336 protein-coding genes, 9 tRNA genes and 1 pseudogene (2 of these 346 only partly in view) are annotated in these 461,373 nt (G+C 62.3%); 205 read left to right on the plus strand and 141 right to left on the minus strand.

Features of this window, described 5'->3' with window-relative positions; translation table 11 throughout:
- The 4 genes in view from ABGT83_RS10665 to ABGT83_RS10680 are tightly spaced (at most 17 nt apart) and all read right to left on the minus strand, a layout consistent with a single transcriptional unit that may run on beyond the window.
- A protein-coding gene (locus tag ABGT83_RS10665; RefSeq protein WP_346687514.1) for an ABC transporter ATP-binding protein crosses the window boundary here: on the minus strand, nt 1-1,266 show its 5' portion. The gene continues 216 nt to the left of window position 1, outside the view; only the first 1,266 of its 1,482 coding nucleotides appear in the window; its start codon is at nt 1,264-1,266; its stop codon lies off the left edge, out of view.
- Nucleotides 1,263-2,078 (minus strand): ABC transporter permease, encoded by an 816-nt coding sequence (locus ABGT83_RS10670; RefSeq protein ID WP_009305517.1) that lies wholly within the window; start codon nt 2,076-2,078, stop codon nt 1,263-1,265. The genes ABGT83_RS10665 and ABGT83_RS10670 overlap by 4 nt, the downstream gene beginning before the upstream one ends.
- On the minus strand, nt 2,062-3,039 hold the full coding sequence (locus tag ABGT83_RS10675) for an ABC transporter permease (RefSeq protein WP_009305518.1): 978 nt from the start codon (nt 3,037-3,039) through the stop codon (nt 2,062-2,064). The genes ABGT83_RS10670 and ABGT83_RS10675 overlap by 17 nt, the downstream gene beginning before the upstream one ends.
- A 17-nt stretch (nt 3,040-3,056) precedes the next feature.
- Nucleotides 3,057-4,634, minus strand: coding sequence for an ABC transporter substrate-binding protein (locus ABGT83_RS10680; protein WP_009608954.1), 1,578 nt, complete (start codon nt 4,632-4,634; stop codon nt 3,057-3,059).
- Nucleotides 4,635-5,229: 595 nt separating this feature from the next.
- Between ABGT83_RS10680 and ABGT83_RS10685 the strand changes: the two genes are divergently transcribed.
- Nucleotides 5,230-5,724: a helix-turn-helix domain-containing protein gene (locus tag ABGT83_RS10685; protein WP_175282520.1), complete on the plus strand. Its 495-nt coding sequence runs from the start codon at nt 5,230-5,232 to the stop codon at nt 5,722-5,724.
- Here ABGT83_RS10685 and ABGT83_RS10690 read toward each other — a convergent pair.
- The 11 genes from ABGT83_RS10690 to ABGT83_RS10740 form a co-directional block, all read right to left on the minus strand.
- Nucleotides 5,721-7,298, minus strand: a complete 1,578-nt coding sequence (locus ABGT83_RS10690) for a CHAP domain-containing protein (RefSeq protein ID WP_346687518.1) — start codon at nt 7,296-7,298, stop codon at nt 5,721-5,723. The two genes, ABGT83_RS10685 and ABGT83_RS10690, sit on opposite strands and share 4 nt — an antisense overlap.
- Nucleotides 7,299-7,319: 21 nt before the next feature.
- Nucleotides 7,320-9,629: a VirB4-like conjugal transfer ATPase, CD1110 family gene (locus tag ABGT83_RS10695; RefSeq protein ID WP_009305522.1), complete on the minus strand. Its 2,310-nt coding sequence runs from the start codon at nt 9,627-9,629 to the stop codon at nt 7,320-7,322.
- Nucleotides 9,610-9,993, minus strand: coding sequence for a PrgI family protein (locus ABGT83_RS10700; RefSeq protein WP_009305523.1), 384 nt, complete (start codon nt 9,991-9,993; stop codon nt 9,610-9,612). Before ABGT83_RS10700 ends, ABGT83_RS10695 begins: the two co-directional genes overlap by 20 nt.
- Before the next feature lie 103 nt (nt 9,994-10,096).
- Nucleotides 10,097-10,936, minus strand: a complete 840-nt coding sequence (locus ABGT83_RS10705) for a hypothetical protein (protein WP_009305524.1) — start codon at nt 10,934-10,936, stop codon at nt 10,097-10,099.
- Nucleotides 10,937-10,970: 34 nt separating this feature from the next.
- Nucleotides 10,971-11,303, minus strand: a complete 333-nt coding sequence (locus ABGT83_RS10710; protein ID WP_009305525.1) for a hypothetical protein — start codon at nt 11,301-11,303, stop codon at nt 10,971-10,973.
- Nucleotides 11,287-13,107 carry a VirD4-like conjugal transfer protein, CD1115 family gene (locus ABGT83_RS10715; RefSeq protein ID WP_009608917.1) on the minus strand — a complete coding sequence of 607 codons (1,821 nt, stop codon included), beginning with the start codon at nt 13,105-13,107 and terminating at the stop codon, nt 11,287-11,289. Before ABGT83_RS10715 ends, ABGT83_RS10710 begins: the two co-directional genes overlap by 17 nt.
- Nucleotides 13,104-13,970, minus strand: a complete 867-nt coding sequence (locus ABGT83_RS10720) for an ArdC-like ssDNA-binding domain-containing protein (protein ID WP_009305526.1) — start codon at nt 13,968-13,970, stop codon at nt 13,104-13,106. The genes ABGT83_RS10715 and ABGT83_RS10720 overlap by 4 nt, the downstream gene beginning before the upstream one ends.
- Before the next feature lie 3 nt (nt 13,971-13,973).
- Nucleotides 13,974-14,699 carry a PcfB family protein gene (locus ABGT83_RS10725; protein WP_009305527.1) on the minus strand — a complete coding sequence of 242 codons (726 nt, stop codon included), beginning with the start codon at nt 14,697-14,699 and terminating at the stop codon, nt 13,974-13,976.
- Complete coding sequence (locus ABGT83_RS10730; RefSeq protein WP_009305528.1) at nt 14,674-16,020, minus strand: relaxase/mobilization nuclease domain-containing protein; 1,347 nt, start codon at nt 16,018-16,020, stop codon at nt 14,674-14,676. The genes ABGT83_RS10725 and ABGT83_RS10730 overlap by 26 nt, the downstream gene beginning before the upstream one ends.
- Nucleotide 16,021: 1 nt before the next feature.
- Nucleotides 16,022-16,351 (minus strand): MobC family plasmid mobilization relaxosome protein, encoded by a 330-nt coding sequence (locus ABGT83_RS10735; protein WP_009305529.1) that lies wholly within the window; start codon nt 16,349-16,351, stop codon nt 16,022-16,024.
- A 134-nt stretch (nt 16,352-16,485) separates the two neighbouring features.
- Nucleotides 16,486-17,454 (minus strand): toprim domain-containing protein, encoded by a 969-nt coding sequence (locus tag ABGT83_RS10740; RefSeq protein WP_009305530.1) that lies wholly within the window; start codon nt 17,452-17,454, stop codon nt 16,486-16,488.
- Nucleotides 17,455-17,592: 138 nt separating this feature from the next.
- Between ABGT83_RS10740 and ABGT83_RS10745 the strand changes: the two genes are divergently transcribed.
- From ABGT83_RS10745 to ABGT83_RS10755, 3 genes are all read left to right on the plus strand, one after another.
- Nucleotides 17,593-18,279, plus strand: a complete 687-nt coding sequence (locus tag ABGT83_RS10745) for an Abi family protein (RefSeq protein ID WP_346687523.1) — start codon at nt 17,593-17,595, stop codon at nt 18,277-18,279.
- A gap of 30 nt (nt 18,280-18,309) precedes the next feature.
- Nucleotides 18,310-18,615: a hypothetical protein gene (locus ABGT83_RS10750; protein WP_346687524.1), complete on the plus strand. Its 306-nt coding sequence runs from the start codon at nt 18,310-18,312 to the stop codon at nt 18,613-18,615.
- A gap of 181 nt (nt 18,616-18,796) precedes the next feature.
- Nucleotides 18,797-19,708, plus strand: coding sequence for a DUF4238 domain-containing protein (locus ABGT83_RS10755; protein ID WP_013981126.1), 912 nt, complete (start codon nt 18,797-18,799; stop codon nt 19,706-19,708).
- Here the strand turns inward: ABGT83_RS10755 and ABGT83_RS10760 are convergent.
- The 5 genes from ABGT83_RS10760 to ABGT83_RS13485 all read right to left on the minus strand — a co-directional run bounded on the left by ABGT83_RS10760 (nt 19,671) and on the right by ABGT83_RS13485 (nt 27,562).
- The gene (locus ABGT83_RS10760; protein WP_009305533.1) at nt 19,671-21,014 is read right to left on the minus strand and encodes a DNA cytosine methyltransferase; all 1,344 of its coding nucleotides are present in this window, start codon (nt 21,012-21,014) and stop codon (nt 19,671-19,673) included. The genes ABGT83_RS10755 and ABGT83_RS10760 overlap by 38 nt on opposite strands.
- Nucleotides 21,011-21,556, minus strand: coding sequence for a DNA N-6-adenine-methyltransferase (locus ABGT83_RS10765; protein ID WP_009305534.1), 546 nt, complete (start codon nt 21,554-21,556; stop codon nt 21,011-21,013). The genes ABGT83_RS10760 and ABGT83_RS10765 overlap by 4 nt, the downstream gene beginning before the upstream one ends.
- Complete coding sequence (locus ABGT83_RS10770) at nt 21,547-22,215, minus strand: DNA cytosine methyltransferase (protein ID WP_173011775.1); 669 nt, start codon at nt 22,213-22,215, stop codon at nt 21,547-21,549. The genes ABGT83_RS10765 and ABGT83_RS10770 overlap by 10 nt, the downstream gene beginning before the upstream one ends.
- Nucleotides 22,216-22,328: 113 nt before the next feature.
- On the minus strand, nt 22,329-27,269 hold the full coding sequence (locus ABGT83_RS10775; protein WP_224768026.1) for an N-6 DNA methylase: 4,941 nt from the start codon (nt 27,267-27,269) through the stop codon (nt 22,329-22,331).
- Complete coding sequence (locus ABGT83_RS13485; RefSeq protein ID WP_139912926.1) at nt 27,197-27,562, minus strand: TnpV protein; 366 nt, start codon at nt 27,560-27,562, stop codon at nt 27,197-27,199. The genes ABGT83_RS10775 and ABGT83_RS13485 overlap by 73 nt, the downstream gene beginning before the upstream one ends.
- A gap of 47 nt (nt 27,563-27,609) precedes the next feature.
- On the opposite strand from ABGT83_RS13485, the gene ABGT83_RS13490 reads away from it, so the two are divergent.
- Nucleotides 27,610-27,804, plus strand: a complete 195-nt coding sequence (locus ABGT83_RS13490; RefSeq protein WP_013981129.1) for a hypothetical protein — start codon at nt 27,610-27,612, stop codon at nt 27,802-27,804.
- Nucleotides 27,805-28,472: 668 nt separating this feature from the next.
- Nucleotides 28,473-28,610 carry a hypothetical protein gene (locus tag ABGT83_RS10780; protein WP_009608915.1) on the plus strand — a complete coding sequence of 46 codons (138 nt, stop codon included), beginning with the start codon at nt 28,473-28,475 and terminating at the stop codon, nt 28,608-28,610.
- 51 nt (nt 28,611-28,661) lie between these two features.
- Here ABGT83_RS10780 and ABGT83_RS10785 read toward each other — a convergent pair whose 3' ends face one another.
- The 6 genes from ABGT83_RS10785 to ABGT83_RS10810 all read right to left on the minus strand — a co-directional run bounded on the left by ABGT83_RS10785 (nt 28,662) and on the right by ABGT83_RS10810 (nt 45,975).
- A complete protein-coding gene (locus ABGT83_RS10785) occupies nt 28,662-30,953 on the minus strand; it encodes a SpaA isopeptide-forming pilin-related protein (protein WP_009305537.1) in 2,292 nt (763 codons plus the stop codon).
- 93 nt (nt 30,954-31,046) lie between these two features.
- Nucleotides 31,047-31,838, minus strand: a complete 792-nt coding sequence (locus ABGT83_RS10790) for a class B sortase (RefSeq protein WP_009305538.1) — start codon at nt 31,836-31,838, stop codon at nt 31,047-31,049.
- A 225-nt stretch (nt 31,839-32,063) separates the two neighbouring features.
- On the minus strand, nt 32,064-33,002 hold the full coding sequence (locus ABGT83_RS10795) for a ParB/RepB/Spo0J family partition protein (RefSeq protein ID WP_009305539.1): 939 nt from the start codon (nt 33,000-33,002) through the stop codon (nt 32,064-32,066).
- Nucleotides 32,956-33,783 (minus strand): ParA family protein, encoded by an 828-nt coding sequence (locus tag ABGT83_RS10800; RefSeq protein ID WP_009305540.1) that lies wholly within the window; start codon nt 33,781-33,783, stop codon nt 32,956-32,958. The genes ABGT83_RS10795 and ABGT83_RS10800 overlap by 47 nt, the downstream gene beginning before the upstream one ends.
- A 300-nt stretch (nt 33,784-34,083) precedes the next feature.
- Entirely contained in the window at nt 34,084-34,260 is a 177-nt protein-coding gene (locus ABGT83_RS10805) for a hypothetical protein (protein WP_157938959.1), read from the minus strand.
- A 288-nt stretch (nt 34,261-34,548) separates the two neighbouring features.
- The gene (locus ABGT83_RS10810) at nt 34,549-45,975 is read right to left on the minus strand and encodes a fibronectin type III domain-containing protein (protein ID WP_346687530.1); all 11,427 of its coding nucleotides are present in this window, start codon (nt 45,973-45,975) and stop codon (nt 34,549-34,551) included.
- 502 nt (nt 45,976-46,477) lie between these two features.
- Here ABGT83_RS10810 and ABGT83_RS10815 point away from each other — a divergent pair.
- The 4 genes from ABGT83_RS10815 to ABGT83_RS10830 all read left to right on the plus strand — a co-directional run bounded on the left by ABGT83_RS10815 (nt 46,478) and on the right by ABGT83_RS10830 (nt 54,511).
- The gene (locus ABGT83_RS10815; RefSeq protein WP_103265479.1) at nt 46,478-47,197 is read left to right on the plus strand and encodes a LytR/AlgR family response regulator transcription factor; all 720 of its coding nucleotides are present in this window, start codon (nt 46,478-46,480) and stop codon (nt 47,195-47,197) included.
- Nucleotides 47,198-47,203: 6 nt separating this feature from the next.
- Complete coding sequence (locus tag ABGT83_RS10820) at nt 47,204-48,634, plus strand: sensor histidine kinase (protein ID WP_346687532.1); 1,431 nt, start codon at nt 47,204-47,206, stop codon at nt 48,632-48,634.
- A 493-nt stretch (nt 48,635-49,127) separates the two neighbouring features.
- The gene (locus tag ABGT83_RS10825; protein WP_346687534.1) at nt 49,128-50,753 is read left to right on the plus strand and encodes a Hint domain-containing protein; all 1,626 of its coding nucleotides are present in this window, start codon (nt 49,128-49,130) and stop codon (nt 50,751-50,753) included.
- Nucleotides 50,750-54,511 carry a LamG domain-containing protein gene (locus tag ABGT83_RS10830; protein WP_346687536.1) on the plus strand — a complete coding sequence of 1,254 codons (3,762 nt, stop codon included), beginning with the start codon at nt 50,750-50,752 and terminating at the stop codon, nt 54,509-54,511. Before ABGT83_RS10825 ends, ABGT83_RS10830 begins: the two co-directional genes overlap by 4 nt.
- Here the strand turns inward: ABGT83_RS10830 and ABGT83_RS10835 are convergent.
- The 3 genes from ABGT83_RS10835 to ABGT83_RS10845 all read right to left on the minus strand — a co-directional run bounded on the left by ABGT83_RS10835 (nt 54,506) and on the right by ABGT83_RS10845 (nt 59,854).
- On the minus strand, nt 54,506-58,009 hold the full coding sequence (locus tag ABGT83_RS10835; RefSeq protein ID WP_346687538.1) for a 5'-nucleotidase C-terminal domain-containing protein: 3,504 nt from the start codon (nt 58,007-58,009) through the stop codon (nt 54,506-54,508). The genes ABGT83_RS10830 and ABGT83_RS10835 overlap by 6 nt on opposite strands.
- Before the next feature lie 255 nt (nt 58,010-58,264).
- Nucleotides 58,265-59,158, minus strand: coding sequence for a LytTR family transcriptional regulator DNA-binding domain-containing protein (locus tag ABGT83_RS10840; protein ID WP_346687539.1), 894 nt, complete (start codon nt 59,156-59,158; stop codon nt 58,265-58,267).
- 93 nt (nt 59,159-59,251) lie between these two features.
- Nucleotides 59,252-59,854, minus strand: a complete 603-nt coding sequence (locus ABGT83_RS10845) for a TetR/AcrR family transcriptional regulator (protein ID WP_346687541.1) — start codon at nt 59,852-59,854, stop codon at nt 59,252-59,254.
- Nucleotides 59,855-60,022: 168 nt separating this feature from the next.
- On the opposite strand from ABGT83_RS10845, the gene ABGT83_RS10850 reads away from it, so the two are divergent.
- Together ABGT83_RS10850 and ABGT83_RS10855 are read left to right on the plus strand one after the other, a co-directional pair.
- Nucleotides 60,023-60,670, plus strand: a complete 648-nt coding sequence (locus tag ABGT83_RS10850) for a hypothetical protein (RefSeq protein ID WP_346687542.1) — start codon at nt 60,023-60,025, stop codon at nt 60,668-60,670.
- A 57-nt stretch (nt 60,671-60,727) separates the two neighbouring features.
- Nucleotides 60,728-63,022 (plus strand): MFS transporter, encoded by a 2,295-nt coding sequence (locus ABGT83_RS10855; RefSeq protein WP_346687544.1) that lies wholly within the window; start codon nt 60,728-60,730, stop codon nt 63,020-63,022.
- Between the two features lie 390 nt (nt 63,023-63,412).
- Here the strand turns inward: ABGT83_RS10855 and ABGT83_RS10860 are convergent, their stop codons facing one another.
- From ABGT83_RS10860 to ABGT83_RS10875, 4 genes are all read right to left on the minus strand, one after another.
- A complete protein-coding gene (locus tag ABGT83_RS10860; protein ID WP_170042480.1) occupies nt 63,413-63,565 on the minus strand; it encodes a DUF5679 domain-containing protein in 153 nt (50 codons plus the stop codon).
- Nucleotides 63,566-63,705: 140 nt separating this feature from the next.
- A complete protein-coding gene (locus ABGT83_RS10865; protein ID WP_346687546.1) occupies nt 63,706-66,852 on the minus strand; it encodes an aminopeptidase in 3,147 nt (1,048 codons plus the stop codon).
- Between the two features lie 57 nt (nt 66,853-66,909).
- Nucleotides 66,910-68,259, minus strand: coding sequence for a hypothetical protein (locus ABGT83_RS10870; protein WP_103265450.1), 1,350 nt, complete (start codon nt 68,257-68,259; stop codon nt 66,910-66,912).
- Nucleotides 68,260-68,284: 25 nt separating this feature from the next.
- Nucleotides 68,285-71,551 (minus strand): helicase C-terminal domain-containing protein, encoded by a 3,267-nt coding sequence (locus tag ABGT83_RS10875; protein ID WP_346687548.1) that lies wholly within the window; start codon nt 71,549-71,551, stop codon nt 68,285-68,287.
- Nucleotides 71,552-71,666: 115 nt separating this feature from the next.
- On the opposite strand from ABGT83_RS10875, the gene ABGT83_RS10880 reads away from it, so the two are divergent.
- Complete coding sequence (locus tag ABGT83_RS10880) at nt 71,667-72,311, plus strand: hypothetical protein (protein WP_346687550.1); 645 nt, start codon at nt 71,667-71,669, stop codon at nt 72,309-72,311.
- A 133-nt stretch (nt 72,312-72,444) separates the two neighbouring features.
- Here ABGT83_RS10880 and ABGT83_RS10885 read toward each other — a convergent pair whose 3' ends face one another.
- Entirely contained in the window at nt 72,445-73,392 is a 948-nt protein-coding gene (locus tag ABGT83_RS10885; RefSeq protein WP_346687552.1) for a D-alanine--D-alanine ligase family protein, read from the minus strand.
- Nucleotides 73,393-73,509: 117 nt separating this feature from the next.
- Here ABGT83_RS10885 and rlmN point away from each other — a divergent pair, with 117 nt between their 5' ends.
- Nucleotides 73,510-74,547, plus strand: a complete 1,038-nt coding sequence (gene rlmN, locus ABGT83_RS10890) for a 23S rRNA (adenine(2503)-C(2))-methyltransferase RlmN (protein WP_346687554.1) — start codon at nt 73,510-73,512, stop codon at nt 74,545-74,547.
- 638 nt (nt 74,548-75,185) lie between these two features.
- On the opposite strand, the gene ABGT83_RS10895 is transcribed toward rlmN, so the two are convergent.
- Nucleotides 75,186-76,232, minus strand: coding sequence for a ParB/RepB/Spo0J family partition protein (locus tag ABGT83_RS10895; RefSeq protein WP_346687556.1), 1,047 nt, complete (start codon nt 76,230-76,232; stop codon nt 75,186-75,188).
- A complete protein-coding gene (locus tag ABGT83_RS10900; protein WP_418762865.1) occupies nt 76,225-77,214 on the minus strand; it encodes a ParA family protein in 990 nt (329 codons plus the stop codon). The genes ABGT83_RS10895 and ABGT83_RS10900 overlap by 8 nt, the downstream gene beginning before the upstream one ends.
- 261 nt (nt 77,215-77,475) lie before the next feature.
- On the opposite strand from ABGT83_RS10900, the gene ABGT83_RS10905 reads away from it, so the two are divergent.
- Entirely contained in the window at nt 77,476-77,880 is a 405-nt protein-coding gene (locus ABGT83_RS10905; RefSeq protein ID WP_346687558.1) for an endonuclease domain-containing protein, read from the plus strand.
- 171 nt (nt 77,881-78,051) lie between these two features.
- Here ABGT83_RS10905 and rsmG read toward each other — a convergent pair whose 3' ends face one another.
- The 8 genes from rsmG to ABGT83_RS10945 form a co-directional block, all read right to left on the minus strand.
- Nucleotides 78,052-78,693 (minus strand): 16S rRNA (guanine(527)-N(7))-methyltransferase RsmG, encoded by a 642-nt coding sequence (gene rsmG / locus ABGT83_RS10910; protein WP_346687560.1) that lies wholly within the window; start codon nt 78,691-78,693, stop codon nt 78,052-78,054.
- A gap of 588 nt (nt 78,694-79,281) precedes the next feature.
- Entirely contained in the window at nt 79,282-79,800 is a 519-nt protein-coding gene (locus tag ABGT83_RS10915) for a protein jag (protein WP_103265457.1), read from the minus strand.
- A gap of 63 nt (nt 79,801-79,863) precedes the next feature.
- Nucleotides 79,864-80,628 carry a YidC/Oxa1 family membrane protein insertase gene (locus tag ABGT83_RS10920; protein ID WP_346687563.1) on the minus strand — a complete coding sequence of 255 codons (765 nt, stop codon included), beginning with the start codon at nt 80,626-80,628 and terminating at the stop codon, nt 79,864-79,866.
- 92 nt (nt 80,629-80,720) lie between these two features.
- Nucleotides 80,721-80,954, minus strand: a complete 234-nt coding sequence (gene yidD / locus ABGT83_RS10925; RefSeq protein ID WP_103265459.1) for a membrane protein insertion efficiency factor YidD — start codon at nt 80,952-80,954, stop codon at nt 80,721-80,723.
- 12 nt (nt 80,955-80,966) lie between these two features.
- Nucleotides 80,967-81,293, minus strand: a complete 327-nt coding sequence (rnpA, locus tag ABGT83_RS10930; RefSeq protein ID WP_103265460.1) for a ribonuclease P protein component — start codon at nt 81,291-81,293, stop codon at nt 80,967-80,969.
- A gap of 20 nt (nt 81,294-81,313) precedes the next feature.
- Nucleotides 81,314-81,448 (minus strand): 50S ribosomal protein L34, encoded by a 135-nt coding sequence (gene rpmH, locus ABGT83_RS10935; RefSeq protein ID WP_013981168.1) that lies wholly within the window; start codon nt 81,446-81,448, stop codon nt 81,314-81,316.
- A gap of 443 nt (nt 81,449-81,891) precedes the next feature.
- Nucleotides 81,892-83,430: a chromosomal replication initiator protein DnaA gene (gene dnaA, locus ABGT83_RS10940; RefSeq protein ID WP_346687566.1), complete on the minus strand. Its 1,539-nt coding sequence runs from the start codon at nt 83,428-83,430 to the stop codon at nt 81,892-81,894.
- Nucleotides 83,431-83,539: 109 nt separating this feature from the next.
- Nucleotides 83,540-84,823 (minus strand): ATP-binding protein, encoded by a 1,284-nt coding sequence (locus tag ABGT83_RS10945; RefSeq protein ID WP_346687567.1) that lies wholly within the window; start codon nt 84,821-84,823, stop codon nt 83,540-83,542.
- 1,123 nt (nt 84,824-85,946) lie between these two features.
- On the opposite strand from ABGT83_RS10945, the gene dnaN reads away from it, so the two are divergent.
- The 5 genes from dnaN (at nt 85,947) to ABGT83_RS10970 (ending at nt 96,297) form a co-directional block, all read left to right on the plus strand.
- Complete coding sequence (gene dnaN, locus ABGT83_RS10950; protein ID WP_346687569.1) at nt 85,947-87,044, plus strand: DNA polymerase III subunit beta; 1,098 nt, start codon at nt 85,947-85,949, stop codon at nt 87,042-87,044.
- A 22-nt stretch (nt 87,045-87,066) separates the two neighbouring features.
- Nucleotides 87,067-88,182 carry a DNA replication/repair protein RecF gene (recF, locus tag ABGT83_RS10955; RefSeq protein ID WP_346687570.1) on the plus strand — a complete coding sequence of 372 codons (1,116 nt, stop codon included), beginning with the start codon at nt 87,067-87,069 and terminating at the stop codon, nt 88,180-88,182.
- A 340-nt stretch (nt 88,183-88,522) separates the two neighbouring features.
- Complete coding sequence (gyrB, locus tag ABGT83_RS10960; RefSeq protein ID WP_346687572.1) at nt 88,523-90,466, plus strand: DNA topoisomerase (ATP-hydrolyzing) subunit B; 1,944 nt, start codon at nt 88,523-88,525, stop codon at nt 90,464-90,466.
- Between the two features lie 198 nt (nt 90,467-90,664).
- Complete coding sequence (gene gyrA / locus ABGT83_RS10965; RefSeq protein WP_346687574.1) at nt 90,665-93,544, plus strand: DNA gyrase subunit A; 2,880 nt, start codon at nt 90,665-90,667, stop codon at nt 93,542-93,544.
- Nucleotides 93,545-94,383: 839 nt separating this feature from the next.
- A complete protein-coding gene (locus tag ABGT83_RS10970) occupies nt 94,384-96,297 on the plus strand; it encodes an MATE family efflux transporter (RefSeq protein WP_346687576.1) in 1,914 nt (637 codons plus the stop codon).
- A gap of 188 nt (nt 96,298-96,485) precedes the next feature.
- Here the strand turns inward: ABGT83_RS10970 and ABGT83_RS10975 are convergent, their stop codons facing one another.
- Nucleotides 96,486-97,052 (minus strand): bifunctional nuclease family protein, encoded by a 567-nt coding sequence (locus ABGT83_RS10975; protein WP_239926570.1) that lies wholly within the window; start codon nt 97,050-97,052, stop codon nt 96,486-96,488.
- A gap of 248 nt (nt 97,053-97,300) precedes the next feature.
- Here ABGT83_RS10975 and ABGT83_RS10980 point away from each other — a divergent pair.
- The 45 genes from ABGT83_RS10980 to ABGT83_RS11200 all read left to right on the plus strand — a co-directional run bounded on the left by ABGT83_RS10980 (nt 97,301) and on the right by ABGT83_RS11200 (nt 163,312).
- Nucleotides 97,301-97,377, plus strand: a tRNA-Ile gene (locus tag ABGT83_RS10980).
- A gap of 167 nt (nt 97,378-97,544) precedes the next feature.
- Nucleotides 97,545-97,620: transfer RNA gene (locus tag ABGT83_RS10985), tRNA-Ala, on the plus strand.
- A 186-nt stretch (nt 97,621-97,806) separates the two neighbouring features.
- Nucleotides 97,807-98,379 (plus strand): J domain-containing protein, encoded by a 573-nt coding sequence (locus ABGT83_RS10990; protein ID WP_103265469.1) that lies wholly within the window; start codon nt 97,807-97,809, stop codon nt 98,377-98,379.
- Nucleotides 98,380-98,477: 98 nt separating this feature from the next.
- Nucleotides 98,478-100,289 carry a translational GTPase TypA gene (typA, locus tag ABGT83_RS10995; RefSeq protein ID WP_346687578.1) on the plus strand — a complete coding sequence of 604 codons (1,812 nt, stop codon included), beginning with the start codon at nt 98,478-98,480 and terminating at the stop codon, nt 100,287-100,289.
- A gap of 520 nt (nt 100,290-100,809) precedes the next feature.
- Entirely contained in the window at nt 100,810-102,144 is a 1,335-nt protein-coding gene (locus ABGT83_RS11000; protein WP_346687580.1) for a peptidylprolyl isomerase, read from the plus strand.
- Between the two features lie 4 nt (nt 102,145-102,148).
- Complete coding sequence (locus ABGT83_RS11005) at nt 102,149-103,189, plus strand: ABC transporter ATP-binding protein (RefSeq protein ID WP_346687582.1); 1,041 nt, start codon at nt 102,149-102,151, stop codon at nt 103,187-103,189.
- Nucleotides 103,190-103,252: 63 nt separating this feature from the next.
- Nucleotides 103,253-103,344, plus strand: a tRNA-Ser gene (locus ABGT83_RS11010).
- A gap of 133 nt (nt 103,345-103,477) precedes the next feature.
- A tRNA-Ser gene (locus ABGT83_RS11015) sits at nt 103,478-103,570 on the plus strand.
- An 825-nt stretch (nt 103,571-104,395) separates the two neighbouring features.
- Nucleotides 104,396-104,617 carry a hypothetical protein gene (locus tag ABGT83_RS11020; RefSeq protein WP_346687583.1) on the plus strand — a complete coding sequence of 74 codons (222 nt, stop codon included), beginning with the start codon at nt 104,396-104,398 and terminating at the stop codon, nt 104,615-104,617.
- A 151-nt stretch (nt 104,618-104,768) separates the two neighbouring features.
- Nucleotides 104,769-110,303, plus strand: coding sequence for a hypothetical protein (locus ABGT83_RS11025; protein ID WP_346687585.1), 5,535 nt, complete (start codon nt 104,769-104,771; stop codon nt 110,301-110,303).
- Nucleotides 110,260-126,594, plus strand: a complete 16,335-nt coding sequence (locus ABGT83_RS11030) for a hypothetical protein (RefSeq protein ID WP_346687586.1) — start codon at nt 110,260-110,262, stop codon at nt 126,592-126,594. Before ABGT83_RS11025 ends, ABGT83_RS11030 begins: the two co-directional genes overlap by 44 nt.
- A 50-nt stretch (nt 126,595-126,644) precedes the next feature.
- Nucleotides 126,645-128,744, plus strand: coding sequence for a hypothetical protein (locus ABGT83_RS11035; RefSeq protein ID WP_346687155.1), 2,100 nt, complete (start codon nt 126,645-126,647; stop codon nt 128,742-128,744).
- A gap of 1 nt (nt 128,745) precedes the next feature.
- Nucleotides 128,746-129,360, plus strand: a complete 615-nt coding sequence (locus tag ABGT83_RS11040) for a hypothetical protein (RefSeq protein WP_346687153.1) — start codon at nt 128,746-128,748, stop codon at nt 129,358-129,360.
- 183 nt (nt 129,361-129,543) lie between these two features.
- Complete coding sequence (locus ABGT83_RS11045; RefSeq protein WP_346687151.1) at nt 129,544-130,299, plus strand: hypothetical protein; 756 nt, start codon at nt 129,544-129,546, stop codon at nt 130,297-130,299.
- A 153-nt stretch (nt 130,300-130,452) separates the two neighbouring features.
- Nucleotides 130,453-131,511 carry a carboxypeptidase regulatory-like domain-containing protein gene (locus ABGT83_RS11050; protein ID WP_346687149.1) on the plus strand — a complete coding sequence of 353 codons (1,059 nt, stop codon included), beginning with the start codon at nt 130,453-130,455 and terminating at the stop codon, nt 131,509-131,511.
- The gene (locus tag ABGT83_RS11055; RefSeq protein ID WP_103265818.1) at nt 131,511-132,035 is read left to right on the plus strand and encodes a hypothetical protein; all 525 of its coding nucleotides are present in this window, start codon (nt 131,511-131,513) and stop codon (nt 132,033-132,035) included. The genes ABGT83_RS11050 and ABGT83_RS11055 overlap by 1 nt, the downstream gene beginning before the upstream one ends.
- Before the next feature lies 1 nt (nt 132,036).
- Complete coding sequence (locus ABGT83_RS11060) at nt 132,037-132,576, plus strand: hypothetical protein (protein ID WP_103265817.1); 540 nt, start codon at nt 132,037-132,039, stop codon at nt 132,574-132,576.
- Nucleotides 132,577-132,602: 26 nt separating this feature from the next.
- A complete protein-coding gene (locus ABGT83_RS11065; RefSeq protein WP_103265816.1) occupies nt 132,603-133,010 on the plus strand; it encodes a hypothetical protein in 408 nt (135 codons plus the stop codon).
- Nucleotides 132,998-133,354: a hypothetical protein gene (locus ABGT83_RS11070; protein ID WP_346687147.1), complete on the plus strand. Its 357-nt coding sequence runs from the start codon at nt 132,998-133,000 to the stop codon at nt 133,352-133,354. The genes ABGT83_RS11065 and ABGT83_RS11070 overlap by 13 nt, the downstream gene beginning before the upstream one ends.
- Nucleotides 133,351-134,361: a peptidylprolyl isomerase gene (locus ABGT83_RS11075; protein WP_346687588.1), complete on the plus strand. Its 1,011-nt coding sequence runs from the start codon at nt 133,351-133,353 to the stop codon at nt 134,359-134,361. Before ABGT83_RS11070 ends, ABGT83_RS11075 begins: the two co-directional genes overlap by 4 nt.
- A 206-nt stretch (nt 134,362-134,567) precedes the next feature.
- Complete coding sequence (locus ABGT83_RS11080; protein WP_103265814.1) at nt 134,568-135,059, plus strand: MarR family winged helix-turn-helix transcriptional regulator; 492 nt, start codon at nt 134,568-134,570, stop codon at nt 135,057-135,059.
- Between the two features lie 690 nt (nt 135,060-135,749).
- Nucleotides 135,750-136,289: a hypothetical protein gene (locus ABGT83_RS11085; protein ID WP_103265813.1), complete on the plus strand. Its 540-nt coding sequence runs from the start codon at nt 135,750-135,752 to the stop codon at nt 136,287-136,289.
- An 898-nt stretch (nt 136,290-137,187) separates the two neighbouring features.
- Nucleotides 137,188-137,481, plus strand: coding sequence for a 30S ribosomal protein S6 (gene rpsF / locus ABGT83_RS11090; protein ID WP_103265812.1), 294 nt, complete (start codon nt 137,188-137,190; stop codon nt 137,479-137,481).
- A 58-nt stretch (nt 137,482-137,539) separates the two neighbouring features.
- Nucleotides 137,540-137,995: a single-stranded DNA-binding protein gene (locus tag ABGT83_RS11095; RefSeq protein ID WP_103265811.1), complete on the plus strand. Its 456-nt coding sequence runs from the start codon at nt 137,540-137,542 to the stop codon at nt 137,993-137,995.
- Between the two features lie 21 nt (nt 137,996-138,016).
- Nucleotides 138,017-138,277: a 30S ribosomal protein S18 gene (gene rpsR / locus ABGT83_RS11100; protein ID WP_103265810.1), complete on the plus strand. Its 261-nt coding sequence runs from the start codon at nt 138,017-138,019 to the stop codon at nt 138,275-138,277.
- A gap of 15 nt (nt 138,278-138,292) precedes the next feature.
- Nucleotides 138,293-138,850 carry a 50S ribosomal protein L9 gene (gene rplI, locus ABGT83_RS11105; protein ID WP_103265809.1) on the plus strand — a complete coding sequence of 186 codons (558 nt, stop codon included), beginning with the start codon at nt 138,293-138,295 and terminating at the stop codon, nt 138,848-138,850.
- Between the two features lie 211 nt (nt 138,851-139,061).
- Entirely contained in the window at nt 139,062-140,474 is a 1,413-nt protein-coding gene (dnaB, locus tag ABGT83_RS11110) for a replicative DNA helicase (RefSeq protein ID WP_103265808.1), read from the plus strand.
- 35 nt (nt 140,475-140,509) lie between these two features.
- Nucleotides 140,510-141,796, plus strand: coding sequence for a metallophosphoesterase family protein (locus ABGT83_RS11115; RefSeq protein ID WP_103265807.1), 1,287 nt, complete (start codon nt 140,510-140,512; stop codon nt 141,794-141,796).
- The gene (locus ABGT83_RS11120) at nt 141,793-144,183 is read left to right on the plus strand and encodes an AAA family ATPase (RefSeq protein WP_346687592.1); all 2,391 of its coding nucleotides are present in this window, start codon (nt 141,793-141,795) and stop codon (nt 144,181-144,183) included. The genes ABGT83_RS11115 and ABGT83_RS11120 overlap by 4 nt, the downstream gene beginning before the upstream one ends.
- A 354-nt stretch (nt 144,184-144,537) precedes the next feature.
- Nucleotides 144,538-145,854 (plus strand): adenylosuccinate synthase, encoded by a 1,317-nt coding sequence (locus ABGT83_RS11125; RefSeq protein ID WP_103265805.1) that lies wholly within the window; start codon nt 144,538-144,540, stop codon nt 145,852-145,854.
- Nucleotides 145,855-146,195: 341 nt separating this feature from the next.
- Nucleotides 146,196-147,488 (plus strand): phosphoribosylamine--glycine ligase, encoded by a 1,293-nt coding sequence (purD, locus tag ABGT83_RS11130; protein WP_103265804.1) that lies wholly within the window; start codon nt 146,196-146,198, stop codon nt 147,486-147,488.
- Nucleotides 147,489-147,553: 65 nt separating this feature from the next.
- Nucleotides 147,554-148,948, plus strand: a complete 1,395-nt coding sequence (locus ABGT83_RS11135; protein ID WP_346687594.1) for a radical SAM protein — start codon at nt 147,554-147,556, stop codon at nt 148,946-148,948.
- Nucleotides 148,949-149,103: 155 nt separating this feature from the next.
- The gene (locus ABGT83_RS11140; RefSeq protein ID WP_346687595.1) at nt 149,104-149,556 is read left to right on the plus strand and encodes an Hpt domain-containing protein; all 453 of its coding nucleotides are present in this window, start codon (nt 149,104-149,106) and stop codon (nt 149,554-149,556) included.
- Between the two features lie 345 nt (nt 149,557-149,901).
- Complete coding sequence (locus ABGT83_RS11145; RefSeq protein WP_346687597.1) at nt 149,902-153,816, plus strand: pilus assembly FimT family protein; 3,915 nt, start codon at nt 149,902-149,904, stop codon at nt 153,814-153,816.
- Between the two features lie 58 nt (nt 153,817-153,874).
- Nucleotides 153,875-154,468, plus strand: a complete 594-nt coding sequence (locus ABGT83_RS11150) for a hypothetical protein (protein ID WP_346687598.1) — start codon at nt 153,875-153,877, stop codon at nt 154,466-154,468.
- Nucleotides 154,468-154,830 (plus strand): hypothetical protein, encoded by a 363-nt coding sequence (locus tag ABGT83_RS11155; protein ID WP_103265800.1) that lies wholly within the window; start codon nt 154,468-154,470, stop codon nt 154,828-154,830. Before ABGT83_RS11150 ends, ABGT83_RS11155 begins: the two co-directional genes overlap by 1 nt.
- 4 nt (nt 154,831-154,834) lie before the next feature.
- Nucleotides 154,835-155,425, plus strand: a complete 591-nt coding sequence (locus ABGT83_RS11160) for a hypothetical protein (RefSeq protein ID WP_346687600.1) — start codon at nt 154,835-154,837, stop codon at nt 155,423-155,425.
- Between the two features lie 58 nt (nt 155,426-155,483).
- Nucleotides 155,484-157,184 (plus strand): GspE/PulE family protein, encoded by a 1,701-nt coding sequence (locus ABGT83_RS11165; protein WP_103265798.1) that lies wholly within the window; start codon nt 155,484-155,486, stop codon nt 157,182-157,184.
- 70 nt (nt 157,185-157,254) lie between these two features.
- On the plus strand, nt 157,255-158,307 hold the full coding sequence (locus tag ABGT83_RS11170; protein ID WP_346687602.1) for a type IV pilus twitching motility protein PilT: 1,053 nt from the start codon (nt 157,255-157,257) through the stop codon (nt 158,305-158,307).
- Nucleotides 158,307-159,515, plus strand: coding sequence for a type II secretion system F family protein (locus ABGT83_RS11175; RefSeq protein ID WP_103265796.1), 1,209 nt, complete (start codon nt 158,307-158,309; stop codon nt 159,513-159,515). Before ABGT83_RS11170 ends, ABGT83_RS11175 begins: the two co-directional genes overlap by 1 nt.
- A gap of 100 nt (nt 159,516-159,615) precedes the next feature.
- Nucleotides 159,616-160,005: a type II secretion system protein gene (locus ABGT83_RS11180; RefSeq protein ID WP_346687604.1), complete on the plus strand. Its 390-nt coding sequence runs from the start codon at nt 159,616-159,618 to the stop codon at nt 160,003-160,005.
- Between the two features lie 21 nt (nt 160,006-160,026).
- On the plus strand, nt 160,027-161,016 hold the full coding sequence (locus ABGT83_RS11185; RefSeq protein WP_346687606.1) for a prepilin peptidase: 990 nt from the start codon (nt 160,027-160,029) through the stop codon (nt 161,014-161,016).
- Nucleotides 161,017-161,048: 32 nt separating this feature from the next.
- Nucleotides 161,049-162,038: a pilus assembly protein PilM gene (gene pilM, locus ABGT83_RS11190; protein ID WP_103265793.1), complete on the plus strand. Its 990-nt coding sequence runs from the start codon at nt 161,049-161,051 to the stop codon at nt 162,036-162,038.
- 6 nt (nt 162,039-162,044) lie between these two features.
- On the plus strand, nt 162,045-162,710 hold the full coding sequence (locus ABGT83_RS11195; RefSeq protein ID WP_346687607.1) for a hypothetical protein: 666 nt from the start codon (nt 162,045-162,047) through the stop codon (nt 162,708-162,710).
- Nucleotides 162,710-163,312, plus strand: a complete 603-nt coding sequence (locus tag ABGT83_RS11200; RefSeq protein WP_103265792.1) for a type II secretion system protein GspM — start codon at nt 162,710-162,712, stop codon at nt 163,310-163,312. Before ABGT83_RS11195 ends, ABGT83_RS11200 begins: the two co-directional genes overlap by 1 nt.
- 176 nt (nt 163,313-163,488) lie before the next feature.
- Here ABGT83_RS11200 and ABGT83_RS11205 read toward each other — a convergent pair whose 3' ends face one another.
- From ABGT83_RS11205 to ABGT83_RS11215, 3 genes are all read right to left on the minus strand, one after another.
- Nucleotides 163,489-166,131, minus strand: coding sequence for a GGDEF domain-containing protein (locus ABGT83_RS11205; protein WP_346687609.1), 2,643 nt, complete (start codon nt 166,129-166,131; stop codon nt 163,489-163,491).
- A gap of 1,269 nt (nt 166,132-167,400) precedes the next feature.
- A complete protein-coding gene (locus ABGT83_RS11210) occupies nt 167,401-167,769 on the minus strand; it encodes a hypothetical protein (protein WP_346687610.1) in 369 nt (122 codons plus the stop codon).
- Nucleotides 167,769-168,032 (minus strand): hypothetical protein, encoded by a 264-nt coding sequence (locus tag ABGT83_RS11215; RefSeq protein WP_346687612.1) that lies wholly within the window; start codon nt 168,030-168,032, stop codon nt 167,769-167,771. Before ABGT83_RS11215 ends, ABGT83_RS11210 begins: the two co-directional genes overlap by 1 nt.
- A gap of 482 nt (nt 168,033-168,514) precedes the next feature.
- Between ABGT83_RS11215 and ABGT83_RS11220 the strand changes: the two genes are divergently transcribed.
- A complete protein-coding gene (locus ABGT83_RS11220) occupies nt 168,515-168,697 on the plus strand; it encodes a hypothetical protein (RefSeq protein ID WP_346687614.1) in 183 nt (60 codons plus the stop codon).
- The gene (locus ABGT83_RS11225; protein ID WP_346687616.1) at nt 168,694-168,951 is read left to right on the plus strand and encodes a hypothetical protein; all 258 of its coding nucleotides are present in this window, start codon (nt 168,694-168,696) and stop codon (nt 168,949-168,951) included. Before ABGT83_RS11220 ends, ABGT83_RS11225 begins: the two co-directional genes overlap by 4 nt.
- A 669-nt stretch (nt 168,952-169,620) precedes the next feature.
- On the opposite strand, the gene ABGT83_RS11230 is transcribed toward ABGT83_RS11225, so the two are convergent.
- The 5 genes from ABGT83_RS11230 to ABGT83_RS11250 all read right to left on the minus strand — a co-directional run bounded on the left by ABGT83_RS11230 (nt 169,621) and on the right by ABGT83_RS11250 (nt 171,888).
- A complete protein-coding gene (locus ABGT83_RS11230; RefSeq protein ID WP_346687618.1) occupies nt 169,621-169,785 on the minus strand; it encodes a hypothetical protein in 165 nt (54 codons plus the stop codon).
- Nucleotides 169,786-169,789: 4 nt separating this feature from the next.
- Nucleotides 169,790-170,479: a DUF4417 domain-containing protein gene (locus tag ABGT83_RS11235; RefSeq protein WP_346687619.1), complete on the minus strand. Its 690-nt coding sequence runs from the start codon at nt 170,477-170,479 to the stop codon at nt 169,790-169,792.
- Between the two features lie 97 nt (nt 170,480-170,576).
- The gene (locus ABGT83_RS11240; RefSeq protein ID WP_346687621.1) at nt 170,577-171,086 is read right to left on the minus strand and encodes a hypothetical protein; all 510 of its coding nucleotides are present in this window, start codon (nt 171,084-171,086) and stop codon (nt 170,577-170,579) included.
- A gap of 324 nt (nt 171,087-171,410) precedes the next feature.
- The gene (locus tag ABGT83_RS11245; protein WP_346687623.1) at nt 171,411-171,686 is read right to left on the minus strand and encodes a helix-turn-helix domain-containing protein; all 276 of its coding nucleotides are present in this window, start codon (nt 171,684-171,686) and stop codon (nt 171,411-171,413) included.
- Nucleotides 171,667-171,888 (minus strand): helix-turn-helix domain-containing protein, encoded by a 222-nt coding sequence (locus tag ABGT83_RS11250; RefSeq protein WP_129588479.1) that lies wholly within the window; start codon nt 171,886-171,888, stop codon nt 171,667-171,669. Before ABGT83_RS11250 ends, ABGT83_RS11245 begins: the two co-directional genes overlap by 20 nt.
- A gap of 116 nt (nt 171,889-172,004) precedes the next feature.
- Between ABGT83_RS11250 and ABGT83_RS11255 the strand changes: the two genes are divergently transcribed.
- Together ABGT83_RS11255 and ABGT83_RS11260 are read left to right on the plus strand one after the other, a co-directional pair.
- Entirely contained in the window at nt 172,005-173,021 is a 1,017-nt protein-coding gene (locus tag ABGT83_RS11255) for a hypothetical protein (RefSeq protein ID WP_346687626.1), read from the plus strand.
- A gap of 69 nt (nt 173,022-173,090) precedes the next feature.
- Nucleotides 173,091-174,368, plus strand: a complete 1,278-nt coding sequence (locus ABGT83_RS11260; protein WP_346687628.1) for a tyrosine-type recombinase/integrase — start codon at nt 173,091-173,093, stop codon at nt 174,366-174,368.
- A gap of 101 nt (nt 174,369-174,469) precedes the next feature.
- Here ABGT83_RS11260 and ABGT83_RS11265 read toward each other — a convergent pair.
- The 12 genes from ABGT83_RS11265 to ABGT83_RS11320 all read right to left on the minus strand — a co-directional run bounded on the left by ABGT83_RS11265 (nt 174,470) and on the right by ABGT83_RS11320 (nt 190,062).
- Nucleotides 174,470-174,545 (minus strand) — tRNA-Arg (locus ABGT83_RS11265).
- 68 nt (nt 174,546-174,613) lie between these two features.
- Nucleotides 174,614-176,563 (minus strand): Stk1 family PASTA domain-containing Ser/Thr kinase, encoded by a 1,950-nt coding sequence (pknB, locus tag ABGT83_RS11270; RefSeq protein ID WP_346688034.1) that lies wholly within the window; start codon nt 176,561-176,563, stop codon nt 174,614-174,616.
- A gap of 88 nt (nt 176,564-176,651) precedes the next feature.
- Entirely contained in the window at nt 176,652-179,402 is a 2,751-nt protein-coding gene (locus ABGT83_RS11275) for an FtsW/RodA/SpoVE family cell cycle protein (RefSeq protein WP_346687629.1), read from the minus strand.
- A gap of 4 nt (nt 179,403-179,406) precedes the next feature.
- Complete coding sequence (locus ABGT83_RS11280; RefSeq protein WP_346687631.1) at nt 179,407-180,615, minus strand: Stp1/IreP family PP2C-type Ser/Thr phosphatase; 1,209 nt, start codon at nt 180,613-180,615, stop codon at nt 179,407-179,409.
- A complete protein-coding gene (locus ABGT83_RS11285; protein ID WP_103264935.1) occupies nt 180,615-181,028 on the minus strand; it encodes an FHA domain-containing protein in 414 nt (137 codons plus the stop codon). The genes ABGT83_RS11280 and ABGT83_RS11285 overlap by 1 nt, the downstream gene beginning before the upstream one ends.
- 21 nt (nt 181,029-181,049) lie before the next feature.
- Nucleotides 181,050-182,333: a DUF3662 and FHA domain-containing protein gene (locus ABGT83_RS11290; RefSeq protein ID WP_346687633.1), complete on the minus strand. Its 1,284-nt coding sequence runs from the start codon at nt 182,331-182,333 to the stop codon at nt 181,050-181,052.
- A gap of 457 nt (nt 182,334-182,790) precedes the next feature.
- Nucleotides 182,791-183,399, minus strand: coding sequence for a TorD/DmsD family molecular chaperone (locus ABGT83_RS11295; protein ID WP_157938936.1), 609 nt, complete (start codon nt 183,397-183,399; stop codon nt 182,791-182,793).
- A 69-nt stretch (nt 183,400-183,468) separates the two neighbouring features.
- Nucleotides 183,469-184,581: an NrfD/PsrC family molybdoenzyme membrane anchor subunit gene (gene nrfD, locus ABGT83_RS11300; protein WP_346687636.1), complete on the minus strand. Its 1,113-nt coding sequence runs from the start codon at nt 184,579-184,581 to the stop codon at nt 183,469-183,471.
- A 12-nt stretch (nt 184,582-184,593) separates the two neighbouring features.
- Complete coding sequence (locus tag ABGT83_RS11305) at nt 184,594-185,214, minus strand: 4Fe-4S dicluster domain-containing protein (RefSeq protein WP_103264939.1); 621 nt, start codon at nt 185,212-185,214, stop codon at nt 184,594-184,596.
- 14 nt (nt 185,215-185,228) lie between these two features.
- A complete protein-coding gene (locus tag ABGT83_RS11310; protein WP_239926433.1) occupies nt 185,229-187,994 on the minus strand; it encodes a molybdopterin-dependent oxidoreductase in 2,766 nt (921 codons plus the stop codon).
- Between the two features lie 297 nt (nt 187,995-188,291).
- Nucleotides 188,292-188,948, minus strand: a complete 657-nt coding sequence (locus ABGT83_RS11315; RefSeq protein WP_346687638.1) for a TetR/AcrR family transcriptional regulator — start codon at nt 188,946-188,948, stop codon at nt 188,292-188,294.
- A gap of 112 nt (nt 188,949-189,060) precedes the next feature.
- Nucleotides 189,061-190,062 (minus strand): DMT family transporter, encoded by a 1,002-nt coding sequence (locus ABGT83_RS11320; RefSeq protein WP_346687640.1) that lies wholly within the window; start codon nt 190,060-190,062, stop codon nt 189,061-189,063.
- A gap of 297 nt (nt 190,063-190,359) precedes the next feature.
- Here ABGT83_RS11320 and ABGT83_RS11325 point away from each other — a divergent pair, with 297 nt between their 5' ends.
- Complete coding sequence (locus tag ABGT83_RS11325) at nt 190,360-192,084, plus strand: ABC1 kinase family protein (protein ID WP_346687642.1); 1,725 nt, start codon at nt 190,360-190,362, stop codon at nt 192,082-192,084.
- A 161-nt stretch (nt 192,085-192,245) separates the two neighbouring features.
- Here ABGT83_RS11325 and ABGT83_RS11330 read toward each other — a convergent pair whose 3' ends face one another.
- From ABGT83_RS11330 to ABGT83_RS11370, 9 genes and pseudogenes are all read right to left on the minus strand, one after another.
- Nucleotides 192,246-193,058, minus strand: coding sequence for a family 1 encapsulin nanocompartment shell protein (locus ABGT83_RS11330; protein WP_103264944.1), 813 nt, complete (start codon nt 193,056-193,058; stop codon nt 192,246-192,248).
- 91 nt (nt 193,059-193,149) lie between these two features.
- Entirely contained in the window at nt 193,150-193,521 is a 372-nt protein-coding gene (locus ABGT83_RS11335) for a demethoxyubiquinone hydroxylase family protein (RefSeq protein WP_103264945.1), read from the minus strand.
- A gap of 407 nt (nt 193,522-193,928) precedes the next feature.
- Nucleotides 193,929-194,402 carry a universal stress protein gene (locus ABGT83_RS11340; RefSeq protein ID WP_346687645.1) on the minus strand — a complete coding sequence of 158 codons (474 nt, stop codon included), beginning with the start codon at nt 194,400-194,402 and terminating at the stop codon, nt 193,929-193,931.
- A gap of 44 nt (nt 194,403-194,446) precedes the next feature.
- Nucleotides 194,447-195,307, minus strand: a complete 861-nt coding sequence (locus ABGT83_RS11345) for a stress response protein nst1 (RefSeq protein WP_346687647.1) — start codon at nt 195,305-195,307, stop codon at nt 194,447-194,449.
- Between the two features lie 145 nt (nt 195,308-195,452).
- Complete coding sequence (locus ABGT83_RS11350; protein WP_346687649.1) at nt 195,453-196,901, minus strand: N-6 DNA methylase; 1,449 nt, start codon at nt 196,899-196,901, stop codon at nt 195,453-195,455.
- 53 nt (nt 196,902-196,954) lie between these two features.
- A complete protein-coding gene (locus ABGT83_RS11355) occupies nt 196,955-198,568 on the minus strand; it encodes a helix-turn-helix transcriptional regulator (RefSeq protein WP_346687651.1) in 1,614 nt (537 codons plus the stop codon).
- A 170-nt stretch (nt 198,569-198,738) separates the two neighbouring features.
- Nucleotides 198,739-200,478, minus strand: a complete 1,740-nt coding sequence (locus ABGT83_RS11360) for an FAD-dependent oxidoreductase (RefSeq protein ID WP_346687653.1) — start codon at nt 200,476-200,478, stop codon at nt 198,739-198,741.
- 264 nt (nt 200,479-200,742) lie between these two features.
- Nucleotides 200,743-200,818, minus strand: a tRNA-Phe gene (locus tag ABGT83_RS11365).
- Between the two features lie 205 nt (nt 200,819-201,023).
- A pseudogene (locus ABGT83_RS11370) lies at nt 201,024-201,149 on the minus strand (twin-arginine translocase TatA/TatE family subunit); the annotation flags it as partial.
- A gap of 396 nt (nt 201,150-201,545) precedes the next feature.
- On the opposite strand from ABGT83_RS11370, the gene ABGT83_RS11375 reads away from it, so the two are divergent.
- Nucleotides 201,546-202,187, plus strand: coding sequence for a TetR/AcrR family transcriptional regulator (locus tag ABGT83_RS11375; protein WP_239926418.1), 642 nt, complete (start codon nt 201,546-201,548; stop codon nt 202,185-202,187).
- 208 nt (nt 202,188-202,395) lie between these two features.
- Nucleotides 202,396-202,866, plus strand: a complete 471-nt coding sequence (gene purE, locus ABGT83_RS11380; protein ID WP_103264964.1) for a 5-(carboxyamino)imidazole ribonucleotide mutase — start codon at nt 202,396-202,398, stop codon at nt 202,864-202,866.
- A 387-nt stretch (nt 202,867-203,253) separates the two neighbouring features.
- Here purE and ABGT83_RS11385 read toward each other — a convergent pair whose 3' ends face one another.
- Entirely contained in the window at nt 203,254-203,589 is a 336-nt protein-coding gene (locus tag ABGT83_RS11385; RefSeq protein ID WP_103264965.1) for a zf-TFIIB domain-containing protein, read from the minus strand.
- Between the two features lie 350 nt (nt 203,590-203,939).
- Here ABGT83_RS11385 and ABGT83_RS11390 point away from each other — a divergent pair, with 350 nt between their 5' ends.
- From ABGT83_RS11390 to ABGT83_RS11405, 4 genes are all read left to right on the plus strand, one after another.
- On the plus strand, nt 203,940-206,249 hold the full coding sequence (locus ABGT83_RS11390; RefSeq protein ID WP_346687655.1) for a thiamine pyrophosphate-dependent enzyme: 2,310 nt from the start codon (nt 203,940-203,942) through the stop codon (nt 206,247-206,249).
- Entirely contained in the window at nt 206,242-206,838 is a 597-nt protein-coding gene (locus tag ABGT83_RS11395; RefSeq protein ID WP_103264966.1) for an indolepyruvate oxidoreductase subunit beta, read from the plus strand. Before ABGT83_RS11390 ends, ABGT83_RS11395 begins: the two co-directional genes overlap by 8 nt.
- A 94-nt stretch (nt 206,839-206,932) precedes the next feature.
- Nucleotides 206,933-207,919 carry a GGDEF domain-containing protein gene (locus ABGT83_RS11400; RefSeq protein WP_346687658.1) on the plus strand — a complete coding sequence of 329 codons (987 nt, stop codon included), beginning with the start codon at nt 206,933-206,935 and terminating at the stop codon, nt 207,917-207,919.
- A gap of 207 nt (nt 207,920-208,126) precedes the next feature.
- Entirely contained in the window at nt 208,127-209,368 is a 1,242-nt protein-coding gene (locus tag ABGT83_RS11405) for a phenylacetate--CoA ligase family protein (RefSeq protein ID WP_103264968.1), read from the plus strand.
- Nucleotides 209,369-209,427: 59 nt separating this feature from the next.
- Here ABGT83_RS11405 and ABGT83_RS11410 read toward each other — a convergent pair whose 3' ends face one another.
- The 8 genes from ABGT83_RS11410 to ABGT83_RS11445 form a co-directional block, all read right to left on the minus strand.
- Nucleotides 209,428-209,703, minus strand: coding sequence for a Fic family protein (locus ABGT83_RS11410; RefSeq protein ID WP_346687660.1), 276 nt, complete (start codon nt 209,701-209,703; stop codon nt 209,428-209,430).
- A complete protein-coding gene (locus ABGT83_RS11415) occupies nt 209,684-210,790 on the minus strand; it encodes an RNA-binding domain-containing protein (RefSeq protein ID WP_346687662.1) in 1,107 nt (368 codons plus the stop codon). Before ABGT83_RS11415 ends, ABGT83_RS11410 begins: the two co-directional genes overlap by 20 nt.
- A 53-nt stretch (nt 210,791-210,843) precedes the next feature.
- A complete protein-coding gene (locus ABGT83_RS11420; RefSeq protein WP_346687664.1) occupies nt 210,844-212,085 on the minus strand; it encodes a Wadjet anti-phage system protein JetD domain-containing protein in 1,242 nt (413 codons plus the stop codon).
- Complete coding sequence (locus ABGT83_RS11425; RefSeq protein WP_346687666.1) at nt 212,075-215,485, minus strand: ATP-binding protein; 3,411 nt, start codon at nt 215,483-215,485, stop codon at nt 212,075-212,077. The genes ABGT83_RS11420 and ABGT83_RS11425 overlap by 11 nt, the downstream gene beginning before the upstream one ends.
- Nucleotides 215,469-216,152, minus strand: coding sequence for a DUF4194 domain-containing protein (locus ABGT83_RS11430; protein ID WP_346687667.1), 684 nt, complete (start codon nt 216,150-216,152; stop codon nt 215,469-215,471). The genes ABGT83_RS11425 and ABGT83_RS11430 overlap by 17 nt, the downstream gene beginning before the upstream one ends.
- The gene (locus tag ABGT83_RS11435) at nt 216,152-217,630 is read right to left on the minus strand and encodes a DUF3375 domain-containing protein (protein ID WP_346687668.1); all 1,479 of its coding nucleotides are present in this window, start codon (nt 217,628-217,630) and stop codon (nt 216,152-216,154) included. The genes ABGT83_RS11430 and ABGT83_RS11435 overlap by 1 nt, the downstream gene beginning before the upstream one ends.
- A 313-nt stretch (nt 217,631-217,943) precedes the next feature.
- A complete protein-coding gene (locus tag ABGT83_RS11440) occupies nt 217,944-218,894 on the minus strand; it encodes a hypothetical protein (RefSeq protein WP_346687669.1) in 951 nt (316 codons plus the stop codon).
- Nucleotides 218,894-220,513, minus strand: coding sequence for a hypothetical protein (locus ABGT83_RS11445; RefSeq protein WP_346687670.1), 1,620 nt, complete (start codon nt 220,511-220,513; stop codon nt 218,894-218,896). The genes ABGT83_RS11440 and ABGT83_RS11445 overlap by 1 nt, the downstream gene beginning before the upstream one ends.
- A gap of 1,203 nt (nt 220,514-221,716) precedes the next feature.
- Here ABGT83_RS11445 and ABGT83_RS11450 point away from each other — a divergent pair.
- Complete coding sequence (locus tag ABGT83_RS11450; protein WP_346687672.1) at nt 221,717-223,261, plus strand: sodium:solute symporter family protein; 1,545 nt, start codon at nt 221,717-221,719, stop codon at nt 223,259-223,261.
- 99 nt (nt 223,262-223,360) lie between these two features.
- On the opposite strand, the gene ABGT83_RS11455 is transcribed toward ABGT83_RS11450, so the two are convergent.
- The gene (locus tag ABGT83_RS11455) at nt 223,361-224,875 is read right to left on the minus strand and encodes a helix-turn-helix transcriptional regulator (RefSeq protein ID WP_346687674.1); all 1,515 of its coding nucleotides are present in this window, start codon (nt 224,873-224,875) and stop codon (nt 223,361-223,363) included.
- A gap of 175 nt (nt 224,876-225,050) precedes the next feature.
- A complete protein-coding gene (locus ABGT83_RS11460) occupies nt 225,051-226,646 on the minus strand; it encodes an FAD-dependent oxidoreductase (RefSeq protein WP_346687675.1) in 1,596 nt (531 codons plus the stop codon).
- A 246-nt stretch (nt 226,647-226,892) separates the two neighbouring features.
- Between ABGT83_RS11460 and ABGT83_RS11465 the strand changes: the two genes are divergently transcribed.
- The 3 genes from ABGT83_RS11465 (at nt 226,893) to ABGT83_RS11475 (ending at nt 230,867) form a co-directional block, all read left to right on the plus strand.
- The gene (locus tag ABGT83_RS11465; RefSeq protein WP_346687677.1) at nt 226,893-227,933 is read left to right on the plus strand and encodes a YdcF family protein; all 1,041 of its coding nucleotides are present in this window, start codon (nt 226,893-226,895) and stop codon (nt 227,931-227,933) included.
- A gap of 258 nt (nt 227,934-228,191) precedes the next feature.
- Entirely contained in the window at nt 228,192-229,850 is a 1,659-nt protein-coding gene (locus ABGT83_RS11470; protein WP_346687679.1) for a Na+/H+ antiporter NhaC family protein, read from the plus strand.
- A 543-nt stretch (nt 229,851-230,393) separates the two neighbouring features.
- Nucleotides 230,394-230,867 (plus strand): Rrf2 family transcriptional regulator, encoded by a 474-nt coding sequence (locus ABGT83_RS11475; RefSeq protein WP_103264974.1) that lies wholly within the window; start codon nt 230,394-230,396, stop codon nt 230,865-230,867.
- A gap of 7 nt (nt 230,868-230,874) precedes the next feature.
- Here ABGT83_RS11475 and ABGT83_RS11480 read toward each other — a convergent pair whose 3' ends face one another.
- The 3 genes from ABGT83_RS11480 to ABGT83_RS11490 all read right to left on the minus strand — a co-directional run bounded on the left by ABGT83_RS11480 (nt 230,875) and on the right by ABGT83_RS11490 (nt 234,002).
- Entirely contained in the window at nt 230,875-232,323 is a 1,449-nt protein-coding gene (locus tag ABGT83_RS11480; protein ID WP_346687681.1) for an Nramp family divalent metal transporter, read from the minus strand.
- A 4-nt stretch (nt 232,324-232,327) separates the two neighbouring features.
- On the minus strand, nt 232,328-233,677 hold the full coding sequence (locus ABGT83_RS11485; RefSeq protein WP_103264976.1) for a magnesium transporter: 1,350 nt from the start codon (nt 233,675-233,677) through the stop codon (nt 232,328-232,330).
- A gap of 241 nt (nt 233,678-233,918) precedes the next feature.
- Nucleotides 233,919-234,002, minus strand: a tRNA-Leu gene (locus tag ABGT83_RS11490).
- A gap of 214 nt (nt 234,003-234,216) precedes the next feature.
- On the opposite strand from ABGT83_RS11490, the gene ABGT83_RS11495 reads away from it, so the two are divergent.
- The 3 genes from ABGT83_RS11495 to ABGT83_RS11505 all read left to right on the plus strand — a co-directional run bounded on the left by ABGT83_RS11495 (nt 234,217) and on the right by ABGT83_RS11505 (nt 237,790).
- A complete protein-coding gene (locus tag ABGT83_RS11495; protein ID WP_103264977.1) occupies nt 234,217-235,644 on the plus strand; it encodes a Sapep family Mn(2+)-dependent dipeptidase in 1,428 nt (475 codons plus the stop codon).
- Nucleotides 235,645-235,871: 227 nt separating this feature from the next.
- Nucleotides 235,872-236,753, plus strand: a complete 882-nt coding sequence (locus ABGT83_RS11500; RefSeq protein WP_103264978.1) for a tyrosine-protein phosphatase — start codon at nt 235,872-235,874, stop codon at nt 236,751-236,753.
- Between the two features lie 323 nt (nt 236,754-237,076).
- Nucleotides 237,077-237,790, plus strand: a complete 714-nt coding sequence (locus ABGT83_RS11505; RefSeq protein WP_103265031.1) for a LytR/AlgR family response regulator transcription factor — start codon at nt 237,077-237,079, stop codon at nt 237,788-237,790.
- Between the two features lie 304 nt (nt 237,791-238,094).
- Here ABGT83_RS11505 and ABGT83_RS11510 read toward each other — a convergent pair whose 3' ends face one another.
- Together ABGT83_RS11510 and ABGT83_RS11515 are read right to left on the minus strand one after the other, a co-directional pair.
- Nucleotides 238,095-238,457: a rubrerythrin family protein gene (locus ABGT83_RS11510; RefSeq protein WP_346687683.1), complete on the minus strand. Its 363-nt coding sequence runs from the start codon at nt 238,455-238,457 to the stop codon at nt 238,095-238,097.
- Entirely contained in the window at nt 238,396-238,863 is a 468-nt protein-coding gene (locus tag ABGT83_RS11515; RefSeq protein WP_346687685.1) for a ferritin family protein, read from the minus strand. Before ABGT83_RS11515 ends, ABGT83_RS11510 begins: the two co-directional genes overlap by 62 nt.
- Nucleotides 238,864-239,154: 291 nt before the next feature.
- Here ABGT83_RS11515 and ABGT83_RS11520 point away from each other — a divergent pair, with 291 nt between their 5' ends.
- The 11 genes from ABGT83_RS11520 (at nt 239,155) to ABGT83_RS11570 (ending at nt 256,916) form a co-directional block, all read left to right on the plus strand.
- Nucleotides 239,155-240,879, plus strand: a complete 1,725-nt coding sequence (locus tag ABGT83_RS11520; protein WP_103264980.1) for a glucose-6-phosphate isomerase — start codon at nt 239,155-239,157, stop codon at nt 240,877-240,879.
- Between the two features lie 210 nt (nt 240,880-241,089).
- The gene (locus ABGT83_RS11525) at nt 241,090-244,020 is read left to right on the plus strand and encodes a carbamoyltransferase HypF (protein ID WP_346687687.1); all 2,931 of its coding nucleotides are present in this window, start codon (nt 241,090-241,092) and stop codon (nt 244,018-244,020) included.
- 35 nt (nt 244,021-244,055) lie between these two features.
- Nucleotides 244,056-244,313: a HypC/HybG/HupF family hydrogenase formation chaperone gene (locus ABGT83_RS11530; protein ID WP_103264981.1), complete on the plus strand. Its 258-nt coding sequence runs from the start codon at nt 244,056-244,058 to the stop codon at nt 244,311-244,313.
- A 107-nt stretch (nt 244,314-244,420) separates the two neighbouring features.
- Nucleotides 244,421-245,506 carry a hydrogenase formation protein HypD gene (hypD, locus tag ABGT83_RS11535; protein WP_346688035.1) on the plus strand — a complete coding sequence of 362 codons (1,086 nt, stop codon included), beginning with the start codon at nt 244,421-244,423 and terminating at the stop codon, nt 245,504-245,506.
- 530 nt (nt 245,507-246,036) lie between these two features.
- The gene (locus ABGT83_RS11540; RefSeq protein ID WP_103264983.1) at nt 246,037-247,185 is read left to right on the plus strand and encodes a serine/threonine protein kinase; all 1,149 of its coding nucleotides are present in this window, start codon (nt 246,037-246,039) and stop codon (nt 247,183-247,185) included.
- Between the two features lie 229 nt (nt 247,186-247,414).
- Entirely contained in the window at nt 247,415-249,160 is a 1,746-nt protein-coding gene (locus tag ABGT83_RS11545; RefSeq protein WP_239926426.1) for a DMT family transporter, read from the plus strand.
- 321 nt (nt 249,161-249,481) lie between these two features.
- On the plus strand, nt 249,482-250,831 hold the full coding sequence (locus tag ABGT83_RS11550; RefSeq protein WP_103264984.1) for an MFS transporter: 1,350 nt from the start codon (nt 249,482-249,484) through the stop codon (nt 250,829-250,831).
- Nucleotides 250,832-250,970: 139 nt separating this feature from the next.
- Nucleotides 250,971-251,570 (plus strand): TetR/AcrR family transcriptional regulator, encoded by a 600-nt coding sequence (locus ABGT83_RS11555; protein ID WP_103264985.1) that lies wholly within the window; start codon nt 250,971-250,973, stop codon nt 251,568-251,570.
- A 211-nt stretch (nt 251,571-251,781) separates the two neighbouring features.
- Complete coding sequence (locus ABGT83_RS11560; protein WP_346687689.1) at nt 251,782-254,013, plus strand: amino acid permease; 2,232 nt, start codon at nt 251,782-251,784, stop codon at nt 254,011-254,013.
- A gap of 64 nt (nt 254,014-254,077) precedes the next feature.
- The gene (locus ABGT83_RS11565) at nt 254,078-255,568 is read left to right on the plus strand and encodes a glutamate decarboxylase (protein ID WP_103264987.1); all 1,491 of its coding nucleotides are present in this window, start codon (nt 254,078-254,080) and stop codon (nt 255,566-255,568) included.
- 490 nt (nt 255,569-256,058) lie between these two features.
- Nucleotides 256,059-256,916 carry a hypothetical protein gene (locus ABGT83_RS11570; protein ID WP_346687691.1) on the plus strand — a complete coding sequence of 286 codons (858 nt, stop codon included), beginning with the start codon at nt 256,059-256,061 and terminating at the stop codon, nt 256,914-256,916.
- An 8-nt stretch (nt 256,917-256,924) separates the two neighbouring features.
- Here ABGT83_RS11570 and ABGT83_RS11575 read toward each other — a convergent pair whose 3' ends face one another.
- Complete coding sequence (locus tag ABGT83_RS11575) at nt 256,925-257,512, minus strand: helix-turn-helix domain-containing protein (RefSeq protein ID WP_346687693.1); 588 nt, start codon at nt 257,510-257,512, stop codon at nt 256,925-256,927.
- A 273-nt stretch (nt 257,513-257,785) separates the two neighbouring features.
- Between ABGT83_RS11575 and ABGT83_RS11580 the strand changes: the two genes are divergently transcribed.
- The 9 genes from ABGT83_RS11580 (at nt 257,786) to ABGT83_RS11620 (ending at nt 268,283) form a co-directional block, all read left to right on the plus strand.
- Nucleotides 257,786-258,721, plus strand: a complete 936-nt coding sequence (locus tag ABGT83_RS11580) for a LysR family transcriptional regulator (protein WP_346687694.1) — start codon at nt 257,786-257,788, stop codon at nt 258,719-258,721.
- A gap of 22 nt (nt 258,722-258,743) precedes the next feature.
- On the plus strand, nt 258,744-258,947 hold the full coding sequence (locus tag ABGT83_RS11585) for a 4Fe-4S binding protein (RefSeq protein ID WP_346687695.1): 204 nt from the start codon (nt 258,744-258,746) through the stop codon (nt 258,945-258,947).
- 510 nt (nt 258,948-259,457) lie between these two features.
- Nucleotides 259,458-261,794, plus strand: coding sequence for a molybdopterin-containing oxidoreductase family protein (locus ABGT83_RS11590; protein WP_346687697.1), 2,337 nt, complete (start codon nt 259,458-259,460; stop codon nt 261,792-261,794).
- Nucleotides 261,795-261,796: 2 nt separating this feature from the next.
- Nucleotides 261,797-262,402 (plus strand): 4Fe-4S dicluster domain-containing protein, encoded by a 606-nt coding sequence (locus tag ABGT83_RS11595; protein WP_103264992.1) that lies wholly within the window; start codon nt 261,797-261,799, stop codon nt 262,400-262,402.
- Nucleotides 262,381-263,223 carry a dimethyl sulfoxide reductase anchor subunit family protein gene (locus ABGT83_RS11600; RefSeq protein WP_346687699.1) on the plus strand — a complete coding sequence of 281 codons (843 nt, stop codon included), beginning with the start codon at nt 262,381-262,383 and terminating at the stop codon, nt 263,221-263,223. The genes ABGT83_RS11595 and ABGT83_RS11600 overlap by 22 nt, the downstream gene beginning before the upstream one ends.
- A gap of 127 nt (nt 263,224-263,350) precedes the next feature.
- Complete coding sequence (locus tag ABGT83_RS11605; protein ID WP_103264994.1) at nt 263,351-264,652, plus strand: MFS transporter; 1,302 nt, start codon at nt 263,351-263,353, stop codon at nt 264,650-264,652.
- Between the two features lie 283 nt (nt 264,653-264,935).
- Nucleotides 264,936-265,634 carry a type 1 glutamine amidotransferase domain-containing protein gene (locus tag ABGT83_RS11610; RefSeq protein WP_103264995.1) on the plus strand — a complete coding sequence of 233 codons (699 nt, stop codon included), beginning with the start codon at nt 264,936-264,938 and terminating at the stop codon, nt 265,632-265,634.
- 331 nt (nt 265,635-265,965) lie between these two features.
- Nucleotides 265,966-267,216, plus strand: a complete 1,251-nt coding sequence (locus tag ABGT83_RS11615; protein ID WP_103264996.1) for an Nramp family divalent metal transporter — start codon at nt 265,966-265,968, stop codon at nt 267,214-267,216.
- 236 nt (nt 267,217-267,452) lie between these two features.
- Nucleotides 267,453-268,283 carry a protein-ADP-ribose hydrolase gene (locus tag ABGT83_RS11620; protein WP_346687702.1) on the plus strand — a complete coding sequence of 277 codons (831 nt, stop codon included), beginning with the start codon at nt 267,453-267,455 and terminating at the stop codon, nt 268,281-268,283.
- An 87-nt stretch (nt 268,284-268,370) separates the two neighbouring features.
- On the opposite strand, the gene ABGT83_RS11625 is transcribed toward ABGT83_RS11620, so the two are convergent.
- Both ABGT83_RS11625 and ABGT83_RS11630 read right to left on the minus strand, forming a co-directional pair.
- Nucleotides 268,371-269,135, minus strand: a complete 765-nt coding sequence (locus tag ABGT83_RS11625) for a LamB/YcsF family protein (RefSeq protein ID WP_346687704.1) — start codon at nt 269,133-269,135, stop codon at nt 268,371-268,373.
- Between the two features lie 75 nt (nt 269,136-269,210).
- The gene (locus ABGT83_RS11630; protein ID WP_346687706.1) at nt 269,211-270,212 is read right to left on the minus strand and encodes a LysR family transcriptional regulator; all 1,002 of its coding nucleotides are present in this window, start codon (nt 270,210-270,212) and stop codon (nt 269,211-269,213) included.
- Nucleotides 270,213-270,443: 231 nt separating this feature from the next.
- On the opposite strand from ABGT83_RS11630, the gene ABGT83_RS11635 reads away from it, so the two are divergent.
- The 8 genes from ABGT83_RS11635 (at nt 270,444) to ABGT83_RS11670 (ending at nt 279,905) form a co-directional block, all read left to right on the plus strand.
- Nucleotides 270,444-271,616, plus strand: a complete 1,173-nt coding sequence (locus ABGT83_RS11635; RefSeq protein WP_346687708.1) for a CaiB/BaiF CoA transferase family protein — start codon at nt 270,444-270,446, stop codon at nt 271,614-271,616.
- A 123-nt stretch (nt 271,617-271,739) separates the two neighbouring features.
- The gene (locus tag ABGT83_RS11640) at nt 271,740-272,993 is read left to right on the plus strand and encodes a 2-hydroxyacyl-CoA dehydratase subunit D (protein WP_187143297.1); all 1,254 of its coding nucleotides are present in this window, start codon (nt 271,740-271,742) and stop codon (nt 272,991-272,993) included.
- A 3-nt stretch (nt 272,994-272,996) separates the two neighbouring features.
- Nucleotides 272,997-274,127 (plus strand): 2-hydroxyacyl-CoA dehydratase subunit D, encoded by a 1,131-nt coding sequence (locus ABGT83_RS11645; protein ID WP_103265000.1) that lies wholly within the window; start codon nt 272,997-272,999, stop codon nt 274,125-274,127.
- 142 nt (nt 274,128-274,269) lie between these two features.
- Nucleotides 274,270-275,058, plus strand: coding sequence for an acyl-CoA dehydratase activase (locus ABGT83_RS11650; protein ID WP_346687711.1), 789 nt, complete (start codon nt 274,270-274,272; stop codon nt 275,056-275,058).
- Nucleotides 275,059-275,207: 149 nt separating this feature from the next.
- On the plus strand, nt 275,208-275,813 hold the full coding sequence (locus ABGT83_RS11655; RefSeq protein WP_129588482.1) for a hypothetical protein: 606 nt from the start codon (nt 275,208-275,210) through the stop codon (nt 275,811-275,813).
- Nucleotides 275,814-276,043: 230 nt separating this feature from the next.
- A complete protein-coding gene (locus ABGT83_RS11660; RefSeq protein WP_103265003.1) occupies nt 276,044-277,192 on the plus strand; it encodes an acyl-CoA dehydrogenase family protein in 1,149 nt (382 codons plus the stop codon).
- Between the two features lie 146 nt (nt 277,193-277,338).
- Nucleotides 277,339-278,907 carry a class I adenylate-forming enzyme family protein gene (locus tag ABGT83_RS11665; RefSeq protein WP_170042450.1) on the plus strand — a complete coding sequence of 523 codons (1,569 nt, stop codon included), beginning with the start codon at nt 277,339-277,341 and terminating at the stop codon, nt 278,905-278,907.
- 26 nt (nt 278,908-278,933) lie between these two features.
- The gene (locus tag ABGT83_RS11670; RefSeq protein WP_103265005.1) at nt 278,934-279,905 is read left to right on the plus strand and encodes an alpha/beta hydrolase; all 972 of its coding nucleotides are present in this window, start codon (nt 278,934-278,936) and stop codon (nt 279,903-279,905) included.
- Between the two features lie 563 nt (nt 279,906-280,468).
- Here the strand turns inward: ABGT83_RS11670 and ABGT83_RS11675 are convergent.
- Genes ABGT83_RS11675 through pxpB form a run of 5 tightly spaced genes read right to left on the minus strand, consistent with a single transcriptional unit; the run spans nt 280,469 to nt 285,181 of the window.
- Nucleotides 280,469-281,308 (minus strand): putative hydro-lyase, encoded by an 840-nt coding sequence (locus ABGT83_RS11675; protein WP_346687714.1) that lies wholly within the window; start codon nt 281,306-281,308, stop codon nt 280,469-280,471.
- Between the two features lie 2 nt (nt 281,309-281,310).
- Nucleotides 281,311-282,660 (minus strand): acetyl-CoA carboxylase biotin carboxylase subunit, encoded by a 1,350-nt coding sequence (gene accC / locus ABGT83_RS11680; RefSeq protein ID WP_346687716.1) that lies wholly within the window; start codon nt 282,658-282,660, stop codon nt 281,311-281,313.
- Nucleotides 282,661-282,671: 11 nt separating this feature from the next.
- A complete protein-coding gene (accB, locus tag ABGT83_RS11685) occupies nt 282,672-283,139 on the minus strand; it encodes an acetyl-CoA carboxylase biotin carboxyl carrier protein (RefSeq protein ID WP_103265008.1) in 468 nt (155 codons plus the stop codon).
- Nucleotides 283,140-283,188: 49 nt separating this feature from the next.
- Nucleotides 283,189-284,451: a biotin-dependent carboxyltransferase family protein gene (locus ABGT83_RS11690; RefSeq protein ID WP_346687717.1), complete on the minus strand. Its 1,263-nt coding sequence runs from the start codon at nt 284,449-284,451 to the stop codon at nt 283,189-283,191.
- Nucleotide 284,452: 1 nt separating this feature from the next.
- Nucleotides 284,453-285,181, minus strand: coding sequence for a 5-oxoprolinase subunit PxpB (gene pxpB / locus ABGT83_RS11695; RefSeq protein WP_103265010.1), 729 nt, complete (start codon nt 285,179-285,181; stop codon nt 284,453-284,455).
- A 177-nt stretch (nt 285,182-285,358) separates the two neighbouring features.
- On the opposite strand from pxpB, the gene ABGT83_RS11700 reads away from it, so the two are divergent.
- On the plus strand, nt 285,359-286,072 hold the full coding sequence (locus tag ABGT83_RS11700; protein WP_346687720.1) for a sulfite exporter TauE/SafE family protein: 714 nt from the start codon (nt 285,359-285,361) through the stop codon (nt 286,070-286,072).
- Nucleotides 286,073-286,179: 107 nt separating this feature from the next.
- On the opposite strand, the gene ABGT83_RS11705 is transcribed toward ABGT83_RS11700, so the two are convergent.
- Nucleotides 286,180-287,625 carry a helix-turn-helix transcriptional regulator gene (locus tag ABGT83_RS11705; RefSeq protein ID WP_346687722.1) on the minus strand — a complete coding sequence of 482 codons (1,446 nt, stop codon included), beginning with the start codon at nt 287,623-287,625 and terminating at the stop codon, nt 286,180-286,182.
- Nucleotides 287,626-287,846: 221 nt separating this feature from the next.
- Here ABGT83_RS11705 and ABGT83_RS11710 point away from each other — a divergent pair, with 221 nt between their 5' ends.
- The 5 genes from ABGT83_RS11710 to ABGT83_RS11730 all read left to right on the plus strand — a co-directional run bounded on the left by ABGT83_RS11710 (nt 287,847) and on the right by ABGT83_RS11730 (nt 294,055).
- Entirely contained in the window at nt 287,847-289,589 is a 1,743-nt protein-coding gene (locus tag ABGT83_RS11710; RefSeq protein ID WP_346687723.1) for an FAD-dependent oxidoreductase, read from the plus strand.
- A 20-nt stretch (nt 289,590-289,609) separates the two neighbouring features.
- On the plus strand, nt 289,610-290,095 hold the full coding sequence (locus ABGT83_RS11715; protein ID WP_346687725.1) for a cytochrome c3 family protein: 486 nt from the start codon (nt 289,610-289,612) through the stop codon (nt 290,093-290,095).
- 227 nt (nt 290,096-290,322) lie between these two features.
- A complete protein-coding gene (locus ABGT83_RS11720; RefSeq protein WP_103265015.1) occupies nt 290,323-290,766 on the plus strand; it encodes a universal stress protein in 444 nt (147 codons plus the stop codon).
- A gap of 232 nt (nt 290,767-290,998) precedes the next feature.
- Nucleotides 290,999-292,744, plus strand: coding sequence for a sensor domain-containing protein (locus ABGT83_RS11725; RefSeq protein WP_346687727.1), 1,746 nt, complete (start codon nt 290,999-291,001; stop codon nt 292,742-292,744).
- Between the two features lie 123 nt (nt 292,745-292,867).
- A complete protein-coding gene (locus ABGT83_RS11730; RefSeq protein ID WP_103265036.1) occupies nt 292,868-294,055 on the plus strand; it encodes a pyridoxal phosphate-dependent aminotransferase in 1,188 nt (395 codons plus the stop codon).
- A gap of 156 nt (nt 294,056-294,211) precedes the next feature.
- Here ABGT83_RS11730 and ABGT83_RS11735 read toward each other — a convergent pair whose 3' ends face one another.
- The 3 genes from ABGT83_RS11735 to ABGT83_RS11745 all read right to left on the minus strand — a co-directional run bounded on the left by ABGT83_RS11735 (nt 294,212) and on the right by ABGT83_RS11745 (nt 297,361).
- A complete protein-coding gene (locus ABGT83_RS11735; protein WP_346687729.1) occupies nt 294,212-295,450 on the minus strand; it encodes a 4Fe-4S binding protein in 1,239 nt (412 codons plus the stop codon).
- Nucleotides 295,451-295,739: 289 nt separating this feature from the next.
- A complete protein-coding gene (locus ABGT83_RS11740) occupies nt 295,740-296,990 on the minus strand; it encodes a hypothetical protein (protein WP_346687731.1) in 1,251 nt (416 codons plus the stop codon).
- A complete protein-coding gene (locus tag ABGT83_RS11745; protein WP_346687733.1) occupies nt 296,987-297,361 on the minus strand; it encodes a hypothetical protein in 375 nt (124 codons plus the stop codon). The genes ABGT83_RS11740 and ABGT83_RS11745 overlap by 4 nt, the downstream gene beginning before the upstream one ends.
- 144 nt (nt 297,362-297,505) lie before the next feature.
- Here ABGT83_RS11745 and ABGT83_RS11750 point away from each other — a divergent pair, with 144 nt between their 5' ends.
- Nucleotides 297,506-300,145, plus strand: coding sequence for a LuxR C-terminal-related transcriptional regulator (locus ABGT83_RS11750; protein ID WP_346687735.1), 2,640 nt, complete (start codon nt 297,506-297,508; stop codon nt 300,143-300,145).
- 327 nt (nt 300,146-300,472) lie between these two features.
- Here ABGT83_RS11750 and ABGT83_RS11755 read toward each other — a convergent pair whose 3' ends face one another.
- A complete protein-coding gene (locus ABGT83_RS11755; protein WP_346687737.1) occupies nt 300,473-305,305 on the minus strand; it encodes an InlB B-repeat-containing protein in 4,833 nt (1,610 codons plus the stop codon).
- Between the two features lie 155 nt (nt 305,306-305,460).
- On the opposite strand from ABGT83_RS11755, the gene ABGT83_RS11760 reads away from it, so the two are divergent.
- The 3 genes from ABGT83_RS11760 (at nt 305,461) to ABGT83_RS11770 (ending at nt 311,745) form a co-directional block, all read left to right on the plus strand.
- The gene (locus ABGT83_RS11760; protein WP_346687738.1) at nt 305,461-308,016 is read left to right on the plus strand and encodes a LuxR C-terminal-related transcriptional regulator; all 2,556 of its coding nucleotides are present in this window, start codon (nt 305,461-305,463) and stop codon (nt 308,014-308,016) included.
- 361 nt (nt 308,017-308,377) lie between these two features.
- Nucleotides 308,378-309,823 carry a helix-turn-helix transcriptional regulator gene (locus tag ABGT83_RS11765; protein ID WP_157938902.1) on the plus strand — a complete coding sequence of 482 codons (1,446 nt, stop codon included), beginning with the start codon at nt 308,378-308,380 and terminating at the stop codon, nt 309,821-309,823.
- Nucleotides 309,824-310,044: 221 nt separating this feature from the next.
- The gene (locus ABGT83_RS11770; protein WP_346687740.1) at nt 310,045-311,745 is read left to right on the plus strand and encodes an FAD-binding protein; all 1,701 of its coding nucleotides are present in this window, start codon (nt 310,045-310,047) and stop codon (nt 311,743-311,745) included.
- Nucleotides 311,746-311,826: 81 nt separating this feature from the next.
- On the opposite strand, the gene ABGT83_RS11775 is transcribed toward ABGT83_RS11770, so the two are convergent.
- From ABGT83_RS11775 to pdxS, 3 genes are all read right to left on the minus strand, one after another.
- Nucleotides 311,827-314,619, minus strand: a complete 2,793-nt coding sequence (locus ABGT83_RS11775) for an ATP-binding protein (RefSeq protein ID WP_346687742.1) — start codon at nt 314,617-314,619, stop codon at nt 311,827-311,829.
- 208 nt (nt 314,620-314,827) lie between these two features.
- Nucleotides 314,828-315,607: a pyridoxal 5'-phosphate synthase glutaminase subunit PdxT gene (locus ABGT83_RS11780; protein ID WP_346687744.1), complete on the minus strand. Its 780-nt coding sequence runs from the start codon at nt 315,605-315,607 to the stop codon at nt 314,828-314,830.
- Nucleotides 315,608-315,612: 5 nt separating this feature from the next.
- Nucleotides 315,613-316,536 (minus strand): pyridoxal 5'-phosphate synthase lyase subunit PdxS, encoded by a 924-nt coding sequence (gene pdxS, locus ABGT83_RS11785; protein ID WP_346687746.1) that lies wholly within the window; start codon nt 316,534-316,536, stop codon nt 315,613-315,615.
- 140 nt (nt 316,537-316,676) lie between these two features.
- On the opposite strand from pdxS, the gene ABGT83_RS11790 reads away from it, so the two are divergent.
- The 3 genes from ABGT83_RS11790 (at nt 316,677) to ABGT83_RS11800 (ending at nt 320,222) form a co-directional block, all read left to right on the plus strand.
- Nucleotides 316,677-318,236: a PLP-dependent aminotransferase family protein gene (locus ABGT83_RS11790; RefSeq protein ID WP_346687748.1), complete on the plus strand. Its 1,560-nt coding sequence runs from the start codon at nt 316,677-316,679 to the stop codon at nt 318,234-318,236.
- A gap of 117 nt (nt 318,237-318,353) precedes the next feature.
- Nucleotides 318,354-318,872: a ferritin gene (locus ABGT83_RS11795; protein WP_103263756.1), complete on the plus strand. Its 519-nt coding sequence runs from the start codon at nt 318,354-318,356 to the stop codon at nt 318,870-318,872.
- A 555-nt stretch (nt 318,873-319,427) separates the two neighbouring features.
- A complete protein-coding gene (locus tag ABGT83_RS11800) occupies nt 319,428-320,222 on the plus strand; it encodes a ZIP family metal transporter (protein WP_346687749.1) in 795 nt (264 codons plus the stop codon).
- A gap of 240 nt (nt 320,223-320,462) precedes the next feature.
- On the opposite strand, the gene ABGT83_RS11805 is transcribed toward ABGT83_RS11800, so the two are convergent.
- Nucleotides 320,463-321,095 carry a hypothetical protein gene (locus ABGT83_RS11805; RefSeq protein WP_346687750.1) on the minus strand — a complete coding sequence of 211 codons (633 nt, stop codon included), beginning with the start codon at nt 321,093-321,095 and terminating at the stop codon, nt 320,463-320,465.
- A gap of 119 nt (nt 321,096-321,214) precedes the next feature.
- Between ABGT83_RS11805 and ABGT83_RS11810 the strand changes: the two genes are divergently transcribed.
- Nucleotides 321,215-322,387: an iron-containing alcohol dehydrogenase gene (locus ABGT83_RS11810; RefSeq protein WP_346687752.1), complete on the plus strand. Its 1,173-nt coding sequence runs from the start codon at nt 321,215-321,217 to the stop codon at nt 322,385-322,387.
- A gap of 64 nt (nt 322,388-322,451) precedes the next feature.
- Here ABGT83_RS11810 and ABGT83_RS11815 read toward each other — a convergent pair whose 3' ends face one another.
- A complete protein-coding gene (locus ABGT83_RS11815; RefSeq protein WP_346687753.1) occupies nt 322,452-322,820 on the minus strand; it encodes a phage holin family protein in 369 nt (122 codons plus the stop codon).
- 119 nt (nt 322,821-322,939) lie between these two features.
- A complete protein-coding gene (locus ABGT83_RS11820; protein WP_103263760.1) occupies nt 322,940-323,716 on the minus strand; it encodes a dimethylarginine dimethylaminohydrolase family protein in 777 nt (258 codons plus the stop codon).
- A 338-nt stretch (nt 323,717-324,054) separates the two neighbouring features.
- Between ABGT83_RS11820 and rlmD the strand changes: the two genes are divergently transcribed.
- The 11 genes from rlmD to ABGT83_RS11875 all read left to right on the plus strand — a co-directional run bounded on the left by rlmD (nt 324,055) and on the right by ABGT83_RS11875 (nt 338,942).
- Nucleotides 324,055-325,446 (plus strand): 23S rRNA (uracil(1939)-C(5))-methyltransferase RlmD, encoded by a 1,392-nt coding sequence (rlmD, locus tag ABGT83_RS11825; protein WP_346687755.1) that lies wholly within the window; start codon nt 324,055-324,057, stop codon nt 325,444-325,446.
- Complete coding sequence (locus ABGT83_RS11830) at nt 325,443-328,148, plus strand: EAL domain-containing protein (protein WP_346687757.1); 2,706 nt, start codon at nt 325,443-325,445, stop codon at nt 328,146-328,148. The genes rlmD and ABGT83_RS11830 overlap by 4 nt, the downstream gene beginning before the upstream one ends.
- Before the next feature lie 15 nt (nt 328,149-328,163).
- A complete protein-coding gene (cysK, locus tag ABGT83_RS11835; protein ID WP_346687759.1) occupies nt 328,164-329,105 on the plus strand; it encodes a cysteine synthase A in 942 nt (313 codons plus the stop codon).
- Nucleotides 329,106-329,241: 136 nt separating this feature from the next.
- Nucleotides 329,242-330,333, plus strand: a complete 1,092-nt coding sequence (tilS, locus tag ABGT83_RS11840) for a tRNA lysidine(34) synthetase TilS (protein ID WP_418762859.1) — start codon at nt 329,242-329,244, stop codon at nt 330,331-330,333.
- Nucleotides 330,334-330,417: 84 nt separating this feature from the next.
- Nucleotides 330,418-331,077 (plus strand): Maf family protein, encoded by a 660-nt coding sequence (locus ABGT83_RS11845; protein ID WP_103263764.1) that lies wholly within the window; start codon nt 330,418-330,420, stop codon nt 331,075-331,077.
- A 314-nt stretch (nt 331,078-331,391) separates the two neighbouring features.
- On the plus strand, nt 331,392-331,934 hold the full coding sequence (gene hpt / locus ABGT83_RS11850; RefSeq protein WP_346687761.1) for a hypoxanthine phosphoribosyltransferase: 543 nt from the start codon (nt 331,392-331,394) through the stop codon (nt 331,932-331,934).
- Nucleotides 331,935-332,071: 137 nt separating this feature from the next.
- Nucleotides 332,072-334,402: an ATP-dependent zinc metalloprotease FtsH gene (gene ftsH, locus ABGT83_RS11855; protein ID WP_346687763.1), complete on the plus strand. Its 2,331-nt coding sequence runs from the start codon at nt 332,072-332,074 to the stop codon at nt 334,400-334,402.
- Complete coding sequence (gene folP / locus ABGT83_RS11860; protein ID WP_346687765.1) at nt 334,399-335,706, plus strand: dihydropteroate synthase; 1,308 nt, start codon at nt 334,399-334,401, stop codon at nt 335,704-335,706. The genes ftsH and folP overlap by 4 nt, the downstream gene beginning before the upstream one ends.
- Nucleotides 335,703-336,500, plus strand: a complete 798-nt coding sequence (locus tag ABGT83_RS11865; protein ID WP_239926167.1) for a biotin--[acetyl-CoA-carboxylase] ligase — start codon at nt 335,703-335,705, stop codon at nt 336,498-336,500. Before folP ends, ABGT83_RS11865 begins: the two co-directional genes overlap by 4 nt.
- A gap of 152 nt (nt 336,501-336,652) precedes the next feature.
- Nucleotides 336,653-338,131 (plus strand): MATE family efflux transporter, encoded by a 1,479-nt coding sequence (locus tag ABGT83_RS11870; RefSeq protein WP_103263767.1) that lies wholly within the window; start codon nt 336,653-336,655, stop codon nt 338,129-338,131.
- A 226-nt stretch (nt 338,132-338,357) separates the two neighbouring features.
- On the plus strand, nt 338,358-338,942 hold the full coding sequence (locus ABGT83_RS11875; RefSeq protein ID WP_103263768.1) for a biotin transporter BioY: 585 nt from the start codon (nt 338,358-338,360) through the stop codon (nt 338,940-338,942).
- A 37-nt stretch (nt 338,943-338,979) separates the two neighbouring features.
- Here the strand turns inward: ABGT83_RS11875 and ABGT83_RS11880 are convergent, their stop codons facing one another.
- The 3 genes from ABGT83_RS11880 to ABGT83_RS11890 form a co-directional block, all read right to left on the minus strand.
- Nucleotides 338,980-340,092: a 3-oxoacyl-ACP synthase III family protein gene (locus tag ABGT83_RS11880; protein ID WP_346687767.1), complete on the minus strand. Its 1,113-nt coding sequence runs from the start codon at nt 340,090-340,092 to the stop codon at nt 338,980-338,982.
- A gap of 143 nt (nt 340,093-340,235) precedes the next feature.
- Nucleotides 340,236-341,015, minus strand: a complete 780-nt coding sequence (locus tag ABGT83_RS11885; protein ID WP_346687769.1) for a gamma-glutamyl-gamma-aminobutyrate hydrolase family protein — start codon at nt 341,013-341,015, stop codon at nt 340,236-340,238.
- A gap of 484 nt (nt 341,016-341,499) precedes the next feature.
- Nucleotides 341,500-343,467 carry an FAD-dependent oxidoreductase gene (locus ABGT83_RS11890; RefSeq protein ID WP_346687771.1) on the minus strand — a complete coding sequence of 656 codons (1,968 nt, stop codon included), beginning with the start codon at nt 343,465-343,467 and terminating at the stop codon, nt 341,500-341,502.
- Nucleotides 343,468-343,792: 325 nt separating this feature from the next.
- On the opposite strand from ABGT83_RS11890, the gene ABGT83_RS11895 reads away from it, so the two are divergent.
- A complete protein-coding gene (locus tag ABGT83_RS11895; protein ID WP_346687773.1) occupies nt 343,793-345,367 on the plus strand; it encodes a response regulator transcription factor in 1,575 nt (524 codons plus the stop codon).
- A gap of 196 nt (nt 345,368-345,563) precedes the next feature.
- Here the strand turns inward: ABGT83_RS11895 and ABGT83_RS11900 are convergent, their stop codons facing one another.
- Together ABGT83_RS11900 and ABGT83_RS11905 are read right to left on the minus strand one after the other, a co-directional pair.
- Entirely contained in the window at nt 345,564-346,364 is an 801-nt protein-coding gene (locus ABGT83_RS11900; protein ID WP_239926169.1) for a sensor histidine kinase, read from the minus strand.
- A 230-nt stretch (nt 346,365-346,594) separates the two neighbouring features.
- Nucleotides 346,595-347,290 carry a response regulator transcription factor gene (locus ABGT83_RS11905; RefSeq protein ID WP_103263772.1) on the minus strand — a complete coding sequence of 232 codons (696 nt, stop codon included), beginning with the start codon at nt 347,288-347,290 and terminating at the stop codon, nt 346,595-346,597.
- Nucleotides 347,291-347,415: 125 nt separating this feature from the next.
- Between ABGT83_RS11905 and ABGT83_RS11910 the strand changes: the two genes are divergently transcribed.
- The 11 genes from ABGT83_RS11910 to ABGT83_RS11960 all read left to right on the plus strand — a co-directional run bounded on the left by ABGT83_RS11910 (nt 347,416) and on the right by ABGT83_RS11960 (nt 363,477).
- Nucleotides 347,416-348,186, plus strand: a complete 771-nt coding sequence (locus ABGT83_RS11910) for a type III pantothenate kinase (protein ID WP_103263773.1) — start codon at nt 347,416-347,418, stop codon at nt 348,184-348,186.
- 161 nt (nt 348,187-348,347) lie between these two features.
- Nucleotides 348,348-350,036: a formate--tetrahydrofolate ligase gene (locus ABGT83_RS11915; RefSeq protein WP_346687775.1), complete on the plus strand. Its 1,689-nt coding sequence runs from the start codon at nt 348,348-348,350 to the stop codon at nt 350,034-350,036.
- Between the two features lie 37 nt (nt 350,037-350,073).
- Nucleotides 350,074-350,688 (plus strand): cyclodeaminase/cyclohydrolase family protein, encoded by a 615-nt coding sequence (locus ABGT83_RS11920; protein WP_346687776.1) that lies wholly within the window; start codon nt 350,074-350,076, stop codon nt 350,686-350,688.
- A 14-nt stretch (nt 350,689-350,702) separates the two neighbouring features.
- Nucleotides 350,703-351,566 (plus strand): bifunctional 5,10-methylenetetrahydrofolate dehydrogenase/5,10-methenyltetrahydrofolate cyclohydrolase, encoded by an 864-nt coding sequence (locus ABGT83_RS11925; protein WP_346687777.1) that lies wholly within the window; start codon nt 350,703-350,705, stop codon nt 351,564-351,566.
- Between the two features lie 141 nt (nt 351,567-351,707).
- Nucleotides 351,708-352,208 (plus strand): tRNA (adenosine(37)-N6)-threonylcarbamoyltransferase complex ATPase subunit type 1 TsaE, encoded by a 501-nt coding sequence (gene tsaE / locus ABGT83_RS11930; protein ID WP_346687779.1) that lies wholly within the window; start codon nt 351,708-351,710, stop codon nt 352,206-352,208.
- Nucleotides 352,209-352,227: 19 nt separating this feature from the next.
- Nucleotides 352,228-354,789, plus strand: a complete 2,562-nt coding sequence (tsaD, locus tag ABGT83_RS11935) for a tRNA (adenosine(37)-N6)-threonylcarbamoyltransferase complex transferase subunit TsaD (protein WP_346688036.1) — start codon at nt 352,228-352,230, stop codon at nt 354,787-354,789.
- A gap of 502 nt (nt 354,790-355,291) precedes the next feature.
- Nucleotides 355,292-357,070 (plus strand): potassium-transporting ATPase subunit KdpA, encoded by a 1,779-nt coding sequence (gene kdpA, locus ABGT83_RS11940; protein WP_346687781.1) that lies wholly within the window; start codon nt 355,292-355,294, stop codon nt 357,068-357,070.
- A 16-nt stretch (nt 357,071-357,086) separates the two neighbouring features.
- Entirely contained in the window at nt 357,087-359,195 is a 2,109-nt protein-coding gene (kdpB, locus tag ABGT83_RS11945; RefSeq protein WP_103263779.1) for a potassium-transporting ATPase subunit KdpB, read from the plus strand.
- Nucleotides 359,196-359,290: 95 nt separating this feature from the next.
- On the plus strand, nt 359,291-359,890 hold the full coding sequence (locus tag ABGT83_RS11950; RefSeq protein WP_103263780.1) for a potassium-transporting ATPase subunit C: 600 nt from the start codon (nt 359,291-359,293) through the stop codon (nt 359,888-359,890).
- Nucleotides 359,891-359,993: 103 nt separating this feature from the next.
- Complete coding sequence (locus ABGT83_RS11955; RefSeq protein WP_346687783.1) at nt 359,994-362,777, plus strand: sensor histidine kinase KdpD; 2,784 nt, start codon at nt 359,994-359,996, stop codon at nt 362,775-362,777.
- Nucleotides 362,770-363,477 (plus strand): response regulator, encoded by a 708-nt coding sequence (locus tag ABGT83_RS11960; protein WP_346687785.1) that lies wholly within the window; start codon nt 362,770-362,772, stop codon nt 363,475-363,477. Before ABGT83_RS11955 ends, ABGT83_RS11960 begins: the two co-directional genes overlap by 8 nt.
- 88 nt (nt 363,478-363,565) lie before the next feature.
- Here the strand turns inward: ABGT83_RS11960 and ABGT83_RS11965 are convergent, their stop codons facing one another.
- From ABGT83_RS11965 to ABGT83_RS11980, 4 genes are all read right to left on the minus strand, one after another.
- On the minus strand, nt 363,566-364,471 hold the full coding sequence (locus tag ABGT83_RS11965) for a LysR family transcriptional regulator (protein ID WP_170042398.1): 906 nt from the start codon (nt 364,469-364,471) through the stop codon (nt 363,566-363,568).
- Nucleotides 364,472-364,702: 231 nt separating this feature from the next.
- Nucleotides 364,703-365,746, minus strand: a complete 1,044-nt coding sequence (locus tag ABGT83_RS11970; protein WP_103263784.1) for a Gfo/Idh/MocA family protein — start codon at nt 365,744-365,746, stop codon at nt 364,703-364,705.
- Nucleotides 365,747-365,917: 171 nt separating this feature from the next.
- Entirely contained in the window at nt 365,918-366,790 is an 873-nt protein-coding gene (aroE, locus tag ABGT83_RS11975) for a shikimate dehydrogenase (protein ID WP_103263785.1), read from the minus strand.
- Nucleotides 366,791-366,949: 159 nt separating this feature from the next.
- Entirely contained in the window at nt 366,950-367,693 is a 744-nt protein-coding gene (locus ABGT83_RS11980) for a class I SAM-dependent methyltransferase (protein ID WP_346687788.1), read from the minus strand.
- A 305-nt stretch (nt 367,694-367,998) separates the two neighbouring features.
- On the opposite strand from ABGT83_RS11980, the gene ABGT83_RS11985 reads away from it, so the two are divergent.
- From ABGT83_RS11985 to ABGT83_RS12075, 19 genes are all read left to right on the plus strand, one after another.
- Complete coding sequence (locus tag ABGT83_RS11985) at nt 367,999-368,715, plus strand: LytR/AlgR family response regulator transcription factor (protein ID WP_346687790.1); 717 nt, start codon at nt 367,999-368,001, stop codon at nt 368,713-368,715.
- 15 nt (nt 368,716-368,730) lie between these two features.
- A complete protein-coding gene (locus ABGT83_RS11990; protein ID WP_103263788.1) occupies nt 368,731-369,642 on the plus strand; it encodes a hypothetical protein in 912 nt (303 codons plus the stop codon).
- Nucleotides 369,639-370,610 carry a GHKL domain-containing protein gene (locus ABGT83_RS11995; protein ID WP_346687791.1) on the plus strand — a complete coding sequence of 324 codons (972 nt, stop codon included), beginning with the start codon at nt 369,639-369,641 and terminating at the stop codon, nt 370,608-370,610. Before ABGT83_RS11990 ends, ABGT83_RS11995 begins: the two co-directional genes overlap by 4 nt.
- 182 nt (nt 370,611-370,792) lie before the next feature.
- The gene (locus ABGT83_RS12000) at nt 370,793-371,518 is read left to right on the plus strand and encodes a hypothetical protein (RefSeq protein WP_346687793.1); all 726 of its coding nucleotides are present in this window, start codon (nt 370,793-370,795) and stop codon (nt 371,516-371,518) included.
- Nucleotides 371,519-371,732: 214 nt separating this feature from the next.
- Nucleotides 371,733-373,088, plus strand: coding sequence for an amidohydrolase family protein (locus ABGT83_RS12005; protein WP_103263791.1), 1,356 nt, complete (start codon nt 371,733-371,735; stop codon nt 373,086-373,088).
- Nucleotides 373,089-373,092: 4 nt separating this feature from the next.
- Nucleotides 373,093-373,287, plus strand: coding sequence for a CASC3 protein CASC3 (locus ABGT83_RS12010; protein ID WP_103263792.1), 195 nt, complete (start codon nt 373,093-373,095; stop codon nt 373,285-373,287).
- A 242-nt stretch (nt 373,288-373,529) separates the two neighbouring features.
- Complete coding sequence (locus ABGT83_RS12015) at nt 373,530-374,303, plus strand: twin-arginine translocase TatA/TatE family subunit (protein ID WP_103263793.1); 774 nt, start codon at nt 373,530-373,532, stop codon at nt 374,301-374,303.
- Between the two features lie 3 nt (nt 374,304-374,306).
- Entirely contained in the window at nt 374,307-375,125 is an 819-nt protein-coding gene (tatC, locus tag ABGT83_RS12020) for a twin-arginine translocase subunit TatC (RefSeq protein ID WP_103263794.1), read from the plus strand.
- Between the two features lie 305 nt (nt 375,126-375,430).
- Complete coding sequence (locus ABGT83_RS12025) at nt 375,431-375,793, plus strand: hydrogenase maturation nickel metallochaperone HypA (protein ID WP_103263795.1); 363 nt, start codon at nt 375,431-375,433, stop codon at nt 375,791-375,793.
- A gap of 188 nt (nt 375,794-375,981) precedes the next feature.
- Complete coding sequence (hypB, locus tag ABGT83_RS12030) at nt 375,982-376,635, plus strand: hydrogenase nickel incorporation protein HypB (protein ID WP_346687796.1); 654 nt, start codon at nt 375,982-375,984, stop codon at nt 376,633-376,635.
- A gap of 222 nt (nt 376,636-376,857) precedes the next feature.
- Nucleotides 376,858-377,676, plus strand: coding sequence for an NAD(+) synthase (gene nadE / locus ABGT83_RS12035; protein WP_346687798.1), 819 nt, complete (start codon nt 376,858-376,860; stop codon nt 377,674-377,676).
- 699 nt (nt 377,677-378,375) lie between these two features.
- On the plus strand, nt 378,376-379,893 hold the full coding sequence (locus ABGT83_RS12040; RefSeq protein ID WP_103263798.1) for an FAD-dependent oxidoreductase: 1,518 nt from the start codon (nt 378,376-378,378) through the stop codon (nt 379,891-379,893).
- Between the two features lie 188 nt (nt 379,894-380,081).
- Nucleotides 380,082-381,767: an FAD-dependent oxidoreductase gene (locus ABGT83_RS12045; RefSeq protein WP_239926173.1), complete on the plus strand. Its 1,686-nt coding sequence runs from the start codon at nt 380,082-380,084 to the stop codon at nt 381,765-381,767.
- Between the two features lie 349 nt (nt 381,768-382,116).
- On the plus strand, nt 382,117-383,373 hold the full coding sequence (locus ABGT83_RS12050) for a sensor histidine kinase (RefSeq protein ID WP_346687800.1): 1,257 nt from the start codon (nt 382,117-382,119) through the stop codon (nt 383,371-383,373).
- Nucleotides 383,370-384,122 (plus strand): response regulator transcription factor, encoded by a 753-nt coding sequence (locus ABGT83_RS12055; protein WP_239926177.1) that lies wholly within the window; start codon nt 383,370-383,372, stop codon nt 384,120-384,122. The genes ABGT83_RS12050 and ABGT83_RS12055 overlap by 4 nt, the downstream gene beginning before the upstream one ends.
- Nucleotides 384,123-384,351: 229 nt before the next feature.
- Entirely contained in the window at nt 384,352-384,639 is a 288-nt protein-coding gene (gene groES, locus ABGT83_RS12060) for a co-chaperone GroES (RefSeq protein WP_103263799.1), read from the plus strand.
- A 53-nt stretch (nt 384,640-384,692) separates the two neighbouring features.
- Complete coding sequence (gene groL / locus ABGT83_RS12065) at nt 384,693-386,327, plus strand: chaperonin GroEL (RefSeq protein WP_103263800.1); 1,635 nt, start codon at nt 384,693-384,695, stop codon at nt 386,325-386,327.
- Nucleotides 386,328-386,601: 274 nt separating this feature from the next.
- Entirely contained in the window at nt 386,602-387,483 is an 882-nt protein-coding gene (locus tag ABGT83_RS12070; RefSeq protein WP_346687801.1) for a putative manganese transporter, read from the plus strand.
- Nucleotides 387,484-387,745: 262 nt separating this feature from the next.
- Nucleotides 387,746-388,351, plus strand: a complete 606-nt coding sequence (locus ABGT83_RS12075) for an HD domain-containing protein (RefSeq protein WP_103263802.1) — start codon at nt 387,746-387,748, stop codon at nt 388,349-388,351.
- Nucleotides 388,352-388,401: 50 nt separating this feature from the next.
- On the opposite strand, the gene ABGT83_RS12080 is transcribed toward ABGT83_RS12075, so the two are convergent.
- Nucleotides 388,402-389,691, minus strand: coding sequence for an MFS transporter (locus ABGT83_RS12080; protein WP_346687803.1), 1,290 nt, complete (start codon nt 389,689-389,691; stop codon nt 388,402-388,404).
- Between the two features lies 1 nt (nt 389,692).
- Nucleotides 389,693-390,163 (minus strand): universal stress protein, encoded by a 471-nt coding sequence (locus ABGT83_RS12085; protein WP_239926179.1) that lies wholly within the window; start codon nt 390,161-390,163, stop codon nt 389,693-389,695.
- A gap of 224 nt (nt 390,164-390,387) precedes the next feature.
- On the opposite strand from ABGT83_RS12085, the gene ABGT83_RS12090 reads away from it, so the two are divergent.
- The 9 genes from ABGT83_RS12090 (at nt 390,388) to rplQ (ending at nt 394,601) form a co-directional block, all read left to right on the plus strand.
- A tRNA-Lys gene (locus ABGT83_RS12090) sits at nt 390,388-390,463 on the plus strand.
- Nucleotides 390,464-390,500: 37 nt separating this feature from the next.
- A tRNA-Gln gene (locus ABGT83_RS12095) sits at nt 390,501-390,574 on the plus strand.
- Nucleotides 390,575-391,036: 462 nt separating this feature from the next.
- The gene (infA, locus tag ABGT83_RS12100; RefSeq protein WP_009306918.1) at nt 391,037-391,255 is read left to right on the plus strand and encodes a translation initiation factor IF-1; all 219 of its coding nucleotides are present in this window, start codon (nt 391,037-391,039) and stop codon (nt 391,253-391,255) included.
- 210 nt (nt 391,256-391,465) lie between these two features.
- Nucleotides 391,466-391,579 carry a 50S ribosomal protein L36 gene (rpmJ, locus tag ABGT83_RS12105; protein ID WP_006363204.1) on the plus strand — a complete coding sequence of 38 codons (114 nt, stop codon included), beginning with the start codon at nt 391,466-391,468 and terminating at the stop codon, nt 391,577-391,579.
- Between the two features lie 21 nt (nt 391,580-391,600).
- A complete protein-coding gene (rpsM, locus tag ABGT83_RS12110; protein WP_103263804.1) occupies nt 391,601-391,969 on the plus strand; it encodes a 30S ribosomal protein S13 in 369 nt (122 codons plus the stop codon).
- A gap of 11 nt (nt 391,970-391,980) precedes the next feature.
- On the plus strand, nt 391,981-392,379 hold the full coding sequence (gene rpsK / locus ABGT83_RS12115; protein ID WP_013980867.1) for a 30S ribosomal protein S11: 399 nt from the start codon (nt 391,981-391,983) through the stop codon (nt 392,377-392,379).
- A gap of 20 nt (nt 392,380-392,399) precedes the next feature.
- A complete protein-coding gene (gene rpsD / locus ABGT83_RS12120; protein WP_103263805.1) occupies nt 392,400-392,996 on the plus strand; it encodes a 30S ribosomal protein S4 in 597 nt (198 codons plus the stop codon).
- A gap of 29 nt (nt 392,997-393,025) precedes the next feature.
- Nucleotides 393,026-393,976, plus strand: a complete 951-nt coding sequence (locus ABGT83_RS12125) for a DNA-directed RNA polymerase subunit alpha (RefSeq protein ID WP_103263806.1) — start codon at nt 393,026-393,028, stop codon at nt 393,974-393,976.
- 13 nt (nt 393,977-393,989) lie between these two features.
- On the plus strand, nt 393,990-394,601 hold the full coding sequence (rplQ, locus tag ABGT83_RS12130) for a 50S ribosomal protein L17 (protein ID WP_346687806.1): 612 nt from the start codon (nt 393,990-393,992) through the stop codon (nt 394,599-394,601).
- 266 nt (nt 394,602-394,867) lie between these two features.
- Here the strand turns inward: rplQ and ABGT83_RS12135 are convergent, their stop codons facing one another.
- The 3 genes from ABGT83_RS12135 to ABGT83_RS12145 form a co-directional block, all read right to left on the minus strand.
- Nucleotides 394,868-395,212, minus strand: coding sequence for a cytochrome c3 family protein (locus ABGT83_RS12135; protein WP_346687808.1), 345 nt, complete (start codon nt 395,210-395,212; stop codon nt 394,868-394,870).
- A gap of 272 nt (nt 395,213-395,484) precedes the next feature.
- Nucleotides 395,485-396,384, minus strand: a complete 900-nt coding sequence (locus ABGT83_RS12140; RefSeq protein ID WP_346687809.1) for a slipin family protein — start codon at nt 396,382-396,384, stop codon at nt 395,485-395,487.
- 31 nt (nt 396,385-396,415) lie between these two features.
- Complete coding sequence (locus ABGT83_RS12145) at nt 396,416-396,859, minus strand: GntR family transcriptional regulator (RefSeq protein ID WP_103263810.1); 444 nt, start codon at nt 396,857-396,859, stop codon at nt 396,416-396,418.
- A gap of 302 nt (nt 396,860-397,161) precedes the next feature.
- Here ABGT83_RS12145 and ABGT83_RS12150 point away from each other — a divergent pair, with 302 nt between their 5' ends.
- The 6 genes from ABGT83_RS12150 to ABGT83_RS12175 all read left to right on the plus strand — a co-directional run bounded on the left by ABGT83_RS12150 (nt 397,162) and on the right by ABGT83_RS12175 (nt 402,906).
- Nucleotides 397,162-397,656, plus strand: a complete 495-nt coding sequence (locus ABGT83_RS12150; RefSeq protein WP_346688037.1) for a 4Fe-4S dicluster domain-containing protein — start codon at nt 397,162-397,164, stop codon at nt 397,654-397,656.
- A 45-nt stretch (nt 397,657-397,701) separates the two neighbouring features.
- Nucleotides 397,702-398,673, plus strand: a complete 972-nt coding sequence (nrfD, locus tag ABGT83_RS12155) for an NrfD/PsrC family molybdoenzyme membrane anchor subunit (protein ID WP_346687811.1) — start codon at nt 397,702-397,704, stop codon at nt 398,671-398,673.
- Nucleotides 398,674-398,800: 127 nt separating this feature from the next.
- A complete protein-coding gene (locus ABGT83_RS12160; RefSeq protein WP_103263813.1) occupies nt 398,801-400,705 on the plus strand; it encodes an FAD-binding protein in 1,905 nt (634 codons plus the stop codon).
- 293 nt (nt 400,706-400,998) lie between these two features.
- Nucleotides 400,999-401,265: a BAG1 BAG family molecular chaperone regulator 1 gene (locus ABGT83_RS12165; RefSeq protein ID WP_103263814.1), complete on the plus strand. Its 267-nt coding sequence runs from the start codon at nt 400,999-401,001 to the stop codon at nt 401,263-401,265.
- Between the two features lie 235 nt (nt 401,266-401,500).
- A complete protein-coding gene (locus ABGT83_RS12170; protein WP_103263815.1) occupies nt 401,501-401,866 on the plus strand; it encodes a hypothetical protein in 366 nt (121 codons plus the stop codon).
- Between the two features lie 182 nt (nt 401,867-402,048).
- On the plus strand, nt 402,049-402,906 hold the full coding sequence (locus ABGT83_RS12175; RefSeq protein ID WP_103263816.1) for an energy-coupling factor transporter transmembrane component T family protein: 858 nt from the start codon (nt 402,049-402,051) through the stop codon (nt 402,904-402,906).
- A 215-nt stretch (nt 402,907-403,121) separates the two neighbouring features.
- Here the strand turns inward: ABGT83_RS12175 and ABGT83_RS12180 are convergent, their stop codons facing one another.
- A complete protein-coding gene (locus ABGT83_RS12180; RefSeq protein ID WP_103263817.1) occupies nt 403,122-404,855 on the minus strand; it encodes an FAD-dependent oxidoreductase in 1,734 nt (577 codons plus the stop codon).
- Between the two features lie 213 nt (nt 404,856-405,068).
- Here ABGT83_RS12180 and ABGT83_RS12185 point away from each other — a divergent pair, with 213 nt between their 5' ends.
- Together ABGT83_RS12185 and eno are read left to right on the plus strand one after the other, a co-directional pair.
- The gene (locus ABGT83_RS12185) at nt 405,069-406,607 is read left to right on the plus strand and encodes a response regulator transcription factor (protein ID WP_346687814.1); all 1,539 of its coding nucleotides are present in this window, start codon (nt 405,069-405,071) and stop codon (nt 406,605-406,607) included.
- 239 nt (nt 406,608-406,846) lie between these two features.
- Nucleotides 406,847-408,139 carry a phosphopyruvate hydratase gene (gene eno, locus ABGT83_RS12190; RefSeq protein WP_103263819.1) on the plus strand — a complete coding sequence of 431 codons (1,293 nt, stop codon included), beginning with the start codon at nt 406,847-406,849 and terminating at the stop codon, nt 408,137-408,139.
- A gap of 206 nt (nt 408,140-408,345) precedes the next feature.
- Here eno and ABGT83_RS12195 read toward each other — a convergent pair whose 3' ends face one another.
- Nucleotides 408,346-409,914 (minus strand): FAD-dependent oxidoreductase, encoded by a 1,569-nt coding sequence (locus ABGT83_RS12195; protein ID WP_346687816.1) that lies wholly within the window; start codon nt 409,912-409,914, stop codon nt 408,346-408,348.
- 268 nt (nt 409,915-410,182) lie between these two features.
- Between ABGT83_RS12195 and ABGT83_RS12200 the strand changes: the two genes are divergently transcribed.
- Nucleotides 410,183-411,748 carry a helix-turn-helix transcriptional regulator gene (locus tag ABGT83_RS12200; protein ID WP_346687817.1) on the plus strand — a complete coding sequence of 522 codons (1,566 nt, stop codon included), beginning with the start codon at nt 410,183-410,185 and terminating at the stop codon, nt 411,746-411,748.
- Between the two features lie 18 nt (nt 411,749-411,766).
- Here ABGT83_RS12200 and ABGT83_RS12205 read toward each other — a convergent pair whose 3' ends face one another.
- The gene (locus tag ABGT83_RS12205) at nt 411,767-413,653 is read right to left on the minus strand and encodes an MFS transporter (protein ID WP_346687819.1); all 1,887 of its coding nucleotides are present in this window, start codon (nt 413,651-413,653) and stop codon (nt 411,767-411,769) included.
- 299 nt (nt 413,654-413,952) lie between these two features.
- Between ABGT83_RS12205 and ABGT83_RS12210 the strand changes: the two genes are divergently transcribed.
- Nucleotides 413,953-415,209 (plus strand): molybdopterin molybdotransferase MoeA, encoded by a 1,257-nt coding sequence (locus tag ABGT83_RS12210; RefSeq protein WP_103263821.1) that lies wholly within the window; start codon nt 413,953-413,955, stop codon nt 415,207-415,209.
- Nucleotides 415,210-415,222: 13 nt separating this feature from the next.
- Nucleotides 415,223-415,705: a MogA/MoaB family molybdenum cofactor biosynthesis protein gene (locus ABGT83_RS12215; protein ID WP_103263822.1), complete on the plus strand. Its 483-nt coding sequence runs from the start codon at nt 415,223-415,225 to the stop codon at nt 415,703-415,705.
- A gap of 229 nt (nt 415,706-415,934) precedes the next feature.
- On the opposite strand, the gene ABGT83_RS12220 is transcribed toward ABGT83_RS12215, so the two are convergent.
- The 4 genes from ABGT83_RS12220 to ABGT83_RS12235 all read right to left on the minus strand — a co-directional run bounded on the left by ABGT83_RS12220 (nt 415,935) and on the right by ABGT83_RS12235 (nt 420,706).
- Complete coding sequence (locus ABGT83_RS12220) at nt 415,935-416,789, minus strand: dimethyl sulfoxide reductase anchor subunit family protein (RefSeq protein ID WP_346687822.1); 855 nt, start codon at nt 416,787-416,789, stop codon at nt 415,935-415,937.
- Entirely contained in the window at nt 416,786-417,409 is a 624-nt protein-coding gene (locus ABGT83_RS12225; RefSeq protein WP_103263824.1) for a DMSO/selenate family reductase complex B subunit, read from the minus strand. The genes ABGT83_RS12220 and ABGT83_RS12225 overlap by 4 nt, the downstream gene beginning before the upstream one ends.
- A gap of 150 nt (nt 417,410-417,559) precedes the next feature.
- Nucleotides 417,560-418,204, minus strand: a complete 645-nt coding sequence (locus ABGT83_RS12230) for a 4Fe-4S dicluster domain-containing protein (protein WP_103263825.1) — start codon at nt 418,202-418,204, stop codon at nt 417,560-417,562.
- Between the two features lie 15 nt (nt 418,205-418,219).
- Nucleotides 418,220-420,706, minus strand: coding sequence for a molybdopterin-dependent oxidoreductase (locus ABGT83_RS12235; RefSeq protein WP_346687823.1), 2,487 nt, complete (start codon nt 420,704-420,706; stop codon nt 418,220-418,222).
- Between the two features lie 466 nt (nt 420,707-421,172).
- On the opposite strand from ABGT83_RS12235, the gene ABGT83_RS12240 reads away from it, so the two are divergent.
- The 3 genes from ABGT83_RS12240 (at nt 421,173) to ABGT83_RS12250 (ending at nt 425,916) form a co-directional block, all read left to right on the plus strand.
- Entirely contained in the window at nt 421,173-422,702 is a 1,530-nt protein-coding gene (locus ABGT83_RS12240) for a helix-turn-helix transcriptional regulator (protein ID WP_346687824.1), read from the plus strand.
- Between the two features lie 1,120 nt (nt 422,703-423,822).
- Entirely contained in the window at nt 423,823-425,220 is a 1,398-nt protein-coding gene (gene alr / locus ABGT83_RS12245; RefSeq protein WP_103263828.1) for an alanine racemase, read from the plus strand.
- Between the two features lie 12 nt (nt 425,221-425,232).
- Nucleotides 425,233-425,916 (plus strand): uracil-DNA glycosylase, encoded by a 684-nt coding sequence (locus tag ABGT83_RS12250; protein ID WP_346687826.1) that lies wholly within the window; start codon nt 425,233-425,235, stop codon nt 425,914-425,916.
- Nucleotides 425,917-426,052: 136 nt separating this feature from the next.
- On the opposite strand, the gene ABGT83_RS12255 is transcribed toward ABGT83_RS12250, so the two are convergent.
- Both ABGT83_RS12255 and ABGT83_RS12260 read right to left on the minus strand, forming a co-directional pair.
- Nucleotides 426,053-426,976 (minus strand): magnesium transporter CorA family protein, encoded by a 924-nt coding sequence (locus ABGT83_RS12255; protein ID WP_346687827.1) that lies wholly within the window; start codon nt 426,974-426,976, stop codon nt 426,053-426,055.
- A gap of 128 nt (nt 426,977-427,104) precedes the next feature.
- Nucleotides 427,105-428,028, minus strand: a complete 924-nt coding sequence (locus ABGT83_RS12260) for a LysR family transcriptional regulator (RefSeq protein ID WP_346687829.1) — start codon at nt 428,026-428,028, stop codon at nt 427,105-427,107.
- Between the two features lie 445 nt (nt 428,029-428,473).
- On the opposite strand from ABGT83_RS12260, the gene ABGT83_RS12265 reads away from it, so the two are divergent.
- The 3 genes from ABGT83_RS12265 to ABGT83_RS12275 are packed head-to-tail and all read left to right on the plus strand — an operon-like array spanning nt 428,474 to nt 432,290.
- Nucleotides 428,474-429,370 (plus strand): sulfide/dihydroorotate dehydrogenase-like FAD/NAD-binding protein, encoded by an 897-nt coding sequence (locus tag ABGT83_RS12265; RefSeq protein WP_346687830.1) that lies wholly within the window; start codon nt 428,474-428,476, stop codon nt 429,368-429,370.
- 1 nt (nt 429,371) lies between these two features.
- Nucleotides 429,372-430,904 (plus strand): NADPH-dependent glutamate synthase, encoded by a 1,533-nt coding sequence (gene gltA, locus ABGT83_RS12270; RefSeq protein ID WP_346687831.1) that lies wholly within the window; start codon nt 429,372-429,374, stop codon nt 430,902-430,904.
- Nucleotides 430,905-430,943: 39 nt separating this feature from the next.
- Entirely contained in the window at nt 430,944-432,290 is a 1,347-nt protein-coding gene (locus ABGT83_RS12275) for a bifunctional folylpolyglutamate synthase/dihydrofolate synthase (RefSeq protein ID WP_346687833.1), read from the plus strand.
- A gap of 23 nt (nt 432,291-432,313) precedes the next feature.
- On the opposite strand, the gene ABGT83_RS12280 is transcribed toward ABGT83_RS12275, so the two are convergent.
- The 3 genes from ABGT83_RS12280 to ABGT83_RS12290 form a co-directional block, all read right to left on the minus strand.
- The gene (locus ABGT83_RS12280) at nt 432,314-432,886 is read right to left on the minus strand and encodes a TetR/AcrR family transcriptional regulator (RefSeq protein WP_346687835.1); all 573 of its coding nucleotides are present in this window, start codon (nt 432,884-432,886) and stop codon (nt 432,314-432,316) included.
- Between the two features lie 172 nt (nt 432,887-433,058).
- Nucleotides 433,059-433,763 (minus strand): succinate dehydrogenase/fumarate reductase iron-sulfur subunit, encoded by a 705-nt coding sequence (locus tag ABGT83_RS12285; protein WP_346687836.1) that lies wholly within the window; start codon nt 433,761-433,763, stop codon nt 433,059-433,061.
- A gap of 29 nt (nt 433,764-433,792) precedes the next feature.
- On the minus strand, nt 433,793-435,667 hold the full coding sequence (locus ABGT83_RS12290) for an FAD-dependent oxidoreductase (RefSeq protein WP_346687837.1): 1,875 nt from the start codon (nt 435,665-435,667) through the stop codon (nt 433,793-433,795).
- 438 nt (nt 435,668-436,105) lie between these two features.
- On the opposite strand from ABGT83_RS12290, the gene ABGT83_RS12295 reads away from it, so the two are divergent.
- On the plus strand, nt 436,106-437,821 hold the full coding sequence (locus tag ABGT83_RS12295; protein ID WP_346687839.1) for a hypothetical protein: 1,716 nt from the start codon (nt 436,106-436,108) through the stop codon (nt 437,819-437,821).
- 23 nt (nt 437,822-437,844) lie between these two features.
- Nucleotides 437,845-438,978: a hypothetical protein gene (locus ABGT83_RS12300; protein WP_346687840.1), complete on the plus strand. Its 1,134-nt coding sequence runs from the start codon at nt 437,845-437,847 to the stop codon at nt 438,976-438,978.
- Nucleotides 438,979-439,109: 131 nt separating this feature from the next.
- Here ABGT83_RS12300 and ABGT83_RS12305 read toward each other — a convergent pair whose 3' ends face one another.
- Together ABGT83_RS12305 and hpf are read right to left on the minus strand one after the other, a co-directional pair.
- A complete protein-coding gene (locus ABGT83_RS12305; protein WP_103263839.1) occupies nt 439,110-439,328 on the minus strand; it encodes an acyl carrier protein in 219 nt (72 codons plus the stop codon).
- Nucleotides 439,329-439,332: 4 nt separating this feature from the next.
- Nucleotides 439,333-439,911, minus strand: a complete 579-nt coding sequence (gene hpf / locus ABGT83_RS12310; protein ID WP_103263840.1) for a ribosome hibernation-promoting factor, HPF/YfiA family — start codon at nt 439,909-439,911, stop codon at nt 439,333-439,335.
- A gap of 336 nt (nt 439,912-440,247) precedes the next feature.
- Between hpf and nhaA the strand changes: the two genes are divergently transcribed.
- The 5 genes from nhaA (at nt 440,248) to ABGT83_RS12335 (ending at nt 446,617) form a co-directional block, all read left to right on the plus strand.
- A complete protein-coding gene (gene nhaA, locus ABGT83_RS12315) occupies nt 440,248-442,053 on the plus strand; it encodes a Na+/H+ antiporter NhaA (RefSeq protein ID WP_103264231.1) in 1,806 nt (601 codons plus the stop codon).
- A gap of 104 nt (nt 442,054-442,157) precedes the next feature.
- Nucleotides 442,158-443,537, plus strand: a complete 1,380-nt coding sequence (glmU, locus tag ABGT83_RS12320; RefSeq protein ID WP_103263841.1) for a bifunctional UDP-N-acetylglucosamine diphosphorylase/glucosamine-1-phosphate N-acetyltransferase GlmU — start codon at nt 442,158-442,160, stop codon at nt 443,535-443,537.
- Between the two features lie 161 nt (nt 443,538-443,698).
- Nucleotides 443,699-444,664 carry a ribose-phosphate diphosphokinase gene (locus tag ABGT83_RS12325; RefSeq protein ID WP_103263842.1) on the plus strand — a complete coding sequence of 322 codons (966 nt, stop codon included), beginning with the start codon at nt 443,699-443,701 and terminating at the stop codon, nt 444,662-444,664.
- Between the two features lie 6 nt (nt 444,665-444,670).
- Nucleotides 444,671-445,228 carry an aminoacyl-tRNA hydrolase gene (gene pth / locus ABGT83_RS12330; protein WP_103263843.1) on the plus strand — a complete coding sequence of 186 codons (558 nt, stop codon included), beginning with the start codon at nt 444,671-444,673 and terminating at the stop codon, nt 445,226-445,228.
- Between the two features lie 9 nt (nt 445,229-445,237).
- Nucleotides 445,238-446,617: a DHA2 family efflux MFS transporter permease subunit gene (locus tag ABGT83_RS12335; RefSeq protein ID WP_103263844.1), complete on the plus strand. Its 1,380-nt coding sequence runs from the start codon at nt 445,238-445,240 to the stop codon at nt 446,615-446,617.
- Between the two features lie 126 nt (nt 446,618-446,743).
- On the opposite strand, the gene ABGT83_RS12340 is transcribed toward ABGT83_RS12335, so the two are convergent.
- Both ABGT83_RS12340 and ABGT83_RS12345 read right to left on the minus strand, forming a co-directional pair.
- Nucleotides 446,744-448,003, minus strand: a complete 1,260-nt coding sequence (locus ABGT83_RS12340; RefSeq protein ID WP_239926183.1) for a DEAD/DEAH box helicase — start codon at nt 448,001-448,003, stop codon at nt 446,744-446,746.
- 330 nt (nt 448,004-448,333) lie between these two features.
- The gene (locus ABGT83_RS12345; RefSeq protein WP_346687844.1) at nt 448,334-449,326 is read right to left on the minus strand and encodes a CPBP family intramembrane glutamic endopeptidase; all 993 of its coding nucleotides are present in this window, start codon (nt 449,324-449,326) and stop codon (nt 448,334-448,336) included.
- Between the two features lie 313 nt (nt 449,327-449,639).
- Between ABGT83_RS12345 and ABGT83_RS12350 the strand changes: the two genes are divergently transcribed.
- The 5 genes from ABGT83_RS12350 to ABGT83_RS12370 all read left to right on the plus strand — a co-directional run bounded on the left by ABGT83_RS12350 (nt 449,640) and on the right by ABGT83_RS12370 (nt 455,808).
- Nucleotides 449,640-450,494 (plus strand): ABC transporter ATP-binding protein, encoded by an 855-nt coding sequence (locus tag ABGT83_RS12350; RefSeq protein WP_428994609.1) that lies wholly within the window; start codon nt 449,640-449,642, stop codon nt 450,492-450,494.
- A 13-nt stretch (nt 450,495-450,507) separates the two neighbouring features.
- On the plus strand, nt 450,508-452,094 hold the full coding sequence (locus ABGT83_RS12355; protein WP_346687846.1) for a putative ABC transporter permease subunit: 1,587 nt from the start codon (nt 450,508-450,510) through the stop codon (nt 452,092-452,094).
- Between the two features lie 92 nt (nt 452,095-452,186).
- Nucleotides 452,187-452,684, plus strand: a complete 498-nt coding sequence (locus ABGT83_RS12360; protein WP_103263848.1) for a GntR family transcriptional regulator — start codon at nt 452,187-452,189, stop codon at nt 452,682-452,684.
- The gene (locus ABGT83_RS12365) at nt 452,684-453,799 is read left to right on the plus strand and encodes a DUF1648 domain-containing protein (RefSeq protein WP_346687848.1); all 1,116 of its coding nucleotides are present in this window, start codon (nt 452,684-452,686) and stop codon (nt 453,797-453,799) included. The genes ABGT83_RS12360 and ABGT83_RS12365 overlap by 1 nt, the downstream gene beginning before the upstream one ends.
- Before the next feature lie 122 nt (nt 453,800-453,921).
- Nucleotides 453,922-455,808 carry an ABC-F family ATP-binding cassette domain-containing protein gene (locus ABGT83_RS12370; protein ID WP_346687850.1) on the plus strand — a complete coding sequence of 629 codons (1,887 nt, stop codon included), beginning with the start codon at nt 453,922-453,924 and terminating at the stop codon, nt 455,806-455,808.
- A gap of 110 nt (nt 455,809-455,918) precedes the next feature.
- On the opposite strand, the gene ABGT83_RS12375 is transcribed toward ABGT83_RS12370, so the two are convergent.
- Nucleotides 455,919-457,073 carry a helix-turn-helix domain-containing protein gene (locus tag ABGT83_RS12375; RefSeq protein ID WP_346687852.1) on the minus strand — a complete coding sequence of 385 codons (1,155 nt, stop codon included), beginning with the start codon at nt 457,071-457,073 and terminating at the stop codon, nt 455,919-455,921.
- Between the two features lie 290 nt (nt 457,074-457,363).
- Nucleotides 457,364-461,373, minus strand: the 3' portion of a protein-coding gene (locus ABGT83_RS12380) for an isopeptide-forming domain-containing fimbrial protein (protein ID WP_346687855.1). Its footprint extends 688 nt past the window's final position; 4,010 of the gene's 4,698 nt are visible here — the last part of the coding sequence; the start codon falls outside the window, past its right edge; the stop codon is at nt 457,364-457,366.

Here is a 461,373-nt window from a genome sequence, read left to right on the forward strand (position 1 = left end):
CTGGGCCTGTCCACCCGAAAGCGAGCGGGGGTGCTGGCGTTTGATCTCGTCGGGCAAACGCACCAAGGCCAAAAGCTCCGAGACCCGCTCCCTCACCTCTTTCCTCGACCAGCGAGGATGCACCCGCCTGACGGCGCGAGAAAGCTGGGTGTCCACGCAAAGCGCGGGATTGAGGCTTGTCGCAGGATCCTGCGGCACCATCTGCACGGCGGCAAGCTCGGTTTGCGACCGATCCTTGAACGAGCGCGCGAGAACATGCATATCCCCATCGCCCAAATCGAGCGCCACAGAACCTCTTTCCGCAGGGCGCTCTCCCGTGATGGCCCTGACAATCGTACTCTTGCCCGACCCCGAAGGCCCGAAAAGGGAAAGCCCCCGGCCATGATTGATCGAAAACGCGGCATTCCTCGTTGCAACCTTGCCGTCGGGCGTCACGACATCGAAGCTTGATGCTGAAAACACAGGGGCACCGGCGGATGAATCCATTTCATCGCCGGGACGCCGTTCAAGCCGCTGGGCGTCAACGAGTTTGCGGGCGTAATCGGTTCCAGGGTTGTTCATCAGCTCGGAATGCGAAACCGTTTCGAGAACGCAGCCCTCTTTGAGGACGGTGACGGATTCGGCGAACTTGCCGGCCACATCAAGGTCGTGGGTGATGGCGACAACGCTCATTCCCGATTCGGCGCAGATTCCCTTGATGGTGGCCACGACCTCATCGGCGGTGGCTCCGTCGAGGCCGGCAGTGGGCTCGTCGAGTATAAGCACGCGAGGTTTCGACGCGATGGCCTTGGCGATGGCCACACGTCGACGCTGCCCTCCGGAAAGCGAGCGCGGCCTCCGGTCGAGCAGCCCTTTGACACCCGAGAGGCCCACCCTGCCAAGCAAGCCGAGCGCGTCCTCGTCGTCCATCGGGACGGATTCTGACAGCAGCGCGCGCACCGTCATGTGGGGCGTGAGCGAGAGAGCGGGATCCTGCGACAGCCACGATACCGTTTCCGCCCGGTAGCGCCTCAGCGATGAGCCTTTGAGAGAAAGCACGTTCGCCCCGTCGACGAAGATCGTTCCGGCCTCGTGGACGAGGCCGCTGCGGATGCGTCCCATGAGCGCGAGGGCGAGCGTGGTTTTGCCCGACCCCGATTCTCCGACGAGAGCGCGGTTTTCTCCGGCCAAAATCTCTATCGACAGATCGTCGATAACGCGTTTACCCCCGAGAGTTGCAATCGAAAGGCCCGCTATCTCGACAATCGCGTCCGATCCGTTCGTCACAGGTTGCTCCTTTTCCCTATTCGATCAAGCAGAAGATTGCCCGATATGGTGATGCAGGCAATCGCGATAGTGGGAGCAAGCGCGGCCCACGGGTTCAGGCTGATGCCCGTGACGCCCGTCTGTATCATGGTTCCCCAGTCGGAGCCCGTTCCGAGGGGGTCGAACCCGAGAAAAGCGGCCGTCGCAACAAGATAGACGGAGTTGATGAACCTCATGCCCACCGTGGTTGCCAAGGGAACCGCCAAGTTCGGAAGCACCTCGCGCACAGCCGTCTTCGCCGCCGAATCGCCGGAAAGGCGCGCCGCCGTCACATAAGGCGATGCGGCCACGGGACGGACGAGCGAGCGCGTGTACCGAGCTATGTAGGGTGCCGACACCGCCGTGGTCACCACGATCATCGTCCCCACTCCCGAACCAAGCCCGAACACAAGAACCATGACTACGAGTATCGAAGGAATGACCAGCAGCAGATCGAGCAGGTACGATAACACATCGGCGAACCTGCCCTTCGCACTCACGGCGAACCCGAGAGCCACGCCCACGGCAGCGGCGACGGCGGTGGAAACAGCGGCAACGGCGATAAGGTGCGCGCCGCCGTGCATGAGGCGCGCCAAAACATCGCGGCCAAGCCCGTCGGTGCCCAAAGGATGCTCGGCGCTCGGAGGCATGAACGCGGCCCCCACGGTGCTTGTCCCGTCTGCCGGGGAAAGCGATCCGGCGAGCGCAAGAGCGAGAAAAGCGATGAAGAAGACGAGAAGCACAAGATCGGGCCAAGAGAGCAGCTTCTCGCTAATGCTACGCTTCGATCTCACGGGACCGCCTCCTTCCCAACCCGTCGGCAATCCAGAAAGCCGCAAGCGACACCGCTATGACAACCGCCGAGCAAGCCATGAGCAAATCGGGCTCGCGGTTGAGCACGGCGTTGACAAGAAGCGTGCCCAAGCCGGGAAAGCTGAAAAGGGATTCAATGATGACCGTGCCGCCAATAAGATAAGGTACGACCGAAGCCGCCGACTGCGCAACGGGGGCGACGATTCCGGGCAAGAGGTTTTTGACGATCACCCTTCTTTCCGGCAGACCAGAAAGTCGGGCCGATTCGACATGAAGCGTTTGGTTCTCCCGCTCGACCACGGCGCGCACCGGGCGCACAAGGGTGCAAGCCCCGATGAGGGATATGGCGACGATGGGAAGCACCATGATGATGGGCTTGTCGAACATCGAGCCACTCCCAACGGGAAGAAGCGATACGGCGGGAAACCACCCGAGCTGCGTCGCGAACACCAAGATGAGAAAGAATCCGACAACGAACTCGGGTGTTCCCACAACAGCAAGCGCAAGCGTACTCACAATCTTGTCTGCCGCCTTGCCGCCATGAAGACCCGCGAAAATGCCACCAGCCGTGCCGACCACAATCACCAAAACAAGCGAGATCGCAAAAATCACTCCAGTTCGCGCAAGAGGGCCGACCATAGCGTCGGCTACGGGTAATCCCGACGCAAGAACGGTTCCGAAGTCGCCCTGCAGCGCATGAGCGCACCAGAGAACGAAACGATAGAGTACCGGCTTGTCGAGGCCGTATTGCTGCGTGAGCTCGGCCACACGCTCGGGAGTCGCCTGTAATCCGAGACGCTGCGTGGCGGCATCGCCGGGCAGAGCCTCAAGGGCGAGGAACACGAGCAGACACGTGAAGATCAGCGAGATCGCGAAGAGGAGAATACGGGAGAGTATCCGCAGTGCGCGGTGCCCTCCCGTACGGTCGGCGTTCGGTGACATGCCCTTCGTCCGATTCGCTAAGCGGAGAGGGTTGCCTTGGCGAACAGAGGCACCGAGAGCGTGATGTCTATGCCGTCGAGGCCATCTACCTGCCCGCTCAGATCGGCGCAGTATCCCCAAACGATATCGCCGCCCTCGGCCCAGAGACGCTCCTGTGCTTGGTTGAGGAGTTCCGCCCGGTCGGCCTCATCCACTGCCGAGGTTGCTTGGGCCAAGAGGGAATCGTACTCGTCATCCTTCCACTGGCTGAAGTTGTACGGCGAGCTGCCACCGGTGTACATGACGGCCGAAGCGATATACGGGCGATTGATGAGATAGGTTGCGAAAATCTGCGCTCCGTAGATGTTGTTCATGTCGGAGAACAGCGTCGTCGGATCGATCTCCTTCACCGACACCGTGATGCCCGCCTTCTCCAGCTGGGCTTTGAGCATCTCTGCAGAATCGTTGACGCCGGTGGTGGTTTCGGCGGTCGTGATCTCGAGCTCGGTCACGCCCTTTTCTTCGAGCACCTTCTTGGCGGTGTCGAAGTCGTAAGCACGCTGCTCGAGGGAATCATTGTAGCCCGGCATACCCTGGCCAAGCACATCATTGCCAACCACACCCGCAGAGCGGAAGATGGTGTCGTTCATGGTCTGGCGGTCGACGATAAGCTTGAGGGCCTCGCGTACCTCGGGATCATCGAAAGGCGCGGCGGACGCGTTGAGGCAGAAGCGGAAAGAACTCGAATTCTCGATGCCGCCGTTCAAAACGTTGAAGCCGGACTGGCCTTCGAGCGTGGCCGCGTTCGTCGTCGAGATTTGGTGGGCGAAGTCGACCTCGCCGCTCGTGAGCGCCGTGTACCTCGTCTCGGGATCGGTGATGGGGACGATCTCAACCGTGTCGATGGCCGGAGCGCCTCCCCAGTAATCGGCGTTCTTCTCAAGCACGGCTCCAGTGTCGGGAGAGAAGGAAACGAGCTTGAAGGGCCCGCTGCCGATGTCGCCAGAGAAATCGTCGCCGGCGCTGCCCGCCGGGAACACGAAGGTGACGGCGGAAACGACCTCGTCCCAGAAGGTGGCTTGCGGCGAGAGAAGCTGGAGCGTGAACGTGCGCTCGTCCACAACCGAGCTGCCCTCCCAATCGACGTTCGCGTAGAACGACGAGTACATGGGTGAGGTGCCGGCGTACTGGAGGCTGTAGAGCGCATCTTCAGCCGTGACGGTCTCGCCGTCATGATACTTCACACCGTCCTTAAGGGTGACGGTCCAAGCGCTCGCATCCTCGTTGGGTTCGATGCTTTCGGCAAGCGAGTTCTCCACCACGCCGTTGCGCAGGAGGATAAGCGAGTCGTACACGTTGAGCGCAATCGCCAACGGAAGAAGCGTGCTGAAGGTGGCTGGATCCAACGTGTCCGTCGAGCTGCCCATCATGGCAACCCGCAACGTCTTGGGCGTCTCATCCGACTGAGAAGCGCCCTCGCCGGAATCACTGGTGCCCGACGAGCAGCCAGCAAGCAGCGACCCCGTGCCCATGGCGATGGCGAAGCCTCCCATCAGCTTCACGCAGTCACGGCGAGAAAGAACCCCTTTCCCCAGCATTGTTTCATCTTGTGACATATCCGCTCCAATCATTTTTTCATATCATCCCGTACATCAGCATCTATTCCTTTATATTTAGATAGACACTGTCCAATTAGAACAAGGACATTATAAAGATAAAAGGTTTCTATGTCTAACTTTTTTGTTGGTGGCTTTCGATTGAAACCTGCACAACCGTTCTTTTAAAGCCGTGTTTTACAAATCAGTTTTAGTTTGATTAACAGAAAAACTGGTTTGATACCCGGCTCGGCAATATGTCGTAAGCGAGTAGTAGAGAAGTGTATTTGAAGCGACGAAGGGGGTCTCCTGATATCCTCAGAATCAAATCGGTCTCTCCAGCCCACTAGCTCCCTGCACGCGCTTTTTTGCTTGCAGGTGGCAAAGATTTTTTAGCCATGTGGTCAGAAAGGCACGCTTTGCAAATAGCTTGCGATTACGCCCTCTTCTTTTTCTGATGGAGACAGTGAAAAGCATGCATCCCGGGAGCAATTCGGTTTGAGAGCAAAACAACGCAGGCGCCAAAAGGAGGTTGGCTTGAGGGAGTTCGACCTTGAAGACTAAATCCCCCAGGGCTTATTGCGCTGGCAGCGCCAACCGAGGTAGGTGCCCAGCCGTGAAGGAGGATGCCATTACTCAAAAAGTAACGGAGTGTTGCTATCGACTAAGAGACCGCCTCTTCAAGAAGACGATGGGGAAAGCTTATGGCACTCCAGCGTCAATCGAACACGATAGCAGCGGGTCAGAAAGAGAGACAGCACCATTTTCTCTGCTTTCTGCGAAGTACGTCTTGAAGCTTGGCATTTCAAAAAGCGAGTTCTGCAGACGTACTTTGCTGTCGGAGAAAACTTACGAGCGAATCAAATATGGTCAACTTGCAGATCGTCCTAAACCAGAAACAGTGATGCAATTTTGCGTAGGCCTCGGACTCTCTTTGGAAGAATCCGAGAATCTTTTCAATGCGGCGGGTTATTACCTTGGAGGGTGTAAGCTTCATGAGGCATACAGAGAGTTGCTGTCCATGAACGACAGCCTAACCATCTACGAGTGCAACGATGTTTTGCGTCATTTGGAGCTGCCTTTATTGGCAAGATGGATAGAGATTTCTTAGAAAGAGCACGCCCCATACCCCATAATGAAAGGGCTTCCGACGCCGTAGGCGCTTCTCCTGCACGCATCGTCCGAATTGCCTTCGATGGTGCGCACGGTGGAGCCGTCGCACGACTCCACGATGCCCACGTGGTCGGAGACGCCGTCTCCGTCCCAGTCGAAGAACACGATGTCCCCAGGCGCCGGCGCGCTGCCTCCCGGCAGCCAGCGGCCTGCGGCCTTGAACCACTGCACGCCCGTGGGGCAGTAGGAGAACTTGGGCACCGCGCCCGAATCGATGTACCCGCACTCGTTCGCACACCAGCTCACGAAGCACGCGCACCATTCCACGCGGCTCTCGAACCCGTACCATGACCAGTACGGCCTGCCGCCCACGTTGCCCAGCTGGCTCGAGGCGATCTCCACGATGTCGGCGGCGCCGCCCGCGATCCCGTGGAGTACGGCCCGCCATGCGGCGTCGTGGCGCTCGTCCAGAAGCTCGCGCAGCGTTTCGAGTTGCCCCGCGTCGAACCCGTAGGCCGACGCCATCTGCTCCGCCGTCTTGGCCGAGAGCGTGACGCGCAGCACCTTGGCGGGCGGGGCGTCTTCGCCGTCGGAATCGCTCGGCTCGGCTTCCTCTATCTCGGTTTCTATGGAGTTCATGTCCCAGAACACGGCGCGCAGCGCGCCCTGCCGCGCGGCGTCGAGCGTCAGAACGTCGAGCGGGTTCTCGGCGTCTGCCGCCAGCTTGACCGCGAACACGGCGAGGGTTTCCTTCCACGGGCTCTTGCCGCCCGAAACCGAAACCTCGTCGCATTCCGCCGACGCCTTGGCCTCCTCCACCTTGGCGGCGTGCTCGGCGTCTATCTCCGCCACCACCTCGCGGAGCGGGGGGTTGCCGTCGCCTATGTCGCCGCCCATGAGGAAGATGCCGAACGCCGAGGTGGCGACGAACGCCGCGAGGCATGTCACCACGACCACTGCGGCAGCGGACGACCCAAGACCGGTGAGCGCCGCAGTTGCCGCCCGCGCCTGGAGCGCGGCCATGCGCGCGAACCGGCCCGCGCTGCTTGCCGCCCGCCGCGCGGCGGCGTTCGCGCCCTTCGCCGTAGCTTTGCGGGATGCCCGGGCCGCGCGTGCGCGCGACGCCGCCTGCGCCCTCGTGCGCATGGCTTCTCGGGCGCGCGCGTTCGCCGGCCGGGGCGCCCTCGGCGAAGGGCTCGATGCTTCGCGGCTTGACCCGCAGGATGCCGCGCAACCCCTCGGCGTGCGACGTTCGCCGCGCTCTGCGGACGGGAAGGTCGTGCGCGCGCGTTCCTTGGGGACATTGCGCCGCCGGATTGCGCGGGCGACCCGCGCACCGTTCGCTGTGGCCGCGAAGCCCTCGTGCGCCGTTCGCTCCGATTCGCCGCGCGCCGCCGCCCAGCCGCCTTCGGCTTCATCGCCCCTTCGTTCGCGTGTGTGTGCGGGGTTTGCCGCCTTCGCCGTTTCGCCGACGCGCAGCGCTGCGGGCCGCGCCGCCTTTTGGATAAGCGCCGCGCGGTCGAGGGTCTTCACGTTCCTGGCGACGACGCGCTCCTTGATGTCGCTCGGCAAGGCGGCCTCCTTTCTGCTTCGTCACTCCCCGGGCTTAGTGGTCATGAGGCGGTAGAGCTCGGTGTCCCTCGGGAAGCGGTTGGCGAACGGCACGATGGCGCCGCCGTAGCGCAGGAGGCCGCAGCCCGCCTCGGCGTTGGTGATGTAGCCCATCTGCTCTCGGCTGATGTTGAGGAGTTCGCCCAGTTTCCCGCGGTCGGCGGCCGCCTGGTTGAGCATGACGATGAGCTCGGAGTTGGAGAGCATCGTGGAGGCCAAGACCGAATCGAGCAGGTACTCCACGTTCTGCGTGATGGCCGTGGGGTAGGCGTTGCGCTTGCGGAAGCGGCGCCACGCGCTGTTGAAGAACGCGCCGGAGTACTCGTTCTCGAACACCACGTGGAACTCGTCTATGAAGATGTGCGTGCGCCTGCCCGCGCGCCAGTTGTCCGTCACGCGGTTGAGCATCGCGTCGGTGATGACGAGCAGCCCCATGGTCTTGAGCTGGCGGCCCAGGTCCATGATGTCGTAGACGAGGAGCCTGTTGCGGGTGTCCACGTTGGTTGGGTGCGCGAACGCGTCCAGCGTGCCCGAGGTGAACAGCTCCAGCGAAAGCGCCAGGTCACGCGCCTGCGGCTCGGGCTGGGCGAGCAGTTTGTCGCGCAGGTGGGCGAGCGTGGGCGCCTCGCCGCCGCGCAGGTAGTCGGCGTACACCGCCGAGGTGCAGCGGTCCACGACCGACTTGGCCTGCGGCCCCAGTCCCCGGCGGTCGAGCTGCTCGAACAGTGACAGCACGAACTCGCTCTTGTCGGCCACGGGGTTGCCTCCCTCGCCGTAGCCCTCCACCATGTCCATGGCGTTGATGTGGTGGGGGCTGCCCGCCGCGATGCGCACCACCTCGCCGCCCAGTGCCTCGGCGAGCGAGGCGTACTCGCGCTCGGGGTCGCATATCACTATGTCGTCGTCGGTCGAGAGCGCAAGCATAGCTATGAGCTCCTTGGTCGAGAAGCTCTTGCCCGAGCCCGGCACGCCCAGCACGAACGCGTTGGGGTTCAGGAGCCGCGACTTGTCGCACAGGATGAGGTTGCGCGATATGGCGTTCTCGCCGAAGTACATGCCGCCCTCCTCCATGATCTCCTGCACGCGGAACGGCATGAGCACGGCGAGGCTCTCGGTGGTGAGCGTGCGCATCGCCTCGATGCGACGCACGCCTATGGGCAGCGCGGTTGACAGCCCGTCGAGCTGCTGGAAGCGCAGGACCGAGAGGCGGCACAGGTGCTTGCGCGCGCACGAGAGCAGCGCCTCGGTGTCGGCGTCGAGCTCCTCGGGCGTGTCGGCAAAGTGGACGAGCGTCACCGTGGCGAACATCATGCGCTGGTCGCGCGACATGAGGTCGTCCAGGAACTCGCGGCTCTCCTTGCGCTGCTGCTCCATGTCGTAGGGCACGGCCACGTTATAGTTCATGTTGGCGTTCTGCCGGCGCGTCCAGTTGGTGATGTTCGTCTCCACACCGAGCAGTCGCCGCTCCACCTCGCGCACCGCCTCGTCAGTGGGCACGGGGACGACGTCTATGGAAAGCGCCATCGCGCGCCTCGCGTCGGTAAGCTCGGCCAGAAAGCCGTCCTTGATGTAGGACGCGTAGTCGGTCAGGTACAGGGCGCGCGCCCAGCGGCCGCCCACCCGCAGGCGGTCGGCCTCAATGCCCGCGCCCTCGGGCGCAACGGCGTCCTTGAACGAGTGCCCCCGGCGCATCGAGGCGCGCACGTCGATGGGCAGGTCGTCGGCGCCGCCCCGGTAGAAGCCCCTCAGAAGCCGCAGCTTGCCCTCTGCGTCGAGCTCCTCGCAGTGCGCCCCGAGGCGCGCGAGGTGCGCGGCCGTCTCCGCCGACGCGCGGTTGAAGTAGGAGCGGGCCTCCTGGATGCTTCTCCCTCCCACGGCGATGGTAAGGTATATCTCGCGCACCATGGAATTCGCCCCCGTGGCCTTCTCTATGAGCATGGCGTTGTACTCCTCGCGGTAGCGGTCGAGCCCGTCGCCCTTGGGCGGTATGAGGATGCGCCGCCCGAGGGCTTCGGCGTCGAGCCTGCGCACCGCCACGGTGACCTTGGCCCGCGCGTCGGAGTCGAAAGAGTTGAGCAGGTCCGAGTAGCCCAGGAACATGGCCTCCTTATCCTCCTTTGACGCCGCCGCGTAGTTCACGTCGCTCACGCGCCAGGTCTTCGCGTACTCGCCGTCGTCGGTGAGGCACACGCCGTCGGGCCAGATGCGGCGCACGGGCACGGCGTCCTCGGCGGTTTTCGGCGGGACGAACCGCGTGCCGCCTTTGCGCCGCCTAGCTGCGAGTGCGGCCATGATGCCCTCCTTTCTCGCGGCGGATGCCCTTCGCGCGATGCGGCGTGCAGACGGCCTCGTAGTACAGGTTCTGCGGGCGCGCGGGCAGTTCCTTGGGGGTCAAAAGCGCGTATTTGGCCCACGCCCACGCCGCGCGTTCGACCGCCATGCCGTGCCAGGTGACGAACCCCAGCGCGGCGAACGGGGCCGCTCCCGCGATGCACGCCCAGGAGAGCTCGTCCAGTCTCAGGAAGGGCGACAGCCCGAAGTAGAGCCCCACGGCGGCGACGCAGGCGAGCAGCGCGAAGACGCACTGCCGAAGCGACATGCCGAAGAACACCCCCTCGGTATACTCGCGTATCTCTCGGTTGACCTTCACTTCCACTTCTTGCTCCTCTCTGCCTGCGCGGCGAAGCGGGCGCGTAAAGCGCCCCGCGCGCGGCGCGGGCAATGTGTTCGTTCGGTTGTTTCGGGAAAGGGGAGGGGCGTCAAAGCCCCATCATCTCGCGCACCACGCGGTCGGCCATCTTGACCATGCCCGTGAGCACCAGCATGTTGAAGGCAAGCTCTCCCACGTACGACCACACCTGCGTGACCACGGGAGCCTCGGCATCCACCACCGGCGGCGCCGATGCGAACAGCGAGAATATGACGCATGCGAGCAGGATGACCGCACCCTCGAGGCACACGGCCCCGTAGCTTTTGAGGAACGCCTTGCCGACCGACTGACTCGGCTCGCCCGCGAAGGTGGACAGGGGTATGGGCGCGAGCGCGGTGTACATGTATATCTTGAAGAACCTGCCGTACACCGCCAGTATCATGATGAACGAGAGCACCGTGACGAGCAGCCCGCCGAGCAACGTCACCGCCCACAGGGGTATGGCGTCGAGGAAGCCCACGTCCTCGATGGCCTCCACCATCTCGCCAGGCAGCGCGGCGGGCGCGGCCGACGCAAAGCCCGCAGCATCCATCATGTCGCCGATGAGCCCCTGCACCACGTCGAGGAACGCCATCATGAGCTCAAGCCCGTAGACGACGGCGGCGTGCGCCAGCACGAACCGCACGAACAGCTTCAACACCACCTCCGGGCGCTTGGCCTCGGCGAACGAGCCGCAGGTCTTCACGAGGCCCGACAGGAAGAACAGCACGAGGAGCGCGAGCGCCACCGCCTGCACGGCGCCGTGGATGGAGAGCACCGCGTCCCATATCCCGCCGCCCCGGAAGTCGGCGGGCGACGCCGTGAGCAACCCCACGATCTCGCCCATCTTCTCGTTCCACGTGTCGAGCGCTCCCTGGAGGTTGCTGACCACCCAGTTGTCCGAATCCAACGGCCCGCCTCCTTTCGGGGCCCGCGCGACGGGCCTATCCGACGATGATATCCAAGATTTCCTTCGCGAACGTGATGACCACGCCGCCCGCCAGGGTCAGGAAGCCGTTGGCGCGCTGGGACGGGTCGTGGCTCTTGAGCGACATGCCCACCTGCACCACGCCGAAGCCGAGCAGGATGAGCCCGACGCTCCTGATGAGCCCGAAGATGAACGTGGAGAGGTTGTCCACCGCCGCTATCGGGTCGGTCGCCGCGAACGCGGCGGGCGGCTCCAGCGCCAAGGCCGAAGCGGCGCAGACGGCGATTGCCGCCATGAGCCGCGCGCGGGCTGCGGGGCGGGCCTTCTTCCCCTCAGTGGTCTTTCTCATGCGTTGGTTCTCCTTTCCCGCCCGCCGCCTCCGCCGCGAGCGCTGCCTCGGCCTCCTCCCCGTCGAGCACGACGCAGCCCGCAGGCGCGGCCTGCGCGCTCGCGGGGGCAACGCCTTCGTAGGGCGCCACGGCGGCGCTTGCCAGCGGGCAGGCGCCGTGCTCGTAGGGCGGCGCGCCGCCCTCGGGGGTGAGCCGCGCGGCGGGATGCCGCGCTATGTCGAGCTTTAAGTCGATGATGGGGCGCTCGCCGCGCACGAAGAGCAGCGCGCGGGAGTTGTCGAGCATGCGCACCTCGTCGGGCGTCATGAGCTCGCGCCCCGAGATCTGCTGGTTGGTGGACCAGCTGCCGCCCCTCCCGGTGGTCCTGCCGTGCGTGTCGAGGTCGATGGTCTCCTTGCCCAGAAGCTCGCTGACGTACTTGTGGGTGGATTGCTCGTTGCCGCCCAGGTACAGGAACTCGTCGCAGTTGCCGACGATGGACTCCCACTGCTTGTCGAACAGCGCCCGCAGCTGCGCCATGTTCTGGATGATGATCGACGCGGACACCCCGCGCCCGCGCATGGTGGAGAGTATCTTCTCAAAATCATTGGGTAAGCTCACGTTGGCGAACTCATCCATGAGGAAGTGCACGTGCACGGGCAGCTGCCCGCCGTGTTTTCCGTCCGCGAGCGCGAAAAGCTGCTGGAACAGCTGCGTGTAGAGGACGGACACCAGGAAGTTGAAACTGGTGTCGTTGTCGGGTATGACTGCGAACAGGGCCACCTTGCGCTCCCCGAGCGACGGCAGGTCGAGCTCGTCTGTGGCGGTGAGCGACGCCAGGGCGTCGAGGTTGAACTTCTCCAGCCTGGAGGCGAGCGTCACCTGGATGGATTTGAGCGTCTTGGCCGAGCCGGAGCGGTAGCTGCGGTAGTATTTGAGCGCGATGTGGCCAGGGTCCCTCATCTCCAGCCGGTCGAACAGCTCGTCGAGCACCGAGGCGTAATCGTCGTCGTCCTCGCGCACCTCGCCGGCGCGCAGCATCTCCATGAGGGTGGCGTAGTTGCGCTCCTCGGGCGGTGCCTCGTGCACGAGGTAAAGCAGAAGCGCCAGGTGCAGCATCCCGGCGGCCGTGTCCCAGAAAGGATCCTGGCTCTGCGCGCCCTTGGGAGTCGTCGCCTTGAACAGGTTGGTGTTGAGCCGCTGCGCGTCCGCGTCCGACTCGATGTAGGAAAGCGGGTTGTAGCAGTGGGACCTCTCCATGCGCACGAGGTCGAGCACGCGCACCTCGTAGCCCCTCGATTCGAGCAGCCCGCCCACGGCGCGCACGATCTCGCCCTTCGGGTCGAGCACCACCATCGATGTGTTGGCCTGGCAGGCGTTGGGCAGGCTGAACCCGCGCGTTTTGCCTGCGCCCGAGCCGCCCACCACGAGCGTGTTCATCGAGCGCCTGTGGGCGTGGGTGTCGTAGCTCATGCGAAAATTGCGCGTGAGCAGCTTGTCGCCTGCGGGGTCGCGCCCCCGGTAGCGGTGGCAGATGCGGCGGGCGTCACCCCACCGGGCGCTGCCGTGCTCCTCGCCGGGGCGCAGGTTGCGCCGGGTGAGCAGCCACGCCGCCGCGCAGGCGGCATACAGGACCAGGAACAGCAGCGCCCATCGCGCGCCGCCCGCCGTGGGCTTCGTCGAAAAGGGATCCGAGAACGCCGCGATGAGCGAGGCGAGCGACCCCCCGCCGTCCAAGGCGGGGGCGGCGACGAACCCCGCCCACGCCGCCAGCGGCGCGGCGAGCGCGGCGGCTGCCGCCTCGCCAGCCGTCGGGGGCCTCATCTGCCCTCCGACCTGTCGCGCCGCCTTTCGGGCGGGGCCATGCGCTCCGACACGTCGCGCGCGGCCTTGCCGATCTCGCCCAAGGCGTCCCTCACCTCGCGCGCGCTCGCTTCCGGTGGCGCGGGCGCGGCGACGGCTCCCGAACATTCGAGTCCCAGGCGGCGGGCGGCTATGCCCGCCGCGAGGTCGGCCTTCGCGGCGTGCGTCTCCCTGTCGTAGGCATCGAGGCCGAGCGCCATGCTGGCATGCGCCGCCTCGACTATCAGCGCCGAGAGCAGCTGCGGCTCATCGAGCCCTCGCTGCACCCGTATGGCCCCCGAGGCGTGATCGTACTCGGCGGGGACGCCGCCGAGGTCGTCAACCGGCTCTATTCTCGTCGGCGAGCGAGCGACCAGCGCCGCGAGCGCGGCGTGAGGGTCCACTCTGCGCGGCAGGCATGGCCGCGCGGTGGTCTGCGACACGTCGAACACCTTGCGCACGTCGTACAAGACGCCGATGCTGCCGTCGTCGCGCACGTACTCCTTGACGGGTTCGATGATGGGGATCGCCTTCTGCCCGCGCCTCACCGACGCTCCCTGCCTGCGCCAATGCTCAGCCGTGCCGACGCGCGTCGCGTTCGGTATGCGGTCGGCTATGAGCAGGATGTTCGTGGCGGAATGGTGGGGCAGCTGCGCCGCCACCCGCATGTACGTCTCCAGCGCCGCTGGATCCGAATTCGCGCGCAGCGCGGCGGCGTCGGCGCGGTCGAATGCCTCTTGGCGCTCGCTCTGCTTCCGCTCCGCCCACGCTTGCTTGTCGAACTCGCCTTCCGGCGCGAATTCCCGGCTACTGCGTTCTTCCATCATCCGGTAGATATCTTGCATGCTCTACCTTCCTTTCTCCAGGGCGCGCGCCATGGGCTTGCGAGTCGCATGCGCTTCGCCGCTCATTTCGCGTGCCGCCGATATGGCGCGCATCTCCGCGCGCACGGACAGCCTGCCGCAGCGCTTGCGCGCTGCCTCACCATCCTTTTCTGAGAGCCGTTTTCTCGCGGATGTAGGCCCTGACGGACGGCTTTCCGCCGGGGCTTGCGCTAAAGGGGAGGCGTCGCTGTCGCCCGGCGATGCCAGCAAATCATCGAGGAGCGCCGCAGCTTGTTCGGGTGCGCGCGGCGCCTGCGCGGCGTGCGCGCGCCCATCGTGCCGATTCCCCTCGCGCGGCTCGGGCGCTTCGCGGGCGTCGTCTCTCATGCGGCACAGGCCGAGCCTCTCCGCGATGCGGTTCACCTTGCTCGCGTCCTCGGTCCGCACCAGAAGATCGACGGATTCGCCGTCCTTCTGCTTCACGACGGCGTATGCGATGCCGTAGCGTCGGGCCTCCTTCGCGAACCCTTTCAGATCGTCAAAGCGGATGGGGAACACGCGCAGCTCACGGCCCGATTTGAGCATCGCCGAAAGCCGCGCCCTGCCCTTGGTTTTCTCGTTGCTCGCCGCGGCCGCCAGCAGCATGGCGGCCGCGTTCTTCGCGCCGGCGCCCGTGATGCGCAGCGCCACCTCGGTTCCCTCGAGCGTCATCCTCACGATCTGCTCAGCAGCCTCGCTCGATGCGTCCATGACCTTCCACCTGCCTTTCCTCTCTGTTCGCTTCGGCGCCCTCGATCTGCGCGATGCGGGCCGGCAGCTCGGCGCTTCTTGCCCGGATGCGCGCGCAGGCGCGCGCCTCGCGCCTTGCGCCCCGCAGCTCCGACGCTATCTCGGCGATGCGGGGGTTTGGGGGCGCGGGGGATCCCGCCGCCTTGGAGCGCCTCGCCTCGTTGCGCAGCGCGCGGCGTTCGGCCTGCAGCGCCTCGGACTTGTCGGCCAAGGCTCTTTCGTATGCCGCCAGCTGGGATCGCGTCTCTATCCCCTCGCGCGCGAGCAGCGCGAGCTCCCCCGATATGGCTTCGAGTTCGCGCAGATCCTCGCGCAGCAGGAAATGCGCCCGCCCGCCTGGCGCCCTCTGCCTCTTCGCGCCGTTGAGCAGCGCCATGTACCTGCGGTACAGGCTCACGAGCGTGCCCTTCGGCACGGGCGGGCGCTCCTTGGGAGCGGGCCTCGGCCTGCCGAGGGGCAGGCGCTGGCGGCTGTTGGCGAGGATGCGCGCGCCGATGCCCTCCTGCGAGTACGCGTCCCCGAAATTGCGGCGCAGGCGCACGAAACGCTCCTTGCCGGGCGGGCGCACCGATATGTCCTTGCCCACCTTCACGTCGTAGCCCATCGCGCGCAGGTTCGCGTGGAACTGGCGCATGCTCGCCGCACGCCCTACGGCCTCGTCCACGTCGGCCTTCACGAGCGAGCGCCACGTGGGGCGCCCCTCGCGCTCGGCGCGCCATTCGGCGTGGTGGCGCGCGCCGCCGCGCCCGGGGCTCTCCACCACCGAAAGACCATGCTCCCGGCACAGTTCGTCGGACGCTTCGCGCATCGCGCGGTAGCAGGCGGCGTCTCGGTGGAAGCGCCTGCCGTCGGCGAAGGACACAGAGTTGACCACGAAGTGGTTGTGGAGGTGGGCCTTGTCCAGATGGGTGGCCACCACAACCTCGAAGCGGCCGCCCCACAGCTCTTGGGCGAGGGCGACGCCCACCTCGTGGGCCGTGGCGGGGTCGGTCTCGCCGGGCGCGAACGCCTGGTATCCGTGGAAGGCCACGATGCCGCCCGTCTTGCCGTATTGGCGCTTGGTCGCGTTCATCTCTTCCAGCGCCGTGGCGGGCAGGCAGTTGACGCCGGTCACGTACAGCTGCCGCTCAGTCTTGCCGGGGTCGGCGGCGTAGAGGATGGCGGCGCCCACGCCCTGGAGCTCCCACTCGTCGGGCGAGCCTTCGGCCTTGTCCGGGTTCCCGGCGTACCCGAGCACGCGCGCCAGGCGCCCTTCGACCTTCCAAATCGACGTGACGGCCACCTCATCGCCTCCTTCCCGGCTCTTTGACCGCCGCCACGATCTCGCGGAGCGCGGCTTCGAGCCTTCGCGCCTCGGCGTCGTAGCGGGCGGCGTCCACGGTGCCGAGGGCGTGGGCCTTGCGCGCGATCTGGTTGAGGTTGTTCCCGATGGCGTGCAGCTCGCGGGTCATCGCCAGGTAGTCGGGCGGCGGCTTCGGCCTCGGGTCGATGCCCCCTATGAGCGCGCGCAGGTACGCCTCCTGCGACCAGCCCGCCCTGCGCGCCGCCTCTTTGAGCCGCGCCAGCTCTTCCTCCGTGAGCCTCACCGTGGCCTTGCGCGTGCGCCTTTCCATTCGCCGCCTCCCTTCGCGGGGTTGCAGGGGGTGCCCCCTGCGTCTGCCGAGCGCCAGCGCTCGGCGTTGCTTGCTGGTACGCGACGGTTTTCCGCCGCCTCGGCGGCGGACTTCGCAACCCGCCGAAAGAAAGATCACCTTCCCCTGTCGGGCGCTCGGCCTCTGGAGCGGCGGGCCAAGAGGAACTCATTCACGTCCTTACCCTCCGGGGGAGGCTCCATCGACGCCGCCACGCCGCGAGAAGCGGCTGCGCGCGCGATCTCGCGGGCGGCCCGCCTGCCCGCCTCGTCGTTGTCGAGATGCAAGGCCAACGAGGCGATGTATGGGCGGTCGTCAAGATGCTGCGCGAGGGCGAGCGGCAGCTTCGGGGCTCCGTTGCGCGCATGGGGGACCGACACCCCGCCGAGGGACAGCATCCCCAAGCTGGCCGTCTGCTTGCCCTCGTGCTCGAGGATGGTCGCGTAGGAAAGCGCGTCTATGGCGCTCTCGAAAACATGGAGCACGCCGTTGTTTCGGACGCTTTGCAGGGAGAACGCGAAGCGCTTGTCGGATCTGGGAGCCTCGCCCTTGAAGCCTCCCTCGCACGAGCGCAAGGCCGCGTACCTCGGAACGCCCGTGCGGTCCCTGCCGACGAACACCGCGCACGCGACCCCGCCGCGCATGGTGCCGTAGACGTCTCCGGCATCCACGAGGCCCTTCAGCAGGCTGCGCGAGATGCCGCGCGATTCGAGGTACCGCATCGCATCGTCGTCGGCGCACCGGCGTGGGAGGCGAAACGCCGGGCGCGGCGCGCTCGCCGGTGGGGCGGCATGCGCGGGCGGGGATGCTCTCGCAACGGCAGGGCGGTCGGCCCGCAGATGCTCCACGGCGTCGAGGAAGGCCATGTCGCGCACTTTGACGAGGAAGTCGAGCGCGCTCCTGCCGCCGAGATCCCGGCTCCACCAGAACCACTTGCCGTTGGAGATCTTAAGGCTGTCGTGTTCCTTCGTGCAGTAGACGCCGGGCGAAATGCGCACCAGCTCGTCGGGTTCGCGCTCTTGCAGGTAAGTAAGCAGGTCAACCCGCTTCACTTCAGCGATGATTTCAGGGTCGACGTATGGCATGTTTTCGTCCTTTTCTTGTCTTCGGATTTGCCTGTGGCCGCCGGAGCGGCGCGGCGTGCCCCCATTCGCCTTCGCTTCGCCATGCCGATTCGAGATGCGCGGAACGCGGCGTGCCCAAGAGACGCTGAAAGGGGTAGAATGGCGGGCATGGTGAATCCGAGTGAAACATACACTGCATGGAGCATCGGGGAGGGCGCGCACGAGGTGACGGGGCTCAAGCCGATGCTGAACCCGGAGGAGCAGGTTGCGCTTCTGAAGGCGAAAGGCGTCTCGTTCGAGCGATGCGGCGAGGAGCAAGCCGCGGACGCTTTGGCCCGCCGGGGAACCTTCGTGCACCTCGCGTCATGCCGCAGGCTGTTCCAGAAGCACGCGTCCGGCGACGACCGGGGGAAGTACGTGAGGCTTGACTTCGCCGACCTGCTGGCTCTCGATGCGCTCGACGACGAGCTCCGCAAGGCGTTCCTAGCTGTCTCGCAAGACGTGGAGCGGCTGGCCAAGACCTCCATGGTGACGCGCGCCTCCAGGCTCGACGACGAGGACGGCTACGGCATAGTCGCCGATTTCATGAGGGCGCAACAGAGGAGATACCGCAGCTACATCGAGCGGGATCTCTCCTCGCGCATGTCCGCCGGCATCGTCGGCGACGTTTACACCGGGCGCATCATCGGCCATTACCGAGACGCGATGCCCGTATGGGCGTTTTTGGAGGTGGTCACGTTCGGAACGGCGCTGGCCTTCTGCCTGTTCTGCTCCGAGCGATGGGACGACGCCGTCATGCGGGAGGAGCACTACATCCTCAAGGGCGTGAAGGCCGTGAGGAACTGATGTTCCCACGGCAGCTGCATAGTCAACGGGATGGACGGCTCCAACGAGTGCGATTACGCGCTTTCCAGCCTGGTCTACGATTGGCTCGCCGAGAAAGGCGTCGGCAACAGCAAGACGCGCCGCGCCAAGTTAAGGAACCGTCGTATGCAGCAGCTCCTCGAGACGCTCGTGATGTTCGACCGATTGGGAGGGCCGGCGCTCTGTCCCCGTTCGACGGCGCTGCTGGAAGGGCTGCGCGCGAGTCTTCTCGGCACGTGCGAGAGCTACGGCGTCCAGAACGGGTTCGTGTCGTACCTGAGGTTTCTGGCGAATCTCATTGACAAGGCGCTCGGCTGATGGCACCATAACCTCAGATTCAAAAACCTTCGGGTTTTGTATGGGCCAATCCCGCTGGGATTGGCTCTAGTTTTTTGGGCTTGGTTGGCTCTCACGTCGCTTCAACTGCGTCTTCCGAACCGACGTCCGGCAGATCGCCCTCGTTTGCCCGACGGCGGAGCTCGGTTTGGCGGTGACTTCCATGAACACAAAAGGGCCGAAAAAGAAGAAGCAGCATTACGTTCCGAAGTTCTACTTGCGTGGGTTTTGCGGGAGCGGCGACACGGTGTTCGCGCTAGATAAGGAGTCGGGGGGAATATTTACACCCTCGGTTGGCGATTTCTGTGCGGAGAGGTACCTGTACGAATCCCTATCGAACGACCCCAACTGGTACAAGGGGAAATTCGTCTATCCGAACTACACTGAGGACGGCCTCTGCGAACTGGAGAGCGCTTTTGCCCCCGTCCTGAAAAGGGTGGCGGCCCTGTGCGTGCCGAACGCCCCGTTCACGTGCGTCGGCGATGACGACGCGAGAATCATCGCGTCTTTTGTGGCGAATGCGATTGCTCGCCATCCCAGCGTGTTCAAGCCCCTCCGGAATGAGCTTATGTTGTCGGCTTCGGAAGAAGACCTCTCTCCGTATCGCGACCTTATGAGGGCTCTGGGGCACGAGGGCGCGTTCGAGGGGGTGGCGGCGGAAGGCGTCACGCGCCGCCTGCTGCTAGATACGGGCGACGGGTCCTACCAAGGGCTCATCGTAGGAGAGCTGCTCGAAATGGAGGGGATCGTCCTGCGCGCGCCCGGGTGCGCCTCGTTCGCCACCGCGTCTTTCCCCGTCCTCCCCGTTGTTCGGGAAACAGGGGGGCGGGATCGCCTCTCCTCTCTGTACTGCCCTATCAGCCCGAATGCGGCCGTCATCTACGGCCCCGGCCCCCGTCGGGGGATGGGAGGTTGCGAGCTGCTCGGCGCGCGCGATGTCGTCAGGCTCAACGCCGCCTACTTCGAGGCGGACTTCGTCCGCTTCGTCGTAGCGAAGGACAGGCGGACCCTGGAAGAGGCCCGCTCTTTCGCCGAGGCTAAACGGCCTTCTCCACCCTCTCGCCGATCCATTTGACGACCGGGACGGCCATGGCGTTTCCGAGGGCTTTGTAACGACGGCCGTCCGGAGCCGGCTTGCCGCGGAACTCCACGTTCGTCCAGTTGTCCGGGAAGCCTTGCAGCCTCTCGCACTCCAACGGCGTGAGCCGCCTGACCGCCGGACCCTGCAGGACGTGGCTCGCCTGCTTGACGCCGGGATGCGCGGCGAGCGCGCCCACGTGGCTGCCCGACCCGCCGACGAAGCGCACCTCGTCGCGCGTGTTCTGGGCGAACGCCGCGACGGGGCCCACGCACGACGGGGAGCCGCCCACCTTCAGCGTGCCCGCCAGGTCCACGTCGCACGCCGCGTTGGCCGCGTCCCCCGAAAGGCACGCCATGGGCGGCCCCTTGGCGGCGTTCGCCGTGAGGCACCCGCACAGGCCGTCGCCCACGTGCGCGTTCGCATGGGTGGACGCGAGGCACAGGGCCTCGCGCGGCGGCCCGCCCGCAGGCAGGGCCACGGCGTGGCGGTCGGCGGCGGTGAGGGTGTACATGCCTTTCTCGTCGGGGTCGCAGAAGCCCGCGCCATTGCCCCCGTTTTCAGGCTTTCGGCCTATGGAGTTGCCAACGATGCCGTAGACGGCGGGCGCGTGCCAGTCGGCCGTGAGGGTGGGCGATTGCTCGGCGGCGTGGCCTACCGACCCGCTGGCGGGGGCGGCGGAGTACTTGAAGCCTGCCGTTCGAGCGCCTCCTCCAGCTGCGGCGGCAAGGAGCGCCCTCTTCTCCTTGCCCGGCGGATGATCCCAGCGCATGCAGTGGGGCTCAAATAGTACCTCGCAGGCACGGGCGGCGCTTCCAAGCACTCCGACAAGAAAGACACGCTCGCGTCGCTGGGCCAAGCCGAAGAATTGCGCGTCCAGAATTCTCCATGCCAGACCGTACCCGACCTCATCCATCGCCCGGAGCAGGCATCGGAAAGCCTCCCCGTTCTCGCTCGAGAGCGCTCCCGGGACGTTCTCCCAGACAAAGCATCTCGGCATGACCTCACGTACAGCTCGAATAAATTCGAGCATGAGGCCCGACTCGCCTTTGAGCCCCGTTCTCTTTCCGGCGACGGAAAAGCTCTGGCACGGGCTTCCGCCGATGACAACGTCGATCTCGCCACGCATCTCCTTCCACTCGACCTTCGATATATCTCCCAGGTTGGGCACGCTCGGGAAGCGAGTAGCGAGAACCGCGTTGCAGAACGGGTCGATCTCGCTGAAGGCGACCGCCTCCCAGCCGAGCGGCCCCCACGCGCAGCTCGCCGCCTCTATGCCTGAGAAAAGGCTCACGTACCTCACGAAGCCCCCTTCCCGCCGCGCGCTGCGGCGTTGGCTATTGACGACACCTTGCCGGGGGCGGCGCCCTCCCCGAACACGGCGACCATGCTCGGAAAGGGCGCGGGGCCCTGAGCGACGCCGGCGAGCTCGAACCTGATGCGGCCGCGAACGAGCCTTATCTCTGCATGGCCGAGGATGTAACGGAGGAACCACTCGGTGTCCGTGCGCGCCGCCACCAGCAGCGCGACCGTCGTGCGCGGCTTGGCGCCCTCGATTGCCGCCTTGCGCGCCCATGCCCCGACGCCCCGGCCGTAGGGCGGATTCACCCACACTCTCTCGCCGCCCCAGTCAGCCGCGAGCCCGTCGTCTCGTTTGGTGAGGTGCCTTTCGCATTTGGCGTTGGCGTCCGAGCTCGCCGCGTCAAGGGTGAAGTGGAACTCGGAATCGAGCGCCGAGAACAGCCACGCGGGGGTCTCCCAGTCGTCGCGCGCCGACGAGAAGGCCGCCCCGCCGGCGCCGGTGAAGCCGCCTGGCGGCGCTGCTGCCGCGCTTTTCACCGGCATAGCCCCGCCGCCTTTCGGATGGGCACCTCGCGCTCGCACACGTCAACGATGTGCAGGCACAGCCTCTCGGGGATGCGCCCGCGCTCGCGCGCGTTCGCCAGGCCCTGCGTGCCGGACTTCGACCCGCGCGGCGCCGACTCGTGGCAGGGCGCCCCGTTGCGGCACGGCGGGCAGAATCGCGGGTCGGAGGCGTTCGTGAATATGTCGGTCGGCTTCATGGCCCTCGCGCCGTATTGGCAGTAGGTGACGGTGTGGCGGGGGATGACCGCCATCATGTCCTGCTTGCGCAGGCCCGCGCGCGGGTTCTCTATGAAGTAGAGCGCCGGCCTCAGATCGCGGATGAGGCGGAGCATCGCCAGATCCACCCGGTCGCATTTGAGCGCGTAGTCGCTCACGGGGTCCAGGTTGCCGGTGTTGGCGTTCTTGCGCCTGTGGCGCGATATGCCCGCCATGGAGAACGTGGCGCAGTCCGGCGACGCCCACACCACGTCGGGCCGGCCGAATGCGCGCAGGACGTCCGGCGCTTTCAGGAACTCGATGTCGGCGTGGAGGTCGGCGGGCAGCGATTCGTCCCACTCCACCGAGAACACCTCGTGGCCCCGCTTTTCGAACGCCTCGCCGATGGAGCGCGTTCCGCTGAACAGTTCGAGCACTTTCATAAACATTCCCCCTTCGCGAAAAGGAATGCCCCGGCGTTGCCGCCAAGGCGCTCCATCGACCGATTCCGGTTTGCCGGCGATGAGGCGCATCTCGCGCGGCGCGGTGTGCGCCCTCACCGTTCGAACTCCTTTTTCTTTTCGGCACGTTCCGGCTCATGACCGTCGTCGCACAGCTGCTCGGGGCCGCTTTTTCCCACGTCGAGCAGGGCGTCGAGCTCCGCGAGGCGGGCGGACTTCTCTTTCAGCTCGCCTTCGTGGGGAAAAGGTTTGGTGGCCTCGGTGCGCGCAGCCTCCATCTGCCTGCGGGCTTCTTCGAGGCGCGCGCGGCACTCGTCAGCCTCCGCGCCCATCTTGGCGATGGCGTTGTCCAGCCTCGTCACGGCGCCTGCCGCATCACCGCCCAGCTCGCATTTGTGCTCGGCTTCGCCGACGATGCGCATCTCGAACGCCGCGCTCATGCGGTCGAACGTCAACTCCAGGGAGAACCCCCGGTACGACCCGAGCGGCATGGCCCCCGTCTCGGTCATCTCGCCGCGCGCCGCGAGCACCGCCTCGCCTGCCGCCGCACGCTCCCGGAAGGCGGTGCCGCGCACTTCCATCGAAAATGCCTCCTTCGTCGGCGGCGGGTTCGCCCTTGCCTTCGCGACATCGGCCTCCAGCGATTCGAGGCGCGCCGACAGCGACGCCATGCGCTGCGGGTAGTCCTTGGCGGCCTTGTCCTCCAGCGCGTACTTCTGCGCTAGGTGGTCGGCCTTCAGCATCCGCAGGCGGGACACCTCGACATCGAGGCCCATGCGCTCCTTGACGAGCGGGTTTCCCGTGGCGAGCGCTTTGAGCTCGGCGTAGGAAAGCGCCGCCTCGTCAACGTCGGCGGCTGTGCGAACGGGCGACTTCGAGGTCATGACCTGCGCTATGAATCGCTGCTTTCCCTCTACGAGCTGGTAGAGGTACGCGTCGAAGGTGCCTTCGGTGACGTAGCGGTACGCCTCCACCTCGGCATTCATGTTGCCCTGGCGCTCGATGCGCCCGAGGCGCTGCTGGAGGTCGGCGGGGCGCCACGGGCAGTCGAGGTCGTGGATGGCGGCGAGCCTGCGCTGCACGTTGGTGCCCGCGCCCATCTTCTGCGTGGACCCCATGAGGATGCGCACGGCTCCGGCGTTCACCTTCCCGAAGAGGGCGAGCTTCTTCGCCTCGGTGTCGGTGTCGTGGATGAACGCCACCTCGCCCTCGGGCACGCCGCGCGCCACGAGCTTGCGGCGCAGATCGTCGTACACGTTGAAGGACCCGTCGCCCTTCGGGGTGGAGAGGTCGCAGAACACGAGCTGGGTGAGCCTTTCCTCGGCGCCGTCGCGCCATATGCGCAGCACGTTCTCGCAGCAAGCGTTCACCTTGCTGCCCTCGAAGTCGGGCAGCGCGGGGTCGGCGAGGCGTTGGTCGAGGGCTATCTTGCGGCCGTCGTTGGTGATGAGGAGCATGTTGTCCTTCTCGGCGGGCACACTGCCCGCCCTCACCGCCTCGGCGCGCTCGGCGAGCCCCGCCACCAGCTCGCGCTGGACGGGGGAGGGCTGCACCGCCACGTTGCGCAGATGCACCTTGGGCGTGGGAAGCGCCAGCGTGTCCGCCGTCTGCACGTCGGCGACCTGTTTGAACATGGACATGAGCTCGGGTAGGTTATAGAAGCGCGAGAAGCGCGTTTTCTGCCGATAGCCCGTGCCTTCGGGGGCCAGCTCCAATGCCGTCACTGTCTCGCCGAACGTGGACGCCCAGCAGTCGAAGTGGGAAAACCCCAAGCGCTCCAGCTCGCCGTATTGCAGGTAGCGCTGCATGGTGTAGAGCTCCGCCATCGAGTTGGACACCGGCGTGCCCGTGGCGAACACCGTGCCGCGTCCGCCGGTCTGCTCGTCGAGGATGCGGCACTTCATGAACAGGTCGGAAGACTTCATGGCCTCGCTCTGGGCGATGCCGCTGACGTTTCGCATCTTGGTGTGGAAGAACAGGTTCTTGTAGTAGTGGGCCTCGTCCACGAAGATCCGGTCGACGCCGAGCTCCTCGAACGTGAGCACGTCGTCCTTGTCGGTTTGGTCAGCGAACTTGGCGAGTCTCACGTTCAGGCGCTTCTTCGTGATCTCCATCTGCTTCACGCTGAACCGTTCGCCGTGCTGCGCCTTGATCTCGGCTATGCCGTCGGAGAGCTCGGCGATCTGGCTCTCTATGAACGCTCGCTGACGCTCCACCGATACGGGTATCTTCTCGAACTGGGTGTGCCCCATGATCACGCCGTCCCAGTCCCCCGAGGCGATGCGGGCGCAGAAGCGCCTGCGGTTGCGCCGCTCGAAGTCGCGCTTGGTGGCCACCAGCAAATTGGCGGCGGGGTAGAGCCTCAGCCATTCCGACGCCCACTGCCCCGTGAGGTGGTTCGGCACGACGAACAGGGGCTTGGAGCAAAGCCCTATGCGCCGCAATTCCATGGCGGCCGCCGCCATGGTGAATGTCTTGCCCGCTCCCACCTCGTGGGCGAGAAGCGCGTTTTTCCCGTAGAGGATGCGGGCGACGGCGTTTCTCTGGTGCGGCCTCAGCTCTATCTCGGGGTTCATGCCGGGAAACGCCAGGTGCGAGCCGTCGAACTCGCGCGGGCGGATGGCGTTGAACCGCTCGTTGTAGGCGGCGACCAGCCTCTCCCTGCGCGCCTGGTCTGAGAACACCCACTCCTTGAAGGCCGCCTTGATGGCCTCCTGCTTGGCGAGCGCCACCGCCGTCTCCTTCTTGTTGAGGACGGGTTTCTTCTTGCCGTTTTCGTCCTCGACGTAATCGACCACGCGCGCGTCCTTGAGGTTGAGCGTCTCCTCGATGATGTGGTAGGCGCTCATGCGGCGCGTGCCGTAGGTCGACAGCGCGCGCACGTTCGAGCCGTCGCGGCCCTTGCCCTCGATGCGCCACTGCGCCGTGGCGGCGGAATACCTCACGGCCACCTGTTCGCGGACCCAGTAGGGCGGGTCGAGCAGGTGGAGCACGAACTCACGCACGTCGTCGGCGGGGATCCACGTCGCTCCGAGGCGCACGCTTATCTCGGCCGCCCCCAAATCGGGCGGCTGGGCGCAGCGCAGCGCCTCGATATTGGGAATGTACGAGGGGTCGGACGCGGCCGTCAGCTCGGCGATGCGCAGCTTCGCCCGCACGTTGCCGGAGAGGTATTCGTCGGCGGGCTGCCAGACGGGCTGCTCTCCGGTCGCCGTGGGAACGCGGAATATGGCGCCTTTCAGCGCTTCGGCCAGTTCGTTTTCCCCCATTCCGGTCAACCTCGCCATGTAGGGCAGATCGACCCGTCCGCGTTCAGACAGCGAGGCAGCCAGCGCCGCCTGGGGGTCGTCGGCGTGCGTCACGGGCGCGTTGGGCCGTATCGTGCGCTTGGAGAACATGTCCGCCTTGCGCTCGAAGTTCCCCTCGCCGTCGAGGATCTCCAATGCGCACAGCAGCGGGTAGGAGGAATCCTGCTTGAGCGCGGCGGCGTTCGCGCGCGAGTTCAGGATGCCGTGCTTCGCCGCGTAGGCGTCGTAGAGCGCGTTGAGCCTTGCGCGCTCAGCCTCCACCTCCGCATCGGGCGCGCCGTCCTTTTCGAGCGTTATGAGCCGTCGGGCGCAATCCCGTAGGGGGATCATTCCCCCGATTCGCTCAGCGGCCGCCTTCGAGGGATTCTGCCGGTGCATGAGGGGACCCATGCGGAAGTAGAGGGCGCCGCCAGATTCGGCGTAGGACCAGTCGCGCACGTCCGGGTCTGCGGGGATGGCGTCGCCGGGCTCGCTTTCGGGCGCATCCCATTCGGGGATGCGGGCGGTCATCTTGCCGAGGGCTTCGCGCAGCGCTTCTTCCAAGTCGGTGCCGGGCTTCGGCCTGCATTCGGAGTCCGCCCGCCCGTAGGCGTTCGTCGTCGCGGCGAGCTCGCCGAGCACCATGTCGGGGTGGGATGCGAAGTAGGAGTTCACGTCGATGCCCGCCTCGACGCGCTCGGTGTGCGCCCATTCGGGCTCGCAGACCTCGGCGCGCTCGCGCTTCTGGAGGATGACCACGTCCGCCGTGACTTCGGCATGCGGCGAGAAGGCCGTGTTGGGCAGGCGGACCGCTCCCACGAGCTCGGCGCGCTCGGCGATCCTTCTGCGGGCGGCGGGATTCTTCTTGTCGAGCGTGCCTTTGGACGTGACGAAAGCCACGATGCCTCCCGGCCTCACCAAGTCGAGCGCCCTCGCGAAGAACCAATCGTGCACGAGCAGCCCCTCGTCCCGATGGCGGGGATCGTCGACCTGGTAGCTGCCGAAGGGCACGTTTCCCACCGCGACGTCGAACGATTCGTCGTCGAGGTCTGCGTGCTCGAAGCCGCCGTGGATGATCTCCGCGGACGGATGGAGGGCGCGGGCGATGCGCGCGGTCAGGCCGTCGAGCTCCACGCCGACGAGGCGGCAGCCCGCAAGCGCCTCCGGCATGGCGGCGAAGAACGCGCCCGTGCCGCATGACGGCTCCAGCACCCTGCCGCCCGAAAGCCCCATGCCCCGGATGGCCTCCCATATGGGGCGCGCGATCTCCTGCGGGGTGTAGAACGCCGTGAGCGTGGAGGCGCGCGCCGCCGCGTACTCCCCGTCGGAGAGCAGCTGGCGCAGCCGGGCCTTCTCGTGCGCCCATTTCCCCGATTCCTCGTCGAACGCGTCGGCGAGGCCGCCCCAGCCCACGTAGCGCGCGAGCGCTTCGCGCTCTGCGGCGTCGGGCGGGCGGCCTTCCCCCTCGACGGCGACGAGCGCTTCGATGGCCGCGATGTTGCCGCGCAGCCGCCCGAGCGGGGTGGCGAGCTGTTCGGGATACTCATTTGCCCCATCGTCGAACGAGAAAGCCAGCTGGCCCCGTTCGGGCGGCTTTGCCTCGGAACGGCGGGAGGCGGGCTTGTCGCCCGCCTCCCTTCGGCTTGTCTTGGTTTTCTCTTGGCCGCGCTGCTTTTCTAGGCGTACACGACCTTCATCGCCGCCGCTTCGCGGGCCGCTGCCGCCGCCTCGGCCATCTTCGCCGCCCACGCTGCCGGATCCGCCACCTTCGCCGCTTCGTCCAACCCCCTGCTCTTCGCCACGCGGGCCGCCAGGTCGTCCGCCATCGCCTCCGCGAGGGCTTCCGTCTCGGCCAGGTGCCTCGCCAGCGCCCCCTGCGCCAGCAGGTCCGCCCGCAGCTCGGGCTTGCTCGATCTCAGGTATTCGTCCCTCATCAGCGCGAACGGCCCCAGGTTCGCCGCCGCTTCCTCTTCCGTTGCCAGGGTCGGCAGCAGAAGACCACCGCCCTCCCTGTACGCCATCTCCATCGCCTCTCCTTTCATCGGGCTCTTTTGCCGGATTATGGACGGCGGCGGCCAAGGGCGCAAACGTGCGATGGGATGCTTCCGGGGCTCTTTCCCGCATCGCGGGGGCTATCGTGCGCAGGACGGCTGCGGCGGCGCTTGCCGTGCGGCAGCCGAGCGCGTTCATCGCCCGGACCGTGCCGAACATCGGCAGGGCGTCCGCCGCGCGCGGCGTGATGAGCGCGCCGCCTTCGATGCCGCAGCGCGACGCCGCCTCGTAGGCGGCAGATGCCGCCGCGAGCTCCAGAAGCAGATCCCCGGCCTCGGGGGCTTCGAGGCGTTCCAGGCCGCTTCCGCCGCGCGCTTCCCCGATGGCCGCGACGGCCGATTCCGCGTTTTCGCGTACGGCGGCGCTCGCCGCCTCGGCGATGGCCTCGATGGTGCCTTTCCTGGCATCAGCCCCGAAGGATTCATGGAGGGCGCCGACGATGGCCGCCTCCTGCTCCGGGCCGCCAGCCCAAAGCGGCAGCGGGCGGGCGGCGCGCCCGGGCGCCGTGTCCGACACGTCGAAGTAGTAGCGCAACCGCCCCGTTCCCGGGGCTCCGAACACGGCGATTCCGACTGATCCGCGCTTCACCCGCCGGCCGAACAGGGCATCCCAGCGCTCCAATTCCAACACCGCCTTGGCGTCCGGGCGCTGCGCGTGGACGAGCGCCTGCTCCGGGAAGGGCAGCTTGTAGTTGCGGCCCGCCGATTCGAGGAACGCCTTCCACGCCTCGGGGCTTTCGCTCAAAGCGACGAGGGTCGTTCGGTAGAGTTCTTCAATGGTCCGGTACGTGCTCGCCACGCGTCACCTCCTCGGAAGCTTCGTAGGTTCGCTCGCAGGCGTGATTTCCCGCGGGCCCCTTGGTTAGAATCGGCCAAATCCTCCAATAGACGGGAGTTTTTCATGAGGAAGCTGCTCGCCCTGCTCAGGCTGGTGGCCGCCGTTTTCGCTCTGGCGGCTGCCGCCTACGTTTGCCTCGTCGTTTTCGGCGTTTTCTCGGCTCTCGACAGCGCGACCTCCGGGTATTCCATCTACCGCTAGCCGGCAGGTGGCGAATGGCCCTCGCGGGCCGCCCGCCCGCCGCGCGCGTTCTCATCGGATCTCGGGGATTTCGCGCTCGCCGAGTTCTTCGGCGTCCTTCTCGCGGCACCGCTTCATAGCGACGGCAAGGCATCCGAAGCCGGCCGCCGCGATGGCGGCCGAGACGGCGGCCAAGGGCGCGAGGTTCACGCCGGTCTTGTCGAAGGGCTCGCCCCCTTCGACTGCGGGCGCAGGGGTCGCCTCGTCCTCCATGGTCACTGTCTGAACGTCGCCCGTGGCCTCGACCTCGAATTCAACGTCCTCCGCCAGCTCATAGCCCTCGGGCGCGCTTTCCTCGTGCAAGGTGTACGTTCCCGGCGCGAGCTTCTCTATGCGGTGGGGCTCTTCGGCGGAAACCCACTCCTCCACCACGGCGCCCTCGGCGTCGAGCACCTGCATGGCCGCCCCGGAAAGCGGCGCGCCCGTTTCCGCGTCCACCTTCTCGGCATCGACCTTGGTGAAGTCGTCCTCCATGGTCACCTTCTGGGAAACCTGGCCGGACACCACCTCGAAATCCACGCTGTTTGCGACCAGGTAGCCCTCGGGGGCGATCTCCTCGCGCAGGGTGTAGGAGCCCTCGTCGAGCACGATCTCGTGCGGCTCTTCCCCGGACACCCATTCGTCCACCACGTTGCCTTCGGCGTCGGTCACTTGGAGCGTGGCGCCCGGAAGCTCCTCGCCCGTCACGATGTCGGCTTTGGAGATGGAGACGTGCGGCTTGTCCGAGTTCACCAGCGTCCCGAGGTCGATGGTCGCGCCGTCTCGGTACACGCTCACCTCGAACGCGGGGATGAGTTCCCGGTCGGCGTTCGCCTCGCAGGGCTGCTCTTCCACGATGTAGGCGTCATACGGCAGCGCGCCCAAGGCGTCGTCGGGCTCCCCGCCGCCGAACCACACGCCGGACTCCGCCGTGCCGCCGTTGGTGTCGGCGGTGTGGGGGTTCCACGACGCGGCGGTGGATGCGCAGCCGTTGGCGTCGGTGACGATGGTGTGGCTTTCTCCAGTGGTGGCGCTGGTGACGAGGAACGGCACGCCGGCCATGCGGCCTTGGTCGCCCTCGCCGACCTTCACGAGTTTCAAGTCGCCTCGGATGACCTGCTCAGTGAGCTCGTCGGCCACCTCGTGTTCGAAAACGGGCGATTCGCTGCCCGCCATGTCCGCTGTGACGGTTATCTCGTGGGCCTCGGGGTCGGGCAGGTAGCCGGCGGGCGCTTTCGTCTCCTTGATGGTCACGGTGCCGAGGGGGATGCCCTCGAAAGCCAGCTTCGAGTTCTCCACGACGCCCTTCGCGGTCACGTATTCGCCGCCGTGAAGGTAGGTGGCCTCGTACTCCGCGCCGTCGAGAGATGCGGCTCCCTGTGGCTCGGGCAGCAAGGTTTCGGCGTCTTTCTTGATGAGCGTGAGATTCACCGTGACGGGGGCGTCTTGCGCGTTCACGTGAACGTTGCCGCCGGCGACCGTCACGTGGAACTCCTCCTGGGAAAGCGCGTAGCCCGCTGGCGCGCTGATCTCGCGCACGACGTAGTCGCCGTTGGGCAGCTTCTCGGAGGTCTGCCCGTGGCCGCTCTCGTCGGTGGTGAACTGCGCCACGAGGCTTCCGCCCTGGTAGACGCCGTAGACCGCGCCGGCGAGCGTGTACTCGCCGTTGCCGGCCGTCACCGACGCATCGGCGCTCGTCTTGTCGAGCGTGACGAAGCCGCCCTCGGACAGCCCCCTGTACACGGCGAAGCTGGCGTAGGTCTTGCCGTGCCCGCCGTCGATGCCCCACATGTAGTCGAATCGCACGTTGCAGGTGCCGAAGTGTTCGCTCCATGCGTGATAGACCGTTGCGCCTTCGCCCGCGATGGCGCAGTGCACGGTGGCACCCGACGCGTTGGAGAACACGATGACGTCGCCCGGCTTCACGGTTCCCGCCGCGAACGCGGCGTTGTAGTCATCCGCCGACGAGCCGCGGAACGTCTCGTGCGCGGCGCAGAACGCCGCGATGGCGTCCGTTCCGCAGTTGCCGGGGCTTCCGCCGGGCCAGCTCAGCCCGTAGACGTTGGCGATGACCCAGCCGACGAACCCCGAGCAATCCCAGCCCGAGGTGCCTTTGCCTCCCCAGACGTAGGGCGTGCCCATCAGGTCTTCTATGCCGCCTTTCACTTCCTCCCAAGTGGCGTCGCTGAGCGAGCCGTCTGCCGCGTATGCCGCTTGGCTGCGCGAAGGAAGCCCCGCGAACACCGCCGCCGCGACGAGGAGGGCCGCGAGCATGCAGCGGATTATCTTGCCCGCAGCGCGGCCGTTGGTTGCCTGTGCTTTCATGTTCTTCTCCTTGCGTTGTCGTTTTCTGCGTTTGCGTGCCGGACGTTCGGATCGCCCTTACATTCCGTGCTCCCTTCTCTCGCTTTGAGGCCGTCAGCTTTCCGCGGGCTGCGCGTACACGAGCGTCCTCTCGTTCGCGTAGGTCGTGTACGAGCAGGTCACGAACGTGAACAGCTGCGAAGCGTTTTCGTCGTTCGATATGCGCACGTCGCACTCCTCGAAGCGTTGCGCGTACCAGGCGCGCATCTCGTCGGCGGATGAGAAGTCCGTCCGCTTGGCGTTTTCGCTGCCGTCGATCACGTCCACCGCCGACACGGAAAGCTCCATGGCCCCGTTGGGAGTTTGCAGCTCGATGGTCGGATGCGAGCGCGCGAACGCCTCGTCCGAGTAGCGCGCGAAGTCAGCGAACATCGCCACGAATCCGCCGCCCATGTTGTGACCGAACACCACCGCGCTCATGCCGCCCACGCCGTCGCACGCCGCGTCCACGTAGGGGCATCCGTAGGGGTTCCACGAGCGGTAGATGTCGTGGCTCAGGTAGTAATCGGGGTCGCCGCCCGGCGCCTGCACGACGGCGTAGTCGATGGCGGTGCCATCGACGCTCACCCACGCGACGATCGCGGGGTTCACAACCCGCCAGTAATCCCAATCGACCCCTTCGGCATCTGCCGCGGTGGGCGATTCGTTCGAAGCCATTGCGGAAACCGCTGCCGCTGACAGGCTTCCGAACGGCTGCCCCCTGGGGTTGGGCACCACCGACGCGGCGCTTCCGGCGGTCGATGCCTGGAAGGCGGCCATCGCCCCGCAGAGGGCGAGCAGCAGGATCCCGGCGAGAAGCCAGCCCGCCGCCCTCCGCCTCGGTCGCTTGTGGTCGGCTTCGCTCATTGGCTGCCCCCTTCCAAAACCGAAGGCGGCCCCGCAGAGCCGCCTTCGGTTTTCGTTTCTCTCCGGTATGAGGTTTTATTTCCGGCAAGGTTGGTTGCCATCCCCTTCTTCGGCTGGTAATCCCCGGAAGGGGGTGGGGTGTGGGGAGGGGGAAACCCGGAAAACGCCCTGGTTGCAACATATGCTGGATCAGGGCGCACGTCCCCCTTGGCCTGTCGGTGGGCCTCAGCGCTCGCGGGCGCGCTTCCTCTCGTGGCGCTCTAAGAGCTCGAGCGCCTTGACTATGCGGGCCTCCACGGCCTCCCTGCTCGTGCCGGGCTTGAAGAAACGCTCTATCTTCTCGCGGGGGATGCGGAACTGTTCCACCTGGTTGGGTTTGCGCTCGCCCATGATGGACGCCATGGCTTCTCGCGACAGCGCGCCCTGCTCCGAGAGCCTGCGCATCCTGATCGCCTGGGCGTGGGACGGCGTGCACGCCTCCATCCCCATGGCGTCGAGCAGGTCGTCCTGCTCCCTTTCGGACAGATAGCTGATCTCCACGGCGGGGCGCATGGCCATCGACCCGCCGTCCACCATGTCGAGCAGATCGGGGTTGAGGTGCGTGAGGCGGACGTAGCGCTGTACTTGGCTTTTGCTCTCCCCCGATTGTTCCGCCACAATGTCGCGCGAGCGTGCGTTGGCCAACTTGTGCCCCACTGGGGCACAAGTCAAGTCGGAGCGGTACCCCTGCCGGCTCAGAGCGTCGATTTTCATCTTGTAGGCGAACGCTTTCTCGCTCGGCAACACGTTCTCGCGCTGGATGTTCGCGTCCACCATCGCGATGACCGCCTCGTCGTAGGTCATCTCCCGAACCACGGCGGGAAGGGCCTCCAGCCCCGCCATCTCGGCGGCGCGCTTGCGCCTGTGGCCGCTCACCATCTCGTAGCGCCCGTTCTCCTTCGGCCTCACGAGCGCGGGCACGAGCACGCCGAATCTGGAAACGCTCTCGGCCATGTCGCGCAAGGCGTCGTCATCGACGCGGAAGGGATGGTCCGGGAAGGGATCTATCATGTAGAGGGGGATGACCCCCACTTTCTCGCAGCCCACCTCGTCGCGCTCGGCCTGCGTGGTGAACAGGTCATCGAGCGACGGCAGGTCGATGGGTATCGCGCTTTCTCTGGGCATCTTCGAGCACCTCCTCCGCCAGCTTCGCGTAGGCCGCCGCGACGGGGCTTTTCGCGTCGTGTTGGAAGATGCTCTTTCCGTAGGCGCTCGTCTCCGCAGCCCTCACCGCCAAGGGCACGGTGGCGCCGAACACGCGCAGCGTCTTCCCGTAGCCTTCGCGCAGCGAGGCCTCGATCTGCTTGGCGAGGTTCGTCCTGCCGTCAACGAGCGTCAGCAGCACGCCCTCGATTTCCAAGTGTGGGTTGATCTGCCGCTTCACGCGCCCTATCGTCTTGACGAGCTGGGTCATGCCCTTCGCGGGAAGATACTGCGCCTGCACGGGCACGATGACGGAATCGGCGGCGGCCAACGCGTTGACGGCGAGCATGCCGAGGGACGGCATGCAGTCTATGAGGGCGTAGTCGTAGCCGCGCTTGGCCTCGTCGAGCCATGCTTTGAGCGTTCGCTCGCGGTTCATGGCGGTGACGAGCGCCACCTCTGTGCCCGACAGCTCGATGTTCGCGGGCATCAGGTCAACGCCCTCGGGGTGCTTCAATATCCCGGCATCGGGTTCCAGCGGCTCGTCGCGGGCGACCGCCTCCAAATGGGTCGCCAACGTGGTTTCCAGCTCGTCGGGATTGCGCCAGCCGAGCGATGCGGTGAGGTCGCCCTGCGGGTCGGCATCTATTAGCAGAACGCGCTTCCCGCTCATGGCGAGCGCCACGCCGAGGCTTGCGGCGGTGGTCGTCTTGCCCGTGCCGCCTTTCTGATTTGCTATCGCTACGACTTTGCACCTGCTCATAGGCGGTCTCCAATGGTTCGCAGGGCAGGTAGCGACGATGCGGCCACGAAACGAACACAAACGAAGCCCCTGTTGCATGGTCCGGCGGGGTCGAGAATGCGCACGTTCGTCAAAAGTTCGTCAAAAACGCGCGTTTCTCCTGTTTCCCGAACGGATGGAAAAACAAAGGCGTGTCGAAAAGTACGCCTTTGAACTGGTTTTTTGTGATTGTCTGTTTTGTGAGTTTCCTGAAAAATCGGGCGTGAAATTGATTGGGAAGCTTGGGCCTTACCACTTGGCGACACCCGCATTGTCGATGAATTATAACCTTACCTTGCCCTTTCTTGGAACAATTTCAGCGAATAATCCATCTATAACGAATCCGACAGCCAGCAACTCAGCCTCGTGGAGGAACCGTGCGGCATCGTCAGCCATAAGCAGGTCGATGAGCGGCTTGTTCTTCTTGAACACCCGCGTGAGGAACTTCGCCTTCGCCACGTTCTTCGCGATGTCGTCTTTTTCGAGGACGTAGTTTATGACCTCGCGCGGGAACTTGAAGATCCGTGCTCAACCTCGGCCAGAGGGGCTGCTTCACTTTTGATACAGCCCCTCTGGCCCTGCTTAGATTTTACTTTCGACCGTCCAACATTTTGGGATCTCGTTCAGTTCGAGACGAGCAGGGGCGCTCATTTTGTCCTAAAAGTGCCTGTTCCCTTTTAGAACAGGGTGGTACTGACGGGGAGGCCCGGCGCCGCGGGGGCGGCGCCGGGCCTTGGGCGGTACTGGTTAGCGACGGCGGCGCAGGCGGACCGCTGCAATCGCTGCAAACGCCGCGCAGACGGCTCCGAGGACACCTGCGGCGCCCACAGCGTTGCCCAGCGGGTCGCCGGTGGGAGCCAGCTGCTTGGCGCCGGCACCGCCGGCTCCGCTATCGTCGCCGTCCGTTCCGCTCGTGTTGTTGCCGTCACCTGGCGGGGGCGGCGTCGGCTTGTCGGCCTCGGCAACGGTGAACGTCGTTTCGGCCGTCCCGTCGGTGTACGTCGCGACCAGCGTATGCGTGCCCGCCGAAAGCGTGGCCAGGTAGTCGTTCGAGAGTGTGATGATCGTGCTGCCCGAAATCGCCGTGTAGTCCTTGTCGCGCTTAAGCTCCGCGCCATCGACCGCCAGCGACACGAACTTGTCGAGTTCGCCGTTGATGGTGAACGCCAGACCCGCCTGCCCCGGCTGCCACGTGCCGTTGGCACCGGCCGTCACCCGGTAGGTTTTCATCGTTTGCGTGGTGAAGGAATCGCCGTACGCCCACTCCGTCTTCAAAGCATCGTCGCCCTTGCCCACGACCGCTTGCACGCGCCACTCGTAGGAGGAACCCTGGGCGAGGCCGCCCAAGTCGTACTCGGGAGCGGTCAAACCCGGAACCTCCGTCCAATCCTGGCTACCGGCAACACGGTACGCCAGCGTGAACGTGACGCCGTCCACATCGGCGGGCGCCCACGAAAGCGCGGCGTTCGTGTAGCCGGCCGCCGCCGTGAGCCCGCTCGGAACGCTGGGCGTCACGCGCACGCGCGCCTGGTTGCTGATCGCGACCGGCGCCGACGCTGCGAAAGTCTCGACAACCTCGGATACCTCAGATGTCGCGGACGCCTCGCCTGCCTCGTTCGCCGCAGGCGTCTCGCCCGCCTCGTTCGTCTCGGAACCATCGTTCGCCCCAAGCGTTTCGTTCGACGCGCCAGCCTCGGCCGCGTCGGCCACATCGGCCACATCGGGCCCCTCGGGTGTCTCGGCCACGTCGGCCCCCTCAGGCGTCTCAGGCGTTTCAGCCGCCTCGGCAACCTCAGACACCTCGGCGCCCTCGGCCGCCCCGGCGCTTGGAGCCGTCTGCGTGGCCACGCAGCGTATGTAGCCGGTGGTGTTGGCGGCGAGCGTCAAGATCTTATCCGTCGCGTTCGGGATAGTCTCCCACGAATCGTCGGCATCCTCGGAATCGAGCGCGCGGCGCTGCCACTCGTACGAAACGTCTGCGGCATTCCCGCGGTTCGTGAATACCACAAACCTGGCTTGTTCGTCCTTCGCAAGCACCACGTCGGACGGCCATATGCGCGCAACCTTGAGCGGCCCGTCCGCCAGCGTGACGAACCCGCTGGCGACCCAGGCGCTCGTCTGACCACCTCGCACGGCTTGCACCTGCCACTCGTAGGACGTGCCGGACGCAAGAACCTTGATGATGCAGGTCATGCTTACAGGATCGACGCTGTCCGCGGGAGCGGTTGCCCAATCAGCATCCGAGGCGCCTTCCTCGCGGTACCGGACGTTGAACGAATCGACCGCACCCGGCCCCGCCCACGTCCACGCAAGCGTCGCCGCGTCCCTCGTCACCTCTCGCACGGCAAGGCCGCTCGGCGATGCCAGCGAAAGCGCCAGCGTCACCACGTTGCTCTCGACCGTCTTCGACTTGCCGCCCGGCGCCGTCGCCGTCACGACGCAGCGCAAGGAGTGCTCGCCCGCTTCCAGGTTGGCAACCGACAGATGGGTGCGCTCGCCCGTTTCGCCCGGCAGGTTCGTCCACGTGCCGGACAGCTGGACCTGCCACTGGTACGCCAGCGACTGGCCCTCGGCGGAGCCGGTTACCTTGGCGAAGAAGTCATCGACCAGCAAGCTATCGCCCGCCACCGCTTCCGCACGCTCAGGAGCCACGACCACGCTGTCAAGCACGGCATCTTGCGACGTCGTGGTGAACGCAGGGCCGTCAACCCATTCGGAGGTCACCCCGTCGGCCGACACTGAGCACATGCGCCACTCGTACTTCGTGCCGGGAGCAAGGCCCTCTGCGGCATAGGGCGATGCCGTGAGCTTCGGCACCGTGGCCCATCCGTCCTCGCCGGCCGTCCGGTACAGCAGCGTGAAGGAGCCGCCGGTTGGCAGCGTGCCGCCCCATGCGAGCGTCGCCGTCGTGTTGCCGATATCCTTCACGTTCAGGTCGGTCGGAACAGCATCAGGCTGCACGCGCACGGACACCTCGTTGCTGACTACCGGGTCGGAGCCGTCGACCGTGTACGTCACCTTGCAGCGCACGTAGCCGCTCGTCTTGACGGGAAGCGTCACGCTGCTGCCCGTTTGGCCCGCGATCTCCACCCACGCATTAGGATCGTTGGGTTTGGAATCGAGCGCGCGCTTCTCCCACGCGTACGTAAGCTCGCCCGCGCCTACCATGCCGTCCAGGTTCGTGGTCGCCTTCACCGTGGCCTGCGCCACCGGCTCCACCGTCTGATCGCGCGGATCCACCAGCACCGACTCCAGCTTCAAGGTAGGATGCTCCGACGCCGTGACGAACAGGTTCGCGAACGACGGCAGCGACTCCACGCCGTTCTGCACGGCCCGCGCGCGCCACTCGTAGATCGTTTCGGGCTTCAAGTCCTTAAGCACAAGCTGGCTGGCATCGCCTGTAGCCGTGGCGGTCTTCCACTCCTTCGCACCGCTTTCGCGATAAAGAATCTTGAACTCGTCGGCGTTCTGCAAGCCTCCCTTCTCCCACGCCCAGGAAAGCGTGGCTTCGTCGGACGTGATGTCCGATGCCGTCAAGTTGGTTGGAGCAGCGGGCGCAAGCGTGCAGGTGACCTCGTTGCTTGTCGTAACGATACGAGTGTAATCACCGCCCTCTAACGTCACCTTGCAGCGATACCTGCTCGCTCCAGCCGTGGCCGCCTTGTTCGCCTCGATGCTGAGCGTCTCGTTCGTTTCGCCCGGCACAGACACCCATTTCGTGCCCTCATAACGCTCCCACTGGTACTCCTTATTGCGCTCGTGGCTCATTATGGGGACATTGGGAATGGCGGTGAACGTCAAGGTGCGGCCGTTGCCTATGACCGCTGCCGCCCTCGTCGGGGTGACCTCGACCTTCGGCACGGTGAACACGGGGCCGTCCACCCACTCGGAATGCGGGCCGCCCTTATCCACCGTAGGATTATAACCTCCCTCCCCTTTCATATTATTGCTCAATATCGTACGCACGCGCCACTCGTACGTTGCGTCAAACTCCAAGGAAGTCAGCCGGCAGCTCTTTTCGTTGCAAATCTCTTCAGACCACTCGCTTTCACCGATCTTGCGGTAGTTCACTTCATAGCCTATGACTGTTTTCTGCGCATCATTTTGCGCACGCGGATCATCGCACTCCCAGCGCAGGCCGATGCACGAGGTAGAGTCGTAAGTGCCGACACGGGCCGCCTTCGCGGAAGTCTCCTTCGGTGCCATGGGCTCGGTACGCACGCGTGCCGGATTGCTGGACGCGGTCTTGGTCGTCCCGCCAACAGTCTGCTTCACCGTGCAGCGCACGTAGCGGTTCCTTTCATCCCCGGAAAGCGTTATCTCCTTCGATGTTTTGTCGTCCATTGATGTCCAAACGGTTTCGCTTTTGCGCGGATCCTCCGTTGTAAGCTTGCACCATTCCCACGCGTACGTGAGAGCGACGTCATCAATCACGTTCGTGGATGCCGTGAGGGTGACCGTGGCCACCTCATCGTTGCTCACCAAGCTGTCAGAGGGCGTTACCTGAACGGAGCTGAGCACCTCGGCCGGCTCGTCCTGCGCAGTGATGAACGTGTCGATCTCCGACCACGGCGATGTCACGCCGTTCTGCACGACCCGCACGCGCCACTGGTACGTGATATTCCTCGCTTCCAGCACAGCCTGGCACGTCCTGGCCGCGTCGTCTATCTCAAGACCTTCGGACAGCCACTCGTCATTGATGGCACCAGCTCCTGCGAGCTTTCGGTAGCTCACCTCGAACCGAGTGCCCTCCGGCAAAGCGCCGTTGCCCCACGTCCAGCTGAGCACGGCCCTCACCTGGCCACTTTGGTTATCAGGGTCAACATACGGAAAATCATCACCGACGGTAAGATCGGTCGGCGCAGCGGGCATCGCCGTCACGACGGACTCGTTGCTGTCGAACGTCTTTGTGCTGCTGCCGCGCGTGGCCGTGACCTCGCAGCGGTAGGGGTGCTCGCCGACCGACAGGTCCTTCGCGGAAACCTGCAGCGTGGCAGCCGTCTCACCATCCACGGACTTCCATGCGGTGCCGTCGAAGCGCTGCCACTGGTAGGTCAGGGTTTCGTTGGCGGTGTCGGCGTCGGTATTCGCCGTCAGCATGACGGAGCCCTCGGCGCCAGCCAGAACGCTCGTCGCGCTCGGCGTGACCCAGGCCCGCGAGAACACGATCTCTTCCGGCTGCGTGGTGAACAGAGGACCCGCCACCCAGTCGCTGTACAACGGATCGCCGCTTGCGTCGTAGGCAACGGAGCGCACGTTCCACTCGTACACCGTGCCCGGATTCAAGTCAGCCAAATTGGTGGAGGCCGAATTCAGTCTCGGTACGCTGGCCCACTCGCTCGAACCGACCGCGCGATACACGAGGTCGAACGTAGCCCCGCTCGCGTCGCCAGTCCAGCTGATATCAGCGGTCGTTTTGCCCACGGCGTTAACCGTCAAGCCGCTCGGCGCTCCAGGCATGACGCGCACGCGCGCTTCATTGGTGCTGGTAACCGAGGTATTGGTCAGCGACGGTACAAGCACGCTGGTGGGCGGCGTATACGTCACCGTGCAGCGCACGTAGCCGTCCGCGCCCGGATCGAGCTCTATCTTGCGCGTCGTCTTGTCCGCGAGCGTCTTCCATGCATCCGAATCCAGATCCCGCATCTCCCACTTGTAGGCCCTTGTCGCGTCCGGCATATCGTCCACGTTCGTGTACGCCGTGAATGTTGCCTGCTCGGTCGCGCTGGGCGTTTGATCCAGCGGGCCCACCACCACACGCGTGAGTTGGGGGATCGGCGACAACGATTGCGTCACGAACAGCCACGTGGCCGAGCGCGCCGACGGCTCGCCGTTGTCCATCACCTGCACGTACCACTCGTAGGTGGTGGCGGGCATAAGGCTGCTCAGCATGTACTTCGCTTCCGTCAGGTCGGACGTGCTGGTCCACGCATCGGCTTCCGATGCGCGCCAGAACACGCGGTAGGACAGCCCCTCAACGAGGGAACCCTTCCACGACAGATTCGCCGTGGCTGCCGTAATGCCCTCCGCCACCAAGTCGGTGGGAGGCGTCGCCGTAGTCCTAAAGTTGACCGACTCGCTTGTTATGGTTTTCAGCGGGGCGCCGTCCTTGCTGGCCGTCACGACGCAGCGGTACTGGCACGAGCGCGGTTTCGCATTCGCCGCATCCGCAACGTACGTTACCTCCGTTGCGCCTTGCACATCGCTCCACTCGACACCGGTCGCGCTTTCCTGCCACTGGTAGGACAGCGTTTCCCCGTTAAGGGCATTGTCAATATTCGTCACCGCCGTGTACGTGACGCCCTTGCTGCTGCCCGCCACGGCCGCTCCCCAGCGCGGCGTCACCGACACCGTAGCCAGCGCGCTGGGCTCTTCAAGCGTGATGAACGTATCGGCCTGAGCCCACTCGGACCACAGTTGATCGCGCACCACGGCCTGAACGCGCCACGAGTACACCGTGTTCGCCTTCAAGCCCTCCACGTCGCACGACGTGCTGGAGCCCACGTTGTCGACGGTTTGCCAAGCGTCATCATTCGGCGTGGGGCCCTCCGCGTACTGGACCTGGTAGGTGACATCGCGCGGGTCGCCGCTTGCCCACGTCAGATGCACCGAGGTAGTACCCGGCTCGGCCGCAAGCTGCACGGGCGGCGCCACGGGAACGCTCGTCAGCAGCAAGCCGACGGAGCTGGTCACGCTCTTCGTGTCGGTGCCCACGCCAGTCGTCGTCCTGGTGGACGTCACGATACAGCGATAACTCTCGACCGATCCGCCCTCGGGCGCCACGATGGAAAGCTCCTTCTTCGTACCGGCTTCGCCTTCGACGTCGAACCAAAACTCACCGGACGAATTGCGCTGCCAACGGTACTCCAACCGCTCCGGCAGCAGGCCGTCCACGTTCGTTTCAACCTTGAACGTCACCGTTTCGCCGGGCTTTACCAGCGTCTTGTCCGAGGACACCGTGGCCGAATCGAGCGCGCTTGCAGCCGGCGTATAGAGCGATGCGCTCACTTTCTCCGACCGGAAGCCGGCTTCCGGCGCGGCATACACAGCCACCTCGTAGCTCGCCTCGGGCAGCAGCCCCTCGAGTTGGCAGCTGCCTTGCGTTTCATCGTTGGGGATGGTGACGACCTTGGAGTATTCGGACCCCTTATAACCGTCCTCGTCGAACTGTCGCCACGTCACTGCGAAGCGATGGATTGCACCGCTCGCCTTCCAGGTAACCTCGCCCGTAGTCGCGCTGGTCGCCTGCGCCTGCACGTCCGTCGGCGCAACGGGAGCCACCGTCAGGTAGGCCGCCGCGCTGGCAGCGTTCGCCGTCTGATTGTCTTTGCTGTTCGTGGCCACGCAGCGGAACGCCGCAGCCACATCGTCCGCGCCCACCTTGTTCACCGTGAGCGTCGCCACGCCGGCATTCTCGCTCATGGCGTACTTGTCGCTCTGCGCAATCGGGGTGAAGTCCTGCTCGCCTGCGCCCTTGCGCTGCCAGGCGTACGCGATCGCGCCGCCGTCGCTCACGCTGGCCTGCGCCGTGAACGTTGCATCATCGCCAGCTTCCACCCATGCCGTCTTGGGCACCTGCTGGAATACGGGCGTCTCGATGGTGGGCTCCGCCAACGTCGTCGCGTCGAGCGCAGCCGAGAACTTGCCGGTCACGCCGCGCACGAACGCGGCAACGCTCACCTGATAGGTCGTGCTCGGCTGAAGGTTCAGCACCTCGTAGCACAGCTTGCCGCCGGCATCCGGCTTCAAGCCGTCCGCAGTCACCGAGTACGTGGTCGCGTTTTCCGGATTGCCGTCGGTATCCAGCTTCACGCACTTGATCTGGTACCCCTCCGCGTCCTCAACCGGCTTCCACGAAACCGGGAGGCTCGTGGGCGTCGGCGCGCCGCACGCGACGTTCGTCGGCGTGGGCGGCATGATGGCCACCGTCACGACGTTCGAGCTGCCCGTGACCGACGCGTCGGGCGAGGTCGCCTTCACGCCCAGCTTCCACTGCCGCCCGTAATCTTCGGAGGTCACCTCATGTATCAGGGTCGTCGTGTAATCCTTGCTAGCATCGTTAAGCGTAACCGCTTCGCCTTCGGGCTGCCAATCCGGGTCGCCCTCGCACCAGGAGTACCACTGCAACTCGGCAGCCGTCGGGAACTTCCCGCTGTTCGCTACATAGGAGGCCGAAAGCGTAACCTTGTCGCCCAGGTCGGCAGCAGTCTTGTCGGCCGTGACCGTCCAAGTGCCCACCTCGGGGCTGGGCAGCGTATGGACTTCGACCGTTTCCGGCGTTGTGGCGATCGTGCTGTTTCTCTTGCGGGAGTCGACCGTGCTCACGGACGCGCTGTAGTACGTAGAGGGGGACAGGTTTATCGTCGCCTCATAGCTCGTCTTGCCCGCTTCCACCGGGACGATTTGCTTGTAGCTCCCCGCCTTCACCTCGTATTCGCGCACCGTGCCCTCGGCAGGCGCGTCCCAGCAAACCGTTGCATGGTACGACCCCACATCCTTCACCTTCAGGTTCTGCGGCACGGTGGTGTTGTGGACAACGGGAAGGGGCGATGACGTCTTTGCGGTACCAGTGACGACGTGTCCCAGTTCTCCCTCGTCGGTAAGGGTCCACACCCGGGCCTCCACCTTCACCCACCACGCCTTCATCGGATCCCATTGCTTCTCGGTCACGAAGTCAACCGGGAAGTTCATCGAGTCGGATTCCGTGGTGGCGAAGTGCGAGTACCCCCCCTTGCCGTCCTTGTTATCATTGAGATACCACGAGTACTGGACGGCATGCTTGCCGTCGTTGTAGTTCGCCCAATCGTAATTCACGGAAATTTTGTCATTCCGCTTTTCGGAGGGGAGGTAGGCCGTGCAATAGGCATCGTCCCACGTAAGCCCTGTCGCGCCCGTCGTTTTGAAGGTACGGTAATTCGAGTAATCGCTCTTCAAACCCGCCGTTTCGGCACGCACGCACGCACGATACTCTACCTGAGGATCAAGGGTGGTTTCGTAAGAGTACTCGGTCGTCCAATCGGTTTTCTCCTCTACCCAGTCCCCTCCTCCCGGTTCTTTGCGCTCAATGCTCACGGCAAAGCCCCCGGATGTCATGGGCTTCCCGCCGCCGTCTTGCCACGTCCAGTCAAGTTTCACGTGCGTATCGCCTGTCACCGTCGGCTGTATCATCTCCGGCTCGGCAAGGTACACCGACAGTTCTTTCGAGTTATTGCCTATCACGCTGTCGGGTGACGGCGGCGAGGACAGCCTCACCCGGAAGAACGCTTCATCAAACGCTATATCGGCATTCAGCGTGGTATACAGGCGCGCGGTCTTGCGGTCATCGCTCCACGCAACACGGGTGTCCACGGGCAGGTCGGCCCAATTCACGCCGTCCCAGCTATCACTATACTGCCACCGGACCTGCATCGGACGGCTTTCGGGCTGCGGCTGCTCGTACTCCGCGTCCACGACCAGGTTGAACGGCTTGTTAAGGGGTATCTTGCTGAAGGTCTCAAAAGAGCACGGTTTATTGTCGAGCGTCACCACGTCATCGACCGTCATCTTCGGCACCGTGATGCTGACCGGCACGCTATCTGCGTAGGGAACTACGAACGGTATGCGGTACGGCTCGCTTTCCCCCTCGTAGGTGTCTTTCCCGTAGGAACGATAGAACGTGCGGGCCACGCACAGCTGGTAGGTTTGCCCCTCCTTCAAATGCTGGTCCGCCAAATTGAAGGAGCGCACGTCCGCAACGTACTCCTTCTTCGACACGGTATCGTCGCCCTCGATCCATACGTTATAGGCGTAGTCGTTCGGAATGAGATTGCTCTCGGGCGACGGGGCATCGCCTATGAGCAACGGGATGTCGCCCTGTATGATCCCGGATACGTCGTAGGTTCTCGTACCCAAGATCTCGTCTGTTTCACTGTTGTTGCTGGACTCGTCGTCTTTGACCAGCCCGACGACTGTCACGTTCGCTTCCGATTGCGGAATTTGCAGCACGATGTTCGCAGAACTGGTATAGAGGGTGCCCATAAGGTTGTCCAGCTCGTAGTAGTCTATCTTGAGACGGTAGTCGCCTATGGCCTGCTTTGGGGATTCGAGCAAGAAATAAACTCGGCTCCTGGAGTCAGAATGGAGGAGGTCGGTAACCTCTTTGTAGCTATCGTCCGAGTCCTCCCTGTACTGCAGCTGCACCGAATAGCGGTAGCAATTGTCGAACGGGTAGAGGGTGGCGAAGCCAAAGGAAATCCGCTGATTCACGTCCTTGGCAAGAGCGGAAGCCAAGAAATCTTCGGGCTGGATGGTAATATCGAACGGCAGGCTCGTATCGGCCCACTGCGCGTACAGCGTGACGGTCCCGCTCTTTACGAAGTCGTACAGGTTGTCGGAGCTTTCGCTGATCCACTCGGCCTTCGAGTCGCTCCCATCGGGCATGGTCGCCCAGCCCAAAAACGCGCGCGTGTCGTTTTTGTCCTCGCTGTTGACGCACGTAGCCGTGGGCAGCGCGCCTACCGGTTCGCCTTTCACGAAGGTCTTGGTCACGTCTTTCGGATCCATGGAGCAGGTATAACCGGCAGGTTCGTTCAGGTTGAACTTCACAGTAGCCGAGGAGGGCACGCAGTAGGCGTAGAAAATGGGGTCGCCGCCGTAGATGCGATCGTGTATATCGTCCGGGTTGGCCTTGTATTCCTTCGGCGGCTTGCTCCACATGCCGCTCGCGTCAGGCGCTTCGAGCGTCCAATAGGCCAGGCTGTAGCCCTTGGGCGCATCGGCATTCTTGCTGGAAAAAACCGTGTTCCAGTAGGCGTAGCCGTACGCGTCCCTCGCGCGCTCGCTGTTCATGGGGTTTATCAACGTAATCTTGATGTCCTTGCCGACGCCGACGCCCTCAAGTACCCTGCCGCCATCGCCTATGCACATTTCAGGATCGCTATTGGTATACCCGTGGGTAATGTCGAGAGTAATCATGCTGACGATTCTGCCGTTGCACGCGCTACCGCCGATGGCGTCCGCCGGCACGCTGCCCTCTAGAGTCTCGCAGCTGGTAATCTTAAATGACGAGGGCACCACGTACCCGAAAAGGCCGCCGGCATGCCCGGCTTCTGCGGCGTCGGTTTTGATAGCGCCTGAGTTGTAGCAGGACGAAACGGAACGCGCATAACCGTCGAGGGTGTCGGCGAATCCCACCAAACCGCCGGAGTATCCGATACTGCTCGAGCTATAGATTTCCCCTTGGTTGTAGTCGTGATGAATGCTAAAAGTGGTCACTATATACGACAGATACCCCACCAAGCCTCCGGCGCATCCCCCGATTGTTTCTGGCTTGCCTTGATTATTGTTGTCATAGACCGTGGGGAAGCTGCCGCCCATCGACTTGACCTCGCCGTTGTTCGAGCAGTACTCCAAACCACTTGCCTTAGGCTGGGCCGGGATCCTATCGCTGCACTTCACAAGGCTGCCCACCATGCCGCCAGCGTGCCCCTCCAAGGACAGGATTTCGCCGAAGTTCGAGCAGCGCTCGATGACGATACCGCCTTTGTCGTTGTTATTGTCGAAATACGAGCCTATGAAGCCGCCGGCACTCGGACCGCCCTGCACGTTCGCCTGGTTCGTGCAATCCCTTATCTCGATTCGGCGGTCATCGGAAGAGTCGCCCTTCGTGCCGATGCTCCCGAACAGCGTGCCTGCGTTGCCGCTGTAACTCACCGAGCCGATGACGTGGAGGTCCTTGATCGTTGTGACGCCCGTGTCGCCAGCCTTGCCGCCGGTCTGGAAGAGGGCGCTGTGGCTGGTAAGCTGGAGCTCGATCAAGTGCCCGTTGCCGTCGAGCTTGGCCACTTGCAAGTCGGGATGGTTCATTCTGTCGACGACGGCGTCGTCGACCACCCCGCCGTATTCCGCACCATCGGGGCCAGGGGCGGTGAGGTCATTCATGAGGCGCGCGTGCTGCTGGCGCTCTTGGTCTTTGCCCATGTTGTTCAGGCTGTTGCACCACGCAATGAGGTCATCGGTGCTGTAGATAAGCGTGGGCTCGTCGGCCGTGCCTTTTCCTTGCAGCTGGGCCGCGTAGGCGGGCGAGGGAGCCGCAAGCGCGGCGAACGCGAGCAGCGCCGCGATCATGCCCGTCGTGAGCAGCGCGGCGAACGCCAGCCGCTTGTCTTCATGTTCACGCCTCAGTACCCGGCCCATACCGTACCCCGTTCTCGCAGGAAAACACACTTCAAGCAAAGTCTACCGAGGCGCGAAGGCAAAAACTGTTTTCTGGCACGAAACGAACCTGCCTGGCACGAAACGCATCCACCGCCACCCCCGAGCGGCGGGAGAAGACAGGGACGCTGCCACCCTGAACGAACGCCACAGGCCGGGGCTGAAGGACCTGCAATAGGAAGCGCCGCGAGGTGCGCCGCCGTTCTCCCGCCCGCTCAAGATGGCGATGGCTGACCTGTTGAACATCGGCGGCGGTTTCGCGAAGAGGCGCGGTATACTGGGGGACGAGCGGCGCTTGGGGTCGCGCAGCACGCTCGGCTCGGCATTCGGGCTGGCACGAAACGCGCCGATCTGGCACGAAAACATCCGTCGCTTTTCGACGATACCGCCAAAATGGAAAGGAGGTTCCATGACGCGCCGCATAACCGATATGCGCCGTTCAGGCGAACCCCTCCCTGCTGGCATGTATCGAAGAAAGAGACCGATGAGAATCGCCATCGTTGACGACTGCGCACCCGATGCCAAAACCCTCGAAGACGCGATCCGCTCCCACCTGGACAAGCGAGGACGCACCTGCGAGATATGCCGCTTCCGCGGCGGCGACGACCTGTTCGAGACAGCCGACGCGCTCGCCTTCGACCTCGTGTTCCTGGATGTGTTCCTGGACGGCGCCAACGGCATCGACATCGCCGAACGGCTGCGGCGCGAGAACTACCCCGGCCTCATCATCTTCACCACCGTGTCCAGCGAACACGCCGTGGACGGGTTCCGTGTGCGCGCGTTCCACTACCTGACCAAGCCGTTCACGCCCGACGACATCGCCGCCGCCCTGGACGAGGCAATCGAGCGCCTCGCCGGAGACGAGACCATGCTGCGCATCCACGACGGATCGGCCGTGATCAACGTGCCCCTGTCGCAGGTGCGCTCCATCACCGCCGACGGGCACTACTTGAACCTCAACACCGCGAACGGGCCGCTGCGCTGGCGTCAGTCGTTCGGCCGGCTCGCGGACATGGTGGCACCGTATCCGCAACTGTTCGCCTGCAACCGCGGCATCATGGCGAACCTCGCCCACGTGGACGATCTCACCGACGACGGCTGCTTCCTCATGGACGACGGCTCGAAGCTACCCGTGCGCCGCTCGTCGCGCGCCGAGGCGCGCAGTCGCTATTTCGACTACCTGTTCACCCACGTGCGGAGGTAGGCTTCCATGGGAGAGGACGTTGCCGGAGGGGTTCTGTGGTACGTCGTGCGCAATGCACCTACGTTCCTGGCGATGTTCTTTCTCATGCTGCTGGCAGTGCGTGGGCGGCTGCGCTTTTCTCTCAAGGCAACCGTGGGCATGGCGCTGGGCATCGTCGTCGCCGTCAGCCTGGCCTGCGGCATCGGCGTGGCTGCCTTCGCCGGCGAGGAAGGGGTCTGGGCGACGGTTCCCGTGCTGGCCGTGTCGCTGCTGTCGCTGGCCGCGCTGACGAAGCTGCCGTGGGGCAAGCGCCTGTTCGTGTTCTTCAGCGCTGCGACCGCCGCCGCCATCGCCATCCTCACCTACGACGTGCTGCTGCGCACGGTGGCGCTGGAATGGAGCTTCGGGGTGCGGCGCGTGCTGGACGCCGTCGTGTGCTCCGCGGGCCCGCTCGTGCTGGCGCCGCTGTTCGCGCGAACCATCCGCTGGGGCGTCGAGCAGGTGGACGACCCCGCGCTCTGGCGGCGCTTGGCCGCCGTGCCCGCGGGGTTCTTTGTGGCGGCGAACGCGCTGTATATGTTCGCCTACGCGGTGGAGTTCCTCTCGAGCGGCGCCAACGCGTTGTACGCGCTGGCGGTGGGCGTGCTGGCGTTTCTGATGGTGGCGTCGTACCTCATGCTGTTCTCGGCTCTGCGCACCGTCATGGAGAACGCGCGCCTGCGCGAGGCGGCTCAGCTGGAAGAGCTGCAGCATGAGCGCTACGAGAACCTGCGGCGCACCCTGCGCGAAACCGCCAAGGCGCGCCATGACTTCCGCCATCAGCTGCTGGTCATTCGGTCGTTCGCCGAAAAGGACGACGTGCGAGGCCTGCGCGCATACCTCGACGAGGAAGGGGCTGGCCAGGCGCAACGCGAGTCGGGCGCCTACGCGCTCAACTTTGCTTTAGACTCCGTGGCCGCGCATTTCGCCGAGCGGGCTCGAGCCTGCGGTGCCGATGTCTCGCTCGCCTTCGCGCTGCCCGAACGCCTGCCGCTGCCCGAAGCCGATTTCTGCATGGCGATGGCGAACCTACTGGAGAACGCCGTGGAGGCCTGCGAGCGCGCGGCGACGGAGGGCGCGCAGGGTTCGGGGAGCGCGCGGGCGGGGACGGACGGCCGATCGGCGTTGCCGGACGGGGCGCGCACGCTCTTCATGGACGCCGAAGTGCGGGTCGAGGGCAGCGCCGTGCTGGTTTCCGTGCGCAACAACTGCTCGTCCACCGATGCCCGCGCGTTGGCCGCCGCGGCGCCAAACGGCGTGCTGTCGAGCGGCGCACGCTCGGCCAAGCGGGAGGGCGACGGCATCGGGCTGGCCTCGGTAGCCACGATGGCGAAGCGCTATCGGGGAGAAGTACGGGTTGAAACCGACGAGCACGCGGCGACGATCCGCGTGCTGCTGCGCGCAGGCGGGGCGCGCTAGCGTCTCAGGGCGTGTTTGAGCGTGTCAAATCGCTCGGTGTACCGCCGCCGGCCATGCGCACGGTCCAGCCGATGGGGTCGCACATGTCGATTTCCGCGCAGGTCACGCACGCCTCTGCGACGGAAGAGATCTCGACAATGATTCGCCACATGTTTCACGTGAAACATCGCGTTGCCCATCGCGCGGAGGCTTCCGGCTTCGATGCGCCAATAGCGCCCCGTTCGTTCGCATCCGGTTGCCGGTTGGGGCAGGCGCTTTCGATACTCGACGGAAAAGCCGCCTGGACGCGGCCGTCGGGCTCGTCCCTCTCATCCTCACAGAGCTCGGAGACGGCGTTCGTGACTTGAAAAGCCGCACTCGTTTCGTGCACACGATTGCGCGGGTTATGCGGGCGCGCCGGAGACTATGATGATGAACACGCATATCTATGCGCGTTCGCCAAGCGGTCGCAATGCGAGGCCCGCGTTCGCGGCCGAGAAAGGAGGCGGTACGCATGACCGCTCTCGACGCTTTCCGTTCCCGCAGAAACCTCGATGACAGCGTGATGCTCGATGCTTCGGACCTCGCGTTCTACCGTGAAGGCGTGCTCGCCCTGTACGGCGGAGAGGACGAAGCGCGCGAGCGCTTTCCCCAGCTGTACCGGGCTTTGCAGGAAGCCTGCGAGAACCTGCCTGCCCCCAACCGGCTCGGCGAGTCCACCGACTTCGTCGACGGCGCGCTCATCGATGCCGTGACGTGGAATCGCGAGGACAACAGGCTTACCGTGCGCGCCGTCACCTCGTTGGTGGAGCCAGCCTACTTCATCGACGAGCACATGGAGGTGCGCACGGGCGCCGGTGAAATCGTGGGCGGTTTCGCGCAGTCCACGACGGACACGTGCCACAGCGAGCTGGTGTTCGAGACGGATTTCGATCCGGCCGAGTTCTCATCCACCGTGCTGGAGATCGATTACGTCTCCAACTGGGTGACCGCCGGCGATCGCCGCCTGAACACCATGCTCACCAGCAAAGACGCGCATGAAGAAGCGTATCTTTCCACGCGGGTCAAAGCCGTGCACGTGCTGAGCCCTGTCAAGAGGGTGCAGGGCAAGGCCGCGCCGATCAACATCTGCTACAACCGTTTTCCGCTGGGCGAAGAGGACGTCGACTACCTGTACCAGGGCAAGGTGTTCGATCCCTACAACGGCCAGCAGCGCCTGTTCGCTCCCGTGTCCGCCTGGGTCGAGTTCGAGCTGGACGAGCAAGGGCGCCAGGATTCGTTCAAACGCATCGACATCACCACGTTCAAGTTGAAGATGGACTGCCAGAACGGCATCTCCCGCTACGAAATCAGAGGGCGCGAGACGAATGTGGAGCACCATTTCGTCGCGCAGCCTGACGCGGCCAAAACCTATGCCAGCGGCTTCAGCTTCGATCTCGATCCCGACTGGAAAGCGAACGTGCCCTCGCGGCGCTGGCCTGCACGCGACCGCGTGGACATGCTGATGGAAGTGAAGTTCGAGCACGAGAGCGGCGACCCTGGGACGATCGAGCTCACGACGATGGCCGATCGGTCGCAGGCGAACGTCGGCAAGGTGGACTGGATGAATCTGCTGTGGGGCTGCCTGCGCAAGGACACGCGTGTGCTCATGGCCGACGGCTCGCAGCGTCCGGTGGAAAGCGTGCGCGTAGGCGACCTCGTGCAACGCGACGCTCAGGGAGGCGTTGCCGCAGTGAGCGACGTGGTGAGGGGCTTCGAGGAGAACCTCGTGGCGTTCAGCACGGTGGACGGGCACCAGCTCGTGTGCTCGCGCAACCATCCCCTGGTCACAAGCGAGGGAACGCTGCCGGCCGAGCAGGTGCGCGGCAACTGCCGCCTGTACGGCCCGGGCGGCGAGGCGCTCGTGCTGAACGGCATTTGGGACGTGCCGGGCGACGAGGTGTACAACCTGTGCCTCGACGAGGCGGCGGACGGCTCCGGGCGCGAAGGCGGCACGTTCTTCGCCGAGAACATCCTCGTGGGCGACAACAACATGCAGGCGTTCCTCGCCTGGGGGCAGAGCAAGGAGGCGCTTGCCGACAACCCCTTCCTCGCGGAGTGCGAGGAGAAGAATCGCCGCTGGAACGGGGGGCGCTCATGAGCACGCAACGCCGGAGCTTCTTCGCCCTGAAGTGCGCCCCTCCCGACTTGGCTTTCTGCGCCGCAGTGCCCGATCGTTCGCTTTCGGGCGGCGACGCGTTCTCGCTCGGCGCCACGGTGTTCGTGCCGCACAACGGCAGCGACAAGACCGTCGTCGAGCAGCCGGGCTCGTTCCGGTTCGGCTACGACGGTGGCGCCGTGCTGTTCGAGTCGAAGAACCTGGGGCGGCATCGCAGCGATCCAGCCGGTTTGCATCTGCTCGAGAACGAGTGGAACCGCATCGATGCCGTGTACGATGGGGAGGTGTTGCGCCTGTACGTCCAGGGCATACCCGTCTACGAGGCTATTGCGACGGGCGAGCGCTTCGTGGATGGGGAGACGCGTTGGCAGATGGGAGACCTGGACGGTTACGTGCAGGAAGTCACGCTGGCGGCGCGCGCCTTCACCGACGACGAGGTGCGGTTCAACCAGATAGAGCACGTGGTGCCCGACGGCGAACTGGAGCTTTGCGCCGACTTCGACGCGTTCGACCCGCGAGACGCAGGGCGTCACGCGTTGCCGCTGCAGCTGGTGGGCCACTGCGACGTGGTCAACCTCGTGCCGGCGCTGCGAACGGGCACGGCCGGCTCGGTGCTGGCGCCGCGCACGACGGCGAATCCGGGCGCGTTTCCAACGGACGCTTTCACGGTTCTGGCGAAGGTGTTTCCCACCGTCTCGCCCGAGATGGGCGACGGCTACGTGTTCGCGAACGGCGCGCTTGGCGATGCGCAGGGGTTCGCATTGGGCGTGACGGAGCAGCAGACGAGGCCGTTTTGCCTCATCGGCGGCGAGCGGTTCGCGTTCGGTGCCACATTGCCCGTCAACGAGTGGAGCGACCTCGCCGTCAGCGTATCGGGCGCGCAGGCCGCGTTCTTCGTCGACGGCGCTCCGACGGGCACCGCGACGTTGGCGGCGCCGTTTGCGCGCACGGAGCCTGCCGACGTGATGATTGGCAACGCGCCCGACGCTGCCGGCGTCGCGGTCGTGGGTTTCCCCGGGTTCATCGATGCGGTGACGGTGTTCGATCGAGCGCTCGACGCTGATCGGCTGGCCGGCTATGCCGACGTGGCACCGTATCGCTTCGACGATGGCGTGGCGGCGTCGTGGCTGTTTTCCGACGAAGCGCCGCGCGAAGTCGTGTTCGATGGCCAGATGCTCTACGCGGGCGGCGCGGCCGTGGCGCTGCGCGAGAACACGGTGCTCGATCCGAATCCGCCCACGCTCGCATTCGCCCTGCCCGACGTAGCCACCGGCATGACCGACGTGGAGGAATGGGAGAGCCGTGCGGCCGCCACCGTGCTGCTGGAAACCGTGAAGGCGCTCACCGGCCAAGAGGCGGTGTCGGGGTTCAGCGGCGGCCAGGGCAAGCTGAACGGCTCGATGGCGAAGGCACTCTACGTGACGCTTGCCGCCGATGCGCGCATGAAATCCATCGAGGACGAGGGCTCCGTGACTCGCGACGTGCTGATAGGGATATTCGCCTCAGTGTCGGGCGTGACGGCCCTGTGGCCCGTTTTCGAGGCTTTCTACCTATCGGGCGCGCGCTGGCAGAACCCGTACCGGATCGCGCGTTTTCTCAGATACGTGCGCATATTGTCGCCCGTCGCAAAAAGCAAGGTATCGAAAGCGATCGCCGTGGCGGCCGCGGTCGCCACGGTCAGCCTTGCCGCACGGCCTTCTCCCGACCCCCAGGAGAGCAAGACGAAAGGGGCCACGATTGCGCTGAAGTCGCTCGCCTTCTACTCGGATGCCTCCAAGGATTGCGGCGCGGTGTGCATCCGCCCGGACTTCGACGCCTCGCCCGTGCTGCCCGAGTGGACGGAGGGCTGCACCGCATCGCAGTCGGCGTACTGGCGCGTCGGCGCGGATGCCCGACCGGTGCTGCGCCTGACGCTTGCCGTCTTGGCGCTCGATGCTCCGACGACGGTGCAGGTGAAGGCGACGGCCCAGGGCGACGGGCTGTTGGGGTCGCTCGATGCGCAGAACGTGACCCTTGCAGCCGTGGGCGACGTGACGGTTGATTTCCCCCTGGCGCACCATGCCCTGGGAGCCGCCGACCTCGGATCCCACAACGTCCTTTTCCAATGGCGCGCGGGCGACAAGCTGCTGGGCTCTACCAAGCACGAGGTGCACGTGCTGGCTGCCCGCCCGTTGTCACGGTGGTCGAACGAGCCGGGGAAAGGCGAATTGCCGGCGCTTCCCGCCATCCGGATGGCCGAGGCGGTGCAGGCGCAGGAAAGCGGCGAGGAGGAGGCAAACCGGCGGTTCTGCGGCCAGTTCGTCGCCTGGGCTCGCGCGGAAGCCGCTGCGGGCAAGCTGGTCGGGCGGCCTTGGGCCGATGGCCCGGCGTTCGTGCACTGGGACAAGCAGCATCGCAACTTGCTGTTCGACATCGTTTCCTTCTTCAGGGCGTATGCCGCGCCCCCGGTTGCCGTGGGCGCGCTCGATTTGGCGGGCCTGGAGCTGGCGCTCGCGCGCATGGAAGGGCTCGCCGAGGTGCGCCTGGCCGAGTTGAGCGGCTTGGCCGGCACGGGGGGCCTGATGGTTCGCGCGGCATACCGGCTTGGGGAGACGGCGGTCGAACGTTCGCTGACCGCAGCAACCTACCCGGTGGCCTGCGTGAAAGACGGCTCGCATGATCGCATCTACGACGCGTACCTCGAGCCGGTCGATGCTTCCGGAGCGCGGGTTTCCGCCACCGGCCTGCCGTTTTCCCTCGGATCGGAGAAGACCGACGCGGTGGCGGGAGTGGGCGCTTCCACGTACCGCACGCTGTTGTGCGCGCCGGGCACGACGGGTTGCGTGGCGCTGAGAACCGCCGTCCTCGGGTTCGGGACGCTGCCGCTCCAGGGCATCAGCCCGGGTGAGCCGGTGGTCGTGCAGACGAGGGGTGGGCGCCCGTCGTTCGACAGGTGCGTCATCGAAGCGCTCACGCTCCCGCCGACCGAAGCCCGTTGCCACTCTCTCAGTTTCGTCGATATCGAGCGTTTGGTGGTCAACGCGATAAACCTCTACGTGGGCGGAAGCCCCGACCCCGAGGTTCCAGCCGACCCTGCCCAGCTGAACAGCGTGATGTTCGACCTATGGCGCGCGGTCACGCACAACGAGGAGGAAGGCAGGAGCGGTCTGCCCGTTCCCCAGTCGGAGATGCAGATAGCTTCTCTCGCGCGTCTCACCAGAGTCTTCGAGGGGGAGTTTCCCGAGAAAAAGGAGGGCTGGTCGCAATTCGGAAACGACATGGTGAGCCTTTTGAACAGCGAGGTGGGGAACCTTCGCCGGGGCATGTCCGACTGGAACTCGTCGATAGGGAGCAGGTTCGATCCCCAGGACTGGTGCCATCTTGTCGAGAGCGACGAGTCGCTGTATTGCGACTGCTCGATGGGCGATCCTGAATTGTACGAGCCATGCGACACGATACTGGACTGCCCCTGCATGGGGCCGGGCTTCTACCTGGCCAATCCCGACGATTGCCAATGCCTCACGCGATTGAGGTGCGGCGAGCCCGCCGTGGACGTCTCGAGCATCGTGACGTGCGCGCAGGGCGTATTCGTTGATTTGGAGTACGGTCCGAACCTTGCTTCGGATACGCGCAGGCGGTTCCTCTATTCTTCGACCAACAGTTGGGGGCTCAACGACATCGCGCACGTGTACCCGGCGGTCAATGATCCCGTCTATTACTTGAACGTTCTTGCAGACAGCCCCGATTGGGTGGAGCTATAGGGTTTCGGCTGCTGTGCGACGCCGGCGCCGCACAGCACGTGTCGCGATGGCGGCGCACGTCAAGGCCGACAGCGCCAGGGCGCTTGTCGCCACCGCCGTCGGCGCTGCGGTGTCGCCCGTGCGTGCGAGGGGCTTCGGCGTGGCGCCCCCTTCTGTGGCGTTGGGCGTCGGTTGGGGTTGCGGGATGGGCTCGGGCTCGACTGCCGCCCCCGTTTTCACCAGAATGCGGCCGGTGCCGTTTTCGTCGGCGTAGATGGAATCGGCGCGTATCACGCGGCCCAGGTCGTCCTGCATGAAGGCGATGAGCGCCTCGTAATCCAAGCCCTGCTCGGAGACGAGGACCTTCGCGTTCTTGAACATGGAGAACCCGTCGCCGCCGTCTTGCAGCAGGTAGGTGATGGACGAGACGGTGTAGGTTTTGCCCAGGTCGATGGGCTCGCCGCCCACGCGCACGTTCTGCACGCGCCGCTCGCCCTCGATGCCCGCGAACACGTTCTTCTCGTCCAGCTTCACGGGTGAGGGGATGTCGGAGCGTATCTCGTAGGTAAGGCCCGAGGTTTGCAGGAACCCGCCGTTGGGCTCGGGGTAGAGGCGCGCGCCCATCTCCAGCGCGTCGACGATAGTCTGGCCGGTGGCTTCCACCTTGCAGAGCGTGTTGCCGAACGGCAGCACCGCGATGGCGTCGCCGTACGTGACGTCGCCCATGGCCACGTCGGAGCGAATGCCGCCTCCGTTCATGAAGCCGATGTCGGCGCCGAGCGACGCGCGGACGGCGTCGGCCGCAAGGTCGCCCAGGTTCGTCTCGCGCACGCGCACGGCCCAGTCCTGCCGGGCGTCGCTCTCCACAGCCACCAGCTTGACCTCGGTGCGGGCGACCACCTTGTCCAGCGTTTCGCTCAGCCTGTCCTCGATGTCCTTGATGAAGGCGGCGGTGCCAGGGTCCTGCGCCACGGGAGGTTCCACCAGCCGCGCTTCGATCTTTCCCGTCGTGGGATGGATGATCACCTCGCCGTAGGTTTGCAGCTGCGTGCCGGTTTGCGCAAGCAGCACGTCCCTGCCCGCCTTGTTGGCGACGCGCTGTTCGTACTGCTCGTGGGAGTGGCCGTCGATGAGCACGTCGATGCCCGTGGTGTTCGCGATAACGGTGTCCGAGCGCCAGCGCGTGGCAACGCCCGACTGGCCCAAATGTCCGATGGCCACCACGTAGTCGGCCCCGTTCGCGCGCGCCTCGTCGACGGTTTGCTGGACGCGATCGTAGAGCATCTGCCCCGTCTCGTCTTCGCAGAAGCCGTAGATGTCGGTCCCGCTTGCATCCTTGAAGTGCGCCGGGTTCGACTTGGTCAGCGACTCGGGCGTGGAGATGCCCACGTAGGCCACGCGCACGTTGCCGTACGTTTCGATCGTGTAAGGCGAGAACTCGGTTGCGGCCGTCCCCAGGTTGTCGAAGTTGCACGACAGGTAGGCGGCGTTCGAGCGGTCGACGAGCTCGTGCAGCTGATCCATCTGGTTGCCGGGTATGGCCAGGTCGTAGCCAACCTGGTTCATGATATCCACTAGGTCGGCACCCTGCGAGAGCGTTCCCAGGGGCTTGCCCTGCACGGCGTCGCCCGCGTCCACGAGGGTGACGTTGTCGGCGCCGTAGACCGCTTCCGCGTCCTTGAGCGCCTGGGAAACCCCGGCGTACCCGATGCTCGTGGCCGCGCCGTCCTCGTCGAAGGTTTGGCCGACGCCGCAGTGCACGTCGTTGGTGTGCAGGATGGCGATGGGCGTGTCGCGCCCGGCGGGCGTTTCAGTGGTGTACGCCTTCAGCAGGGCGTTTCCCGCCGCGTAGCCGGCTCCTTCTTCGAACAGGTTCTCGCGGGCCATGTCGTGCCAGTCGGACGTCCCCTCGGTGTAGTAGGTTTGGCCAGCCGCGCAGTCGATGGCGGCGTACTCTTGGCGCGCATCGTCGACTTCGGCGAGCATGAGGTAGTTCCCGTTGGGCTCCTGTGCGGAGGCGACCACCGAGAAGGTGTCGCCCGCGATGACGGGAAACGCGTCGCTGCCCAGGTCGATGGTGGTGTAGCCTGCGTTGGCCCCGGAAAGCGTCGTGCTCCACTTCAGCGTGCCGCTTTGCGGGTTCAGCGTCCCGTCGTCGGTCAGGCCGGTGGGATTGCGATAGACGGCGATGTCCACTTGGGAGCCGGCCGTAGCCAAAAATATGCTGACGGCCTGCACGGTCTCGCTGCCGCGCGCCTCGAACACGTTGGCGAACTGCACCCGCTCGGTGTTGGTGAACCCCGTTTCGCCGATGCCCACCCCGTCGTACTGGTAGATGCCGTCGTAGGCGTGGTCGGTGCCGTCGGCGTCGTAGGTTGCCTGTTCTGCTTGGTAAGACGTGGGATTCGAGAAGCTGGTGTCGTAGTAGGACAGGTAGAAGCAGCCGTCCTGGTGGCCGCTCGCCCCGGAGCCCCAGCTGTTCTTGACGATCCAGGCGCCGTCGCCTTCCGGTTGGGTGGAGAAGTTCGTCCTCGAGAAGCTGTCGTCCCATCCGATGATGCTCACCTCGTGATTCGCCAGCATCTCGGCGTTGTCGGTCGTCTTGCTGTAGAAGTAGGCGCTCGTTGCGGGGTTCCACGTGCCCCGCCCCGTCATATTATTCGTGATCGCGTTGTCGGCGTAGAACGACACGTCCACGACGCCGTTTTCCATGAGGCACGTCTTGATGGCGTCGACGGCGCTGGGATCGCGACGGTGCTCCAAGGTGGGCGACCCGCCTTCGTGCTCCTGCCAGGTGTACATGTTGGGCTCGGGAAGAAACATGACGTTCTGCACGTGCACGTCGGACTGGGTGCGCAGGGCGGCGTCCGGTGCGCCCATGCTGGCATCGTTGATGTACGGGGCCTTCTGCTCGTCCACGGCGCCATACCAGCGCATGAGCGTGGCGGCGGACAGGTTTCGAGCCCCGCCCGCGTCGTAGTCGGATCGGCCGGTGGTGTTGAGGAACGTGTCGCCGCCCGCCCACCGGCTGTCGTCGGCGCTGTCGTCCGCGCCGTTGTACGCGAACCATGCCAGATGGCGCTCGGCCAGGTCGGGGCTGCTGGGAGCGCCTGTGGCATGGTCCGTGACCAGCAGGTTCGACTCGAGCGACGACAGCGCGCCAAACGACCAGCAGTCGCCGAAGGGGTACTGGTCTTTGACGCTGGTCGAGAGGCTCGCCCCGCCCGCTCCCGCCGTGCGCAGGTCGTAGGAGTCGGGGAGGGCCGCAAGCGCGTTGGCTCCCGATGCGGGGTTCAGCAGGGAGGGATCGTACAAGCTGAACACGGGTCCGCGCTCGGTTTCCACCATGCGGCCGAGCGGCTGGAGCGTGCTGGCACTGGCGCTCGAGCCGGTGCCGGCGGGATCGGCGGCGCTGTCGGGGTCGGCGAAGGCGGGCACGGGGAGCAGCGCCGCCGCGAACGCGAGGGTGAGCGCGGCGCGTCCAAGAGCGCCGAACGGGTTGCAGGAGGGATTCTTCATGAGCGGTTCCTTCTTCGCGTGCTTGCTTCGCGTGCTTGCTTCGCCGCTTCGAGATGAGCGGCTCGACCATGCGGTCCAGTATAGAAAGGCGACGTGTTCGAGCGACCTTTGTCTTGACGCCGGCGACACGAACGCCCCGCCTTGCGAAACGAACGCGGTGCTCCCCGCATGAGACGCGCGGTGCTCGCATGCTCGACGCGGTCATTCGTTGCGCCTCGGCGGGTGTTCGTTCGCGCAAGCAGATCCGCTACGGCATCACGGCCGAGTGCCGCTGTCGACCGGAGACGACAGGCGGGGAGGGACCGTGCTTTCTAGCACTGAGCGCGGCGCGACGAGCGCTTGCTTGACGCTTCGATAGCGCCGCTCGGCGATGGGGTACTCCGAACCGTCGTCGAGCTTGGCCCGATAGCCCTCGATGCTGACGATGCGGCCCCGGTGCACGAGGCAGCTGCGGTGAAGCCGCAGGAAGTCTCGCGCAGGCAGCTCCTCTTCGATGTCCGCCAACGCCGCGCGCACGGTGAACTCGCCGTGGGCGTGCTTGACGACGCATCGAGGGCCTTCGGACTCGACGGCGTGCAGCTCGTTGGGGTGCAGGACATGGAGGTCTCCGCCGATGTCGCGAAAGCTGATTTTCCCCGTGCCCGATCCTTGGTCATCGAAATGCTCGTAGAGGAACTCGATGGCGTTTTTCCCCGTGTCGAGCGACGGCAGAAGCGTGTTCGCATCGGTGGTGTTCGAGACGTGCAGATGCACGATGCGCGGTCCGTCCGGCGTCGGGGCCCAAACGTAGGTCGCGCGTTGCTCGAACGGAATGCTCCGCTCTCCGTCGGCCGACACGACCAGCAGGGTGTAGCAGGCCGAAACGATCCACGTGCCCGCCCGCTTACGTGCACGCCATCGCTCGTCGGCCAAGGCCAGGCGGATGCCGTATTCGGGGCGGAGAATGTCCTGCATGGCCTTCTTGCTGGAGGCAGTCTGGCAAGCGAACGGTCCCAGCCATTCGACATCGTCGGTCATGTGCGCCAACGCGACGTCCATGTTTCGCGTCACGAAATGGTTGACGAGGGACTGCCTCGACAGCTTGATGATGGCGTGCTCCTTGGGAAGCTGCTCGGCGGCTTGTTCTTGATTGCCGTTCGTCTCAACCATAGGCCCGCTTCCTTCCAGGGTGCTGAAAAGAAGAGGATGGCACAAACGCCGCGGGCGAGCAAGGGCGCCGCTCGTGAGCGCGCCCTTCGACGCCTAAGATGATACTTCAGCGTCCCTCAATATGAGGCTCACGGCTTTCTGGATGGTTTCGCGGTCGTAGGGTACCCCCATGAAGCAGGAGTTGATGATGGCGCCTTCCATGAACGCACAGAGGATCTTCGCGCGCTGCTCGTCCATGAACGGCGCGCACCTGCGCAAAAACGACTCGAAGGCGCTCCTCGTGATGTCTTCGACGTCCGGATCCTCGATGGCCGCAGCATAGAGGGCGGCGTCGGCGTGCACCCGCTGCTGGTCCGAGAGATACTCGTTGATGAAATCGGCTAGCGCCGTCGCGTTCTGGATTCCCTGCTCGGTGACGCGGAACGCCTCGTCGTACTCGTGCTCGATCCTGCGGGCGACCTCGGCTAAGCCCTCGCGGCGCAACTCGTCGATGCTCTTGAAATACTGGGTGGTCGAGCCCAAGGGCACGCCGGCCTCTTCCGCCACCCGCCTGTTGGTGATTTTGCTGCTCCCCTCGCGTGCTATGAGGTTGGCAGCGGCGTCGATGATAGCCTGCCGTCGACCGGCAGGGTCTCGCGGCGCGCGCTTCTTCGGCTTCTTCCCGGACCTCTCTGTCTTCGTCGTGTCTTCTTCCACGGGCAACCTCCTGTGCCGTCCGCTGTCTTACTGCTGTCTCCGTGATCCTATTCTAATCGAAATTTTTCTTAATGTACACTTGAACATTAACCTTCCAGCTGCTATGCTTTGTAGTGTACATAAGTACATTAACTAAGTTCCAAGGGTTTTCGAAGGGAGAAGAGGTCGATGAACATGAAGAGGATAGGCACCCTGGCAGCCGCTTTCGCCTTGACCGCGTTTGCCGCCTGCGCGCTCGCCGGCTGCGGAGCGAGTCTGGACCGCGAAGTGACCGTGCAGGACATAACGTTCAAGGTCCCGAAAACGTGGCTGGAAAGCCCGGGCGGCAACGGCTCGAGCGGAGCGGTCGTGTTCACGGAGGACAACGAGGACTTGGATGAGGACGAGACGGGCAACAGCCTGACTATCAGCTACGAGAAGCTTGGCGCGCCGACGGCCGCCGTTGTCGAGGAACAGGTCGGGGCTGCGGAGCAAGAGGGCGAGGTCATCGAGGAAGAGGGTGCCAAGCCGGCTGAGAAGGCCGAGAGCGCCAAGCCCGTCGCCCGCACGGCAGCCGAGGCCATCGCGGCCAAGCAGGCCGATCTGGAGAAGAAGTATGGAATTACCGCGTGGAGCATCGACAAGGAGAAGTCCAAGGTGATCGACGGTGCCCAGGTTACGGTGTACGAGTACAGCTTCGTCAAGGACATTGAGGGTCAGAAGCGTAAGTACGAGAGCAAGGCAGCCTATGTCGTCACTACCGACACGCTCTACGAGATCGCGGTCGTGGGCGACAAGGCGGACATCAACGGCGTCGTGGACAGCATCGAGCTGTAAGCGTCAAGAAGGAGAGCAACGTATCTGAGAGAATACCGGTAGGAAGGTACACCCATTATGGATGATTCTATTGTTATCAAGCCGCAAACGCTCTCGAAGGGCCGTTTGTGGACAGCTCTCATCGCGATATTGTTGGGACAGTTTGTGGTCGCCATCGACCTCACCGTTCTCAACATCGCGCTGCCCGAGCTCACCCGGGACCTCAGTCCCTCGTCAGACCAGCTTCTCTGGGTGGTCGACGTCTACTCGCTCGTCTTGGCGGGCTTCCTCGTTGCCACCAGCTCGCTTTCGGATAGGTTCGGCAGGAAGAAGATGCTTCTCGCAGGCTTCCTGATCTTTGGCATCGGCTCGGTGCTGGTCGTGTTCATAAACGACGCAAGCCAGCTCATTGCCATCCGGGCCTTCTTGGGTATCGGCGGTGCGATGATCATGCCCATCACCATATCCATGATCCGAAGCATCTTCACGGATTCGAAGGAGCGTGCGATAGCCGTGGCCGCCTGGTCGGCCATCAGCGCCATCGGCATGGCGGCCGGCCCGCTCATCGGCGGCTTTCTGTTGGAGCACTTCAACTGGCACTCGGCGTTCCTCGTGAACGTGCCCATCGTGGGCGTCGCCTTCCTGCTCGGCATGTTCGCCATGCCGGAAGTGAAGCTCAAGAACCCCGGGCGCTTCGACGTTCTGGGATCGGTGCTTGCCCTCGCCGGCATGGTAGCGCTTCTGTGGGGCATCAAGCACCTTGCGGCCGAACTCGCGTTCGACGTTCCCGGCGCGGCGGCAACCCTCGGCGGCCTGGCGCTCATGGCCCTGTTCGTCTTCCGATGCCTGAAGTCGCCGCATCCCATCGTCGATCTTTCCCTGTTCCGCAGCCGGACGTTCTCGGCCGGCGTCATCGCCACCATGGCGTGCACGTTCGCCCTGGCCGTGCTCTTGTACATGCTGGCCCAGTGGCTGCAGCTGGTCAACGGCGACGGCACGCTCGAATCGGGCATCCACCTCATTCCCATGTCGGTGGCCACGCTGATCTCGAGCTTGGGCGCGGCCGCCCTTGCCATGCGCTATCAGGCGCGGCACGTGGTGGCGGCCGGCCTGGGACTCGCTTCGGTGGCCATGCTCATGATGTTCTTCTTCCAGGACGACCTCTCCCTCACCGTCGTCATCGTGTCCACCTGCCTGGTGGGCCTGGGAACCGGCGCCCTGGCAATCGGCGCATCGCTCATCATGGCCGAGACGCCCGTTGAGAAGGCGTCGAGCGCGGGCAGCCTCCAGGAGATATCCTACGACCTGGGCAACGTGCTGGGTGTGGCCATCCTGGGAAGCCTCGCCTCCATCATCTACCGCTCGGAGCTCGGCACCGGCGCCCTGCGCGCCATGGGCCTGGACGGGCAGCTGATCAACGCCGCGAAGCAGTCGTTCGCGGCGACCACCGAGATCGGCAACATGCTCGGAATGCCCGAGCTGATCCAACGAGGTGCGGACGCGTTCAACCAGTCCCTGGTCGTGACGTGCCTCGCGGGCGGCATCATCATCTTGGTGACGGCCATCGTCGTGTGGAAGCTCATCCCCAAAGGGCTGAAGATCACCGAGGAAAGCAATGCGGAAGTCCCGTCAGACGATCGCTCGCTGCCCGCATCAGGCGAAGGCCCGTCGGTTGACGGCGGCGATGCTGGCGCCGCTCAGCCTGAGCCTGCCGGGGGCGCGTCCTCTGCGAACCTGGACGACGCGAAGATGCTGCCCGGGGCCTTCCCCGTGCCTGCCGCGACCCTGTCCCGCGGGGGAGGCGCCCTGGCGCAGTCTGCGGCGATTGCCAAGATCATTGAGGATGCGGGTATCGGCGTGGTGAACGTGCCCCTCGACATCGCCACCTTGGATCGGATGGGGGAGATGTGCAACGACCTGGGGATCGACGTGACCACGGCGTTCATCGTGCTCGCCAAGAAGGCGGTGGAGGAAGGCCGGCTCCCGCTCGGCCTGCCCGCCGACGCGGGGTGCAGCGCCGAGGATCTGGCTCGCATCGAACGCAACGTGGAGGCCCTCGACGAGGGACGCGGGGTAATGCACGAGTCGGACGACCAGATGAGGACGTGGGCCCCCGAGGCATGGGCGGACTACCGCTCGTGGAAGAGCCAGGACGAGGATGTCCACCGCTTGGTCAAGACGCTCGTCGCGAGCATCGAGTCCGACGGAGCGGGTGCGGGGATCGGCGATCCTCGGCCGCTGAGGGCAGGCGAGACGTCGCTCTGGACACGCCGCATAGCCGACGACCACCTGCTGGTGTACCGCATGGACGGCGACGACCTGCAGATCATCGCCTGCAAGAGCCACAGCACCATGGCAGCGGGGCCGTTGTAAGAATCTTCCTTCCCTCTCAGCTTGCATGCAGCGGCCCTTTCCGAATGGAAGGGCCGCCTTGTTGGCGAACGCCCGAATGTTTCACGTGAAACATTCGGCATCCAGACGAAGTGCACGTCGCGCCGATCATACAGCGCCGATTCACACCCACGGGTTTCCTCGCGAGCGCAGGGGAACCGGGCACCGACCACAGCCGGATCATGTGGCAGTGGTCATACAACACCGATCATGTAGCACCCATCGAGGAGAAGAGGGTGATGCCGGAGCATGAAAATGCGATGCCGGAGCATTGGCGCGAGAGCCGAAGGCCGAACTGCGCCAAGCTCAGAGAATACAACGAGGCCCCGGACGACATGTCCGAGGCCTCGTTATTTCGCTGATGAGTGCAGCCTATTTCTTTGCGGCTCCGATGCGGCAGATCGTGGTTCCGCAATCGGGGCACTTGCCCTTGGTGATGGGCTTGCCATTCTTCGTCGTGCCCTCGACAGGATCCGTCATGATCTTTTTGGCCTTGCACTTCACGCAGTACGCTTCGATAGCCATGGCTGCAAAAACACCTCGCTGTTCTGTGGTTGAGCAGGATACCCTGTCCTGCATCTCTCGAATCCGTGCGTTAGATACGCGCACGTGCTGTTTAGTATACGGTAAAGCCCACGCTCGCTTCCTGGCCTCTTTCGGTACGGTTATATATTCTTCAACAACTCCATAACAAAGTCGGCGTTGCTGCGCAGCGTCTCTTCGTCGATGTTTTCCATCATATCGTTGGCCTGGGCGTACAACGCCGGCTTTCCGCCTTCCATGCCCACGAGATGCATAGCTTGATGACCGTGTCGCACGGCGAAGGAAGCCGCGCTGTCCTCCCAGAGCAACTGCGCCGATCCAACGCTCACCCCGCTCGCCTGCGACGCCTTCTTTACATAGCGCTTCATGCGTGACGACGTTTTCACTGCACGCAGCGTGCCCTCCTTTTCGATCATGCACAGATCACCCGCGCCAAGCGCGTCAAGATCAATGATGATCGCACCGCGCAGATCCTGCTGATGCTCATCCAAGAATGCCCGCATACCAGCATTTTTAGACAGCTCGGAACCGAGTGCGACGAACCATACCTCGGTGTTGATATCCGGGTTGCGGAACTGGTACACCTGCCTGAGCTCATCAGCGATTTCTGGATCTTCTTCATACCGACCATACGCGTCCGAACCGTCCAATCCGTCGAACTCGTCCGCTCCTGCGCCATGTTGCTCCACACGCGTTGACGAGAACGCGCCGCCGTTCCACGGCCGGCGATCATCCGAATCGTAGTAGTCGGCGTCGTTTGGATCAAAATCGTCTTCGAACTGTCCAGTCGCGCTATCGAATGCGTCTTCTTCGTACACATCCGCATCCTCGTCGCGGAAACTTTCCCAGCCGCCGCGTTCGGCACCTGCAGAGCGCGCATCGAACGTCTCATCGACGTCGAGCCATTCTTGCGGGCTCGGCTCGATCTCCTTTTCTTTCTTGCGGAAGCGCCCGAAAAGCCGTTGGACGCGCGACTTGGGCATCTCCACGTAACCGGGACCGGCGTACGCTCCCGTTTCGGTAATGTTATCGTCGTACGCAGAGTCATCGGCGTCATCCACGTAAATGTCGTCGGGATCAACGTTGTCCAGCAGCTCGTCACCGATCGGGGCGAAGGCACCAGTCGCCCCGGCGGGAGCAAACGAGCCGGCCGCACTCACGTTTTTGGGCGAAGCGTCGTCGTCCTTCACACGAATAGCACCGGAAAGCGAAGGCAGCATCGAACGCAAAGCGGGCTTCTTAGTGGGTTCGCCCGGGGCCGCTCCCCCTGCCTCCGGCACATCCCCATCCGGGGTGCCAGACCCGCCAAGGTTAATGGAAGGGAGCATGGTGAGCAAGCTCTTCGCTGCTGTTTTCGCAGAGCCTTCGACGTCGGCGAGCGGGGCACGTTGCTTGGGAAGCTCTGAAATAGGCGTGGGATTGGCAGCGGCCATGCCGATGTCCGGCAGCTCGATGGGGCGGCGACCGTGTTCGGCGGGCGTGCCCATGTTCTCGGCACCATCCGCACTCGGCACGTCGAGCGGGGTGATACGGCCGCTCGCATCGATCGGCACACCTGTCACATCCACGCGCTTGTCGGTACGCGGGCCGTCCATGAACTGCGCACGCGACTCCTCCTGCACCTTCTGCGGATCAAGGAACGAAGGCATGGGCACGGCGCCCGCATCGGGCATATCGTCGAGGCGCAAATCGTTAACATCAATGGGGGCCATGGCGGTGGTGGCCGCCGGATCGACTGGAGGCTGCGACGTGGAGGCATCGACCGAGTCCTGCGACACAGGCGCAGTCGTGGGCCGACCGCTCGGCTGGGAGGCGTCCTCGCGTGTAGGTTCCTGCGGCTCGGCCGTCGCGGCCCAGCGAGGTGCCTTCACTTCGCGAATAACGCCCGCATCGGATTCCAGTACCTGTTCGAGACGCTTCTCCACGACTTCGTTCGCTTCGGCGAAGTGCCCAGCGCTCTCGCTGACCGCGGCGTCGAGTGCGGAGGCGTAGCGGGAGCGCTGCACCGGCTTGTCCTCGTTGCGAGGCTTCTTGGCCTTCTCCTGAGCTTTCTTGAACCAGTCAGGCACACCGACGGAAGGTTCCTCGGCGCGCGATGACTGGATGACGGCGGACTGCGATATATCCGATGCGGAGGAGATGGCGTCTTCCGGAAGCGCGGCTTCAGCGTTTGCTAGCGCAGCCTGCATGGTATCGGGCGGAATCGAGGTAAGGGCCTCGCGCGTCTCGTCGCGCAACTCGCGAAAGTCGTCACCGGACGGCTTCGCGATGGGAGGCTCCTTCACCTGCACGAGGTTTTCTGCAAGATCGGAGGAGTAGACGTTGGGCATCGGCTTTCCGGACAAGGCGGCGACAGCGGCCTTTGCAGCCGCAAGACGCGCTTCGGGCGTCTGGGGCGCCGGCTCGGGCGGCACCATACTCGCGGCTTCGTACACAATTTGAGCGCCTTCAGGAACGAGGCCTTCCGCGCGCGCAGCCTCCTCTCCATGGATGAGAGCCGCCTCGCGTTCCGCAAGGTCGGCTTCGCTCACGCGTCCGCGACCGACCCGGCGAGCCGTCTCAAGAAGCACAGCCGTTCCAGCGGCGTTGCAGTTGGCAGCTTCGTTGTACGCGGCCAACTTATGGACGAGCGCGAAGATAAGCACGATAGCAAGCGGCACCAGCGCAATCACAACGAGTACGTTCATCACGGTGACCGCCATCCCCGTATCGTTCGCGAACACGATGTTGCGAACGACAAGCAGAACGGGGAGCAGCACCATGGCGACGAGCTCCGCCCATTGCAGGATAGGCAGAAGCTTCAGCAGTGGCCCGTTCAGCTCGGCGCGCACCTTCCCGCTGTCGTAATGCGCGACAAGGATCACCTTGCGGCGGCGCGAGCCGCCTGCTTCGGTCGAAAAGCCGGGCTCGTACTTGGCGACTACATTTTGGCTCACGCCGCGCGCGAACGCCTTTGAAAGCACCGGATGGTCGAACGCCTCAGCTGCGAACAGAAGCGCCGTGATAGCTGTGATCGCGATTGACGCGATACCCAACACGGGAAGGAACAGGGAAAGCGCCGCAACGACAAGGGCGAGGATGCAGCACAGCACGCGAGGGGCGTCGCTGTTCGGAGCGCCGCCGAAATCCTCGATTGCGGCCGAGAGGCCGGCTTCCTTTTGCATCTGCTCAGTGATATATAACGCCGCTTGCTGCTCCTCCTCAGTTCCCGCAGGGCGGGGACCGATTTCCTGGGAAAGATATGCGACGTGGTCGAGTAACTCCGGCATGCGATTTGCCTTTCGTTCCTTGGAGATTCTGCAAGGCACATATTATCCAAGTATACGCTATTTGATCTCTGCACCCAAATAATCATGAATAAAAGCATCCGCTGTTCCAGCTTGTGAACGTGCTGTTGAATATGCTTGTTGCAGGGCAGCGGATTCGCCGTCGTAGGCGGCGAGCACCAAGCTCGACGGGTCATCTGGAAGCTTCTCGGCCAAAGCGGCCGCTTCGGCGTCGGCTGCGTTGTACGCATCGTTTTGAGCAGCAGCTTCCTGCTTGTTCTTGGCGAGAAACGCATCGTCTGAAGCTATGGCGCTCGCAAGCGCTTCGGCACGCTTGTTTAAGTATGCTTCGATGGCGGCGGCATCGATCGAAGGGAAGGCGTCCGTCGCATTGGAAAGCGATGCGCGCGCAGCATCGAGAGCATCCAAAGCCTTGTTCGTCTGGTCCTTAGAAGCCTGCACGTTCTCGGCTGTCGTCTCGGTCACGAGCGCAGCAGCCTGACGAGCAAGATCATCGGCTGCAAGCAGATTCGACCACGCCTCGTTCACGGAGCCGAGAGCCTGCAATGCGCTGTTCGATAGCGCGGCAAGCTGCGACCCCGACTCAAGCAGGGCACGGCGGGCGGCTATAGCGGCCACCACTTGGTTGGCGGCCTCTTTGTCCCGAGGAGCCCGTAGGGCAACCGATGCAGCACGGGCCAGTTCGTCGGCTTCGTCCAGCGCAGCGGTCGCCTCATCGAGCTGATCGTCGAGATCGGCGCGCTTCTGCGCAGTATCAGATTCAAACGGCTTCTCCACTACCACATCAAGAACGTGGAGCGTCTCGTCGGTGCTGGCCATCAGATCCAGTGCATCGTCGAGCTGCGAGACGTTCGCCTGATGCGAGCGGTACTCGTTATACAGGTAGAAACCGCCCGCAACCACTAGAAGCACCGACACGATGCTCACGATCGCTATAGCGATCGTGCGGCTGAGGCGTCGGCGTGCTTTGCGGCGGGCTATCTCCTCTTCGGGAGACCGGCTGTTTCCGCGCGCCGGCTCGGATGCAAGAGCCATGGGAGCACGTCCGGGGGGCGTTGGCTGGTCCCCTGGTACGAGCGTGGCAGGTGCGTCGGCACCCAACACGCCAAACGAGGACGGGGCGTCCTCGTCGACAGAGACGAAGTCCCCCGTCGAAAGGTGGAGGCCACGCGCCTTCGTTGGGGTTGCGATGGGCTTCTTGCGCCGTCCCGGAAGCGTGAATAAGGTGATACGCCCAAATCGCGCAGGACGCTTCCCATCCTCATCCGCTTCGCCGTCGAGAGCTTGCTTCGCCGCGTCGAGAACGCTGAACGATATTTCGTTGGACGTCCCCGCCGTATGGCGCTTGATATGCGCCGCGCGCGTGATCTTCTCGTCGAGCCTACCCATGGTTCCCTACGCCCCCAACGAGACGCTACTCGCCTCCTCCGCGGGCGAGTTCCTCGGCAATCTCCGCAGAGGGCAGCACTTTGATGGTACGACTCGGCAGCGAGTTGAGGAAGGCTTTGCCGTAGCTTTTCGTGACCAACCTTCGATCGGCCAGTATGAGCACGCCGGAATCGTCGGCTTTCCTGATGAGGCGTCCCGCTGCCTGCTTCGTCTCGAGCACGGCGGCCGGCAGCACATAACGTCTCCAGGCTCGGTCATCGCGTGCAGCCCGCTCGCACGATAACGGATCGGTAGGCTTCGCAAACGGCAGCTTCGGGATGACCACCCCCTTCAGCGTCGCACCCGGTGCATCGAATCCCTCCCAGAAGCTCTTGAGCGCGAATAGCGACAAGTGTTCGTCAGACAGGAAATCGTCTCGAAGACCCTTGACCGACACGCCCCATTTCTGGCACACCACGCGCAGCTCGTCCGCTTTGAGCTGCGGCTGCACTTCATCGAAGCAGCGCTCCATCTCGCGACGATTCGTGAATAGCGTCAGCAACGACCCCTGCTGAGCGCGATGCACATCCACGAGCAGCCGCTGCAGTGCAGGCAGATAACCGGGATCGTTCGGCTCGGGCATATCGCTCGCCACGTAGACCGTCATCTGCGCATCAAAATCGTAGCTGGAATCCAGTTGGCATGTCCGGCACGTCGACGCCTCCGATGCATTGAGGCCGAGGGCGCTCTCAAACGCGTCGAAGCGGCCGTCCACCGCAAGCGTCGCAGACGCAAACACCACCGAGTGGGCGCGTGCGAACAGCGTTTCATTCATCGCCTCACCCACATTGAGGAGCAGTGCTTCAAACTTTTCCGAGGCGCGATCCTTCTTCCGGTTGAGCGTGGCTGCATAGGCGAAGGTCTCGGGCGCATCGAACAAGATGATCTGCGCAGCGTTTATCTGGTCTTTCAACTCCATGGCAATCGAGGCTATCTCGCGCTGCACCTCGGCGGCGCCTTCGAGGTCTTCCAGATAACCCACAAGCTCTTGGCAAGCCGTCACCAGCTTCTCGGCCGCATCGACCATGGCGCGCCCGAATGACACGACCTCTGCGAACGTCGCGCTGCCGCGGATATCGTCGTTGATCCAGAGATCCACAGTCTCGTAGCTTTTTCCGCGCTTGTTTCGATCGAAGAACAGAAGGTCTTTCATATGCGCGGCGAACTCGCGAGCGGTTGCAGCATAGGCTGAACCAGCCGCTCGCGCCTTGGCGGTGAGCGCATAGAACAGCGTAGCGCCTTCGTCCCCGATCGGAGCTGAAACCCGTCGCTCAGCACGCATAAATACGTTGCGCGATGGTTCGGCTGCGTCGACGCGATTCGCGATGCGCACGAGATCTTCCGCCGCGATGGAGCGCGAGAAAGCACGCCGGGCCTCGGCTTCGGCGCCGTGGGCCTCATCCACCGTCCAGTACCGGATGGGCGGCAACAGCCCACCGTCTGCAGCGAGATCACAGAAGAGTAGACTGTGATTCGTCACCACGATGTCGGCGTCCTCAGCTTGGCGGCGCGCACCGTGTACGAAGCATGTTGTACCGAAATAGGGGCACTTCCGTCGCAGACAATCATGGCTTGTCGTGGTGATCGCGCGTCTTGGCAACGCCCGATAGTCAATCTTGAGGCCGTCCATATCGTCGTACCCGGTCTGCTCAATATAGGAGAGCAGCGCGGCGAGCGCTGGTGCCTGGGACTGCTCCTTACCTGCAACAAGCCTCATGCCCGGACCGTCGGCCACGATGCGGCCGATGCGCCGCAGGCATGGGTAATGTGAGAATCCTTTCAGCGGGGCAAACGTCAGCCTCGGCCCTTCAGGGTTTTGCACCTCAAGGGCATCGGCGAGAGCGGGAAGCTCGTGATACACCAGCTGATCGAGCAGCGCGTTTGTTTTGGTCGCCACGCCCACGGCTATACCATTCGCCTGCGCAGTCAGCGCGGAAGGAACCAGGTAGGCCATGGATTTACCCACGCCCGTTCCCGCTTCGACCATAAGGTTTGCAGAAGCGGCGAATGCAGCGCGCACCGCTTCCGCCATGGCAAGCTGCTCTTCGCGTGGTTCGAAATCGCCATACAAAGTCCCAACCAAGCCGTCTTCCGAGAAGGCACAAGCGATATCCTCTTCAGTGGGAAACACGAGTGCGCGCATCGGATCGGCGGCGATGTCGTCGGCATCCATCTTTCGAGCGTGCTCTTGTTTCCCCAGGCGATCACGACGCAGGGCACGCATCGAAAAGCTTAGGTCGGCGGCGCTTACACCAGCTACGATATCAGGGGACATGCCCCCGAACGGGCGCCTAGGAGCATTGGTAGAGGAGGCGGCTACTCCGACTTCCAAGGACTCAAAGGGTGTGGGCTCGGAAGCTGCGTCTTTTGACGCTGCGGGCATCGGTGCCGTCGCCGAGGCTGGCGCAGGCGCGGGAGCGGGCTCCAAGCACTCAGAAACCGCAGACTCGACTGGCTCGCACGTTTCGAAAAGGCTCGGGGATCCTACTGTTAACTGGTCTTGTGATGGAACGGTAACGCCTGCGGCCTCTCGATATGCGTTCGCAAAGTGGTCGAATACCACTTGCGTCGACCACTGCGACACGTCTGCCATACCCGCTATCTCGCACACGAGCGCCGGCGGCATCGTAGCGACTCCCGCAAACAGGATACGCAGAATCGCGCAGGTGGCTGCAACGTCCGCATCGGCTCGGTGCGTCGAGAGCGGCGCTCCGAAAGCGCGCACAAGGTCTAGAAGTCGATGCGAGGTAAGCCGAGGTAGCGCGATGCGGGCGAGGTCAAGCGAGTCGATCCAGGTGTTCTCGAGCAGCGAGTAGCCGCTCGGGTGTCGCGTCGTGAAAGTCCGGTCGAAATCGACGTTGTGAGCCACCACCTTCGAAGTACCGATGAACGCGACCAGATCTGTGAGCGCTTCGGACGGCGTCGGAGCGTCGGCCACGTCGGAGTCATGAATGTCGGTGAGCCGCGCGACGTCTTCAGGAATGGGCTTCCCCGGATTCACGAACGTAATGAACCAATCAATGATCTGGCCCTTTTCCATTCGAGCAGCAGCGATTTGTGTCAGTTCGTCGTGATGATACGAGAAACCCGTCGTTTCCGTGTCAAGCACTACGATATCTCGGTCGAGCTCTCCGAAATCAGCTGAAGCCGCGATATCCGGGAGCAATTCGTACCTGGTGCGAACCGCATCGGGCGTGCCGTCGCTTATGAAGCTTTGCAGGGTATCGAGCCCATGCGCATTTTGATTTTCCATGCATTCAGCCTATCATCTATCATAGGTTCGCACAAACCCAAAACACGGTGATTACACGTAGGAAAACCAACTTTCGGAGTTCCAAATGTGTGCGCCAAATGACGAAGGGATAGTCATGCAGGCAGAGCGCTATTTCGGTACGTACGCTCGGTTCGAGACCGCATCCAAACGAGAGGCAGCAGCACTCTTGGGAGCAGATAACCTCGTGGGGGATATGTTTGAGATCGTGTTCGAAACGGAAGCCGGCACCTCTGTAGCATGGCTGCGGAACCGGTTCGGCGGCATGATAGGCTACTTCGATGCGGAAACCTCGCGCACATTGAACGTACTCTCGGCTCGCGGATGGAACCTCCATGCGATCCTTTCGTTCGTCGCGTTCAGCGACTCACCGAAACCGGGATACTACTGGGGTCAAGCGGCCCTCCTTTGCTTTGACAAAAAATACGAACAAGCGTTTGATATTTTTCTCAAGAACATATCAAAACGCCTGGCCGGAGGCGTGCGCCCTGATATATCACTGGGAGAGCAAGGTATCGAAAAAGTCATTGAGAGCGGTGGGGTGTGGACGCCGAAGGACACCGTGAAGCTTCCTCCGAAAGAAGAGGGGACTGCTATCGTCAAGGACAGCAGGAAGTTCTCCGAGAAACTCATCGAACAAAGCAGACAGGGTAACAAAGGGTGCTATGCCGCTAGCTGGGTGCTGCTTCTTGGCATTGTCGCCCTCATTCTGTTCAGCCTGAAGACGTGCGGTGTCATCTAACTTCCCGTGCAACGGACGTTGGTACGATGCCGAATGTTTCACGTGAAACATTCGGCATCGTTACTATCTTCTCGCACACATTCGCAAACTCCAAAGGAATACGCCGTGCGCCTGTTGCCCGAATAGAATACCGTTACCTGTCCAGCGCTATCCGAACGAGACGTGTGCACAACTCGGGGAAAGAAATACCCGCAGCTCGGGCTGCATCAGGCAGGAGAGACGTGCCCGTCATACCGGGAATGGTATTCGTTTCGAGAATCCAACACGAACCGGTATCTTCTAGAATGAAATCGGAACGCGATACACCTTTACATGACAATGCGCGATGTGCCCGAATCGCCAAATCCTTCACATAATCAGTCGTGGACTCACTCAAAGGAGCCGGGCAAATATGCTGTGAACCCCCTGGGGCGTACTTCGAATCGTAATCGTAGAACTCGCTTGTTGGTACTATTTCAATAATCGGAAGAGCTTCCACATATGCATCGTCCCCCACAACGGCGACGGTTAGCTCTGTTCCCTTTATATACCGTTCAACAAGTACTTCTTTATCTAATTCGAAAGCCTTTTCGATTGCTTTCTCAAGCGATTCCAGATCGTCGACGATGAATACCCCAAGGGCGCTGCCTTCTGTACCTGGCTTCACGACGCAGTGGGAGCCAAGCATATCCGAAATCGACGAGATATCATAATCCTCGCCCGCAAAAATCGTAACAGATGGAGGTGTCGGAATTCCAGCTCGTTCGTAATACAACTTGGCCTTTGGTTTGTCCATCGCTAAAGCACTCGACCAAACACCAGATCCGGTATAGGGAAGGCCTATGACGTCCAACATACCTTGTATCGTCCCGTCTTCTCCGTACTTTCCATGAAGACATAAGAATGCGACGTCGAAAGAGCCGTCGAGCAGGCGCTTCAAATCGGTGCGCTCAGCAGGATCCAATACGGTTACCGTGAAGCCGGCTTCCACAAGAGCTTCGCGAGCTCCGTTACCTGAAGCCAAAGATATCTCTCTTTCCCCGCTTTTTCCTCCTGCAAGCAGCGCAACGCGCCACTGACGCGGATCGAAGCTTTCAGGCATGTATCCTTCTTTCGACAGAGTGAACAGAACTTCAGCAGTATAGCAAACCCTGATTCCAAGATGAATCTCGCTGATTGGAAGGCTGAATGTTTCACGTGAAACAGCTATACTATTCCTATGAATAAACCTATTAAATCTTACTCACTCTACGGATTGCGCAAACTGATGAAAGACCTCGGTCAACCATCGTTTCGTGCCGGACAATTAGCACAATGGCTATACGTCCATCGAGCGCATGGGTATGACGAGATGTCAAATCTACCTGCGAGCTTGAGATCCACGCTCGAAAAATACTTTCCTCTTTACGTTCCGCACATTGTCGAACGCGCTGTTTCAGCCGACGGAACAACGAAATTCATCATAGAGTACGATGATGGGGCTCAAGTTGAGACAGTTTTAATCCCATCTCATGATGATGCGCGTTTGACCGTCTGCTTCTCCACGCAGGCAGGTTGTCCTATGGCATGTTCGTTTTGTGCAACAGGGCATGAAGGATTGAAGCGGAGTCTTCTCGTAGGAGAAATTGTCGATCAGGTTCTTATCGCTCAAGAAGATGCTAGACGGCGTGTTAGCAATGTCGTCGGGATGGGACAAGGCGAACCTTTTCTGAACTACGACAACACGCTAGCTGCGTTGCGTATTATAAATGATCCAAAAGGCCTTGGGATCGGAGCACGGCATATCTGCATTTCAACATGCGGTCTGGTTTCAAGTATCGAGCGATTTGCCCATGAGCCCGAACAATTCACCTTAGCTGTGTCTCTCCATTCAGCGATTCAGCCAACGCGCGATATGTTGATGCCAAACGTCGCTCGAGATACGCTCGCGAACCTCAAGGCTTCTTTGAAGTCATACATCGCGCTCACAAATCGTCGCGTTACTTTAGAGTACATTATGATCTGCAACGTGAATGATTCCGAAGAAGCGCTTCAGGCGCTTTGTGATTTTTGCGATGGTCTCTTATGCCATGTGAACCTTATACCCATGAATACGATTATCGGGTCTTCGTACCAGCCATCTTCACCTTCAACAGAGAAGCATTGGTTGTCTCGCATTCAACAGAGCGGCACAGAAGCGACATTGCGAAATTCTCGGGGTGCGGATATAGCTGGCGCATGTGGTCAGCTTAAGAATTCGATTCGCTCTCGGGCGTAGATTTATCAACGTACAATGCTGTTTTCTTCGCCGTACTCGTCTGTCGATGAAGCTGCGAACACGCCCAGCAACATCACCATCTCAAAATGTTTCATGTGAAACATTTTGAGAAAAGTGCATCATGCTTCAGTTCAAGTGTTTAATAGGCGCCTCTGCAAAGCACACGATCTGACAGCCTTATGTTTCACGTGAAACATTATTTGCTCGCATGATATTACATTCAAAATGTTTCACGTGAAACATCGCTTTACGGCTCACTGCTTTATCTGTATAAGTTCGTAAGTTTCACGTGAAACATGTTCCAGCTTTTTCGCTGTATGTGCATCAAGTGGCGGATACCGGCCTGATCAAGTGGTATTACTCAGTTCGAAGCTTGATCTCTATATCCATTGCGTTCCCAGCTATTATAGTCTCGAAGCTCCATCGTTACCGCTCATTACCTGCGCCCTTTCATATGAGACAATAAAAACTAATGTTTATACGCTAAAGAAATCTTCAAACATCTTCGTTTTCTTTAAGTATTATCCTATGACACACATCAAGAAAATTCATGTAACGAACCATTTGTGTATTATTCCGATAAGAAAAGCCGCATAAAGCGGCTTTTCCATTCTACGCATAATGTTTCACGTGAAACATTATGAAGCTGCAGCAATCAACTCTTCAAAAAGACGTTCGAGATCCTCTTCGTCAGTGAACTCAATCTCAATCTTATTCTTACCGCCCGACGATTTCACCTTCACATTCGTATGAAGAACATCCTTCAGCGCGCGGGCAACTGTTTTGTACGTTTTAGGAATTGGTTCCTTCTTCTGTGCGGTGTCATCGCGTTTATTCGAGAACAAGCGAGCGATCGCTTCAGCTTCCCGTACCGAAAGCTTTTCTTCAACAAGCTTATTCGTTAGTTTCTGGCGGCCTTCCTTCGACGGAATCGAAAGAATCGCTCGAGCATGGCCAGCCGAAATCTTCTCTTCAAACAGAAGTTGCTGCGCCTCTTCAGGAAGCTCTAGCAAACGAAGCGCATTTGCAACCGTCGATCGACCCTTCGACATAGCTTGTGCTACTTCAGATTGCGTGAGATTACGCCGCTCCATCATGCGCCGATATCCATACGCCTCCTCTATCGGATTGAGGTCGGAGCGTTGGATATTTTCAACAAGAGCCAGCTCAAGTGCTTGGTCGTCATCAGCTTCCTTGATACGTATTGGAACTGTTTTCAATCCTGCGATCTTACAAGCCTGCCAGCGCCGTTCTCCAGCAATAATCTGATATTTCTGCGCCCCGACAGGTCTCACGAGGATAGGCTGCAATAACCCATCCTTTTGAATAGATGCAGCCAACTCTTCTAGCGGTTCTTTTTTGAAATTTGTTCGCGGCTGATCAGGATTAGGGCTGACAGCATCAATAGCAACCTCGTCGGTTCTACGCTGCACGACACTTTTGATGGTTACTTGGGTCTCTCCGTCTGTTATCGACTCCTCATGCTCCATCAATTCGCGCTTTTCAACATCCGAATCGGCCCTCTTCGGCTCACTTGATGTTGATCGCATATCATCCGAAGCAGGTTTCTCCCTTTCTACCAAGGTTCGCTGGGGGACAGGCTCAGCTGGAACTGCTTCTTCATAGGCCCCACCAAGTAGAGAGTTCAACCCCCGTCCCAGACCACTTTTCGAAGACTTAGCCACGCTGTATCACTTCCTTTGCTAGGTCTACGTACGTTTTAGCCCCTTTACCAGTAGGATCGTACTGGGTTATCGGCTGTCCGAAGCTCGGAGCTTCTGACAGTTTGACCGTACGCGGGATCATCGTTGTAAATACCGTTTTGCCGAAATAAGAACGAACCTCATCGACAACTTGACGCGAAAGAGTCGTTCTTCCGTCATACATTGTGAGCAACACCCCAAAAATATCCAATGAAGGATTAAGGCGTGTTTTGACACGTTTCATTGAATCAAGAAGTTTTGTCACACCTTCTAGTGCATAGAACTCGCATTGGATTGGGATAAGCAACTTATCAGCAGCAACAAGAGCATTCACGGTTAAAAGTCCCAGCGAGGGAGGGCAGTCGATAAAAATATAGTCGTACTTGCCTCTTAAACTTCCTACTGCATCTTTTAATCGGTTTTCACGGGCCATTTCCGACACAAGTTCGACTTCAGCTCCGGCAAGATTGATGGTAGCAGGGACAAGATCAAGCCCTTCGCACACATCAGGTATGATTACGTTCTCGATAGGTGCATCATTCAATAGAACGTCATACACGCAATTACTGACTTGACTCTTTTCTACGCCAAGGCCGCTGGACGAGTTGCCTTGGGGATCAAGATCGACAAGAAGAACCTGTTTTCCTAGTTCTCCGAGCGCGGCCGACAAGTTTATTGCAGTTGTCGATTTACCAACTCCACCCTTTTGATTAATGATGGCCATAACCTTAGTCTGGCCGATCACGTGATTGACGGGCGCTTTGTCCTTCATTGTTTTGATTGGAGTTGCCACCGCCTGATGTTCAACTCGAGGGTGCACTTCACGCTCAACTACCTCGATATCCTCGATATTGATCTCAGGTTCAGCCTTACTCGTCGAATTCTCAGACTCTGCAGAGGTTTCCACGCGTTTGGTAGTCTCGGCTGACTTTTTGTCTCGTTTAAGACTATCCAGTAGTCCCACAGGGACCCCCTTTCATAACCGCCATGACAGTATACCGTGTTTATGTTTCACGTGAAACATTGTTCGTCAAACAACAAACCTTGAAATTGCTTCAATTGTTTCACGTGAAACAATTACGTACTTTTGAGCTGTATGTACGCTTGATATTGGCTAGAAAAGAGTACACAGCAAGACAAACAGCACTGCGTCCAACATGAGAACCCCGTCATCGTATAGCTAGAGTTTTTCAAGTAGTATATAACCCATAAAAAGGGGATGTATATGGGCTTTACACGACGACAAGAATTAGCTCAACGAGCGAATACTATGCGCAACAACCAAACCTACTACGAAAGACTTCTCTGGTTGCACTTTTTAAGGACGTATCCTATATCTTTTGTTCCTCAAAAAGTCATCGGAAACTACATTGTTGATTTCTACTGTAGGAAGGCACGTTTAAGTATCGAGCTTGACGGCGATTCTCACTACTCTATCCGCCAAAGAGAATATGACCGCGTTCGCACTACATTTTTAGAAGTTCTTGAGATTAAGGAACAGCGTTTCACGAATACCGAAGTAGTTGATAATTTCGAAGGCGTATGCGAAGCAATACATATTGAAGTGCAGCGTCGACGAAATGATGTGCTTACGCAAGAGAACTGCTTTCAAAACCTTAAAACTAGATAATACAATTTGTTTCACGTGAAACAAATTGTATAAAGCCTCTTCCACTGCTCGACGAACCACTTGTGGTAGAAGTGTCAATTTGTGCTGCGTAAACCGGACACGAATGAAATTCATTGACAGCAACAAGGCTAGAGCTCAAACGACGCGAGATCGAATGTTTCACGTGAAACATTACAACGGTCGCTTTTGCGCTAATCCTGTTTTCCTTGGCAACTGAATACTTTCTCGCTTAACCTTTTCAAAGGTAACAATTCGTCTCTGATAATCATCTAATACAAAGCTTCGGTCAGAAACAAGCTTCAGACCAACTGTATCCTGTAATGAAAGTGCATGATCCAGTTCTGATGGCTTCAGGTTGGCTTTATAACAAATCAGTCTGCCACCAAGTTGGAGTAACGGAGCAGCCAATTCCATCAGTACAGAAAGTTGTGCGAGAGCCCGGGCAGTAATAGCTGTAAACTCGTATGGATGCTCACGAGCAAGATCTTCGATTCTACCAGTATATGTAGAAACCTGATCTAAGCCTAATTCACCAATGAAGCTATCTAGTATTGCTGTTTTCTTGCCAACTGAATCAACGAGCAGTGTCTTTCTACCTGTCTCGATCGCAAGAGGTATACCAGGATACCCCGCACCAGTTCCGATATCGGCATACCATCCGTCTGGTGCTTCCGACAGTTCTTCAAGGCCAAGAAGTGAATCTTGAACATGCAGAACCATACCTTCATCCCAGGAGGAAATGCGTGTGATATTGGTTTTCTTATTCGCTTCAAGCACAAGCTCTAAATGACGTTGTAATAATTCATCATGCATGTTCGCTCCTCCGAGCACTTCTAAGTATCAAGTATAAAGTACATGTTTCACGTGAAACATCGAAACTTGCATGTGTCGATAATAACGTACAGTAATAAGAAAGTCCGACGCCTTTTCAAGATGTTTCACGTGAAACATGTCCGACAAAATAATATGACAGAACAAAAGGCGATCTACTGGATTGCCTATTTCTGACAAGCGATTATATGTACCCACGACGCTTGATATAGGAAGCGATCTTTTTGCTTACCCAATACACACCATAAGGTTAAACAGCGTCGACAACATCAATTACCGCCTGCGTATGATAAATACTTGGTCAATATTCGAACAGGTTTCATCCAAGCGTATCTTCTTTACAGAATCTCATACCCGCATGCAGATGTTTTCACACCGTTCAAGATGCCTAGTATTCGCATGTATTTGCAAGTTCTGGTTCCTGAAATACTCATCAAAATCACCTCAGCAAAACCTTTAGACAAAAAAACAGCCCGCATGACAGCGGGCTGTTTTCCATGCAATCTCAAACCATGATCAAGATCCGAGAAGAACATGGTTCTCGATCTTGCATGGCTGCGTTTTCGAACGCTACACCGGTAAAATAACTACATGTCGTGCGCTTCCTTCACCTTCAGAAGCGGTTTCGACACGTTCGTCAGCACGAAGCGTAATGTGAATGATACGACGCTCATACGGCGTCATCGGCCTCAGTTTTACACTCTTATGCTGGGCCACTGCTCGATTGGCAGATGAATGAGCAATAGATTCGAGCTTCTCTCGCTGGCGGCCCTTGTATCCTTCTACATCTACGACGACCGGATAGCGATATCCAATAGTACGCACAGTAATTGCCGATACGATGAACTGAAGAGCGTCAAGTGTCTTACCATGTCGCCCGATAAGCACCGCAAGATCATCTCCCGTGATATCAAGGATCAACTCACCATCGTCACCCTCATACTCATCGATTGTTACTTCACCTACATCGAAGTATTTCAGAATATCCTGCAAGGCTCCTATGGCCGTATCGGCGATGCGATCAAGCTCTTCGTCTGTCAACTCGACAGGTTGCTCTTCGACGGCGCTCTCAACGTTCTCTTCAGCCATGTTCGACTCCTTCTATCCACCGAGATCTCAAAATGTTTCACGTGAAACATTCGGTGCTTATCGCTACCTCTTCTTCTTCGGACGAGGCTTCTTTGCTTTACGCGTCACATCAACTTCAATCGGTTTGATTTCGATAGCTTCTTCCTGCTCAGCATCCTTGCGCTTCATCATACGCAGAGAAATCTGCTGCTGCGCTATACCGAGCAGCGAAGAAGCACCCCAGAACAAAAGCACGCCAGCAGGAGAGTTCCAGCTGATCCACAGCATGAACAAGCTCATGACGGCGGCCATGATGATCATTTGCTTGCGCTGCGCGCTGTTGTTGCTGTTGAGCTGCTGGAGAACCATCGGCAAGAACGTTGCACCAGCAAATATGATCATAAGAATCACATAAGGAACAAATGTTCCATTTTCGAATGCCTGCGAAGGTGTGGTGACGAGGCTGGGGACGAGGTTGTAAAACTCATACGTGGTTCCCTGAGTACGAGAGCCCATCTCGCTAAGAACCTGAAACAATGCGATGAAGATAGGCATTTGTAGAAGCATGGGAATACAGCCGGCGATCGGGTTAAACTTTACTTCGGCGTAAAGCTTCTGTATCTCCTCGTTCAAGCGTTGAGGATCGTCACCGTATTTTGTCTGCAGCTCTTGAATCAGAGGCTGCACTTTCTGCATCGCATGAGTAGATTTCGTCTGCTTGTGCATCAACGGAGAAATCAGAATACGGAAGATGACCGTAACGACGATAATCGCCAAACCCCAGTCTCCGCAGATATTGTAGAAGAATTGGATTATGTCGAATATCCAATCCTTAAATACGTCCCACATACTATGTTGTTCCTTCCTTTATACCTCAGCGCCCGCAGGCGGCAGATAGTGCCTCAGCCGATCGCCTTTCACAGCCGTTCTCCGAGTTCCACTCAAGGAACGGGATCGTATCCATGCGAACCACCCGGGCGACAACGCAGCAAGCGTTTCACCGTCAGCTTGAGACCCCGGCAGAAACCGTAACGCTGGAATGCGATAAGCCCGTATTCTGAGCATGTCGGAATAAAACGACAACAAGAAGGGAACAACGGGGAAATCGCAGCTCGATAAAAGGTGATCAGAAACACCGCAACCTTGCTCGGCAAACGTTTCAGCAAACCCATCATCTCGCTCGATCCCTATCGAATCTCGGCGCGTTTCAACGTCTCGTCACATGCTCTAAGCACTTTACTATAAGAAGATAACAGGATGCCCGACTTCGCGAGAAATATCACATCACGATCCGGCCATGGCCCACCGAGGGCACGACATATCTCCCTCATTCGACGTTTAGCGCTGTTCCGCCATACAGCATTCCCCGATTTTTTACCCGCAATAAAAGCAACACGACCATCAGGGCCGTGCTGCTTTGCGGGTAACACTATGAATGTAAGATATGGCGTGTGAAAACGCTTGCCGCGAGAGAATAGATCGGAGATATCCCCGCGGGATTTTATTGTCTCCAATCGATACTCTTTTAACGTGCTTACACGCAGAGGCGCTTGCGACCCTTTGCACGACGAGCAGCCAATACCTTGCGGCCACCCTTCGTCGACATACGAGCGCGGAAGCCGTGGCACTTAGCCCTCTTACGAGTGTTCGGTTGATACGTGCGCTTCATAGCAACTTCCCTTTCATGATTTATAGAGTAACCCCGAAATTATATATCAGGTTACCGTGCAGTCAAGGAAAACTTACAATACGCGTTTGAAACTGCTGAATTCAAAGAACTACAAGCAACAAGATCTTTCTTCTTTTTGTATAGGTGTTTTTTATATACATGGTTCCTAGGTATTCACTATATATAGAAGGTTTTAATAATAGTAATAATAAGGGCAGTGGAAATGTGGAAAACTCCCAAAGTACCTGTTTGGACGCAAGAAATCATCCGTATTCCTCCGTGTAGATCCGGTACCCGCTCTCTACACAAATTATTGCTTTCGTTATCTTTGAGCAGCGATACGAGGGTTTTCTGCAAGTTCTGAGTCATGTGCGAGTCATGTTTCCGCCGAACATACGTACACTTCCTGCATCACATGTGCGGCGATCTTGTGTCTTTCGACGTCATATTTCGAGAATGAGCTGCCTGAGCGTCTCCAGCTCCTCTCGCAGCTCGCGATTCTCTTTCATCTTCTCCTCGACATTGGTGACTGAATACATTACGGTGGAATGATCGCGGTTGAACTTTTTTCCGATGTCGTTGAAAGGTAGATCGAGCATTTGACGGCACAGGTAAATGGCGATTTGGCGCGCGTAGATGATATTGCGATTGCGCTTCTTGCCAACAAGGTCGGCGTGGCTTACTTTGTAGAACGTCTCTACTTCTTTTTGAATATCGGCGATGGTAAGACGCTTTGATGGCCCGCCCGAGAAGTGATTCTCGAGAAGCGAGCGCACTTCATCGAGCGTCAAGTTCGGCTGGTTGAAAAACGTCATCTGGTAGATAACCTTTGTGACAGCGCTCTTGAGTTCGCGGATATTGGAACTGGAACTCTCGGCGATATACATTTGGATATCTTCGGGGATGGCGAAATCATGCGAGCCTTCAGATTCTCGGTACTCGTCGACGAAACTCTTCACAATGCCGAGTTTCGTTTCGATTTCCGGCGGCTGAATATCGAACGTACCGCCTGAGTTAAAACGGCTTTTGTAACGTTCGTCGATATCGATGTTCTTCGGCGCGCGATCAGCTGAGAGCACCACCTGGCGGCCTTGGCTTGTGAGCTTATTGAAGATTTGGAACACAATATCGAGTGTCTGCTTCTTGCCTTGCAAATACTGAACGTCGTCGATAAGAAGCACATCTGCTTCTTCGTAGCGTGTTTTGAAGTTCTTATAGCTGGATTTCTCCTTGTCGTGGGCGGCGCTCGCCTCCATGTAGTCGGATAGCAGTTCAGCCGAGTCCACGTAGATGGTGGAGAGGCTAGGCATGGTCTCGTGCACGTAGTTTTGAATGGCTCGCAAGAGGTGTGTCTTCCCGAGTCCTGATTTCCCGTAGATGAACAGGGGATTAAGATGCGCCTTGCCCGGCATTTCAGCCACGGCCACGGCCATGGAATATGCCATGCGGTTTGAGTCTCCAATGACGAAGTTCTCAAACGTCAGGGAGGATGAAGGCCCGTCGGGTTCGCGAAGTGGATCAATATCGGCTGCTTCCGGTGGCGCGGGTTCAGAAGCGCCACCGACGGGATCCGGTACACCCGGTGAGGGTGGTAAAACGTCCGAAGGCGTGGTAGCCGGAGGAGCGATAGGAGCCGAAGAAGAGGCGGCCGGGACCGGTGTGCTTGTTTCGGAAGATCCAGCTGTCTGCGGCTGAGAAGATACCGGCGCTTCACTGCCGGCGGAGATGTCCACTTCGATAACTACCATGAAGGGCACGTGGTACAAATCTTCTAAGGCGCGTTTGATGAAGCTAACGTAATGACGTTCGATCCACGTCTTGATAAAATCGTTATCTGCTGTGAGCATAAGAAACCCTTCGCTCATAGCTTGGGGGTGTAAGCGCGAGAAGAACGCGTTGATCTGAGAAGGATCAATATTATTATAGCTTTTTACCTGGCTGCAAACATCCTGCCAGACTTGTTCCAGTTTCTCGTTGTTCATATGCCGCTTCCTCGGTGGGGCCGTTGCGGCCGCGCGCTTGACGCGCGACTCCGGTAAGCCTGTAGCGCGTCCGATTGTATATAAAACCACGCGGTCCGGCAAAGGGCGATTACAATGAATTCGCCACCTGATATCCCAGATCGGTGAGGATCCTCTTTTGTCCCACCGTCTTCTCGATCAGTCCGGCTTGTTCAAGTTTAGACAGCGTTACATAGGTGCTCGACGGGGCGACGCCCGTCAGCTTTGAGATATCGGTAACGCCAAGCGCTCCTTCGCTCAAAAATATGGGAAGGAAATCGCGCTCCCGCTGAGTGAGGGGAGGCACGAGCGCCCCGACATTTCCGTGCGCGCTGGCGTAGGGGTTTTGATGCCATTGGGCGGGTGCTCCGTACACGGAAGTTCCGTGCGTGTCACCGGTGCGCGCGCCGGGCGACGTGTATCCGAGCTGGTTTGCAGCTGCGGGATACCTTTGGTCATAGGGTTGAACGGGCGCAGCTCCTGGGTATGCGGGTGCCATGCTTTCTGAATATGGAGGCTGAGCGATTGGGTATGGGGAGGCCGCAGTCGGATAGGGGGTAGCGGGCGTGGCCGTGTACGAAGGCGCTGCAGGTGGATACCCGGGCGCAGCGGCAGGATATGCGCTGTCGGGCCCGCGATAGGCACCCTGCATATCCGGGTATGAGGGCAGGTAGGCATCAGGATGGGCGGCTGGGGGATGTTCCGTGTCGTCCTCGCTCGTGTCCTCGTGCTGCGCGCCGCGCTTGGCAAGCGCGCGCTCATTCACTGCTTCAGGTCCGCTCTTCAAACGATCGTTGTTGGGAGCGGTCATGCTGACAGTGACCACTGATCCGGTTCCAAGGTTATCTTCGATAGTGATGGTGCCATGCGACAGGTCGAGGTACTCTTTCACGATGGGTAGCCCGGATCCCACTCCGCGTATAAAGCGTTTCATCGGTTCTACCGCGGACGTAAACCCCGGGAGTTGGGCTCGCTCCTTATGATGGATACCGGGTCCCTGGTCGGCGAAGCGAATGGTATTGCCGTCGTCCAGAATTGAGACGATGATTTCAGCGAATCGCGCGTGGATGAAATTCTCGCTGACTTCGCGCACGACTGTGTAGGGGATAGTCCCGCCTGCTGCGCGCGCCTGCTCGTAAATGGTTGAAGCAAGATGCTCGATATACTCTGCTGTGGGCGCCGGTTTGATTTCAGTCACGCGCGGCGCGCTGCGCAGATCGTCGTACATGGCGATGCGGGCGATGGCATGCACGTGAGTGAAATCGAAGACCCCTGTATGCTCATCAGCGGAATCAATGCGCTCATCATCGCTTTGGTCTGCATTTTCAATCTGATTGTCCAATGATGTTCCGTTTTCAGATTCGATATTCAGCATTTTTCACTAACATTCACCGGTATTGTAGCGTTTTTCGTTCCCCTAATCCAATCACCTGGGATATTCATAGAATTGAAACCTATGGATTCACGAAATGAAAAATTGAAAACCTTATTTCACAGGGACTTTTCAAAGTTATCCACTTTTTATTCAGAAATTGTTGAAAACTCTGAAAGAAGAACGAAAAGCAACGGGGTGCTCTGGTGAAAAACATCCCCCCATTGTTGATAGTGATAAGGCTGGAGGAGGCGAACAATCGTGCTAACGCGTCTTGTATCGGATGTCGGCAAGGTTTCGCTTTCGTCAAGAATCGGTGCAGTTCGCTTACGAAAATAGAAATTGTTGATCTGTTGTGCATGATAAAATGCCTGGTCAGAGAAGTATAAAAGAAATGTTTATAAACTTGGGCCTGATGAGAGGCTTGTAATCATCACTATAAACATGGCTTGACAAACCAAGTAACTTGGATATTTCCACAATGGAACATGAGTGAAACGAAGGTTTTCAACATTTTCCACAATCCCTGAGCCATGTGAATGTGGAAAACAGCGCTATATGAAGGTATCGAGGTGTTCTTTCCCTCTTCGACGAGCCTCATAGAGGTGAGGAAAGCGTTTGACGTTGGAAAGAGGAACAAGCGTTCTGAGGAAGATCGGCTGCGTTGCCCTGTTGATTTATAGAATCACGTTCGCCTCGAAGCGGATCGCTCTCAACCATCGTATGCATAGAGGATGTTATCGTCTCGTAGCTCGTAGCTCGTAGCTCGTAGCTCGTAGCTCGTAGCTCGTAGCTCGTAGCTCGTAGCTCGTAGCTCGTAGCTCGTAGCTCGTAGCTCGTAGCTCGGCCGTTCAGCATATCGGCAACAGCATGCATCTGAACTTCGACTCCTCGCTCCTTTTCGCAAAACTGATTCCATATGGCGAACCATATTCTGCTATTCACGGAGAGGGTGAATATGAGCCGGCCTTGCTTCGATCAAGCTCTTCGACGTCCCCGAACTATCTATAACCCACGCGAATACACGAAGCTGTAAATCTTATAAGGTCCCCGCAACAGCACCCGCTTCTTATGCCATACTGAACAGCGCGTTACGAACGATCGCGTGCGAGAGGAAGGGATCGCCTTGAAATTCAGCATCAACCAATCGGAGCTGCAGAACGCGTTGGCCGTCGTGCTGAAGGGCATCGCTACGCGCTCGACGCTGCCTATCCTGTCGGGCATCTACCTTGACGCACGCGGCGATTCCCTTACTCTTCAAGCGACCGACCTCGAGCTTTCTATCCAATATACGGTGGCGGCCCTGGTTGAAGAAGAAGGCAAGGCGGTAGTACCAGGCAAGCTGTTCTCGGAAATTGTGAAGAACCTGCCCGATGCGGCTGTGCATGTCGACGCCGAAGACGAGCACGCTGTTATCACGTGCGATACCGCGTCTTTCTCGATCAAGACGCTTGACGCGGAGGACTTCCCAGGCTTTCCCCATGTTGACGTGCAGCAGGAGATCTCCATTCCGTTCTCGCAGTTCGCCTCGATGGTGAAGCGTGTGGCGCGTGTCGTGTCGAAAGACGAGAGCCGTGCCATTCTTACCGGCGTCCTTATTACAGTTGAGGGGTCTAACCTCAAGATGGTAGCCACGGATTCCTACCGTTTGGCCATCACTGAAACTGAACTCCCTGATGCAGGTGAAGACTTCCAGGCGGTCATCGCCGGATCCTTTCTTCAGGAGATTGCCTCGCTTCCGCGTACCGACGATCCGGTCAAGCTGGCGCTCGCGGAAAACCAAATTGTGGTCACCTATCATGAGACCGTGTTCATCAACCGTCGCATCGAGGGTAATTTTCCGAACTATCGCCAACTCTTACCCGATTCCTATGCGACGCGTGTCGGCATGGAAGTCGATCGTCTCGTCGCAGGTGTGAAACGCACTTCGCTTCTAGGACAGTCGAGTTCGCCCGTGAAATTCGATATTAATGTCGCCTCACAGACGGTTCTCTTGTCCGCCATGACGCAGGATGTCGGCTCGGCTCAGGAGACGCTGCCGTGCGCGGGCGACGGCGAGGATGTGGAAATCGCATTCAATTATGCCTACGTACTGGACGGGTTGGCGTCGGTTGAGACGGAGAAGGTATATCTGGAGGTGCAGTCCTCGTTGAAGCCGGGCATCTTCAGGGCTGAAGAAGGAGAGAACTTCCTGTACTTGGTCATGCCTGTGCGTATTTCGTAGGTCTGGCACGCCAACGGAACCCGTGGATCTGACGATATCCCATATCTCGTTCGCCGACTTTCGTAGTTACGAGGCATTCGATCTGCGCGATATTGGGCCGCTCACCATTATCGTCGGGCCGAATGCAGTGGGGAAGACCAATATCGTTGAAGGCATTCAGCTGCTCACAGCCCACGCCTCGTTTCGCCATCCAACCGTTGCAGAACTCGTGCGAATGGGAGCGACTCGCGCGCGTCTCTATGCCGACGTTACCGATGGAAACCGGCAACTCGAGCTCGAGATGACGGCCGAAGAGGGCAAGAAGCGTTTTTTTCTGAATGGAAAGCCGAAGCGGTCTGCCGATTTAAAGGGATTGGTGCCGTCGGTTTCGTTTACGCCCGACGATCTGGAGCTGGCGAAAGGCGGGATGGCTCCGCGGCGAATATCCCTTGATGCGCTGGGCGCCCAGCTCTCAGCGAATCACTACCTTATCAAGCGCGACTATGAAAAAGTGGTGCGCCATAAGAACCGCCTACTTAAAGATGAGGCCGATCAAGCCCTCGTGGATAGTATCGACGAGATGGTGGTGACCTGCGGCGCGCAGCTGGCGGCTTACCGGAGCGCCTTGTTCGAGAAGCTTGCGCAAGTTATGGGCTCATACTACGGGCAGATCGCGGAAGGCCGTGAACAGCTGCGCGCCTGCTACGTCCCATCATGGGAGATACATGACCCGAACGCGCCGGCTACGTACACGTTTGGGCGTGACGAAGCGCGCGAGGAACTTGCGCGCACGCTGGGAGAACGTCGGGGCGAGGAACGTGCGCGTCGCCGGGCGCTGGTGGGACCGCATGCTGATAGAATCGAATTCTTTATCGACGGGCGCAACGTGAATTCGTTTGCCAGCCAAGGCCAGCAGCGGTCGGTGGTGTTGGCCTTTAAGTTGGCAGAGGTGTCGCTCATCCAGGATATCCTGCATCAAAAGCCGGTGCTTCTCCTTGACGACGTCATGAGCGAACTCGATGAATCGCGCCGCCGCGCGCTCGTCTCGTTTATTGCCGGCGATATGCAAACGTTCATCACGACGGCGAATATCGACTACTTCGACTCCGATCTTCTTGGTGCTGCACGCATCGTCTCCCTCCCGCGCGCCGTTAAGTAACCCCTTCCCGTCCCTATGCGAGGGCCGGTTGAAAAGATGCCGATACGAACCGTAAAAACCATATTATATGAAAAACAATGTACAAAATGTAGATCGCCGCTTACATGGCTTCTGAAACCCTTCAAACGTGGTGTATTTTCTTAGTATCAGGCCTTCATATGCTACAATTTTCAAGTTGGCTTGAAACATCTACGAAACACGTTTACTGCGCCCGTTCGAAAAACGGCGCATCGCGCTATTCAAGCCGATGGGCACGGTAGCTGCCTGATGCGGAACGAGCTTTCGCTTTCGGCGTTCCGCGTCCTATTCTCAACAACGCACTACAAAAGGAGCAGTGCCAGTGGCGAATAAACCTGACCATTACGACGGTTCCGACATTCAGGTCCTCGAGGGCTTGGAGGCCGTTCGCAAGCGTCCCGGCATGTATATCGGATCGACCGGTCCGCGCGGTCTGCATCACCTGGTGTACGAGGTGGTCGACAACTCCGTCGATGAGGCTCTTGCCGGATATTGCGACGAGATAGGCGTCTGGATACACGCCGATAACGCGATCACCGTTACCGATAACGGCCGCGGCATCCCGGTCGATAAGCATCCGAAGGAGAAGATCCCGACCGTCGAGGTTGTCCTCACCATCCTGCATGCCGGCGGCAAGTTCGGCGGCGAGGGCTATAAGGTGTCCGGCGGCCTCCATGGAGTGGGTGTGTCTGTGGTGAACGCGCTGTCCACGCGTGTGGAAGTGAACGTGAAACGCGATGGCAAAGAATATGCGATCGCGTTCGATCACGGCAAGACCTGTGAGAAACTGCACGAAATTGGGTCCGCGAAGAAGACGGGGACGAAGACCACCTTCTGGCCCGACCCCGAGATATTCACAGAAACCACCGTCTTCGACTACGATACGCTGGCAAGCCGTTTCCGCGAGATGGCGTTTCTGAACCGCGGCCTCAAGATTGTGCTGCATGACGAGCGCGTCACCGATGCGGACGGCAACCCGCGCACCGAGGTGTTTCAGTACGCAGGCGGCATCGTAGACTTCGTGAAGTATCTCAACGAAGGTAAAGAGACGCTTAACAAGCCCATCTACTTCGAAGCTGAAAACGCCGATGGCACCGTGGAAGTGGCCATGCAGTGGTCCACGTCCTATTCTACGAATTCGGTCATGGCGTTCGCGAACAACATCAACACGCACGAGGGCGGCACGCACCTTGACGGTTTCAAGCAGGCCGTCACGCGCACCATCAACGAGTACGCGCGAGCAAAGGGCATTCTCAAGGAAAAAGATTCGAACCTCTCTGGCGATGACACGCGCGAGGGTTTGGCGGCCATCGTGTCCGTGAAGTTGCATGATCCGCAGTTTGAAGGGCAGACGAAAACGAAGCTGGGCAATACGGAGATCCGGCCGCTCGTGCAGAACGCCGTAACCCAGGGTCTCGCCGAGTACTTGGAAGAGAATCCGACGCCGGCGAAGCGCATCATCGGAAAGGCGACCCAAGCGCTCAAAGCGCGCGAAGCCGCCCGTAAGGCGCGCGAGATGACGCGCCGCAAGGGCGTGTTGGACTCGTTCGCGCTGCCGGGCAAGCTGGCCGACTGCTCCAGCAAGGAGCCGCAGAATTCCGAGATATTCATCGTAGAGGGCGACTCCGCAGGCGGCTCGGCCAAGCAGGCGCGCGATCGCAAGACGCAAGCCATCCTGCCCCTGCGTGGCAAGATCCTCAACGTGGAGCGCGCCGGCCTGCACCGCTCGCTTTCCAGCGACACCATCAGCTCGCTTATCACGGCCATCGGCACGAATATCGGCGACGACTTCGACGCCGACCAGGCGCGCTACCACCGCATCATCATCATGACCGATGCCGACGTCGACGGCGCCCACATCCGCTGTCTGTTGCTCACGTTCTTCTATCGCTACATGCCTGAGCTTATCAACCGCGGCTACATCTACATCGCTCAGCCGCCGATCTTCGGCTTGAAGAAGAAGAATTCGCGCAGCCCTAAGATCGAGCGCTACATCTACGATGAAAATGCGCTTGGCTCGGTGCTCGCAGAATACGACGATCCGAACAAGTTCGACGTCCAGCGCTACAAAGGCCTGGGAGAGATGGATCCAGACCAGCTGTGGGAGACCACGATGGAGCCGGCCACCCGCACGCTCTTGCAGGTGAATATCGACGATGCAGCCGAAGCCGAGCGCGTGGTGAGCGAACTCATGGGCGATTTGGTGGAGCCCCGCAAGGAGTTCATCCAGAAGCACGCGCGCGATGTCCGTTTCCTCGATATCTAGGTACCGTCGCTCTACGAACGGCGGTACCGGTTGACGCTGCGCATCGTCGGTGCACCGACTTCAAGCGATTTCGCAGGTTTGCGTACCGAAGTACGCGGCATCTGCGGAATCTCACGAACTCGGCGCCGGCGACACTCGCGGACCGGTCGTTCCAACCTGTACTGTTTACAACCTGCGATTTAGTCTGGAAGGAGACAAATGGCAGACAACAATGATTCGTTCGATGAATTCTTGAACCGCGCGGAAGAGGACTTCGACGCAGAAGGCGCCGAGGAAGAGGATGATCTGGCGGGCGCGCTCGCCGACGCCGAGGATGCCGAGGACGGCGACGACGCTCCGCGCGGTCCTGGCTCGGTTATCTCGGATGAAATGCGCGCGAAGGCGCTCATCAAGGACGACCTGCCAAGCGCCCACGGCGAGATCGTGGAAGGTGCGAACGGCGGCGACGGCACTATCGTGCGCTCGGCATATCTTGGCAAGGAAATGCAAACGTCGTTTCTCGAGTACTCCATGAGCGTTATCGTGGCCCGAGCGCTGCCCGACGTGCGCGACGGTTTGAAACCGGTGCATCGTCGCATTCTCTACGCCATGAACGAGAGCGGCTACACGCCCTCGCGTCCGCATATGAAATCGGCTCGTACGGTAGGCGACGTTATCGGCAAGTACCACCCGCACGGCGATTCGGCTGTGTACGATACGATGGTGCGCCTGGCCCAGCCATTCTCCATGCGCGTTCCGCTTGTGGATGGCCACGGTAACTTCGGCTCCATCGACGGCGACTCTGCAGCCGCCATGCGCTACACCGAGGCGCGCCTCGACAAAGCGGCTATGGAACTGCTGCGCGATCTCGACAAAGAGACGGTCGACTTCCAGCCGAACTACGACGAGAGCCTCGAGGAGCCCACGGTTCTACCCGCCCGGTTCCCCAACCTGCTCGTCAACGGATCGAACGGCATCGCAGTGGGTATGGCGACGAACATCCCGCCGCACAATCTGGGCGAGACGATCGACGCAACGTGCCTCATGCTGGACGATCCGGACGTCTCCACCGAAGAGCTTATGAAGGTTATGCCCGGCCCCGATTTCCCCACCGGCGGTATCATCATGGGGAAGAAAGGCATCATCGATGCCTACGAAACCGGCCGAGGTTCGCTCACGGTGCGCGCCAAGTGCCGTGTCGAAGAAAAGAAAAACGGCCGCAGTCAGATTGTCGTCACCGAGATTCCCTATCAGGTGAACCGCAATCGCTTGCTGGAGAAGCTCGGCGAGCTTGTGCGCGACAAGAAGCTGCCGGAGATCAGCAACATCCATGACGGCGCCGACCGTCACGGCATCGATATCATCATCGATCTCAAGAAGGATGCCATCCCCCAGGTAGTGCTGAACAAGCTGTTCAAGCATACCCAATTGCAGGTGGGTTTCGGCGTGATCATGCTCTCGCTTGTGGATGGCGTGCCGCGCGTGCTCTCGCTCAAGGAAATGCTGCACTACTACATTGCCCACCAGGAAGACGTCATTGTGCGCCGGACGCGCTACGAGCTGACGAAAGCCGAGGAGCGTGCGCATATCCTCGAAGGCTTGATCATTGCCCTCGACAACATCGACGAGGTCATCCACATCATTCGCTCGTCGCAGACCGATAAGGAAGCGGGTGACCGTCTGACCGAGCGCTTCGGCCTGACGAAAAAGCAAACTGATGCCATCCTTGAGATGCGCCTGCGTCGTCTGACCGGCTTGGAGCACCAGAAGATCGAGGCCGAGTTGGCCGAGCTGCTCGAAAAGATCGCGTACTATAAGCGCGTGCTGTCCGACGACAATCTTGTGCACGAGATCATCAAGGGAGAACTGCACGAGGTTAAGAAAAAGTTCGGCACCACGCGCAAGACGCTTTTGTCTGAGGCGGCGAAGGACCTTGACGTCGAGGACCTGATTGCCGAGGAGAACATGGTGGTCACGGTGACGAAGTCCGGCTATGTGAAGCGTCTGCCGGTGGCCACGTATCGCCAGCAAAAGCGCGGCGGTAAGGGCATGCAAGGCGTGAATCTCAAGGACAACGATTACGTGGAGCACCTCTTTGTGGCATCCACGCACTCGTTCATGCTCTTTTTCTCCACGAAGGGCAAGGTCTATCGCCTGAAGGTGTATGAGCTTCCCGAAGCGGGGCGCCACGCGCGCGGTACGGCGATCGTGAACCTGCTGCCGCTTGAAAAGGGTGAAACCATCTCGGCGGTCATCGCGACAAAGGATTTCCCGTCCGACGAGTACCTCATGTTCGCCACATCGCACGGCATGGTGAAAAAGACCTCGATGGATCTGTACGACCGCACGCGTCGCGACGGATTGATTGCCATTAACCTGAAGGACAATGACGAGCTTATCGCCGTGCGCCGCGTTGCCCAAGGCGAGAAGGTGCTCATGGTGTCGTCAGCCGGCAAAGCTATCATGTGGGATGAAGGCGAAGTGCGCGCGATGGGTCGCGACACGATGGGCGTGCGCGGCATGAACGTGCCGCCGATCGCGAAGGTGCTGGGCATGGAGATCGCGCAGCCCGATACCGACCTGTTCGTCATCACCGAGAAGGGCTACGGCAAGCGCACCCCCATCGCCGAGTACCCCGAGCATCATCGCGGCGGCCAGGGCGTGTACACCATCACGATGACCGAGAAGAAGGGTCTCCTCGCGGCGATGAAGATTGTCGGCGCCGACGATGAGATCATGATTATGTCGGAGGACGGTGTCGTGGTGCGCACGCCGGTATCCGGCATTTCCGAACTCGGCCGTTCAACGCAGGGCGTCTGCGTGATGAAAGCTGCAGAGGATGATCGCGTGACTGCAGTGGCAATTTCGAGTCGCGGCAAAAAGAAGAAAGCGGTCGTGAAACCCGGAGAGGCCGAGGAGCTTGACGAGGACCAGATCGACGATCTCGACGACGATATGACCGGCATCGATGATCCCGCCGCCTCGGGCGCTGTAGCATCCGCCGATTCCGCCGATTCTGGCGATGCCGACCCCGCTGATCTAGGCGCCGATAAGACTTCCGGTGGCACCGACTCGAGCGAGGATCCGACCGAAAACTAGTCGTTTCCGACAGTTCGAGCGCCTGAAGACCCGCTTCGTTTGCGACGGCGCTTCCTGATGCATATGCATAAGGAAGCGCCCGCCCGCGAAGCGGGTCTCAAGTTTTCGCACAGAACCGCAAGTTCGCACAGAACCGCAAGTTCGCACAGAACCGCAAGTTCGCACAGAACCGCAAGTTCGCACAGAACCGCAAGTTCGCACAGGGATCGCGAGCTAACGAGGGGGTCGCGAGCGCTTGCACATCGGGCGGGTTCCTCTTGCCATCCGGGTCGAATGTGAGGAATGTTTCACGTGAAACATTCCTCAAGCGGTTAGCTTGAGGCTCGGTTTCTCATTCGAGGCGAACCGAAAATGTTTCACGTGAAACATTCGGTTGCCACGTCTTCAACGCAGCAATATATACCAACAATAATGCCATGAAATAGTGGGTTCTTCGAAGCCGCCTCCCGCGCCTTGGCTTCCACGCTGAAACGCAAGCGTAGCGCAAGAACACGAGAACGCACGGGCGCAAGAACACGAGAATGCGCACACGAGAGCATAAGAACGCACGCACACGAGAGCGCACTCGCGAGAACACCATGCAGCCTGTGTTCTTCACGGCGGCGAAGCGCAGAGCTCCGGCGTTTATCTTCGGCATTTGATTCATGCTTTATAGGCGGCATTGTCATCATTTCAGCTGTTTCACCAGCGAAAATGCACAGAAATATAGTCATGAATGCGAAACTCGTGAAGCCGTTTCTCCTCCGGTGTCGTTCCGTTGCCGTGCCGTATACTCCACGGCTCGTGAAAGTCAATCGCGTCCGCTTCGGCGGACGCGCGTGCGGAAGGGGTGAGAACCTATGACGACGCTCTCTTGGGCCCGTGCTGCATACAGCTGGACGGCTGGTGCGTGCATACGCGCGCAATCAGGCGCGCGCGAGCGTGCGGGACATCTGCGCGATGCGCGCTCGGCCCGCGCTGGGCGCGCGCCTGCTGAACGGACGTCGAGCAGTGACGTATTCGTCCTCTCCCTTCCGCTGTTTGTCGAACTATTTATGCAAATCATGATCGGCAACGTTAACCAGTTCATGCTCGCTCCGCTCGGAACCGATCCTGCCGCAGCGGTAGGCAACGCTTTGCAGATACTCAATATTGTCACCATTGCGCTGTCCGCCATGGGCACAGCGTCGACCGTCCTCATCACGCGCGTGTTGGGCGCATCTTCGACGAAGCGCTCCGTTTCGGAAATCGCGACGGTTGCGCTCGTGGTGAACATCGTGCTCGCGGCGGTTATGACCGCCGTCCTGGTCGCGTTCTGGCCGCAATTTTTCTCCTGGCTGAGCATCGATGCCTCTATCCAGGGTATGGCTTCATCGTTTTTGCTGATTGTCGGATCGACCACGGTTCTGCAAGGAGCTTTCTTCGCCTTCACGGCGCTTCTGCGCAGCTATGCGCGCGTCGGCGATGTGATGAAGGCAAGCCTCGGCATGAACGCGGTGAATATTCTTGCGAGCGCACTACTTATCGGAGGTTTCGGCGCGCTTCCGGCGCTTGGCGTCGAAGGGGCCGCCATTGCGAATGTCGCTGCGCGCTTGATCGGGCTCGCGCTGGCCGTCCGGTTCGTGCTGCGTCATACCGACGTACGCATGAAGGCTTCGTACCTACGTCCGTTTCCATGGAAGACGCTCAAGCGGATGTTGGGTGTGGGTATCCCTTCGTCGGGCGAGCAGATGAACTACGATATGGCCCAGATCGTCATTCTCTCGTTCATCAACGTACTTGGAACCACGGTGGTGACGGTGAAGGTGTACTGCTCCATGATCGCCGGCATCGCCTACCTGTATTCCATCGCGCTTTCACAGGCGACGCAAATCGTGCTCGGATATCTGTTCGGTGCAGGGAAGTTCGACGTGGTGGCGCGCCGGGTGTGGGCGGCCGACCTCATTGCGATACTTCTCACCACAGCGGTTTCATCGACCATCTGGTTCAACGCCGATGCAGTCCTCGGTGTGTTTACCACTGATCCGCTCGTGCTTGAACTGGGTAAGAACGTGCTGTTTGTCGAGATATTCCTGGGTGTGGGCCGCGCACTCAACATCGTGATGGTGCGCGCGCTCATAGCGGTTGGAGACGTGAAGACTCCGGTAACGGTGAATGTTGTGTCGTCGTGGATATTCGCCGTGGGCGGAGGATACCTGCTTGGTGTTGGTCTGGGCTGGGGAATCGTGGGCATGTGGATTGCTATGTGCGTTGACGAGTGGCTTCGGGCGGGCTATCTGGTGGCGACGTTTGCGCGTGGCGGATGGCGCCGCCGCGCCGCCGCGCCGGCATCGTCCTCGCCTCTATCCGAGCACGCCTCCTCTCCATCGCTCGCTTCAGGATGTATGTCTGGAGGTGAGCGCACGCTCGTTGTCGAGCGGGATGCAGGCGAGGCTTCTCCTCGAGCTCCACGCCTGCACATGAACGTGAGCGGGCGGGCACGTATCGCCGGTAAGAAGCAAGACGTCGCTGCGCCGCTTGAGGCGGAGCGGGCAGGCGGGATTGAGAGCGCGGAATCCGAAGCCGATGGCCCGGACGAGCCCGACCGCGCGCCTGTCGCGCCACCGGGCATCCCGCCAAGTGCCTTCGCCACGCTGCCGTTGGGGTCTCGTCGCCCTAAGGAGCCAGCCGAAGCGGGGCTTCCAGCGGTGATCGCTCTAGCCGCCGCCGATGACGGGGGCCTTGCCGAACAGATCATCGACGCTGTCGTTCAAGCCATGCTTGCGCTCTGGTAGGCGCGCTTGCAGCCGTTCGCCACGACGGCCGTCCACGTGTCGCCGGCGCGCCCGGTCCGCGCGCTTCCCGGTGTCGATCACATGCCGCGCGTCGCCCGGCAACATTTGACTGCGTGCGTGCGCGCACGCTGCCTGCGCGCCATTCGACACGTGCAATTGGATCGCGCCCTCAAGCTCAGAGCATGCGATTAACCCTCGAAGTCGTCGGGCGCAAGCTTCTCGAGGAATCGTCTGAAATCTGCAAGTTCTCGTTCGTCGTTCAAGTTGGGATGACTCGCTTTAATCACGTAGGGGTAGGATGCTTTCTCCAGTACGTGTTCTTCAATGTAGATGGGTGCCTTCTGCCTCACTGCGAGGGCGAGCGCGTCGCTGGGCCGGGCATCGAGTTCGATGAGGCGGCCGTGCTGTCGAAGAGTCAACCGCGCAAAAAATGTCGAACCTTTCACGTCGCTAATCACCACATGGTCGACGCACGCATCAAGGTTTGTGAGTGCGTCGAGGAAGAGATCGTGCGTCATCGGGCGTGAGAAGCGTGCATTCTCAAGGGCGATCCCCATTTGCGTGGCTTCGTTCGTGCCAACCCAAATAGGGACGATACGATACTTACCGGCTTGCACAACGTCCTCGACCGGTTGCAGCACAATAATAGAAGGCGTCGGGGACACCGATACGATCAAGGTTTGGATGTGGACGGGAACCACCAGCAATCCTTCCATGACGGGGGCGGCAGCGCCGCCATATGCTTGGACGAGCACGACGCATATCGTGAACGCACGACGCAACACACATCGTGAACGTACTTCGATTATAGCGCTCCCGTTCCGCATGCGTCCGAGCACGCCTCGTTAGAAGGACGTCTTGAAGCGCTTTTGCGCGCATTGCGTGTCTCTGCGCCGAGTTCTATGTCATCGCGTATTCGTCCAATACCTGGTTGAAGAACTAATTCAAAAAAGTTCTTGACCTCTTCAAGACATTTGGGATACAGTAGTCAAGCACTTTTTTTGGGCCCGTAGCTCAGTTGGTTAGAGCGCACGCCTGATAAGCGTGAGGTCGCTGGTTCAAATCCATTCGGGCCCACCATTTTTTGCGATAAACGCTCCACCGTGAGCCGAGTTAGCCGGTGGAGCGTTTATTATTTATCCGACAGCGGGAACGGACGAGCATGCAGGCGTCACGCATCGCTCGGAGGATCGACGCAGCTGCCCAGCGCGTCAGAGATTCCCCCGCCAAGGAAGCCACGGAAACGTGGGGCGTTAGCTCAGCTGGGAGAGCGACGGCTTTGCAAGCCGTAGGTCAGGGGTTCGATCCCCCTACGCTCCACCATTTCATTCTTTCCGTACTCACGCTGCGTACCCGCATCCGCATCCAGACAGCAGCTCGCGTGAATCTCCCGCTCATTCTGTGAGACCGCCGCGCCCCTTCTCCGTATCATAGCGGCGCGTGCTAGAATCCTAGTTCGAATGATCACCCGGCCGCGTCCACGCGCCCGCACATCGCACACGAGGAGCTATGAACCGAACTGAAGCACTGCGCATTTTGGGGCTTGACGAGGATGCCACGCCTGAAGACGTCAAATCCGCGTACAAGGAGTCAGCTCAGATCTTGCACCCGGATCGGTTCGCAACCAACAAGAAGCTCCAAGATCGCGCGACCGAACAGTTCAAGAACCTGCAAGAAGCGTATGAATTTCTTACCTCTGGTCGCGGCGCGCGTGGTCGTTCATCGCGCAGCGCGTCATCCGTCGGTCGCCCTCCGACTGCTGCGAGCACACTCGAAGCACGAATGGCCGGCATCGCCGCCGCGCGCGTGCAGCTGGTCAGTCAGCGCGACGTCGCCTACGATGAACGGCGCAACGGCATTGCTATGACGCTCATCGGCGGGGCGGTCGCATTGCTCGCAGGCCGGCGGCCGTTCGGCATTCTCGGCATCGTTGCCGCCATCGCAAGCGCTGCGGCTGTGTGGGGGATCGTGCAGATCGTCTCGTCCCAGCGCACCATCAACACGCTCGATGGGCACATTGAGGAATTGAACGCCGAGGAGCGCCGCCTCGCAACTGAACTGGAGGATGAGGAAGCCGGCTGATCCCATGGCCCCGCGTCGCTCCACATCCGGCGATGCCAGCCAAGGCTTCACGCCGCTTCGCCCTACCTCAAACCGACACGAAAGCAGACAGGACTACCATGAAGCAAGAGAACATTCGCAACGTTGCCATCATCGCGCACGTCGACCACGGCAAAACCACCATCGTCGATCGGCTGCTGTACACGTCTGGCGTATTCCGCGAAAACCAGCAGGTGGAAGAGCGCGTGCTGGACAGCAACGACCAGGAGCGCGAGCGCGGCATCACCATCCTGTCGAAGAACATCTCGGTCACGTACAACGGGGTGAAAATCAATGTCATCGATACGCCGGGCCACGCCGACTTCGGCGGCGAGGTGGAGCGCGTGCTCAACATGGCCGACGGCGCGCTGCTTATCGTGGACGCGTTCGAGGGGCCCATGCCCCAGACGCGTTTCGTGCTGAAACACGCCCTGGATCAGGGATTGCGCATTATCCTCGTCGTGAACAAGATCGATCGTCCCGGTTCGCGTCCCGAAGAAGTGGTGGACGAGGTGTTCGACCTCATGGTGGAGTTGGAAGCATCCGATGAGCAGTTCGACTTCCCTGTGGTCTACGCGAGTGCCATGAACGGCTACGCGCGTTTTGCGCCCGAGGATGAAAACATGAACATGCTGCCGCTGCTTGAAACCATCCTGCAGGAAGTTCCGGCTCCCGACTGCGAACCGAATGGACCGGTTGCGCTTCAAATCTGCACGGTCGACCATTCGAGCTTCGTCGGCCGCATCGGCGTGGGCCGCCTGTTCTCAGGCACCATCCACAAAGCCGAGCCGGTGCTTGTCATCAAGAACGACGGAACCCGCTACAACACGATCATCAAAGAGGTCTTCACGTTCGAGGAGTTGGGCAAGAAGAAGCAGGAAGCGGTGCACGCGGGCGATATCGTGGCCGTGGTAGGCGTGGACGATGCCGACATCGGCGACATGGTGACCAGTCGCGACAATCCGGTGAAGCTCGACCCCATTAAGGTGGAAGAGCCGACGATGGCGGTTGTGTTCGAGGCGTCTTCTAGCCCGCTCGTTGGCCGCGAGGGCGAGATCGTGGGCGCGCGACAGCTGAAAGAGCGCCTCATGCGCGAAAAGGAGAGCAACATTTCCATGCGCATCGAGGAGCTTGAAGATAAAACTGGCATCGAGGTGGCTGGCCGCGGCGTGCTGCACCTGTCGGTGCTCATGGAGACAATGCGCCGCGAAGGCTTCGAATTCCAGGTGGGCCGTCCGCGCGTTCTCATCAAGAAGGACGAGCAGGGCCACAAGCTCGAACCTATCGAGGAAGCGACGGTGGACGTGCCAAGCGAATATGCCGGCAAGGCTATCGAGGTGTTCGGCAGCGCTGGCGGCGAGATGGCCGACATGTACCAGCGTGGCGATCAAACCCATCTCGTATTCAAGATTCCTTCGCGCGGTACGATGGGCCTGCGTACGAAGCTGCTGAACGCGACGCGCGGCGAAGCGACGATGTTCCATCACTTCAGCGAGTATGGCCCGTATCGCGGCGAGTTCCAGGGGCGTAAGAATGGCTCGATGATCAGCATGTCCACCGAGAAGAGCGTGGCCTATGCGCTCGATACGCTGCAGGAGCGCGGTCGCCTGTTCGTGGGACCGGGCGAGGAATGCTACGAGGGCATGATTGTGGGCGAGTCGGCGAAGGAAGGCGACATGGTCGTGAACATCGCCAAGTCCAAGCAGCTGGGAAATCAGCGCTCGTCGGGTGCGGACAAGGCTATTCAGCTCACGCCTCCCATCACGTTCACCTTGGAGGAAGCGCTCGAGTACATCGAGGAGGACGAGCTTGTGGAGATCACGCCGAAGAGCATCCGCCTGCGAAAGCGCATCTTGTCGGCCACCCAGCGCAAAAAGGCCGCCAAGCACTAGGGCCTTCGCGCAGCCCGCACGCGACGGCGCTCGCACAGCATCGGACGAGCGCGCGTGAGTTTCAAGCCAACATGAGGGTGCGCGCGTATCCCGGCGATTGCATCGAAGCACCGCACTGGACGGCCCTACGGGGCCGTCCGCGCATTTCAGCTCCCCGGTTCGGGCCGCCCGCGCAAACTCGGCTGCTTGCTCGCTCATCCTCTCGCTTCCGCACCAGGCTCGATCGTTCGTTCTCTTCGTTGTCTCCATTCTTCCACCTCCTTTTTCGCTTCCGCGCCCCGGCACGACCGTCCTTCTTCTCGCTTCCGCACTCTAGCCTGAGTGCCCATCTCGGTGGCCGCGCCCCGGCACGACCGTCCTCTCGCCCTCCGCTTCCGCGCCGACGTGTGAATCGAAAGTGGGTATATTGTGCAACGAGGCGAGCCCTTTTTCACGTGTGCGAGAATACAGTGCAATACGTAGCCATGCACCGCGCCGCATCGAGCACGACGCCGCGCCGCATGTTCGAGGGAAGGGTCGCATGAAGAAATCTCACCTTTTGAAGTCTGTGTTTGCTTTGGGACTCACGGCAGCCTGTGTATGGGGCCTCGCCGGATGCGCGAGCAGCGAGGAGTCGTCCAACAGAACGGGAGGCGTAGCCGCCACCATCGACGGCGTCGAGATCTCCGAGGACGAGGTCACCGATTACATCGAGAATCGCTTGCGCGTTCAGCAGAGCCTGTCCGATGAGGACGCTTGGGGCACGTGGCTTGCCGAGAATGATTACACGCCCGAATCGCTCCGCGAGGCGGTCATCGACATGTTCGTTCAGCGCGAGCTGATCACCAAGGGCGCCGAAGAGCGCGGCGTGACGGTGGATAGCTCCGAGGTGGACAGCAGCATGGCCACGATGAAGGGGTATTACGATAGCGACGAGAAGTGGCAGAGCGCGCTTGAGCAGGCTGGGTGGACAGAGGACGCCTATCGCACTGAAATCGAGCTCAGTCTGAAGATGAACAAGCTGCAGGAAACGTTCGCCTCGGGCGAGGAGCCGAAAGAGGAGGATCTGCTCAGCTACGCGCAGATGTACGCATCGGCCTATGATGGGGCCAAGCGTTCTTCCCATATCCTGTTCGACGCAGGCGATGAAGCTACGGCACAGGAGGTGCTCGACAAGATCAACGCAGGCGAGCTCGACTTTGCAGAAGCCGCCACACAGTATTCTAAAGATACTGCCTCGGCAGAGAAGGGTGGCGATGTGGGTTGGGATGCCATGTCGTCTTTCGTCCAGGAATACACCGACGCTCTGAACGGCCTTGAGAAGGACCAAGTGAGCGGCCTGGTGACCAGCGAATACGGCATTCATATCATCAAATGCACCGATGTGTACCAAGCGCCCAAGACCACGGGCGAGGATGGCACCGAGAAGATTGAGGTCACAAGCGTCGATCAGATTCCGGTCGAGTGGCAGGACAGCGTCAAGGAGACGCTGAAGGCCCAGCAGGCATCGACGGCCTACCAGACCTGGCTCACCGAGGCTAAGGAGAACGCCGACATTGTGATCAACAGCATGCCCGAGGGCCTGCCGTACTACGTTGACATGTCGAAGTATCAGACCGACGACGGGACCGACGACGGTTCGGCTTCGAATGGTTCCGACGGTTCGACCGATGCCGGCACCGGTGATAGCACCGACGGATCCAGCGCGGGCGAAGGTGACGGCGGTGACGCGTCCGGTACGGGCGAAGGCGACGGCGCCGGCACTGCTGACGGCACCGACGGCTCCGGTGAGCCCGCGAACGGCGACGGCCAGGGCGACGGCGCGGCCGAAGGCTCCTCCGACCAGCCGACCGACCAGCCTGCGGAGGCCGCCTAAGCACATGGGATCTCCCGACCTGTTGACGCCCGCGCGTCGCGGCGCCCCGTTCCTCGAACTTGAGAATGCGGCTGTCGTGCGCGCGGGTGTTCCTATTCTCTCCATCGATTCGCTGCGTATCGCCGAAGGCGAGCACGTGGCCCTGCTCGGTCCAAACGGATCGGGGAAATCCACGTTCGTCAAGCTCATCACGCGCGAGGTGTTTCCCCTGCATCGAGACCGCCCGCCGGTGCGCTTCAAAGGGCGTGATCGCGTGACGCTCGCCGAGGTGCAGCGGTGCCTGGGCATCGTCTCATCTACCATGCAGGACCAGATAACCGTGCATCTGCCGGCAATCGATGTGGTTGCCGGCGGCCTATACGGGGCGCTCGGCGTTCCCGCCCACGTTGAGGGCGAGGACGAGGCTCGTGAACGCGCTTGTGCGGCGCTCGAGCTTATCGGCATCGCCGAGCTTGCGACGCGAGACGTCCTGACGCTTTCGACCGGCCAAGCGCGGCGCGTGCTCATTGCGCGGGCGCTTGTGCATGATCCCGAGGTGCTCGTATTCGATGAACCGTGCGCCGGCCTGGATCCGGAAGGTATGCACCACGTGCGCTCGAGCATGCGCCTTTTGGCACGCCGAGGCACGGGCATCATTCTGGTCACCCATCATCCAGAAGACATTGTCCCGGAGATTGATCGTCTTGTGCTGCTGAAGGGCGGGACTGTGATCGCCGACGGTCCGAAGCGCGAGTTGCTCACCGACGAGGTTATGAGCACCCTGTTCGAGGTTCCGCTCCGCGTGCGCCGCACCGTCGCCGACGTTTCCGCACCCGAAGCCCCCGCTGCGGAGGACGAGTTCGCGATGGCCGCCGACGCCGCCATGCCCGCCGTGCCCACTGCCAAGCTCGCGGCTTCGGTCGCTGCCCCGCCGGCCGCCGACTCCCCCGAGCCTGCAATCGCAGCGCCCGCCGATCTGTCGGCTTCCGTTGTCCTGACGCCCCCGCCGGCCGAAATCGACGATGCTCGTGGAGAGGGCTATTTCTCGCTTGTGAGCGTTTATTAGCTGTTGTATACTACGTAGCTGCTGCATGGTCGAGCGATGAACATGCAGGCTGAACAGACAAGCGGAGAGATGACCGAGCTGGCCGAAGGTGCACGATTGGAAATCGTGTGTGCGCCAAAAGCGTACCTAGGGTTCGAATCCCTATCTCTCCGCCAGATTATTCCCGCGCCCTCGAGGCGCGTGCTATAAAGGGTAGTTTCGCGGCGCGGATAGGCTGCGAGGCTCCCTTGCGAAGCGCCCGAGTGGGCGCCGACGACAGGCCCGAAACCGGCCCGTCGCATCCCAAGCGGAGGGGTGGCAGAGCGGTTGAATGCGGCGGTCTCGAAAACCGTTTCACCGGTAACCCCGGTGACCAGGGTTCGAATCCCTGCCCCTCCGCCAGTTTTTAATCCCTTCGGTCATTCTACCGAAGCCAGGTAAGCCCCCCGCGGCCCGAACCCCCTCGCGCCCTGCCTCTCGCTTCTCCCGGCAGCGGCCCGAGCTTCTCGCGTCCCTCGCCTCGCCGTTCCCGCGTCTTTAACGGCGCCCCTTGATCCCATGACGCTCCCTCGACCTGCGCCCAATCCCCGCGCGATCCGCAGCAGCGTTCACGCTCTGCACCCCTGCGTCTCCCGGCAGCGGCCCGCAGCCTGCCATGTCTCGCAACCCGGTACTTGCGAACGATGCTTGGAGCCCGCCGTCTCCAACTCGCGAAATGTTTCACGTGAAACATTCGTTCGCCCGCGCCCTCGCTTCCCGCGCCCCCATGTTTCCTTGCGTCTCCCGATTCCTCCGCCCGCGCCTGCTTCCCAAATGCTCCCCACGCCTCCTCGTGCTCCGCGTCTCCCGCGCCCTGTCCCCGGGCTCCTGAACGCCTCTCGTGCTTGCTTTGGCCACCCCACCGGTTTATGCGTGCATCCTGCGCATACGACCTGCCGCACACCCTCGCTTCGGGACCGTTTCCAATAACGCAACCGCATGGGCTATCTGCGCCTGCGAGCACAGGAGCCGCATTCGCGAGCAATCTGGTTCGGGGGCCTTGAAAAGGCTACCCCGCCTGTTGATTATGGGAATCAGCGATGAATTGAATAGCGGACAGGGGGTTCGCGCGACCATGCGGGAAAGGGCATCCGTTTCCCGTTTTCGCGCGTTCTGGCGCCGGAGAGTGCGCTGTCGAAGACACCCCTGCAACCGCTTGTCGGGCGGATGTCGCAAGGGGCGAGCACCATGCAGAACAAGCATACGGACAACAAGACGGACGACCGGTCGAAGCCGAGGGCGCACGTCGAGCGCCACACGGCGCTCGACAAGGCCCTCTCCGTCGTGCTCACGGCAGCCCTCGTGCTCACCATGAGCCCGCTGGGCGACGCCTACGCGGCTGGCGGTCCCTCCGCAGACGCCGTCCCTCAAGACGCCGCGCAGGATGTGACGGGGGGGGGGGCTTGTTAACAGCGGGCTTTCCGAGGATGGCTCCTCCGCAGACGAGCCGTCCGCGCAAGCCTCCCCGGATGCGGCAGGTGAGGGCGCAGCACCGGGCTTTGAGGCCGAGGCCGACGGCGCGCTTCCCGAGGCGCCCACCGCCTTTGCCACGTGGCTCGATGTGGCGCGCGGCGTCGAGGACGGCACACTGGCCGAAGAGGGCTTCAAGCCCGCCGGCACCGGCTCCGAGGACGACCCCTACACCATTTCCACCCCCGAGGCCTTCGCCTGGTGGGCGCTTCTGCACTCCGACGCCTCCGCCAAGCTGGAGGCCGACATCGATCTGACGGCCCAGGCGCCCGCCGCGGTGCAGGGCGAATCGCCGAGGCCCGTGGACGCCGCATGGCCGGGCGGCACCGTGCTCGCCGCCACGCTGGACGGCCAGGGCCGCACCCTGTGCTTCGCCACCGCGAGCGCGGGCCTGTTTCAAGAGATAACGCAGACCGGTCGCATCGAGTGGCTGCAGCTGGGCCTCACCGACGCCCAGATGGCCGCCGAGGGCGCCCGCGCCACCTGCGTGGCGGCGACAGGCGCGCAGGCAGGTGCGCTGGCCGCCGTCAACAAAGGCTCGATCCAAGGCGTCGTGAACCGCATGAGCGTGCAGGCCTGCGCCCCCGCCGCCGATGGGACCGAGGCTGAATCCGACCTCGAGGCGCTCGCCGGCGGCATCGTCGCTGTGAACGACGGGACTATCGAGGACTGTGCGAACCTGGGCGCGGTAATCAACCGCCAGCAGACCTCCGCCTCCGCGGGTATCGCCGCCGCGGGCGCGGGCACGATCAAGACCAGCTACGGCGCCGGCGCCATCGATGCGGCCGGCAAGGCCGCCTACCTGGCCGCCCCCGGCGCCGACGCCGAGGCCTACGCGCGTCAGGTGGATGCGGCCAGCGCCTACCTCGCCGCCGACGAGGGCGCGTCCTACACAGGCGCCTTCGACGAGCGCGACGGCGCCCTGTCCGCCACCGACCTCGAAGCCGCCAGCCAGCGCTTGAACGCCGGGCGCGAAGGAGACGACGCCGTGTGGAGGACGGGCGGCGCCGCCGACGGCGCCACATGCGGCTTCCCCGAACCTGCCGAGCCGGTCAACCTCAAGGCCGGGCGCGAGCCCGGCGTGAACCTTAAGTCCGAGACCGTGGAGACGAGCCCCGTCGAGCCCGCCCCCGACGCCGAGCCCACCCCCTCAGATACGGCCCCCGCCAAGCAGGTGTCCTCATGGGACGTGCCCGGCCAGGAGTCCTACGACTACTCCCTCTACGTGACCGACACCGCAGACGGCTCCGGAAGACAGCTCGCGCTGGCAAGCCTCGCGCCGCTTGCGGACATGAGCGCCGAAGAGGCCGCAGCCGCCCTGCTGCCCAAGCAGGTCGTGGTCACGCTGGCCGCCGAGCCGGCCAACGGTGCCGCCCAAGGCGGAGCCGACGAGAGCGCGCCCTCCGACGAGGCCGCCGCCAACGCCGCGTCCCCCGACGAGGGTGCCGCGCCCCCCGAGCCCTCCCTCTCCGGCGACGCCGTCGACACCACCCCCGAGCGCTCCATCCTGGACACGGGGCGCGCCCTGTCGGCGGGCCCGCTCACCCTCGAAGGCACTGCCATGACGCTCGATGTCGCGTGGGAGAGCGCCGACTACGACCAGAAGAGCGTCGCCACGCAGGGCGCCACCTTCACCGCGAAGCTCCCGCAAGGCTACGAGCTGGCCGAGGGCGCCATGCCGCTGTCCATCCGCATCGCGTCCGGCGAGGCAGCAACGATGGCGAACCCCACCTATGCCGACTGGGGGGATGTGGGCGAGGCTATCGCCAACGCCGCCACCGCGGCTGGCAAGGGCTTGGCCTCCGGCGAAACCGTCTCCGTCATCAAGGCAGACGGCACGGCCAAGGACGTCGTCCTGCCCACCTACGACACCAACGCGGGTGGCCTACAAATTGGCACGGCCGAACAGTTGGCGCTGTTTACGTACCTGAACGAGGGCACGTCTCGCAAGATGCAGACGTCCTCCATCGACGCCTCCAAGCAGAACCGCCAGCTCTCGGCAGTCCTCACCGCAGACATCGACCTCACCGGCACCGAGTACAGCCAAACAAGCGGCACTCCGCTAGCATGGACCCCTATCGTCACCACACAGCACGGCGAAGTCAGCGCGAACTATGCTGGCACCTTCGACGGCCAGGGTCATACCATTAGTAACCTTACCAAAACTGGCTCGGTGACAGGGCAAAGCGGCTGGGGTTTGTTCGGTTTTGTCAGCGCTGGCGGAACGGTGAAGAACGTACTGCTCAAAGACGTGAACATTAATGTAACGTCCGACGATTATCTTACCGTAGGTGGCATTGCGAGCCAGCTGACCGGCGGAGCCGTGGTGGAGTCATGCGGCGTGCTGTCAGGCACCATCGGAAAAGATCCTACAGCCAACAGACTGACTGGCGGCATTGTGGGTGATCTCTATATAGGTGGCGGCACTATCAAAAACTGTTTCTCGAACGCCACTATGCTGGGTAATCAGAGTGGTGGTATCCTCGGGCGTTCGATATCGACTGGTACGCACACTCTGGAGAACTGCTACTTCACGGGTGTCGCTACCAACGCCATGATTGCAGCGCGGACGGCGACAACCTCGGTCACCAACTGCTACAGCACCAGCGATGCAACGTTGGATGCCGGCACCAAGATAACCTCCGACCAGCTGAAAACCTGGGGTGCGGCCTACCAGCTGAACGGCGGGGCCACGGGCGGCACGGGCGCAACCGGCAACGTGGCCGACATGGCCACGTGGCGCATGGACGATCCGGCCAATCCCAAGAACGGCGGCTTCCCCGTGCTCTGTGCGGCGGGCGAGACCATGGACAAGGCCTCCGACTGGCAAGACGTGGGCGAATGGGTGGAATCCTTCAATCCCAACGACGTCAACGGCCAAGCCATGAAGCCCGCGGGCGACGGTGCCGACGCAACCCCGTTCCTCATCAGCACTCCCGAGGCGTTGGCCTGGCTGGGCATTGAAGTGGAGGCGCACAACAGGAACCACAAGATAAGCGCCACGCTGCTGGGCGACATCGACTTGGCCGGCACCCGTTACGGCGGCTCCATCGACGAATCCGCCGCAACCGCCGAGGCAAAATACCACAACGCCCTTCCCTGGATACCCATCGGCCGCACGGTAGCCTTCGGAGGCGGAACGTTCAACGGCCAGAATTTCACCATCGAGCACATGAACGCCGCTGCCTACGAGGATGTGTCGTACGCATTCTCCGGGCTGTTCGCGAAGACGGACGGCGCCGTGCTGCGCGACGTCTCTCTGCGCTCGGGCGTGGTGCTTATGGAGAACCTAGGCGAGTCGAATCTGTACGTAGGCTCTCTGGCCGGTGTCATCGACTCCGGGACGAACGTCGTCAACTGCGTGAACGAAAGCGTCGATGTCGTCGTAAGGGGGCACGAGGCCGACGATGCCGAGATCGGCGGACTCGTGGGTTCCGTGCAGAGCTCCTCGCTGTACGGATGCCGCAACGAGGGCAACGTGACCACGAACGAACCCAGCAGGGATGCGAACGGGTTTGCCGGCGGCATCGCCGGCGGCGCCGATGCCGGGAAGATGCTTCTGTGCTTCAACAGCGGCACGTTGACCAGCACGGGGTACCCGGAAGCGGACGGCCTAGGATGCATGTACGTGGGAGGAATCCTGGGTGGCGCGCCCGGAAGATCTGCTAAGACGCAGATCATCCAATGCGGCAACATTGGATCCGTCGCCCCCACCGGCGCCTCTTACGCTGCAGGTATCGTGAGCCTTGTCTCGTGGGACGCTTCCGACACGAACCTCCAGATTGCGAGCAACTACAGCGCCGGCCCCATCGGCGTGGCTGCGAGCGAAGACCCGAGCAAGGTGTACGCAATTTGCCCGAATTACATAGCTTCGCTCGGCGGCGTAAGCATGAACGCTTACTGTACCGTCAATACCGATGTGCTCGTTGCCTACGAGCTTAATGATGCGAACTTTGGCAACATTCTTGGCAAAACCACTGCCGAGATGCAGGGTTCAGCGTTGCTCAGCGATTTGAACATCAAGCTGTACGCGTACACGGGCACCGATGATCCCAAAGCGCCCAGCGGCGACTTGCTCTACAACATCTACGAGTGGACGAACGCCCCCGACCACAACGGTTACCCCATCCCGTCGCTCAAGGCGTCGAGCTCGGCCTATGCCGACTGGGGCACGGTTGGCACGGCCATCCGCGCGAAGCAAACCGACCTCACCGCCGGCTCGGCCACCATCAGCGCAGGCCTCGCCGACCCCCTGGGCAACTCGCCCACCACCCTCGTCCCCCAGGTGCAGAAAGAGGCCGACGGCACGCTGCTCATCTCCACGCCCGAGCAGCTGGCGTGGTTCCAGGCCTCCATCGACGCCGACTCCGGCACCTGGGCCGGCAAGAACGTCAAGCTCACCGCCGACCTCGACCTTTCGGGCACGAAGTACGGCGGCAAAGTGAATTCGACCGCCACCACGGATAAAGACAAGTACGCGAACTGCCTGCCGTGGATGCCCATCGGCGGCACGAACGATACTTCGGCCACCGCAACGCCTGCCAAAGCCTACACTGGCACGTTCGACGGCGGGCGGCACGCCATAACCAACCTCGCTCCCGTCAAGCGCGGATACCACGTGGGTCTGTTCGGCATCGCGCACAATGCCACCTTGCGCGGCGTGAACGTAGCCTCGGGCTACATAGCGGGCGTCGATCGTGCGGCCGGCGTGGTGGCCCGCATCACCGGCATCACCACGGTGGAGGACTGCTCGAACGCGGCCACCGTGTATTCCGACCCCTCGAACGCCGGCGGCAGCGGAGTGGCCTGCAACACGGGCGGCGTGGTGGGCTGCGCGTATATGGGGGATACCTTCTACATCCGCCGCTGCTCGAACACCGGCGACGTGAGGGCTATTCGCGACGCCGGCGGCGTCATCGGCTCCACGAACTGCACTAATCCTGGCATTATCGAGGACTCGTACAACACGGGCAACATCACTGCTACGGCTAACAGCGGCGGTTACGGTACCGGCGGCGTCATAGGCACAGGGGGTAACGTAAGTAGGATGGCCCGCTGCTACAACGCGGGCGACGTGAACGGCTCAAAAAAAGGCGCTCTCTCTGACTCGTTTACCTCCGGCGCCACGGTGGAATCGTGCTACTACGACGGCTCGAAGGCGGGCGCGACCGGCTCAGGTACTTCCCTCACCTCCGACCAGCTGAAAACCTGGGGCACGGCATACCAGCTGAACGGCGGCGCGACGGGCGGCACGCAGAGTGGCAACGTGGCCGGCATGACCACCTGGACGTTCGCGCCCGACAGCTATCCCCAGCTGATCGCGCGCAACGCCGACGGATCGCCTGCGGCCACCATGCAGAAGGCCTCCGACTGGGGCCAGGTGGGCGGATGGGTCGAGGACTTCTGCACGGCCACCGACGCGGGAGAGACGGCGGGCTTCAGGCCGAACCTGTCCACCAACAACGGCACGGCCGCCGACAAGCCCATCACGCTGACCACCCCCGAGGCGCTTGCGTGGTACGCCTACAAGCTGAACACCGCTCCCACGGATTTCCGGAACCACCACGTACGCCAACGCGCACGTGAAGCTGTCCGCGCCCTCGGGCGCCATCGACCTGACGGGTGAACCCTACGGCGGCTCGTTCGATGCGAGCGCGGCAACCGCGAAAGACAAGCATCGCAACGTTGTGGGCTGGGTGCCCATGGGCACGCGCGGCAACCCCTTCGCCGGCACGTTCACGGCCAAGGGCACGGACATCGAGCGCTTCCACATCCCCGGCAGGAACAACCCGGGCCTGTTCGAGTGCGGCAGCAACGCGACGCTCTCCGACGTGACCATAGCAAGCGGCTACTTCAACCATACCGGCGGCGTGGCCGGCGGCTCCCTGATGGCCTACGCGACGGGAGACGTGACCATGACCGACTGCCGCAACGCGGCGGAGGGGCATGGAGCCGGCTCGGGAGCGTACCTTGGCGGCTTGATGGGCAGATCCCAAGGCGGAAGCGTCACGATGTCGCGCTGCATGAACCAGGGAGACCTGCAAACCGAAAATAACAATGCAGCGGGGCTGCTGGCTGATTTCTCATCCGATGCCGGTGGCAAGCTGAGCGTGTCCGATTGCGGCAATACCGGAGCTCAAGCCGCTTACGCCGGTGTGGCCGGGTTGGTTGTTGATATGAAGACGAACTCATCCGATGCCGGGGCTTTGAGCATCGTGAACAGCTACAACTTCGGCCCGGGAACCGAGACGGGCGGCCTGGAAATGACGAACGGGGCTATCTACGGGTTCGCCCTCTCCGGGAATCTGCTTGTGAGCAACTGCTATTACAACAGCACCATAGGGGGGTATAATGACGGCAGCGCTACCCCCAAGACTCCCGTCGAGTTCGCCTCCGGCGAGGTGGCTTGGCTGCTGAACGCCGCGTCTGCGGAAGGCGTGCTGGACAAGAGCGCGCCCGTGGGCCGCGACGTGTGGAACCAGCGCATCGACCGCGACCTGGTTACCGGGGAGTTCCAACCCACCGGCGGCCTGTACCCCATACTGGATTGGATGCCGGCCACACTCCATCCTTTGGTGCGAGCGACGATCCGCCTTCAGGGTGCGCCCTTGGCGCGCGCGACGACGGCCGATTCCTACGAATACGCGAACGAAGGCTCGATGCTGGCGCTGCCCGCCGGCTATTCGAAGTACTACATGGGTTCCCTCTACGGTCCTGAGATCAACAACCCGTATTCCATTCCTTCCCATGCCGGCGACTTCATGGTGTACGCCAAGGGCATCTCGTCCTGGGCCGACGTGGCCGCCTCGGCGTCCGAGGCCGAATTGCGCGCCACCGACACGGGCGGCGGCCTCATGGCGCTTTCGGGCTCCGGCTCGGCCAGCCAGCCCTACATCATCTCGTCCCCGGAGGCGCTGGCGTGGTTCGCCTACCAGGTGAACACGAAGAACGCGGACTCCATCGCCAACATGCAGGCCGCCGGCGGCTCCGACCCGGCCTTCACCGCCGCGCCCGGCCTCGCCTACGGCGCGGCGCACGCCCGGCTGGGCGCCGACATCGACCTTACGGGGCCTGCCGGCGGCACGTCGGCCACCCCGTTGCCCTGGGTGCCCATCGGGTGGGAGTCCGCGTATACCGGCACGTCGGTGTACACCGGCAGCTTCGACGGCAAGGGCCACACGATCGACCATATGTGGGTTGGCACCGACGGCGAGGCCGGCCTGTTCGGCCGCACCGGCTCGGGCACCATAGCGAACCTGGCCCTGGGCACGAACTCGTCCGTGCGGATCGACGCCCCCTACGCAATCGCCAGCAAGCATGCCGCGGGCGGGTTGGTGGCCGTATCGGACGGCACGCATATCGAGGGTTGCCTGAGCGGCGCCAGCGTGACGGCCAACCTCGGGGTTCGCGGAACGAGCGGAGCCGCTAATGAGGCGACCGTGGGCGGTCTGGTGGGCGTGTTCACGAAGCCTGGCAGCATCAAGCAGTCGGCGAACACGGGCGCGGTTTCCTCCGAAGAAGGAGTGCCTGGCGCCCCGACGCGGCTCGGATTGGGCGGGCTCGTGGGCGATGACGCGCAGTCCGGCGGTGGCACGTCCATTGACGGATGCTTCAACAGCGGAGCCGTAACTATCGCCGTCTCCTACGGGGATCTCTCGTTCGCAGGCGGCCTGGTGGGAAAGGCGTTCGTGCCTGGAAATTTGACGGAGGTGCCGTATAGGGGAACCACGGTGACCGACAGCTACAACACGGGCGCGATAGCGGTGTCCAGCAGCGCGGGGAGCTCGGTCTCTGGACTCAGCGTGGATACCGTCTTCCCTGTGGGACGCACCAGATACGCGGACGCAGCCGCCATCGCATCCCGCGCGGTGAGCAACGTGCTCACCCTCGACGCCGTTGTGGGTGCGGAAGTCGGCTCGATGGGAGGTGTGTCCGGTGCCGGCACCGTCACCAACCTCCTGGGGGCGAAATCGGTCTCGGCGGGCCAGCTGAACACCTGGGGCGCGGCTTACGAGCTGAACGGCGGCGCCACGGGCGGCACGGCCGGCGACGGCGCCGTGGCCACCATGGACAAGTGGGGAATCCTGAGCGGGGCTTCGTCCCCCATGCCCGTCATCCAGGGCTCCACCGCGGCAGCGGCCTCCATGCCCGCGGCCTCCAGCTGGGAAGACGTAGGCTCGTGGGTTGACAACTTCGACCCTGTGGACGAACACGGAAACAAGTTCAAACCCAATCTGCTGGCCAGCGACGGCTCGGCTGCGCTCAAGTCCATCCAGCTGGGCTCCGCCGAGGCGCTGGCGTGGATGGCTTGCAAGGTGAACTACGACAACGGCGGCAAACCGGCCGCAACCAGCACGCTCACGTACGGGACCTCGTTCTACCAGCTGACGGACGACGTATCGCTGGCTGGCACGAAGTACACCGACGGCACCGCCCGGCTCGATTGGCTGGGCATCGGTTCCCTTGGCTCCCCATTCGGCGGAGCGTTTGCGGGAGGCTCGCACGCTGTCGACGGGCTATCCGTCGTTTCGACGCGGAATTATCAAGGATTCTTCGGATACATGAGCGCTCCGGAGGGCGCGGCTGAGAAGGCGTCCGTCCATGATCTTTCTCTCTCGGGTTCGGTTTCGGGCGGCGAGTGTGTTGGCGGTTTGCTGGGGCAGGGCGTGAATGTGCGATTGAGCAACCTGTCTGTGCGAGTTGACGTAACCGGCAGCGATAATGTTGGTGGCGTTGTTGGGCGTTTGGAAACATCATCCGAAGGATCTGCTGTCTCGCATACGGGTACCGTTGGAGCCACAGTTGGGTGTGCAGGAGGGTTCGTCGGTAATAGCGTTTCTACCGTACTGACTGACGTTTCCCATGTGGGAAGCGTCAGCGCTCCGGACAAAGCAGGCGGCATCGGCGCAGTATACGGTTCGTTTCGCTCGTGCTCTCTGACCAATGCTTACGTTGCGGGAACGGTGAAAGTGAATGCAGGTGGCCTTTCCTATGCGCTTGTAGGAGATACTTATAATACCAACCTTGCGAACTGCTATTTCGACGAGGCGGCGGGGCCTTCGCTCGCGCATCCCACATCCGGCATGGCCTCTGCCACCAACGTCGAGGCCAAGACCGCCGACGAGTTCGCCTCCGGCGAGGTTGCCTGGCTGCTGGACACGGCGTCGACCAACGGCGCCACCACCGGCAACGCGCACCGCAACGTGTGGGGGCAGAACGTCGGCCGCAACGCCGACGGCCAACTGGATGCCACAGCGGGCGACGCGTATCCGGTTGCCGGCGTCTCCGCTGCGCACCCGTGCGTGCTCAAGATCGACCAGGCCTTCGACGCCGCGTTCCCCGGCGAGGCAGCGCAGACGACGTATGCGAGCGCGGGCAGCAAGGTGAAGCTGGCCGTTGCGACGGACGAGTCCAAGAAGCTGAAGTACGTCCTGGCCGGCAACGAGTTGGGCGATGATTCCACCGGCGAGACGACCATCAAGAGCCCTTACACGGTACACGCCTCCCGCACCGCCGACTTGTCCATCACGGCGAAGAACGGCGCGGTGTTCGACAGCTGGGAGTCGCTGGCCACCGCGGTGGACACCGGCCAGACGGTTACCATGCTGGACGGCACGCCCAGGAACATGGGCGAGTACAAAAACATCGACGGCGCCGGCACCGCGGCCGACCCGTACCAGATCGACTCCCCCGAGGCCTTCGCCTGGTGGGCGTTCAAGAAGGCCTCGAACACCGCGACCAGCCATGCTGTGCTGACGCAGGGAATCAGCCTGTTCGGTAACGACTACGTGGACGCCGCCCCCGGCCCTGACGCGAAGAACGTGGACGGCAACGACGGCGCCGACGGCATCCCCGACAACATCAGGGAAGCCCTCCCGTGGCCGGGCACGGCTTCGCTCGGTGAGTATCCCGGCAGCGGTTCGAACACCGGCTCGCTCGACGGCGGCGGGAATGCCGTCAGCCATCTGTACGTTGCGTCCGGGGACGGCGGGCTGTTCAGGTCGGTGGCCGCCGGTGCTGTTCGCAACCTCGTCATGGACGCGGGTCTGGTGGATTCGGATGGGTATGCCGCAGGATCCGTTGCGGCCGTTGCCACAAACTCCGTGTTCGTCAACGTGGCGAACGAGAGCGTGGAGGTTCGCAAGGTCGGCGCCGCTGACGATATCCGGGGAGCTGGCGGCCTGGTGGGCTACACCGGCGGCGCGGGCACCATCGCCACGTTCGTGAACTGCGCGAACAAGGCCGACGTGTCGAGCGGCAAACATGCCGGCGGCATCATCGGCGCGGCTGATGCCGGGGGGACCTTCTACTTGTGCTCGAACGAGGGAGATGTCTCCGGAACATCCGCGGGCGGTTTGACCTCCAATATCGGCAGCGACGCTTGCAACGGGTTCGTCGAGGCGTGCTCGAACACGGGCGCGATCGCCTCCACGGCGGGCGCAGCAGCCGGCTTGGCGTGCGCGGACAGATTCGCTTCGTTCAAGAACAGCTACAGTGCGGCCGCGGTGACGGCCGCCGGCGGCACCGCCTACGCGCTCGCCGACGCGGGCACGCTCACCGACTGCTACTTCGACCAGGACGCGTTCCGCTCGGCCACGACTCCGGGCGCCTCGGGCGCCACGGCCAAGACCTCGGACGAAATGAAGGCCCCCGGCTTCGCCGCCGACCTGAACGTCGCCCTGTCTGCGAGTGCGACCCAGTCGGAGGGCGTCGCGCTGAACAAGTACCAGTGGATGCAAGCCGCCGACGGCAACACGAACAAGGGCTACCCCTACACGGCCGCACGTGTGTACGCCGACTGGGGCGACGTGGGCGCCGACCAGACCGAGACTACGCTGCGCGCTTCCGGTGCTCTGACGGGCGGCAAGGGTGCGAACGAGTCCGACGCGGTAGTAATCAACTCGCCCGAGGCCTTGGCATGGCTTGCGAAGCAGGTCAACAGCGGAGGGGACATCTTCGCCGGCGGATCTGAAGGGTATATGGCAATCAAGGCCTACGTGAAACTGGGTGCCGATCTTAGCTTGAAAGGCACGAAGGCCTCCGGAGCCGTCGACGACTACGTGGCGGCCGACCATCGCGGCCTGCCGTGGGTGTCTATGGGCACAAGTTCGTACCCGTTCCAAGGAACCTTCGATGGCTGTGGCCACGAGGTGGATTATGTCACGGTCGCTGAAGGTGGCTCCCCAGAAGGGTTCTTCGGGTACGTGAGCGGCACCGTGAAGAACATGGGCATCGGCGCGAACAGCAAGATGACGTCCGGCGGAACAAGTGCCAGCATCGCCGGTGCTCTGGTGCAGCGGCTGCAGGGCGGCACCGTCGATGGCTGCTGGAACAAAGGTGATGTTTCTTTGACTGGCAATAAGGTGGGCGGCCTCATCGGTCAAGCAAGCGGCACGTTAAAGAACTCCTGGAACGAGGGCTCGGTGTCTTGTAGCAACCAGTACGCAGGTGGCCTAGTGGGCCTGGTCGGACGAGGCGACGACCTCGTGGTGGAAAACTGCTACAACAAGGGCAACCTGAGCAATTCTAATACCATCGCCGGTCTGGTTACGGCCGAGAGCGGTGCTACCGTGAGATTCTCAAACTGCTACAACGCAGGCGAAGTGCGCGCCGGCAATGCAAGTGCTCTGTATGTTAACGACGCCGGAAATGCTGCGGGTGCCACCTTCACGAACTGCTACTACGAAGAGGGTAAGGTTGTCTATGTCGACCCTCAGGACGCCACCGCGGCTGGCCTGACCAGCATGACTGCGGCCCAACTGAAAAGCTGGGGCGCGGCCTACCAGCTGAACGGCGGCGCTGCGGGCGGCACGGCTGGTGACGGCAACGTGGCCAACATGTCCACCTGGACGTTCGACGTCGCGAATCCGGGCTACCCGGAGATCATCGCGCGCGACGCCTCCGGCGTGGCGACGGCCGCCATGTCCAAGGCCGGTTCCTGGTCCGACGTGGGCTTGTGGGTTGAGACTTTCAATCCCTCCACATCCGCTCCGCTGGAGAAGTTCAAGCCCGCAGGCGACGGCTCGACGGGCGCGTTCGACGCCGTCGCGAACACGGGCCCTTACCAGATAACCAATCCCGAAGGCCTGGCCTGGTTCGCCTACATGGTGGGTTCTCAGCCCGATGCGTACAGGTCCAAGAGCGTCGAGCTGGTGTCCGATATCAACCTGGAGGGCGCCGCCTATGGCGGGTACCTGGACGTTCCGGCCTCCGGCGCCGATGCGTTCGACGCGTACAAGACATGCCTGCCCTGGGATCCCATAGGGGGCGTGTCTTATGGGGCCGTTCGGTACGCGGGATCCTTCGACGGTGGGGGCCACGACGTTCTGAACATGCGCATCGACGGCGAAAGGTACGGATCTACTTATACGCTGGGAATCTTCGGCTTCCTTGAAGGAGCTGCGGTGAGGAACCTGACGTTGAAGTCCGGCCTCGTGCAGACGTCCACCAGCGTTAATTACTCCGGAGCGATCGCCGGAAACGTCGACGGCGCGCACTTGTCCGACGTCGTCAACGAAGGCGTGCGCGTGCTGGAAGGTTACTGCACAGGGGGCCTGGTCGGCAACGCCGGCGGGGCGTCGAGCACGTTCGAGCGATGCGGGAACGAAACCCAGGTGACATGCGGGACTGCGTACCAGTACACAGGAGGCCTCGTAGGCCGAGTCGAAGCGGGCGGCACGTCTTTCGTCGATTGCGCGAACGCGGGCGAGGTGTCGGGCGCTTCTATCAACGGAGGCATCGTCGGGTACTGCGCTACAGGTGATGTGGCGTTCGCCTCCTGCCTCAACACCGGCAGGGTTGCGACGTCTGGCAGGTACGCCGGCAACTTCCTAGGAGATGGATCGAGCGGGATCACCTTGGCAAACTGCTACTACTTGCAGGGCGCCTGCGCACCGAACGGGTTCGAGGGCGCTTCCGTGGCCAAGACCGCCGACGAGTTCGCCTCCGGCGAGGTTGCCTGGCTGCTGGATACGGCGTCGGCCAATGGTGCTACAACCGGCGGCCCGCACCGCAACGTGTGGGGCCAGAAGGTGGGCCGCGACGCGACTACCGGTGAGCTTGCCGCGGGCGGCGATGCCTACCCGGCATTCCTTGATGCCGCTGTGCACCCGCGCGTACTCGCGCTCACGCAGGACTTCGACAACGGCGTGTTTGGCGACGATACTGCCGAGCCCTCGCAGACTTCCTATGCGAACGCGGGCAGCATGGTGAAATTGGCTGTTCCAACCGATTCGACCAAGAAGATTAAGTATGTCCTGGCCGGCAACGAGGAAGGCAACGATTCTGCCGTCGAAACAACGCTCGAGAGCCCTTACCTGGTGCACGCTTCTCGTGCGACCGACCTGGCTATCGCCGTGAAGACCGGCGCCGTGTTCGAGTCGTGGGCGAAGCTGGCCGACGCGGTGGACGCCGCGCCCGGCACCGAGACCACGTTGACCGACGGCACAAAGAAGGATATGAGCACCTTTAAGCCCACCGGCGCCGGCACCGTGGACGACCCCTACCAGCTGTCGACCCCGGAGGCCTTCGCCTGGTGGGCGTTCAAGAAGGGCGGCCACGCAAAGCTGACGGCCAACATTAGCCTGTTCGGCGACAACTACGTAGGCGCCACTCCCGGAGCGCTGGACGCCGATGGCATCCCTGGCAACATTAAGAACGCACTTCCCTGGACGGGAACTACTGTCGGCACCAACATGGACGGCGGTAACTTTACCATCACACACCTGTACGGCACCACCGGCTTGTTGAGCGAGGCGGTTGACCTGCGCAACCTCACGCTGGCCGAGGGTCTGGTGGACGCAACTGGGCAGACTAACGCACAGGTGGGCGCGTTCGCATCCACGAGCTCCGATACTAATGCTGTGTTCGTCAATCTTACGAATCAGAGCGTTGCTGTATTCGGTTCGGGCGATTCTAGCAATGGCTATGCCGGCGGTATAGCTGGCTCGTCGGTTGGCACACCCTCATTCGTGAACTGCACGAACAGAGCCCCGGTGAGTTCCGCTCACTGGACGGGCGGCATTCTAGGAGGTATGAAAGGGCTCCCGGACACCGTTGCTCCCCAGTTCTACCTCTGCTCGAACGAGGCTGACATCGACGTATCCAGCACAGCGTACTCCATAGGCGGCGGTATTGCTGGCTCCGCCTACAAAGGTGATATGGAGGCATGCTCGAATACGGGTGCGATCAGTGCTGCTGGCGACTGTGCGGGGTTGGTCGTCTCCGAACCCGCTTTAACTGGACGCAATTGCTATAATGCCGGTGCCGTTTCGGGTGCAACCTATAGCAATGATCAGTTTGGCGGCGGCACGTATCAGGATTCGTATTATAACTCTGCTTTTGCTGCCCCGACATTGGGCGGCGGTACGCCAAAGAGTTCGGACGAGATGAAGGATGCCGCGTTCGCTGCCGATCTGGACAGAGTGCTGGTTCAAAGCACCACCGAAGTGGCCGGCATAAAGCTCGCACGTTACCAGTGGATGTACGACTCCACGGTAAACAGCGGCTACCCCCACATCGCTGAGCGCCCCATTGCCAACTGGGGCGATGCGGGTGCTGCCCAGGACGAGGCTAAGCTACGTCTCACCTACTGGGACAACGCGACCAGCGCGTGGATGCTTGCTGCAAACGCGTCCGCCGTGCCTTCCGGCATGGCTGCCCTCGAGGGTACCGCTGCAGCCGGTTTCACCATCCGCAGCGAGGAAGCGCTGGCGTGGTTCGGCGCACAGGTGAATGCGGGCGCAACCGGTTTCGCATCTGCGAACGTCACGCTGGCGGCGGCCGGTTCGCACACCGCGTTCGATCTTGCAGGTACAACCTACGGCTTCGATGTGACGGCGGGTGGCGCTGACGATAAAGCTAAGTACAGCACCTGCTTGCCGTGGGTACCCATTGGCAGCGAGGCAAACCCATTCACCGGCACACTGCGCGCTTATGGCACACCGGTGCAGAACCTCTACATCGGTGAGGTCTCTGACGATGTCCACGGTCTGTTCGGCACGGTGGACGGCGCCACGCTTTTGGGTATCGAGGTGAGCGACGGCTACGTGTTTGCCAAGGAGTTGAATAACTTCGGGTTCGCGGGTGCCATCGCGGGTCAAACGCGCGGTACTGTCGTGCTGGAGGACTGCCATAACGCGGCAACTGTGCGTGGTGCCAGTGTTGGAGGATTGGTAGGTCGTGCACTTTCTGGCAATCTGACGGTGCGCACGTCGGCCAACGAGGGCAAGGTGGAGATCCAAGGAGGCCAGCCAATAGGCGGCGGCTTGGTAGGCTTTGCGGGGGCAACCGTACAGGTCTTTGACAGCTACAACGTGGGCACGGTTGAGGGTGATTGGTCTGTCGGCGGGTTAATTGGCATACTTCAAACACCCGCGTCGGCTTCCTTTGATCGCTGCTTCAGCGCTGGCAGCCTTATCGATAAGTACAACAGTGGGCAGACGGGTGCATTTACCTCTACGAAGCTTGATTGCCCTATCACCATCGGCGAGGGTTGCTACTACGACTCTGACGTCATTGCCGGCACCCAGGATGCCGCGAGTGTGACTGCTCTTACTACCGCTCAACTGAAAACCTGGGGCGCGGCCTACCAGCTGAACGGCGGCGCTGCGGGTGGTGCGCAGACCGGCAACATCGCCGGCATGTCCACCTGGACGTGGACGACCGGCAACTACCCGACGCTTATCGCGCGTAATGCTGCTGGTGCGGCGACGGCCACCATGTCCAAGCCTGCCGACTGGTCCGATGTGGGCGTGTGGGTTGATACCTTCAACCCCTCCACCACAGACCCGCTGGTGAAGTTCAAGCCTGCGGCTGCAAGCGAGCTCTCCATCACCACTCCCGAGGCACTGGCGTGGTGGGCGTACAAAGTGAACACGACGCCGGATGAAACCTACGGCGGCGTGCAGTTCAACGCATCGAAGGCGAAGCTGGCCGAGGGAGCCGTCTACGACCTGACGGGCACCCTCTACGGCGGCTCGCTGGCTAACAACGACGACCCGAACGCCGCTGCCGACCCCTGGGCAGCAGCCCAAACGAAGTACGCAAACGCGCTGACCTGGGTGCCTATCGGAAGTAACGCCAAGGGCGCACTCACGCTGGACGGATCCCATGCCCGTATCGAGAACATGGCGGCGGGTACGACGACAAGCGCTCTCGGCGAGGTGTCAGGGTTCTTCGGTGCGGTGAAGTCCCTTACCTCCTCCAATGTCAGCGTGAACGGCTGTGCGGTGTCCTCTAACATCGCGGGCGGACTGGCGGGCTACATCGATAGTAATTCTAGTTATGGATTGAATGTGATAGGGTGCGCGAGCTCCGTGGTTGTGGAATCGACGGCGAATTCGACTTCTAATCGCATAGCGGCGGGCGGGCTGATTGGCCTCTTCGGCTCAAGCGGTCACATACGCTCGTGTGCGAACTTCGGCGCGGTGCGAGCCGCCAAAAACGCAGCCGGAGGGCTTGTCGGCAGGTTCGGCGATCAGTACGAATATGAAATTACCGACTGCTACAATGCAGGCACGATCGTGGGGAATAGGGCTGCAGGTTTCATTGGCGACTATTCGGGAGGGCGTAAACTAGCGAACTGCTACAGTGCGGGTTCGGTAGAGGGAACGGCTGCTTCAGGCGCGTTCTGGGCCGATACCACATCGCGCGCCACCGCCGCGAACTGCTACTACGATAGCGACGTGGTAGTCGCTTCTTCCGGTGGCACGCTGGTGGACGCCGCCAAGGCCGGCATCACCGCCAAGACCTCGGCCGACTTTGCTTCCGGCGAAGTAGCGTGGTTGCTCGACACGGCCGACGACGCGGGCGCGGCCGCAACCAGCCCCGCCGTCCATCGCAACGTGTGGGCTCAGAAGGTGGGCCGCGACGCCACCACCGGCGAGCTTGAAGCCGCGGTGGGCGACGCCTACCCGGCGCTTGGCATCACCGATGCGCATCCGCGTGTGCTCAAACTGACGCAGGACTTCGATGATGCCACACTTGGCAGCGACACCGACGAGCCAACTCAGACAGCTTACGCAAATGCGGGCACGCCAGTTGCGCTCGCGAAGTCGACGGTCGACCCAACGAAGACTCTCGTTTATCGCCTCACGGGCAACGATGCAGGAACCGACCTGAGCACGATCACAATCATCGGCAGCCCCTATACGGTGGATGCTTCGCGCGATACCGATCTTGACATCGCGGTGATCAAGCCGGTGTTCGACTCGTGGGCGAAGGTCGCAGGCGCCGTAGATGGGGGGACTGAGGTCACGCTGCTCGACGGTGTCACAAAGAGGCAGATGGGCGATTACAAGCCCAAGGGCATCGATGGCACGACGACGGATATGGGTACCGAAACCAACCCCTACAACATCGACACCCCCGAGGCTCTTGCCTGGTGGTCTATGAAGGGCGGGCGCTACGCCACTATCACGGCAGACCTCAGCCTGTTCGGCTCCGACTACATCGGCGTTTCGGTCAGCACCACGGTGGACGCCAACGGTGTCCCGACTAACATCAAGAACGCTCTGTTGTGGGATATGTCCGCGGGTACGGCACCCGATGCAGTACTCGACGGAGGCGAGCACACGGTCTCGCACCTGTACGGCAATGGCGGCATTGCAGGCAGTTGTTTGGGTATGCGTGATCTCACGATGTCCGCAGGCCTGATCGAGGGCACGGGAATGTACGTGGGTGCATTCGTCCTCATTGCTAAACAGAGTGGCGCGTTCGTAAACCTGGTGAACGACAGCGTTACCGTGCGTGCTTCTTCCGACGGGGCACAAGTCGGCGGCATCGCTGGCATGTCTTCGACGCTTACGGGTCAGTCCGGTAGCGTGTTCGTTAACTGTGTGAACAAGGCTCCCGTGGAAGGCGGCTTCAGCGCGGGCGGCATTGTGGGCGAGGAAAGCAACGACTCTGGTCGAAATCCGGCGTTGTTCTACCTTTGCGCTAACGAGGGCACTGTTACGGCTGGTCCGGGCACACTGGGTATGGGGTCTTATGCGGGTGGCATCGTCGGTCGAGCTCAGCTGTCCTTGCTTGAGGCATGCGCGAACACCGGGTCGATCTCTGCTACGGACGAGGTCGGTGGCCTGACGGGCGTGTCTGGAGGTGTCTCCATTAAGAACAGTTACAGCGCCGGACAACTCGATGCGGGCGCGTCGGGTACGGCCTATGCGTTGGCACGTCGCGGCACCCTTGACGGCGAGAGCTACTTCGACAGCACGCTGTTCGGTCTAATTACGCCGGGCGGCTTAGGCACAGCTAAATCGACCATCGAAATGCAGAGCGACGAGTTTGTTACCACGCTGAATGACGTGCTGGCGAACAGCACCACCGAAGCGGCCGGCGTCAAGCTCGCCCGCTACCAGTGGATGCGCACCGACGGCACCAACAAGGGCTATCCCTACACCTCCGGTCGCGTGTACGCTGACTGGGGCGAAGTGGGTGCCATACAGGACGAGGCCGAACTGCGTACAACTGCGGTGGCTGGCTCCGAAAACGGCTTCGCGCTCTCGGGCGAGGGGTCTGAAGCAAGCCCCTACGTCATATCGAGCCCCGAGGCCTTCGCGTGGTATGCCCATAAGGTGAATAACTCGGGCACCAGCACTATTGCTAATTCGGATGGAAGTACTCCCGGCCTCACCTATAACAAGGCCTATGTCAACTTGGGCGCTAATATCGACCTCTTGGGCAAGCCTTACGGCGGCAAAGCCGATGAGACCCAGCCCACGGCTGCCCAGAAATATGCGAATGTGCTTGATTGGATTCCCATCAGTAATGTTCTTCCTCATTTCGACGGTAAGGGTCATACGATCAGCCATCTCTACATCAACGCCCCTCGTAAGGACAACCAGGGTCTGTTCGGCGATGCTGGCGTATATGACTCCAGCACGCCACGCGGTTTCGTAAAGAACACGTCCGTCGATCGCACGAGCTACGTGTATGGCAACGACAGCGTGGCCGCTATTGTCGGTTATGCGCGGGGAGGGGTTGTCGATATAGTCAACTGCTCGAATGCGGCTGAAGTCAAGGGTTCCAGCGAAGTCTCCGGTATCGTGGGTCAGGGTGCCTATTCCTGCATCATTATTGGTTGCGCGAACACGGGCGACATTACCGGCGCTACGAGTGTATCCGGTATCGTGGGCTCAAACACCTCCTCTATCATGAACTGCTCCAACACCGGTGCTATCACCGCCAGTGGCTCGAGCGACTGGGCTGGTGGCATCTCCGCGAACGGGGACGGCAAGATAGTAAACTGCTACAACGCAGGTCCTGTGAAAGCAGCAGATGCGGGCGCTATCGATGGTGGTGGCCGTAGCGACTGCTACAACTGCTTCTACGACAAGGACGCCTCCACGCCAAGCGATGCCGCTGCCGGCTCTGTTGTGGGAGTTGTCAACAAACCTGACGTTGCCGATAAAACGCAGGGCGTTTCGGGCGCGGAGCTTAAGAGCTGGGGTGCGGCTTACCAGCTGAGCCGGGTTTCGTCTACGCCGAACGGCAGCGGTGGGTTTAATTACGCTTCAGAAAGCAACGTCGCGAATATGGCCGCGTGGCGTCAGGCTACGGGCAGCGCGAGCGCAGGTACGCTTGAGAACAACGGCTACCCGGTACTTGTTGGACTGGATAATGTTGCAGTCGACGGCGGTGTGGTGGATCATCTGCAAGCAGCCTCGTCGTGGGTCGATGTGGCCACCTGGGTGGACACGTTCCTCGCCGCCGATGAGAAGGTTAACCAGCGGGTACCCGGTGCAACACTTGGTGATCCTTTGGGTTACAAGCCCAACACCACGTCAAACGACGGCTCTTCGGCCAATGCGGCCATCGAGCTTTCCACCCCGGAGGCGCTGGCGTGGTATGCGATGAAAGCTAGCGCAACGGGTGGTTCGAGCCTCTGTGCCACCATGACGTCCAGCATGTCTCTTGCCGGCACCAGCTACACCGGTGTCGCGCAGGCCGATGTGGATGCGAGCGTCTCCAAGGCACTACCGTGGAAGTCTATTGCGGGTACGTTTACCGGCACGTTCACCGGCGGCGGCAACACCGTCGATGGTTTGTACGTCTACCACGATAAGGGTCTGTTTGGCAGCGTGGGTGGCGCGGGCGTCCTATCAGGGCTGTCCATTGGCGCAAACTCGCTCATCGAAAGCGGCGCAGAGAGCACCGGTGCCGTTGCTGCCTCTCTGGAAGGCACAGCTTCTATCACCGATTGCGTCAATGCCGCGGCGGTCAAGTCAACAACGGGCGTGGCAGCCGGCATTGTCTACGATGTGCAAGGCTCAGCCACAATCGAGCGTTGCGGCAACGCGGGCGCCATTACAGCCGGAAGCACGCGGGCAGCGGCCGGCATCGCAGGGTGGGTGCACGAAGGTAGTACCGGCTTTATCAAGAACTGCTACAATACCGGCGCTATCACCGGCGGCGGACCGGCGGAGGTAGGCGGCAAACCGTGCTGGGCGGCGGGCATCTGCTTCTCGTACAACTCGTCGGTGCCCTTGGCCAGCTGCTACAACGCCGGCACGGTCTCGGACGCCGTCAAGGTGGTGCCCGTCGCATCGAAGGGCAGCGGCGCGGCAGCGTCCATGTCCAACTGCTACTACGACAACAACGTCTTCGCGGGAGCAGCAGCGGCAGAGGGTTCGACCGGTCTTCCCACTGATCAAATGAAGGCTTGGAAGACCGCCTATAAGCTGAACGGTGACACGTACGTTGGCAGCACCGACGGCACAAACCCGGCACACACTGTGTGGACGGTTGCCTCTGATAATACTGTGAATAGCGGCTATCCCGTCTTCGGCGACCTGAAAACCGATACGGCAGTGGCCACCATCGATCCGGATGTCACCACCATGGCAGGTGTCGCTTCGGCGGAGTTGACGTCGGCTTTGGGCACTTCCGTTTCGCTCGGCGCATCCTCTGAGGTGCTGGCCGCTCCCACGTGGGAGTCCAGCGACACCGCGGCGACCGAGCCCACGTTGCGTAGCGCTACAACCGAGGTGTCCGACAAGTTCTCCTCGTGGGGTACCACCAACGCCGATGCCAACGTGGCTTTGTCCCTGGGCGAGTGGGATACGACGTCGATGGGGCTTGCTGGTTCGCCTGTTGTGCTGACCAGCGGCCTAGCCGCAGGCGACACGCTTGCCACAACAGATGCCTCTGCCGCAGGCGTGGCGCTCAACGTGGCCGCGGCCTACGGGCGTGCCGACACGCTCACCTACCAGGTGCTGCTGGCCAGCGGAAAGAAATGCTATAGCACCACCATCACGGTGAAGCCGGCGACGCGCCGCACGATTTCTGCCGACACCAAGGTGGACGCCGAACTGTTTGAGCTCTCTCCCGATGGCACCGTGAAGTCCGCCGAAGCCAAGCGCTCCAGCAAGGTGCAGAACCAAGGCGCGGCCCCGGTCGCCGGGTCGGTGACGTCCATCGAGCCCCTTGTCAAAGACAGCGTGATCAGCGGCGACTTCAATGGCGACAGCATTCCTGAGTCGGTGACCATTACCGACGAGCTGGTTCCCACGGCTGAGGGTACGACGCTTTTGGATTCCAACGAGTCTGTCTCTCGCGCCGAGGGCGGCATGGTGAAGCTAGGCGTGAAAGCTAAAGACACCGCAACTGGCGCCGATGCCGACAAGAAGACCAACATCGGTGGGCTGTGGACAGGGTTGCCGACGGAGCTGCCTCTCTACTTCGTGCCCGGCTCGGACAGCACGGCGGGCACCGTGCCGCTGGCGTTCTCGCTGCCTGGTACGACCGATGCCGATGCGCCCAGCGTTTTGAGCTACCTGTACTTCATGGACTACACCGGCACCTACGTCTTGCCTGCGGGCGCTACGGCGGGCTCCTTCGGCTATCGGATGGCCTACGAGCTGTCCATCCCCGCAGGCGATGTGGATGCCGCTACTGCAAGCAAGACGACTCCCTAACAAAATAGATTGCCTCACGGCAGTTCTGGAATCGACTATTCAAGGATCGCATGGGAAAGAAGAAGGACAAGAAGAAGGGCATGGACATGGAGGCGAAGCTCGTCGCGGCTAACCGCATGGCGCTGGCCGCGTTCGAGGCGGCCGACGCCCTCCAGCGCCGCGCGCTCGAGTCCGGCTCGGGAGTCGAGGAGGCCACCGACGCGCTGCGCTGCGCACTGGAGGCGCTCGGCGCCGTGCAGGCGGCCGACTCGCGCCCCCGCGACGAAGAGCTCGTGCGCAGCGCATTCAAGCGGGCGAAGGCCGTCCTCAAGCGCACCGAGGCCCTCAAGGCCGCCGCCGACGCGCAGCCGTCCGAGCCGCTGAGCGTGGCCGAGCCTGCGAGTGCAGCCGCGCGTGTGGCCGAGTCTGCATGCGTGGCCGCGCGTGTGGCCGAGTCTGCGGAGGCGGGGCCCGCGCGTGCGGTCGAACCTGCGAGCATGGCTGCGCGTGCGGCCGAGCCTGCTCCTGAGTTCGCCCCGACTCCCGTGCAGGCCGCCGCCCCGATCCCCGCGCCGATGCCCGCGTTCGAGCCCGAGCCTGCTCCTGCCTCGACCCCCGTGCAGGCCGCCGCTCCTGTGCCTGCTGCGAGAGTCCCCGAGTTCGAGCCCGCCTCGACCCTCGGGGATGTTTCACGTGAAACATCCGTTCGCGACGTGCACACGGCTCCCCTCCCGGCTCCCGTCTCTTCCGGCCGTGCTGCCATGGCACGGCGCATCGCGCTTGCCGCCGTCGAGGCCGCCGAGGCGGCGAGCCAAGGCGGCCTGCCGCAGGCACCCGCAACGCTCGACGCCGCCCGCGCCGCCCTGGCCCTTGCCGACGCTGCCGCGCGCGCCGAGGCCGCCTCCACCCCGGACATGGAAGCCCTCGCGCAGGTCGCCCTGGCCTCCGCCTCGCGGGCCTTGGCCGACGCCCAGTCGCTTGGCGGCCCCGTGCCCGCCCCGCGCCCGGCCCCCGTCCGAAACGCGCAACCCGTGCCCGCCCCGCGCCCCGAGCAGACCCCGGCTCCCGTCCCGAGGCCCGCCCCCGAGGCTTCCGCGCACGCGCGAGAGCATCGGGCGATCGATCGTTGCGCCGTCGCATCCGCCCCCGTGCATGCGCCTGCGAGCGCCCCCGCCCCCGTGCATGCGGCGCCCGCCCCCGCGGCCCCCGCCCCCGTGCGCGTGGCGCCCGCCCCGCGCCCCGAGCAGGACCCGGCGCTCGAGGATGTTTCACGTGAAACATCCGTTCGCGACGTGCGCACGGCTCCCGGTTTCGTACCCGCTCCTGCTCCCGGGCCCTCCGGCATGCCGGCTGCATCGCCGGATGAGCCCCTGCCGGCGCCCGGGACGCTGCCCCTCTCGGCGAAGGAGCGGAAGCGGCAGGCCCGCGCCGACGCCCGCGCCGCCAAGGAGCGCGCCGCAAAGGAGCGCACCTCGGCCCGAAAGGCACCTGGCGCCCAAGCCGTTTGCGATCACGAAGCCGAAGAGGCGCAGGCCAAAGCCGCCCGCAAGGCTGTGGTCCCTCGGGCCGAGGTGGGCGGGAAGGCCGCCGAACGCCCCGGCGCCCCGACCGTGCCCGCGCCCGTTGCATCCCCGGCTCCTGCCGCCGCGGCTTGCGCGCCCGAGCAGAAGCAGCCCCGCGCGGCGCGCAACGCGTGCATCGCGCTGCTGGTCTTGCTCCTGCTGGTGGCGGGGCTCGTGGCGGCCGCGTGGCTGGGTCTGTTTCGCCTGCCTGCGCCCGTGCAGGACCGCATCGATCTGCTGCCTGACCCCCATGCAGTCTCCGGCCGCCTCAACGCTGCCGACTCGCCGGTGGCCCCCGGCAGCTACCGGCTGGTGGTGAACCAGATCCCCACGTCGCAGGGCCCCGTCAACGTCGTGAACGTGGAGTTCGAGAACCCCGCGCAAAACGAGTACTCCGCCCGCATGGACGTCTACCTCGACGACACCGGCGAGCTGGTGGGCTCCACCCGCATGGTGGCGCCGGGAAGCTACCTGGAGGATCTGGCCCTCGCGGCGGATCTGGCCCCCGGGACGTATCGGGCCACGGCGAAGGTGGGCGTCTATTCCGGCGCCACGCAGGTGAACACGATGTCGGCGGCCCTCGAGCTGCGCATAGAAGGATGGGACTGACATGGACGAGAACCGAAGCGAAACCCGGCATCCCGCGGCCCCCGCGCACGCCGCCCCGACAGGCGCCCCCGCGCCCGCAGGCGCCCCCGCGAGCCCCGCGCCCGCAGGCGCCCCCGCGAAGAAGTCCCAGCGCAAATGGGTGGTGCTCTCCATCCTGCTTCTGCTGCTCATCGCGGCCGGCATCGCGCTGTTTTTATGGCTGACCTCCCCCGATCCGAACCGCGACGGCATGCTGCCCGACGCCAACGCCCGCGTCGGCTCGCTTTCCGGCGATTTCGAAGACCTCGACAAGATCGTCGACGAGGGCATGCTCACGTTCTCCATCAACGTCACGCCGTCGTTTCCCGACGGCGCGAGCCCGGGCAACCTCATGATCGAGAATGCCGAGATCAACAACAACCGCTTCACCTGTGCGATCTACCGCAAGGACAACGGCGAGAAGATCTACCAGTCGGGATACCTCGATCCCGGCCAGTACATCGAAAGCGCCCCGCTCGAGGCGGATCTGGAGCCGGGGGAGTACCCCTGCACGGCCTACTTCGAGACCTACAAGCTCTCCGACAACGCCCCCATCGGCCAGGCGGCCGCCGAGATCACGGTCTACGTGCAGGGATAGGGGGCGTTGCATGGAAAGGACGACGCATCTGTGGCCCGCAGGGGCCGGCCCGCCCGGCGCAGGGCGCGAGCCTCCCGGAAAAAGGGAGGTGGTGCGTCTGGCATGAGCGGGACGAAGCGGCACCGCGCCGCACAAGCGAAGCCCCGGCAAGGGGAGAGCATCTGCAATGAAGGAGGAAGGTATATGAGAAAGACGAAGATAGGGGCCCTCGCGCTAAGCGTCGCCCTCGCGTCCGCGATATGCGTGCCCACAACGGCGCTCGCGGCGAACTACAACGGATCGGAGCAGGCGACCCAAGACTCGACGGGCACCAAGGCCGAAGACGACAAGACCATCGGCCTCGACGGCACGGAAACCACGCTCACCGGCACCATCAAGGCCACCACGCTGTCGGTGAGTATGCCCACCACCGTGGCGTTCAACGTCGACCCCGGCGCGACGGCGGGTGTCGCTGACGCCGCGGCAGGCGACACCGGCTCCGGCGCTTCGACCACCTCAAACAAGCACGGCCAGTTCACGAGCCCCACGAACTACAAGGTGAAGAACCTCTCGCGCGTGAAGGTGTACGCCTACATCTCCGGTGTGGCCGCGACGTCGGCTGCCACCCCCGGCACGACGGTGACGCCCGACCTGAAAAACACCGCCCCCACCTACACCGCGTCGAACCGCGATCAGATGATGATCGGCATCAAGTCCGTCGCCGAAGCGCCGGCCGACTTCAGCACGGACACCGACTGGCTGACCACCTCGACGACGAAGTACTATCCGTTCAACAAGGACAACAAGGGCGAGATCGAGGCTTCCACCGACGGCACGACACCGAAAGAATCCGACGCCATGATGATCTACGGCCAGGTCAACCCGGCCGGATGGACCGACGGCGACTCTTTCCAGATCAAGCCGACGTTCACGGTGACCTCCACCAAGCCGACGGTCTAGCTTCTGGCTCCGAGGCGTTCGAAACCGTTCGGGCGGCGAGGGATGTCCCCTCGCCGCCCGCTCCGAAGATGCCCCGCGTAAGGCATTTGCACGATCAACGGCCCCCGGGACGCCCCGGGATCCGGCTCCAAGCGACTGAAAGCAGGTAGAACCATGACCAGGCAGGCAGAAGGAACGGCGCGGACGGCCCCGGCGAGCGGGCTCCGCGCGGCGGCGAGACCGCTTCTTTTTGCGTGCCTTGTCGCCGCGCTGGCGGTACCGCTCGCATCGGGTGCCCCTTTGCAGGCCCTGGCCGCCGACGTGGATGTGGATGTGGACGCGAAGGTGGAGGTGACGGTCGAGGTCGAGGTGGACGCCCCCAAGCCGCCGGCCGTCACGTACGCGGCGAAGGTGCACGTGCTCGACGTTTCGGGGCGCCCCGTCCCCGGCGCGTCCGTGACGGTGCAGGGCGGGTCGTCCTCGCAGACCACCGGATCTGAGGGGGATGTGCGCGTGTCCGGCCTGTCCAAGAACGCCTCCTACGCGGTGTCCGTGTCGAAGGCGGGCTACCGCACGTTCACCGCCCGGTTCGTGTGCCACGGCCTGGCCGGCGAGGTGTGGCATGTGGTGTTGCACAAGCCCGCAGAAGACCCCGGGCCCTCGCGTGAGCCAGACGTCGGCGGCGAAGACGACTCGACGCGGCCTCCCGCGAACCCCATGCCCACCGTGGACGTGCGCGACGGCGCATCCAAAACCGCCGACGATGCCGCCGCGCCTGGCGATGCCGCCGCGCCGCATAGCGCGGGATCGTCTGCGCCTGGCGCAAAGAAGGGTGATGCCGCGAAGCCCGGCTCTTCCGCCTCCGATAAGTCCGATGGGTCCGACGAGGGCTCGGCATGCCCCTGGCCGTGGCTGCTCGCGGCGCTGCTTGCGCTGCTCGCCTTAGTCCTGTTCGTCATCCTGCTTGTCCGCCGCAAGAAGCGCGACGAGGAAGAGGATCCCGAACCCGACACCCCCGGCCCCAACACCCCGCAGGCTGACGCCCCCGGATCGCCCGACGCCCCCGAGGCCCCGCAGGCCGGATCGCCCGACGGCTCGCAGGCTGACGCCCCCGGCCCCGACACCCCGCAGGCCCCCGAGGCCCCCGAGGCCCCGCAGGTCGGATCGCCCGACGCCCCCGCCTCCGGCCCCGAGGCCGCCGCCGGCGGCGGATCGCGGAAAGAGAGCAGCTGATGGCCGCGCCCTTTCCGCACCCGCCCGACGACGCCCGGCGCGCCCGGCGTGTGCGCATCGCCGCGCTCGCCGCGCTGCTGCTGGCGGTGGCGCTCGCGTGCGCGTGGTGCGCTCTGCACGATCGGCCCGACGAGGACATGGAGAGCAACATCGTGGTGGGCGCGCTTTTCGGCGAGGAGGATTCGGAAAAGGATCGGCGCGCGCTCGACGAGGGCATGATCGGCTTTTCCGTCAACACCCGCATGGCGTTCGAGACCCCCTCGTCTGAGGGCGCCGTCATGTTCGAGAACCCGGCCGGCAACGCCAAGTACACAAGGCTCAGGCTCGTGCGCGACGACACCGGCGAGGAGGTGTACGCCACCGGGCTGCTCCAGCCGGGGACCTATGTGGAGAAAGATGCACTCGACGCCATGGTGCCCACCGGCGAGTACGACTGCACGGCGCTGGTGGAGGCGTACAGGACAGACGACAAAAGCTACATCGGCACGGTGGCTGCCGGAGTGAAGGTGAAGGTGGGAGGCTGACATGGAAAGACTGACGTACAGGGCAGCGCCCGGCAGGGTGATCTGCGCGGCGGCCGCGCTCGCGCTCGCCTGCGCCGCCCCCGCGTTCGGCGCGGAGGCGATCATCGACCGCGACGGCGCGGCGGTCGAGACGGTGCTCACGGGCAAGGTGGGCGAGGTGGAGGACGTCATCAGCGTGGTGCTGCCCTCCAACATCAAGATGACCATCAAAACCGACGAGGAGGGCCGCCTGGACGAGGCGGGCACGCGGGACGTGAGCGTGGCCGTGGAAAACGAGAGCCGCTCCACCAAGGCGGTGCGTCTGGCGCTCTACGAGACCACCGACGACCAGCGCCTGCTCGATGAGGTGGTCCTCTCCCTCAACGGCCAGAACATCAAGCAGGCCGTGGGCGGCGCTTCCGGTGAGGTGCTCCTCACCGGATCCATCCGGCCCGGGGAGGCCGATACGCTCACGATGTCCGCCTCGCCCATCGGTCCCGCGCAGACCATCAGTGCGGGCACAAGAAGCGTCCGCACCGTCATCAAGGCGACAGTTTCGTAAAGCGCGTTTGAAAGGAGCGGACAGACATGGCTCGCACGGATAGGAAGACGCTCGAGAGGACCAGGATGCGCGTGCTTGCGTACCTGGCCGTCCGCGCGGAGGAGAACTCCGGCCAGGGCACGTCCTTCGGCCTGATGACGCGCTCGCTCGCGCTCACCGAGGGCCGCGTGCGCAGCGCCTGCCGGGCGCTGCAGGGCGAGGGGCTTATCGTGGTGGAGGCGCGCTTCGACGAGGACGGGGGCCAGCGGGCGAACCGCTACGTCCTCACGAAGGCCGGCTACGAGGTCCTCCAAGACGAGATCGACGCCGCCGCCCGCAGGCTCGAGGTTCGCCCCGGGCCCGTCGAGGCCCGCAGGCGGGAGGGCCCGCGCCGCGACGAGGCTCCCCGCAAGCCGGACGGGCGGGATGTGGGGCGACGGCCGTGCCGCGAGTGAAGTCGTCGGTGTCGGCCGGGCGCGAGCTGGCGGTCCTGGCCTGCGTGCAAGCGCACCTAGACGGGCCGCGCGGCGCGGTCGTGTCCATCGCGAACGTCGCCGCGAAGACGGGGCTTTCCGCCTGCCAGGCGCGCTGCGCCCTGCAGCGCCTCGTCCGCAAAGGCGCGCTCGACGCGACCCGGCGCACCCACCCCAACGGCGCCTCGGCCGAGAACTCCTACCGGATCACCCGGGCCGGCCTCGCCCTGCTCGAGACTGCCGAGCACGCCGCCGGCTGCGAAGGGCGGCCCATCCCGAAAACACAGGGGGGACTTTCCCCGCACGAGAAAGGAAACGTTTTATGAAAGCATCGAATCCCGCCCGCACGGTGATCGCGACGGCGCTTGCCCTAAGCTGCGCGATCGGGCTGGCTGGCTGCGGCGGCGCCGCACCGGCCGCCACCGTGAACGGGACGCCCGTCGCCGAGGAGACCGTCGCCGCCTACATCGACGACTTCCGCGCGACCTCGTCGCTGGAAGACGACGGCGCATGGGCCACGTGGCTGGCCGACAACGGCTACACCCCGCAATCCGTCCGCCAGGAGGTGGTGGACTACTACGTCGACGAGGAGCTGGTGCGCCAGGCGGCCCGCGAGCGCGGCGTGTCGGCCGACGCCGCCGAGGTGGACGAAGCCGTGCAGAAGGCGAAGGAGGGCTACGAGTCCGACGAGGCCTGGCGCGAGGCGCTCGCCTCCTCGCACACGACCGAAGAGGCCTACCGCGCCCAGGTGGAGCTCTCGCTTCTCAAGACGGCGCTCGCCGACTCCTTCGCCGAGGCCGCCGCACCTGACGACGGGCAGCTGCTCGAGCGGGCCGCCGGCTACGACGGGGCCAAGCGCTCCTCGTGCATCCTGTTCGCAGCCGATGGCGCCGACGAGGCGCAGCAGGTGCGCGCCGCCGTCGAATCCGGCGAGGTCCAGTTCGCCGACGCCGCCGACGAGCGCGCCGCCGACGAGGGTGCCGCCGCCGGCGGCGACAGGGGATGGGACGCGCTCTCGCCGGTGGGGGAGGCCTACGCCGAGGCGCTGGCCGGCCTGGAGGCGGGCGAGGTAAGCGAGCCGTTCGAGACCGAAGAGGGCGTCTGCCTCGTCATGTGCACCGATGAGTTCGACATCCCCGAAGGCGGCCTGACCGAGGTCGGCCAGGTTCCCGAGGCCCTCCTGGAGGCTGCGCGCGCCTCCTTCGAAAGCGAAGCCTCCGACGGCGGCTACCGGGACTGGTTCGCCGATTTCAAGTCGAAGGCCGAGATCGTCGTCAACGACATGCCCGAAGACGCCTCCTACAACGTGGAGGTCCCCCAGGAATCCGAGTAGCCCCTCGGGCCCCGTGGGCCCGCCCGGGAGGGCACGGGACGGGCCGCCCTGCCCGTGCTCGGGGCCGCGGCGTCCTGGGCCGACTGGTTCTCGGGCCTGAAGAGTGATTTTCTTCTCGTGAATAGGCGCATACCCGTGCTCGGGGCTTATAGTGAATGCGAGACGGGCAAAGCGAAGATATGCGCACATCGAAGAAGGAGTCCTCCATGAATGAAGCGACCGCCACATTGAACCAGCTCAAAAAAGCCGACAAGTTCGTACGCCGCACATTTCACAAAAACGGGCCGAAAAGTTTCAAGAAGGGTCAGGGAGCGCTTATGCGCGCGCTGCTTGAGCGCGACGGCGCTGCTACGCAGCGCGAGTTGGTGGATATCATCGGCATCAGCAGACGCGATCTAAAGGATATCGTCAAGAAGGCCGAGCGCAACGATTTCGTCGCCATTGAGGGCGCCGACGCCAAGCGCACCTACATCGTGAAGCTCACGGATGAGGGGCGCACTGTCGCGGAAAAGCGTCTCGCAGCCAATGACCGCACTGCCGAAGAGATCCTTTCGTGCCTCACTGAAGAGGAGATAGCCCAGCTCAATACGATCACTGAGAAGATTATTCTTGCAGCAAAGGATAAAGGCATCAAATGCAAGAAGAAGGGTCGTCGCGGGCATCGCTCCTGCCACCGCGGCTGCCATCGCCATCACTAGGCCCCAAATGTAGCGCATCGTTATCTGCGACGAAGAATCCCCCGCCTTCTTGGCTTGAGGAGAATCAGCGATCTGTGTTCTGCAGCTTTTATTCTTGACGTGGGTGCGGTGGCAAATAATCGTCGAATTCGGGAAAATGGAATCGGGGCAGCGAAACCGCCTCGGTGGTTCTCCCTGCAAAAATGCCAGATCGGGAGAATTCCTTTCTCATTCTCGCACGCCTCGCGCTCGATCGGGGTGCGCGAAGTCTTCCGCATCCCCATCCTATGATTATCTGCTATTTGGAGTTTGTTCGCTGTACGAGGGAATGTCTGCACGGGTTCTCCTGTGCGTGGAGTTGGTTTACCGCCCGTTCGGTCATGTGCGTCGAAATTTGAAGATACGCCGAATAACCGGGCTTTCTTCTGCGTGCGAAGTACACCAACCCCTACACTGATTGGCAACGAAAAGCGTGGCACCGGATGCTGTTCGGACCGATGCTCGTGCGCTTCGCCACTTGGCGAGCGAGTGGTATCCCGAAATGCTCCATGCTCGGCGCGCCGCTCGTTTCCGCGTTCGGCATGCCTGTTCCATCTGGGCCGCTGTCGATCAGGAAAGCATGGAGCCGAAACCGGGTTCCTGGCACGCGCGACCGCTCCGGGGACCGATGTTGTCCGGCGCCGCGCTCACCGCAATTGAAAGGACGAGGCTATGGCCGATCGCGTAGTAGAAAGCTCCGACGTGCAGGTTCCCGAGATTCCTGAGATTTTGGAGAAGGTGCTGCTATTCTCGCTTGAAGAAGCGAAGGAGAAGATGCTTCAGGGAGAGGACGTGATCCCGTACACGGCGCTTGTCGTGAAGGACAACCTCTTCATTGAGAATCATCCCGGCGAGACAGCCGAGGAGTGCTTCAACTTCGCTCGCCATACGGTGCAGAATGCGCGAGGTGCGGACGCCTACGCCCTGTGCTACGACGGGTACGTCGAGATCGACGATGGTACGAAGGATGCGCTCATTGCCGAGGGCGGCGTGCCCGGCGAGGACGAAGGTTATGCCGTCGGTTTTCTGTACGAAGCCGACGAAGACGGTGCGCTTGTCTTCGAGGAAGAGCCTGCCTACATCGGCGAGGCTCCGAACTTCATGGTCGCACTCAAGAGCGCCGACGCTTACGACGATGACGAGATTGACGAGAAATACCTCGACGACGAAGACGACGCTGTCGAAGACGATGCCGAAAAACCCGAGGCCTAGCCACTGCATCGCCACCGCAGGCCTCCGAAACCCGACCTTCGTTTTCGCGCCTGCGGTCGTTTCAGTTTGCTCCGCGAAGTTTGAAACGCAGGATGTTTCACGTGAAACATCCTGCGTTTTTGCGCTTCCTACGGTGGCGCTTCGTCCTGCTCGTCGACCACGGCACCGACTTTTTCGCAAAGCGCCCGCGAACCGCTGCTCGTCGAACAAGAGCCGTTCGCACGAACGTCGGTCGCACGAATTCCCGTCGCACGAAGGTTGACTACACAAACGTCAGTTGAACGAATTCGGTCGCACGTAGGTTGATTGAACGAACAGCGGTCGTAAGAATTTCGATTGAACGAAAGCTGCACGAACGTCGGTCGCACGAACGTCGGTCGAACGAAGGCTGAGTGCGCGGGGACTGGCTGTCGTGTTAGAAACACGTTGGACGCGCGCTGGATGCCCGTTAGGTGTGCGCTGGACATGCTTCAGGTGGACGCTGATTTCGCAGCATCTCGGCGGCGGTTCCGCGTCGGATGCAGCGTCCTGCCGCGCTTGACGTGCGCCATCGAAGCGCTGTTTGAGCTTGCTAGTATGGATTTGCGAAGTTCGGACGTTGGCTGGACAAGGCGTCGTCCCGCCGCCGCAACTCGGCATAGGGAGGCGGCGGGATGGACTCGGAACGCTGATACGAGATCGGGCAAGGATTCGGAACGCTGATGGGAGATTGGCGCAAAGGCTCGGGGGGTCGGCGAAGCGCCGGTGCATGAAGTGTGGCGAAACGGTGTAAAAGGATGAGCGGATCGGTTGCGGCTTACGTGTGCTCGCCCTTTTGCTAGAATAGTCAGGCTAATCCTGCCCCGGGTAGTGTGCCTTCACCAGCACCGGGGCCGTACAGTCCAAAGGAGGTGAGCTGATGAAGGCTTATGAATTGCTGTTTTTTGTCGCTCCGTCTATCGACGAAGAAACCCGCGCCGCCGTTATGAAGCGTATCGAGACCACGATCGCCGAGGGCGAAGGCACGATTGACAACGTCGACAACTGGGGCAAGCGCAAACTCGCTTACGAGATCAACGGTCTGACCGACGGTGACTACACTCTCATCGATTTTCATGCCGATCCCGCCAATGTTGCAGAACTCGATCGAATCCTGCGTATCAACGACGCGGTCGCGCGTCACATGATCGTCAAGCGTCCGGATCGCGATTAGAAAAGACGTTTCGGGCCCGAAGCCTTTCGGGCCTGGCATGTGAGAAGAGGTAGACAACATGAGCATCAACAGAGTGATCATCAGCGGAAACCTTACAAGGGATTCCGAGCTGCGCTCTACGGCCAGCGGCCTTCCCGTGCTCGGTTTCGGCGTGGCGGTCAACGACCGTCGCAAGAACCAGCAGACCGGCGAATGGGAGGACTACCCCAACTTCATCGACTGCACCATGTTCGGCGCCCGTGCCGAGAGCCTTTCGCGCTATCTCAGCAAGGGCACGAAGGTGTCCGTCGAGGGAAAGCTCCGCTGGAGCCAGTGGGAGCGCGAAGGGCAGAAGCGCAGCAAGCTCGAGGTGATCGTGGACGAACTGGAGTTCATGTCGAGCCGCAACAGCGATTCGTCGTCGTATGGCGGCGGCTATGCTGCCCCTGCAGCCGCTCCGGCTCCCGCTCCTGCGGCGGTTCCGCCGGTTGTCGATGCCTCTTCTTCGGTCTATGACGAAGACATCCCGTTTTAAGCGACACGAAAGAGGTTTGAAATGTCCGATTACGCGAAGCAGCCGCGTCGCAAGTACTGCCAGTTCTGCAAAGAGGACACGCAGTACATTGACTACAAAGACACGCAAATGCTGCGCAAATACGTTACCGACCGCGGGAAGATCAAGCCGCGCCGCGTGACGGGTGCCTGCACCCAGCACCAGCGCGACATCGCGAACGCCGTGAAACGCGCTCGCGAGATGGCTCTGATGCCCTATGCGGTTCCCGCCATCAGCGGCCGCGGCGACCGTCGCAGCCGCTAGGCGCAAGGAGGAACCATGAAAGTCATCCTGCTCCAAGAACTGAAGGGCAAGGGCGGCGAAGGCGACGTTGTCGACGTGGCCGCCGGCTTTGCCAACAACTATCTGTTCCGCCAGAACATCGCGATTCCCGCGACCAAAGGCAACCTGAAGCAGCTCGAGCAGCGCAAGCACAACATCGCCAAGCGCGAGGAGAATCGCGTTGCCGATGCCACCAAGATGAAGGAAACGCTTGACGGCGCCCTCATCAAGGTCGTCGCCCAGGTGGGTGACGAGGGCCAGCTGTTCGGCTCCGTGACGTCGCAGATGATCGCCGAGGCCCTCAAGGAGAGCACCGGTATCGAGGTCGATAAGCGCCGCATCGAGCTTGGCCAGGCTATCAAGACGGCTGGCGAGCATGAGGTGTCCATCTCCATCTACCGCACCATCAAGACGACGGTGAAACTGCGCGTTGTGGGCTCCGAAGACGAGCTCGTGGAGACGGTGGTCGAAGAGGACGTCGAGGTTGTCGAAGAGACTCCCGAGGCCCCCGAGGCCCCGGAGGCTGATGCTCCGGCCGAAGAGACTGCCGAATAGCACGATCTGCTCAAAAACGTTTTCCACCGCGCAAAGTTGTGGAAAACGTGGAAAACCCCCTTCGCCCTGATGGGCACGAAGGGGGTTTTCTTATGGCGGTGGATAACCGGAGGTGTTCGCTCGCGTCGAAAATAGGTGGCGACCTGCAGTTATTGTTGTTGTATCATAGGGCTTTGCCCTGCATCCCGCATATGCTGAGAGGAAAGAGAGCATGTCCCCGAACGCGCCTTACAACGCCGATTTTGCACCCGATGAGGCCACCGTCACCGACCGGCGCAAGATGGAGCCGCAGAACATCGAGGCGGAGAAGTCCGTGCTGGCGGCATGCTTGCTCAACCAAGAGGCTATCGAGGAAGTGGCGCCAAAACTGGTCAAGGAAAACTTCTATCGCGCTGCCCACCAGCGCATCTATGAGTCGATGATCGACCTGTACGTGCGCCACATTCCCATTGACCACATCTCGCTCGCCGACAACCTCAAAGCGATGGGCCAGCTGGAGGCGGTGGGCGGCAAACCCTATCTCGTGGAACTCGCCGACAACACGTTCGCCCTCACGAACTGGCAGAATCATGTCGACATCGTCAAGCGCACCTCCATTTTGCGCGACCTCATCCGAGCATCGACTGAAATAAACGCGCTCGCCTACGATGCGCCCGATGATCTGGGAGTGGTGGTCGAAGAATCCGAGAAGATTCTGTTCAACGTCACCGAAAAGCGCGTGTCCTCGGAATTCAAGAAGATGGACACGTTGCTCACTGACGCTTTCGACGAGATTACGAAGCTTGCCGAGCAGAAAAACAGCATGGCTGGCGTGCCGAGCGGCTTCCAAGATGTCGACGATTTGTTCCACGGCTTCCGTGGGGGCGACCTGGTCATCCTGGCTGCGCGCCCCGGCGTAGGCAAAACCTCGTTCGCCCTCAACCTGGCTACCAACTCCGCCAAGCTTGGCGTGACCGTGGCGTTTCTCTCCCTTGAAATGAGCGCAGCGCAGCTGGTGCAGCGTGTGCTGTGCTCCGAGGCGCGCGTCAACCTGTCGCGGCTGCGTGCCGGGCAACTGCAGGAGTCCGACTGGGGGGCAATCGCCGACGCGTCGAACACGCTCTCGAAGTTGGACATGTACATCGACGACACTCCGTCGCTCTCGATTCTGGAGTTGCGCGCGAAGGCTCGCCGTGAGTTGCGCGGCGCTGAAAAGGGCCTCATCGTGGTTGACTACTTGCAGCTCATGCAGCCGCCCCAGACGCGCCGCGACGGCAACCGCGCGGTGGAGGTGGGCGAGATATCGCGTGGCCTTAAGGTGCTTGCGAAGGAGATGGACATGCCCGTCATTGCGCTCTCGCAGCTCTCGCGCCAGGTCGAGATGCGCGGCAAGAAGCGCCCGATGCTATCCGACCTGCGAGAATCGGGCTCCATCGAACAGGACGCCGACATCGTCATGTTCATTGATCGCAGCATGGATGAGGTAGAGGCCGAAAGCGACGACCGCCCCAATATGGGCGAAGCCGAACTCATTGTGGCGAAGCACCGCAACGGACCTACGCGGGATATCAAGCTTGCATTCAACGCTGAGTTCACGCGCTTCATGGATTTCATCGACGATTCACGCGTGGGGGCCTATGCCTGATCGCAGCCGAACCGCGCAAGCGCTACACTAGGCTCATGCCGAAACAGCTGACATTCATCCACGCTGCCGACCTCCACCTGGGCGCGTCGTTTCGCGGGCTTCGGGCGCTGTCGGACGTGTGGGCCAACCGGCTGTTCTCTGCCATTGTCGAAGCATACGATCGCGTGATCGACGCCGCTCTCGACCGTCAAGTCGACTTCGTGGTCATTGCCGGCGACATATTCGACTCTGCGCGCGCCTCCTACGGTGACTACCTGCACTTTTTCGAGGGACTCAAGCGCCTCGACAAAGCGGGCATCCCATCCTACCTCGTTTCGGGCAATCACGATCCGTACACATCGTGGACGCGCGACTTCTTCGCGTTCCCGCCGAGCACGCGCATGCTGCCGGCCGATCGTCCCGGCTTCGAGCTGTTCGTGCGCGAGGGCGAACCGCTCTGCATCATCGGTGGGCGCGGCTACTACAATCAGACGTGGCCTATCGACGAATGCATCGCCGAAGGCGTCACGCGAGCTGCTGCCGAACAGGCGCTTGCCGAGCTGCATCCGCGTGCGGGCGAAGCCCCCTTCGCAGTGGGCGTGTTGCACACAGGTTTGGACGTCGATCCGGTGAAGGCCCCGGTCGAGCCGCGAGTGCTCATGCGCGCGGGCATGGACTATTGGGCGCTTGGCCACATCCACCTGAAACTCGCCTACCCGTCGTTCGACGATCCTAGGCTTGTATTCTCGGGCTGCATCCAGGGCCGCGACGTGAAAGAAACCGGTGAGCGCGGGGTGTACCAGGTCACGCTCACGGAAGGCGCGCGCAACCGCGTGGAGTTCATTCCCACCGCCAGCGTTGTTTGGCAGCGCATGGCCGTGGACGTATCCGATTGCGATAGCCTGGCCGGCATCGCCGACAAGATCATGCGCGAGTTGTTTCGCGAGAACGGCAAAGCTCACTGCGAGCAGATGGTGGCGCGCATTACGCTTGAGGGCGCGACGTCTTTGCACCCGCTTCTCGAACGCCCCGGGGTGTTGGACGACCTGCGCAAGCACGTGAACGACTCCTATTCGGAGTTCTTTTGCGACACGCTGCTCGATGCGACGGTGCAGCCGCGCGACAAGGAAGCGCTCAGAAGCGAAGGGCTGTTCCCGTCCGTGTTCCTGCAGGTCGCCGAAGCGCAGCGCGGCAACGCCGAGGGGGAGGTGGCATATGTGCAGGACGAGTTCCTGAAGAAGAATGTGCCGCTGCCCGGTTCGTGCATCCGTGCTGTACAGGAACTGGCCGAAGATGCCGAGAACCTCGTGCTCGACCTGCTTTCTCAGGGGGACGAACGATGAGGCCTCCCTTCCTCGAACGCATCAATATTGTAAGCTTCGGCGCCTTTTCCGGCAAAGTGGTGGGCCCGTTCACGCCGAACCTCAACGTCGTTTTCGGCCGCAATGAAGCGGGAAAGACTACGCTTGCCTCATTTGTCGGCGGCGTGCTATTCGGCTGGGAGGATGCACGCGGCAGCCGCAACACGTACAAGCCGACCAACGCCGAGCGTGCGGGATCGCTGTTCTTCGCCGTTCCGCGCGCAGAGTACAGGGCCGACGAGAACCGCGGAACTCGCAGCGGACGCGACGCCGGCGAGAACTGCGGAGCTCATGACCGAGGCGACGCCGGCGAGAACCGAATCGTTCGCGAACGTTACGGCGCCGGCGCTATCCCCGATGCTGCCGAGCCCGTTGGCATGGGCGAACAGCGCGGTGCCAGCGAAGGCGGCGGTAATGAAGTACTCGGCGAGTTCGGGGAAGCCGACGAGATAGAGCTTACGCGCGTACGCAACGTCGACGGCCTGCAGGGCGACACGACTCTTGTCGCGGATATCGACAAGGAAACGTTCCAGACCATGTTCGCGCTCACGAGCGACGAGTTGCGTTCACTGCGCAACACGACCGACATGACGGCGAAGCTGCTTACGGCAGGTTCGGGCACGGGGGCGTCCCCTGCTCATGCGCTCGCGAAGATCGATGAGCTGCTGGCCGGTTACACATCGCGTTCGGCAGGCGCCGTTCGCTCGCTTGTGCGCCTCGAAGCCGAACAGGACGAACTGCGCGCGCGGTTGGCAGTCGCATTCGAAGAAGCCGAGCGCTTCAAGCGTGAAGACAAGGAATTTCGCGATCTGGCGCCCCAGCGTGACGAGATGATGGCGCGCCTGGATGCGCTCAACACCGACATCGAAGCGCTCTCGGCGCATCGAGCGCAGGTGAAAAAGCTCAACGACGAGATAGCCGAGGCCCGCGAGCGCGTCGCCGCGCTCGTCGCGGAAGAGGAGCAGTTGGCCATAACGCGTCGCGACCAGCATGACGACGACCTGGTTCCGCTCATGCATCTGGCGGCCGGAGACGAGCGCGCGCTGCGCGATCGTCTTGACGCGCTCGCCTCCGAAGAGGCGAAATGCGAGCATGCGGTGGACCTCGCTCAGGACAACTTCGCAACCTCGAAAGCCGCTTTCGAGGCGCTGCTTGAGGCGGAAGATGCTGAAGATGCCGAAGGCCGAGCGCGTCAGCGCCATGTCCAGGTGGCGCTGTCCATCCTGCTGCCGCTCGTCTTCATGGTCGCAGGCGTGCCGTTGTTCATTCACGGTCGCGAGATCGCGAGCCTTTCGTTTACGGCGCTCGGCGTGGGCCTTGTGGTGTTCGCCGTGGTGGTAACCCTTGCGGCCCTCGTGATGCTGTTCCGTCCCGACAAGGCCGCCGACGCAAAAGAAGCGCGCAAGCAAGATGCGCACTGGATCATGCTTCAGGACAAGAAGAAGCTCGAAGCGTGTCTGCAAAACCGCGCGGCGTTTCAAGAGCGCGCTCGCACCCAGCTGGATGCTGCTGGCTTGGGGCCGGCGCTGGGCTCGTTGCGGCAATCGCGCGCATTGCTTGACGAAGCGCGCGAGGCTCGCGCGGAGGAACGGCTGTTCCGCCAGCGTCAGCAGGCGCTCGTGTCTCGTCGCATCGCGCTCGAGGATAGCCTTGATAAAGCCGAGCGTCAGCGCGATGATCTTTTCGAGCACATGCTTCCGCATGGCGAGCGCACTCTCGACGCTATCGATGCGCTCCTTGCCCAGAAGGCCCGGCAGCGTTCCGGCCTTCTCGAGGCGAGCGAGGCTCTGAACCGGCGCTACGGCGAGCTGAAGCAGGAGCTGGCGCAGGCGGTTCACCTGCGGGACTTCGACGAGCTCAAGCTGCGTTACGAGCAGGCGTGCACGCAGCAGGAAGAGTACGCGCGCGAATACGCTCGCTTGCTGCTTGCGAAGCGGATGCTGGAATCGGCCATTGCCGCATGGGAGAGCAAAAGCCAGCCCGAGGTGTACCGCCAGGCCAGCAGACTGTTAGCCCTCATGACCGACGGACGCTGGACGAAGGTTTCCATGACCGAGGAAGGACGCCTTCGCGTGATCGACGCTGTGAAGAACGCGCACGATCCGTTGCATCTCTCGCTCGGCACGTGTCAGCAGCTCTATCTGGCGCTGCGCATCGCACTGCTGATGACGGCGGACAACGTTGGCCGTTCTGTGCCAATACTGGCCGATGACATCCTGGTGAACTTCGATTCGGTGCGCCGCGCGGGCGCAGCCCAAGCGATTGCGGAACTCGCGCGTGTGCGCCAAGTGGTACTTCTCACGTGTCACGAAGAGATCGTCGAGGCGCTGCGCGAGGCGGACCCCACGTTGAACGAAGTGAGACTCTAGCTACGGTCCGCTCGCCTGTCGGCCCGCATCCCGATCCTGCGCGCTCCTAGGCTTCTGTCCGCACTCTGCTCTCGTACGCGACTCCGTTCATTCGCTCGCATCCTGCTTGGTGCGGCTTTAAGCTTGGAGCGGCATCCCATCTGCACGCCCTTGGGCTTCCGTCCGCATCCTGCGCTTCTACCTGCGCTGCGCATCCGGCTGCTCCTTCGCTTCCGCTCGCTCCGTATGGCCGATTGCGCGTTTCTCAAGAAACGCTGTCGACACGCGGGACGTACGGGCAAATATACTATAATGCAGGGGTTGTTACGGATTGCCCCGCCCACGGAGTCGGGGCACTGAAAGGACGCGACGCGTATGCCCAGCACGGTTCTGATCGGCGCTCAGTGGGGAGACGAAGGCAAAGGCAAGGTCACCGATCTGATCGCGAGCGAGTACGATTTTGTGGTGCGTTACCAGGGCGGCAACAACGCCGGCCACACGGTCATCCACGGCGACAAGAAGTTGGCGCTGCACCTGATGCCTTCCGGTGTCATGTACGAGAACGCGGTGCCGGTCATCGGTAACGGCGTGGTGGTGGACCCCGGCGTGCTTATCAAAGAGATGGCCATGCTCGAGGCCGAGGGAATCTCCTGCAAGAACCTCAAAATCAGCTGTGATGCGCACATCATCATGCCGTACCACAAGGACTTCGACGGTGCGGATGAGAAGCGTCTCGGCGAAAACAAAATTGGCACGACGAAGCGCGGCATCGGACCGTGCTATCAGGACAAGGCCGCCCGCAAGGGCATCCGCGTGCAGGATCTGCTGGACGAGAAGATCTTCCGCCTCAAGCTGGAAGCCGTGCTCGCTCAGAAGAACCCCGTTCTCGAGAAGATCTACGGCCTGCACACCTATACGGTCGACGAGATCTGCGAGGAATATCTGCCCTACGCCCGCATCCTCAAACCCTATATGGCTGAAACGGCGCAGCTGCTGAACGAAGCAGTGCGCGAAGGCAAATCGATACTTTTCGAGGGCGCCCAGGGAACGCTGCTCGACATCGACCACGGCACGTACCCGTACGTCACCTCGTCGTCGTGCTGCGCCGGCGGCGCGTGCACGGGTTCGGGCGTGGGTCCCACGGCTATCGATCGGGTGCTCGGTATCCAGAAGGCCTACATCACGCGCGTCGGCGGCGGCCCGTTCCCCACTGAGCAGCGTTTTCCCGAAGACGGCGGCGAGGGCGAGGAAGCCGAGGTCGGCGAGCTTCTGTGCAAGGTGGGCCACGAGTTCGGCGTGACCACGGGGCGCAAGCGCCGCTGTGGCTGGTTCGACGCCGTCATTGCGCGCTACGCTGCCGAGGTCAACGGCCTTACCGATGTGGCGCTCACGAAGCTCGACGTGCTCTCCGCGTTCGACACCATCAAGGTGTGCACGGCCTACGAGTGCGAAGGCAAGGTATACGACTACTTCCCCATGCAGCAGAGCGTGCTGTTCCACGCGAAGCCCGTGTACGAGGAGCTGCCCGGCTGGAAGGGCGTCGACATCACCGAATGCCGCACCTTCGAGGAGCTGCCCGAGAACGCGCAGCGCTACGTGGAATATTTGGAGGAGATCACCGGCGTGCCCATCAGCATTATTGCCGTGGGCCCCGACCGCGACCAGACCATCATGCGCGGCTGGGATCGGTAGGGGGATCTGGCGGCCGGCAGGCCGCCGGAACGGCGCGATGCTGCGACTTCGCAGCATCGCGCTTTGCCGCTCCAGGCCTTCCTCGCGCACTGAAGTACGCTTCGTCTGGCTTTCACGGCAAAGCGGGGCGCTGCAAAAGGCCTCACCGACGTTGCGAACGGCTGGTGAGCGAACGACCTGGGAGCGAATGAGCTGCAGCACAAAATGTTTCACGGGAAACATTGTGCCTCAAAGAAGTGCGACGAAGGAACAAATGTTTCACGTGAAACACTGCACCATCGGCGCGCTGGGCGCGACGAACGAGCGAACGAGAACGGGCTTTGGGTTTGAAAGGACCTGACATGAACATCTTGGTGTTGGGAGGCGGCGGTCGCGAGCATGCCATCGCCTGGGCGTTGGCGAAGTCGCCGAAGACCGACGAGCTGTACGTGGCGCCAGGCAACGGCGGTACGGCGGCCATTGCGCACAACGTCGCGGATTTGGATGTGGAAGACGGGCAATCCGTGCTTGCATTCGCGCGCGAGCACAACATCGGACTCGTGGTCATCGGACCCGAAGCGCCGCTTGTGGCCGGCGTGGCCGATGTGCTGCGTAAAGAAGGGCTGGCTGTGTTCGGCCCCGATGCCCAGGGTGCGCGACTCGAGGGCAGCAAGACGTTCAGCAAGAAGTTCATGGACGCCAACGGCATTGCCACCGCGCGCTACGCCAGCTTCACCGAGCTGGATCCGGCGCTTGCCTACGTGCGCGAGCTGGGGGCTCCCATCGTCGTAAAGGCCGACGGCTTGGCCGCCGGCAAAGGCGTGATCGTGGCCGATGATCTGGAGGATGCCGAGGAAGCCGTGCGCTCTTGCTTCGACGGCGCATTCGGCGAAGCGGGCTCGACGGTGCTCATTGAAGAGTGCCTCGATGGCCCTGAGTGCTCGCTTCTGGCGTTCGTCACGGGCGGCAAGGCCTTCTGCATGACCACGGCTCAGGATCACAAGAGGGCCTTCGACGGGGATCTGGGCCCCAACACGGGCGGCATGGGCGTGTACTCGCCGGTGCCCATCGTTGATGCCGACGAGCTGGCCGGTATGCGGGCGGTCATGGAGAATGCTGCCGCTGCGACGGCTCGCGCGCCGTTCGAACGCGAGTACCGCGGTGTGCTGTACGGCGGATTCATGCTGACCTCGGAAGGCCCGAAGGTGCTCGAGTTCAACGCGCGCTTTGGAGATCCGGAGACGCAGGTCGTGCTTCCGCGTCTCGATGCTGATCTGGTTGATATCATGCTGGCCGTAGCCGAAGGCCGGCCGGATGATATTGAACTGCGCTGGTCCGAGCAATGGGCCGTGTGCGTGGTGTTGGCGAGCGAAGGGTATCCCGGTGCTTACGAGAAAGGAAAGGTCATCCTGGGGATTGAGGAGGCCGAAGAGCTGGAAGGCGTCACGGTGTTCCATGCGGGCACTGCGCGCAACATCGATGACGAACTGGTTACCGCCGGCGGCCGCGTGCTGAACGTCGTAGCGCTCGGCGATTCGTTCGACGAGGCTCGCGAACGCGCTTACGAGGCGGTCGACCTCATCAACTTCGAGGGCAAGCAGTACCGCACCGATATCGGCAAACGCGCTGCAGCCGGCCGAGAAGCCTGGGATTAGCACCATCAGGGGGTGCCCTTCGGGGCACCTTTGCGGTTTTGCACCAAACGGAAGAGGTCATCGTTTTGCTATCTGAACGCATGCTCACGGCCGTCGTACGGCAGTGCACAAAACAGTATTTGAAACTGGAGCCTACCGATGATGCGCGGGTTCCCGCGCCCGTTCCGGGTCAGCGTTATATGCTATACATGCACGTGCCGTTCTGCGAGCGGCTATGCCCATACTGCTCGTTCAACCGTTTCCCGTTTTCCGAGAAGCGCGCGGTTCCCTATTTTGAGAATCTGCGCAAAGAGATGATGATGCTCAAGGATTTGGGTTACGATTTTGACAGCCTCTACGTGGGCGGGGGCACGCCCACCATCATGATCGACGAGCTGTGCGACACCATCGATCTGGCGAAGGAAACGTTCTCCATCCAGGAAGTATCCAGCGAAACGAATCCGAATCATCTGATCCCGACGTACTTGGACAAGCTGCAGGGCCGCGTGCAGCGCTTGAGCGTGGGCGTGCAGAGCTTCGACGACGGCCTGCTCAAGCAGATGGACCGTTACGACAAATACGGCAGCGGTGCCGAGATACTCGAGCGCATCAGCGAGGCCAGCCCATACTTCACGTCGCTTAACGTGGACATGATCTTCAACTTTCCCGCTCAGACCGAAGACATCCTCATCAGCGATATCGAGAAGGTGATCGCGAGTGGGACGAGCCAGACGACGTTCTATCCGCTCATGGCCAGTCCGAGCGTGGCGCGCTCGCTCGCACGCACGGTGGGCCGCGTGGACTATGCGCGCGAGAAGACGTACTACGAGATCGTCTCTGAGCTACTGGCCGGCGGTTCCGATCCGCTGTTCGAACACGGAAGCGCATGGACATTCAACAAGCGGGTGCCTTCGGTTATCGCGCAGGCCCAGGATGCAAGCGCGGTGCCGTTCCTGCCCATGGTTCCCAATTCGTCGCGCGGCGGTTCGCCGACGCCTGATCAGCGCGCAATGATCGACGAGTACGTGGTCGATTACGAGGAGTACCCGGCAATCGGCAGCGGGGGTATCACGTATCTGGGCAACCGGTTGTACGTGAATACGTTTTCCGTCAACGATTATAACGCCGCTATCGCATCAGGGCGAATGTCGCTCATGGGGTCGACGACGTTCAGCAAGCACGATCGTATGCGCTACCGTTTCATGATGCAGCTGTTCGGCCTGCGGCTGGATAAACGACAGTTCGAGCGCGACTTTGGGTGCACCGTCGAGCAGGGGCTGCCTGTTGAGATGGCGTTCATGAAGGCGTCGGGGGCGTTCGATCGCGATACGCCCGACGAGCTGACGCTCACCGCCAAGGGCCGGTACCTCATGGTGGTGATGATGCGCCAGTTCTTCATTGGCGTGAACAATCTGCGCGACCAGGCGCGAGCCGCCCTCGTGGGCGAGGAACGCGAACTCGTCTTCGGCGAGGGAGCGTAGCCGTCGCTTGCTCTTGGATTTCGCGTTCGCATAAGGAACGTGAAGCGGCCGCGTGCGGCCTGCGTCCGCGGTCGGCTGCAGCGGCCGTCATCGTGGCGTACGGTCGGTTGTCGGCTGCTGCGGCTTCAATGTAAACCGAAGGGAAAGGATCGCCAGTGTTTGCTGTTCGAGAGGATGTTTTGCGCGAGCATGGTATCGATTGCGCGGATGCCCGCGACCGCTTCGACGGCAACATGGAGCTGTACGAGCGACTTGCCATCAAGTTTCTCGATGACCGCCATGTCGAAGCGCTGCTGCGCCGGATTGAAGCAGGCGATTCCGAAGCAGCCTACCGTGAGGCCCACAGCCTGAAAGGCGTCGCTGGCAATCTGTCGTTCTCGGCGCTGTACCGGCAGGCGTCCGCCCTGTCGGATGCCCTGTGTGCAGGAGATCTTGGAAGCGCGCGAGCGCTTATGCCGCAGCTTCTTCGAGTATACGATGATGTCGTGTCCATGTTGGAGCCGTGCCGGCAGGGCGAGCGCAGCTCCGACGCCCTCGTGCACGATGCCGAGCAGCGAGCGGAAGACGTTCGTCGGCATCGACTGTCGAGCGAACGCATAGGCGTCTAACGAAACTTCCTCCGAATAATCCGAACACCTCATGGCTCGTATCGGCTCGAAGCGCCACGGCTGGCGTCAATCGAAGCGCCATCGCTGATCGAAAGGGATCTCCCGTCGCTGACTGCCCGCGCCGCTCCCGCTCGGGAAGGCGGTTGGAGGGCTCGGGCGGTAACGGCAATCCGCGAACGAACATGTAAAGATAAAGGGGATATTGAAATAATTTCAACCTCGATACCGCCCCCTGCCTTTCGGTAGGGATATGGTAGTCTGGACGTGTAAATAACACCCCCCCAGGCGAAAGGCGAATAGCAGCCGATGGCATGGCGTGCGAGTAAATCGAGACCGAAGCGAATCGTGGCAGGGCGAGCAAGGCATACCGAGGGATTTACCCTCGCGGAGCTCTTGCTGGCCGTTGCCGTCATTATCGTGCTGGTCGCCATCGCGATCCCCTCTATCGTTGCCGCTCAGAGCAATATGCGCATGCTGGAACTCAACAATGCCGCCGAGCAGATAGCCAACGCCGCTCAAGCTCAGATGACCGGTGAAAAAGTTTCGGGTACCTGGTGGACGTCCATTCAGCAAGGCGGAGAGGGGGCGCATGCCGAAGACTGCAAATACGCCGAAGCCACCGCAGCGCCCGGAGACGGAAGCCGACCGCTGTACTATATGACCGCCGGCGAGGCGAAGTCCGCAGGCATCGTTCCCTCGCTCTCTATCGACGAAGATGTGCGCGACGCGGAGTATGTTATCGAGTTCGATGCTCAAACCGCCTCGGTCGTGCGCGTGTTCTTTGCCGACGGAAAAACCGGATTCTTCGGAAGTGCGAATGCGGAAAGCGCCCAAGGCGTCTACGCATATTACGCCGCCGGAGGCGGATCGATCGCGCTCGGCGCTCGCACATCGAACGATCCCATGATCGGGCTGTTCGCCGGGACGGCCGCAGGTGCGACATCGGCTATTGCGCTCAAGAACCCGGTGATCTCGATCGACGAATCGACAGGTCGGCTTCTGGTCCGCGATCCCAACCTTGACGGCATCACGGGGGCGGGCGCCACGCAGACGAGCCTGATCCTCACGAGAACCGAACATGCCGAAGGTGAGCAGCCCGCGGCGGTGCGCATTGCGGGTCTTTCGAGCGGAACGAAGACAGTAACGGTTTCTCTCGTGGGGGCGGACGACGACGAAACGCAGGGCGACTATGCCACGAGCATAACCCTCAAAGCTTCGGATCTTCTCAAGCAGGTGAATCAGAGCACGCTCGACGGGGTAGGCAATGTGTTTTCCATCGATTTGAATGCGCTTGCCAGGGCCGTCGAGGATGCAAGCGCGATCCCTGGAAGCAAGGAGATCGCCGCCGAGCTGAAGCGGTTCGCGCCGGGCGATGCGGTGGAGGCGAAAGCGTCTACCAGGATCAGCCCCAACGTCGACGGCTGTGTTCCTGCCACCTCTACGGCATTCATCGAGTGGCCTGCGCCAGTGGGCAAGCTTACGCTTATGATCAGCACCCCCTATTCCCAGACGGTGGAGGACACAGCGGTCGATGGTGCGCTTGAAAGCTATCTCGATGCAGCGCGCTATACGCAACCGACGGTAGAGGCGACCACGGAATCGCCTATCTACAAGGCCGAAGCTGTGCCGATCGCCGAAGACTTCAAGATGAAGGCGACGGCGGCGAACAACGAGCTTACCAAGCGCAACAAGCAGGCAGGATGGCAGTCTTACGCAGGAGGCTGGATTTCTTCTGACCGGGCTGTCGGGGACGATACCCTCAAGCTGCGCGTCGTTGCCGGTTCCTATCGTGGCAAGAGCACGCACCAGTACCAGGTCTGGGAGCTGTGGGTGCAGCGAGCCAACGGCGAATATACGCGTGCGGGTTATATGCGTGACAACGAATGGGAATGGGCGAAGGGGTTTGCCGATCTTGAGAACGTTCTGACCTGGTACGACGTACAGGGCACCGCATACGAGGACATCGCGGGCCGCAACGTTGCCGATCTGGGCATCGTTTCGGTGGCTGTAAGCGGCGGCGCGTCTTCGTATGCGACGCTCGGCAGCCTCGGGCTGCTCGACGCCGATCAGAATGCGTCAATCTACGTGCGCACGGCTCCGCGCATGGCCGATGTGCAGGCGTTCTTCAACGACTGCATCAGAAACGGAAACCTCAAGGAAACTCTTCGGGAAAAGCAGCGCACCGGTTCTCGCGGCTACGGGTACGGTCTCAACCTTCCCATTCGCCAGCAGTATGAAGAAGAATTCGGCGCATCGTCTTCGGACGTATCATGGACGGTATCGCGGAGCGACAAGGGCGGGCTCGGAGACGCGGGCAACCGGTTCCTCGGTTCCGATAGCCTGCGCGTCTACTATTCCATCGCGCCGGGACTCGCGTTTGACAACATCAAGGCGAATCAAGGACTGCTGAGCTTGGGCAGCACCGAGATGACCAACACGGTGCTGTGGCTGTATCGCGCTGCCGACGGCAGCGGCGCGCTCGATGCCCAGCCCGCCGCGTTCGTGCAGTCGGGTATTGACGGCAAAAAGTACTTCTGCCGGAGCACGGAGGCAGCAGATTTCGAACTGAACGACGAATACGACTGGCTGTTTTACCGCGTGGTCGAATACGCCGACGATACAGGCGCGCCCCTTGTCGGGTACACCATGCAGTACGTGCCTTATACCGTGCAGGATGATGCCCGGTATGCCACGGTGCTCTCGGGCGTCAACAAGAGCGACGAGGACGTTTTCGTCGGCTGGACGTGCGATACGACGCGAGACGGCAAAGCGATCGACGTCGGCGTCGGCACGCTAGTCGGCACCTACGGCGGCGCGCTCGACTATGGCTACAACCGCTTGAAGGGAAGCTACGTCAAGGTGGGCATCGGGCTCGTGTACTTCGAGCAGTACGCCGACGGCTCAACCGGCTACTACGGTTACTTGAGCGAGACGCAAACCGCTTTTGATACGCTGAACGATAGCCTTGCCATCGACTCGTGGGGATATCGCCTGATCGTTCCTTTCGTCGAGGGCGACAAGAGCAAGCCAGTCGTCGCCAAGGGCACCTGGTTCGAAAAATCTTTGACCGAGCAGGGCACGCTGACCATATACGACAGGGCATTCCGCTCGTTCTCGTTCAATACCGGCGCATCGATGAAAACGTCAACGAAAACCATCACGTACGCCTTCGGCGGCAAAACGGCCACATACTCATTCAACCTTAACTTCGCGCGCGCTGTCGCGCACGAGAACGGCGAGGTGAGAGCCGCCACTGCCGTCGATGGCAACGGAAAAGCCCAGCCTGCTTGGAGCGTTCGCCATGCCTTGCAGTTCCCCGGCGCGCTCGCTCCGAACGGCAGCGATTCCAGCGTGCAAGAGCAGTATATGGGCGATGCCTTCCTGCAGGAGCGCGACATCGATATGCGCGCGGCTCCGCAATCGACGTATGATTACCAGTTCATCCGGCCGTTTCGCGGTTTGTACGATGGAGGAAGCCATGCTATCCGGGGATATTTCGCACGGCTTTCGATTGAAAAAGACCACCGCCTGGGGCTGTTTCCCTATGTGAACGGAGGCACGCTCAAGAACATCGAGATGAAAGAAGACGGCTCCCATACCATTGCTTGGACGAACAGCATCGATGCGGCTTTCGGCTGCCTTGCCGGAGTTGTTGTGAACGGCACGATCGACCGGTGCACGCTTACCTCGGACAGCGTGGCGAGCATCTCGATCACTGGCCTCAACCCTACTGGCGGTAACACAACGCACAACACCGGTCATAATATCGGCGGCCTTGTGGGCAACGCTTGGAACACGCGCATCGTGCATAGCAGCATCGAGAACTTTTCCATCAGCGTCAGCAGCGCTGACGGGACATGGAAGACGAACGAAGTGCACATGGGGATGCTCGTCGGTAGAGTCGACGCGACCGGTCTGGCATCCGTGAAGGACAGCTTGACGGCGCTGTCGGCCGCCAACTCGTCGTTGACCGTGACGGCGTGTGCGGCGGCGCATCAAACCGAATCCATCGGCGGCATTGCGGGTTTGATGCTGGTTTCGGGTGAACAGACCATCGAAGGCTGGACGGCGAACAAGTTGGATCTGATCGTCACGGCCGATCATCCACGTGATCTCCTCTATGCAGGCGGACTTGTCGGCGAGGCGCGCGGTCCTGTTGTCGTCGGCTCTACGAACAGCTGCAGCGCTATCGTACTGCAGGCCGAGGGTGCAAAGGAGCCTCTCGATGCGAAGATGATTGGCAAGAGCGATGAAGCGTAGCGCCGGGAACACAGACGCTGTTCGCTGCCGAGTCGAACCTGGGGATCGCTCTGCGATCGTGAGCCGCAGGGTGGTCGACGAACGCGGGGCGTCTATCGTCATCGCGCTGGTATTCTTCCTCATCTGCGCGATTATCGGGTCGGTGGTGATGACGGCGGCTTCGGTGCATGCCAAGGCCGTGCAGACGAACCGTGCGCTTCAACAGGCAGAGCTTACCATCGGGTCGGCTGCGCAACTCGTAGGAACGCAATTCTCGTCCATGGTGCTGAACGTCGACGATGCGAACCAGGGCGGTTCTGTTGTTGTGGATTTGAGCAGAACGGACCAGACGAACGCTGCCTTCGCTATCGCGTTCTGGAATAGCAAAGGGAGCGACATTTGGAGCGCTCGGGATAGCAGCAAACCGTATTCGACCGACATGACCGTCCGGCTGGAGAACGGCAATGCTGCGCTGAACGACGTTGCCGGGACGATCACGGTCGACTCCGACCTCAATGCGAAGATCGAACTCGCCCTTGCTAACTCAACCGACGGATCGTATCGGGAATCGGTGCTTGTGCAATGCGTCCCCACCTTCGATCAAGCGGGACGTCTGACTTCGTTCTCCTACGAAGCGCCCGTCATCACGAAACGCGATCGAGGAGGTGCCTGATGGTCTGGCAGTTCAACCCAGTTTCGCGTCTGTGCGCCACGCTACGCAGCGTGCGAGCGCGCCTCGCAAGCCAACGCGGCGACACCCTCGTCGAAGCTCTGATGGCGCTGCTTATCGCGGCGCTCGGCGCCGCCTTGCTGGCCACCATGGTTGCGGTGTCGAGCGGTGTCACGGCGCAGACCCGCTCTGTGCAGGATGCCGATTTCGCTGCCGAGTCGCAGACTTACGACTCGACGGGATCGACGTCGATCGGCGGCGTGGCGCGCATCTCGGCTGGGGGCGTCGCTCAAACCGTGCCGGTGATCGTGTACGCATCCAACGACGGGACGTTTGCGCGCTATGTCGGGGGAAGAGGCTATTAGGGACATGAGCCGCATTTCTCGAATATTCCGTAGCCCCGCTCTGCAACGCCTTGCCGTGCCCCAGCGCGACGTGCGGGAGTGGCACGATACGCGCGCAACCACGAGCTGCCGCAGCCGTTTGGCTGCGCGGTTGCGCGATACGCGCGGGTTCATGCTCGCCGAGCAGCTCGTGAGCGTCATATTCATCGGATTTCTGTGCGTGGTCGTGGCGGCGGGGCTCGGTGCGGCGCTGTCGGCGTACGGCAGCATCACAACCTCCTCGAACGCCAGCATGGTGTTATCGCAGGCGGTGCAAGAGGTGAGCGACGAGCTGTCGTTCTCGCTTTCGGCCAGCCCCGATGGGAGCTTCGTCAGCGAGACCACGCGCGCTCCCGCTACCATGGATTCGGATGGGAGCGGCATTGTGATGAAGAGCACGACGGGAACCACGGTGCTGATCCCGTCGAAGAACGGCTTAACCCCGGGATTTTCCTCGGTGCCGTCCTACGATGCGAGTTCGAACACGTGGACATTCGCCATTACGGTGAAGAACGGGGATGCGATCGTGGCCGAACAGGCCATGACGGTGGGCAGGGTAAACCCCGCCGGTACCTAGCGGCCGCGTGCCCGGCATCGACAGATCATCGAAGAACGTAGGATCAGGAGACAACGATATGGCATACAAGCGCTTGGGAGACGTGCTGATAGACGCGGGCCTCATCGATGAGGGCCAGCTGACCCACGCTCTGGAGCGGCAGAAGATGAGCAAGCGCCGTCTGGGCGACGAGCTTATAGCCGAGGGCGTCATTACGGAAGCGGGCCTTATCGAGGCACTTCAGATGCAGTTGGGCGTCGAATTCATCGATTTGTCGCAGGTCGACCTCGATCCTGAGATGAGCCGTGTGGTGTCCAAGAACGTCGCTCGCCAGTACAATGTCGTTCCCGTGCGCCAGTCTCCCGAGGAAGTGTTCCTGGCTATGAGCGACCCGCTGAACTTCATGGCTATCGAAGCCGTCAAGAACGCCACGCGCAAGCGCGTCGTGCCCATGGTAGCTACGCAGGATGCCATCATGCGGGCCATCATGACGCTGTACGGCAACGAAGGCGCCGCCCGCGCCATCGAGGAAATGCGGCGCGACGTGCGCTCCACCGCCGATGACGTGCAGGGCACGTTCACCACCACCTCGTTGGGCGACGATGCCGACGCCCAGTCGGCGCCTACGGTTCGTCTTGTGAACAGCGTGATCGAGCGCGCAGCCACCGAGCGCGCAAGCGATATTCACCTGGAGCCGCGCGAGGAGGACCTGCACGTGCGCATGCGCATCGACGGTGTGTTGCGCACCATCCTCACCGTGCCGAAGGAGCTGCAGGCCTCCGTCATCTCGCGTCTCAAGATCATGGGCGGCATGGATACGTCCGAGCGTCGCGTTCCGCAGGACGGCCGTGCGAACATCCGCTTGAAGAGGCAGGATATCGACCTTCGCATCAACACGCTTCCCACCATCCACGGCGAGAAAGTGGTCATCCGCCTGCTCGAGAAGAACGAGGAATTGTTCAACCCCCAGGGTATCGGTCTTGAAGGCGACAACCTTGAGAAGTACCGGCGGCTCCTACGCGCGAACAACGGTATGGTGCTCATCGTGGGTCCCACCGGTTCAGGCAAGAGCTCCACGATGCACACCATGATCCGCGAACTCAATAACGACGCGGTGAACCTTGTTACGCTCGAAGATCCGGTGGAATACAATATCGACGGCGTGAATCAGGTGCAGATCAACGAGAAGACGGGCATGACCTTCGCCAGCGGTCTGCGCGCCATACTGCGGCAGGATCCCGACATCGTAGCGGTTGGCGAAATCCGTGATGGCGAGACCGCGGAGATCGCCATGCGGGCGGCTATCACCGGCCATCTGGTGCTTTCGACCGTGCACACCTACGATGCAGCCTCCACCATCGACCGCCTCGTCGATATCGGCGTAGCGCCCTATCTTATAGCGAGCGGCGTCCGCGGTATTGTCTCGCAGCGGCTTGTGCGCACGGTGTGTCCGCACTGCCGCCAGGAATATCAGCCGAGCCCCGACGAGCTTGTTGCCGTCGGCCTGCATCCACAGGCCGATGTGAAGTTCTACCAGGGAGCAGGTTGCCCGATGTGCTTCGGCACGGGCTACCGTGGGCGTACGGGCGTGTTCGAGATTCTGCTGCTCGACCGCGCGCTGCGCGAGTCCGTCTCCGGCGGTGCGACGCGCGAGGCGCTGCGCATCGCCATCGAGCGTTCAGGTACGTTCAAGACCATCGAAGACAGCTGCCGCGAGCTCGTGCTAGCGGGCGTGACCACGGTGGAAGAAGCTCGCAAGACCATAACGGACAGGGAATAGCCTCGAAAGACCGAGGCGAAGGGGGCGTGGTGGCGATAGCGCCCGATGACGACGGAAGAGAGCGGAACGCATGAACATCGAACAGCTCATAGTATCGGCGCGTGCAGCGGGCGCGTCGGACGTGCACCTGGTCTGCGGTCTGCCGGTGAAGTTTCGCGTGGACGGGCGCCTGGTCGATGCGGGAGCGAACGGCGATGCGCCGCTGACGCACGACGATTGCGAACGCTTGGCCGAAGAACTTGCCGGTGGAGACTTCGATCGCATCAAGCGCATTGGCGAGCTCGACCGCGCCGACACCATCGCCGGGGCGCGCGTGCGCATCAACCTGTTCCGCCAGCAGGGGCACGTGAGCGCCGCCCTGCGCCTGCTGTCCGACGCCATCCCCCCGCTGGAAACGTTGGGCCTGCCCCCGGCGGTCATGGACTTCCCGAACATCCAGCGCGGCATCGTGGTGGTGACGGGCGAGACGGGCAGCGGCAAGTCCACGACGCTCGCGGCGCTCATCGACGCCATCAACCACACGCGCGCTGAGAACATCATCACCATGGAAGACCCCATCGAGTATATCTACACGCCCGACCGCTCCATCATCTCCCAGCGCGAGATCGGCCAGGACACGGCCAGCTACCACGACGCCCTGCGCGCCGTGCTGCGCGAGGACCCCGATATCATCCTCATCGGCGAGATGCGCGACCTGGACACCATCCAGACGGCGCTCACCGCTGCCGAGACGGGTCACTTCGTGCTTGCCACGCTGCACACGAAGTCGGCGGCGGACTCCATCGACCGCATGGTCGACGTGTTCCCCGAAGGCTTGCAGAAGCAGATTCGCATGCAGATATCCACCACGCTCGTGGCGGTGCTGTCGCAGCAGCTGCTGCCGCGAACAGGTGGCGGGCGCTCGCTGGCGTGCGAGCTGATGATGGTGACGCCCGCCATCCGCAACCTTATCCGCGAAGGCAAAACGCCCCAGATCGCAAGCTCGCTTGCCACCTCGGCGGCTGCGGGAAGCGTGACGATGGATAACGCGCTCATCGCGCTCTGCCGCGCCCGCTCTATCGACGCGCAGACGGCGGTCGGCGCGGCGCACGATACCGACTACGTGAGAAAGAACGTCCGCTAATGCCTACATATACCTATAGCGGCAAGTCCGAGACCGGCAACCTCGTGAACGGCGTGGTGGAGGCCTACGATGAGATCGAGGCCATGGAGAAGGCGCGCGAGCTCTGCCGCGTGGTGCAGAGCGTCAAGGAAGTGCGCGACTCGAAGAACCTGTTGGCCATGGACATTACCAAGCCCAAGGCAAAGACGAAAAACCTGGCGGTGATGTGCGCCCAGTTTGCCACCATCCTGCAATCGGGGCTGCCCATTACGCGTGCCGTGTCGTTGGTAGCCGACCAGACCACCGACAAGTATTTGAAGCGCGTCCTGGCCGACGTTGTGGATGACGTGGCGGGCGGGCACGGGCTGGCCGAGAGTTTCGAGAGCAAAGGCGCCGAGCTTCCGCGCGTGTTCATCGAGACCGTGCGCGCCGGCGAGGAGAGCGGGCGCCTGGCGGAGGGCTTCGAACGGCTGCACGCCTACTTCGACAAGCGCTCGAAGATCGCGGCCAAGGTGGCGAGTGCGCTCACGTACCCCATCATCGTGCTTATTATCGCTGTGGTTGTCATCGCGCTCATGATGGTGCTCGTGGTGCCCGTCATGGCCAACATGGTGTCGTCGCTAGGAACCGATATGCCCGGCATCACGCAATTCCTTATCGGCGTATCCGGCTGGATGGCCGTGTGGTGGCCGCTCGCTTTGCTCGTGCTCGTGTTGGCGGTGGCAGGCGTCAGGCTGTTCGGTCGCACCGAATCGGGCAAGACGCTGTTCGCGAAAGCGAAGCTCAAGCTGCCGCTGCTTGGGAAGATTGGGGTATACGGGGGCGCGTCGCAGTTCGCGAACACCATGGCCACCCTTGTTGCTTCGGGGTTGCCGATGACGAGGTCGGTGTCGGTGACGGCTCGCGTCATGGACAACTACGTGCTTGCGCGCGAAGTGGGCCGCATGGAGGCGGGACTCGAGGAAGGTCGTATGCTCGGCGAGTGCATGGCTGGGAGCGCCTATTTTCCGCAGACACTCGTCGAGATGACGTCGGTGGGCGAGCAGACGGGCGAGTTGGAATCATCGCTTGAGATGATGGGCGAGTTCTATGACAACGAGACGCAGCGCGTGACCGATCGAGCACTTTCGCTCATGGAGCCGACGCTGCTCGTTCTCATGGCGTTGTTCGCGGGCTTTATCGTGATCGCCCTGTATTTGCCCCTGTTTACCATGTATGCTTCGATGTAGCGAGAAAAGCACCTCCCGGTGCTGAAAACAATCGGCACCGTGCGGAAGTAACGGACACGCCTGACGACGGATAGCCGTCGGGCGAGAGAAAGGATCGAACATGAAAGACATGATCAAGAGGATGAGGGAGGACAAGGGCGGTTTCACGCTGGCCGAGCTGCTGATTGTCGTGGCGATCATCATGCTGCTGGTGGTCATCGCCGTGCCGGCGTTCACGGGTGCGCTTGACAACGCCCGGAAAGCCTCCGAAGAAGGCAACATCAGCAACGTCAAATCAGTCGCTGCGGTTCAGTACTCGAACGAAATCTCCAAGGGCGCTACACCGCAAGCTGCTGCAAGCGCAGTCTCCGGCGACTACTACGTTGATAAGAACAAGGATGTCGTCAAGGGCACGCCCGGCGACGGCAATATGATCGCTGGTCCATTTAACGTGAAGGCAGAGGTGGACGCGAATGGCAATATCAAATTCGTGGTGGAAAAGAAGGAGTAGCCGATCGTTCGAGAATCGGTTTTGTCCCTTCCGCTTGACATCTTCTCCCCGGCACAGGCAGCGATCCTCGTCGGGTTCGCCGCCGTGCTGGGGGCTTGTCTCGGCAGCTTCGTGAACTGCCTGGCGTGGCGGAAGGCGCACGGGGAGAGCGTGCTTGCGGGGCGTAGCCGCTGCCCTTCGTGCGGCCACGTGCTCGGGCCGCTCGACCTGGTGCCCGTCGTGTCGTGGATCGTCCTGCGCGGACGGTGCCGGCATTGCGGAACACGTGTGAGCGTGCGCTACGTTCTGGTGGAAGTGCTGCTGGCTGCGGTGTTCGTGGCGCTGCTCGTCGTGTACGGCGCGAGCCCGGCGTGGCTTGCCTATGCGGCGCTCGTGTGCGTGCTGCTGGCCGCCGCGCTCGTGGACTTCGATACGTTCACCATTCCGAACGGCTTCGTGATCGCGGCTATCGGAACATGGGTGCTCATGATGGCGGCGTCGGCGGCGGGGCTTGTGGTCTGGCCGCTTGCGAATAGTGCCGCGAGTGCCGTCGCCCAAGCACAAGTTGCGGCGATGCCCCTCGTCGGCGCTTCGCAGGCCGTTACGCCCTTTGGCGTCGGCAGCATGTTCGCCCCGTTCGTCGGCATGGGCTGGCAGGCCTCTGCGCTCGACGGGCTTGCCGGCGCAGTCGTCGCGGGAGGCGGCGTGCTTCTGCTTTCCCTCGCGTTCGACGCAGCGACGGGGCGCACCTCGCTCGGCGGCGGGGACGTGAAGCTGCTGTTCGCCGTCGGGCTGTTCTTGGGTGTGGCGGGCTCGCTCTTGAACCTGCTCGTCGCATGCATCGTAGGTTTGGCGTTCGCCCTCGTCCCGGGGCTTTCCCGTCCGCCGTCGCCGACTTCCGGTGCGCCGGCGGAACAGACTGAAAGCCTCCGTGCGAAGGCGATCCCGTTCGGACCGGCCATCGCCGTGGCCACGACGGCCACGCTCGTTTTCGGTCCGGCAGTGCTCACCTGGTACGTCGGGTTGTTGTAACGCAAGAGAGCGGTTTGAAAGGAACGCGCCGCATGAGCAAAGAATACACAGGGATCGACATCGGCGAGAGCAGCCTCAAGCTGGCTGTGTGCGATGGCGATACGATACGCAACGCCGCTGCGGAGCCGCTGCCCGAAGGTCTCATGGCCGACGGCCGGCCGGTGAGCTTCGATGCCATGGCCGACTTCATCAAGGCCGCTGTGCGCAGGATGGGCGGCGCAGCGAAGGACGTCGCGTTCGTCATGCCGGTAAGCGATAGCCTGGTACGCCGCATCTCCATTCCCGCCATGACGGCGAAGGAACTCGAGCTGAACCTTCCCTACGAGTTCCGCGATTACATTGCGCAAGGAAAAGACCGCTACGCCTACGACTATGCGGTGCTCGGAACCCACGTTGGCGCTGATGGCGTTCCCGAGAGCATGGACCTGCTTATTGCCGCATCCATGAAAGACACCATCGCCGACTATACGGAGATGTTCCGCCGCGCTGGAATGAGGTTGCGCATCGCTCTTCCGGTGCAAGCGGCATTTCAGAACCTTGTGGGGGGGAATGCGAAGGCGCTTGCCAATTGCTGCATCCTCGATTTTGCTCATGCTTCCACGAAACTGCATTTCTTCGCCGGCGGCGCGTACGATGCCACGCGTACTATCGAGATAGGCGGCATGGATATCGACCGTGCCATAGCGGACGTCTTCGACGTGGACGAGCACGTGGCGAACGGCTATAAGCTGGCGAACTATGAAAACGTCTTAACGCATCCTTCGGCGAGGGCTGTCTACGAATCCATTGCCGTGGAGATAAATCGCGCACTCAACTTTTACGGTTTCAACAACGCCGACGTTTCCATCGAAGCGGCGTACTGTTGTGGCGGCGGTACGCTTGTGGAGCCGCTCGTGAGTACGGTGGCGGCGCAGGTTTCCGTCGAGTTGCGGCCAATAGCCGGTATCATGCCGCCCGTTCAAGGTGTGGACGTGCGAGGGCTGTGCTCCGCCGCCGTCGGCGCGACGATGAAGGCGAGGTGATGCACGATGAAGCTGAATGAACCGATCGGATTCGGATCGAAACCCGGTGCGTCGAAGCAGGGTCCGTTCCCCGAGAAGACCACGATCAATCTCGTCGGCGCAGAGACGACGCGCGGCAGCCTGCTCACCCAGATTGCCCTCTTTGCGATTGTGCTCGCCCTCGCCGGCATATTCGCCAAGTTTGCCGTCATCGATCCGCTGGCGAGCGGGCTGGACAGCAATTCGGAGGTGGCCGCAGCTCAGGAGCAGCTTGCTGCGCTCGAGGTCGAAAACGCAAGCTATGCCGAGGTCAACGCCCAGTACGAGCGCTATGTGGCCCCTGGGCTCACCGAGGACGAGCAGAACCTGGTTGATCGCGATACGGTCATCGATTTGCTTGAGACAAAGGTCATGAACGTCGGCTACCTCAGCTCTGTGCAGGTGGAGGGCAATATGGCGGTGGTCACGAGTCTGGGCGCGAGCCTTGACGAGGTGTCGAGGCTCGTCGAAAGCCTCGAAGCTGACAAGCGCGTTGCGCACGTGACCGTATCCACAGCGCAAAACGACACCGACGTTACCGCTTCGGCTACCATTCAGATTACGTTTGTTGGTGCGCTCGATGCGCATACGGATGACGGAGCAGCGGGGGAAAATGCCGCCAGCACATCCGATCAGGGAGAGGGGGTCCGCTGATGGTGCGGCGGAGCGTATTGAATCGATCCTTTTCCACGCGCGAAAAATGGCTGCTGCTGATCCTTGCCCTCGTGCTGGTTGCAGGGGCGTACTACTACCTGGTCGTCAAGAACGTGACTGACACGTTGATTGCGAACCAGCAGCAGCTTGAGGAACTCCAGATCCAGATAGACGAGCAATCGTCCATTGCGCTGGCTCGCGGCCGTATGGAGGCCGAACTGGCCGAACTGGGCGATGGCGAGAGCCTGCCCGAGGTGGCGGTGTACGACAACATTCGCAACGAGCTGAACGAACTCGATGCGCTTATGGCAACGGCCGCTTCATACGATTTGACGTTCGATCAACCCGAGCTTGATGGCAGCCTCGTACGGCGCACCGTGTCCGTGTCGTTCACGGTGTCCGATTATCGGGCTGCGCTCGACGTGGTGAAAGCGCTTGAGAACGGTACGTACAAGTGCCTCATCGAGAATTTCGCCTTGAATGGGAAGTTGAGGGCCGACGGCAGCGTGGAAAGCGTCTCCGCCACCATGGATGTGACGTATCTGGAAACGACGAACGGATCCACGAACCTGGGCGGCTTGGCACAGGAAGAAACAAGTTAGGGGAAGAAGCGAGTCAGGCGCGAACGCGTGATGTAACTCAGGACGTATCACGCGTTCGCAGTGGACTTCGATGCGTCCTCAGGCGTCTCCTCGTCGACGCCATCTGCTCGGTTCGGACGGCATCGCTTCTCGGGCTATCGTAGGGCTATGGAAGGGCCTATGGAAGCAAGCCAGGGCTAGTCGTCGTTATCCGGGCACTCGATGAAGAACCGGTTCTTGCCGTCTGCCTTCGCATGGTACAAAGCGCGATCAGCTTGCCGGTAGGCGGTTTCGTACGATATGCCTACTCCCTCCGGCAGCTCCACGCCGCCGATGCTGAGCGTCACCAACTGCGTCTTCCCGTTTTGATCGGGGAACGCCACGGGGTTTCCAATGATGAGATTGCAGCGTTCCACCAGCTTGTCCCGACTGATAGGCCCTGCGATGCACACGGCGAATTCATCGCCGCCCAGGCGACCAACGAGGTCGTTCGGACGGAAGGCGCGCCCGATCGCGTCGGCGGTATGCTGAAGGGCGACGTCGCCGGCAAGATGCCCGTACGTGTCGTTCACCAGCTTGAAGTCGTCCGTATCCAAGATGAGGAGCGCTCCCGCTTTCCCTTCTTCCAGCAGTCTGCCGGCGCGCTCCTGGAAGGTCTTCCAGTTCAGCAGCCCGGTAAGCCCGTCGTGATGGGCGCGCTGGGAGAGGTCGAGCTTCTCGCGCATTTCGTCGTCGATGTTTGTGATCTTGCCGATGACGGAAATCGGCCGATCCGTTTCGTCGGAAACGAAATGGGACATGATGCGCAGCCATTGGCGCGGTTTATCGTCGAGCTCAAGCGCGGCGTCGGTGACGGTTTCCTGCGGAGAGAGGAACGCGTCGGCAAGTTCGGGGCTGAGCTTGTCTTGCAGACGTTTGCGTGCGTTGCGGACGAGGAAATAAGGCCTCTTGTCGTCCGTCTCGTCTTCGGCGGATGAAGCTACAAAGTTTTGTCCTCCGTTCGGCTTCGAAATCAGCAGGGTGTCGCTTTTGATCGAATACTCGAAGAATTGTTCGTTCGCAAGGCTGTAGAGTTTCTGGAAACGCTGATTCTCTTCACGCACGCTGCGCGCCGCGCGCACGCGAGCGCGCAGGTACAGTGTCAACAGAGCGATGACCACGAGGAGGAGCGTGATGAAGCCCAGGGCTACTTCCAACAGGTGGTCGCGAATGAAAGAACTGATTTGCTCGTCCTGATCGATGAGCGAGTTGTTGTACACGATCGAATCGAGTTCGGTCGAAGAAAGCCCGCGGATAGACTTGTTGATGATCTGAAGCAGTTCGGGCTCGACAGGGTGGACGAGCGCAAAGCACGTTTCCACGGCTTGGGATGAGGAAGGCAGCGTTAGCAGGTTGTTGAGGTTGTCGGCGCTTATGTAGTAGGGGACGCAATAGGAGGTGCTGTAGGTATAGTCCGCTTTGCCCTCGTTCACAGCCTGGAGGCATTTCTCCACCGTGTCGTATACGACGACGTTCGGCCCTTTTTCGCTCAATGAGGCTTGTTCCCAGGGAACGGCCATCGTTTTTTCGCCAAGGTTGTCGGGATCGACGAACTTGTTGTAGACGAGCAGCTTCGATTCCGACATGTAAGGCGCGCTCAACGATAGAAGGAGTTCCTCTCGGACGTCGCTGGTGTTGTCGGCGCCCGCCACCAAATCGACGTCTGCATTGCGGATCGCCTCGGCCAGATTGTCCGAAGGTTCGATTTTCACGATCTCATAGGAGAAGCCTGCATGGCTCGACAAGTAGTCGAGGATGCCTTTGGTAGCTCCTTCGAACGAGCCGGTTGTCCGGCTGAATGATTGGATGGGAGCTTTCTCGGATATGATGCCAACACGGAGCATCTCGTGCGCGGCAGCGAAGGCGAGCTCGCTTTCAGTGAGGGAGTAATCGGATTTGGTCTGCATGAAGTATCGGTCGTACAGCGAGTCCTGAAGCGAAGGATTGCTCCGGTTGATGAGGTCGATCGTTGCATCGATGGCATCGATTACGTCGCGCTGGCCTTTTGGGGCTGTGAAGAAGTACGGGCGTCCTGCGAACGTAACCGCAGCATGGAAGTCGTCGTGCAAGTTGACGTCGATATCGAGGAAGGCGTCGGCTTTGCCCGTCAGCACGCTCTCGCGCATTTCTTCGTCGCTATCGCAGTCGATCATGGTGAGGTTGATGCCATTCTGCTCGAAGAAATAGACCAGCTCCTCCCGACGCATGCTTGAGCTCGCCAAGAGGCTGACAGTTACATTATCGCGCGTGAACAGGTTGGTTTGCGTAATGGTGTTGTTGGTATTAGGCACAAAGAGCGCCGTGTGTGCGGTTCCGTAGCTGTTCTGCGGATACTCGAAGTACTCTGCCAGGGATTGGCTGTATGTCATGCCGCCTTCGATATCGACTTCGCCGTTCGCCAGCATGTCGATGAGAGCGACCGCGCGTTCGCTGTCATTGGCGCCGGGAGCTTCGATGAACTCGTATTTCCATCCGGTGAACTGCGCGATGTGGATGAGGTAGTCGTATGTGTAGCCCTCGAATGTTCCGTCCTCGTTGCGTGCGAGCACGCCTTCTTGTTGCATGTAGCCCACCTTGACCACGCGTTGGTCGGGCTGTGATGCTTCGCTTGTCTGCTCAGGTTCTGTTTCGGCGGCGAACGCACTTGAGATGGGCAAGCAGGGAAGCAGCGTGCAGGCGAGGACAAGCGAGATCAGCAAGCATGCAATCGTTCGAACTGCGTTCGAAGCTCCCAACCTGCGCGCACGCAGGTAATTCGCGGCTGCGAACAGCGAAGACGGATGAGTTGCCTTGTTTGCCATGCTTCCTCGTTTCCGCCGACGGGCGGTTTGGTCAATATGCTTGTATGTGTATCATCCGCAATTATACCTCGCTCAAGCCGGGAAGAAACCGGGGGGGGGGCTGCTTTTATTGCTGTCTAAAAAAGCAGTGGATCTATTCCGATCGTGTGACAGCTTTTCCCTTGTCGTTGGGGCCGAGGCGTTTTCCCGCTACGCTGGGGTACGTTGCTGACTGTGGTGGGTCCATCGCCGACGCGGAGAGGAAGGCGAACGATGTTGGAAACAAGCAAGCCGGGGCAACCCTGAACGGCGTGATCAAGCTGTTTTCAAGCTCGGGTGAGCGATTGCGTAACCGACCGGAGCACGAAAGGAGCACTTCGGGTCGCAACGACTGGAAAAGAAAACAGGTCATCGGCTGCAAAAACCAACCGATGACCTGCGATAATCAATGGTGCCCCCGGCGCGATTCGAACGCGCGGCACCCGCTTTAGGAGAATGACGTTTTACCAGGTCATAAGGTATTTTTAGAGTGATTTACGCTTGCTATGGCTATAGGTAACGATAGGTAAAACCAGATAGTTTGATGCGCGTTGTCCCCTGATTGTCCCCTGGGGGACAACGCGTCGACCTGCGCGCCCGTCGGTCAGGTCGGGGCGCTCGGGCCGTAGGGGAATGCTTTCATCCTGCCGGCCGCGTCTACGCATTGCAGACGCGCTTGCTGCTTCCGCGATGCCCCGTATGCGGCTGGCGCGCTATAATGGGTTCGGTGCTTCGTCGCCCGTGGCAGCTTCGAGAGATCGGAGAAGCCTATGGACACCCAAACGATCATTGCGGTATGCGCGCTTCTTACGGTGGTAATCGGAATCGTGAGTTTGGCCAGAAGGGAGTGACGAACGGCCTTGTGCGTGAAAAAGCCGGTAACCCCTGCAAGAGTAAACCGGCTTAAGTAAGGAACAAGTGCTGCCCGGGTGTGCGGGGCACCGTTCGCTTCGAATTGTACCACATCCGCATCGATGGTGCAGGGTATCCCTGCGCCCCGCTGCGACATTTCACGGGATTCCCAAGTTCAACAAAAGTCAACAGCCGAACGCCGAAGTCCCAGGGCTAATACGCGCGGCGGTCGAGCCGTTTTATGGTTCGGGAGACTTCCTGTTCGCTGGCAAGCCGCGTAACTATACGGATATGGGCTGTAGCATCTTTCTCGCGCCCGATGGCGCTTCCGACGCACTGAACCGTTTGAAGCAAAATAGCTGCTCAAAATAGCTCAGACCCGTTCGGACTTCATGTCCGCTATTCTTCTGTCGGGTGTTGCTTGTCGAAATAATTCTTGCATGTATTGCAGAAGAACGGTTGCATTCCGCCATGATCAAATAGGATTACCGTGATGCCGTCGCTTTTATGGCAGCGTGGGCAGATAGGGCCGTATTCGTTTCCGTCATCGTCCACGGCGTATAGCATACCGTTTCTGTTCGTCACTTTTGCTCGCTCCGCTAACTGCTCCTTTAGAATTCTCACTTCTTCTTTCAAGTCCTTGTTTTCAAACATTAGATCGTAAAGCTTAGCTTGTAAGTCCATCAGAGTATTGATTTGGTCAGGCTTCAACGCTCCGGCATTCACTAACGTCTTTGCAAAGGCAAGCACAGTATTCAATTCGTCCATTACTCGCTCTCTTTCAAGCCGCTAGCGGAACAAGCCGGCGGGTCGATCACGAGGGCGCTTTCCGGCAGGTCGGTGTGCGGGATAGCGGCCAGCGAATAGCCGCACACGTCGAGCATCGCGGCCAGGGTGTCGGCTTGCGGCGTCGAGCCTCGGGAGGCAACGGCTGACACGTAGTTGTCCCGCTTCCCCATGGCGCGCCCTATATGGGTTGTGGGTACGCCAGCACTTGCTGCTGCGCTTTTCACGGCATCAATAGCTTTCATTCCGAAGCTCCATTCTATAAGCGTTCTTTTCGCGCAGTATAGCTAATTGCATAAGGTTAGACAATCGTTTATGGGCAAGTTGTGTATTAGGCAATTGGCTATTGTATAGACTTAGGCAATCGCCTAATATTTACATCGCGGCAAGGGAAAGTATCAAACCCGAGCCCAGGCGGGACGGCTCTCAATGGGAAACTGTTGGGAGGTGGTGGAAATGAAGCAGGTCACGAGATTCCTAGCGTTGCTCATCGTACTAGCTGTGATTTTGCTCGTAACAAGCCACTAGCCGCCGACCCTGGAAAGATTAGCGGCTAGTGCACTCATGCAATGACTGGCGGCCGATCTGAAAGGAGGTCAAGCCGTCCCGTCGATTGTATCAAGCCGCAAGCACGGCGGCAATAGGAAGGGACGCCCCTCCACAGCCTACCAAGCCGAAGGGGCGCCCCACTGAGCGGCCCGCAAGGGCCGGTAAGGAGGATTCTACCATGGGAGAGCTTAAGAGAGCGAAGCTGGCCCGCATCGAGGGCGCGGCGCACGACGTGCCGGGAGCGTGCGGGCGCATGCGAGCGGAGGGGGAGGGCACGCAAATCCTCCAGAAGGCCGCACGTGACGCATACCTGGACGTCCTGGAGCCGGTGCGCCTGGTGTTGGAGAAGGAGGCGGCATGAGCGGTATGAAGGGCAAGAAACGCGGGAGCGTGCCCCTGTGGGTGGTTGACGGGCTGGTGGACATGACGGACGCCGCGCGGAACCTGTCGCAAGCCGTGGAGTGCGCAAGCGTTGCCGCGCAGACGAGCATCACCGACCCTATGGACTTCATCAAAGGCGCGCTTTCCGTGCTGCTCTTGGCAGCGGAGGACGCTAGCGAGCAGGCGGAGAACCTGCGGCGTGAGGCTGAGAAGGCGCTGGGGCCGAGGAAGTAGGTGTCAGGCCGCGTGACGCCGCCTGCTTCGCGGACGGCCAGCATAGATGCCAGACCTTGCGCGCACCGGCAGCGCCCTTCCGCGTAAAAGGCGGCGGGGCGCTTCGCCTTTAAGGCGCGGGCGTTCAAACGGAAGAAGGCGCCCGCTCCGCCCCGGCGATTGACCCAGGTGGCAAGTACGCCTTCGGGAGCCATGATGCCACGCATCGAAACGCCTTCCGGAAAAAACTCTCGGCGGGGGGATGGGCGCTATGCCGCCGGGGTCGCCTCGAGGCACCGGGGGGGGGTGGCCCCGCCCCCTCGGCCTTCGGCCCTCCCTGCGTCGTAGGGCCGGTTCAGAGGAGCGCCTTTTCCACAGCGGCAATCGGCCTTGCGTTCGACGCCGTGCGCGAAACGGGGTGAGAGGAACCGGCTCGAACGGTGCAAGGAGGGGAACGCAGGGATACGCCCCTCATGAAAGCAAACCGGCGGGGGGAAATCGGCCCTGGCGCCGAAGGGGGGCTTCGCGACTCCCGCAAAAGACCCCCCATCCCTTGCGCACCTTGTGAAAACCTTGCATAAGGCCGCCTTCGGTTGGTTCCTTTATGCGCAGATGGACGCAGTGAATCCGCTTCGAGCGAGAAGTGCCGATCTTGGCTAAACCTTAACGCAGTCGGCAGTGCGTTTTTTCCTAACCGTTCGCCGGATTCGTCTCCTTTGCCCTGCGCTTGCTCTCTTTGCGGCCGTCCGCTCCCTGCTTTGAGAGTTTGCGCCTCTTGGCCCCTTCGCCATGGGTCGCTTGGCCCTTCTTCTTGTAATAGTCGCTCACCTTGCCTGAGCTGCTTCCTCTGCCCATGATCCTACCTTTCTTCTTTGGTTTCTCTTTGCTTCGTTTTCCTCAATTGCTCGAATCTCGCCTGCATGTCGCTTTCGTACCACACCACCCGCGCACCTCCCGCGTCGAAGTCGCACCGCCTTCCGTAGGCCAGCACCGCCGACGGCCTGAGCCTTCTCGCCGCCTCTGCGGCCCCGTTCTTGAACAGCTCGATACCTTCCGCGCAATCCATAAGCCCCACCGTCGAGAGCGCCACCGCAGAGCCTTGCGGGACGCCCTCGAAGGCGAACGCGTAGGTGTTAGGCTCGCCCCATGTGAGGGTGGGCACCACCCGCAGCCCCGCATCCTGCCACATGCGCCCCACGGCCCGGCCCCGGTAGACGTTCCATCGCTGCATCGGCTCGGGCATGTCGAGGTAGCACGAGAAGTCGGGCGTGAGCGCGCAGGCGAAGCGCGAGAGCATGGGCACGTAGCGCACAGGGTCGCTCCACGTCCCCTCGAACCGGTAATCGTCCAGGAAGAAGTGCACGCCCGCCTTGGGGTCTGTGCACCTCGGGCACGACGTGAACGCGCGCAGGCGTTCGGGCGCGACCTCCACGGGGTCGAGCTGCGGCATACCGGACGGCCCCACGTCGAAGCCGTCCACTAAGTGGAGGTTGTACGCCCGGCGCACGCGGTCGCGCCGGTTGCTGGAATTCTCGGGCTGCTCGCGCATGGCCGTCCCTTCTTACTGCAATGGAAAACTTGCTTGCATCTCAACAATCCCCCTTCACTGCCAAGGTTTACTGGTTCCTGCCTCTGGTTATCTATGATTACGTCGTATATCCCCAGGTCATAAAATCTTGGTGTAAGGGTATCTTGCTCGAAGTGTGAGGGTATCCCTGCGAAGTGTGAGGGTATTTGCCCTCACACATTCCCGTGTCATACGTGAGGTTAGGGCCTCTGACGGCTGGAAGCGGGTTCACGCAGTAGAGCGACGCATGGCCCTTGATCCCCTTGTGAACTAGTGTGAGGATTCCGACTTCTTGAAGGGCGCGCAATGCCCGCGAGGCGTTCTCAGCATGCCCTCCCAGCTTTTCGGCGGCCCAGTCGCGCGGAATCTGCACGGTTTGCACGTCCCCAAGCTCCAAGTCATCGCGTCCCTTGCTTGCTAGCCAGTCGGCCAGCCATCCGGCTTCAACGCGTTTCAGCATATCGCCGTCCTTGAATTGGGGGACAACGCGAGGAAGGAGAACGGCCCAAAGGCTCGTGCGCTCGCGTATCGCGGCGTCCATGATTATGCGCATGGTCGAACCGCGCATCTTCCCGTATTGCTCTTCCATGCTTCACATCACCGCATCCCGCCGTATGGGGAGCGGCAAAGCGCGACGAAGTGCGCGGCTTCGGGAAAGTCTGTTATGCACATCCTAGCGTTGCCGAAGGACATCGCTTCGTCTGCGAGCATGCCGCGTCACCGCCTTCCGCGCCTCGGTGGTAGAATGGGCGCAGCGGCTTCAGTGCTGCTGTTCGCGCTCGCTTCGCCTTCGGTTTGGTCGCTGAGGGGCAAATGCGGGCGCTTCCGCTTGTTCTCTACGCGAGTGCGGTTGCGCTTGCCGGGGCAGTCGGACATGATCGGTTCGCCGGTGCCGAACACGTAAACCGCAGTTCTACGCCGTCCCATCGACACCGCTCCCATTCGCGTACTCGATCAGCTTGAACTTCGGCACGAATAGGCGGCGTCCTATGCGGCACCCCGGCAGACGCCCCGCGTTTATCTCCGCGCGGATGGTCTGCTCCGACACACCGGTGAGGCGGTGCATATCCTGCACGCTCAGCAGCTCCGGTTCTCCCGCGAGCATTTCCGGCGTATCGGCGGGCGGTTTCTCGGAGAGGTACACCATGCGGCATTTGCCGCAATCTGCGCTAGATATCGGTAAGGCCATCCTGGGACACCTCCTTCAGTAATGAGCTCATTTCCGCTTTGTCCATGCCGAAAGCGTTTGCGACTTTAGCCAGTTGACCCGGGTAAAGTTGAAACCCTCTATTTTCTGCATAAGAGATTAAAGAAGCGTCGATGCCAGACCTTCTTGCGAGTTCGCGTTTGCTCCATCCAAGCATGATTCGTTTTTGCTGCATTTCGATCATAATGACCACCTCCAAGCTTATTTGTTGTTCATTGCACTTTGTATAATAGCGTTGTAAAATACTCTATAATAGAAAAATTAGAGGTTATTACTTTAGAGATTACGGAGTATCTACAAGTGAATGAGTACAAGATAAAAAGAGTCTTTAGTATTCACGAGGTTTTCAAACCGCTGCCGTGGTATGTCCGAGACGTAATTCCCATATTGAGAAGCGACGGCGAGCCAATCGCTTATTGCGAAGTGGACGGTCATAGTAGGCTTATGCGAGAGCTTCCGTGTGAAATTTTTAATCACGAATTGAAACGGCTTAACGTTTTGAATGGCGAAGAATTCGCCTCTTTCATGTCCGAGTATGGACTTGTTGGATGTTTTGAGAAAAACAGAGAATTATTTTCTTCGTCTCTCCTGAAACTCGACATTTCCGATCGCAGCCAAGTTCTGAGGTTTGAGGCGGATATGGATTTCCTAGCGTTACTTCCGAAAAACCCTTCTGATTACTTTATCTCTCGGCAAGAAATTGAGACACGCTATTCGGAACTTCAGGAAGGAATTGCATGTGTGGCAAAAGATCACAAGGTGCTTAGTGTCGTGTCTGCCGCAGAGGCGGCAACAACTGTTTGGTCTTTGCTGAGCAGTGCGAAAACAGTAAAGGCAATTATGCAGAGTGACGATCCTGAGACAATAGCCAAGCTTGCGGACATCAGCGTCGATGGTCTTTACGATGAGATACAGGAGGATGATGAATACCTGAACTGGCTCATGAGAGGGATTTCTCCCCAGATAGGAATAGTGATAGACATGCCGGACGGCACTTGCGGGAAGCCGTCATTCGATGACTTGATACTTGAATATAAGCGCGGGTGCTTTGAGCAGGCCGTGGCTTTGCAGATATGGGAGTTCTCTCTGCATGGCGAAGGGTATTCCGTATGCTCCGAGTGTGGCGAGGTTTTCGTCAGGAAGCGGTCAACCAACAGGAACGGCTCGCCTCGAAACACGAGCTTGTTTTGCTGTGATAAATGCAAAAATCGATATACGCAGAGAAAGTACAGAAAAAGCCCCGCATACCAGTTAAAGCAAGAAAAAAAGAAAGCCAGCAAACCAAGTTCATCCAATGTGATAAAACGCACTAGCTAATCCCGCCCGCTGACCCGGGCGCGTTGGGTATAGCCAAGCAAGCGCGGATCACAGGAAGGAGGTAACACCATGGCAAAAGGAGACGGAAGCATAACGGAGGTGCGGCGCGGCGTGTGGCGCGTGTGCGTGTCTTTCGGCACCGATCCCGTGACGGGGAAGCGGATCAAGGTGCAGCGCAATGTACACGGCACCAAGGCGGAGGCTCGGAAGGAGCGCGACCGGATACGCAGAGAGCATGAAAACGGCTTGTCGGTCGATGCGGACAAGATGACGTTCGGAGAGTTCGCCGACACGTGGCATTCCGCTCGCGTGGATGCGGGCGAAGTGGTGCGCACGCGCCTTGAACGCGAAGGAACGCTCATTAGCACGCTGTCAAGCTATATCGGCACTGTCCGCTTGCGCGATTTGACGCCGCGGACCGTCGAATCTCTGTATGCGTCCATCAAGCGCGACAAGACGGCAGAACGAGGCTCGTGCAGTGGGACTACGCTTCACATGTACCACGCCCTTTTGAAGCAGATACTGCGCAAGGCGGTAGACTACGATCTAATCTTGCGCAACCCGTGCGACCGCGTGAAAGCCCCGAAGGCCGACGAGCCAGAACGCCGCTCGCTCACCGTGGACGAAGGGGCGCGGCTGCTCGAATGCATCGAAGAGGCGGAGCGCGCCGCATACGCGTGGATGGCGGAGAAAGAGGCGCGGCAGACCGAGTGGGGCAATCTGTTCGGGCGATCAAGCCTTTTGGGGCTGAACACGATCAGCTACGTTATGGCGGCGCGCATCGGCCTTGCCACAGGCATGCGGCGCGGCGAGGTGTTCGGGTTGTGCTGGGGAAGCGTTGACCTGAACCAGCCGTGCATCAAGGTTCGCCAATCCCTCACGTCCTACGGCGAGGTGAAAGCTCCGAAGAGCAAGGCGGGCGTGCGCACCGTCGCCATCGATGCTACCACGGCGGCGCATCTTCGGCAATGGAAGGAGCGCCAGGCGGTGGAGTTGTTGAAGCTCGGCATCAAGCAGGACGGATGCACGCCGGTATGCTGCTCGGCGGTGGGCGGTTACTGCGAGCTTCACAGGTTCACGCGGTGGTGGGTGGGGTTCCGCAAGCAACACGGCTTCGATGATCTCAAATTCCACGAGCTGCGCCACACCCAGGCTACCCAGCTGCTGGCGAACGGCGTAGACGTGAAGACGGTGCAGAATCGCATGGGGCACTCTACGGCCTCTCTCACTCTGAACCAGTACGCTCACGCGATACCGGAGAACGACGAGAAGGCCGCGCAGCTCGTGGGAAACCTGTTCGCCAAGAGGGCTGACGAAACGCCGATAATCAAGGTGAAAACTGCCTAGTTGTTTCCGGTTGTCCCCTGATTGTCCCCTGCGACGTTTTTTGAAGCATCAAGAGAACAGGTCACCGGCTGCGAAACCAACCGATGACCTGCGAGTTCCAATGGTGCCCCCGGCGCGATTCGAACGCGCGGCACCCGCTTTAGGAGAGCGGTGCTCTGTCCCCTGAGCTACGGAGGCGCGGACGTTATTGTAGCATTAATCCTCGCGCGATCCTATGCGGCCTTCGTGTCAGAAGCCTGCAGCACCTACGCTTCCTGCGGAGAGGTGGGTGGATTCGATGTCTGCACCTGCTGGAACGTCACGTTTACGGTCACGTTCGCGCCGATGTTGCTGATCGTGTACGTGCCGCCCGAGGCTGCAACGCCATCCAGGCCTTTGACGGAAGCCACTTCGTAGCCGCTGTTCGGCGTGATGGTGATCGTCACGCTTCCGCCTTCGTCCACCGTCGATGCGCTCGACGACACGCTGCCTCCACCGTTGGAGTTCACGCTCACGCTGTAAGTGGACACCTGCTTGCCCAGGCTCACCACGATATTGACCGTTGTTCCTTCCTGATGCTTGCCGCTGCTCGGATTCTGGCTGATGACGAGACCTGACGCTACGCTATCGCTGTAGTCGTAATCGGCGGCCACGTTGAACCCGGCGTTCTCGAGCGTCGAAGTTGCCGATCCCTCGCGCTGCCCCACGACGTTCGGCACGTCATTGCCTTCGGGGCCCAGAGAGAGATAGTAGGTGATGGTGGTGTCCTTCGCCACTTTCGTGCCGGGGGCGACGTCCTGCCGTGCCACACGATCCTTGTCGACCGAGTCGGAGTACTCCGCTGGCCCAGCCGAGTACTTGAGCCCGTTAGCCGTCAGCTCCTTGCGTGCATCGTCGGCCGTCATGTCCTTCAGGTCGGGCACGGTGATCTCGGCCACTCCGATGGATACGGTCAAGTTGATCTTCGTGCCCTTTTCACGTTTGACATCGGAATTCGGGTCTTGTCGAATGACCTGGCCTGATTCTACTGTGTCGCTGTTCTCCTCGGTGACGGTTCCCACCTCGAAGCCCTTTGCCTCGATTTCTGCAACGGCGTTTTCGCGTGTCATGCCCACTACGTTGGGCACCTGGATGGCGTCTTCGCTGGGGGATCCGCTCATGAGCGCGAAGGCGATGCCTCCGATGACGGCGAGCGCAGCGATGATGCCGAGCACGATAGCGATCGTTTTCTTGTTGCTTTTCTTCTGGGATCCGTCGTCGCTGCGGTAGGATCGCGAAGACGACGTGGTGTTTGAGGCGCCGGGGGCGACGGGCATGACGGCGGTGCTATCGGGCCCGATCGGCGCGACGCCGCCCATGACCCTTGTCTCGGCGCTCGTGAAATCGCCGAGGTTGACGGGCCGGCCGGCCAGGTAGTCGTTGAGCACTTGGCGCATATCCTTGGCCGTGGCGAATCGTTCCACCGGGTTCTTGGCCAAGGCTTGCATGATAATGGCCTCGAGCGCGGGGTCGATGTCGGGGTTGATTTCGCGCGGCGGCACCGGCAGATCGTTCACCTGCTTCATGGCTACGCTCACGGCGTCGGGGCCGTCAAAGGGCAGCTGGCCCGTCGTGGCCTCGTAGAGCACCACGCCGAGCGAGTAGATGTCGCTTGCGGCCGTCAGCTCCTTGCCCTGCGCCTGCTCGGGCGAGATGTAATGCGCCGTGCCTAGCACCGAGGAGGTCTGGGTTTTGACCGAGTTCTTCGCCCGCGCGATACCGAAGTCCATCACCTTCACGTTGCCGTCCGGCTGAACCATGATGTTCTGCGGTTTGATGTCGCGGTGGATGATATCCAGCCCGTGCGCGACGGAAAGCGCCTGGCACACCTGCGAGCCGATCTCGGCCACCTTGCGCTGGTTGATGGCGCCGCGCTCGAGGATGGCTGTCTTCAGGTCGGAGCCGCGTACGAATTCCATCACGATGTAGTACGTGCCGTCGTCTTGGCCCCAGTCGTACACGTTTACGATGTAGGGGCTCTGCAAGTTCGCCGCCGCTGCCGCCTCTTGCTTGAAGCGCTGCGTGAAGCTGGGATCGGCAGCGTACTGCGGAAGCATCACCTTTACGGCAACCAGGCGTCCCAGAACGTTGTCTTGCGCCCGATACACCTCGGCCATGCCGCCGATGCCGATGCGCTCCGTTATCTCGTAGCGGTTGTTGAACACCCTGCCTATCATGCTTCCGGTCACGTTTTAGCTCCTTTTGGGTACATGCTGGGCTCTCTGTGCGTTGCGGTGTGATACACGAGTCTTCAGCATACCGTATTTACAAAAGCCCCTGCACTTCTAAGGCTGTTTTCAACACATTCTGCGCTTTTTGCGCCGCTGCGCCCGAGCCGCCGTTCTCGATGATGAGCGCCACCACGACGCGGCTGTTTTCGGAGGGCGCCATGCCCACAAACCAGCTGTTGTCTTTGCCGTTTGCGTTCTCCGCCGTACCCGTTTTGCCAGCTACGGTCACACCGGAGACAGCGGCTGCAGTGCCCGTGCCATTCTCCACGACGCCTTCGAGCACGGTGCGCACGCGCTCGGCCGTGGTCTTGCTCACGGCCTGCATCAGCTTGGAAGGCTGAGCGGTGAAGCTGCGCTCGCCGTTTGCGTTGTATACGCCGTCCACCAGGTAAGGCTGCATGATGGCGCCGTCGTTGGCGATTGCCGACCCAACGAGCGCCATCTCCAGTACGGTCGCGTTCGGTCCCTTCTGGCCGACGGGTTCGCCGGCGGCAGCCCACGCCGTGGTCCACGTCGACATGGCGTCGGGGTCGGGCATGAGAGAGGTGTAGAGCGGAAGCGGGAAGTCGACGTCTTTATCGAAGCCGAACGTCTCGGCGCCCTTCACGAGCGCTTCTGGCCCCATTTCTACGCCAAGCTGGCCGAACACCGTGTTCGACGACACTTCCGTGGCCCGTGCGAGTGTGATATCGCCGTAGTCCACGTCGCCGTAATTCGACACGGAGGCTCCGCCTATGTCCATGGAACCAGGGGAGGAGAACACGGTGTCCTCGCTGGCCGTGCCGTTCTCAAGCGCGGTGGCGAGCGAGACGATCTTGAACGTGGAACCGGGCGCGTACAGCGCGGAAGTTGCGCGGTTCACGAGCGCCCCATCAGCGCCGCTGGAGTCGGTGCCTGCCTGCTCAAGCAGGCTCTCGATGTCTGCCGCGTCGTAGGTGGGCGCAGACGCCATGCCCAAGATGGCGCCCGTCTCAGGATCCATGACTACGCACGCCCCCTTCTGGCCTGCGATGGCGTCCTGCGCCGCTCGTTGGATCGTGGAGTTGAGCGTAAGGGCGACGTCGTTTCCGGTCGTGCCCGTGCCGGCGAGCGAGTCCAGCACGTCGGTCCACGACGCGAAGTTCTCCTGGCCCTTGAGGGTGTCGTTGTACGCCTGCTCGATGCCCGAAGTGCCGAAGCGCGAGGATGCGTAGCCCACCACGTGGCTGGCAAGGTCGCCTGCGGGATACACGCGCTTGTAAGTTCCGTCCTCCTCCTGAACGCTTTGGGCGAGGACGGTGCCGTCGTAGGTGGAGATGGTGCCGCGCTCTGAGCGCGATTCCTTGGCGATGGTGTGGTTATTGCCCGCCATGTTCTGGTAGTAGTCGGCCTGCACTACCATGATGAGCGTGAGGTTGGCCACGAGCGCTGCGAACAGCACAGAGCAGAACAGCATGCTGTGCGTCAGGCGCTTGCCGAGCGACACGCGCCCGAGCACGCTGTTTGCATGGAGCGACCCGGTAGCGCTCGACATTTCCGTATCGACGCCTGTGCCCTCGTCGCCGCAGCGCAGCAAAAGGCCCACGGCGATGAAGCTCGCCAGCAGCGATGAGCCGCCTTGGCTGATGAAGGGCAGCGTGAGGCCCGTCAGCGGGATGAGTCGCGTCACGCCGCCCACGATGATGAACGCCTGCAGCACGATCAGCGCGGTCAGGCCTACGGCGACGAACGAGCTGACATCGCTTTTCGCGCGCGCCGCCGTCACGAAGCCGCGCACGGCGAGGCACAGGAACAGCAACAGCACGCCTGCCGCGCCCAACAGCCCGATTTCCTCGGCGATGGCCGCGAAAATGAAGTCGCTTTCCACGACCGGGATCTGTTCTGCCAGCCCGCGTCCGAGCCCGGTGCCAAACAGGTCTCCGTCGGCCATGGAGTAGATGGCCTGGACCAGCTGGTAGCCCTTGTTCTGGGCATCGGCGAACGGATCGAGCCACGTGGCCACGCGAATCTGGACGTGATCGAAGGCAAAGTAGGCGCCCACGCCGCCGATTGCAATGAGGCCCAGGCCGATGACAAGGTAGAACTTCTTGCCCGTCGCCACGTACAGCATGAGGAGGAACACGAAAAAGAACACGAGGGCGCTGCCAAGATCCTTCTCGAACACGACGATGAGCATCGCGACGCCCCACATGAGCAGCAGCGGCAACAGCGTGCGGATGTCGGGGAGGCGGAACGGACCGATGCGCCAGGTGAACACCGAGAGCATCTCTCGGTTCTGCGCAAGGTAGCCTGCGAGGAACAACACGATGACGATCTTGGCGATCTCGCCCGGCTGGAACGAGAACGTGCCGACGCGCAACCAGATTTGGCTGCCGTTGATCTCGGTGCCGATGCCCGGCACCAGCGGCGAGAGCAGCAGCAGGAAGCCGACGATCATGAGCGTGTACTTGTAGTTCGCCACCTTGTCGAGGTTGCGGATGGCCACGAGCGCGACCACCATGCACGCCACGCCCAAGAATAGCCACATGACCTGGTTAACCGCCAGATCGGGAGCCAAGCGCGTCACGAATGCGATACCGGTTCCCGACAACGCGAACACCAAAGGCAGGATGGCCGGATCGGCTCCCGGCGCGAACTTGCGGACGGCAATGTGGGCGATGATGAACGCGGCGAAGACGCCTACCGGCACGCCGAGCGTGTTCATGTTGAGTGATTGCCCCTGGTTCAGGGCGATCATCGCGAACAGCAGCACCACGAGCGGCGCAGCCACGCACAGAAGAACGAGCTCTATGTTGCGTCGCGTCATGACACTACTCCTGTGCTGGGGCGTTTGGGGTGTGATCTGTGCCTGAACGCTGATCGGCCTGGTCGGAGCCGTTGGGCTTTGCACCCTGCGCGTCGTCGGCCCCGCCTTCCGGCTGCTGTCGTGCGGCCGCCTCCGCTTCGTATTCGGCGACGAGGGCCTCGGCGGCAGCCAGGTCGTCCACGCGGATACCGGATTCGAGGCGGTTCGCCACGCCGGGCTGGAGATCGTCGACGGACACATCGGTCGTTCGTTCCAGACTTGAGAACGACATGCCGAGCACCGCGCCGGGAACGCCACGGTAGATGGCCACCTTGCCGTTGTCTGCAGCGAGGTAGGCCGCCGTGTTCAGGTAGGCCGTCGTGCCCCATGCCGCTCCGGCTACAAGCGCAGCGAGCAGCACGAGTATCAAGGCGATAGAGATTTTCGTTTTGCGCGCCATCTTCTTGCGACGCACGTCGGCAAAGCCGGTCACGTCCGCTACGATCACGGTCACATTGTCGTGGCCGCCGGCCGAGATGGCTTCGTTCACGAGCTGTGTCGCGCACCGCTGCGGATCCTGGATGCGGCAGAGTGTGTGCTCTATGTCCGCATCGCGCAGCATGGTCGAAAGACCGTCGGAGCAGACGAGCAGTCGATCGCCCGTTTCAACATTGATCTCGTAGATGTCGGGGTGCAGGTGCTCGTCGCTGCCCAGCGCACGCGTGATGACCGACCGGTTCGGATGTGTCCGCGCCTCTTCAGGGGTGAGCTGGCCCGCTTCGATCATGTCGGCCATGAGGCTGTGATCGCGCGTGAGCTGTTGCAAGGTGCCCTGGTGCAGCAGGTAGGCACGCGAATCCCCTACTTGGGCGATAACCAGGCGCTCGCCTTCGAGCATGGCAGCCGTCATCGTCGTGCCCATGCCCTCGCGGCCGCGTCCTTCGCGCGCCGCTTGGATGACGGCGCGATTCGCATCCTCGACTGCGCGGGCGAGCTGCTCGCCGTCAGGATGCTTCGGAGCGCGTTCGGCCAGCACGTCGACGGCGATTTCGGATGCCACCTCGCCGGCCGCATGGCCGCCCATGCCGTCGGCGACGACGAACAGCGGCGGTGCGACGATAAGGCTGTCCTCATTGTGATCGCGCAAGCAGCCGATGTCGGTTCGGCTGCCGAATGTGGTGACGGCTCCGCGGCGCGTGCGCGCCGTGGACTTGTATGAACGATCGCCGGCCATCAGGAGAACCTCACGCGGATAGCCACGTCACCCACATTAACAACATCGTTGTTTTTCAAGGCGACGGGTTCGGAGACGAGCTGCCCGTTCACGGCGGTGCCGTTGCGAGAGCCCAGATCTTCGACGAACAGGTTCTGCCCCATGAGCGAGAAGCGCGCGTGGCGGCCGGAAACGTAGCCCGCGCCGATGACGATGTCGGCGCCGGGATTGCGGCCCACGATCACAGGTCCGCGCACCACGATGGATACGCCGCGCAGCTCTTTCGGGCCGCGCTCGACGGACAGGTTCCAGGTGCGCTCCTTCTTGCGCTGACCTTTCACCAGGCCGATGCCTGTTTTCATGATGGCGAACAGGAACAGGTAGAGCAGTGCCACGAACAGTAAGCGCACGATGAGCAGCACGACGTCGATCACGGGGCTTCCTTCCGTTTCCGCTTAGGCCTGCGTGAACACGAAGTTCGTTACGCCGATGGTGATACGGTCCCCTTCGGACAAAGGCTGCGCTGTGATTTCCCGATCGTTGACGAACGTTCCGTTCGTCGATCCAAGGTCGGTGATAACCCAGACGCCTTGAGGCTCTAAGCGCAGCTCAGCATGCTGGCGACTGGCATTGAGGTCGGGGATGACGATGTCGTTCTTCGACTCGCGGCCCATGAGCAAGCGTGCGGTGGCCAGATCGTAGGTGCGGTTATTCGTGGTGTCCACCAGACGTGCACGCACCGCGCTTTGCGCGGGCACCGGATTGGCTCCCTGCGCCCCTCCGGCAAAGACGACGGTATCGGCTGCGCGTGCGACGGGTTGCGCAGCCATATTTGCGCCGGCGCCTGCACCGACAGCTCCGGCCGCTGCCGCGGCACCGGCCACGCCGCCAAAAGCGCCTCCAGGCGCCGGCGCTGCGTAGTAGGGGTCGGCAGCTTGTGCGGATCGGGGTGCGGGGCCGTCCCGCCCTTCATCGAAGTCGCGGCTGTCGAAGGTGTACTCGCCGTAATCGACCGAGTAATCGAGCTCGTCCTCGGGCACGTAAGGCAACGGCGGCTTACCACCCGGGGCTGCCGTTTCTGACGGCGCATAGGGATCGTAGCTGCCGGCGCCGTCGGCCGGCCCTGCCTGAAAAGCCGGATCGGCGGAGAAGTCGTCGTATCCGTCGTACCCGCCTACAGCCTGCGCGCCGTACGATGCAGGAGCCGGGGCTCCGTAGGGCTGCTGTACGGGCGCTTGGTATGGGGCCCCTTGTCCGCGTGCGGGCATGCCGGCGAACTGCTGCGGCCGCATGCCGGCACGAGCCCGGCTTCCCGGGGCAGCCAGCCCGTAGCGCTCCATTTCCTCCGCGCGCAGCTGCGCGATGATGGGCGCGGCAACGGCTTCGGCGATGATGTCGAACTTGCCGTGCTTGAGCCCATCGTCGACGATGAACCGGACGAGGGGCTGCCCGTCCATGACGAGGCCCTGCTCGGAAGCTTTTGCGGCCAGATAGGTCTCAGTCTCTCCGGCGAGGGTGGGGTAGTAGCCGAACAGGCGCTGGTCGTCATCGGGATTGACGAGCACCGTGTAGAGCGTGGGCGCGAACTGCTTGCCGGCCCCGACCATCTTTTCGCGCTTCATCTGCTTCTCGGCCTTTTTCGCTATCTGGACAGGCGAGATGGGCGCGTTGGCCATACGGTCGGCCGCGCCTTCGAACGTATCCTCCATCTTGCCTTCGAACCTCGAAAGAAAGCCCATGGTATCTCCTTCATCGCATGCGGGCAGAACGCTTGCGGCTCCGTGTGGGCCACATCGTAACTTGCCCAGTCGAGCGCGCAGCCCCGGTCCTCGATGCCCATGCAGCTCGCGGTGCGAACCGGTGTGCCTTCCCATGCGAACGTGATCGTCGTGTGATCCCTGCATATGCCTATGCAATGTTCCATCTTGCCATAAACCCTGCATGACCGTGGCATCCTTTACGCAATCGTCATGATTGTGAACAGGCGGGAGGCAAAAAAGAAACGAGCACGATGCGAACGCAAGGGCTCGGAGATAAGGGAGGGACTGAAACCGGGCGGAGGCGATAAGAACGGGGGCGCGGTTCCGCCCGGCGCGAGGGAAGGGGAAGCGCCGGGCGGATTGATTCGCACCGCATGCAGCTGCGGAGCCTGGGAGAGCAAAGGGAAGGAGCAGGCGCCTTCGGAGGGAGGACTCCCTAGGGCAGGAGCTCCTCGATAAGGAGGGCGATGCCACGGTAGAACCCCGTTTCGGCGGCTGCGGCCATCTGGGCTGCGTACGCCGAGGCCCAACGGCCGAGATGCTGACTGAGGAAGCTGTTGTAAAGCGTCTCGTATTCGGCCGCCTGCGCGTCGTCGCCTCGTTCCACCGCTTCGAGTTCGGATTCCAGAACGAGCTTTGCGAAAGCCAGCTCGACGCCCAGCTGATCGGGAGCGTCTTTCACGCCTTCGTCCACGCTGTATCCAAAATCCGCGTAGAACCTGTTCAAACTTCCTATCGAAGCATTTGCCTGCTGCTTCACGTACAGAGATTCGTACGGAGGCTCGATGCCCTCCTGGTTCACGCCGCGCATGAGCCGAACGCGATCGCGGGCTATGTCGATCAGGATGTCCTGGAGGTCACGGTTGGCTTGCGCGCGTCCGAAACGTGCGATCTCGGCGATGCCCGCGCTTCCCGAGCCTTCTTCGAAGGTGCCCGCCACGATGCTTTCCACCAGGGCTTCGTCGGGAAGGGTAAGGAACAACGAGGCCAGCAGATCATACGTCTCGATGGTTGCTTGAAGTTGTTCGTTGCGTTGCGCCTTCATGATTCGATCACCGCTTTCCAATGGGCCCGCACGCATGCGGCGCGGGCCCATAGCTGTAGTTGCCGTTCGCTAGTCGTTTGCCGGATTGTCGGTAGGCACGAGCTTGCTGTTCAGCGCCGCCATGCTCAGCAGCACTGCCAGCCCGATGACGGCACCCGCGACCATGAACTCGGAAGCGCTTGGCACGTACGCGGTTACCATCTGCGGCCCGCTCGTATGCTGGAGAAACGGGATGAACAGGCCTTCGCTGATCTCGCCGTATGTGGGGTAGATGCTGCCGCGCACCACGTACACGAACTTGGACAGCGCCACGCCTGCAAGTGCGAGTCCCGCCGCGACCTGTACGCCTCTGCCTCGCAGGAGCAACGCTGCGGGTACGACGATGCCGGCGACCACCTGCGTCCAGAAGATCCAAGCGTACGTGCCGAACATGACGGCTTCGAATGCGCGTAGGGCGAAGTCGCCGCGGTAGGCCAGCAGCATGCCCTCGCCCAGCATGATGGCTGCATTGGCAACCAGCAGGGCGCCCGCCAGCTTACTGCTTACATTGCGCGCAGTTCCGGTGACCGCGTCCAGCAGCAGGGCGACAGCGCATCCGGCTATCACCATCTGCACGAGGGAGATGCCGATCTCTGCCGTGGACTCCCAGCCGATCTTGCCGGGGATCGAGCAGAACATGATGGTGGTGCCCAGCACCAGCAGGACGGCGAACACGCCCGTGCCGATGGAGGCGGCCTTCGCAAGCGCGGGCTTGGCTAGGCGTAGGCCCACGATCAGCAGCACGCCGAACACGAGCGTGGCAGACAGCAGCCACACGTCCAGCAGCAACGGCGAGGCGATGTTCGGAGCGAAGAACAAGCGCCACATACCCAGCGGACGCCCCAGATCGGGCAGGATGGCCAACCCGGCGCACGCCGAGAAGATCACGCCCACCACAGCCAGCTTCAACCGCGAGACCATCGCCGGTTTGCCGACGGCCGCCAGGAGCAAGGCGCCTGCGCCGGCCGCTTCGAAGAACAGGAACAGCGAGATGTACAGGCCCCACGGCACGTACGAGGTGATGCTCGTAACGCCTTCGGCGAACGAATACTGCTGTACCAGGGCGAACAGGCCCATGGCGAGGAGTACGAGGCACACCGCCCCCACGCCGAGGACCACGTTCTTGTTCATTTTGATATCCATGACCATGCCTCCTTACACCAGACCGGCGTAATACACGCTTGGCTCGGTGCCAAGGTCTTCCATGAGCGGCTTGGCGCCCAGCTTCTTGATCATCTCGTTGATCTCGGAAGTCGGGTCGTCCAAATCGCCGAACCAGCGGCTCTTCGTGATGCACGTCTTCACGCACGAGGGCTCTTCGCCCTGGGCGGTGCGCTCCTTGCACATGACGCACTTCTCCACCACGCCGATAGGATGCTCCGCGGCGCGCATCTCCTCGTAGGGCGTCATCTCGTAGCCTTCGTAGTAGGGCGTGGTCTTCTGATCCACGTCGTGATAGGAGCGCGCGTTGTACGGGCACGCGTTGATGCACATGCGGCAGCCGATGCACTTCTCGTAGTCCACCTGCACGCACCGGTTCTCATCGTAGAAGCTGGCACCTGTGGGGCACGCGCTCACGCACGGTGCGTCCTGGCAATGCTGGCAGGCCATAGGCAGCACGGTTTGCCCGGAGTTGGGATACTCGCCGTATTCGCCTTTCAGGACCTTGCACCAGTACATGCCCGAGGGCGTGGCGTTTTGGTACTTGCATGCCATGGTGCAGGCATCGCAGCCCGCGCAGGTGCTCACGTCGATGAGCATTCCGTATCGAGTCATGTCCTTCCCCCTTCCTAAGCCTTGTAGATCTTGACGCGCACGGTGTCGATGACGCCGCCATGAATGGGATCGATATAACCGAAGTCGCCGCTCATCAGGTCGTTCATGCTGGTGTCTTCAAGCAGGTCCTTGCCCATCCACGAGGTTTTACGTCCGCGTGCGCCGCCGATGCCCACGCTGTCGGGGCGCACGGTCTCGGTCAGGTGCGCACGGCCCTTCGTCGTGCCGAACAGCGACTCGACAGTGATGACGTCGCCCTCGACGATGCCCTTGTCGGCCGCTGTCTTCGCGTTGACGAGGATGGCGTTGTCGTCGGGCATGTACTTGCTCGAGTAATCGCGGCGAATGGGATCTTGGTCCATGTTCGCCATGCGGAACATGTAGAACGGTTGGCGGTAGTTGAATCCGTAGAGGTCGAATTCAGCGGGTGCGGAATCGATCTGGCGGTTCTCCGGCCAGTAGGGCAGCGCGGTATAGCGGCGGCGCAACTCGTCGATGGGGAATTTGATAGTGCCTTCCAAATCGAAGCCGCTTTCCTGTACTTCGCGCAGCTTAGGGATGAGGAAGTCGCCTGAACGCTTTTGCGCTTCCAAGTACACGGTGAAGCGGATATCCTGGTTGCGGTGCGAGGGGTACACGTCGGCTCCGTAGAAGCCGTTGTACGGCATCATCTTCACCTTGTCCAGGTGGTCGAGCCCCTTGTCGGCCCCGAATGCGCTCTTCAAGCAGCGATCGAACATCTCTTCGGCGGTGTACTTCACCCCGGGCTCCAGCTTGTACGCCGGATCCTCGAACTGCACGGCCGCGGGCGGCACCTGGCCGAAGCCGGTGAGGGCGGCGTAGCCGATGCAGCCGTTTTCGTTGGCTGTCTCGTTCCACAGGTCGATAAGCCCCATGCGATCGAATATCTCGATGAGCTGGTCGTTGCCATCAAGGGTGTTGAACAGCGGCTTCATACCCTTGCGCACCACCACGCCACGGTTCGACGCCGCGAATTCGGGGTCGATGTTGGTGGCCGAGCCCTCGTTGCCGGGGAAGAGGTGGCAGGTGTGGGTTTCGAGCGAGGCGTGCTCGGGCAGCAGCAAATCGGACAGCATGGCCATCTCGTCCATGTGGTAGCAGCCCTGGTAGATGACGTAATCGACGCTCTTCATGGCCTGTTCAGCAACCTCGGGGTCGGCTGTGACCGTGATGGGATTCGATCCGCACGACACCACCACCGACGGCTTGTAGTCGAAGCCGTACTTTTCGGGATCGCACATAGTGCGCATCATGAGGGTGTTTGTGGAGTGGCGGTGTGGGAACACGTCGGCGTAGTCCAGGCCCTGCGGCGGCCAGTTGAACTTCGTGCACGTTTTGGCCTCGAAATACGGCTCGGTGGTGCCATCGAGCTCGTTGGGCAGGTAGTCGCAGTACATGTTCGAGATGATGCCGCCGGGGTTGCCCACGTTGCCCAGCAGCATGTTGAGTACGCGGCTGTAGATGTCGCAGAGCGTGCCGTCCTCCTGGTTGGTGATGCCGCGGCCGATGATGACGGCGGCGGGGCGCAGCGGCAGCGTTTGGCCGTCGATTTCCACCGTGGAGCCGAACGAGGCGTACTTCACCAGGTTGTTGGCGATTTCGCGGATCTTGTCGGCGGGCACGGTGCTGTAGGCCTCGGCCCATTCCGGCGTGAACCCTTCGAGAGATTCCTTGAAGGCTTGGAAGGCGGGCTGACACGGCGTGCCTTCCACGTCATACTGGCCGAAGAGGGCAGGATCAGCGAGCGACGGATCGTCATGAGACTTGGCGGAATCGGACGATGCATCCCAGATCAGGGGCTTGCCGTCGGCGCCGCGGACGTAATCTCCGTTGGCGTCGATCAGGTAAGGCGAGTTGGTCCTGTTCTTCACGAACGGTTCGTCGAAACCGTTCTCTATCTCGTACAGCATGCAGTGCATCCACGCGTACACGAGCGAGAGGTCGCTGCCCAGCTTGGCGGATACCCACTCACCGCGCGTGGCCTCCATCGAAGCGCGCGGACCTACGGTGACGTACTTCATGCCGCGACGCAGGCAGTTGGCGAAGGTGCGCGCGTCGCCGCCCGCCAGCCCGGAATCGTAGCCGACTGATTTCCCTAGAATGACCAGGTAATTGCAGTACACGCCGTCGTAGTTCACCGTGGGGAACGCGGAGAGCGTGTAACAGCCGCCGTAGTGGATAGCGCACATCTGGCCCTTGGTGGAACTGGAATTCGGGGTTCCGAGCGCCATGGCCCACAGGCCGATGCCCAGGGTCGCATGGCCGCTTTCGTAAGGGGCGAAGCTGTACATCTGCACGAGCTTGCGAATGTCTGTGTCATAGCATTCCCGAATCTTCTCAGCCGCCGTATCGAGCGCTTCGTCCCAGGTGATCTCCACCCAGCCAGGATCCGCTTCCATGCCCTTTTCTGGGTTGGTGCGCTTCATGGGCGCTTTGATGCGGTGCGGGTTGTACACATTCATGATGGCGCTCTTGCCGCGCGGGCACAGGGTGCCGGCGTTGTTCGCGCGGTCCGGGTCGCCCTCGATGTTCACGACCACGCCATCTTTCATGGTGGCGACGAAGCTGCAGCTGCCGCAGAGCATGCACATGCGGCAGTGTCCGTACACTTCGCCGGCCTGGCCCTGCACCGCCGCGTTGGGCGTGTTCGCAAACGCCTTGACGGGTTTGTACGTCAGCGATCCGGCGACGGCCGAGGCGGCCGCCAGGGCGGCGGTGCCTTTGACGAAACCCCGTCTCGATAGGTTTATCGTGCTCATATTCACGTCGTTCTCCTCCTTACCGGTAGGTTGTGGTTCATGATGGTGCTCATGCGCGTGCCGCATTCCTCCTTCCTTCTGGTGCTCTGCCGCATGAGCCGGGCCGTTTCGGGCGCACGATCTCAAGGGGGCGTATCGTCCCGAGGATGTGCGCAGGGATGTTCGACATGCTCTCCTAACGGCTCGGTTGAGCCGGCAGGTTCGCCCGACGCGAGGGCATGCGTTTCTCAGCCCTCGCGAGGCGCTGATCGTATGAGTTTGCGGGTGCGGCGGTTAGGCGGGTTTCCTCATCGGCGTCTACAACGCATCGTCGTTCGATGCTTGCACCCTCCCTTCGAACAGGATGGCAAGTTTTTCGCGAAACTTCATCTCGTAGGGATAGTCGTAGCGGTACATGCCTTTGTCGAGCTCGCGAAAAAAGATAGCAACGATGATCTGGGCCATAACGGCGCTGTCGCCTGAAAGTCGTAACGAGCCGTCTTCCTTGGCGCACTCGATGATGCCCGCGTAGATGGCTGATAGGGCTGCACGCGTGGCGAGCTCGATATCAAGATGCTCTTTGCTGGCGTATATCTCGCAGTTGTAAGCCATACGGATGTCGTTGGCGTAACGCTGGTGGGATGAGCCGTCATCGGACTCCGGCGAGAAAAACACGTGTTGGGTACCACGGATGTCTTCAAGGAGCACAGCAAGCACCGCTTCGATCACCGGCATGTCATCAGGCAGCTCTTCTGCGAATGCGGTGAGATGCTCGACCGACGCGCGACCGATTTCGACAAGGAAGTCGCCCTTCGACGGGAAGTAGCGGTAGAGCGTTCCAGTGGAGACATCGGCGGCTTCGGCGATGTCTTTGAGCGTCGTGGCCTCGTATCCCTTTTCGAGGAACAGATTCGATGCGACGCGGTAAATGTGCTGTCGCGTTTTCGAACTGCGAATATAGGTTCTCGCCGCCATCGTGCGACTCCCCTCGTCCTGCGTCTTTCGGTAAAAGACGAAACTCAATTCTGAGTGCGAACTTATAATAGATGCCTAAGCGAGCAATGTCAACAGAAATTGAGTCTGAACTTCATTTTTGACCGCCAAGAGGGTTTTCGGCTTCGCCTTGCTCGAATGCGCGGTCCGGAGCATCTGGAGTACGTACGTCGTTCGCCTTGCGAACGCGTTCTCGTCGTGCGGCGCGCAAAGGCAGGTATTCGCTGATCACGATGCCGGCGAAAATGAGCGCGAAGCCGAGGAAAAGCGGCTCGGTAAGCACCTCGCCCAAAAATACCATGGAGAATAGAACGCCGAATACCGACTCCGTTGCAAGGAATAGCGATGCGGGAGCGGGGTCCACATGGGCGACGGCTACATTCTGCAACAGCAGCGCGATGCACGACGCGAACACGGCGAGGTAGATAATGCTTATGTATGCATCCGCGCCCAAGGTGGCAAAAGGGGGAATGGGTTCGAATGCCGCTCCCGCAGCGAGGCCGAGCGCTCCTGCGACCACGAACTGCACCGCAGTGAGCACGAGCATATCGCGACCGGATGCGAATTTCGAGGTGCAGATGACGTGGAAGCTCAGGAACACCGCCGAGAGCAACGTCACGGCATCGCCGAACCGTATGGCGAATCCGGTCGATCCCGCCAGCGACACGCAGCCAACGCCTGCAACGCATACAAGAGCGGCTGCGATGTTGAAGCGGGTTGGGCGCTGCCCGGTGAGCACCCACAGCAGAAACGGGATGATCACACAGTACATGGTGGTGAGAAACGCGCTGTTGGATGCCGTGGTATCGGTGAGCCCCCAGGTGTTGCACCAGTACGAGAAATACAGGAATACACCAAGGATCGTTCCCTTCGCAAGATGATCGGCGTCGAGCAAGCGCTTGAGCCGGGGGAGGAGCGCGAGGGCGAGCACGATTCCCGCGCCCATGAAACGCATCCCGACCAGCCAGTTCGGCGAAAGCGTGTCGACCGTTGACTTGATGACGACGGTGCCCAGGCCCCATATACCGGCCGCAAGCAACAGCGAGGCCTTGTAGACCCATGTTGGGCGGGCGGTATGAGAGGTGCTCTGCGTCATAGCGATGCATCATAGCACGCGCATCGTGATGTCAAGGCGTCGATGTCGCGGAACACGAGCGGTCGCCGGAAGTCGGCCGCAAGCGCGAAAAGTGCGCAGTCGGCGAAGGCTCGAAAGCGGAGAACGCGTACAGATTCCGGCAGTCCGAAAACGCGGGACGCGCGCGGCTGTCGAAACCACCGTGTACGTCTGTTCAAGATTCCCTTGAGACTCGATCACTGTTTTGCTGCAGGTACGTCTCGCAGAATCGCATCATGGTAGGATGGGGCGATTTAGTCCATAAGGAGGCGACGTCCCATGCCCACGTTCCGCGAAGTCATGAAGGCGGTGCAGGTCACTCTCGACGACAAGACGTCGGGCAAGCGCATGCGCGAGATAGAGTCTATTCTGCGCACCCATCAAGCCTACTCGGGCCTCACGCCGGAGAAGGCTACGGCCATTCTCGAGGATCTCGGCCCGACGTTCGTGAAGATGGGGCAGATCGCATCGAACCGCAGCGACATCATCCCGAAAGCGTACGCCGATGCCTTCAAGGCGTTGCGTGCCAATGTGGCGCCTGTTCCGTTCGAAACCATCGTGGAAATCATTGAGAACTCGCTTGGGCATCCGTGGCGGGAGACGTTCGCCGAAATCGAACAGGAGCCGCTCGGATCCGCGTCGGTGGCGCAGGTGCATCGCGCCCGTTTGGCCCAAGGTTTGGGCGAGCCGGTGCCGACGAACGCCGAACCCGAACGGTCCAAGACCGCGGCCGGGGCATCCACCGGAGACGGGGCCGTGGTGGCAGTGAAGGTTCGTCGACCCTTCGTGGTCGAGCAGATGGCCGAGGATCTGACGCTTGTTCGTCATGCGCTGGCGTTGGCGGGCTTGACGCACGTGGCGGGGGAGATGATGCTCACGATCGACGAACTGGTGGACGAGCTGGAGCGCACGACGGCCGAAGAGCTGGATTTCTGCGTCGAGACGGGCAACCTCGAGCGCTTCCATACCGAAATAGCCGATCAGCAGGGCGTGACGAGCCCCGTTCCGTATCCCGCCTACGGCTCGGACGAAGTGCTGGTCATGGAGTATATCGAGGGCGTGCAGATCAACGACGTAGACCGGCTGCGCATCCAAGGGGATGATCCCGCTGAGCTGGGTCGGCGACTGGCGGAGAATTACGTCACGCAGTTCATAGACAACGGGTTTTTCCATGCCGACCCGCATCCGGGCAACATTCTCGTGCGCGACCATGACATCGTGTGGATCGACCTTGGGATGACGGGAGAGCTGTCGGATGCCGAGCGCGCTATCGTGGGCAAGATGTTCTTTGCGGTTGTGCAGAACGACCCGTTCGCGCTGAAGGATGCGTTGCTCACGCTTGCCAAGGCGCGTGGTCCTGTCGATCACAGTCTGCTGCTGGACCAGCTGAGCGCGCTTTTGGCGCAGTACGCGTCGGTGAGTCTGGCCGATATCAATGTGGGGACGGCGATGCTTGACGTCATCGAGATCCTGCGTTCGCAAAACCTCACGCTGCCCTCGTCGCTTACGATGCTAGCCCGAGGCGCGGTGACCATCGAAGGCGTGCTGGTGGATATTTCCCCGAAGACGAGCATCGTGGACATCATCTCGGATCACGTGAAGAAGCAGGCGTTCACGTTCGATCATGCGATAGCCAAGACGAAAGATATGCTCATGGCAACGGCCGCAGCGGCCGAGGCCACGACGCGCCTGCCCACCCAGCTTTCGCATACGCTCGATATGATCGATCGCGGGCACATGAAGGTGGGAGCCGATCTCAACATGCCGAAGGATTTCATAGCGGCACTGTACTCGGTGAGCGGCACCGTGGCGCTCGCGCTTATCTCGGCAGGTCTCTTCGTAGGCTCCAGCCTCATCGCCCAGACGAACATGCAGCCGCAGTTGCTCGAGGTTCCCTTGCTCGGCTTTCTGGGTTATCTCGGCGCGTTTGTCCTGGGCGTCTACGTGATCTGGCGCACTCTGATCACACGCCATCAGCAGCGCAATGATAAAAAAGTCGAATAGGCTCGGTTTAAGCTGCTTTCCGGCCGTCAAAGCGATGCCGTCGCGGTGCTGCGGCGAGGTAAAGCGAAAAGAGCCGGCGCACAGCCGGCTCTTTTCGATTGCGGGATGATTGCACGGACTTTCAGGCGTGTCGCGCGCGAACTTCAAGCGTGCTACACGCGTTACGCGAACACGACGATGGCAGCGGGGTCCTTCACGCGCAGGGCGGTCGTTTCCATGACGCGGAACGTGTGGTTGAAATCGGCGAACTCCAGGTAGCCCACCGAGAGGTCCAACCCGAGAGCGAGATCCAGGTACTCCGGTTCGGCGCAGACGAGCACGGCTTGGCCGGGGGCGATAACGCTCGTCATGAACACGTTGTCGCCGATGAGCTTCTGCACGCGGTCGATCTCGAGCATGCCGGTGTTCGGCTGCAGACGTTGCAGGCCAAGGTATAGGTCTGGAGCGACGGCCAGCGCGTAGCGGCCCAGGTAGCCAGTCTTCGCCAGCTGCGAGACGGCGGCTGCTACATCGGCGAAACCGTTCTCGCCCTTGCTCCAGTCGCGACGCTTGATCGTGCCGGCGCCTTTCACGTTGAGCAAGCCTTCGACGCCAAGTGCGGCATTGCCGTTCAGCACAAGGTTGTCCTCGCGGCGCGCGGCCCTCTTGGCAGCGGCGATGGCGGGTGCGAGGTCGACGGGCATGCCGCTACGCGCAGCGAGGTCGAGGTCGCGTCCGAGCAGGGTGAAGTCCTCGTAAAACAAGGGCAGCTCGAGCTGCGTGCGGCCGACGATGCGGCCGATGCCATCCTCGAGCACTTCCTCCTTCGCCACGCTGTCGACGGCGACGGTGGTGGTGCCCACGCCCAGCGGGCCGTGCGTCTTGAGGAAGCGGCGGCAGGTCAGGTGCTTGCGGGCGGTGCCGACGACGGCGTCGTCGATGCGGTTCCACAGCTCGACCGACAGGTCGGCTGATTCTCGTGCCAGGTAATCCATGAGGGACTCCTTTCGGTGATGGTGAGGCGAACGCCGGCGGCGAACGAATGTTTCACGTGAAACATTCGCGCTCGACCGGCGGAAACGTCGGTTACGACAAGTCGCCGACCGTGGGGGCGGGGGCGGGCTCGGCGGGAGCCGCGGCGATCTCGCCGTCCGCCACGATGCCGAGTTCGGCCAGCTGCTCCTGCACTTCGCCTTCGCCCTCCAGGAAGAACTCGGTTTCCGTGGGGTCGAGGTGGCGCATCAGCGTGATGAGTTCGCCCATATGGGCTTTCTCCTCGTCGCGGATGTCGGCGAGCACGGCCTTCGCGGCCGGATCGTCGGTGGCGCGGCAGTGCGCGTCGTACAGGAAGATGGCTTCAAGCTCGCCGGCGATGTCGATGCGCAAGGCCTGCATGAGCTCCGCGTTGGTCATTTTGCGGTCGATGTTTCCGGAAAACGGATCGGGGAAGCTGGGCATGATCCCTCTCTTTCTTCGTTTCCACTCGGCTGGGCGTGGCCGTGCGCTGCGCGGTTTGAGGTGCACTGCGCGGCTTGCAGCCGGCTGCCGAGAGGCGATATCCCTTTTCTTACCTTGATGGATATGGTACTCCGTAAGTCGGCGACTGTCTTGCGCAATTACGATGCTTAATAAGAATTTCTCTCAATAAGCATAACTACTCCGAGCGCTGCGGTCAGTACCCGACCTCTAAGCGCTCGCGGGGAGAGCGGGCAATGGTCCACGATGTGCATATTGCGTTCATCAAATGCCCTCTCTGCGCGGGCGCGGGGAACCCTTGGACGGCGCCCGTGCAGCAAGATCTGCTACGTTCGTTTCGGAGGTCGCCCCGGAAAACTGCAAGACGACGCTTTGCGTTGCCTGCGAGGCTAGCGTTCCGCACGGTGCTTGACGATGAGCACCGGCATGTGCGCTTCTCGCAACACGTAATTGCTCACGCTGCCGAGAATGCCACGCAAGGCGCCAAGGCCGCGCGATCCCATGATTATGAGGTCGCAGCCGCCCTCTTCGGCATAGGCGACAATTTGCTCGCCGGGTTCTGTCTCTTCGAGAAACTCGACGGTCAGCTCGTTCATGAGATCTGGCAGCAAGCCAACGATGGCGTCATGCAGCTCGGCAATGGCCGCCTCGTAGTCGGCCTGCGGTACAACGGGAGTGAATGTGCTGTTTGTGGGTCTTTTTTCAGCCTTGAGACGCTCTGCGAGCAGCAGCTCGGTGTCGACGATCTGGATAATGCTCAACCGAGCGCCGGGATCGTCCTTCGCATAGCGCGTTGCTTCTGCGAGCGCCGCTTTTGCCGATGCAGAGCCGTCATAGGGAACAAGGATGTGGTCGTAGAGCATGGTAGGCCTCCCTCATGTGAGCCATGCGGTCGGCTTTCAGTATATCAGGCGAAAGACGTTGTGCGTTCGGCGGCCTCGGGCGATACGATCTCGAAGCTGGTGCGCGCACACGGGCTCTCGAGCAGTGTGCGGTCGTCTTTCGCGAAGCGGAAGCGCGCGGGAACGTCGGGGCTTTCGTGGATGGAGCGCTCCATGGCGCCCTGCTGTGGGGCCTGCAGGCGGCGGCCTTGCGGCTCCGGCAGCTCGATGCGCAGGTCGAGGCCGCGTTGCGCAAGATGGACGGCGGTGCTGCTGGCTTCGAGGACATGAACTCCCAGATACGTCGCAAGCCGGTACTCTCTGCCGTCCAGCCATACGATCGCGATGCACCCGGTGAAGCGCACGCCGGGCAGCGGGATTTCGGCGATCGCGACCATCACGGATGCGTCTTCTGCGAAGTCCATGCTCTGCGCCCAAAGGTACGAGCGAGGGAAGCTGCAGCCTCGGTCGCCTTCCATGTAGCCGAGCCCCTCGGTGAAGCGCATGACGCTGCCGTCGAGGCTGATCGATCCCTCCACGCGATGCCGCATGCTGAACACGGTGTGCTTCGTCTCCATGGGCAGCAGTGCGAAAGGCCCCATGATGTCGTAGCGCAGGGGGATGTGCCCGCGGTAGCGAAGACGGCCCACGAGCTCCACGTCGGGAGTGCGCACGTCCACATCCATGCCGTTTTGCGCGAAGACGCTGGAGCCGATGCGCATGATGCCGTCTTGGCTGAAGTCTTCCAGCGGATAGGCGACGAAATGGGAGGCCGAAGAAGTGATGATCTGGATAAACGCGCTGTCTTGAGCGCGGCCGGGGATGACAGCCAACACGTCATCGCCCTGCTGGTGCTTCATGTACCATCCCTCGTAGTACGGCTTCATGCGGATCCCTTCGCATCGGAGCGGACAGCTGCGCCTGAGGCGCAGCGCCGATGCTAGCCCATGGAGGAAGCGGGCCGGCTTCGCCCGGCCAACCGCAGGGCAACGGTCCGCCGACGGGGTGACCTATCGGCGAGCGACGGCCGGTTCAAACGTGCGTCCAGGGCGTCAGAACGCAGCCGTTCGCCTTCACTTCGCCGGGCGCCGCCGCCCGGCAGAAGCCCGGCTCATTGCAGGGGCCCGAACCGCCGGCCCACGCCTCGAACGCGCCGACGATGCGCTGTGCGGCCTCGCGCGGCAGACGGCGGGCAACGTTCCCCGAAGGATCGATCCCCCGCGCTTCGCCCAGCTCGAGCGCGTTGACGAACAGCGTATCGGCGCGGCGCCTTCCCTTCCGCATGATCACGAGCGACGCAGGGGGCCGCCCGTCGGCGAACAGGCCGCCCGGCAGCGCGATCACGGCTTCGACGAGGCCGCTTCGGGCCCATGCGCGCCGCGCGGCCGCTTCCCGGCCGCTCTGCGTATGCAGCGCTGCGTTGCACAGCAGCATGAGCGCGCAGCCGTCCTCCTCCATGCAGGCGACCGTCTGCTGGATCCAGGCGAAGTTCGCCTTGTTGCGCGGCGGCGGGCCGAAGACCCAGCGCGGATCGGCCGCATCGACGGCCCGATTCGTCCACGTCCCTTGGTTAGGCGGGGGGAAGCACACGCAGACCGCGCTGCGGTGCACGCTCCCGGGATCGGCGAGGCCGCCGGTGGAGCTGCCGGTGGACGCCACGACGTCGATCGGCTCCTCGCCGGTGCGCGCCAGCGCGGCCAGCAGGCCGTCGGCTACGGCCAGCACCCCCTCGTCGACCGCGGGAGTGCCGTCGCTCCGGTCTTCGCGCGGCCGGGGCTGCGGCGTGCGCGGGGGCAGCGCATCCGCGCGTTCGAGCCGGGCGACGTCGTGCGCCGCGAGCATCCAGGCGCGCGCGAGCAGTCTGCGGAACTCTTCGGCTCCCATCCGTTCGCACAGTCCCATCGTTTCGGCGAACTGGCGTCGCTTTTCGCTTTGCGGCCAGGGCACGATCGCGCTCCGCAGGTCCGCGAGCTCGATGACGCGGGCGGCATTCGTGCCCTTGGCATAGCGGCCGGCATCGAGCGCGCCCAGCACGCAGCGGAGGTAAGGGAGATCACCCGGGGCGGGGCGCACGATGTGGAACTGGTCCGAAGCCGAGAAGCGGCCCTGCGCCTCCACCACGAGCAGCTTCCCGTCGCGCGTGGACACAGCGCCCTTCGCGCCGACGAGCAGGGCCTCGCCCTCCATGGCGAAGTCGTCGATGGCCGCCTGCTGGAACCCACGCAGGTGCAGCGGGTACGGCCCCGAGCGCAGGGGCAGCTCGCGGGCGGCAAGGCGCACGCATTCGGCATCGCCTACGTTCGCGCACGAGCGCAGATGCCGTAGGGGCAGGCCGTCGGCGCATGCACGCAGCACGTCGGCGCATGCCGCCTTCAGGAGCCTTGCCCGCTCGTCTCCGTCCGCCAGGAGGCGTTCGAGCGCGCTACGGATGCGCCGGTCCAGTTCGCTTCGGCGCTCCGCGATCGATTGCGCAGTATCCATGTCCGTTCCTTTCTTCGCACCGTTCCGCAGGCTGCAGCGTCGGCCCTCGCGTCTTACCGTTCGCGCTCGATCTCGTTCAGCGCTTCAATGAGCTCGCGCCGGTTGTGCACGGCCATTTTCGCGTACAGGTTCTTGAGATGCGTCTTGACGGTGTTCACCGATATCATGAGGATCTTCGCGATGTCGGTGGAGTTGTATCCCGCCAGCAGCAGCACGGCCACGTCGATCTCGCGGTCGGTTAGCTTGTACTGCTGCCGGTAGACGGGGTTTTTCCTCAGCTCGTCTTCCGTCACGTTCGCAACCGATATGACCACGCGCTGCAGGGGGTCGTCGGACCCTTCGCCCTTGCCGGCTCCGTCCGCGCTCACCATGCCGGCGCTTCGCGCGGCTTGACGGGAGAACAGGCCCGACGAGATGGCGGCGAGCGCAACCACGTACAGGATGATCACCGAGACGATGAGGATGCCGATGGCGTCCATGCCGATGAACTCCGCCACCGCCATGCACACCATTCGGCCGAACTGGATGGAGAAGTACATGATGCCGCACACGATGCCGCCTACGAACAGGGGATTGCTCCAGAACTCCCGCACCGCGTTGAGCGCGGTCAGGATCACGCACATCGACACGATGGTGAACGCGATGTTGTCGACTGCGTAGAGCACCGTCTGCACCTGGACATTCTGGAACGAGGAGAACACCCCGCACGTCGCCATGATCACGAGCAGCACCGAATAGGTCCGGTAGGAGGTCCTGGTTCCGCCTCCTGCCTTGCCGGTTGCCCAGAACGCCAGCGCGCCTCCCAGGTAGCCGACGGAGAAGAGTGTGCGGATGGCCTCGTCGGGCAGGAACCCTTCGAGAGAGATCACGCGTTGCGCGCCGCAGACGAAGGCGATCGCCACCAGGCACAAAAGCGAGCGGCGCTCCATGAATATCCACGACAGGAACCGCCGGCCCTCCTCCGCGGGCGATCCGCCGCGGCCTACAGGCAGGCGTCCCGCGCCGATGGGCGGTAACGTGGGCCCGGGCGGCGCACCGCCGTCGGGCGCGAGCGCGGAGCGCGAGGGCTCCCCGTCGTCCGGCAGAGGGGCGGGGCGCGCCGGTTCGTCGGTGCACGTCTTCACGGCGCCCAGGCAGTAGTACATGAGCGCGCTGCAGCCTGCGACGATCAAGGACAGCGCGCTGAACAGCATGACGGTATCCGGGATGAGGCCGATCGCCAGGATGACGGCCCCCGAGAGCATCGTGCTCGCCACCATGGCGCGCGCGACGCGGGTCGGCTCCATGCGCGCGTAGACGAGAAACCAGCAGAGGAAGCAGGCGCCCTGGCCGCAACCGAACAGCGCGCCTGCGACGCTTGCCAAAAACGGCGGCGTGGAATCGCCGACCGCTTGGTACAGGGTGAGCGCGTAGCCGGCGACCAGCAGCGCGAGCGCCGCGTGCGGGGCTATCCGCTCGGCCGGCTGCGGATGCCGGGCGGCGAGCAGCGCGACAAGGAACAGGCAGCACACCTGGCCGATCTCGGCCGCATGCGCGTACAGCGGAAACGTGACGGCGATGTTCTGGCCGAAGAACAGCGGGTTCACCCGTCCGGCGAACAGCCCGAAGAACACGAGCAGGAGCGCATATCCCCCCACGACCGCCGCCCGCGTGCGTTTTTCGTTCATAGCACCCTCCCTGGGTTCCTCTTCGGCGAAGCGCCCGGCGCGCTCCGCCGAAGAGGAACCGGAAGCCTCCTCTGCAAGGCTTCCGGTTCGACCGAGATCCGGGTGTAGATTATCCCACTCCTCACGAGCGCCCGCCCGCGGCGCGTCCTTCAGGCTGCGCCGGCGGCGGTCTACGCCTTCGCAAGCTCCTTGCCGAGCAGGTAGGGGAAGGTGATGCACGCCATGCCCAGATTCTGTCCCGGAACGCGGAAGTTGTAGAACGTCCCGAAGGTGTCTCCCATCATCGATCCCACGTTGTACAGCCCCTCGATGGGCGTATTGGCTTCGTCGCATACCTCGCAGTTCGGCGATGTCCGCAAGCCTCCGAGCACGCACAGGAACTGCGCGGGGCCCAACTGGTTGTACTGCCCGTAGAACGGACCCTGGTCGATGGGGATGAGGAAGTCTTTGCACTTGTGGTACTGCGTATCGTTGCCAGCCGCCACATCGGCGTTGTACTGTTCGATGGTGGCTTTTGCGACTTCTACGTCGATGCCGCCCTTCTCGGCAAGCGCTTTCAAGACGTCGTCGAGGGTGTCGCCCTTTACGTAGGTGCCCTCTTCGACGCCAGCTTCGAACTCGGCTGCTTTCTCGTCGGCGGAGACGGGCGCGATTCCGAGGTTGTCCATGTTGTTGCCCAGGCCCTCCCATGTATCGAACCGATGGGCGAAGGCGGAATCCCAGACGGTGAATACCTTCTTGTCGGTCTGGCCGCTGATGGCGTATCCTGCGTACACCGACGTAGTATCTTCGTTGATGAAGCGCTGACCTTCTACGTTAAGCAAGATTCCGGGATGGTTCTGGTCGGAGCATGGCGCGGGGAATCCGTACCAACCGATCATCGGGGCGCTCGGAGTGGTGTTCTGCCAAGCGGCCCCCACCCATAGGCCCATCTTCTGACCATCGCCGGGCATAAGGCCTCCGAACTGGAACTCTGCGTCGTAGTCGCCGGCACTTTCGGCGACGTAGTCGGCGAAGGCGTTGCAGTATTTGGCCATCATGTCGGGGTCTCCCGAAAAGTCGCCCGTGGCCATGATGATGGCCTTCGAGCCCTCGAACTTCACGTATTCGCCGTCTTCGTTCGTGGCGATCACAGAGGAAACGCGTCCGGTATTGTCGTTCTCGCGGACGAGGTACTCGGCTTTCGTGTTGTAGCGGATGCTGCCGCCGTTGTCGAGGATGTACTGCTCCAGGGTCGCGGTGAGCAGAGGCTCGCCGTCGTTAGCCGAGTTCTGTATCTCGGGGCCGTAGAAGTTGTGCGCGCCGCTTGGGATGCTGAACGTGCCATTGGGGTCGGCGTAGGGCAGTTCGAGCGTGGTGGTGTAGCCGGCAGCTTCCATGATGTCGGTGACCCAGTCCATGGCTTCGCCTGACTCGTTAATCCATTTCCACCACTTGCGCGAGTCCATACGGTAGCCCTGGCGTGCGATCTCGTTATTGAAGTGCGCGGCCACCGTATCGGGTGTGTAGGCAAGTCCAAGGCGTGCCTGCGTTTTCGTGCCCACCGCATGGTTCGAGCCGCCGCGCGAAACGGCCTTCGTGCCGGCGGAGAACAACGTGCAGCTGCCGCCGTGTCCCAGTACGGAAGCGGCTGCCATGAGACCCGATACACCTGATCCTATGACGATCACGTCGTCGGCGATGGTCTCGACCAGCTGGCTATCGTCTACGGGCTCGGGCGGCACTTCGAAGCTCCAGGTGAGGTTGCCGTAGGCCTCGGCGGTCATCGGTCCTGCCACCGCGGCTGCTTCCGAAGACGAAGTGGGTTGCTGCGGGCTGCACCCGGCGATCATAGCGCCCGATGCCGTCGCGGCCCCTGCGACGAGCGCTCCCTTGAGAAAGCTTCTGCGGTCGAATGCGTGTGTGCTCATGGTCCCTCCTACAAGACGTCGACGGGCAGTCGGCCCGCCGCGCGGCCGCTCCCATCGGGCCGCTTCGGCGTCAGTGTAGGATTGACGCAGGCCGGAATCCTCACACCAGGTGGGTGAGATTCGCACGTTTCACTTCGTCGTCTGACCGGATCATCGTCGAAAGCATCGAGCGGGATTTGGAGCACGCCTGCTATCCTGTCGTCCGTCTCGGCGTGGCGAAATAAAAGCGCCTCTCGAGCGAGTCGAGAGGCGCGGTGCACGCGATGGTGGTCGGAGGGGGACTTGAACCCTCGACACGCGGATTTTCAGTCCGCTGCTCTACCAACTGAGCTACCCGACCACGGGTATCGTCCATGAGGACGTGAATCGGTATTGTACCGGTCGTGCGCGTGCGGGTCAAGCGCGAATTCCAGGAGGGGCGCCAGAGAACATGCCAGGTACCCGACTTGCCCGTGCGCCCGACGTTGCGATTGCCCGCCGCTGTGAGTTTGGTATGGACTCGACGGCGCAGGGCAGATTGCTGCCTAGTCCGTTTCCACGCGCCCGCGCAGTTTTTTGACACCGCGACCGAGCATGCCGCCGAGCTTCGGAAGGTTTTTTGGACCGAAGATGAGCAGCACAACCGCCAAGATCAACGCGAGCTCGGGTACTCCCATGCCGAATATTCTCATGCTTCGTGCTCCTCTCCGTTTCAATCTTTACCAGTGTATTCCCGTGCGAACGCGCGGCCGGCCCTTCGGTGGCGATCGGTCTGGCTGTTGACAACCAAATGCTGTGCTTTCTTGCGATCTGCAAACGCCGGCATCGATTGCTGTCGGCCGAGCAGACCACTTTGCTGGCGATAAGTATAGCAGCATTAAAATTATAGTAACTATAATTTTGAACAGATTCGAACACATTCTATATACTGAAACCGGTGAAAACGCGGCGATGGTCGTCGTGCAAGCGAAAAGCGACGATCGGTCGGTTGGGCGGATGGCTCGCAAAACCTCACAATGACGAGGGTGGGCCGCAGGTTCGCCCGGACTCGATATACGCTCTGGCACATGCGACGAGAGGACGATGGAGTGGAGAAACGAGCAGATGGGGCCGATCGACCGCGGGAAACGTTGCGTGAGCGTAAGCGGCGCGAAACGCGTGAGGCTATCGAACGCGCCGCGATCTCGCTGGTGGACGAGTTGGGATATGAAGGGGTGACGGTCGCCATGATCTGCGATCGAGCCGTTGTGTCGCAGGGCACGTTCTTCAACTACTTTCCCACCAAAGACGCAGCCATCGTCGGCATTCCCGCAGCTCCGCTTGACGTCGATGCTGTTCGTGCCGCATACGACAGCCAGGCTTCAAGCACGCCGTTCTCCGTCACGTTGGCGCTTTTTCTCGAGGTCGTGCGCGCGCTCGACCGGGCGAGCGACATAGCTGCTATGCGATGGCGGCTCGTCTCGCAGACGCCTGCTCTCATGCGCCTGTTTTTGGATGGCACGTTCGGCTTCGTGGCGGACTTCCGGGATTTGCTGGCCGAATACCTTGCGGCGTGCCCCGATCGGCGCGCGTGTCCCCATGAGCTTACGGCGGCCGAGGAAGCCGATCTTATCGTCGCCGAGGCGCTTGCTGCAGCGAAATTTGCTTTGACGCGCGCAACCGGTCGGGAGGAAGGGAACCTGCCGGACAACGAAGAAGTTGGGCGCATTGTGAGAAAGATCGTTGGATAGCGCCGCATGAGGAAGACCTGAAGAGGAGCGATCCGGCAGGGTAGCGTGTACCGGGGAGCTCGGGGCAGCTCGCCGCAGGACGAACGTATGGAAATGCGGAACGAGGCTCGAGGGGCTTCCCGGAAGCATCTACAATGTATGCCGTCGACACCAGCGCGCAATGCGCTGAGAAAGATGCCGCATCGTGCGATCCAGAGAAGGAGAACCAATGTCTTGCGAACAGAAGAACCCGGTCATCGGCATTATCATGGGATCCGAGAGCGATCTGCCCGCCATGGAGCCCTGCATGAAGCAGCTCGATGAGTTCGGCGTACCCTACGAGGTGAAGGTGGCAAGCGCCCACCGCAAGCCGGCCGAGGTGCACGAGTGGGCTTCGAAGGCGCACGAGCGCGGCATCCGCGTGATCATCGCCGCCGCCGGCAAGGCTGCGCATCTGGGCGGGGTTGTGGCTGCATACACGCCGAACCCGGTCATCACGGTGCCCATGAAGACGAGCGACTTAGGCGGTTTGGACTCGCTGCTATCGATGGTGCAGATGCCCTCCGGCGTCCCTGTTGCCTGCGTGGCCATCAACGGCGCGAAGAATGCGGCTATCTTGGCCGTGCAAATCATGGGTACGGGCTGCGACGGCGCTCGTCAGAAGATCATCGACTTCAAGCAGGGCATGGCCGACGCGTAAACGGCGCCGTGCGCGGCGGCAAGATCGCGGGAAGGCGAATCGAAGAAGACGCTGCGGACTGCCGAGCGCCATCATGTTCTGCCTGTCGGCGCTACGGTGCGCTCGTCACGCTCTGGCGTTGCGCGCGGCCGTGCGCGGCGTAGAGGGCATCGGCTTGTTCTTCCCAGCGTCCGCTTTGGCAGAGGCGCTGTTGCGGCTGCTGGTAAGAAGGTGTAGACCGCAAGGGGGTACGGGTTCGTCATCGTGCCCGGCCTGGCGGTGCCCGCTCGCGGCTCTTGCGCTGTTTTTGCCTTCGCCCGCCACCGCAAGCTCCGAGCGAAAAACAAGCAGGCCGTCGCATCGCTTGCGCGCAACGGATCGACGCTCTCGGCGGTGCGGAGCTTGGCGCTAGTCTCCGAAATCGAATAGGTCGCTCAGGAAGCTCTCGGGCTTCTTCTTTTTGCGAATCCTCTTGTCGTAGTCGCCGGGACGCCGCTCGTCGAAGCGACGTCCATCGCGATATGTGTGCTCATCGTAGCGTCGTTTGTCGTAGCGATCTTCGCCAGCATACCGACTATCCTCGTACGGAGCTGCGGAAGGTGCGAACTGGGAATTCGACCGATCGACGATCTTGTCCAGCTCGCCGCGGTCAAGCCATACGCCGCGACACTGCGGGCAGTAGTCGATTTCAATTCCTTGGCGCTCGCTCATCACCAACTCAACGTTGCAGAGGGGGCATTTCATAGGATTCTGCTCTCTCTCGGGCTGCGCGCTTCCCCGCGCGAGCGTACCTGTACCTATCCGGCTTGCCGAACGTATGCGCATGATATCGCATGCTCCGGCTTTTGCGCCGGTAGGATCGCGATGCGTTACGCCGATTTGACATTGCTGCGCGTTCGGTGCCGCAGCGCCGCTCGCGATCTCCGCGACGATCTTCGTGCTCTTCCCTTCGCGGATGCGCCCCGCCGCGTGGGAGCTGGTTTGCTATCATGGAGGAGACGTATTCACGCACATCATTTGTTTGGGACGGCAGCGGCGCCCCGCCGGTGCCGTTCTTGATGCGGACTATGAGAAACGAAGCAGGCGAGGCGCATATGGCGAAGAGACTTCTGATGGGGAACGAGGCGTTCGCACACGCTGCGCTGGAGGCGGGCGTGCGCGTGGTGGCGGGCTATCCGGGAACGCCGTCATCCGAGCTCATCGAGACGGTGGCGAAGCTGCACGCCGATGGAGCCGCGCGCGGCATCCACGTGGAGTGGTCCACGAACGAGAAGAGCGCGCTCGAGTTGCTGGCCGGCGCGTCGTACACCGGCGCGCGCTGCCTGTTCACCTGCAAGCAGGTGGGCCTCAACGTGGCGAGCGATGCGCTCATGAGCCTGAACTACGTGGGCGTGAAGGGCGGCATGGTGCTGTTCGTGGCCGACGATCCGGGCCCCATCTCGTCGCAGACCGAGCAGGACACGCGCCGCTTTGCGTCGTTCGCCAAGCTGCCCGTGTTCGACCCCGCTACGCCCGATCAGGGATTCGCCATGATGCAGGCCGCCTTCGACCTGTCCGAGCGCTACCGCACGCCCGTCATCGTGCGGCCCACCACGCGCATCAACCACGCTTCGACGTTCTTCGACGTGGCGGACGCCACCGAGGCGCGCCCGGTGCCCAAGGAGGGTTTCGAGCGCGATCCCAAGTGGGTCATCTTCCCGCGTCGCGCCTACCAGGCGCACGGCGAGATCAACGAGCGCCTGGCGGCGATCGCGCACGATCTCGCCGACGAGCCGGCGCTCGCGGCGTTCAACCCGATGTTTGACGGAGGGAGAGAAGAATCAGGAAGCGCCCGCGCTGCGTCTGCGACCTCTGATTCCGCTTGCACTGCTCCCTCCGACGCCGAATCCGCTGGCGCCGCTGTCCCCTCTGCAGATTCAGGAACGCAAACAAATGTTTCACGTGAAACATTCGCAGCAGCACCGCGTCTCGGCATCGTGGCGGGCGGCGTGTCGGCCGCCTACGCTCGCGAGGCCCTGCGCATGGTGGAAGCGCGCGCAGCGGCGTCCGGCGCGGAAATGCCGGCCTATCGATTCTGGCAGGTGGGCACGCCCTACCCCTTCCCGGAGGAAACGGCCGCGCGGTTCGTCGAAGGCCTCGATGAGGTGCTCGTGCTGGAGGAGCTCGACCACGTGCTGGAGGACGCGCTGCTCGTGCACGCCGGCCGCACGCACTCCTCCTACGAGGTGCGCGGCCGCCTGGCCGGCGATGCGCGCGACCGCGGCGAGAACGACGTGGACGACATCGCCCAGCGCATCGCGCGCTTCCTCGGCATCCCCGATGCCGTCGCGCCCGCGAACGCGCTTGCGGCCTACGCTGCCGAAGACGACCCGCTGCCCGTGCGCCCACCCGTGTTGTGCGCCGGCTGCCCCCATCGCGGCAGCTTCTACGCGGTGAAGCGCGCGCTGGGCAAAACGCCCGCCGTGTTGTGCGGCGACATCGGGTGCTACACGCTGGGCAATGCCATGCCGCTCGATGCGGTGGACACGTGCCTGTGCATGGGCGCGGGCATCACGATGGCGCAGGGTTTCGCCGTGGCCGAGCCGCATAAGAAGACGCTTGCGTTCGTAGGCGATTCGACGTTCTTCGCCAGCGGCCTGCCGGGCATCGTGAACGCCGTGTACAACGGCCACGACATCACCGTGTGCGTGCTCGACAACGCTACCACGGCCATGACGGGGTCGCAACCGCACCCCGGAACAGGCCAAACGCTCATGGGACCGAAGCGCGAGCCCATCTCTATCCAGCGCGTGCTGGAAGCGGTCGGCTTCGGCTGCATCGTGCATGCCGATCCGCTCGATCTGGACGCGTCGGTGGCCGCTGCGCGAGAGGCGCTCGACTACGAAGGTCCCAGCGCCATCCTGTTCGAGTCTCCCTGCGTGCAGCTAGTGAAGCCGGCCGAACCAGCCGCCGTGAGCGTCGAAATCTGCACGGGCTGCAAGAAGTGCATCACCGAGATCGGGTGCCCGGCCATCGGCTTCGACGCCGACGCGCGCGGTCCGCGCAGCAAAGAGCGAGGCCAGGCGTTCGTCGACGCCAGCCTGTGCAACGGCTGCGGACTGTGCACCCAGGTGTGCCCCTTCGACGCGCTGCGAGTTCCGCCGGCTTGCCAGCCGGTGGAACCTGCCGACACTGCGGCTTCCCGCAGTGCCCGACCTCGCCGCGCTGACGAAGGCTCGCGTGCTGAAGCACCCCACGCCTTCGCCAGCCCGTCGATCTCAGGCACTGCGGAAACCCTCGCTGACGTCGATGGACCTGCGGCTGTTTCACGTGAAGCATCGTCGGACGCTGGGAGCATCAAGGACGTTGGACGCGCGGCGGCCGCGGACGGATCCGCGGCGGCGGAAGGGGGTTCCCATGCGTAACGTGCTGCTCACGGGAGTTGGCGGCCAGGGCACGGTGCTGGCAGCGAAAGTGCTGGCCCAGGCCGCGCAAGACAAGGGTTGGCAGGTGCGCACGGCCGAGACCATCGGCATGGCGCAACGCGGCGGCAACGTGGTGTCGCATGTGCGCATGGGCGACGCGGGCGAGGAGGTGTTCGCGCCGTTGCTGGCCGAGGGAACCGCCGACCTCGTCATCGCGTTCGAGCCGGCCGAGGCCGCGCGCGTGCTGCCGTTCCTCGCTCCTGAAGGCCTGCTGGTCACCGCGACCACGGCCATCCAGCCGGTCACGGCGGCGCTGTCCGACCGGCCGTACCGCGCCGACGACGTGATCGCGCGCATCGAGCGATCGCTGGCCGGCACCGGCGCGCGCTTCGTCGCCGTCAACGACGTCGCGCTCACCGACGAAGTGGGCAGCCGCAAGGTGCTGAACTCGGTGCTGCTGGCCAGTGCGCTGAGCGTCGGCGCGATACCGCTCGACCTCGACGACCTGCGGCGCGCGCTCGAGGAGTGCGTCAAGCCCCGCTTCGTCGCCCTCAACCTGGCAGCCGTCGACGCGGTGGCGGGGATGTAGAACCGAAAGAGCATGCTTTCCGCCGTGTCCGTCTCAGAGGGATGCTGCTATACTAATGCCCCCGGTGGTATGGGCAATAGAAGGCGAGGGCGCCATGCGAGAGACGATGGATCGGGCGTGGCTGGCGGAAGCGGTAGAGCTGGCGCGCGAATTGGCGCATGCGTATCTCATCGAGCCATCGGAGGAGAACGTTCAGTTCATCGCCGGCGCCATGGATCCGCAGCTTTTGTCGCTCATCGGAACGGGCAAGCACGAATTCTACGCGGATATCGCGTCGTTCTTCGAAGGGCTCGAGCGCGATCAACAGGAGGCCCAGGGAGTCGTATTCGAGATTCTCGACGAGTATTACGAGCCTCGGCCGATCGGCTGCGACTCGTGCCTCGTGATCGGCACGTTGTGGGTGCGCGAGCGCCCTGACCGGCCCAAGCCGTTGCTCGTGGAGATGGACACGCGTTTCACGATCGTGTTCCGCCGCGAAGGCGGCCGTTGGCTGCTGACCCATCTCCATCATTCCACGCCAAACCTCGACCAGCGCCGCGACGAGTACTACCCGAAAACTGCTACCGAGCAGGCGAACGCCGCGCTCGAATACTCCAAGGCGCTGGAGCGCCGTGCCGAGCTGGACTCCATGACCGAGCTGCTGAACCACGCCGCGTTCGAGAAGCACGTGGCGGCTGCGCTCATCGAGGGTGCCGAAGACAACGCCTTCTTCATGATCGATCTCGACAACTTCAAGACCGTGAACGACACACTCGGCCATCCTGAGGGCGACCGGGTTATCGACGAGTTCGCCGACGTGCTGGAGCAGGTGTTTCCCCGCGACGCGCTCGTCGGCCGCATGGGCGGCGACGAGTTCGCCGTGTTCTCCACGAATCCGTTATCCGCTGACGATGCCGAAGCTAAGGCCCGCGAGCTCATCGAGACGTGGTGCGACCGTTCCGCCCAGCGCGCTGTGGAGCTGGGATGTTCGGTGGGTATCGTGCGCGTGGTGCGCGGCCGCACGTTCTTCGACCTCTACCGTGCGGCCGATCAGGCGTTGTACGCCAGCAAGGGAAACGGCAAAGCCTGCTTCAGCTGGTGATGGGCGAGCGGAACGCGCGGCGACGAAGTTGCGGGTTTGCAATCGCGCTCGCTTCGCCTAGAATGGATGCATGGAACACGTGAACGACATCTTCTCCTCTCCAGCCGTGGTTTCGGCAGGGCGATGGCTCTAGCTTCAAGACTCGCGCTTGCGGGCTTGAAGCATTTTCATACCCTGTAGAAGACCATCGTCCGAAAGAGGATCATCATGCAGCTTACCAGCGACCAGTTCGCGCTCATCAAAGACCAGTTCAAAACGCTCAAGGAACGCTCGCCGTTCTACGCGAGCAAGTTCGAGGGCATCGACCTTGCCGACGTGCAAACTCAAGAAGACTTCGAGAAGCTCCCATTCTCCGAGAAGGACGACCTGCGCAACGCCTATCCGCTGGGGCTGCAGGCCGTTCCCGACGAGGAGATCGTGCGCGTCCATTCGTCGAGTGGCACCACGGGTACGCCCGTCGTCATCCCCTACACGAAACAGGACGTCATCGACTGGGCTATCCAGTTTGCTCGCTGCTACGAAACGGCTGGCATCACCAACAAAGACCGCATCCACATCACGCCCGGCTACGGCCTTTGGACGGCGGGGATCGGTTTCCAGCTGGGCGCCGAACGCCTGGGCGCCATGGCCATTCCCATGGGGCCGGGCAACACCGAGAAGCAGCTTCGCATGATGCAGGACTTGAAGTCCACCGTCCTGTGCGCCACCAGCTCCTACGCGTTGTTGCTGGCCGAGGAGATTGCCGAACGAGGCATTCGCGACAAGATATGCTTGAGCAAGGGCGTCATCGGAAGCGAGCGGTGGGGCGACAAGATGCGCCAGCGCATCGCCGGCGAACTGGGCGTGGAGATATACGACATCTACGGCCTCACCGAGGTGTACGGTCCCGGCATCGGCATCTCGTGCGACGAGCATCACGGTATGCACGTCTGGGACGACTACGTGTACTGCGAGATCGTGGATCAGATCACCGGCGAACCGGTGCCCGACGGTGAAGTGGGCGAGCTCGTGCTGACCACGCTGCGCAAGCAGGGCGCGCCGCTCATCCGCTACCGCACGCACGACCTCACGCGCATCATCCCTGGCGACTGCCCATGCGCGTTCGGCCATCGTCATCCGCGCATCGATACGCTCACCGGCCGTACCGACGACATGTTCAAAGTGAAGGGCTGCAACATCTTCCCTGCTCAGGTGGAGGAGGTTATCAGCATCACCGACGGCGCATCGTCCGAGTATCAGGTGATGATCGAGCATATCATGGGCAAGGACGTGCTCACGGTGCTGTTCGAGACGCCTCTCGAGGGCGAATCGAAGGAGCGCGCCGAACAGGAGCTGGCCATGATCTTCAAGGCGAAGTGCGGCTGCACCCCCGACGCCAAAGGCGTTCCCATGGGCGAGCTGCCTCGCAGCGAGAAGAAGACCAAGCGCATCTTCGACAGCCGGTACTAAGAAAACGCGCTCAGCCCGTGCGATAAGCATTGGCTGAGCGCGTGCAACGTGGTCAGTTTCTACCTTGCCGCTCTATATCGCTGGTTTCTGCTCGTAGGTTTGTCGGGAATGGTCATTTCGATCAAGCCGGAACTTAATGAGGGCTTCAAGTAGAGATCCCGGAAGTTCTTGCGGTCGGTCAATCCTATCTTGCCCATGAGCTCAACAAGGCTCATCTCGCTTTCGCCGAGGGCTTCCAAGACGATTTCAACTTGGGGGGTGTCTTGGGGGGTGTCGAAGTTCATGTTCCAAAGAACCACCTTGAAGAACCTGCCGTCATCGACGAATCTCGGCATGAACCGTTCCTCGTAGTTCGGAGCGAGTGCGGTGCGCTCCCGTATGAGCTTGAGGCCGCTCCCTTTGCGCTCCATGAAGCGCATCCCTTTGGAACAGGTCGGCTATCACGGGGTTTCTTCGAACGCTCTCGATGGCTCCAAGATCGGCATCTTCGGGCAGCATTCCGTCTACTTTGCCGCCGGGCGACGTAATTTCCAGACGATCGTCGAAAACGAATACCGTGACTTCAGCGCCTCCTATTTCGTACCGTCGGTGGATCAATGCATTGACGAGTGCCTCTTCAACCGCGCGCATGACGTAGCTCGGCGTCTCGATGCGATCGTCGTCGGTTTTTGTCCATGCAACGCGGTTGTGCCGATCAACGAAGTCCATAGCCTCGCGCAGCAGCTTTACGAGGCAGCCGGAGTACTCCTGATCGTCGAGAACCTCGCCGTCGACCTTTGCCTTGTCAAGCCCATTCCAGCGCGTGCAGAACACGCGATTCTGGCGCAGTATGGGCTGGTCGGCGAGGAGAACTCCTGCATTGGTAAGGAGGCCGTCGGACTTGGCAAGGCCGAATGAAACGAAGTCCGTATCGGTCAAGCGATCCCCCGTGCGTTCGAAGTACGAAGCCCTCAAAGTCTCGAAACTGTAATCGTCTTTGCGAAATGCGGTTTCGATCTCGTCGAAATGGGTATGCAACCCCCGCATGGACAAGCTCCTGAGTTGGACGGAAGAGGCGGGCAGCGATTGGTTTCCGGATCGCACGTATACGATTTGGGAACCGTCGCCCACATAGACGTAGGGGCAGTCGCCGCCTGACTCAACGCGCAAGAGCACGATACGACAGCCATCCTCCTCCAAAGCTTCCTGGTGAAACGATGGAGTAGGATCGATCCTGGCGTTGATCAGTTCGCTCGCTTTCTCGGCAACATGCTGAGGGTCGTCGAGTCCCGTAAGACGGCCATTGTCGTCTATTCCAAAAGCAAGCATGCCGCCATCTCCATTGGCGAATGCGCATACAGACTTGAGCCAGCTTTTCGGTTTCGTCTCTTCGAGAGCGATCTTATAATCGATGCTGGTCGTTTCCGCTATGAGTTTGCTCAAGACGCCGTCCTTCTGCAATGCTCCTCGCCCTCCTTTTCGAGATGCCGGTACGATTATCGCTGGACGGTATCGAGTGACAATAGATGTTTTTGCAGTTGGTTGCAAGCCCAGGACCATTCGATCCGCTCCTGTTCGAGGCGAAGAGCGCCGAAGCCTTGATCTGTATCGCCGGCCAGCAGCCTGGAAAGCGTAGCTTGTTCGCTATCCTCCAGATGGTTGAGCGTTCCTGTGTTAGGTTTCGACTCCTCTACGCACAGATCGTAGTATCGATCCAACGTTTCCTCATCCATCATCACCGAGTTGACGTGGTCGAAATAACAGCGTAGCTGGTTGAGGATGGCGAACCCATTGCTGTCGAGGTCGCCCCAATAGAGGATCGGTGTGGTTGCGAACCACGACACCCCTTGGAGTTCTTTTACCGCATAGCCTCCTCCATGAATGGCGAAAGTCCCCTCTATCGAAGGCATGGCCAGCACGTTCACCATATTTTCGCATAGGATGACAACGTCCGGCCGATGTGTACAACGATCTAGCTGCGCAGTCGAAGCGGAGACTTCCGTCAAACCGCCCAACGCCAGTCGAGCGTCGAGCGTGCGCATCCGGAACTGGGCGGATTGCTTGCAGAAACTTGGATCCCGTCCGATCATTGCCCGATAAAGCGGATTGACAACAGCGCGGTGGCGCTCCATCCATTTCGTATCGATGCCTCGAATGGGGAGTTGACGAATGTAGGGGGTCGCATCAGGGTGCTCGACAAGCCAGTCGAGAACGCCCAGAGCCATGGACCAATCGCTCTCTTCAAGCTCGCAACACTTCCCAATGCTCGATCGAACCGCAGCAGCCAGCGCGTCGGCATGCGCATCCGGGCACATCTCGGACCATCGATTCGACCATCGACCGGCCAGCTGCTTCGCGCGTTGAGCAAGCGCGCTCCACTGCTCGGAACGCCTCGCGCAACACGCTATCGCGTCGGGGCTTTCCAAGACGAGCCGAACGGGAACCGTCTGCGGCCCTGCACTTCCCCAGTCGCGTTTTTCCCAAAGAACCGCGTCAGCCCAGGGGCATGCACGCCATGACTGCGCCCATGTACGAGCTGCGCCTGGGTCTTCTAGAACGCGTCGCTCGGTAGGAGGGTGCAAAGTGATGGAACAGCGCACAGGTTCGCCATCTGCGTACTGTCCGATCTCCCGTCGAAATAGGAGGGCCGCCCAGGAGCGGGCATCCCTATCGAAGCGCACCGCTGCCTTTTGGATGGCTTCGGACACTGACACCATGCAGGGAACGCTATTGGTCATCGACGGCCTCCGTCCGCCTGTCGTCAGCTTCGAACACGACGGGGGATAGCCGCGAATGCTTATCGTCGGGGCACGTAACCATGACCATGGCTCCGATATGGTCTTCCGCCGTCTGCAGGAGTTTGCCCGGCGTTGCCAGAACCATATGGAAGCCGAAAGCCTCGAATATCCCCAATGCCTCCTCTGCGAAATGACGATCGGATTTGTCGAAAGCTTCGTCGAGGATGATCGTGCCGTATGACGGGATAGGCTGGTCTTCGTCGGAAAGCTGATAGCGCAATGCCGCCGCGAGGCAGAAGAAGACGAGCTTCTGCTTTTGACCGCCTGAAAGGCCTCCGTCGTTGCTGTGGACGTCCACCACGGCACCGTCGCCCGCAACCTCCTTGGCGATGAACTTCATATGGTCGGGTGTGTTCAAGCACGCCATGCGCCATGTTTGGTCGGATCGGTCGTTCGATCCAAGCCGCTTCATGATGATCGCCGTCCGCGCGTAGCGGCGCTCGGCCGTCTCGAGGTCGTCTTCTTCCCATGATCCCCGAGTGATCTCTTTCAGGTCTGCGAGGAATTCGTTCACGCGGGGACTCCGATGCTCCTTCACTTCGATCTGCAAATGGATACCGGAACTGTATTCGGACAGGAGCAGCGACCGGTTGACCGGCACGAGCCGGTCGCGCACCTCGCGAAACGCATTGCGGATTTCCGACGAGATGGCGGTTATCTGGTCTTGGCTGAAGCTGTTCAGCACATCGAGGAACTTGCGTTCGTATTGGGGCAGCCCACTTGCTTTTATCTGGCGGTAACGACCGATGTAGGCATCTCGATCCTCGAAACTCGCGCTCAAATCGGCAGCTTGCAGCTTCCAAACGGACTTGTATTGTTGCAGTACCAGCTCGGTTCGCCTCCGTGCATCTTGCTGGGCTCGCGCTGCTTTAGCCACGCGAGCATCCAATATCCTTTGGACGTCGTTCGACGTTTGGTATACGAGGGACGTGTCCGAATCGAATCGGTCATTCACCGACGAGAACAAATCGATGAGCTGGGCCCTCGTTTCGTCGTCCATCGCGATGCCAGAAGTGCTTCGCTTGTTTGCGCGTCTCTCGACCTCGGCGATGTCCGAACGCGTGTCCTGTATTCGCTCCTCGTTTGTCTGCTGGTTGACGAGCGCCTTTTGAACGGCTTTGTCCGCCTCGTCAAGACGCCCCTGCGCGGTTGCGCGCCTGGATTCGGCCTCTCTGAACGCATCGCTTTGAGCAAGTTCGTCGTAGAATGCTTGCGCTCGTTCGAGATCGAAAGCCGCCTGCGCGTTGTCGTAATCTTCCCAATGCTTGTCTCGCAGGCTTCTCTCGGTGCGGCATAGGCTTTGGCATTCCTGCTCTTTGGCGGTGATCTCGGCTGTCGCATTGGTTGCGACGACGAGGTTTTCGGAGCACAGGCGCAATTCCTGTTCCAAACGCTCGATTTTCCGGTCGTTCGTGCTGCCGAGGATCCAGCGGCTTCGATCGGTTATCTTGCGTCGGTCGTCCTTGACATGGTGCTCCCCGGCTTTCGTTTGGCCTCCCCGCGTGAGTGCGCGATTATGACGCTCCATATCTGCAGGGGAGTCGACGCATATGTAGTCGAAGCGATCACGCAGCAGCATGTTCGCCCATAGGGAGAGGGACTCGTGGTTCGACATCTGCACGACGGTGACTTTTCTCACAAGCGACTGTGGGTGGAGCGGCCGGTCCGGGACGGACACTTCGTCGGGCACCGCATCGTACTCGAACCGTTCTCCGAGGTGAATGCTCTCGAGGTACTCGTTGATTGCCGCCGCGTGGCGCTTTTCCACAAGCATCGTGCGCGCTCGGCCTCCCAAGACTCGCTCGATGGCGGGCTGCCACGAGTCTTCTTCGGGCTTCACATCGATAAGTTCCCCTATGAAGGGCAGATCTTCCGCTGAAACCCCCAGGTGCCGTGCAATGCCCAGCCTGATATCGTGCAACCGGGAGGAGATGTTGCTCTTCTGGCCCCTGAGAAAACGAAGCTCCCCGGCGATCTCGGCATGTCGCTTCTTCTGTTCGCTTACCTCTCCGAAACGCGCTATCTTCTCATCTTCGTGGCCGTCCAGCCATGCGCGCGCGGTGTCCGCGCGTGCCGCGAGTGCTCGCTTCAAAGCCTCGAACTCCTCTCGCGTGGAGGGCAAAGGGGATTCGCTTGCCATTGCGAGATCCTTCTCGAGCGAATCGCGGTTGTCCACGATATAGAGCAACTGGCGCTCTCGGTCGGAAACCTGCATTCGAGCAGCTTCGAGCGCTATGCCTCCCTGCTCGTTCAGCATGGCCTCGGCTGCTTCGAGCTGCTGCTTTGCGAAAGCTTGCTCGCTCTCGGCTTCTTTGACCGCTGCAATCAGTGCGTCGGCATCGTGCAGCTGCCTTTCGAGGCGCCGTTTGAGCAGGGTAATCGAGGTATCGTCGGCAAACGACGCAAGCTTGTCGAGAAGTTGCCGGTTCCGGTCTTCCGTCGCCTTCGCCTCGACGTATGCCTCTTCGTAGCCCAGGAGAGGTTCCAGGCACTCCATCTGCCGACGTTGGTCGACCACCCCGTCGTGGGCTTCTTCCAACTCCTTGAATTGGGCGACCGCCGCAGTGGCCAAGTCATGCGTGCGCGGCATGTCCAACATGTACTTGCGAAACAGATCGTCGAGCGATCCGATGTTTTTAGCGGCTTGCGTCTTGTGTAGGAGGGTGAGCGTTTTCGGGCTGCTGATATGCAGGATGTTGCATAGGTATCCTTCGAACGCCGCATGGTCTCTCCACGCCCGTCCCGTCTCTTTGTGATCCTTGTTGAATTGGGCCATATCCGCTTCGTTCAAGCCGTACGTCTCGAATTCACTGAGCGCATGGTCTCCGCGGACGACTGCATAGAACTTCTTCAGTCCCTCGGTGCTAACCGTGTTGGCCTTTTGGAAGAAGATGCCCAGCACGTTGATCGCCTCATGACGACGCGCTTCCGAAGGGGAGCACTGTTCGATGTCGAAACCATCCTCGTATCGAAGCATGACGCCGCTCCATACCGCGGCTTTCGGGCGAAGGTAGGTGCGCACGACCTCACCCTCTTCGTCGGCGCTGTGCCCGCACGCGCCGCGCACGTAGTTGGAGATCGATCGGCCCTTATCTCGCTGGCCGCCGTTGCTGGCCGCCGCGTTCAGACTCAGCTGGGTCGGGGGCGTCAACACTGCCGCGACGGCATCAAGGACGGTCGACTTGCCAGAACCCGAAGGGCCGGTGATAAGCAACCCGCGCCTATCGACGGGAAGGCTCTGGAAACCGTTGAACGTCCCCCAATTCGCCATGTCCACCCGAGCAAGGCGCCATTGTCCCGGGTAGGGCACGCTTTCAACGGTGCTAACGGTCGTCGTCATGGGACCCTCCTTGGTTCGGAGCGGCTTCCTGCGCTCGTTTGAGCATGAGCTCGAATTCTTCGTTGACCACTGCCGCTTCTTCGGTTCCAAATATCAGCTTGAGGACCGGAGATATTTCGAAGCGGTCTTCGGTGTCGCTTTTCAGCAGTATGCGAGCTTCAACGAGCCTGTTCCACGACGCTTTGAGCTTGCTTTGGTAATTCGACTGGTCTTGACTTTCCAAGCGTCGATACTGAGCCAATTGCTCGAAAAGCTCGCTTTGCCCGATGAATACTCGGTTGGTACCGCCCATCTGCAGCTCTTTGCGCAACGTGAGCACCATGATGGTATCGAGCAGGGTCATTGCGTTGCTTCTCGTTGCTTTCAGCACCTCCCTCTCACCCGTTGAGGCGTTGCGCGCGAAAGCGATCCCCGTCTCCGCATCCACGCAGAGCTCAAGAAGCATGTCGGCAAGGTGCGAGGACAGATCTTGCTGATTGTTCAGGACGGCCGACCATAGCTGGTCGCTTTCGTCGATGTACGGTCCCCTGATCAGCTGCAGCAACGCGCATCGTGCATCATAGGGAAGCGTCCCCGTGTCCTGTGGCCACAAGTGCCTCTCGTCAAGAGGCCTATCCTCGTCGCACCTCTCCACGGCGTCAGGCGAAGGATCCCAGAAGTCGTCCATCAGCGCACCTCTTTCACGAACAGGAATGTATCGACGCGGGCTTGCAGGTGCCGCCCGCTTTTCGACTGCCAGCGGATGATTTCCGATTCATTGGTCCTGATGCCCTGATCGGAGGCGAGCACCATGAGCCCTGCGATGCTTGCGATACCTTGAGTCGCGGGATACTTCTCCAGAATCTCGCCGATCGAGGGGTGCTTTGGATTGGAGACTTCGCGCTCCGCGAAGAACGCATTCACGTTGCCGACCAGCTCATCGTAATCGATTTCAACCTCGCGCACCTGCTCGTACAGCTCGGCTAACGTGAGCGTGCCGTTCTCTTCGAACACGGTCGCAGGAATGGGCTGCGCGTCCGCGTTGGCGGGGTTGTACAGCTCCAGCCGGGAGATGGGCGCGATCATGGTTTTGGTAAGCTCGAGCTCGATCGGGAGAGCGTAGGTGCAGCTGTATGATTCTGTGAGCATGCTTGCCATGCCGAGGGTCTGGTCGAGAAGTCTCCGCAGCACGCGGTCTTGCTGAAAATTCTGACTCTGCACAAGCTTCCTCAAACCGCGCGACAACCCTGTTTTGGTCTCGTTCACGTCGCGCGCTTGATCGAGCAGCGTTTGCACGAATCTTCTGAGGAATCGGCGCTCTTCCGCCTCGAGCATGCACGCGAAATCGGTGTCGAGGATGGAGTCGATGTCGTCTTGAAGTTTCTCGAGCGCCTCTGCGTCGCGCAAGAGCGCATAGAAGCCCCCGAACGACTGGCCAGGAGGAGACTGCGTGATATGGTCGATGCCGGCGAACACGCCTTCGAGCGTGTCTTGATACCCTTCTTCATAGCCGATAAGTTTGATGTACAGGGTTTTCGCGATCTCCTCGAACTCGGCGCTGACGCTGACGAAGTCGCGCGGTATCTCCTGAGCGAGATTGAGGATGTCGCGCGCCTGCTCCAAAGCCTGGTCAGGTTCCATCGTGTCCAAGGTGCCTTGATCGATTTTCTCAAGCTGGTCTTCTATGCGTTGCTTCTCGGCAAGGAGGACTTTGCGACGCCGGTCGATGTCGTTGTCGGTTGCGAGCGACAATTCCGCTATCTGGTCGAGAATCATGCTCAATCTCGATTTCGTCGCCGCCCGATGAGGCTTCGCCAGTCCTTTGGCGAAGCTTATGGCTGCCAAAGCGCCCGCGGAAAGCTCGTAAGTCTCCTGACGTGAATCCGCGAGCGGCTTGCGCACAAGGTATCCGTCGCGTCTCCATTGCTCGCAATAGTCCCGTGCCGAGCGCTTCGTTCCTATCTCAGGAATCCGCTCGCGCAGCACTTCGAGATCTGCATCGACGAGGCTGATCAGGTCGGCAACGGTTCTTTTACCGACGTCCTTTCCTAAATGCTCGTCGAGGATGGATATGATGATAGGCGCGTTTTGCGCATGAAGAAGCTTCCAGGCAATGTTGTCCTGCTGCAAGGATAAGAAAGCAAGCGTGCTGGATACGACTGCCATGCAACCTGCCTCACGTCGATGCCGGTTTTGAAACGCTCGTAAATGCGATCTTTCGACACATACTCAGTATATGGCAAATAGAAATCCGAGTTGGGGCCTTTCTGGGACAGGTAAACAATAGTAGTGTGATATAGAGGGCGTTATCATGAAACCAATTATTATTCGACTTTTCTCACCATAACAGTCGAAGCATCGCCTTCTTTTTCCATGTTCACTGATGTCTGTGCGACCCATTTCAGAATTCTCTTTTGAGTTCTGTCTTTTCGTGAACCCGTGAGGTACGTGTGGAAATGGGCTCGGCGAATATGAGGAGTTATCGCACGGCCGCTGCCTGCGTTTTTGTTCGCGTGTCGATGCGCCTCGATAGAGGGCCCGATTTTCCCCCAACGAGAAACGTTCGCGGCTCGTCCAGTGGCTCTTGATCGTCGTTGAAAGTGGAACTGCGATCAAGATCGTTCGTGTCCTTCCTCCGTACGATTTCCTTCTCTACTATATCCGGCTCTTTTGAAGCGATATAGAGAAGCAGGCTAAGAATCGTACGAAGATCCTCGTCGACGAACACTTTGATCATCTTGCTCTTGCCGCCATTCGCTTGCAGATATGTTTCAACTACATATGCGGATAGGTCTTTTATCGTCGAAAATCTTAAGGGGATAACGACGGGGATCGTATAGCCGTTGCTCCCGATTATCGTAATTATGAAATGCTTTTCTACTCGGTGAGGTTGGTCTGATCGAGGCATCCACGCGTAATCCAGGAAAAACCCAACCGCATGTTTGAGCTTGCCGTCTGCATTCGAGAGCCGGAAACCGAGATGCTCGGCAGATATAAAGAAGCAAGAGAACGGGAGGTGTTCAAGATGCTCCGAAAGATCAACGTCTTGATCGATGTCGGAACGCTGAAGTTCTTCAACGAGTGAAGAGTTGAACTCGAGTACCACGGGGGATCTCTTCCAATCGCAGCAAAGATTTGCTAAATCTATTGGAGGTGTGCAGTCCCATGCTCCTCCTGGGCGTTGCAGAGTTTTGCTCGAAAGCAAAATGCGCTGGATCGCGCGTTCTTGTATTGCCAGGAACTGAACCTTGTTCATATCGTCGATATCTTGGTCGCATATCGCGAACATGTCGTTCTTGCCCATGCGCCATAAAGGCTTGGATAGCGTAGTGGCTATCTCGTCGAAAAACCCCGGCCATTTTTTATTAATATACGATTCGATGTTTGAAACGGATGCGAGTGCCGTTTCAACAGAATTTCGGATGGTCATTAGAAACCCTTTCGTTTCGTTCCCGCGGTGTCAAGGTGCGCACCGCAGTGCCCGATCACAATTCGTTCGGTTTTCTCGTCTATTGCGAAGTGGACGCGCAGGGTCTCTCCTCTTTTCCTGCTCCTTCCTTTTACGTGCGGGGTAATGTCGATAATGCGTCCTTCGTATGTCCGTCGGCGGGCGCGTACATAGGCAGGTACGTCGTTGGTCGCTTTAGACTCTCTTAGCGAAAGGTCGTACCCCGTCATTCTCTTGTATGTGTCGGTGATCGATCCATCTTTTTCAGGATTATCCGAAAAGCAGAGGGGGTGTAGAACTGTTGCCAGGCCCAATAGGATCTGCCAGGTTTCATTTGCGCTTCCCGAAGCATGTGCCTGGGCGGATCGCTCAGCTTCCGGAAGAACGATGATTTTTTTCGGGAAGGCTTCGGCGGCAAGCTGGAGTGCATCTGCAACAGAAGAAGGAAGGCTCACCATTTTTTCCACGAGATATGCATCGTTTGAGGCGGGTCCCTTCCGTTGGAGCTGCTCTGTCAAAGATTTCACGCGCCACTGCAATTGCTCGCTTTCATGAGCGATATCCCAAACACTATCAAGCTCTTGTTTGAGGGACGTAATTTTCTTCTCTTTGGAATCAATGTCTTTTTCTAGCAACGACGTGTATTCGCTCATATCGTCGATTTCTTGGTCCTTTTGCTCGATCGTCACCATAGACTCATCAAGGAGTTGGCTCATCTGAGCGATTTCTTCGATGCTCGCATTCTTCTCGCGTTGCGTGCGGGCAAGTTCATCGAGTGCCTTGCTGTATTGAGCTTGCAGCTTGCTTCGTTCGGCGTTTCGCTCTTCTTTCCTTTGCCCTTCCCTGTATCTGCTTGCGAGCTCGTCACGCCTTGCTTTGTCGATTGCGTTCTGAATATCTTGACAGCACGCGACGACTTTGTCTGACTGGGAAAATGCGCGAACGGAACCAGCGATGACATCGCTGGCGACACTCTCGCATATAGATCCCGAAAACCGAGAGATCCATTCGGATGAAAAGCGATAATGCCGCCTTGCATCACGAGGGTCGTCCATATTGAGCCCTGGGAAATATACCTGAATGGAATGGCGAAGCGGCCGGTAGGCGTAATTCCGTGAACCGCGGTCGAAAAAGGTTTCCTCAAGAACCTTGTCTAGTTCTTTATTGCTCTTGTCCAAAGCGACTACGAAGGCGATGCCCGTCAGTTTTCTGGCAAGTTCATCAGGATTGACGGGGTACGCGCCGTCGTCGTCTGATGTGACGGCCACAAGCGGCACGTTTCTGATTGGTTTTGTGAGATCGTTGTAAAACTGATTGAAAGTATAAGGTTGTCCGTAAAAGCACTTGTCAATGAAGAGGGCGTTTCCGTCAAGGGGATCCTCGCCCGATATGCACGCTATCCCCTCGGTGTCGAGCAGTTTTCTGATGCAAACAGGAACATTGCGCGGAGGGGTTTTAACGTCGGATCGCATATAGGTTGGATCGATGCTGTAAGACACCTGCACGGTTATACTGTATACGCCTACGCTCGATTCTGTTATCCCGACGCAGGTGTGCCAGGTGCGCCACCAGCTTTCCGAGTCTTGCTCGCTGTAGTCCATAGCCCAGTGCTTTGGTATGCGATCCCCCTCCATGATTCTTGTTGTCAGCGAGGAAGAAGGAGCGTCGATATCCATTGTCCCCTGTGCGAAGCTTTTCGAGAGACGGACGGATCTTAGCGGCATGAAATCGTCGGACGGATTTGAGACCCACGGCTCTAATGACTTCTGTATTTCTCCAAGAATGACACTGCTCGATATTTTTGTTGATGTTGCGCCTTTGCGGGATCCTCATGTTTCGAGCGAGCTAGCCATTGCACTGCGAAGTATCAATGCTGAATAGGCGCTCAATCTCATGCCCTGATTCCACTTCAGAGCGGTGGAGATATCGAAGTCTATCTGTCTGGCTGGAGACGGTAAACGGTTGCCTCTCTGCCGTCGTTCTTTCTCGACTATCCAGTTTTGAAAGACATCTACGATGACGGGCCAAATTTCAAATTTGGCGTTGTCCGGATAGGCTTCAAACGTTGTCGCGTAGAACAAGGTTGTGTTATTGCGCCGCGTTATCATAAGGGAGCCTTCCGATCTGCCTGAGGCCTATCTTGAGCGATGTATCGTAGAACCGTTAATCGCATTTTAATAAGAATATTACGCTATAAATCATATTTGAACCATAGCATCGCATGCTCGCTTTTCTTTGCTTTGCGTGGCGGTAGATATGGTCCGGTGAAGCGTAAAAACAAAGTAATCCCTTGTGAATTAAAGTCCATGTGGTTCGTATTACGATGGATCTCGCAAGAACGCGAGGCGCGAGGACGAACCTCCCACCTCGTCGCTTCCTACGCTCGGTCTTCTTTTTCGTCACATCCCATGCTCCACTATGGTAAAGTATGCCCATGCATTCTGCGAAGGGACATACTGCCGTCGAACAGCGCTGGCGCCTCCAGCTCGCCGTTGCGGCCGTGTGCCGTTCCGTCGCCCCGCGCCCTGCGGACTCGCTCGCGTCCGCATTTGCCGCGAAACCGACCCCCGAGGCCGACGCGACCGCCTATCGCGCCCTTTCCTATTATTCCTATCGATACCTCTAGCACATGGGTTTGCCCGTGGTGCTTCGTCGGTGTTGTGCTGACGGGTGCCGCGCCCCGGCAAAGTCATGTGCGCCTCCTGCGAATCAGCAGGTAGCGTTGGAGTGTTTCACGTAAAACACTCGTTCGCGCCGCTGCGAGTAGCACGACCTGTAGGTATATGATCGAGAAGGAATCTCCCATGATCGAGAAGATATGCATGGTACTCATTTTCGTCGGCGTGGCGGTGGGCGTCGGCATTTACTGCCGACGACATACCGGAAGCGTTGACGGGTTCATTCTGGGCGGCCGCAACGTAGGTCCGTGGCTGAGCGCGTTCGCGTTCGGCACGAGCTACTTCTCCGCCGTCATCTTCGTGGGCTACGCCGGCCAGTTCGGCTGGAAATACGGTGTCGCCGCCACGTGGATCGGCATCGGCAACGCCATCCTCGGCAGCTTGCTGGCCTGGTGGGTGCTCGGCCCGCGCACGCGCGAGATGACGCATCGCCTGGGCGCGTCCACGATGCCCGAGTTCTTCGGCGAGCGCTACCAGTCGAAGGGTTTGCGCATCGCGGCCGCGGCCATCATCTTCGTGTTCCTCATCCCGTACACGGCCAGCGTCTACAACGGCCTGTCGCGTTTGTTCGGCATGGCGTTCGGGCTGCCGTACGAGTGGTGCGTCATCGGCATGGCGGTTATCACCTGCGTGTACGTGGTGCTGGGCGGTTACATGGCCACCGTCATGAACGACTTCATCCAAGGTATCGTCATGCTGTTGGGCATCGTGGCGGTCATCGTGGCCGTGCTGGTGAACAACGGCGGCTTCACCGAGGCCCTCACCACGCTCTCGCTCATCCCAGCCGAGGGGTCCGAGATGGCCGGCCCGTTCGTGAGCTTTTTCGGGCCGAATCTGCCCGACCTGCTGGGCGTCATCGTGCTGACCAGCCTGGGCACGTGGGGCCTGCCGCAGATGGTGCAGAAGTTCTATGCCATCAAGAGCGGTCCTGCCATCAAGCAGGGCGCCATCATCTCCACCGTGTTCGCCATGATCGTGGCCGGCGGCAGCTACTTCCTCGGCGGGTTCGGCCGCCTGTACGGCGGGCAGGTTGAGATGACGGCCGCCGGCACGCCGGTGTACGACTCCATCATCCCCACCATGCTGTCCACGCTGCCCGACCTGCTCATCGGCATCGTGATCGTGCTGGTGCTGAGCGCGTCCATGTCCACGCTGTCGTCGCTCGTGCTCACGTCGTCGTCCACGCTCACGCTCGACCTGATCAAGGACAACCTCGTGAAGAACATGAGCGAGAAGAAGCAGCTGTCGTACATGCGCGTGCTGCTGGTGGTGTTCATCGTGATCTCGGCGGTGCTGGCGCTCGTGCAGTACAACTCGTCCATCACGTTCATCGCGCAGCTCATGTCCATCAGCTGGGGCGCGCTGGCCGGCTCGTTTTTGGGCCCCTTCTTCTGGGGGCTGTACTCGCGCCGGGTGTCGCGCCCGGCCGTGTGGGCCAGCTTCATCGTGGGCGTGGGCCTGACCACGGGCAACATGATCGCCGGGTTTGTGGGCACGGCGTTCATCGCGTCGCCCATCAACTGCGGCGCTATCGCGATGGTGCTGTCGCTGATCATCGTGCCGGTGGTGAGCCTGTTCACGAAGCGCGTGGACTTCGAGGTCGACCCGCCGCACGCCGAGGGCGCTATCGACCGCGAGTACGAGCAGGAGCTGGAAGCGGAGCAGGCATAACCCTGATCGGATGCGGTGCCAATCTGGTGGGTGCTCAGCCGGCGGTGCGAGTGCTATGAACGCAGTCGTGATCGGATGCGATGCCAACCTGGTGAGTGCTCAGCTTCGCGTGTTGTTCGACGGATCGTGTTCAGCGTCGCTGGTTTTCGAGGGAAAACCAGCGACCATGTCGATAAGCTCCTGCTTATCGTGCACTCCCAGCTTCTGATAGATTCGCCTTTTGTGGGTGTTGACGGTGTTCACCCCGATCAGCAGCTCGTTGCTGATGTACGGCGAGGTTCTTCCCTGAGCGAGCAGCGCGAGTATCTGCGTTTCCCGCTCGGTGAGGCCGTGCGCCTGTCCGAGCGCCGCAGCCGATTGCCGAAGCAGGCCGTTGACTTCGGCACCGCTGCGGCCGGACGAGGGCGCACCGTCGGATCCTGCTTTCATCATGGCCCATACATTGTCGATCCCGTTGGTGTCAAGCACCAGCATCGTGGCGATGACGAGGATGCATACCGCCGAGGACAAGATGCTCTGCATTTGAAGCGCGTCCGCGGCGAACATCGTGCGCGCGACGACAATCGCGAGCGTCCCCGCAAGTAGTCCGGCCGAAGATAAAAGCCGTGCCGCGCCAGCCGTCGCGCCTGCATCGCTTCGGTGCAAGCGCATAACCTCGAACACGATGGTCCAGCTCATACATTCAAAGAAGCCATACGCCATATGGGCGATAAAGCCCGCGGCGAAGCTGCCGTTCGAACCAAATATCGGCACGAGAACCAGCCCGACAAGAACGATGGACGTGGACAGGCGATAGGCGGTGTGGGGTTTCCAAGAGAACACGCAAAGTCCGACGAAGAATACCACGGCGGCCAGCGCGCGTCCTCTCTGCTGGAAATCCATGAGAACCGAGTCAAGGAAAACCGGCGAACCCGAAAAGCGCTGCATGATGCCGAACACAAATCCAAAAGCGGCGAACCAGAATGCCACGTTGCGCGGGAAACCCATCACGGTGCAGGCACGGGCCGACTCGTCGTCGGCCGCGCTGCACGCGAAGACGGTGCGCTCGCTCTTCGGCGTGAGCGGCAGATCCTGCCGCGGAGGTGCGAGCAATGCGCAGCTTGCAAGAGGCAGCACTGAGACCGCGACGATTCTCATCCAGTCTGAAAGCTCGATGGCTACGAGGTAGAAGGGGAACGAGAGGGCGATCGAGCCGGCCACCCAAACATAGCCTCGTCCTTGCTCGTCCGATGCGTAGTCTTCGGCCCACATGAGGACGATCGCTCCCATTCCCAGGCCGATGAGCGCAAGGCCTCCGGCCAACATTCCGAGGGAAAGAGCCTCTCCCAAGCTCACGAGGATGGCCCCCGCCGATGCAAGTGCGGCGATGGCCCAGCGAACGGTTCGCTTTCTCGTGCATTCGAACAGTGCAGGTGCACGGTAGCACAGCACGTATACGAGGATGCAGAACAGCACGGAGACCATCGACGTCAAATCGCCGAACAGCGTATTCACAGCGACACTTCGCGCCAGGGGGACGCCCACAAGGGCAACGTCGATCCACGCCCAGTACAGGGCGAACCCAACGATAGGCCGCACCGATGATGCGTCGATGTGAGCGCGAATGCCCCTCATGCAGTCCCTTCCCTTTCGACTCCGTCGGCGAGTATAACGCCTTCGGCACGTTCGCCAGCTGGCGAACGTGCCGAAGAGGCCGATCCTGCACGTGGAGGCGCACGACGAACGGGGAGGCGCTGGAGGGAAGGGGGAAGCGCCTTCCCCCTCGCCGTGCCAAGCAAGCGCAGGGGGCTTAGCGAATATCGCTGGCTATCTGCTGGGCGGCCGTCCGGCCCGAATAGGTGCAGTAGCCGTTCATGCCTCCCGATATCTGGTAGTTGTAGGTATCTTGATACAAGCCGCACGAGGTCACGCCCGAGCTGTACAAGCCGGGAATGACGTTGTTGTCGGTGTCTAGCACCTGCATGCGCCTGTTGACGCCGATTCCGCCGAACGTGGTGAGCACCGAAAGATCGGTGTGGACGGCGTAGTAGGGACCAGAGCCGATCGCGTTCAGATAGACGGCGTCCTTGCCGAAGTCTTCGTCGACGCCCTTTTCGCACAGAGCGTTGTAGCGCGTGACGGTGTCGGTCAGCCTGGCGGGATCGGAACCCATATCAGCCGCCAGCTCTTCGAGCGTCTCGCCCTTGAATACCACGCGATAGCCGCTTGCCTGCGCTCCGGTTTCGAGTTGTTCGCGCAGACCGGGAAGCCGATCGCCCGGCTCGACTTCGAGGTTGCCGACGTAGCTTCCCCGCCCGTTCTCCAAAAGTTCGATAAAATCGTTGTCGAAGAACGTGTACGTGTCCGACAGCTGCGAACGCTGGGCGTTGATGACGAGCGCATAAAGCTTCTTCAGGTGCAGGTCCTCGGCCATGAAGCGCTCTCCGTCGCCATTGATGTACAGGCCGGGCTGAATGCAGGCGGCCATGGATATCGCGTCGCGGATCACGAAGCCATCCACCCCCAGGCAGGGGAGGATGGAGATGTCGGTTTCCTTAGCCCCGACAGCCCAGGCCATTCTGTGCCCGTCCCCTACGTTCGGTAGCGGGAACTCGGTCTTGGCGTGCGAGGTGTCGATGCCGGTCTTTTCTTGCAGCAGTTCGAGGTCGTTGCCGATGCCGCCGCACGCCAGCAGCACGGCCTTTGCGTTTACTTCGAGAATCTTCCCGTCATCCGTTTCGGCGTACACGCCCACGACACCGCCGTTCTCAACCTTGAGGTCGATTGCGGCCGTTGAGGGGCGCGTTGCGATGCCAAGCTCCTCGATGCGCGCCAGCATGGAAGCCATAAAGCTCGTGCCGATCTTGCCTTCCCACCAATGTGCAGTCGGGAAGGCGCTTACGCCGCGGTAGTCGTCCACGGTATCGAACACGACGCCCTGATCGCGAAGCCAGTCGATGTTCTCTCCCGATCGTTCAATGTAATCGCCCCACAAAAGCGGGTCGCTGTGGTGGTTCGTGTAGGCCAGCTCCTGATCCACCACCTGGTAGCGATACGGCAGATCGAGGCCCGCTTCATGTTGCATAGCGGATCCCAAACCGAATATGACCTCGGTGGCGAAAGAGGAGCCGCCGAGCTCGCTCGACTTCTCGATCAGAACGACGTCGAGCCCCGCTTCGGTTGCTTCGATGGCAGCGCACATACCCGAGTTTCCAGCGCCGACGATAGCGACGTCGGCTGATATGCTCTCGTCAGGGGAGTAGGTTTTCGGTCCGGGCTGCGTGCTTTCTTGCGCGCTTGGATCCGTAGTCTGCTCGGACGGTCCGCAACCGACGATTCCGACCGCCATCGCGCCGGCTCCAACGATGCCGGCGCCTTTCAAAAAGCTACGACGAGTAAGTTCCATACGTTCCCTCCTGCATTCTCGTGGACAGCAGCCGCCTCGTCAGAAGCGACGGCTTGATCGTAGGCGTGCGGCAAGGAGGGCGTCGACCTCCGTTTCAGAGGTTTGCGTGCGATCTTCCGTCACCTGTTTCGCAGTATCTAAGGCGTCGCTCCAGGTCGAACGCGGTATAAAAAGCGCGGGCGGCACGTTTCGCATGCGTAGCCGAAAGGAACAATTTGGCGACGGGTCGTTATCGGACGATATACTATGTACGACGCCCATTCGTCGAAAGTGCTGACCATGCTGCTCCAGCTCATTCTCATATACTTTCCCGCTCTTGCGTTCGGGCTACTGTTCGCGAGAAATTTCCGCAAGGAGCCGCGACAGTTTCGAAACGCGCTGTACTTCTTCGCGTTCTGCCTCTGTGCGCTCTATGGCTTGTCCATCCAGTTCGAACTGCCGTGGCTCGTGCTGCTGGGGTTCGCGGCCATTCCCTTCGGCACGGTTGCATTTGTGGGGTTCTTGATCGCGAACACGTTCGTGGTCGTCAAGCGCGAGGGCCTGAGCCTTGCCAATGTGCTGCCGGGGCTGCTTGCGATCTGCACCGTGGCGGTGTGCGTGAGCGGACCGCTGCTGCTTCTTGTTCAGGCGCCCCCGCTGCTGCTGGCACTGTACCTGCTTGTGCTGATGGAGGGCTCGTACATTGCGTTCACGTTCGCAGCGCTTTTGCTGTATTCCTGGCTGTACCGGCGACTGCCCAAACGCTGCACGTATGACTACATCGTCGTGCACGGAGCGGGCCTGTCGGGGACGAAGCCCACGCCACTTTTGGCTGCGCGCCTGGACAAGGGCGTCGAGCTATGGGAAGGAGGCGGCCGCAAAGCGGTCATCATCGCATCGGGAGGGCGTGGCTCTGACGAGCAAGTCTCCGAAGCCGAGGCTATGAAGAGGTACCTGGTGGAAGAGCGCGGCGTGCCCTCCGATGCCGTGATGCTCGAGGATCGATCGGCCAACACCATGGAGAACCTGCGCAACTCGAAGGCCATCATGGACGCGCGATCGGGTGTGGGAGCATATCGCACCGCCGTGGTGACCAGCGACTACCACGTGTTCCGCACGGCCGAGTATGCTCATAAGATCGGGTTGGCCGCCGATGGCGTTGGTAGCAAGACCGCGCGCTACTATTGGCCCACGGCTTTCATCCGCGAATATGTGGCCGTGAGCAACGCCCATCGCTGGCCCTTCGCGGTGATCTTCGTGCTCTGGCTCATACCGGTCGCCCTTTGGTTTGCCAGCTTCGTCCTGTAATCGTTGCGCACTCCGATTGCGGGCATCGCGAATGCGCCCTTTGGTGCCTGCTTCCGTTTGAAACCGCGCATTGGGCTTGCAGCTCGCTCTCCGAGGCGTGCATACCGTTCGCGCGGGTTCGCGGACAAAATCGCGTGCAATTTCGTTCCCGTGGCGCTGCTCGTACCGTATACTAAGGCGCATCGTTGCGTATTCGCGCGGGCGTCCGTATGAACGACCTCCGCGCGAATGCGTGCCGCTTGAGAGAAGGGGACGTATATGGAAGGATTCGACCTGATCAGCACTGGGGTGTGGTCTATCATCCCGCCGCTCTTGGCGCTGGGGCTGGCGCTTATCACAAAGGAGGTGTACTCTTCTCTCGCCATCGGCGTGTTCACCGGCATGGTCATCTACCAGTTCACGCTCAACGGCGCCGGGTTTGAACAGCTCGTCGATTCGTTTACCATGGTGCCCCAGATGATGGCGGAGCAGATTGCCGGGAACGGGGCGCTGCTGCTGTTCCTTGCGTTATTGGGCGCGCTCGTCGTGGTCATTGCGGCTGCCGGCGGATCACGCGCATACGCCGAATGGGTATCCACCCATGTCAAGAATGCCAAGATGGCGCAAATCCTGACGGCGGTACTGGGCATCATCATCTTCGTGGACGACTACTTCAACTGCCTCACTGTGGGCGCCGTCATGCGCCCCGTCACCGACCGCTTCCACATCAGCCATGAGAAGCTGGCGTGGATCATCGACTCCACCGCGGCGCCCATCTGCATCATCGCACCGGTGTCGTCGTGGGCCGTGGCCGTGGGCGGCTACCTGGGCGAGGGCGGCTTCACCACGTTCGTGCAGTCCATCCCGTACAACTTCTACGCGCTGCTCACCATCGTGTTCGTGTTCTTCATGTGCGCCACGAATCGCGACTTCGGTCCCATGCGCGTGGCCGAGGCCGAGGTGCAGCAGCCGACCGAGCGTCAGCACCGCATTCCGCCGAAGGACAGCGCGCTCGAGGCTATGTCCACCGCACGGCTTTCCGATCCGAAGGAAGCCGACCAGCTTCCCGTCAACCTTGAGACCATCGTGGCCGAGGAAGACGAGCTTGACGAGGCGGCGCAGACGGCTGTCGAAGAGTTCAAGGGCATCAAGGTGTCCGAGAAGGGCCATGTGCTCGACCTCGTGGTTCCCATTGTCGTACTCATCATCTTCTCGATTCTGGGCATGCTGTACGCAGGCGGGTTCTTCCAAGGGATCGACTTCGCCACCGCCGTGGGAGAGAACCCCGTGTTCGGCCTCTGCATCGGCGTGTGCGTTGCGCTCGTCGTTGCCGCGGGCATGTTCCTTCCGCGCAAGCTCATGACGCTCTCGGGCTACATGGAGGGTATTTCCGAAGGCGTGCGGTCTATGGTGGGCGCCATCATGATCCTCGTGCTGGCGTGGAGCCTGGGCGGCACGTGCCGCTACCTGCTGGGCACGGGCGAATTCGTCAGCGGGTTCTTGAACAGCATCGGCGTGGGCCTCGTGTTTCTGCCGGCTGTCATCTTCGTGGTGGCGGCGTTCATCGGCTTTGCCATGGGGACGTCGTGGGGCACGATCGCTCTCATTCTGCCCATCGTGATCGGCGTGTTCCCGGTCGAGAACCCGTTGTTCCTCGTAGCCATCGGCGCCACGCTGGGCGGTGCCGTCTACGGCGATCATGTGTCGCCTATCTCCGACACGACCATCCTGTCGTCGGCTGGCGCGCAGTGCAACCACTTACGCCACGTTGCCACACAGCTTCCCTACGCATCGGTCGTGGCCTTAATCTGCCTCGCGGGCTATGTGGTTGCCGGCTTCACCGGCAATCCCTGGATATCGCTTGCAGGTGGCGCCGTGCTCATGGTGGTGGCGGTGATCGTGCTCAATATGTCGCCGTACGGCGCCGTGAAGAAGTAGGGCGGAAGCGCCTCGCAATCCGTTCGCATGTGTGCCTTCTCGTTGCGGCCCCGGCTTGGCCGGGGCCGCAACGTGCATGCAGAGGTGTATTCGTCCGCCGTCTTTCGCGGAGACGCACGGTTCGCGTTGTCCGGCATAATCCTGTGCGGGTACGGGGGGCTTCGATGCCGCAATCGTTTCGCGCCGTGCCCTGCGAGACGCAGAGCACTGCTCTCGGAGCGCATGCGGTCTTTTTCCCAGAACGTAACAGCGACGTTGCACCCCGGTGCTAAATACGTGTGCAGTTTGCGCATACGTAACTGTTTACCTTCGGTTTAACCTGCAAACGCATCAATGACCTTGCTATAATTCTTTGAGATTGGCTACACTCAAGAAACCCCGAGTGCGCTCTTCTCCTGCGAAGGGAGGCGTGATAGAGGATGGCGTTGCATCCGCGCGCTGTTTTCTTGCCACTTGGGCGAAGACGAAGGTTGGAACCACGGCCCTATCGCTCGGGATTGCGATGAAGCTATCCTGGTTCGATAACGAAGTTAGGAGACAGCAGTGCAACTCAAGGCATCGACCGATTACGGTATGCGCGCCATTCTGTATTTGGCAGCGCAAGGCACCACCTGCTCGTCGAAGGACATTGCGAACGATATGTCGATACCACGCGACTATCTTATTCAGCTTGCGCAGCTGCTCCGCAATGCGGGTATCATCGAGGCGCGCCCTGGCAAGCACGGTGGATACCGTCTGGCGAAGGACCCCGCCGATATCACCGTCCTCGAAATCATGGAGGCGCTCGACGATGACGCCAAGCAGTCGACGCGCGCGAAGCGCAACGCCCGCAAAGGCGGCGCGATGGTGCAGGAGGTCAAGCGCACCTACGACCTGATCGAGGAGAGCATGGACACGTTCCTCAACAGCCTTACGGTAAAGCTGTTGCTCGAATGCGCGAATGACAAAGAGGGCAGCAAGAAGTTCCTCTCAGACCGCTTCGACGAAGAAAGCCGTCGCCTGTCCGAGCTGAACTAGCGCGCTCCTACCCGATACCGAGCACCTGCATAACGAGCAGTGACACCGTCAGCACGGTGACGATGCCTACTGTCACCCATATGAGTGCCCGCGACACGATGCGCGATCGATGCGCGCCCATTATTCGCTTGTCCGCAGCTATAACGGCCATGAATACGAGCAGTACCGGCAGTACGAGGCCGTTCACGAACTGCGCCGTCAGCATGACGTTCATGAGATCGATGTTGGGCACGAGCACAATGACGGTGGAAAGCACGATCACGAACGTGAAGATGCTTTTGAATAGCGGGGCCTCCTTCCACTTGAAGGAGACGCCTGCTTCCCAGCCAAACGCCTCGCAGATGACGAACGCTGTGGTGAGCGGCAACACGCACGCAGCCAAAAACGAGGCGGCTATCAGGCCGATGGCAAACAACGCCTCGGCATAGGGGCCGGCGAACGGTGCGAGTGCCCGCGCGGCATCGGCAGCGGATTCGATTTCGACGCCCTGCGGGAACAGCACCGCGCCGGTGGTCACGATGATGAACCAAGCGACGAGGCATGCAGCCACGGTGCCCGCGACGACATCCACCTTCTGCGGTCCCAAATCCTTCACCGTCAGGCCTTTTTCCACGACGTTGCTCTGATTGAAGAACATCATCCACGGAGCGATAGTGGTGCCGATCATCGCGATGACGAGCGATACAAAGCTCTTATCACGTATGATTTGCGGCAAAGCGGTGCTCTCGAGCGCATCGCTCCAATTCGGCTCGGCCAGTACGGCTGCTACGATATACGTGACGAATACGAGCGACAAGATGAGAAACACTTTCTCGACGCGCTTGTAACTGCCTCCCACGATGAGCAGCCACACCGCTCCCGCAGCTACCGGCACGGCAAGGTACTTCGATACGCCGAACATCTCCATACCCGAAGCGATGCCTGCGAATTCTGAAAACGTCGTGCACACATTGCCGATGAGCAGCGCCAGCATTGCCAAGGCGGTAAGCCTGATGCCGAAACGCTCGCGGATGAGCGCAGCGAAACCTTTGCCGGTGACTGCGCCCATCCGAGCGGCGGTCATTTCCACCACGATGAGCAGCACGCACATAAGGGGTATGACCCAAAGCGTGGCGAAGCCGAACTTTGCTCCTACGGTAGAGTAGGTCGAGATTCCGCCCGCATCGTTGCCTGCCATGGCCGTGACGATGCCTGGTCCGAGGGCGGCAAGCAAAAGCCACAGCTTGCTCGGTTTTTTCGGAGGCGCTTCGAGCGCGCCCTCCGAGGGAACGCTGTCGACGTTCGCGAGTTTTTCGTCTGCATCGACGCTCTGCGCTCGGCGCCTTCCGCCGTGTGCGGTCTCGCCCGATTCCTTTTCGATCTTCAGATGCTTGGATCCGCCGACGCCTTCGATGCGGCCGGTCTCGAAGCTGCCCCATTCCCGTTGCGGTGTGCGACCAGTGTTTTTCTGCTTCATGCGATCACCAGCTAAAACCTATGATCTGGAAGAGCACGAGCGTGTAGAGCGCCAGGAAGAGCACGGCGGCAACGCCAATTCCCAGAGCCTTGAGCACCGTCGTCTTCGTCTTGTCGCCGCTCACGTCTTCCTCGATAGCATCCCATGCGTCGTCGACGGTGACGATGCCGAGCAGCACGCCGTGCTCATCGACCACCGGCATGGCGGGCAGGTCGTACTTGAAGATGTCGGCGGCCACCTCCTCCTCGGTTTCCTCGGGTGGCACCGAGATCACGTCGTCATACATGACCTCTCCCACCGGCTTGGCGTCGTCGGTGAGCACGAGGGTGCGCAGCGATAGCACGCCCGTGAAACGATCGTACTCATCCAGCACATATACGTAATGTACGGTGGGATGATCCTCGTCAAGCTCGCGCAGCACCTCGATGGTCTCTCCCACCGTCGTATCCTCGTGCACGGCCACGAACTGCGTGGTCATCATGCCGCCAGCCGTGCCGTCCTTGTAGCCCAAAAGCCGTCTGATCTCGGTGGCGTCCTCCATGCCCATGAGGCGCAGCAGGGTCTCGGCCTTCTCGTAGGACAGGTCGCGTACAATGTCGGCAGCATCGTCGGGATCCATGTTGCCCAGAAGCCCTGCGGCGCGGGCGTCGTCCAAATCCTCGATGAAATCGGCCTGGTATTCGTCTTCCATCTCCGAAATGGCCTCGGTTGCCTGGGCATCGTCGAGATGCTCGAACACCGTTGCGCGCTGCTGGGGGTCCAGCTGCTCCAAGATGTCGGCCACGTCGGCAGGGTGCAGCTCGTCCAAACGCTTATGGGTAACGGACAGCTGCACCTCGGATAGGTCGCGGTCGAGCAGGTCCATGTAGTTCCACGCGATGATCTGTTCGTCGATGCGCTTGTTGAAGGCCTTCGCCACGGCCACCGCAGCATGCTCGACCCAGGGGGCAAGACCGCGCAGGATGCCGCGCGTGCCCACTTCGGCGCCCAGCAGGCGCAGCTGCGAGCCTGAAACGGAGAGTTTGAGATCGTTGACGCGCACGACCTTCATGCCCTGCGTATCCACGATCTGACGGTTCAGCAGGTCGCGTGCCAGCAAAACCTCGTCAGGTTGCAGATAGCTGAAGCGTATGTCGTGGCTTTCCACGGCAAGCCGGATGCCGTCATCGTCAAACTCGTCGACGTACTTGCGCCACGAGATCATGAACGGCACTTTGCCCGGCCCTTGGAAGGCCAGGCTGGTGATGCGGGGAAACACCTCGCCGGTGGAAATGGCAAGGTCGGAGATCGTGCCGATTTTCTCGCCGGTCGCGTCCACGACGGGCTTGCCCAGCATTTGAGAGAGGTAGAGCATATGCATGTCCCTTACTGTCCTGCTCATGATCGACATCCGGCATGAACGCTCCGCCGCACGTTCGTCGTCCGTGCGGATCGTCAGAACATTGTCGCATCATGAAGCGCCGCAGCCGTCCTTCGACTGCCGGCGTAAGGGAGTCGAAGGAGAACTACTTACTGTGAGGCTTCGATTTTCGAACCTTCAAGTACGTTCCTTTCCTTCGAGTGCAAGACGATCGTCGTCGCACGCGATCTTGAAATGGTGCCCGAGGCGAGAGTCGAACTCGCACGTCTTTCGACAACGGTTTTTGAGACCGCCGCGTCTGCCATTCCGCCACTCGGGCGCAACCTGAGATTATACCCGAAGGACTGAGGCTCGTCGAGCGCAAAGTTATTCGCTCCACCCGGGTTCGGCGACAAACGGTCAACGATGCTCTGATGCCCTGGCGCAGGATTACAACAAGCATCATAATGAATCCCAACTACGGCCGAGGCGGGCATAGACCCGCACTGCGCCGGCATCGGCGCCAGCGCACGCGACGGAGAGGCGGATGCTCTATGGACAACGCAGAACTCATCGGCAGGATCGACGCGTATCTTGAGGACAACTGGGAGGCGATGATCGGCGACATCGAGACGCTCGTCCGCATTCCCAGCTTTGAAGATCTCGATAGGAAAGCTGCGGGTGCGCCGTTTGGCCCGGGCCCTCAGGAAGCGCTGACGACGGCGCTCGAACTGGCAGGCGACATGGGATTCCAAACGCACGATGCCGAAGGCTACATCGGATTTGCCGACTTTCCGGGCGACAGCGAGACGCAGATCGGCATCATCGGGCACATGGACGTGGTTCCGGCCGGTCCCGGTTGGACGTTCGAACCGTATGCGGTCACGCGCAAGGACGGTTACCTCGTCGGGCGCGGCACGCTTGACGACAAGGGCCCGAGCGTGGTGGCGCTGCACGCCATGAAGTTCTGGAAGGATCTGCAGGATGCGGGCGAGGCGCCGCGGTTCCCCTACACCGTGCGCTTCCTGTTCGGCGCGAACGAGGAATCGGGCATGGCCGATGTTGCGTACTACCACGAGCATTACGACGATCCCTCCTTCCTGTTCACGCCCGATGCGGAATTTCCCGTGTGCTACGGTGAGAAAGGCGGCTACGACGGTGTCATCACAAGCAAGCGCATCGAAGAGTGTGCTCGTGTGATTGCAGAATTCGAGGGCGGCGCGGCTACGAATGCGGTTCCGGGTGTCGCCTATGCCGTCGTGAAAGCCGACGCAAGCCAGCTGCCGAACACCGATCGCATCACGGTGAGTGCCGCCGGCGAAGGCTTGGCCCGTCTGGAGGCTGTCGGCAAGAGCGCGCATGCATCCACGCCCGACGAGGGCATCAACGCTATCGGACTCGTTGTCGACTACCTGCTCGAAAACGGGCTATGCGGTGCCGATGAGCGCGCCTTCCTGGAGCTCGATCAGAAGCTGCTCAACCACACCGATGGCTCCGGCATCGGCATTGACAGCTCCGACGAGTACTTCGGCCCGCTCACCATCATCGGCGGCACCATCAAGCTGGACGACGGACGGTTCGTCCAGACGCTCGACAGCCGCTTTCCTACATCTATCACGGCCGATCGCATCACCGAGCGCCTGCGCCAGCTGGCGGGCGAGATTGGAGCAACGTTCGAAAACACGCTGCTCATGGAGCCATTTTTGGTCAAGCCGGACAGCCCCGTTATCCAGGCGTTGCTCAACGCCTACAACGAGGCCACGGGCGAGGATGCCAAGCCCTTCACGATGGGAGGCGGCACGTACGCCCGCGAGTTCAAGAGCGGTGCGAGCTTCGGACCCGAAAAACCTTGGGTAAAGGATCCCGCGTGGGTGGGCACGATGCACGGTCCCGATGAGGGCATCAGCGAGGAGCTGCTGAAGCAGGCGTTCAAAATCTATGCGCTGACGCTTGACAAGCTCATGCAGCTCGACCTGCAGTAGGAGGGGCTCGCATAAGCGCTCGGAGCACCAGCAGGCACCTGTAGCTCCGAGCGCAGCGCCTCAAGCGGCCAGAACTTGCCGCGTCCGGCACAGCGCCGTATGCGGTCCGCACCTCGCCATCTCCGAATCAAAGCTGACCCCGCCTCGCTTCGTGCCATGCTGAACGATTGAAGCAGGTCGTTGAATCTGCCCGTACCCGAGCGGATTCGCAAAGGAAAGGAACGCACATGGTCGATACCGTACCCGACGACTTCACACCTTCTCTCGGCATAGCCGATGCGGAAGGGCTCGAGGATGTCTGCGATGGCCGCATCGAGCTTGAAGGTTTGCCGAATACCCGCGATATCGGCGGCATACCAGCGGCTGGCGGGTGCTACGTCAAGCACGCTCGCCTTATCCGTTCGGGCGCCCTTGCGGGAGCGACGGCGCGCGATTTGGAAACGCTTGTCGACGAGTTTTGCGTGCGCACGATCGTCGATCTGAGAACCGAGGAAGAGCGTCGTGAGAAACCTGATCCTGAAGACGAGCTGCCGGGTGTGAAATTCGAGTACGCGCCTCTGCTCAACACTGCGACCTTCGGCGTGACGCGCGAAGGCGGGCTGCACGGCATGATGAAGATGCTCAAGGCCGTGCAAGACGATCCGGCCCAGATTATGATGAAGGTCTACGCCAGCATGATGGTGGACGAGAAGAGCATCGAGGGTTTCGCGGCGTTTTTCGACGACGTGCTGGCGGCCGATGAAGGGGCTGTCCTGTGGCACTGCACCGTCGGCAAAGATCGCGCCGGATTGGCGACGGCATTGCTGCTGCACATACTGGGCGCTTCGCGCGCGGACATCGTGCGCGACTACGAGGCTACGAACCGCTACGTCGCCTCGCATACCGAGGATATTGTGGACCAGCTGGCGAGGTACCATCTTGCCGACAAGCTCGACAAGAGCATCCACATCATCAATGCGGCCGATCCGCGATATCTGCAAGCTGCATTCGACGCCGTAGAGCAGCGCTTCGGCGATCTGGATGCATTCGTGCGCGATCGGCTGGGCGTCTCGTGCGAGAAGCGCGCCGCCCTGCGCGAGCGCTATCTCACGCCGGATCCTTTGGGATAGCGCTTTCCGTTCGGCTTTCATGTGCTGCCTGCGCCGCTGCGCGCGATTCTGCGATCGTGGCCGCTGTTCGGATCCTCCTTCAACGCAGCTGACGATGCCCCCTATACGGTGCAGCCTCCGTTTGATAGGGCCCATCCTAATTCCGACCAGCGGCGGGATGCGGCGGTTGCGGGTACGCGTCGTCGGCCGGCGCCGCCTGACGCCGCAGATGGCGCCGGTCGACGGTGCGGTTCCGCCATCTTTGAGGCTTTCGTGCGGTTTCGCTCGCCGTTGACTTATAATAGGCTCACGATTGAGGAGAGCGTGTGAGGCAGGAGGCTCAGGTGTTGAAAGCGATGATCGTCGATGACGAGGCCCCGGCGCGTTCCGAGCTCAAGTTCCTGCTTGACGAGCTCGGCCAGACTGAAGTCGTCGCCGAGGCTGCCAGCGTTCGCGAGGCTATCGAGAAGCTGAAGGAATACCCCTGCGACGTCATGTTTCTTGATGTGAACATGCCGGAGGCGACGGGTTTGCAGCTGGCGGAGGCCTTGCAGCATCTCAAGTTCCCCCCAGCAGTCGTTTTTGTAACTGCCTATAGTGAGTTCGCGCTCGAAGCGTTCAAGGTAAGCGCGATCGACTACCTGGTGAAACCCGTCGAGACCGAGCGCCTATCGCAGGCCATCGCCCGCGTGCGCGAGCATGTTTCGCTGCACATGCAGGCCCAGAAATCCGAACGGATACCCGTCGAAAAAGGCGGCAAAAAAATCCTCATCGGCATCGATAAGATCCGCTTCGTCATGGCGCGCGACGATTATGCGTATCTCCAGACGGACACGGATCGCTATTTCTCCACGGTAAGCTTGGCCCAGCTGGAAAAGCGGCTGGATGGCCATGGGTTCTTCCGTGTGCATCGCGGCTATCTGGTGAACCTGTCGATGGTGGAGGAGATCGAATCGGTGTCGGGCGGTACGCTGCTGCTCACGCTGAACGGCGTCGACGAGAAAATTCCCGTCAGCCGCCGACGTGTCTCTGCACTCAAGAAAGCACTCGGGCTTTAGCATACGGTTCGAGCAGCTGAGCGATCGGCGCGCCTCGCGCCATCTTTCTCGCAAAATGAAGATGATCCGCCGGTGTCCGGGCGGATCATCGTTTTACGGCCGGCCGGCTGGTGGGCCGGCCGGCAAGGCCGAGGAGCCGATCGACGGGGTTGGCGAAACCGGTCGGTTGCGCCGAAAGCGAAGGCGGCCGGTTCGCTCGTCGAACCGGAGGGAAAGGCACCGGCGCGGGGCGGTTCGCCGCGTGCCGGTGCCTCGATGGGAATTTCTTGCAGAGGACGGGTGGCGGTTTGCTAGACCTTAAAGGCTAATAAGCCTTGAAGGACGACTTTGGAGCAAGGCAGATGGGGCAGGCGACGAAGTTCTCGCCCTTGTGGATGTAGCCGCAGATGGGGCAGAGGTAGTATGAGCCGTCGAACGGGGCGTCGATGGTGGTGTAGGCATCCATGTACAGCTTCGCGTGGTACGCCTCGGCCAGCTTGGCGCGAGTGAACACCTGGACGGCTTTGTCGTTGCCTTCTTCCTGGGCCTTCTTGATGAAGGACGGGTACATGTCCGACGTTTCGTAGATTTCGCCGTTCGCTCCGGAAATGAGGTTGATGTCGCTCTCATGTTCCTCGACGGCGGGCGGCTCGGGTCGCTCGGTGTCGGGTTCGATCTCCTGTGCCAAGGCGAATTCGAGTTCTATGAATCTTCTCGGCGTCCGAGGTGCATTGGAACAGACGCGCGATCTGGCTAAAGCCTTCCTGCTCGGCCACCTTTGCGTACGCCTCGTATTTCGTGGTCGCGCCGGTCTCGCCGGTGATGGCGGTCAACAGGTTCTCGTAGGTGGTCCCGACGGCGGTGGTGCTGTTGGGAACGATGTTGAAGTTGCTGGCCGTCGATGCGTCGGGGATATCGGCCGGATCGAGCACATCGGCGACGTACGTGCTGCCCTCGCCGGTTTTCGCATCCTCGTTCTCCGCTTGGGCCTGGGGCTGCTCGTTCGCGCAGGCTGCCAGCAATCCAAGCGTAGAAATGGATGCAGCGCCTACGGCGGCACTCTTGAGCAGGCTTCTTCTCGTGATCTCGGACACGGGTTCCTCCCTCTCGTCTGAGGACGTTGCGCTGATCGCTCATCCTTTATTGATACTATATATTAATTGATAATAATTATCAATATGCAGTATGCGAGGGGGCGTGCTCGGAACGCCGGGCCGGCAAGGAGCCGAGCTTCTTAACGCGCTTCTGGCGGCGGTTGCCGCACGGCTCGGTCGTCTCGGCATTGGCGAAATCATTCACAACTCCATCACAAGCGCGAGCGGGGGCGAGCGCGCCTGTTCGGCGTTTGCTAGAATAGCGAGAATTACCCGCTGAAAGAAGGTTGTATGCTGTCCGGTGACTTGGAAAAACTCTATCCTTCCGCCAAGACGCTCGTGAAGGAATGCGCGGCGAGTCGTCTGCATGCGAAGGATGCGAGCCTGTATGGGTTCGCCGAAGAAGCGCAGGCATGCGCTGAGCGGTACATGGGATGGACTGATCTTGCCAGCAATCCGCCCTATCCGCTGCACGAGATCCAAGCATTCGCCGACTCCGTCATCGCTCAGGGACTGAAGACCGTCGTGCTTATTGGCCAAGGCGGATCGACCCAAGCGCCTATGACCATCACGAAGTACAACAAGCCGGATTCGTCCATGGTGACGTTCAAGACATTGGACTCGGATTCCCCGGTTCGCGTCCGCGCCATCCTTGCCGAAGCGAAACCCGAGACCACGTTGTTCGTCATCTCGTCGAAGAGCGGTGGCACCATCGAGCCGCGTCTGGCACTGCAGGCGGTGCGCAACGCGGTTCTAGCTTCGGATCGCATGGACGAGGTCGAGCTGGCGGAACATCTTGTTGCCATTACCGATCCGGGCTCCGATTTGGAGCGCCAGGCACGCGAGGAGGGCTGGGCCGCCGTGTTTCCCGGCGAGCCGTCTGTTGGCGGACGCTTCTCGGCGCTATCGGTGTTCGGCCTGCTGCCGGCTGCGCTCGTGGGAATCAACCTCGAGGAACTCATGATGCACGCCGTAGAGGCTGAGCGCCAGTGCAGCGAGGACGCCATCGACAATCCGGCCATCGGCCTAGCGGCGTTTTTGTACGACAACTACGTGCAGGGACGCAATAAATTCTCCTTCCTCACGCCGAAACGCGGACGCGTTCTGGGCTTGTGGATCGAGCAGCTGGTAGCCGAAAGCCTGGGCAAGGAAGGCCAGGGCATACTGCCGAATATCGAAATCGACTCGCTGCTTCTGACCAAGGACCCGGGCGATCGCAGCGTCATCATGTACCAGACGAAGAACGACCTGTGGGACGAGCGGCGCAACTTCGAGATGAGCCTGTCCTACATCGACCCTACTATCCCGCGCGCGAACTTCAAAATCGATACGGTGGAGGAGCTGGCCGAGCATTTCGTCATGTGGGAATATGCTATCGCCATGTGCGGCTATCTCATGAAGATCTGCCCATTCGACCAACCCGACGTAGCCTCGGCGAAAGCGGTGGTGCTCGACATTCTGCGCGAAGGCCAGCCCGAGCCCGATTTTATCCAGGATTTTATCGATGATGTCCACATGGGCGAAGTCGAGGTGCGTCTTTCGCCGTGCTTCAAGGACTGTACCGATGTGCGCGGTGCGCTGCGGGCGCTGCTTGGCAGCATCCAACCGGGCGATTTCTTCGCGCTCAACGCGTTTCTGCCGTTTACCGGCGAGGGCCGGCGCGAGGCGCTCGAGACCATCCGCCACGGCGTGGCCGACAAGCGCGGCGTGGTATCCTGCCTGGAAGTGGGCCCGCGATACCTCCACTCGACAGGGCAGCTGCACAAGGGCGGCCCGAACTGCGGCGTGTTCCTCATCTTGTCGGCCGACGAACTGAAGGACATTCCGCTCAAGCAAGAGGCTGAAAGCCTCGGATCGCTTGCGAAGGCGCAGGCGTCGGGCGATCTTGTGACGCTGGCCGACCGCGGCCGCCGGTGCGTGCACTTGCATCTGCCCGACAACTCCGGCGTAACATTGCGCGGGCTGGCCGAGGTAATCGTCGACATCCTCGAGGAGCTTGAGGCGCCGACGAGGTAGGGCGTCTGCGGGATGGAGATTGCAGCGATGCCTGGGACGCGGCGCGCAGGGGTGCGATGCGAGCCGTGCGTCGTGAGCGAGCCGGGTCGGGACTGCGGCGTGGTGCTCACGGCACGAACGTAGTTCCACGTGATACAGTGCGTCCATGCGCGCGAACACATCGAGGGCGGCCGACCGGGCCGCCCTTGTGGATTGAAGCGGAGGCGACACATGATCGAAGCGCTCGACATACAGGTGAAGGGCATCGTGCAAGGGGTGGGGTTCCGCCCCTTTGTCTACCGAATGGCGAAGAAGTACCTGATAAACGGTTGGGTGCTCAACGCTACCGACGGCGTGTTCATCCATGCCGAGGGCGAGGCGAAGCTGCTCGACGAGTTCGTTATCGAGCTGTCCGAGAACCCGCCGGCCGCCTCGCGCGTCGAAGAAGTGACGCTCAAGGAGGTTCCGCTGGAGGGCTTCGACTCCTTCGAGATCCGCTTCTCGGACGCCGGCGCCGTGGAGAAGACCACGCTCGTGTCGCCCGACCTGGCCACGTGCGACGACTGCGTGCGCGAGCTGCTCAACCCCAACGACCGGCGCTACCGCTACCCGTTCATCAACTGCACGAACTGCGGGCCGCGCTTCACCATCATCGAGAAGCTGCCCTACGACCGCAAGAGCACGTCGATGAAGGACTTCCCCATGTGCGAGCGCTGCGCCCGCGAGTACGGCGACCCGCTCGACCGCCGCTTCCACGCGCAGCCCGACGCGTGCTTCGAGTGCGGGCCGCACCTGAGCTGGCGCGAGCACGAGGGCCTGCCTGGCGCGCCGGGATCGCCCGGCACGTTCGGGACGTTTCGCGCGTCCGAAATGCCTGGCGTGTCCGAAACGACTTGCACGCCGAAAACACAAACAAGTGTTTCACGTGAAACACTCCGCGGTTCCGATGCGATCGGCGCGCCGCTCGGTTCTGTGATGTGGGGCGCGACGCGCGAGGAGAGCGATGCCATCCTCGCCCGTGCCGTGGACATGCTGGCGGCGGGGAAGATTCTTGCTGTGAAAGGGCTCGGCGGCTTCCACCTCGTGTGCGATGCGAACAACGCCGACGCCGTGGCGCTTCTGCGCGCGCGCAAGCGCCGCGAAGGCAAGGCGTTCGCAGTCATGGCCGCCACCACCGACGAGGTGCGCCGCGTCTGCGAGGTGAACGATGCGGAGGCAGCCGTACTCGAGGGTTCGCAGCGTCCCATCGTGCTCCTGAAGAAGCGCGCCGACATCGCCTTCGCACCCGGCCTGGCCGACAAGCTGCCCGAGCTTGGCGTCATGCTGCCCTACACCCCGCTGCAGCATGTGCTGCTACACGACTTCGCCGCAGCGATGGAAGCTGGGGATGCGTCGTGCACTGTCAATGAAGGATCCTGCGACTTCGGCGGTTCCGCCGTCGTCGAACAGGATGGCGGAGATCGACGACCTCCTGTCATTCCGGGCGAGCGAATGGGAGCGGAAGACGCCGTTCTCCGGTCCACTGCATGTCCGCCTATGCTGGTCATGACTTCGGGGAACATCCACGACGAGCCTATCGTCACCGACGACGAAGACGCTTACGAGAAGCTCTTCGCCGTGGCCGATGGATTCCTCGGCCACGACCGCGCCATCCGTGCGCGCTATGACGATTCGGTGGTGCGCATCATCGCCGCTGGCAGCGCGGGAGATGCCATGCAGTTCATCCGCCGCGCCCGTGGATTCGCTCCTTTGCCTTTGGCGATTCCTTCGGCTTGCCCGCCAGCTGAAGGCGCTGACGCGGCAGCTTCCTGCAGCACCCGCACTGCGGTCGCCGACGAAAGCTCGCATGCCGATGCATGCGGCGATTCCGCCGTCGACCGTAGCCCGGACACTGTGAAATCCTCTGCCGGCGCACGTGGGCAGGCGGATTCTCGACGTCCTGCGCATGAAGCATCCGTCCGCGACAGGGCCATCTTGGCGGCTGGACCCGAACAGAAGAACACGTTCACGCTTACGCGCGATGCCGAGGCGTTCGTGTCGCAGCACATCGGCGACATGGAAAACGCAGAGACCTATGACGCGTGGTTGGACGCCAAAGACTGTTACGAGACGCTGTTCGAGATCACACCCAACCGCTTGGCTTGCGATCTGCACCCTGAGTACCTCGCATCGAAATGGGCGCACGACGAAAGCAGGGTGCGCGGACTGCCGCTAACCGAGGTGCAGCACCACCATGCGCACATCGCGGCCGTCATGGCTGAACACGGCCTGTCCGACGCGGTGTGCGGCATCGCATTCGACGGTACAGGTTACGGCATGGACGGTGCCATCTGGGGCGGCGAGGTGCTGCTATCCAACCTGTGCGCATTCGAGCGATTCGCGAACTTCGCCTACGTGCCCATGCCGGGCGGCGCGGCGGCAGTGAAGCATCCGCTGCGCATGGCCTATGGGGCGCTGTGGGCGTTCGACCTGCTGGAGCATCCGGGTGCGGCCGAGGCGCTGGCGGCTCTCGGCGAGCAGGCGGCCGTGTGCGAGCAGATGATCGATCACGGCCTGAACACGCCCATGACCTCGTCGGTCGGCCGCTTGTTCGATGCAGCGAGCGCGCTTCTGGGCATCTGCACCGAGCCGAAGTACGAAGGCGAGCCCGCCATCCTGCTGGAGGCCGCGATAGAGGATGGGCAAACGAATGCTCTGCACGAGGCCGTCGCCGTTCCCAGCCAAGGAGGCGAAGCCGACGCTGCTGAACGCTATGCCATCGCGGTTGTCAAGAACACGGCGACGGCGGATAGCACCGCCCAGGATACGTCGGTCGTGCTGTTCGATGCGGCCCCCACGTTCCAGGCGCTTCTCGACGACAAGGCGGCCGGCGTGCCCCCCGCGGTCATCGCGCGCCGTTTCCACAATGCGTTCGTGCAGGCTATCGTTATGGCGGCCGAGCTGGTGCGCTCGATGTACGGCATCGACGCGGTGGCGCTGTCGGGGGGCGTGTTCATGAACCGCTACCTGGTGGAGCATGCGCTATCCGCGCTTGAAGACGCCGGATTCACGGTAGCCGTCAGCCGCGATCTACCGCCCAACGACGGATGCGTGTCCTTCGGGCAAGCTGTGGTAGCATGGGCGCAAGAAAACGAGCGGGACGGGGGCATCTCGGCGACGTGATGCGCCCCGGCCCTTGCAGAAAGTGAGCATGCGATATGTGCTTGGCAATACCGGCCCAGGTCATCGAACTCAAAGACGACGGACTGGCGACTGTCGATATCTTGGGCGTAACGCGCGACATTTCGCTCGACCTCGCCCCCCAGGCGGGAGTGGGAGATTTCGTGCTTGTGCACGCGGGCTTCGCCATCGAGGTGGTCGATCCCGAATATGCACAGGAAACGATCGATCTGGTGAAGCAATTCCCCGAACTGGTAGCTGATGAGATTCCCCTCGGCGACGAGGCTTCGCGATGAGCTACCAAAAGAGAACAGATGTTTCACGTGAAACATTCTCTGCGCCCGAAGACCGGTCTGCGGGAACTCCTTGCGCTCACGAGTCGAGCGCGGTCGACGCCGCCACGATGGAAGCCGAGCTCGCGGCGTTCAAGGACCCCAAACTCGCGCGCGGCCTGATCGACTCCATCCAGAAGCTCGCCCCCGCGGGCGGCGCCACGCTCATGGAGGTGTGCGGCACGCACACGGTGGCCATCGCGCGCAACGGCATCCGCAACCTCATGCCCGAGGGCATCCGCCTGGCGTCCGGCCCCGGCTGCCCGGTGTGCGTGACGTCGAACCGCGACATCGACACCGTTATCGCCCTCGCGCGCACCGACAACGTCACCATCGCCACGTTCGGCGATATGACGCGCGTGCCCGGCTCCACCTCGAGCCTCCTGAAAGAGCAGGCGGCGGGCCGCAGCGTGCAGATCGTGTACTCGCCGCTCGACGCGCTGGCGCTCGCCCAGCAGAACCCCGACCGCGAGATCGTGTTCGTGGGCGTGGGCTTCGAGACCACCACGCCGCTCGTTGCCATGGCCATCAAGCGCGCGGCTGCGGCCGGCCTCGAGAACTTCACCGTGTTCGGCGCCCACAAGAACATGCCCGGTGCGCTGGAGGCCATCATCAACGACCCGAAGCTCAAGCTGGACGCGCTCATCCTGCCCGGCCACGTGAGCACCATCATCGGCGCGGAGCCGTACCGGTTCCTGGCCGAGAAGTACGGCATCCCCGGCGTCATCACGGGCTTCGAGCCGGTGGACGTGCTGCAGGGCATCGCCATGATCATGCGCCAGCTGCACGAGGGCCGCGCCGAGATCGAGATCGCCTACGCGCGCGGCGTCATGCCCCAGGGCAACCCCGTTGCGATGGCTGTCATCAACGAGGTGTTCGAGACGTGCACCGCGCTCTGGCGCGGCCTGGGCGAGATCCCCGGCTCGGGCTACCGCATACGCGAGGAGTTCGCGCAGTTCGACGCCGTGCGCCGCTTCCAGCCGAACATCGAGCCCACGCAGGATCCGAAGGGCTGCCGCTGCGGCGACGTCCTGCGCGGCATCATGGCTCCCAACGAGTGCCCCCTGTTCCGCCGCGTGTGCACGCCCGAGAACCCGGTGGGCCCCTGCATGGTGTCGAGCGAGGGCAGCTGCGCCGCGTACTACCGGTACTATTAAAGACTGGCGCGGCTTGTGCGCGCTTTGCCGTCGAGTTTCGACGTGATGTGCAGGGTGCCGCTCATGTTTTTTTGCCAATCAGGAAAACGGACAAACCATCCTTTTTGAGCAAAGCCCGTACATTCACGAGCGGCCTTCTGCGAAGGCTCTGCGCATGAGTTTACGATTCCATTCCGTTTTATGCAAAACGATGGAAAAGTTCGGCAGCATTATCCAATATATAAGCAACAGTACAGCGAAAGCCGATTTCGCACTGCTTCGCATTTTTGTGCACTTGATCAAAATTAAGGATCGTACTGCGCAAATTTATTCGAGGATTTTATATTGCAGGTGAACAAAAAAGGTGATATAAATGCGGCATCGGCGAATCTGGCAGGGATGCCACGACGAGTACCGAGGGGCGCAAGCACCACGATGCGCCGGTCTCCGAAGTGCTTTTCAGAGGCAGCCGAACCAGTTGAGCTGCAGTCTGTAGTGTTCGTGCTACATAATATGGCGGCATGGAAAGCCGCCGCAGAAAGGAGACTGTCATGGCGAAGATAGTCAATTCTTGGAACGACTGGGATCCGTTGAAGCGCGTTATCGTCGGTCGTTGCGACAACTCGATGATTCCTCCCGAGGAGCCCGCGACGTCTGAGAAGGTCCCTGTCGACTCCGAGATGCGCGGCATGTGGGGCCTGCGTCCCGCCAAGACCGTCGAGCGTGGCAACGAGTGCCTCGACAACCTCGTGAAGATCCTCGAGGATCGCGGCGTCGTCGTCGACCGTCCGACCCCGCTGCAGTGGAACCAGGCCATCGGCACGCCCGACTTCCGCAACGACTCCATGATGACCTGCATGCCCCCGCGTGACATCCTGCTCACCGTCGGCAACGAGATCATGGCCTCCGCGAACTCCTTCCGCTGCCGCTACTTCGAGTACCTGGCCTACTGGCCCCTCATGAAGCAGTACTTCGACGAGGATCCCGACTTCCTGTGGACCCAGGCCCCCCGTCCCCGTCTGACGGACGCCTCCTACAAGCACAACTACTACGACGAGAAGATCACGCTGGAAGAGCGCCTCGTCCGCACGGCCAACAAGGACTTCGTGACCACCGAAGTCGAGCCGATGTGGGACGCCGCCGACCTCATGCGCATGGGCAAGGACATCTTCATCCAGCACGGCCTGACCACGAACCGCACGGCCATGGATTGGTTCCAGCGCTACTATCCCGAGTACCGCATCCACGCCGTGAACTTCCCCGGCGACCCGTACCCGATCCACATCGACGCCACCTTCGTGCCGCTGCGTCCGGGCCTGATCATCAACAACCCGCACCGCAAGCTCCCCGAAGAGCAGCGCGCCATCTTCGAGGCCAACGATTGGCAGATCGTCGAAGCCGCCCAGCCGGCCCACGACGAGCCGCCGGCGCTGTGCTACAGCTCCGTCTGGCTGTCCATGAACTGCCTCGTGCTCGACCCGAAGACGGTCATCGTGGAGGCCTCCGAGGTCTACCAGCAGGAGCAGATGGACAAGCTCGGCATGAACGTCATCCCCTGCGACCTGCGCGACGCCTATCCGTTCGGCGGCGGCCTGCACTGCTCCACGGCCGACGTCTACCGCGAGGGCGAGTGCCTCGACTACTTCCCGAACCGCGTCAAGGATCCCACCCTGGTGCGTCCGGAGATGTGGAACGACTAAGCGCAGCTTGACGAGCTCGTCTTCGTAAAGGCAAGCGTCACTACGTATAAGAAAGGGGATTCGGTTTGCACGGCAATCCGGATCCCCTTTTTGATTCCGTCGACAATTCCATGTGTGCGTTTTTCGGTCATGCGGGACCGAAGGGGAGATCTTTGTCTCACATTCGTTCCCGCATGATGCGATAGGGGAGTCGGAATCGATCATGGTGCTACTGGTTTAAGGAGGACCAATGGCAGACAACAACGACAACAAGACACTCGGCAACGGGAAGGACGGCTCCGGCAGCTATCAGATGCGCCTTGGCTTCGGCACCATCGCCATGCTCATCTCGGCGACCGGCATGGGTCTCGTCCCCCTGTTCAGTCGCTGGGCTACGCGTACCGACATGTTCGACGGCACTGCAGGCTTCAATGCCGGCGATTCGATTGGCGCTCTCATGGCCGTGGGCCGCATGGGCATGGGCGTCCTGTTCTTCCTCATCTTGCTTGTGGCCACGCATAAGGTGCACGTATTCAAGAAGCTCAAGTTGACGCCGGCCATCGCGCTTGGCGGTCTGATGATCGGCATGTCGCTTGCATGCTACGTGACGTCGACGCTGCTGACGACCGTGTCCAACGCGGTGCTGTTCATCTACATCGGCCCCGTGGTCTGCGTGCTGCTCGCTCGCATTTTCCGCAAAGAACCCATGTCGGTGCTGCAGTGGGTTTGCCTGGCTGCGGTGTTCGTCGGGATGCTGTTCGGCGAAGGCCTGCTTGGTTTTGGCGTAGGCGGCCAGGCGTTCGGCTTCGACTTCAACCTCGTGCCCGCGACGCCGGAATTTCCGCAGAAGGGTCTTGGCGACGCCTTCGGTCTTGCCTCAGGCTTCTTCTATGGCGCTTCGATGTTCTTCAACGGCTACCGCAAAGACGCCGACACGACTGCCCGCGGCGTGTGGAACTTCATTTTCGCGGTGTTGGGCGCCGGCATCATCACGATAGTCCTGAACTCCCTCGGTGCGAATCCGGGCATGGAGAACTGGGCCCTCAACGTGCACTTCACCACGTTCAACTGGATCGGCGCGGTGCTGTTGTGGATCATCTGCGGTCCCATCGCCCTCGGCTTTTTGCTGGTGGCTGGCCGCAACCTGCCGGCTGCTGACTACGGCACTATCGCCTACTGGGAGGTTCCCGTCGCCATCTTCACCGGCCTTGTCGTGTTCGGCGAGGCGCTGACCATCAATACGATACTTGGCGGCATTCTCATCATTGGCGGTGGCGCGATTCCGTCCATCAAGGGCATGGTCGCCGGTCGCAAGCAGAAGCAAGAGAACGAGATCGGCGAGAATTTGGCCGCTCGCTTGGGCGAGGAAACCCCGCAGAGCGCAACGGCCCTGGCTGCAGACGCACCGACGCTGGTTGCCGCTGAGGCCGAGCCCGTTAAGATTACGGAGAACCTCACCCACATCGCCACTCCGTTGAAGTACGAGCGCGCCATGACGGAGGACGAGCTGGCTGCCGCGTTCAGTCAGCATGGACTTCAGGGCTTTCCGGCAGAGCTCGACATTATGGAGCGCACGGAGGATCACGTGCAGATGATGAAGCTCGACGAGATGCTGCGGTTCGCCAAGGCATCGGGAGTGAGCGCCGTCACCTTCGATGTGACCTACTTCCCACACGCTGACGAAGCTGAAGTGGAGTATCAGCTCAACCATCTCGCTCGCGAGCTTGGGATCAGCGCCGAGGTCATCCGCGACGTCTGCTCGGATGAAATCAGGGAGTATCTGGCCCTCGACGCCGAGCGCGATGCGAACCTTCCGGTGCACAGCATTATTGAGTGCTATGTAGGCGGAACTTCGTTTGCCTGGTACGGCATGAACGATTATCCGCGTCTCAAGCGAGTCATCCTGCGCAAACTAGCGCAGGGCGGCCAGAAGGCCAAGCATGCCTTCATCTCGCGTGCAAGCAAGGCGCAGGTCGAACTGATGGAAGATTACTGATGCCCGGCCGAGATCTGACAACAGAGCACTAACTGCTGCCGCCCCGCAGAGACAACGTCGCAACAACGACGCTCTGCGGGGCGCATTCGAGGGGGCTCGTTCGCATTCCTTGGGTCCCTTCATGCGCCATGCGCACAGCGCGCCAAACGGTGCCGATTTATCGCCGTTTTCGTCATGAAATGTAACGTCTTTCCATCCGAAGAAGGACGTTGGGGTATGATACAGGTAATCGAGCACTGCGCTTTGCCTGGGAAAGCCCTCATTTGGCTGGCGCGCCGACAGTCGTGCACGGGGCACGGCTGCGGAGTATAGGAGACAATCATGAGTGCTGAAACCATTCCTGCTCATCACAGAGACCCTCATGCTATTCCAGAAGAAGAGAAGCACAAGACCCTGAAGCGCGTAACGTTTTCATCCTTCCTTGGTAACTTCATTGAGTGGTTCGACTACGCGAGCTATTCGTATTTGGCCACGGTCATCGCGTTGGTGTTCTTCCCCGGCGAGGACCGCATGGTGGCGACCATGATGACGTTCGGAGTGTTCGCGCTGGCCTTCCTCGTGCGCCCCATCGGCGCGATCTTCTGGGGCAACATGGGGGACAAGAAAGGCCGCAAGTGGGCCTTGTCGGTATCGATCTTGCTGATGAGCGGCTCGACCTTCCTGATCGGCTGCCTGCCTGGCTACGCCGCCATAGGCGTGGCGGCGCCCATCCTGCTACTGCTGCTGCGCGTGGTGCAGGGTTTCTCGGCGTCGGGAGAATATGCGGGTGCTGCGACCTTCATCGCGGAATACGCTCCGAAGAACCATCGCGGCTTCTATTGCTCGATGGTGCCGGCTTCTACAGCTACCGGCCTGCTGGTAGGCTCGCTTTTCGCTTCTTTCATGTACAGCGTGTGGGGCGCCGACTCGACGTTCATGGTCGATTGGGGTTGGCGCATCCCGTTCTTGCTGGCGGGTCCGCTGGGCTATATCACGCATTACATCCGGACGCACCTCGAGGACTCTCCGGTGTACGAGATTATGCAGGAGCAGCTCCAGAAGCAGGGCCGCCAAGTTGAGCGCCCCATCCGTACGCTGCTCAAGCGTCATCCTCGCAAGCTCATCGTGTCGTTCGGTGCCTGCGTGCTGAACGCGGTGGGCTTCTACGCGGTGCTGACGTATCTTCCGAACTACCTTGAAGTTACGTTGAACTATGACGCGGCCTCGGCGTCGCTTATCACCACGATCACGCTTGTGGTGTACATCGGCTTCATCTTTTTGTCGGGTCGTATATCCGACCGGTTTGGCCGCAAGCGCATGCTCATCGGCGCGTGCGTCGGTTTTATCGTGTTCACCGTGCCTGCCTTCATGCTGCTCGGCACGCTGAATTTCTGGACCATTCTCATCGTCGAGCTGGTCATGTGCCTCATTCTCACCGTGAACGACGGAACCTTGTCGAGCTATCTGACCGAGACGTTCCCCACCGATGTGCGCTACTCCGGGTTCGCGCTTAGCTTCAACCTGGCCAACGCCATTTTCGGCGGCTCGGCGTCGTATATCTCGTTCTGGTTGATCTCCGTGACGGGCAGCGATATCGCTCCTGCTTGGTACATGGTCGGTATCGCTTGTATCGCGCTCGTGGCGATGATACTATCGCATGAGCATACGGGCAAAGATCTGACCGAAGTGTAGTGCGCTCTTACGAAACGCGGCTGCCTTCGTAGCGAAGGCGGTGTGGAGCGACGAAGCGCCGCCCGAGGCCAAACGGCCCGGGCGGCGTTCGCATGAACGATGGCGCTTCAGTGCGTCGTCGGTTCGAGAGGAGGGGTTCATGGGCGAGGCTTCGCAAACACCAAAATCGCTCAAAGCGCAGATCACGCGTACATCACTTGTGCTGGCTGCGGCCGCGTTGCTTCGCGAGCAAGGCCCGAAGGCGGTTACGTATCGCAAAGTGGCGAAGTGGGCCGGTGCTGCTTCCTCGTCGGTGGGATATTATTTCGAATCCGTCACGCAGCTGCTGCATGAGGCGGGTCGCTACAACATCCAGCTGTGGGCCGAGCGCGCCGAGAAGGCCGCAGCAACGGCCGAGGCGCTCTCGCCCGAAGAATGCCGCAGTCGTGTGGTCGAGCTGCTCGTGCAGGCTTGCCTTCCCGAAGAGACGTCTGTGCTGCCTGCCCACTATGCGCAGCTCATTGCTGCAGCCGAATCAGATGTTGTGACGGAGGCCTATCAGAAGGGCCGCGTGTCTTTGGACGCCGCCATCGGGCGAATCCTTGCCCGTGCCGGCATCGATATGCCTCCGCGCATGGTGGGCGCGGTTGTTGACGGTGCGGCTGTGAATGCCATCTCCGAGGGCTATAACGTCCACGACTTTGCGTCCAGCTTGTTGAAGACCGCGATCGAAATGTACAAACGCTCCGCTGACCAGTAGGTTCGGCGGCGCGCCGTGGTGCCTTCGCCATTCCCTCTCCCGCAACGCAAACGCTTCGGCCACGAGAAGGTGAACGCCTTCTCGTGGCCGTTTTTCGTCTACCTCGCTCTGGTAGAACGTTCGAGAACAAGTTAACCGCGCGGCTGTGCTCCCGATGAGTTCGAGAGGGGTGCATCGCGCATCTCGAGCAAAGGAAAGGAGCTGAGGGAGCATGAGCGAAACCAAGCAGAATGCCGTCGCGCCCACAAGCGATCCCGGCCCGGTTGGCCGAGCGGGCCGTCCGTCATTCAAGAGAACACTGACGTTCTTCGGGTTCTTCGCAATCACCGCCTCGATGGTTATGACGGTGTACGAGTATCCGACGTTCGCATCGTCAGGTTTCCATCTGGTGTTCTTCCTGATCGCCGGAGGCCTCCTCTGGTTTTTGCCGGTGGCGCTCTGCGCAGCGGAGATGGCAACCGTCAAGGGATGGGAATCGGGTGGCATCTTCGCCTGGGTAGGCAATACGCTGGGGCGGCGCTGGGGTTTCGCGGCGCTGTTCTTCCAGTGGTTCCAGATCACCGTCGGCTTCGTCACGATGTCGTTCTTCATTCTGGCAGCGTTGGCGTATGTGTTCAGGTGGGATGCGCTGTACAACAACCCGCTCGTCATGTTCTTCGGCGTGGCGGCCATCGTTTGGGTGCTCACGCTCACGCAGCTGGGCGGCACGAAATACACCGCACGCATCTCGAAGGTGGGCTTCGTGGGCGGCATCATCGTACCCGTCATCGTGCTGTTGGTGGGCCTGATTATCTACTTCGCCACGGGCGGCGTATCCCAGATCAACATCGCCCCCACCCAGATTGTGCCGGACTTCTCGCAAACCGGCACGCTCGTTATCTTCGCCTCGTTCATCCTCGCCTACATGGGCGTTGAAGCGTCGGCCTCGCACGTGAACGAGCTGAAGAACCCGAACCGCAACTACCCGCTGGCCATGATCATTCTCGCGATTCTCACCATCGCGCTCGACGCGGTGGGCGGCTTGGCTGTGGCGACCACGCTTCCCGCATCGGTGCTTGACGGCAACCTGTCGTTTGGCGTCATCGAGGCGTTCCGCGCGATATTCGTCACGCATATCGGTCCCGGCCTGAGCTGGATCGTGTTTGCCGTCGCAGTGCTGCTGGCGCTCGGCGTGCTGGCCGAGATCTCCGCGTGGATCGTGGGTCCGTCGCGCGCGCTGCTCGATACGGCGCATGACGGCATTCTGCCGCCTTCGTTCAAGAAAGTGAACAAGCACGGCGTGAGCGTGCAGACCGTTGTCATTCAGGCCATAATCGTGACGGCGTGGGACGCGGTGCTCTGCGGCTCCATCGCGCTGTCCGGCGGTTCGAGCTCTTCGGTGGGCTACCTCACGGCCATCGGTCTGACCGTAGTCATCTATCTGGTGGGCTACGTGCTGTTCTTCCTGGGGTACTTCTACCTCATCTTCAAGAAGAAGGGTCTCCAGCGGTCCTTCCAGCTGCCCGGCGGCACGCCTTTCAAGGCGATCGTTGCCGGCGTGGGCCTGCTCATGACGGTGGCGACGCTCATCATCTCGTTCTTCCCGTCGTCGAACCTCGACGCCCAGTCGAACGCGGTATATCAGGCAACTCTCGGCGTGGCCTTCGTCGTATCGGTGGCTATTCCGTTCGTCATCTACGCGTTGCGCCATCATTGGGCTCCGAAGGATGCTGTTCCTGCCGCCGTTGCGAGCGGTTCGGCGACTGCAGACAACACGGTCGGCGGATCTGGCCATGTCGCCGGCGTTGCGGACCCTGCGCGCATGCAGGCGCAGCCGTCCGATCCGGTTGCAGCCAATCCCACGGTGGGCGCGGCGTCTTCTGCAACATCGAGTGCACAGGAGAGCGGCAAAATCAACAAGCGCACGCGCGCCAAAGACTCGCTCAACGATCCGCGCCCGGCAGGCGCAAGCGGATCGTCGGCCGGTGGCGGTTTGGGCGGTCGCGTGGCGCAGGGCATCTCGGCGGCCGTTGTCAGCGTAACGAGTCGACCGGCAGGCCCTCTGTCCGTGGACACCGAGGAGACCGGAGCCACCATCGAGGTTGTTCGCATGCCAGACGATGGCGCTTCGAAGGAAGATCGCGACGGCGATCCGGCAATGCCGACCGACCGGACTTCGAAGGGCGCGGGTTCCGCAGTGACAGCAGGCGCTCCCGCAGATGCGCCGACGAACGACGTTCCTCCCGCATGCGCGGCGCCCTTCGACCGCGATGGGCGCAAGAGCGCCGCGAGCGTGCGGGACGATCTGATCGATCGCACCGCGTCGGCCGATGCCGATATGCGGTCGAGCGTCACGGAGGGCGTGGTTGGACAAGGCCTGCCGAATGCCGATCCCGACACTCCCGATCCGCGGCACGAAACGGGCGTGGATACGAACGCGTCCCAGGACGATCTCGATCGCTAGCATGTGCGATCGGTCGGCCGATCTCACCCCGTGTTCTATCACCATATCGATATAGGAGGTTTTCATGGAACAGCAAACGAGCACGAGCAAGGTCCTCGACAGCATGGATGAGGGCACGAAGTACCTGACCCCGATCTTTGGCTCCGAATCGTCCGATGCGTCGATGCCGCGTCTTACGATGAACGATAAGCCGGTCGAGCCGCGCATTGCCTATGAGATGATCAAGGAATACCTGTCCATCGAGGGCAACGCCACGCAGAACCTCACCACGTTCTGCCAGACCTACATGGAGCCCATGGCCACCAAGATCATGGCCGAGACGATGGAGAAGAACGCCATCGACAAGGACGAGTATCCCATGACGGCCGACCTCGAGAACCGCTGCGTTGCCATGATCGGCAACCTGTGGCATGCAAACCAGGACGAGGAGCCCATGGGTACCTCGACCGTCGGCTCGTCCGAGGCTTGCATGCTGGGCGGCCTCGGCATGCTGTTCCGCTGGAAGAAGTTGGCCTCGGCCGCCGGCGTGGACATCTACTCCGAGACTCGTCCGAACCTGGTTATCAGCGCAGGGTACCAGGTATGCTGGGAGAAGTTCTGCCGCTACTGGGATATCGAGATGCGCCTCGTGCCGCTCGAGAAGGATCATCTGTCCCTTAATATGGATACGGTTATGGACTATGTCGACGACTACACCATCGGCATCACGGCCATCCTCGGCATTACCTACACCGGTAAGTTCGACGATGTGCAGAAGCTTGACGAGCTGGTGGAGAAGTACAACGAAGCGCATCCGAAGCTTCCCATCCGCATTCACGTGGACGGCGCGTCGGGCGGCATGTTCGCTCCGTTCGTGGAGCCCGACCTGGTGTGGGACTTCCAGTTGAAGAACGTCTGGTCCATCAACTGCTCCGGCCACAAGTACGGCCTCGTGTACCCCGGCATCGGCTGGGTGGTGTGGCGCAGCAAGGAGGCGCTGCCCGAGGACCTGATCTTCTGGGTGAGCTACCTGGGCGGCGAGGAAGCCACGATGGCCATCAACTTCTCGCGCTCCGCATCGCAGATCGTGGGCCAGTACTACGTGCTCATGCGCAACGGCTTCGAGGGATTCAAGGAGATCCAGGAGCGCACGCTCGACGTGGCGCGCTACCTGGCGTTGGAGCTCGATGAGATGGGCATCTTCGAAATCTACGAGAACGCCAGCCATATTCCTATCGTGTGCTGGGGTCTCAAGGAAGACGCCGGCGTCGAGTGGTCGCTCTACGACCTGTCCGACCGTCTGCGCATGAGCGGCTGGTTGGTGCCTGCCTACCCGATGCCCGCCGACATGCAGGACACGACCGTCCAGCGCGTCGTGGCGCGCGCCGACTTCTCCATGCAGCTGGCCATACGCCTTGTGGAGGACATGAAGAAGGAAATCGATACGCTGAACAAGGCGAAGTTCGTCACCGGCAACACGCAGGGTGTCATCCAGACCGGCTTCAACCACGGCGGTCGCGCGGCAGTCGATAAGGGCGAGAAGGTGCAGACGAAGGCGAAGACTTCGAAGAAGTAGCCGCCTGATCGGGTTTCGCCGTCGACCATTCGGAGGCCTCGAACCTTCGAACATTCGACCATCGAACGCCCCGACTATCCGAACGCCCCGGCCGATCGGCCGGGGCGTTTTTTCGGCTCCTCGCGCGCAACGCATGCAACCATCTCGTTCCGTGCCCCAGCCCGGGATGCCTGCGTTCAGGATTCTCGCCGTTCATGCCTTAAAGTGGCAGAGATTTCGAGGTATGTGATTTTCTTTCAAACGCAAGCTCGCTTGAGAACACATGTAAAATCTCTGACCAGGCAAAATGCTGCCGTCTATTCATGAATACCCAATTTCTGCCTCTGAACAAATCACATACCTCGAAATCTCTGCCAAAAAGTCGTACCATAAGTGCATGGATGTGATTATCGGATACGAATCGGCTTTGCAATACTGGCGAACTGTCGGCCCTCGTTTCCTGCATGGGGCGAAGGAGCGTCGGTCGGCCACTGCGTGCGCACGGAAGGCGATGCGGTCGCAGGAGAAACCGCGCCTTTCCGAAGGCAACCGACGTCCGGCTGGATGCACGCTGCCGGTGCACGCGCTCGTGGGAACGACGTCGGCGCGGGTGCAAACCAAGAGCGTGCTCGGGCACAGATGGGGTTCCCTCCCCGAACAATCGGTAGAGGCCGCCGGCGAAGGGTTCTTCGTCAGCACCCCGGAATTCTGCTATCTGCAGATGGCAAGCAGGCTGAGCCTTGCGCGGCTCATCCAGCTGGGGTGCGAGCTTTGCGGTACGTACGCTCAACAGGATACCGGTCCGGCAGCTCGTCGCGAGGTCGCGTTGACGTCGGTTGATGGGCTTCGAGCTTTCGTCGAAGCCGCATCCCATGCTTACGGGCGCGCGAAGGCTTTGCGAGCGCTTTGCTTTGTGGCGGACGGCGCTGCCTCTCCGATGGAGACCGTACTGATGCTTCTGCTGTGCCTGCCGTATCGGCTGAGCGGGTACGGAATCGAGCAACCGCAGATCAACTACCATGTGACCGTACCGAACCGCCGGCGAAAGCTTGCCGACCGGACATACTGCGAGTGCGATCTCTGCTGGCCCGGGTCGAATCTAGCCGTCGAGTACGATAGCGTTTTGTATCATCTTGACCCCGACCGGCAAGAGAGTGACGCGCGTCGCCGCGGAACGCTCGTCTCGCTGGGATTCACGGTGCTGACCGTCTCGCGTAAGCAGGTTGTGGACGGCGGAGCGTTCAACCGGCTTGCCCATCAAATAGCGAACCTGACGGGCAAGCGGCTGCGCTACGTCGACCCCGGCTTCACCCGAGCCCATCTCGCGCTGCGCGAGGAGTTGTTCCAGGGGATGGGGAGCGGGGAGTAGACTTCCCGTTATCCGAACAATCGATAGGCCAGAAGGCCGAGGGCAGCGCCGATGGCGAGGGCTGCTGCCATCTTGATGCAGCCTTTGACCAGGCGATTCTGACGGGCGCGCTGGCTCTTCGGGTTGTCGCGGTCGATGGACTCGCCCTTCGAGAACGCCACCAGCTCACGATACGTCACCACGTCGTTCTGCTTTTTGAGGCGATCGATCATGATGGCCGCCGCCATGCACACGGCCCACAGCAGCAGCGCGATGATGGTCGTGGGAACCATGTCCCACCCCCAGAAGAACAAGCCCCCGAAGAACATCGCCAGCGCCGTGATCCCGAACCCCATCATCGCCCAGGCGAGTTTGTCCATCTTCTTGTGGTCTTGCTCGATTGCTTCCTTCATGGCTTCCACGTCTCCTTTGATCAGTTCGTCGACTGTTACGTCGAAGAGGACGCTGAGCAGCAGCAGGCTTTCCACGTCGGGGTAGGTCTTGTCGTTCTCCCAACTTGAGACGGTTTGGCGCGAGACGTATATCTTCGTGGCAAGATCGTCTTGTGAGAGTCCGCGTTCCGTCCGATGCCGTTTGATCTGACTGCCGAGCTCCATGCGTTTCCCTTCGCTGATCACAGGTTGCCATGACGCAGGCAAGTTTACCATCAAAAGACCTTGACACGCCTCGCCCTAAGGCGTTTTCCTCGTGACAAATGTGCTTTACAACGCTTTTGAACAGGTGGTATAGTCCCGAACATCTGCGTGAGAACGACAGGACCGTTCTCGATCCGCCCATGCGCTCCTTGTAAACTCGAATATGGTACGATGACGCCGCAGTGCAATGAACGACAGTAGCGCATGGCGGCGGGCATCGCGAAGGGGGTTCTCGTGCGGATCGAATCGCTCATGCTGTTTCTTCGCGTGGTCGAAAGCGGCTCGATCTCTCGTGCGGCGCGCGAATCTTTTATCTCTCAACAAGGCGCAAGCGCCGCTATCAAGGGTTTAGAGCAAGATTTCGGCATCGAGCTGTTCGACCGCGCAAGCAGTCGGCTGCAGCTGACTGCACGGGGAAGGCGTTTCGCCCGTGAAGCCGAGCAGGTGGTTGCGGCATATCGCCGCATGCAGGCCGTAGCAGCACTCGATTCCGATGTGGGGCCGTCCGAGCCGCTGCGCATCGTGACGACGCCGCATGCGCTCCACGTGCTCGCTCCGGTTTTCGATGCGTACCGCCACATCAACGATGGCGAGATCCCGCTCCTGTTCACCGAGGAAAGTTTGTTCGATATCGTGGAAACGTTCCCCGGCCTCATGCCTGACGTTGTGTACGTGATAAACCTTCCCTCGTTCATGCGCGACATCATCGGCAGGATAGGCGCATCGTTCGAACCGGTCGTCGTGTCGGAGCTCATGTTGTGCTGTTCGGCGGACTCTCCGCTGGCCGATCGCAAGCGGATCGATGCACACGAGCTGGCCGGGGTTCCCATCGTATGCTATAACGAAGCGCTTCTCATTCGCCTCGTGAGCCATGTTTTGAAGGATATCGAAGGAGCGGATATTTACGTGCAGACCTCCAATCTGGAGTTGCTTGGCGAGATGATGGAGCGGCAGCACATGGTCAGCTTCACCGATTCCCTGTCGGTTCAATTAAACGGCCTGACGGGCGGCCAGTGCGTCGTGCCCATCGACGGTAGCGTGCGCTTCACGACAGGCATCCTCGGATCGGCCGAAAGCGAGCAGGCGAGGCGTTTCGCGTCGTTTTTCAAACGGTTCTTCCGTACGACGTGTGCAAACTATCTTGATCGTTACCCTATCGAGCCGCAGTAAACGGAAGCGCTGCAAGGAAGCTATGAAGTTCACGCGCTACGAGATAACGCAGCAGCTATGCCGACAATGCGGCTCCTGCGCGCGCGCCTGCCCTCGCAACGCTGTTGCGGAAGGGGAGGACAGGCGCTATCGGATCGATCAGAAGATATGCGACGGCTGCGGCATGTGCCAGGCGGCATGCAAGCTGCGCGCCATATCGAAGCGCAAGGGCCTCTTCTCCTCCTAGACTTCTCCGAAGCTGCGTGCGACGTTGCGAGAGCGCCGCAGCCCGATACGGACAGCCGCCTTCCGTCCGAGTATTCCGCCGCCACGAACTATGCTTCACTTCGAGTGCAAGAGCGGCTTGCCTGCGCTTCACTCGGAAGGCCGGCACGTCTGCGCTTCGCGCACAGGAGCGCACAACCTTTCTTTGTGGGCGCATCGGGTTTTTCTGTTTGCCAACGGCATTTCCAGCCTGCACAATCGAAATTGAACAACGGGGAGTTTGTCGCACATGCATAGATCGATTGTGTTCGAAGCGCATCGAGCGCGCTTCGAGGGGTAGGCGCTCGGCCGGCACGTGAATTTTGCCGCGCGGTTATCAGGTCGCCCTAGCGGCGGGCGCCTACCGCCGCATGCATCGCCAGGGCGGGGTAAAACCACCGTGCTGGCAGCATGGGTCAAAACCGCGTCATACACAGCTCGCAGGAGAAAGGGGGATCGCAGGCGATCGTTCAAACGCGAGAAAGGAGACGGTATGGCATCGATCATCCCTCTGCCCGACGGGGGAAAGATAGTGAAGACGAACTGCTTCGAATGCCACGCGAAATGCGGAGTGCTGTGCGAGGTTGACAAGGATGGCACTCTCGTGAACGTGAAGGGCAATCCTGAAGACCCGCGCAGTGAAGGCAGGATGTGCGGCAAAGGGCTTTCGGCGCGTGCGATCCTCTACGATCCCGATAGACTCAGATATCCGCTGCGGCGCAAAGGCGAGCGCGGTGCCGGCGACTGGGAGCAGATCACCTGGGACGAAGCGATCGAATGGCTGGCCGGACGCGTCGAGGAAATCACCGCAGAACACGGCGCCGAATCCATCGCCTACGGACAGGGTACCGGGCGCGGCACGAACCAGTGGACCGGTCGCGCCGGCAACGCGGGCGGGCGCGTGCACCATAGCCTTTCGCCCGGCAACATCTGCCTCGTGCCCATGATGGTGCAGGCGCTATTGCAGTTCGGCATGTTCCCCACCTTCGATGGCTGCGACTTCGACAACGCCGACTGCATCGTGTTCTGGGGTTCGAACTCGGTATGGACCGAGCCCACCTACACGTCGGGGCAGATAGGGCGCAGCCGCGACCGCGGTGCAAAGCTCATCGTCATCGACCCGTTCTTCGAGCATCCGCTGGCTGCGAAGGCCGACTGTTTCCTGGGCGTTCGCCCCGGCTCCGATACGTACGTGGCCTACGCGTGGCTCAACGTCATCATGAACGAAGGGCTTTACGACCGCGCGTTCACGCAGAAGCACACCAACGCGCCGATGCTCATCATCGAAGGAGCCGATGTGCCGTTGAACGAAGCGTTGCTGCGCGAGGGCGGCAACCCGCAGGCCATGCTCGTGTGGGATAGGAAAACGCAGTCCATGGTGGAGATCCACAGCAAAGACATCGACGAGGACATCGAATACCGGGGCATGGTGAAGACGGTCGACGGCCAAGAGGTGCCCGTGAAGACCGTCTGGCTGGGCTTGAAGGAGCGCGCAGACCAGTGGACGCCCGAAGCCGCCGAGGAGAAGTGCTGGGTCAAAGCCGATGTCATTCGGGAATCCGCGCGCATGTACGCCCAGGCGCCGGCCGCCACCATCAATGTGTTTCAGGGCCTTGAGGAGCAGACGAACTGCAAGGACACGTTGCAGCTGGTGAATTGCATCATCGCTATCTGCGGCAACCTGGAGAAGAAGGGCGGCAATCTGAGCATGCCCTTCTGGAACCAGATGGGCCCGCTGACTGGCGCCGAGCCGGCTACCCAACGCGAGCTTCGCGTGGTGGACGAGCGTGCGAGCGGATCCATTTACGGGATATCGAATCCCACGTGCCTGTTCGAGGCTATGCGCACGGGGAAACCTTACCCGCTCAAAGGCTACATCATGGTGCAGGGCAACCCGCTTTCGTGGGCGGAGAACACAGCACTCGTGAAAGAATCGCTCATGTGCCTGGATCTGCTCGTGTGCATGGACTACTACATGTCGCCTACCTGCGAGATCGCCGATCTCGTGCTGCCGTCAACCCATTGGACGGAACGCGACTACCTGGCTGACGAGGTGTGCAGCGAGTGGGTATTCGCTCAGCAGAAGGCCGTAGAGCCTCTCTACGAGCGCAAGAGCGACGTATGGTTCTGGCGCACATTCGGACACCGCCTCAACCCTGAGTGGTGGCCGTGGGAGACGGACGAGGAGCTGTTCAACTGGCAGCTCGAGCAAACGCATGCCGGCGTTACTTGGGACGAACTCAAGGAGGCGTGGATTCATCGCGTTCCGCAGATGCCTTCGCGCGAGTACGAGCAGAACGGCTTCGGCACGCCTACCGGGCGCGCGGAGCTCTATTCGGTCATCTGCCTCGTTTCGGGATCGAAGCCCTTCCCCGAGGCCAGCGAACCGAAGGAAAGCGTGTTCTCGGCACCTGAGCTTGCGGCGGAGTACCCGCTCACGGGTGTCACTGGGCGCCGCTATCCCATCTACTACCATTCGGCGTATCGCGGCATCCCGCATCTGCGTGAGATCGTGCCTGAGCCCCAGGTGGTGTTCCATACCTCCCTTGCCGAGGAGCTGGGCATCGAGCGAGGCGAATGGGTGTGGATCGAATCGCCGACAGGCCGCATCACCATGAAGGCGCGTCCGAGCGACGGGATCGATCCGCGCGTGTGCGTCATCCCGCACGGGTGGTGGCAAGCGTGTCCGGCTCTCGATTTGCCGGGCTATCCCGACGGCATGTCCAACGCGAACACCATCACGAGTGATCGGGTGTACAACGACGAGTACCTCACGCCGGGCTTGCGCAGCACGCTGTGCCGCATTGTGAAGAAGAAGGCGGGTGAGTAGCCATGGCTGAAGCGAAGCGTCGGTACGGCATGGTGATCGACCTTGATAAATGCACAGGTTGCCAGGCATGTGCCGTGGCGTGCAAGATGGAGAACAACGTGGATCTGGGCGTGTTCTGGAATCGCGTGTACCGCATGGGTCCCGTGGGGGCGTATCCCGATGCGGTCGAGATGTTCTACTTCCCCAACCAATGCATGCATTGCGAGCATCCCAGCTGCGTCGAGGTGTGTCCCACCAAAGCGACCTATCAGACCGACGAAGGCGTGGTGTTGGTCGATGCCAACCTGTGCTTCGGGTGCCAGTACTGCATCTGGGCGTGCCCGTATGAGGCGCGCACGCTGAACCCGAAGACGAAGACGGTGGAGAAGTGCATCCTGTGCGTGCACAAGCTCGAGCGGGGGGAGCAGCCCGCTTGCGCCTATACCTGTACGACAGGGTGCCGCACCGTAGGCGATCTCGACGATCCCGAAAGCGCCATATCGAAGGTGCTCGAGGCGAACGCCGATCGCGTGTACCGGGTGCATCCCGAATTTGGCAACAACCCGTCGGTCGTGTACCTCGTGCCTCGGAAAGGAGCTGAGACCCTATGCAAATCCATTGGCCATTAGTCATTTCAACTGCATGTCAACGCGTGGGTCTGGGCATGTTCGCCTGCGCGTTTCTGGCGAACCTTGCGCTCGGTACGGTGCTGCCCCTCAACGTCGTAGCGCTTGCGACCTTGACGTTGCTGGCCGTGGGCGGCATCGCCTCGATCTTTCACCTGCAAACCCCCGCGCGCTTCTTCAACGCGTTCTCGAACTTCGGATCCCATCTTACGCAGGAGGCTCTTATCACGCCGTTTTTGGGCATCGCTCTATTAGCGTGCGGTCTGAACGGGTTTGTATACGACATGGGACCTGCGACCATCGTCGTCGAAACGGCAGCCTGTATTCTGGCGGCGGCGTTTCTCGCATGCACGGGACTCGCCTATCAGATGCGCTCGCGTCCGGCGTGGAACACCGGGTTCGTGCTGGGGCTGTTCTTGCTGACAGCTGCCGAAGCGGGCTCGATCGCCGTCTGTGCCGTGTGCGCACTGATTGGCGCCGTCGTGCCCACGGGGCTTGCCGTGGCGACGGGCGTGCTCTTCGTCGCCTGCGTCGTCGTTCAGTGCGCCTATCTGGCTCGCATGCGCCACGTGGGCTACGGCGTTGACGTTCGCGTGAACGAGGAGCCGTACAAGACCGTCTTCTACCTCTGGTTGGCTGTAGGCGTCGCGTGTACCGGCGCGGGCTTGGCGGCCGGCTTGGCCGTGGCGAGCAGCGAGCTGCTGCTTGCGGCGGCGGTTGCCTCGGCGCTCGGCATCGTGGCATGGACGGTGCTGTTCTTCAAGGGAGCATGCAAAGTGAAGATGTTCCCTATGTATCCGGTCGACTTGAACCTGGACATGTAATCGCATTCGCCCGCGCGTCTCAGACGGCGCGCGGGCGCTCAGGTGCGCGAACGCTTGCGCGGCGTGCACGATCGGGCTTCGCGCATGGGCGACGTATGCGGCACCCGAACCCGAAAAGGGGGAGATAATGAAACAATCGTTCATTGGCTGGCGCATCGTGGTAGCGACCGCTCTACTGTACGCCCTGCTCGGCAACTTCGGGCTGGCGGCGGCACAGCTGGCGATACCCGCGATGGCGCTCGACCCCACCGTGTCCATGAATCGTAGCATGATCGGACTCGGCTTCACAGTGTTCATTCTCATGCAGGGCCTTCCCGGGCCTCTTATCGGCAAGTTCATCGCCAAGTATGGCGCGCGCAAAGCTTTTGCGGCAAGCGCGCTGCTCATTATCGTGACGGGCATTCTCATGGGGCTGTTCGCCGGTGTCAGCACCGTGGCCTACGTGGTGCTGTTCGGCCTGCTGCTAAGCTTTTCGTGCACGTTGGGCGGACAGATTGCAACGCAGACCACCGTCGGCAGCTGGTTCGTGCAAAAGCGCGGGCTTGCCATGGCCGTGACGATGGGAGTCGGCGGCTTGGTTGCGTTCTCGTTCCCGCTTATCACGAACTTCGCGATGGGCGAAGGAGGAGATTGGCACCGCGGCTTCTATCTCATCTCCGTCATGGCCGCCATCGCGCTGGTCATCGCCCTGCTGTTTATGAAGGACAAGCCCGAGGACGTCGGGCAGCTGCCGGACGGCATCGCTGCGGCACCTGCCGGCGCCGCGGGCGCGGTTCCGACGGAAGACACCGCGCAAGTGGGAGAGCCGGCGAAGGCGATCTCCACGGTGTACAAGACGACCGTTTCCCGGACGAGCAAGGAGGCGTTCCGCACCCCTGCGTTCTGGCTCATCTGGCTCGGTTCGTTCAGCATCTTCGTAGGGTTGAACCTGGCCGTTTCCTCGGGCGTGCTGTACTTCGCACAGCTCGGCATGGACACCGGCGTCATCGCGGGGGCGGTGGCCGTGCAGGGCATCGCCGCCGTGGCGGTGAACCTGGTGATCGCGCCTCTGGCCGACCGCATCGAACCCGTGCGCATCCTGGGTATCTGCGCGTTTTTGACTGCCATCGGCGCGGCGCTGGCGTTTGTGTGCGCGCCGGGCAGCGTGGTCATTCTATACGCTTACTATATTCTGCTCGGCATCGGGTTCGGCGGTAATACGAGCGTCATGCCCACGGCCTTCGCCAACTACTTCGGCATCGAGCATTTCCCGAAGATCATGGGCAACGTGCTGTTGCTGTTGTCGGTGTTCTCGGCATTGGTGCCGGTCATTGCCGGTGTGGTGTTCGACATGACGGGAACCTACGTGGTCATGTTCCTCGCGGTGGCGGTCGTCTGCGCCGTGGGCGGTGTGGCAAACCTGCTCGTGCGCTTCCCGAAGAAGTCGTAGCACGAGGTCGCCGTGCCGGCTTCGGCATGTTTTCGCCGTTTTCGGGCGTCTCCGGCATCTGCGTCGGGGATGCCCTGCCGGTCGCTTCCTTGCTGCAGGTTCTCGGAACGCGAAGAGCAAATGATTTTCCGAGAGGGCTGAAAAGGTTTCGGGCTTTCCCGCCGTTCGATCATCTTGCAGAATTCTTCATTGCTGCGGGCCGGTAACGCTCGCCACGTGGTCGGTCCGACCATGAGCGTTCGGCGTACGATCAAGCTTTCAACGCGAAGCGAAGGAACGCCCGATGAAGAAGATCCTCATAGCCCTTACTAACACGCCCACCTACGGCGAGCGCAATGACGCGACCGGCCTGTGGTTGGGCGAGGCGGCGGAGTTCGTGGACGAGGTGGCGCAGTGCTGCTTCGAGGTGGACTACGTGAGTCCTAAAGGCGGCTATGTGCCGCTCGACCCGCGCAGCATGAAGAAAGCCTATGCCGATCGCGCCACGTTCGCCCTCTACCGCTCCGAGGACTTCCAGACACGCGCTCTTGCACGCTCGCTTAGTCCCGACGAAACGAACCCTCACGACTATGCCGCGCTGTACTACACGGGCGGTCACGGCGTGATGTGGGACTTCCCCGGCAGCGAAGGGCTTGCTCGCCTCGGCCTGTCCATTTACGACCAAGGCGGCTATCTGGCCTCGGTGTGCCATGGCATCGCGGGGCTTTTGTATCTGCGGGTGAACGGGGAGTACGTGGTGGCCGGCAAGAACATCACGGGCTTCACCACTGCGGAAGAGCGTCTGAGCGGCAAGAGCGGCGAGATCCCCTTCTGGAACGAGAAGGTGGCCAAGGCCCACCGTGCGATCTTCCATAAGAAGCGCCCCTTCTCGTCCTATGCCGTACAGGATGGGCGCCTCATCACCGGGCAGAATCCCGAATCGCCGCGCGCGGTGGCGAGACTATTGCTCGCGGCCCTTTTGCAGGAGCCTCGGCGTTCATAGTAATACCTGCGACAACTTTTCTTGGCCGTCGTTCTTGGCGAGGCATGCCGGCGCGAGGGCGTGCTCGAGGATAAAGCCGTCGAGGGCGCCTCTGGAGCTGCGGGCCGCACGCGCCCGTTCGGAACGTGTCGTCCGACGCCGACCGCCGCCGACCGGCGGAGAGCCCGTCGCTCTTCCGTATACGTAGACCGGGCGTTCTGCTAAAGTAGACGAATGTGCGCGGCGCATTGCGCCGAGGTCGTTATCGGCACGTTCGCAACAAAGACGAAACGTGCAATGGGGATGATGAAGCGACAGGAAGTTCGTCTCGTAAGAACGGAAAGGAGAGGGCATGAGCAGTTCATTGGGTCAGAAGTTCAGGAACATCGGTCCCGGCGCCCTCGTGGCGGCGGGCTTCATCGGCCCCGGCACCGTCACGACGTGTACGGTATCGGGTGCGAGCTACGGCTACACGATGCTGTGGGCACTGCTGTTCGCCACCGCGGCCACCATCATCTTCCAGGAGATGGCTTCGCGCGTCGGCATCGTCTCTGGCAAGGGGTTGGGTGAAAACATCCGCGACCGCATTCCGAACAAGGCTCTTATGTGGATTGCGATCGTAATTGTTATCATCGCCATCTTCGTGGGCAACATCGCATACGAGACAGGGAACATCACGGGCGGCATCCTGGGCATCCAAGCGGTTCTGCCCGATGTGCCGATGATCCCCATCGCCATCGTGCTGGGCATTCTGGCATTCATCGCCATGTGGATCGGCTCGTACAAGGTGGTCGAGGTCGTTCTTACGGCCATTGTCGTGTTCATGGGCGTGGTGTTTTTGGTGACGGCGTTCGCGTCGAACCCCGACTGGGGCGCCATCGTGGCCGGGCTGTTCGTTCCGACGCTTCCCGAGGAAGGTTCGAAGGGCATCCTGACCGCCGTAGGTCTTATCGGCACCACCATTGTGCCGTATAACCTGTTCCTCCATGCTTCTGGCGCCTCCGAGCGCTTCAAGGACCCGGAGCAGGTGTCCGACGCGCGTTTCGATACCATCCTTAGCATCGGCCTGGGCGGCATCATCTCCATGGCCATTCTCATCTGCGCCGCCGCCAACATCTTCGGCACCGAGACCGTGGTGACGAACGGCAAGGATATGGCGCTCGCGCTCCAGCCGCTGCTGGGTTCATGGGCTACATGGATGATCGGCCTCGGTTTGCTGGCCGCCGGCTTCTCGAGCGCCATCACGGCGTCGTTCTCGGCCGCGTACGCTGTCAACGGCGTGCTGGGTTGGAAGAAGACGACGAAGGACCTGCGCTTCAAAAGCATCTGGATTATCGTGCTCGTGGCCGGCTGCGTTATGGCCGTCGCGTTAGGCAAAAGCCCGACCGAGCTCATTTTGGTGGCGCAGGCTGCAAACGCCATTCTGCTGCCCATCATGGCGTTCTTCGTCCTCTACTGCGCGAACGGCAAGGACCTCGGCAAATGGCGCAACCACATCTTCGCGAACTGCGCGGGCGTGGTGATCATCGTCATCACGCTGTTCATGTGCTACCGCAACATGTCAAGCTTCCTCACGTCGCTTCAGGCGCTTATCGGCGGGTGAACCGCGTCGCCCTGCACTTGCGCTGAACCTGCGCCCGTCGGACTCCGGCGGGCGCTTTTGTTTACAATGGCCGAGCGTTCGGCGAACCAGCGGCGCTTTGTTCGAGGGGCGAAATATGGAAGCCGCGCTTTGATCGTGTCATCCAGGCGTTGGATTGACGTCGGGGGGGGGGAACGGATGACAGACCTTATCGGATGGCGTAGGATGCGGAGGAAGAACGACGAAGGGAGCGCAGGATGGAGCGAAAGCGCGCAAGCGATACGGGTGAAATGCCTACGCAAGACGAGCTGCAGGCGGCGCTCGGGAGACTCGTGGCCTATCTGGGAACGGAACGTCCCGAATTCGCAGGGCTTGCGGTGCCTGAGGATCCCGACGAGCGCTGGACGTTGGCGCGGGCTCTCATGAACATGCGGCCCCCGCTGCCCGTGCCCGACGCGGTACTGGCTGACCAGGATGCCGTGCTGCGCGCCCGCGTCGCGCAGGCGGGAGCGACGGACGCGCGCGATCTGCCGACCGTCTTCGACGATGGCCGCATCGCGCTGTGGCGCGGCGACATCACCACGCTCAAGGCGGATGCCATCGTGAACGCGGCCAACTCGAAGCTGCTTGGCTGTTTCATTCCCGGGCATCATTGCATCGACAACGCCATCCATTCGTTCGCCGGCATCCAGCTGCGCCTCGCCTGCGATGACCTCATGCGCGCGCAAGGTTATGATGAGCCGGTTGGCCGAGCCAAAACCACACCCGCCTTCAATCTGCCTGCGAGCTTCATCGTGCATACGGTGGGCCCGAACGTGTCGAGCGGCGTTCCGACCGCCGCCCAGGATGAACAGCTGGCCTCGTGCTATCGCGCCTGCTTGAACACGGCCGCCGATGCGGGGTGCACGTCGCTTGCATTCTGCTGCATATCCACCGGCGAGTTCCGCTTCCCGCGCGAACGGGCCGCCCGCATTGCCGTGGACGAGGCACGCGCATGGCTGGCGTGCGACGTGCGCATCGAGCGCATCGTGTTCGACGTGTTCGACGAAGAGGATTTTGAGATATACGATCGTCTCTTGAAGGCTTGACCGAAGAATGCGCTGCCTGCGTCGGGCGCGCTTTTCTCAGGTGCTGCACGCACTGCCGGCCAGCTGCGATGGTTCGGGCTCGCGCTCCTACGGCCGGCCGACGGGCTTGATGGCGATGCCGTCTTCCTCGAGCGACTGGCGAATGCGGCTGACGAACGCAAGCGCCTGGGCGTTGTCGCCGTGCACGCAGATGGTGTCGGGATGCAGGTCGATGAGCTTGCCCGTGACGGACAGGATGGCGCCGTCGCGGATGGCGTGCTTCACGCGCTCGATAGCCTCCACCTCGTCGCGGATGAGCGCGGCGGGATCGTTGCGACCGACCAGCCTTCCCTCGTCGGTGTAGTTGCGGTCGGTGAAGAACTCCTCGGCCACGACAAGGCCCGCCTTGCGCCCCTCGTCCACGAGCGCGCTGTTCGCCAGGCCCACGAGAACGAGGTTCGGATCGACGTCGCAGACAGCTTGCGCGAGCGCTGCGGCCAGCTCCGGGTCGATGGCCGCATGGTTGTACAGCTGGCCGTGTGGCTTCACGTGCGCGAGGCGCACGCCCTGCGCGGAGCAGAACGCCTGCAGCGCGCCGATCTGATATAGCATGTAGGAGTACGCTTCGTCGGGAGAGAGGTTCATGTCGCGCCGGCCAAAGCCTTGCAGGTCGGGATAGCCGGGATGCGCGCCGATGGCGATGTCGGCCTCGGCCGCCATGCGCACCGTGTCGCGCATGACCATCGGGTCGCCCGCATGCTGCCCGCACGCGATGTTCGCACTTGAGACGAGCGGGATGATCTGGTCGTCAAGTCCGAGCGTGTAGCGGCCGAAGCTCTCTCCAAGATCGCTGTTCAAGTCTATGCGGTACATGGCGCCACCCTTCTTTTGCGTCGCGGTCGGCTCCTATTGTAGTGCAACAACCGATCCGCTCGCACCCCCGCGCATTCACGGTCGCGCGGTTTTCGTCTGCTCGGCATTTTTCAGTTTTTCGGCGCGGCTGCGGTTGATCCGCTCCGCCGTCTCAAGAAAGGCAGCGAGGGCCGGGCCGTGGTCTTCGTCGCGCACGATCATCGTGATGGTTATGTAGAGCGTCCGCTTGCGGCCGAACGGGCGTACCGGCTTGTATGTATCGAACAGGTAGCCGTCGATGGCGGTGAAGTCCTTGTGGTGCGACAGGTCGAAGAAGATGATGCCGTCGCCGTGGTCGCGCGTCCAGAAGTCGTGGTAGTTCTGCACGGTCTCGTATTCTATCTGAGGCAAGAACCCCTCTTGCATGCAAAGCGCGCGGAAGTCGTCGATGAAGCTTTCGTAATGGTTGCTGGCGATGGCGCAGAAGCGTTGGTCGGCGAAGTCACCGAGCGTGAGCGATCCCATGTCGAGCAGCGGGGAGTTTTTCGGCACGCCGAGGCGGAACTCGCCGGCGTAGTCGACGAGCAGCAGCGAGCAGTAGCCGGAATGCACGGCAAGCTCGGGCTGGTCGAACGGCGTTTCGGCGATGTTGAACGTAAATCCCACGTCGATATCGCCGTCGAGCAGCGCTGCGAGCGACGATTGGTGCGTCTTGCATTTGCGCACATCGAAGGTCACGCTGGGATAGCGCCGTTGCACTACTTCTTTCACCTTGCGCGATTCTTCGCTTATGAAATCGAAGAAGGTGAGGTCTTGTATCCTCACAAGCTCGGGGACGTGATTCTTGAGCGCCGCAAGTCTGAGCTCCATCGTCTCGGTGCGTGAGAGCGTCTTGCTCGCATAGTCCATGAGAATGCGGCCCGCTTCGGTGAGGATGAGAGGCTGCTCATCGAAGAACAGCTTGTGACCGAGCGATTTCTCCAAAGCGGATATGTGCTTGGAAAGCGTCGGTTGGGATAGGTAGAGCTTCTTTGCGGCTGCCGTGTAGCTGCCGAGCTGGGCGATGGTGATGAACTCTCGAAGCGTTTCGATGTGCAAATCAGCTGCACCCCCTCGATGCAAAGATCGTGCCGTCGTCCTGCGTTCCTCCTGTGGAGCGGCCTATTCCACTATAGAACATCATCATTCCAAATTCATCAGGTTTGCTTCCGAATCGCTATTTTCCCTATGCCGTCTCGATTCCGTACGATTGCAGGCGTCGGAGGTGCGACGGTGGCGCGACGCGCATGCGGACGCGGCACATGATGCCAAACGGAAAGGAGCATCAGTATGAAACCTTTGGAAGGCGTAACGGTTATCGAGTTGAGTTCGTACTTCGCGGTGCCGGGAGCCGGGCGCATGCTGGCGTCGCAAGGCGCGCGCGTGATCAAGGTAGAGCCGCCGCGCGGCGACATCCAGCGCTATTTCGCTATGGCGTTCAACGTTCCCTGCAAGCCTGACGAGAACCCCCTGTTCGACACCATCAACGGAGGCAAAGAGTTCGTGAGCCTGGATCTCAAGGATCCGGCTGACATGGAGAAGCTGCACAAGATGATCGCACAGGCCGACGTGTTCCTGACCAACAACCGCACCAAGGCGCTGCAGAAGATGGGCCTGGACTACGATTCTCTTAAGGACAAGTATCCCCGTCTCGTCATGGCCACGCTGTCCGGTTACGGCGAGAAGGGCGCGCTCAAGGACGCTCCGGGCTTCGATCTGGTGGCCATGTTCCAGGAAACCGGCTTTTCCCGCGATCTGATGGTTGCCACCGATCACACCACCTATCCGGCGAACTCCGCCTACGGCTTCGGCGACATCGCCGCGGGCAGTATCCTGGCAGGTGCCGTCGGCACGGCGCTGTACCGCCGCGAAAAGACCGGCAAGGGCGACCATGTAACCTCGTCTCTGTACGGCACCGGCGTGTGGTTGACATCCGTCCTCACCCAACTCAGCCAGTTCGGCTATCCCTACCCGCTCGACCGCGGTTTCAGTGCTCCCACCGGCATCCCCTATCAAACGCGCGACGGCGAGTGGATCGGCATCACCATCAACGAGCCCGAACGGTACTGGGAGCCGCTATGTCGAGCCCTCGGCTCCGATAAGCTGCTCTCCAATCCGGACTACGGCAACCGCAACAAGTGGGTTACCAGCTACGAGCTGTGCAGCGAGACGATCAAGCTGCTGGAGGAAGCCTTCATGCAGCATGACTGCGACGAGATACTGGAGAAGCTCCGCGCTGCCGACATCGTGTGCACCAAGCTCGTGCACTTCAAGGCCAACGTGACGAACCCGCAGGCTTTGGAGAACAGCTTCGTCGCCCCTATCACCTACCCCAACGGCGACACCACCGCGCTCGGACAGCCGCCCGTCCGCTTCACCGACATGGACGATCCGAAAGCCGAGCAGGGCAAGGCCGTCGGAGCCGACAACGCCAAGGTATTCGCCGACTTCGGCATCGCGTAGCCGCCGGGGCGTTTCCCGTGCTGCTCCCGCAAATGGGGCGGTAGGGACGCTCAAAGATGAAGGCCGCGGCGCAGCGCGCTCATGCGCGGCCGCCTGCCGCGGTCGACCGACAAGGGGGTCATTATGTCAGAAGAAAAAACTCCTGCCGCCGCCGGGCAGACTCCGCCGAAACATGTTCCCGCGGTGCTCGTTCTCGGCCAGCTTGCGGAGAAGATGTACCAAGACGCCTACGAGGCCAAGGAGCGGGGAGAGAAGATAGGCTGGTGCTCGTCCAACTTCCCGCCCGAGATAGCCGAGACGTTAGGACTGCATGTAGTCTATCCCGAAAGCCAGGCGGCCGCCATCTCGGCGAAGGGCGGCAGCCTGCCCTTGCTGGAGTACGCCGAAGGAGAGCTGGGTTTTTCCAACGACCTGTGCGCCTATGCGCGCATCAACCTAGCTTATGCCAATGTTGCCGCGTGTCCCAACGGCGAGCGCGACATGCCGCTTCCCGACTTCGTGCTGGGCGCCACGAGCATCTGCGAGACGATGATGCCGTGGTACGAGGACCTCGCCTACTTCCTGGACATCCCGATGGTGTTCATCGATATTCCGTTCAACGACGGCTACGATGTTGACGAGAAGCGCATTACATACCTGAAAGGCCAGTTCGAGCACGCCGTCAAACAGCTTGAGGAAATCACCGGCAAAACGTGGGACGAAGATCGTTTCCAGGAGGTGTGCGACGTCTCCGTCGCCTCGTCCAAGGCATGGTTGGAGGCCACCTCCTACGTGCAGTACGATCCCTCGCCGATGAACGGCTTCGACCTGTTCAACCATATGGCCGTCGCCACGACCGCGCGTCCGAAGAAGGAAGCCCTCGCCGCGTTCAATTACCTCATCGACGAATGCAAAACGTTCGTCAAAATCAACAAGTCAACGTTCAAGCCCGACGAGAAGCATCGCATCCTCTACGAGGGCATCGCGGTGTGGCCCTATCTCAAGGCCACGGCGGGCCCGCTCATCATGCAGGGCGTCAACGTGACGGGCTGCGTCTACTGCCCGGCCTTCTCCGGCGTCTACGACGACATGGACGGTCTGATGAAGGCGATGACCGATGTGCCGAACTGCCAGAATCTCGAACGCGCTACCGAAGCGCGCAAGAAGTTGTGCAAGGACGGCAAGTGTGAGGGCGCGCTCGTCCACATCAACCGCTCCTGCAAGATGTGGTCGGGCTTCATGCCCGAAATGGGACGCCGCATTGCGCGCGATCTGGATATCCCGGTGGTGCTGTTCGACGGCGACCAGTCCGACCCACGCAACTTCAGCGAGGCGCAGTATCAGACGCGCCTGCAGGGCCTCATCGAGGTCATGGACAACAACAAGAAGGGGGAATAAGCCATGGCAGGCGTCAAGGAGTTGCTGGCGACGTTCGCCGAGGTCGCCCAGAACCCATCCGCCCAGGCGGACGCGTACATCGCGCAAGGCCGTCGCATTATCGGCGTGGGGCCCTACTACGTGCCCGAGGAGCTTGTGGACGCGGGCGGCGGCGTGCCGTTTGGCGTGTGGGGCATGGTGGGTCCGGCCGTCGAGGCCAAGAAGTACTTCCCGCCGTTCTACTGCTCCATCTGCCAGATGACGCTGGAGATGGGCCTGACCGGTAAGCTCGACAGGCTCTCTGGCATGATGATTACCGGCCTGTGCGACAACCTGCGCCCGTTCTCGCAGAACTGGAGCGCCGGCGTGGGCTCGAAGATTCCGATGATCTTCGTATCCCAGCCCCAGAATCGCTTCATCCCTGCCGGACGCGACTATGCGGTGGATTCCTACACCGAGGTTAAGCGCGGTGTGGAGGAATGCCTTGGCACTATTCTCGACGACGAGGCGATCACGGCTTCCATCAAGCTGTACAACGAATGGCGCGCCGCGATGCGCGCGTTCGTGAAGCTTGCCGGCCAGCATCCGTCCGAAGTTTCCGTCATCGATCGCGCGCAGGTGATCAATGCGGGCTACTATCTGCGCAAGGCCGACCACCTGCCCCTCGTCAAGCAGCTGAATGCCGCACTTGCCGCGTTGCCGTCGAGCCTCGAGGGCTACCATCCGGTCGTTCTTTCCGGTATTTACGAAGACATTCCCGCTATCGGCGAGATCCTGCAGGAGAACAAGTACGCCATCGTGGCGGATGATCTGGCCAAGGAGTCCCGCGCTTTCGCAATGCAGGTGCCCGAGGAGGGCGACCCCATCGAGGCGCTTGCCGATGGCTGGTGCGCCCTTCGGAATGACTCGGTACTCTACGATCCGCACAAAGATCATTGCCGTAGCGTTCCAGCGCTCGCCAAGGAGAGCGGCGCGCGAGGCGTGGTGCTCCTGCTCGCGAAGTTCTGCGATCCCGAGGAGTATGACGAGCCCATCACCAAGCGCGAGTGCATGGAAGCCGGCGTGCCTATCGTGGCGATCGAGATCGACCAGTCCACCGAAACCTATGGGCAGGCGCGCACGCAGCTTGAAACGTTCGTCGAGCTCATCGGGTAGGTTTGAGGGGTTCTTCCGCCGTTTCGGCAGCGGGAGAACCCGGAACGGCAGGCGGCTCCCGGGCGCGGGAGATGCCCGCCGCGCGGGGGATCGACCGCCCTGCCGCTTGCAACGATCGCACTGTTCCAAAGGAGGATTCGCCATGACCGAGACGTGGTGCATGGGCGTGGATGCGGGTTCGACCGCGTCGAAATGCGTGGTCGTCGATGCAAACGGCGACATCGCCGCCACGGGGCTGTACGGTGCCGGGGCGGGCACGGTGGGACCGCAGCGTGCCGTGGAATCCGCCTTGTCCGCGCTGGGCATCGCGACCGATGACATCGCATACATGTGCGCGACCGGGTACGGCCGTCACGTGCTCGAGGGCTCCGATATGCAGGTGTCCGAGCTGTCCTGCCATGCGAAAGGCGCCGCCAAGCTGTTTCCCGGCGCCCGCACCATCGTCGATATCGGTGGCCAGGACGCCAAGGTTCTCTGCGTGGGCGAGAACGGTGCGCTCGAGAACTTCGTGATGAACGACAAATGCGCTGCGGGCACGGGGAGATTTCTCGATGTGATGGCCTCCATCTTCGAATGCACGGTGTCCGATCTTTCCGCGTACGACGCGCAAGCGAACGAAGTGCTTCCCATCTCGTCCACTTGTACGGTGTTCGCCGAGTCGGAGGTCATCTCAAAGCTTGCGCAGGGCCTACCCATCCCGGATATCGTCGCCGGCATTCATGCGTCGGTCGTCGAACGCACCTACGGGCTCATGCGCCGTGCGGGCATTCGACCGCTCGTCGCCATGACCGGCGGCGTCGCTCTCAACAAGGGCCTGCGCAACCGCCTTGCCGAACGCGCAGGGCATCAGATCGTCACCTCGCCGCTCGCCCAGTTCAACGGGGCGTTCGGAGCGGCGCTCTACGCTCGCGAGAACCTCGTGCGAGCTTGAAAGACGCGGATAGCCTGCGGCGGGCCCGTGCCTCGCCCGTTGCGGGTTCCGACGGGAGAAGCGGCCACTCAGCAAAGGGGCAGGCCGTAAACGTTCACGTACTTCGCGTGCAGGCGGGAGCTTTCCGCGAAGGCGACAAGGAGGAAACCATGGCAGAAGAAAAAACAGAAGGAACGTTAGGGCAGTTGCTCATTTTGGCCACGATTCTGGGCATTGCCCTGCCGCTTTGCAACGCCGTCGCGGTGTTGCTGGGGTTGGCGGGCGAGAATCCGATGATGACGTTGTGGCCGGGGTATTTGCCTCTGCTGTTGTTCATGATCGGCCAGGAGCGCACGTTCCGCGACTTCCTCAACATCGTGGCAAGCGGCCTGGTGGGCATCGTGACGGCTGTCGTCAGCCTCCTGCTCATTCACGTCTGCGCGGGCTCGATGCCGGAGTTGGCCGCGATGTTCATCGGCACGTTCGCGTGCATCTTCGTATTCTCCATCTTCAAAGAAATTCTGCCCACGTTCTTCAACAACTACGGCTTTTTGTACTTCCTCGTCTCGTCCACCATCCTTGCGTCCAATTTCGATTTCAGCTTGGCGCTGACCTGGGGCGCTTCGACCATTATCACTACGGCGGTGTATACGACGGTTACGTTCGGAGCCATCGCGCTCATTCTCAAGGTCAAGGCCATGGCCATGATGATGAAGAAGAAGGAGGACCTGACCGAAAGCGAGCTGCAGGTTGTTTTGGAGGCCGCCGGCCAATAGGCCGCTGGCCAGAAGTCCGTTAATCAGGAAGCAGCTGGCCAGGTGATGGCTGGCCAGGAGGCCGCTTCGTTCCATTCTGAGATTGCACGCGGCCGCCCCGACCGATCGATGCGCGAGACGGGGCGGCTCGAAAGCGGCGAAAACCGCCGTGCGAGCGTCATCCGGTACACAGCGATGCGAAACATCGCCTATCTGCCCGTAGCATGCGGGCACAACCAAGGAGGTTTCTTATGGATTTCGGTCTGACTGACGAGCAGAGCCTGCTCATCGAAAGCGTGCGCGAGATGATGGCGCGCGGCAATTACGAGTCCTATTTCCGGGAGTGCGACGACGAAGGCGTCCTGCCCCAGAAGGCCATCGACGATGCGGTGGAACTGGGCTTCGCCGCTCTCGGCGTTCCTGAGGAACTGGGCGGCACGCCCTGCGACGATATCACGAAGTTCCTCGTGGCCGAGGAGGCCATCGCGCTCGGCTGGCCGTCGTTGTGCTGGGTGAACCAGTCCCTCGAGGTCGACGACATTCTGTCGTTCGGCACGCCCGAGCAGCAGAAGATCATTTGCGAACTGGGGCTCAAGGGCGTCAAGCCCTTCACGCTCGGCTTCTCCGAACCCCAGGCCGGATCCGACAGCTATGCCGCCACCACCACGGTCAACGAGCGCGATGGCAAGCTGTACCTCAACGGCTGCAAAACGTTCAACACCGGCGCGAACTGCTCGCCCTACATGCTGTGCATCGTTCGCGACTTCAAGAACGAGAACCCCACGCGCGACTTCTCCATGTACCTGATGCGTATGGACTCGCCCGGGGTGAAGATGTCGCAGCTGAGCAAGATCGGCAACAACATGATGCACACCTACGAGGTGTACATGGAGGACGTCGAAGTGACTCCTGACGACCTGGTGGGAAAGCCGGGCATGGGTTTCATCCAGCTCATGAAGAACTACGATGTGGAACGTCTCATGAGCTGCGTGTACAACATCGGCATGGCCCGTTGCGCCTACGATCATGCCGCCAGGCACGCCGCCACGCGCGTCCAGTTTGGCCAGACCATCGGCACCTTCCAGCTCATTCAGGAGAAGATCACCGACATGGCCATAAAGATCGAGAACATGCAGAACATGTGCTACAAGGCGTTGTGGAAGCGCATGAACGGCCAGCCCATCAATATCGACGCGTCGCTTGCCAAGCGCTACACCGGGCAGGCCGCCTTCCAGGTCATCGACGACGCGATGCAGGTCATGGGAGGTATCGGCTACTGCGACGACTGCGTCGTGTCGCGTTTGTGGCGCGACCAGCGCGTCTATCGCATCATGGCCGGCACGGAGGAGATCATGGTGCACACGGCCGGCCGTGCGCTCATCAAGGCGGCGGGCAAGTAAGCGGCATGCCGCATCATGCGCCGACTATCCGGTCGCGCATGCGGGATGCGCGCAAGCTGCGGGCATCCCGCTGCGGGCCGTCGGAATTGTATCGAAAGGAAACGCGCGCTCTCTGGCTCAAGCGCAGGCCGTGGAAGGGACGTATCATGTTGAACGATGCCGTGAAGGGCTTTCTGTACCGTATTCTGAGGACCCCGAGCCGCGAGGCGGTTTTCGATCGTGCGACCGGAAAGCGATACGCTTATTTTGAGCTGGGATGCCGGGGCGCGAGACTCGCGAAATATCTGACCGACGACCTGGGCTTGCAGCAAGGCGAGGTCATCGCGCTTTCCGCAGAGAACAATATTGCCTTCATCGACGCCTTCTACGCGAGCCTCATGACGGGCGTCATCATCACCACCTACAACGGGCGATTGCGCGCCGACGACCTCGCACCGCTCATTGCGCGGGAGCGCCCGCGCGTCGTCTTCGTATCCGAAGGGCATCGTCAGAAGATCGAGGAGTCCTGCCGCCTTGCGGACGCGTCATGCGTGCTGGTGTCCCTCGACGGGGAGGACGGTTCCCTTCCTTGCTACTCCGACATCATGGCGGGCGAAATCGGCGCGTGCAGCCTTCCCTCGCTCGACGGCTTTGCCGATTTCGACATCGAAGAGACCCAGCTGCTCGTGCACACCGGCGGCACGACCGGTCTGCCGAAATCGGCCAAGATAAGCTTCCGCGCCGTCCTGTACAACGCGCTGTCCGAGATTCTGACGGTAGGCTTGACGCAACGCGACTGCGGGATAACGTTCCTCCCGTTCTTCCATACCGTCGGCTGGAACGTGACGACGCTGCCGTCGCTTCTAGTGGGTGCACGCATCGTGCTCACCGATTCGCTCGATCCTGGCGTGCTGCTTGAACTCATCGCAAGCGAGCGGCCCACGACCGGTCTGGCGCTCGAGGCGGTGTTTCGCCGCATGGCGGAGCATCCTGCTTTCGCGTCCACGGACTTTTCGTCGTATCGGCTGCTTGCGAACGGGGCGGGACCCATCAGCACCTCGACCATGGAGCTGTATTGGAGACGCGGCGTGAAGCTGATCAACGCCTATGGCATGACCGAGACGGGGCCGAACAATTGTTTCTATCCCGACAGCGACGAATCGCTTGAAAGCATAATGCAGCATAGCGATACCGTGGGGAAGCCTATGTGCTTCACCGAACTCAAGATAGTCGACGAAGAGGGCCGCGAGGTGCCGACAGGGACCGACGGAGAGCTGCTGTGGCGCGGTCCGGTCACGTTCTCCGGCTATTGGAATGACCGCGCCTCCACCGCCGGCATCATGGCGGAGGGCGGCTGGGTTCGCTCGGGCGATATCGGGCACCTCGATCGCATGGGATACGTGCATTTGCAGGGGCGGCTCAAGAATATGATCGTAACCAACGGCGAGAACGTGTTTCCCATCGAGATAGAGAACACGCTGAAAGACTGTCCGGGCGTAGAAGAATGCTGCGTGATAGGCGTGCCCGACGCCGAGCGCGGCGAAGTTGCCAAAGCGCTCGTGCACATGGAGGAGGGAGCGGCGTTCGACCGCGACGCGCTCGAACGGTTTGTGCGAGGCAAGCTGAGCTCCATCAAGGTGCCGCACTACTTCGTGGAGGTGGACGACTTCTTCAAGCGTGGCTTGAAGGTTGATCTTGGCGCGATCAAAGAGCGCTATGGGCATGCGGGCGAGTGAAGGCATGTCGGAAGGGAAGATGTCGCATGAACGAGGAGTTTACGATCGAGCATGAGGGAATGGCGTTGTTCTGCAAGCGGTTTGCACCCGACGAGAAGCCCGATGCGCCAAAGCGGGGCCATGCGTCGAGGCTTCCCGATACCGAAAGGCTGTCCAACGCATCGGAGTTGGCTGCCGAGGGCGAATGCCGAGCGAAAGGCGCCGAAGGAAAGGAAGAAGCGGTGCAAAGGAGGCCGCCGATCCTCATGCTGCACGGCGGTTTGGTGGACTGCGATTTCTTCGATGACGCCGCAGCGGTTCTTTCGCGCCTGTTCGACGTGGTGACGTTCGACCGGCGCGGTTATGGCAGAAGCGATGATCCTCCATCCGGCGAGTATTCCCTTGAAGTGCAGGCGGAAGATGCGTACGCGGTGGCGCTGGCGTGCTTCGACGGTCCGTTCATGCTGCTCACTCATTCGGTGGGAGCATCGATCGGCTTAGAGCTCATTGCGCGCCATCCCGAAGCGGTGCAACAGGCCCTCTGCTATGAGCCGCCGGTGCCCAAATGCTTGCCGCCCGGTTCTCCATTGTCTGCTCGCATTGCGAAAGCGTGGGCGAAAACGTGTAGCGGCGTCCCGATCGGATCCATCGGAGATGGGTTTCTGTTCGGGCTAGCACCGAAAGACAATGAACGCGCCTACGAACCGAGTGTGGGCGAGCGTGCTCGTTCTGCGCGCAACACTGCCTGCAGCGCTGCGCATGAAGGGGATATATTCACGCAGTTCCAACCGGACTATGAAGCGCTTACGCGAGTCCCATTGGTTGTCGGCTTGGGCGAGATGGACCGTCACGAACCCGTCGGTGCCATCGTAGAAGCGTTCGCGCAGCGAGCGAACGCGCCCCTGGTGCATTTTCCCGGCGCCCACAATTGCCCCGCCGATCTTCCGTACGATTTTGCCTGCATGGCTGCTGGCATTCTCTTGGCAGGTCGGCCCTTGAGCTCCGACCTGCGATGTTGAGACTGGCTCGTTAACGTTCGCCGGTGAGGGCGCGCATCTGTATCCCTCGTCAGGTGCAAGTCGCCGCACGACTCGTGCATGCCGCGTCCCCCGTGCTCCGCATTTTGCGTATTGGCTCGGGACGTCTTCCGGTTTGGACTCGTAGTTTTGCACGGAGCGTCACGAACATGGCAGAGAATCAGAGGTATGTGATTTTTTCTGTGCACTATTCGATGGCTAGAAAATTGTGAACTGGGATTATGGTGGAATCCAGCCACGTTTTTGTAAAAAGCTCCTCCGGAAAAGTCACATACCTCTGATTCTCTGCCAAAAACGCCTCATTCGGATGCTTCAGCTTCCGCGTATGCCTCGCTCGTGACGTTTTCGTGTCTCGCGTACCGCACTCCGTGCGCCGTCCGCATCCTGCGTTTCATCCACGGGTGCCACCAGCTTCGCGCTTTCTGCCTCCGCGCGTCTCCTGCATTCCGCATCCTGCATCTCGCGCGCCGTCTGCATCCCGCATCTCGCGCGCCGTCTGCATCCCGCGAAGCACAGGCAGCGTGCGGGACGGTATCGCGCTTGCGCTACTCCTTCAGATCCACGTTTTTGGTATCGGTGATGAGCATGCAGCCGGGGGCGTGCGTGATGGCAAAGGGGGGCTTGCTGTTCATGACGATGGACTGGGGCGTGACGCCGCACGCCCAGAACACGGGCACCTCGCCGTCGCGGATCTCTACCGGGTCGCCGAACTCGGGATGGGCCAGGTCGCGCACGCCGATGGCCGCGGGGTCGCCGATGTGGAGGGGCGCGCCGTGCACCTTGGGGATGGCGCCGGAGATCTGCACCGCCTTCACCACCTGGCCCGCGGGGATGGGACGCATTGACATGACCATGTTGCCGGACATGCTACCGGCGGGCGTGCACGGTACGCCGGTCAGGTACATGGGCACGTTGCAGCCCATGGTGTTGTGGCGGATCTCGATGCCGGCCTCGATGAGCTCGCTCTCGAACGAGAACGAGCAGCCGATGACGAACGACACCAGGTCGTCGCGCCAATAGTCCTCGACGTTCTCCACCTCGGCCACCAGCTGGCCGTGCTCGTAGATGCGGTAGCGCGGGAAGTCGGTGGCGATGTCGCAATCGGTGGCGCAGATGGTGGCCTCGCGCGCGCCCACCTCGGTCACTTCGAGCAGCGGGCAGGGTTTGGGGTTGCGCTGCGCGAACAGCAGGAAGTCGTAGGCCTGATCGCGCGGTAACACGATGAGGTTCGCCTGCGCGTACCCGGGACACAGGCCGCTTGTCGGCGCCGTGAATGCGCCCGAGCGAATCAGCCGACGCGCCTCCACTGGCGACGCGGCAAGCATCTGTGTCCAAACCTCGTCGGTCACGTCAACGGGCTTGGCGGGAACGGGAGCATCAATCATGATTACACCTCGCCTTTCATGAACCGTTCGATGAAGCTGGTGTCCGCCAGGCCGGCGGCGAACGTCTCGTTCTCCATGATGGCGTACTGGAAATCGAGATTCGTCTTCACGCCCACCACCACCATCTCCTCCAGGGCGGTGCGCATCTTGGCGATGGCCTCGGTGCGGTCGCGGCCGTGCACGATGATCTTGGCTATCATGGAATCGTAGTAGGGCGATATCTCGTAGCCGTCGAAGGCGGCCGTGTCCACGCGCACGCCGTTGCCGCCGGGCAGGTGCATCTGGGAGATGGTGCCGGGCGACGGCAGGAAGCCGCGCTCGGGCTGCTCGGCGTTCACGCGGCACTCGATGGCATGGCCGCGATACGTGATGTCGTCCTGCGTGAACGTGAGCGGATCGCCTGCTGCCACGCGGATCATCTCCTGCACGATGTCGGTGCCCGTGACCATCTCGGTCACGGAATGCTCCACCTGCACGCGCGTGTTCATCTCCATAAAGTAGTAGTTCATCTGGTCGTCCAACAGGAACTCTATCGTGCCGGCCGACGTGTAGCCAACGGCCTGCGCCGCGCGCACGGCGGCGTCCAGCATCTCGGCGCGCACCTCCGCGGACAGCGCGGGGGAGGGGCTCTCCTCGATCATCTTCTGGTGGTTGCGCTGCACGGAGCAATCGCGCTCGCCCAGTGCCACCACGGTGCCGTACGTGTCGGCGATGACCTGCACCTCCACGTGGCGCGGGTTCAGCACGCAGCGCTCCAGGTACATGGTGTTGTCGCCGAACGCGCCCACGCTCTCGCGCTGCGCGATGGAGAACTGCTCGCAGAAGTCGTCCTCGGACAGGCTCACGCGCATGCCCTTGCCGCCGCCGCCCGACGACGCCTTGATCATGATGGGCCAGCCTACGGCGCGCGCTTTCGCAAGCGCCTCCTCCGGCGCGTGCACCGGCTCCTTCGTGCCGGGCACCACGGGCACGCCGGCCTCCATCATGGTCTTGCGGGCCTGGCTCTTGTTGCCCATGCGGTCGATGACCTCGGGCGCGGGGCCTATGAACACGATGTCGTTCTCGCGGCAGAGCTTCGCGAACGTGGAGTTCTCGGACAGGAAGCCGTAGCCGGGGTGAATGGCCTGCGCGCCGGTTCCCTTCGCTGCAGCAAGTATGGCGGCAATGTTCAGGTACGAGTCGCGCGCGGCGGGCGGCCCTATGCACACGCTCTCGTCGGCTAGGTACACGTGCAGCGCGTGCTTGTCGGCCGTGGAGTACACGGCCACCGTCTTGATGTCCATCGCGCGGCAGGCGCGGATGATGCGGACGGCGATCTCGCCACGGTTGGCGATGAGTATCTTGTCGAACATGGCTCGACCGCCTAATGCGTTTCGCCGGTAGCGATACGGAACAGGGGCTGGTCGTACTCGACCTGCGCGCCGTTGGCCGCCAAGACTTCCACGACGACGCCGGGCGCAGGAGCGGTGATCTCGTTCATCATCTTCATAGCTTCGACGATGGCGAGCGTCTGACCGGAGAGCACCTCCTGGCCCACCTTCACGAAGGAGTCTTCGTCGGGGCTCGGGGCGACGTAGAACATGCCAACCATGGGACTGCGCACGAGCACCGTGTTCTCGTCGGCGTCCTCCACGGCGGCAGCCTCGTGGCTTTCGATCTTGCCCGCCAGGAGCGCGCTCACGCGGTCGGCCATGAGCGGCAGAGTAGTCGACGAGAGCGGCCCGTGGTTGCGCTCCAGTTCGATCTTAGTGTCGCCATCGGCGACGCGCAGAGCGGTCAGTTCCGCCTTATCCATGATGGCGATCAGTTCTTCGATGGCTTTCGTGTCCATGGCGCTTCTCCTTGCGATTCTTCTCAGCTCTGCGGTCGGGTGCGGTATGTCAAGCTGTGTTGTTGCCGTCCTCGTGCGCGCTCGCAGCGTTCGGTGTGCTGCGCTCCTCAACGGGAGCGCCCTCTTCGCGCGGGCCGGCGGGCGCGGATGCTGCGGGCGCGCTTCCTTTTGCTGTGGGTTGTTTGTCGGTTGCGATCGGGGTTCCGGTCAACAGGTTGCGGTTGCCCACGCGCTCCGCCCGGTTCGCGCGGTCGATCCACAGCGTGTCGGCCTGCGTGCGTTCGGCCTGCTTCTCCAGGATGGGGGTCAGGCGTCGTGCGGTCCTGCGCGGGGATATGCCGTCGGCGCTCGGACGGCGCACCTTGAGCGCCAGCATATCGAATCGACGTGCTTCCTCGCGTAGGAGCGCCTGCGCATCCTGCACGGATATGCGCTCGAACCTGACCGTGCTGCCCGGCGGCCGTTGCACAAGCTTCGGGATGTCGACGGTCGCGATGGTACCGATCTTCGCGTAGCCGCCCGTCGTCTGCCTATCCGCCAGCATGATGATAGGCCGTCCATGCGAGGGCACCTGCACAGCGCCGAATGCGATGCCGTCTGATATGATATCCGACCCGCGTTTCGTCTCGATTTCGGGTCCGTCTAGCCGATAGCCCATGCGATCGGACTTCGTCGTGGTCGTGTACGTCCGACCGTAAAATGTTTGGATGCCCGCATCGGTGAACATGTGTTCCTGCGGTCCGGGTATTACGCGCACCGTTACCTCGTCCTCTTCGAAGCCGTAGAACGCATTGTCCCCATCGATGCGGTGCGAACCAAGGTTGGGAAGGAAATCGATGCTTTTCGTTGCGAAGGGCAGGTAGTCGCCTACGACGAGCGCCCGGCCCCGAAAGCCGCCCAACTCGCATTTGAGGTTGGTCGAGCGACTTCCCATGACTTCGGGTACGCGCACGCTGCCGCCTGCGATGGCCAGATATCCGTAGCAGCCGGTTTTAGATGCCTTGAAGCGCAGAATAGAGCCCCGGTGCACCATGATGGCGGTGTAGAGAGGAACCGGTTCCCCGTCGAGCGTAGGAGAGAAATCACCGCCCGTTATGGCAATGCACGTGTTCGTGGTGAAGCGGACCGTGGGGCCGGCGAGGGCGAACTCAACCACGGGGGCGTCGGGGTCGTTCTCGACGAGCAGGTTTGCGATGGTGAAGGCGCGATGATCCATGACGCCGTTCGTCGAGAACCCGCTGCCCTGGTATCCGAAGCGGCCTTTGTCCTGCACCGTGGTAACGACGCCGGCCTTCTTTACGACAAAGCCCATATTACTCGCCCTCCACGACGATGTCGTATGCGTACGTGCCCGCCGCAAGCTGCGCCTCGATAGCGGCGTATTCGTCTGGGGTGATGGGGACGAAGCGCAGGTATTCGCCTGCCGCGTAGAGGATGGGATCATCGCGATCGGGATCGTAGGGCTTGAGCGGGGTGCGGCCGATAATCTGCCAGCCACCGGGTGACGCGAGCGGGTAGACGCCCGTCTGAGCGCCGCCGATGCCCACGCTGCCCGGCTCGATACGGGTGCGCGGCGTGGCGAGCCGTGGCGTGTGCAGCCGCTCATCAAGCCCTCCCAGGTAGGCGAAACCCGGCAGGAATCCCAGCATGTCGATGAGGTAGTCGCGCCCGCTGTGCAAAGCGATCACCTCATCGGGTTCGAGGCGGGCGTGTTGGGCGACGATCTCGAGATCGGGGCCGAACTCTCCACCGTAACATACGGGGATGGGCACGATCTTGCGCACGCTCAGGTCGGCTTCGCCCACGTCGCGCAGCTTGCCGCGCAGCGTGGCAGACAACTCGTCGAATGTGACGGACAGAGGATCGTAATACACCATGAGCGAGCAGAACGTGGGGACGAGCTCGGTAACGCCTTCGATGGGATCGGCGGTGAGGTTATCGGCGGCCAGGCGAATTTTCGCGCTCGTCTCTGGCGAGATCACATGCGCGAACTCGAGGTTGAGCGCCGAATCGCCGGCGATGGTAATGCTGAATCCCGCCATGCTCGTCCATTCTGCAGATCAGTGCCGCGCGCTCGGCTGAGAGCGAACGTGGCGTAAGACCGCCGTGCGTTCCACTGTGCGGATCGAGCGCATCGCGCAGCTTGCTTGTGGTCGGTTCCGGCGCGCTTCAGTGCTACACTGGTACGCCGTCGGATAAGTAGTAGGATTGTAGCATATATGGAAAAAGCACTATTCTTGGCGGCGTTCTTTTTCGCGTACACCATACAAGCCGTCACGGGGTTCGCCGGAAACATCTTCGCCATGCCCGTGGGCACGCATCTGCTGGGGCTCCACAGCTCCGTGGCGGTGCTGAACGCTATGGGATTCTTTGCGTGCGGTTTGCTGGCCGTCATGAACATCAAGCATGTGCACTGGCGCGAGCTCGCCAAAATCGTGCTCACCATGCTGCCGTTCGTGCTCGTGGGCATTTGGCTGGACTCGGTGTTGCCGCTCGATGTGCTGCTGAAGATATACGGCCTGATCATTTTATTGGTTGGCGCGAAGAACCTGCTTTCGAAGCGCCAGAGGTTCCTTCCCGAGTGGGCGCTGTGGATCGTGCTGGCGCTCGCCGGCCTTATCCAGGGCATGTTCGTGTCGGGCGGAGCGCTGCTTGTCATCTATACGGTGCAGAAGCTCCAAGACCGCCAGCAGTTTCGTGCCACGCTGTCCATGGTATGGGCCGTCCTGAACTTTATCTACGCAGGCATCGCCGTGCAGCAAGGCTATTTTACACCGGACGTCGTACAGGTGGTGCTCATGTGCATACCGGCCGCCGTGCTGGCCACTCTCGTGGGTAACCGTTTGCAGCGCCACCTCAGCCAGGAGCGGTTCCTCAAGCTCACCTACGTGCTGCTGCTCTGCATCGGGCTTGTCCTGCTCGTTACGTCGTAGGGCGACGCGAGCGCCGGAACGAAACGAGGGAAGCGGGTCTGGAGGCGGGCGCATCGAAGTCCTGCCACGTGCGGAAGGCACGGGGATCCTTGCCGCGCAGGTGTCCGTCAGACTTTGTTCGGTGCTTTGAAATGCGGGTCGACGTCGCGCATGAGATCGAACAGCTCGACCCGGTCATGCACGTCGAGCTTCTGGTAGATATGGCGTATATGGGCTTTCGCCGTTCCGTGGGCTATGAACATCTCGTCGGCCACTTCGCTCGCGGTCTTGCCTGCAAGCAAGAGGGAGAGGGCCTCCTGCTCACGGGCTCCCAAACCTCGTCCGATGGCGTACGAGGCGACGAGCGACGATACTGCCGGCGACTGCGCGCCGCCACGGTCTTTGAAGCGGTACTTCGAGTACAGCTGGATGGTTCGGTTATTCAAATTGACCAGCGTGTAGGCGATGATGCCGATGATGAGGCAGATGGAGAGCAGTGTCGTGAGAGCTCCGCTGCGGTCGATCGAGCTCATGACGAACGCCGCGGGCCTGCCAAGTAGACAGCCGCCGAACACGGAGAGCAGCAGGAGCGTTGCCAGCTTGTAGGAGCTGAACGCGAATCGGCCTCCGATGTTGCAGAACAGAATGACGAGGTAGGACACGTTGACGGCGCATCCCATGGTGGCCAGCGAGAAGATGAACGACCGGTCAACGTGAAGGAATGAGGCGAACAGCATGCCCGCCACGATGAGCGTGAGCGCAAGATACAGAAGAGAGGCGATGTTGAAGCGTTTTGAGAACAGGGCGACGGCACAAAGCACGAGCGCCGCCGGCCACAGCATGCTCCAGCCGGCATCGGTGTGCCATGATTCCAAGCCTACGAGCGAGACCGAGAGCATGAAGGCGAAGCTAAACAGGAACGCGGTGAGCAGCGGGCCGGCGAGAAACAAAAACGAGGGCCGCTCTCCGCGGTCGAGCCGACTCGGCCGCATCGGCTGCTTTTCGCGGGCATAGGCGAGCGAGAAGCCTGCCAGCACGACCACGGTGCAGTATCCCGCGATCAAGCGGTCCTGGGTCATGCCGAGGAGAAACCAGGAGATAGCGCAGCCGCCGATAATAGACGCGAACAGCGAGAACGCCACCGTTTCTATGGTCTGCCCGACAAAGAAATCGAACCAGCACGGCGCGGCCACTCCCAAGAACAAGCCCATGGAGATTGCCGAGAGGATGAGCGCGAACCCATGCAGGTCGGGTGCGAAGGCCGCCGTCGCCTTCATGACGAGGAATCCGCATGCGGCGAGAGCCGTCACCGTCACGATGGCCGTCCGGCGGAAGCCAAACAACGCGTTTCTATGCAGGGCTGCCAGCACGCAGAGCGCTACCGCGATACTCGTGCTGCAAATCACGTCGGCATATGAAATTCCGAATGCGGTCGTCTTGTAGCCGTTTGTAAAATGCGTGAGCGTGGTGATCGCTACCAGAAAGGACGGCCCGAGAAAGAACCACCTCATATCGGTCGTGCAAGTTTTCAGGACGTTGATCGTCCCCGCGCGCGCCTGATTGAATTCTGCCACGGGCATCCCCTTCCATGCGCCGCATCTCCCCTCGCTGCATTGTCCCATGCGCCGGTAGTTTGCAACAGGCGCGATCTGCTAACCCAGGGGGTTACTGGGAGGGGTTAACCGTTCTTGGAGAATCGTCGCCCTTTGAGCCTGGCTAACCCGTCGAGGCGTCCGCATGATGATGGCGACGAAGGGGGTGCGAGGGGCGCCTCCTGTAAAGGAAGGGGAACGTCATGGGCGACGAGTTCAAGAACAAGACGACGGTATCGAGGCGCGGGTTCCTGAGCGGAGCCGCCGTGCTGGGCGCCGGCGCTGCACTTGCCGGGTTGGCCGGATGCGCTGGAGGGCAGGAAGCCAAGCCGAGTGCGGGAAACGAACCTGCGCAGGGCGAGGAGCCGACCGCCAAATCCGACATCACCATCGAGAAATACTGGGAGGTCGCGCCCGATCCCATATCGGACGACCAGATCAGCGAGACCATCGACTGCGACATCGTGGTATGCGGCGCCGGCATTGCCGGGCTGCCCGGTGCGGCCTTCGCGGCAGAGCAGGGCGCGAACGTGCACGTTCTGGAGAAGGCGGGCACATGGGGCACCGCGCGCCTATGCACGTGTGGGTTCAACGCGAAGTGCCAAGTGGACAACGACATCACCTACGATCGTGACAAGTTCATCACCGACGTGTGGAAGATCACCAACGGCAGCCAAGGACGCATGTCGTCGTATGGCAAGTGGTTCGACAACAGCGCGCCTTACATCGACTGGTTGCAGACCGTATTCCAGTCGAAGGGCTACGATATCGTTCCCCAGCAGGTAACGGGATTCAAAGTGACCAACGATGGCGTCGGGCAGGTGGGCGCGAACGAGTTCTGGGCCACCTATGCAGCCATGATCTACTTCGTCGATAGGGACGGCAAGACCCTGGCCGACGGCGTGAACATCGACTGGACGGGCATCCTTGCCGAGTACGCCGCGGACAACGGGGCGACGTTCCACTACAACACGCCCGCCGTACAGCTGGTACGCGATGAAAGCGGCCGCGCGATCTCGGTGATCGGCGAGAACGAGAGCGGCGAGTACGTGAAGCTGAACGCCTCGAAGGGCATTCTGCTGGCCTGCGGCGACATGGGCGGCGACCGCGAAATGATGGGCTATTTCAATCCTTCATTGCTCAAGACTCGCAGCATCGCCGAGGTCAAGAACACCGGCGACGGCCAGAAGATGGGCATGTGGATAGGCGCGGACATGGACGATTTCGCGGCTGGGGACCTGTTCCCGTTCGTCGCTGTGGACACGAACGGCGAGCGGCCCGAAGCCAAGGACTCCAAGTCCTATGCGGCGGTGGCCAATCTGCCGGTGTTTATGGTGGACACCACCGGCCGGCGTCTCATGCCCGAGGATCTTCCGTTCCAGGCGTGCTCTATTCCCAAGATCACCGCGACGGCCGACGGCTCTGCATGGAGTGTCTGGGACAGCGCCTGGCAGGCGAAGTTCCCCGAAGGCTATCCGAAGGGCGACTATCTTTCCATGAACACGCCCGAGCAGCTTGAGATCGATATCAAGAACGGTATTACCGTGCAGGCCGATACCCTCGAAGAGCTTGTTGAGCAGATGGGCGTCGATCCCGAGATCTTCAACGAGCAGCTCGAACGCTATCACGGCTTCTGCGCAGCGGGCAAGGATTTGGATTTCTACAAGAACCCCCTGTGGCTGACCACCATCGACACGCCGCCGTTTTACGCGTCGCGCCATGTGGTGAGCATCACAAGCACGCGCGGCGGGCTGCGCAATGACGAGCACTGCCGTGTGCTCGACAAGGAAGGCATGCCCATCCCCGGACTGTATGCTGCGGGCAATACGGCCGGCTCGTTCTACGGCAACGTGTACCCGCCGAACATCATGGGCTCGGGCATCGGTCACGGCCAGTGCTTCTCGTGGATATCTGCCAAGGACATGCTCGGCATCGAGTACATTTAATCCGCGGGCAAGGAGCGATCATGGAGCAGAAGAAAGAATGCATGCAGACGATCAGGCTGGCTGTCGTCGCGGCGTTCGCAGCGGTCGCGTTTGCCCTGTGCGCGTGCGCGCCCAGCGGCGAAGGAGGAGGAACGTCGGACGACGCTGCGACGCAGAGCGCGAACGCCCAGCCCGGCAGCATGATGGCCGTGCACACACCGAAGCAGATCGAGGCGATGAACGGCGATTACTCGAAGAAGAACTGCCTGAGCTGCCATCCGCGCGACTCTATCGTAGCCGCGAACGACGCGTACGGCGGCTTGGAGGGAGTCAACCCCCACGCCTCGCATGCCGAATCGTATGATTGCACTCGGTGCCACTCGATCGAAGGCACCTCGGTGCTGGTATGCAACACGGCGTGTCATGGCGGCTATCACAACGACGGCAACGGGTTCCCCCTTCCCGCAGAAGGATGGATGGATCCCACCGACGACATGCCGAGCGCCGATGGAGCGCCTGTGAAGTAACCTCGTGCCTGAACCCCGTCCAATGCGCCGGATGCGCGATGGGCGGCAAGCTTTCCCTCCCCGATGGCCCGCGCCCCGTGCGCGGGCCATTCGTAGGTCCGGTTCGGACGCTCGGGACATGCCGAGGCCGGCTCGTCGAGCCGCTCCGGAGAGCGGGGCGTCCTCGCCTTCGCCTATCCAATATGGAGTACAATAAGACTTCGATCGGCACCAAGGAAGGAGCGGTTATGGCACAGCGTTACGGACGCATCTTCGCAGCACTCGATGGGGCTTCGACTCAGGCGGCGGTGGCGCAGCGCGCACTCGCGCTCGCGGCCGACAACGGATCTCTGCTCACGTTCGGGCATGTGATCGATTCGGTTCCCTACGAGGCGTCGGGCGTCGATTTCGAGGCTCTGTGCGTCGAAGGCAAGAAGCGCATCGAGGAGGAGCTGCGCGACATCCTTGAGGAAGCGCGGAACAATTCGGCCATCCCTGCGGTGGATCTGGTCGTGCGCGCGGGTCGTATCGCCGATACCCTTTCCCGCCAGCTGATCGAGCCGTTTCGGCCCGATCTGGTCATCTGCGGCGAGCGGGGCCTCTCCAACATTAAATACGTATTCGTGGGTAGCGTATCCACGTATCTCATCAGGAACATGCGCTGCGACGTGCTGGTGGTCAAGCAGGAATAGCCGTCGCGCGCTTGCGCGATCCCCTCGCGGCGTTGCAGGATACAGGCGGGCGCCGGCTGGTAGCCGCCGGTTTCAAGTTGCGCGCTCGCCGTCTTTCGTCTGCGTCCGCCTTATCTTCCACCGATCGTGAAGCCTGGTTTCCCGGCTGGAAAAGGCGTAGAATGGCACGTTGAATTAGCGGTGCCCGCGCGGCGTCAGAGCGTTCAGTGGGCGAAAAAGAGAGAAGCCTGTCATGGCGCACGTTCCTGATCGTCTGACCCACTCGTCGCTCGTAAGCGAAGGGGACAGCATCTTTGCGGACACTCTCCGCCTGAGCGTGAGCAAGCACAAGATCGACGAGCACTTCACCCTCGTATGGGCCAACCGCTACTACTACGACTTCATCGGCTATCCCAAAGACGAGTACGAGGCGCTGTTCCAAAATCGACCCGACCTCTACTTCGCGGACAATCCCGAGGACTTCGGCGTCATCGCCGAGCATGTGACGGAGGCGCTCGAGAAGAACACGGGCGGGTACGAGTGCATTGCCGGGCTGAACGTGAAGGGCGGCCACAAATGGGTGAAGTTCGTCTCGACGTTCCTTGACGAGTACGTGGACGGCTGCCAGCTGTCCTACACCACCATGACGGACGTAACCGACCTGGTGGAGGCGCAGCAGCACTTGGAGGAGGCGAACGTGGAGCTGGAGCGGCTCGCGTTCGTGGATCCGGTGACGAAGGGCTTCAACCAGACGCGGTTCGACCTGACCGCACGCCGCGTTATCGACCAGGCCGAGCCGGGGGCCTATGCCCTGGTGGCGCTGGACCTGAAGAAGTTCAAGCTGCTCAACGAGATCCAGGGTACGGAGAGCGGCGACATGGTGCTGCGCTTCGTGTACGACCGCCTGCGCGCGCACCTCGAGGGGGACGAGTGCGTGGGCCGCATCAACGCCGACGCCTTCAACGTGCTCATGCGCGACGAGGGCGCGCAGGCCATGTACGAACGCATCGACGGCATGGTTCAGGATATCAACCGCTTCAACGTGGATGCGGAGCGGCCGTACTTCCTCTCGTTCACGGTGGGCGTGTACCCTATCGACGACACGAGCCTGCCCATGACGCTCGTGCGCGACCGGGCGAACGTTGCGCGCGGCTCCAGCAAGGAAGCATCGAATGCCCGCCACTTCACCTGCATGTTCTACAGCGACGTCGACCGCCAGAACCTGCTGTCCGAACAGGATATGGAGAACCGCATGCACGGCGCGCTCGAGCGGGGCGAATTCGTGGCGTACTTCCAGCCCAAGCAGCTCCTGGCCGACGGCTCCATCGGGGGCGCCGAGGCGCTCGTGCGGTGGATCGACCCGGTGCGCGGCCTCGTGCCGCCCGACGACTTCGTGCCGTACTTCGAGCGCAACGGCTTCATCATCAACGTTGACCTGTGCGTGTTCGAGCAGGTGTGTGCCCTGTTGGCCTCGTGGATCGAACAGGGGCGGCAACCGGTGCCCATCTCGGTGAATATGTCGCGCGCGCACCTGCGCGAGCAGGATTTTCTCACGCCGTACGAGCAGATCCGCGCACGCTACGGCGTGCCGGCGTCGCTCATCGAGTTCGAGCTGACCGAGACGCTGGTGTTCGGCGACCCCGAAACGTTCAAGGGCGTGATCGACCTGCTGCATGCGCGCGGCTACCGCTGCTCGCTCGACGATTTCGGCAGCGGGTACTCGTCGCTCAACGTGCTGAAGGACGTGGACATCGACACGATGAAGCTCGACCGCGCGTTCTTCTCGGCCGGAGACGATGCCGGCCAGCGCGAGTGGGACGTGGTGGAGTCGGTGGTGGATCTGGCGAAGAAGCTGGATCTGGGGACGGTGGCCGAAGGCGTCGAGGAGCCCGGCCAGGCAGCCCGCTTGCGCGCCATCGACTGCGACATGCTGCAGGGCTACGTATTCTCCCGTCCCGTGCCGGTGGCCGAGTTCGAGCAGATGCTGTTCGGGGAATAGCTTTCGGCGCTTCCGTCGCGTGCGTCCACCCCGCTCATGCGCGCGTTCGACGTCTCGGCGCGGACGCGTTGTGCTACCCTGTTTTTCGACAAAAACAAGCGGCAAGACGAGGACGTGGTGCATATGGTGAACGAAAGGATGTACGGGCTGGGAGCGGAGCCGAGCGCGATTCGCGAGCTGTTCGCGTACGGCATGGCGCGCAAGGCGGAGATAGGCGCCGACAACGTGTTCGACTTCAGCATCGGGAACCCGAGCGTGCCCGCACCCGACGCTGTGAAGCAGGCCGTGCTGGAGCTCATGGAGGAGGAGCCGAGCGCGCTGCACGGCTACTCGCCGGCCGCCGGCGACCCGCGCGTGCGCTCCGCGGTGGCCGACCATATCCGGCGCCACTTCGACGTGCCGGCCTCGCCCGACCAGGTGTACCTGACGGCGGGTGCCGCGGCGGGGTTGGCCATCTCCATCAGCGCCATCACGCAGCCGGGCGATGAGGTTATCGTCATCGCGCCGTTCTTCCCCGAGTACCAGGTGTGGATAGAGACCGCCGGCTGCACGCGCGTGGAGGTGCCGGCGCACGTGCCCGACTTCCAGCTTGATATCGACGCGCTGGATGCGGCCATCGGGCCCGCGACGGCCGCCGTCATCATCAACTCGCCGAACAACCCGGTGGGCGCTGTGTACACGCGCGAAAACCTGGAGGCCCTCGCCACGCTGCTAGCGCGCAAGGAGGCCGAGCTGGGACGCAAGATCTACGTCATCAGCGACGAGCCGTACCGCGAGATCACCTACGGCGCCGAGGTTCCCTACGTGCCGTGCGTGTGGCCGCGCACCATCGTATGCTACTCGTACTCGAAGTCGTTCTCGCTGCCGGGCGAGCGTATCGGCTACGTTTACGTGTCCGACCTCATGGACGACGCGGCCGAGGTGTCTACGGCCGTGGCCGGCGCCGGGCGCGCGCTCGGGTTCATCTGCGCGCCGGTGCTGTTCCAGCGCGTGATCGCCGCCTGCATCGACGAGCCGAGCGATGTGGCGTCCTACGCAGAGAACCGCCGCCTGCTCACCGAGGGCCTGGGCGCGCTGGGCTACGAGTTCGTGGAGCCCGACGGCGCGTTCTACCTGTGGGTGCGTGCGCTTGAAGACGACGCTCAGGCGTTCAGCGACCGCGCGAAGGCCCACGAGCTGCTGCTGGTGCCGTCCGACAGCTTCGGTGTGGGCGGCTGGGTGCGCGTGAGCTATTGCGTTTCGCGCGCCACCATCGAGCGCTCGATGCCCGCGTTCAAGGCCCTGATGGAGGAGTACCGCGCTGCCCGCTGAGCGATGCGGGCGCATGGCCTTCAGGGTTGATCCTCAACCGAAACCCCCGGTGCGAGTTTTCTGTCATTGCGCATGGGCTTCGGCGGAATTCACTCCTGCGGGGGATTGGGGACGTGCAGGACGGGGCCGCCTGAGCGGCGCTCGGCGACCGACGTGCTATTCGGGAAGGATGCGGCGCTCGGGGAGGACGCGGCGCTTGGGAATGACGAGCTCGCACGGATCGAAGGCGAACAGCTCATCGACCGTGAGGCTCTCATCGCAGACGAGCGCGCCGTAGCGGCAGACCTCGACGCATGCGCCGCAGTCGCGGCAGCGCGTAGCGTCGAATTCGAGCACCGTCGTGCCGCCCGGGCCCTTCCTGGACTTGCGCAACGCGCCCGTGGGGCAGAACAGCGCGCAGTGGGCGCAGCCCGAGCATCGTTCGAAGTCGATGCTCGCACGGGGGGCGAGCACACGGGGGACGGTATCTGCGCCATCGGGGAGGCCGACCGCATGCAGGTCGTCGAGCAGCTGCCAGCGTCGACGGTCCGGTTCGGCGCTTTTCGCCTCGCCTGCTTTGCCGACGATCGCCTCCGTTTGAAGGGCTGCTGCGCTCGTTGCGGCGTCGACGATTGTCGCCCGTGCACGTGAGAGCAGCCCGCGCCGCGACATCCCGCCATCGGTCCCGCTCCGCGCATCTGCATCTGTGCGCTCGTCGATCAGCTCGATTGTTCCGTCCAGCCTCCAGAGGTCGGCGATGCGCCGTGCTCTTTGCGCCGTGCGGGGGAGTTCGCGCACGGCGTGCCGCTGAGGGCAGGTCGTGCAGGCGCAAGCGGACAAAACGACGAGCTGTGCTCCTTCGGCTACCGCGTGCACGAGCAGCGCCTCATCGATCCAGGCGAGGCAGGGGAGAACGATCGAAGCGCCTTCGCCGTCGACGCCCGCCGCATCGCGTTCGCAGACGAAGGCCACGTGCGGCGCACCGGGCTTGCCCAGGTGCGAAGAGCCTTCCTGCTCGCCTTGATCGATGTCCGTGCTCCCATTCGACGCCGTACGCTCTCGGGCGCTGCGGAGGCAGACGGCGCGTGCGGCGTGTCGCACGGCGTCAAGGAGCGCATCGTCCGAGAGCGCGCCCATCGCGCCCAGGGCGCCCGTCGGACAGGCTGCGACGCAGCTGCCGCAGCTCGTGCATGCCTCTGCATCGATGCGCGGGCGCGCGGGTTCGGGCATGCCGAGAACCCCATGCGTTCCCGCAGCGTCGAGCAGGTCGAACGACACGGCTTCCATGGGACATGCATCGAAGCATGCCGTGCAGAGCTCGGGCAGGCCGCGTTGTGCGAGGCAGCGTTCTTCGTGCAGTAAGGCCGCCGCCGGATGTTCGATGGCGCGCTGGGCTAGGTCGATAAGATCGGGCATTCTGCCTCCCCTCCCGGTCTCCGGGCTTCAACGAACTCGCTGGTTCATTCTACGACGAGCGCTCTTGGTTGTCCTTCAACTATTTCGGACGGGCGGGACTTACCCGTGCAGGCCGACACGCCCTCTTTCAACTGCCAGAAGATCGATGCCGAGAACCGAACCCCATAACGACGATCCCGCGCATCGAGTGCGGCGATGCGACTGCGGGCACGTTCGCGCCCGTGATGAGCACGAACGTGCCCGTGATAAACGAGCGTCGGGCGAAGCGATGACTTCCCGGCATACGTTCTTATCGTCGCTTGGAGTCGCGCAGCTGTCGGCGCGAGGCTCGTAGGGCCAAGGCGCAGGACGCTCCGGCAACGAGAGCTGCGACGCCCGTGACGGCCACGATCAGGCCGGACGGGGTGGTGTCGCCGGTGTGGGCCAGGAGGTTGCCCGGCGGGGCGGTCTGGCAGGTCGTCTGCGGCGTGTCGTCGTTGCTCTGCGCGCCGCTGATCGTGGCGGCGGGTTTCGCCTTGTAGCTCACGTTCACCTGCACGGCGGTGTCTTCGTAGTTGCCCATGTCGGCGAGCGCCACGGTCACGGTGTCCGATGCCGCGAGGCCTGCCCCGCCTTTCGAGGTGAGCGTCAGTTCGCCAGTCGCGGAGTCGATGGAGGCGGTTGTCAGGCCGTTCGCCGTATACGCGGTCACCGCGTATACGGGCCCGCCGTTGAGGTCGCTCGGCAGGTTGATCATGCGTGCGAGGTCGAACGCCATAACGCTGCCCGGCGCGTCGAACAGCGTCACGGAAGGCTGCGAAAGCGCGGGCGCGGGTGCCTTTGCGATCGAGAACTCGAGGCGGTTGGGTTCGAGGGTGAACGACTGGTCTTCGGGGACCGTGAAGACCACCTGGTAGGTGCCGGCGTTGATGGGGGCGTGGGTATTGATTTGTTGATATCCTGCGGAAAGGGCCTTGGGGGGATTGTATACCGTGCCGTTGATGCCTTTGTACTCGACGTCAAAGGGCCCGTTATAGTCCATCTCGTCAGTACCGTTGTCGGCGGGGATCCTGGTCACGGGAACTCCGCTGTAGCCTTGCTGGCGCGTGCCGTCGTAGACGAGACCCGTATCGGCGCATTTGGGATGGGTGAGCTTGTAGGCTGGCTTGTTCGCAGCCGCCACGATGGCTCCTGTCGTAGAATCTGTTGCGTCTTTCGCCGCTTCAACGGCTCCCTTTGAAGCGGGCGTGTCGGCTTCCGTCACGGCAGTCGGTGTGCCTGCTGCAGGCGATTCGCTCTGAGCGCCAAGGGAGGGGGCAGCTTTCTCTTCGAGGTGGACCGACGGCAGCTCCCCGAAAGCGTCCTTTGGTGCCTCGGCCGTGATGGCGTCGACATCTGATATGTCCTGCTGGTCCTGTGCAAGCGCATCGTCGGCGCCGAGCAAGACGAACGTGGCGAAGGCGAGGGTTGCTATACAGACAAGCAGCGTGGCTTGCGCGCGGAGGCGTGCGTGGCAATGCGCGATGGGCCTGTCAATTGATCGGTTGTTACTGCTCATCATGGTTTGCTCCTTCGATGAATCGGCGCAGTGCTGTGCTCGAGGCGGTCCGGCGTCAGCGAGGCTGCAAGCGCGGTGCGCAGATCGACGCCCATCTGGCGGATGCCCGAGCCTTCGAGCTCGGTCAGGTATCCCGAGTGGACGGCCATATCGAGGTAGTACGTAACCTCGTCGATCGCGGTTATCGACTCGCGGACACGCACGGCTTCGCTGTCGAGCCCGAGGCTATCGATGTCGCGCGCCGCCATGCCCGCCCGCACGCCGGCGGCCAAGAGCTCGGCTGAAAGGGGGAAGCGCTCGGGCAGCTCGCGCAGGTAGCGCACCAGCTCCGCGACGCGGATGGCGTAGTCGAATGCAGCTATCGATCGGTCCATGCGCTTCCCCTTTCTGCCAAGACGCGGCCGTACCCCGCCGTCACTTCAACTATACCCGCCGAGAATGGGCAGCGGTATCGGTCGGTATGAGGGTTTTGGGCTATACTGGGCTCCGTGAATCGGTCGAAGAGGGCGGGTGCTGAAATGAGGGCTGTGAAGTCGGGCGAAGCCGAAGGGGAACAAGACGGCGCCCGCGCGTGCGACCCGTGCTCCGAGTTCATATTGAGCGATAAGTTCGCCCCGGCGACCCTCCCCGACGTGTGCGCGCCGCGGCTGCGCACGGTGGATGCGATCGAGCGCGTCTCCCGCAAGCGCTTCGTATACGTTGCCGCGCCTGCGGGTAGCGGCAAGACGATCTCGACGCTTCTCTGGATCGAACAGGCCAAACGGTCGACGGTGTGGATCGGGCTCGACCGCTACGACGACGTGCCCTCGGTGTTCTACAAGCTGCTCGCGACGGGCCTGTACTCGACGCAGCCCGAAAACGCCGCCATGCGCGCCATGCTGGTGGACCCCTCGTTTTCGGCGTCACCCGTCGAGCACGCGATGCGCCTGGTCGAGGCGATGCAGCGGCCGCAGCGCCGCAGCGCGGTCGTGTTCGACGACTTCCATCTCATCGAGAACCGCGAGATCGTCAAGTCGCTGCCCTCCGTGCTCCGTCTGCTTCCGAGTACGTTCGCGGTGCTGCTCCTGTCGCGCACGCCGCCGCCCAATGCATGGCGCGAGTCCGATGCGGAGACCGCGCCGACCGTGCTCGGCGCCTCGGAGCTCGCCTTCTCGAAAGACGAGATCAGGCAGTACTACAATGCGCTCGGCAGGTTTCCCACGCCCAGCGAGGTGAACAAGCTCCACACCGCAACCGAGGGGTGGGCCATCGGGGTTGCGGCGCTCGCGAAAGCCGGGCCGGCTGCCTCCCTTGAGCACGGGCGCATGCTCGAACACTATTTCGCCGAGCAGGTATGGAGCACGTGGGACGACGACCTGCGCGCGTTCTGCCTGGCGACGAGCATCGCTGACGAGTTCGACGGGGAACTCGCGCGCCTTCTGACCGGGCGCGACGATGCCATCGAGGTGATGGGCGGCCTTGCGCGCACGAACACGTTTCTGATGCGCCTGCACGGCGATACGTATCGCTTCCACCATCTGTTCCTCGATTTCCTCAGACAGAAGGCGGAATGCGAGCGCACCGACCACGCCGAGCTCTGCAAGCGGGCTGCCGAGCATTTCCGCGTGCGGGGCGATTACACGCGTGCGCTCAGGTTCTGGCTCGAGAGCGGCGAGTTCGGCGGAATGGACACGTACCTCGTCTTGTTCCTTTTCGAGAACAACCGAGGCTCGGTTGCCGATTACGCCGACTTCCTGCGCACGCTTGATATCGACGCGCTTCCCGATTCGGCCTATCGCGAGTGCCCGCCTTTGCGCGTGTTGGCCGCGTGGTTCGCCTATCTCACCAGCCAGCGCGAGCGTTTCGAGTACCATCTCGACGAGCTGTACCGGGCGCTTCCCCGCATCGCCGCATCCGATCCGCGGTTCGTGGAATTCGCCATCCTCGCATACAGCGTCGATCATCGCACGACTATCATCGAGAAGGCGAAGCGGTTCGGCTTCTTCGCGCGGTTCGTCAAGCGGTTCACGCCCGAAGGGCTTGCGACCAAGATCGCCTCGTTCACGCACAACCTTCCGTATCCGCACCGCAGCAACCTCGACTACTCGGCCATCGCGCTCGAAAAGGGGGGAATGGATCTGCTCGGACGGACGTTTTCCCCGCTGCTCGGCACCGAATGGCGCTACATCTACCCGCTCATCCCCGCGTGCTTCGACTACGAGCGAAACCGCCTGTCAGAAGCGCTTTCGGGCTTCGAAAGCACGCAAGCCGCGCTTATCCCCGAAAACAAAGAGGACGGGCGGCTGTGCGTCATGCTGATGAAGCATGCGACGTTGTGGCAGCTCGGGCGCGCAGCCGAGGCCGACAGCGCGCTTGCCGAGCTTGCGGCGTACGCGGCCGGCGAGGCCCCCCATTTCCTTCCCAACCTGAAGGCGTACCGCGCGAAGCTCGCGCTGTTCGGGGCCGACGAGGACGCTGCGCGCACCTGGCTTGACGAGTACTTCGTCACCGAGACGAACCGCATCGAGCTCGTGCGCGTGTTCCAGCACTTCACCACGGCGCGGGCGCTCGTCGTGCTCGGCCGCGCAAGTGAAGCGGAGGCGCTGATCGAGAGGCTTCTCGCGTTCGGCCGCGACTTCAACCGCCCGCTCGATGCGGGCGAGGCGGGCGCGCTTAAGGCATCGCTTCTGTGGGCGTCGGGTCGAACCGACGAAGCGGCTCATGTGCTTGCGGAAGCGCTCGTGACGCTCGGGCCGTACGGGTTCGTGCGCGTGGTCGCCGACGAAGGCGCATCGGTCGTCCCAGTGCTCGAACATCTCGCTGAGCAGGGAGAACCGCACATTCGCGTCGACGGCGCGCCGAACGGCTTCGGGGCGGACGGCGCACCCGATTCCGCCTTCGTGGGGCAGGTGCTCGCGGCAGCGCGCGAGCGCGCGCAACGGTTCTGCGGCATGACGGCGCGCTTCGGCGAGAGCGAACAGACGGTGGCGCTTTCGCCGCAGCAGAAGCTCATGGTTGAGCTGCTCTCCCGCGGTATGAAGAAGCCCGAGATCGCCCAGCGGACGGGGTTGTCGCTGTCCACCGTGAAGAGCCACATGGGCGCGCTCTACCAGAAGCTCGGCGTGCACAGCGCCATGGACGCCGTGCTGAAAGCGCGCGAGCTGGGACTCGTGGAATAAAGTTCGGCCGGAGGGCCGTCGTCTCATTCATACATGACGGGCTCTTTCGGCCCTGCCAGTACCACGTCGGATCGGGAAGCGGCGAGGTCTTTCAGCTCATCGGTGAAGCTGCCGATGCTGAACAGCGCAAAGGATACCGTTCGTCCCTGTTCGTGCTATGAAACTCGCTTGGCTTTTTTCTCGAGGTTCCGATCTCCTGGTTCTTTTGAAGTTGCATTTTCTCTTTTTCGACTGCCGGTGCAAGACGCCCGAAGGGCCGTACGACGTCGCTTGCGGCGTAAGGCCCTGTGCGGGGAACGGCCGATAGGGATATGCCTCGCGTCATCCCTACCGATCGCCCCCCTTTCCACGGAAGCCGAGCGATGCGGCCAGGGCGGCGCCGGCCGTTACGGCGGCTACGGCTAGGAAGTGAAGCGGGCCCTGGTCGCCGGTCTTGGCGAGGAGTTTGGGTTGCGCGGGGTCGCTCGAACCGGGCTCGGGTTCCGGCTGGGCGAAGTCCGCGTAGCCGTAGAACGCTTCGTCGCCGATGCTGCCTGCCGGTATGGAGCCCGGCGCCTTTTGCGTGAACAGCGAGTCCGCGTACCAGGCGTTCGTGCCCGCTTTGGCGCCCTCGAACGTGGGCGGCGCGAGGGGCAGCTCGCCGTCGAGCACCGTGTGGGAGGTCGGGTTTCCTGCGGGGTTCTTGCCGATGCCCGCGAAATAGAACAGGGGATACTCGATGAGCCTCCACTTCGCGTACAGGCCGATGTCGCCCGTCGCGCCGCGGGGGATGACCGTGACGGGCTGCGAGAACGAGCTGTCGGCGAACCATCCCTCGAACGCGTAGCCCTCCTTCGAAGGGTCGCGCAGGGTGACAGTCGTGCTGTCGTTCATGAGCGTAACGGGGTTGTCGGCGCTGTTCGTGCCGCCGTCCAGCTCGTAGGAGACGGCGTACTCGTCCTGCGACCAGGCGCTGTACACCGTCGTCTGGCCGGGGCCGGACGCGAACGGGGGTTCAAACGGGTTTGCCAGGTCGGCATCGGTGAACCAGCCATCGAACTGGGCGCCCACCATTGCGGGGGCGATGCCAGGCAGGGGCATGTGCTTCGTGAGGGCGTACGTCGGTCCGCCGGGCAGAAGGCCCTCGGTGTCGCAGGTGAGCAGGTGGGCGGCACGCTCTGGCAGGACCACGCCGTAGTTGATGATGAAGTACTCGTTGATGGGCAGCACCTTGTTCACCGTGGGGCTGTCCAGCGAAAGGCGAGCCTCGACTTCGAACACCCGCGCGCCGTCGCCTCCCGAAGGAGTAAGGGGCCAGTAGCTTGAGCTTGGATCGGAGGCGGGATAGTCGCCTTGAAGCGTATGCAGTCCGTCTGTGAGGGCGAGGTCCTTGCTCGTTCCGACATTGCGGCTGCCGTTCTCGTAGGTGTACCTGGAGAGGGTGATTTTGCCGAGGCATGGATCGCCCACAGCGTCCTTCACGGTGAAGGTCATGTCGAATGTGCAGCCATAGGGGACGAAGAACTCGTCGCGGTGCTGGACGATGGTGCTGCCGTCGGTGGGCGTCAGTTCGAGCGTGATGGTCGGCACCATCCTGAGCGTCGCCGCAGCTGCGTCGGGGTCGGCGATTGCGCTCGTTAGCTCGACGCCCAGCCGCGCCGGTTGCGAGCGCACCGTCGGCACCACGCCGCTTGCGTTGACCGTCCGGTCCATCACGTCCACGCAAAAGAGCGTTCCGGTCCACTGGGTTTTGGCCGCGTCGATGACGTAGTCGGGTCCCGTTTCGCCTACGATAGGTTTCCATTCCGCATAGGCATTGTTGCTTGTGTCGAGGTAGAACCACTGGTAACTCAGGGCCTCGCCGCGCTGGGAGTGCGCCTGCACGGAGAACGTGGCGGGGGTCCCTCCGAACACGGTCACGCTTTTCGGCTGCTCGTCGATGGCGGGGACGTCGCCGCCTATCGTGGTGCCGACGATTGCCGGGCTGTAGGCGCTCGGGTTGCTCTGGCCCAGGTCATCGTAGGACTGGAACCGCACCTGCCGGGTGTCGCCCGCGGCGAGGCCGTCTTCGATCCAGAACCTGCCCGTGTCAACGCCCATCACGTTGCCGGTGGGCACCGTCCACGTGCTGTTGCTCGTGGGCAGCGCAACGCCGTAGGCTCCTGCGGGGCGGGTGGTGTTGTTGCTCCAGGCCCAGATGATGCTGTGCTCGTTCGCGCTGTAGGCCATGGGGTAGAGTGGAAGGCTCTTCGGCGCGGCGCCCGACCCGGTTCCCTCCACCACGTAGCCGATGACGAGCGGGTTCTTCGCCACGGCATCGGTCTGCCACACGGCCAGGCGCGTGGCGTAGGAGTATTCGTTCCCACCGTGCGTCAGATAGGAAAGGGGGTGCAGCGAGGGCAGCGACGTGGAGAACTGCGCGCCCTTCGTCTGCGAGGACACCCAGCTGGCGCCGCCCGTCGCTTCGGCCTTCCATCCCGCGTGGCCGCTCACGGACAGGGCGATGCCGATCGTCTCCTGGGCTTGCACGGCCAAGGACATGCCTCCGCCCACGGTTATGTCGAACCCGTTGGTGAACTGGGACGTGTCGGTTACCGTGATCTCTGCCGAAGCCGTCGAGCCCTTGTCGGCGGCAACCTGCACGTTGGGGCCCGCGAGCAAGGCGTTGCCGTTGTTGTGCACGTTCGCGATCTGGCTCGTTTGAGTGGGATAGGTGGTAGGGTCGCCCTGCGTGTGCGGGAACACGGCGGCCATGTCGATGGGCGGCACGTCCGGAGATCCCACGTTCGCCGCCGCATTGTTGTAATCCTCGAGCGTCATGAGCCCGAGGGTGGAATCGTAGGTGTTGTCCACCTTGTAGGCCACGTGGACGTTTCCCGCTTTGGTGCCCACCTTTTCCGGCCCCCACTGCTTGCCGGGCGCGGCGTGCTTATTGTATTCGTCGAGATAGTCCTGCGTGACCGTGAACTCGGGCACGTACACGTCGTACTCGTAGACGACCACCGGCACCGCCGACGTCACGACCATGGTCCTGCCCGCGTACTCCTGGTAGGCGAGCGCGCGTTCGACGTTGCGCTCATGATAGTAGCTGCCCACGTAGTTGAGCATCGCCTCGAAATCGAAGCCGCCGCCCAACATGGCGCTGTTTCCGAGGATCCCGGCGCCCAGGAGCAGCTCGGCGGACATGTTGAAGCCGCCGCCCAGGCCCCATCTGCCCTCGGTGCCCGCCGATTCGGACGACGAGATGCCGAAGGTCGTGGTGCCGATGTCCGTTTTCTCCTCGCCGAGCCGCTCGTCGGAGAGCTCGCTCCAGTAGGGCACGCTGGCCAGGATGGCGAGGGGTTGCGGCGCGCTCCAGCCAAACGATTTGGACTTCAGCGCGAACTTGAACGCGTTGTTCTTGTTGATATCGCAGGTGGCGATGGTCAAAAACGTGCCGTTGTCGTCGGTGCTCGCGTTGTGGATGAAGCTGGGATCGGTGTCCTCGGTTGCGAGCTTGCCGCTGCGCTCCAACACCCAGCGCACGTCGAAGGTGACCTTGTAGTTGCTCGATTCCACCGCCCCGCTCTGCACGATGAGCTGCTCGGTGCCGATGTTCGTTTTGGCGAAGTTGCCGGATACCGCTTTGGTGATGAAGTGGTTGCGGTTGCCCGTCAGGTTCATATGGTACAGCGAGGTGAAGCTGCCGTCCCTGAAGTGCGCCGCCTCCGAATCGCCCTTCTTGTTGGTGGACGAGAGCGAGAACACGTACCCCTCCAAGAAGAGCAGATCGTTCGCCTCGGAGCGCAGGAACTTTCCCGTTGCGAGCGCTGCGGGCGCGCACATCTCGTACTGCACGAAGATATCGCTGAGCGCGGGCACTTCCTGCGGGACGTCCCAGACGTACTGGTAGATTTCCTTCACCGTGTCGAACGTGAACATCTGCACGAGGTTTTTCTCCGGAACCATCCAGCCCACCTGGTCGCCTTTGCTGTAGGCGTTGTAGTGGCCGGCCATGATGAGCTCGGGTACGCCGTTGCCGTTGAGGTCGGTCTGCAGCGTCGAGGCGAACCGCATGCGATACGACCCGAAGTCGGGGATGTAATGGTAAATCCGCTCGAGCCGGGGCCGTGTTTCCTTGGTCTTTCTCGAATAGATGGCCATGTATGAGAACGGGCTGTGACTTCCGTAGCCGTTCTGGTAGGTGAGCGGCAGGCTCAGGGTGACAACGAGGTCGTCGTAGCTGCCGTGCGAGAACGTGGCCAGGTGGACGATGGGCATGCGCCAGTCGCTGGAGCTGGTGCTGAAGCTGGTGTTGATGTCGCCGAGGTAGAGTCTCTGCTCCTCGACGAGTTCTCCCTTTGAGGAATCGAAGCGGTAGACGATGATGAAAGGATTGTAGGACCAGGGAGTGTAGATGGCGAGCTCCTGGTTTCCGTCGCCGTCGAAATCGCCGCCGACCATGGCAAGCAGCCCGAGCGAGCCCTCCTGCTGGATATGCTCCATGATGAGTGGGTTGTCTTTCACGGTCAGGTCTTCGTGGGCTCTGGCCAGTGTTTGAACCCGTCCGTTCGCGAAGCGCTGCAGCTGGATGTCCTGCCCGCTTTCCCGATCTTTGCCGTGGCGTGACTTATAGGTGCCCGTGTAAATGGTGTTCGAAACGATGAGCTGCTCTCCGCTGTGTTCGAGCGTGCACGCGTTGTTCGCGTGGTACTGGTATTCCTTCCAGTTGGTGTCGAGGGAGGTCGACCCCAGGGTTTTGTGTGCCATGCTGTCGAGCTTCATCGAGGATGCGGTGAGCGCCTCGAGGCTGTCGGCGACGTAGGCGTTCCCCTTGTCGTAGCCGGTTCGGTTCATGTAGCCCACGTAGAGGTTCTGCGGGTCGAGCGTCGTGAAGCCTGCGAGGGGATCGCTCGACGTGTCGTCGTTGAAGTCGGCCGGCGCGACGGAGGTGTCCAGGTTGAAGGCGCGGTACGACGAGGCGTCGGGGAAGTAGTTCTGCGCGTTCGCCTGCGACGTTGCAGCTGCGGCTGCGGCGTCGGCCGATGCGGGCGTCGCAGCGTCGAGCGCCGCTTCGTCCGCGTGCGCGCGAGGGATGAGCGGTCCGACGGAGCCGAGCGAGCATGAGATCGCCACCACGCCTGCTCCTGCCACGAACGAGCGCCTTGTCAACGTTATGCTGCTGCCGTGTTTCTCGGACATGCCTGCTCCTTGCGTACGGGGTTGAAACTCTAACGATGCAATCGTGTTTCGCTTCGAATATACGCTCGGGAGGGGGTCGGCGCTATCATACGGTATGAGGTTTTAGGGTATACTCTCGGTAAAAAAGACGGGTTGCGACGGCGGAAGGGGCGGCGGTGGCAGACGATCTCATCCTCAGCGACAAGTTCGCTCCGGCGGCGCTGCCGGACGTGTGCGCGCCGCGCCTGCAGGTGGTGGATGCCATCGAGCGCGCCGTGCGCACGCGGCGCTTCGTGTACCTGGGCGCGCCGGCGGGCAGCGGCAAGACGGTGTCGGCGCTGCTGTGGCTGAAGCAGGCGAAGCGCGCGTGTGTGTGGATCGGCCTCGACCGCTACGACGATGTTCCCTCGGTGTTCTACAAGCAGCTGGCCCTGGGCCTGTTCTCGGTGCAGCCGGGTAACGACGGTCTGCGCGCTGTGATCGAGGAGTCCGGGTTCTCGCTTTCGCCGGTGGAGCACCTGGTTCGGTTGCTGGCCGAGATGACGCCGCTCGAGCGCCGCTACGTCCTGGTGCTGGACGACGTGCACCTCGTAGAGAACCGGGAGATCCGCAAGTCGCTGCCCGCCGTGCTCAAGCGCCTGCCGCGGGCGTTCAGCGTGCTGCTGCTGTCGCGCGGCGTGCTGCCTGCGGAGTGGGCCGCGCTCGGCGCCGACGGCGGCCCGGCCCTGCTGGACGCGGCCGACCTGCGCTTCACGGCCGACGAGATACGCGGCTACTTCCAGGCTCTCGGCCGCGACCTCGCGCCCGTCGAGGCGGGCGCCCTGTTCGACGCCACCGAGGGGTGGCCCATCGGTGTGGCGGCGCTCGCGAAGTCCGACCGCGCGACGAGGGGCGGCAGCAGCACGCTGTTCGCGAGCTTCTTCGAGGAGCAGGTGTGGAACACGTGGGACGAAAGCCTTCGTGCCTTCTGCGTGGCCACCAGCGTGGCGGAGCAGTTCGACCCGGCGCTTGCCGAGCTGCTTTCGGAGCGCGCCGACGCGGCCGCCGTCATGGAGGAGCTTGCGCGCACCAACACGTTCCTCATGCGGCTGTCGGACACTCTGTACCGCTACCACCACCTGTTCCGCGACTTCCTGCGCGAGAAAGCCGCCGAAGAGGGCGTCAACCGCGCCAAGCTGTGCAAACGTGCCGCCGAGTTCTTCCGCGCGCGTGGCGACTACACGCAGGCGTTGCGGTTCTGGCTGGAGAGCGGCGATTTCAAGGGTATGGACACGTACCTCTTGCTGTACCTGTACGAGAGCAGCAGCGGCTCGGTGGCCGACAGCGCCGACTTCATGGGCACGCTGCGGCTGGACGATCTGCCGGACCGTGCGTACCGCGACTGTCCGCCGCTGCACATCCTGGCGCTGTGGTACGACTACCTCACCGGCCAGCGCGAGCGGTTCGAGCACCATCTGGACGAGCTGTACCGCGCGCTGCCGCGCATCGCGGCCTTCGACCCGCGGTTCATCGAGTCCGCCACGCTCTCGCATAGCATCGACCACCGCACCACCATCATCGACAAGGCGCGGAAGTTCTCGAAATTCGGGCGCCTCATCAAGCGCTTCACGCCGAAGGGCCTGGCCACCACACTCACGTCGTTCACGCAGAACCTGCCGTACCCCCACCGCAGCAACGTGGACTACTCGGCCATCGCGCTCGAAGAGGACGGGATGGAACTTTTGGGCACTACGTTCGCGCCGCTGCTGGGCACCGAGTGGTGCTACGTGCGCCCGCTCATCCCCGCCTGCTTCGAGTACGAGCGCAACCGCCTGGATGCGGCGCTTGCGGGCATCGACGAGGCGCGGCGCGCGCTCGTGCCCGAGAACAAGGAGGACGGCCGCGTGTGCATCGGCATCATGGAGCATGCGGTGCTGTGGCAGATGGGGCGCGCGGACGACGCCGCCCGCGCGCTGGCCCAGCTGGAGGCCTACGTTGCGCAGCAAGCGTCGCAGTTCTTGCATAACCTGCGCGCCTACCAGGCGAAGCTCGCGCTGTTCGACGCCGATGCCCGCGCGGCGCGCTCATGGCTCGACGAGTATTTCGTCGTGGAGGCCGAGCGCATCGGCCTCGTGCGGGTGTTCCAGCACTTCACGACGGCGCGGGCGTACATCGCGCTCGGGCGCGCGGAGGAGGCCGAGGCGCTGCTCCGCGACCTGGTCGAGTTCGGGCGCGGCTTCAACCGGCCGCTCGACGTGGGCGAGGCGGGCGCGCTTTCGGCGTCGCTGCTGTGGGCGCGCGGCCGCAAGGACGAGGCGGTGGACGCGCTGGCGGAGGCCCTGGAGGCGCTCGCGCCCTACGGGTTCTTCCGCGTGGTGGCCGACGAAGGCGCATCGGTGGAGCCGGTGCTGAAGAGCTTGGCCGCGCGCATTGCACGCCCCGGCTACGACGGCCCGCTCGAGCGCGGTTTCGTGCAGGAGGCGCTGCTGGCCGCGCACGAGCGCGGCCGCCGGTTCCGCGGCGTGTGCGCGAACCTTGCCGCGCCGCGCGCCGGCAAGCCGGTGAAGCTGTCCCGCCAGCAGGCGCGCGTGCTGTCCCTGTTGGCGCGCGGCCTGCGCACTCCCGAGATAGCCGAGCAAACGGGCCTGACCGTCCCCACCGTGAAGAGCCACACGGCCGCGGCCTACCAGAAGCTCGGCGTCCACAACGCCATGGACGCCGTCCTCAAGGCCCGCGAGCTGGGGCTGCTGTAAGGGTCGCGCTACGCGCGCTTGTGGTGCGCGAGCACGCGAAGCGCGACCCTTACTCGATGCTCAGGTGCTCGGGGCTTCGCTGCGGTGAGTACTCGGCGGGCTGCCGGGTGGAGGTCGAAGGGCCGCTGTCAGTCCCGCTTGGTGCAGCGGCGCCTTTCTGCGGCGAGGCCGATGGCGAGGACGGCCGCTCCCGCCGTGCAAACGAGCAGATCGAGCAGGCCGCTGTCGCCGGGCGCTGCCTAACCGAACCAGCTCCGGCAGCTGGCGGCGCATGCTGCACCGGCCAGGCGATGACCAGGCAACGATTTCGTACAGTGTTCGTGGCATAGCCTATAATGGGGCCTTCGGGAGGAGGGGATATATGGTAGATGCGCTACTGCGCCTGATTGCGCCAAGAGAGCTTGCGCTCTCCTTCGTACTCGTCCTCGTCGCTTTCTGCTGTCGCGTCGACAACGCGTTCATGATGATGCTCGATTTGCACGGTGTCGTGCCTGCGTTCCTGACGTCGCTTTCTGCGGGAGTTCTGGCTGGCTGCATCGTTACGGCTTGGAGGCCGACGCGATCGAATCGCGGCCAAATGGCCTGGATCAGCGCTTGCACTGCCAGCGGGGTTGCCGGCTTGACCGCTGCGGGTTTCGTGCATGCGCTGCCCTCCTTGTGGTGCGCGCTGGCCGCGGGCGCTCTGCTGGGCTTCGGACTCTCGTGTATGCTCTGCCGGTGGTGGGCGCAATATGCCGCGCTTTCTCCAGCGCGGCTGCTTGTGACGATGAGCGTGTCGGTTCTGCTCGCCTCCGTGCTGTGGTACCTTCTGAAGCAGGTGGGGACGTTTCCGGTCACGTGCTTCTGCCTGGTCGTGTGCGCGCTATGCGGGGGCTTGCTGCTGCTCGTCTCGCTTGCTGCGTCCGGCAAGTCCGACGAGGACGCATCCTGTGAGCAGGGTGCTGCGCCGTCGGACGAAGCGAGCCCGGTCGATGCGCGCGCCGCGTTCCGCACGCCTGCGATTGCAGCGGCCGTCGGTCTGCTCTTCAACTTCTTCACGCTGGGGCTTACGTTCTGGCCGGCTGCTGCGGGGCTGTCTTCGTCGTCTGCGACATGCAAGCCCGTCTCGTACCTGCTCGTGCTGGCTGCTGCGGTCGTCGCAGCGCTGCATATCCCGTCCCAGCGGCGCGCCGTGATCTCGTTCTCCCACATGGCGCTGCCCATAGCCGCCGCCATCGTCCTGGCGAGCCCGTTCGTGGACATCATCGTCGATACGAGCGCCATCCCGCTCTATTCGCCGATCACCTACGTGGGCATCGCGCTGTTCAACGTCCTTGGACTTGCGTTGCCCCTGTGCGCGGTTGCGCGTAGCTCCCGTTCGATCGCCCGCATGGCGGCGGTATACCTTGCGGCCTGCGCGCTGGCCCTGGGCGCAGGCATGGCGGTGTTTCGCGTGCTCGGCCAGGGAGCGCAGGTGGTGTCGCTGTGCATCATGGCGGGGTACTTGGCGGGCCTCGTGATCGTTTCCGTGCGTAGTGCCGCAGGTCGCATCGACCGCTTCGATGCGGAGCGGTCGAGGGAGGGCGGCTCGGACGAGCCGTCCGATCGACGCCAGACTGCCTGCGCGCGGATCGCCGAGCAGTACGCGCTCTCCCCGCGCGAGACGGAGATCCTGCGCTTCCTCGCGCGCGGGCACGGTGCGAAGTACATCGCCGAGCGTCTGTTCATATCGGCCGATACCGTGCGCACCCACTGCAAGCGCATCTACGAGAAGACCGGCGTCCATGCGAAGGACGAGCTGCTCGAACTTGTCGAGCGCGCCGAGTAGGAGCGCTACCTAGGCCCGCCGCCCCATTAACATGGAGCAGGAGGCACGCTCCCCCCGAGCGTGCGTATCGTGCCGTAGTACCCCGAACCGGTGACAAGCTGAACGCGGAATACCACGGTGCGGGGACGGACGAAAGCCCCCTTCCTGCGTATACTCCTCAGCATTCCCCTTCCGCCTGCGCGGAAAGGAGAAGGAAGCTACGAATAGAGGAGGGATACGGTATGGAGGGCATCAGCAGAAGGTCCTTTTTGAAGGGCGTCGGCGTTGTCGGGGCGACGGCTGCCATGGGGGCGGGGCTCGCCGCGTGCAGTCCGGCGGCCGAGCCGAGCACAGGCGGGTCGGACGCGGTCGAAACAGCTTCGGGTATCGGCGTCGTCGTGGACGCGGCCAGCACCGAGGAAGCCGACATCGTCGTGGTGGGCTCTGGTATCGGCGGGTTCATGGCGTCGATGATCGCCAAGGAGCAGGCGCCGGGAGCCACGGTGGTCATGCTCGAGAAAAACGCGAAGCTGGGCGGCAGCACGAACTACGCCGAATGCAACGGGCCGGCTACCAATGTCGACGAAGCCGAGGCGCGCTTGAAGGGCCTCGACGCCGCAGCTAAGACGGGCTACATCGCGAATTCCATCCTGCATGCCGAGCGTATGAGGGAACAGGGCGACAACGCCGACTGGCTATTCGCGAAGCACGGTGTGGGCTGGTACCGGGCCGGCGTGGTGTTCTACGAAGGCGGCAACGGATCTTCGTGCATCTCCACGCTCACTCCCATCGCCAAAGAAGAGGGCGTCGATATCCGCACCGAGGCGCGGGCCACGGCATTGCTCACCGACGACGAGTACACCGTCACGGGCGTGCAGTACGAGAACGCCGAGGGCGACGTCGTGCACATCGCGGCGAAAGCCGTCATTTTGGCCACTGGTGGCATGAGCACGAACAAAAACCTGCTCGGCCAATACTCCAGTCAGGACATGGACAAGATCATCGGCTGGGGCGAGGGCCAGGACGGCGATGGGCACCTCTTGGCAGAGCAGACCGCGCATGGGCGTGCGAACCATCTTACGGTGGATTCGCTATTCAACAATGTCGGCAACGGCACCGACTCTCTCGCCTACGACTCGCCGCTCGGCGTATCGGCCGCCATGCAGTACAGCAACTGCTTCGTGAACGAGTACGGCATCCGCTTCTGCGACGAGTCGGGAGGCGGCGCGCTCGGCACGGCGGAGAGCGGCAAGCTCGTGGAGAGTCAGGGCTACGTGTTCTCCATCATGGATTCGGCCAACATCGCCGCCTACGAAGCCGGCGGCTGCGAGCGCCACTACTCGGGATTCGCCGATGCATGCGTGGGAGCAACGCTCGATTTGCAGAGCGAGCTTGCGCAGTACGAAGGCGTGGACTATATCTTCAAGGCCGACACCCTCGAAGAGCTGGGCAAGGCTATCGCTGCGAAGGCGGACACGTTTGCCGTTGAGGATTTCCTGGCGGAGATTGCGGCATACAACGGGTACGCCGATGCGGGTGCCGATGCCGCCTATGGCAAAGACGCCAAGTACGTGTGGAAGATCGAGCAAGGCCCCTTCTACGCGTTCCAGATTTGCTCCGGCATGCTGAATACGTCCGGCGGCATCCGTATCAACCGCGATGCGCAGGTCACCGATGCGCGCGGCAAGGCGATCGACGGCCTCTACGCGGCTGGCGTGTGCACGAGCGGTTGGGATGGCGAGGTGTACGGCGGCGGCACCTGTCAGACCGTGGGCATGTGGGCCGGCAGCAGGGCCGCGCGCCACGCGGTAGAGCACAAGCTGGGCGGCACGGTGGCAGATGATTGGATGGGCACGGAACGCTCGCAGGATCCCTCCGAAGCGCAAGGGCCGCAAGGCGGCGACAGCGCCCAAGGCGGCGAGGCTGCGCTCGGCGACCTGTAGTCCTTGACACAAAGCCCCGTTTTCCTGGGTGGCGCGGCGAATCGGCCTGCTGGGTCGGACGCGGCGCCGCCCTGCCTCCTATCAGGATTCTTCCTGCAGCAGCTCGTGCAGCGTGCGGTACAGGCGGGCGACGTCAATCGGCTTGCTCAAAAAGCCGTTCATGCCGGCGGCGAGCGCCCCATCGATGTCTTCCTGGAAGGAGTTCGCAGTCATGGCCACGATGGGCACGACTGCGGCGTCGGGACGGTCGAGCGCGCGGATGGAGCGCGCGGCTTCGAGCCCGTCCATGACGGGCATGCGGATATCCATGAGCACGGCTTGGAACGCGCCTTGCCCATGTTGGGAGAACAGCTCCACCGCCTCAAGCCCGTTGCTCGCTCGCGTCACCTGCGCGCCCTGCAGCTCCAAGAGGCTCGTTGCAATCTCGGCGTTCAGATCGTTGTCCTCCACAAGCAGCAGGTGCGCGCCGGACAGCGTTTCGTCGAGCTCGTTCGGGGCTTCTCCTTCTTGGGGGGTGCCGTACGGCAGCGTGATCTCGAACCAGAACGTGCTGCCCTCGCCCGGTGCGCTTTCGAGCACCAGATCGCCGCCCATGAGCCTGACGATGCTCCTGCTGATGGGCAGGCCCAGACCCGTTCCCTCACTGCGCGACGAGCTGGTTCCCGACTGTTCGAAGGCTCCGAAAATGCGCTCGTGGTCTTCCGGGGAGATGCCCGCTCCGTCGTCCGTCACGCGGAACAGGAAGGTGGCTCCGTCGTGATCCGACGCCTTCTCCTGTACCGCCAGCTCCACGGATCCGCCTTTTGGCGTGAACTTCAAGGCATTCGAAAGCAGGTTTGTGAGCACCTGCCGAAGCCGGACGACGTCGCCGGTCAAGCCGCTATGGGTCACCGAGAACGCAAAGGTCAGGGCGATTCCCCGCCGTTCGGCCTCGTGATCCATCATGGTCTCAAGCTCATTGAGCATCTCGACGAGCGAGAACGGCTCGCTTGCGACGGCTAGCATGCCGTTGTCGATGCGGCTCATGTCCAGCACGTCGTTGATGAGGTTGAGCAGATAGCGCGAGGAGGTTCGCAGCTTGGCGAGATCCTCTTTCACATCGTCAGGCACGCCTTCGGCTGTTCCCGCCAGCTCAGCCAGTCCCACGATGGCGTTCATAGGCGTGCGCATTTCGTGGCTCATGCGCGACAGGAACTCGCTTTTCGATCTGCTGGCCGCTTCGGCTTCTTCGACCTTCGAGCTTGCGATGGCGGTGCGGACGCGCGAGTGCATCGTCGCGATGACGGTCGTCAGAATGAAGAGGAGGACAATGACGATCGCTCCCAGCGTCTGTACGGGATGGGTGTACAGCAGGTCGCGCAACGTCAACGGCACTGTGCCCGTCGATACCGTGTTCCTCCCGACGATGGCGTCAAGCTGCTCGTCGGAGAGATTGGTGACGGTCTTGTTGGCAATGGTCAGCAGATTCGTGTCCGCCGGCTTTGCGAAAGCAAAGCTGACACTGATGTCGCCGAGCAGCGAGACTGCCACCACGTTATGGAACGCGTGCTGCTGCATCTCGTTCTCGATCCAGCTCGTCGCACCGTACAAACAGTCGATCTCCCCCCGATCCACCGCCTCCAGACCGTCGAATATGCTGCGGAAGTACTGGACGTCCGCAGCGTCGATGCTGTCGGGAAGATCCCTTCCTGCAACGACGCCGAACTTCAAGCCCTCGGATGGGTAGCTTACCGATTTGTTTCGGACCACCAGACTGTTCATGGTCATGTACGGTCGAGACAGCGAAAGGCCGCTGGCGGATGCGTCGGTCTCGCCTCCCATGAAGAAGCCGGCCATGTCGGCTTCGCCGTTGCGGACTGCATCCAGCGCCTCCTCGTAGCTGTCGGCTTCGACCAGCTCGAACGTCAAACCCGAAAATGCGCTCATCTCCTTCAAGAGGTCCGGAACGATCCCGTCATGGACGCTGCTCTCGGTGTTGGCGCAGTAGAAGGGATGCAGATCGGTCGGCACGACGACTTTCACCGTCTTGCGATCTTCGATGAAAGCACGCTCCTCCTCGCTGAGCGACACCGGCACGCCGCGGTCCGCAAAGTATTTGTCGGCCAGCTCGTCGGCGAACTTCGGATCGCTTTCGTAAATCTTGCCCAAGGCCCAGTCGAGTTGCTCCAGCAGCTTGGTATTTCCGGGCGCTGTCACGATGTAGTGCGGCTGGGCGTCGAAATAGGCGACCGGGCGGTACGCGCCCACGTCGTCGCTGGCGCTGCCCAGCACAAGGTCTGCTTTCCCCTCTGCCAGGATGCTCGCCATACCTTCGTCTGCTATCTGTTCGGGAGCAAACGGCTCGATCGTGCATGTCAGCCCGTTCATCGAGAGGAAGTCTTTCAGGCGGCGCACGTTCTCGGTCGCGATCGCATTGACCCCGATGGTTTTTCCATTCAAGTCGCTCAGGTTGTATCCGGACAGGGAGTCGTTGTCCCAACGTGCCAGCAGCACGCTGCGGGAATGGCCCGTGCTGTAGCGCGGGTAGGAGAAGTACTGCTCCATGCTCTCGGCGTAGTAGACGCCTCCCAGCAGGTCGAAGTCGTCGTTCGCCAATTCTGCTGGCAGGTTCGCGCCGTCGGTGTCGACGTACTCGTAGTCCCAGCCCGTGTACTTTGCGATCTCGTTGAGAAAATCAACGACCAGGCCGGTTCGGTTCCCCTGCTCGTCGACCATCATGAAGCCTTCGGCTTGCGGGAACCCGACACGCACGGTGCGCGGCTCGGGCTCGCCTGCTGCTGCCGGGGTGGCCGCGACCAAGGAGAGGGCAAGCGCGACGAGCACGATTGCCAGAGCCGCGCATGCGGGCAATGGGCGGTACGCGGTTCTATTCATGGATCTTCCGTTCTCGCAACCGACAATCCTGCGGGGCCGCTTGAGGCGGCTGTGCCTGGTCGTCAGTATAGCGCGCCTGGAGAGCCGCGAGCCCACCAGTGTGGTCGAAGGCGAAATGCGCAACAGCGAAGCGCCTGGCCGCGCGCATGCGGATGCGGCGGCCGGCGAGCTTCGTTTTCGCAAGGGAGTATGCGCGACGGCTGTGCCCCTAGGCGGCTGTGCGCACCCCTTCCACGAGGGCGAGGAAGCGTTCGTAGACGACGTTCGAGTCTTCGAGCTCAGGATGGAAAGCGCATCCGATCTGGTTTCCGGCCTGCACGGCCACGGGAACGTCGTCCACTACGGCAAGCGTGCGGGTTCCATCGCGCACGGATTCGATACGCGGAGCCCGGATGAACGTCATAGCTACGACGCAGGGCGGTTCTCCTTCGTCTCCGAAGGGGGCGAGCGTGCGGAAGCTTCCGAGTTGCCGTCCGTAGGCGTTGCGCCTGACGGTGATTGGCATGGTGCCGAAGGCGCCGCGCGCCATGGAGCCTTCGGCTGCCGCCTCGGAAGCCGTTCCGTCCTGCATGCTGCCCGCAAGAAATTGGGTGGAGACATCGGCAGTCACGCGTTCAGCGAGAAGGATGAGCCCGGCGCAGGTGCCGAGGGTCGGCATGCCGGATGCGATGCGCGTTCGAAGAGGTTCGAGCATGCCCAGGTCGCGGAGGAGCTTCGCCTGAGCTGTGCTTTCCCCGCCTGGGAGCACGAGTCCGTCGAAGGGGCGTGCGAGGTCGGCTCCGTGCCGCAGTTCGGTGCAATCGCAGCCGAGCTGCTCCAAGCGGCGTTCGTGCTCGACAAACGCACCTTGCACGGCCAGGACGGCGACGTTCGGCTTTCTTTTCCGCACCGTTGCGCGCTGCCCGCATGCGGCTGCGATCGACGAGCGGCTGCTCCCGGCTTTCGCGCGGACGTTTTCAATCGCCGTCTGGCGGGCGGGCGTGTCCACCGTCCCTACTTTCCGCGCTCGGCCATGAGCAGCGCGATCTCCTGCTCGTTGACGCCTACCATCGCTTCGCCGAGGTCTTCGGACAGATCGGCTATGAGCTGTGCGTCATCGTAGTTCGCCACGGCTTGCACGATGGCCGCCGCACGCCTCGCGGGGTCGCCCGATTTGAAAATGCCCGACCCCACGAACACTCCCTCGGCGCCCAGCTGCATCATGAGCGCCGCATCGGCGGGGGTGGCCACACCGCCGGCGGCAAAGTTCACCACGGGCAGCGCTCCGTGCTCGTGGACGTGCCGTACCAGATCGTATGGAACCTGCAGGCGCTTCGCCTCCTCGAAGAGCTCGTCGTCTCGCATCGAGGCAATGGCGCGCATCTCGGCCTGTATCCGCCGCATATGGCGCACAGCCTGCACGACGTTGCCCGTGCCCGGTTCGCCTTTGGTGCGGATCATCGTGGCGCCTTCGGCGATGCGGCGCAGTGCTTCGCCCAGGTCGCGCGCGCCGCAAACGAACGGTACGACGAAGCGGGTCTTGTCGATGTGGTAGACGTCGTCGGCGGGGGAGAGCACTTCGCTCTCGTCGATGTAGTCGATCTCGATGGCCTCGAGCACCTGGGCTTCCACGAAGTGCCCGATGCGGCACTTCGCCATGACGGGGATGCTCACGGCCTCTTGGATGCCCTTGATCATGCTCGGATCGCTCATACGCGAGACTCCGCCGGCAGCACGGATGTCGGCCGGAATGCGTTCGAGCGCCATGACAGCGCACGCGCCGGCGGCTTCGGCGATACGTGCCTGCTCGGGGGTGGTCACGTCCATGATGACGCCGCCCTTGAGCATCTGGGCGAGCTGTCGGTTGAGCACCACGCGGTTCCCATGTGCTTTGTGTACGGGTGCGGCCGTGGCGGTTTCGTTGTCGGTGGAATGCATGACGTCTCCTGTCGTCGGTGCGGGTTACGTTCGGTCGACGAAGAACGCTACTGCATATCTGGATATAATAAAATGTTCAAAATGAATAAATTTGACCAGACCAGAAGAAGACCAGCTGCTCAAGGCCAGGAGGGTGCGCGATGCTAACGTACGAGCTCGAACAGCGCGGCGATGCGAACCGCTACGAATATTTGTACCGCTGCATCCGAAATGACATCGAGCAAGGGGCTATCAAAGCCGGTGAGAAACTGCCGTCCAAGCGCGCACTCGCACGGCACCTTGGCGTGAGCCTGTCCACGGTGGAGGGCGCCTACGCGCAGCTCGCGGCAGAAGGCTACGTGCAGGCGGTGGAGCGCAAAGGATACTTCGCATGCGATCTCGCCATGCCTGCAGCAGCGCGCATGCCCGTGGGATTCGAGCACACGTCCGAGAGCGCAGGATCGGTTCGCGATCTGCGTTCCGCCGTCGGACTCGCACGGCCCGCCGGCAGTGCGCACTCGTCCGATGCGCGCGGCGGAATGGAGTGCCCGCCGGATGAGGACCCTTCGTGTAACGCGCATCCCGGGCCGCCGCTTGCGGCCGGCTTCGCCGGCAGCGCCTGGCCCGAGGGCGTGTTCCCCTATCGGATGTGGGCGCGCACGGTGCGGGCCGTCCTGACCGAGGAGTCCGAGCGCTCGCTTGCAGCCGCTGCGTCGGACGCTGCCGGATCGCGTCGCTTGCGAGAGGCTATCGCTTCCTATCTGCTCGGGTTCAGGGGCATGCGCGTCGATCCCGAGCAGGTTGTCATCGGCGCAGGCGCCCAGACGCTCTATCACACCATCATCCAGCTCGTGGGTCGCAGCTGCCGCCTTGCCGTGGAGGATCCCGGTTATCCGCGCCTTGCAAGCATCTACCGGGCGAACGATGTTGATGTGGTGCCCGTTCAGCTCGATGGGCGGGGGGTGTCCATGCGCGCGTTGCGGAAAAGCGGCGCCGACGTGCTGCACTGCATGCCGTCGCATCAATTCCCCACGGGGGCCGCCGTGCCGGTGAGTCGTCGCTACGAGCTTCTGAGCTGGGCGTCTGATGCTCCCGGCCGCTATCTGGTGGAAGACGATTATGATTGCGAGTTCCGGCTGGCGGGCAGGCCCCTTCCTGCACTGCAAAGCATCGACGCATCCGAGCGGGTCATCTACGTGAACACGTTCACGAAAAGCCTTGGAAGCGCCTTCCGTATCGGCTACCTCGTGCTGCCGTCGCATCTTGCCAGGGCGTTTCGCGAGCGGCTCGGGTTCTATGCGAGCACGGTGGGCGCCATCGATCAGCTCGCGCTTGCGCGGTTCATGGAGCGCGGCGACTACGAGCGCCATGTGAACCGTGCGCGGAACCGCTGCCGCACCGTACGGGCTGCGCTCGTGAGCGCGCTCAAAGCAAGTTCGCTTGGCGATCGGCTCGACGTGGAGGAGGCTGATGCGGGCCTGCATTTCGTCCTCGGCATCGCAACGGACGCACGCGACGAGGATGTTGCGGCCGCGGCGCGGGCCGAAGGCGTGGAGGTCGTCCCGCTCGCAGCGTACTGCGCGACCGAGGAGGCCCGCGTTTCGAGCTGCCATCGATTCGTCGTGAACGATGCGTCCTGCGATCCCTCTTGCGCCGATCAGGCGGCCGATGCCCTTGCACGCGCTGTCGAAGGGGCAGAACGGGCGGCTTCGCTATGTTAATTTTTCACGCCCGGACCGCCGGTCGTCCGGGCAAAGCCTGATCAGCGCTATAGTAGAAGGCGACAGAAGCGGGGCGCCGTCAGGCGCCTCAAGCCACACGAGAAGGAGGTTCCCGTTATGGACGCACGTGTGTACGAACTGCTGAACGATCAGATCAACAAGGAGCTTTACTCGGCCTACCTGTACCTGTCGTTTGCCGACTACTACGAGGAGGAGGGACTCGAGGGTTTCGCCAACTGGTACGAGATTCAGGCGCAAGAGGAGCGTGATCACGCCATCATCTTTCGCAACTACCTGCACGAGAACGGCTGCAAGGTGAAGCTTCTGGCCATCGACCAGCCCGACAAGGAGTTTTCCGACTTCCTCGCCCCGCTTGAAGCCGCCCTCGAGCATGAGAAGTACGTCACCGGCCTGATCAACGATATCTACGCCGCTGCGGCCGACGTGCGGGACTACCGCACCATGAAATTCCTCGACTGGTTCATCGAGGAGCAGCAGGAGGAAGAGGACAACGCCGACAAGATGATCACCCGCATGAAGCTGTTCGGCTCTGACGCCAAAGCTCTCTACGACCTCGATCAGGAGAACGCCGCGCGCGTGTACTCCGTTCCGAGCCCTCTAGCGGCAGCCGAGTAGATCTCGCAGCCGCGGGGCGACCAGTGCGCGCTCCGGCAGCGCGAGGGACTTAGGTGCCGCTTCCTTCAACGGCCCTGCCACGGGTGGGCAACAATTTGATTGTTCACCTGCACAAAAAGGGGTGGGAGGGGTTCTGTTCACTCGGGAAAGAGAGTACAATGCGCCTCGTCCGACAGTGTACGAACGCAATACAAGCGACTAAGACTATCTTCGCCAAGTAACAGTCTCGTGCGGTATTATTGCGACATCGCGAACAGCGGTGGGCTCGCGGGCAATCAAGATAAGCCAAGCGATGCTGTCGGTATTCCTTTCGATGAGGCCGGGGACGAGTCCCCGGCCTCATTGCGTGCCGGTTGCGCACAGGGGAGCGCTGTGCAGGGTGCAGGGGATCGGAATAGGCCGGAGATGGAGCCAAGCGCGCGGTCGAGGACTTGGTAACGCCTGGCGAAAGGCTGAACGCTCGCCGCGCAAAAGGCGTACACTGATGCTTTCTCACGTGCATCGGCACAAGGCGCGACGGCACTGTGCATCGCGCCGTGATATGAAAGGACGGCCATGCAACAGGCACTGCTCTGGGCCGCGTGCGGCACGGCGTTCACGTTCTCCATGACGACGCTGGGTGCGGCCTCGGTCTTTTTGTTTCGCAAGCGCAACAGCATGTTGCTCCAACGGATATTTTTGGGTTTTGCGGCCGGCGTTATGATCGCGGCATCCGTGTGGTCGCTGCTCATTCCCGCGATCGAGCAAGCCGAGGAAGCGGGCCAGGCGGGCTGGCTCCCCGCTGCGGGAGGATTCGCGCTGGGCGTGGCGTTTCTCATGGTGCTTCATCAGGTAATGCCGCATCTGCATCCGGGTGATGACAAGCCCGAAGGGCTTCCCAGCAAGTGGGATCGCCCGACGCTCTTGTTCACGGCGGTCACGTTGCACAACATACCCGAGGGCATGAGCGTGGGCCTGCTGTTCGCGATGGCCGCGAACAGCGGCGGAGATCCGGGCATGTTCGGCATGGCCGTGGCGTTGGCCATCGGCATCGGCATCCAGAACGTGCCGGAAGGCGCTGCCGTGGCGTTGCCCATGCTCCAGGAGGGCATGAGCCCCGTGAAGTCGTTCGGCTTGGGTGCGCTTTCGGGTTTGGCCGAGCCTGTATTCGGCATCCTTGTCGTGCTGTTCGCTGGAATCATTGCGCCCTACATGCCGTGGATGCTGGCGTTCTCTGCCGGCGCCATGATGTATGTGGTGGTGGAGGAGCTTATTCCCGAAGCGCATCTGGGCGAGCATTCGAATGCGGGAACGCTTGGCGTCATGGCGGGCTTTCTTGTGATGATGATTCTCGACGTCGCTTTGGGGTGATACTGCTCGGCTGGCGGGAAACGACCATCGAGGCGCGGGAAGCGTAGCTGAAATGCGTACGCGACGGGCGCAGAACGCGAGGCCGGGAGTGCATGTCGTTCCGGCTTTCACGATGGTCTTGTCGTCCATGTTGAATGCCGCACCGTCTTGACGAACGACGCCGTCCGAGGAATCCTCGGACGGCGTCGTCGCGACTGTGCTCGAGCGTGCAGGCAAGCGCGCGGGGCGCGCCGACGCCAGCTACCGGACGGGGGGCTGCTGGTCGGACGAATTCCGATGCTGATCCGTTGCACCCTGCGGTGCGGCGTACGGCTGTGCGATAGGAGCCGGCTGCCCCGCGGGAGGCTGCGGTGCGGCGTACGGCTGCTGGGGCTGATACGGCTGTCCGTAGACCGGTTGGGGCTGCGCATACGCTGCCAGTAGGGGATTGCGCAGCTTGTGGGCGTAGACGGCAGCTATGACGAGCAGGATCGTGGTAATGATCCGTCCCGAGAGAAATGCGACCACGGCGCCGGCGATGGACCAACCGAACATCGCCCCCAATTTCTCGGGCTTATTGTAGTTGCGAATACCGAGGATGCCTGCAATGAGCGAAGCGGCTGCGCACAGCAGCCCCCACACCAAAAACGCCATGGCAATGCCAATCGAGAGCCCGACCAGGCTGGCTATGCCCTCAGGGCCCAGCGAATCGTACTGCCCGTGATCGTATCCTTCAAGGGAGATGCCGTTTCCATACAAACTGGGGTCGGCTGCAAAGGCGCCGAATACGCCGACTGCGACAGCGCCGATGAGGAACGCCGCAATGGCGAGTACGGACAGCACGACGACGGCGATACTGACCCCGCGGAGAGTACGAGCGTTTGATTCCTGCATGACAAGTTCCCTTCAAAGGAGGATCGATTCGGCAACGTGAAGCAACGATGTCATTCTACGGTATCATGCAAAGATACCCTGCATGCTGTTACCAATTCGAAAGAAGGGCGGTCGAGGAGATGGAGAACTTCGAGTTCGTGTCGCCGACGCAGTTCGTGTTCGGCAAGGGCGCGGAAGAGCAGGCAGGCACGAAGCTTGCCGAACATGGTGCGCGCACGGTGCTCGTGCACTTCGGTGGGCAGAGTGCCATCAAGAGTGGTCTCGTCGATCGCGTGAAGGCATCGCTCGACGCGGTGGGAATCGAACATGTCGAGCTAGGTGGCGTGCGCCCGAATCCCGAGATAACGCTGGTGCGCGAGGGAGTGGCGCTTTGCAAGGAGCACGGCATCGATTGGGTGCTCGCCGTGGGCGGCGGATCGGTCATCGACTCGGCGAAGGCCATCGCCGTGGGAGCGCGTTACGACGGCGACGTGTGGGATTTCTTCGAGACGAAGCAGCAGACCGACGATGTGCTGCCCATCGCGGTTGTGCTCACCATTCCGGCCGCCGGAAGCGAGGCGTCGAAGAACACCGTTGTATCGAACGACGAGCTCCAGATGAAGTCGGGTTATGCGAACAACGCGCAACGTCCGAAGCTCGCGTTCATGAACCCCGAGCTCACCTTCACGTTGCCGACGTTCCAGACGGCTGCCGGTCTCACCGATATGTTCTGCCACCTGCTCGAACGCTTCTTCGACGACGTGGGAGCCGTGCCCGTCACGGACAACCTCAACCTGTCGCTCATGAAGACCGTGCGCGCCGAGGCGCCTCGTGTGCTGGTGGAGCCGGAGAACTACGATGCGCGCGCGAACGTCATGTGGGCGGGCATGCTGTGCCATCAGGGCCTGGCCGGTATCGGGCGCCACGAGGATTGGGCCACGCATGGACTTGAGCACGAGCTGAGCGCGCTGTATCCCGAGATCACTCACGGCGCGGGATTGGCCGTCATGTTTCCCGCGTGGATGGAGTTCGTCTACGACGCGAATCCGGCGCGCTTCGCCTATTACGGCCGCGAGGTGTTCGGCCTGGCCCCCACCGGCGACCTGGAGGCCGATGCGCTCTCCGCTATCGACGAGACGCGTGCGTTCTTCGCATCCCTCGGCATGCCGACAGCGTTGACCGAGTTGGGCGTGGACGAGGACGACATTGAGAAGCTCATTCCCACGCTCAAGGCCAACAAAGGCGAGCCCTTCGGCAGCTTTAAAAAGCTCACCATGGACGACGCTCGCGAGATCTACCGCATCGCCCTTTGATGCGCCGACGGCCCGCAGCTTTTGGAGGCTGAGGGCCGTCGGGCAAGCGGATGGAACCGTGCGGCTAGTCCTTGCCCACGATGGCGTTCATGAAGGCCGACACGATGCTGATCACGATGGATGCCACGAACGCGCTGCCGAAGGTGGCTATGTCGAAGCCGACGTTGAACAGGCCGTTCGATATCCATGCCGCGATGTAGAGCATGAGCGTGTTCACGACGAGGTAGAAGATGCCCAACGTCAGGACCGTGATGGGCAGGCTCAGCACCTGCATGATGGGCTTGATGGCGATGTTGACGATGGAAAGGATCAGGCCGAATATCGCGACGGCCACCCAGGTTTCGGTAGTGCCGGCTACGGCGATGCCGGGCACCAGCCACACGGCCGCTCCCACGGCGACGGCGGTGACGAGCCAGCGGATGATGAAGTTCATGACGGGTCCTTTCGCATGCTTTTTCTCGGCTAGCACTATAGGGTGTGGAAAAGGAGGCCGCGCGATACGGTCGCGAAACCGTTACCGCGCGGCCTCCTTCGCAGTTCGAGGGCGGGGCGCTAGAAGCGCAAGGAAAGGCAGCTCAGGCCGCCGTCGAGCTTGCGGTACTCGCTCGTGTCCACGGTGATGGTCTCGTAGCCGGCGTCCTGCACGGCCTTCAGCACGGTGGGGTAGCCCTCGGGCACGATGACGGTGCCGTTCACCCAGATGCAGTTCGCGGCGTAGGCCTCGTCCTCGGGGATCTCGATGCGGTGGTACTGCTCGAAGTCGGGCTTCGTCACGAACTCGCCGGACACCAGCATGTTGCCATCTTCCAGGTAGTTCACGCCGGTCTTCAGGTGCAGCACCTTCTCCAGCTTCACCTCGGAGCCCTCGAGGCCCCAGCCCTCCAGGATCTCGAAAAACTGGCGGATGCCCTCCTCGTTCGTGCGGGCGGACTGACCCACGTAGAAGTGGTCGCCCACCATCATCACGTCGCCACCGTCCAGCGTGCCGGGCGCCACGATGTGCTTCACGTGCTCGTTGTCGAAGAACTGGCGCACGGCCGGCTCGATCTCGTCCTTCTCGCCGTTGCGGCTGGCCGCGCCCGGGTTCGTGATGATGGCGCCGCAGCGCGTGATAACGGCCGGGTCCTCCACGAAGCAGGAATCGGGGTACTGCTCGAGCGCCGGCAGCACGGTCACTTCGACGCCGCATTCCTTGAGGGCCGCGATGTAGTCGTCATGCTGCTTGAGCGCCAGCTCGTAGTCGGGCTTGCCCAGTTCAGGAGCCGACGTGATGCCCTCGACCATACTCTTGGCTGGGCGGCGGACGATGACGTTCGTGAACTTGGTCATGAAGCGGTCCTTTCATCGGAATGGTTTGCGCAGATGCCGCTCATCGTATCCCTAATGCCGAAGCCGATCAAGAAAGCATGGCAATTTGCCCGCGACGTCAACGTATCGTCATCTGTCGCCTAGCGCGACGGCGCGCACTTCTGAGCAGCGGGCCTTCGGCGTTCGAAAAGAACCGGGAGGCTCGGGTTCGGCGGACGAGCGCGAGTACGTTCGCGCACGATCAACGCTCCGCTCGTCTGCGAATCCGCGGCGTGCCTCTGATGCCCGGCGCCTCAGAGGGGCCGACGGATCGATGTGCTATATTGGCACCACGGAAGCATCATGACGGGCGGGAGTCAATGACGAACGAGAAGCGGGCGCTCGAGCATCGCGAGCGTGGCAATACGAGGGTCGATCGCGTCGGCAAGGAGCAAGCGGAATACCGCGGAGCCGACGCGTATAGCTGCCCGCATGCTCGAGCGTGTGGTGCCTGCCAGCACGTGAACGAGCCCTATGCCGAGCAGCTTGCCCGCAAAAACGCGTGCGTAGCCGACTTATTCTCCCGCTTCGGCAACGTCGAAGTGCGGCCCCTGCTGGGGATGGATGAACCGTACCACTACCGCAACAAAGTGGTCTCTCCCTATGCGCCGGGCCGAAAGCTGCCAGGCATGGCGGGCGGCCCGCCTGCGAAAGGGAGAGCCGCACGCAGCGCACGCGCAGGCGGGGCTCGCGGACGCACCGCGCCGGGTTCCCCAACGCGCGAGATCCTGTGCGGCATGTACGCCGCAGGCACGCATCGGATCGTTGCCACCGACGAATGCCTTATCGAGCATGAGGAAGGAAAGCGCGCAATCCTCGCTATTCGCAACCTCATGCCGCGCTTCGGCATCGAACCGTACGACGAAGACAAGGGCACCGGTTTTCTGCGCCATGCCGTGGTGCGCGTGGGGCATGCGAGCGGGGAGGTGCTCGTCACGCTTGTGACGAACGGGCGCGACTTCCCAGGCTCGCGCGCGTTCTGTCGCGAGCTGGTCAAGCGCTGTCCCTCTATCACCACGATCGTGCAGAACGTGAACGAGCGCCGGACGAATGTCATCCTGGGCGAGCGCGAGCAAACGCTGTACGGCCCGGGGTTCATCCTCGACCGGCTCTGCGGGTTGAGCTTCCGTGTCTCATCGCAGTCGTTCTACCAGGTAAACGCTGTGCAGACCGAGGTTTTATACCGCACGGCCATCGAGCTTGCGGGTTTCACCGGTGCGGAGTCGGCCATCGACGCCTACTGCGGCACGGGCACCATCGGCCTCGTAGCGGCCAAGCACGGCGCCGCCCGCGTGACGGGCGTGGATGCTGTGGCGTCGGCTATCCGCGACGCGCGCGAGAACGCCAAGCACAACGGCATCGAGAACGCTCGCTTTGTTGCGGGCGATGCCGGCGACTTCATGCGAGCGGCTGCGGCGTCGGGCCAGCGCTCCGATGTGCTGCTCATGGATCCTCCGCGCGCGGGAGCTAGCGAGGAGTTCCTTTCGGCGGCCGTGCAGCTGGCGCCGTCGCGCATCGTCTACATCTCGTGCAATCCTGCCACACAGGTGCGCGATCTTGCGTTTTTGGCCAAGCACGGGTTTGCCGTGCGCGTTGTCCAGCCGGTCGACATGTTCCCCCATACCGACCATATAGAAACGGTCGCGCTCATCGAGTGCGGTGAAGGTCAGGTGCGGCCGCCCTGTGTCGCGAAGGAAGGAGCGCTCGTATGAATGGGATGACCGAGGAGCCCCAAGGACGGGAAGAGGGGTTCCGTCCGCACGGCGCCCTCAACGAGCCGCGTCTTCGTTGCGGCGAGCCTTCCGATTCGCGTGATGTCGAGGGTGCCGATCTGCGCAGCTTTGTGTTCGATACGGTGCTCGAGAGCATGCGGACGAGCATCTACGTGACGGATCTAGAAACCGATGAGATTCTGTACATGAATGGGTTCATGAAGCACGATTACGGCATCGAGGACCCCGAAGGCCAGGTGTGCTGGCGCGTGCTTCAAAGCGGCCTGAACGAGCGCTGCGAATTCTGCCCGGTCGAAACTCTGCTGCGCTCGTCCGAGGAGACCCCGTTCGTGCAGTGGGACGAGGAGAGCTCTGTGACGGGTCGTACCTATCGTAACTACGATAGCCTTGTGACCTGGATCGACGGCCGCCGTGTCCACTTGCAGCAATCGGTTGACGTCACGGCGCTCGTATCCGCCAACACCGATGAACTGACGGGCCTGCTCTCGCGACGAGCCGGCAAGGAACAGCTCGGGCTTGCGCTGGCGGCTGCAAGCGCAAGCAGCGCTCCTTTGAGCGTAGCGCTTTTCGATATCAATCGACTCAAGGATGTGAACGATCGGCACGGCCATGCGGAGGGAGATCATCTTATTCGTACGATAGCGCAGACGGTACGGCGCGAGTTCGAGGAAGGCGATTTCGGTTTTCGTCTGAGCGGCGACGAGTTCGTTTGTGTGTTCGCGTGCGGATCGCGATCGGCACGGACGAAGATGGAGCGCGCCCGCGCTACGCTGGCAGGGCTTGTTCCGAGCGTTGACCCTCCCTATGAATTCGGGTTCTGCTACGGCATCGCCGAGGCGGATCCCGAGGCTCCTCTCGAACTCTACGAGCTGTTGGCGCAAGCAGACCAACGCATGTATGTCGAGAAGCGCCGGTTCCATATCGACCACAACTTTGAGGCGCTTGAAGAGCAGACGGCGTTCCGGCAAGAATCGGCTTCCGAAGAGTTTGCCTATGAAAGCGACCGCCTCTACGATGCTCTCGTCGAAAGCACAGACGATTATTTATATGTGTGCAACATGAAGACGGGCGTATTCCGCTATCCGCGCGCCATGGTGGATGAGTTCGGACTGCCTTCCGAAGTGGTGGAGAACGCCGCCGCCGTCTGGGGCGCGAAGGTGCACGAGGATGATCGCCAAGCGTTTCTTGAATCGAACCAGGAGATCGTGGACGGGCGCGCGACACGCCATTGGGTGGAGTATCGCGCACTGAACCGCAAAGGCGAGTGGGTTCGACTGCGTTGCCGCGGCCGGCTCATTCTGGACGAGAAAGGCAAGCCGTCGCTGTTCGCGGGCTTTATCGCGAACCTCGGCAAGAAGAGCAAAGTCGACCCGTTGACCGGCCTGTTTAACAAGTTCGAGTTCGAAGACGTCGTGCGCCTTGGGCTGGAGGAGGCTCCCGGCGAGCCGGTAGGCCTCATGGTGGTGGGAATCGACGATCTTCGCCATATCAACGATCGGTACGATCGGGCGTTCGGCGACGAGGTTATCCGCATCGTCGCGCATCGCATTCAGAGCTCGGCGCCGGAGACGGCGCGCGTGTTCCGCCTTGATGGTGACGAGTTCGCCGTGGTCACGCCCGGTGGCGCCGAGGAGCTGCGCAGCATGTACGCCGCTCTGAACGGGGCATTCGATAGGCAGCACGAGCATGAGGGAAAGAAGTTCTACTGCACGCTCTCGGCGGGGTGCGCATGCTATCCGCGCGACGCGGCCACCTACGAAGACCTGGTGAAGCGTGCAAATTATGCGCTTGAGTATGCGAAGGGCCATGGCAAGAAGCGCTGCACGAACTTCTCGTTCGACATCCTCAAGGAGCGCACGCGCACGCTTGAGCTCAACGAGCTGCTGCGGGAGAGCGTCGAGCATGGGTTCGACGGGTTCAGCGTGTGCTATCAACCGCAAGTCGACGCGAAGACCGGCAAGATCGTGGGGGCCGAAGCGCTTGCTCGCTGGCATTGCGATGCGTATGGCGATCTGTCTCCGATCGAGTTTATCCCCTTGCTTGAGCAGAGCGGGCTTATCGTGCCGGTGGGCCGATGGGTGTTGGGCGAAGCCGTGGCCATGTGCAAACGGTGGAGCGCCCTCGATCCTTCGTTCGTGATGAGCGTGAACCTGTCGTATCGCCAGCTTGACGAGGAGAGCCTCGTGCAAGATATCCACAATCTACTCGGCGACGTGGCGCTTCCGGCCGACAATCTGGTGGTGGAGATGACGGAAAGCTACTTCGCGCAGGAGGACGCCGCGGCGCAGCGGCTGTTCGACGAGATCAGACAGCTGGGCGTGCGGGTTGCCATGGACGATTTCGGCACGGGGTATTCGGCGCTCGGGGTGCTGAAGTCCTCTCCTGCCGATATCGTGAAAATAGATCGAACGTTTATCCGCGATATTCAGAAGAGTACCTTCGATGCCACGTTCATTCGCTTCGTCGTGGCGCTCTGCCACGACGTGGGCATCCTCGTATGTCTCGAAGGCGTCGAAACCGACGACGAATATGAAATCGTCAACGGGATGGGCCTCGACTTCATTCAGGGGTTTTTGTTCGGCAGGCCCGTTCCGCCGGAGGAGTTCGAGCAAGCGTTCCTGGCTGAAGGGGAGCGGCGTTCCGGCGGCTGCGACTCAGAACCGGCCGAAGAACGCGCCTAACGTAAGGAGACCGCCATGGCAGCAGACTTTCTATCCCAGGCAATCGGAGATACGCCCCTCATCGGGCTTGACGCACTTTCCAAGGAGGTGGGCGCCCAGGTATTCGCCAAATACGAAGCAGCGAATCCCGGCGCGTCCATCAAGGATCGTGCAGCGCGGTCGATGATCGACCGCGCCGAGGAGCGGGGCGAGATCGAGCCCGGCAGAACGGTGCTCGTGGAACCGACGAGCGGCAACACCGGCATCGCCATCGCCATGATCGGGGCCGCACGCGGCTATGATGTGGTCATCGTCATGCCTGACTCCATGAGCCGCGAGCGGCGCATGCTCATGGCTGCGTACGGCGCGCGCCTCGAGCTGACACCGGGTTCCGAGGGCATGGCGGGCTCAGTGGCGCGCGCCGAGGAGTTGAGCCGCGAGCTTCCGGGCGCGTGGATTGTCGGGCAGTTCGCGAATCCCGACAATCCGCGTGCCCATGAGGAGACCACCGGGCCAGAGATTGTCCGGCAGCTCGGCCGGTTCCCCGATTATGTGGTGGCGGGCGCAGGCACGGGCGGAACCATTTCAGGGATTGCCCACTATTTGCGCGCCCAGGGGGCTTCGACGCGCTTCTTCGCGGTTGAGCCCGCCGAGAGCCCTCTTGTATCCCAGGCGCTCGCGGAGGCCAAACTCGTGCCCGCACCTCACGGTATCCAAGGCATCGGAGCGAACTTCATTCCAGCTACGCTCGATCTCGATGTGCTCGACGGCGCTCTTTCGGTGAGTACCGAAGAAGCACGTGAGGCCGGGCGCATGCTGGCCGCGCGCGAAGGCGTGCTGGCGGGCATCTCGTCCGGCGCGAATGCGGCAGCGGTGCGCCGCCTTGTGGAAGATCATCCCGAGGCGCGCGGCACCGTCATCGTCACGTTCGCTGTCGATACCGGGGAGCGCTACCTGTCCACCTCGCTGTTCGAGTGACGAACGTTGCGTCCGACCGTGCCAGGCTATTCGTTTGCGCGGTCGGGCGCCGCGCCGGCGTATAATCGGGCGAAGAAGGACCGCTTGCGAAAGGATGGCTGCCATGGCCGCATCAGCTCCCTCCGTCATCGAGCGAATGAAGGCGACTATCGCCGAACGGGAGCTGTGCGCTCCCGATGCGCCTGTTCTGCTCATGGTGTCGGGCGGTTCGGATTCGACGGCGCTTGCGTATGCGGCGCGTTCGCTGCACGATGCAGGCCAGGTTGGCGATCTGGCCATGCTGCATGTCAACCACTGCCTGCGCGGCGAGGAGGCCGAGGCCGACGCCCGGTTCGCGGCGCAGCTCGCCGAGCTTTTGGATATCCCGCTGTTCTCCTGCACGATCGACATCGCGCGCGAGGCCGAGCGCACGGGGGAGAACGTGGAGGCCCTCGGCCGCCGCGAGCGCTACCTTGCGGCAAACGAGGCGCTGGAAAGCCTTTGCCTTCACGCTGCTGCACCGCTGGCCGAGGGCCGTATTTTTACGGCGCACACGGCCGACGATCGCGTTGAGAGCTTCTATATGCGCTCTATCGTGGGCACCGGGCCGGGCGGTTTTCGCTCCATGCGCTACCGCAACGGGCCGGTGGTGCGCCCTTTGCTCGATACGAGCCGCGAGGAGCTGCGCTCTTTTATCGAGCAGCGTGAGCGGGAGGGCCGGCCGACGGCATGCGACGAGCAGGGAGCGCTGTGGCGCGAGGATGCCACGAATGCGCATACCGATCGGTTCCGCGCATACGTGCGCCACGAGATCGTGCCACGCGCCAAAGAGCGCAATCCGCAGCTGCTCGATGTGCTGTGCCGCACTATGAATCTCATCGCCGATGAGGATGATATGCTCGATGCGCAGGCGGACGAGCTTGCGGTGCGGCTTGCGTCGTGGATCGAGCAGGTCGAGGGCGCCGACGCCGACTGCGCCGCGGGCTGCACGCTTGCGCCGGAGCTGGGCGGATTCGCCCGACCACTGCAGCGTCGGGTGGTCGCGCGCGTCCTCGGGCTCATGTTGGGATCCGAGGCTCGTGTGGAGACGGCATCGATCGAGGCGCTGCTCGATGCGTTCGACGAAGGAGGCGCCCCGCGCGGCGGGTACGTGGTGAACATTCAAGGCGACCTGGCCGTCAGTGCGAACAAGCGCGGGGTGCGCATCGAGCCGATGGCCGCCTTCCGCTCCCGCCGGAAGCGGCGGTGAGGCGCAGGGCGGCAGGAAGCGCGGTTCCAGTCGCAGTTCGCTCTTCTTCCGTATCGCCCGTCCGAAGATGCTACAATACCGCGCATGGAAAACGAACAGAACACCCCATCCCAAGAAGCCCCCGCTTTCGACGTGATTCTGGCCAGCGGCTCGCCGCGCCGTCGGGAGTTGCTCGAGCAGGCGGGCGTCAAATTCATCGTCAGGGCGTCGGAGGTTGACGAAAGCCTTGAGCCCGATCTGCTGGACGACCCGCCTGAAGCCGCCAAAAAGCTGGCCGAACGCAAGGCCGGCGCCGTCGTGCAGGAAGTGCTCGCAGAGGAATACACAGGTGTGGCCATGGTCCTTGGCGCCGACACGATGGTGGTGTGCGACGGCGAGATATTCGGCAAGCCCACGAGCCTCTCCGATGCCAAACGCATGCTGCGCCGACTGTCGGGGCGCACGCACGAGGTGGTGACGGCCGTTTCGGTCTGGATGGTCGCCGCTCCGGAGGCCGAGAGCCTTTCGATCGGCTTTCGCACGTTCGCCGACGCTTCGGCCGTGACGTTTCGCGAACTTGACGACGACGAGATAGCCGATTACCTGCGCAAAGGGGAATCGTTCGACAAGGCGGGCGCCTATGCCGTGCAGGGCGAAGGGGCGAAGCTCGTCGAGCGCGTGGACGGCGCGCTCGATACGGTCATCGGCCTGCCGGTCGAGCGTTTGCTGGACGAATTTCCCGACCTGCGCCCGTCGTTGGAGTAAGCGTCCTCGTGGCATGCGGCGGCCTGTCTCCGCGCGATGCGCGGGCTTCGGCACGACGGCTTGTCGGTGGAGCGCGTCGCGCTCTCCACGCGCTTGCGCCGTCGGGCGAACAACATAAACGCCCAGCTTATTCGGCGAAATGTAAAAATCATGGCATGTCGGGCGGCGTTACCGTATCGTCTCCTTTTCCCGAAGCCACAATGGTACACTTACCGGGTTCAAGGTAAGCGTGAGGCCTTCGCTCACTGATCGCGCAGATCGCATGCGGTTTTTGAGCGTTGGTGCTGCGGAGTGCGACGAAAAGGCCAGGCACGGTGCATAACGATATCGCTGAGGTTTTGTTCACGGAAGACGAGATCGCTCGGCGCGTGGACGAAATCGGAGCCCAGATTACGCGCGATTACGCAGAGGCTGCCGACGAAGGCATCGTCTTGGTCTCGGTTTTGCGCGGCGCGGCCATCTTCATGGCTGATCTAGCGCGGCGGATCGAGCTGCCGGTCGAAATGGACTATATGGCCGTGTCGTCGTATGGCGACGGAGCGAGGAGTTCCGGCGTCGTGCGAATCCTCAAGGATCTCGCCTCCGAGATCGAGGGCCGTCACGTTGTCGTGGCCGAGGATATCCTCGACTCCGGCCTTACCCTGAAGTACCTGTTGAAAAACCTGGCGTCGCGCCATCCCGCATCTCTCGAGGTGGCCACGCTCCTTCGCAAGAAGACGCTGGCGCAGGCGAAGATCGAATGCAAATATATCGGCTTCGAATGCCCCGATCGGTTCATCGTGGGCTATGGGCTTGATTACGCTGAGCGGTACCGCAATCTGCCCTATATCGGCGTATTGAAGCCGGAGATGTACTAGCACGGCGGCCTTGGCGGGCCTCGGCTCCGATCGATAGAGGGCCGGACGCGCCGAGCACGGCGAGCGGATGGGGACGGCGACGGGCCGGTCCGGCCGCCCGCGCGCAGCGAGCCGCTTGAGGCAGAAAGTAAGGATGTATGGCACAGCAAAACAAACAATCCCAATTCCAGCAGCCGAATCCTCGGACCACCATCATATCGGTCCTCCTGTTCACGCTTGTCGCGTTTTTCGTGGGCCAGCAGTTCATGAACATGTCGTCGTCGGGTGCGACCCCCACCGATAATCTCATCACGTCAGACTTCGTGCAGGCGGTCGAGCAGGATCGCGTGACCAGCGTCAAGTACAGCGCCGGGGACTACTCCGTTTCCGGTTCCTACTATCCCGCCATCACGGCGGGCGCGACGGGAGCCGAGGCATTCAACGAAGCCCTCCAGGCCATGAACGCGCGCGTGGCCACCATCAAGAATCCCGAAACGGGCAAGGGTCTCGCCGGAGTGGGGACCACCACCATTGCGGTGACCGAACTGGGCACGGAGCGCAACTTCACCTCAACCTATTACGGTTCGCTGAGCGAGCTTATGGCCGCGCATCCGAACGTATCCTACGAGGTGCAGCTGCCGTCGCCGTGGATGGACATCCTGAGCATGCTTTTGCCCATCGCCTTGATCGGCCTCATCCTGTTCTTCTTCTTCAATTCGATGCAGAAGGCGAACAATTCGCAAATGTCGTTCGGCAAGGCGAAGGCCAAGAAATCGACCGAGGAGCGCCCCGATGTGAAGTTCTCGGACGTCGCCGGTGTCGACGAGGCCGTCGAGGAGATGCAGGAGATCAAGGACTTCCTGGCGAACCCGGCTAAGTACCAGTCCATGGGTGCGAAGATTCCACGCGGCTGCTTGCTGGTGGGTCCTCCGGGTACTGGCAAGACGCTGCTCGCGAAGGCTGTAGCCGGCGAGGCAGGCGTGCCCTTCTTCAGCATCTCGGGTTCCGACTTCGTCGAGATGTTCGTGGGCGTGGGCGCGTCTCGCGTGCGCGACCTGTTCCAGCAGGCCAAAGAGGCATCGCCCGCCATCATCTTCATCGACGAGATCGACGCCGTGGGCCGCCAGCGCGGAACGGGTCTCGGCGGCGGCCACGATGAGCGCGAGCAGACGCTCAACCAGCTACTCGTGGAGATGGACGGCTTCGAAGCCAACGACTCCGTCGTGCTCATCGCTGCGACGAACCGTGCTGACGTACTCGACCCGGCGCTCCTGCGCCCCGGCCGCTTCGACCGCCAGATCGTGGTGGATGCGCCCGACGTGAAGGGTCGCGAGAAGATTCTGCAGGTGCACGCGAAAGACAAGCCGCTTGGCAGCGATGTGGATCTCTCGAAGGTGGCCAAGCTCACGCCGGGCTTCACAGGCGCCGACCTGGCGAACCTTATGAACGAGTCCGCGCTGCTCACCGCCCGCCGCGGCAAGAAGATCATCACGCAGCAGGAAGTGTCGGAGTCCATGGAGCGTGTCATTGCCGGCCCGGAGCGCAAGGGCCGCGTGCTCGACGAGCAGACGAAGCACACCATCGCCTACCACGAAAGCGGTCATGCTCTCGTTGGGCATCTGCTGCCGCACGCTGACCCCGTGCACAAGATCAGCATCATCTCGCGCGGTCGGGCGCTCGGCTACACGCTGTCCATCCCCAAGGAGGACAAGGTGCTCAACTCGCTCGGCGAGATGCGCGACGAGCTGGCCGTGTTCATGGGCGGCCGTGTGGCGGAGGAGATCTTCTGCGACGATATCACCACGGGCGCCTCGAACGATCTGGAGCGCGCCACGAAGATGGCCCGCGCCATCGTGACGCAGTACGGCATGAGTGCCGAACTGGGCACGCAGGTGTTCGGCCAGCCAAACCACGAGGTGTTCCTCGGCCGCGACTACGGCAACACGCAGGACTACTCGGAGGAGACGGCCAAGCGCATCGACGACGAGGTCGCCCGCATCATGAGGGACGCGCACGACCGCGCCTACGAGATCTTGGTAAGCCATCGCGAGCAGATGGACCTCATGGCCAGCGTGCTGCTGGAGCGCGAGACCGTGGAAGGCGAGGCGTGCCTGGCGCTGCTCGACAATACGTGGGACGAATACCTCAAGCACGAGGACGAGATCATCGCCCGCAAAGAGCGCGAAGAGGCCGAGGCTCGCGCCCGGGATGCGCAGCTAGCCGATCCCGACTGGAAAGAGGAGCCGGTGGAACCGGGCGATCAGGACCCGAATCCGCCGTTCCGCGAGCCGGCTCCTGGCGACGGCGAGCAGGATGTCCCGCACGAAGAAGGTGCGCCCATGTCGCAAGGTCGGCAAGATGCCGTTGCGAGTGAGGAGCCGTCGCGCATGGAGTCGAAGGACTTCGAGCACCGCCAGCCGGAAGCCCAGCGCCGCAGCGAGCCTCCTGCAGCTCAAGACGACGCGAAAGGCGACGATACCGAACGATGATCTGGCGCTGTTCAACCTACGAATTCGACACGAGAATGCCCATTTTGATGGGCATTCTCAACGTGACCCCCGACTCCTTTTCCGACGGGGGAGCGCACGACTCGCTCGATGCGGCGATCGCGCACGCCGAGCGCATGCTCGACGAAGGGGCGCATATCATCGACGTGGGTGGCGAGTCGACGCGTCCGGGTGCCGCGCCCGTGACCGAAGCCGATGAACTTGCGCGCGTGGTGCCGGCGGTGCGCGAGCTGGCGCAGCGTGGCGTATGCGTGAGCATCGATACGCGGCATGCGGCCGTGGCAGAGGCGTGCCTCGACGCGGGCGCAGCCGTCGTCAACGACGTGTCGGGCTTTCGCGACCCGGCTATGGTGGGGCTCGTGCGCGATCGGGCTTGCGGTCTCGTGGTCATGCATATGCAAGGGGAACCCGCGACCATGCAGGATGCTCCCGCCTACGACGACGTGGTGGCCGACGTGCGCAATTGGCTGCGCGACCGGGCCGCTTCCCTTGAGGAGGCGGGCATCGCGCGCGACCGCATCTGCATCGATCCGGGTCCTGGCTTCGGCAAGACGCCGCAGCAGACGCTCGACCTCGTGCGCAACTTCCAGGAGTTCGCCCGTCTTGGCTATCCGGTGATGGCGGCGCTGTCACGCAAGAGCTACCTGGGTTTCGCCTATGGCATTGAGAGCCCTGCGGATCGCGACCAGGTGTCGGCTGCTGAGGCGCTCATGGCGTGCGAGTTGGGCGCGAGCATAGTGCGCACGCACAACGTAGCCGAGACGGCAAAGGCGCTCGGCGACCTGCGGCCGTACGTGTTTTTGAGCCTGGGCTGCAACGTCGCCCTTGTAGCCGAGCCGGGCGAAGAGCGCGAGGGCAAGAAGGCCATGCTCAACCAAGCCATTACCGAGCTTTGCGCGCTGCCCGACACGCAGATCGTGGACATATCTGGTTTCTATGAAAGCGAGCCCGCGTACTACGAGGATCAGGACACGTTCGTGAATGCGGCCGTTCTGCTGCGCACGGGCATCGCGCCCAAGGAGCTCTTGGGCTATCTGCATGCGATCGAAAACAGCCTGGGCCGTGTGCGCGAAATTGAAAACGGGCCCCGCACCTGCGACATCGATATCGTCGACTACCAGCTGTACGTGTCGGATGCCGACGTGCTCACGCTGCCGCATCCGCGTGCCCTCGAGCGCGATTTCGTGGTCAAGCCGATCGTCGAATTACGTCCCGGACATGTGCTGGCCGACGGGAATACGGTGACTGCGGATGCCGTGAAGGTGGGGAAGGCCGAGCGCCTGTGAGCCGCGATACCATGCTGCCGGCGTCCGTCGCACAGGGGGACGGAGGCGTTTCTCTGCCGTTTCGCGTGCGCTCCTTCGAGGAGGTCACGTCGACGAATGAGATGGTGAAGCGCGCTCTCGATGACGGCGAGACAGAGGGTCTTGTGGTTCGCGCAAGGCGGCAGACGGCCGGGTACGGCCGCCAAGGCCGCAGGTGGACGAGCCCGGAAGGCGGCCTGTACTGTTCGCTGTTGCTGCGTCCGCAGGTTGCGCCGACGCTGCTGCCCACGTTGAGCCTGGTCGTGGGATTGGCTGTGCGCCGTGCACTCGCAGGGCTCGCTTCTCAGGCGGAACTCGCACGTATCCTCGTCAAATGGCCTAACGACGTGGTGGCCGAAGCGGGCAAGCTCTGCGGCATTTCGCTTGAGGGACATGGGGGCGGGGTGTGCGCGGGCGTCGGCGTGAACGTCCGGCCGCCAGCTGAGCGTCCCGAGGTGGGCGGCAAGAATCGCGCCGCCTACGTGGCCGACTTTGCCGATGTATCCGTCGACGAGGTGCTTGATGCGTTTCTAGCAGCCTTCGCGCCGCTGTACGAAGCGTGGACGCACGCCGGGTTCGCATCGTTGGCTGCCGAGTTCGACGAGCATTCGAGTCTGACGGGCCGTGCCGTCGTCGTCGTCGATCGAGGGGGAGCGACCCTCGCCGCTGGCTGTGTTGTGCGGGTCGACGAGCAGGGTCGTCTTGTACTGCGCGATGCGTCCGGCGACGAGACCGCCGTGGCTTCCGGCGAAGCCCACCTTGCATCTTTGGCGTAGCCTGTCTATTTTGAGGCCTTCCTTTTCCGGGCGCCGAGCGCTGGAACCGTCCACTTTATGGTGTATGCGCTGGCGGCTGGGATGACTCCTATCTTGGGGGTACAATATGTCGTTCCGCAAAAGGCATCGACGCGAAAGGCAACCCCGAAGCTATGGTAGCGACGAAGAACCCCGTATCCGACGAGAACGAGCAGCCCGCCCAGCCCGCCCGCGAGGACAAAGTCACGCGCATGGGCACGGCTTCCATTCCGCGCCTGATCGTGGAGTTTGCCATACCCTCTATCCTCGGCATGCTCGTGAACGGCGCCTACAACCTTATCGATTCCATCTTTCTCGGCCAGGCCATGGGCGAGATCGGCCTGGCCACGGCCACGGTCGCGATGCCTGTCATGACGGTGTTCATGGCTATCTCCATGCTCGTAGGAAACGGCGGCAATGCGCTTGCGGCATTGCGGATGGGCGAGGGCAATCGTGAAGAGGCGGAGCGAAGCCTAGGCAACACGGTGTGCCTGAGCATCATCTTGGCTGCCGTCGTGGCCGTGGTAGCGCATGTGCCGGCGTGCATCGACGGCGTGCTGGGCATCTCGGGCGCCACGGCGGAGGACTGGTACTATGCCCGCTCGTTTATCCAGATCATCTCGCTCGGCTTCGTGTTCCAGTGCATCGGCATGGGCGTGAACAACTTCATCAGGACGGCCGGTGCGCCGAATCGCGCGCTTTCGACCATGATCGTGGGCGCTGTGGCGTGCACGATCTTCAACTTTCTGTTCGTCATGGTGTTGGGGTGGGGCGTGCAGGGCAGTGCGCTCGCTACGCTTTTCGGCCAGGCTATCTCGTGCGCCTGCGTGCTGTGGTACTTCCTGTTCACGAAGAACGTGCCCATGCGCCTGCGCCTGCGCCACTTACCGCTCCATGCGCGCACGGTCGGACTCATCCTCTCGCTCGGCTTGGCTAGCTTTGCCGTGCAGGCGGGCATGGCCGTGGTGAACTTCGTGCTCAACAATCTGTTGAATCTCTACGGGTCAATGAACCCCATCGGAGCGGAGGGGGCGCTCGCCTCCATCGGCGTCGTGCAGCGGGTGGCGATGTTCACGGTACTGCCGCTTATCGGCGTGGCGATCGCCATTCAGCCGTTGCTCGGGTTCAACTACGGTGCGCACTTGTTCGAGCGCGTGAAGAAAACGTTACTGTGCGGCATCATCGGAGCGACCGGCATCGGCGTCGTGCTATGGGGCCTTGTCCACCTGTTCCCGGAGCAGATCGTCGGGTTCTTCGGCATCGAGGATGATAGCTTGCTCGGCTTCACGGTGTTTGCCCTCAAAGTGCAGCTGGCCATGCTGCCGTTCGTCGGATTCCAGATTGTGGGATCGAACTACTTTCAGGCGACAGGCCAGCCGGCGAAATCCATCTTTCTGTCGCTCACGCGCCAGATCCTGTTCCTCATCCCGTTGTTCCTGGTGCTGCCGCTCGTATTGCCGGGATGGTTTCCGCAGTTCACGAGTTTGGATGCGCTGTATTTCGCCACGCCTTTGGCGGACTTCCTGGCCATCTTCACCACGGCGGTGTTCATCCTTCTTGAAATGGGCCGACTGCGAAAGCTTGAGCGGGGCGAGATTCAGGCGAAGTTCTAATGTCCGCGCGTGCGCCGGGAGCGTCGACCGCGCTTGGGGGAGGATCGCGCCGACGTGATGCATGATTCCGAATCCAAGCGTTTTCTGCGAAGTCTTCGATCTGGTATCATATAGCATATATCCAGTTCAAGGCTTCGTTTGAAAATGACAAGAACGACGCGATTTCGGAAGATTTGCCGACATCGGACGTTCGTTGATCATCGACATGAGGAAGAAGGAGCGCGGTATGGAAGATGCGAGCACGAAAGCGGGAAGCGCTTCAAGAGCGCGACCGATCGCGTTTGTAGGGTTGTCGATAGCGCTCATGGGCGTGTCCGCCTGGGTGGCTATCCCATTCGGGCCTATTCTACTGACGCTGCAGATGTTCGCCGTGTCGTTCGCCATTCTCGTGCTCAAGCCGCGCGAATGTATGGCCGCAATCACAGGCTATCTTGTGCTTGGCGCCATCGGGCTGCCTCTGTTTTCGGGGATGCGCGGGGGTATCGGCATGCTCCTCGGTCCAACGGGCGGGTATTTGTGGGGGTATCTGCTGGGCGTGGGCGCGGCGCTTCTCGTTCGAAAAGGGCTTGGGCATGCGATGGGGGAAGGCAGGACGAACGCCCGCGCGTTCGCAGTCGATTTTCTCGCCTGCCTCACATTCATCGCCGTCTCGTATGTGTGCGGATGCATTCAGTATGCCGCGGTGGTCGGGGTGGATCTCGCAGCATCCATCGCCGTAACCGTGGTCCCCTTCGCTATTCCCGATGTGCTGAAGGCTGTCGCGGCTGTCGTATGCGCGCGTGCCGTTGCGCGTGCGGTGCCGAGGAGGTAAAGCCTCGCGCAGCCCCGTTGCTTTGCAGCCTCGGGTCTTACGCTTCGAACAGAACGGCGCCTGAAGTGAACCCGCCTCCGAAGGCGGTGAGGATCACCTTGTCGCCCTGCTTGATACGACCCGATGCATAGGCGTCGGCAAGCGCCATCGGCACGCTTGCGGCCGACGAATTGCCGGTATCGCCGATAGACACCTGGAAGAAGTCGAGCGGTCGGTTGAGTTTTTTGGCCGCGTACTTGATGATGCGCTCGTTGGCCTGGTGCGGCACGATGCACTTCACGTCGTCGAGCGTAAGGTTCGAGCGATCGAGCACGCGGTGGACGGCCTCGGTCATAGCGGCCGTCGCGAACTTGAACACGCGCGGACCGTCCATGCGCAAAACCTGGCGCGGTTCTCCGGCCTGCACGGATTCGAGTGTGGCAAGTTCCTCATCGATACGATCCTGGGCTCGATCGACGGGAATCGGCTCGGCAAGCGAAACGCCGGACCGATCGAACGGCTGCGGGGCGTCGAATGCGGAGGGGCACGTCAGGGCGTTCGTCACGTCGTCCTCGTTCACCAGATAGCTGCCGATGATACCCGCGCGCTCCTCGTCCCATTCGAGGACGACCGCGCCCGCGCCGTCTCCGAACAGCACGCAGGTGTTGCGATCGAACCAGTTCGTAAGGCGCGTGAGGCGCTCGACGCCTACGACGAGCGCGCGGCGCACGGGGTTGCGACCTGCTGCTCCGACCGTTCCTGCTGCGCTGGCGGCCATCATGGTCTCGGCGACCGTCATGCCGTACACGAAGCCGGAGCAGGCGGCGTTCACATCGAACGCGATGGCGTTCCCAAGCCCGAGCCGCCGCTTCAACATACCGGCTGCCGAGGGCACCACGACGTCGGAGGTGACGGTTGCGCAGATGAGCAGATCGATCTCGTCAGCTTCGATCGCTCGCTGCGTCCAGCCGCTCGGCTCCCAGCCGAGGGCGCGCCGCGCGGCCGCCTCGCCGAGGTCGGCGTTGCTCTCCGTCAGGGCGATATGGCGGCTTCTGATGCCGGTGCGCGTGGCGATCCACTCGTCGTTCGTGTCGACGAGCGCCTGCAACTCGTCGTTCTCAACCTCCAGTGCCGGGAGGGACTTTCCGCAGCCGATGATCGTGCTACCCATATCGCTCCATCCTCGATCGTCGCGCCGCAGCGCGCTGCGATCCTAATACTTTGATAATCAAACTAAAAGGATTATAGCACCTGCGTGTCAGCACGTGGCGCAGTGCTCGATCCTACGCGAATGCTCCACGGGCGGTCTCGCTTTCAGGAGCGCGCGGCGGCCACGAGCGCTTCGAACAGAGGCGCGTCCTTTCGAAGGTACTCGGGATGCCACTGCACGCCCAAGAAAAAGCTCCGCGTCGGATCCTCCACGGCTTCCACGATGCCGTCGTCGCTGACGGCGGACACGCGCAGCACGGGTGCGAGGGAGGCGAGGGCCTGGTGGTGCATCGTGTTGATCCGAATCGTGCAGGGGCCTGTACCCGCTCTTCCCGTTTCGAGATCCGCAGGCCAGCCAGCCTGGCAGCCGGGAGCCATGCCCGTTTCGAGACGTCCGCATAAAAGCCGCGCCAGAAGGCTGCCGGAGGCGACGTCTGCGCGTTGCTCGGTCGCATCGTACGGGGGTTGCTGCTGGTGGTCGACCGCAGTGAGGCCGCAGGCGTTCATATCCTGATAGAGGGTACCCCCCAAAGCGACGTTCATCACCTGCATACCGCGGCAGATGCCAAGGACGGGCAGGTCGAGCTCGTGCGCGTATCGCGCCAGCGCCATCTCGTAAATATCGCGCGTATGCGCGACGTTGACGGTTTCGGGCAGGCGTGCTTCCTCGTAGAGCGCGGGGTCGATGTCGCCTCCTCCGGAGAGCACCAATCCATCGATGCGCGTCGCCACCTCGCGGGCTGCGGCGATGGCGGCCTCGCCGCCGGGCGCGGGAGGCAGCAACACGGGGGTGCCCCCGGCCTGCGCTATGCGCTCGAGGTATTCCACATTCGCTCGCTCGTAGCCGTGGTCCTCTTCATAGGTTGTAGTGATGCCGATGATCATGGTCGTTCCTTCGTTTGCGCGGCGGCATGCGGATCGCGGATTTCAGGCGACTGGCATACTTGCTGCTCGTCGCTGCCCTGCTCGGTCGGGCCGCGGGGGCTTCGGCGGCTCACGGGTCAGCGCGCGGGGAACGCGGGCAGTTTAGTGCAGCGTGCCGCAGGTGCGGATTCCGGGGGTAGCGCACATGCCATCGTGCCAGTCTACCGCTCCTGTCAAGCGGCTGCTGCCGAAGCGGTTGCGGAAAGGCGCCGATTTGATCCTGCGAGATACTGCGGAGATCGCGCCGCATGTTCGCGGGCCTTTCGCAAGCTGTCACAGTCGTCGAAGAAGCCGCACATTTCCGCGCGCTCGGCTGGGAGCGGCGCGACAGCCGCTTCGCGATCCGCTTGCATGCAAAGAAGCGCTTCCCGAAGGATGCGGCCTTCGGGAAGCGCTTGGGGGAACTCGGTTTGCGCTGGCCGTTCGTGCTGCGCGGTCCGTGTGTTTACGAGACAGCTTGCTCGCAGCACGTCTGCACGGCGGTGCGGAAGGCGTCGGAGGTGCGCGTGGCGCCCGACACCGTGTCGACGGCCGGAGTTTGCTGTTCGATGACCGCCGGGATGAGCGTATTTTCCATGGCGGCCTGACCCACATAGGTGGTTTCCAGTTCGTTCTCCTGGCTGATCTCGGCTATCTTGCCGCCTTCGACGGTTACAGTCACCGTGATGTCGCTGAACATACCGAACTGGGTATCGGTATAGACGCCGTCCTTGAGCGCGCTCTCGGGCATGCTCCATGAGACATCGGGCACCGATTCGCTCGTGTCGCCTTCGGACGAAACCGATCCCGCCTTGCTCGATCCGATATACTCGGCGGCGGATTTGCTCGCGAAGCGACCTGAGTTGATGTTGTTGGCGTTTGTGCCGCCCGGCACGTTGATGGTGTAGATGTTGGGCCACAGATCCGCCGAGTCCACGCCGGCGGAGTACAGGCCGGGCACGGGCTGCCCGTTCTTGTCCACGACCTCCATCTTGCGGTTTGTGCGAATGCCGCCGAATGTCACCATGCAGGATTGGGGCATGTAGCAGAAGTAGAACGGCGGGTTCTCAAGCTTCTGCAGGTACTCGGCGGGCTTGCCGAAGTACGCGTCGCGCTTCGCATCGCACATCTCATTGTAGGTGGTGATAGACGCTATGACCGTGTCGTAGTCGAGATCGAGGGCGCTGCTGGCCTTCTGCGCCAGCTCCTCAAGTGTGTCGGCGCTGAAGAAGTCGTCATGCGGGTTTTCCTCGATGCGCTGCTTAAGCTCTTCTTGGGTGGCCGCCCAATCGAGGCGCGGGGCTATCATGCCGTCGTAGGCGTCCTTGAAGATCTTGGCGTCGTAGATCGAGAAGAGCTTCTGGTGCATGAGCGAGGGGATCATGTCGCTCATCCAGTTCTCCACGCCCGCCGATTCGGCGCAGAAGCGCTCGCCGTCCTCGTTGATCCACAGGGAGCACGCGTTGTGGCCGGCCACCACGAGCCCGTCCCCGCGCCCGTACGTGCCGTATTCGCCGCCCGGAGCGCCCGACACGGTGAGCTGCATGAGGCCCGACATGCGCGGGATGTTGCTTGCGCCGCCGGCCTCGATGGCCATGCGCACACCGTCGCCATCGTAGCCATACAAAAAGCGCTTCACGTTGGTGGTGTCGGAGAAGCCGCCTTCCTGCAGGTATTCGTCATTGTTGGCGAAACCGCCGGTTGCCAGCACCACTGCTTTTGCGTTCACCTGCACATAGTCGCCGTTAAGCTTCTGTGCGTACACGCCAGCGACGGCGCCGTCCTCGCCAAGGACGAGGTCGGTGGCCGGACAATTCAGGAGGAACTGCACGCCCAGCTCTTGCGCCGTGGCGGTCATGGCGGGCGAGAAGTCGTCGTGCGCGCGGTTCTCGCCGAACCAGTGGAACGTTTCGAACAGGCCGCCGTGATAGTCGTCCACCACGCCGGTGAAGTTCACGCCGCAGTCCTGCAGCCAGCTGATGTTCTCGCCTGAGGCTTCGATCAGATCAAGCCACTTGAGGCCGTTCGCGCGGTTGTGGGAGTAGCTCATCTCCGTGGCGATGACTTCGGCCGGCTCGATCGCGATGCCTGCATCCTGCTGCATTTTCGAATTGACGGCGAACACGCCCTCGGTGCCGATACCGCCTCCGCCCGTGCCGCCGTGCTTCTCCAACACGACGACGCCGAGCCCTTGCTGGGCGGCTTCGACGGCGGCCGAAAGGCCCGAGTTGCCCGCGCCGCAGATGCAGACGTCGCAGGTGTAGGTGGCCACGGCCTGACGCGTGACGCCGCCTTTGGCGCCGTCGCCGTCGTTCGAGGCGTCCTGCGCCGATGTGCCCGTCGAAGCAGGCGCGCATCCCGCGAGTCCCGCTCCCGCCGCCGCGACGCCCGCCATGCCCGCGATGCCCAGGAAGCTCCTTCTGGTCAGTTCCATGTCCCTCTCCCTTTCTTCCGAATGTCGCGATGAGGCCGCCCAGGTGCTCGCCCGTCGGCCCGGCAAGCGATTCTCCCAGCGGGCAGTGGCGTGTGCAAGTACCCGTTCGAGGTAGAATCGTCCATGCAGGCGTGAGCAATTACCCGTAACGGGTAAGGTGGAGACCGAGCAGAGGGTGGTATCGTCGAGCATGGCCGATCTGGATCCGTGTGGACGGTGGCAGAGGCCGCTGCGGGCGCGGCGCTGAAGCCGCGGAGGGGGTGCGCAGGCGCGCGATCGGCCGAGCATGTTCGCCGCGTACGCGGAACGAGGGGATGTGATCAGTATGGCGAAGGGATCCACCGAGGTATCCGACATGCGCTGCCTGTCGGATACCGCCCCGCGCACCGGCGGTGCTGCGACCATCTACAGCACGCAGCGTGCTGCAGGCATCTTGCTTGCCCTTGCCGGCATGGCGTTGCAGTGGGCGTCGCTGCACTCCATCACGTTCTTCGGCACGGTGGTGCGCGCAGGCGGCGATGCAGGGTCGAGCGTTGCTTGGGTGGCCAACTCGGTATGCACGTTCGCCGTGTTCCTAGCATTGTTCGTCGTATCGCGGCGCATATCCACGCTGCTGGATGACCGGCGCACCGTGCCGTTTGCGGCGGCGTGCCTGGGGGCGGGTGCGGCGTGCTTCGCGGCGGGCGGTTTGCTGGGAGCATCGAGTCCGCTCATATTCGCAGGAAGCGTGTTCATAGCTTTCGGCACGACTCCACTCATCGTCGCATGGGGCGAGATGTACAAGTACCTCAATCCCAAGGGCGAGCAGCTGCTCGTCACGCTCGTGGCCATCGTGTGCTCGGTGGTGACGTACTTCGTCGAGACCCATCTGCCGCTGGCCTTGGCCATGGTCGTATTCGTTGCGCTGCCATTTGGCTCGCTCGCGTGTCTGGCGCGCTCCCGCACGTTGCTCGCCGATTCATCGAGTGCGTGGGGCGCCAAAGAGAAGCTGCCGATGGAGAAGTCGCCGGCGTTGTTCTTCGTGTGCATCGCGGTGTTCTCCATCCCGTACAACTGTCTGCGCGGCAGCGAAGACATGCAGGCGGTTCTTGCCGATGCCGCGGCGTGGTCGTGCGTGCTGGCTGTCGTTATCGTGGCGATGGTCGCGGTTGCGCTGGCCGAGTACGCTGCCGAGCGCCGGGGCGTGTTGCTGGTGCCAAGCGCCGTGCTGTTTCTGCTGAGCGCTGCCATGGTGCTGCATCTGATGGGGAACGTCTCGCCATCGTTTATCGTGCCCAGCTTTCTGTATGCGGGCTATTATCTTTTTCTGGCTATGGTGTATTTGGCTCTCGGGCCGCTTGTGGCCACAACCGACGCGAACCCGGTCAGGTTGTTCTCGGGCGCAATGCTGGCCAACGTCGGCGGGCTGCTTCTGGGATCGCTGTTGGGAGGGCTCGGCGCGTGGTTGGGCGAGCAGGCGGCGGCTTTGGTGGCAATGGGCGCCACCTACGTGATATTCTTCGCAGGATGCACGCTGCTCTACAATCGGTCGTACAGTATCTTTCGGGTGAACTCCTATGACGAGAAGAAATACTCATTCGAGTATCTTGCGCCCGACTCCTCTGGGCTGTTGCCCGCATGCGCCGTCGATGCGATCGCGGTTGACGAGGCGCAGCCGCTGCTCGATGCCATCAAAACGCAATGCGATGTCGCACGCGACAGGTTCGGTCTGAGCTCGCGCGAGCACGAGGTGCTGGTGCTTCTGACGCGCGGGCGCACCATTGCTTCCATAGCTGAGAAACTGTACGTGTCGGAAAATACCGTGAAGGCCCACACGAAGGCCATCTATCGCAAGTTTCAGGTGCACACGCGCGAAGAGCTTCTCATGCGGGTCCAGAATCTGCTGCGCGAGGAATCGTAACGCGGTTCGAGGAGCCTGGAAGGGGAGCGGTCGGCTTGCCATGGGTGTGGGAGCGACGGGCAACGAGGCCGAAATCCTGTCCCGCGCGACTCCGGCACGCACGCCCATGGTTGCGCGGTGCCGCATCTGCGACGACCCGTCGCTTGGCCTGCTTCGGCAGCGTGACGCCGTTGCTTGCCCGCCGCCTGGCGCGTTCCTACGCTGCGGCTTCGGGCGGAATGGAGGGCAGGGCGATGATGAAGCACGCTCCTCCTTCGGGCATGTTCAGAGCTTCGACGGTGCCGTCGTGCGCGTCGACAACCGACTTCACGATGGCCAGTCCCAAGCCGGTTCCGCCCGTGCCGCGACTGCGCGAGGCGTCGGTGCGGTAAAAGCGATCGAACAGCAGGTGCGGATCGACATCGCCGAAGCCGCTGCCGTCGTCCTTCACGGCGAGGATGGAGTTTCCGCGCAAACCGAACAACTCGATGGTAATATGGCCGCCCGGCTCGATGAAGCGGCTCGCGTTCTCGACGAGGTTTGTAACAGCCTGCTTGAGGCGGTCGAGATTGCCCAGCACGTCGGGAGCTTCGCCCACGATCTCGGTGTGCGCCTGCCGATCGCGGAGGATGGGCTCGAGCGCGTCGAGCACTCCTGAGGCGAGTTCTCGCAAGTTCACCCGTGCAAGCTCAAGGGGCGCCGTGTCGTCCTCGATGCGCTGGAGCGCGAGCAGGTCATGCGTGAGCCTGCTCAAGCGCTCGCTTTCGTTGATGATGATGGAGCAGAACTTTTCGTGCAGCTCGGGGGGCAGATCGGGATCGGCCAGCATCTCGGCGTTCCCGCGGATCGCTGTGAGCGGCGTACGGAGCTCATGCGCCACATCGCTGATGAAAGCGGCTTGGCGGCTTTCTTTGAGGGCGAGGTCGTGCTGCTGGATCTTCGCCGTCTGGGCGAGCACCTTGAAATCGGCTGCAAGCTCATCGGCTTCAAGCAGACGGCCGTCAGGCTCAAACGGCATGTCGATCCCGGAGCGGTATGCCGCCGCCTTTTTTGCGAGATGATGCAGCGGTTCGGATATAAAATGACCAATGATCAGGCTTAATGGAAATACGACACAGCCGATAGGCAAGAGAAGCAGAAACGCCTTCGGCGTAAGGTCGAAGGCGAGGAAGCTGATAAGTACGATAATCGCGCCGGCGAGCAACGAGAGCAACGTAGCCAGCAGCGAAAAGTATGTTTGCAGTCTCTTTATTGTCTGAACCTGTACCCGTACCCGCGGACCGTCTCCACCAAGCCGGGATCGTACCCGGCGGACTCAATCTTATCACGGAGACGTTTGATGTGGGTGTCGACGGTCTTTGTTTCCGTCAAGTATTCCCAACCCCAGGCATCGCGCAGCAGATCTTCGCGCGAGACCACCTTGCCGGCATTCTTCATGAGGCTGGCGAGCAGCTCAAACTCGCGCGGCGTCAGGTCGATCTCTCCGTTCTGGCCGGAGGCGGTGTGCGCGTCCTCATCCAACGTGATGCCGCTCGCCGTCACCGCGTGGTTCGCGCCGGGGAAGTCGCCGCCGGAACCGCGGCGCAGCAGTGCCCGCACGCGCGCAATGAGCTCGCGGACGCCGAAGGGCTTCGCCAGATAGTCGTCGCCGCCGATTTCCAGGCCGACAACTTTGTCGAGTTCGGTATCGCGTGCCGACAGAAACAGGACGGGCACGGCGGTTTTCGAGCGAAGGCGGCGGCACAGCTCGTAGCCGTCCATACCGGGAAGCATGATGTCGAGCACGAACAGATCGTACGGGTTCTTCGTGGCAAGCGCAAGCGCGTCTTCGCCATTGTCCACCACGTCGGTGTAGAAGCCCTCTTTTTTGAGCGCGTAGCTGACGAATTCGGTTATGGAGGGCTCGTCGTCGACGACGAGGATGCGATGAGGCGTGTCGTTCATATGTGGCCTTTCTATCAGATGAAGTCCCGTGACCGTTGCCTGACAGATGCATAAGGGGCGGGTTGGTATAATGACGAAAGCAACTATAAGCACTCGGTTCGTGCCTAAAGGAGACTGTCAAGAATATGTTACTTGCCATCGATGTGGGAAACACCCAGACAGTAGTGGGGGTTTACCGGAACGAAGACCTGCTGTACCGCTGGCGCATCGGCACGAACAAGCACCATACGTCGGACGAGCTGCGTATCCGGCTGCGCCAGCTGCTTGATTGCGAGAACATTCCGGTCGAGGGGCTGCGCGGCGTGGCGCTTGCATCGGTGGTGCCCCAGCTCACGCTGGCGTGGAGCGCGGCGGTCCACTACCTGCTCGGCAAGGAGGCGCTTGTGTGCACGGCCGAGACGGCTGGCGCGCTGTTCGAGGCCGATTACCCCAACCCGCGCGAGATCGGGGCCGATCGCGTGGCCGACGCCGTGGCCGCCAAGGAGCTGTACGGCGCCCCGGTGATCGTGGTGGATTTCGGCACGGCTACCAACATCGAGGTTGTCGACAAAGACGGGCGTTTCGTCGGCGGTATCATCGCGCCGGGTGTGGAGACGTCGGCCACGGCGCTGTTCTCGCACGCCACCAAGTTGGGGGCCATCGACCTCGTCGACCCGAAAACGGCCATCGGGCACAACACCGAGCAGGCCATGCAATCGGGGATCGTATACGGCGAGGCCGACCGCGTGGATGGGCTCGTGCGCCGCATCTTCGATCAGCTGGGGTATGAAACGCCGGTCGTGGCCACCGGCGGCCTCGCCTCGCGCGTGGCGGCGCTGTCGCGGACGATCACCGCAACCAATCCCGAGTTGACGCTCGAGGGCCTGCGGCTTGTCTACGATGCGCGCGAGGGCTGATGCCGCGACCCGGTCGACCTTCTGGCTTGTCGATGTCCCGCGCCCTCTGCGGAAAACTTCTGCCCTTGGCGCTCGTGCGCCGATTCCCCTCATGCGCGCCGAGTAGAATGGTCGCGTCGATAAGACTCAGTCGCAAAACGACCAGAAAGAGAGGGCCCGACGTGTTGACCGACATTGAAATTGCCCAAGCTACCACTCCGCAGCACATCAGCGAAATCGCCGAGAAGGCGGGTGTGCCGGAGTCGTACTTGGAGATGTACGGCACCAACAAGGCGAAGGTGGACTATAACCTGCTCAAGGACGAGGAGCACACGCCGGGCAAACTGATCCTAGTCACGGCTATCAACCCCACGCCGGCTGGCGAGGGCAAGACCACCACGACCGTGGGCCTGGCCGACGCGCTGGCCAAGCAGGGCAAGAACGTGGTCGTGGCGCTGCGCGAGCCGTCGCTCGGCCCCGTGTTCGGCATCAAGGGCGGCGCTGCCGGAGGCGGGTACGCCCAGGTCATCCCCATGGAGGACATCAACCTGCACTTCACGGGCGATTTCCATGCTATCAGCGCGGCCAACAACCTGCTGGCGGCCCTGCTTGACGCGCACATCCACAACGGCAACGAGCTGGGCATCGACGTGCGCAAGATCACGTGGAAGCGCGTGGTGGACATGAACGACCGCCAGCTGCGCAACATAGTGGACGGCCTGGGCGGCAAGGCCCATGGCGTGCCGCGCGAGGACGGCTTCGACATCACGGTGGCTTCCGAGGTCATGGCCATCTTCTGCCTGGCCACATCCATCACCGACCTCAAGGAGCGCCTGGGCCGCATCGTGGTTGGCTACACCTACGATGACAAGCCGGTCACGGCGCACGACCTGCACGCGGAAGGTGCCATGACGGCCCTGCTCAAGGACGCGCTCAAGCCCAACCTCGTGCAGACGCTCGAGGGCACGCCGGCGTTCGTGCACGGCGGCCCCTTCGCCAACATCGCGCACGGCTGCAACTCCATCATGGCTACGCGCATGGCCATGGCGCTGGGCGACTACTGCGTGACGGAGGCCGGCTTCGGCGCCGACCTGGGAGCGGAGAAGTTCCTGGACATCAAGTGCCGCCTCGCAGGGCTCAAGCCCGACGCCGTGGTCGTGGTTGCCACGGTGCGCGCCTTGAAGAATCACGGCGGCGTCGCGAAGGCGGATCTCAACGAGGAGAACCTCGAGGCCCTGGAGGCGGGGCTGCCGAACCTGCTGCAGCACGTGGAGAACATTACGCAGGTGTACAAGCTGCCGTGCGTGGTGGCCATCAACGCGTTCCCCACCGACACGAAGGCCGAGCTCGACCTCGTGGAGGCCAAGTGCCGCGAGCTGGGCGTGAACGTGGCGCTGTCCGAGGTGTGGGCCAAGGGCGGCGAAGGCGGCCAGGCGCTCGCGACCGAGGTGGTGCGCCTGTGCGCCGAGGGCGATGCCGAGGGCCGCAGCGCCGAGACGTTCGAGTTCTCCTACGGCGACGACCTGACGCTGGCCGAGAAGATCGAGGCCATCGCGAAGCGCATCTACCACGCAGACGGCGTCGTGTTCGAGCCGGCCGCGAAGAAGGAGCTGGCCCAGTTGGAGGCGCTCGGCTTCGGCGGCATGCCTGTGTGCATGGCCAAGACGCAGTACTCCTTCAGCGACGATGCGGCCAAGCTCGGCGCGCCGCGCGGCTTCACCGTGACGGTGCGCCAGGTGAAGGTGTCGGCCGGTGCCGGCTTCGTGGTGGCGCTCACCGGCTCCATCATGACGATGCCGGGCCTGGGCAAGTCACCCGCCGCCTTCAAGATCGACGTGGACGAGAACGGCAAGATTTCGGGATTGTTCTAGTTCCGATCGACTCGATGCTTGCGCGAAGGGAGGCGCCATGTACGATACCTCATTTATCGACGAACTTGCCAGCGCCGCGCCAACACCGGGCGGCGGCGGGGCGTCCGCGTACGCGGGGGCGCTCGCAGCAGCGCTCGCCGCGATGGTGGGCAACCTCACGGTGGGCAAGAAGAGCTACGCCGACGTGGAAGACGAGGTGCGCTCCTCCCTCGTGCGCCTCGATGCGCTGCGCGCCCGCCTGGTTGCGTACGTCGACGAGGACGCCCGCGCGTTCGAGCCGTTGGCGGCATGTTACCGGATGCCGAAGGAGACGTCGGAGGAGCAGGCCGCCAAAAACGCTGCGCTGCAGCAAGCGCTCATGGCTGCATGCGAGGTGCCTCTCGCCATCATGCGGACGGTCGAGGCCGTTGTCGACGAGATCGATTTTCTCGCGCGCAACGGCAGCAAACTAGCACGATCGGATGCCGGCGTAGCGGCGACGTTCGCGCGCGCTGCCATCGAAGGGGCCAGCCTCAATATCTTCATCAATGCGGCGTCGATGGATGACGAGGAGCGGGCAGCGAATCTTCGCGACGAGGCGCTCGCTCTGGTAGAAGCCGCGCGGGTCCGGTGTTGCAGCCTGTTCGACTTCGTCATGCACGAGATTGCGTAAGGAGCCAGTATCCTATGGCCACACTGCTTGCTGGAAAGCCGGTCGTCGAACGTCTGGCGCGCAATCTCGCACCAAGGATCGAGCGGCTCAAGGCCGCGGATATCGTGCCCACCCTCGCTATCGTGCGCATGGGGGAGCGCCCCGACGACCTGTCCTACGAGCGCACTGCTATGAAGCGCGCGGAATCGCTCGGCATCGCCGTGCGTTCCGTCGCGCTCGACGAATTCACGCCCCAATCGGTCGTTGAAGCTGCGATGCACGACATCGCCCACGACGCCGGCGTCCACGGCTGCCTTCTGTTCCGCCCGCTGCCGTCGTTCGTGAGCGAGTCTCGCGTCTGCGAACTGCTCGTGCCGGAAAAGGACATCGACGGCATCACCCTCGCTTCGCTCGGCTCCGTGTTCACCGACGGGCGCACGGGGTTTCCGCCCTGCACTGCTGCCGCCTGCATCGAAATCCTCGATCATTACAGCGTGCCGCTCGTCGGCAAGCACGTGGTGGTGGTAGGGCGAAGCCTTGTAGTGGGAAAGCCCGTGTCCATGATGCTGCTGCGTCGCAACGCGAGCGTGACCATCTGCCATAGTAGAACCGAGCATCTTGAGGAGATCTGCCGCGAAGCCGATATCGTCATCTGTGCGACGGGGCGCGCCCGTGCGTTCGACGCTGAATTCTTCAGCCCCGGCCAGACGGTGCTCGATGTGGGCATCAACTTCGATACGCATGGAAGGCTGTGCGGAGATGTCGACTTCGATAAGGTCGAGCCTCTCGTCGGGGCCATCACGCCGGTGCCGGGCGGCATCGGCACGGTGACGACGTCGATGACCATGGCGCACACCGTAGAGGCAGCGGAGAGGGCCCAGGCCGAGCGGTCGGAGTAAGAAGTCGCTTCCGAAGGCGTTTCGCCTGCTGTATGCTTCGTTGGCCGGTTTGTCGTCCGCTGCATCAGGTTCGCGTCGTCGCGAATGCGATGATATTTGGGAGGGCTGGTTCGCCTGGTCACGATGGCGTAGAATACGGTCATGGCAGCAGGACTGACATATCTGCGCAAGACTACGTCGCCCGAGGCGACCAAGCAGCTTGCGCTTACACTTGCTCCTTACCTGCGGCCAGGAGACGTCGTCGTGCTGTCGGGAGACCTTGGTGTGGGCAAGACGCAGTTCGTACAGGGCGTGGCGGCAGGTCTCGGCGTGAGCGCTTCGGTTACGAGTCCTACGTTCAATATCCTGCTCTCCTATCCTGAGGGCGCATTGCCGTTGTACCATTTTGATTTGTACCGACTCGAACATTCCGACGAGCTGGAGGACACGGGGTTTTACGAGACGGTCGACGGGGACGGCGCGACGTTCATCGAGTGGGGCGAGAAGTTTCCCGAAGCCCTTCCGTACGGCTACCTTGAGGTTTCCATCGGCGTCGATGTCGATGGAAACCGTCTTGTGCAGGCGCACGCCTTGGGTGATCGCTCTCGGCAGCTGCTGTTTGTCTGGGCGAAGGACTCAAAATCCCGCCTCATGAAGAAGTAGGAACGAACCTGTGAACAAAATGTACGTGTTGGCGTTCGATACCGCCAACGAAGTCATCGCCATCGGCGTCGGCATCATGAACCCCGAAAGCCGCTCGATCGCGCTTGTCGCCTCCTCCGAGGTCGCGGCGCGACGCGCCTCCAACACGCAGCTGCTCCCGCGCATCGATGCCGTGCTCGCAGAGCACGAGATAAGGCGTGAGGATATCGCATGTGTGGCGGTGGGTCGCGGACCGGGATCGTTCACGGGTGTGCGCATCGCCATGGCTACGGCGAAGGGTAGCGCGTCCGCGCTTGGCGTGGGGCTCATCGGCGTATCGTCGCTCGATGCGGTGGCGTGGAATGTGCAGGCCGCCGGCGGGCGCGGCCCGCTCGTTGTCGTGGCGGATGCCATGCGCAAGGAGGTGTATCCGGTGCGCTACGCGCTCGACGAGGAGGGCGTCGAACGTTTGGATTCCGATCGCGTAGTAAAGGCCGAGGATGCCGCACGGGAACTGGCGAGAGGTGGCGACTCCCTGCACGGCTGCGCACGGCAGCAGAATGCCGCGCGGCTTCTTTGCGGCGATGCTCTTAAGAAATACGGGGAGTTGTTTGCCGGGTGCGGCGCTGCGCTGAATCCCGAGCTTTGGACGCCGACGGGACGCGGGCTGCTTCTGGCGTTGCAAGCGGCCTGGCGCGTGGGCGAGGTCGATCCGCTCGACGCGCAGCGCCATGACCCGGCGTTTGTGCTACCCGTGTACACCCGCTTGTCGGACGCGGAGGAGAACGAGCGCATTCGCCTGGCGAAGAACGATCCGAAGAATCTCGTAGCGGGGGTGCAAGATGCAGCACCACGCCGGGATCAACGCGCGAGCATGCACGATACGGCCATCCTGAACGCTCGGCCCGATACGCAGGGCATTACGTACAAGCCGCTCGACGCCGCGCACGTCGCCGACGTGGCTGCTCTCGAAGCACGCGTGATGGGTTCCGATGCGTGGAGCGCCGCGCTCGTGGCCGACGAGCTGCCGCGCGGAGATCGTGCGTGGTGGGCGGCTTATGGGGTTCCAACGACGTGCCGACCGCTGGAAGCGTCCGGCAACGAGGAGATCGTCGAAGGGAGCCCTCTGTCGGGGAGCTCGGATGAGATCCTGCTCGGTTACGCTGGGGGATGGATCGTCGACGGGCAGGTGCAGATCCTCAAGGTGGGGGTCGATCCGTCGGCTCGTCGTCACGGTATCGCGCGCGGTCTGCTGGCCCGCGTTGCGGCCGACGCGCGCGATTTGGGCGCGCAGACGTGCTCGCTCGAAGTGCGCGTGCGCAATACCGGTGCGCAGGCGCTGTACGAGGCTCTCGGTTTGCACGTACTTGGCACGCGCCCGCACTACTACTCCGATGGTGAGGATGCGCTCATCCTGGAAGGCCCGCTTCCGCTCGCGCAGCACGACGTGGCCGGTATGGAGCTCAAAGTGGGTGAGACAAGCGAGGATGCCCGGGCGGTGCGCGAGAAGCAGGCGGATGCTCCACGCGAAGCGTCCGGCGAAACGCAGGCATCCGGGATGCGCCGTCCGCTCATCCTGGCCATCGAGTCGTCCTGCGACGAGACGGCCGCGGCTCTCGTGGACGGCAACGGCGCTCTCCTGGCCGACGTGGTGGCTTCGCAGGTGGATTTTCACGCGCGTTTCGGCGGCGTGGTGCCCGAGATAGCCAGCCGCAAGCACATCGAGGCTATCTGCGGCGTGTGCGACGAGTGCTTTGACGTGGCTGCCACCACGCTCGCCGTGCCGAAATTGACTTGGGAAGACCTCGACGCCGTTGCGGTCACATATGCGCCGGGCCTCGTGGGAGCGCTCGTGGTGGGCGTCGCATTTGCCAAGGGCGCTGCGTGGGCGGCGGACAAGCCGTTCATCGGCGTGCATCACCTTGAAGGGCACCTATACGCCAACAAGATCGGCGCGCCTGACTTCGCGCCGCCGGCAGTGGTGTCGCTCGTGTCGGGGGGCAACACCCTGCTCGTGCATGTGAAGGACTGGGGCGATTACGAGACGCTCGGAGCCACCATCGACGATGCGGTGGGCGAGGCGTTCGACAAGGTGGCGAAGGCGCTGGGGTTAGGCTACCCCGGCGGTCCGGCCATCTCGCGCCACGCCAAGGAGGGCGACCCGGATGCCATCGCGTTTCCGCGGGCGATGATGCACTCGGGCGATCTGCGCTTCTCGCTCTCAGGATTGAAAACCGCCGTGGTCACCTATCTCAACAACGAGCGTGCCGCCGGCCGCGAGGTGGATGTGGCGGACGTATGTGCAAGCTTCCAGCAGGCTGTTGTGGACGTGCAGGTGAAGAAGGCCCGCATGGCGCTCGAGCAGACGGGCGCGCCCACGTTCTGCCTAGGCGGCGGCGTGGCGGCGAATCCCGCGTTGCGCGACGCGTACCAGGCGCTCTGCGAGCAGATGGGCGTGCGGCTTGTGCTGCCTCCCTTCAGCGCGTGTGGCGATAACGCCGGCATGATTGCGCTTGTGGCCCTCGATCGCTATCGCCAAGGCCGCTTCTTCGGCCTCGATGCCGATGCTCAGGCCCACGCCAACCTCGACGAGCCCTACTGATTGGCGGCAGGGGGCATCTTGGCCGGACGGCGTTGTTCGCAGGGTCGGCATCGTAGAAGAGGCCCCTTCCGCTGGCGGTCATCACGCGTCAACGCTCACCCTCTGCGCGCCCTCGGGCGAATCCCAGGGCGAGCGCAACCCCCAGGTCGTGGATAGCTGGCCAAAGCTCTTTTCGTTCAACGAGCATTCCCTGCCATAACCCCTGACAAGCGGGGAAGCGTCCTATCTTAATCCCATCTTAACGCCAGCGCGGCCGTCTTAACGTCGCGCTCATGCACTTCTTCCTATTCTGAGCACGTGGCGGTGTCCGCATCGCGCCACGGCGTTCGATGCGGACGGCAACGACGGCCGAGGCCGCGCCGCCGCGCAAGGAACGCCCCGCACCGAGGCGACGTTGAGAAGAAAGGAAACCGATGGGAATCGTAACCGGCATCGTCGGAGGATTGAGCGTGATCGTCGCGCTCTACTTGTTCTCCGTGCTCCTCAAAGGAGGCGATGAGCGATGATGGACGAGCTTTTGGAATACGGCATCTACCTGGCGTTGCTCGTGGCACTCGCCGTCCCTCTGTCCGCGTATATGAACAGGGTGATGGCTGGCGAGAAGGTGGCCGTGCTTTCGCGCGTGCTCGTGCCAGTGGAAAACGCCGTCTACCGCGTCATCCGTGTGGACAAAAACGAGAGCATGGGTTGGAAGAAGTACCTCGTGAGCGCCTTCGCGTTCTCCGCGCTCTGCCTTGTAGGGTTGTTCGCCCTCCTCATGCTGCAGGGTGTGCTGCCGCTTAATCCCGAGGGCTTGCCCGGCCTCAGCTGGGATCTCGCCTTCAACACGGCTGTCAGTTTCGTTACCAACACGAACTGGCAGGCCTATAGCGGCGAAGCGTCGCTCAGTTACTTCTCGCAGGCTATCGGTCTGACCGTGCAGAACTTCGTGACGCCTGCCGTGGGCTTAGCCGTTCTCTTTGCCCTGTTCCGCGGCCTTGTGAGTACGGGAGACCGGGGCTTGGGCAACTTTTTCGTGGACGTGACGCGCGCCGTGCTGTTCGTGCTGCTGCCCCTGTCGCTCGTGGTGGCCATCGTCGACGTGCAGCAGGGTTCGCCGCAAAACTTCAACGAGTATGAAACTGTGCAGCTGCTCGAGCCGGTGGGCGTGGACGCCGACGGGAACATCGTGGAGGCTGATGACCCGGCTGCCGTGAAGACGATCGACCAGGCTACGGTGCCGATGGGCCCGCAGGCCAGCCAGGTAGCCATCAAGCAGTTGGGCACGAACGGCGGCGGCTTCAACGGCGTGAACTCGGCAAGCGCGCTGGAGAATCCCACGCCACTCACGAACCTTGTTCAGTGCCTGTCGCTCCTGCTCATTCCAGTGGCATGCGTATTCAGCTTCGGGCGCTTCGTCGCCGATCGGAGGCAGGGGCGGGCCGTGTTCGCGGCCATGTTCATCCTGCTTCTGGTTGCGCTCGTGGCCATCGCGGTGTTCGAGCAGACGGGAACGCCGCAGCTTGCGGCTGATGGACAGGTGTGCATGGGCACGCTCGATCAATCCGGCGGCAACATGGAGGGTAAGGAGACGCGCTTCGGCGTGACCGACTCGTCGCTGTGGGCCGCGTTTACCACGGCCGCTTCGAACGGCTCAGTCAACGCCATGCATGACAGTTTCACTCCTCTTGGCGGCATGGTGCCCATGGTGCTCATGGCGCTCGGCGAAGTAGTGTTCGGCGGCGTGGGCAGCGGCCTGTACGGCATGCTCGGATTCGTGATCCTTACCGTGTTCATCGCGGGCCTTATGGTGGGTCGCACGCCTGAGTACCTGGGCAAGAAGATCGGCCCCAAGGAAATGCGCATGGCGGTGATCCTCTGCATCACCACGCCGCTGCTCATTCTGGTGAGCGCGACCGTTCTCGCGCTCGATCCGGCAACCGCAGCGAGCCTCAACAACTCCGGTGCGCACGGGTTCTCCGAGGTGCTCTATGCGACCGTGTCCGCCGGAGGCAACAACGGATCTGCCTTTGCTGGTTTCAACGCGAACACGCAGATGATCAATGTGGTGTTGGGTCTGGAGATGCTGGCGAACCGCTTCATTCCCATTGCAGCCGCGCTCGTGCTGGCCGGCAGCATGTGCACCCGTCAGAAGGTGGCGGTAGGTGCCGGTACCTTGTCCACCTCGAACGCCCTGTTCGTGTTCCTGCTGATTCTGATGGTGCTGCTGGTGGGGGCGCTCACGATGTTTCCGGCGCTTGCGCTGGGTCCGGTGGCCGAGCACCTCATGATGATGCTGTAGAAAGGTGTGAAAAACGATGACGACGATTGCGATGAAGGATTCCGCGATGGGCGCGCTTGCGCGGCGTGCGGTGCGCGACGCCTTCGCAAAGCTCAGCCCCCGCGAGCAGGCGAAGAACCCGGTCATGCTCATGGTGTATCTTTCGGCCGTGCTCACGCTCGCCCTGTTCTTGCTGTCGCTGTTCGGTATCGCCGACGCGGCTCCGGGGTTCATCTTGTCCGTTTCGGCGGTGCTGTGGCTCACCGTTCTGTTCGCGAACTTCGCGGAGGCGCTCGCCGAAGGCCGCGGCAAGGCTCAAGCCGATGCATTGCGCGAGGCCAAGCGCGATGTCGAGGCGCACAAGCTCAACGAGGGCCTGCTGGCGAAGGGCCACCATGTGGACGACCCGGCGGAGTTCTTCCGCATCCAATCGGAAGAGGTGGATTCCGCAATCCTTAAAAAGAAGGATCTGTTCTTCGTGATGGCCGGAGAGCAGATTCCGGCCGACGGAGAGATCGAGATGGGCGCGGCCTCCGTGGACGAGAGCGCCATCACGGGTGAGTCGGCCCCGGTCATTCGGGAAGCGGGCGGTGACCGCTCGGCCGTCACGGGCGGCACGACGGTGCTGTCAGACTGGCTGGTCGTGCGCGTAACGGCCGAGAGGGGCAACAGCTTCCTTGACCAGATGATCGCCATGGTGGAATCGGCCGCGCGCAAAAAAACACCGAACGAAATCGCGCTCCAGATCCTGCTCGTGGCGCTCACTATCGTGTTCCTTATCGTGGCGGTGTCGCTGTATGCGTTCAGCGGGTTCGGTGCAAGCCAGGAAGGCGTGGCGAACCCCACCTCCCTCACGTCGCTCGTCGCGCTGTTCGTGTGCCTGGCGCCTACCACTATCGGAGCGCTGCTTTCAGCCATCGGCATCGCCGGCATGAGCCGCCTCAACCGGGCGAATGTGCTGGCCATGAGCGGCCGTGCCGTGGAGGCAGCGGGCGATGTGGACGTGCTCTTGCTGGACAAGACGGGTACCATCACGCTGGGAAACCGTCAGGCTGCCGAATTCATCCCGGTGGACGGTGCAAGCGAGCGTGAGCTGGCCGACGCGGCCCAGTTGGCCAGCCTCACCGACGAGACGCCCGAAGGGCGCAGCATCGTGGTGCTGGCGAAGGAGCGCTTCGGAATTCGAGCCCGTGAGCTTGCGGGCGCCGGCATGGCGAGCATTCCGTTTACGGCGCAGACGCGCATGAGCGGTGTCGATTTCGAAGGCCATGAGATTCGGAAGGGGGCGGCCGACGCCGTCAAAGACTATGTGGAGTCGTGTGGCGGTGTGTACAGCGACGAGTGCGCCGGTGTCGTCGAGCGGGTTTCTCGCGCGGGCGGAACCCCGCTGATCGTTGCTCGCGATCATCGTATTTTGGGCATCGTGCATCTCAAGGATATCGTCAAACAGGGCATTAGAGAAAATTTCGCCGACCTGCGCACCATGGGCATCAAGACGGTCATGATCACGGGTGATAATCCTATGACTGCGGCGGCCATAGCTGCAGAGGCGGGCGTGGACGACTTCATGGCCGAGGCCACCCCCGAGTCGAAACTTGCAGCCATCAGGCGCTACCAGGCCGAAGGCCATTTGGTGGCCATGACGGGCGACGGCACGAATGACGCGCCGGCGCTTGCGCAGGCCGACGTGGCCGTGGCTATGAACAGCGGCACGCAGGCGGCCAAGGAGGCCGGCAACATGGTGGATCTCGATTCATCGCCGACGAAGCTCATCGATATCGTGCGCATCGGCAAGCAGCTCCTCATGACGCGCGGAAGTTTGACTACGTTCTCTATTGCGAACGACCTGGCGAAGTACTTCGCCATCGTGCCTGCGTTGTTCGTGCCGCTGTATCCGCAGCTCGAAGCGCTGAACATCATGCATCTCACGAGTCCAGCCACGGCTATCTTGGCGGCGGTTGTCTACAACGCCGTGGTCATTGTGGCTCTCATCCCGCTGGCGCTTCGGGGCGTGAAGTACCGCGAGGCCACCTCGCAGAGCCTGCTCGCGCGCAACCTGCTCGTGTACGGTCTGGGTGGCATCGTGTTGCCGTTCGTCGCCATTAAGCTGCTTGACATGGGCTTGACGGCGCTCGGCGTGGCATAAGCCGCATGTGCCATCCTGCGTGCAGCGAATCGAAGTCTCAAAACGTGCGAGGCTGCTGGTCGGCGGTCGCATACGAAGAAAGGAAGCGAGATCATATGAAGCAAGCGAAGACGTGGGCGAGCGCAGGGCTGTTCTTCCTCGTGACCACGGTGCTCTGCGGTGCCGTGTACACCGTCGTCGTCACGGGTATCGCGCAAGCGATCTTTCCCTACCAGGCCAATGCGTCGATCATCGAGGTTGACGGCACGAAATACGGCAGCGAGCTCGTAGCCCAGCAGTTCACCGACGACGACCATATGTGGGGCCGTCTCATGAGCCCGAGCACGGGCACGTTCACGAACGACGAGGGCGAGGACGTGCTGTGGTACGGTCCGTCGAACCTGAGTCCCGCCAGCGACGACTTCGCGCAGTCGGTGCAGGCCCGCGTCGACGAGATCCGTGCCGCCCATCCCGAGAAGGGCGACGAGCCCATCCCCAGTGACCTCGTGACGAACTCCGGCAGCGGCTTTGATCCCCACATCTCCCCGGCTGCCGCCGAATACCAAGTGGAGCGCTTGGCGAAGAACACCGGCAAGACCCCTTCCGAGATCCGTGCCATCATCGAGCAGTGCACCGAGCAGCCCCAGTTCGGCATTCTCGGCGATGCCCGCGTGAACGTCCTCAAGGTGAACCTCATGCTCGACGGAATTCTCTAGTGCCTCGTGCCCGCGGCCAGCGGATCGCGCCGCAGCCGCGGGCGATGCGATATCGGCCTGCAAGCTCCCATGCTATGATGGCCGCAGTATTGAAGGGACAGATATGACCGACTCTGCGTACAACTGCGAGCTGCGGCGCGATCCCGACGCTATCCTCCGGCAGATCGAGGAGGCCGAGGGTGCGGAGGGCAATGCGCGCGGCAAGCTCAAGATATTCTTCGGCTATGCCGCGGGGGTCGGCAAGACGTACGCGATGCTCGAAGAAGCCCATGCCGTGCAGGAGAAGGGCTTCGATGTGGCGGTGGGCTACGTCGAGCCGCACACGCGTGCCGACACCATGGCGCTTGTGGAGGGTCTCGAGCAGATCCCACCGCTCGCCGTGCGCCATCGCGGCATTTCGCTCAACGAGCTAGATCTCGACGCCGTGCTCGCACGCCGTCCTCAGATCGTGCTGGTGGACGAACTCGCGCACACGAACGCTGCCGGCAGTCGCCATCGCAAGCGCTACCAGGACGTGGAGGAGCTGTTGCGTGCCGGCATCAACGTGTTTACCACGGTGAACGTGCAACACCTCGAGAGCCTCAACGACAAGATTGCCGCGATCACGCATGTCACCGTGGGCGAGCGCATCCCCGATCGCGTATTCGACGAGGCGACGTCGGTCGAACTTGTGGACATCGAGCCAGACGATTTGATCGAGCGGCTCGAGTCAGGAAAGGTCTATCTGCCCGATCGAGCGCAGACGGCGCTCGCCAACTTCTTCTCGCGATCGAACCTTGCCGCGTTGCGCGAGATTGCGCTGCGCCGCATGGCCGAGCGGCTCTCGCGCAAAGCCGAGTGCGTTGCAACCGGTCAGCGGGTGGAAGCCGGCGAGGACGTACTTGTGTACGTGACGCCCGACGCTGGCAACGTGAAGGCGGTCCGTGCAGCGGCGACCATGGCGGAGTCCTACCATGGTGAGTTCACGGCTGTCGTGGTGGAGTCGTCTCAAAGCAAACGGCTTGACGCCGAGCGGCGCAAAAAGCTGCAAGCCAACATCGACGTGGCCGAGGAGCTGGGAGCCCATGTGGTCACGCTGTTCGGCGATGACATCGCGCAGCAGATTGCGCAGTACGCCGAGGCGGCCGGCGTCACCCATATCGTGGTCGGGAACGCGACCGGTTTGCGTACGCTCGCGCTCGGGCGCGAAGGGTTGGCGAATCGGCTCATGCGGCTCGTGCACGGCGCCGTGGTCGACGTGGTCCCCATTAAGGACCTTCCGGCACAGTACGGGCGCCTGCGCGAGGCGAAGGGCCTGCATCCCACGATGGCCGACGTTTGGAGGGCGCTCGCGGCCGTGGCTGTCGCCACGGCGGTCGGCATGGCCGTGTACGAACTCGGGCTTTCCAGTTCGGTCATCCTCGTGCTGTACCTGATTGTCGCCCTGCTCGTCGCCACGCGCGCCGACGGGTTCTTCTACGCGGTTGTCGTCGCGCTGGCCAGCACGTTCGCGTACAACTTCTTCTTCACTGTGCCGCGGTTCACCTTCAACGCCTACGGCTTCAACTACCCGTTTATCTTCGGGTTTTTGCTGGTGGGGACACTCGTGGCTTCTTCGCTGGCCGTGCGCATGAAGCGCCAGGCCGAGGCCACGGCTCGGCGTGCTTATCGCATGGAAGTGCTGCTGGAATCCAGCCGCAAGCTGCAGGGGGCGCAGGATGCCGACGCGTGCTTCCGTACGACCGCCGAGCAGATCATTAAGCTGCTGAACCGGCCTGTGGCCATGTACCGTTTGGGCGCCGACGGGCGCCTTGTCGATCCGGAGGTGCACGACGAGCCTGGAACTGCCGGAGACGCCTCGGCATCGGACTGCGTTTCTCCCGAGGAGGCCGCGGTGGCCGCGTGGGCGGCGTCGAACAACGAGCGCGCGGGGGCGACCACCGACACGCTCGCCGATGCGCGCTGCCTCTACCTGCCTATCCGATCCAAAGGGGTGGTGTTCGGTGTGGCGGGCATTGCGATGGATGGCGCAGACGAGGATGATTTCGGGGTCTTCGAAAAGAATCTGCTGCTCATGATTCTGGACGAATGTGGTCATGCGGTCGAGCAAATCTCCTTTGCTGAGGAACGCCGCCGCATGGAGCTGCGCGTCGAGAAGGAGACGCTGCGCTCAAACCTGCTGCGCAGCATATCGCACGACCTGCGCACGCCGCTCACCAGCATTTCCGGAGATGCTGAGATGCTGCTGGAAAGCGAAGACGTGCTCGATCACGACCTGCGGCGGCACATGTACCGCGACATCCGCGACGATGCTCGCTGGCTGATAGCGCTCGTTGAAAACCTGCTTTCCATCACGCGCATCGACAACGGCACCATGCGCATGTCCTTCCAGCCAGAGCTTGTGGGCGACATCGTGCACGAGGCGCTGCAGCACGCCGATCGCCGCATCGAGGATCGTCAGGTCGACGTGGAATTGGAGGACGAGCTGCTCATGATCGATGCGGATGCGCGGCTGATCGTGCAGGTCGTGGTCAACCTCGTGAACAACGCGGTGTCCTACACGCCGGCGGCAGGACGCATACGCGTCACGGCGCGAAGGGAAGGATCGTTGCGCGAGTTCGTGCGCATCGCCGTGGCCGACGAGGGTCCCGGCGTTTCCGAGGAAGATAAGAGCCATCTGTTCGACATGTTCTACAATGGGTCCACCGGTGAAGGCGGCGGGAAGAGTGGCGACTTCAAACGTGGCATGGGCCTTGGCCTTTCGCTGTGCCGCTCCATCGTGGAGGTGCACGGCGGGAGGATCGGCGTGCGGGACGCGTTGCCGCAGGGCAGCGAGTTCTGGTTCACGCTTCCCGCCGTTGAGGTGAAGGACGTGGTCGGAGATTTGGCGAAGGAGACCAGTGGCTAAAGGCTATCGAATACTGGTTGTGGAGGACGATGCGGCTGTGCGTCGCCTTGTGGCGACGACGCTCGGTTTGCACAGGTATGCGGTGCGCGAGGCGAAAACAGCCGCGCAGGCGCTGATCGAGCTGTCGTCGCAACCGCCCGATCTGGTCGTGCTCGACCTCGGCCTGCCCGACGGCGACGGCGTGGACGTCATCCGCACGCTGCGCGGATGGTCGTCTCTGCCGGTGATCGTGCTGTCTGCGCGACTGGAAGACGCCGACAAGGTGGCGGCCCTTGATGCAGGTGCCGACGACTATCTGGTAAAGCCGTTTTCCGTGGAGGAGTTGCTCGCGCGCGTGCGCGTAGCGCTGCGTAGGCTCGAGCGTGAGCGCGCGCTGCAGGGCGGTGCCGAAGAGGCCGTCTACGAGAACGGCGCACTGCGCATTGACTTCGCAGCAGGCTGCGTGACGCGCGACGGCGAGGAAGTGCACCTCACGCCGTCGGAATACAAGCTGCTCTGCCTGCTGGCGCGCAATACCGGCAAGGTACTCACGCGCAATTACCTGCTGAAAGAAGTGTGGGGCAGCGCGCTTGCGTCCGACCGCTCATCGTTGCGCGTGTTCATGGCGACGCTCCGCAAGAAGATCGAGCCCGATCCCGCCAATCCCGTCTACATCCAAACACACGTCGGTATCGGCTATCGTATGATGCGGGTGGAGTGAGGATTCCGCTCCACCTGGAGCGCGCTTGTACGTCCGGCCCAATCGCGTCCTATGCTCGCGAAGAGGCGTTGTAAACGATCCGGTCGGCTCAGGCGCGTTTCGGCGAGACGACGGGGAAGGTGTACGAACCGATGAAGTCGATGAACCGGTCGACGATCTTGAGACGGTTCTTGTCGTTGCGGTAGATCAGGTACACTTTGTGGAAGTCTTTCGGAAGGCCGTCAATAGTGAGGATGGCTACGTCGTCGAACGACTTGACCAGGAATGAGTAGCAGATCAGCGCCATGCGCGAGGGATCGGACGAGACGAGGCTGCACAGCGTGATCTCGTCGTTGTAGCTCTGGTCGATCGTGAGGCCTTGCTCGACGAGCGGACGCATCTCCTCTCCGGCGGGATTGATGCCGGCGACGTAACCGGCAAGATCGTAGCCGCGCAACTCGTCGAGGCCGATGCTCGTTCGCTTCGCCAACGGGTGGTCGCGATGGACGCCTAGCACGAGCTCCTGCGACCAGCAGTGCAGGTAGCACAGGTCGGGATCCTCGCGTATCTTGCCGCCGAATACCACATCGAGCTTCCCCTTCTTCAACTCGTCGACGAGGTTGTAGGTGAAGCCCTGCTCGATGTCGATGAGCAGATCTACTCCAAGCTCGCGCTTGAACTCCTGCACGGCTTGCGACCATTGCTTTCCCTGCATGGCGAATGTGGTGCCCAGCTTGAGCACGCCGTATTGGCGCTCAACGCGCTCGTGCACGAGTGAGATCCCCTTCTCCAGGTTGATGAGCGCAAGGCACACGTATTCGTAGAAATCGCGCCCCGCGTCGGTGAGTTCGACCTGATGCGAGCTCTTGACGAACAGGGGCGTGCCCAGCTCCTTCTCGAGTTGCGCGACCGCCCCGGAGAGTGTGGGCTGTGCGATGTAGAGCTCGCGTGCCGCCCGGGTGAAGTGCTTGACTTCGGCGAGCTTCTGGAAGTAGTACAGATGGGACAGGTTCATGGGCGCTCCCACGTATCGAACGGTTGTCGGCATGGTCCCGTGGATCGGAGCGGCGTGCGCGTCGGCGATCCGGCGGCTGCCCTGATTATAGGGGAAACCGGGAAAAGGGAAAACCGACAAAAGCCCCCGGAAGGGGGCTTTTGTCCGAGCGCCGAAAGGGTTGGCGACGGTGCGAGGGTCGCCCGAGGTCGGAAGCGCTCGGGGAACGGCGGTTAAAGAGACATGCGACTGCTAGTCGATGTCGACGATTTGCTTCCTCTCTGCCGATTCGAGAATCGCGTTGATCACCTTGAGTGTGGCCAGGCCGTCCTCGCCGGTGCACCGCGGGGTTTTCTCCCGGCCGGTGCACAAATCGACGAAGTGCTCGAGCTCGGCGGTCATCGGGTCGTTCTTTTCAAGTTCGAAGTGCTCCTTGACCAACGGCTCTCCCCATCCGAAATGGCCTTCCTCGTAGGAGTAGAAGTCCATGTTCGGAAAGCCCAGCGAGCCCTTCGTGCCGAAGAAGTGCAGGCTGTTCTCGCCCGGACTCCACTTGAAGAAGTGGTTCTCGCAGGCGGAGAGGTCGTAGTTCCACGGGCCGGGCGTGCCGTCGGAGATGAAGTAGGTAGCCGTCGGGCCCTCGGCAAACTCGTAGAGCACCGACACCGAGTCCTCGATCTCGTTGCCGCGAATGGAGTTGCGGCTGGCGGCGTAGACGCGCTTGACGGTCAAGCCCGTGGTGTAATTGAGGTCGTCCACGTCGTGGATGGCGTTGATAAGCAGCGGGCCGCCGCCTTTCTTGGTGTGCCACTCCACGTCGTAGTACGCATGGGGCTTCGCGATGGCGTAGGTGCCCTGCACGCCTACAAGGTCTCCCAAGCGGCCCGACTCAATGAATTCGCGCAGGAACAGATACTTGGTCGACGAACGGCGATGGTGGCCGATGAGCAGGGTGGCCCCTTCCTCCTCGCACATGGCGATGATTTTCTCGGCATCTTCCACCGTGTTCGCGATGGGCTTCTCCAACAGGATATTGCGGATGCCCGCATCGAGGCAGGCGCGCGTGGACTGCACGTGCAGCCCGTTCGGGAGTGCGATGGCTACGGCGTCCAGGGGAACTTCTTTCAGCAGCACGTTGTAATCCTCGAACAGCGGCACGTCAAGCTCGGCGGCCACATCTTCGGCCTGCTGGCCGAAGCCGGCGACGGCGACGAGGTCGAGCTCGGGGTTCGCCACCGCGTCGCGGGCGATCTTGGATCCTTGGTTCAATCCGAATACGGCGAAGCGAATAGACATGATGGTACCTCTTTCTCGTATTGACAGGCGATCGGAAGGTTGCAGGGTGCACGCAACCAGACCTGCGCAGCGGGCCTCTTCAGAAACGGTTGAAGCGGAGAAGGGGTAGGAGGATCGCGGACGGGTCGGTTCGATGCTTCGGACCAAACGGCCCGCCCGCGATCCGCGATGCTAGTCGGTGTAGAATTTCTCCTCGATATAGCTCACCGGCATCTCCTGGCCGGTCCAGATCTTCTCGCCCAGGGCAGCCTGCCATAGCAGCATGCCCAGGCCGTTCACGGCCTTGTTGCCGTGGGCTTCCGCCATGGCGAGGAGCTTCGTCTTGCGAGGATTGTAGACGGTGTCGGCCACGGCCAGGCCGTCGTGCAGCATGTCCTCGTCCAGAGTGCAGCCGTCCTCCATCGGAGCCATGCCGACGCGGGTGGCGTTCACGAACAGCTGCGAGGAGGCCACCGAAGCGCGCAGGTCGTCCTTGTCGTCGAGGTCGTGCAGCGTGACGTTGCAGCCCGTCTTCGCTGCCAGCTCGCCGATGCGCTTCTCGGTGGCCTCGTAGAAGCTGTCGCGGATGTTGTAGACGTCGATCTCCTTGACGCCGTCAAGCGCGGCCTGCGTGAACACGGCCGATCCCGCGCCGCCTGCGCCGACGATGGTCATCTTCTTGCCGACGATGTCGACGCCGTTCTCCTTCAGGTTGCGCATGAAGCCGGCGCCGTCGGTGTTATGCCCGATGGCCTTGCCGTCCTTGACGACCACCGTGTTCACGGCCCCCATGAGGGCGGCGGCATCGGAGAGCTCGTCAAGATAGGGAAGCACGAGGGTTTTAAGCGGCATGGTGACGTTGTACCCGGCGAAGCCCATGGCCTTCATCCCCTTGACCACCGCTTCGACATCGTCGGGCTGCACATCGAACACCACGTAGGCGTAATCGAGCCCCATCTTGTCGAATGCGGCGTTGTGCATAGCCGGCGACATAGAATGTTCGACCGGGCTGCCGATGAGCGCGATCGTTTTAGTGTGACCAGAGATGCTCAGTTTTTCTGCCATGGTTGTCTCCTTCGGTTGCCGTCGATCGATTGCCACGGCCTCATTATCCACCACATGCGTTAAGTAAATCCAATAGGATTATTGCCCGTATGAGCTTCAGCGATAGAAGAAGTCTATCGATCCTGATGGTAAGGCGAATAGATGGATGCAGCTTGCGGTTTAGCGCGGTTTTTCCGCCACGTGCACGGCGGCGATGCCGCCTGTGTAGTTCTTCCACGTCACATCGCAAAATCCTGCTTCGCGCATCATCTGGGCGAGGTTTTCCTGGTTCGGGAACGCGCGGATGGAATTTCCCAGATAGACGAATCCCTCACGATCGCCCGTGATGAGCCCACCCCAGAACGGGATGAGATGCTTGAGGTAGAATCCGTACAGCGCCCGCCATGCGCGGTTCGGCGGTGTGGAGAACTCCAGGCACACGAGCGCGCCGCCGGGCTTGAGTACGCGGAACATCTCGGCGAGCGCGCGTGGGCGGTCGGGCATGTTGCGGATGCCGTAGGCCATGGTGATCACGTCGTAGGACGCGTCGTCGTAGGGGATGTTCTGGGCGTCCACCTCGTCGAAGTCCACCGGTACGCCGCAGCTTGCTCCTTCGCCGTAATGGGCGCGCGCCACATCCAGCATCTCGGGCACGAAATCTGTGAGCTGGATGTGGGCGGGTCGTTTCGTGCGAGCTACTGCGAATGCCACATCTCCCGTGCCGCCGGCGATGTCCAGCACGTCGCTCGTATGGTCGATGGGGGCTTGGCGCATCATGCCTGCAAGCCACAGTTTGTATGCGCCGAAGCTCGAGACGGCGTTGAAGCGCTCGTACTTCTTCGCGATGTTCGAGAATATCTCGTAGACGCGCTCGGAGGAGAGTTCGGCGGGTGCTTCTTTCCCGGTGGCGGTGTCGATGCTCACAGGCGGTGCTCCTGGTCGGTCGTGGGACGCTCGTAGGACGAGCGCGTCGGCGGAAGCCCCAGTATACGCCAATGGACGCGTCGGTCGAGCTGCGCGTCGGCGGCAGGCGTGTTCCCTTCCTGCGACTTACTGCGACTGCGCGGCGGTTTCCGGCGCCTCGCCTCGCCGGGCCCCTGGTTCCTCGCGTTGTGCTTCGGAGCTGCCACAGCGCCGGGCGGTTGCGCCGGATGGACGCCATGCGCTACAGTAAGCGCGTGCGCGAAGCGCGCACGTCCGTCGACTGCATACCGGGGGGGGGGTATTCAATGTATCGTGCGCTTATACTCGATGACGAGCCTGCGCACGCGCAGCGGCTCGCTCGGATGATCGGCTCCTCGCGGTTCGGCGTGCGGTTCGAGCTTGCATGCGCGCAGGACGTCTCCATGCTGTGCGCCGATACGGTTGAGCGGCCCGATGCGCTGTTCGCGGACATCCGGCTCGACGGCGCGTCGGATGTGGCAGGCGGCATCGAGCTTGTGCGCTCCCGGTTTCCGCGCGGGTGCGGCACGCAGGTGGTGTACGTGACCGGGTATGCGGAATACTGCACGCCAGTGTACGAGACCGAGCACGTGTACTTTCTGACGAAGCCCGTGAGGCAGGCCGAGCTGGACAACGCTCTGCGCGCTGTGCTGGCCAACCTCGATGAGCGGCGCATGGCGGCGATTCCCGTGCAAACCGGCGGTCGGTTGATCGGCCTCGTCCCGGGTCGCGTGCGCTACCTGGAGAGCGACCGGCGCAAGGTGCTCGTGCACGGCGAGGGACCTTGCATCGAGACGTATGCGACGCTGTCGGGGCTCAAGGCCCAGTTCCCATCCTCGTTCATCCAGTGCCACAAGAGCTTCCTCGTGAATATGGCTGCCATCGAGGAGATTGGCGCGCGCACGGTGAAACTGCGCACGGGCGAGTCGGTGCCCCTCAGCCGCCATCGGCGTGCGGATGTGAAAGAGGCGTACATCGCATTTTTGCGCGAGCAGCTTGCGTGAAGGGAGGCGCGCATCATGCCGACGGAGCTCCTTCTTTCCAACGCCGCGCTTGAGATGGTTTCGTTTCTCATCGTGGGAATCGCCGCAGCGTGGGGCATGGTCAAGCTGCTCTCTGTGCGCCATGCCGGTCTGTTCGCGGTCGTCTACGCCGGGGTGCCGGCGCTCGTGAACGCGTTTGGGTACGGGATTCTGAGCGGCGAGGTTGGTTTCATTCTCCTTCTACTCTCGTATATCGCGCTGCCGGTTGCGCTGTCCGAGGGCGGTCTCGCGCTCAGAATCGTCGTCGCGGTAGCGGCTTTGATCTGCGTCACGGCGACCGAAGCAGTCGAGTGGGCGCTCTGGGGCGTCGTCCTCGCTGGGCCGGTGCCGGAAGGGTTCGAACAGTATTTCGATACGGTGCGCCGGAACGTGCCCGTGTGGATGGCCGTGCAGCTCGTGCGCGCCGCCATCGTGCTGCTCCTGCTGCGCGCGCTGCGGGCGGCGGTGCGGCGGTGCGGCTCGTGGGGTTCTGCGGAGGCCTGGCCGTTCGTCGTGCTGGCGGCAAGCCAGCTGGGGCTTTTTCTCCTGGCCGCCATACCCGGCTGTCTGGTTGATCTCGATGCCTGGTGGTATGGAGCGGTCGTCGTCCTCGCTCTCGCATGCGTGGCGGTCGACGCGATCGTACTCGTCCTTCTGGGCCATCAGGAGCGGGCACTCGTCGAGGGACGTCGGGCCGCATTGCTGCAGAAGCGGCTCGATGAGCAGCGCGCCTGCTACGCTGCGACCATGGATGAGCTGGAGAAGATCGCGTGCATCCGTCACGACGCGCGCAATCAGCTGCAGACCATCGAGGAGCTGACGGAGCGGGGCGAATTCGGGCGGGCGCGCATGCTCGCGGCGGATCTGCGCGCGGCGTGCGAGTCGGGGGAAGGGGAGGCGCGGCGATGAGCGCGGTCTTCATGGCGCTTCCGCTTGCGGCGCTGGCGGGCGTGTTTGTATTCTACGCGCTTCGTCCGGGGCTGCCGTCGGCGGAAAGCCGCGTTGCCGCGATCCTGATTCCGGCGAGCCAACTGGCCATCGTGGCGTTTCTGGCCGCGGCGGTCCTGTTCTGCAGCCTTCCCGTGCCCCTCGCGGCCGCTGTTGCCTGTGCGGGCATCGCCTGCGCGGCGGCCGATCTGGCGCTCGTGCGCGTCCTGCGCGCGGCTGAGGGACGGAAGCTCGCGCGCGAGCGGACCCGCATCGCGGCTGAGCGGCTTGAGGCGCAGCGCGCGTGTCGGGAGCGAACCGAGCGCGAGGCGAGGGCTGCGCGCGACGAGCGTCGGACGCTGGCCGAAACGCTGCGGCGGATGGAGTGGCTGTTGGGCGCGGCGCAGGGCGAGCAGGCCCTGGCCTGCTCGCACGCGGCCTCCGATGCGCTCGGCGGCGAGAGGCGGATATGCGGGCATCCCGCCGTCGATGCGCTGCTTGCGCTCAAGCGGCGGGCATGCGAGGAGGCGGGAGTCCGTGTCGTCTTCGCCGTCGAGCTGCCGACCGAGGCGGCCATTCCCGACATCGATGTGTGCGCCGCATGCTCGAACATGCTCGACAATGCGCTGCAGGCGGCGCGCGCAGCTGCCGGCGACATGCGGTTCATCGAGTTTCGCGCCCGCCTCGACGGAGGCTACCTCGTCATCGACGCGCGCAACGGATGCGCTGCGCCGCCTGCTGCGCCCGACGGCGGCGCTTTGCAGCGGGAGCGCCGGGCTTCGACCGAGCCGGCCGAAGGCGAGTCGGACGCGATCGTTCCCGAGCACGGATGGGGTCTTGTTATCCTGCAGGATCTGGCGCAGCGGTACCGGGGGAGCTTCGAGGCGGGCGCGAGCAAAGGGGTGTGGCGCACGACGGTCGCGCTCGAAAACAGGCCGGTCGCCCGGTAGCGGGACGCAATTCATGACATCGGAGGAGCCTGTTGCGACGTTCGCGTTGATCGTCGGCGCGGCGATGCGCACAATACCCTTCATGCCCGGCACGCTGCAAGCCGGGCCGAAGCGGCCCTCCGGCGCATCGGCTCAGCCGGAGCGGACGCTCATAGCATCCGACGAACCAAGGAGGGTATTGCATGAACGTATCGTCTCAAACGACCGCGCGCTCGTCGAGGCGCACCCTGGCGGCTGCGCTTGCACTCAGCGCGGTCCTGGCAGGTGGGCTTTTAGCCGGCTGTGCGAGCGGCCAGCAGGAGAAAAGCGCCGAGGCTCCCCAGCAGAGCGAGCAGCAGGAGCCTGCCGCTGCAACCGAACAGGTGACGTATCCGTTCCGCGCGGTGATCGATCGAGCGAATTTGGATCCTGCGTACACGGGGGCCTTGGAGTGCGTGGCAACGAAGCACCTGGAAAGCCAAGGCATCGAGAACATTTGTATTGCAAGCGACGGCACGGCCAAGGTCGAAGCTCCCGAGGGGACGTGGGACGAGCTTAAGGCGTACGTGTTCGAGTTCGCGTCTGCACAGGCGGCTCAAGAGGCGACCTACACCTCCTCCGACGAGGCCGGCAACGCGCAGGAGGCGGCGGCTGCACCGTTGTCGTGCGAGATCGGGGACGACTTCGCAACGCTGTCGATCGGCGCCGATTTCGCACGCGACGCCTTCGGCATGGCGCAGGGCGCAAGCTCCGTGGTGACGCAGGCGGTCGGCTGTGCGGCCGAGTACCGCACGTTCGCGGGGCTCGATTCGACGATCCATCTGACCATTGCCGATGAGACAGGCGCGGTGCTGTTCGACCAGGACGTCGACGTGTCGAATTCTGATTACTTCACTCAGCTCGAGCCCTTGTTCTACCCTGCCGCCTAGCGGGAGGCATCTGTACGCTCTCAGGGAGCGGGTCCATGTCCCTTCCAGCCCGTTGCAAGGCGCCGCGCGGTTCTGCGACTGCGCGGCGCCGTCTTGCCGTCTCGCCGCCGCCTCCTCCCGAAGGGCCTCTGTGTTTTCGTGGGAGAGCGGTCCGGGGATGCTATCATACAGTGCACACGATCGTGCCCGGCACCGGGAGATAGACGAGGCAGCTATGTTATTGTGCGCACAGTACGTTCTTCCTATTACCTCCGAGCCGTTCCAGCATGGTGCGGTGCTCATCAGAGACGGTGTTATTCGTGACATCGGCTCGGTCGACATGCTCAAGCTCCGCTATCCCGACGAGGAGATCAAGGACTTCGGCCTTGCAGCGCTCATGCCGGGCTTCGTCGATCTGCATACCCATCTGGAAAACTCCGTCATGCGCGGCGTCGTGCATGACGTGCCCTACACCACCTGGATCATGTCGGTGGTGGAGAAGAGCGCGAAGATGGACGTGAGCGATTGGTACGACTCTGCCATTCTCGGCGGGCTCGAGGCCCTTTCAAGCGGTATCACCTGCGTTGCCGATATCACGGGGACGGGTGCGGCCTGCACCGCTACGCAGAAGCTCGGCATGCGTAGCGTCATCTACCGCGAAGTGGGCGCCATGGATAAACGACGCGTCGACTACGCCATGCGCGTGGCGGAGAACGATATCATGCACTGGCGCGAAGAGGTGGACGAGAGCCGCATCACCATCGGCATTGCACCGGCGGCCATGTACGCATGCCATCCCTCCGTGTACGGCAAGGTTTCGGAGTTCGCCCGGCGCGAGGAGCTCCCCGTGGCCATGCACCTCGCAGGCAACCGGGAGGAGTACAACTTTATCAAATACGGCTCGTCGCCGTTTTCCGTGCACACGATGGACCAGAAGCGCGGCTACGTGGAGATCCCACCGTGGCTTCCCACGGGCACCACGCCCGTTCGCTATGCACTGAACTGGGGCGCGTTCGAATCGGACAACGTGCTGGCCATCCATTGCGTGCACGTGGACGACACGGACGTGAAGAAGTTGAGGGAATACGACGTGGCGGTTGCCGTCTGCCCGCGCTGCAACGCGCAGCTGGGTATGGGCGTGGCGCCTCTCGACGAGTTCATGCGCTCCGATTTGCGGTTGGGCTTGGGAACCGATTCGCCGGCGGCCACCGATTCTACCGACATGCTCATGGAGATGCGCATCGGCATGCTCGTGCAACGCGCGGTTAACGTCGGTCAGTTCCTCGATTCTGCGACCATGCTCGAAATGGCCACCATCGGCGGCGCGCGGGCGCTCAAGCTCGACGACAAGATCGGATCGCTCGATGTCGGCAAGCGCGCCGACATCATCGCGGTCGACCTTTCGAGTTCGCACCAGACGCCCACCACCGATCCGGTGTCCGCCGTCGTGAACACGTGCAGCGGCGCCGACATCCTCATGACCATGGTGGACGGCGTGGCCTTGTATGAGAAGAACAAGTGGAACGTGGGCGTGGAGGTCGCCAAGAGCATCGCCCGCGTCATCGAGATCCGCGGCAAGTTGAGGGTGTAGTGCTATGGCAACGAATCAAAAGCTCACCGCAAAGCAGAGAAGCGAACGCGTCAAGGCGGCGCAGGAACGGGAGAGGCTCGAAAAAGAGCGCCGCGAGGCGGCCGAGCGCACAAAGAGGATATTCACCATCGTCGTGTGCGTGATCCTCGTGCTCGCACTCGGCATTCCCACGGTGGCACTCTCGTTCCTCAGCATGTAGCAAGGTGGTGCGAACCGTCGGCTGCTCCACGCGAACCGCCGGCTTCGGCCCGAAGCCCCGCCTTCCCTCCCTGCCGTGACGCGTGCGGGAGTGCGTACCATGCTTTTTCTGAAGTGGTCACTCGTTCGGCTCGCTCTCATACGTTTGTGATACTATGAATCGTTGCCGCGCATGTCGTGGCAACGAGAGCTGCATTTGCAACGAGAGATGAGTTCAACCTCAACCGCACAAAGGGGACTACGTTGTTTGGCATAGGTTCATTCGAGCTTTTCCTCATTCTGCTGTTCGGGTTCCTCGTATTCGGACCCGACAAGCTGCCCGCGATGGCCAAGACGCTGGGGAAGGCGATCAATAAATTTAGAAGCGCTCAGGAGGAGATGAACAAGGTCATCAAGACCGAGGTCTACGATCCGAACTCCGACGAGCCGTTCAAGAACCCCCTCGAGGCGCTCTCCAAGGTCGCCGAAGGATCGGACGACAAAAAGGATGCCAAGCAGGAGAGCTTCTCCGAGCGCAAGGCCAAGTACGACAAGGAGCGCGCTGCAAAGAAGGAAGCGGAGGCCAAGAAGGCCGAGGCTTCGGGAGCAGCCGCTGCGGCCGCAGGCGCCGCGGCGAAGGCCAGCGACGATGCCAAGGCCGACGCTGCGAAGAAGCCCGCTGCCGCATCGAGCGCGAAGCCGAAGCCGAGCGCCGATGAGTTGTACGGCACGAAGCCTCCTGCTAAGAAGCCGGCCGCCTCCTCCTCGACATCCGGCGCTGCATCTGCCGCTCCGACTTCAACGGCTGGTGCCAAGCCCTCCGCCGCGGCGGCTGCCGCAAAACCTGCGACAGATTCCGCCGCCCAGCCCGCGGATTCCAAGCCCGCTTCTGCAGCGAAGCCCGCCGCCAAGACGGAAGCCGAAAAGGCGGCGGCTCGCTCGGCTGCCGCGAAGAAGGCCGCTGCGACGCGGGCTGCGAACAAGGCCGCTGCGGCAGGCGGTGCCGCAAAGCCCGAGACGAACGAGAAGGGGGAGTAAGTCATGCCCATCGGACCGGCACGTATGCCCCTGTTCGACCATTTGGGCGAGTTGCGCATGCGCCTCGTGCGCATCCTTGCAGTCCTCGCCATTTCGGTTGTCGTGTTCTATCTTGCCTCGGCCACGGTCGTCGACTTCCTCATAATGCCGATCTCCGAGTACCTGCCGTCGGGAGCGCTCACCACGCTCACGCCGTTCGAAGGTTTCAGCGTGCGCTTCAAAGTGTCGCTGTGGGCCTCCGTCGTCGCTTGCTCGCCGGTCATTCTGTGGCAGATCCTTGCATTCTTTCTGCCGGCGCTGAAGCCGAGCGAGCGCAAGTGGTTCATCCCGACGTTCGCTGCCGCAGTCGGCTTGTTCATTTTCGGCACGGTGTTCTGCTACCTCATTATTCTTGATCCGGCGTTCCAGTGGCTCACTGACCAGTCGGCCGGGTTCGCTACTGTGCAGGCTCAGGCGAGTTCGTTCATCGATACTATCGTCAAGTTCGAGATTGGTTTCGGCTTCGCCTTCGAACTCCCGTTGGTCATCTTCTACCTGGTTATCTTCGACGTGATTCCGTACAAGAAGCTGCGCGGCTCGTGGCGGACGGTGTACATAGCGCTCATGGTGATCTCGGCCATGGTGACGCCCGATGCCTCGCCGGTCACGATGCTGCTCATGTTCGCAGCGCTCGTGGTGCTGTACGAGGCGAGTCTTTTGATCTCGCGTATCGTGCTCTCGAAGCGCATCAAGCAACAGAACGAGGACATGGAGCGGGAAGAGGCCGAAGAAGCTGCCGCCGAGCAGGCAGCGCAGAAGAAGGCGCTCAAGGCGAAGAAGTAAGCATGGCGCTTCTCCCCATCGGCCTGCATAGCCGTCGTGCGCCGCAGATGGCCCCGACGCCGAAAACTCCGGTTCGATGTGCGCCCGCAGGCGCCTCGAGGCGGTGCGCAACGGTCGCATGCAAGCCGTCTTGCATGCGAAGACATGCAGTGCGTCTCGGATAAGCGCAGGAGCCGATCTCGCCCGGAATGATCTTCGTAGACGATTTCGTGTCCGCCGGCGTGTCGCAGTGCGCTTTCTCTGGGCCTATCGGCTACTATGGTGTTTGAAAACGAACATCGAAAGCCATCGTCGATAGGAGCGTCATGCACGAGTTGGGAATCATGACGGGCGTCATGGATGCGGTGTGTGCTTCAGCGAAGCAGGCGGGCGCGACAAGCGTTCTCAAAGTCAGCCTTTCGGTGGGCGAGATGACCGAGGCGATCGAGGATGCGCTGAGGTTTGCCTTCGAAGCCCTGTCCGAGCAGTCGGACTACGCGCTGTGTGCGAACGCCGAGCTAGAGATAGCCATGGTCGCACCTCGGAGCCGCTGCTTGGAGTGCGGCGCGGAGTACGAGCACGACAGATTCCATATGCTGTGCCCGGAGTGCGGCAGCTTCGCAACCCAGCTCATTGCCGGTCGTGAATTGCAGATCGATTCGATCGAGGTTGATATCCCGGACGAGTAGCGCCCTTTCGAGCGCATCGAGGCTCCATGACCCCGCAATGACGAAGAGCGCGGCTTCGCCCTCGGCGCTTCGCTTGTCCGCATGTGCCAGTCGGGCCGAACAGCTCGGCGATCTTGCACACGTTGATGCTTTCCGCTGATTTTGTTTGCTCGATGAACTAAACTGCAAGGCAGACCAAAGGAGTCAGTATGCAGATTGATATGAAGCAACCGATCCTCGACAAAAACGACCAACTGGCATTCGAGCTGCGCGAGCGGTTCGCAACGAATCGCGTGTTCGTACTCGACCTTCTAGCCAGTCCCGGATCGGGCAAGACGTCCACCATCCTGGCCACCATCGACGCGTTGCGCGACGAGTTCAACATCGCCGTCATCGAAGGCGACATTGCCAGCAGCGTCGATGCGGAGAAGATCAAGGCGCAGGGTATACCTGCGGTGCAGATCAACACCGGTGGCGCGTGTCATTTGGAAAGCGCTATGCTGAAGCGAGCCGTCGATGTGCTGGATCTCGAGCGCCTCGACCTCATCATCGTCGAAAACGTGGGAAACCTCGTGTGCCCCACCGATTTCGATTTGGGCGAGAACGCGAAGGTTATGATCCTTTCGGTGCCTGAAGGCGACGACAAGCCGCTCAAGTATCCTGGAGTGTTCCAGGCGGCCGAGGCGGTGGTACTCAACAAAGTGGACACGATGCCCGTGTTCGACTTCGATCGCGAGGCATTCGAATCCGCCGTCAAGCAGCTCAACCCGCAAGCGCCCATATTCCCCATCGCGGCCACGAAGGGCGACGGGGTGGAGGCATGGGCTGAATGGCTGGCGGAACGCGTGCGCGCTATTCAGTAGGAGGTGCTCGATCGGCGTCTGAATGCGCGGGCAGCGTGCGCGTCTGGTCGACGCCGAACCAGCTTGTAGCGGATACGCGCAAATCCACGAGCGACCGGCGGACTCGAACGATGCCGAACGACAGAACGAGCTCGGTGGAAGCCGAATGCGCGAACGGTTCCAAAGTCGAAACAATCCGAGCCTACACTGGGGTGTGTCGAAGCTGCTGAGGAAAGGAAGACCATGAACACCGAAGAGCGGTATCGCGCGTGCGTCGACGCGCTGAAGGACTATGCGGACGGCGCGGGCTTCACCGATGTCGTTATCGGTCTGTCGGGCGGTATGGATTCAAGCCTCGTTGCCGTTATGAGCGTGGATGCGTTCGGGGCCGACCATGTGCACGGCGTGATGCTGCCCGGACCGTATTCAACCGAGCACTCGCTCGACGATGCACGGCAGTTGGCCGATGCCCTCGGCATCGACGCATGCGTCGTTTCGATTTGCGAGCCGTTCGAGGCCTTCGAGCAGGTGCTTGCGCGTGCATGCGGCGGCGAACTGGCGGGATTGGCCGCGGAGAACACGCAGGCTCGCTGTCGCACGGTGTGCCTCATGGCGTTGTCGAACCGCTTCGGCTGGATGCTCGTGAACACGGGCAACAAAAGCGAATCCATGATGGGCTACTCGACGCTCTACGGCGATACCGCCGGTGCGTTCGCCCCTCTTGGAGGCTTATACAAGACCGATGTGTACGAAGTCGCGCGCTGGCGCAACGAGGCGGCGGTGGCTGAAGGGGCCGTTCCCCCTATCCCCGAGCACGTGTTCGTCAAGCCGCCGAGCGCCGAGCTCTCGCCCGATCAGGAGGACGAGAAGAGCATGGGCATCGACTATCCGACGCTCGACGTGCTGCTCGTCGCCCATAAGGAGCGCGGCCTCGGGCCGGAAGAGCTCATCGCGGAAGGCTTCGACGCCGCCACCGTGGAGCGCATCGTAGCCACGGTGGCGGCGAACGCTTTCAAGCGCGCTTTGGAGCCGCCGTTCCCCTCCGCGCCCTTCTACGACTGATCTGCGTTGGTGCTCCTGATGGGCGTGAGTTGAAGCATGGCGTCGATGCGTTGGCCGAGCATGTTCCGTGGAGCCTTCATGGGCCACTACGATCTGCGCACGCGGCTTCGTGCGAAATGATGTTGCGAATCTTCGCCTCCCGCGTCGCAGGTCCGCGCGGAATCGCGCCTGCATTTCATCATCCTGATCGGAGTGCGCAGCACCCCCGTCGTCCCGTGCGAAGCGCGCAGTCGAAGGGCCTTGCGCCGCGTCGACCTCGGCTCGGCTGCTGAAAAACCGAATTCCGTCAAGAAAACGAGGTATGGGAAGCCCGAAGCCGGTTTTCGGGCCGCCTGCGAAGAAAGCAGGCGAGCCTTCAGCTTCGTTTGCGCAGGTCGCGCGATGGTGTCTAGAGTTCGAAGGCTCGCTGGCTCTCCCATACCTCGTTTTTCTCGCAGAATTCGCGGATTCCGCCGCTGAACCGACGGGGCGCGGCGGGACTTCTGCGCAGCGAGCGGGGGCGGGAGCGGGGCCTAAACGGCCTCCTGTGCTGCATCCGGCGGCCGCGCCGGCACGAGGCCGGCTGCTGCAGATGCGCGCGCATGCCGCACACTTTGCGAAGATTGCATGACGCTGCGCCGCGCCGCCCTCGCCTTTTCGGCGCGCTCTCTATACTCTGATGCCCATCGGAAACGGATAGAGCAAAGGGGCGTAAGTGCAATGGAGCGACGCGCGTTCTTCAAACTGGCGGGCATCTCGGCGGCGTCGCTGGCTGCGCTCGGCGCGCTCGGCGCGTGCGACGCCGGGATTGTTGAAGATAATCCCCTGATGGGCGCTTTGGAATCCGATGACGCGTCCGAATCCTTGTCGCCCGCAGGTTCGCCCGCGGTCTCGTTTTCTGCTGAGGTTGACGTCCTGATCGTGGGCAGCGGCGTCGCGGGCCTGTCCGCGGCAATAGCTCCCGTCAAGGCGGGGCGGTCGGTAATGATCGTGGACAAGCTCGAGCTGCTGGGCGGGGAGAGCTACGAATCGAACGGCGTCATATGCGTCGCCGGGAGCGACGTGCAGCGCGCCGCGGGCGCCGATCGCTCGATCGACGAGGCGTGGCAGGTTGTTCAGAAGAAGTTGAGCGAGGTCGGCGTCGTCGAACTTGCGCTCGCCCAGCGTCTGTTCGAGGCGGCTCCGCGATGGGTCGATCTTCTTGCAAGCGAGTACGGTGCGCAGTTTTCCGATCCATCCATCGTCGAGTCGGACGACGTGAAGGGCCTGATCCTGCTGCCGAAGAACGGCTTGGGCGACATGGAGAGCATCATGGTTCCATTGCGCGACGGACTTCTCGATGCCGGTGCCGTATTCCATACCGATTACCGGGCGACAGCAGTCATCCTCTCGGAGGCAGCGGTGGTGCGCGGCGTGCGCTTCTCTGTAGCGAAGGGGACTTCGACGGTCGATGTAGGCGCCCGCCGCGTCGTTGTGGCTGCGGGCGGTTTCTCGAGCAGCCAGCCGCTCGTTCACAGCTACCTGCCCGACCAAGAGCGCATCGCCTGCTATACGACCGCATCGATGGGCGAGGGCCAAATGCTGTGCGAGGCCGTCGGCGGTCAGCTCGAAGGCATGGACGTAGCGGCTCCGCTCACGAGCGATATCCCCCAAGCTGCGGCATGGGGGCTGTTCGGGCCGACGCTCATCGTCGATGCGCTTGGCAATCGGTTCGCACGCGAGGACAGTATCGATGCGGCGGCGAACGCCTGCGCGGCCGACGAACGCGGCTATTGGTGGACGATCTTCGACGAGGAGCTGGTAAACGGCGGCCAGTCGCGCAGCTTGGCGCAGGTGACGAGCGGGAACTCCCGGCGGGTTGTCGGACCCTGCAACGATCTTGCCGCGCTCGCCGCGCAGGCGGGCATTCCGTCCGAAACGCTGGAGGGCACGTTCGCTCGCTTCGATGCCGCCATCGAAGCCGGCAAAGATGAGGATTTTGGGCGCACGTCCTTCCTGCAGAAGCTCAACCCGCCGTACTACGCCATCAAGCAGATGCCCGTTCGCTACAAGACGCGCGGCGGAGTGCGAACCGATGAAGACGGGCGTGTGCTCGGATCGCTCGATGCGGCGATTTCGGGCATCTATTGCTGCGGCGCATCGGCGGCTATCGGCATGGCGGGTATCGCGGCGAGCGGCGCATCGGGCATGCTGGTGGGCGAAGCGGTGGCTGCCTCGCTTGAAGGCGACGACGCCTAGGGGCCAGGGCGGTCGGGAGGGCGGCGGATCCGAGCGGCTGCTCGCTTCGCTCGCAGGATTGCGGACCCGCCGCTTTCGCTCTGCGGCGTTGCCGTGAGGTTGCCGACCTGCAAGAAGGCGGCAACCGGTTCTTGATGACCTCATGACACAATGACAGCACGTACTCGCCAAAGCGGCGCCGATTGCGCATGGGCGCCAGCGTCGCTATGGACAAGGAAGTGGAGGTCAGCATGGCTGAGGACAACACAGGACTTACAAGCGCTGCGAAGCGGACGGTATCGCGACGGTCGTTTTTGACGGGAGCATGCGCGGCAGGCGCGCTTGCGGCTGTCGGCGGATTGACGGCGTGTGCAGGCACGCCCCAGAATGACGGGCAGGGGACCGAGGGCGGATCCGGCAGCGGCACGAACGGCGACGGGGCGGCAGGCAATGCGGCTCCCAGCTCGATCGACAAGACCTACGACACCGATCTGCTTATCGTCGGCGCCGGCGGCAGCGGTCTTGCGTGCGCGGTGCAGGCGGCGCTTAACAACATGAACTTCATCGTGGTGGATCGAAACAGCCAGGTAGGCGGTAATGCGAGCTTTGTCGAAGGCATGTTCGCCGTCAACTCCTCGCTTCAGCGCGAGCAGGGGATCGATATCAAGCCCGCCGACGTCATCGAGGCCGAGCTGACGCGCGGCCAGCATCGCCAGAACGGCGATTACTGGCTTGATCTGGTAAACAATTCGGCTGACAACATCTCTTGGTGTCAAGAGCAGGGCGTGCAGTATTCGGGTACGGTGGACGACTACTACGGTGGCCTGTTCCCGACGTTCCATTGGTTCAAAGAAGGCAAGGCGGCGGTCGGCTACGTCGAGCCCATGAAGAACCGTCTGGACGAGCTTGGCGTCGAGCTGCACCTCAATACGACGGTGAACGGTCTGATCATGCAGGATAAGAAGGTTGCCGGGGCCTACGCTGACGGCGACGAAGGCACAGTGCAGTACAACGCGAAGGCGGTCGTGTTCGCAACGGGCGGGTTCGGCGGCAACGCCGAGGTCATCGCCGAGCAGGGTTGGGACACCGATGGTGTTCATATCGTTGGATCGCCGAATGCCGCTGGCGACGGCTACCGCCTTGCCATGGACAATGGCGGGAAGAACATGATGGCGGGCTCGGCCCAATCCATCCTGTACGCCATCCAGGCCTTCCCGGCCATCGACTTCCACGACGCGGCCGAGAACCCCATCAACGGGTATTTCGGCATCGCTGCGGGCGGTCCGGTGCTGTGGGTGAACGAGGCGTGCGAGCGCTACAGTCGCGAGAACCTCACGGCCGACAACCTGGTGCTCCAGTGCATTCCCGGCAAGGACAACAAGGCCAACTACGTATTGTTCGACCAGGCCATCTTCGATCAATTCTTCGGCAAAGACGATGACGCCAAGAAGATGTTCCAGGACGGTTTGGCCAGCAACGACGGCAACAGCCTGTTCCAAGCCGATACGGTTGAGGACCTGGCTGGCAAATTCGATCTCGACGCCGATGCGCTCAAGGCGACGGTCGATCATTACAACGAGCTGTGCAAGGCAGGAGCCGACACCGATTTCGGCAAAGCGGCCGACCTCATGGTGCCCGTCGAAACCGCGCCGCTCTATATGGCGAAGCTTTCGTACAGCTACTTCTTCTCTGTCGGGGGTATTGCCACCGACAAGAAGCGCCGCGTGCTCGACGGCGATATGAACCCTATCGAAGGCCTCTATGCCATCGGCAACGACGGCAACATGCTCTACCGCAACGTGTACACCATCAACATGCCGGGCACTGCGTTCGGGAACCAGGTGAATTCGGGCCGCGAGGCCGCGAACGCCGCCATGGAGTACGTGCAGGGCTAATCCGATCGGGCGAGGGAGGGGGTCCTGAAAGGGCTCCGAAAGACCGCTCGCTGCGCTCGCAGGATCTTTCGGAGCCCTTTCAGGACCCCCTCCTCCGGTTGCATGCCAGCAGAACTGCGGGCGCGCGGCCGGACCTCGGACGGCTGGGAGCCCTTGGAGTGGGGATGGCTCGCTGCGCTCGCAGGATCTTTCGGAGCCCTTTTAGGACCCCCTCCTCCGGTTGCATGCCAGTAGAACTGCGGGCGCGCGGCCGGACCTCGGACGGCTGGGAGCCCTTGGGGGAACCGCTCGCTGCGCTCGCGGTTTCGGGGGGCTTTCGAAATACCTCTGCTGATGTATGGCGCTTGCGGTGTCGGGCGCGTACCATGACGGCATGGACAACTTTCTTGTGAACAATCGTGCGATGACTCCGAAAGATTGGGGAGTCGACGCCGCCGTGGCCGCGATGGCGTTTCTTATAGGGTGCGGCCAGCTCATGCTGGCGGCGTCTTCCATTGTGATTCCCGACTTGGCCATGCGGCAATATTTGGGCATCGTGAATGTCGTGCCCAGCACTTCGGTGTTCGTGGCGCTTGCCCTCACCACGTTGCCGCTTGCGGTGCGCCGCCGGTTTCCGTGGCCGGTGTTCCTGTTCACCTTCGTCGCCTTCATCGGGTTGCAGAATGCGTTCAGCGGTTTCTCGCTTTCCATCATCGGCCCGGTCGTAGCCGTCTACACCATCGCCTGCGAACTCAGCCGCGTTGAGGCGGCGATTGCCGTCGCCCTCGCCGTGCTCGGGCTCGTGTTCTCTGAAGCGCCTTCGCGCACGGCGAGCCTTGCGTTCTTCACGCGCGCGACCAACATCGCGCTCGTCGCGGCTGCAGCGTTGGGCGGATATGCATATCGCACGCACCGCGCCTACGTGGAGGCGGTGGAGCAGCGCGCCGAAGAGGCCGAACGCGCAGGCGCGCAGGAAGCGGCTCGTCGGGTCGAAGAGGAGCGTGTGCGCATAGCCCGGGAGGTGCACGACATCACGGCGCATTCCCTTTCTGCGGTCAGCGTCCAGGCCGCAGCAGCTGAGCGCCTGGTCGATCGCGACCCTGCGGCGGCGAAGGAGGCTATAGCCGCGGTGCGTGCGACCGCGAAGGGCGCGCTCGACGATATCCGCAGCATGATCGGCGTGCTGCGGCATGGCGATTCGCCCACCGACATGGCTCCAACGGTGGGCACGGACCGTCTTGATGATCTGGTCGTCTATCTGGGCAAGGCGGGAATCGCTGCGTCCCTCGACGATGCCGGGTATGATCGCAGCCGCGTGCCCGCCCACGTGGATGTGGCCCTTTTCGGCATTGCGCGCGAGGCGGTTACCAATATCGTGCGCCATGCGCATGCCCAAACTGCTGTGCTGTCTCTTGCGCTCGAAGGAGGCCGCGCACGGCTCGTCGTCGAGGACGACGGACGTGGATTTGACGTGGCGGATTCGGAGCATGGACATGGGATCGAGGGCATGCGCGAACGCGCGCGACTGCTTGGCGGCACGCTCGAGGCAGATGCGCGTCCAGCCGGCGGATTCCGCGTGACGGCGGTGCTGCCGACGGGCGCCGGAACGGAAGGACGCGAGGCATGAGAGACGAGCGGACAGCTGCGATGGCTTCTGGAAATGGACGGATCGGCCCCGATTCGCCGCGGGACGTTCCGCTGCGCGTGCTCGTAGCCGACGATCAAGACTTGGTGCGCAGCGGATTCCGGCTCATTCTTCTGTCCTATGACGGCATCGAGGTGGTGGGGGAGGCGCGCGACGGCGAGCAGGCGGTCGAGCTGGCGCGACGTTTGCGTCCTGACGTGGTGCTCATGGATATTCGCATGCCGCACATGGATGGGATCGAAGCCACGCGCACCATCAGAAACGATACTGCGCTGGACGAGGTGCACGTGCTCATTCTCACCACGTTCGACCTGGATGAATACGTGTATGATGCGCTTGCGGCCGGGGCGAGTGGTTTCCTGCTCAAGGACGCCGATCCCGACGAGATCGCTTCGGCTGTGCGCGTCGTCTCCCAGGGCGACGCGCTCATTGCGCCTTCCATCACTCGGCGGCTTGTCGAAGCGTTCGTCGCGTCGCGTCCCGCGAGCGCGGGAGCCGCTGGCAGAACCGCCGCTCTGCGTGCGCTGACCGATCGCGAGCGCGAGATACTTGTGTACGTGGCCCGGGGCCTGTCGAACGACGAGATAGGCGCGCGCCTCTTCATTTCGCCTGCCACGGTGAAGACCCACCTTGCACGCATCATGGCCAAGCTCGATGCGCATGACCGCGCTCAGCTTGTCGTGGCCGCCTACGAGGGAGGGCTCGTCAAGCCCGGACCGACCCTGCCGTAATGGTCACGACCAGTTGTGGCGAAAATTTGACGATTCGTTTAAACCTTAGTCAAAGCGACTGAGGTTTTCTGCAAATTCTCTTGAAATCCGAATCAAGGGTGTTATGATAACGCAGTGTTTAGCACTCGTTACCGCGGAGTGCTAGCAGTCGCCACAACCGAGTGGTTAAATAGAGTATCAACGCGGCAACCGGCTTCGTGGATGAGACGGACGAAAGGAAGGCAACGTTATGAACTTGAAACCATTGGGTGATCGCGTCATCATCAAGCAGGACGAGGCGGAAGAGAAGACCGCTTCCGGCTTGTATCTCGCCTCCGAGGCGAAGGAAAAGCCCCAGACGGGCGTTGTGCTGGCTGTGGGAGAAGGCAAGCTCGATAAGGAGGGCACGCTGGTTCCCGTTCCGGTGAAGGTGGGCGACAAGGTCATCTACGGCAAGTACGGCGGCACGGAAATCCATGTCGACGGCGAAGACGTGCTCATCGTGCGCGCAGACGACTTGTACGCGGTGTTCGAGTAAGTCTCATTCCTTGTTGATCCAACGGGTACATTCATCGAAAGGAAGCACATATCATGGCTAAAGATATCAAATTCGAGGCAGATGCCCGCAGTGCGCTTGCCGCAGGCGTGAGCAAGCTGTCGGATGCCGTCAAGGTGACGCTTGGCCCCAAGGGCCGCTACGTCGCTCTCGAGAAGTCCTACGGCGCCCCCACCATCACCAACGATGGCGTGACCGTGGCCAAGGAAGTGGAGTTGGAGGATCCCGTCGAGAACATGGGCGCCCAGCTCGTGCGCGAGGTGGCTGTGAAGACGAACGACGTGGCCGGCGACGGCACCACCACCGCCACGCTGCTGGCCGACGTCATCGTGTCCGAGGGCCTGCGCAACGTGACCGCCGGCGCCGATGCGCTCGGCATCCGTCGCGGCATTCAGAAGGCCACCGACGCTATCGTCGACGCCATCAAGGCCGATGCGACGCCCGTCTCCACGAAGGAGCAGATCGCGAATGTCGGCACCATCTCCGCCGGCGACGCTGAGATCGGCGAGAAGATTGCCGAGGCCATGGACGCCGTGGGCAACGACGGCGCTATCTCCGTGGAGGAGAACGCCGCTTCGTTCGACCTGGAGCTCGACATCGTCGAGGGCATGCAGTACGACCGCGGGTACATCTCGCCGTACATGGCCACCGATATGGAGAAGATGGAGGCCGTGCTGACGGATCCCTTCATTCTGCTCACGGACCAGAAGATCACCAACATTCAGGACATGGTCGGACTGCTTGAGGAAATCATGCGCTCCGGTCGTCCGCTGTTCATCGTCGCCGAGGACGTCGAGGGCGAGGCTCTTGCCACCATCCTGCTGAACAAGCTGCGCGGCACCTTCAACTGCGTCGCCATCAAGGCTCCCGGCTTCGGCGATCGCCGCAAGCGCATCCTCGAGGACATTGCCGCTGTCACGGGCGCGCAGGTCATCGACAAGGACTTCGGCATGACCATGGCGGATGCCCGCATCGACATGCTCGGCCATGCTAAGACGGTCAAGGTCACCAAAGACGCCGCTCTTATCGTTGACGGCGCTGGCGAGAAGTCGGCCATCGAGGATCGCATCAATCAGATCAAGGCCGAGCTCGAGCGCGTCGATTCCGATTTCGATCGCGAGAAGCTGCAGGAGCGTCTGGCGAAGTTGTCCGGCGGCGTGGCGGTGCTCAAGGTGGGTGCAGCAACCGAGTCCGAGCTCAAGGAGAAGAAGTCCCGCATCGAGGATGCTCTGCAGGCAACCCGTGCAGCCGTCGAGGAGGGCATCGTCGCCGGCGGCGGCGTGGCGCTGGTAGACGCGTTGCCCGCTCTCGACAAGCTGGACACGACCGACAAGGACGAGGAAGTCGGCGTGAACATCATCCGCAAGGCGCTCGAAGCTCCGATGCGCGCTATCGCCCAGAACGCGGGCTTCGAGGGCAGCGTCGTTGTCGAGCACGTCAAGGGCATGGGCAAGGGCGAAGGCCTGAACTGCGCCAACGGCGAGTACGGCGACATGATCCAGATGGGCGTGAACGATCCGGTGAAGGTGACCCGCACCGCGCTGCAGTCCGCAGCTTCCGTTGCAGCCCTCATCCTCATCACCGAGGCCACCATCAACGACATCCCGAAGGATCCGGATCCGGCGGCCATGGCCGCGGCTGCTGCCGGCGGTATGGGCGGCATGATGTAATCTGGGTTCCGCCGGCTTTCAGCCGGCGGAACAGCCCAGCGCCCTTTGCGGGCGCTTCGGTTCGCGTGTTGGACCGAAACCACCTCAAACTCGGAAACGCTGGGCGGTCCCGTCGGGGCCGCCCCGTTTTGTGCGTCGGGCGCGGCATGCTCCCCGGACGAGCGTTCCGGGCATGTGCGGTCCCGGCAACCACGTGATCGGCGCTTTCGGAAAATAGTGACCGTTCGGCTACGCCGAAGCCGCGACAGGATCCTTCGACTACAATAGCAGGGCTATGGAAGAATTCGCACATATCGCTGGGCATGTCCTCGAGCATTCGGTCGCCGACACGCTCTACATCATCCCGTTCCTCTTCGTCACCTACCTCGTTATGGAGTGGCTTGAACACAAGACGAGCGGCAGGACCGAGGCGGCCGTGCAGCGCGCGGGCGCGGCGGGGCCCGCGGTAGGCGCTCTTGTGGGCGTCGTGCCGCAATGCGGCTTCTCGGCTGCGGCGGCAACGCTGTGGGCGGGACGCGTGATCACGCTCGGGACACTGTTCGCGGTCTTTTTGTCTACGTCCGATGAGATGCTGCCTATCTTCATCGCCGAGCAGGTGCCGGTGGTCGTCATCCTGAAGATCCTCGCTGCGAAGATCGTCATCGGCATGGTGATGGGCTTTTTGGTTGATGCGGGCATGCGCATCGCACGTCGCATCGATTCGCCTCTGCACATTCACGAGCTATGCGAGCGCGACCACTGCCACTGCCATGATGGCGAAGGCGGCATCCTAAAAAGCGCCATCAAGCACACCTTGCAGGTCACCTTGTTCGTCTTCCTCATCACCCTTGTCCTGAACGGCGTCTTGGAAGTGGTGGGCGAGGACGTGCTGGGAGAGTTTCTGAGCGCGAACCCGGCGCTTTCGGTTTTCGGGGCGGCACTTGTGGGCCTCGTGCCTAACTGCGCCGCCAGCATCGTTGTCGCGCAGCTCTATGTGAGCGGCGTGCTCGGTTCAGGCGCGATGCTCGCTGGCCTGCTTGTGAGCGCAGGCGTGGGCTTGCTTGTGCTCGTGCGTACGAACCGCCACTGGAAGCAGAATGTCGCCATCATCGCAGGGCTGTACGTCACCGGTGTCGTATGGGGCTTCATAGCGAATGCGCTCGGAGTTGTATTCTAGCCGTCCGAGCCTCCCGGCGACGATGCGCATGCAGGACGCGGGAGCTGCCAGGGAGCCTCGCAGCAGCGTTTCAGCGCGGGCCTCCCATACGGTTTCCAGCATGAAGCGCGCGGCTGCGCCGGGTATGTCGAAAGGGATGGGAACGACTTCGCCGGAGCGGGTATGCCGTGCGAGCTGCGTTGCTCAGCCGGGCTCGCAAAAGGGCTGTCCGCGAGCGTGCGATTTGCGGTAGCATAAGCGAACAACGTCGAGAGGAGATTACATGGCCACGCTTGAAGCCGGCATGACGCGCGATGAGGCGTTTGCGTTGTTGCAGGAGCATAACAAGGATCCGTTCCATATTGAGCATGCGGAGACGGTGGAGCAGACCATGCGGTACTTCGCGCGCGAGTACGATCCGGACAATGAGGAGTTCTGGGGCATCGTGGGCCTGCTGCACGACCTGGATTGGGAGGAGCACGACGACGAACCCGAGCTGCACACCGTCTATGCGGCCAAGGACATCGAAGCAGCAGGCGGCACGTCCGAGCTTATCCGTGCCATTCAGAGCCACACGTCGGACTTCAACACCGAGCTTCCCAAGCCGGAACTCCAGATGGAGAAGATCCTGTTTGCCACCGAGGAGCTGACGGGCCTCATCGGCGCGGCCATCGTCATGCGCCCGAGCAAGAGCGTCATGGACTTCGAGGTGAAGTCACTCAAGAAGAAGTTCAAGGACAAGCGCTTCGCCGCCGGCGTGAGCCGCGACGTCATCCGTTCCGGAGCCGAGATGCTCGGTTGGGAGCTGGACGAACTGTTCGCCCGTACCATCGAGGCCATGCAGTCCTTCGCTCCCGACAAGGATACGTTCGTCCCAATCGAAGGGTAGGCAAGCCTCTGCGAGCGCTTCCCGCTCTCGATGCCCATGGGCCAAGTGCCCTACGACTCGTCGAGCTCTTTCAGCTTGCGCCGCATAGTGCCGTTCGCTCGGCTCACCCACAGGTAGGCCGCAAGGGCGATGATGGCTACGCCGGCCATGGCGGTGAACAGGCCGTCGTAGCCCCAGAGCGGCTGGATGATGCCGAGCAGAAACGGTCCGGCCCCTACGCCGATGTCGAGCAGCGCGTAGAAGGTCGAGTTTGCCAGACTCAGCCGATCGTCAGGCGCGATGCGCACCGCCAATGCGAGGCCGCTTGCCTGCACGGTTCCCACACCGAAGCCCAGCAACGCGGCGGCGATGAGCATCGCGGCGGGTCGGTAGACGGTCGCAAGCAATGCCATGCCGCATATGAACGCGATGAACGCGGGCACCATGACCACGCGGTCTCCCTTCCGGTCGAACAGCTTGCCTGTGAAGGGGCGGGTGACGAACGTTGCGATGGCGTACACGACGAAAAAGAAGCTCGCAGGAGTCTCCAACCCACGTTCGGCGGCGAAGGGTGTAAGGAACGCGAGCAGGCTCGAATAGCAGAAGAAGAGCAGCGCACAGACGGCACTGATGGGAATAATGCTCCGCTCGAGATAATTGGACAGACGGGGCTGCGGAACACGGAATCCGCCTGCACGTTCGTCGCGCTCCTCCTCAGCGATCTCGCGTGCCTTCTGCTCCACGCTTTCATGCATGGAGCCTGCGGCGGCTTCCATGCGTTCGTCGCGCAGCTCGGGAACCTTCAGCTGCGTTGCGGCAAGCAGACCCAAAGCAGCGGCGATGGCTGCCACCACGAACAGCGTTTCCGCGCCGGCAGTCTGCGTCAGGTACATTCCCAGAAAGGGGCCGACAGCCGCTCCGAGCGTGACGGACAACATATAGTAGCCCACGCCTTCGCCCTTGCGATCGTCGGGCACAAGGGCCGTTACGATGGTGCCGATTGACGTCGAGCAGGCACCGAAGGCGAAGCCGTGCAGGAAGCGCAGCACGAACAGCATGCCGAAGTCCATGCCAGCCAAATACAGCGCCGAGAATGCCACCTCGAGCGCCGCTCCGATCACGAGCATCCGCTTGCGGCCGATACGATCCAGAATGCGTCCGGTTGCGATGCGCGCAACCAGCGTGCCGATGATGAAGATGCTCGCAGCCAGGCCTGCCAACGAAGCCGGTGCGTCGTAGAGGCGCATGGCGTAGTTTGCGACGACCACCATGAGCCCATAGTAGTTCACCATGAGCAGAAAATTCACTCCTGTGCCCAGGACAAAGTCCTTCGTCCAAAGCTTTGTGTGCGAAGAGGCCATATTAGCTGAGCGGCTTCTTGTCCGGCGTGTCCTTTGCGATGAGCACTGCCACCGGAGACCCCTGCACCACGGCGTAGCTCACGCTGCCCAGATATCCTTTAACGCCTCCCTGTCCCCTGCTGCCCATGATAATGAGGTCACAGCCTTCATCCTGGGCGCATTTGAGGATGAGGTCAGCGGGCGAGGTTCCTTTCAGCAGCTTGGCATGCGCGTTGTTCGGCACCTCGTCTGCGGTGCGCTGCAGATCATGCAGGATGCGGTCGGCTTCGTCGAAAAGCGCAGCTTCAGCACCGGTGCCCATGCCATACAGCTTGAGCACATGGACGAGCACAAGTTCGACACGTTCGTCTTGCGCCGCAATGGCGCGCGCGAGGTCAATGGCCTTGGCTGAAGGGGCTGATCCGTCGTAGGCGACCAGTATCTTGGAGCACCACATGAGAGCTGTCACGCCTTTCATCGAGGGGGTGCGCATGAGGAAACCCCTTCATTATACGCTTCCTGTTCTGCTTCAAGATTTCACCACGATGCCTTCATTCTGACGGGTTGCCTTCACCCTGCCTCGTTCGCCCTCCTGGACGCCCCGCGTCCCCGATCCGCGATTCTGTTGGCATTATGCACCGTTTGCATCTCCGAATATAATCATTGACCCGCTCCGCACGCCCGGCTAAAATGGGTACTCGCGCATGCAGCGGACGTGGGCCGTTAGCTCAGTTGGTAGAGCAGGGGACTTTTAATCCCAAGGTCGCGGGTTCGATTCCCTCACGGCCCACCATTTTCTTCTCCCTGCACGTTTCGCGGTTCGATTCCACTGGGCCATCGTCCAACGGCAGGACTCTGGTTTTTGGTACCAGCTATCCAGGTTCGAATCCTGGTGGCCCAGCCATCGTAGTCTCATGCGAGCTTTCGCCGAAATTCGTATGTCGATTGATTGGCCCCGCTATCGCAAACGGGGGGGGGACAACATCCTCTGCAACCTCCTCAATCCCATGTTCTCGCATCGCTGCTTCCGATCTGAGGATACCGCGGTTTCTGAAATCCTCCCTTGACCATGCGCCCAAAACACGTATCATTGATGCAATCGTTTGCAAGACTGCCGCGCGCCGCTAGTTCGAGCGTTGCGGATACGTCGAAGCCGACAAGGCGGCTGCGCAGTGCGCAAATACCTGGCGGTCCCGTTTCTGCGACGAGGACTGCGCGGCACAGACCGCAGGCCTGGCATGCAGGCATGTTCCGAACCAGCAGGTTTGTTGGTATCGTGCGCTCGTATTTTCTCTTGCACATCTTGTCAATAATTTGGTATCATTTGCAGCTGCTGCTTAACGACCATTTGCTTGAAGGAGCACTTTTGACCAAAGAAGATGTCATCGAGCTCGAGGGAACGGTCCTCGAGGCGTTGCCAAACGCTATGTTTAGGGTGGAACTCGAAAACGGGCACAAGATATTGGCCCACATTTCCGGCAAGATGCGCATGCACTACATCAAGATCCTGCCGGGTGACAAAGTGACGGTCGAGCTTTCCGTCTACGATCTCAATCGAGGTCGCATCACCTATCGGTTCAAATAGGGCGGTATCTGCGCGGCGCGTGGATGCGGTGTGCAGATTCTGTGATGAGAAGGACGATCGTCGAAAGGTTTCGACGGGTGTCGGAGCGTAGTGTGTCGGCAGGGGTGCAGGTCGGTCGGGCATGCGGTTGGGCAAACAGTGAGGAAAATCATCGTCTGCGGCTGGACGTGACAGATAGATATAAGAACGCATAACCGAAAGGAAGCAATTATGAAGGTACGCCCTTCGGTCAAGAAAATGTGCGACAAGTGCAAAATCATCCGACGCCATGGCAAGGTGCTCGTCATTTGCGAGAACCCGCGCCATAAGCAGCGTCAGGGCTAGGAAGAAAGAGGAGAATAACCTATGGCACGTCTTGTTGGTGTCGACCTTCCTCGCGACAAGCGCATTGAAGTCGGCTTGACCTACATCTACGGCATTGGCCTGACCACCTCCAAGAAGATTCTCGCCGAGACCGGCGTCGATCCTGACGTCCGCGTCAAGGACCTCACGGAGGATGATCTCACGAAGCTGCGCGACTACATTCAGGCTAACATCAAGGTGGAGGGCGACCTGCACCGCGAGGTTTCGCAGAACGTCAAGCGCCTCATGGAGATCGGTTGCTACCGAGGGCTGCGTCATCGTCGCGGCCTGCCTGTTCGCGGTCAGCGCACGCACACGAACGCGCGCACGCGCAAGGGTCCTCGTAAGCAAATCGGCGGAAAGAAGAAGTGAGGTAGCGAGAAGTGGCAGCTAAGAAAAACGTGCGCACCCGCATCAAGCGCTCCGAGCGCAAGAATATCGCCGTGGGTGCCGCGCACATCAAGTCTACGTTCAACAACACCATCGTGAGCATCACCGATCCTCAGGGCAATGTGATCTCATGGCAGTCCGCTGGCACGGTTGGCTTCAAGGGCTCCCGCAAGTCCACGCCGTTTGCGGCGCAGATGGCCGCCGAGGCCGCTGCGAAGACGGCGATGGAGCACGGCCTGAAGAAGGTCGCCGTGTTCGTCAAGGGCCCGGGTTCGGGCCGCGAGACGGCCATACGCTCGCTTCAGGCCGCTGGTCTGGAAGTCTCCAGCATTCAGGATTGCACACCCATCCCGCACAACGGTTGCCGTCCCCGCAAGCGTCGTCGCGTGTAGTTTGAAAGGATCGATTAACTATGGCAATCAATAGAACTCCGGTTCTAAAGCGCTGCCGTCAGCTTGGCCTGGATCCGGTGGTGCTGGGTTACAGCAGCAGCAAGACCTCCATCCGCGAGCCCAAGCGCCGTCGCAAGGAAAGCGAATACGGCATGCAGCTTCGCGAGAAGCAGAAGGTCAAGTTCATCTACGGGGTGCTCGAGAAGCAGTTCCGCGGATACTACAAGAAGGCCAAGTCCATGCCGGGCGTCACGGGCGAGAACCTTATGCGCATCCTGGAGTCCCGTATCGACAACGTCATCTTCCGCCTCGGGTTCGCCCGCACGCGCAAGGAGGCTCGTCAGATCGTGACCCACGGCCACATTACCGTGAATGGCAAGCGCGTCGACATCCCGTCGTTGCGCGTGAAGGCCGGCGACGTCGTGGCCGTCGCTCCCAAGTCGAAGGACCTGCTGGTCATCAAGAGCGCACTCGTGTCGAATGCGCGCTTCCAGGTGCCGGCATGGCTCGAAGTTGATATCGAGAAGCTGCAGGGCAGCGTGTTGGCTCTCCCGCAACGCGATCAAATCGATCTGGACATTCGCGAACAGCTCATCGTCGAACTCTACTCGAAGTAATCGCGGCGTAGTAAGGAGGCTTATACAGCATGACAGAGTTCATGAGGCCTACAGTAACAACGGAAGAAGTTAACGAGACCGTAGCGCGTTTCATCGTGGAACCGCTGGAGCGCGGCTATGGCTATACGCTGGGAAACTGCATGCGCCGTGTGCTGCTCTCGTCGCTGGACGGCGCGAAAGCGACCGCGATCCAGATCGATGGCGTGCAGCATGAGTTCACGACCGCCGAAGGCGTTATCGAGGATATCACCGATATCGTCCTGAACGTCAAGGGGCTCGTGTTCTCCGCGCTCAACGACGATATCGAAGAGGCTACGGCGCATGTGTCGGCGGAAGGACCCTGCACGGTGACGGGTGCCGATCTCGACATCCCGACCGAATTCACGCTTGTCAACCCGGAGCATGTTATCGCTACGGTTGCCGATGGCGGTCAGCTGGACATGACGATCCGCATCGGAGTGGGCCGCGGCTATGTGTCGGCCGAGCGCAACAAGCGCACCGAGGACCCCATCGGCATCATCCATGTCGACTCGCTGTTCTCGCCGGTGCGCCGTTGCACGCTCAATGTCACGGATACCCGCGTCGGCCAGCGCACGGACTACGACAAGCTGGTGCTGGAAGTGGAGACGGACGGCAGCATCCTGCCTTCCGAGGCCGTGTGCCGCGCTTCTAATATCATCAACCAGTATATGGGCGCCTTCCTGAGCCTGTCCGACGTCATCGACGAAGAAGAGGGCGAGGTTCCCTCCATCTTCGCGCCGGAGGGGCAGGAGTCCAACGCAGAGCTCGATAAGCAGATCGAGGATCTGGACTTGTCGGTGCGCTCGTACAACTGCCTGAAGCGCGCCGGAATCCATTCCGTCCGACAGCTCGTCGAGTTCTCCGAGAACGATCTGCTGAACATCAGGAACTTTGGTGCGAAGTCCATCGAGGAAGTGAAGGACAAACTCATTTCCATGGACCTCAATTTGAAGCTATAGGAGACACGAGATCATGAGACACAACTACAAGGGCCGCAAGCTGGGCACTGACTTCAGCCACACCAAGGCCATGAAGAAGAGCTTGGTGAACGCCCTGTTCCTGAACGACCGCATCAAGACGGTCGAGTCGCGCGCCAAGGAGATCCGTCCTGACGTCGACAAGATCATCACGTGGGCGAAGAAGGGCGACCTGCATTCCCGTCGTCTTGCCATCGCGGCAACCGACGATAAGGAAATCGTGCGCGAGATCTTTGAGAAGGTTGCGCAGGGCATGTTCGCCGATCGCCAGGGCGGCTATACCCGCATTATGAAGCTGGGCAACCGCAAGGGCGACAACGCCCCCATGGTTATCATGGAGCTGGTGACCGAGCCCGTAGCCAAGAAGGCCAAGGATGAGGAGAAGCCTGCTGCCAAGAAGGCAGCGAAGAAGGCCACTCCGAAGAAGGTCGAGGCTGCGGACGAGACGCCGGCTGAGGAGAAGGCTGCCGAGGCCGAGGAGCCGAAGGTCGAAGCCGAGGAAGCTCGGGAGGCAGAGGCTCAGGTTGAGGAGGCCGACAAGGCCGAGGAAGCCGCTGCTGAGGATGCCGAAGCCGCCAAGGCGGAGGAGAAGGACAAGGCCGAATAGTCCGTTCTTCGCTCAGTCTGCAACGATGCATCGAGCGGGCTGCAATAAAAGCCCTAGGTGAAAGAGCCGAAGCCCAGCCGGGTTTCGGCTCTTCTGCTGCGAGGGCTTGCGCGCCCTTTCTTTCGCGCCCATTCCCGTAAGCAGCAGTTGTGCGCATGCAGGTGAGCATATGCGTTCCAGATGGTATGCGCGCCTGTTCCAGCCGTGAGAAGGCGCATGGGAAGATGCGACTCCGTCCAGGTCTTTTCAAGAGGCGATGTGCGAATTTAGTGGCACGTCTCACAATCGTAGATGTCTGCATGGTGGCAGTTCTGGCATGCTTGAGGCGCTCTCTCCAGAACGTCGGTGGATTCATGTGCGGTATGGCAGTCGGTGCAGCCAATCTTCGAGTGCCCTTTGTTCTCCGGCAATGCATGGGGGTTCATCGTTGTTTGGTTGCTGTCGACGAGGGCGATGCTGTCACGTGTCCTATCGGCGAGGTCGGCCGTGTCGTGGCAGCCCGTGCAGGCGTCGTTCTCAACTGCGGTGCGCATGAGCTCTGCGGTGGGCTTGGCATTCCGGATGCCTGTATGGACGGTTGTCAGCTCCGGGGCGTCATCATGGCAGTTCACGCAGTTCGATGGCGCATCGGAAAAATCCGTGCAAGCAGAGGCGGCTGCTGTTTTCGCCTCGAGGGAATGGCACGGTGCGCATTCGAGCTCCGGTTTCCAAGTAAAATCTTCTTGCAGAGAGACCTGTTCGACCGCCACGATCCCGGGCATCAACGCTTTGTCCGCAGATGTTGATTGACAGCCGATTAAAACAGTTGCAACGAGCAGGCAGAATACGAAACCCGCCATGACGGGCGCTTCCGGTTTCCTCCCTGCGTTTCTCCGCATTTCGATTATCCTTGTTTCGCGAAGAGATCCTTGAGGTCCTTCATGGTTCCGGCATTAAATCCCTCGCTGAAGGAACTGGGAACCACGATGAGATTGTTGCCGCCGCCCTCTTTCACGCTTTCGTTCACCATGCTTGCCATACGTATCTGGAGCGCGATCTCATCCTGGCGATAGAGCTCTGCCGCCTCCACGTACAGCTCTGCGATTTGGTTTTCGATCTCCGCGAGGATCACGCGCGCATTGCTTTCCTGTTGAGCCTGCGCCTCCCGCGACATCGCATCCTGCAGGTTCTCGGGAATGAGGATGTTGCGGATTTCGACGGATAGGATCGAGATGCCCCAATCACTCGTTTTCGCGCTCAGCGTTTCCCGCAGTTCGGAATCGAGCTGCGAACGTCGCGTCGAAATATCGGCAAGGTTGATTCTGCCAATGGCATCGCGCAACGCCGTTTGCGCCGACCATGAAACGGCGTTGGGGTAGTTGTCCACTTCGCACCATGCCTTTTGAGGGTTCACTACCATCCAGAAAAGAACGGCATCGATATCGGTTGGCACGAGATCGGCGGTAAGCGCCTCTTCCGCAGAGAACGGCGTTACGATGATACGCTGGTCAACGCGCAGTGCGGCCGATTCAAGGAAAGGGATGGTGAAGAAGATGCCCGGTCCTTTCACTCGATTGAAGCGTCCCAGGCGCAGCACGACTACTTTCTCCCATTGTTGCGTGACGTGCACCGTCAATAAGGCGGTAGCCAGATAAGCGAGGGCGATGAGCACCAACCCGAAGTGCCAGCCGTTATACAACACGAGGCCTAAGGGAAGAGCGGAGACGATGAACGTGAAAATCTCGAAAAGCCAAACGCCCATACGGGAAGAAAGGGGTTTCTTGGAGCGCACGGCGACGGGCAATCTGCTCTTTCGCTTTGCGTTCTTCCTCTTCTTACCCGACACGCTGCGCCCTTTCCCCCATAGGAGCGTTCTTTGAATTCGAGTCGATCGTAATGCAGACGCCCAGGCAATCCGCCACGATTCGCACGACCTCTTCGGCGGTCATGCCCAGCTGGAGAAGCTTGGAGACGTATTCGGACGTTATCATATGCGGCTCGCCCTCGAATGCGATAAAGCGCGAATCGTCGAGGTCGGCGACATGGGATCCCCGACCGGCCTGCACTTCGATAAGCCCGCTGCCTTCCAGCTCGTGATAGACCTTGTTCACGGTGTGGTAGTTGATGTCCAGCTGAACGGCCAGCTCTCGTACGGTCGGAAGCTGATCGCCCGGTTTGTACGTGCCCGATGCGATGAGATATGCGAGGCGTTGCTTCAGCTGCACCCAGATTGGGATATCGCTCTTCTTGTCGATCGAAAAGGAGTCGAACGGGTTCATGGACAACCCTCTCTTTTGCCTGTTGATGATATAGTATTCTATTGCTTGCGAACAATCAACAGCCGCCCCCGGCTGCCATCCTGAGCGAAATCGAAGGATCTTTACAAGAAGCGCATGTACGACACTCGATTGGAGGAGTGGGAGTGGATCGTATGAAGCCGGCGCGTTCGGTCACGCGGCGTTCCGCATTGGCGGCGTGCGTCGCAGCGGCGTCAACAGCAGCGCTTTCCTCCTGCGTCCCCTCCGGCTCGGCCGCTTCCTCCGAGGCTCCCAAGAAGGGGCTTGCCCAATACGGTTTCTGGATGGATTCAAGGGTCTGTGCCGGATGCGCTTCGTGTGTGGCGGCCTGCCGCGAGGCAAACAGCACGCCCGATGACTGCGAAGCGCGCAGAAGGATTATCTCGTACGTTTTTGATCGAGGGGAGTCGAGGTTCGTCTCGGTTTCGTGCATGCATTGCGCACAGCCCGCCTGCGTTGCCGTCTGCCCTGCTGGAGCCATAACCAAGCGCGCAGACGGAATTGTGGAGGTAGATCAGAGCCGGTGCATCGGGTGCAAGTACTGCCATGCGTCTTGCCCTTTCGGGGTGCCGCATTACACGTCGCTCGGCATGGACAAGTGCGACTGCTGCCTCGGTGCCGGTATAAAACCCGGTAAGGATCCATACTGTGTACAGGCTTGTCCGGCGAAAGCGCTGCAGTATGGAAAACTCGAAGACCTGCATCGGCGGGCAGAAGAGGCGGTGGGGAAGGTTGGGCTGCTCGAATCGCCTACCGAGCCTTCGTTCTATCTGACTTGACCTTTCATGAAGGCGTCTGATGGCTGAAACCGGCAAGGATCGCACATGATCGAACTGCAAACGGCATGGGGATGGCAGGTCGCGCTCTACCTCTTTCTCGGGGGGCTGGGTGCGGGAACGTTCATCGCCGCAACCTTGCTGGGATTCGTGCGCCGCAAGCGGCATCGACGGGCGCTTGCGGTTTCTTACTGGATAGCCGTCGCGTGCATCGCGGCGGGGCTGCTTTCGCTACTCTCCGAGGTCGTTCATCCCGGCAGGGCGTTGCTCATGTGGCAGAGCTTCAGCCACCTTGCCTCATGGATGGCGTTGGGCGCGTGGGCGGCGCTTGCGGCTCTGGTCGTTTTTTCTGTCACCGCGTTCCTTACGACGAGGAACACATCGGAATTGCTTTCCGGAGTGTGGGAAGAGCATCCTGGTTTGCGCAAAAGGCTGCGAACAGTTTTTTCGCTGGTCGGCCTCGTCCTCGCGTTTTTCATGGCGTTGTATACGGGGATGCTGCTCAAGGCAGCCCCGGGCATTCCCTTCTGGAATTCCTGGCTTCTGCCGTGTCTGTTCGTTGCAAGTGCGCTGGGAGCAGGCTTGAACGTTGTTGCCTCGCTTGCGGTTCTCACAGGTAGCGCTCGAAAGGTTTCACGCACACGGCGCCGGCTTTTCGCGGGCATCGTTATCGGCGTGGTGGCCGTCGAGAGCGCGCTGCTGTTCTTCTACTTGGCGAATATGCTGCAAGGCGGATCGGGCGCGCAGCCCTCCCAGCAATTCGCCGCTCAGGTTTCGGCCGAGTTGCTCCTGTCCGGCAGCTGCTCTTTGCCGTTCTGGGGGCTTGTGATCGCGGGGGGTCTCGTCGCGCCGCTCATCTTATCGGTATTGAGCCTGTTCCTGAGGGGAAGAGCAGGGTGGAGGATCCTTGCGATTGGCGCCATGCTTACGGTGGTAGGCGATTGCGCCCTTCGTTTTCTTTTCCTTCATGTAGGCATGGGCGCAGACTACATAGGGCAAGCGCTGCTCTTGATATTGTAAAAGCATGTTGACAGGGGAATATTGAGAGTCTATGATGCAGCAATCGGGAAGTTCTATATATATAGAACGATGGATAAATGGGGAGCCCGATGGAATTGCTGCATCGAAAACGGGGAAAGGGGTAAAGATGGACGTTTCAAGAAGGGACCTGTTGAAAGGCGGAGCCGTTTTAGGGGCTGGTCTCGCCGTAAGCGCCGGGTTGGCTACGGGCGCTGCCGTTTTGCCGGGTTGCACTCCTTCATCGACGAAGCCGGGCGAGGCGGATTCGAGCGACGCCGTTTCGACGGGCGGCGCCTCGGGTAATCCGAACGACTATTATCAAACGGGCATAGACTGGTTGGGCGCGCCTCCCGAGATCGACGAAGCCGATGTCGCCGAGACTTTCGACGGAGACATCGTCGTCTGCGGCGGAGGAAACGCAGGAATCCAAGCCGCCTTGGCTGCAACGGAGGGCGGGGCGAAGGTTCACGTGCTCGAATCCTCGTCTGAGAAGTTCCGGAAGGTCAAGGGCAGGGACGTGGGCCACGTCAATTCGCAGTGGCTCATCGATCAGGGCTTCGGCCCCTACGACGAGGGCGAGATCGTTAACGAGTTCATGATGAGGTGTGCGGGCAGGAACAACGCCGAGATTATCAAGCGCTTCGTCTACAACTCGGGCGAGACGTTCGACCATATGATCAGTCTGGTCAACTGGCCGGACGATCGGATCAAACCGGTCAAGCGCTCGGATCCGAACGTCAGCCCTATCGATCCCAGCTCGATGTACGTTCCGCAGGCTGCAGGAGTTCTGGACGGGCCGGTGGAATACCCGGTCATGCAGGGCGGGTTTAAAACGTGGGCATCCACAGCTTCCGTGGTAGGGGAGATCAGCCATGTCATCGGCGATGAGTCCGGCATCGAGTCGAACGACTACTCTCGCCTTGACGAGATCCAGCAGTTCTCCATCCTGAAGAGCCAGGAGCTGGGCGCCGAGTGGCATTACGAGCAGCGTGCGCGCCGCCTCATCACCGACGATTCCGGCGCCGTTGTCGGGGTGTACGCCGAGAACGCGGACGGAACGTACACGCGCTACAACGCGTCGAAGGGCGTCATCCTCTGTGCGGGCGACTTCGGCGGCAACGTCGATATGGCCTGGGCGCTGCTCGCCGAGATATCGGAGTTCGCGGCGCGCGCGGGCAAGGGGCCGGAGGACATCCGCGCCGAGAGCTTCTGCGAGGGCGACGGCCATAAGATGGCCTGCTGGGTTGGCGGCCAGATCGAGCCGCTTCCGAGGCCCATCCTCAACTACCACTGGACGGGCGCTCCTTGGGGCACGGTTCCCTATCTGTGGCTCAATAGTGAGGGGAAGCGCTTCATGAACGAGGCCGCCGTCACCAATGCCTGGGCGAACAGCCTCAGGCAGCCGCTCGGCCCGATCTGCACCATTTCCGACAGCAAGTGGTTCGATGTCTTGAAGAGGGGTGGCATCGAGCTCGGCGCCCCCAATGCCGGCAGGCAAGAGTACATAACGGAGCTTAAGGAAGACGTCGACAACGTGCCGGTGGGAGACCCTAACGGAGGCAGATGCCGCGACAGCGTCGAGTGCGAGCGCCAGCCGCATATCGTGTACAAGGCAGATACCATCGAGGAGCTGTGCGGTTTCATGGGATTTTCCGACGAAGCGGCAAAGGAGGCGGCAGCTTCGGTCGAACGCTACAACGAGCTCTGCAAGCAGGGACACGATGCGGATTTCGACAAAGATGACAAGTTCATGTCTCCCATCGACGAGCCTCCCTACATCGGCTCCTTCTTCGAGAACGAGCGCTGGAGCGGCATAGGCCTCGTGTGCTTCGCCGGTCTGCTCACCGATGGCCATCTGCAGGTCTTGGACGGCGACGGGAAGAAGATTCCAGGACTCTGGGCGGCGGGGAACTGCCTCGGCGGACGCTTCGGCACGGGGTACGTAACCCCGATAGCGGGCAATTCCGTGGGCATGGCGATCACGCACGGCCGTGTTGCGGGGAAGGTTGCCACCGGACAAGAAGTGCGTTAGGACGATCGTCGGCTACCTGCCAGAAAAAGAACAGCGAACGTGCCATCGACCTGGAGCTGCGTCGTTTTCGATGCAGCTCCATCTGCGCGCAGTACGCCCCGCATGCGCACGCGTAACGCATGGGAGTTCCGAGTGCGCCCCGAGCGCATCGCACCGCTGTTCCCTCTTGCGTCGTTCAGCCGTTGCGGCACCGTAGCCCCCCGGTGGTCGTGTCCGCCCTGCGCCGTGCGTAGAATGATGCGGACAAGACGCGCGGGCGCGGCCCGTGCCGCTCGGAAGGAAAGGAGCGATCGATGGATATCGATATTTTGGAGGAAGAAACTTTGCTCGACGACTCGACGGCCGAGGCCGAGCAGGCCCGCATGGCAGCCGATGATCTCCGTCATATCGAGGAAGAAGTCAAGCAGGAGGCCGAGGCCTCCGTCGAGGACTTCGACGATGAAGGCGACGAGAAACGCTCGGTCGAGGCGGCTGGCACCGCGTTCGACTTCGACAAGGCGGAGAGCATCACCGCCAGCATCGAAGACGATGTCGAAGAAGGCATCGAAAGCGATAGCTAAGAGCTTCATCCCCATTGTCGGTACCGGCCGCCCGTGCGCGTTGTGCAGGGGCGGCCGACCGCTGTTGTTCGTCGTGCCGTCTGCGGATCCGTGCGCCCGTGCGTTCCGCACGGGCGCACGACTTCCGTCTCCATGCAACCGTATGGTCGCCGTTACCCCACGGCATCCGACGCGCCGCGCCGCTTGGCTAGAATGCAAGCTTCAGTGGTGATACGCAGGCGAAAGGAGCACGACCATGGTTGATCGAGCATACAAGACCGGCGACGCATCCGTCGACATGAAGAACGGTGCGAAGGACATGGCGCACGATGTCAAAAACAACGTAAAGGATGCCTTCCATGAGGCGAAGGCGGGCGTGAACGAGCGCAAGGCCGAAGACGAAGCCGCCAAGCGCGAACACGACATCGCCCAGAAGACCGGAGATCCTGCTGCGGCAATGCGCGCTCAGCAGCACGAGCAGCGCAAGGATGAGAAGGGCGAGGGCTTCCTCGACTCCGTCAAGGAGTCGCTCGGCAAAGCGGGTGAGGCGGTCAAAGAGGCCGCTGTAGATGCCAAGGACAACGTGAAGCAGGGCGTGGAGAACATGCGCGAAGGCCGCTAGCCAGCACGCTCGTCCGCAGACGACGACGGCGAACCGCAGTCGCCGCCTTCGCCGTCGCCGTCGGGCGCGCTTGGCAACGAGCGCGTCCGGCACCCCGAGGCCCGCAGCCGAGCTGCGGGCCTCTTTGGCGGTCCGATTCCCATGTTTCGACGGAAGCTCGCAGTTGTGGCATACTTTTCAATATGCGGATCAACGTCAGCTCCTACATCTCCGGGTCGTCCCCTGTCCATGTGTGCGATGCGCGCGTGAAAATCGTGTTGCTTGCGGCGTACTCGATCACGCTGTTTTTCGTGCGCACATGGACCGGGCTCGCGGCATGCGCGCTGCTGTTCTTCGTCGTGGCCGCTGTCTCTCGCATCCCGCTGCGACGGTACTTCGCGCTGCTCGTTCCCGTGTACGTCATCGTGGGGTTTACCATACTCTTCAACGGGTTCGCATTCGATGTCTCCCAGGCGACTGCGAGCGGTGCACCTGCGGGTTTGGGAAACGTATCCGCCGGGGTGCTGTCTGATCTGCCGCCTATCGCGCTCGTCGGCTCGTTCGGCTTCGTGCCCGCCGGGTTCGCACGCGGATGCTTCTTTGCGCTGCGCATCGTGCTGCTCGTGGTGGCCAGCCTCGTGGTGACGTACACCACTACCTCCACTGAACTGACGGCGGCGCTCGGCGATTTTCTTCGTCCGCTGCGGCGGTTGCGCCTGCCTGTCGACGATATCGCGACCGTGTTCTCGCTCGCACTTCGGTTTATCCCGGTGACGGCTGAAGAATTCGGTCGAGTGCATGATGCCCAACAAGCGCGTGGCGCCGCCTTCGACGACGGCCCGCTTTGGGAACGTTTGCGCGCGTGGCAAACCGTGCTCATCCCGCTGTTCGTCGGACTGTTTCGCCGCGCCGATGCGCTTGCCACGGCCATGGATGCCCGCTGCTACGGTGCGCCTGAGGTGGCGCGCACATCGCTCGCGGATCGGCGGTTCGCGCCGCGCTCGGTTGCCGTCCTTGCAGGCGGCTTGGCTGTTTGCGCTGCGCTGGCCGCGCTTCTGTAATGCGCCGATCTCGTATGCGGCCTGGCGCCCCTCATTCGAGTCTAACATCCGAGGACTACCCTTCGGGAATGCAGATGGCGCGCCGCTTCGCGGCTTCGTCTTGGACGATCGACAGCCGGAGCATGTCAAGAGCCCGGACGCGAAGGGGAGGGGGCGTCCGGGCTCGGTAGGCGGTACCGCCGCGGGTATGCGCCCGCGGCGGCAGAGGATGGCGCTTACTCGGCGCCGGCCAGCTTACGGCCGGTCACGTAGCCGAAGGTGAGGCACGTGCCGCCCAGGTTGTGACCAGGGAAGTGCGTGGAGTAGCAGTTGTTGTACATGTCGCCCACCGTGGAGCCCAGGCAGTACAGGCCCTCGATGACCTCGTCGTCGGCGTTCATGACCTGCAGGTTGTCGTTGCAGCGGATGCCACCGGTGGTGGACAGGAACCACGGCGTGCACTCGATGCCGTAGAACGGGCCCTTCTTGATGGGCAGCAGCAGCTCTTTGCGCTTGCCGAATTCCTCGTCGACGCCTGCGTCGCAGTAGCCGTTATACGCCTCGACGGTCTTGAGCGTCTCATCCTTCGGCAGGCCCAGCTTCTCCACCAGCTCCTCCACGGTGTCGGCCTTGATCATCTTCACCGGGATGTCGCCCGAGCCGTTCATGTTGATGGTACCGGGGCCGTCCACCACGGTCTGCCAGTAGGCGCGCACGTCGTCGGGCGTGTCGAACACCTTCGGGCCGTCTACGTAGCGGTGGTTCTGCCACTGCGGCTCGTTCGCGTAGTCGTCGTCCCAGATGGCGAACGCGTGGTTGCCTTTCTGGTGCATGAGCGCCAGGCCGCCGTGCGAGATGACGTTGTCCTCGTTGTCGTAGCGGCGGCCGTCCTCGTTCACCATGAGGCCCTGGAACGCGCGCACCTGGCGCGTGATGGAGCGCCACTGGAAGCAGAAGATCATGGGTGCGGGCGTCTCGCTCTTGTCGACCGCGGCGCCGGCCCAGTACGCCATCTTGTGGCCCGAGCCGTCCCAGATGCCGCCGAACTCGGTCTGATGCGCCGCCCAGGGGATGAACTTTTCCAGCATGTCCTTGTCTTGGCCGAAGTCGCCCGTTGCGATAACTACGCCGTTCTTGCCGTTGACGCGAACGTAGCCGTCGCCGCTCTTCGCTATGACGCCCACCACCTTGTCGCCGTCCTTCGCGAGCTGCTTCGCTTCGGTGGAGTAGCGGATGTCGACGCCGGCTTTCTCGCAGTACAGCGCCATGTTCGCGCACACGTCCTGCTGCGGGTTGTCGTCGGGGCCCTTGCCGTTGGGACCGTCGAGGAACTCGTGCGTGCCGGGGAACTCGCCGTTGATGTTCTCGGGGTCCTCGTACCAATGCTCCATGACGGGGGTGAGGTCGTCGCCGCCCACGGAACTGGCCGTGGTCATGCGGTCGATGAGCCAGTCCATGGCCTCGCCCGAGCGGTTGAAGTGCAGCATCCACTTGCGGCCGTCCACGCGGTAGGAGTGGTAGCCCATCATGCGCTTGTAGCGCTGGGCCACTTCTTCGACGGAGCACGCGTAGCCCTTCTCCTTCGTCAGCTTCGAGTTCATGGCGTAGATGGAGCCGCCGCGACCGATGACGTGATCCATGCGCTCGATCATGACGACATTCGCGCCGTTCTCGGCCGCCGAGAGCGCGCAGCACAGGCCCGAGAATCCGGCACCGATGACCACGATGTCGGCGTCCACGGTTTCGGTAATGTCGCTTTCAGGAATGGGGTCGGGTGCGACCTCGAAATCGTACGCGCCGCCGCCCTTGCTGTCGGAACCCGACGACCCTGCCGAGCCGGACTGAGGCTGCGCAGCGCAGCCGGAAAGCGCGCCCACGCCCGTGACGGCGACCGCACCTGCGGCACCGGTGGCGAGCGCACCCTTCAAAAAGCTGCGCCGGTCCATGTTCAGAATGCCGTTGTCTTTCATTGCGAATCCCTTCCTCCCTTGCGGTGTTCGCGGCATGTCCTTCGGACTTGCCGCTCGACCGACGCCCTCCGCGCCGGACGATGGGGGCACCCTAGCATGACGCGTCGATGCGTTTCGTCCCCCCGCGGCAGGGAAAACGGCGTTTTCCCTGTTTTCACCCTACAGGGTGAGACGTTGAGCGGTATGCTATGCGAAAGGAGAGAAGGGGAGGTCATGCCGAACGATCAGGTTCGCACGCTTTTCAACGCTCCGAACGAGCGTCGTAGCGTAGTAGCGGGTATCGTGCAGTCTGGCGCGGGACGCGGACGCATCGCCTTGACGATGGCGTGCTACACAGTGTGGATGGTCGCCTGCTGCTCCGGCCCGGCCGTGGCCGTGCAGCAGGAGCCGGGCCTTGGCGCGGAGGGGGCGGGGCTGCCAGCATGGATGGGGCCGTTGGCTGTGATGGCTGTGGCCAGCCTGATCATCGCGCTGTGGTTCAAGCGTACGAGGAAAGTGCCCGAGGGAGTTTCCTGGCTCATGGCCCTCGCGTCCGTCATGACCTTGGGCTCGGCGCTCCATTTGGTCTGGGCGCTTGATAGGTCGCTGCCCTTGGGCGCCGACATGGCGCTTTACGTTGCCATGAGCGTGCTCGTTGGGATCGGAGCGGCGCTGTTTCGCGTGGAAATCGATCGGGTATTCGGTTGGATAGGCACGCAGCAAACACTGTACCAGGGCATGATAGGAACAGCGGTGGCCATTGCGGTCTTCGTGTTCTGCTCGTCTGCGGGCGACTCCGGTCAGGCGCCCGTGGCGCTCTACGGGCTCGCGCTCGCCCTGCCGTTCGCATCCCAAGCTCTTTTGCGCCATGTGGTTCGCGGGTTTCCTCGCAGCCGGTACTTCGCGCATGGCAAGGACGTGCCGCTGCCGTTTCCCGCTACATTCGTCGCCACGTCAGGCGTGCAGGGCGTCGCAGCCGGCATGCTGTACATGGGCCTGTTCCTCTACGGCGGGGGCATAGTGTTCGGCTCGGTTGAGATACTGGCCGGCCAGCTTGCGGCGGCGACGTTGCTGCTCGCCACGCTCGTGTTTCTGCGCATGGACTTCAATCGCCTCATCTACAAGGTGGCGTTTCCTTTTGCGGCGGCAGGGTTCGTGCTGCTTGCCGCCGCTCCGGCGTTCCAGACGATCGGCGTCATGGTGCTCATGGCCGGCTTCTGCTATCTCGATCTCGTGTTGTGGAGCTTGGGCGCGTGCCTGATGAAGAACATGGGCCTGCCGGCCACCTGGATAGCCAGCTGCCCGGGCGCGGCGCTGTTCTTCGGGGCGGTTGCCGGAGGGCTGCTTGCCGCTCTGCTGCTGGATGGTCGGGTGCTCGGCCAAGCGCTCGTGCTTGGGAGCTTCGTTGCCTGCTTTCTGCTTGCGGCGGCGTTATTCCTTTCGAGCGGCAGCAACTTGAAGTATGGATGGGGGACGGTGCAGCCGGGGGAGGGAGGGCCGGAGATGGGCGAGCTTGCCGGCGTAGCTCGCTTCTCCGCGATAGAGCATGGTCTGACGCAGCGCGAGAGCGAGGTGATGGTGCTGCTTGTGCGGGGCAAGGCGCGGCGTGCGATCTGCGAGGAGCTCATGGTGTCGCCCGATACCGTGAAAACCCACGTGCGTGCCGTGTACCGCAAGTTCGACGTGCACTCCCAGCAGGAGCTCATCGATTATGTCGTACGAGAGCGGGAAAGCCTCGCCCCCGACGATTCCGAGCGACTGCTCGGCACGTGAGGCCGCTGTGCAGGTCGCCCCTCCAGCACCTGCCAGCTTCCCTCGGCTCTTGTCGACTCCTGCCAAGATCTCTCAGCTTTCCCAACTCCTCTCAACGATCAACCGTTTATCGCCGGTGTTGTGGGAAACGCTCGCAAAGCGGGGGATTGCGCTTCCGACGTGCTATGATTGCCGATAGGGTCAGACTTCGCCGGAACGGTCCGGCGAGGCGGATTGCTTGAAATCACAAGGAGGCATGCATGAGCGTCATCATCGATGTGTTCGGCCGCGAGGTTTTGGACTCGCGCGGCAACCCGACCGTTGAAGTGGAAGTCGTGCTCGAAGACGGGTCGTTCGGGCGTGCAGCTGTCCCTTCGGGCGCTTCGACCGGCGCGTTCGAAGCGGTGGAGCTGCGCGACTGCGATAAGGGCCGCTATTTGGGTAAGGGCACGCTTGATGCGGTGGCTCACGTGAACGAGGAGATTGCCGACGCGCTCATCGGCCTCGAAGCTGACGATCAGCGTGCAGTGGACGACATCATGCTGGCACTGGACGGAACCGACAACAAGGGGGCGCTCGGCGCGAACGCCATCTTGGGCGTCTCGCTGGCATGCGCGAAGGCGTCGGCCGAATCCGCCGAGCTTCCTCTGTACAAATACGTGGGCGGTGTGAATGCGCACCTGCTGCCCACGCCTATGATGAACATCCTGAACGGCGGCGTGCATGCCGACAACAACGTGGACTTCCAGGAGTTCATGATCATGCCGGTGGGTGCCCCCACGTTCGCCGAGGCGCTGCGCTGGTGCGCCGAGATCTACCACACGTTGAAGAAGGTGCTGCACGACGCGGGCCTCGGCGGCGGCGTGGGCGACGAGGGCGGCTTCGCCCCAAACTTCACCACGAACGAGGAGCCCCTTGAGTACATCGTGAAGGCCTGCGAGGCTGCCGGATACGCACCCGGCAGCGACATCATGTTCGCCATGGACCCGGCTTCCACCGAGTTCTACGACGCCGAGAAGCAGAAGTACGTGCTGGCCGGGGAGGGTCGCGAGCTCACGAGCGCCGAGATGGTGGATTATTGGGAGGCGCTTGTCGGCAAGTACCCCATCATCTCCATCGAGGACGGCATGGCCGAAGAGGATTGGGACGGCTGGAAGGCGCTCACCGAGCGCATCGGCGACCGCGTGCAGCTGGTGGGCGACGACCTGTTCGTCACGAATTCCCAGCGTCTGGCCAAGGGCATCGAGATGGGCTGCGCGAACGCCATCCTCATCAAGGTGAACCAGATCGGCAGCCTCACCGAGACGCTCGAGGCCATCGAGATGGCGAAGCAGGCCGGCTACGCTTGCGTCATGAGCCACCGTTCCGGCGAGACCGAGGACACCACCATCGCCGACCTGTCCGTGGCGTGTAACACGGGCCAGATCAAGACGGGCGCGCCCTGCCGCAGCGATCGCGTGGCGAAGTATAACCAGCTGCTGCGCATCGAAGAAGAGCTTGACGCTGCCGGCGAATACGCCGGTGCGGGCGCGTTCTACAACATCAAGCGCTAACCAGCCCCGATCCAGCGGTTCGACATTCGTGCGAGCCGTAGCCGGCGTCTCGGCGGGCGGGAGGGGACGACTCAGGCTCTTCAACGGTGCCAGGTTCGATCGGGTACGGGCTCCTCGTCCCGCTACCATGCAGGGGAAGCCCTCGCAAGCGCGAAGCTTGCGAGGGCTCGGGAAAGCAGTGCAGGGCGAGGCGGCTCGGTATGCCCTTACTGCACGCAGGTTTCGTAGGCGCTGCGGGCGGCGGTGCGGCCGGAATTACAGTTGTTGGCGTTGCACGAGGCGGGCACGCTCATGGTGTACGTCTCGCGATACAGGTTGCAGCCGTCGGTACCGGCTGCGTATAGGCCGGGAATGGGCTCTCCTTTAGCCGTGATCACTTCCATCTTGCGGTTCGTGTCGACGCCGCCGATGGACGTCCAGAACGCCATATCCTGGCGAAAGATGTAAAACGGGGCGGTCTTGAGCGCGACAAGGTCTTCAGCCGTCTTGTTGAAGTCCTCGTCGACCGCCTTGCCGCACAGCTCGTTGTAGCGTTCGACGGTTTCTTCGAGCGCGGCGGCATCGAGGCCCTGCAGCTCAGCCAGCTCTTTGATGCTGTCGGCCCGGTACACGTTTTCACCAGGGCACTGCTCGACGGCTTCGTCCATATCGGCCTGCAGCCCTTCGTAGCCGGTGCGAGCGACAAACTCGTCGATGACGTCTTTGCTCATTACCAGATATGACGTGGCTTGCGTGTGCACGGCATTGCCGACGCATTGCGGCACGAAGGAGCCGCATCCCTCGTTTGTGTAGCGTTCGGCATCCTGGTTGACCCACAGCACCGGCCCGCCGCGGTGGATGGTCTGGCTCATGTCGGCGAAGAAGTCGATGCCGTAGGAGTAGGCCTCGCGCAAGAAGCAGCGCTCGCGCGAGACGTCGTGCGCACCGGCAGAGACGGCCATGCGCAAGCCGTCGCCGTCGTGGCCCTCCACGCCGTTGTTGTGGGAGTAGGTGAGGTTCCAGCCGCGTTCGGCCATGGTCTCCGCGTTCTGGGCGTAGCCGCCGGAGGTGAGGATGACCGCTTTGGCGTTCACCTGCAGGATGCTGCCGTCCTCCTTCTCAGCGTAGAGGCCGCGAACAGCACCGTCCTCGATGACGAGGTCGAGCGCGGGAGTCTCGGTCATGACGGTGGCGCCCAGATTCTGCGCGCTTTCCAGCATCGGATCGATGTAGTTGCTGCCGCGACCGTCCACGAACCAGTGGAAGCAGTCGAACTTGCCTAAGCCGTGGTAGTCGTCCACCACGCCGGAGAACTTCACGCCGTGCGACGCCATCCAGTCTATGTTGTCGCCGGAAGCATCCACCATGTCCTTCCACAGCAGGTTGTTGATGCGATAGTTGAAGAACTCCTGCTCGGCTGCGATGATATCGGTAAAGGTCACGCCGTCGCCCACGCCCAGCTGCTTCTGCATCTGCGAGTTGATGGCAAACATGCCCTCGGTCAGTCGCCCATTGCCGCCCGTCTGCGTGCTCTTCTCCAAAAGCAGCGTCTTCGCTCCCAGCTCGGCGGCTTGAACGGCGGCGGCCACTCCCGACGAACCCGATCCCACGACTACGATGTCCACATCCATGGTTTCGCTTGGCTCATACGTTGCAACCTGGTTCTGCGCCGCAGTATCCGCCTCCGTATTGCCCTTGGCGCTGCATCCGCCCAGCATGCTCACAGCAGCAATTGAAGCGGCGGTCATGCCCGCTCCCTGCAAGAACCTGCGTCGCGTGACGTTCGTTTCCCTCATGATGTCCCTCCTTGTACCGACCTGTGTTCACCAAGACGCTCTTTCTTGCGTTTTTGATTTTTGTTCGCGAGCCTCAAGCGCCTCAGGGCATACGATAGGCGTACGCAGGCGTTCGAGCCATCCGCTTCCGCGGTGGATTTTCGGGCGAAAAAGGGAAATGCGTGTCGGCTATTGCAGGGGATGGGGTGCGATCGTGCTTGGTCGAGCAGGGAAAACGGCACAATATGCAAGCGATGCGAAAGCGGGTGATTGCAGGCGGATCGATCGCTTGGATGCGGCATCCGTACCAAAGAGCAGTCCGTATTCGGCCGAGTGGCTGGTGCTCCATTGCTTGGGGTTCGGGGCATGCTGGGGCTGGGTGCATGTCGCATTCTTCTCGACGGTGTTATGGGGAGACGCTGGCGAAGCGCTGAGCCTGAGCGCCTGGCTCATCAACGTTTTGACGAACGGATGCGCGATGGTCGCGTTTGGCTGCCTCTCGCTGCGCTTCGCACCACTTGGGAGGATCCGCGCACTCGGAGCGATCCTGGTGGTGTTTACCGCTGCTGGCACGCTGGGCCTGGCACTCGGGTGTTCCTCGTCTGACATGCTCGTCTATATCGCTTCGGTCGCGTCGGGGGTGGGTACCGCCGGGCTGCTGCTCTTGTGGGCGGAGGCGTACCGCAGCATACCGCCGACGTTGGCGAAGCGGCGGACTATACCGGCCGCGATGGTGATGGGCGTGTTCTATTACCTGCTCATCAATATGCTGCCGGGCATCGCAGCCGTTATCGCCACGATGCTGCTGCCCCTGATATCCGTTGCAATGCTGTATCAGACACAGCGAATGGTCCGGACTGATGATGAGGCTGAGGCCGCCCACGAGGATGAGACGGCGCGAGAGGCTGGGACGGCGCCCGAACTGTCGCAGGGGGAGGATGCGGCGCGCCATGGCGCGCATCGGCCCGGTCGCTCATGGCGCAGCGCGCTCCCCGTTCGCTTTGCCGTCTTTACGGCTGTGTATTGCCTGGCGCCGGGTTTCATGCGTGGGCACACGTCGGCGCTGCCCTTCGCATCGACGGGCGGCATCGGGGAGGCGATGTTCGCGGGTGTTGCCGTGGTAATGATCGCCGTTGCTGTTGCCAGTATCGTCCTGTTCGGGAGAACGAAGATCGACCTCGCCTACAAGCTGGTCGTACCGCTTATGGCGGCTGGTTTGCTGCTGCTGCCGTTTCTGGCCGCGGGTCAGGAGGCGCTCGCCGCTGTGGCCATCATGTCAGGGTACATTCTATTCGAGATGTACGTATGGGCGTCGCTGACCGACATGGCGTCAAACGTGGGAGCCCCCAACGCATTTGTATTCGGTATCGGAAAATCGGGCATGAACGTGGGTTTGCTCATAGGAACGTTCGTCGGATTCAACTTCGGTTCCAGCTCGTCCATGCTGTTCGTAGGCGTGTCGGTGCTCATCGTGTACCTGTTCATCGTTATGGAGAGCGTTGCATCTCCCGGCATTGGCGTCGCGCTGTCCCTTGAACGGCCCGACGAAACGTCGGGCGCCGCTGTGGCGCCCGAGAAGGTAACCCTTGCCGAAGCCGCCCAAATGGATTTGTCCGAAGTGTTCGACGCCATGCTCAAAGAGCGCTGCGCGGAGGTTTCACGCGTGCACGGTCTGTCTGCGCGGGAGACCGAAGTGCTCGCGCTGCTCGCGCGCGGTCGAAGCCTCCAATCCATCGCTGATGCTCTGTGCGTGGCGTATAGCACCGTGAAAACCCACACCGATCGCATCTATGCGAAAACCAATGTGCATTCGCGCCAGGAGCTGATCGCGCTGCTTGAAAAGACAGGCGAATGAGCACGATGTTGCAGTCTTTTACGCTTCCTGCCGCTCCACGAACGATCCCATGAGGTGGCGCGTCACGTCGGTTCTGCTCACCGTGCCAACCAGTACGCCTTCTTCTACGACGGGCGCTTTCTTGATGCGCTTGGCGCCGAGGATACGGCAGACGTCTTCAATGGACGCATTGGCATCGATCGCAACGACGGTGGGAGTTGCAAGCTCCATGACGTTCAGCTTCATGACCTCGCTCAGCCGTTCGTTGAATTCATCGTCGTCGCGGTAAACCGCCAATCCATACGCCAGGTCGTAGCCCGAGGGCTTCTGCACGGCCAGCGTCTTCATAATATCGCCGTCCGAGATGAACCCCACCACGTTATTGCGCACGTCCACGACGGGCAGCCCGCTTGTTTTGTGCTCGAGAAGAAGGTGCATGGCTTCGTGCACGGTCGCCGTGCTGGGCACGGTGAAGGCATCGTGTTTCATGATCGTTCCCACGTCAGGTTTTGTAGGCAGCGGCGTGGGGGCGGTGGCCGTCTGCGGCGCCTTGGCGCGCATGCTCTGCGCGTAGAAGAACGAGACGAGCAGGCCCGCGAAGGCCACGGCCGCAGCTGTGGCGACAGCCGATGAAAAGCCGTACGCCTGCGCGGAAGAGGCATCGGCGCCCGAGGCGGCTGCGCCGGCGGATGTCGTCGAGAGGATGCCGATAAAGAGCGAAGGTCCGATGCAGGCTGCCACCTGGATGAAGGTGTTGATGATGGCCACGCCGTGCGAGTTCTGCTCAGGTTCGAGCGTTTGAAGCCCCGCAGTTTGCGACGGAGAGAAGATCAGCCCGACGCCCGCGTATACGGCGATCGATCCGACCAGCACGGCAGCCCACGACAAACTCGGTGCGATGAGGCAGATGGCAAGCTGCCCGACTGCGATGAGGGCGAAGCCCACCGGGAGCAGCGGCCATGCGCCGCGCCGATCCATGGTGCGACCGCCTGCAAGCGCCGTGCCTGCATTCACGAGAATGGGCACGAGCAGCAGGGCGCCCGAGGCGAATGCTGTCATGCCGAGCGATCCCTCAAAGTACAGCGGCAGAAGCACGCTCATAGAGAACGTGGTCATCATGGCTACGACCACGAGGATGCAGGCGAGGGAAAAACGAGGGTTTCGCAGAGGGCTCAGGTCGAGCAGCGGATGGGTCAGACGCCGCTGGCGAAAAACGAAGCCGGCAATGCCCGCCAGACCAAGGGCCATCGCGATCAAGGCAACCGGCAGGGCCGTGGTGACGACGGACAGGCCGTATACGAGTGCGAACAGGCCGAGGGCCGAAAGCGCGACCGACATCAGGTCGAGCTTGACCTGCTCGGGTTCAGCTATGTTTCGAATCAGCAGCGCACCGCACACCACCAGCAACACCACGATGACGGCGGAGGGAAGAAAGACGCTGCGCCATCCGAATGCCGTCACCATGAGGCCCGACACGACGGGGGCGAAAGCCGGGCCGAAGGTGATCATGCAGCTTCCGATGGACAGGTAGGTTCCCAGCCGCTTGCGTGGCGCGACGGCCAGCACGGTGCTCATCATGGCCGGGATGAAAATCCCCGTGCCGATGGCCTGCACGAGACGGGCGACAAGCAGCACGGGAAATACGGGCGCAATCATGCAGGCGAGTGATCCGACGATCAGAAACCCCGCAGCGCCAAAAAACAGCGAGCGGAGGCGCAGGCGCTTCGAGAGGAAGGCGGTTGCCGTGACGACGATGGCGGTGACGATCATATATCCAGTGACCAGCCACTGCGCCATTTCGGCACCGATGGAGAACTCGCCCATGATGCTGACGAGGGCGACATTGACGATGTTTTCGTTGAATGCGGCTACAAATGCACTGCCGTACAGCACGGCAAGCATGGACATACTGTTCGATTGAACCATGAAGAAAAGATCCTTTCCTTGCTCCGGCGCGCGGCGGTAGGCGAAGAAAGGCAAGCGGCCGCGCAACTGGACTTACGTTGTGCAACTGCTCGTTGGTAAGAAGATTGTAGCGGAAAGCTTCTCACATCTGAGGGCGAACGCGGGAAAACGATCATGTTCGACCGGTGGAAGGACGAATGCGCCGGGTTGGTAATATTCTCGAAGCGCTATAATAGCGGCATCGGACAGCAGGTGCGGGCGGTGGCCGCTTGACGGGCGTTCAAGGCGGTGCGGGTCCGTGCTTTCATGGGAGGATCGCCATGCCAGAAATGATCTCACTCGAAGAAGCGCGCGCGCTCGTGCTTGCACACGTCGAGCCCCTGCCAGTTGAAACAGTTCCCGTTCTCGATGCCGTTGGGCGCGTTGCTGCGGTCCCGCTTGCCAGTGATATCGACATCGCGCCCTTTGCCCATTCGGCTATGGACGGTTTCGCGGTGCGGGCAGGCGACCTTGCTGCTGCAAGCGCCGAAACCCCCATTGAACTTGACGTCATCGCCGAGATCGCCGCGGGGGATACGTACGAAGGTCCTCTGGCGTCCGGCCAATGCGTGCGCATCATGACGGGCGCGCCGTTGCCCGACGCGGCTGACGCCGTGGTGAAATACGAAATTGTGGACGTGGTCTCCGGAGACGGCATGCCGGGCAGCCGCGTGGCGTTTACCGCTCCCACGAAGGTGCGCTCCAACGTTCGCGAGGCGGGCGAAGAGGCCAAGGCCGGCGAGGTCATCGTGAAGGCCGGCGAGGTGGTGGGTACGGCGGGCGTCGGTTTTCTTGCGGGGTGCGGCGTCGTTGAAATGCCAACCTATTTACGGCCGCGCGTTGCCATCATTTCCATCGGCTCGGAGCTGGTCGATCCCGACCGGGTGCCCGCGGGCGGCAAGATTCGCAATTCCAACAGCTACGCGCTGGCCGCATGCGCAAAGGCGGCCGGGGCGCTGCCCGTCATACTGCCTATCGTCGAGGACACGCATGAGGCGTTGGCTGCGGCGGTGCTGCACGCCGTCGCCAACTTCGACTTCGTCGTCACAAGCGGCGGCGCGTCGAATGGCGACTTCGACTTCATTAAACCTGTGGTGGAAGAGCTGGGCGCATTGCTCATGACAACGGTGAACATGCGGCCCGGCAAGGCGCAGACCTTCGGCATCGTGAACGACATTCCCGTGTTCGGCCTGCCCGGTAATCCGGCGGCCGCCTACGTGGGGTTCGAAATGATCATCCGTCCGGCGCTGCGCAAAATGCAGGGCTATACACATTTCGAGCGTCCGCACGTACGGGCCAGGCTGACCCGCGATGTCAAAAAGAAGGATCCGCGCCGCATCTTTATGCGATCGACGCTCTACCGCAACGCCGAGGGCGCCTACGAGGTGGAGCCGGCGCAGAACCAAAGCTCGGGCCTGTTCGGCGTCATCCAGCGGAGCAATTGCATGGCCATCATGCCCGAAGGGTTGGAAGGCTGCACGGCGGGTTCGCTCGTCGAATGCGTGCTGCTGGACGTGCCCGAAGAAATCGTGCTGTAGAAGGGAAGGATCGATGTCCGAAAACCCCCTCCGCTTTGCGCTTGTCACCTGCTCGGACACGCGCGACCTGAAGCGGGATACCGCCGGTGCTGCGCTGGAGGCGCTCATCAGTCAGCACGGTTGGGAATGTGCAAGCCACGTGGTGGTGAAGGACGAGCGTGCCGCTATTGCCGCCGCCATTGTGCACGCCTGCGACGAGGTGGACGCCGACATCGTGCTGACCTGCGGGGGCAGCGGCCTTTCGCTGCGGGATGTGACGCCCGAGGCCACGATGGACGCGTGCGACCGCAATGTGCCCGGCATCGCCGAGGCCATGCGCGCGCACTCGCTGGCCATCACGCCGTACGCCATGCTCTCGCGCGCGTTGTGCATGCAGCGCGGCCGGCATTTGGTCGTCAACCTGCCCGGCAGCGAGAAAGCTGCCCGCGAGAACTGGGGCGGTATCGTGGATGCGCTCCCGCATGCCGCTCGCATGATGGCCGGCGAAGGTCACTGATCGTTGCCGTTCCGGCCTCGTTCTGCACACTTTTATGTCTGTGCGTTCTGTTTTCCGAGGGTACCTTGCGATTTCGCGTACGATACAAGTATAATGCCTGTTCAGGTTTCGCCAGATGCACCTATATTCGCAAGTTAACTTCATCGAACAGTCTGCACAGACGCAAATAAATGTGTCAGACGGGTCGCCCGGATAAGATGGGGCGGATCGCTTGTGCGGACTGCGATTCCTAGAATCCCACCGTCATGTGCAGGTTGTAGAAGACGAGGCGCGTGACGAACACGGCGGCCAGAACGAGCGCGCTCGCCGTGATGCGCAGCGCGAGTGTCGACCGGGCCGGTTGCACGCGGCGCAGCGATAAGCCGGCGGCGGCTATCCCGGCGAGTCCGAGCGCGAAGTGCGCGACGATGGCCATGGGATAGCGTGGCGCGAGAGCGGTGGCGGTGAACTCGTAGTTCGCCACCGAGGCGAGGCTTGCCTGGTGCAGGGCGAGCACGATCGTACCTGCGACAAGAGCAGCTGCAGCCACGACGACGAGAGCGCACTCGAGCCATCGCACTCGGATGCGGGCGATCTGCAGGAACAGCGCTCCGAGCACCGGTCCCGCCAAGAGCGCCGAAAGCGCGAGATTCGCGGGCGTGTACGGCGTACTCCACGTGGGCACGGTGGTCACGTCGTAGGCAAGTGATGTCCCCACGATCAGTGCGATTCCCGCAAGGCAGGCCAGCACGAGCCACGGCTTTGCAACCGCATCGGGAAACCGTTCCTTGAAGGCCATCATCCAATACGATCCAACAAGAAGCAGGAATACGACTGCGGCCAGCACCTCGTTGGAGAGCGGTGAGCGGCCCACCCCCGAGAACACGTGCAGCGCGTTCGCCGGCGTGCCGAGGTGCGTCGCCGACGCGATGAATCCGACGAGTACGACTGCGAACGGCAAGGAGATCATGCGATCGATACGGACGGCTGCCGCATGGTCGTGCGCTCCCAGGCGCGCGATGGCGAGCGAAAGGAACGCCACGACGCCGGCCGGTGCGAGCGAGGTGAACACGGCAAGCGAAAGCCCGTCGAAACCGCTTGTCATAGTCCTGCCTCCGCACGGTTCACGATAGATCCGCCCTTTTCGGCAGCACACTCGGCTGCAGCTGAGGGCAAAATGAGCAGGTTCGGGCTCGTTGCGCTCTCGTCGGGCATGGGCACGATGGAGCGCACGGTTCCAGGGTGGCGTTCGGACAGTTCGTAGGGCGTTCCGAAATCGAGCGCACGCAGTGGGCATGCTTCGACGCAGATGGGAGTCAGACCTCGAGCGACGCGCTCGCGGCACCCGTCGCATTTGGAACTGCGCTTGAGGTCCTCGTCGATGCGGGGGGCATGGTAGGGGCAGGCCATGGTGCAGTAGCCGCATCCGATACATTTGGTTGTATCGGGCCAGACCAGTCCTAGGTCGTCCTTGTGCATGGCGCCCGTCGGACACACTTTTGTGCAGGCGGGTTGATTGCAGTGGTTGCAGGACAGCGAGATGTGGTAGGCAAAGACGTCCTGGGTTACGGTGTTGTCGGGCGCTAATTCGCATGAGCCGCCCTCGTAGTCGATGACGCGTCGAAATGTCCGATCGGCATCAAGGTCACGGTAATCCTTGCATGCGAGCATGCAGGTTCTGCATCCCGTGCAGCGCGTATTGTCGAAGAAGAATCCTCGGGGCATGCGCAGGTTCGCTTTCGTTGCGGGCGGTACCTATTTCTCGTCTCGTTCGAACTCAGTATACCCGAGTGCCCGCGCAAGGACGCGGGCACTCGGAAGAACGGGTATGGAGGGAGCTTCGAGGCTGCTCTCGCCACACCGCGATTCGAAGCTTTAGGCGCCGGCAGCGACCAGGGTCACTTCTTTCTCGTTGGCGATGGCGCCGGTCGTGTCACCGGGTTCCTTCGCCGCCGGGCAGGCGTTGATGGCGATGGACGGTGTGGTCTCGTCGCCTGTGGGCATGGGCGCGATGCCGTCCACGGTATCGGCGTGTGCGGCGCGCAGCTCCTCGATATCGCCGAACTCGAGTGCGCGCAGCGGACAGGCTTCCACGCAGATGGGACTCAGGCCTGCGGCAACCCGGTCGGCGCAGCCATCGCACTTCATGCCGAGCTTCGTCTCCTCGTTGAGGACGGGCACGTTGTAGGGGCAGGTCTCGACGCACATGCCCGCGCCGGTGCACTTCTCGTCGATGATGTGGACGAGGCCGGTGTCGGCGTCCTTCTCGATGGCGCCGGAGGGGCAGTTCGCCATGCACTGCGGCATGGCGCAGTGGTTGCAGCCGAGCGACACGTGGTAGGCGTACGTGTCGGACGTGTACGTGCCGTCCCCGGCGTCCGTCCATGTGCCGCCCTCATAGTCGTACACGCGGCGAAACGCGATGGTCTGGGGCAGGTCCTTGTAATCCTTGCACGCCATTTCGCAGGTGCGGCAGCCCGTGCAGCGCGCGCTATCGAAGTAGAATCCGTACTGGGTCATGGTGTCCTCCTTTCTTTAAGCCTTGGCAACTTGAGCGATCATGGAATGCGCAGGTCCATTGCCCTTCGCGTAGGGCGTGGGCTTGTAGGTCGTGAGCGTGTTGACGCATGCGCCCTCGTCGACCCGGTCGCCGTTCATGTCGGCCTTGTGCCAGGCTCCCTGGGGGATCGCGATGGTGCCCGGAACGATACGCGGTGTCACCTTCGCCTCGATGCGGATTTCGCCAGCCGGGCTCTTCACCGATACGGTGTCGCCTTGGGCGATGCCACGTTGCTCTGCGTCGGCAGGGTTAATCCAAAGCTGCTGGCGCGCCACCTGCTCGAGCTCGGGGATGAAGCCGAAAGACGAGTGCGTGCGGCTCTTGTGATGGAAGCCTGTGCAGTACAGCGGATACTCGTCGTTGACGCTGCCATATCCCTGGAAGCCGGGCGTGAACACCGGAATGGGGTTGATGACTTCGTCCTCGGCAAGCTCCCATGTGTTCGCGATCTCGGCCAGCGTTTCGGAGTAGATTTCGATCTTGCCAGAAGGCGTCGCCAGTGGGTTCGCGGTTGGGTCGGTGCGGAATGCCTCGAGGCCGATGACCGGTTCGAGTGTGCGCTTGTACACGCCCTGCGCCTTTATCTCGTCCCACGTGGGCATGTTGCCATCGGCTTCGGCGCCCTGCTCGTAGAGGTACTGAATCCACTCGTCATGCGTGCGGCCCTCGGTGAAGTCGTCCTTGATGCCGAACTTGTCGGCGATGTCGGCGCACACGTCGTAGCTGGAGCGGCACTCCGCAGGGGGCTCCTGAGCCGGGCCACCCACGACGACGGCGGTGTAGAACTCAGAGTAGCCCTGGGTCTGCATGTTTAGCTGTTCGGAGCGCATGGCATCGGGCAGCAGGATGTCGGCGTACTTGGCCGAGTCGGTCATCACCGTGTCCCACACCAGGATGAACTCGCACTTGCTCTCGTCGGCGAGGATCTCGTGGGTGTAGTTGATGTCGCCATGCTGGTTGGTCAGGCAGTTGCCGGCGTAGTTCCAGATGAACTTGATGTCGTTGTTCAGCTTTTCAGCGCCCATGACACCCGCGTTGGTGGCGGTCATCTCGTGACCGTGATCCACCGCGTTCACCCACTGGTAGACGGGGATGGTCGTGGTGATGGGGTTGGAGAACGGGATGCCTCCCACCAGGTACGTAGGCGGCTCGGCCTCGCGCTGGCCGGTGTTCGTGCCGGGCAGGCCAAGCTTGCCGATAAGGATGGGCAGCATGCAAATGGCGCGCGTGGTGTCCTCGCCGTTGGTGTGACGCTGCGGACCCCAGCCCTGCACAATGAACGGAGCCTCGGCGGCCGCGATTTCGGCCGCAAGCGCGCGGATGGTGTCGGCGGGAACCTGCGTGATGGGGGCGGCCCATTCGGGCGTCTTCTCGACCATGTCGTAGCCGGTGCCCATGATGTAGTCCTTGTATGACTTGTTCTGGCCCTTGGCGGACTCGGGCATGGTGTCCTCGTCGTAGCCCACGCAGTACTTGTCAAGGAACTCCTTGTCCACCTGGTCGTTGGCGATCCACTCGTGCGCGATGGCCGAGCACAGCGCCGCGTCGGTCCCGGGGCGGATGGGAAGCCACTCGTCCGGGTGGCCTGATGCGGTCTCGTTCAGGCGGTAGTCGATGCTGACGACTCTGCCGCCGCGGCTTTCAACGGCCTCGCGCACCTTCGCGAAGTCCCATACGGCGTTCGCGCCGCCCATGCGGGTCTCGGCCGGGCTGTTGCCGAACATGACGACCAGATCGGACGCGCGCTCGGCCTCGGAGAACGAGGACGCGTTCACGGCATCGTAGGGGCTGAACGCGGTGGCGGGCTTTTTGAGCGTGACGTGGTTGCCGTCTTCGTCCAGGTTCGCCGCGCTGCCGTACATATGCGGCATGATGGCCTGCAGCATGTTGGTGGAGTAGTCGTAGCCCTGGTTGATGTAACCGCCCAGCATGCTGAGCAGGCGCAGGCCGGGCTGCTTGCCGGTGGAGCTGTACATGCCGGTAGCGTAGTTCACGTAGATGGCGTCGTTGCCGTAGGTGTCAATGACGCGTTTGAGTTCGCTTGCGATGGTGTCGATGGCCTCATCCCAGCTGATCTGCTCAAACTTGCCTTCTCCGCGCTTGCCTACGCGCTTCATGGGGTGCATCAGGCGGTCGGGGCTGTTTAGCCATCGGCGCATCGAGCGGCCGCGCAGGCAAGCGCGAGCCTGCAGGTCGGCGTCGCCTGTGTTGTCGGACTCCATGTACAACACTTTGCCGTCCTGGGAATGCCATTGGAAAATGCAGTTGCCGCCGCAGTTGACGTTGCACTGGCTCCACGAGATCTGATCTGTTGTCGCGGTTTCGCCTGCGCCTGCGCCTCCCTCGCTTTGGGGCGAGCAGCCGTACAGCGCGCCGGTTCCGGCGGCGCCGGCTACGGCAAGGCTCGCAAGCGACCCTTTGACGAACGTGCGGCGCGAAAGCGTCGTTTCGTTCATGACCATAGTTCCCTCCTTCGATTCGGTTGTTCCTCTCGCCCTTCAAACGATATCGTAGTCGAAGTTGGCAGGAATCACACCTGACATGTGATTTAATAGAATAAGGCCAGGTCGGTTGAGTGTGGCATCGCATTGTCACCGGTTTTCCGAAAAGTGCAGCAGTCGGATAAGGTAGTATGGCGATGCGCGGCCCGGTATGGCGCCGCGGGGTTGAACGTGAAGGAGGAGGCGATGGAGCGGCGGGCTGAAGGCGCATGGGGGCATGCGCATGTGTCGAGTTGGGGCTACGCTTGCTTCCTCACGGTGAACGCCACCTCCACGTGGGGAGGCATCTTCCCGTTTTTGCCTCTTGAATTCCAGACCGCGGAAGTCACGCTCACGTTCTTCCTTGCGCAAGCCCGCCTTCGGCGGGGCATTCGTGGCAAGTATGTTGGGCGCATACTGTTTTCCCCACGGTGCGCGGAGGATGCTCGTGTCGCTGAGCGCGGTGCTCGTGTTCTCGGGTTCGGCATGCCTTATCGCCGCCATGTACGTAACGGCCGCAACGCTTTTGCTTGTGGCTGGTGGCGGCGTGCTGCTCGGCATCGGCTGTGCAGGTCTGTTCATGCTGTGGCAGCGTTACTTCGCATCGCTGCCTCCGGAACCGGGCAATCTGCGCCTGATCGTGGGCACGGCTCTTGCGCCGCTCGTCTACTTTTCGCTGTACCTTGTCCCCATTGCGCTCACGGCGTTTCTCGTTCCCCTCGTGTTCGTGCCCTTGTGCGGGCTGTGCATTGCGCTCTCGGTGCGCGAGATGCGCACCGACCAGCCCATGTTCGAAGACGTTCCCCGCCAGCATCCGCGCGTGTACCGCCAGGCTGTCGCCGATTACTGGCGCAGCGCTCTGTGCGTGGGATCGCTCGCTTTCGCGGGAGGCGTCATCCGTGGTATCGCGTTGCTGCACGAAGAGATAGCCACGGTGGTGAACAGCGCTTCTATGGTGGGTTCGCTCGTATCTGCCGTGGTGTTGCTGGTACTGTGGTACCGAATGAGCTTCCGATTTGGACTGACTTCGGTATTCCGCGTGACGTATCCGCTTGTCATCACAGGATTTCTGCTGTTGCCTTTTTTGGGTGGGGCATACTTGAACCTGTTCGCGGCGTTCATGTACATGGTGTTCTCGCTCGTGCAGATGCTCATGATGATGCAATGCGCTCAGGTGTCGCGCGACCGTGGCATCAATCCCGTGTTCATCTACGGCTTCTTCGGCGGAATTGCGTACATCATGCAAAGCATGGGGTTTTTGCTCGGATGGGTGAGCGATTTCGTTTCGATGGGCGGACGCGAGTGGCTATTCTTCGTGGCTGTCGTGTCGAGCTGGGTGCTGGGGCTCACGTTGCTTGCGGCGTCCGGCACGTTGTTCAAGCCGCTTGCGTCGAAGGGCACCGTGTCGGCCGATCCTATCGAGTTTCTGCCGCTCGCGCGCGAAGGCGAAGCGGCTATCGTGCATGCAGGCGAGGAGGCTGCCTCGAGGGCGCGGTGGCTGACGGACGCAGGCGAGCGAGGCGGGCGCATCGCAGAAAAGCACGGGGAAGGGACGACTGACGCACGTCGCGGCGTCGGAGCCGATGGGCGTTGCAGCGCGGGGGGCGATAGGCGTTGCGGCGCCGAGACGGAAAGCAGGCGTGGGGTTCGGGAGGGCAGGCGCGGTACCGGCGCGGCGGACCCGGAGAGGCCCTTGCCGAAGGCGCGCCGCAACCGTCCGTCGGCATCGGAGGGTGCCGGCGTCATCCGCGACCGCACGTCGAAGCAGTGTCGTGCGCTCCAGGAGCGATTCGGCCTCTCCTCCCGCGAGACGGAGGTTATGGAGCTTATCGCCCGCGGCAACAGCATGGCCGCCATCGCGGAGCGACTGGTGATCAGCGAAAACACCGTGCGCACGCATGCCAAGCACATCTACACGAAACTCGACATCCACAAGCGCCAAGAGCTATTAGACATGCTTCACGAGCTGGACGGGTAGGTTGTGCGCGCGGGCAGCTCTCGCATCTCATACTCGTCGAGTGCAGGGTGATGGTCGGACGTTCCTCATAGGAAACGCTGTCTTAGGCGCAAATGCCGGATTCGCAGGTATGACCTCAGAGTGCGCCTCATCTAGGGGTCGGGAAAACTCGGCAGGTGAAAACGAAGGGCCGAAGCAAACGGACAGCGCTCATACGACTGCGCCAGATTTGCGAGCTGTGCGAGCTGTTCGCCTTGGGGAACTTGCAATTCCGCGTATCTTGCCCGCATCGTGCTTTATCACGCATTGCCGGAAGTGCCGAAGCGCAAGCTAGCTGCATTAAGCAGCTCGCACAAGCGCAAAAACATGCCGAATGGATTGCGTTCGCTGCTAAACCACCATTGACATGGCACCGGATGTCTTCCTAAGGTTCCGCCCCTCGGTCATTGCGCTCGGACATCCTTCGGCCTATCTATCGATCTTGGTTCGGCAGCAAAATTCGCGAATTCTGCGAGAAAAACGAGGTATGGGAGGGCTAGCAAGCCTTCGGATCCGCAACTCCATCGCGCGACCTGCGCAAATGCAGCCGAAAAAATCGTACGCCCCTCGCAAGAAGCCCAAAAGCCGGCTTCGGGCCTCCCATACCTCGTTTTCTTGACAGAATTTGGCTTTTCAGCTGCCGAACCAAGATCGTAAGATGCAGCGCGGCAAGTTTTAGTCGGTTGCAAGACGCAAGAATACCCTTTGTTCGGTGCGAGGTTGGTTTTAAGAGCCTCACTTAGGTGCCGTGCATCCTCACATAGGGGGTGGTAGGGCGAAACACCCTACCACGCAGGATTGCCCCGATGCGTTTCAGGTTCGAGAATCTTCTGAGCCACGCGAAATGAATGCGCGGCAATGTAAGGCGGTGCAGGGCGCGCGGCCATTCGAGGCAGCTCAGAGAGGCGCAAGGAGGAGCGGAAGATGAAAAAGACCGAAATAAGCGAGCGTGGAACCGGAGCGCGTGAGAAACTACAACGGCATGCGAAACCGAAACGACATGCGACATCGGAGCGCGTGCGAAACCGGATGCACGTGGGATCTGCGCATGCTTCCCCGAGTGCTATACTGAAGCGCGTTCGGATACGAAAGGCACAAGCACATGACGGCAGAAGAGCTTCCCAATGGATTTACCGGCTTCTCGCGGCGCAAGCCCAACGGCTTCGTGCCCGCGAGTTCGGCTATGGGCATGCCGCGCTATGTGGGCGGACAGCCGCCCGCGGCCGGCAAAAGCGCCTTCGAGGCGACATCCGCCGCGTTCGGAGGCGGCGCGCAGGGGGCGTTTCAATATGCGCGCGACCATGCGCGTTCGGACACGGGGAGCATGCAGTTCGACCCTGAGAAGTTGCGCATGATACCCGCGACCGATCGACGCTGGTCATGGACCGAGATCGACCTGAATGCGGTGCGGCACAACGCACAGGCTGTCAAGCAGCGCGTCGGCGCAGGTGTGCGCCTCATGGCCGTCGTCAAAGCCGACGCCTATGGGCATGGCGCCGTGCGTTGCGCCAAGACGGCTCTCAACTCGGGTGCGGATTACCTGGGCGTTGCTACTGTCGACGAGGCTGTCGAGCTGCGCGAAGCTTTGGTGAACGCGCCCGTCCTCGTCTTGTCGGAGCCACCCGTCTCGTCCATCCCGCTGCTTTTGGCGTACAAGGTGATGCCGAGCGTCTACACGCCCGAGTTCGCCATCCGCTACGGCGAGATGGCCGATGCCTACGGGATGCGCGCGCCGTATCACCTGGCCTTGAATACGGGCATGAACCGCATCGGCGTGCGTCACGACGAGGTCGTCGAATTTCTGAGCCAGGTGAGCTTCCACCGCGCGCTTGATCTGGTTGGCACGTTCACCCACTTCGCCACGGCGGATTCGGTCGAGACGCTCGATTTCCAGATACAGACGAAGCGCTTCATCGAAGCGATTGCAGCCATGCGCGCAGCCGGCGTGGATCCCGGCATCGTGCACGCGGCCAACACGGCGGCGGCCATCCGGTATCCGGATGTGCATTTCGACATGGTTCGACTGGGCGTAGGCTTGTACGGGCTGCATCCGTCCCAGGCGACTCGTACGATGATCGATCTCAAGCCTGTCATGAGCGTGCATGCTCGTATCACCGACGTGCGCACGGTGCCTATGAGCGAAGGCGTGAGCTACGGGATGAACTACCGCAGCCCCGGCAGCGTGAAGGTGTGCACCGTTCCCGTGGGCTACGCCGACGGGCTTCGACGCGGGCTGTCCGGGCGAACCGACGTCATCATGCAGGGCCAGCGCTGCCGCCAGGTGGGCAACATCTGCATGGATCAATGCATGTTCGAGGTCGATCTGCGAGTATATGGCAACCGCCGGCGCCTTGATCCGCAGATCGGCGATGAGGTGCTGCTCGTGGGTCGCGGGGGCGATTCCGTGATTACCCTCGATGACATGGCCAACACCCTGGGCACGATCAACTACGAAGTGGCTTGCGGGTTCGGCCTGCGAATGACCAAAGTGTACGTGTAAAGGAGGCCCTGCATGCCGAAGCCGCATATTCCCTTGGAGGATATTCGCGCGCAGGTGGAGACCTGCCGTGCGTGCCCGCTCGCCGACGGGCGCACGCAGACCGTGTTCGGCGTCGGCAACCCCGAGGCGCGCGTGCTCATCGTGGGCGAGGCGCCGGGCAAGAACGAGGACTTGCAGGGTGAGCCCTTCGTGGGCGCTGCCGGCAAATACCTGAACGAGCTGCTGGCCATCGCGGGTCTGCGCCGCGAGGACGTGTTCATCGCGAACGTGCTCAAGTGCCGCCCGCCGGGGAATCGCGATCCGCGCCCCGAGGAGATCGAGCTGTGCACCCCGTACCTGCGCGAGCAGACGCGCACCATCGACCCCGAGTTCATCGTCACGCTGGGCAACTTCTCTACGAAGTTCATTTTGAAGACGGAGATCGGCATCACGCGCCTGCACGGCACGGTGCAGCGAGCGGGCAAGTTCAAGGTGTTCCCCATCTTCCATCCGGCTGCTGCGCTCTACGACGGCAGCAAGCGCGAGGCCCTGGAGAACGACTTCGCCACGCTCGGCGAGCTTCTACGCGCGAGCGATGCGGAGCGTGCGCGGGCAGCGCTCGACGCGTCGGTGGAGAAGGCCGAGCAGGTTGCCGCAGCCGCCGAGCAGCCGAACCCGAGCGAACCCCCCGAGCCCGAGCAGTCGCGGCTGCTGTAGAAGGCTACTTTCTGCATTCTGAGCCTCGCTAACGAAAGAAATCGGTCGATTTCTTTCGTTAGCAGGGTGCGATCGGTTCGGGTTCGGACAAGAGAACCGTCCCCCCCGTCCCATCTCGCCGAGGCTCCCGTGTCGTTTACAGCCATTTCTTCTTTCGGAAGTACAACAGTTCAAGTGCCACAAGAACGAGGCATGCGACGATGATGGCAGGATAGCCCCATTCCCAGTCGAGACCGGGCATGTTCGCGAAGTTCATGCCGAACCAGCTGGTGATAAGCGTGAGCGGCGCAAACAGTGTTGTGATGACGGTGAAGAACTGCATGGTGTCGTTCTGTCTGATGTCGATCTGCGTCTGGTAGAGTTCGCGCAGCTGCAGACTGTACTCCTTGAGCGTCTGCGAGCGCTTCAAAAGCCGCTCTGCCTGACGCACGAGCACGAGGAACAAGCGGCTTTCCTCATGGGTGAGCAGCTTGTTCTCGTTTTCCGCGATGCCGCTTGCCATGTCCACCAGCTGCTGGTAGTACGTGTCGATGCGCAGCAGCTTGCGTCGGAACACGAGCATGCTCTTGCTCTCGGCGTCCGTGTTATGGTCGAGAATGGCCTCCTCCACGTCTTCCATGCGGTCCTCGATCTGCGCCAGGTATGATAGATCGTTCTTGATCAGCAGCTTCATGAATTCGAAAAGGCAGTGCGCGACAGTCGGCTCCTTCATGACGCCGCCTGATGCTATCGCATCGAGCAGTCGCGCGGAGGTGCCTTCCTCGTCGAGGAAGATGAGGTTCGTTTTGTCAAGGTAGAATGCGAAACAGAGGGGGCTTCCCAACACATGGTTCTTGTTCGGCACGGCAAACGATCCGATCAGGAAGCTGGGGAAAACGTCGAGGTAGGTGTTTTCCACGGTAGCAAGGTTTCGGAGCGATTGCTGCATATCCTGGGTGCCAAAGCTCAGGTCCACGAATTCTTTGGACGTCAACACTTCTGCTACGGGCGTTCCTTCCGCGACGGGGGCGTCGGCAGGAACCGCTTCGAGGCGGTCTTTGAGCACATACTTGTGAGCCATGGCGCACACTTTCGGACGGAGGTGCGGGGACGCGGCATGCGCGAGCGCGCAGCCGACGGCATCACGGTAGCATGCGCGTTTGCGCGGATGCGGATCTGTCGGGTATCCGTTGGCGCTTCGTCATCCGGCTATCGAAACAGCTCGTCGCCTATTCCCCTGATGGACGGGATGATCTTCGCCAGTGAGCGCTCCAGCGACACGTACGCGGGCGACTTATCGTCCTTCTTGCTCACGAGGCAAATTGGAATGTCGACGGCGTCTTCGGGCGCGAACGGGCAGATGACAGCGCCGGGGAACAGCTCTCCGAATTCGGGAATGGCCGGCACGACGAAGCAGCCGCGCTCGCGCGCAAGTACCCGATAGACATCGAGCAGCGTGGGCTCGGAAATGTCGAGTCGGACGTCGGGATGGCGTTCGGACAGCTCGTCGCGAACCGTTTGAAAGAAAAAGTCGAATTGAGGAGAGACGCAGAGAGGTCTGTCGGCAAAATCGTCAAGGGTCACCGAGCTCTTCTTGGCGAGGTCCGCGAACTCCATCAGAAGGGCGCCGGTGGAAACGGTGCCGACCTGTAGCACATCGAGCAGCGGGAGCTCGGTGGTTCCAAGCGTAATGAACGCGTCGATCGATCCCGTGAAGAGCGCGTTGATGCATGCGTCGCGGGAGCCGAGGGTCACGTGCGGTTCGATGTCGATCGATTTTTTAACGAACGAGACGATGTGCTTGTTCACGATATGCTTGGTGGCGAACGACGGAGAGCACAGCATGAGGCTGAGCTCCTCTTGCGCTTTGTCGCCGGATGAGGAAGCAAACGCCGTGAGATCCGAAACGCCAGCGAGCACGTCCTTCGCCTTGTAGTACAGCTTGCAGCCGAACGCGGTGAGCTCGACGCCGTGCGATCGGCGCACGAAGAGATCCTCCTGGAATTGCCGCTCGAACTCGATGAGGCCGCGAGAGACCGCCTGCACAGTGACGTCGAGTTCCTTGGCTGCCGCCGAGAGGCTTCCTCGCTTCGAAACGGTGACGAAATATGTGAGCTGCTGGATGCTGAACATGGGTATGGATTGTACTTCACGTCGTAGAATCGTCGCAGCTGGCAAAGCAGTTCAACCTACTTTTGAAGCGGATGGGTCTCCGATCCGTCATCGTTTCGGGTCGATCGGCCATGGTTTATGCGGCCCGGCCGATGGGCGGCTTGCCGTCGCGTTTGTCTTGCTGTGCTGATGGCGTACGAGCGCATGCTTGTTGGGCGGGACGGTTTGCTGAGGCCGAACGCCGTTTGCGCTGGATGTTCGACCGCTTGCGACGTGCGCGGGACCGCTTGCATGAGATTTTGCCCCGTACTGCCTTGGTTTGCAGCCCTTGGCCGTCCGAAACACATTGGAAACACTTCGGCTGAGGTTCGGTTGGTATAATGCGCGACACTTGCTACCGAGTGCGGCACCGTTTTTCAGGTGCTGTTTTTTATTATGAGCGATGAGCGAGAAGGGATGAGGCAACGTGTATCCCATCGAACGGGCAGAGCAACTCAACGCGGAAGTCACGCGCATGGTGGTCCGCGCCCCCGAAATCGCGCGGAAGATCAAGCCGGGCCAGTTCATCATGCTGCGCATAGACGAGCGGGGCGAGCGCATCCCGCTCACCATGAACGATTGCGATCCCGATGCCGGCACCGTCACGATCGTCTTCCAGGCGGTGGGCGCAACGACGAAGCGCCTCGCGCAGATGAAGCCGGGAGAAGTGCTGCACGATTTCGTGGGCCCGCTTGGCAACCCGACCGAGCTCGAAGGCGTGCGCCGCGCGTGCGTCATCGGAGGCGGTCTGGGCACTGCTATTGCATATCCGCAGGCCAAATGGCTGTACGACCACGGCTGCGAAGTCGACGTGATCACCGGTTTCCGCACGGCGAGCCTTTCCATACTTGAGGATGAGATTGCGGCATGCTCTGCACGGCAGATCGTCATGACCGACGACGGTTCCAACGGGAACAAGGGACTGGTGACCCAGGCGCTCCAGCAGCGCATCGACGAGGGCGCGGACTACGATCTCGTGCTGGCTGTGGGACCTGTCGTCATGATGAAGTTCGTAGCTGCTACGACGCGGCCCTACGGCATCAGAACGCTCGTGAGCATGAATCCGCTCATGATCGACGGCACGGGCATGTGCGGCGGCTGTCGCGTGAAGGTGGGCGACGAGTATCTGCACGCCTGCGTGGACGGCCCGGACTTCGATGGCCATCTGGTCGATTTCGACGATGCCCTGCGTCGCGGCGTGATGTATCGGAGCTTCGAGGACGAAGCGCGTGCGGCAGCGACAGGTGCGCCGATCGACGAAGGTCGCGCCTGCGACGGCAAGGCCGCGTCTGAGGTGGCCGCCGGGCAACGGAAGGGGGCGTAGCATGGCGCGTTTGAGCTACGAGCCGAACAAACAGAAGGAGAAGACTCCCATGCCCGAACTCGACCCCGTCGAGCGGGCGCAGACGTTCGAGGAGGTCGCGCTCGGCTACTCGGCCGAGGAGGCGGTTAACGAAGCGCGGCGCTGCACCCAGTGCCCCAGCAAGCCGTGCATGGCAGGCTGCCCGGTGGGCGTTCCCATTCCCAGTTTCATCGAGCAGGTGGCGCTCGGTAATTTTGCGCGCGCTTACGCTCTCGTGAAAAGTGCGAACTCGCTGCCGGCCATCTGCGGGCGCGTATGCCCTCAAGAGTCGCAGTGCGAGAAAAGGTGCACGCGCGGCAAGCAGGGCGAACCGGTGGGCATCGGGCGCTTGGAGCGTTTCACGTCAGATTGGGCGTTCGAGCATCCCGAAGAAGCTGCCATTGCCATTGAAGAGCTGCGCGAGCAACGGGCAGCTGGCGCTGCCGATGCAAGCCTTCAGACGGATGCAGGCGCGTCCTCATCCGACGATGCGGCGATGGACGATGCGAACGCCGTCTTTCCTGACGTCGATCTTTCCGGCAAGAGCGTTGCGGTGGTGGGATCGGGCCCAGCGTCGCTGACGTGTGCAGGCGAGCTTGCCAAGCGCGGGTGCAGCGTCACGATGTTCGAGGCATTGCACAAGCTGGGCGGCGTATTGACGTACGGTATTCCCGAATTCCGCCTACCGAAAGATCTTGTGGCACGCGAAACGTCCAAGTTGGGGGATCTCGGCGTCACGTTTGCGGTGAACTCCGTCGTAGGCAAACTCTACGATATAGACGAGCTTTTGGAGGAGCGCGGATTCGACGCTGTCTTCGTGGGCACCGGCGCCGGCTTGCCCAGCTATCTGAACATCGAGGGCGAGGGCCTGAACGGCGTTTCGGTTGCGAGCGAGCTGCTCACGCGTGTGAACCTGATGAAAGCCTATCGGTTCCCCGCCTATGATACGCCCGTGTACGCGGGAAAGAAGTGCGTCGTGGTGGGCGGCGGCAACGTGGCGATGGACGCAGCACGCACGGCGAGGCGTCTGGGCGCCGACGTGTGCGTGGTCTACCGTCGCGGACGCGAGGAGATGCCGGCCCGTGCGGAGGAGATCCACCATGCCGAGCAGGAGGGGATTGAGTTCAAGCTGCTGACGAATCCCACGCGCATCCTTGGCGATGAGAACGGATGGGTGTCGGGCGTGGAGTGCGTGCGTATGGAGTTGGGCGAGCCGGATGCGAGCGGGCGGCGGCGTCCCAAGCCTGTTGAAGGCAGCGAGTTCGTCATCGACATCGACATGCTCGTGATCGCTGCGGGATCGAAGACGAATCCGCTCATCGCGAACACGACGCCCGGGCTTGACGTGACGACGCGCAGCCTGATCGTGGCCGACGAACGTACGTGCGCCACGTCGAAACCGGGCGTATTCGCCGGGGGCGATGCCGTGATCGGCGCGGCGACGGTTATTCTCGCCATGGGCGCCGGCAAGCGCGCAGCGGCGGGCATCGCCGAGTATCTGGCCCCGTCGGCTTAATGGCTGTCGGGACGCGTCGTCGCTGCTTGGAGGCCGCCCATGTCGTTCGACCCGATTGCGTATATCAATGAGCCCCGGTGGCAGGAATCGCGCCTCGGGCTTGATCGCATCCGCGTGCTGCTGGAGCGCCTTGACCGGCCGCAGGATCGACTGAGGTTCGTCCACGTTGCCGGCACGAACGGCAAGGGTTCCGTTTGCGCCTACCTGGCCTCGGTTCTGCAGATGGCGGGGTACCGGACGGGTTTGTTCACAAGCCCGTTCATTGAAAGGTTCGAAGAGCGCATCCGCGTGGACGGGGCCGATATTCCGCGCGACGAGCTGACCGCTGCGACATGCGCCGTCAAGGAGCAGGCCGAGGCGCTCGCGGCCGAGACAGGCGATCACCCTACAGAATTCGAGTTGATGACGGCCGTTGCGCTCGTGCACTTCGCGCAGGCGGCGTGCGATATCGTGGTGCTTGAAGTAGGGTTGGGTGGACGGCTGGACTCGACGAACGTCATTGAGCCTCCGGAGGCGTCGGTTATCGTGCGCATCGGGCGCGACCATACGGCGCTTCTGGGCAACACGCTTGCGGCCATTGCATCCGAGAAGGCGGGCATCGTGAAGCCGGGTGCTCCGGTCGTTTCATGGCCGCAGGAGCCCGAGGCGATGGCCGTGATCGAGCGCGCCGCCGAAGCGTGCGGCGATGCGCTTGTGGTGCCGGACTTTTCGGAGCTTCGCGTGGGCTCTGCCAGGCCTGCAGGTGCCGCGACGCAGGGCGCGCTCGTCCGCCCGTTCTCCTACAAGCGCTTCGCCGACTTGAGCACGCACTTGTTGGGCGGCTATCAGCCGGCTAATGCCGCGCTTGCTATTGAGACGATCGAGGTGCTCCGTACGCGCGGATGGAGCATCTCCGACGAGGCGTTGCGCACGGGGATCGCACAGGCGCGCTGGCCCGGGCGCTTCGAAGTGGTCGATAGCGGTCCCAACCGACCGACGATCGTCGTTGACGGCGGCCATAACCCCCAAGGCGCGCACGCATTGGCCTCGTCGTTGGAAGACATGTTTCCCGGCGCAAGACCCGTGTTCGTGATCGGTGTGCTCGAAGACAAAGATTATCCGGCTATGCTGGAGGCCGTGATCGCGCTCGGAAGCGCGTTCGTGGCGGTAGCTCCCGACAGCCCTCGCGCTCTTTCGGCCGATCGCTTGGCCAGGGCTATCCGCTGGGCCGGACAGGATCTGCTCGGTTGTTCGGCGTGCGTGAAGCCTGTGGTCGCTCAGGATATGAACGACGCGCTGCGCCGTGCCTGCGAACTCGCCGGTTCTGACGGTGTCGTGTGCGTTTTCGGGAGCCTTTACAGCGTCGGCGCAGCCAAGCGAGCGATCGCCGCTATGAACCGAGACTGACCTGCGGCGCTTCGGCGATTCGATCAGTCCATCGAGAGCGCATCGTAGAGCCTACGCGGAATGACGACGGCCAGCCTTGCAGCGGCCTCCTTCGGCGGCGGTGCCGTGCCGAGCCGGTACCATTCGGTAAGGATCTCGGTTTCCGTCTTCACCCAGGTGTCGATGCAGAACATCAGCTCGTCGTCTATATCCGCCTTCCGGTAGTCCTGCAGCGTCTCGACGAGCACGCGCTTGCGGTAGTGGGGCATGATGTTACGGTCTGCAGGCGAGTTGAGCGTGTACTGGGTGGCCGCCTCGAAGAACTTTTTCTCCAGGGAGAGCAACCGGATGTGGTGGAAATAGCCTGTCTCCCAATCGATGGTCCTGCCCACTTCGATGAGGTAGAACTGGTGGACGTGGATGGGCCACCACCAATGCAGGCTGTACTTGCTGTCGAAATGCCGATAGAACGTCTGTCGCGATATGCCGGCCCTCTCGCAGAGCTCGCCTACGGTGATATGGTCGAGCGAGCGGTCGACCGCGTGCATGATCCTCAGTTTGATCTGCACGTCCTCGCTGTCAAGAAGCCCCTTGTGCTCCCAGTCTTCCCGTGCCATGAACCCCTCCCTCCGCATCGTCGTGCGGACCCCCCCTACAGTAGTATAGCCCGCGTGCGCCGATGCTGCACGCGCCGCCGCGCAGGGCGCCCCGCGAACGCAGTCGCGGGGCGCCCGAGCTCGATGCCTCGAGGCAGCCGCTTTCGGACGGTATCGGGAACAGGCGGCGACGCTAGGCGTCGACGGGTTTCAAGCCGGCCGCCTCGGCGGCGGCGCGTAGGTCCTTCCAGGTGGCAAGGTGATCGATTTCGAGCGCTTTGCAGACCTCGTCGCAGATGCCGCATTCGGTGCAGGTCCAGAGGCCGTTCTGCACGGCTTCGACCACGCGGTCGCCCTGATCGTAGGGATCGTAGAAGCGGTTGGCGATGGCGATCATGCCAGTCGGCCCGATGAAGGACTTCGTCCCCTTCATTTGGACGACCGGGCTGGCGGCCATGCATACGCCGCAGCGCGCGCAGTATTCGAGCGGTTCGAGCTTCTTGTAAAGGTCGGGATCGACCGGAGCCTTAACCTCGTCGAGCGTAAGATCGAAGGCGCGTTGACGTGCAAGGATTCTACTCACCTTGTCGGTGATCCTCGTCTTGTCGACGATAAGATCGCGCACGACGGGGAATCCGGTCAAGGGACCGACCTCGTTCTTCCCGCCTTCGTCCACAAGGGTGACGCAGGCTAAACAGGGCGTGCCGTTCAGTGTCATGGCGCAGCGCCCACAGACGCGCCCGCGGCAGCTGTAGTCGAACGCGATGGGCTCGATGGTATCGTTGATGAGGACGAGCGCCTCCAGCAGGGTCATGTGCTCCCAATGCTCGATATCGTATTCGGAGAACGATGGCTCCGCGTCGACCGAGGGGTTGAACTTCTGTACTGTGACTTTCATGATGTCTCCTTACGCCTCGATCCGTCGGACTAGTCAAGCTCGACGACGGGCACGGTTTCCAGCTGCATGGCGCCGTCAACGTTGCGGGCGACGATATTGCAGGTCCATGCCCCGGGATTCTCCTCGGGGTACTCGGGCCGATAGCTGTGCCCGCGGCTTTCCTCGCGCATGAGCGCGGCACGCGAGCTGGCTTCGGCGATGTCGAGAAGGTTGCACGCTTCGATGGCCGCCTTCCAGTCGGTGTTGTACGTGAGCGTGGCGTCGCCGAGCGTCATGTTCGGCAGTTCCTCAGAACGGATGCGCGCAAGCTCATCGACCGCCTGCTGCATCGCTTCGTTTTCACGCGTGGGCTGGCAGGCTTGATAGGCCGCCTTTTGGATCATGCGTGTGACTTCCTGCGGGCGTTTACCGCCGCCTTGGCGCAGTCTCAGCTCGTGCAGGCGGTTGATCTCCTCCTCGATGGCATCGAATGCGAAGGATGCGGGGCGTTTCGCCCCCTCGCCTTCGGCGTACTCGATGGCTTTCATCATCGCGTAGGAGCCGTCGCGATAAGCGACGTTCACCGACGAGCCGCCCTGGGCACCGTACACGCCTCCGCCTCGCGAGCAGAATAAACCCGGCATGCCCTCGACCATGAGGTTCTCATCGACACGGGGATTTCCGCCGTGCTCGTAGGCTTCAAGGGCGCATTCCAGTTTGGTCGAGGCTACGTCGATGCCGAAGACCTCCCGCCACAGCTCGACGTTGCGGCGGTACACTTCGCCCATGGCCGCGAAGGCTTCCGGGTTCGAGAAATCGACGTATACACCCCCGTTCGGCGATCCGCCCCCGTCGTGGATGGCCTTCGCAATGGTGCGGGTGAATGTGATGCGGTCAAGCGTGGAGTAGTCCATGCCGCGGAAGAAATAGGTGTCGTTGGCGTCGCAGATATACTCGCAGCACAGATTGTCGGCTCCGATGCCGCCCACGAACGTGGCAGCAAGACCCATGGGGTACATGCTGATGAGGTCGAACTGGAAGAACTCCGAGTCCTGCAGCGCCGCGCCGCGCCGGTAGGCTGCGGCATCGACGTCGCCGGTATTGTCGGGCGAGTTGATGGATGTGGGTGCGACGGTGTTCCAGCCGTATATCCACGAGCTTGCTCCCGTGCAGGATATTGTGGCCTTCGCGCGGAACACGCGTACGACGCCGGTGGGGATGTGCAATCCGACGGCTCCGATGCACGCCCCATCCTCTATGATCACATCGGTGATCATAGTGTGGTCAAAGATGCGCGCGCCGGTGCGCTCTACCGAATCCGTGAAGTAGCGCGGAAAGCCGTTGAACGTTCCGAACAATGGATAGCCCGGCATATCGAGGCCGGGCGCAAACGTCCCGTCCTCATCGCGCACGAACAGGTTGTTGCCCTCCTGCGCGTAGCGCAGAAGCAGGTTGCGTTCCTCGACGGTGAACGCCTCGTGCGTGGCTTTCGCGATCTTTTTGTTCGTGAGTTCGTTCAAGACGAAGTCCTCGGACTGGTCCCAGGGCGTGTCGGTTTGGATGAAGTTCACCCAGTTGCACCAGTTGTAGCCGCAGGCGCCGCCAAAGTGGAAGGGTCCCTTCTCCACGACGGCCACATCTTTGCCCTGCTTGTGCGCCTGCAGGGCGGCGTGCGATCCGGCAAGCCCGCCGCCGATGATGAGGATTTCGGTGTCGTAGAGCTCGAAAGCCGCCGTTGCAGATGCGTTTTCCGCGCCCGAAGAGCCGCTGCCGCCTGCCGCGCCGCTTCCAGTCGAGCAGCCTGTCGCCGTGCCGAGCGCCCCCGAAAGCATGATCGTGCCGAAGGCGACGGCACTCCCGCCCAAAAACGCGCGCCGCGATATGCCGGTTCCTTCCGTGCGGGTAGTGCTTCGCTCGCTATCCATGATGCTCCTTCCCCTCCGATGAGCCGTGCGCGCGGGTGCGCGCCGTCGACACCATTCTTCGTGGCGGCGCGGCGCAGAGCAAAGGACGGCCCGGTGCATTCGTTCTCGTTCATGAGACAATACCGACGTTTGTCCTCGAAACGGGTACAAGGGCATGCCCTTATCGAGCATGAGCGCGTGGTGAAGAGGGCGACGGAAGAACAGGACCGATCGAGCGCCCTTGCCGGGTCCGGGAAATCCTGCGCTTTGCCGTATGCGTTGCCGCTGGATCGAGCGCGGTGTTTTCTCACGCGCTTTGCTCTTCTTCGAGGCGCGTGTCCCGCAATTTGACGATTCGGCTGCTTCATACCTTGATCGAATATTCATTGCAAAGTGCGCTATGCTGAAAATGGAATAACACCACACGCGTTTCAACGCGTTGTTGAAAGGTATAGCGGTATGAACATGGCAGGAAAACTGGTCGCCGTCGGGACGGCTCTCGTCCTGGTTTGGGCAACGGGCGGCATCGGCTCCGCCCCGGCATTCGCCCAGAGCGCGAAGCCTGATCCCGCTTCGTCGTTGTGGGCCGCGAGCGCGAATGCGGAAACGGGCCGTGCGGAAGCGGACGATCCTGCGGCGGATGGCGGGTCCGACGGTGCGCCTGAAGGCGCTGCTGGGACGGTCGATCCGAAGGAGCACCTGGACGCAGAATCCCCGCACGAGGAGTTCGCGCCCGATCCGAGCGGTTCTTCTTCGGCGGAGAGCGATGCGGGCGAAGCCGATGGCGAGGATGCGGAGCCTACGGACGAGAAACCGCTCAAAGAGGGGATCTTGGCGGTGCTCGCGCTCGTGCAAGGCGACGGGCTTTCGTCTGCGGCCTCTATCGAACGCTCGGGGTCGACGGTATACGCCAACGGCGTGCCGATCGTCGTAAAGCCGGATGCCGATGGGAAGGCATATATCTTCGATGGCGCGGGTACGGTAAAGCTGGACGAAACCCCTCTTGCTTCAGGATCGAAGGTCTACGGTGGCGGCAACGGCGTGGATATCGACGGGAATACGAGCATTTCAGTCGAAGCGGTATCGAATATATCCATTTTCGGCGGCGGGTATAACGGAGCCGTTTCCGGCAATGCTCGCATCTCTGTCGCAAACGCATCGACGGGCACCGTGTACGGGGGCGGTTTCTCCGACGGCTCGCGTGCGGCCGATATCGGCGGGAGCGTTTCCATCGATCTGGCTGGCACCGGCACGAAAAGCAAGGTGTATGGCGGAGGCTCTGCCGAAGCGTCGAAGGGCGACGCCTCGGCGAACGTCGCAGGCGCGGTACGTATTTCGTGCGAGAATTTCAATCATCAAGGGGGAAGCTCCGTATATGGTGGCGGCTATGCGCGTACGAGCTCTGCATACTCGGCGAGCGCACAGGTGGGTAGCGTGCAGATGGAGGGATCCGGTCCGACTTACGTGCTGCGCGGCGGCGGATGGGCTTTCGCTTCGGGATCCGGCGCCGCCCATGCCGACGTGCTCGGCGCCATCGAGATCGTATTGACCGATCCCGATGTGCGCGAGGTGTACAGCGGAGGCTATGCCGACGGAGCTGCAGCCACGGCGGATGCCGCATCCGTCGACACAACGGTGGTGGGTGGAGAGATGATGATGCTGTACGGCGGAGGAACCGCCGACGGCGGCTCGGCGAACGTGGCAGGTGCGGCGAACGTGACCATCGACGGGTGCTCGAATCTGTACGGCTACACCATCGGCGGCGGCAGCGCTTCGAATGCGGGCAGCGCCGACGTGGGCTCTGTCGCGATCTCGATTCACGATTCGGTGGGCCCGGTCGAGAAGCAGCTGGGCAGCTGGGTTGCCCAAGCCGTCTACGTTGGCGGCAGCGCATCTGGTGCGGGATCGCATGCCGATGTGACGGGTTCGGCATCGCTTGCCATCGAAGGCGGAAGCATGGCTGGCAACCTGTACGGTGGGGGCGACGCCTCGGGCGGCGCTTCGGCGACAGTGAAGTCGCTCTCCGTGCGCTTGTCGAACATCGCAGCATATATGTTCAACGATGGGAATCAGGACGTTGCTGGACTGCTGAGCCTGTTCGCGGCCGGAGAGACTGTTGAAGACGGCAGCTCGTCGCTCGTGCAGGATGCGGGGACGTCCAGCTTTCCGGGTTGAATCTTGAAAACCTGTGGGGTGCTGTGTCGGCCGTCGACGACGACCCGTTCGCTCCTACCGCACAGGTCGGGGCGAGCTTTCAGGAGGGGGCGGGCCTGACGGCTCTCTTGGCGTGCATTGATCGCATCGAGCTCTCGCATGAGCTCGTGGTGCCCGCATTCCAACCGAAGGGGAACGGCGTTCCCACCATGATACGCGCGTCGAACTTCGCCGTCGGCGATGCGCTTGTCACCTGCCCTGCTCCCGACGCCCATGCAGACTGGTTTGCCCTTGATGATCGCGAGATCGGCTTCGAGCAACGTGAGCAGAGCGCTCAATGGCTTTTCAGCCGCGCAAGCGGCAGCATCGTCGTGGACCCGGAGGCGGATGCGGGGGAGGTGCCCGAAGTCGCGCTGGCCGATCCGGACGGCGCACTGTCTTCGTTGCTGACCGATGAGGATCAGGCGGCTCTTGACGGGGGTTCCTCGGTGACGTTTGCTCTCAAGGTCGCACCACATGATCTCTCCTCCGATGAGCAGTCCCTGTTGGCTGAGATCGCTCGCCTTGCTTCGTATACCTTCGTTCAGCATTTGGACATTTCGCTGGCGAAGCAAGTCGATGGCGTCGAAACGCCGCTCTCGACGCTTTCCACGCCTCTGCGATTGACCATTGCGACGCCCGGCGAGGCGGCGGATGCTCAAACGCCTACGAAGTACGCAGTCGTTCGTGTTCACGAAAACCCCGATGGCACGTTGGAAACAGCCGTGCTTGAAGACAAGGACGACGATCCTGCCACAATCACGATCGAGACGGACGCGTTCTCCACGTACTCGCTCGCGTACGCCGTCGAAGGATCGGGCGGTACGACCGACCCGGGTGGGAACGGTGGAGGTTCCGGCGACGACGGCTCGAACGGCGGCGAGGGTCAAGGAGGTTCGCTCGATGGGGGAGGAACCGGCGGAGTCGACGGCCAGACGGGATCTCGTGGGCAAAACTCCGCAGATGATCCGCTCGGCGATGGAGCGAACGCGTCTGCCACAGGCGGGAAGGATTCCGCAGGGTCTCTGCTCGCGACGAGCGATCCGACCGCAGTGTTCGCGCTTGCCGCCGCAGGCGTGATCCTGATCGCCGCCTGCACTGTCGGCGCTGCGGCTGTTCGACGTTCTCGTCGCTCGTAGCAGCGGAATCGGCTAGCCTGGAACGACTGCCTCAAGATGCAAGCGGACCCGCCGAAGCGGGTCCGCTTTTTCGATCTGCTACGTTCGGCGCGCGAGGCTCGATCGGCCGTCGCGGCAGCCGCTGCCGAATTTTACAGCGAGTCGATGTACTTCACGAGGTCGCCGACGGTTTGCAGGCCCTCGGGCTCGCCGAAGTCGACTTCGCAGGCCTCTTCGAGGTCGCATATGAGTTCGACCATGTCGAGCGAATCGATGCCGAGCGAATCGAAGGTGGAGTCGTCCTCGACGGTTGCGGGATCGATGTCGAGATTCTCCTCGAGGATGTTCTTCACGGTGTCGATGGTTGCCACGATGCTAGTCCTCCTTCTGCTTGAGCAGGCCGTAGCCGCCATCGTCGCGGCGATACAGCACGTTTACCATACCGGTGTCGCGATCGGTGTAGGCGAAGAAGTCATGGCCTAGCAAGTCGATCTTGATGAGCGCCTCGTCGCGGGTCAGCGGCTCGAACTCCATCACCTTTTCGCGCACGATCTCCTCGCCGGCCAACTCGTCCATAAGGCCGTCTACGTCCAACTCGCCGCTGGCAGCCGTTTCGGGTGCGCGGATGGTCTCGCCTTCAGCGCGCAGCTTGCGGTCGATCACGCGGGTCTTGTACTTGCGCAGCTGACGCAGCACCTTGGCAGCGGCTACGTCGATGGCCGCGTACATGTCTTCTTCGCATTCTTCCACGCGGATGATGTGGCCCTTCGTGCGCAGCGTCACTTCGCAGCAGGCGGGGCGGGGGTTTGCGGGGTTCTTCTCGACGAACAGCACGACTTCGGCCACCAACGGGTCGATGTCCATAACTTTCATGGAATTGCCGATCTTCTCGTCGGCATACTGACGCAGTGCATCGGTTACAGGCATTTTGCGTCCGGTGACGGTAACGCTCATAGCGATCACCTCTTACCTCGTGGCGAATAAAAAAACAGCTCGTGATGAAGCCGATGCCTGGTCGTGCAGAGAAAGCAGCGAATGCTCTTCGTGCGCTCCAAGCTGACTCCTTCCGTCAAGCTGATGACAACAGGATAGCGCAATTCCTGATATTTTGGCGGGGCATTTTACAACGCGTTGTGAATTCGATTTAAAAACGCGTAACGAACCGGCGAACATGCCGCGCTCATGAAGGATAATGGACGGGTGGCCGCCGGGGCGTCGCGCGCATCGCCCCTCGGCGGGCCGTATTCCGATCGGGCGGCTGAAAGGCCGCTGCGCGCAGACGAGGACGACATGACGGACAAGGATCACGACGGCTCTCCGCGCATCTTCATATCCGAAGTGCAGGGCCATCAGGCGAGGTATCGCAAGCTCATCCAGTTCACCCACTCTTCGACGAAGGCGGCCGGCGCAATGCTGGCGGCGGCCGTTATCGCGCTTATCGTGGCCAATTCCGGTGCGTACGAGGCGTTTCTGGAGTTCTGGCACACCGAAGCGGGGTTCTTCTTCGGCGAGGCGTTCGCCGGCATGTCGCTCGCGCACGTCATCAACGACATCTTCATGGCCGTGTTCTTCCTGCTGGTCGGCCTCGAGGTGAAGTACGAGCTCACGGTGGGCGAGCTGACGAACATCCGACAGGCCATTCTGCCCATCATGGCGGCTATCGGCGGCGTGCTGGTGCCCATTGCCTTCTACCTTGCTTTCAACGCGTCCAGCCCGGAGTCGGTGCAGGGCTGGGGCGTACCCACGGCCACCGACATCGCCTTCGCCCTCGGTATTCTGGCGTTGCTCGGCAACCGCGTGCCCAGTGGCGTTCGGGTGTTTCTCAGCACGCTTGCCGTGGCCGATGATATCATTGCCATCCTTGTCATCGCGGTTTTCTACGGGCACAGCCCCTCGCTTCTGTGGTTGGCTGGCGCAGCAGGCGTGCTCGCGGTGCTCGTTCTCATGAATCGCAGCCATATCTACTCCCTCATCCCGTATCTGGCTGTGGGACTCGTGCTGTGGTACTGCGTGTTCATGTCGGGCGTGCATTCCACCATCGCCGGCGTGCTGCTGGCGTTCGTCATCCCGTCGGGATCCCGCGTGAACTTGAAGAGCTTCACCGATTGGTCGGGCACCAAGGTGCGGGAGGCGCACGAGACCTACGAGCCCGAGACGCCCGTCATCGCACAGGGCGCATACATCGAGACCGTTCGGTCGCTCAGCCGCATCGCCCGTCAGGTGGTGCCCCCCGCGACACGACTCGAACACCGTTTGTACCCGTGGGTGTATTTCGGCATACTGCCCCTGTTTGCACTGACGAATGCCGACGTGAGTTTCGCTGGCGTCGATGTGGGCGCCATGCTGGCCAGCCCTGTGCTCTATGGCGTCTTGCTGGGATTGCTGGTAGGCAAGCCCCTGGGCATCATGCTGATGAGCTTTATCGTGGTGAAGCTGAAGGTGGCCTCGCTGCCGGAGAACGTGAACTGGTTCCACATGCTGGGCGCCGGGGTATTGGGTGGCGTCGGCTTCACGATGTCCATCTTCGTGGCGAATCTGGCGTTTGCGGACGAAGCGCTTGTCTCCACCGCCAAGCTGGGCATCTTGGTGGCATCGCTGCTTGCGGGTGTGCTAGGATTCGTGCTGCTCATGGCGCAGGCGAAAGTTGCGCAGAAGCGGGGTGTGGCCTACCTGTCGGGCAGCAGCGATGATGTGACCCGCCAGACGGCGGGCGGCGAGGCGGCGCGCGATACGCAGGAGCTGTTGCGCGAACTCGAGGATCCTTCCGTTCTCGGTGAGATCGAGGCCGCGAAGAAGCGCGGCGGGGTGTTCGAGATCGTCGTGGACCTGGGCGAAAGCGGTCTTTTGGGCGGCGGCTCCATTGGAGACGTGCGCGAGGCCGTGCGCGACGAGGTAGTCCGCGTTTTGAGGGAAGAGGGCAGAGACGATCTGGCCGACAAGGCGCAGGAAGAATTTCGGGAACACGCGGGTGAGCCGCCGCTTGCGAGCGTCGAAGAGGTGCTGCGACGCGAGCGGCCGGAACTTCTGAAAGACGCGCTCGAACGCGAAGCCGACGATGCGACGGGCATGTCGGGCGACGATGGGAAGCGGCGGTAGAAGAGGTGCCGGGCAATCCGCACGTCGGATGCTTGCTCGCCTGCGGAGCGGTACATGCCGCGATAAAGTATCGACGAGAGGGATCGATGAAGAGGAGGAGCGCCGTGGAAGCTGCAGCGATCGTGTTGGCCGCGGGGGCCGGAACACGCATGAAATCGAAGAAGCCGAAGGTGGCTCACGAGGTGCTGGGCAAGCCGCTCGTCCGCTGGGTGGTGGACGCGGCGCGCGCGGCGGGCGTCGAGCAGGTGGTTTCCGTGGTGGGCCACGCCCGAGAGCAGGTGGTTCCGCTCCTGGAAGCCGATACGCAAACGGTGGTGCAGCACGAGCAGAACGGGACGGCCGGCGCCGTGGCGGTGTGCGCCGAAGCCCTTGGCGACTTCGATGGCGCGTTGGTGGTGCTTTCCGGCGACTGCCCGCTCATCACGGCCGAAACCATCGCTCGGCTGATTGCGGAACGCGAGCGCACCCAAGCGGCTGCGGTGGTGCTCTCCATGGAGCTGGATGATCCGTTCGGTTACGGGCGTATCGTGCGCGACGGCGACGGTGCCGTGGCGCGTATCGTCGAGCAGAAGGATGCATCGCCCGAGGAGGCGGCCATCCGGGAGTGCAACTCGGGCTTCTACTGCTTCGACGCACGGGCGCTGTTCGATGCGCTACAGCAGGTAGACGACGACAACGCCCAGGGCGAATTCTATCTCACCGACGTGCTGGAGATCTGCCGCGCGGCCGGACGGCCGGTGCAGGCGCTCGCCTGCGACGACACGAGCGAATGCCTTGGCGTTAATTCGCGCATCCAGCTGGCTGAGGCCGGAAAACACCTGCAGCGGCGTATCAACCGCGCCCACATGGCCGCGGGCGTGACCATGATCGATCCCGATCAGGTGTGGATCGGTCCCGACGTGGTCATCGGCCAGGATGTCGAACTGCTTCCGCAGACGTTTCTCATGGGTAGAACCCGCGTGGGGGAGGACAGCGTGATCGGCCCGAACTCGCGCCTGACCGATACCGTGGTGGGTTGCGGCTGCACGGTGGACGAGACGGTTGCCGTCGAGGCGCGCATCGACGATGGCGCCACGTGCGGGCCGCGGGCCTACTTGCGCCCCGCGGCGCATCTATGCGAGGGGGCGAAGGCGGGTACGCACGTGGAGATCAAGAAGTCGACAGTCGGCAAAGGGTCGAAGGTGCCGCACCTCAGCTATATTGGCGACACGACCATCGGCGAGGATGTGAACATCGGCGCGGGATCCATCACCTGCAACTACGACGGCAAGAAGAAGTGGCCCACCACCATCGGCGACGGCGCGTTCGTGGGAAGCGATACCATGATGGTTGCGCCGGTAAACATCGGCGCCGGCTGTATCATCGGCGCGGGTTCGTGCATTACGAAAGACGTGCCTGCCGATGCGCTGGGACTCACGCGCCCCGAGCAGCGCACGATCGAAGGCTGGGCGGCCAAGAAGCGCGAACGCCAGGAGCAAGCGTAGGGAAGGCGACAATGAGCGTCGGTTATCGCTCGTTGCGGTCAATCTGCGTAAAAGCGCTGGTTTCCTCTACGCGAGCGCGCTGCCTGGGGATACAATAGGCGCATTGGAAAGAGGAGTCAGTCGACGCGGCGGCGGCCCGCGGTGGACGAAGGAGCATGCACATGACGGAGATGCAGAAGAGCATGGCGGTATTCTCGGGTTCGGTGAATCCCGAACTTGCCGACGAGATCGCTCGGGAGCTCAACGTCGCGCTGGGCAATGTCAAGCTCGAGAAGTTCGCGAACGGCGAGATATACGCGCGCTATCAGGAGAGCGTGCGTGGCGCCGACGTGTTCCTCATCCAGTCGGTGTGCGGCGGCGCAGGCTACGACGTAAACGATGCGCTCATGGAGCTGCTCATCATGACCGATGCGGCCAAGCGCGCCTCGGCCCGTACGGTGTCGGCGGTCGTTGCGCACTATGGCTATGCGCGTCAAGACCGCAAGGCCGCCCCGCGCGAGCCGATTACCGCCAAGCTCGTGGCGGATCTTCTGGCGGCTGCCGGCGTGGATAACGTGATCACTATCGACCTTCACCAGGACGCCATACAAGGTTTTTTCGATTTGCCGGTGAACCATATGACGGCCATGCCCATCTTCGTGGACTACTTCAAGAGCAAGCAGCTCGAGCAGGAGCGCCTGTGCGTGGTGTCTCCCGACGTAGGTCGCGCGAAAGCCGCGAAGAAGTTCTCGACGATGCTCGACTGCGACATCGCCATCATGCACAAGGACCGCCCGAAGCACAACCAGGCCGAGATCACGGCACTTATCGGCGATGTGACCGACAAGATCTGCATCCTCAACGACGACATGATCGACACGGCCGGCTCGCTGGTGGCGGCGGCTAACACGCTCAAGGCGAAAGGCGCCGCTGAGGTGTACGCCTGCGCCACGCACGGCCTGTTCAGCGGCCCGGCATACGACCGCATCGCGAACTCGTGCATCGAAGAGGTGGTGGTGACCAACGCCGTGCCCGTGCCGCTCGAGCGCCAGACGGGCAAGGTAAAGGTGCTCTCCGTGGGCCCGCTGTTCGCACAGACCATCAACAATGTCTATACCAACGGTTCCGTGGCACGTTTGTTCGAGTAGCGCACTATGTATTTGATCGTAGGTTTGGGAAATCCGGGCGAGGAATACGAGCACACCCGGCATAACGCCGGGTTCGATGCGGTGGACGTCATCGCCGAGGCAGTGGGTGCGCGCTACTGGAAGACGGAATGCGGGTCGCTCACGGCCAAAGGCGTCTGGCGTGATCACGACATCGTGCTTGCGAAGCCACAGAGTTTTATGAATACATCGGGTGGGCCTGTAAAACAGCTCATGAACGCCTATAGCGTTGAGCCCGATCGACTCATCGTGATCCATGACGAGCTCGACATCGATCCGGGAACCGTGCGCGTCAAGTTCGGCGGAGGACATGCGGGGCACAACGGCCTGCGCTCCATCTGCGACAAGCTAGGAACGCGAGATTGGGCACGCGTGCGCGTGGGCATCGGTCGCCCGCCAGGGCGGATGCCGGTCGTGGACTGGGTGCTGTCGCGGCCGCGCAAGGATGCTTCCGACGATTTTGCCTATGCGGTTGATCGTGGTGCGCAGGCGGCGCTTTCACTGGTGGACGCGGGGTTAGAGAAAACCCAGCAGGTGTTCAACTAGGGGGCGCGCGTGGAAACAACGGCACAGAGCGACCGCAGGGCGGTGTATGCGCTGTTCGCCATCGTTGTGCTGGCGTCGGCATCGGGAAACCTGTCCCAGACGGCCGTCAATGCCATGCTTTCCGACATTATGGGCGAATTCGGCATGGCTGTGGATCTGGGGCAGTGGCTTACGACTAGCTATATGCTCGTGCTCGGCGTCACGGTGCCGGTGGCCACGTACCTTTCTCGGCGCTTCTCGGTTCGCCAGCACATGTTCATCGCGCTCGGGTTTTTTCTGGCAGGAGCGATGGCCGATCTGTTCGCGCCGAACTTCGGCGTGCTGCTGGGCGGGCGCATCTGCCAGGCCGTCTCCGCTGGCATGCTCATGCCGCTCATGCAGACCATCGCCATGACGCGCTTCCCCGCAGGACGTCAGGCTACGGCCATGGGCATCGCTGGTATCGCAATGGGTTTTGCGCCCAACATCGGCCCTACCATTGGCGGTGCGATGAGTTTCGCTTGGGGTTGGCGGAGCTTTTTCGTTCTGCTGGTCGTCATCATGGCTGTGTTGGCCGCGGCATCGGCATGTGCCATAAAGCCATCCGCTGCGCTTGACCGCTCCGCCCGACTCGACGTCGTGTCGCTCGCGCTTTCAACGCTGGGCTTCGGCGGACTGCTCCTAGCGTTTTCAGATGCGAGCAGTTTCGGCATTGCAAGTCCCTTTATTTGGGTGCCGATGCTATTGGGGACGCTGTTCCTCGTGTTGTTCGTGCGTCGGCAAAATCGGGTGGACGATCCGCTCATCAGCATGAACATATTCAAATCGGCGCAGTATCGCGCCGGCTTCGTCGCTCAGAACCTCCTGAATGCCTCCTTCATGGGTGTCACGCTTGTGGTGCCGCTGTATGTGGAAGGGCTCTGCGGCGGCACGGCGCTCGAGGCGGGTATCGTGCTGCTTCCCGGCACCGTCGCGGCGCTCGTGCTCAATCCGCTGGCTGGCGTGCTGACCGATCGTATCGGCGTGCGTCCTGTCGCGCTTGTCTCGGGGGCGTTTTTGGCGACAGGGGCGGTGCTCATGTCGTTTTTGGAAGCGGACACGCCCTTATATGTGGTGACGCTCTGCCAAGCCGTGCGCGCTATTGGGGTGTCGGGACTGGTGGGGCCACTCACGTCATGGTGTCTTGCGGACTTGCCGCGGCCTATCGTGTCGGACGGTTCGTCGTTCTGCATCGCAGCGCGCCAAGCATGCGCCTCGCTGGGCACGTCGGTCATGGTGTTCATCATCACGATGGCGGGCGCATCAGCGGCGGGCACGGCTGATCCTGCGCTCGCCTACCAGCTGGCGTTCGGCTTCTCGGCGCTGATGGCCGTGGCGACATTCGGTTTCATCGTGGCGAAGGTGCGCTAGCGAGCGTCGATGGAGGGGCGTGGGCGAGTCGAGCAGCGGCGCACCAAGCGGGCGTTCGGCTGAAGCTTGCGCCAAGTTGAGGGCGCGCTGGCCTGAACGAGCGCACTGCCGAGAGCGTGCCCTTGGCTACCGGCGGCGCATGCCTCCTCGACCGCCTCGTCCCCCGCGTCCGAACTTGATGGAGCGGGAGAACGCCGAGGCGCTCATGTTCTTCGGTGCTGCGACGAAGCGCTTCTCGAGCGCATCTTCGGCTTGCGAGTTGTCGTAGCTGTCGATCTTCAGGTGGGGGATCGTGGTGCCGATGAGCTTCTCGATATCGCGAAGCGACGCCTTGTCGTCGGGCGTGACGAACGTGATGGCGAAACCCGCTTCCCCGGCGCGACCGGTGCGACCGATGCGGTGGACGTAGTCTTCGGGCGATTCCGGCACATCGTAGTTGATCACGCGCTCCACCTGCGAGATGTCGATGCCGCGCGCGAGCACGTCGGTGGCCACGAGCACTTCCAGCTTGCCGTTCGTGAACCGGTCGAGCGCCTGCTGGCGCTTCGCCTGCGTCTTGTCGGAATGGATGGATTCTACCTTGAAGCCCGCCTCGCGCAGTTGCCGCGTGCATATGTCGGCGCGGCTTTTCGTGCGGGTGAACACGATGACCCGACGGGCGCCCTTTTCCTCGAGCAGCGCTCGCAGCAGGGCGGGCTTGCCCGTTTGAGTAATGGGCATGATGAATTGATCAATGGTGTCCGCAGTTTCGCCGCGATGCGCGATCTCGACAAAGGCGGGATCGTTGAGGATGGAGCTCACGCTGCGCATGACCGCACGGTCGATGGTGGCCGAGAACAGCAGCGTCTGGCGCTCTTTCGGCGTAGCGGCAACAATCTTTTTCATGGTAGGCCAGAATCCCATGTCGAGCATGCGATCGGCCTCGTCGAGCACGAGGATTTCGACGTCGTCGAGTTTCACGTCGCGCCGCTCCATGAGATCGAAAAGCCGGCCGGGCGTCGCAACGAGGATGTCGACTCCGCGTTTGAGCTTCTCGATTTGATTCTTGTACGGCATGCCGCCCACAATGGTGAGTACCCGATGCTTCGAGTTTTTCGTGAGCGCGGCGCACGCATCGTCGATCTGCTGAGCAAGCTCGCGCGTGGGAGTGACGATGAGGGCTTTGGGCGCGCCCGGCCGCTTGGCTCGGCCGATGCGCTCGATAATGGGGAGCGAAAACGCCGCTGTCTTGCCGGTTCCCGTCTTGGCAGCGGCCACTACGTCGCGTCCGGCGAGGGCGAGCGGGATAGCCTGCTCCTGAACCGGCGTGGGCTCGGTGTAGCCCAGCTTTTCGATGGCGGGCAGAGTCGTCTCGGTCAGGCCGAGGTTTTGAAACGATGTGGTCACGCTGTTCTCCGAACCGTATGCGTCTGACGTTGCGCGCTTGCTGCGCGCCCGCGGCTTTACCTGCGCCGTTGTCGTCCGCATGCGGGACGAGCGTCAAGGGAACGGAACCGTAAAGCCTATGTTTGCCAGTATGATGCTCGATCAGCGGCACCGCTGTCCAAAAAGCCTCAAAGCGCTCGAATTAAAGAGGAAAACCACAGGTGGGCGCGCTACGCTATGCGCGGAACGCGGTTCTGTCTGAACCCGGCGTCTCCGCTTCGCCGTCGGTGGGCGCGCTACGCGATGTGCGGAGCGCGGCTCGAGCAGCAGCGCCTTTCACGGCTTCGCAGCTCAGTTGGTTTGCTGGCGAAGTTCTGCGTTCTGCGCGAGGTCGGCCTTCGTCATGCCGTCGGGGAGGCCCGCTTGCGGCATGTTTAGCGTGCCGGCCTTCTCACGACGATGCAGGTCCCAGAGCATCAGAGCTGCCACTGCGATGAAAGCGCTGCCGCCGACGATGCCGGTGGAGAGTGGTCCTACGAAGGGATTGCCGCCGGTGGCCGAGAAGAGCACGACGGCGTTCAGGAAGCCGTTGACGGCCCCGTGCCCGATGGCGGCGGCCAGACAACTGCCTGTGCGCACGGTGACGTACGTGAGGAAGATGCCCATCACAATGCAGAACGCACACATGGCGGCGATACCTGCGAACGGCCAACCGGGATAGCCCACGCCGTAGTTGTGTCCGATTACCGTCAGCGGCGCGTGCCAAAGCCCCCAGATCACGCCGGTGACCAGCAGTGCCGGCACGATGCGCAGCTTGGCGGACATCTTTGGCACCAGGTATCCTCGCCAGCCCCATTCCTCGCCGAACGTGGTGAAGATGTTGAGCGCGGGCGCCAAGAGCACGGCGAAGGGCAGCTGCATGAGCAGCATCGAGCGCAGCGCATCAACGGGTATCTGCGCGCCTCCGGCAGCTTCCATCTGTTGCTGCGCGGTACCCAGCATGAGCGACATCGAGGGATCGAAGTCCTGCGGGAATGCGAGGAAGTACACGGCTGCGCCCACGACGGCCAGCGCCGGCGGGCCGAACCATGCCACGAGGAACCATGGCAACGACTTCTTAAATCCGCGCGGTTTGATGACGCTATTCTTGAACCCCTCGCGCGTGATGAGGCGCGTGATCAGCACGCCGATGGCGGGGAAGACCATAGCCCCGCCGGTGACGAACTGCGCCGCGACCGGCGGGATGCCGACGAGCGCTCCCGACGAGACCGGGTATACCACTCCGAATTCGTACGCCCACGTCAGAAAAAACGTGACTCCTAAAAAGATCAAGATGCGCTTCATTGTTCCTCCTCGCTTCCGGAGCGCACGGCCGCGCGTTGTGCGGCTGTGGTACGCTTCATCGTTCCTCCTCGCTTTCGCAACCGAGATGCGTTTTACGTAAACCCTTGTTCGTGCGTACCGATGTTTCACGTGAAACATCGGTACGGGTCAATCGGAGGCTTTGCCGAGTACTATAACCGTGCAGCGCATCCGGGCCCGACTTGTTCGTTCCGTCCCTTGCATCTTTGTTCCATCTGTTATAGCATAAATATAACAAATAGTCGCGGAGGGGTCAACGACCGCGAACGGTTCAAGGATAGCGAAAGGATCTCGTATGAACGAGCAAGAGAAGAAGGCCGCTTCTGCAACCTGCGCTGTCGTGCCCGGCAGCCATGCGACTCCGATAACCCGCGCCGTCGCATCTAGCAACCATAGGGCACCGGTGCTTTCAGTCAACCACGTGGTCAAGACGTTCGGCGCGAAGCGCGCCGTGGACCACGTGACGCTCGATGTCATGCCGGGTGACATCTTCGGATTCATCGGCCACAACGGCGCCGGCAAAACCACGCTTATCCGCGCCATCGTAGGCGTAACGGGCTTCGACGAGGGCGACATCCGCATCGCGGGCCAGTCGGTGAGGACCGACGCGCTCGCGTGCAAGCGCATGACGGCCTACGTGCCCGACAACCCCGACATCTACGAGTTCCTCACGGGCATCCAGTACCTCAACTACATCTCGGATATCTTCGAGGTGCCCATCGACGTGCGCGAGCGCCGTATCCGCGAGCATGCGGACCGGTTGAGCCTCACCTCGGCGCTGGGCGATCTCGTGTCCTCGTACTCCCACGGCATGCGTCAGAAGCTCGTGCTCATCGGCGCGCTTGTGCACGAGCCGACGCTGCTCGTGTTGGACGAGCCGTTCGTCGGCCTCGACCCCGAGGCGTCCTTCCACGTGAAGGAAATGCTTCGCGAGCTGGCCGATCGCGGGTCGGCCGTGTTCTTCTCGAGCCATGTGCTGGAAGTGGTGGAGAAGTTGTGCAACAAAGTGGCCATCATCAAGCAGGGCACGTTGCGCGCGTGCGGCCCGACGGCCGAGGTCGTCGGCGACGAGAGCCTGGAAGACGTGTTCCTAGACATGATCGACCGCGCTGCGCCCTCCTCCGTTACCGACGCTGTTGGCGCGCGGTAGGGGGGCGATAGCCATGCGTTCCTTCGTGCTTCTGCTGAAAATCCAACTGCTGGGATTGTTCAGCATCAACAAGACGCTGCACGCCGATCCGGCGAAAGCGAAGCGCACGCTGGCCGTCGCGGCGCTGGTCGTGATCGCCGTGGTGCTGTTCGCCGCCATGTACTCGTCGGGCGTGGCGCAGGCGCTCGTTCAGATGGGGCTGCCCGAGGCCATCCCACTCGTCGCGGTGCTCGTCGGCGCCGTTGCCGGCGCGGTGGCGGCGTTCCTCAAAACGAACGGCGTGCTGTTCGGCTTCAAGGACTACGACCTCGTGATGTCGCTGCCGGTACCCATCTCGTCGGTGGTGCTGTCGCGCATCGCGTCCCTGTACGCCATGAGCCTCCTGTTCGGCCTGTTGGCGATGGTGCCGGCCTTCGCCGTGTACGCAGCACATGCAGGCGTGACTGCGACGGGCGTCGTTTGCATGGCGCTATCCGTGGTGCTGGCGCCGCTGCTGCCGCTTGCGGTGGCCATCGTGCTGGCCGTGCTGATCGCGGCGGTGTCGGCGCGCTTCAAGCACGCGAACATCGTGGTGATTGTGCTCACCCTGGCGGCCACGTTGGCGGCCGTGTTCGGCTCGCTGGCGTTCTCGTCGCAGGCCGACGATATGGCGGCTATGACCGCGTTGGGCACTCAGCTGACGACCCAGCTGGCATCGGCGTTCCCGCCTGCCATGTGGGCTGCTGCGGGCATCGTCGAGGGCGATCTCGTGCAGTTCCTCGCCTTCGCCGTCGTGAACCTCGTGGCGGCGGGCGTGGTGCTCACGCTCGTCGTGCGTCTGTTCGTGCCGGTGAACACGCTGCTCATGTCGTCGCGCCCGCGTGGGACCTTCTCGTTCGACGATAAGGGCGCCAGCGCGAAATCGAGCACGCCGCTGCGCGCCCTCGTGATCAAGGAGGCCCGGTTGCTGGTGGCCACGCCCATCTACCTGATGAACGCCTGCATCGGCTACGTGCTCGTGTTCGTGGCGGCCGTCGCCGTCGCGGTGGGCACGGCGACGGGCATAATGTCGCTCGACCTGCTGCCTCCCGAGCTTGCGCCTTTTTTGGGCGCGATTGCTCCTTGGGGGCTCGCGTTCTTCTGCAGCATCTCGTCCACGACGGCCGCATCGGTGTCGCTCGAAGGCTCGGCACGTTGGCTCATGCTGACCGCGCCGGTTCCCGCTTCCACGGTGCTTGGCGCGAAGGCGGCTGTCAACCTGCTTGTCGGCGTGCCGTTTCTCGTGCTGTCCGCCCTGCTCATCGCCGTGTCGTTGCCGCTCGACGCGCTGTCGATTGTGGCGTTGTTCGCGGTGCCGCTGGCGGCATGCCTGCTGGCGACGTTTCTGGGGCTCGCGCTCGACGCACGTCGTCCGCGCTATGACTGGACCACCGTGTACGAGCCGGTCAAGCGCGGCATGCCCGTGTTCGTCGTGGTGTTCGCCGGCATGGGGTTCGCCTTTGTCGGTATGGCAGCTGCGACGTTGTTGGGTGCGCCGGCGTCGTTGCTGATTGCCCTCGTCGCGGGCGCGGGCTCGCTTGCGCTGTATCGCGCCACGGTGAAGCGCGGGCTTTCGGTGTAAGGATCGTCGGCTCGACGAGGGAAAGGATGTATCATGAGCGTGACCAATGAAGCGTTGCCGGTGCGTTTACATCCTGGTGAAGGAGGGTCTGCATGGTCATCCGCATAGATCAGAAGTCGGAAGAGCCGCTGTATCTGCAATTGCGCGGTCAGATCATCGCGGCCATCGCTCGCGGCGAGCTCGAGCCCGGAGCCGCATTGCCCTCCGTGCGCGCGCTGGCCAGCGACTTGGGAATCAACCTGCACACGGTGAACAAGGCGTACGCTGTGTTGCGCGACGAAGGATACGTGCTCATGCGGGGCCGTTCGGGCGCCTACATTGCCGACCCGTGCGAAGACGACCGGGCCGATCGTGCGCAGATTGAGCTGGCGAAGATGGAGGACGGCCTGTTTGAGTTGGCGCTGGCGCATCGCGCGCGCGGCGGCAGCTGGGGTGAGTTCCTGGAATGCGCGCAGCGCCAAGCCGCGCGCGCCTATGGGGCGGGCGCGCGGTCGGACGTGTCAGACGCTCGCGCATCGAACGAGGCGCACGATGCGGGGGCCGACGGCGCCGTGTCGTGCGAGCCGGTGCTCGGGGGAGGTGCGTGGTAGTGGAGGGATTCGATCTGACGGCTATCATGCTGGTCACGTCGTTGCTTGTTCCGATTATCGGCGCGTTCATGGCCGCGACCCCCTATCTCATGCGGCGCGGCGAGGTGTTCGCGGTCACCGTTCCCACGTCCGAGCAGAACGACCCGTACGTCAAGGCGCTCAAGCGCCGCTACGCGGTCGTCGTCGGCGCGGCTACGGCTGCGTTCACCCTGGCGGGGTTCGCCTGCGCGGCTGCAGGCAACGTGGACGGCGTGATGGGCGTGCTGATCGTCGGGTCGCTCGGGCTGACCGCGGGCGGCTACGGGCTCATGCTGGTGTACCGGGCGAAGATGACCGCGTACAAGAACGAGCACGGCTGGGAGGCCGATGCGCAGGAGTCCGTCGCGGTGGTGGGCGAACAGCCCGTGCCCCACGCCGTCTCGGTGAAGTGGAACCTGCTGTACCTGCCCGTCATGCTGATCACATTCGCGGTGGGCGCGATCGGCTACGCGCACATGCCCGACCAGATCCCCATGCACATGGACTTCGACGGCACGGTGAACCGCTACGCCGAGAAGACCCCGATCATCCTGTGGATGCCCGTGCTCATCCAAGCCTTCATGGGCTTGTGCTTCGCATTCTCCCACTGGACCATCGCCCATTCGAAGAAGTGGGCCGAGCCTGGCGCGCCGGCAACATCGGCGCTCGCATACGGCCTGTTCGCCCGGGCGCAGAGCATCTACCTCGTGGTGGGCGGCCTCGTGATAGCGGTGGCGATGATCGCCATGCCGCTGTCGTTCATGAACCTGATCAACTTGGGGCAGGCGGGCGTGCTCGTGATGATCGCCGCGCTCGTGCTGTGCATCGGCGGCATGGCAGTGAGCGTCGTGTACGGCCAGGCCGGTTCGCGCGTGTTCAAACGTATGCAGACGTCCGACCGACTGCTCGTGGACGACGATCGGTACTGGAAGTTCGGCGTGTTCTACTTCAACCCCGACGACGCCAGCCTGTTCTTGCCCGAGCGGTTCGGCGTGGGCTGGACGCTCAACTTCGCGCGTCCAGCTGTGTGGGCCATCGTCGTCGGCGGGCTTGTGCTAACGGTGGCGTTCGTTGTGGCGGTAATGGTGCTGTTCTGAGGGATGTCCGCCCGGGAGAACCTGCTAGCTGAAACCCATCTTTCGCTCAGCCCTTGTGTTCGCGCTTGCGCTTTCGGTGGGCTATCATGAAAGGCGATCGTGCGAATGCGAAGGATGGATACATGGCGTTTCTGCTGGGTTGCGAGAAGGTGCGGGTGGAATTCCCCACGAAGACGGTGTTCGACAGCGTGTCGCTGGGCGTGGAGGAGGGTGACCGCATTGGCATCGTGGGCCGCAACGGCGACGGGAAGTCCACGCTGCTGAACTTGCTGGCCGGCACGTTGGAGCCCGACGACGGGCGCGTGCTGAAGAACGGCGCGGTGAACGTGGGCGTGCTGGGCCAGGCCGACGCGCTGTCCGACGACGATACCGTCGAGCGCGCCGTGGTGGGCGACCTGCCGGAGTACCAGTGGGCGGGCGACGCGCGCGTCCGCGACATCATCGCAGGGCTGGCCTCCGACATCCCATGGGACGCGCGCGTGGGCACGCTGTCCGGCGGGCAGCGCCGTCGGGTGGACCTTGCGCGGCTGCTCATCGGCGACTGGGACGTGCTGGCGCTCGACGAGCCCACGAACCACCTGGACGTGCGTGCCATCACCTGGCTGGCGGGGCATTTGAAGACGCGTTGGCGCGCGGGGCAGGGCGCGCTTTTGGTGGTGACGCACGACCGCTGGTTCCTCGACGAGGTGTGCACGCGTATGTGGGAGGTGCACGACCGCGCGGTCGATCCGTTCGAAGGCGGCTTCTCGGCCTACATCATGCAGCGCGTGGAGCGCGACCGGCTGGCGGCACTGGCCGAGCAGAAGCGTCAGAACGACCTGCGCCGCGAGCTGGCCTGGCTCTCGCGCGGGGCGCGGGCGCGCGCGACGAAGCCGAAGTTCCACGTGGCCCTGGCCCAGGAGCTCATCGCCGACGTGCCGCCGCTGCGCAACGAGCTGGAGCTCAAGCGCATGGCCATGGCGCGCCTGGGCAAGCAGGTGGTGGACCTGGAGCACGTGACCGTACGCTTCGACGACGGGGAGGGCTCCAGCCGCGCCGTGCTGGACGACGTGGACTGGATCATCGGCCCCGGCGACCGCTACGGCATCGTCGGCGAGAACGGTGCGGGCAAAACAACGCTTCTGCGGGTGGTCCAAGGTTTGCAGAAGCCGAGCGCCGGCCTGGTGAAGATAGGGAAAACGGTGCGCTTCGCCGTGCTGTCGCAGCACTTGGACGACCTGGCGCGCTTCGGCGACGACCGCGTGCGGCAGGTGGTGGGCCGCTACAGCCGCCGCACGATGCTGGATGGCAAGGAGATGACGCCCGGCCAGCTGCTGGAGAAGCTGGGCTTCACGCGCGCCGATCTGAACGAGCCCGTGAGCGATCTGTCGGGCGGCCAGAAGCGCCGGCTGGCGCTCATGCTCATTCTGCTGGACGAGCCGAACGTGCTCATCCTCGACGAGCCAGGCAACGACCTGGACACCGACATGCTGACCTCGGTGGAGGACCTGCTGGACGGCTGGCCGGGCACGTTGCTGCTGGTCACGCACGACCGCTACCTCATGGAACGCGTGACCGACCACCAGTTCGCCCTGCTGGACGGCAAGCTGCGCCACCTCCCCGGCGGCGTGGAGGAGTACCTGCGGCTGACGGAGCACGCGGCCGGTGCCTCCCAGGGTACCCAAAGCGGCCGCGCGTCCAGCGCCCTTCCCTCTCGAGCGGCCGACCGCGCCGCAGGCCAAAGCCCCCAGCGCGCCGCCGATCAGGGTGACTCCGAAGTCGAAGCCGCCTCCGAGCCCCGTCTCACCGGCGGCGAGATCCGCGCGCTGCGCAAGCTCATGCAGTCGAACGAGCGCAAGACGGAGACGCTCAACGGCAAGATAGAGGACGTGCGCGCCCAGATGGCCGCCGCCGATCCGAGTGACTTCACTGCCCTCGGCGATTTCCAAGCGCAGATCAACGACTTGCAATCCCAAGTGGACGCCCTCGAGGAAGAGTGGCTCGAAGCCGCCGAGAAGCTGGGAGAGTAAGGCGCTCGGATCGCCGAGCCTGCGCCCGTTCGTGCAAAGCGCCCAAGCGCCGCGAGTGGGCTATCGCACGCCGTCTCGCTTGGGACGGCGTGCTCCTCTTCAGTGCTGCGTTACTTCAACGTGGGTTGGTCGGATGAGTTTTCCGGCTGCTCGGGACCGCGCGCCCAGGGGTCTTCCTTGGCGTCGGCCTGCGCGTACTTCAGCCAGGCGTCCTCCTGCTTCGCCTCGGCTATCCAGTCGTCCTGCGACTTGCCCAGCACACTGCCGATCATCCACACGATGCCGCAGAGGATGCCGCCCACCACGAACGCGATCCAGCTGATGGCGAACCCGCCCTGACCGGCGCGGATGGCGTCCTTCAGGGCGTGCTTGTCGATACCGTCCCAGCCGCCCACCTGATCGAACAGCGGCACGAAGCCCCACACAAGGAATACGATCAGCGCGAGCAGCATGATACAGCCGCAGATCACGCCCATGACGCGTTCGGCGCGCACCTGCTCGGGTGACTTCACCACGGCGGTGGGTGGCAGATCGGCGCCGAGGTTCTGGCGGTGGGCGATGTAGGTGAGCTCGGACAGCTCGTACTTCGACTTCTGCATGCCGGCCCAGATGAGGATGCCCACGGCGACGGCAAGGACGAACATGAACGGCGCGACGATCAGTTCGTCCAAACGGACGCCGCGCACGAGATCGAGTGAACTGTCCTCAGATGAGAGGCCGATGAGCATGATCACGTCGAGCAGGATGAGCCCCACGCCGCCGGCGATGAGCAGGGGGAAGCGACGGCTGAACCGCTCGAGAACATCGGCGGCGTAGCGCGGCTCGATGGCGGGATTACGGCGCTTGAACTCGCCGTGGTTAAGGCTGCCCACGATGAGGGCGACCACGCCCACCACCACGAACGACAAGAACGCGACGGTCTGGATGTTGCTCGGCCATCCGAGGGCGTCTAGGAGCACCTGCACGCCAACGCCCATGAGAATGCACGCCACCCCGAGCGCTATCGATAGGTCGAAGCGGTTCATATGGCGGTCGTAGCGCTCGGTGTCGTTCTCCTTCGTCACGTGCACGCTGCCGCGCATGAGGTCGTCGAGGTTCGTGTGGAACAGGTCGCAGAGCGCCAGCAGCTTGTCCATCTCGGGATAGTTCGTGCCGGCCTCCCATTTGCTGACGGTCTGGCGCGACACGCCCAACTGCTCGGCAAGGCTCTCCTGCGTCACGCCGTAATGCTGGCGCAGGTAGACGAGGTTGTCGGCGAAGCTCATGGTAGGTTCCTTTCATTCCGTGAATGCATCATACCCGAAAGCGGTGTGGGCGTCCGATTGAAGCCCCTGTATGCTTTGGCGGCTTGTATGATGCAGGCGCAGGAGCGCGCGCTCCACCAATCTGGTGTTGCGTTTAGCGATTTTTTGCGCACGTTCAGGTTGCGGAAGCTGTGACCTGGTATTTTGCGAGGCTTCGACGGAGATGAGAAACTGTTGCGGCGGCGTGGGGCGTCGCGGGAGGGTCATCGCCGGGGAAGGGCTCTGCCCGCCCCCGGTGATGACCGGTTCGACTAGCGCTGCGTCCGCTTGCTGCGGCGCGCCGCCAGGATGGCAGTCGGCGCGGCGATGGCGGCTATGCCCGCCAGTCCTGCGAAGACGAAGGGCGGTAGATCGCCGGTGCGCGGCTGGTCGCTCTGCGATGCTGTCGGCGTCGCCTTCGTCGTGTCGAGCGGCTTGGTCTCCGGGTTCAGTTCTGGGGTTTGCCCGCCGTCGGTCGGCGGCGTCGGCTCCGGTTCGGGGTTGGGCTTCGGGTTGTCGGGGGGTGCCGGATCATCCGGGGGATCCGGTTCGGTTGGAGGATCCGGGTCGGGATCGGGCTTCGGCTTCGGGTCGACCGGGGTGGTCACCTCGTTGGTCTTGACCTCGGCGGTACCGCCGTTCAGGAAGAGGCCGCCGACGTTGGTCACGTCGGTTCCGGCTGCTGAATCGTCCACGACCACCTGGAACGTCGCCGTGACTATCGAGCCCGCTCCGACGGAATCGAACGTCCATGCCAGGCCGTCGCCCTCAAACGATGCCGCGCCCGCCACCTCGACGCCGTCAAGCTTTGCGGTGGGCGCTCCCTTCAACTCGCCGCCCTCGGCCGGGACAAAATGCGTGCCCGTCGGGGCCGCATCGCGCAGGACCACCTTCTGAGCGGACGTGGACTCGTTGGTGTAGCCGAGCGTGTATGTGAGCACGTCGCCCGGGTAGGCCCGTCCGGCGGTTGCGGTGCCCCCAGCCACCGACTTCGATACGGCCGGCTTCGGGTCAACAGAGGTGGTAACTTCGTTGGAATCAACAGTCACGCTGCCGTCATCCACGACTACCGTGCCGGTGTTTGCAATCGTGCTACCAGCGACTGCATCATCATTCACGACCACCTGAAACGTGACGACAGCCTCTTTACCCGGCTGAAGGACGGGGATGTCCCACGTCACGGTGTTGCCAGCGGTGCTTGCTGTCCCCACAACGTTGATGGTAGGGTTGCCTGTGCTGTTAGCTAGGGTGGTTCCCATCGGCGCGGCATCGCTGATGCTGACCTTCTGATCCTGTGACGTGTCGTTCGTGTAGCGCAGCTCGTAGGTGAGCACATCGCCGGGATAGGCGTGCTGGTCGGTCCCTTGGGTGCCGCCGGTGACGGCCTTCTTGAGCACGGGGCGAATGCGGTTTTGCACCGTGTTGCTTGAAAAGGGGGTGTCGGTGCTTGTGGCTGCATCGCGCACGGCTGCATCGCCTTGGTTCTCTATCTGGCCTTTCGCATCGGCCTTCACCACCACCTGGAACGTCGCCGTGGCGGTTTGGCCCGATGGAACGTTGGCTTTCCAGGTGATAGAACCGGTCCCCGTGTCGACGGTGGCGGCATCTGTTACTGGCGCGCCGTTCACCTTGATAGTCGGGTTCCCAGCCAGACTGCCTGCACCGGCGGGCGCAAGCGTTGTTCCGGCGGGTGCAGCGTCTTCCAGCACGAGTGGATGAGTTTCCGTTGCTTCGTTGGTGTAGGAAAGCGTGTAGGTGATTGTGTCGCCCGCTTTGACCCAGGTGTCGAAATCGGGCGCATTCGATTTGATGAGCTTCGGTTCAATCAAGCGTGTCGTAACAGGAGGCGCGCTCAGCGTCGAGTCATTGGGGTTATGTGCGACGCCGTCTATCTTTGCGTAGTACGCGGCCTGGTTGTATTCCTCGGCATCGGGTGAGGGCAATGTCGATGGCGCCCTCATGGTCACGTACACTCCGATCGCCTGTTGCAGGGGGATGGCATATTCGCTTCCATCGGTTGCGTGTGAAAGATCTACCGCAAGCCCCTTGATGTCAGCGGGGTTCGAAGGTTTTACCGTGGTCCATGCCGCAGGAACGGCGCGCATTCTGGTGTCGTCCGCGGTGAAGTAGGGTGCGTTCTCTTCGGTGGTGTAATAGACCACAGGAGCAATACCTCTGATGGTGGCGTTGCTTAGGTCGATACTTTCAAACGTTCCGGTCCAGGTGGATTGTTTACCGTCGACGCTTGCCTTTCCAAAGTTGTTGAACAGAATAGCGTTGCTAATTTGCTTGGAACCGCTGATAAGACTCATGCGGAAAATATAAGGCTGGCCAATGAGCACGGAAGCGCTCTGGGAGAATAAGGCATCGTCCACAAAGGTATCGGGTTTGACGAAGTTGGTGAGCCCATCGCCATATGATATTGAATGCGAAAGCGTGACGGTGTCGGCAGCATACATCGTGTTGAGCAGGTTTTCATCAGGGCCAGCGGGCTTTTCGGCAAGGTTATAGAACGCTGAGTTACCATGGGCGTCCTGCACATCTTCGAGCACCGGGTTCTCGCCGGTATCGGGGCAGCGCATGTCGTCGCGAGATCGGTCGCTGTAACCGCCGACGAGTGCGCCCTCAGCCTTCTGGAAGGCGGCGTTGTTCTTTGCGCCGTTTACCAGTCCGGCTTCGGAGAACGGTACAGCCATCCACAACTTGACGGTGAAGCCGGATACCTTACCCGAAACGGCGACGTAGGAGTCTTTCGTTTGATAGCACCTGAGACTTTGTTGAACGTTCTTTCCGGGTGCGAGTCCTGAATCGACTTCGATCTTGACCATTTGGCGGCCCGTTCCCCGATAGTTATCGATGACGGATACCTGCACATCGCACGGAGCTGTGGTGCCCGAGTAGTCAAGCAGCCGCCCAACCGAGGGAGCGCGAGCAGAATCCGTTGCCAGATAGGCACCTCGCGGCAGCAGATCGTAGAACACTACGTTGTCGAGCGATGCCGAGGGCAACCCCTTTTCCACCAGCTGATCATACTGCTCTTGGGTGAGGGAGGACGAGGAGCGGTAGCCGCTGACCGCATCCATCTGATATTCCGTATAGGCAATCCCATTCATGCTGTCGGTAGTGCCGGTAGCGAATTTTCCAAAAACGGCATCGCCGATGAGTGATTTCAAGTCGAACATCTTATTTGCTCGGAGAAGGTATTTCCCGTAGGTGGCAAAGTCGTACTGCGGCAGCCCCAAACTTTGGGAATCGCCGCCATAGTTTGCTTCAGTCAGAGAGGTATCAAGGGCTGCACCGCTTGATACGCTGGGTATCAGTCCGCAGAAGTTGTTGAGGACGAGGACGGACTGTGCGGGATCGTTCAGGTTGCGCAGGTTCGTATAGGCTGGTGAGTCGTGCTTCAGTGAGTAGTTGACCTTGAGTTCTACATCAATGGAGTCTTGAAAGACGGCCGGCAAATCTATCTTGACGGCGTAGGCTCCTTCCGGGATGGGGATGTCGTTGACGTAGTTCTTGCGATTGAACGAGTAATCAGTAGGAGCGCTCCATGCATCGCCCCCGCTCTTTGTCTTGTACGATACGGATAGCTTGATGCCCGGATACTGGGCATCAAGATTGCTCACAAAGGTTTTGCTTCCTGTCAAACGGTTGGTTATATAATTGGTGAGAGCTACCGAAACGTTGTTAAGGCTACAGTCGTCGGGGGAGAGACGAACCATATCGCCGGTGGCGGCGCCGCTCGTATGCAGGTACATCAAATCGTCGACAAGCGTCATGCCAATGCGCTTAGACTCGTCCGTATCAGGATACTGAGGGTCCCCTGTTTTGGGATAGTATCTGCCTTTTCCGGTCACCGTATATAGAAGGCTGTCTGCATCTATGCCCTGATCCAGAAGGGAGAGCGCCTTTTCGTATCCGTCAGCCTGCCCGGTTGTTCCCCCTTTACTAAGGTCGAACATCTCACCGTTCTTTATGTAGTCGAAACGGTAATCTTTCCACGTGTAGGTGGAGGTAGCGGTTTTTGAGGCTGCTGGGTCTTTACCGTCGGCTGGCGTGACCGTGCAGGTAAACGTTGCCGGATAGGACAGCGTGTCGGGATCGCCTGCGTTGCGAGGGTAGGCGACGAGGAACTTGTAGTACTTCTTCGACTTGCTCAGGTACGATATATTCCTTGTCTCGTCCTCGGTCACGTCGCAGCTCAGGGATTTGCTGCTTGGGTCGTAGGTCATTCCCGACGAAGAGGCATGGATTAACGTACCACCGCTTGCAACGGAATCAA

Origin of the sequence: Enteroscipio rubneri, assembly GCF_963929405.1 — a bacterium.
GTDB classification, from domain to species: domain Bacteria; phylum Actinomycetota; class Coriobacteriia; order Coriobacteriales; family Eggerthellaceae; genus Enteroscipio; species Enteroscipio rubneri.

Coding starts and splice junctions, on each gene's coding strand:
- ABGT83_RS10675 (WP_009305518.1), bottom strand. CDS start 3,039: ATGTCACCGAACGCCGACCGTACGGGAGGGCACCGCGCACTGCGGATA.
- ABGT83_RS10680 (WP_009608954.1), bottom strand. CDS start 4,634: ATGTCACAAGATGAAACAATGCTGGGGAAAGGGGTTCTTTCTCGCCGT.
- ABGT83_RS10695 (WP_009305522.1), bottom strand. CDS start 9,629: ATGGCCGCACTCGCAGCTAGGCGGCGCAAAGGCGGCACGCGGTTCGTC.
- ABGT83_RS10710 (WP_009305525.1), bottom strand. CDS start 11,303: ATGAGAAAGACCACTGAGGGGAAGAAGGCCCGCCCCGCAGCCCGCGCG.
- ABGT83_RS10715 (WP_009608917.1), bottom strand. CDS start 13,107: ATGAGGCCCCCGACGGCTGGCGAGGCGGCAGCCGCCGCGCTCGCCGCG.
- ABGT83_RS10720 (WP_009305526.1), bottom strand. CDS start 13,970: ATGCAAGATATCTACCGGATGATGGAAGAACGCAGTAGCCGGGAATTC.
- ABGT83_RS10725 (WP_009305527.1), bottom strand. CDS start 14,699: ATGGACGCATCGAGCGAGGCTGCTGAGCAGATCGTGAGGATGACGCTC.
- ABGT83_RS10735 (WP_009305529.1), bottom strand. CDS start 16,351: ATGGAAAGGCGCACGCGCAAGGCCACGGTGAGGCTCACGGAGGAAGAG.
- ABGT83_RS10740 (WP_009305530.1), bottom strand. CDS start 17,454: ATGCCATACGTCGACCCTGAAATCATCGCTGAAGTGAAGCGGGTTGAC.
- ABGT83_RS10745 (WP_346687523.1), top strand. CDS start 17,593: ATGGCGGGCATGGTGAATCCGAGTGAAACATACACTGCATGGAGCATC.
- ABGT83_RS10750 (WP_346687524.1), top strand. CDS start 18,310: ATGGACGGCTCCAACGAGTGCGATTACGCGCTTTCCAGCCTGGTCTAC.
- ABGT83_RS10755 (WP_013981126.1), top strand. CDS start 18,797: ATGAACACAAAAGGGCCGAAAAAGAAGAAGCAGCATTACGTTCCGAAG.
- ABGT83_RS10765 (WP_009305534.1), bottom strand. CDS start 21,556: ATGCCGGTGAAAAGCGCGGCAGCAGCGCCGCCAGGCGGCTTCACCGGC.
- ABGT83_RS10770 (WP_173011775.1), bottom strand. CDS start 22,215: ATGAAAGTGCTCGAACTGTTCAGCGGAACGCGCTCCATCGGCGAGGCG.
- ABGT83_RS13485 (WP_139912926.1), bottom strand. CDS start 27,562: ATGAAAGGAGAGGCGATGGAGATGGCGTACAGGGAGGGCGGTGGTCTT.
- ABGT83_RS10780 (WP_009608915.1), top strand. CDS start 28,473: ATGAGGAAGCTGCTCGCCCTGCTCAGGCTGGTGGCCGCCGTTTTCGCT.
- ABGT83_RS10785 (WP_009305537.1), bottom strand. CDS start 30,953: ATGAAAGCACAGGCAACCAACGGCCGCGCTGCGGGCAAGATAATCCGC.
- ABGT83_RS10790 (WP_009305538.1), bottom strand. CDS start 31,838: ATGAGCGAAGCCGACCACAAGCGACCGAGGCGGAGGGCGGCGGGCTGG.
- ABGT83_RS10795 (WP_009305539.1), bottom strand. CDS start 33,002: ATGCCCAGAGAAAGCGCGATACCCATCGACCTGCCGTCGCTCGATGAC.
- ABGT83_RS10800 (WP_009305540.1), bottom strand. CDS start 33,783: ATGAGCAGGTGCAAAGTCGTAGCGATAGCAAATCAGAAAGGCGGCACG.
- ABGT83_RS10810 (WP_346687530.1), bottom strand. CDS start 45,975: ATGGGCCGGGTACTGAGGCGTGAACATGAAGACAAGCGGCTGGCGTTC.
- ABGT83_RS10815 (WP_103265479.1), top strand. CDS start 46,478: ATGAGAATCGCCATCGTTGACGACTGCGCACCCGATGCCAAAACCCTC.
- ABGT83_RS10820 (WP_346687532.1), top strand. CDS start 47,204: ATGGGAGAGGACGTTGCCGGAGGGGTTCTGTGGTACGTCGTGCGCAAT.
- ABGT83_RS10825 (WP_346687534.1), top strand. CDS start 49,128: ATGACCGCTCTCGACGCTTTCCGTTCCCGCAGAAACCTCGATGACAGC.
- ABGT83_RS10830 (WP_346687536.1), top strand. CDS start 50,750: ATGAGCACGCAACGCCGGAGCTTCTTCGCCCTGAAGTGCGCCCCTCCC.
- ABGT83_RS10835 (WP_346687538.1), bottom strand. CDS start 58,009: ATGAAGAATCCCTCCTGCAACCCGTTCGGCGCTCTTGGACGCGCCGCG.
- ABGT83_RS10840 (WP_346687539.1), bottom strand. CDS start 59,158: ATGGTTGAGACGAACGGCAATCAAGAACAAGCCGCCGAGCAGCTTCCC.
- ABGT83_RS10850 (WP_346687542.1), top strand. CDS start 60,023: ATGAACATGAAGAGGATAGGCACCCTGGCAGCCGCTTTCGCCTTGACC.
- ABGT83_RS10855 (WP_346687544.1), top strand. CDS start 60,728: ATGGATGATTCTATTGTTATCAAGCCGCAAACGCTCTCGAAGGGCCGT.
- ABGT83_RS10860 (WP_170042480.1), bottom strand. CDS start 63,565: ATGGCTATCGAAGCGTACTGCGTGAAGTGCAAGGCCAAAAAGATCATG.
- ABGT83_RS10865 (WP_346687546.1), bottom strand. CDS start 66,852: ATGCCGGAGTTACTCGACCACGTCGCATATCTTTCCCAGGAAATCGGT.
- ABGT83_RS10870 (WP_103265450.1), bottom strand. CDS start 68,259: ATGGGTAGGCTCGACGAGAAGATCACGCGCGCGGCGCATATCAAGCGC.
- ABGT83_RS10875 (WP_346687548.1), bottom strand. CDS start 71,551: ATGGAAAATCAAAATGCGCATGGGCTCGATACCCTGCAAAGCTTCATA.
- ABGT83_RS10880 (WP_346687550.1), top strand. CDS start 71,667: ATGCAGGCAGAGCGCTATTTCGGTACGTACGCTCGGTTCGAGACCGCA.
- ABGT83_RS10885 (WP_346687552.1), bottom strand. CDS start 73,392: ATGCCTGAAAGCTTCGATCCGCGTCAGTGGCGCGTTGCGCTGCTTGCA.
- rlmN (WP_346687554.1), top strand. CDS start 73,510: ATGAATAAACCTATTAAATCTTACTCACTCTACGGATTGCGCAAACTG.
- ABGT83_RS10905 (WP_346687558.1), top strand. CDS start 77,476: ATGGGCTTTACACGACGACAAGAATTAGCTCAACGAGCGAATACTATG.
- rsmG (WP_346687560.1), bottom strand. CDS start 78,693: ATGCATGATGAATTATTACAACGTCATTTAGAGCTTGTGCTTGAAGCG.
- ABGT83_RS10915 (WP_103265457.1), bottom strand. CDS start 79,800: ATGGCTGAAGAGAACGTTGAGAGCGCCGTCGAAGAGCAACCTGTCGAG.
- ABGT83_RS10920 (WP_346687563.1), bottom strand. CDS start 80,628: ATGTGGGACGTATTTAAGGATTGGATATTCGACATAATCCAATTCTTC.
- yidD (WP_103265459.1), bottom strand. CDS start 80,954: ATGATGGGTTTGCTGAAACGTTTGCCGAGCAAGGTTGCGGTGTTTCTG.
- rpmH (WP_013981168.1), bottom strand. CDS start 81,448: ATGAAGCGCACGTATCAACCGAACACTCGTAAGAGGGCTAAGTGCCAC.
- dnaA (WP_346687566.1), bottom strand. CDS start 83,430: ATGAACAACGAGAAACTGGAACAAGTCTGGCAGGATGTTTGCAGCCAG.
- ABGT83_RS10945 (WP_346687567.1), bottom strand. CDS start 84,823: ATGCTGAATATCGAATCTGAAAACGGAACATCATTGGACAATCAGATT.
- gyrA (WP_346687574.1), top strand. CDS start 90,665: ATGGCAGACAACAATGATTCGTTCGATGAATTCTTGAACCGCGCGGAA.
- ABGT83_RS10970 (WP_346687576.1), top strand. CDS start 94,384: ATGACGACGCTCTCTTGGGCCCGTGCTGCATACAGCTGGACGGCTGGT.
- ABGT83_RS10990 (WP_103265469.1), top strand. CDS start 97,807: ATGAACCGAACTGAAGCACTGCGCATTTTGGGGCTTGACGAGGATGCC.
- typA (WP_346687578.1), top strand. CDS start 98,478: ATGAAGCAAGAGAACATTCGCAACGTTGCCATCATCGCGCACGTCGAC.
- ABGT83_RS11000 (WP_346687580.1), top strand. CDS start 100,810: ATGAAGAAATCTCACCTTTTGAAGTCTGTGTTTGCTTTGGGACTCACG.
- ABGT83_RS11005 (WP_346687582.1), top strand. CDS start 102,149: ATGGGATCTCCCGACCTGTTGACGCCCGCGCGTCGCGGCGCCCCGTTC.
- ABGT83_RS11020 (WP_346687583.1), top strand. CDS start 104,396: ATGCAGAACAAGCATACGGACAACAAGACGGACGACCGGTCGAAGCCG.
- ABGT83_RS11035 (WP_346687155.1), top strand. CDS start 126,645: ATGGGAAAGAAGAAGGACAAGAAGAAGGGCATGGACATGGAGGCGAAG.
- ABGT83_RS11040 (WP_346687153.1), top strand. CDS start 128,746: ATGGACGAGAACCGAAGCGAAACCCGGCATCCCGCGGCCCCCGCGCAC.
- ABGT83_RS11045 (WP_346687151.1), top strand. CDS start 129,544: ATGAGAAAGACGAAGATAGGGGCCCTCGCGCTAAGCGTCGCCCTCGCG.
- ABGT83_RS11050 (WP_346687149.1), top strand. CDS start 130,453: ATGACCAGGCAGGCAGAAGGAACGGCGCGGACGGCCCCGGCGAGCGGG.
- ABGT83_RS11055 (WP_103265818.1), top strand. CDS start 131,511: ATGGCCGCGCCCTTTCCGCACCCGCCCGACGACGCCCGGCGCGCCCGG.
- ABGT83_RS11060 (WP_103265817.1), top strand. CDS start 132,037: ATGGAAAGACTGACGTACAGGGCAGCGCCCGGCAGGGTGATCTGCGCG.
- ABGT83_RS11065 (WP_103265816.1), top strand. CDS start 132,603: ATGGCTCGCACGGATAGGAAGACGCTCGAGAGGACCAGGATGCGCGTG.
- ABGT83_RS11075 (WP_346687588.1), top strand. CDS start 133,351: ATGAAAGCATCGAATCCCGCCCGCACGGTGATCGCGACGGCGCTTGCC.
- ABGT83_RS11080 (WP_103265814.1), top strand. CDS start 134,568: ATGAATGAAGCGACCGCCACATTGAACCAGCTCAAAAAAGCCGACAAG.
- ABGT83_RS11085 (WP_103265813.1), top strand. CDS start 135,750: ATGGCCGATCGCGTAGTAGAAAGCTCCGACGTGCAGGTTCCCGAGATT.
- rpsF (WP_103265812.1), top strand. CDS start 137,188: ATGAAGGCTTATGAATTGCTGTTTTTTGTCGCTCCGTCTATCGACGAA.
- ABGT83_RS11095 (WP_103265811.1), top strand. CDS start 137,540: ATGAGCATCAACAGAGTGATCATCAGCGGAAACCTTACAAGGGATTCC.
- rpsR (WP_103265810.1), top strand. CDS start 138,017: ATGTCCGATTACGCGAAGCAGCCGCGTCGCAAGTACTGCCAGTTCTGC.
- rplI (WP_103265809.1), top strand. CDS start 138,293: ATGAAAGTCATCCTGCTCCAAGAACTGAAGGGCAAGGGCGGCGAAGGC.
- dnaB (WP_103265808.1), top strand. CDS start 139,062: ATGTCCCCGAACGCGCCTTACAACGCCGATTTTGCACCCGATGAGGCC.
- ABGT83_RS11115 (WP_103265807.1), top strand. CDS start 140,510: ATGCCGAAACAGCTGACATTCATCCACGCTGCCGACCTCCACCTGGGC.
- ABGT83_RS11120 (WP_346687592.1), top strand. CDS start 141,793: ATGAGGCCTCCCTTCCTCGAACGCATCAATATTGTAAGCTTCGGCGCC.
- ABGT83_RS11125 (WP_103265805.1), top strand. CDS start 144,538: ATGCCCAGCACGGTTCTGATCGGCGCTCAGTGGGGAGACGAAGGCAAA.
- purD (WP_103265804.1), top strand. CDS start 146,196: ATGAACATCTTGGTGTTGGGAGGCGGCGGTCGCGAGCATGCCATCGCC.
- ABGT83_RS11155 (WP_103265800.1), top strand. CDS start 154,468: ATGGTCTGGCAGTTCAACCCAGTTTCGCGTCTGTGCGCCACGCTACGC.
- ABGT83_RS11160 (WP_346687600.1), top strand. CDS start 154,835: ATGAGCCGCATTTCTCGAATATTCCGTAGCCCCGCTCTGCAACGCCTT.
- ABGT83_RS11165 (WP_103265798.1), top strand. CDS start 155,484: ATGGCATACAAGCGCTTGGGAGACGTGCTGATAGACGCGGGCCTCATC.
- ABGT83_RS11170 (WP_346687602.1), top strand. CDS start 157,255: ATGAACATCGAACAGCTCATAGTATCGGCGCGTGCAGCGGGCGCGTCG.
- ABGT83_RS11175 (WP_103265796.1), top strand. CDS start 158,307: ATGCCTACATATACCTATAGCGGCAAGTCCGAGACCGGCAACCTCGTG.
- ABGT83_RS11180 (WP_346687604.1), top strand. CDS start 159,616: ATGAAAGACATGATCAAGAGGATGAGGGAGGACAAGGGCGGTTTCACG.
- pilM (WP_103265793.1), top strand. CDS start 161,049: ATGAGCAAAGAATACACAGGGATCGACATCGGCGAGAGCAGCCTCAAG.
- ABGT83_RS11195 (WP_346687607.1), top strand. CDS start 162,045: ATGAAGCTGAATGAACCGATCGGATTCGGATCGAAACCCGGTGCGTCG.
- ABGT83_RS11200 (WP_103265792.1), top strand. CDS start 162,710: ATGGTGCGGCGGAGCGTATTGAATCGATCCTTTTCCACGCGCGAAAAA.
- ABGT83_RS11205 (WP_346687609.1), bottom strand. CDS start 166,131: ATGGCAAACAAGGCAACTCATCCGTCTTCGCTGTTCGCAGCCGCGAAT.
- ABGT83_RS11210 (WP_346687610.1), bottom strand. CDS start 167,769: ATGGACGAATTGAATACTGTGCTTGCCTTTGCAAAGACGTTAGTGAAT.
- ABGT83_RS11215 (WP_346687612.1), bottom strand. CDS start 168,032: ATGAAAGCTATTGATGCCGTGAAAAGCGCAGCAGCAAGTGCTGGCGTA.
- ABGT83_RS11220 (WP_346687614.1), top strand. CDS start 168,515: ATGGGAGAGCTTAAGAGAGCGAAGCTGGCCCGCATCGAGGGCGCGGCG.
- ABGT83_RS11225 (WP_346687616.1), top strand. CDS start 168,694: ATGAGCGGTATGAAGGGCAAGAAACGCGGGAGCGTGCCCCTGTGGGTG.
- ABGT83_RS11230 (WP_346687618.1), bottom strand. CDS start 169,785: ATGGGCAGAGGAAGCAGCTCAGGCAAGGTGAGCGACTATTACAAGAAG.
- ABGT83_RS11235 (WP_346687619.1), bottom strand. CDS start 170,479: ATGCGCGAGCAGCCCGAGAATTCCAGCAACCGGCGCGACCGCGTGCGC.
- ABGT83_RS11240 (WP_346687621.1), bottom strand. CDS start 171,086: ATGGAAGAGCAATACGGGAAGATGCGCGGTTCGACCATGCGCATAATC.
- ABGT83_RS11245 (WP_346687623.1), bottom strand. CDS start 171,686: ATGGCCTTACCGATATCTAGCGCAGATTGCGGCAAATGCCGCATGGTG.
- ABGT83_RS11250 (WP_129588479.1), bottom strand. CDS start 171,888: ATGATCGAAATGCAGCAAAAACGAATCATGCTTGGATGGAGCAAACGC.
- ABGT83_RS11260 (WP_346687628.1), top strand. CDS start 173,091: ATGGCAAAAGGAGACGGAAGCATAACGGAGGTGCGGCGCGGCGTGTGG.
- pknB (WP_346688034.1), bottom strand. CDS start 176,563: ATGATAGGCAGGGTGTTCAACAACCGCTACGAGATAACGGAGCGCATC.
- ABGT83_RS11275 (WP_346687629.1), bottom strand. CDS start 179,402: ATGACGCGACGCAACATAGAGCTCGTTCTTCTGTGCGTGGCTGCGCCG.
- ABGT83_RS11280 (WP_346687631.1), bottom strand. CDS start 180,615: ATGGCCGGCGATCGTTCATACAAGTCCACGGCGCGCACGCGCCGCGGA.
- ABGT83_RS11290 (WP_346687633.1), bottom strand. CDS start 182,333: ATGGGCTTTCTTTCGAGGTTCGAAGGCAAGATGGAGGATACGTTCGAA.
- ABGT83_RS11295 (WP_157938936.1), bottom strand. CDS start 183,399: ATGAAGGCGCAACGCAACGAACAACTTCAAGCAACCATCGAGACGTAT.
- nrfD (WP_346687636.1), bottom strand. CDS start 184,581: ATGGATATCAAAATGAACAAGAACGTGGTCCTCGGCGTGGGGGCGGTG.
- ABGT83_RS11305 (WP_103264939.1), bottom strand. CDS start 185,214: ATGACTCGATACGGAATGCTCATCGACGTGAGCACCTGCGCGGGCTGC.
- ABGT83_RS11310 (WP_239926433.1), bottom strand. CDS start 187,994: ATGAGCACGATAAACCTATCGAGACGGGGTTTCGTCAAAGGCACCGCC.
- ABGT83_RS11315 (WP_346687638.1), bottom strand. CDS start 188,948: ATGGCGGCGAGAACCTATATTCGCAGTTCGAAAACGCGACAGCACATT.
- ABGT83_RS11320 (WP_346687640.1), bottom strand. CDS start 190,062: ATGACGCAGAGCACCTCTCATACCGCCCGCCCAACATGGGTCTACAAG.
- ABGT83_RS11325 (WP_346687642.1), top strand. CDS start 190,360: ATGCCCACGTTCCGCGAAGTCATGAAGGCGGTGCAGGTCACTCTCGAC.
- ABGT83_RS11330 (WP_103264944.1), bottom strand. CDS start 193,058: ATGGATTACCTGGCACGAGAATCAGCCGACCTGTCGGTCGAGCTGTGG.
- ABGT83_RS11335 (WP_103264945.1), bottom strand. CDS start 193,521: ATGCCCAGCTTCCCCGATCCGTTTTCCGGAAACATCGACCGCAAAATG.
- ABGT83_RS11340 (WP_346687645.1), bottom strand. CDS start 194,402: ATGCTCTACGACCACATCCTTGTTCCCTATGACGGCTCTGCATCGGCA.
- ABGT83_RS11345 (WP_346687647.1), bottom strand. CDS start 195,307: ATGAAGCCGTACTACGAGGGATGGTACATGAAGCACCAGCAGGGCGAT.
- ABGT83_RS11350 (WP_346687649.1), bottom strand. CDS start 196,901: ATGGATACTGCGCAATCGATCGCGGAGCGCCGAAGCGAACTGGACCGG.
- ABGT83_RS11355 (WP_346687651.1), bottom strand. CDS start 198,568: ATGAACGAAAAACGCACGCGGGCGGCGGTCGTGGGGGGATATGCGCTC.
- ABGT83_RS11360 (WP_346687653.1), bottom strand. CDS start 200,478: ATGAGCACACACGCATTCGACCGCAGAAGCTTTCTCAAGGGAGCGCTC.
- purE (WP_103264964.1), top strand. CDS start 202,396: ATGTCTTGCGAACAGAAGAACCCGGTCATCGGCATTATCATGGGATCC.
- ABGT83_RS11385 (WP_103264965.1), bottom strand. CDS start 203,589: ATGAAATGCCCCCTCTGCAACGTTGAGTTGGTGATGAGCGAGCGCCAA.
- ABGT83_RS11390 (WP_346687655.1), top strand. CDS start 203,940: ATGGCGAAGAGACTTCTGATGGGGAACGAGGCGTTCGCACACGCTGCG.
- ABGT83_RS11395 (WP_103264966.1), top strand. CDS start 206,242: ATGCGTAACGTGCTGCTCACGGGAGTTGGCGGCCAGGGCACGGTGCTG.
- ABGT83_RS11400 (WP_346687658.1), top strand. CDS start 206,933: ATGCGAGAGACGATGGATCGGGCGTGGCTGGCGGAAGCGGTAGAGCTG.
- ABGT83_RS11405 (WP_103264968.1), top strand. CDS start 208,127: ATGCAGCTTACCAGCGACCAGTTCGCGCTCATCAAAGACCAGTTCAAA.
- ABGT83_RS11410 (WP_346687660.1), bottom strand. CDS start 209,703: ATGCCGAGATTCGTCGATGACGGCAGGTTCTTCAAGGTGGTTCTTTGG.
- ABGT83_RS11420 (WP_346687664.1), bottom strand. CDS start 212,085: ATGACCAATAGCGTTCCCTGCATGGTGTCAGTGTCCGAAGCCATCCAA.
- ABGT83_RS11425 (WP_346687666.1), bottom strand. CDS start 215,485: ATGACGACGACCGTTAGCACCGTTGAAAGCGTGCCCTACCCGGGACAA.
- ABGT83_RS11430 (WP_346687667.1), bottom strand. CDS start 216,152: ATGGACGACTTCTGGGATCCTTCGCCTGACGCCGTGGAGAGGTGCGAC.
- ABGT83_RS11435 (WP_346687668.1), bottom strand. CDS start 217,630: ATGGCAGTCGTATCCAGCACGCTTGCTTTCTTATCCTTGCAGCAGGAC.
- ABGT83_RS11440 (WP_346687669.1), bottom strand. CDS start 218,894: ATGACCATCCGAAATTCTGTTGAAACGGCACTCGCATCCGTTTCAAAC.
- ABGT83_RS11445 (WP_346687670.1), bottom strand. CDS start 220,513: ATGGACTACAGCGAGCAAGACTCGGAAAGCTGGTGGCGCACCTGGCAC.
- ABGT83_RS11450 (WP_346687672.1), top strand. CDS start 221,717: ATGATCGAGAAGATATGCATGGTACTCATTTTCGTCGGCGTGGCGGTG.
- ABGT83_RS11455 (WP_346687674.1), bottom strand. CDS start 224,875: ATGAGGGGCATTCGCGCTCACATCGACGCATCATCGGTGCGGCCTATC.
- ABGT83_RS11460 (WP_346687675.1), bottom strand. CDS start 226,646: ATGGAACTTACTCGTCGTAGCTTTTTGAAAGGCGCCGGCATCGTTGGA.
- ABGT83_RS11465 (WP_346687677.1), top strand. CDS start 226,893: ATGTACGACGCCCATTCGTCGAAAGTGCTGACCATGCTGCTCCAGCTC.
- ABGT83_RS11470 (WP_346687679.1), top strand. CDS start 228,192: ATGGAAGGATTCGACCTGATCAGCACTGGGGTGTGGTCTATCATCCCG.
- ABGT83_RS11480 (WP_346687681.1), bottom strand. CDS start 232,323: ATGAAGCAGAAAAACACTGGTCGCACACCGCAACGGGAATGGGGCAGC.
- ABGT83_RS11485 (WP_103264976.1), bottom strand. CDS start 233,677: ATGCTCTACCTCTCTCAAATGCTGGGCAAGCCCGTCGTGGACGCGACC.
- ABGT83_RS11495 (WP_103264977.1), top strand. CDS start 234,217: ATGGACAACGCAGAACTCATCGGCAGGATCGACGCGTATCTTGAGGAC.
- ABGT83_RS11500 (WP_103264978.1), top strand. CDS start 235,872: ATGGTCGATACCGTACCCGACGACTTCACACCTTCTCTCGGCATAGCC.
- ABGT83_RS11520 (WP_103264980.1), top strand. CDS start 239,155: ATGCTGTCCGGTGACTTGGAAAAACTCTATCCTTCCGCCAAGACGCTC.
- ABGT83_RS11525 (WP_346687687.1), top strand. CDS start 241,090: ATGATCGAAGCGCTCGACATACAGGTGAAGGGCATCGTGCAAGGGGTG.
- ABGT83_RS11530 (WP_103264981.1), top strand. CDS start 244,056: ATGTGCTTGGCAATACCGGCCCAGGTCATCGAACTCAAAGACGACGGA.
- hypD (WP_346688035.1), top strand. CDS start 244,421: ATGGAAGCCGAGCTCGCGGCGTTCAAGGACCCCAAACTCGCGCGCGGC.
- ABGT83_RS11540 (WP_103264983.1), top strand. CDS start 246,037: ATGGCGAAGATAGTCAATTCTTGGAACGACTGGGATCCGTTGAAGCGC.
- ABGT83_RS11545 (WP_239926426.1), top strand. CDS start 247,415: ATGGCAGACAACAACGACAACAAGACACTCGGCAACGGGAAGGACGGC.
- ABGT83_RS11550 (WP_103264984.1), top strand. CDS start 249,482: ATGAGTGCTGAAACCATTCCTGCTCATCACAGAGACCCTCATGCTATT.
- ABGT83_RS11555 (WP_103264985.1), top strand. CDS start 250,971: ATGGGCGAGGCTTCGCAAACACCAAAATCGCTCAAAGCGCAGATCACG.
- ABGT83_RS11560 (WP_346687689.1), top strand. CDS start 251,782: ATGAGCGAAACCAAGCAGAATGCCGTCGCGCCCACAAGCGATCCCGGC.
- ABGT83_RS11565 (WP_103264987.1), top strand. CDS start 254,078: ATGGAACAGCAAACGAGCACGAGCAAGGTCCTCGACAGCATGGATGAG.
- ABGT83_RS11570 (WP_346687691.1), top strand. CDS start 256,059: ATGCGGTCGCAGGAGAAACCGCGCCTTTCCGAAGGCAACCGACGTCCG.
- ABGT83_RS11575 (WP_346687693.1), bottom strand. CDS start 257,512: ATGGAGCTCGGCAGTCAGATCAAACGGCATCGGACGGAACGCGGACTC.
- ABGT83_RS11585 (WP_346687695.1), top strand. CDS start 258,744: ATGAAGTTCACGCGCTACGAGATAACGCAGCAGCTATGCCGACAATGC.
- ABGT83_RS11590 (WP_346687697.1), top strand. CDS start 259,458: ATGGCATCGATCATCCCTCTGCCCGACGGGGGAAAGATAGTGAAGACG.
- ABGT83_RS11595 (WP_103264992.1), top strand. CDS start 261,797: ATGGCTGAAGCGAAGCGTCGGTACGGCATGGTGATCGACCTTGATAAA.
- ABGT83_RS11600 (WP_346687699.1), top strand. CDS start 262,381: ATGCAAATCCATTGGCCATTAGTCATTTCAACTGCATGTCAACGCGTG.
- ABGT83_RS11605 (WP_103264994.1), top strand. CDS start 263,351: ATGAAACAATCGTTCATTGGCTGGCGCATCGTGGTAGCGACCGCTCTA.
- ABGT83_RS11610 (WP_103264995.1), top strand. CDS start 264,936: ATGAAGAAGATCCTCATAGCCCTTACTAACACGCCCACCTACGGCGAG.
- ABGT83_RS11615 (WP_103264996.1), top strand. CDS start 265,966: ATGAGCAGTTCATTGGGTCAGAAGTTCAGGAACATCGGTCCCGGCGCC.
- ABGT83_RS11620 (WP_346687702.1), top strand. CDS start 267,453: ATGGAGCGAAAGCGCGCAAGCGATACGGGTGAAATGCCTACGCAAGAC.
- ABGT83_RS11625 (WP_346687704.1), bottom strand. CDS start 269,135: ATGTACCGCATAGACTTGAACAGCGATCTTGGAGAGAGCTTCGGCCGC.
- ABGT83_RS11635 (WP_346687708.1), top strand. CDS start 270,444: ATGAAACCTTTGGAAGGCGTAACGGTTATCGAGTTGAGTTCGTACTTC.
- ABGT83_RS11640 (WP_187143297.1), top strand. CDS start 271,740: ATGTCAGAAGAAAAAACTCCTGCCGCCGCCGGGCAGACTCCGCCGAAA.
- ABGT83_RS11645 (WP_103265000.1), top strand. CDS start 272,997: ATGGCAGGCGTCAAGGAGTTGCTGGCGACGTTCGCCGAGGTCGCCCAG.
- ABGT83_RS11650 (WP_346687711.1), top strand. CDS start 274,270: ATGACCGAGACGTGGTGCATGGGCGTGGATGCGGGTTCGACCGCGTCG.
- ABGT83_RS11655 (WP_129588482.1), top strand. CDS start 275,208: ATGGCAGAAGAAAAAACAGAAGGAACGTTAGGGCAGTTGCTCATTTTG.
- ABGT83_RS11660 (WP_103265003.1), top strand. CDS start 276,044: ATGGATTTCGGTCTGACTGACGAGCAGAGCCTGCTCATCGAAAGCGTG.
- ABGT83_RS11665 (WP_170042450.1), top strand. CDS start 277,339: ATGTTGAACGATGCCGTGAAGGGCTTTCTGTACCGTATTCTGAGGACC.
- ABGT83_RS11670 (WP_103265005.1), top strand. CDS start 278,934: ATGAACGAGGAGTTTACGATCGAGCATGAGGGAATGGCGTTGTTCTGC.
- ABGT83_RS11675 (WP_346687714.1), bottom strand. CDS start 281,308: ATGATTGATGCTCCCGTTCCCGCCAAGCCCGTTGACGTGACCGACGAG.
- accC (WP_346687716.1), bottom strand. CDS start 282,660: ATGTTCGACAAGATACTCATCGCCAACCGTGGCGAGATCGCCGTCCGC.
- accB (WP_103265008.1), bottom strand. CDS start 283,139: ATGGACACGAAAGCCATCGAAGAACTGATCGCCATCATGGATAAGGCG.
- ABGT83_RS11690 (WP_346687717.1), bottom strand. CDS start 284,451: ATGGGCTTTGTCGTAAAGAAGGCCGGCGTCGTTACCACGGTGCAGGAC.
- pxpB (WP_103265010.1), bottom strand. CDS start 285,181: ATGGCGGGATTCAGCATTACCATCGCCGGCGATTCGGCGCTCAACCTC.
- ABGT83_RS11700 (WP_346687720.1), top strand. CDS start 285,359: ATGGAAAAAGCACTATTCTTGGCGGCGTTCTTTTTCGCGTACACCATA.
- ABGT83_RS11710 (WP_346687723.1), top strand. CDS start 287,847: ATGGGCGACGAGTTCAAGAACAAGACGACGGTATCGAGGCGCGGGTTC.
- ABGT83_RS11715 (WP_346687725.1), top strand. CDS start 289,610: ATGGAGCAGAAGAAAGAATGCATGCAGACGATCAGGCTGGCTGTCGTC.
- ABGT83_RS11720 (WP_103265015.1), top strand. CDS start 290,323: ATGGCACAGCGTTACGGACGCATCTTCGCAGCACTCGATGGGGCTTCG.
- ABGT83_RS11725 (WP_346687727.1), top strand. CDS start 290,999: ATGGCGCACGTTCCTGATCGTCTGACCCACTCGTCGCTCGTAAGCGAA.
- ABGT83_RS11730 (WP_103265036.1), top strand. CDS start 292,868: ATGGTGAACGAAAGGATGTACGGGCTGGGAGCGGAGCCGAGCGCGATT.
- ABGT83_RS11735 (WP_346687729.1), bottom strand. CDS start 295,450: ATGCCCGATCTTATCGACCTAGCCCAGCGCGCCATCGAACATCCGGCG.
- ABGT83_RS11740 (WP_346687731.1), bottom strand. CDS start 296,990: ATGATGAGCAGTAACAACCGATCAATTGACAGGCCCATCGCGCATTGC.
- ABGT83_RS11745 (WP_346687733.1), bottom strand. CDS start 297,361: ATGGACCGATCGATAGCTGCATTCGACTACGCCATCCGCGTCGCGGAG.
- ABGT83_RS11750 (WP_346687735.1), top strand. CDS start 297,506: ATGAGGGCTGTGAAGTCGGGCGAAGCCGAAGGGGAACAAGACGGCGCC.
- ABGT83_RS11755 (WP_346687737.1), bottom strand. CDS start 305,305: ATGTCCGAGAAACACGGCAGCAGCATAACGTTGACAAGGCGCTCGTTC.
- ABGT83_RS11765 (WP_157938902.1), top strand. CDS start 308,378: ATGGTAGATGCGCTACTGCGCCTGATTGCGCCAAGAGAGCTTGCGCTC.
- ABGT83_RS11770 (WP_346687740.1), top strand. CDS start 310,045: ATGGAGGGCATCAGCAGAAGGTCCTTTTTGAAGGGCGTCGGCGTTGTC.
- ABGT83_RS11775 (WP_346687742.1), bottom strand. CDS start 314,619: ATGAATAGAACCGCGTACCGCCCATTGCCCGCATGCGCGGCTCTGGCA.
- pdxS (WP_346687746.1), bottom strand. CDS start 316,536: ATGCATTCCACCGACAACGAAACCGCCACGGCCGCACCCGTACACAAA.
- ABGT83_RS11790 (WP_346687748.1), top strand. CDS start 316,677: ATGCTAACGTACGAGCTCGAACAGCGCGGCGATGCGAACCGCTACGAA.
- ABGT83_RS11795 (WP_103263756.1), top strand. CDS start 318,354: ATGGACGCACGTGTGTACGAACTGCTGAACGATCAGATCAACAAGGAG.
- ABGT83_RS11800 (WP_346687749.1), top strand. CDS start 319,428: ATGCAACAGGCACTGCTCTGGGCCGCGTGCGGCACGGCGTTCACGTTC.
- ABGT83_RS11805 (WP_346687750.1), bottom strand. CDS start 321,095: ATGCAGGAATCAAACGCTCGTACTCTCCGCGGGGTCAGTATCGCCGTC.
- ABGT83_RS11810 (WP_346687752.1), top strand. CDS start 321,215: ATGGAGAACTTCGAGTTCGTGTCGCCGACGCAGTTCGTGTTCGGCAAG.
- ABGT83_RS11815 (WP_346687753.1), bottom strand. CDS start 322,820: ATGAACTTCATCATCCGCTGGCTCGTCACCGCCGTCGCCGTGGGAGCG.
- ABGT83_RS11820 (WP_103263760.1), bottom strand. CDS start 323,716: ATGACCAAGTTCACGAACGTCATCGTCCGCCGCCCAGCCAAGAGTATG.
- rlmD (WP_346687755.1), top strand. CDS start 324,055: ATGACGAACGAGAAGCGGGCGCTCGAGCATCGCGAGCGTGGCAATACG.
- ABGT83_RS11830 (WP_346687757.1), top strand. CDS start 325,443: ATGAATGGGATGACCGAGGAGCCCCAAGGACGGGAAGAGGGGTTCCGT.
- cysK (WP_346687759.1), top strand. CDS start 328,164: ATGGCAGCAGACTTTCTATCCCAGGCAATCGGAGATACGCCCCTCATC.
- tilS (WP_418762859.1), top strand. CDS start 329,242: ATGAAGGCGACTATCGCCGAACGGGAGCTGTGCGCTCCCGATGCGCCT.
- ABGT83_RS11845 (WP_103263764.1), top strand. CDS start 330,418: ATGGAAAACGAACAGAACACCCCATCCCAAGAAGCCCCCGCTTTCGAC.
- ftsH (WP_346687763.1), top strand. CDS start 332,072: ATGGCACAGCAAAACAAACAATCCCAATTCCAGCAGCCGAATCCTCGG.
- folP (WP_346687765.1), top strand. CDS start 334,399: ATGATCTGGCGCTGTTCAACCTACGAATTCGACACGAGAATGCCCATT.
- ABGT83_RS11870 (WP_103263767.1), top strand. CDS start 336,653: ATGGTAGCGACGAAGAACCCCGTATCCGACGAGAACGAGCAGCCCGCC.
- ABGT83_RS11875 (WP_103263768.1), top strand. CDS start 338,358: ATGGAAGATGCGAGCACGAAAGCGGGAAGCGCTTCAAGAGCGCGACCG.
- ABGT83_RS11880 (WP_346687767.1), bottom strand. CDS start 340,092: ATGGGTAGCACGATCATCGGCTGCGGAAAGTCCCTCCCGGCACTGGAG.
- ABGT83_RS11885 (WP_346687769.1), bottom strand. CDS start 341,015: ATGATCATCGGCATCACTACAACCTATGAAGAGGACCACGGCTACGAG.
- ABGT83_RS11890 (WP_346687771.1), bottom strand. CDS start 343,467: ATGGAACTGACCAGAAGGAGCTTCCTGGGCATCGCGGGCATGGCGGGC.
- ABGT83_RS11895 (WP_346687773.1), top strand. CDS start 343,793: ATGGCGAAGGGATCCACCGAGGTATCCGACATGCGCTGCCTGTCGGAT.
- ABGT83_RS11900 (WP_239926169.1), bottom strand. CDS start 346,364: ATGCCGTTTGAGCCTGACGGCCGTCTGCTTGAAGCCGATGAGCTTGCA.
- ABGT83_RS11905 (WP_103263772.1), bottom strand. CDS start 347,290: ATGAACGACACGCCTCATCGCATCCTCGTCGTCGACGACGAGCCCTCC.
- ABGT83_RS11910 (WP_103263773.1), top strand. CDS start 347,416: ATGTTACTTGCCATCGATGTGGGAAACACCCAGACAGTAGTGGGGGTT.
- ABGT83_RS11920 (WP_346687776.1), top strand. CDS start 350,074: ATGTACGATACCTCATTTATCGACGAACTTGCCAGCGCCGCGCCAACA.
- ABGT83_RS11925 (WP_346687777.1), top strand. CDS start 350,703: ATGGCCACACTGCTTGCTGGAAAGCCGGTCGTCGAACGTCTGGCGCGC.
- tsaE (WP_346687779.1), top strand. CDS start 351,708: ATGGCAGCAGGACTGACATATCTGCGCAAGACTACGTCGCCCGAGGCG.
- tsaD (WP_346688036.1), top strand. CDS start 352,228: ATGTACGTGTTGGCGTTCGATACCGCCAACGAAGTCATCGCCATCGGC.
- kdpA (WP_346687781.1), top strand. CDS start 355,292: ATGATGGACGAGCTTTTGGAATACGGCATCTACCTGGCGTTGCTCGTG.
- kdpB (WP_103263779.1), top strand. CDS start 357,087: ATGACGACGATTGCGATGAAGGATTCCGCGATGGGCGCGCTTGCGCGG.
- ABGT83_RS11950 (WP_103263780.1), top strand. CDS start 359,291: ATGAAGCAAGCGAAGACGTGGGCGAGCGCAGGGCTGTTCTTCCTCGTG.
- ABGT83_RS11955 (WP_346687783.1), top strand. CDS start 359,994: ATGACCGACTCTGCGTACAACTGCGAGCTGCGGCGCGATCCCGACGCT.
- ABGT83_RS11965 (WP_170042398.1), bottom strand. CDS start 364,471: ATGAACCTGTCCCATCTGTACTACTTCCAGAAGCTCGCCGAAGTCAAG.
- ABGT83_RS11970 (WP_103263784.1), bottom strand. CDS start 365,746: ATGTCTATTCGCTTCGCCGTATTCGGATTGAACCAAGGATCCAAGATC.
- aroE (WP_103263785.1), bottom strand. CDS start 366,790: ATGGCAGAAAAACTGAGCATCTCTGGTCACACTAAAACGATCGCGCTC.
- ABGT83_RS11985 (WP_346687790.1), top strand. CDS start 367,999: ATGTATCGTGCGCTTATACTCGATGACGAGCCTGCGCACGCGCAGCGG.
- ABGT83_RS11990 (WP_103263788.1), top strand. CDS start 368,731: ATGCCGACGGAGCTCCTTCTTTCCAACGCCGCGCTTGAGATGGTTTCG.
- ABGT83_RS11995 (WP_346687791.1), top strand. CDS start 369,639: ATGAGCGCGGTCTTCATGGCGCTTCCGCTTGCGGCGCTGGCGGGCGTG.
- ABGT83_RS12000 (WP_346687793.1), top strand. CDS start 370,793: ATGAACGTATCGTCTCAAACGACCGCGCGCTCGTCGAGGCGCACCCTG.
- ABGT83_RS12005 (WP_103263791.1), top strand. CDS start 371,733: ATGTTATTGTGCGCACAGTACGTTCTTCCTATTACCTCCGAGCCGTTC.
- ABGT83_RS12010 (WP_103263792.1), top strand. CDS start 373,093: ATGGCAACGAATCAAAAGCTCACCGCAAAGCAGAGAAGCGAACGCGTC.
- tatC (WP_103263794.1), top strand. CDS start 374,307: ATGCCCATCGGACCGGCACGTATGCCCCTGTTCGACCATTTGGGCGAG.
- ABGT83_RS12025 (WP_103263795.1), top strand. CDS start 375,431: ATGCACGAGTTGGGAATCATGACGGGCGTCATGGATGCGGTGTGTGCT.
- hypB (WP_346687796.1), top strand. CDS start 375,982: ATGCAGATTGATATGAAGCAACCGATCCTCGACAAAAACGACCAACTG.
- nadE (WP_346687798.1), top strand. CDS start 376,858: ATGAACACCGAAGAGCGGTATCGCGCGTGCGTCGACGCGCTGAAGGAC.
- ABGT83_RS12040 (WP_103263798.1), top strand. CDS start 378,376: ATGGAGCGACGCGCGTTCTTCAAACTGGCGGGCATCTCGGCGGCGTCG.
- ABGT83_RS12045 (WP_239926173.1), top strand. CDS start 380,082: ATGGGCGCCAGCGTCGCTATGGACAAGGAAGTGGAGGTCAGCATGGCT.
- ABGT83_RS12055 (WP_239926177.1), top strand. CDS start 383,370: ATGAGAGACGAGCGGACAGCTGCGATGGCTTCTGGAAATGGACGGATC.
- groES (WP_103263799.1), top strand. CDS start 384,352: ATGAACTTGAAACCATTGGGTGATCGCGTCATCATCAAGCAGGACGAG.
- groL (WP_103263800.1), top strand. CDS start 384,693: ATGGCTAAAGATATCAAATTCGAGGCAGATGCCCGCAGTGCGCTTGCC.
- ABGT83_RS12070 (WP_346687801.1), top strand. CDS start 386,602: ATGGAAGAATTCGCACATATCGCTGGGCATGTCCTCGAGCATTCGGTC.
- ABGT83_RS12075 (WP_103263802.1), top strand. CDS start 387,746: ATGGCCACGCTTGAAGCCGGCATGACGCGCGATGAGGCGTTTGCGTTG.
- ABGT83_RS12080 (WP_346687803.1), bottom strand. CDS start 389,691: ATGGCCTCTTCGCACACAAAGCTTTGGACGAAGGACTTTGTCCTGGGC.
- ABGT83_RS12085 (WP_239926179.1), bottom strand. CDS start 390,163: ATGCGCACCCCCTCGATGAAAGGCGTGACAGCTCTCATGTGGTGCTCC.
- rpmJ (WP_006363204.1), top strand. CDS start 391,466: ATGAAGGTACGCCCTTCGGTCAAGAAAATGTGCGACAAGTGCAAAATC.
- rpsM (WP_103263804.1), top strand. CDS start 391,601: ATGGCACGTCTTGTTGGTGTCGACCTTCCTCGCGACAAGCGCATTGAA.
- rpsD (WP_103263805.1), top strand. CDS start 392,400: ATGGCAATCAATAGAACTCCGGTTCTAAAGCGCTGCCGTCAGCTTGGC.
- ABGT83_RS12125 (WP_103263806.1), top strand. CDS start 393,026: ATGACAGAGTTCATGAGGCCTACAGTAACAACGGAAGAAGTTAACGAG.
- rplQ (WP_346687806.1), top strand. CDS start 393,990: ATGAGACACAACTACAAGGGCCGCAAGCTGGGCACTGACTTCAGCCAC.
- ABGT83_RS12145 (WP_103263810.1), bottom strand. CDS start 396,859: ATGAACCCGTTCGACTCCTTTTCGATCGACAAGAAGAGCGATATCCCA.
- ABGT83_RS12150 (WP_346688037.1), top strand. CDS start 397,162: ATGGATTCAAGGGTCTGTGCCGGATGCGCTTCGTGTGTGGCGGCCTGC.
- nrfD (WP_346687811.1), top strand. CDS start 397,702: ATGATCGAACTGCAAACGGCATGGGGATGGCAGGTCGCGCTCTACCTC.
- ABGT83_RS12160 (WP_103263813.1), top strand. CDS start 398,801: ATGGACGTTTCAAGAAGGGACCTGTTGAAAGGCGGAGCCGTTTTAGGG.
- ABGT83_RS12165 (WP_103263814.1), top strand. CDS start 400,999: ATGGATATCGATATTTTGGAGGAAGAAACTTTGCTCGACGACTCGACG.
- ABGT83_RS12170 (WP_103263815.1), top strand. CDS start 401,501: ATGGTTGATCGAGCATACAAGACCGGCGACGCATCCGTCGACATGAAG.
- ABGT83_RS12175 (WP_103263816.1), top strand. CDS start 402,049: ATGCGGATCAACGTCAGCTCCTACATCTCCGGGTCGTCCCCTGTCCAT.
- ABGT83_RS12180 (WP_103263817.1), bottom strand. CDS start 404,855: ATGAAAGACAACGGCATTCTGAACATGGACCGGCGCAGCTTTTTGAAG.
- ABGT83_RS12185 (WP_346687814.1), top strand. CDS start 405,069: ATGCCGAACGATCAGGTTCGCACGCTTTTCAACGCTCCGAACGAGCGT.
- eno (WP_103263819.1), top strand. CDS start 406,847: ATGAGCGTCATCATCGATGTGTTCGGCCGCGAGGTTTTGGACTCGCGC.
- ABGT83_RS12195 (WP_346687816.1), bottom strand. CDS start 409,914: ATGAGGGAAACGAACGTCACGCGACGCAGGTTCTTGCAGGGAGCGGGC.
- ABGT83_RS12205 (WP_346687819.1), bottom strand. CDS start 413,653: ATGGTTCAATCGAACAGTATGTCCATGCTTGCCGTGCTGTACGGCAGT.
- ABGT83_RS12210 (WP_103263821.1), top strand. CDS start 413,953: ATGCCAGAAATGATCTCACTCGAAGAAGCGCGCGCGCTCGTGCTTGCA.
- ABGT83_RS12215 (WP_103263822.1), top strand. CDS start 415,223: ATGTCCGAAAACCCCCTCCGCTTTGCGCTTGTCACCTGCTCGGACACG.
- ABGT83_RS12220 (WP_346687822.1), bottom strand. CDS start 416,789: ATGACAAGCGGTTTCGACGGGCTTTCGCTTGCCGTGTTCACCTCGCTC.
- ABGT83_RS12225 (WP_103263824.1), bottom strand. CDS start 417,409: ATGCCCCGAGGATTCTTCTTCGACAATACGCGCTGCACGGGATGCAGA.
- ABGT83_RS12230 (WP_103263825.1), bottom strand. CDS start 418,204: ATGACCCAGTACGGATTCTACTTCGATAGCGCGCGCTGCACGGGCTGC.
- ABGT83_RS12235 (WP_346687823.1), bottom strand. CDS start 420,706: ATGGTCATGAACGAAACGACGCTTTCGCGCCGCACGTTCGTCAAAGGG.
- alr (WP_103263828.1), top strand. CDS start 423,823: ATGACGGCAGAAGAGCTTCCCAATGGATTTACCGGCTTCTCGCGGCGC.
- ABGT83_RS12250 (WP_346687826.1), top strand. CDS start 425,233: ATGCCGAAGCCGCATATTCCCTTGGAGGATATTCGCGCGCAGGTGGAG.
- ABGT83_RS12255 (WP_346687827.1), bottom strand. CDS start 426,976: ATGGCTCACAAGTATGTGCTCAAAGACCGCCTCGAAGCGGTTCCTGCC.
- ABGT83_RS12260 (WP_346687829.1), bottom strand. CDS start 428,028: ATGTTCAGCATCCAGCAGCTCACATATTTCGTCACCGTTTCGAAGCGA.
- gltA (WP_346687831.1), top strand. CDS start 429,372: ATGGCGCGTTTGAGCTACGAGCCGAACAAACAGAAGGAGAAGACTCCC.
- ABGT83_RS12275 (WP_346687833.1), top strand. CDS start 430,944: ATGTCGTTCGACCCGATTGCGTATATCAATGAGCCCCGGTGGCAGGAA.
- ABGT83_RS12280 (WP_346687835.1), bottom strand. CDS start 432,886: ATGGCACGGGAAGACTGGGAGCACAAGGGGCTTCTTGACAGCGAGGAC.
- ABGT83_RS12285 (WP_346687836.1), bottom strand. CDS start 433,763: ATGAAAGTCACAGTACAGAAGTTCAACCCCTCGGTCGACGCGGAGCCA.
- ABGT83_RS12290 (WP_346687837.1), bottom strand. CDS start 435,667: ATGGATAGCGAGCGAAGCACTACCCGCACGGAAGGAACCGGCATATCG.
- ABGT83_RS12295 (WP_346687839.1), top strand. CDS start 436,106: ATGAACATGGCAGGAAAACTGGTCGCCGTCGGGACGGCTCTCGTCCTG.
- hpf (WP_103263840.1), bottom strand. CDS start 439,911: ATGAGCGTTACCGTCACCGGACGCAAAATGCCTGTAACCGATGCACTG.
- nhaA (WP_103264231.1), top strand. CDS start 440,248: ATGACGGACAAGGATCACGACGGCTCTCCGCGCATCTTCATATCCGAA.
- ABGT83_RS12325 (WP_103263842.1), top strand. CDS start 443,699: ATGACGGAGATGCAGAAGAGCATGGCGGTATTCTCGGGTTCGGTGAAT.
- pth (WP_103263843.1), top strand. CDS start 444,671: ATGTATTTGATCGTAGGTTTGGGAAATCCGGGCGAGGAATACGAGCAC.
- ABGT83_RS12345 (WP_346687844.1), bottom strand. CDS start 449,326: ATGAAGCGCATCTTGATCTTTTTAGGAGTCACGTTTTTTCTGACGTGG.
- ABGT83_RS12350 (WP_428994609.1), top strand. CDS start 449,640: ATGAACGAGCAAGAGAAGAAGGCCGCTTCTGCAACCTGCGCTGTCGTG.
- ABGT83_RS12355 (WP_346687846.1), top strand. CDS start 450,508: ATGCGTTCCTTCGTGCTTCTGCTGAAAATCCAACTGCTGGGATTGTTC.
- ABGT83_RS12360 (WP_103263848.1), top strand. CDS start 452,187: ATGGTCATCCGCATAGATCAGAAGTCGGAAGAGCCGCTGTATCTGCAA.
- ABGT83_RS12370 (WP_346687850.1), top strand. CDS start 453,922: ATGGCGTTTCTGCTGGGTTGCGAGAAGGTGCGGGTGGAATTCCCCACG.
- ABGT83_RS12375 (WP_346687852.1), bottom strand. CDS start 457,073: ATGAGCTTCGCCGACAACCTCGTCTACCTGCGCCAGCATTACGGCGTG.